At 65.8% G+C, this 451,695-nt stretch carries 421 protein-coding genes, 4 tRNA genes and 1 other RNA gene (2 of these 426 running past the window's edge); 252 read left to right on the plus strand and 174 right to left on the minus strand.

The features are described from left to right. The 23 genes from rpsC to B4920_RS00660 form a co-directional block, all read left to right on the plus strand. Positions 1-720, plus strand: the 3' portion of a protein-coding gene (gene rpsC, locus B4920_RS00550; RefSeq protein ID WP_079432653.1) for a 30S ribosomal protein S3. Its footprint begins 105 nt before the window's first position; the window shows 720 of its 825 coding nt (coding positions 106-825); the start codon falls outside the window, past its left edge; its stop codon occupies positions 718-720. Then, entirely contained in the window at positions 689-1,102 is a 414-nt protein-coding gene (gene rplP / locus B4920_RS00555; RefSeq protein ID WP_079432654.1) for a 50S ribosomal protein L16, read from the plus strand. Before rpsC ends, rplP begins: the two co-directional genes overlap by 32 nt. Positions 1,103-1,105: 3 nt before the next feature. After that, positions 1,106-1,300, plus strand: a complete 195-nt coding sequence (gene rpmC / locus B4920_RS00560) for a 50S ribosomal protein L29 (RefSeq protein WP_079432655.1) — start codon at positions 1,106-1,108, stop codon at positions 1,298-1,300. Beyond that, positions 1,297-1,563: a 30S ribosomal protein S17 gene (gene rpsQ / locus B4920_RS00565; protein WP_079432656.1), complete on the plus strand. Its 267-nt coding sequence runs from the start codon at positions 1,297-1,299 to the stop codon at positions 1,561-1,563. Before rpmC ends, rpsQ begins: the two co-directional genes overlap by 4 nt. 148 nt (positions 1,564-1,711) lie before the next feature. Beyond that, on the plus strand, positions 1,712-2,080 hold the full coding sequence (gene rplN, locus B4920_RS00570) for a 50S ribosomal protein L14 (protein ID WP_079432657.1): 369 nt from the start codon (positions 1,712-1,714) through the stop codon (positions 2,078-2,080). Between the two features lie 6 nt (positions 2,081-2,086). After that, complete coding sequence (rplX, locus tag B4920_RS00575) at positions 2,087-2,404, plus strand: 50S ribosomal protein L24 (RefSeq protein ID WP_216819711.1); 318 nt, start codon at positions 2,087-2,089, stop codon at positions 2,402-2,404. Positions 2,405-2,413: 9 nt separating this feature from the next. After that, the gene (gene rplE, locus B4920_RS00580) at positions 2,414-2,953 is read left to right on the plus strand and encodes a 50S ribosomal protein L5 (RefSeq protein WP_079432659.1); all 540 of its coding nucleotides are present in this window, start codon (positions 2,414-2,416) and stop codon (positions 2,951-2,953) included. Positions 2,954-2,960: 7 nt separating this feature from the next. Beyond that, the gene (gene rpsN / locus B4920_RS00585; RefSeq protein ID WP_079432660.1) at positions 2,961-3,266 is read left to right on the plus strand and encodes a 30S ribosomal protein S14; all 306 of its coding nucleotides are present in this window, start codon (positions 2,961-2,963) and stop codon (positions 3,264-3,266) included. 13 nt (positions 3,267-3,279) lie between these two features. Continuing rightward, positions 3,280-3,675, plus strand: a complete 396-nt coding sequence (rpsH, locus tag B4920_RS00590; RefSeq protein ID WP_079432661.1) for a 30S ribosomal protein S8 — start codon at positions 3,280-3,282, stop codon at positions 3,673-3,675. Positions 3,676-3,687: 12 nt separating this feature from the next. Further along, complete coding sequence (rplF, locus tag B4920_RS00595; protein ID WP_079432662.1) at positions 3,688-4,221, plus strand: 50S ribosomal protein L6; 534 nt, start codon at positions 3,688-3,690, stop codon at positions 4,219-4,221. Between the two features lie 12 nt (positions 4,222-4,233). Beyond that, positions 4,234-4,587: a 50S ribosomal protein L18 gene (rplR, locus tag B4920_RS00600; RefSeq protein WP_079433100.1), complete on the plus strand. Its 354-nt coding sequence runs from the start codon at positions 4,234-4,236 to the stop codon at positions 4,585-4,587. 12 nt (positions 4,588-4,599) lie between these two features. Continuing rightward, positions 4,600-5,127, plus strand: coding sequence for a 30S ribosomal protein S5 (gene rpsE / locus B4920_RS00605; protein WP_079432663.1), 528 nt, complete (start codon positions 4,600-4,602; stop codon positions 5,125-5,127). A gap of 3 nt (positions 5,128-5,130) precedes the next feature. After that, a complete protein-coding gene (rpmD, locus tag B4920_RS00610) occupies positions 5,131-5,313 on the plus strand; it encodes a 50S ribosomal protein L30 (RefSeq protein WP_079432664.1) in 183 nt (60 codons plus the stop codon). Then, a complete protein-coding gene (gene rplO, locus B4920_RS00615; RefSeq protein ID WP_079432665.1) occupies positions 5,314-5,754 on the plus strand; it encodes a 50S ribosomal protein L15 in 441 nt (146 codons plus the stop codon). It begins immediately after the preceding gene. A 71-nt stretch (positions 5,755-5,825) separates the two neighbouring features. Beyond that, positions 5,826-7,088, plus strand: a complete 1,263-nt coding sequence (gene secY / locus B4920_RS00620; protein WP_216819713.1) for a preprotein translocase subunit SecY — start codon at positions 5,826-5,828, stop codon at positions 7,086-7,088. Between the two features lie 4 nt (positions 7,089-7,092). Next, positions 7,093-7,311 carry a translation initiation factor IF-1 gene (gene infA, locus B4920_RS00625; protein WP_079432667.1) on the plus strand — a complete coding sequence of 73 codons (219 nt, stop codon included), beginning with the start codon at positions 7,093-7,095 and terminating at the stop codon, positions 7,309-7,311. A 24-nt stretch (positions 7,312-7,335) separates the two neighbouring features. Further along, on the plus strand, positions 7,336-7,449 hold the full coding sequence (gene rpmJ / locus B4920_RS00630) for a 50S ribosomal protein L36 (RefSeq protein ID WP_079432668.1): 114 nt from the start codon (positions 7,336-7,338) through the stop codon (positions 7,447-7,449). A 53-nt stretch (positions 7,450-7,502) separates the two neighbouring features. Continuing rightward, the gene (gene rpsM / locus B4920_RS00635) at positions 7,503-7,865 is read left to right on the plus strand and encodes a 30S ribosomal protein S13 (RefSeq protein WP_079432669.1); all 363 of its coding nucleotides are present in this window, start codon (positions 7,503-7,505) and stop codon (positions 7,863-7,865) included. 12 nt (positions 7,866-7,877) lie between these two features. Then, positions 7,878-8,267 (plus strand): 30S ribosomal protein S11, encoded by a 390-nt coding sequence (gene rpsK, locus B4920_RS00640; protein WP_079432670.1) that lies wholly within the window; start codon positions 7,878-7,880, stop codon positions 8,265-8,267. A 14-nt stretch (positions 8,268-8,281) separates the two neighbouring features. Further along, positions 8,282-8,911 (plus strand): 30S ribosomal protein S4, encoded by a 630-nt coding sequence (gene rpsD / locus B4920_RS00645; RefSeq protein ID WP_079432671.1) that lies wholly within the window; start codon positions 8,282-8,284, stop codon positions 8,909-8,911. Between the two features lie 42 nt (positions 8,912-8,953). Continuing rightward, positions 8,954-9,934: a DNA-directed RNA polymerase subunit alpha gene (gene rpoA / locus B4920_RS00650; protein ID WP_079432672.1), complete on the plus strand. Its 981-nt coding sequence runs from the start codon at positions 8,954-8,956 to the stop codon at positions 9,932-9,934. Between the two features lie 26 nt (positions 9,935-9,960). Further along, a complete protein-coding gene (gene rplQ / locus B4920_RS00655) occupies positions 9,961-10,362 on the plus strand; it encodes a 50S ribosomal protein L17 (RefSeq protein WP_079432673.1) in 402 nt (133 codons plus the stop codon). A gap of 200 nt (positions 10,363-10,562) precedes the next feature. Beyond that, positions 10,563-11,132 carry a TonB family protein gene (locus tag B4920_RS00660; protein ID WP_161493215.1) on the plus strand — a complete coding sequence of 190 codons (570 nt, stop codon included), beginning with the start codon at positions 10,563-10,565 and terminating at the stop codon, positions 11,130-11,132. A 27-nt stretch (positions 11,133-11,159) separates the two neighbouring features. Here the strand turns inward: B4920_RS00660 and B4920_RS00665 are convergent, their stop codons facing one another. Further along, on the minus strand, positions 11,160-11,711 hold the full coding sequence (locus B4920_RS00665; RefSeq protein ID WP_079432675.1) for an NUDIX hydrolase: 552 nt from the start codon (positions 11,709-11,711) through the stop codon (positions 11,160-11,162). A gap of 166 nt (positions 11,712-11,877) precedes the next feature. On the opposite strand from B4920_RS00665, the gene B4920_RS00670 reads away from it, so the two are divergent. The 30 genes from B4920_RS00670 (at position 11,878) to motD (ending at position 49,362) form a co-directional block, all read left to right on the plus strand. Beyond that, positions 11,878-13,893, plus strand: coding sequence for a diguanylate cyclase (locus B4920_RS00670; RefSeq protein ID WP_079432676.1), 2,016 nt, complete (start codon positions 11,878-11,880; stop codon positions 13,891-13,893). Between the two features lie 120 nt (positions 13,894-14,013). After that, entirely contained in the window at positions 14,014-15,741 is a 1,728-nt protein-coding gene (locus B4920_RS00675) for a GGDEF domain-containing response regulator (RefSeq protein WP_079433101.1), read from the plus strand. A gap of 142 nt (positions 15,742-15,883) precedes the next feature. Further along, positions 15,884-16,201, plus strand: coding sequence for a flagellar transcriptional regulator FlhD (gene flhD, locus B4920_RS00680; protein ID WP_079432677.1), 318 nt, complete (start codon positions 15,884-15,886; stop codon positions 16,199-16,201). A 27-nt stretch (positions 16,202-16,228) separates the two neighbouring features. Beyond that, on the plus strand, positions 16,229-16,774 hold the full coding sequence (gene flhC, locus B4920_RS00685) for a flagellar transcriptional regulator FlhC (RefSeq protein WP_079432678.1): 546 nt from the start codon (positions 16,229-16,231) through the stop codon (positions 16,772-16,774). 183 nt (positions 16,775-16,957) lie between these two features. Next, a complete protein-coding gene (gene motA / locus B4920_RS00690; protein ID WP_079432679.1) occupies positions 16,958-17,809 on the plus strand; it encodes a flagellar motor stator protein MotA in 852 nt (283 codons plus the stop codon). A gap of 43 nt (positions 17,810-17,852) precedes the next feature. Next, positions 17,853-18,848: a flagellar motor protein MotB gene (gene motB / locus B4920_RS00695; protein WP_079432680.1), complete on the plus strand. Its 996-nt coding sequence runs from the start codon at positions 17,853-17,855 to the stop codon at positions 18,846-18,848. A gap of 75 nt (positions 18,849-18,923) precedes the next feature. Continuing rightward, complete coding sequence (locus B4920_RS00700; RefSeq protein WP_079432681.1) at positions 18,924-20,114, plus strand: methyl-accepting chemotaxis protein; 1,191 nt, start codon at positions 18,924-18,926, stop codon at positions 20,112-20,114. Between the two features lie 25 nt (positions 20,115-20,139). Beyond that, entirely contained in the window at positions 20,140-20,505 is a 366-nt protein-coding gene (locus tag B4920_RS00705; protein WP_079432682.1) for a response regulator, read from the plus strand. A 37-nt stretch (positions 20,506-20,542) separates the two neighbouring features. Further along, positions 20,543-22,861, plus strand: a complete 2,319-nt coding sequence (locus B4920_RS00710) for a chemotaxis protein CheW (protein ID WP_079432683.1) — start codon at positions 20,543-20,545, stop codon at positions 22,859-22,861. 137 nt (positions 22,862-22,998) lie between these two features. Beyond that, positions 22,999-23,502, plus strand: coding sequence for a chemotaxis protein CheW (locus B4920_RS00715; RefSeq protein ID WP_079432684.1), 504 nt, complete (start codon positions 22,999-23,001; stop codon positions 23,500-23,502). Positions 23,503-23,553: 51 nt separating this feature from the next. Continuing rightward, positions 23,554-26,706 (plus strand): methyl-accepting chemotaxis protein, encoded by a 3,153-nt coding sequence (locus B4920_RS30810; protein WP_079432685.1) that lies wholly within the window; start codon positions 23,554-23,556, stop codon positions 26,704-26,706. 65 nt (positions 26,707-26,771) lie between these two features. After that, entirely contained in the window at positions 26,772-30,026 is a 3,255-nt protein-coding gene (locus B4920_RS30815) for a Cache 3/Cache 2 fusion domain-containing protein (protein WP_305847109.1), read from the plus strand. An 11-nt stretch (positions 30,027-30,037) separates the two neighbouring features. After that, a complete protein-coding gene (locus B4920_RS00730; RefSeq protein WP_079432687.1) occupies positions 30,038-30,976 on the plus strand; it encodes a CheR family methyltransferase in 939 nt (312 codons plus the stop codon). Further along, positions 30,966-31,580 carry a chemoreceptor glutamine deamidase CheD gene (cheD, locus tag B4920_RS00735; RefSeq protein WP_079432688.1) on the plus strand — a complete coding sequence of 205 codons (615 nt, stop codon included), beginning with the start codon at positions 30,966-30,968 and terminating at the stop codon, positions 31,578-31,580. Before B4920_RS00730 ends, cheD begins: the two co-directional genes overlap by 11 nt. Positions 31,581-31,618: 38 nt before the next feature. Beyond that, complete coding sequence (locus tag B4920_RS00740) at positions 31,619-32,716, plus strand: chemotaxis response regulator protein-glutamate methylesterase (RefSeq protein WP_079432689.1); 1,098 nt, start codon at positions 31,619-31,621, stop codon at positions 32,714-32,716. A gap of 59 nt (positions 32,717-32,775) precedes the next feature. Continuing rightward, a complete protein-coding gene (locus tag B4920_RS00745; RefSeq protein ID WP_079432690.1) occupies positions 32,776-33,081 on the plus strand; it encodes an STAS domain-containing protein in 306 nt (101 codons plus the stop codon). A 248-nt stretch (positions 33,082-33,329) separates the two neighbouring features. After that, positions 33,330-35,009 (plus strand): methyl-accepting chemotaxis protein, encoded by a 1,680-nt coding sequence (locus tag B4920_RS00750; RefSeq protein ID WP_079432691.1) that lies wholly within the window; start codon positions 33,330-33,332, stop codon positions 35,007-35,009. 174 nt (positions 35,010-35,183) lie between these two features. Beyond that, complete coding sequence (locus B4920_RS00755; protein ID WP_079432692.1) at positions 35,184-36,152, plus strand: chemotaxis protein; 969 nt, start codon at positions 35,184-35,186, stop codon at positions 36,150-36,152. 15 nt (positions 36,153-36,167) lie between these two features. Beyond that, a complete protein-coding gene (locus B4920_RS00760) occupies positions 36,168-37,124 on the plus strand; it encodes a chemotaxis protein (protein WP_216819704.1) in 957 nt (318 codons plus the stop codon). 15 nt (positions 37,125-37,139) lie between these two features. Further along, positions 37,140-37,538 (plus strand): chemotaxis response regulator CheY, encoded by a 399-nt coding sequence (gene cheY, locus B4920_RS00765; RefSeq protein WP_079432693.1) that lies wholly within the window; start codon positions 37,140-37,142, stop codon positions 37,536-37,538. 27 nt (positions 37,539-37,565) lie between these two features. Then, positions 37,566-38,402: a protein phosphatase CheZ gene (cheZ, locus tag B4920_RS00770; protein WP_079432694.1), complete on the plus strand. Its 837-nt coding sequence runs from the start codon at positions 37,566-37,568 to the stop codon at positions 38,400-38,402. A gap of 38 nt (positions 38,403-38,440) precedes the next feature. Beyond that, entirely contained in the window at positions 38,441-40,414 is a 1,974-nt protein-coding gene (locus tag B4920_RS00775) for a chemotaxis protein CheA (RefSeq protein WP_173862624.1), read from the plus strand. A 157-nt stretch (positions 40,415-40,571) separates the two neighbouring features. Beyond that, on the plus strand, positions 40,572-40,877 hold the full coding sequence (locus tag B4920_RS00780; RefSeq protein WP_079432695.1) for a DUF3135 domain-containing protein: 306 nt from the start codon (positions 40,572-40,574) through the stop codon (positions 40,875-40,877). 102 nt (positions 40,878-40,979) lie between these two features. Beyond that, positions 40,980-42,131, plus strand: coding sequence for a flagellar biosynthesis protein FlhB (flhB, locus tag B4920_RS00785; protein ID WP_079432696.1), 1,152 nt, complete (start codon positions 40,980-40,982; stop codon positions 42,129-42,131). A gap of 90 nt (positions 42,132-42,221) precedes the next feature. Then, positions 42,222-44,309 carry a flagellar biosynthesis protein FlhA gene (gene flhA, locus B4920_RS00790; RefSeq protein ID WP_079433104.1) on the plus strand — a complete coding sequence of 696 codons (2,088 nt, stop codon included), beginning with the start codon at positions 42,222-42,224 and terminating at the stop codon, positions 44,307-44,309. Between the two features lie 156 nt (positions 44,310-44,465). Beyond that, entirely contained in the window at positions 44,466-46,028 is a 1,563-nt protein-coding gene (gene flhF / locus B4920_RS00795) for a flagellar biosynthesis protein FlhF (RefSeq protein ID WP_079432697.1), read from the plus strand. Between the two features lies 1 nt (position 46,029). After that, positions 46,030-46,815, plus strand: coding sequence for a hypothetical protein (locus B4920_RS00800; protein WP_079432698.1), 786 nt, complete (start codon positions 46,030-46,032; stop codon positions 46,813-46,815). Between the two features lie 114 nt (positions 46,816-46,929). Further along, positions 46,930-47,703, plus strand: coding sequence for an RNA polymerase sigma factor FliA (locus B4920_RS00805; protein WP_079432699.1), 774 nt, complete (start codon positions 46,930-46,932; stop codon positions 47,701-47,703). A 20-nt stretch (positions 47,704-47,723) separates the two neighbouring features. After that, positions 47,724-48,464 carry a flagellar motor protein gene (locus B4920_RS00810; RefSeq protein ID WP_079432700.1) on the plus strand — a complete coding sequence of 247 codons (741 nt, stop codon included), beginning with the start codon at positions 47,724-47,726 and terminating at the stop codon, positions 48,462-48,464. A 4-nt stretch (positions 48,465-48,468) separates the two neighbouring features. Further along, positions 48,469-49,362: a flagellar motor protein MotD gene (gene motD, locus B4920_RS00815; RefSeq protein WP_079432701.1), complete on the plus strand. Its 894-nt coding sequence runs from the start codon at positions 48,469-48,471 to the stop codon at positions 49,360-49,362. A gap of 24 nt (positions 49,363-49,386) precedes the next feature. On the opposite strand, the gene B4920_RS00820 is transcribed toward motD, so the two are convergent. From B4920_RS00820 to flgA, 3 genes are all read right to left on the minus strand, one after another. Beyond that, positions 49,387-49,866, minus strand: coding sequence for a flagella synthesis protein FlgN (locus B4920_RS00820; protein WP_079432702.1), 480 nt, complete (start codon positions 49,864-49,866; stop codon positions 49,387-49,389). Positions 49,867-49,872: 6 nt separating this feature from the next. Beyond that, complete coding sequence (flgM, locus tag B4920_RS00825; protein WP_079432703.1) at positions 49,873-50,187, minus strand: flagellar biosynthesis anti-sigma factor FlgM; 315 nt, start codon at positions 50,185-50,187, stop codon at positions 49,873-49,875. An 87-nt stretch (positions 50,188-50,274) separates the two neighbouring features. Beyond that, positions 50,275-50,979, minus strand: coding sequence for a flagellar basal body P-ring formation chaperone FlgA (flgA, locus tag B4920_RS00830; protein ID WP_079432704.1), 705 nt, complete (start codon positions 50,977-50,979; stop codon positions 50,275-50,277). Positions 50,980-51,304: 325 nt separating this feature from the next. Between flgA and flgB the strand changes: the two genes are divergently transcribed. From flgB to B4920_RS00895, 13 genes are all read left to right on the plus strand, one after another. Beyond that, positions 51,305-51,709, plus strand: coding sequence for a flagellar basal body rod protein FlgB (gene flgB, locus B4920_RS00835; protein WP_079432705.1), 405 nt, complete (start codon positions 51,305-51,307; stop codon positions 51,707-51,709). 10 nt (positions 51,710-51,719) lie between these two features. Further along, on the plus strand, positions 51,720-52,124 hold the full coding sequence (gene flgC, locus B4920_RS00840; RefSeq protein ID WP_079432706.1) for a flagellar basal body rod protein FlgC: 405 nt from the start codon (positions 51,720-51,722) through the stop codon (positions 52,122-52,124). 18 nt (positions 52,125-52,142) lie between these two features. Continuing rightward, positions 52,143-52,826 (plus strand): flagellar hook assembly protein FlgD, encoded by a 684-nt coding sequence (locus B4920_RS00845; protein ID WP_079432707.1) that lies wholly within the window; start codon positions 52,143-52,145, stop codon positions 52,824-52,826. A gap of 12 nt (positions 52,827-52,838) precedes the next feature. Next, a complete protein-coding gene (locus B4920_RS00850) occupies positions 52,839-54,515 on the plus strand; it encodes a flagellar hook protein FlgE (RefSeq protein WP_079432708.1) in 1,677 nt (558 codons plus the stop codon). 20 nt (positions 54,516-54,535) lie between these two features. Continuing rightward, positions 54,536-55,276 carry a flagellar basal-body rod protein FlgF gene (gene flgF, locus B4920_RS00855; protein WP_079432709.1) on the plus strand — a complete coding sequence of 247 codons (741 nt, stop codon included), beginning with the start codon at positions 54,536-54,538 and terminating at the stop codon, positions 55,274-55,276. A 139-nt stretch (positions 55,277-55,415) separates the two neighbouring features. Further along, positions 55,416-56,201 carry a flagellar basal-body rod protein FlgG gene (gene flgG / locus B4920_RS00860; protein WP_079432710.1) on the plus strand — a complete coding sequence of 262 codons (786 nt, stop codon included), beginning with the start codon at positions 55,416-55,418 and terminating at the stop codon, positions 56,199-56,201. A 23-nt stretch (positions 56,202-56,224) separates the two neighbouring features. Then, positions 56,225-56,902 carry a flagellar basal body L-ring protein FlgH gene (locus B4920_RS00865; protein WP_079432711.1) on the plus strand — a complete coding sequence of 226 codons (678 nt, stop codon included), beginning with the start codon at positions 56,225-56,227 and terminating at the stop codon, positions 56,900-56,902. 12 nt (positions 56,903-56,914) lie between these two features. After that, positions 56,915-58,024: a flagellar basal body P-ring protein FlgI gene (locus tag B4920_RS00870; RefSeq protein ID WP_079432712.1), complete on the plus strand. Its 1,110-nt coding sequence runs from the start codon at positions 56,915-56,917 to the stop codon at positions 58,022-58,024. Then, the gene (gene flgJ / locus B4920_RS00875; protein WP_079432713.1) at positions 58,024-58,992 is read left to right on the plus strand and encodes a flagellar assembly peptidoglycan hydrolase FlgJ; all 969 of its coding nucleotides are present in this window, start codon (positions 58,024-58,026) and stop codon (positions 58,990-58,992) included. Before B4920_RS00870 ends, flgJ begins: the two co-directional genes overlap by 1 nt. Positions 58,993-59,072: 80 nt before the next feature. Further along, complete coding sequence (gene flgK / locus B4920_RS00880) at positions 59,073-61,025, plus strand: flagellar hook-associated protein FlgK (RefSeq protein WP_079432714.1); 1,953 nt, start codon at positions 59,073-59,075, stop codon at positions 61,023-61,025. 11 nt (positions 61,026-61,036) lie between these two features. Then, entirely contained in the window at positions 61,037-62,227 is a 1,191-nt protein-coding gene (flgL, locus tag B4920_RS00885) for a flagellar hook-associated protein FlgL (protein WP_079432715.1), read from the plus strand. 4 nt (positions 62,228-62,231) lie between these two features. Beyond that, positions 62,232-62,693, plus strand: a complete 462-nt coding sequence (locus B4920_RS00890; RefSeq protein WP_139379396.1) for a hypothetical protein — start codon at positions 62,232-62,234, stop codon at positions 62,691-62,693. A gap of 93 nt (positions 62,694-62,786) precedes the next feature. Beyond that, positions 62,787-63,092: a PilZ domain-containing protein gene (locus tag B4920_RS00895; protein ID WP_088179346.1), complete on the plus strand. Its 306-nt coding sequence runs from the start codon at positions 62,787-62,789 to the stop codon at positions 63,090-63,092. Between the two features lie 31 nt (positions 63,093-63,123). Here the strand turns inward: B4920_RS00895 and B4920_RS00900 are convergent, their stop codons facing one another. The 4 genes from B4920_RS00900 to B4920_RS00915 all read right to left on the minus strand — a co-directional run bounded on the left by B4920_RS00900 (position 63,124) and on the right by B4920_RS00915 (position 68,845). Beyond that, on the minus strand, positions 63,124-65,697 hold the full coding sequence (locus B4920_RS00900; RefSeq protein WP_079432718.1) for an MASE3 domain-containing protein: 2,574 nt from the start codon (positions 65,695-65,697) through the stop codon (positions 63,124-63,126). A 146-nt stretch (positions 65,698-65,843) separates the two neighbouring features. Beyond that, positions 65,844-66,626, minus strand: a complete 783-nt coding sequence (locus B4920_RS00905; RefSeq protein ID WP_079432719.1) for a hypothetical protein — start codon at positions 66,624-66,626, stop codon at positions 65,844-65,846. A 125-nt stretch (positions 66,627-66,751) separates the two neighbouring features. Continuing rightward, complete coding sequence (locus B4920_RS00910) at positions 66,752-68,287, minus strand: fumarate hydratase (protein ID WP_079432720.1); 1,536 nt, start codon at positions 68,285-68,287, stop codon at positions 66,752-66,754. Between the two features lie 27 nt (positions 68,288-68,314). After that, a complete protein-coding gene (locus B4920_RS00915) occupies positions 68,315-68,845 on the minus strand; it encodes a TIGR00645 family protein (RefSeq protein ID WP_079433105.1) in 531 nt (176 codons plus the stop codon). A 104-nt stretch (positions 68,846-68,949) separates the two neighbouring features. Here B4920_RS00915 and purB point away from each other — a divergent pair, with 104 nt between their 5' ends. Together purB and B4920_RS00925 are read left to right on the plus strand one after the other, a co-directional pair. Next, a complete protein-coding gene (gene purB, locus B4920_RS00920) occupies positions 68,950-70,317 on the plus strand; it encodes an adenylosuccinate lyase (RefSeq protein WP_079432721.1) in 1,368 nt (455 codons plus the stop codon). Positions 70,318-70,327: 10 nt separating this feature from the next. Further along, on the plus strand, positions 70,328-70,645 hold the full coding sequence (locus B4920_RS00925; RefSeq protein WP_079432722.1) for a DUF2322 family protein: 318 nt from the start codon (positions 70,328-70,330) through the stop codon (positions 70,643-70,645). Between the two features lie 129 nt (positions 70,646-70,774). Here B4920_RS00925 and cysN read toward each other — a convergent pair whose 3' ends face one another. Genes cysN through B4920_RS00955 form a run of 6 tightly spaced genes read right to left on the minus strand, consistent with a single transcriptional unit; the run spans position 70,775 to position 76,779 of the window. Next, positions 70,775-72,058 carry a sulfate adenylyltransferase subunit CysN gene (cysN, locus tag B4920_RS00930; protein ID WP_079432723.1) on the minus strand — a complete coding sequence of 428 codons (1,284 nt, stop codon included), beginning with the start codon at positions 72,056-72,058 and terminating at the stop codon, positions 70,775-70,777. Then, on the minus strand, positions 72,059-72,994 hold the full coding sequence (gene cysD / locus B4920_RS00935; RefSeq protein ID WP_079432724.1) for a sulfate adenylyltransferase subunit CysD: 936 nt from the start codon (positions 72,992-72,994) through the stop codon (positions 72,059-72,061). A gap of 33 nt (positions 72,995-73,027) precedes the next feature. Further along, the gene (locus B4920_RS00940) at positions 73,028-73,753 is read right to left on the minus strand and encodes a phosphoadenylyl-sulfate reductase (RefSeq protein ID WP_079432725.1); all 726 of its coding nucleotides are present in this window, start codon (positions 73,751-73,753) and stop codon (positions 73,028-73,030) included. Between the two features lie 16 nt (positions 73,754-73,769). Further along, complete coding sequence (locus tag B4920_RS00945) at positions 73,770-74,294, minus strand: DUF934 domain-containing protein (RefSeq protein WP_079432726.1); 525 nt, start codon at positions 74,292-74,294, stop codon at positions 73,770-73,772. Then, on the minus strand, positions 74,287-75,969 hold the full coding sequence (locus tag B4920_RS00950) for a nitrite/sulfite reductase (protein ID WP_079432727.1): 1,683 nt from the start codon (positions 75,967-75,969) through the stop codon (positions 74,287-74,289). The genes B4920_RS00945 and B4920_RS00950 overlap by 8 nt, the downstream gene beginning before the upstream one ends. Before the next feature lie 30 nt (positions 75,970-75,999). Next, entirely contained in the window at positions 76,000-76,779 is a 780-nt protein-coding gene (locus B4920_RS00955) for a sulfite exporter TauE/SafE family protein (protein ID WP_079432728.1), read from the minus strand. A 133-nt stretch (positions 76,780-76,912) separates the two neighbouring features. On the opposite strand from B4920_RS00955, the gene cysB reads away from it, so the two are divergent. Then, entirely contained in the window at positions 76,913-77,854 is a 942-nt protein-coding gene (gene cysB / locus B4920_RS00960; RefSeq protein ID WP_079432729.1) for an HTH-type transcriptional regulator CysB, read from the plus strand. 69 nt (positions 77,855-77,923) lie between these two features. Here cysB and B4920_RS00965 read toward each other — a convergent pair whose 3' ends face one another. Continuing rightward, complete coding sequence (locus B4920_RS00965; protein WP_079432730.1) at positions 77,924-78,784, minus strand: THxN family PEP-CTERM protein; 861 nt, start codon at positions 78,782-78,784, stop codon at positions 77,924-77,926. Positions 78,785-79,124: 340 nt separating this feature from the next. Here B4920_RS00965 and B4920_RS00970 point away from each other — a divergent pair, with 340 nt between their 5' ends. Next, positions 79,125-80,909, plus strand: coding sequence for a monovalent cation:proton antiporter-2 (CPA2) family protein (locus tag B4920_RS00970; protein ID WP_079432731.1), 1,785 nt, complete (start codon positions 79,125-79,127; stop codon positions 80,907-80,909). Between the two features lie 45 nt (positions 80,910-80,954). Here B4920_RS00970 and B4920_RS28610 read toward each other — a convergent pair whose 3' ends face one another. The 7 genes from B4920_RS28610 to ftsH all read right to left on the minus strand — a co-directional run bounded on the left by B4920_RS28610 (position 80,955) and on the right by ftsH (position 87,419). Then, positions 80,955-81,215 carry a hypothetical protein gene (locus tag B4920_RS28610; RefSeq protein WP_139379397.1) on the minus strand — a complete coding sequence of 87 codons (261 nt, stop codon included), beginning with the start codon at positions 81,213-81,215 and terminating at the stop codon, positions 80,955-80,957. A 72-nt stretch (positions 81,216-81,287) separates the two neighbouring features. Further along, positions 81,288-82,235: an asparaginase gene (locus B4920_RS00975; RefSeq protein ID WP_254050802.1), complete on the minus strand. Its 948-nt coding sequence runs from the start codon at positions 82,233-82,235 to the stop codon at positions 81,288-81,290. Beyond that, a complete protein-coding gene (locus B4920_RS00980; protein ID WP_079432732.1) occupies positions 82,235-82,963 on the minus strand; it encodes an amino acid ABC transporter ATP-binding protein in 729 nt (242 codons plus the stop codon). The genes B4920_RS00975 and B4920_RS00980 overlap by 1 nt, the downstream gene beginning before the upstream one ends. A 15-nt stretch (positions 82,964-82,978) precedes the next feature. Next, positions 82,979-83,668, minus strand: a complete 690-nt coding sequence (gene gltK / locus B4920_RS00985; protein WP_079432733.1) for a glutamate/aspartate ABC transporter permease GltK — start codon at positions 83,666-83,668, stop codon at positions 82,979-82,981. Between the two features lies 1 nt (position 83,669). Continuing rightward, on the minus strand, positions 83,670-84,410 hold the full coding sequence (locus tag B4920_RS00990; RefSeq protein ID WP_079432734.1) for an amino acid ABC transporter permease: 741 nt from the start codon (positions 84,408-84,410) through the stop codon (positions 83,670-83,672). 137 nt (positions 84,411-84,547) lie between these two features. Then, the gene (locus B4920_RS00995; RefSeq protein WP_079432735.1) at positions 84,548-85,450 is read right to left on the minus strand and encodes a glutamate/aspartate ABC transporter substrate-binding protein; all 903 of its coding nucleotides are present in this window, start codon (positions 85,448-85,450) and stop codon (positions 84,548-84,550) included. 151 nt (positions 85,451-85,601) lie between these two features. Next, a complete protein-coding gene (gene ftsH / locus B4920_RS01000; RefSeq protein WP_079432736.1) occupies positions 85,602-87,419 on the minus strand; it encodes an ATP-dependent zinc metalloprotease FtsH in 1,818 nt (605 codons plus the stop codon). A gap of 212 nt (positions 87,420-87,631) precedes the next feature. On the opposite strand from ftsH, the gene prsT reads away from it, so the two are divergent. Then, complete coding sequence (prsT, locus tag B4920_RS01005) at positions 87,632-90,472, plus strand: XrtA/PEP-CTERM system TPR-repeat protein PrsT (RefSeq protein WP_161493216.1); 2,841 nt, start codon at positions 87,632-87,634, stop codon at positions 90,470-90,472. A gap of 59 nt (positions 90,473-90,531) precedes the next feature. Next, on the plus strand, positions 90,532-91,563 hold the full coding sequence (gene xdp1, locus B4920_RS01010; RefSeq protein ID WP_139379398.1) for an exosortase-dependent surface protein XDP1: 1,032 nt from the start codon (positions 90,532-90,534) through the stop codon (positions 91,561-91,563). Between the two features lie 97 nt (positions 91,564-91,660). On the opposite strand, the gene B4920_RS01015 is transcribed toward xdp1, so the two are convergent. From B4920_RS01015 to B4920_RS01040, 6 genes are all read right to left on the minus strand, one after another. Further along, a complete protein-coding gene (locus B4920_RS01015; RefSeq protein ID WP_254050803.1) occupies positions 91,661-93,481 on the minus strand; it encodes a DEAD/DEAH box helicase in 1,821 nt (606 codons plus the stop codon). A gap of 243 nt (positions 93,482-93,724) precedes the next feature. Next, positions 93,725-94,144: a YbaN family protein gene (locus B4920_RS01020; protein WP_079432739.1), complete on the minus strand. Its 420-nt coding sequence runs from the start codon at positions 94,142-94,144 to the stop codon at positions 93,725-93,727. A 367-nt stretch (positions 94,145-94,511) separates the two neighbouring features. After that, on the minus strand, positions 94,512-94,919 hold the full coding sequence (locus B4920_RS01025) for a hypothetical protein (protein WP_079432740.1): 408 nt from the start codon (positions 94,917-94,919) through the stop codon (positions 94,512-94,514). Between the two features lie 57 nt (positions 94,920-94,976). Next, positions 94,977-95,168: a hypothetical protein gene (locus B4920_RS01030; protein ID WP_079432741.1), complete on the minus strand. Its 192-nt coding sequence runs from the start codon at positions 95,166-95,168 to the stop codon at positions 94,977-94,979. A gap of 3 nt (positions 95,169-95,171) precedes the next feature. Next, positions 95,172-96,035 carry a tungsten ABC transporter permease gene (locus B4920_RS01035; protein ID WP_216819705.1) on the minus strand — a complete coding sequence of 288 codons (864 nt, stop codon included), beginning with the start codon at positions 96,033-96,035 and terminating at the stop codon, positions 95,172-95,174. 8 nt (positions 96,036-96,043) lie between these two features. Then, positions 96,044-98,344, minus strand: coding sequence for a TonB-dependent receptor (locus tag B4920_RS01040; RefSeq protein WP_079432742.1), 2,301 nt, complete (start codon positions 98,342-98,344; stop codon positions 96,044-96,046). Between the two features lie 362 nt (positions 98,345-98,706). Here B4920_RS01040 and B4920_RS01045 point away from each other — a divergent pair, with 362 nt between their 5' ends. The 3 genes from B4920_RS01045 to B4920_RS01055 are packed head-to-tail and all read left to right on the plus strand — an operon-like array spanning position 98,707 to position 103,413. Beyond that, the gene (locus tag B4920_RS01045; protein ID WP_088179348.1) at positions 98,707-100,758 is read left to right on the plus strand and encodes a TonB-dependent siderophore receptor; all 2,052 of its coding nucleotides are present in this window, start codon (positions 98,707-98,709) and stop codon (positions 100,756-100,758) included. A gap of 10 nt (positions 100,759-100,768) precedes the next feature. Continuing rightward, on the plus strand, positions 100,769-102,070 hold the full coding sequence (locus B4920_RS01050; RefSeq protein WP_079432744.1) for an ABC transporter substrate-binding protein: 1,302 nt from the start codon (positions 100,769-100,771) through the stop codon (positions 102,068-102,070). Beyond that, the gene (locus tag B4920_RS01055) at positions 102,070-103,413 is read left to right on the plus strand and encodes a di-heme oxidoredictase family protein (RefSeq protein WP_079432745.1); all 1,344 of its coding nucleotides are present in this window, start codon (positions 102,070-102,072) and stop codon (positions 103,411-103,413) included. The genes B4920_RS01050 and B4920_RS01055 overlap by 1 nt, the downstream gene beginning before the upstream one ends. A gap of 193 nt (positions 103,414-103,606) precedes the next feature. Here B4920_RS01055 and B4920_RS01060 read toward each other — a convergent pair whose 3' ends face one another. After that, complete coding sequence (locus B4920_RS01060) at positions 103,607-104,035, minus strand: molybdopterin-binding protein (RefSeq protein ID WP_079432746.1); 429 nt, start codon at positions 104,033-104,035, stop codon at positions 103,607-103,609. 164 nt (positions 104,036-104,199) lie between these two features. Between B4920_RS01060 and B4920_RS01065 the strand changes: the two genes are divergently transcribed. From B4920_RS01065 to modC, 4 genes are read left to right on the plus strand one after another with little or no spacing between them, the layout of a single operon-like run. Further along, the gene (locus tag B4920_RS01065) at positions 104,200-105,027 is read left to right on the plus strand and encodes a TOBE domain-containing protein (protein ID WP_079432747.1); all 828 of its coding nucleotides are present in this window, start codon (positions 104,200-104,202) and stop codon (positions 105,025-105,027) included. Between the two features lie 25 nt (positions 105,028-105,052). Further along, positions 105,053-105,811 (plus strand): molybdate ABC transporter substrate-binding protein, encoded by a 759-nt coding sequence (modA, locus tag B4920_RS01070; RefSeq protein ID WP_079432748.1) that lies wholly within the window; start codon positions 105,053-105,055, stop codon positions 105,809-105,811. Positions 105,812-105,825: 14 nt separating this feature from the next. Beyond that, on the plus strand, positions 105,826-106,512 hold the full coding sequence (modB, locus tag B4920_RS01075; protein WP_079432749.1) for a molybdate ABC transporter permease subunit: 687 nt from the start codon (positions 105,826-105,828) through the stop codon (positions 106,510-106,512). After that, positions 106,509-107,591: a molybdenum ABC transporter ATP-binding protein gene (gene modC, locus B4920_RS01080; protein ID WP_079432750.1), complete on the plus strand. Its 1,083-nt coding sequence runs from the start codon at positions 106,509-106,511 to the stop codon at positions 107,589-107,591. Before modB ends, modC begins: the two co-directional genes overlap by 4 nt. A gap of 28 nt (positions 107,592-107,619) precedes the next feature. Here the strand turns inward: modC and B4920_RS01085 are convergent, their stop codons facing one another. The 3 genes from B4920_RS01085 to B4920_RS01095 form a co-directional block, all read right to left on the minus strand. Next, complete coding sequence (locus B4920_RS01085) at positions 107,620-109,122, minus strand: aldehyde dehydrogenase family protein (RefSeq protein WP_079432751.1); 1,503 nt, start codon at positions 109,120-109,122, stop codon at positions 107,620-107,622. Between the two features lie 29 nt (positions 109,123-109,151). Next, a complete protein-coding gene (locus tag B4920_RS01090; protein WP_079432752.1) occupies positions 109,152-110,015 on the minus strand; it encodes a transporter in 864 nt (287 codons plus the stop codon). Between the two features lie 137 nt (positions 110,016-110,152). After that, entirely contained in the window at positions 110,153-112,291 is a 2,139-nt protein-coding gene (locus tag B4920_RS01095; protein WP_079432753.1) for a PQQ-dependent dehydrogenase, methanol/ethanol family, read from the minus strand. Positions 112,292-112,557: 266 nt separating this feature from the next. Between B4920_RS01095 and B4920_RS01100 the strand changes: the two genes are divergently transcribed. Next, on the plus strand, positions 112,558-114,525 hold the full coding sequence (locus tag B4920_RS01100) for a sigma-54-dependent Fis family transcriptional regulator (protein WP_079432754.1): 1,968 nt from the start codon (positions 112,558-112,560) through the stop codon (positions 114,523-114,525). On the opposite strand, the gene B4920_RS01105 is transcribed toward B4920_RS01100, so the two are convergent. After that, positions 114,522-116,132 carry a methyl-accepting chemotaxis protein gene (locus B4920_RS01105; RefSeq protein WP_079432755.1) on the minus strand — a complete coding sequence of 537 codons (1,611 nt, stop codon included), beginning with the start codon at positions 116,130-116,132 and terminating at the stop codon, positions 114,522-114,524. The genes B4920_RS01100 and B4920_RS01105 overlap by 4 nt on opposite strands. A 204-nt stretch (positions 116,133-116,336) precedes the next feature. Between B4920_RS01105 and B4920_RS01110 the strand changes: the two genes are divergently transcribed. After that, positions 116,337-117,197, plus strand: a complete 861-nt coding sequence (locus B4920_RS01110) for a fused MFS/spermidine synthase (RefSeq protein ID WP_079432756.1) — start codon at positions 116,337-116,339, stop codon at positions 117,195-117,197. A 68-nt stretch (positions 117,198-117,265) separates the two neighbouring features. Here B4920_RS01110 and fdhD read toward each other — a convergent pair whose 3' ends face one another. Next, the gene (fdhD, locus tag B4920_RS01115) at positions 117,266-118,108 is read right to left on the minus strand and encodes a formate dehydrogenase accessory sulfurtransferase FdhD (protein ID WP_079432757.1); all 843 of its coding nucleotides are present in this window, start codon (positions 118,106-118,108) and stop codon (positions 117,266-117,268) included. 70 nt (positions 118,109-118,178) lie between these two features. Next, positions 118,179-119,987 carry a sensor domain-containing diguanylate cyclase gene (locus B4920_RS01120; RefSeq protein ID WP_139379399.1) on the minus strand — a complete coding sequence of 603 codons (1,809 nt, stop codon included), beginning with the start codon at positions 119,985-119,987 and terminating at the stop codon, positions 118,179-118,181. Positions 119,988-120,237: 250 nt separating this feature from the next. Here B4920_RS01120 and gluQRS point away from each other — a divergent pair, with 250 nt between their 5' ends. From gluQRS to B4920_RS01145, 5 genes are all read left to right on the plus strand, one after another. Then, entirely contained in the window at positions 120,238-121,164 is a 927-nt protein-coding gene (gluQRS, locus tag B4920_RS01125; protein ID WP_079432759.1) for a tRNA glutamyl-Q(34) synthetase GluQRS, read from the plus strand. A gap of 123 nt (positions 121,165-121,287) precedes the next feature. Then, complete coding sequence (locus B4920_RS01130) at positions 121,288-121,884, plus strand: glutathione peroxidase (RefSeq protein ID WP_079432760.1); 597 nt, start codon at positions 121,288-121,290, stop codon at positions 121,882-121,884. A 126-nt stretch (positions 121,885-122,010) separates the two neighbouring features. After that, complete coding sequence (locus B4920_RS01135) at positions 122,011-122,796, plus strand: SDR family NAD(P)-dependent oxidoreductase (RefSeq protein WP_079432761.1); 786 nt, start codon at positions 122,011-122,013, stop codon at positions 122,794-122,796. A gap of 84 nt (positions 122,797-122,880) precedes the next feature. Beyond that, positions 122,881-123,204: a hypothetical protein gene (locus tag B4920_RS01140; protein ID WP_079432762.1), complete on the plus strand. Its 324-nt coding sequence runs from the start codon at positions 122,881-122,883 to the stop codon at positions 123,202-123,204. 153 nt (positions 123,205-123,357) lie between these two features. Next, a complete protein-coding gene (locus B4920_RS01145) occupies positions 123,358-124,806 on the plus strand; it encodes a PLP-dependent aminotransferase family protein (protein WP_079432763.1) in 1,449 nt (482 codons plus the stop codon). Positions 124,807-124,831: 25 nt separating this feature from the next. Here the strand turns inward: B4920_RS01145 and B4920_RS01150 are convergent, their stop codons facing one another. Further along, positions 124,832-126,703 carry a potassium transporter Kup gene (locus tag B4920_RS01150; protein ID WP_079432764.1) on the minus strand — a complete coding sequence of 624 codons (1,872 nt, stop codon included), beginning with the start codon at positions 126,701-126,703 and terminating at the stop codon, positions 124,832-124,834. Positions 126,704-127,000: 297 nt separating this feature from the next. Here B4920_RS01150 and B4920_RS01155 point away from each other — a divergent pair, with 297 nt between their 5' ends. Continuing rightward, positions 127,001-128,350, plus strand: a complete 1,350-nt coding sequence (locus tag B4920_RS01155) for a citrate transporter (protein WP_216819706.1) — start codon at positions 127,001-127,003, stop codon at positions 128,348-128,350. A gap of 73 nt (positions 128,351-128,423) precedes the next feature. Here B4920_RS01155 and B4920_RS01160 read toward each other — a convergent pair whose 3' ends face one another. Together B4920_RS01160 and B4920_RS01165 are read right to left on the minus strand one after the other, a co-directional pair. Next, positions 128,424-129,188, minus strand: coding sequence for a tetratricopeptide repeat protein (locus B4920_RS01160; protein ID WP_079432765.1), 765 nt, complete (start codon positions 129,186-129,188; stop codon positions 128,424-128,426). Next, on the minus strand, positions 129,166-131,265 hold the full coding sequence (locus B4920_RS01165; RefSeq protein WP_254050804.1) for a bifunctional 2',3'-cyclic-nucleotide 2'-phosphodiesterase/3'-nucleotidase: 2,100 nt from the start codon (positions 131,263-131,265) through the stop codon (positions 129,166-129,168). The genes B4920_RS01160 and B4920_RS01165 overlap by 23 nt, the downstream gene beginning before the upstream one ends. Positions 131,266-131,407: 142 nt before the next feature. Between B4920_RS01165 and B4920_RS01170 the strand changes: the two genes are divergently transcribed. Genes B4920_RS01170 through B4920_RS01180 form a run of 3 tightly spaced genes read left to right on the plus strand, consistent with a single transcriptional unit; the run spans position 131,408 to position 134,748 of the window. Beyond that, positions 131,408-132,280, plus strand: coding sequence for a DUF3365 domain-containing protein (locus B4920_RS01170; RefSeq protein ID WP_079432767.1), 873 nt, complete (start codon positions 131,408-131,410; stop codon positions 132,278-132,280). Positions 132,281-132,293: 13 nt separating this feature from the next. Then, complete coding sequence (locus B4920_RS01175) at positions 132,294-134,312, plus strand: protein kinase (protein ID WP_079432768.1); 2,019 nt, start codon at positions 132,294-132,296, stop codon at positions 134,310-134,312. 25 nt (positions 134,313-134,337) lie between these two features. Beyond that, positions 134,338-134,748: a PPC domain-containing DNA-binding protein gene (locus B4920_RS01180; RefSeq protein WP_079432769.1), complete on the plus strand. Its 411-nt coding sequence runs from the start codon at positions 134,338-134,340 to the stop codon at positions 134,746-134,748. Here B4920_RS01180 and B4920_RS01185 read toward each other — a convergent pair. Further along, positions 134,734-135,609 carry a LysR family transcriptional regulator gene (locus B4920_RS01185; protein ID WP_079432770.1) on the minus strand — a complete coding sequence of 292 codons (876 nt, stop codon included), beginning with the start codon at positions 135,607-135,609 and terminating at the stop codon, positions 134,734-134,736. The two genes, B4920_RS01180 and B4920_RS01185, sit on opposite strands and share 15 nt — an antisense overlap. Before the next feature lie 102 nt (positions 135,610-135,711). On the opposite strand from B4920_RS01185, the gene B4920_RS01190 reads away from it, so the two are divergent. Further along, positions 135,712-136,926, plus strand: coding sequence for a YbfB/YjiJ family MFS transporter (locus B4920_RS01190; protein WP_079432771.1), 1,215 nt, complete (start codon positions 135,712-135,714; stop codon positions 136,924-136,926). A gap of 91 nt (positions 136,927-137,017) precedes the next feature. Here B4920_RS01190 and B4920_RS01195 read toward each other — a convergent pair whose 3' ends face one another. From B4920_RS01195 to B4920_RS01210, 4 genes are all read right to left on the minus strand, one after another. Next, positions 137,018-137,656 (minus strand): BON domain-containing protein, encoded by a 639-nt coding sequence (locus tag B4920_RS01195; protein ID WP_079432772.1) that lies wholly within the window; start codon positions 137,654-137,656, stop codon positions 137,018-137,020. Next, a complete protein-coding gene (locus B4920_RS01200; protein ID WP_079432773.1) occupies positions 137,653-138,246 on the minus strand; it encodes a phosphoheptose isomerase in 594 nt (197 codons plus the stop codon). Before B4920_RS01200 ends, B4920_RS01195 begins: the two co-directional genes overlap by 4 nt. Before the next feature lie 72 nt (positions 138,247-138,318). Then, entirely contained in the window at positions 138,319-138,696 is a 378-nt protein-coding gene (locus B4920_RS01205; protein ID WP_079432774.1) for an HIRAN domain-containing protein, read from the minus strand. After that, positions 138,686-139,054, minus strand: a complete 369-nt coding sequence (locus B4920_RS01210; protein ID WP_173862625.1) for a YraN family protein — start codon at positions 139,052-139,054, stop codon at positions 138,686-138,688. The genes B4920_RS01205 and B4920_RS01210 overlap by 11 nt, the downstream gene beginning before the upstream one ends. A gap of 113 nt (positions 139,055-139,167) precedes the next feature. On the opposite strand from B4920_RS01210, the gene rsmI reads away from it, so the two are divergent. Beyond that, positions 139,168-139,989: a 16S rRNA (cytidine(1402)-2'-O)-methyltransferase gene (gene rsmI / locus B4920_RS01215; protein WP_254050817.1), complete on the plus strand. Its 822-nt coding sequence runs from the start codon at positions 139,168-139,170 to the stop codon at positions 139,987-139,989. A gap of 15 nt (positions 139,990-140,004) precedes the next feature. On the opposite strand, the gene B4920_RS29405 is transcribed toward rsmI, so the two are convergent. Genes B4920_RS29405 through B4920_RS01225 form a run of 3 tightly spaced genes read right to left on the minus strand, consistent with a single transcriptional unit; the run spans position 140,005 to position 143,413 of the window. Then, entirely contained in the window at positions 140,005-140,145 is a 141-nt protein-coding gene (locus B4920_RS29405) for a hypothetical protein (protein WP_161493217.1), read from the minus strand. Between the two features lie 32 nt (positions 140,146-140,177). Further along, on the minus strand, positions 140,178-141,515 hold the full coding sequence (locus B4920_RS01220; protein WP_079432776.1) for a sigma-54 dependent transcriptional regulator: 1,338 nt from the start codon (positions 141,513-141,515) through the stop codon (positions 140,178-140,180). After that, complete coding sequence (locus B4920_RS01225; protein WP_254050805.1) at positions 141,512-143,413, minus strand: ATP-binding protein; 1,902 nt, start codon at positions 143,411-143,413, stop codon at positions 141,512-141,514. Before B4920_RS01225 ends, B4920_RS01220 begins: the two co-directional genes overlap by 4 nt. A gap of 186 nt (positions 143,414-143,599) precedes the next feature. Between B4920_RS01225 and B4920_RS01230 the strand changes: the two genes are divergently transcribed. From B4920_RS01230 to B4920_RS01275, 10 genes are all read left to right on the plus strand, one after another. Then, positions 143,600-143,863: a PepSY domain-containing protein gene (locus B4920_RS01230; RefSeq protein ID WP_079432777.1), complete on the plus strand. Its 264-nt coding sequence runs from the start codon at positions 143,600-143,602 to the stop codon at positions 143,861-143,863. 3 nt (positions 143,864-143,866) lie between these two features. Continuing rightward, entirely contained in the window at positions 143,867-144,388 is a 522-nt protein-coding gene (locus tag B4920_RS01235) for a cytochrome b/b6 domain-containing protein (RefSeq protein WP_079432778.1), read from the plus strand. 67 nt (positions 144,389-144,455) lie between these two features. After that, a complete protein-coding gene (gene pyrC, locus B4920_RS01240) occupies positions 144,456-145,490 on the plus strand; it encodes a dihydroorotase (protein ID WP_079432779.1) in 1,035 nt (344 codons plus the stop codon). A gap of 19 nt (positions 145,491-145,509) precedes the next feature. Beyond that, a complete protein-coding gene (locus tag B4920_RS01245; protein ID WP_216819707.1) occupies positions 145,510-145,965 on the plus strand; it encodes a hypothetical protein in 456 nt (151 codons plus the stop codon). Continuing rightward, entirely contained in the window at positions 145,962-146,795 is an 834-nt protein-coding gene (locus B4920_RS01250; protein ID WP_079432780.1) for a DUF3025 domain-containing protein, read from the plus strand. Before B4920_RS01245 ends, B4920_RS01250 begins: the two co-directional genes overlap by 4 nt. Positions 146,796-146,892: 97 nt before the next feature. After that, positions 146,893-148,920 carry a tyrosine-type recombinase/integrase gene (locus tag B4920_RS01255; protein ID WP_079432781.1) on the plus strand — a complete coding sequence of 676 codons (2,028 nt, stop codon included), beginning with the start codon at positions 146,893-146,895 and terminating at the stop codon, positions 148,918-148,920. A gap of 34 nt (positions 148,921-148,954) precedes the next feature. Beyond that, positions 148,955-150,607: a 2,3-bisphosphoglycerate-independent phosphoglycerate mutase gene (gene gpmI / locus B4920_RS01260; protein ID WP_079432782.1), complete on the plus strand. Its 1,653-nt coding sequence runs from the start codon at positions 148,955-148,957 to the stop codon at positions 150,605-150,607. A gap of 405 nt (positions 150,608-151,012) precedes the next feature. Then, positions 151,013-152,023, plus strand: coding sequence for a hypothetical protein (locus tag B4920_RS01265; RefSeq protein WP_139379400.1), 1,011 nt, complete (start codon positions 151,013-151,015; stop codon positions 152,021-152,023). Between the two features lie 102 nt (positions 152,024-152,125). Further along, positions 152,126-154,021: a DUF262 domain-containing protein gene (locus B4920_RS01270; RefSeq protein ID WP_079432784.1), complete on the plus strand. Its 1,896-nt coding sequence runs from the start codon at positions 152,126-152,128 to the stop codon at positions 154,019-154,021. 9 nt (positions 154,022-154,030) lie between these two features. After that, entirely contained in the window at positions 154,031-154,762 is a 732-nt protein-coding gene (locus tag B4920_RS01275; protein ID WP_079432785.1) for an HNH endonuclease signature motif containing protein, read from the plus strand. Positions 154,763-154,905: 143 nt separating this feature from the next. Here B4920_RS01275 and B4920_RS01280 read toward each other — a convergent pair whose 3' ends face one another. From B4920_RS01280 to B4920_RS01300, 5 genes are all read right to left on the minus strand, one after another. Beyond that, on the minus strand, positions 154,906-155,682 hold the full coding sequence (locus B4920_RS01280; protein WP_079432786.1) for an enoyl-CoA hydratase: 777 nt from the start codon (positions 155,680-155,682) through the stop codon (positions 154,906-154,908). Between the two features lie 26 nt (positions 155,683-155,708). Continuing rightward, positions 155,709-156,854 (minus strand): CaiB/BaiF CoA-transferase family protein, encoded by a 1,146-nt coding sequence (locus B4920_RS01285; RefSeq protein ID WP_079432787.1) that lies wholly within the window; start codon positions 156,852-156,854, stop codon positions 155,709-155,711. A gap of 410 nt (positions 156,855-157,264) precedes the next feature. Beyond that, entirely contained in the window at positions 157,265-158,401 is a 1,137-nt protein-coding gene (locus tag B4920_RS01290; RefSeq protein ID WP_079432788.1) for an acyl-CoA dehydrogenase, read from the minus strand. Positions 158,402-158,417: 16 nt separating this feature from the next. Continuing rightward, entirely contained in the window at positions 158,418-159,605 is a 1,188-nt protein-coding gene (locus B4920_RS01295) for an acetyl-CoA C-acetyltransferase (RefSeq protein WP_079432789.1), read from the minus strand. A 50-nt stretch (positions 159,606-159,655) separates the two neighbouring features. Continuing rightward, positions 159,656-160,420: a 3-hydroxyacyl-CoA dehydrogenase gene (locus B4920_RS01300; protein WP_079432790.1), complete on the minus strand. Its 765-nt coding sequence runs from the start codon at positions 160,418-160,420 to the stop codon at positions 159,656-159,658. Between the two features lie 250 nt (positions 160,421-160,670). Between B4920_RS01300 and B4920_RS01305 the strand changes: the two genes are divergently transcribed. Both B4920_RS01305 and B4920_RS01310 read left to right on the plus strand, forming a co-directional pair. Next, on the plus strand, positions 160,671-161,693 hold the full coding sequence (locus tag B4920_RS01305) for an AraC family transcriptional regulator (protein ID WP_079432791.1): 1,023 nt from the start codon (positions 160,671-160,673) through the stop codon (positions 161,691-161,693). Between the two features lie 16 nt (positions 161,694-161,709). Further along, entirely contained in the window at positions 161,710-164,637 is a 2,928-nt protein-coding gene (locus B4920_RS01310; RefSeq protein ID WP_079432792.1) for an HD domain-containing phosphohydrolase, read from the plus strand. A gap of 86 nt (positions 164,638-164,723) precedes the next feature. Here B4920_RS01310 and B4920_RS01315 read toward each other — a convergent pair whose 3' ends face one another. From B4920_RS01315 to B4920_RS01340, 6 genes are all read right to left on the minus strand, one after another. After that, positions 164,724-165,821 carry an acyltransferase gene (locus tag B4920_RS01315; RefSeq protein ID WP_254050806.1) on the minus strand — a complete coding sequence of 366 codons (1,098 nt, stop codon included), beginning with the start codon at positions 165,819-165,821 and terminating at the stop codon, positions 164,724-164,726. A gap of 353 nt (positions 165,822-166,174) precedes the next feature. Next, entirely contained in the window at positions 166,175-166,741 is a 567-nt protein-coding gene (locus tag B4920_RS01320) for a YceI family protein (protein WP_079432794.1), read from the minus strand. Between the two features lie 38 nt (positions 166,742-166,779). Further along, entirely contained in the window at positions 166,780-167,355 is a 576-nt protein-coding gene (locus tag B4920_RS01325; protein ID WP_079432795.1) for a YceI family protein, read from the minus strand. Between the two features lie 27 nt (positions 167,356-167,382). Beyond that, positions 167,383-167,922 (minus strand): cytochrome b, encoded by a 540-nt coding sequence (locus tag B4920_RS01330; RefSeq protein WP_079432796.1) that lies wholly within the window; start codon positions 167,920-167,922, stop codon positions 167,383-167,385. Continuing rightward, the gene (locus tag B4920_RS01335) at positions 167,919-168,740 is read right to left on the minus strand and encodes a class III extradiol ring-cleavage dioxygenase (protein WP_079432797.1); all 822 of its coding nucleotides are present in this window, start codon (positions 168,738-168,740) and stop codon (positions 167,919-167,921) included. The genes B4920_RS01330 and B4920_RS01335 overlap by 4 nt, the downstream gene beginning before the upstream one ends. Then, a complete protein-coding gene (locus tag B4920_RS01340) occupies positions 168,737-169,618 on the minus strand; it encodes an SDR family oxidoreductase (RefSeq protein ID WP_079432798.1) in 882 nt (293 codons plus the stop codon). Before B4920_RS01340 ends, B4920_RS01335 begins: the two co-directional genes overlap by 4 nt. A gap of 106 nt (positions 169,619-169,724) precedes the next feature. Here B4920_RS01340 and B4920_RS01345 point away from each other — a divergent pair, with 106 nt between their 5' ends. The 8 genes from B4920_RS01345 (at position 169,725) to B4920_RS01380 (ending at position 180,487) form a co-directional block, all read left to right on the plus strand. Next, on the plus strand, positions 169,725-170,633 hold the full coding sequence (locus B4920_RS01345) for a LysR family transcriptional regulator (protein WP_079432799.1): 909 nt from the start codon (positions 169,725-169,727) through the stop codon (positions 170,631-170,633). A gap of 164 nt (positions 170,634-170,797) precedes the next feature. Further along, complete coding sequence (locus B4920_RS01350; protein ID WP_079432800.1) at positions 170,798-173,428, plus strand: hypothetical protein; 2,631 nt, start codon at positions 170,798-170,800, stop codon at positions 173,426-173,428. A 13-nt stretch (positions 173,429-173,441) separates the two neighbouring features. Then, the gene (locus B4920_RS01355) at positions 173,442-174,323 is read left to right on the plus strand and encodes a hypothetical protein (RefSeq protein WP_079432801.1); all 882 of its coding nucleotides are present in this window, start codon (positions 173,442-173,444) and stop codon (positions 174,321-174,323) included. 24 nt (positions 174,324-174,347) lie between these two features. Beyond that, entirely contained in the window at positions 174,348-176,420 is a 2,073-nt protein-coding gene (locus tag B4920_RS01360) for a hypothetical protein (protein WP_079432802.1), read from the plus strand. 17 nt (positions 176,421-176,437) lie between these two features. Further along, positions 176,438-177,952 (plus strand): cytochrome c, encoded by a 1,515-nt coding sequence (locus B4920_RS01365; RefSeq protein ID WP_079432803.1) that lies wholly within the window; start codon positions 176,438-176,440, stop codon positions 177,950-177,952. A 13-nt stretch (positions 177,953-177,965) separates the two neighbouring features. Further along, positions 177,966-179,450, plus strand: coding sequence for a hypothetical protein (locus tag B4920_RS01370; protein WP_079432804.1), 1,485 nt, complete (start codon positions 177,966-177,968; stop codon positions 179,448-179,450). Between the two features lie 130 nt (positions 179,451-179,580). Further along, positions 179,581-180,084: a thiol peroxidase gene (gene tpx, locus B4920_RS01375; protein ID WP_079432805.1), complete on the plus strand. Its 504-nt coding sequence runs from the start codon at positions 179,581-179,583 to the stop codon at positions 180,082-180,084. 22 nt (positions 180,085-180,106) lie between these two features. Beyond that, positions 180,107-180,487: a group III truncated hemoglobin gene (locus B4920_RS01380; protein ID WP_079432806.1), complete on the plus strand. Its 381-nt coding sequence runs from the start codon at positions 180,107-180,109 to the stop codon at positions 180,485-180,487. Positions 180,488-180,496: 9 nt separating this feature from the next. Here B4920_RS01380 and B4920_RS01385 read toward each other — a convergent pair whose 3' ends face one another. The 6 genes from B4920_RS01385 to rpsU form a co-directional block, all read right to left on the minus strand. After that, entirely contained in the window at positions 180,497-180,841 is a 345-nt protein-coding gene (locus tag B4920_RS01385; protein WP_079432807.1) for a diacylglycerol kinase, read from the minus strand. 160 nt (positions 180,842-181,001) lie between these two features. Beyond that, positions 181,002-181,130 (minus strand): hypothetical protein, encoded by a 129-nt coding sequence (locus tag B4920_RS30725; protein WP_256376077.1) that lies wholly within the window; start codon positions 181,128-181,130, stop codon positions 181,002-181,004. Between the two features lie 561 nt (positions 181,131-181,691). After that, complete coding sequence (gene rpoD, locus B4920_RS01390) at positions 181,692-183,650, minus strand: RNA polymerase sigma factor RpoD (RefSeq protein ID WP_079432808.1); 1,959 nt, start codon at positions 183,648-183,650, stop codon at positions 181,692-181,694. Between the two features lie 60 nt (positions 183,651-183,710). Beyond that, positions 183,711-185,579, minus strand: coding sequence for a DNA primase (gene dnaG, locus B4920_RS01395; RefSeq protein ID WP_079432809.1), 1,869 nt, complete (start codon positions 185,577-185,579; stop codon positions 183,711-183,713). A 40-nt stretch (positions 185,580-185,619) separates the two neighbouring features. Then, positions 185,620-186,066 carry a GatB/YqeY domain-containing protein gene (locus B4920_RS01400; RefSeq protein WP_079432810.1) on the minus strand — a complete coding sequence of 149 codons (447 nt, stop codon included), beginning with the start codon at positions 186,064-186,066 and terminating at the stop codon, positions 185,620-185,622. Positions 186,067-186,207: 141 nt separating this feature from the next. Further along, positions 186,208-186,420, minus strand: a complete 213-nt coding sequence (gene rpsU / locus B4920_RS01405; RefSeq protein WP_079432811.1) for a 30S ribosomal protein S21 — start codon at positions 186,418-186,420, stop codon at positions 186,208-186,210. Positions 186,421-186,551: 131 nt separating this feature from the next. Here rpsU and tsaD point away from each other — a divergent pair, with 131 nt between their 5' ends. Next, positions 186,552-187,586, plus strand: coding sequence for a tRNA (adenosine(37)-N6)-threonylcarbamoyltransferase complex transferase subunit TsaD (tsaD, locus tag B4920_RS01410; RefSeq protein ID WP_079432812.1), 1,035 nt, complete (start codon positions 186,552-186,554; stop codon positions 187,584-187,586). A gap of 8 nt (positions 187,587-187,594) precedes the next feature. On the opposite strand, the gene plsY is transcribed toward tsaD, so the two are convergent. After that, positions 187,595-188,206, minus strand: coding sequence for a glycerol-3-phosphate 1-O-acyltransferase PlsY (gene plsY, locus B4920_RS01415; RefSeq protein ID WP_079432813.1), 612 nt, complete (start codon positions 188,204-188,206; stop codon positions 187,595-187,597). Positions 188,207-188,256: 50 nt separating this feature from the next. On the opposite strand from plsY, the gene B4920_RS01420 reads away from it, so the two are divergent. Then, entirely contained in the window at positions 188,257-188,652 is a 396-nt protein-coding gene (locus tag B4920_RS01420) for a dihydroneopterin aldolase (protein ID WP_079432814.1), read from the plus strand. Between the two features lie 24 nt (positions 188,653-188,676). On the opposite strand, the gene B4920_RS01425 is transcribed toward B4920_RS01420, so the two are convergent. From B4920_RS01425 to leuS, 9 genes are all read right to left on the minus strand, one after another. Further along, positions 188,677-189,060 (minus strand): H-NS family nucleoid-associated regulatory protein, encoded by a 384-nt coding sequence (locus tag B4920_RS01425; protein ID WP_079432815.1) that lies wholly within the window; start codon positions 189,058-189,060, stop codon positions 188,677-188,679. 140 nt (positions 189,061-189,200) lie between these two features. Beyond that, positions 189,201-189,692 (minus strand): Cys-tRNA(Pro) deacylase, encoded by a 492-nt coding sequence (gene ybaK / locus B4920_RS01430; protein WP_079432816.1) that lies wholly within the window; start codon positions 189,690-189,692, stop codon positions 189,201-189,203. Positions 189,693-189,717: 25 nt separating this feature from the next. Next, positions 189,718-190,290 (minus strand): methylated-DNA--[protein]-cysteine S-methyltransferase, encoded by a 573-nt coding sequence (locus tag B4920_RS01435; RefSeq protein WP_079432817.1) that lies wholly within the window; start codon positions 190,288-190,290, stop codon positions 189,718-189,720. Positions 190,291-190,407: 117 nt separating this feature from the next. Beyond that, complete coding sequence (locus B4920_RS01440) at positions 190,408-190,614, minus strand: hypothetical protein (protein ID WP_139379401.1); 207 nt, start codon at positions 190,612-190,614, stop codon at positions 190,408-190,410. 270 nt (positions 190,615-190,884) lie between these two features. Further along, positions 190,885-192,162 carry a glutamate-5-semialdehyde dehydrogenase gene (locus B4920_RS01445; RefSeq protein ID WP_079432819.1) on the minus strand — a complete coding sequence of 426 codons (1,278 nt, stop codon included), beginning with the start codon at positions 192,160-192,162 and terminating at the stop codon, positions 190,885-190,887. A 34-nt stretch (positions 192,163-192,196) separates the two neighbouring features. Continuing rightward, the gene (gene holA, locus B4920_RS01450; RefSeq protein WP_079432820.1) at positions 192,197-193,234 is read right to left on the minus strand and encodes a DNA polymerase III subunit delta; all 1,038 of its coding nucleotides are present in this window, start codon (positions 193,232-193,234) and stop codon (positions 192,197-192,199) included. Then, the gene (gene lptE, locus B4920_RS01455; RefSeq protein WP_079432821.1) at positions 193,231-193,764 is read right to left on the minus strand and encodes an LPS assembly lipoprotein LptE; all 534 of its coding nucleotides are present in this window, start codon (positions 193,762-193,764) and stop codon (positions 193,231-193,233) included. The genes holA and lptE overlap by 4 nt, the downstream gene beginning before the upstream one ends. Beyond that, on the minus strand, positions 193,761-193,967 hold the full coding sequence (locus B4920_RS01460; protein ID WP_079432822.1) for a hypothetical protein: 207 nt from the start codon (positions 193,965-193,967) through the stop codon (positions 193,761-193,763). The genes lptE and B4920_RS01460 overlap by 4 nt, the downstream gene beginning before the upstream one ends. 20 nt (positions 193,968-193,987) lie before the next feature. After that, positions 193,988-196,609, minus strand: coding sequence for a leucine--tRNA ligase (leuS, locus tag B4920_RS01465; protein ID WP_079433112.1), 2,622 nt, complete (start codon positions 196,607-196,609; stop codon positions 193,988-193,990). A 178-nt stretch (positions 196,610-196,787) separates the two neighbouring features. Here leuS and B4920_RS01470 point away from each other — a divergent pair, with 178 nt between their 5' ends. Genes B4920_RS01470 through murA form a run of 10 tightly spaced genes read left to right on the plus strand, consistent with a single transcriptional unit; the run spans position 196,788 to position 203,862 of the window. Next, the gene (locus B4920_RS01470; protein ID WP_079432823.1) at positions 196,788-197,591 is read left to right on the plus strand and encodes an ABC transporter ATP-binding protein; all 804 of its coding nucleotides are present in this window, start codon (positions 196,788-196,790) and stop codon (positions 197,589-197,591) included. Between the two features lie 11 nt (positions 197,592-197,602). Further along, entirely contained in the window at positions 197,603-198,385 is a 783-nt protein-coding gene (mlaE, locus tag B4920_RS01475) for a lipid asymmetry maintenance ABC transporter permease subunit MlaE (protein WP_079433113.1), read from the plus strand. After that, positions 198,385-198,861, plus strand: a complete 477-nt coding sequence (gene mlaD / locus B4920_RS01480) for an outer membrane lipid asymmetry maintenance protein MlaD (RefSeq protein WP_079432824.1) — start codon at positions 198,385-198,387, stop codon at positions 198,859-198,861. The genes mlaE and mlaD overlap by 1 nt, the downstream gene beginning before the upstream one ends. 59 nt (positions 198,862-198,920) lie before the next feature. After that, on the plus strand, positions 198,921-199,745 hold the full coding sequence (locus B4920_RS01485; protein WP_254050807.1) for a VacJ family lipoprotein: 825 nt from the start codon (positions 198,921-198,923) through the stop codon (positions 199,743-199,745). Then, on the plus strand, positions 199,742-200,371 hold the full coding sequence (locus B4920_RS01490; protein ID WP_079432825.1) for a phospholipid-binding protein MlaC: 630 nt from the start codon (positions 199,742-199,744) through the stop codon (positions 200,369-200,371). Before B4920_RS01485 ends, B4920_RS01490 begins: the two co-directional genes overlap by 4 nt. After that, positions 200,368-200,652 (plus strand): lipid asymmetry maintenance protein MlaB, encoded by a 285-nt coding sequence (locus tag B4920_RS01495; protein ID WP_079432826.1) that lies wholly within the window; start codon positions 200,368-200,370, stop codon positions 200,650-200,652. The genes B4920_RS01490 and B4920_RS01495 overlap by 4 nt, the downstream gene beginning before the upstream one ends. A gap of 16 nt (positions 200,653-200,668) precedes the next feature. Beyond that, positions 200,669-201,571, plus strand: coding sequence for an ABC transporter ATP-binding protein (locus tag B4920_RS01500; RefSeq protein ID WP_079432827.1), 903 nt, complete (start codon positions 200,669-200,671; stop codon positions 201,569-201,571). Positions 201,572-201,577: 6 nt separating this feature from the next. Continuing rightward, positions 201,578-202,333: an ABC transporter permease gene (locus B4920_RS01505; RefSeq protein ID WP_079432828.1), complete on the plus strand. Its 756-nt coding sequence runs from the start codon at positions 201,578-201,580 to the stop codon at positions 202,331-202,333. A gap of 9 nt (positions 202,334-202,342) precedes the next feature. Then, on the plus strand, positions 202,343-202,597 hold the full coding sequence (locus B4920_RS01510; protein ID WP_079432829.1) for a BolA family protein: 255 nt from the start codon (positions 202,343-202,345) through the stop codon (positions 202,595-202,597). 14 nt (positions 202,598-202,611) lie between these two features. Next, positions 202,612-203,862, plus strand: coding sequence for a UDP-N-acetylglucosamine 1-carboxyvinyltransferase (murA, locus tag B4920_RS01515; RefSeq protein ID WP_079432830.1), 1,251 nt, complete (start codon positions 202,612-202,614; stop codon positions 203,860-203,862). 52 nt (positions 203,863-203,914) lie between these two features. On the opposite strand, the gene rnk is transcribed toward murA, so the two are convergent. Continuing rightward, positions 203,915-204,298 (minus strand): nucleoside diphosphate kinase regulator, encoded by a 384-nt coding sequence (gene rnk / locus B4920_RS01520; RefSeq protein WP_079432831.1) that lies wholly within the window; start codon positions 204,296-204,298, stop codon positions 203,915-203,917. A 172-nt stretch (positions 204,299-204,470) separates the two neighbouring features. Between rnk and hisG the strand changes: the two genes are divergently transcribed. Both hisG and hisD read left to right on the plus strand, forming a co-directional pair. Continuing rightward, on the plus strand, positions 204,471-205,115 hold the full coding sequence (gene hisG / locus B4920_RS01525) for an ATP phosphoribosyltransferase (protein WP_079432832.1): 645 nt from the start codon (positions 204,471-204,473) through the stop codon (positions 205,113-205,115). Further along, on the plus strand, positions 205,112-206,428 hold the full coding sequence (hisD, locus tag B4920_RS01530) for a histidinol dehydrogenase (RefSeq protein WP_079432833.1): 1,317 nt from the start codon (positions 205,112-205,114) through the stop codon (positions 206,426-206,428). The genes hisG and hisD overlap by 4 nt, the downstream gene beginning before the upstream one ends. A gap of 168 nt (positions 206,429-206,596) precedes the next feature. On the opposite strand, the gene hisC is transcribed toward hisD, so the two are convergent. Beyond that, a complete protein-coding gene (gene hisC, locus B4920_RS01535) occupies positions 206,597-207,688 on the minus strand; it encodes a histidinol-phosphate transaminase (protein ID WP_079432834.1) in 1,092 nt (363 codons plus the stop codon). A 110-nt stretch (positions 207,689-207,798) separates the two neighbouring features. On the opposite strand from hisC, the gene hisB reads away from it, so the two are divergent. The 11 genes from hisB to tssA all read left to right on the plus strand — a co-directional run bounded on the left by hisB (position 207,799) and on the right by tssA (position 214,511). Further along, the gene (gene hisB / locus B4920_RS01540) at positions 207,799-208,386 is read left to right on the plus strand and encodes an imidazoleglycerol-phosphate dehydratase HisB (protein WP_079432835.1); all 588 of its coding nucleotides are present in this window, start codon (positions 207,799-207,801) and stop codon (positions 208,384-208,386) included. Continuing rightward, positions 208,383-209,021, plus strand: coding sequence for an imidazole glycerol phosphate synthase subunit HisH (hisH, locus tag B4920_RS01545; RefSeq protein ID WP_079432836.1), 639 nt, complete (start codon positions 208,383-208,385; stop codon positions 209,019-209,021). The genes hisB and hisH overlap by 4 nt, the downstream gene beginning before the upstream one ends. 58 nt (positions 209,022-209,079) lie before the next feature. After that, positions 209,080-209,826 carry a 1-(5-phosphoribosyl)-5-[(5-phosphoribosylamino)methylideneamino]imidazole-4-carboxamide isomerase gene (gene hisA / locus B4920_RS01550; protein ID WP_079432837.1) on the plus strand — a complete coding sequence of 249 codons (747 nt, stop codon included), beginning with the start codon at positions 209,080-209,082 and terminating at the stop codon, positions 209,824-209,826. 3 nt (positions 209,827-209,829) lie between these two features. Continuing rightward, positions 209,830-210,588 (plus strand): imidazole glycerol phosphate synthase subunit HisF, encoded by a 759-nt coding sequence (hisF, locus tag B4920_RS01555; protein WP_079432838.1) that lies wholly within the window; start codon positions 209,830-209,832, stop codon positions 210,586-210,588. After that, entirely contained in the window at positions 210,585-210,977 is a 393-nt protein-coding gene (hisI, locus tag B4920_RS01560) for a phosphoribosyl-AMP cyclohydrolase (protein ID WP_079432839.1), read from the plus strand. Before hisF ends, hisI begins: the two co-directional genes overlap by 4 nt. Beyond that, entirely contained in the window at positions 210,974-211,300 is a 327-nt protein-coding gene (locus B4920_RS01565) for a phosphoribosyl-ATP diphosphatase (protein ID WP_079432840.1), read from the plus strand. The genes hisI and B4920_RS01565 overlap by 4 nt, the downstream gene beginning before the upstream one ends. A 13-nt stretch (positions 211,301-211,313) precedes the next feature. Beyond that, entirely contained in the window at positions 211,314-211,661 is a 348-nt protein-coding gene (locus B4920_RS01570; protein ID WP_079432841.1) for a histidine triad nucleotide-binding protein, read from the plus strand. 18 nt (positions 211,662-211,679) lie between these two features. Continuing rightward, on the plus strand, positions 211,680-211,907 hold the full coding sequence (tatA, locus tag B4920_RS01575; protein ID WP_079432842.1) for a Sec-independent protein translocase subunit TatA: 228 nt from the start codon (positions 211,680-211,682) through the stop codon (positions 211,905-211,907). Between the two features lie 106 nt (positions 211,908-212,013). Next, positions 212,014-212,535 (plus strand): Sec-independent protein translocase protein TatB, encoded by a 522-nt coding sequence (gene tatB, locus B4920_RS01580; RefSeq protein WP_079432843.1) that lies wholly within the window; start codon positions 212,014-212,016, stop codon positions 212,533-212,535. After that, complete coding sequence (gene tatC, locus B4920_RS01585) at positions 212,532-213,269, plus strand: twin-arginine translocase subunit TatC (protein WP_079432844.1); 738 nt, start codon at positions 212,532-212,534, stop codon at positions 213,267-213,269. Before tatB ends, tatC begins: the two co-directional genes overlap by 4 nt. 150 nt (positions 213,270-213,419) lie before the next feature. After that, positions 213,420-214,511, plus strand: a complete 1,092-nt coding sequence (gene tssA / locus B4920_RS01590; protein WP_161493218.1) for a type VI secretion system protein TssA — start codon at positions 213,420-213,422, stop codon at positions 214,509-214,511. Between the two features lie 52 nt (positions 214,512-214,563). Here tssA and B4920_RS01595 read toward each other — a convergent pair whose 3' ends face one another. From B4920_RS01595 to B4920_RS01605, 3 genes are all read right to left on the minus strand, one after another. Next, a complete protein-coding gene (locus tag B4920_RS01595; protein WP_079432846.1) occupies positions 214,564-215,025 on the minus strand; it encodes a winged helix-turn-helix transcriptional regulator in 462 nt (153 codons plus the stop codon). A gap of 179 nt (positions 215,026-215,204) precedes the next feature. Next, entirely contained in the window at positions 215,205-215,744 is a 540-nt protein-coding gene (locus B4920_RS01600; protein WP_079432847.1) for a Spy/CpxP family protein refolding chaperone, read from the minus strand. 85 nt (positions 215,745-215,829) lie between these two features. Further along, entirely contained in the window at positions 215,830-217,329 is a 1,500-nt protein-coding gene (locus B4920_RS01605) for a M48 family metalloprotease (RefSeq protein ID WP_161493219.1), read from the minus strand. A gap of 175 nt (positions 217,330-217,504) precedes the next feature. On the opposite strand from B4920_RS01605, the gene B4920_RS01610 reads away from it, so the two are divergent. The 9 genes from B4920_RS01610 (at position 217,505) to B4920_RS01650 (ending at position 225,502) form a co-directional block, all read left to right on the plus strand. Further along, the gene (locus B4920_RS01610; protein WP_079432849.1) at positions 217,505-218,197 is read left to right on the plus strand and encodes a response regulator transcription factor; all 693 of its coding nucleotides are present in this window, start codon (positions 217,505-217,507) and stop codon (positions 218,195-218,197) included. Beyond that, complete coding sequence (locus B4920_RS01615; RefSeq protein ID WP_216819708.1) at positions 218,194-219,630, plus strand: ATP-binding protein; 1,437 nt, start codon at positions 218,194-218,196, stop codon at positions 219,628-219,630. The genes B4920_RS01610 and B4920_RS01615 overlap by 4 nt, the downstream gene beginning before the upstream one ends. Before the next feature lie 33 nt (positions 219,631-219,663). Further along, an RNA gene (ffs, locus tag B4920_RS01620) (signal recognition particle sRNA small type) lies at positions 219,664-219,762 on the plus strand. 108 nt (positions 219,763-219,870) lie between these two features. Further along, a complete protein-coding gene (gene dnaX, locus B4920_RS01625) occupies positions 219,871-221,817 on the plus strand; it encodes a DNA polymerase III subunit gamma/tau (RefSeq protein WP_079432850.1) in 1,947 nt (648 codons plus the stop codon). Positions 221,818-221,838: 21 nt separating this feature from the next. Then, positions 221,839-222,162, plus strand: a complete 324-nt coding sequence (locus tag B4920_RS01630; RefSeq protein ID WP_079432851.1) for a YbaB/EbfC family nucleoid-associated protein — start codon at positions 221,839-221,841, stop codon at positions 222,160-222,162. Between the two features lie 37 nt (positions 222,163-222,199). Beyond that, complete coding sequence (recR, locus tag B4920_RS01635) at positions 222,200-222,796, plus strand: recombination mediator RecR (RefSeq protein WP_079432852.1); 597 nt, start codon at positions 222,200-222,202, stop codon at positions 222,794-222,796. A 30-nt stretch (positions 222,797-222,826) separates the two neighbouring features. After that, the gene (locus B4920_RS01640) at positions 222,827-224,026 is read left to right on the plus strand and encodes a CaiB/BaiF CoA-transferase family protein (RefSeq protein ID WP_079432853.1); all 1,200 of its coding nucleotides are present in this window, start codon (positions 222,827-222,829) and stop codon (positions 224,024-224,026) included. Positions 224,027-224,096: 70 nt separating this feature from the next. Beyond that, positions 224,097-225,116, plus strand: a complete 1,020-nt coding sequence (gene galE / locus B4920_RS01645) for a UDP-glucose 4-epimerase GalE (protein WP_079432854.1) — start codon at positions 224,097-224,099, stop codon at positions 225,114-225,116. After that, the gene (locus B4920_RS01650) at positions 225,113-225,502 is read left to right on the plus strand and encodes a DUF2237 family protein (RefSeq protein WP_079432855.1); all 390 of its coding nucleotides are present in this window, start codon (positions 225,113-225,115) and stop codon (positions 225,500-225,502) included. The genes galE and B4920_RS01650 overlap by 4 nt, the downstream gene beginning before the upstream one ends. A 19-nt stretch (positions 225,503-225,521) precedes the next feature. Here B4920_RS01650 and dacB read toward each other — a convergent pair whose 3' ends face one another. Further along, complete coding sequence (dacB, locus tag B4920_RS01655; RefSeq protein ID WP_254050808.1) at positions 225,522-226,961, minus strand: D-alanyl-D-alanine carboxypeptidase/D-alanyl-D-alanine-endopeptidase; 1,440 nt, start codon at positions 226,959-226,961, stop codon at positions 225,522-225,524. Between the two features lie 270 nt (positions 226,962-227,231). On the opposite strand from dacB, the gene petA reads away from it, so the two are divergent. The 7 genes from petA (at position 227,232) to B4920_RS01690 (ending at position 232,747) form a co-directional block, all read left to right on the plus strand. Beyond that, a complete protein-coding gene (petA, locus tag B4920_RS01660) occupies positions 227,232-227,825 on the plus strand; it encodes a ubiquinol-cytochrome c reductase iron-sulfur subunit (RefSeq protein ID WP_079432857.1) in 594 nt (197 codons plus the stop codon). A gap of 3 nt (positions 227,826-227,828) precedes the next feature. Further along, complete coding sequence (locus B4920_RS01665; protein WP_079432858.1) at positions 227,829-229,112, plus strand: cytochrome bc complex cytochrome b subunit; 1,284 nt, start codon at positions 227,829-227,831, stop codon at positions 229,110-229,112. Then, on the plus strand, positions 229,112-229,873 hold the full coding sequence (locus tag B4920_RS01670; protein ID WP_079432859.1) for a cytochrome c1: 762 nt from the start codon (positions 229,112-229,114) through the stop codon (positions 229,871-229,873). The genes B4920_RS01665 and B4920_RS01670 overlap by 1 nt, the downstream gene beginning before the upstream one ends. Positions 229,874-229,976: 103 nt before the next feature. Then, positions 229,977-230,573, plus strand: coding sequence for a glutathione S-transferase N-terminal domain-containing protein (locus B4920_RS01675; protein ID WP_079432860.1), 597 nt, complete (start codon positions 229,977-229,979; stop codon positions 230,571-230,573). A gap of 75 nt (positions 230,574-230,648) precedes the next feature. After that, the gene (locus B4920_RS01680; RefSeq protein ID WP_079432861.1) at positions 230,649-231,083 is read left to right on the plus strand and encodes a ClpXP protease specificity-enhancing factor; all 435 of its coding nucleotides are present in this window, start codon (positions 230,649-230,651) and stop codon (positions 231,081-231,083) included. Positions 231,084-231,180: 97 nt separating this feature from the next. Further along, complete coding sequence (locus B4920_RS01685; protein ID WP_079432862.1) at positions 231,181-231,675, plus strand: hemerythrin domain-containing protein; 495 nt, start codon at positions 231,181-231,183, stop codon at positions 231,673-231,675. Between the two features lie 193 nt (positions 231,676-231,868). After that, positions 231,869-232,747 (plus strand): flagellar brake protein, encoded by an 879-nt coding sequence (locus B4920_RS01690; protein ID WP_079432863.1) that lies wholly within the window; start codon positions 231,869-231,871, stop codon positions 232,745-232,747. 5 nt (positions 232,748-232,752) lie between these two features. Here B4920_RS01690 and B4920_RS01695 read toward each other — a convergent pair whose 3' ends face one another. Continuing rightward, on the minus strand, positions 232,753-234,012 hold the full coding sequence (locus B4920_RS01695; protein ID WP_079432864.1) for a D-amino acid dehydrogenase: 1,260 nt from the start codon (positions 234,010-234,012) through the stop codon (positions 232,753-232,755). A 132-nt stretch (positions 234,013-234,144) separates the two neighbouring features. Here B4920_RS01695 and B4920_RS01700 point away from each other — a divergent pair, with 132 nt between their 5' ends. The 5 genes from B4920_RS01700 to B4920_RS01720 all read left to right on the plus strand — a co-directional run bounded on the left by B4920_RS01700 (position 234,145) and on the right by B4920_RS01720 (position 243,206). Then, complete coding sequence (locus tag B4920_RS01700; protein ID WP_079432865.1) at positions 234,145-235,146, plus strand: class 1 fructose-bisphosphatase; 1,002 nt, start codon at positions 234,145-234,147, stop codon at positions 235,144-235,146. 103 nt (positions 235,147-235,249) lie between these two features. Continuing rightward, on the plus strand, positions 235,250-238,912 hold the full coding sequence (gene putA, locus B4920_RS01705) for a bifunctional proline dehydrogenase/L-glutamate gamma-semialdehyde dehydrogenase PutA (RefSeq protein WP_079432866.1): 3,663 nt from the start codon (positions 235,250-235,252) through the stop codon (positions 238,910-238,912). Between the two features lie 56 nt (positions 238,913-238,968). Beyond that, the gene (locus B4920_RS01710) at positions 238,969-240,708 is read left to right on the plus strand and encodes an autotransporter assembly complex family protein (RefSeq protein WP_254050809.1); all 1,740 of its coding nucleotides are present in this window, start codon (positions 238,969-238,971) and stop codon (positions 240,706-240,708) included. A 79-nt stretch (positions 240,709-240,787) separates the two neighbouring features. After that, complete coding sequence (locus tag B4920_RS01715) at positions 240,788-242,848, plus strand: thioredoxin domain-containing protein (RefSeq protein ID WP_079432868.1); 2,061 nt, start codon at positions 240,788-240,790, stop codon at positions 242,846-242,848. Positions 242,849-242,891: 43 nt separating this feature from the next. Next, positions 242,892-243,206: a c-type cytochrome gene (locus B4920_RS01720; RefSeq protein WP_079432869.1), complete on the plus strand. Its 315-nt coding sequence runs from the start codon at positions 242,892-242,894 to the stop codon at positions 243,204-243,206. Between the two features lie 70 nt (positions 243,207-243,276). On the opposite strand, the gene B4920_RS01725 is transcribed toward B4920_RS01720, so the two are convergent. From B4920_RS01725 to B4920_RS01745, 5 genes are read right to left on the minus strand one after another with little or no spacing between them, the layout of a single operon-like run. Continuing rightward, complete coding sequence (locus B4920_RS01725) at positions 243,277-244,743, minus strand: efflux transporter outer membrane subunit (protein ID WP_088179351.1); 1,467 nt, start codon at positions 244,741-244,743, stop codon at positions 243,277-243,279. Next, positions 244,740-245,672 carry an efflux RND transporter periplasmic adaptor subunit gene (locus tag B4920_RS01730; protein ID WP_088179352.1) on the minus strand — a complete coding sequence of 311 codons (933 nt, stop codon included), beginning with the start codon at positions 245,670-245,672 and terminating at the stop codon, positions 244,740-244,742. Before B4920_RS01730 ends, B4920_RS01725 begins: the two co-directional genes overlap by 4 nt. A gap of 17 nt (positions 245,673-245,689) precedes the next feature. Continuing rightward, entirely contained in the window at positions 245,690-245,896 is a 207-nt protein-coding gene (locus B4920_RS01735) for a DUF1656 domain-containing protein (protein ID WP_079432871.1), read from the minus strand. Next, positions 245,893-247,962 (minus strand): FUSC family protein, encoded by a 2,070-nt coding sequence (locus tag B4920_RS01740; protein WP_079432872.1) that lies wholly within the window; start codon positions 247,960-247,962, stop codon positions 245,893-245,895. The genes B4920_RS01735 and B4920_RS01740 overlap by 4 nt, the downstream gene beginning before the upstream one ends. Next, the gene (locus B4920_RS01745; protein ID WP_079432873.1) at positions 247,955-248,410 is read right to left on the minus strand and encodes a MarR family winged helix-turn-helix transcriptional regulator; all 456 of its coding nucleotides are present in this window, start codon (positions 248,408-248,410) and stop codon (positions 247,955-247,957) included. Before B4920_RS01745 ends, B4920_RS01740 begins: the two co-directional genes overlap by 8 nt. Positions 248,411-248,728: 318 nt before the next feature. Between B4920_RS01745 and B4920_RS01750 the strand changes: the two genes are divergently transcribed. Then, positions 248,729-249,907 (plus strand): porin, encoded by a 1,179-nt coding sequence (locus B4920_RS01750; protein ID WP_079432874.1) that lies wholly within the window; start codon positions 248,729-248,731, stop codon positions 249,905-249,907. 154 nt (positions 249,908-250,061) lie between these two features. On the opposite strand, the gene proB is transcribed toward B4920_RS01750, so the two are convergent. From proB to B4920_RS01790, 8 genes are all read right to left on the minus strand, one after another. Continuing rightward, the gene (gene proB / locus B4920_RS01755; protein ID WP_079432875.1) at positions 250,062-251,180 is read right to left on the minus strand and encodes a glutamate 5-kinase; all 1,119 of its coding nucleotides are present in this window, start codon (positions 251,178-251,180) and stop codon (positions 250,062-250,064) included. Further along, positions 251,161-252,324: a GTPase ObgE gene (obgE, locus tag B4920_RS01760; protein WP_079432876.1), complete on the minus strand. Its 1,164-nt coding sequence runs from the start codon at positions 252,322-252,324 to the stop codon at positions 251,161-251,163. Before obgE ends, proB begins: the two co-directional genes overlap by 20 nt. Positions 252,325-252,411: 87 nt before the next feature. Beyond that, a complete protein-coding gene (gene rpmA / locus B4920_RS01765; RefSeq protein ID WP_079432877.1) occupies positions 252,412-252,678 on the minus strand; it encodes a 50S ribosomal protein L27 in 267 nt (88 codons plus the stop codon). A gap of 12 nt (positions 252,679-252,690) precedes the next feature. Continuing rightward, positions 252,691-253,002, minus strand: coding sequence for a 50S ribosomal protein L21 (gene rplU, locus B4920_RS01770; RefSeq protein WP_079432878.1), 312 nt, complete (start codon positions 253,000-253,002; stop codon positions 252,691-252,693). 89 nt (positions 253,003-253,091) lie between these two features. Continuing rightward, positions 253,092-253,511: a hypothetical protein gene (locus B4920_RS01775; RefSeq protein ID WP_079432879.1), complete on the minus strand. Its 420-nt coding sequence runs from the start codon at positions 253,509-253,511 to the stop codon at positions 253,092-253,094. A gap of 5 nt (positions 253,512-253,516) precedes the next feature. Beyond that, the gene (locus B4920_RS01780) at positions 253,517-254,716 is read right to left on the minus strand and encodes a hypothetical protein (protein WP_079432880.1); all 1,200 of its coding nucleotides are present in this window, start codon (positions 254,714-254,716) and stop codon (positions 253,517-253,519) included. Beyond that, on the minus strand, positions 254,713-257,148 hold the full coding sequence (locus B4920_RS01785; RefSeq protein WP_079432881.1) for an EAL domain-containing protein: 2,436 nt from the start codon (positions 257,146-257,148) through the stop codon (positions 254,713-254,715). Before B4920_RS01785 ends, B4920_RS01780 begins: the two co-directional genes overlap by 4 nt. Positions 257,149-257,402: 254 nt before the next feature. Beyond that, positions 257,403-259,127, minus strand: coding sequence for a glutamine--tRNA ligase/YqeY domain fusion protein (locus B4920_RS01790; protein ID WP_079432882.1), 1,725 nt, complete (start codon positions 259,125-259,127; stop codon positions 257,403-257,405). Between the two features lie 257 nt (positions 259,128-259,384). Between B4920_RS01790 and B4920_RS01795 the strand changes: the two genes are divergently transcribed. Further along, entirely contained in the window at positions 259,385-259,867 is a 483-nt protein-coding gene (locus tag B4920_RS01795) for an Hpt domain-containing protein (protein WP_139379402.1), read from the plus strand. Between the two features lie 31 nt (positions 259,868-259,898). Beyond that, positions 259,899-262,064: a bifunctional diguanylate cyclase/phosphodiesterase gene (locus B4920_RS01800; RefSeq protein ID WP_161493220.1), complete on the plus strand. Its 2,166-nt coding sequence runs from the start codon at positions 259,899-259,901 to the stop codon at positions 262,062-262,064. Positions 262,065-262,075: 11 nt separating this feature from the next. Here the strand turns inward: B4920_RS01800 and B4920_RS01805 are convergent, their stop codons facing one another. The 5 genes from B4920_RS01805 to B4920_RS29410 are packed head-to-tail and all read right to left on the minus strand — an operon-like array spanning position 262,076 to position 267,905. After that, positions 262,076-263,371 (minus strand): HD domain-containing phosphohydrolase, encoded by a 1,296-nt coding sequence (locus B4920_RS01805; RefSeq protein WP_079432885.1) that lies wholly within the window; start codon positions 263,369-263,371, stop codon positions 262,076-262,078. Next, positions 263,368-265,179 (minus strand): ATP-binding protein, encoded by a 1,812-nt coding sequence (locus B4920_RS01810; protein ID WP_079432886.1) that lies wholly within the window; start codon positions 265,177-265,179, stop codon positions 263,368-263,370. Before B4920_RS01810 ends, B4920_RS01805 begins: the two co-directional genes overlap by 4 nt. A 4-nt stretch (positions 265,180-265,183) precedes the next feature. After that, positions 265,184-266,035, minus strand: coding sequence for an HDOD domain-containing protein (locus B4920_RS01815; RefSeq protein ID WP_079432887.1), 852 nt, complete (start codon positions 266,033-266,035; stop codon positions 265,184-265,186). Continuing rightward, positions 266,032-266,355: a hypothetical protein gene (locus B4920_RS01820; RefSeq protein ID WP_079432888.1), complete on the minus strand. Its 324-nt coding sequence runs from the start codon at positions 266,353-266,355 to the stop codon at positions 266,032-266,034. The genes B4920_RS01815 and B4920_RS01820 overlap by 4 nt, the downstream gene beginning before the upstream one ends. Positions 266,356-266,357: 2 nt before the next feature. After that, positions 266,358-267,905: an EAL domain-containing protein gene (locus B4920_RS29410; RefSeq protein WP_161493221.1), complete on the minus strand. Its 1,548-nt coding sequence runs from the start codon at positions 267,903-267,905 to the stop codon at positions 266,358-266,360. Positions 267,906-268,142: 237 nt separating this feature from the next. Between B4920_RS29410 and crcB the strand changes: the two genes are divergently transcribed. Together crcB and hrpA are read left to right on the plus strand one after the other, a co-directional pair. Continuing rightward, positions 268,143-268,547, plus strand: coding sequence for a fluoride efflux transporter CrcB (gene crcB / locus B4920_RS01830; RefSeq protein WP_079432889.1), 405 nt, complete (start codon positions 268,143-268,145; stop codon positions 268,545-268,547). Between the two features lie 79 nt (positions 268,548-268,626). Beyond that, complete coding sequence (hrpA, locus tag B4920_RS01835) at positions 268,627-272,733, plus strand: ATP-dependent RNA helicase HrpA (RefSeq protein WP_254050810.1); 4,107 nt, start codon at positions 268,627-268,629, stop codon at positions 272,731-272,733. A gap of 114 nt (positions 272,734-272,847) precedes the next feature. Here the strand turns inward: hrpA and fusA are convergent, their stop codons facing one another. Both fusA and B4920_RS01845 read right to left on the minus strand, forming a co-directional pair. Further along, positions 272,848-274,899, minus strand: a complete 2,052-nt coding sequence (fusA, locus tag B4920_RS01840) for an elongation factor G (RefSeq protein WP_079432891.1) — start codon at positions 274,897-274,899, stop codon at positions 272,848-272,850. Between the two features lie 108 nt (positions 274,900-275,007). After that, entirely contained in the window at positions 275,008-276,732 is a 1,725-nt protein-coding gene (locus B4920_RS01845; RefSeq protein ID WP_079432892.1) for a SulP family inorganic anion transporter, read from the minus strand. A 219-nt stretch (positions 276,733-276,951) separates the two neighbouring features. Between B4920_RS01845 and B4920_RS01850 the strand changes: the two genes are divergently transcribed. From B4920_RS01850 to B4920_RS01865, 4 genes are all read left to right on the plus strand, one after another. Then, positions 276,952-278,091, plus strand: coding sequence for a two-component system response regulator (locus B4920_RS01850; RefSeq protein ID WP_079432893.1), 1,140 nt, complete (start codon positions 276,952-276,954; stop codon positions 278,089-278,091). Next, positions 278,088-282,392, plus strand: coding sequence for a response regulator (locus tag B4920_RS01855; RefSeq protein ID WP_079432894.1), 4,305 nt, complete (start codon positions 278,088-278,090; stop codon positions 282,390-282,392). Before B4920_RS01850 ends, B4920_RS01855 begins: the two co-directional genes overlap by 4 nt. A 73-nt stretch (positions 282,393-282,465) precedes the next feature. After that, the gene (locus tag B4920_RS01860; RefSeq protein ID WP_079433117.1) at positions 282,466-283,677 is read left to right on the plus strand and encodes an MFS transporter; all 1,212 of its coding nucleotides are present in this window, start codon (positions 282,466-282,468) and stop codon (positions 283,675-283,677) included. Between the two features lie 129 nt (positions 283,678-283,806). Continuing rightward, positions 283,807-285,291, plus strand: a complete 1,485-nt coding sequence (locus tag B4920_RS01865; RefSeq protein ID WP_088179353.1) for a malonyl-CoA decarboxylase — start codon at positions 283,807-283,809, stop codon at positions 285,289-285,291. A gap of 27 nt (positions 285,292-285,318) precedes the next feature. Here B4920_RS01865 and B4920_RS01870 read toward each other — a convergent pair whose 3' ends face one another. Continuing rightward, the gene (locus tag B4920_RS01870) at positions 285,319-286,443 is read right to left on the minus strand and encodes a GNAT family N-acetyltransferase (RefSeq protein WP_079432895.1); all 1,125 of its coding nucleotides are present in this window, start codon (positions 286,441-286,443) and stop codon (positions 285,319-285,321) included. Positions 286,444-286,554: 111 nt separating this feature from the next. On the opposite strand from B4920_RS01870, the gene B4920_RS01875 reads away from it, so the two are divergent. From B4920_RS01875 to gltX, 3 genes are all read left to right on the plus strand, one after another. Further along, a complete protein-coding gene (locus B4920_RS01875) occupies positions 286,555-288,174 on the plus strand; it encodes an NAD+ synthase (RefSeq protein WP_079432896.1) in 1,620 nt (539 codons plus the stop codon). A gap of 67 nt (positions 288,175-288,241) precedes the next feature. Further along, positions 288,242-288,580, plus strand: a complete 339-nt coding sequence (locus B4920_RS01880) for a P-II family nitrogen regulator (RefSeq protein WP_079432897.1) — start codon at positions 288,242-288,244, stop codon at positions 288,578-288,580. Between the two features lie 84 nt (positions 288,581-288,664). Beyond that, complete coding sequence (gene gltX, locus B4920_RS01885; RefSeq protein ID WP_079432898.1) at positions 288,665-290,062, plus strand: glutamate--tRNA ligase; 1,398 nt, start codon at positions 288,665-288,667, stop codon at positions 290,060-290,062. Between the two features lie 124 nt (positions 290,063-290,186). On the opposite strand, the gene B4920_RS01890 is transcribed toward gltX, so the two are convergent. Both B4920_RS01890 and mnmC read right to left on the minus strand, forming a co-directional pair. Continuing rightward, entirely contained in the window at positions 290,187-291,029 is an 843-nt protein-coding gene (locus B4920_RS01890; protein WP_079432899.1) for a glycine zipper 2TM domain-containing protein, read from the minus strand. Between the two features lie 91 nt (positions 291,030-291,120). After that, positions 291,121-293,037, minus strand: coding sequence for a bifunctional tRNA (5-methylaminomethyl-2-thiouridine)(34)-methyltransferase MnmD/FAD-dependent 5-carboxymethylaminomethyl-2-thiouridine(34) oxidoreductase MnmC (gene mnmC, locus B4920_RS01895; RefSeq protein ID WP_079432900.1), 1,917 nt, complete (start codon positions 293,035-293,037; stop codon positions 291,121-291,123). A gap of 259 nt (positions 293,038-293,296) precedes the next feature. Between mnmC and pepN the strand changes: the two genes are divergently transcribed. Beyond that, on the plus strand, positions 293,297-295,987 hold the full coding sequence (pepN, locus tag B4920_RS01900; RefSeq protein WP_079432901.1) for an aminopeptidase N: 2,691 nt from the start codon (positions 293,297-293,299) through the stop codon (positions 295,985-295,987). A gap of 149 nt (positions 295,988-296,136) precedes the next feature. Here pepN and B4920_RS01905 read toward each other — a convergent pair whose 3' ends face one another. Continuing rightward, positions 296,137-296,940 carry a hypothetical protein gene (locus B4920_RS01905; RefSeq protein WP_079432902.1) on the minus strand — a complete coding sequence of 268 codons (804 nt, stop codon included), beginning with the start codon at positions 296,938-296,940 and terminating at the stop codon, positions 296,137-296,139. A gap of 129 nt (positions 296,941-297,069) precedes the next feature. Between B4920_RS01905 and B4920_RS01910 the strand changes: the two genes are divergently transcribed. The 9 genes from B4920_RS01910 (at position 297,070) to B4920_RS01950 (ending at position 305,316) form a co-directional block, all read left to right on the plus strand. Next, on the plus strand, positions 297,070-297,720 hold the full coding sequence (locus B4920_RS01910) for a DedA family protein (RefSeq protein WP_079432903.1): 651 nt from the start codon (positions 297,070-297,072) through the stop codon (positions 297,718-297,720). Positions 297,721-297,729: 9 nt separating this feature from the next. Further along, a complete protein-coding gene (purN, locus tag B4920_RS01915) occupies positions 297,730-298,377 on the plus strand; it encodes a phosphoribosylglycinamide formyltransferase (RefSeq protein WP_079432904.1) in 648 nt (215 codons plus the stop codon). Between the two features lie 7 nt (positions 298,378-298,384). Continuing rightward, entirely contained in the window at positions 298,385-299,452 is a 1,068-nt protein-coding gene (locus B4920_RS01920; protein WP_161493222.1) for a DUF3108 domain-containing protein, read from the plus strand. 104 nt (positions 299,453-299,556) lie between these two features. Then, positions 299,557-300,816 (plus strand): RsmB/NOP family class I SAM-dependent RNA methyltransferase, encoded by a 1,260-nt coding sequence (locus tag B4920_RS01925; RefSeq protein ID WP_079432906.1) that lies wholly within the window; start codon positions 299,557-299,559, stop codon positions 300,814-300,816. Beyond that, positions 300,816-301,442: a phospholipase D family protein gene (locus B4920_RS01930; RefSeq protein ID WP_079432907.1), complete on the plus strand. Its 627-nt coding sequence runs from the start codon at positions 300,816-300,818 to the stop codon at positions 301,440-301,442. Before B4920_RS01925 ends, B4920_RS01930 begins: the two co-directional genes overlap by 1 nt. Further along, a complete protein-coding gene (locus B4920_RS01935; protein WP_254050811.1) occupies positions 301,408-302,706 on the plus strand; it encodes a mechanosensitive ion channel family protein in 1,299 nt (432 codons plus the stop codon). The genes B4920_RS01930 and B4920_RS01935 overlap by 35 nt, the downstream gene beginning before the upstream one ends. Positions 302,707-302,881: 175 nt before the next feature. Continuing rightward, entirely contained in the window at positions 302,882-304,054 is a 1,173-nt protein-coding gene (locus B4920_RS01940) for a fatty acid desaturase (RefSeq protein ID WP_079432909.1), read from the plus strand. Between the two features lie 61 nt (positions 304,055-304,115). Further along, positions 304,116-304,751, plus strand: a complete 636-nt coding sequence (locus B4920_RS01945) for an rRNA large subunit pseudouridine synthase E (RefSeq protein WP_079432910.1) — start codon at positions 304,116-304,118, stop codon at positions 304,749-304,751. A 100-nt stretch (positions 304,752-304,851) separates the two neighbouring features. Next, on the plus strand, positions 304,852-305,316 hold the full coding sequence (locus tag B4920_RS01950) for a DUF192 domain-containing protein (RefSeq protein WP_079432911.1): 465 nt from the start codon (positions 304,852-304,854) through the stop codon (positions 305,314-305,316). A 136-nt stretch (positions 305,317-305,452) separates the two neighbouring features. Here B4920_RS01950 and tal read toward each other — a convergent pair whose 3' ends face one another. The 22 genes from tal to nifH all read right to left on the minus strand — a co-directional run bounded on the left by tal (position 305,453) and on the right by nifH (position 325,150). Continuing rightward, on the minus strand, positions 305,453-306,532 hold the full coding sequence (gene tal, locus B4920_RS01955) for a transaldolase (RefSeq protein ID WP_079432912.1): 1,080 nt from the start codon (positions 306,530-306,532) through the stop codon (positions 305,453-305,455). A 73-nt stretch (positions 306,533-306,605) separates the two neighbouring features. After that, positions 306,606-307,358 (minus strand): type II secretion system protein N, encoded by a 753-nt coding sequence (gene gspN, locus B4920_RS01960; RefSeq protein WP_079432913.1) that lies wholly within the window; start codon positions 307,356-307,358, stop codon positions 306,606-306,608. 3 nt (positions 307,359-307,361) lie between these two features. Beyond that, the gene (gene gspM / locus B4920_RS01965) at positions 307,362-307,880 is read right to left on the minus strand and encodes a type II secretion system protein GspM (protein WP_079432914.1); all 519 of its coding nucleotides are present in this window, start codon (positions 307,878-307,880) and stop codon (positions 307,362-307,364) included. Continuing rightward, positions 307,877-309,094 (minus strand): type II secretion system protein GspL, encoded by a 1,218-nt coding sequence (gene gspL / locus B4920_RS01970; RefSeq protein WP_079432915.1) that lies wholly within the window; start codon positions 309,092-309,094, stop codon positions 307,877-307,879. Before gspL ends, gspM begins: the two co-directional genes overlap by 4 nt. After that, a complete protein-coding gene (gspK, locus tag B4920_RS01975; RefSeq protein WP_079432916.1) occupies positions 309,091-310,059 on the minus strand; it encodes a type II secretion system minor pseudopilin GspK in 969 nt (322 codons plus the stop codon). Before gspK ends, gspL begins: the two co-directional genes overlap by 4 nt. Beyond that, entirely contained in the window at positions 310,059-310,661 is a 603-nt protein-coding gene (gspJ, locus tag B4920_RS01980) for a type II secretion system minor pseudopilin GspJ (protein ID WP_079432917.1), read from the minus strand. Before gspJ ends, gspK begins: the two co-directional genes overlap by 1 nt. Continuing rightward, entirely contained in the window at positions 310,658-311,044 is a 387-nt protein-coding gene (gene gspI / locus B4920_RS01985) for a type II secretion system minor pseudopilin GspI (RefSeq protein ID WP_079432918.1), read from the minus strand. Before gspI ends, gspJ begins: the two co-directional genes overlap by 4 nt. After that, the gene (locus B4920_RS01990) at positions 311,041-311,565 is read right to left on the minus strand and encodes a prepilin-type N-terminal cleavage/methylation domain-containing protein (protein ID WP_139379403.1); all 525 of its coding nucleotides are present in this window, start codon (positions 311,563-311,565) and stop codon (positions 311,041-311,043) included. Before B4920_RS01990 ends, gspI begins: the two co-directional genes overlap by 4 nt. After that, positions 311,562-311,990 (minus strand): type II secretion system major pseudopilin GspG, encoded by a 429-nt coding sequence (gspG, locus tag B4920_RS01995; protein WP_079432920.1) that lies wholly within the window; start codon positions 311,988-311,990, stop codon positions 311,562-311,564. Before gspG ends, B4920_RS01990 begins: the two co-directional genes overlap by 4 nt. 10 nt (positions 311,991-312,000) lie before the next feature. After that, positions 312,001-313,206, minus strand: coding sequence for a type II secretion system inner membrane protein GspF (gspF, locus tag B4920_RS02000; RefSeq protein WP_079432921.1), 1,206 nt, complete (start codon positions 313,204-313,206; stop codon positions 312,001-312,003). Then, complete coding sequence (gene gspE / locus B4920_RS02005; RefSeq protein WP_079432922.1) at positions 313,203-314,669, minus strand: type II secretion system ATPase GspE; 1,467 nt, start codon at positions 314,667-314,669, stop codon at positions 313,203-313,205. The genes gspF and gspE overlap by 4 nt, the downstream gene beginning before the upstream one ends. Next, the gene (gspD, locus tag B4920_RS02010) at positions 314,666-316,876 is read right to left on the minus strand and encodes a type II secretion system secretin GspD (protein WP_079432923.1); all 2,211 of its coding nucleotides are present in this window, start codon (positions 316,874-316,876) and stop codon (positions 314,666-314,668) included. Before gspD ends, gspE begins: the two co-directional genes overlap by 4 nt. Beyond that, on the minus strand, positions 316,873-317,511 hold the full coding sequence (locus B4920_RS02015) for a type II secretion system protein N (RefSeq protein WP_079432924.1): 639 nt from the start codon (positions 317,509-317,511) through the stop codon (positions 316,873-316,875). Before B4920_RS02015 ends, gspD begins: the two co-directional genes overlap by 4 nt. A 254-nt stretch (positions 317,512-317,765) precedes the next feature. Next, positions 317,766-318,533, minus strand: coding sequence for a tRNA pseudouridine(65) synthase TruC (locus B4920_RS02020; protein WP_079432925.1), 768 nt, complete (start codon positions 318,531-318,533; stop codon positions 317,766-317,768). A gap of 103 nt (positions 318,534-318,636) precedes the next feature. Continuing rightward, on the minus strand, positions 318,637-319,395 hold the full coding sequence (locus tag B4920_RS02025; RefSeq protein WP_079432926.1) for a 4Fe4S-binding leucine-rich repeat protein: 759 nt from the start codon (positions 319,393-319,395) through the stop codon (positions 318,637-318,639). Continuing rightward, the gene (locus B4920_RS02030) at positions 319,388-319,696 is read right to left on the minus strand and encodes a hypothetical protein (RefSeq protein ID WP_079432927.1); all 309 of its coding nucleotides are present in this window, start codon (positions 319,694-319,696) and stop codon (positions 319,388-319,390) included. The genes B4920_RS02025 and B4920_RS02030 overlap by 8 nt, the downstream gene beginning before the upstream one ends. Continuing rightward, positions 319,693-320,412, minus strand: coding sequence for a dinitrogenase iron-molybdenum cofactor biosynthesis protein (locus tag B4920_RS02035; RefSeq protein WP_079432928.1), 720 nt, complete (start codon positions 320,410-320,412; stop codon positions 319,693-319,695). Before B4920_RS02035 ends, B4920_RS02030 begins: the two co-directional genes overlap by 4 nt. A 39-nt stretch (positions 320,413-320,451) precedes the next feature. Continuing rightward, the gene (locus B4920_RS02040; RefSeq protein ID WP_305847111.1) at positions 320,452-320,643 is read right to left on the minus strand and encodes a 4Fe-4S dicluster domain-containing protein; all 192 of its coding nucleotides are present in this window, start codon (positions 320,641-320,643) and stop codon (positions 320,452-320,454) included. Positions 320,644-320,689: 46 nt separating this feature from the next. After that, the gene (gene nifT, locus B4920_RS02045; protein ID WP_079432930.1) at positions 320,690-320,917 is read right to left on the minus strand and encodes a putative nitrogen fixation protein NifT; all 228 of its coding nucleotides are present in this window, start codon (positions 320,915-320,917) and stop codon (positions 320,690-320,692) included. 66 nt (positions 320,918-320,983) lie between these two features. Next, positions 320,984-322,552, minus strand: coding sequence for a nitrogenase molybdenum-iron protein subunit beta (nifK, locus tag B4920_RS02050; protein ID WP_079432931.1), 1,569 nt, complete (start codon positions 322,550-322,552; stop codon positions 320,984-320,986). Positions 322,553-322,693: 141 nt separating this feature from the next. Next, positions 322,694-324,166, minus strand: coding sequence for a nitrogenase molybdenum-iron protein alpha chain (nifD, locus tag B4920_RS02055; protein ID WP_079432932.1), 1,473 nt, complete (start codon positions 324,164-324,166; stop codon positions 322,694-322,696). A 105-nt stretch (positions 324,167-324,271) separates the two neighbouring features. After that, on the minus strand, positions 324,272-325,150 hold the full coding sequence (nifH, locus tag B4920_RS02060; protein ID WP_079432933.1) for a nitrogenase iron protein: 879 nt from the start codon (positions 325,148-325,150) through the stop codon (positions 324,272-324,274). 191 nt (positions 325,151-325,341) lie between these two features. Here nifH and B4920_RS02065 point away from each other — a divergent pair, with 191 nt between their 5' ends. The 4 genes from B4920_RS02065 (at position 325,342) to B4920_RS02080 (ending at position 330,203) form a co-directional block, all read left to right on the plus strand. Next, complete coding sequence (locus B4920_RS02065) at positions 325,342-326,217, plus strand: NAD(+)--dinitrogen-reductase ADP-D-ribosyltransferase (RefSeq protein WP_254050812.1); 876 nt, start codon at positions 325,342-325,344, stop codon at positions 326,215-326,217. 235 nt (positions 326,218-326,452) lie between these two features. Next, positions 326,453-327,079 carry a nitrogen fixation protein NifQ gene (locus B4920_RS02070; protein ID WP_079432935.1) on the plus strand — a complete coding sequence of 209 codons (627 nt, stop codon included), beginning with the start codon at positions 326,453-326,455 and terminating at the stop codon, positions 327,077-327,079. A 111-nt stretch (positions 327,080-327,190) separates the two neighbouring features. Beyond that, positions 327,191-328,051: an SIR2 family protein gene (locus B4920_RS02075; protein WP_079432936.1), complete on the plus strand. Its 861-nt coding sequence runs from the start codon at positions 327,191-327,193 to the stop codon at positions 328,049-328,051. 70 nt (positions 328,052-328,121) lie between these two features. Then, positions 328,122-330,203, plus strand: a complete 2,082-nt coding sequence (locus B4920_RS02080; protein ID WP_079432937.1) for a hypothetical protein — start codon at positions 328,122-328,124, stop codon at positions 330,201-330,203. Positions 330,204-330,288: 85 nt separating this feature from the next. Here the strand turns inward: B4920_RS02080 and B4920_RS02085 are convergent, their stop codons facing one another. The 8 genes from B4920_RS02085 to B4920_RS02120 form a co-directional block, all read right to left on the minus strand. Then, positions 330,289-330,702 carry a DUF1178 family protein gene (locus B4920_RS02085; protein ID WP_079432938.1) on the minus strand — a complete coding sequence of 138 codons (414 nt, stop codon included), beginning with the start codon at positions 330,700-330,702 and terminating at the stop codon, positions 330,289-330,291. Positions 330,703-330,730: 28 nt separating this feature from the next. After that, a tRNA-Leu gene (locus tag B4920_RS02090) sits at positions 330,731-330,815 on the minus strand. An 8-nt stretch (positions 330,816-330,823) separates the two neighbouring features. Beyond that, the gene (minE, locus tag B4920_RS02095; RefSeq protein ID WP_079432939.1) at positions 330,824-331,084 is read right to left on the minus strand and encodes a cell division topological specificity factor MinE; all 261 of its coding nucleotides are present in this window, start codon (positions 331,082-331,084) and stop codon (positions 330,824-330,826) included. Between the two features lies 1 nt (position 331,085). After that, positions 331,086-331,901: a septum site-determining protein MinD gene (gene minD / locus B4920_RS02100; RefSeq protein WP_079432940.1), complete on the minus strand. Its 816-nt coding sequence runs from the start codon at positions 331,899-331,901 to the stop codon at positions 331,086-331,088. A 27-nt stretch (positions 331,902-331,928) separates the two neighbouring features. Then, a complete protein-coding gene (gene minC / locus B4920_RS02105) occupies positions 331,929-332,744 on the minus strand; it encodes a septum site-determining protein MinC (protein WP_079432941.1) in 816 nt (271 codons plus the stop codon). 94 nt (positions 332,745-332,838) lie between these two features. Continuing rightward, entirely contained in the window at positions 332,839-333,696 is an 858-nt protein-coding gene (locus B4920_RS02110) for an Hsp33 family molecular chaperone HslO (RefSeq protein WP_079432942.1), read from the minus strand. Then, positions 333,693-334,058: an ArsC family reductase gene (locus B4920_RS02115; RefSeq protein ID WP_079432943.1), complete on the minus strand. Its 366-nt coding sequence runs from the start codon at positions 334,056-334,058 to the stop codon at positions 333,693-333,695. The genes B4920_RS02110 and B4920_RS02115 overlap by 4 nt, the downstream gene beginning before the upstream one ends. An 87-nt stretch (positions 334,059-334,145) precedes the next feature. Beyond that, a complete protein-coding gene (locus B4920_RS02120; RefSeq protein WP_079433119.1) occupies positions 334,146-336,473 on the minus strand; it encodes a Tex family protein in 2,328 nt (775 codons plus the stop codon). Between the two features lie 182 nt (positions 336,474-336,655). Between B4920_RS02120 and B4920_RS02125 the strand changes: the two genes are divergently transcribed. After that, positions 336,656-337,849 (plus strand): thermonuclease family protein, encoded by a 1,194-nt coding sequence (locus tag B4920_RS02125; RefSeq protein WP_079432944.1) that lies wholly within the window; start codon positions 336,656-336,658, stop codon positions 337,847-337,849. A gap of 9 nt (positions 337,850-337,858) precedes the next feature. Here the strand turns inward: B4920_RS02125 and B4920_RS02130 are convergent, their stop codons facing one another. From B4920_RS02130 to B4920_RS02140, 3 genes are read right to left on the minus strand one after another with little or no spacing between them, the layout of a single operon-like run. Continuing rightward, the gene (locus tag B4920_RS02130; protein ID WP_079432945.1) at positions 337,859-338,707 is read right to left on the minus strand and encodes a D-hexose-6-phosphate mutarotase; all 849 of its coding nucleotides are present in this window, start codon (positions 338,705-338,707) and stop codon (positions 337,859-337,861) included. A 37-nt stretch (positions 338,708-338,744) separates the two neighbouring features. Beyond that, positions 338,745-339,344, minus strand: coding sequence for a DNA-3-methyladenine glycosylase I (locus tag B4920_RS02135; RefSeq protein WP_079432946.1), 600 nt, complete (start codon positions 339,342-339,344; stop codon positions 338,745-338,747). 2 nt (positions 339,345-339,346) lie between these two features. Continuing rightward, the gene (locus tag B4920_RS02140; RefSeq protein ID WP_079432947.1) at positions 339,347-342,034 is read right to left on the minus strand and encodes a bifunctional acetate--CoA ligase family protein/GNAT family N-acetyltransferase; all 2,688 of its coding nucleotides are present in this window, start codon (positions 342,032-342,034) and stop codon (positions 339,347-339,349) included. Between the two features lie 374 nt (positions 342,035-342,408). On the opposite strand from B4920_RS02140, the gene B4920_RS02145 reads away from it, so the two are divergent. From B4920_RS02145 to B4920_RS02170, 6 genes are all read left to right on the plus strand, one after another. Beyond that, a tRNA-Pro gene (locus B4920_RS02145) sits at positions 342,409-342,485 on the plus strand. Between the two features lie 27 nt (positions 342,486-342,512). Next, positions 342,513-342,586, plus strand: a tRNA-Arg gene (locus B4920_RS02150). 47 nt (positions 342,587-342,633) lie between these two features. Further along, positions 342,634-342,709: transfer RNA gene (locus B4920_RS02155), tRNA-His, on the plus strand. Positions 342,710-342,871: 162 nt separating this feature from the next. Beyond that, entirely contained in the window at positions 342,872-343,495 is a 624-nt protein-coding gene (locus B4920_RS02160; RefSeq protein ID WP_079432948.1) for a hypothetical protein, read from the plus strand. Between the two features lie 8 nt (positions 343,496-343,503). Next, the gene (locus B4920_RS02165) at positions 343,504-344,244 is read left to right on the plus strand and encodes an MBL fold metallo-hydrolase (RefSeq protein ID WP_079432949.1); all 741 of its coding nucleotides are present in this window, start codon (positions 343,504-343,506) and stop codon (positions 344,242-344,244) included. Between the two features lie 72 nt (positions 344,245-344,316). Continuing rightward, a complete protein-coding gene (locus B4920_RS02170) occupies positions 344,317-344,703 on the plus strand; it encodes a SirB2 family protein (RefSeq protein WP_079432950.1) in 387 nt (128 codons plus the stop codon). 12 nt (positions 344,704-344,715) lie between these two features. Here the strand turns inward: B4920_RS02170 and fnr are convergent, their stop codons facing one another. Continuing rightward, complete coding sequence (gene fnr / locus B4920_RS02175; protein ID WP_079432951.1) at positions 344,716-345,450, minus strand: fumarate/nitrate reduction transcriptional regulator Fnr; 735 nt, start codon at positions 345,448-345,450, stop codon at positions 344,716-344,718. A gap of 118 nt (positions 345,451-345,568) precedes the next feature. Here fnr and hemN point away from each other — a divergent pair, with 118 nt between their 5' ends. From hemN to ppa, 6 genes are all read left to right on the plus strand, one after another. Beyond that, entirely contained in the window at positions 345,569-346,963 is a 1,395-nt protein-coding gene (hemN, locus tag B4920_RS02180) for an oxygen-independent coproporphyrinogen III oxidase (RefSeq protein WP_079432952.1), read from the plus strand. A 195-nt stretch (positions 346,964-347,158) separates the two neighbouring features. Beyond that, entirely contained in the window at positions 347,159-347,866 is a 708-nt protein-coding gene (locus tag B4920_RS02185; protein ID WP_079432953.1) for a sulfite exporter TauE/SafE family protein, read from the plus strand. 25 nt (positions 347,867-347,891) lie between these two features. Continuing rightward, positions 347,892-348,317 carry a universal stress protein gene (locus B4920_RS02190; RefSeq protein ID WP_079432954.1) on the plus strand — a complete coding sequence of 142 codons (426 nt, stop codon included), beginning with the start codon at positions 347,892-347,894 and terminating at the stop codon, positions 348,315-348,317. A 12-nt stretch (positions 348,318-348,329) separates the two neighbouring features. After that, positions 348,330-350,735: a heavy metal translocating P-type ATPase gene (locus tag B4920_RS02195; RefSeq protein ID WP_079432955.1), complete on the plus strand. Its 2,406-nt coding sequence runs from the start codon at positions 348,330-348,332 to the stop codon at positions 350,733-350,735. Between the two features lie 11 nt (positions 350,736-350,746). Next, on the plus strand, positions 350,747-350,953 hold the full coding sequence (locus B4920_RS02200; protein ID WP_079432956.1) for a heavy-metal-associated domain-containing protein: 207 nt from the start codon (positions 350,747-350,749) through the stop codon (positions 350,951-350,953). A gap of 89 nt (positions 350,954-351,042) precedes the next feature. Next, on the plus strand, positions 351,043-351,570 hold the full coding sequence (ppa, locus tag B4920_RS02205; protein ID WP_079432957.1) for an inorganic diphosphatase: 528 nt from the start codon (positions 351,043-351,045) through the stop codon (positions 351,568-351,570). Positions 351,571-351,650: 80 nt separating this feature from the next. Here the strand turns inward: ppa and B4920_RS02210 are convergent, their stop codons facing one another. Beyond that, positions 351,651-352,886 (minus strand): NAD(P)/FAD-dependent oxidoreductase, encoded by a 1,236-nt coding sequence (locus B4920_RS02210; RefSeq protein WP_079432958.1) that lies wholly within the window; start codon positions 352,884-352,886, stop codon positions 351,651-351,653. 175 nt (positions 352,887-353,061) lie between these two features. Here B4920_RS02210 and B4920_RS02215 point away from each other — a divergent pair, with 175 nt between their 5' ends. The 3 genes from B4920_RS02215 to B4920_RS02225 all read left to right on the plus strand — a co-directional run bounded on the left by B4920_RS02215 (position 353,062) and on the right by B4920_RS02225 (position 358,116). After that, a complete protein-coding gene (locus B4920_RS02215) occupies positions 353,062-356,733 on the plus strand; it encodes a DUF748 domain-containing protein (RefSeq protein ID WP_079432959.1) in 3,672 nt (1,223 codons plus the stop codon). 17 nt (positions 356,734-356,750) lie between these two features. Next, positions 356,751-357,044: a 4a-hydroxytetrahydrobiopterin dehydratase gene (locus B4920_RS02220; protein WP_088179363.1), complete on the plus strand. Its 294-nt coding sequence runs from the start codon at positions 356,751-356,753 to the stop codon at positions 357,042-357,044. A gap of 142 nt (positions 357,045-357,186) precedes the next feature. Continuing rightward, positions 357,187-358,116, plus strand: coding sequence for a hypothetical protein (locus B4920_RS02225; protein ID WP_216819709.1), 930 nt, complete (start codon positions 357,187-357,189; stop codon positions 358,114-358,116). Between the two features lie 32 nt (positions 358,117-358,148). Here the strand turns inward: B4920_RS02225 and smpB are convergent, their stop codons facing one another. Continuing rightward, positions 358,149-358,595: an SsrA-binding protein SmpB gene (gene smpB, locus B4920_RS02230; protein ID WP_079432961.1), complete on the minus strand. Its 447-nt coding sequence runs from the start codon at positions 358,593-358,595 to the stop codon at positions 358,149-358,151. A 67-nt stretch (positions 358,596-358,662) separates the two neighbouring features. Here smpB and B4920_RS02235 point away from each other — a divergent pair, with 67 nt between their 5' ends. Beyond that, positions 358,663-359,100 (plus strand): type II toxin-antitoxin system RatA family toxin, encoded by a 438-nt coding sequence (locus tag B4920_RS02235; RefSeq protein WP_079432962.1) that lies wholly within the window; start codon positions 358,663-358,665, stop codon positions 359,098-359,100. A gap of 1 nt (position 359,101) precedes the next feature. Further along, positions 359,102-359,422 (plus strand): RnfH family protein, encoded by a 321-nt coding sequence (locus tag B4920_RS02240; RefSeq protein ID WP_079432963.1) that lies wholly within the window; start codon positions 359,102-359,104, stop codon positions 359,420-359,422. A 40-nt stretch (positions 359,423-359,462) separates the two neighbouring features. Here B4920_RS02240 and B4920_RS02245 read toward each other — a convergent pair whose 3' ends face one another. Beyond that, positions 359,463-359,927, minus strand: coding sequence for a DUF4124 domain-containing protein (locus B4920_RS02245; RefSeq protein WP_079432964.1), 465 nt, complete (start codon positions 359,925-359,927; stop codon positions 359,463-359,465). An 81-nt stretch (positions 359,928-360,008) separates the two neighbouring features. Here B4920_RS02245 and guaB point away from each other — a divergent pair, with 81 nt between their 5' ends. Continuing rightward, positions 360,009-361,469: an IMP dehydrogenase gene (guaB, locus tag B4920_RS02250; protein ID WP_079432965.1), complete on the plus strand. Its 1,461-nt coding sequence runs from the start codon at positions 360,009-360,011 to the stop codon at positions 361,467-361,469. 156 nt (positions 361,470-361,625) lie between these two features. Next, positions 361,626-362,339, plus strand: a complete 714-nt coding sequence (locus B4920_RS02255; RefSeq protein ID WP_079432966.1) for an ABC transporter ATP-binding protein — start codon at positions 361,626-361,628, stop codon at positions 362,337-362,339. A 27-nt stretch (positions 362,340-362,366) separates the two neighbouring features. Here the strand turns inward: B4920_RS02255 and hpnE are convergent, their stop codons facing one another. From hpnE to hpnC, 3 genes are read right to left on the minus strand one after another with little or no spacing between them, the layout of a single operon-like run. Continuing rightward, positions 362,367-363,686, minus strand: coding sequence for a hydroxysqualene dehydroxylase HpnE (hpnE, locus tag B4920_RS02260; protein WP_079432967.1), 1,320 nt, complete (start codon positions 363,684-363,686; stop codon positions 362,367-362,369). Next, a complete protein-coding gene (gene hpnD / locus B4920_RS02265) occupies positions 363,683-364,519 on the minus strand; it encodes a presqualene diphosphate synthase HpnD (RefSeq protein WP_079432968.1) in 837 nt (278 codons plus the stop codon). Before hpnD ends, hpnE begins: the two co-directional genes overlap by 4 nt. A 6-nt stretch (positions 364,520-364,525) precedes the next feature. Further along, positions 364,526-365,347, minus strand: a complete 822-nt coding sequence (hpnC, locus tag B4920_RS02270) for a squalene synthase HpnC (protein WP_079433121.1) — start codon at positions 365,345-365,347, stop codon at positions 364,526-364,528. A 373-nt stretch (positions 365,348-365,720) separates the two neighbouring features. Between hpnC and B4920_RS02275 the strand changes: the two genes are divergently transcribed. Genes B4920_RS02275 through B4920_RS02290 form a run of 4 tightly spaced genes read left to right on the plus strand, consistent with a single transcriptional unit; the run spans position 365,721 to position 371,349 of the window. Continuing rightward, entirely contained in the window at positions 365,721-366,374 is a 654-nt protein-coding gene (locus B4920_RS02275) for an ABC transporter ATP-binding protein (RefSeq protein WP_079432969.1), read from the plus strand. Positions 366,375-366,385: 11 nt separating this feature from the next. Next, on the plus strand, positions 366,386-368,881 hold the full coding sequence (locus B4920_RS02280; protein WP_079432970.1) for an FtsX-like permease family protein: 2,496 nt from the start codon (positions 366,386-366,388) through the stop codon (positions 368,879-368,881). Then, the gene (locus B4920_RS02285) at positions 368,881-369,954 is read left to right on the plus strand and encodes a lipocalin-like domain-containing protein (RefSeq protein ID WP_079432971.1); all 1,074 of its coding nucleotides are present in this window, start codon (positions 368,881-368,883) and stop codon (positions 369,952-369,954) included. The genes B4920_RS02280 and B4920_RS02285 overlap by 1 nt, the downstream gene beginning before the upstream one ends. A 60-nt stretch (positions 369,955-370,014) precedes the next feature. After that, on the plus strand, positions 370,015-371,349 hold the full coding sequence (locus B4920_RS02290) for a ferric reductase-like transmembrane domain-containing protein (protein ID WP_079432972.1): 1,335 nt from the start codon (positions 370,015-370,017) through the stop codon (positions 371,347-371,349). Here B4920_RS02290 and B4920_RS02295 read toward each other — a convergent pair. Beyond that, positions 371,346-372,248: a LysR family transcriptional regulator gene (locus B4920_RS02295; protein WP_079432973.1), complete on the minus strand. Its 903-nt coding sequence runs from the start codon at positions 372,246-372,248 to the stop codon at positions 371,346-371,348. The two genes, B4920_RS02290 and B4920_RS02295, sit on opposite strands and share 4 nt — an antisense overlap. Before the next feature lie 97 nt (positions 372,249-372,345). Between B4920_RS02295 and B4920_RS02300 the strand changes: the two genes are divergently transcribed. The 11 genes from B4920_RS02300 (at position 372,346) to B4920_RS02350 (ending at position 384,748) form a co-directional block, all read left to right on the plus strand. Continuing rightward, positions 372,346-373,227: an alpha/beta fold hydrolase gene (locus B4920_RS02300; protein ID WP_079433122.1), complete on the plus strand. Its 882-nt coding sequence runs from the start codon at positions 372,346-372,348 to the stop codon at positions 373,225-373,227. A gap of 95 nt (positions 373,228-373,322) precedes the next feature. After that, complete coding sequence (gene clpB, locus B4920_RS02305; RefSeq protein ID WP_079432974.1) at positions 373,323-375,902, plus strand: ATP-dependent chaperone ClpB; 2,580 nt, start codon at positions 373,323-373,325, stop codon at positions 375,900-375,902. Positions 375,903-376,291: 389 nt separating this feature from the next. Further along, positions 376,292-377,047 (plus strand): hypothetical protein, encoded by a 756-nt coding sequence (locus B4920_RS02310; RefSeq protein WP_139379404.1) that lies wholly within the window; start codon positions 376,292-376,294, stop codon positions 377,045-377,047. A 33-nt stretch (positions 377,048-377,080) separates the two neighbouring features. Continuing rightward, entirely contained in the window at positions 377,081-378,064 is a 984-nt protein-coding gene (locus tag B4920_RS02315) for a hypothetical protein (protein WP_079432976.1), read from the plus strand. Positions 378,065-378,146: 82 nt separating this feature from the next. Next, positions 378,147-379,589 (plus strand): aldehyde dehydrogenase family protein, encoded by a 1,443-nt coding sequence (locus B4920_RS02320; RefSeq protein WP_079432977.1) that lies wholly within the window; start codon positions 378,147-378,149, stop codon positions 379,587-379,589. Positions 379,590-379,665: 76 nt separating this feature from the next. Next, positions 379,666-380,106 (plus strand): potassium channel family protein, encoded by a 441-nt coding sequence (locus B4920_RS02325; RefSeq protein ID WP_079432978.1) that lies wholly within the window; start codon positions 379,666-379,668, stop codon positions 380,104-380,106. Positions 380,107-380,121: 15 nt separating this feature from the next. Then, entirely contained in the window at positions 380,122-380,817 is a 696-nt protein-coding gene (locus B4920_RS02330; protein WP_079432979.1) for a response regulator, read from the plus strand. Next, entirely contained in the window at positions 380,801-382,204 is a 1,404-nt protein-coding gene (locus B4920_RS02335) for a sensor histidine kinase (protein WP_079432980.1), read from the plus strand. Before B4920_RS02330 ends, B4920_RS02335 begins: the two co-directional genes overlap by 17 nt. A gap of 107 nt (positions 382,205-382,311) precedes the next feature. After that, positions 382,312-382,887, plus strand: coding sequence for a cytochrome b (locus B4920_RS02340; RefSeq protein ID WP_088179364.1), 576 nt, complete (start codon positions 382,312-382,314; stop codon positions 382,885-382,887). An 88-nt stretch (positions 382,888-382,975) separates the two neighbouring features. Further along, entirely contained in the window at positions 382,976-384,349 is a 1,374-nt protein-coding gene (locus B4920_RS02345) for a cytochrome C (protein ID WP_079432982.1), read from the plus strand. A 12-nt stretch (positions 384,350-384,361) separates the two neighbouring features. After that, a complete protein-coding gene (locus B4920_RS02350; RefSeq protein ID WP_079432983.1) occupies positions 384,362-384,748 on the plus strand; it encodes a cytochrome c family protein in 387 nt (128 codons plus the stop codon). Positions 384,749-384,830: 82 nt separating this feature from the next. Here B4920_RS02350 and B4920_RS02355 read toward each other — a convergent pair whose 3' ends face one another. After that, positions 384,831-386,042: a YbfB/YjiJ family MFS transporter gene (locus B4920_RS02355; RefSeq protein WP_079432984.1), complete on the minus strand. Its 1,212-nt coding sequence runs from the start codon at positions 386,040-386,042 to the stop codon at positions 384,831-384,833. Positions 386,043-386,173: 131 nt separating this feature from the next. On the opposite strand from B4920_RS02355, the gene B4920_RS02360 reads away from it, so the two are divergent. Together B4920_RS02360 and B4920_RS02365 are read left to right on the plus strand one after the other, a co-directional pair. After that, on the plus strand, positions 386,174-386,995 hold the full coding sequence (locus B4920_RS02360) for a helix-turn-helix domain-containing protein (RefSeq protein ID WP_079432985.1): 822 nt from the start codon (positions 386,174-386,176) through the stop codon (positions 386,993-386,995). After that, positions 386,992-388,266: an HD-GYP domain-containing protein gene (locus B4920_RS02365; RefSeq protein WP_079432986.1), complete on the plus strand. Its 1,275-nt coding sequence runs from the start codon at positions 386,992-386,994 to the stop codon at positions 388,264-388,266. Before B4920_RS02360 ends, B4920_RS02365 begins: the two co-directional genes overlap by 4 nt. Before the next feature lie 22 nt (positions 388,267-388,288). Here the strand turns inward: B4920_RS02365 and B4920_RS02370 are convergent, their stop codons facing one another. The 3 genes from B4920_RS02370 to B4920_RS02380 form a co-directional block, all read right to left on the minus strand. Next, positions 388,289-389,998, minus strand: coding sequence for a cation:proton antiporter (locus tag B4920_RS02370; RefSeq protein ID WP_079432987.1), 1,710 nt, complete (start codon positions 389,996-389,998; stop codon positions 388,289-388,291). A 116-nt stretch (positions 389,999-390,114) separates the two neighbouring features. Then, a complete protein-coding gene (locus tag B4920_RS02375; RefSeq protein ID WP_079432988.1) occupies positions 390,115-390,621 on the minus strand; it encodes a flavodoxin family protein in 507 nt (168 codons plus the stop codon). 80 nt (positions 390,622-390,701) lie between these two features. Further along, a complete protein-coding gene (locus tag B4920_RS02380; protein ID WP_079432989.1) occupies positions 390,702-392,783 on the minus strand; it encodes an ATP-dependent helicase in 2,082 nt (693 codons plus the stop codon). A gap of 193 nt (positions 392,784-392,976) precedes the next feature. Between B4920_RS02380 and B4920_RS02385 the strand changes: the two genes are divergently transcribed. The 5 genes from B4920_RS02385 to B4920_RS02405 all read left to right on the plus strand — a co-directional run bounded on the left by B4920_RS02385 (position 392,977) and on the right by B4920_RS02405 (position 399,042). Beyond that, positions 392,977-394,377 (plus strand): PLP-dependent aminotransferase family protein, encoded by a 1,401-nt coding sequence (locus tag B4920_RS02385; protein WP_079432990.1) that lies wholly within the window; start codon positions 392,977-392,979, stop codon positions 394,375-394,377. A gap of 95 nt (positions 394,378-394,472) precedes the next feature. Then, positions 394,473-395,879 (plus strand): cytochrome c oxidase accessory protein CcoG, encoded by a 1,407-nt coding sequence (ccoG, locus tag B4920_RS02390; RefSeq protein ID WP_079432991.1) that lies wholly within the window; start codon positions 394,473-394,475, stop codon positions 395,877-395,879. A gap of 21 nt (positions 395,880-395,900) precedes the next feature. Further along, positions 395,901-397,559: a nitrite/sulfite reductase gene (locus tag B4920_RS02395; RefSeq protein WP_079432992.1), complete on the plus strand. Its 1,659-nt coding sequence runs from the start codon at positions 395,901-395,903 to the stop codon at positions 397,557-397,559. Next, positions 397,556-398,032, plus strand: a complete 477-nt coding sequence (locus B4920_RS02400) for a DUF934 domain-containing protein (protein WP_079432993.1) — start codon at positions 397,556-397,558, stop codon at positions 398,030-398,032. The genes B4920_RS02395 and B4920_RS02400 overlap by 4 nt, the downstream gene beginning before the upstream one ends. A gap of 83 nt (positions 398,033-398,115) precedes the next feature. Further along, positions 398,116-399,042 carry a DMT family transporter gene (locus B4920_RS02405; protein WP_079432994.1) on the plus strand — a complete coding sequence of 309 codons (927 nt, stop codon included), beginning with the start codon at positions 398,116-398,118 and terminating at the stop codon, positions 399,040-399,042. Here B4920_RS02405 and B4920_RS02410 read toward each other — a convergent pair. Further along, positions 399,039-399,929, minus strand: a complete 891-nt coding sequence (locus tag B4920_RS02410; RefSeq protein ID WP_079432995.1) for a LysR substrate-binding domain-containing protein — start codon at positions 399,927-399,929, stop codon at positions 399,039-399,041. The two genes, B4920_RS02405 and B4920_RS02410, sit on opposite strands and share 4 nt — an antisense overlap. Positions 399,930-400,042: 113 nt before the next feature. On the opposite strand from B4920_RS02410, the gene B4920_RS02415 reads away from it, so the two are divergent. The 10 genes from B4920_RS02415 to B4920_RS02460 all read left to right on the plus strand — a co-directional run bounded on the left by B4920_RS02415 (position 400,043) and on the right by B4920_RS02460 (position 410,229). Next, positions 400,043-401,134, plus strand: coding sequence for a 4-oxalomesaconate tautomerase (locus B4920_RS02415; protein WP_079432996.1), 1,092 nt, complete (start codon positions 400,043-400,045; stop codon positions 401,132-401,134). Positions 401,135-401,377: 243 nt separating this feature from the next. Further along, positions 401,378-402,739: an aromatic acid/H+ symport family MFS transporter gene (locus B4920_RS02420; RefSeq protein WP_079432997.1), complete on the plus strand. Its 1,362-nt coding sequence runs from the start codon at positions 401,378-401,380 to the stop codon at positions 402,737-402,739. A 107-nt stretch (positions 402,740-402,846) separates the two neighbouring features. After that, positions 402,847-403,875: an amidohydrolase family protein gene (locus tag B4920_RS02425; RefSeq protein WP_079432998.1), complete on the plus strand. Its 1,029-nt coding sequence runs from the start codon at positions 402,847-402,849 to the stop codon at positions 403,873-403,875. A gap of 115 nt (positions 403,876-403,990) precedes the next feature. Further along, a complete protein-coding gene (gene ligK, locus B4920_RS02430; RefSeq protein ID WP_079432999.1) occupies positions 403,991-404,686 on the plus strand; it encodes a 4-carboxy-4-hydroxy-2-oxoadipate aldolase/oxaloacetate decarboxylase in 696 nt (231 codons plus the stop codon). Positions 404,687-404,838: 152 nt separating this feature from the next. After that, complete coding sequence (locus tag B4920_RS02435) at positions 404,839-405,753, plus strand: amidohydrolase family protein (RefSeq protein WP_079433000.1); 915 nt, start codon at positions 404,839-404,841, stop codon at positions 405,751-405,753. Between the two features lie 87 nt (positions 405,754-405,840). Further along, positions 405,841-406,281 carry a protocatechuate 4,5-dioxygenase subunit alpha gene (ligA, locus tag B4920_RS02440; RefSeq protein ID WP_079433001.1) on the plus strand — a complete coding sequence of 147 codons (441 nt, stop codon included), beginning with the start codon at positions 405,841-405,843 and terminating at the stop codon, positions 406,279-406,281. A 2-nt stretch (positions 406,282-406,283) separates the two neighbouring features. After that, positions 406,284-407,138 (plus strand): class III extradiol dioxygenase subunit beta, encoded by an 855-nt coding sequence (locus tag B4920_RS02445; protein ID WP_079433002.1) that lies wholly within the window; start codon positions 406,284-406,286, stop codon positions 407,136-407,138. Then, on the plus strand, positions 407,139-408,095 hold the full coding sequence (locus B4920_RS02450) for a Gfo/Idh/MocA family oxidoreductase (protein ID WP_079433003.1): 957 nt from the start codon (positions 407,139-407,141) through the stop codon (positions 408,093-408,095). Between the two features lie 14 nt (positions 408,096-408,109). Beyond that, entirely contained in the window at positions 408,110-409,102 is a 993-nt protein-coding gene (locus tag B4920_RS02455; protein WP_079433004.1) for an aldo/keto reductase, read from the plus strand. A 170-nt stretch (positions 409,103-409,272) separates the two neighbouring features. Continuing rightward, on the plus strand, positions 409,273-410,229 hold the full coding sequence (locus tag B4920_RS02460; protein ID WP_079433005.1) for an AEC family transporter: 957 nt from the start codon (positions 409,273-409,275) through the stop codon (positions 410,227-410,229). Here the strand turns inward: B4920_RS02460 and B4920_RS02465 are convergent. From B4920_RS02465 to B4920_RS02485, 5 genes are all read right to left on the minus strand, one after another. Next, the gene (locus tag B4920_RS02465) at positions 410,219-410,812 is read right to left on the minus strand and encodes a GNAT family N-acetyltransferase (RefSeq protein WP_254050813.1); all 594 of its coding nucleotides are present in this window, start codon (positions 410,810-410,812) and stop codon (positions 410,219-410,221) included. The two genes, B4920_RS02460 and B4920_RS02465, sit on opposite strands and share 11 nt — an antisense overlap. Further along, positions 410,809-411,201, minus strand: a complete 393-nt coding sequence (locus tag B4920_RS02470; protein WP_079433006.1) for a VOC family protein — start codon at positions 411,199-411,201, stop codon at positions 410,809-410,811. Before B4920_RS02470 ends, B4920_RS02465 begins: the two co-directional genes overlap by 4 nt. 46 nt (positions 411,202-411,247) lie before the next feature. Continuing rightward, positions 411,248-412,570, minus strand: a complete 1,323-nt coding sequence (hflX, locus tag B4920_RS02475; protein ID WP_079433007.1) for a GTPase HflX — start codon at positions 412,568-412,570, stop codon at positions 411,248-411,250. Positions 412,571-412,763: 193 nt separating this feature from the next. Then, complete coding sequence (locus tag B4920_RS02480) at positions 412,764-413,078, minus strand: hypothetical protein (RefSeq protein WP_139379405.1); 315 nt, start codon at positions 413,076-413,078, stop codon at positions 412,764-412,766. A 213-nt stretch (positions 413,079-413,291) separates the two neighbouring features. Continuing rightward, a complete protein-coding gene (locus B4920_RS02485) occupies positions 413,292-414,206 on the minus strand; it encodes a LysR family transcriptional regulator (RefSeq protein ID WP_079433009.1) in 915 nt (304 codons plus the stop codon). A 96-nt stretch (positions 414,207-414,302) separates the two neighbouring features. Here B4920_RS02485 and B4920_RS02490 point away from each other — a divergent pair, with 96 nt between their 5' ends. From B4920_RS02490 to B4920_RS02500, 3 genes are all read left to right on the plus strand, one after another. Continuing rightward, positions 414,303-414,656, plus strand: coding sequence for a protocatechuate 4,5-dioxygenase subunit alpha (locus B4920_RS02490; protein ID WP_079433010.1), 354 nt, complete (start codon positions 414,303-414,305; stop codon positions 414,654-414,656). Between the two features lie 3 nt (positions 414,657-414,659). Further along, the gene (locus tag B4920_RS02495; protein ID WP_079433011.1) at positions 414,660-415,511 is read left to right on the plus strand and encodes a class III extradiol dioxygenase family protein; all 852 of its coding nucleotides are present in this window, start codon (positions 414,660-414,662) and stop codon (positions 415,509-415,511) included. Between the two features lie 192 nt (positions 415,512-415,703). Then, positions 415,704-416,573, plus strand: a complete 870-nt coding sequence (locus B4920_RS02500; protein WP_079433012.1) for a VOC family protein — start codon at positions 415,704-415,706, stop codon at positions 416,571-416,573. Between the two features lie 88 nt (positions 416,574-416,661). Here the strand turns inward: B4920_RS02500 and B4920_RS02505 are convergent, their stop codons facing one another. Next, entirely contained in the window at positions 416,662-418,065 is a 1,404-nt protein-coding gene (locus B4920_RS02505) for a porin (protein ID WP_079433013.1), read from the minus strand. A 431-nt stretch (positions 418,066-418,496) separates the two neighbouring features. On the opposite strand from B4920_RS02505, the gene B4920_RS02510 reads away from it, so the two are divergent. Both B4920_RS02510 and aroQ read left to right on the plus strand, forming a co-directional pair. Further along, positions 418,497-419,330 (plus strand): shikimate dehydrogenase, encoded by an 834-nt coding sequence (locus tag B4920_RS02510; RefSeq protein ID WP_079433014.1) that lies wholly within the window; start codon positions 418,497-418,499, stop codon positions 419,328-419,330. Between the two features lie 13 nt (positions 419,331-419,343). Further along, entirely contained in the window at positions 419,344-419,781 is a 438-nt protein-coding gene (gene aroQ / locus B4920_RS02515) for a type II 3-dehydroquinate dehydratase (protein ID WP_079433015.1), read from the plus strand. Positions 419,782-419,849: 68 nt separating this feature from the next. On the opposite strand, the gene B4920_RS02520 is transcribed toward aroQ, so the two are convergent. Continuing rightward, positions 419,850-420,623 (minus strand): IclR family transcriptional regulator C-terminal domain-containing protein, encoded by a 774-nt coding sequence (locus B4920_RS02520; protein ID WP_079433016.1) that lies wholly within the window; start codon positions 420,621-420,623, stop codon positions 419,850-419,852. 173 nt (positions 420,624-420,796) lie between these two features. Between B4920_RS02520 and B4920_RS02525 the strand changes: the two genes are divergently transcribed. Further along, positions 420,797-422,701 (plus strand): bifunctional sugar phosphate isomerase/epimerase/4-hydroxyphenylpyruvate dioxygenase family protein, encoded by a 1,905-nt coding sequence (locus B4920_RS02525; protein ID WP_079433017.1) that lies wholly within the window; start codon positions 420,797-420,799, stop codon positions 422,699-422,701. Positions 422,702-422,766: 65 nt separating this feature from the next. Next, a complete protein-coding gene (locus B4920_RS02530) occupies positions 422,767-423,957 on the plus strand; it encodes an MFS transporter (RefSeq protein WP_254050814.1) in 1,191 nt (396 codons plus the stop codon). Positions 423,958-424,127: 170 nt separating this feature from the next. Here B4920_RS02530 and B4920_RS02535 read toward each other — a convergent pair whose 3' ends face one another. The 3 genes from B4920_RS02535 to B4920_RS02545 all read right to left on the minus strand — a co-directional run bounded on the left by B4920_RS02535 (position 424,128) and on the right by B4920_RS02545 (position 428,721). Next, positions 424,128-426,359, minus strand: a complete 2,232-nt coding sequence (locus B4920_RS02535) for an FUSC family membrane protein (RefSeq protein WP_079433018.1) — start codon at positions 426,357-426,359, stop codon at positions 424,128-424,130. A gap of 140 nt (positions 426,360-426,499) precedes the next feature. Next, the gene (locus tag B4920_RS02540; RefSeq protein ID WP_079433019.1) at positions 426,500-427,702 is read right to left on the minus strand and encodes an ammonium transporter; all 1,203 of its coding nucleotides are present in this window, start codon (positions 427,700-427,702) and stop codon (positions 426,500-426,502) included. A gap of 239 nt (positions 427,703-427,941) precedes the next feature. Continuing rightward, positions 427,942-428,721 carry a ferredoxin--NADP reductase gene (locus B4920_RS02545; RefSeq protein ID WP_079433020.1) on the minus strand — a complete coding sequence of 260 codons (780 nt, stop codon included), beginning with the start codon at positions 428,719-428,721 and terminating at the stop codon, positions 427,942-427,944. 332 nt (positions 428,722-429,053) lie between these two features. Between B4920_RS02545 and B4920_RS30820 the strand changes: the two genes are divergently transcribed. The 3 genes from B4920_RS30820 to B4920_RS02560 all read left to right on the plus strand — a co-directional run bounded on the left by B4920_RS30820 (position 429,054) and on the right by B4920_RS02560 (position 431,459). Then, complete coding sequence (locus B4920_RS30820) at positions 429,054-429,467, plus strand: prepilin-type N-terminal cleavage/methylation domain-containing protein (RefSeq protein WP_079433125.1); 414 nt, start codon at positions 429,054-429,056, stop codon at positions 429,465-429,467. 165 nt (positions 429,468-429,632) lie between these two features. Then, entirely contained in the window at positions 429,633-430,253 is a 621-nt protein-coding gene (ampD, locus tag B4920_RS02555) for a 1,6-anhydro-N-acetylmuramyl-L-alanine amidase AmpD (RefSeq protein ID WP_079433021.1), read from the plus strand. Positions 430,254-430,748: 495 nt separating this feature from the next. Further along, positions 430,749-431,459: a lytic transglycosylase domain-containing protein gene (locus tag B4920_RS02560; protein ID WP_079433022.1), complete on the plus strand. Its 711-nt coding sequence runs from the start codon at positions 430,749-430,751 to the stop codon at positions 431,457-431,459. A 159-nt stretch (positions 431,460-431,618) separates the two neighbouring features. Here B4920_RS02560 and B4920_RS02565 read toward each other — a convergent pair whose 3' ends face one another. Together B4920_RS02565 and B4920_RS02570 are read right to left on the minus strand one after the other, a co-directional pair. After that, a complete protein-coding gene (locus B4920_RS02565) occupies positions 431,619-432,773 on the minus strand; it encodes a pyridoxal phosphate-dependent aminotransferase (protein WP_079433023.1) in 1,155 nt (384 codons plus the stop codon). A gap of 110 nt (positions 432,774-432,883) precedes the next feature. Then, the gene (locus tag B4920_RS02570; protein ID WP_079433024.1) at positions 432,884-434,740 is read right to left on the minus strand and encodes a phosphoenolpyruvate carboxykinase (GTP); all 1,857 of its coding nucleotides are present in this window, start codon (positions 434,738-434,740) and stop codon (positions 432,884-432,886) included. A gap of 288 nt (positions 434,741-435,028) precedes the next feature. On the opposite strand from B4920_RS02570, the gene B4920_RS02575 reads away from it, so the two are divergent. The 3 genes from B4920_RS02575 (at position 435,029) to pbpG (ending at position 439,844) form a co-directional block, all read left to right on the plus strand. Beyond that, complete coding sequence (locus B4920_RS02575; protein WP_079433025.1) at positions 435,029-437,296, plus strand: NADP-dependent malic enzyme; 2,268 nt, start codon at positions 435,029-435,031, stop codon at positions 437,294-437,296. A 65-nt stretch (positions 437,297-437,361) separates the two neighbouring features. Then, positions 437,362-438,504, plus strand: coding sequence for a patatin-like phospholipase family protein (locus tag B4920_RS02580; protein ID WP_079433026.1), 1,143 nt, complete (start codon positions 437,362-437,364; stop codon positions 438,502-438,504). Between the two features lie 254 nt (positions 438,505-438,758). Next, complete coding sequence (gene pbpG, locus B4920_RS02585) at positions 438,759-439,844, plus strand: D-alanyl-D-alanine endopeptidase (protein ID WP_079433126.1); 1,086 nt, start codon at positions 438,759-438,761, stop codon at positions 439,842-439,844. A gap of 127 nt (positions 439,845-439,971) precedes the next feature. Here the strand turns inward: pbpG and B4920_RS02590 are convergent, their stop codons facing one another. The 7 genes from B4920_RS02590 to pmbA all read right to left on the minus strand — a co-directional run bounded on the left by B4920_RS02590 (position 439,972) and on the right by pmbA (position 446,492). Continuing rightward, complete coding sequence (locus tag B4920_RS02590; RefSeq protein WP_079433127.1) at positions 439,972-440,709, minus strand: IclR family transcriptional regulator; 738 nt, start codon at positions 440,707-440,709, stop codon at positions 439,972-439,974. 138 nt (positions 440,710-440,847) lie between these two features. Further along, on the minus strand, positions 440,848-441,576 hold the full coding sequence (locus tag B4920_RS02595; RefSeq protein ID WP_079433027.1) for a queuosine precursor transporter: 729 nt from the start codon (positions 441,574-441,576) through the stop codon (positions 440,848-440,850). A gap of 99 nt (positions 441,577-441,675) precedes the next feature. Next, positions 441,676-442,617 (minus strand): nucleoside recognition domain-containing protein, encoded by a 942-nt coding sequence (locus tag B4920_RS02600; protein WP_079433028.1) that lies wholly within the window; start codon positions 442,615-442,617, stop codon positions 441,676-441,678. Positions 442,618-442,707: 90 nt separating this feature from the next. After that, positions 442,708-443,442 (minus strand): LrgB family protein, encoded by a 735-nt coding sequence (locus B4920_RS02605; RefSeq protein WP_079433029.1) that lies wholly within the window; start codon positions 443,440-443,442, stop codon positions 442,708-442,710. Then, entirely contained in the window at positions 443,439-443,795 is a 357-nt protein-coding gene (locus tag B4920_RS02610) for a CidA/LrgA family protein (protein ID WP_079433030.1), read from the minus strand. The genes B4920_RS02605 and B4920_RS02610 overlap by 4 nt, the downstream gene beginning before the upstream one ends. Before the next feature lie 216 nt (positions 443,796-444,011). Continuing rightward, positions 444,012-445,118, minus strand: coding sequence for a TRAP transporter substrate-binding protein (locus B4920_RS02615; RefSeq protein ID WP_079433031.1), 1,107 nt, complete (start codon positions 445,116-445,118; stop codon positions 444,012-444,014). Between the two features lie 33 nt (positions 445,119-445,151). Then, complete coding sequence (gene pmbA / locus B4920_RS02620) at positions 445,152-446,492, minus strand: metalloprotease PmbA (protein WP_079433032.1); 1,341 nt, start codon at positions 446,490-446,492, stop codon at positions 445,152-445,154. A 68-nt stretch (positions 446,493-446,560) separates the two neighbouring features. On the opposite strand from pmbA, the gene yjgA reads away from it, so the two are divergent. Together yjgA and mog are read left to right on the plus strand one after the other, a co-directional pair. Continuing rightward, positions 446,561-447,121, plus strand: a complete 561-nt coding sequence (yjgA, locus tag B4920_RS02625; RefSeq protein ID WP_079433033.1) for a ribosome biogenesis factor YjgA — start codon at positions 446,561-446,563, stop codon at positions 447,119-447,121. Further along, positions 447,118-447,705, plus strand: coding sequence for a molybdopterin adenylyltransferase (gene mog, locus B4920_RS02630; protein WP_079433034.1), 588 nt, complete (start codon positions 447,118-447,120; stop codon positions 447,703-447,705). Before yjgA ends, mog begins: the two co-directional genes overlap by 4 nt. 100 nt (positions 447,706-447,805) lie before the next feature. Here the strand turns inward: mog and B4920_RS02635 are convergent, their stop codons facing one another. From B4920_RS02635 to B4920_RS02655, 5 genes are all read right to left on the minus strand, one after another. Continuing rightward, positions 447,806-448,471: a sulfite oxidase heme-binding subunit YedZ gene (locus B4920_RS02635; protein WP_079433035.1), complete on the minus strand. Its 666-nt coding sequence runs from the start codon at positions 448,469-448,471 to the stop codon at positions 447,806-447,808. A 21-nt stretch (positions 448,472-448,492) separates the two neighbouring features. Next, positions 448,493-449,422 (minus strand): protein-methionine-sulfoxide reductase catalytic subunit MsrP, encoded by a 930-nt coding sequence (msrP, locus tag B4920_RS02640; protein WP_079433036.1) that lies wholly within the window; start codon positions 449,420-449,422, stop codon positions 448,493-448,495. A gap of 148 nt (positions 449,423-449,570) precedes the next feature. Further along, positions 449,571-450,347, minus strand: coding sequence for an anti-sigma factor (locus B4920_RS02645; protein ID WP_079433037.1), 777 nt, complete (start codon positions 450,345-450,347; stop codon positions 449,571-449,573). Next, a complete protein-coding gene (locus B4920_RS02650; protein ID WP_079433038.1) occupies positions 450,344-450,841 on the minus strand; it encodes an RNA polymerase sigma factor in 498 nt (165 codons plus the stop codon). Before B4920_RS02650 ends, B4920_RS02645 begins: the two co-directional genes overlap by 4 nt. A gap of 19 nt (positions 450,842-450,860) precedes the next feature. After that, on the minus strand, positions 450,861-451,238 hold the full coding sequence (locus B4920_RS02655) for a hypothetical protein (RefSeq protein WP_079433039.1): 378 nt from the start codon (positions 451,236-451,238) through the stop codon (positions 450,861-450,863). Between the two features lie 273 nt (positions 451,239-451,511). On the opposite strand from B4920_RS02655, the gene surE reads away from it, so the two are divergent. Next, a protein-coding gene (gene surE / locus B4920_RS02660) for a 5'/3'-nucleotidase SurE (protein ID WP_079433040.1) crosses the window boundary here: on the plus strand, positions 451,512-451,695 show its 5' portion. Its footprint extends 560 nt past the window's final position; 184 of the gene's 744 nt are visible here — the first part of the coding sequence; the start codon lies at positions 451,512-451,514; its stop codon lies beyond the right edge, outside the window.

Below are 451,695 nucleotides of genomic sequence, written 5' to 3' on the forward strand. Positions count from 1 at the left end.
GACCTGAAGGTTCGCGCGCATCTGAAGAAGAAGCTTGCCCACGCTTCCGTGAGCCGTGTCGTCATCGAGCGTCCTGCCAAGAATGCCCGCATCACCGTCTTCAGCGCTCGTCCGGGCGTTGTGATCGGCAAGAAGGGTGAGGACATCGAAAAGCTGAAGGCTGATCTTCAGGGCATTATTGGCGTGCCGGTGCACGTCAATATTGAGGAAGTGCGCAAGCCTGAGACGGATGCTCAGTTGATCGCCGACTCCATCGCTCAGCAGCTGGTCAAGCGGATCATGTTCCGTCGCGCCATGAAGCGCGCGATGCAGAACGCCATGCGTCTGGGTGCCCAGGGCATCAAGATCATGAGTTCCGGTCGTCTGAATGGCGCGGAAATCGCCCGTACGGAATGGTATCGCGAAGGTCGTGTGCCTCTGCATACCCTGCGCGCTGACATCGACTACGGTGTTTCCGAGGCTCACACGACCTATGGTGTTATTGGCATCAAGGTGTGGGTTTATAAGGGCGAGGCGCTCGCCCGCAACGAGCAGCCCGCTGCGACGGAGAACGAGGGCGATGCCCGTCGTGGCCGTCGTCGCAATGAGGGTGCCGACAGCAAGCCGGGTGCCAAGCGGCCCGCACGCCGCACTGGTGGCGATCAGGCTGATGGCGCAAAACGGACCAAGAAAGAAGCAGGAGTGAATGATGCTGCAGCCGTCGAGAAGGAAGTATCGTAAGGAGCAGAAGGGCCGCAATAAGGGTCTCGCCACCCGCGGTGCCAAGGTAAGCTTTGGCGAGTACGGTCTGAAGGCGGTTGGGCGTGGTCGTCTTACTGCTCGTCAGATCGAATCTGCGCGTCGTGCGATGACCCGTCACATCAAGCGTGGTGGTCGCATTTGGATTCGTGTGTTCCCGGACAAGCCGATTTCTCAGAAGCCGGCGGAAGTGCGGATGGGTAACGGTAAGGGTAGCCCGGAATATTGGGTTGCCGAGATCCAGCCTGGCAAGGTTCTCTACGAGATGGATGGTGTTGATGAGGCCTTGGCCCGTGAGGCGTTCCGTCTTGCTGCTGCCAAGCTTCCGATCGAAACCGTCTTCGTTGTCCGGATGGTGGGGTAAATCATGAAAGCTTCGGAATTGCAGGCTAAAGATGCCGGCCAGCTTAATGCTGAACTGCTCGAGTTGCTGAAGGCTCAGTTCAGCCTTCGTATGCAACTTGCCACGCAGCAGCTCGGCAATACTTCGCAGCTCGGCAAGGTTCGTAAGGACATCGCTCGAGTCAAGACCATTCTTCGTCAGAAGGCGGGTGCGAAATGACTGATCAAGTGAAAAACAAGCGCGTCGAAGTTGGCCGCGTTGTCAGCGATAAGATGACCAACACCGTCACCGTTCTGGTTGAGCGTCGTGTGAAGCATCCGCTGTACGGCAAGGTTATCAAGCGCACTGCCAAGTACCACGCCCATGTCGAGGCTGGTGTTGCGAAAGAGGGCGATCTCGTAGAAATCGAGGAAACTCGCCCGATCTCCAAGACCAAGACCTGGCGGGTGACCAAGGTTCTCGAGCAGGTTGTGGCAGTTTAAGTAGTAGATGTTGTAGAAATGGCTTGCCAAGCGATTGGCAAGCCATTATTATTGCTGTCTTTGCTCTTGCACGGTTCCGTGCAAGTCCAATCAACCCGAACGGGATCCAAAACTGGTCGCTGCTGGCGAGCCAAGTTGGAGAGTTTAAATGATCCAAATGCAAACGATGCTGGACGTCGCCGATAATACCGGCGCGCGTCATGTGATGTGCATCAAGGTGCTGGGCGGCTCCAAGCGTCGCTACGCCGGTGTTGGTGACATCATCAAGGTGAGTATTAAAGATGCGGCTCCTCGTGGTCGTGTTAAGAAGGGTGACGTTTATAGCGCCGTGGTGGTTCGTACTGCCAAGGGTGTTCGTCGTCCGGATGGCTCGCTGATCAAGTTTGATCGCAATGCTGCGGTCCTGCTTAACAACAAGGGCGAGCCGATTGGTACGCGTATCTTCGGGCCGGTTACGCGCGAGTTGCGTACCGAGAAGTTCATGAAGATCGTCTCCTTGGCGCCTGAAGTTCTCTAAGGGGTTATTGTGAATAAGATTCGCAAAGGCGACGAAGTCGCCGTCCTTACGGGCAAGGACAAGGGTAAGCGCGGTACCGTTCTGCGTGTTCTGGAAGGTGCTGTGGTTGTCGAAGGTATTAATCGCGTCAAGAAGCACGTGCGTCCGAACCCGTTGAAGGGTCAGGTTGGCGGTATCGTGGAGAAGGAAATGCCGATCGATACTTCCAATGTGGCGCTGTTCAACGCGGCCACTCAGAAGGCTGATCGCGTTGGCTTCAAGGTGCTTGAAGATGGTCGCAAAGTGCGCGTCTTCAAGTCCAGTGGCGAAGTAGTGGATGCGTAAGGGGTAGTCATGGCGCGCCTGCAAGAATTCTACAAAGAGACCGTTGCGCCTGAGCTTCTGACGAAGTTCGGTTACAAGACGGTCATGGAAGTGCCCCGCATCACCAAGATCACCCTGAATATGGGTGTGGGTGAGGCTGTCGGCGATAAGAAGGTTCTCGATTATGCTGTTGGCGATCTGCAGAAGATCGCTGGTCAGAAGCCGGTGACCACCAAGGCGAAGAAGTCCATTGCGGGCTTCAAGATTCGTGACGGTTATCCGATCGGCTGCATGGTTACGTTGCGCGGTCCTCGCATGTTCGAGTTCCTCGATCGTCTGGTGACAATTGCCATGCCGCGTATCCGCGATTTTCGCGGTATTGCTGGTAAGGGTTTTGACGGTCGTGGCAATTACAACCTTGGCGTTAAAGAGCAGATTATTTTCCCGGAAATCGAGTACGACAAGATCGATGCTCTGCGCGGGATGAATATCAGCATCACGACGACGGCCAAGACGGACGACGAAGCGCGCGCTCTGCTCGCCGCGTTCAAGTTCCCTTTCAAGAACTGAGGGTGATATGGCGAAACTGTCTCTGATCAAGCGCGAAGAAAAGCGCGCCAAGATGGTTGCTAAGTATGCGGCCAAGCGCGCTGCTCTATTCGAGCAGATCAATAACGCCAAGCTGTCTGACGAGGAGCGCATGGTTGCGCGTCTGAAGCTGCAGCAGTTGCCGCGCAATTCCAGCCCGAGTCGTCAGCGTAACCGCTGTGAGCAGACTGGCCGTCCGCGTGGTGTTTTCCGTAAATTCGGTCTGTGTCGTAACAAGCTGCGTGAAGTTGCCTTCCGCGGTGAAGTTCCTGGCATGACCAAGGCAAGCTGGTAAGGGGTCGATAGATATGAGCATGTCTGATCCGATCGCCGATATGCTGACGCGTATTCGTAACGCTCAGCAGGCGCAAAAGAGCTCTGTCGCGATGCCTTCCTCCAAGTTGAAGGTTGCTATCGCGAAGGTTCTGCAAAGCGAAGGTTACATCGATGATTTCGCGGTGACCGAGGCTTCTGGCAAGGCCGAACTGGCCCTGTCTCTGAAGTATTATGCGGGTCGTCCGGTTATCGAGCGCATTGAGCGTGTCAGCCGTCCTGGCTTGCGCGTTTACAAGGGTAGCGATGATCTGCCCCGCGTTATGAATGGTCTTGGCGTGGCAATCGTGTCCACTCCCAAGGGTGTGATGACTGATCGTGCAGCGCGCGCTGGCCGTCTCGGCGGCGAAGTGCTGTGCCTCGTGGCTTAAGGGGAGAGTGCAATGTCCCGTGTAGCCAAGAATCCTGTTGCCGTTCCGGCGGGTGTGGATGTCACTGTTGGTGACGGCCAGATCGTCGTGAAGGGCCCGCTGGGCACGCTGACCCAGGTTCTGCATCCGTCGGTCAAGGTTGAGCGTCAGGGCGATGCCCTGCAGTGTTCGGCGATCGAGGGTGCCGTGAATGCCAAAGCCATGTCCGGCACTGTTCGTGCTCTGGTCAATAACATGGTGGCCGGCGTTTCGAAGGGCTTCGAGCGCAAGCTGACCCTCGTTGGTGTGGGTTACCGTGCGCAAGCCCAGGGCGACAAGCTGAATCTGAGTCTCGGTTTTTCGCACCCCGTGGTGCACCAGATGCCTGCCGGTATCAAGGTTGAGACCCCGTCTCAGACCGAGATTGTCATCAAGGGTGTCGACAAGCAGGTCGTCGGCAAGGTTGCTGCTGAAGTGCGTGCGTATCGCGCTCCTGAGCCTTATAAGGGCAAGGGCGTTCGTTACTCCGACGAGGTGGTGACCTTGAAAGAAACCAAGAAGAAGTAAGGGCGGATCATGATCACCAAGAAGGAAACGCGTTTGCGCCGCGCACGGAAAACCCGTGCCAAAATTGCGGAAATGAAGGCAGTCCGTCTGTCCGTGTTCCGTTCCAATTCCCACATCTACGCGCAAGTCATCGCTGGTTGTGGTTCCAAGGTTCTGGCGGCTGCTTCGACTGTTGAGGCCGATGTGCGTGCCCAGGTTTCCAACGGTGGCAACAAGGCCGCAGCTGTGGTGGTTGGCAAGCTGATCGCCGAGCGCGCCAAAGCCGCTGGTGTTGAGGCTGTCGCTTTCGACCGCGCCGGTTTTCAGTACCACGGTCGCGTGAAGGCGCTTGCCGATGCCGCCCGCGAAGGCGGATTGAAGTTCTAAGCGAGGTTTAGCATGGCTAAGCAGCAAGGTAATAAGAAAGTGCAGGCCTCCGAGGAGCGCGACGACGGCCTGCGCGAAAAGATGGTTTCCATCAATCGTGTCACCAAGGTTGTCAAGGGCGGCCGGATTCTCGGTTTTGCCGCTCTGACCGTGGTAGGCGACGGTGATGGCAGCATCGGTATGGGCAAGGGCAAGTCCCGTGAAGTCCCGGTTGCGGTGCAAAAGGCAATGGAAGAGGCTCGTCGCAAGATGGCCAAGGTGTCCCTGAAGAACGGCACGTTGCATCATTCCGTTACCGGCAAGCACGGTGCTTCGTACGTGCTGATGCAGCCGGCTCCGCAGGGTACCGGTATCATCGCTGGCGGCGCGATGCGCGCCGTGTTCGAAGTGATGGGCGTGACCGACATCATCGCTAAGTCCATTGGTTCGACCAACCCGTATAACGTGGTTCGTGCCACGCTGAACGGTTTGTTGGCCACCAACGCTCCCTCCGTAATTGCTGCCAAGCGTGGCAAGACGGTCGAAGAGATTCAGGGGTAAGTCATGTCCGACAAGAAACTGAAGGTGACGCTGGTAAAAAGCGTTATCGGCACGAAACAGTCTCATCGTGCAACCGTGCGCGGTCTTGGGCTCCGTCGTCTCCACCATACGGTGGAACTGCAGGACACTCCTGCCGTGCGGGGCATGATCACCAAGGTCGCTTACCTCGTTAAGTTGGAGGCCTAAATGCGCCTGAATGCGATTAAACCTGCGGCGGGTGCCAAGCACGCTGCCAAGCGCGTCGGTCGTGGCATCGGCAGCGGTCTGGGCAAGACTGCGGGCCGCGGTCACAAGGGTCAAAAGTCCCGTACCGGCGGTTTCCACAAGGTGGGCTTCGAGGGCGGTCAGATGCCCATGCAGCGTCGTCTGCCTAAGCGCGGATTTGTATCTTTGACTCGGGCTCGTATCGGTGAGGTTCGTCTTTCCGAATTGCAAGCCTTGCCGGTTGAAGATGTCGATCTGCTGGTTCTGCAGCAAGCCGGTGTTGTGGCTGCGGATGCGCTTGCTGCCAAGGTCGTCCTGTCCGGCATTATCAGCCGTAAGGTCAACCTGCGCGGTGTGGCGGTGACCAAGGGTGCCAAGGCCGCTATTGAAGCCGCCGGCGGTTCCGTCGAGTCTGCCGAGTAAGGTTCAGCGTGGCGAACCAACAGTCCGCGCTGGCGGCTCCTGGTAAGTTCGGGGACCTCAAGCGACGTTTGATGTTCTTGCTGGGCGCGCTGATTGTGTATCGCATCGGCGCGCACATCCCGGTTCCCGGGATCGATCCAGTGGCCTTGGGTGATCTGTTCAAGAGTCAGAAGGGCGGTATTCTCGGAGTATTTAATCTATTCTCCGGAGGGGCTCTTTCCCGCTTTACGATCTTCGCTCTCGGGATCATGCCGTATATTTCGGCGTCGATCATCATGCAGCTGCTGACGGTTGCATCGCCGCAGCTGGAGGCGCTGAAGAAGGAAGGTGAAGCTGGACGACGGAAGATCACTCAGTTTACTCGCTATGGAACACTCGCCCTTGCGCTGTTTCAGGGGTTGGGTATCGCAGTGGCTCTGGAGTCGCAGCAAGGCTTGGTTATCGAGCCTGGGTTGATGTTCCGCTTTGTGACTGTGTCCACTCTTGTCACTGGAACCATGTTCCTGATGTGGCTTGGGGAGCAGATAACCGAGCGTGGTCTGGGCAACGGCATCTCGATCATCATTTTTGCTGGTATCGCGGCAGGTCTTCCGAATTCCTTGGGGGGCTTGTTTGAGCTGGTGCGGACTGGTGCTATGCACCCCTTCACTGCGCTGGTCATCTGTGTGTTGGTGGTGCTGGTGACGGGTGTTGTTGTCTTCGTCGAGCGCGGGCAGCGGAAGATTTTGGTGAATTACGCCAAGCGGCAGGTTGGGAACAAGATCTATGGCGGTCAGAGTTCCCATTTGCCCCTGAAGCTGAATATGGCTGGTGTGATTCCTCCCATTTTTGCTTCGAGCATCATCTTGTTTCCGGCAACCTTGGCCCAGTGGTTCGGTTCGTCCGAGCAGATGGCGTGGTTGAAGGATCTGGGTTCGACGCTTGCTCCTGGGCAGCCGATTTATGTGATCCTGTATGCGGCAGCGATAGTGTTCTTTTGCTTCTTCTATACAGCGCTTGTCTTCAGCTCTAAGGAGACTGCAGATAATCTGAAGAAGAGTGGAGCATTTGTCCCTGGTATTCGTCCGGGTGACCAGACAGCGCGTTACATCGACAAGATTCTGATGCGGCTTACGCTGGCCGGTGCGGTGTATATAACGCTGGTTTGCTTGTTGCCCGAGTTTCTGATCCTGAAGTGGAATGTACCTTTCTATTTCGGTGGGACCTCCTTGTTGATCATCGTGGTGGTGACGATGGACTTCATGTCCCAGGTTCAGGCGTACGTCATGTCCCACCAGTACGAGAGTCTTTTGAAGAAGGCTAACTTCAAGGGTTCGCGGGTTCCGCTCAAATAGTCTTATGTCGAAGGAAGATTACATTGAAATGCAGGGCGAGGTTCTCGAGAACCTTCCCAATGCAACCTTCAGGGTAAAACTAGAAAACGGCCATGTCGTTTTGGGTCACATATCTGGAAAGATGCGCATGCATTACATTCGTATTCTTCCCGGAGACAGGGTCACGGTGCAGTTGACCCCTTACGATTTGAGTAGAGCCCGGATCGTTTTCCGCGCGAAATAACAGAAAAGTAGTTAGGAGCTAGAAATGAGAGTTCAAGCATCTGTCAAGCGGCTTTGCAGAAACTGCAAGATTGTCCGCCGTAAGGGTGTGGTTCGCGTGATCTGCACGGATCCGCGTCATAAGCAGCGTCAAGGTTGATGCGGTCACCCGCATTCTTTATAATTTAATGTTTAGCATTTTGGGGTGAACGCATGGCCCGCATCGCAGGGGTAAACATTCCCAACCACAAGCACGCTGAAATCGCGTTGACCGCGATTTACGGTATCGGCCGCACCCGCGCGCAGCAGATTTGTGACGCTGCTGGTGTCGGGCGTGCAATCAGGATTAAAGAGCTTACCGAGTCCGATATGGAACGGCTGCGCGACGAAGTCGCGAAGTTTACCGTCGAAGGTGATCTGCGTCGTGAAGTAACGATGAGTATTAAGCGCCTCATGGACTTGGGGTGCTATCGCGGGGTGCGCCATCGTCGTGGTTTGCCCCTTCGTGGCCAGCGCACGCGCACGAACGCCCGTACCCGCAAGGGGCCGCGTAAGGCGATCGCTGGCAAGAAGTAATAGGGATTAGACATGGCTAAGACTGCTGCGAAGGTTCGCAAAAAGATCAAAAAGAACGTGGCTGAAGGTATCGCCCACGTTCATGCGTCTTTCAATAACACGATTATCACCATCACCGACCGGCAGGGTAACGCGCTGTCTTGGGCGACTTCTGGTGGCGCTGGCTTCAAGGGGTCCCGCAAGAGCACCCCGTTTGCCGCGCAGGTCGCTGCCGAGGCTGCCGGCAAGGTTGCCATCGAGTGCGGTATCAAGAACCTGGAAGTGCGCGTAAAGGGCCCTGGCCCTGGTCGTGAGTCCAGTGTGCGTGCGCTCAACGCGCTGGGTATCAAGATCACCACGATTACCGATATCACGCCGATCCCGCACAACGGCTGCCGTCCGCCGAAGAAGCGTCGTATCTGACAAGGAGTTGAACAGTGGCTCGTAATCTTGACCCTAAGTGCCGTCAGTGCCGTCGTGAGGGTGAGAAGCTCTTCCTGAAGGGCGAAAAATGTTTTACCGACAAGTGCGCGATTGAGCGTCGGTCCTACGCTCCTGGTCAGCATGGCCAGAAGTCTGGTCAGCGTCTTTCCGGTTATGGCGTGCAACTGCGTGAAAAGCAGAAAATCCGTCGCCTGTACGGCGTGCTTGAGCGTCAGTTCCGCAAGACTTACGCCGAAGCCGATCGTCGCAAGGGGCAGACCGGTGAAAACCTGCTGCAGCTTCTTGAAGGTCGTCTGGATGCGGTTGCTTACCGTATGGGCTTCGGAGCATCCCGTGCAGAGGCTCGGCAGGTCGTCCGTCATAACGGCGTGCTGGTGAACGGCAAGCGGGTGAATATCCCCTCGTATACGGTTCGTCCGGGCGATGAGATTCAGCTGACCGACACTGCGCGCAATCAGCTCCGCGTCAAGGCGTCGCTCGAAGCTGCTGAATCGCGCGGCTTCCCGGAGTGGTTGGCCGTCGACATCAAGGCAGGCAAGGGTACGCTCAAGGCTTACCCCCAGCGTACCGAGCTGCCCGCGACCTTGAATGAAGGTCTGGTTGTCGAACTGTATTCGCGTTAATGGTGGTCGCGCCGCAGGCGCGACTCTATAGAAGGATTGTCGATGCAAAGTAATGCTCTGCTGAAACCGCGCATCATTGAGGTGCAGAACGTTTCGCCGGTGCACGCTCGTGTGACGATGGAGCCGTTTGAACGCGGCTTCGGTCATACGCTGGGCAATGCCCTGCGGCGTATTCTGCTGTCCTCTCTGCCGGGCTACGCACCGACCGAGGTGTCGATCGAGGGCGTACTGCATGAGTACTCGACGCTCGATGGTGTGCGGGAAGATGTGGTTGATCTTCTCCTTAACCTGAAGGGTGTTGTCCTCAAGTTGCACGGCCGTGCTGAAGCCACGTTGTCGTTGGCGAAGTCCGGTGAAGGCGTGGTGACGGCGGCTGATATTGAAGTCTCCCATGACGTCGAGGTGATCAACCCGGATCACGTGCTGGCTCATCTTGCCCCGGGTGGTAAGTTGGACCTGCAGATTAAGGTTGAGCAGGGCCGTGGTTACGTGCCTGGCAACCAACGTCCCGCTGCCAACGAGTCCAAGACGATTGGGCGCATTGTTCTCGATGCGTCTTTCAGCCCGGTTCGTCGCGTTAGTTACGCAGTCGAGAGTGCGCGGGTTGAGCAGCGTACCGATCTGGATCGTCTGGTTCTCGACATCGAGACCAACGGTGCAGTCGATCCGGAGGAGGCAGTGCGTTTTGCTGCCCGTGTCTTGATGGATCAGCTATCGGTGTTTGCTGATCTGGAAGGCACTCCGACGGCCGTGGAAGCTCCGAAGGCGCCGGCCATCGATCCGATCCTTTTGCGTCCGGTAGATGATCTCGAATTGACGGTTCGTTCGGCTAACTGTTTGAAGGCCGAGAACATTTATTACATCGGTGATCTGATTCAGCGCACCGAAACCGAATTGCTCAAGACCCCGAACCTGGGGCGTAAGTCGCTGAATGAGATCAAGGAAGTCCTTGCCTCGCGCGGTTTGACGCTGGGCATGAAACTTGAAAACTGGCCGCCGGCCGGGCTGGAAAAGCTCGGTTGAGCGTAACGAAGAAGAGGTAATTTCAAATGCGTCACCGTAACGGTCTTCGCAAGCTCAACCGCACCAGCAGCCATCGTCAGGCTATGCTGCGCAACATGGCAAATTCCTTGCTGCGTCACGAAGTCATCAAGACGACCGTGCCGAAGGCCAAGGAACTGCGCAAGGTTGTTGAGCCGCTGATCACGCTTGGTAAGAAGCCGAGCCTGGCTAATCGTCGTCTGGCATTCGATCGCCTGCGCGATCGTGAAATCGTCGTCAAGATTTTTGACGAACTGGGTCCGCGTTTTGCCGCCCGTAATGGTGGTTATCTGCGTATCCTGAAGTGCGGTTTCCGTGATGGCGATAACGCTCCGCTGGCGTTCGTTGAACTGGTGGATCGTCCGGAGGGCGAAGTTGAAGCTCCGGAAGCCGAGCAAGCAGCGGCGTAAGCCGGAGAGTTAGAAAGCACGTGGCAAGGAGGGTCAGCGTAAGCTGGCCCTTTTTGTTTTTGTGGGTGACGGTTGTGCGTAAGAGGCTCGAGATGGGGCGCTATTTGTATGCAGTGTTCGCGGTCTCGTTATTCCTGCATCTGGTTCTGTTTTGGCCAGGTCCGCAGAGGCTTGCGCCGCCCGTCGCTACGAGGTTTGTCGTGCGTTTGGTTGACCGTCCTGCAGCCAAAGACAACTCTGCGGTTTGGGAGTCGAAACCAAAAGCTGAGGAAGTGCATACCCGCGGGGAGCCTTTGGAGGGCGCGGGCCGGATGGCGGAGCGTGTTGTCCCTCTCCAGGGGGCGTCAGGTCAGCGGCAAATCGCCATGGTGGAAGGCAGGCCCGTTACTGGGGCAAAGGCCAGCGTGGAGCCTCCTTCGTCATTTGCTGCGGATACCTTGGTTGCGCCAGTCAGCTCAAAGGTGTTGGACGACGATGTAGAGGCTGCCTGGGTCAGAAGATACCGGCTGGCTCTCGCCATTGCCGCCGTCCGTTTGCAGTACGCGTCAGGGAAAGGCACTGCGAGTAGGGGGGCGGGGCAATCAGTGGTTGTTGTGCACTTCAGGTCGGGGGGCGCGCTTCCCGAGATTCGTCTGTCTGAATCCAGTGGCCAGAGCGTTTTGGATGAAGGCGCGCTGGATCTTATACGGCGTGCCGTTCTGGAGGTGCCAGCACCTGCGCAGAATCAGCCATTCTCGGTGGTGCTGCCGGTGCTGTTCGAGACCATGTAGTGACGGTGTTTCAGGTCCGCGGGACGTCTATCGGTAGGTTCCGGGAATCGGGATGGCCAGTGTTGTTGCATGCAGGTCGAAGCGCCCACGGCGGCGGTCTTCGAAATAGCACTTCAATGTGTAGTCGATGGAGCGGAAAGCGATCTCATCCCATGGGATGTCGTCCTCCGTGATCAGGGATGCTTCGAGAGACTCTTCACCTGGTGAGAAATCGGGGTCGAGTAGCCTTGCACGATAGATGATGTGGATCTGGCTGATGTGGGGCAGGTCCACGAAGGTGAACATCTCCGCGAGGGCAATCTTCGCTCCTGCTTCCTCGAGTGTTTCGCGTAATGCGGCTTCGCCGGTGGTTTCGTTGTTTTCCATGAAACCTGCGGGTAAAGTCCAGCAACCGTAGCGCGGTTCGATTGCCCGGCGACACATGAGGATCTTGTCTCCCCATTCGGCGATAGCGCCAACCACAACCTTCGGGTTTTGGTAGTGGATCGTTCCACACTGGTTGCAGACGTGGCGGGGAAGATTGTCGCCCGGTGGAACCTTGAGGCTGACTGGGGCGCCGCAGTGGGAACAGAAATTCATGATTGGCGGACTGGCTTGGACATTCCGGTCATTCTAATTCAATGGCCGTGGGGTATACGTACCGCTTGTTGCTGTGTGTTGGAGTTCGCGTTTGTGCTCAAGTGAGAGTGCGATGCTCCGATACTGACAGCTGGACTGGAAACGCTGGCGAGAGCCAGGCGGGAATATGGCAGCGTCGATTGATATTACGAAGTTCGAGCAGTTGAAGGTATCCGGGGATTTGCCGTCTCCGAAGGGTGTTGCGCTGGCCATCATCAAGTTGATTCAGCGAGAGAGTAGCTCGATCGACGATCTAGCCCGCATCGTGAAGACGGATCCTGCGTTTGTGGGACGTTTGATCAAGGCGGCCAATTCGCGTACGGCGCACGGGCGGCGTGCAGTGGCGTCCGTACACGAGGCGTTGATGGTGCTGGGTTTGCCGGCTGTTCGGACGCTTGCTCTGGGGTTCTCGCTCCTTTCGAATTACCGGGGAGGAGCGTGCAAGAGCTTTGATTATGAGCGCTACTGGAGCGGATGTCTGGTTTATGGCATTGCGATGCAAGCAATCACCCAGAGAACGCGAATCGCTGCCGCGGAAGAAACGTTTTGTCTCGGGCTTCTAGCCAGGGTTGGCGAGCTGGCGCTCGCCACACTTTATCCTGACGACTACGAGCGAGTGCTCCGACAGATGCTGGAGTTTCGTGATGTCAGTTTGGCGCAGCTCGAACAAAAGATGTTCGCGATGGACCATCGGCAGCTGACATCGGCAATGCTGTCTGATTGGGGTATGCCGCGCATCTTCCATGAAACGGCCTATTTTGCGGAGGCGCCGGAGGAGTCGGGTTATGCCGATGGGTCTCGCGAGTTTGTGGTTGTGCAGTCCCTTCACCTTGCTGCCTACATAGCAGAAGTGTGTACGGCTGCACCGCCCGAACGTCCCAATCTGATGAAAAGGCTGTTCGAGATCGGGGGGCATCTTTCTTTCGATCGGGGCGCGGTGACCGAACTGTGTGACCATGTCGTCGGTGAGTGGCAAGCCTGGGGGCAGCTTCTGGCCCTGCATGCTGATGAGGTGCCTTCATTCAACGAGCTGGCGATCCGCGGTGAGGAGCTGGCCGCGCGTCGCGCGGATCTGCCTGAAGCCACCGGAGCCTTTCAAGCGAGTGTTGCCGAGGCTGAAGAACAGGCGTCCGCAGTGGATTCAAGTGCTCTTGGAAGCCCGCCGATGCGAGTGCTCATCGTCGATGACGATGCCTCCATGCGTGGTGTGGTGCGCAAGGTCCTGGAAACTGTGGGGCACCGGGTGATGGAGGCGGGTGATGGGCGGACGGGCATGGAGATGGCGCTCGAGTTCCAGCCCCAGCTGATGATCGTGGACTGGGTCATGCCCGAGATGAGCGGGCTTGAGCTGACGCGTGCGCTGCGCCAGACGAAGATTGGGCGGGCCATTTACATCCTCATCATGACCAGTCTCGACGACGACGACCGCCTGATTGAGGCGTTTGAAAATGGCGTCGACGATTTCATGAACAAGCCGATCAATCCGCGCGTCTTGGCTGCACGTTTGCGCGCGGGGCAGCGAGTGATTCGCCTGCAGCAGGAGGTGGATCGCGATCGTGAAGAAATTCGCCGTTTTGCCGCAGAGCTTGCGGTGTCGAATCGACGGCTCCAGGAGGTGGCGCTGACCGATGCCTTGACGGGCTTTCCGAACCGGCGCTACGCGATGGATCGAATACAGCAGGAGTGGCTGGTGTCGTCACGTACGCGCCGTGCCTTGTCGGTGATGGTCATCGATGTGGATCAGTTCAAGCACTACAACGATTCTCATGGTCATGACGTGGGCGATGCGGTATTGAAGCGTGTTGCAGCCGTAGTCAAGGGCGCACTGCGGGCCCAGGACGTCGTGGCAAGAACGGGGGGGGACGAATTCCTGGTCATCTGCCCGGATACGAATCTGGATGCGGCGCTGGCCTGCGCGGAGCGCGTGCGCTTTGCGGTTGAGAATGCGAGAGCGCCGCTCAATGGCATCTCCCTCCGGATTTCGCTCAGTATCGGTGTGGCGAGTCGGGATGGGCAGATGTCAGAACCTGACGCGCTGATCAAGCGTGCCGATCAGGCACTCTATCTGGCGAAGGAGAAGGGAAGGAATCGGGTCATGAGCGTGCAGGTTTCACGTCCGGGGCCTGTTGTCCCGCCTCGCTGAGAGCCGTGGGCTTCATCTCGTCCTGATTTCGCAACTGATAATGGTAGTCGCGCGTCGATGAATCTGAACGGGTACGTAGGGAATCGCGAAGGGGGGGGCGACGGAGATATCGGAATCCTGGTGATTGACGATAGTGAGGACGACGTCTTTCTTTTGGGGCGAGCTCTCGCTAAGTGGGGGATGAAGGTCCGCTGCGAGCGTGTCGACAACGAAGGCGCAATGCGGGATGCGTTACGTGAGTCCGTGTGGGACATTGTCATTTCCGATCACCGTATGCCGGGATTCGACTCCACCGCCGCGCTGCAGGTCCTGAAGGACAGCGGTTGTGACCTTCCGTTTGTGATCTATTCGGGGGTGATCAGCGACCAGCAGGCATTCTCGTCCATGCTGGATGGGGTCAGCGATTATGTGCCGAAGGGCAATTATGCTCGGCTCGTACCGGTCATCACCCGAGAGTTGCGCGGCGCCGCAGCCCGCAGGGTGGCGCGGGAAGCAGGGAGTCAGATTCAGGCGCTGGCCTATTTCGACTCACTTTCGCGTTTGCCGAACCGGCAGCTGATGTGTGCACGCCTGGCCGAATGGGCGCGGGAGGCCGTCGCCAGGCAGGTCCCGTTGAAGGCGGCGGTCTTTCATGTCGATCTGGACCGTTTTCAGCGCATCAATTCGAGTTTTGGCTACGAGGCCGGTAATGTCCTGTTGCGTCAAGTGGCCAAGCGGCTGCTGGAGAGTTCCGAATCCCACGGGCTGGTCGCGCGCCTGGGGGGAGATGCCTTCGGCATCCTTGTGCCGGGCGTCTGCGAGCGCACGGGGGCGGATGTGTTTGCCCGCTGGTTGCTGCGTGCTTTCGAACTCCCCTTTGCACTGGATAGGATCGAATTGTTCTTGTCGGTCAGCGTCGGTGTGGCCTGGCTGCGCGAGGGGGATGGCGATGTCTTTTCTCTGCTGACCAATGCAGAAGCGGCCATGAGTGCGGTCAAGCAAAAAGGAGGAAATGGTTTCCTTTTTTTTGATTCGGACATGCTGGCCGGTTCGGCTGAACGGATCGCGCTGGAGAGTGATCTGCGCTTCGCCATCGAGCGCAGGGAGCTATGGGTCGCCTACCAACCTTGTGTCGAGGGGGGCAATGGTCGCGTGGTCAGTGCGGAGGCGCTCTTGCGTTGGCGGCATCCCCGCCTGGGGCCTGTCGGTCCGGATCGCTTCATTCCGATTGCGGACGAAAACGGCATGATCATCGAGCTCGGTGAGTGGGTCATGCGGGAGGCGTGTCGGGAATGTCGGCGGTGGCGCGATATGGGGCGAGGTGACATGTTCGTTTCGGTCAATGTGTCGGCCGTCCAGTTCGCTCAACCCCGTCTAATCGAGGTGGTGCGGCTTGCGCTCGAGGATGCTGGCTTGGAGCCGGCCGGTCTGCAGCTCGAAATAACGGAATCGTCCCTGATGCAGGATGCAGAAACCGCTGTGGCCATGCTGAGGGCGTTCAAGAACATGGGAGTTCGGGTCGCCATCGACGATTTTGGGACGGGCTATTCGTCACTGGCTTACCTCAAGCGTTTCCCCGTTGACGTGATCAAAGTTGACCAGTCTTTTGTGCGTGATCTGTGCGATGACGAAGAAAATGCCGCGATTGTGCGTGCGATCATCGTGCTGGCGCGCAGCATGCGTCTTCACGTGATTGCGGAAGGTGTCGAGTCATCGAGTCAGGCGGATGCCCTGCGCACTGATGGGTGTGACTTCTTTCAGGGCTATCTGTTCGGAAGGCCTGTGGCGGCTGAGGATTTTCGGGCTGCACTGGCCAGGATCGCGGATGGCGTGGTCGACAATACGTTGCGGGATCTGCGGAGTAATTAGTCTAATATTTTTTGGTAGGATTTTTCCCTACATTTGTGTACAGTTTTTTCTTACTTCATAATCCGTCGCCGTCGGATGGCGAGCCTTGCCGGGTAACGGCAGAATTTGCCGCATACGATGGCCGAATGCTGAGGAGAAAACCATGCGCACCAATGGTATGCAAGATGAAATCAGAGAGTTGAATCTCGCTTACCTGATGCTGGCCCAGCAGATGCTGCGGGAAGACCGCGCCGCGGCCATCTATCGCCTCGGCGTTGGCGAAGATGTGGCGGCGATCCTTGAGGGATTGAGTGCCGCGCAGGTTCTCCGCATGGCCAGTTCGAACATGCTGCTGTGCCAGTTCCGCTTCAACGACACGATGCTGGTCGATCTGCTGTCGGCGCATGGGCGGGAGCGCGGCACTGCTCATTTGCATGCAGCCATCCTGGCTGCAGGCCGTCCGGTAGAGGATCTGGCCTGATCGTTGTATCTGCGCCGAGGTTCTGCCATGCGTAACAAGAGCGTGTTGCTTGAAGCGCAGGACATCCAGAAGGCCGTAGAGCTGATACGTCTCGGTGCACGGATGCAGATGCTCGAGGCGGAGACGTCCCTGAGTCGTGAGCGCCTGCTCAAGCTGTACAAAGAGGTCAAGGGCGTCTCTCCGCCCAAGGGGATGCTGCCGTTCTCCACTGACTGGTTCATGTCGTGGCAGCCGAATATTCATGCGTCCTTGTTCATGGCGCTGTACCGGTTTGTGCGCAGGCATGCCAAGCTTGAAGGGCTGGATGCGATCGTGCAGGGATACCGCCTGTATAACGAGCACATCGAGTCTTTCGAGATGGAGCAGGTGCTCAGCCTGACCCGGGCGTGGACGCTGATCCGGTTCTTTGATGCCAACTTGCTGCAGTCGGCCCGGTGTACATGCTGCGGGGGGGAGTTTGTGGCCCATGCTTTCGACCCTACCCATGAGTACGTGTGCGGGTTGTGTCATGTGCCTTCCCGTGCAGGGAAGACTCGACGCGCTGTGCCGGGTACGGAGGCTGCTGCGCCCTGATGCAGCTTGGCTGTCTTGCAGAAAATGCCGCCATCCTTGTGGCGGCATTTTTTTTGCATCTCTGGGAACGATAGGCTGGCTCCGGGGGCTCAAGTTTCCTGGGCGAGGGCCGATATCGCCGAAGAAGAATAACGCTCCGGATGCGTTGCCGTAGGAACGTGTCCGCTGATAGAGGTTGCTGCGATGTTTTTGATCATCGGCTATGTGATTATCCTGGCGGCTTCGCTGGGCACTTATGCGGTGCACGGCAGCCTGGCCGCATTGTGGGTGCCCACCGAGTACATCGCTATTGTCGGTCTGACCATTGGCGGCTTTGTTGCGGGCAATGGCCCCAAGGCCATCAAGGGGACGATTGCGGCACTGCCTACCATCTTCAAAGGGTCGCCCTATAACAAGGCGTTCTATGTCGATGTGTTGTGCATGCTCTACGAGATCCTTGCCAAAGTGCGCAAGGAAGGGCTGATGTCGATCGAGGGCGACGTGGAGAATCCGGACGGCAGTCCGATTCTTTCCAAGTACCCGGCCTTCACTGCGGATCATCATGCCGTCGATTTCCTGTGCGATTACCTGCGAATGATGGTCGGTGGCAATTTGAACGCATTTGAAATCGAGAATCTGATGGATGTGGAAATGGAAACCCATCATCAGGAAGCCCATGGTCCGGCCCACGTGGTATCCAAGGTCGCCGACGGTGTGCCGGCTTTCGGTATCGTCGTGGCGGTGATGGGCGTGGTGAACGTGATGGGGTCGGTCGGACAGCCTCCGGCCGTGCTTGGCAAGATGATCGGCGGTGCGCTGGTCGGGACCTTTCTGGGTATTCTCGTTTCATATGGCTTCGTCGCTCCTGTTGCTGGACAGCTTGAGCAGAAGGTGGATGAGGGTGGGAAGATCTACCAGTGCATCAAGGCAGTATTGCTGGCCAGCATGAACGGTTATGCACCTCAGGTGGCCGTGGAGTTCGGCCGGAAGGTCCTGTTCTCGTCGGACAGGCCCAGCTTTGCCGAGTTGGAAGAAGCCATCAAGAGCCGCAAGTGAGGTCGGCTACCGTGGATTGCCAGGGAGCGGGAGGGGGCGCTGAATGAGCGACGATACCCAGCAGCCAATTGTCGTCAAGAAAATCAAGAAAGGCGGCGGCGGAGCCCATGGTGGTGCCTGGAAGATCGCCTACGCCGACTTCGTGACGGCGATGATGGCTTTCTTCCTGTTGATGTGGCTTCTGGGCTCGACCGCGCAGGGGGATTTGAAAGGGATTGCCGATTTTTTCAGTTCGCCTCTCAAGGTTGCCATGAACGGCGGTTCCGGGGCTGGCGATGCACTCAGCCCAATTGCCGGCGGGGGGCAGGATCTGACGCGTTCCGTCGGGCAGGTGAAGCGTGGCGACGTGGATGGCAAGCGCTCGGTCAACATCGAGGCTGCAAAGGGCGCGACCAAGCCGGAAGGGGATGACGGCAAGAGCGTCCAGAGCAAGAACGAGGAGCGGAAGGAGCGGGCCAAGCTCGAGGATTTGAAGGGGCAGATAGAGGCGATCATTGAAGCCAGCCCCAGCTTGCGTGCGTTCAAGAGCCAGCTCTTGCTGGATATCACATCGGAAGGCCTGCGCATCCAGATCGTGGATGAGCAGAACCGACCGATGTTCGATTCCGCCAGCGCCACACTCCGGCCATATACGCAAGAGTTGTTGCGTGCCATCGGTTCGACACTCAATGGTGTGGAAAACAATGTCAGCCTCTCCGGGCATACCGATTCGACCCGTTATGCGGGAGGGGAGCGAGGCTTTTCGAACTGGGAGCTTTCCGCGAACCGTGCCAACGCTTCGCGGCGTGAACTGGTTGCAGGGGGGCTTGCCGAAGGAAAAATGGTGCGGGTTGTCGGTCTCGCCGATACCGTGCCACTCGATGCAGCAAATCCGAATGCGTCCATCAACCGAAGGATCAGCATCATCGTGCTCAACCGGCATGCCGAGGCTGCGCTGAAAGCGAGTACCAATCGGACCCTGGAGGTCAGCAGTGGTGATGATATGGATGCGACGGATATTCGCCGTGGCATGGTAAAAGGCACACGTCCTGCGCAGTGAGTCCTGTCTGCGTGGGCGATTTTGCGAATGGCGACAAGCGGCTTTCGGTGATCCGATTGGCCAGGTGCTAGGAAAATGTCACGATCAAATGCAGTTTTAGCCGGTGTGGTGTGGTCTCTGTTGATCACTGGCGTGGCGGCTGTTCTTCTCGAAGCCAATGTTTGGCAGGTGCTGGCCTGCGCTCTGCTCGCTGTTGGCTGGGGAGGGCTGCTCTTGCTGCAGGGGCGGAATTCGTCGGGCGATGTACCGGGTGACCTTCCTCCGTCGGGAAGTGCGGGGTTGGCTACTGTGGAGCAGGCGTTGCATGAAAGTATCCAGGGGTTCCGGGGGCAGCACGAAGCGGTGCTGGACGAAGTTCGGCGGGTGGAGGAAATGTTGTCCGGAGCCATTGTGACGCTGACGCAGAGTTTTCAGGGCATCCTGGCCGCCACCAATGAGCAGCAGGTGATTGCCCTTGGGTTGGCCAAGGAAGGGGATACCGTCGATGGCATCAGCCGCTTCGATGGCTTTGTCGCTCATACGTCCGGAGTCATGCAGCGGGTGGTGGATAGCGTCGTTACCAACAGCAAGCTGGGCATGGAGTTGGTGGAACTGACCGATCGCATCTCCAAGCGGGCCAGCGATGTGGAAACGATCCTCGGTGAGATTGGGGCGATTGCCAAGCAGACCAATCTGCTGGCCCTTAATGCAGCCATCGAGGCGGCCCGCGCCGGGGAGGCCGGTCGTGGCTTTGCAGTGGTGGCCGATGAAGTGAGGGATTTGTCTACTCGTACGACCCAGTTCAGCCAGCAGATCGCTGTGGTGATGAAGTCCATGCGGGAAGGTGTGAAGGGGACGGAAGAGGCGATTGCCAAGCTGGCATCCACGGACATGAACTTTGCGCTGGAGTCGAAGCAGCAGGTGGAGCGGGTGCTGACGTCGATGGAGGCGCTCAACAAGTCTCGCAGCGGAGCCATCCGGGAACTGGGTGAGCATACCCATGCGATGGACGCGGAGGTGAATCGCGCGGTGACGGCGCTGCAGTTTCAGGATCTCGTGTCCCAACTGATCGGGCGCGTACAGCGACGGATCGAAGGACTCGGCCTTGTGGAGAAGGAACTGGATGCCATGATGGGCGAAATCCGGCTTGCCGGTGTGGGCGATGTCCGCTCCCTGCAGCATGCTGCCGAGTCTGTCCAGCGGCGGATTGCCGAACTTGTCGTTGTCGAAGAGCGCGTGAGCGGACGTGCCCAGGAAGTCTCGCATGGCGAGATCGATTTGTTTTAGTTTTAAGAACCCTAGGAAATAGACGATGGCCAAGATCGTACTGACTGTTGATGATTCTGCTTCCATCCGGCAGATGGTTTCATTCACCCTGAAAAGTGCTGGCTACGAAGTCATCGAAGCCGTCGATGGCATGGATGGTCTCGACAAGGCAAAAGCCAAGGCCTGCAATCTGGTTCTGACCGACCAGAACATGCCTCGCATGGATGGCTTGTCTCTGATCAAGTCGCTGCGGGCCATGCCCCAGTATCGCTCGGTGCCGATCCTGATGTTGACCACCGAGTCCTCCGACACGATGAAGTCCCAGGGGCGTGCCGCGGGTGCCACGGGCTGGCTGGTGAAGCCCTTCGATCCGCAGAAGCTCATCGAAGTGGTCAAGAAGGTGATCGGCTGATTACGCTGTCGTAGGGCGGGCATCACGGGAGGCAGTCATGGCCATAGATATGAGCCAGTTCTATCAGGTCTTCTTTGAAGAGGCCGCTGAGCATCTGGCGAGCATGGAGGCGTTGCTGCTCTCCATCGATCCGGTGGCTCCCGATCCGGAGGATGTGAATGCCCTTTTCCGGGCAGCGCATTCCATCAAGGGATCGAGCGGGACCTTTGGCTTCCAGGACATGATGGAGGTCACCCACATCCTCGAGACCATGCTCGATCGCGTGCGCAAGGGTGAGGCGCCCCTGACGGATGACATGGTCGATGCCTCGCTGGTGGCCGGTGATGTCCTGAAGAATCTGCTGGCGGCTCATCGGGGCGAGGACGAGGCGGACCGGCCTGCTGCTGAGGCCATCTGTCACCGGCTCGAAGGCTTGTGTCGCGCCCTCGATGTGCCGCGTCAGGCGGCGCGCGCCGAGCCCGTGGCGTCCCCCTTGTCCAGTATGCAGCCTGAGCTGCTGCGGCAGTCCGCCGGATTTGATCTGCTGTTCACGCTGGTCGGCGATGTAGGCGGCGAGCGGGATGCGTTTGCGGACCTGCTATCCGAGCTCAGGCAGCTTGGGACGGTGGATGTGCTGGAGGCGCCGACGCCGGGCGAGCGTCATTGTCACCTTCGCATTGTGACCGCTGTCGATGCCGATGCTTTGCGAGGCATCCTTGACTTCGTGGCCGAGGCCACGTCCCTGCGCATCGAGCCGCTTGCTGCCGGTGCGGGTGATGATGAAGCCTATGGCTTCTTCGAGGATATCCCGGAACCTGTGCGGGCCGACGAATGGCGCAGCAGTGATGACGCCTATGGTTTCTTTGAGCCTCTCCCCGCTTCCGAGTCTGGAAGGGGGGTTGCCGAGGAAGCATACGGATTTTTCGACGAACAGGAGGTGGCCAGCCTGCTGGCCAGGCAGCAGGCCGCAGAGCCCTATGGGTTCTTTACCGAGCTGCCGGTGCTCGATGCTGAGTCGCCCGTCCAGGCGGTGCAGGAAACAGCCTATGGCCTGTTCGAGCCCTTGCCTGTCATGGCGGAGGCGACGTCTCCGGAGCCGGTCGAGGTGCGCGCTGCCGAGGGGGCTCCTGCTCCAGCTATCGTGGCTCCCTCTCCGGCTGCCCGCAAGCCGTCCGCACGTGCCGCCAGCGCTGGCGACAGCGGTTCCATCCGGGTTAGCGTCGAAAAGGTGGACCAGATGATCAACTTGGTCGGCGAACTGGTCATCACCCAGGCGATGCTCACTCAGGCTGCTGTCAATGTGGATCCGGTCATCTGCGAACGCCTGATCAACGGCCTGGCGCAGCTGGAGCGCAATACACGCGATCTGCAGGAGTCCGTGATGTCGATCCGGATGATGCCGATCTCGGTGGTGTTCAGCCGGTTCCCGCGGGTCGTGAGGGACTTGTCTCACAAGCTGGGCAAGCAGGTGGAGCTGAAGACCATCGGCGAGAGCACCGAAATGGACAAGAGCCTGGTCGAGCGCATCACGGACCCATTGACCCACCTGGTCCGCAACAGCCTCGACCATGGCCTCGAAACCCCCGAGAAGCGGCGTGCGGCGGGCAAATCGGAAACTGGAACAATCACCCTCAGCGCTTATCATCAAAGCGGCAATATCGTTATCGAAGTCGGCGACGATGGGGCGGGCCTCAACCGTGCGCGCATCCTGGCCAAGGCCAGGGAGCGCGGGATGGCGGTGAGTGACGCCATGAGCGATCAGGAGGTCTGGCAGCTCATCATGGAGCCGGGGTTTTCGACTGCCGATCAGGTTACCGAAGTGTCGGGGCGGGGTGTCGGCATGGATGTGGTGAAGAAGAACATCTCGGCGATGGGCGGGCGCATCGAGCTCGACTCGATGGCAGGTATCGGAACCCGTATCACCGTGCGTCTGCCCCTGACGCTGGCGATCCTGGATGGTATGAGCGTCGGCGTCGGGCCGGAAACCTACATCATTCCGCTCGGCTACGTGATGGAGTCGATGCAGCCTGAGCGGGGGATGATGAAGAGCGTGTCCGGCGTGGAGCGTCTGATCCAGGTGCGCGGCGAGTACCTGCCGGTGGTCTGCCTGCATGAGGTGTTCCGCATCCCCGCAGCGATCACCGACTGGTCGAAGGGCATCATGGTGGTGCTCGAGGCGGATGGACAGAGCGCTGCGCTGTTCATCGATCAGCTGATCGGTCAGCACCAGGTCGTGATCAAGAGCCTGGAAGCCAATTACCGTCGGGTGCAGGGTATTGCCGGCGCCACGATCATGGGGGATGGGCGGGTGGCGCTGATCCTCGATGTGCCGATGCTGGTGGGGATGGCTCGGCGGGTGCTGCCGGCCGCGGCCTGAGCGTGCAGGTGCCGCCTTCGGTTGGGGCGGCGCCTGCCCGTGGCGAGGGTTATTTTTGGTGTCGCCAGCGCCTTCGCTGGCTTCAGAAAAGGTGCCTCGTGCCGTAAAGGCAAGTGTTCCCTTGGAGGAGTGTTGCCATGCCGCAGGCCGCCCATACCACTGCCACGCAGGAGCCCGAAGACTCCGGTGCCGTGCAGGAATTGCTGACCTTTACCCTCGGTGCCGAGGAGTACGCCATCGACATCCTGAAGGTTCAGGAAATTCGTGGCTACGATGCGGTAACGACCATTGCCAATGCCCCCAGTTTCATCAAGGGGGTCATCAACCTGCGCGGCACGATCGTGCCGATCGTCGATCTGCGCATCAAGTTTTCCGTTGGCGTCGCGGAATACACGCCTTTCACTGTGGTGATCATTCTCAACATCGCCGGTCGGGTGGTGGGCATGGTGGTCGATGCGGTGTCCGATGTCATTGCTCTCAAGCCCGAACAGATCCGCCCGGCGCCCGATTTTGCGTCGTCGGTGGATACGGCTTACATCATGGGGCTTGGCGCGCTCGGCGAGCGGATGTTGATCGTGGTCGACATCGAGCGCTTGATGCTCTCCAGTGAAATGGCTCTGGTGGATGAGGCTGCGGCTTAGGTTTCCTGGTCCCGCCGTCGCCCGTCACCACTTCCTAAGAAAGTCTTCGTCATGAATGCCCTCCTCTCTCCTGCGGTCGGAGTGATGAACCGCCTGTCCGTGCAAGGCAAAATGCTCCTGCTCGGCTTGATAGCCATGGTGTCCGTGGTGGTGCTGGCGTACATGCTGCTGGATCGGGTTGAAGGGGATATCCGTTTTTCCGAAAAAGAGACCCAGGCGGTGCCGCTGGTGATGCCCGCACGCCATCTGATGCAGGCGCTTCAGGCCCATCGTGGGGTGGCCCAGGGCTTGATCGGTGGCAATACGGCCCTCGCCGGCAAACTTGCCGAATTGCGGGTCCAGGTGGACAAGGCTATTGCAGAAGGCGACGCCGCGACGGCGCGCTTTGGCGCGAGCATTGGTGTCGCTGAGGACTGGGCGTCGCTGCGCCAAGGCTGGAGCGAGGTGCAGGCGAAGGCCGTCAGTGTCAGCGGGCCTGAGAGCTTTACGCTGCATACCGAGTACATCGCCCGGGTCCGAGGCTTTATTAATCTGGTTGCGGACAAGAGCAATGCCACGCTCGATCCGGAACTCGAGACTTACTATCTGATGGACATGTTTACCGTGCGTCTCCCGGCGCTGGCCGAGGATGCGGGACGGGCACGGGCCCTGGGCACGGCGCTCGCCAGCCGTCAGCACAGCACGGAGGCCGAGCGGATCGACATGAGCGTGTTCATGCGGCGCCTGGGGGACCGGCGTGAGGTCGTTGAGGCGGCGATTGCCAAGGTGGGCAGCAACGATCCGGGGCTACGCGCCCGCCTGGACGTTCCGGGCAAGAACTTCGATGTGGCGACCAAGGCCTTCGGGGGCCTGATCAACGAGCAGGTGCTGCAAGGGGCGGTTGTTACGGTCAGCCCCGCGCAGGTGTTCGATGAGGGTTCCAAAGCGGTGGATGCAAGCTATGCGATCCTGGACGTGGCTGCACTGGAGTTCGATCGCTATGTGCGGGTGCGTCTGGAGCGTCTGTTCATGGCGCGCTGGACGGCAGTCGGGGTGATCTGTTTCAGCCTGCTGGTTGTGGGCTACCTGTTCCTGGGGTTCCGCCGCACCATGCTGGATGGCATCAGCGAGATTCAGGCCGGGGTGAGGCGCATGGCCGATGGTCGTCTCGACGACCCTGTGAATGTCACTTCGAACGATGCGTTTGGCGAAATCGCCACCGCCCTGAATGGCATGCAGGCCAGTCTCAAGGCGCGGTTCCTCGCCGAGCACGAGGTAGCGGAGGTCAATCTCCGGGTGCGCAATGCACTGGACAAGGCGTCGACCAACATCATGCTGGCGGATAACGATGGGCAGATCGTTTACTGCAACGAGGCGGTGCTGGCCATGCTGCGCGCCGCAGAAGCCGACATCCGTCGCGATCTGCCGAACTTCAGTGCTGCCGGTCTGGTTGGCCGCAATTTCGACGACTTCCATCAGAATCCGGCCCACCAGCGCAACGTTCTCGGCCGTCTGCAAGGCGAGCACAAGGCCGATGTCCGGGTCGGTGGGCGCACTTTTGCGCTGGTGGCCAATCCGGTGGTCGATGCGCAGGGCACGCGTCTGGGGTCGGTGGTGGAATGGCAGGATCGTACCAACGAGGTTCGGGTAGAGCGGGAGCTGGCCGGGCTGCTCGACGCCGCGGTGGCCGGCGATTTCGCCCGTCGCTTGTCCCTCGAGGGCAAGGTTGGCATCTTCGCGATGGTCGCCGAAGGCATGAACAACCTGATGGGTATCGTTTCCACGAGTCTCGAAGACCTTGCGCGTGTGCTGAACGCGATAGCGCGTGGTGATTTGACGGAGAAGATCACGGCGGAATACAGCGGGACGTTCGGTCAGTTGAAGGACGACACGAACACGACGGTGGAGCGTCTGCGCGAAGTGGTGGGCCAGATCAAGGAAGCGTCGGAGTCGATCAACGTGGCGGCGCAGGAGATTTCGGCGGGGAACTCGGACCTGTCGGCGCGCACGGAAGAGCAGGCGAGCAGCCTGGAGGAGACGGCGAGCTCGATGGAGCAACTGAACGCGACGGTGCGCCAGAACGCGGAGAACGCACGTCAGGCGCGGGAGTTGGCGAGTTCGAGCAACGAAGTGGCGGTGCAGGGCGGTGAGATGGTGTCGCGGGTGGTGGACACGATGGGCTCGATCCAGGAGAGCTCGAAGAAGATCGCGGACATCATTGGGGTGATCGACTCGATAGCGTTCCAGACGAACATTCTGGCGCTCAATGCGGCGGTGGAAGCGGCGCGTGCGGGTGAGCAGGGGCGGGGCTTTGCGGTGGTGGCGAGCGAAGTGCGGAGTTTGGCGCAGCGCAGCGCGCAGGCGGCGCGAGAGATCAAGGCGCTGATCGCGGACAGCGTGGACAAGGTGGAAGACGGTGCGCGGCTGGTCAACGAGGCGGGCCAGACGATGGAAGACGTGGTGTCGAACTTCCAGAAGCTGTCGGCGCTGGTGACGGATATTGCGGAAGCGAGCCAGGAGCAGAGCGGCGGGATCGAGCAGGTGACGCAGGCGGTGGGCCAGATGGACGAGGTGACGCAGCAGAACGCGGCGCTGGTGGAAGAGGCGGCGGCGGCGGCGGAGAGTCTGGAGGATCAGGCCCGCAGCCTCGTCCGCTCCGTGGCGACCTTCCGTTTGTCCGCCTCGGCCGGAGATTCAGCTGCCCCCGCCAGTCTTGATTTCGACGGGGTGATCCAGGCCCACATGGGCTGGAAGCACAAGCTCCGCAACTATCTGGCCGGTGAAGGTGAGCTCCTGGATCCTGCCGTGGTTTCCCGGGACGACAAGTGCGTGCTCGGTTGCTGGATCCACGGTGAAGGCAAGCGCTATGCCGGCGATCCCCATTTCCCCCGTCTGCGCAGCAAGCATGCGGATTTCCATGCATGTGCCGGTGCGGTCATCCGCGCCAAGCAGGATGGGGACGAAGCGGGGGCAAAGCGTCTGCTGCTGAATGAGTTTTCGGTGCTGTCCGATGAAACCATCCAGGAGATCCGCCGCATGAAGCAAAGCTGCGGTGGCCTTTCCATTGCAGCGCCGGTGCCGGTTGCCAGCAAGGCCAGTGTCACGCCGCTGCCATCCCGTACCGGGGGAGGCAAGGGCGACAAAGGTGGCAAGGTTGGTGCGCCATTGCCCAAGTTGAAGGCTGGCGCGGTCAATCTGGCCGAAGCCGAGTGGGAAGAGTTCTGAATGTTTGATCAGCCATTGGTCGCTATCTGTCGTTGGCCAGGGAAGGGTGCGAGATGAGAATAAATATGCCGGTGACCCAACGGGAGGTCGAGCTGAAGGACACGACGCTGATCGTGTCGAAGACCGATCTCAAGGGACAGATCACCTACATCAATTCCGACTTCATCACGATTAGCGGCTTCACCGAAGACGAACTGCTCGGCCAGCCCCACAACATGGTCCGCCACCCGGACATGCCGGTGGAGGCCTTTGCCGACATGTGGCAGTCCCTGAAGGCCGGTCGTCCCTGGGTCGGGATGGTCAAGAACCGCTGCAAGAACGGGGATTACTATTGGGTCGAAGCCCATGCCTCACCGATTTTCGACAACGGCCGGGTACTTGGCTACATGTCGGTGCGGCGCAAGGCGAGTGTGGAGAAGATTCGCAGCGCCGAGGCGGGTTATGCCCAGTTCCGTGAAGGCAAGGCCGGCTCAAAGCAGATCGTCGATGGCAAGGTTGTGTCCGGCGGCTTCGGGCTCCTGATCGGACGCCGGTTGGGCGGTTTGTCCCTGGCGGCGCGTACGGCGTTGATCGCGACCCTGGTAATGGCGGTGATCCTGGGGGCCGGTTCGGCGTACATGCGCGGACGTGCAAGCGAGTCTCTGGAGGAGCAGGGGCTGGCCGTGGTCTCCGACAAGGTCGCCGCGGCGCGGGCTCTGGTCGAATCCAAGGCGCAGAGCCTGAGGGTCGAAACCGAGAGGCTCGGCAGTCTCTTTGCGTCCAGTCTGGGCGACGGTTTCTCCGTCAACACGACGGGGGATGGGATGCCGGTGCTGCTCAACGGCGGTACTGTGATGAACCAGCGCACCCAGGAGGTGGACCGCTTCACTGCGGCGAGCGGTGCGGTGGCGACGCTCTTTGCGCGGAAGGGGGATGAGTTCTACCGGGTCGCGACTTCAGTGAAGAAGGAGAACGGAGAGCGTGCTGTCGGCACCACCCTGGCCCACGACAATCCTGCTTATGCCCGCCTGCTGGCGGGGGAGCGCTATGTGGGCAAGGCCGTGCTGTTCGGCGCCGATGCCTATACGGGCTATGCGCCGATCAAGGATGGAAGCGGCAAAGTCATTGGGGCGACCTTCGTTGGACGCAAGTTTGCCGAGGAGATGGCGGCTCTGCGCGCGCAGATCAAGGCCATCCGTTTTGGTGATTCAGGCTACGCCTATGTGCTGGATTCGACGCCCGGCAAGACTCAGGGGGCGCTGGTCGTCCACCCGGCCAAGGAAGGGCAAAGTGTTCTGGACTCAAAGGATGCCGGTGGGCGCCAGTTCATCCGCGAGATGCTGGAGCGCAAGCACGGTGTGATCCGTTACCCGTGGCTGAACGCAGAGCTGAATGAGACGTCGCCGCGGGAAAAGGTGGTGGCCTTCGACAGCTTTCCGGAATGGAACTGGCTGATCGCCGGCGGCACCTACATGGATGAGTTCGAGAGCGTGTCCCGCAATATCGGTGCGATCCTGCTGGGCATCAGTCTGTTGGCTACGGTATTGCTGGCGGGACTTCTTTTCATCTTGTTGCGCAGCCTGGTAGCGCGTCCGCTCGGCGAGATGGTGAGAACAGCCCAGAGCGTGGCCAATGGTTGTTACGACAACCAGATCGATGTCAGTCGCAATGACGAGGTGGGGCGTGTCATGCAGGCCATCGAGTCGATGCAGGTCAAGCTGGGTAGCGAGATCGTCGAACAGAAGCGGGTCAGCGATGAGAACGCCCGTATCCGCCAGGCGTTGGACAGCGTCGAGACCAATGTGCGGATCGCCGAGCCCGATGGCCGGGTCATCTACGCCAATCCGGCGCTGCTGAAGACCATTCGCGGGATCGAGGGGGTCATAAGCAAGAGCGTGCCGGACTTTCGTGCGGACAGCTTTGTCGGCAGCGACATCACCCGTCTGTACGCCGATTCGTCTGCAGCCCGCCAGCGTCTGGCGGCTCTGCAACAGACGACACGCAGCATGATGGAGATCGGCGGGCGTACTTTCGAGGTCGTGACCAGCCCGATCTTCAATGCCGGCGGTGAGCGTCTCGGGTCGGTGGGTGAATGGCGTGACCGTACCGATGAACTGGCTGCGGAGCGGGAGATTCAGGCCATCGTGTCGGCGGCGGCCGATGGCGATTTCTCCGCCCGTCTGCAGCGCGAAGGCAAGACGGGCTTCTTCGCCGATCTGACGGATGGCATCAATCGTTTGATGGAAGGCGTGGCGGGTAGCCTGAACGACCTTGCGCGTGTGCTGAATGCGATAGCGCGTGGTGATTTGACGGAGAAGATCACGGCGGAATACAGCGGGACGTTCGGTCAGTTGAAGGACGACACGAACACGACGGTGGAGCGTCTGCGCGAAGTGGTGGGCCAGATCAAGGAAGCGTCGGAGTCGATCAACGTGGCGGCGCAGGAGATTTCGGCGGGGAACTCGGACCTGTCGGCGCGCACGGAAGAGCAGGCGAGCAGCCTGGAGGAGACGGCGAGCTCGATGGAGCAACTGAACGCGACGGTGCGCCAGAACGCGGAGAACGCACGTCAGGCGCGGGAGTTGGCGAGTTCGAGCAACGAAGTGGCGGTGCAGGGCGGTGAGATGGTGTCGCGGGTGGTGGACACGATGGGCTCGATCCAGGAGAGCTCGAAGAAGATCGCGGACATCATTGGGGTGATCGACTCGATAGCGTTCCAGACGAACATTCTGGCGCTCAATGCGGCGGTGGAAGCGGCGCGTGCGGGTGAGCAGGGGCGGGGCTTTGCGGTGGTGGCGAGCGAAGTGCGGAGTTTGGCGCAGCGCAGCGCGCAGGCGGCGCGAGAGATCAAGGCGCTGATCGCGGACAGCGTGGACAAGGTGGAAGACGGTGCGCGGCTGGTCAACGAGGCGGGCCAGACGATGGAAGACGTGGTGTCGAACTTCCAGAAGCTGTCGGCGCTGGTGACGGATATTGCGGAAGCGAGCCAGGAGCAGAGCGGCGGGATCGAGCAGGTGACGCAGGCGGTGGGCCAGATGGACGAGGTGACGCAGCAGAACGCGGCGCTGGTGGAAGAGGCGGCGGCGGCGGCGGAGAGTCTGGAGGATCAGGCCCGCAGCCTCGTCCGTTCCGTGGCCATGTTCCGCTTGCAGTCGGGAGTGCAGGTCGTCGTTCCGTCAGTCTCCCCCGCGGTGGAGTCGAGCCCGACCAATAATGTGTCGCGCCTGCCCGAGCGCGTTGTGCGACCAGCTGCGGTACGGGCTGCTGCGCCCCTGCCCAAGGTTCGGCGCACTGGCGGGGCGGTCGGTAGTGACATCGATGATGAGTGGGAAGAGTTCTAGAAAGCGACTGAATGTCGGATAAACCGTTTTCCCGTAGCCCCTTGCCGCCGTCTGGCGCGGCCTCCCGCACCGGCGCGGCCGTGCGTCCCGCCGTCGGCAGTTTGCGGGCGCACGACCCCTCTGCGCCTGAGCGTGAGTTCCAGTTCTCGACAGCCGATTTCGAGCGCGTCCGTGACCTGATCTACCGCCATGCCGGCATCTCCCTGTCACCGATCAAGCAGGACATGGTGTACAGCCGCCTGGCCCGCCGTCTGCGTGCCCGGGGTGACCGCACCTTCAGCGAGTATCTGGATCGGGCCCAGCGCGAGCCGCAGGAATGGGAAACCTTCGTCAACAGCCTGACCACTAATCTGACCTCCTTCTTCCGGGAGGCGCATCATTTCGAGATTCTGGCGGAACGTCTCAAGAAGCACACTGTGCGCTCGCCATTCCGCATCTGGTGCAGTGCTGCCTCGACGGGAGAAGAGCCCTACAGCCTGGCCATCACCGCCTGCGAGGCCTTCAACAGCCTGAGCCCACCGGTGCATATCATTGCCACCGACATCGACACCAACGTACTCGCGACGGCTGAAAAGGGCGTTTATGGCCTGGACCGGGTCGAGCGTCTGTCACGGGAGCGCATGCAGCGTTTCTTCCTGAAGGGGACAGGAACTCAGGATGGCTATGCCCGCGTGCGTCCGGAATTACAGCGTCTGATCGAGTTCCGGCGCATCAACCTGTTGGACAAGAGCTGGCCGGTGCAGGGGCCTTTCGACGCGCTGTTCTGTCGTAATGTAATGATCTATTTTGACAAGCCGACCCAGCATGGGATCCTCCAGCGCTTCGTGCCGCTTCTGAAGCAGGACGGATTGCTGTTCGCCGGCCATTCAGAGAGCTTCCTGCATTCGGCCGATCTTTTCCGGTCTCTCGGCCGGACTGTTTACGAAAGGGCCGACGCTCGTGCACGCTGACCCGGGTTACGTGGAACATCTGGCGAACAATCGCTATTTCGACCGGACTTTCGACTGCGATGCGGTAAAGGTGCTGCCGGGGGAGTATTTCGTGACCACGTCCGACATCGTCCTGGTTACGGTGCTGGGGTCCTGTGTCACCGCCTGCGTAAGGGACAGGGACAAGGGGCTGGGAGGCATGAACCATTTCATGCTGCCTGAGAACGGCGGTGATGGCGGCGTGCTGTCCACGTCGGCACGCTATGGTGCTTATGCGATGGAGGTCCTGCTCAACCATCTGCTCAAGCTCGGGGCCCGTCGCAGCAGTCTGGAAGCCAAGGTGTTCGGTGGAGGCAAGGTGCTGGCGAGCCTGAGCCAGGCCCAGGTCGGCGAGAAGAATGCCGAATTCGTGCTCAACTACCTCAAGACCGAGCGCATACCGATCGTCGCGCAGGATCTGCTCGACATTTATCCGCGTAAGGTTTATTTCTTTCCCGCCAGCGGGCGCGTCATGATGAAGAAGCTGGTGCGTGTGAAGAATGACACGCTCATTGCCCGCGAGCGCGAATATGAAGCCCGCCTGCGGCGCGACAATGTACAAGGTGACGTTGAACTATTTGGCTGACGGGACGTTGGGGTTCCGTCCTGATCTGGAAGTGAAGCATGACAATCAAGGTTCTCGTCGTCGACGACTCGGCGCTGATGCGCAGTCTGTTGTCGGAGGTGATCAATTCCGCCCCCGATCTGGAGGTCGTGGGTGTGGCACCCGACCCTATCGCCGCCCGCGAGATGATCAAGACCCTCAATCCAGACGTCTTGACCCTCGACATCGAAATGCCCCGCATGGACGGACTCGATTTCCTGGCGCGTCTGATGAGATTGCGCCCCATGCCGGTGGTGATGATTTCGAGCCTGACGAAGCGTGGTTCCGAGGCGACCTTGCAGGCCCTGGAGTTGGGTGCGGTCGATTTCCTGCCCAAGCCGAAGCTCGATCTGCCGGCCGGTATCGAGGCTTATCGTGTAGAAATTTGTGACAAGATCCGAGCTGCTTGCAGTGCCCGCCTGCAGTCCAGGGGAGCGGCGGCGGCGTCGATGGGGGCCAGTTCCTTGCAGAGAGAGCTCTCGGCGCCTGTTCCGGGTAGTTCAGGCGGGTTACCTGAAAGGGTCCTCCAGGAACGCCTGGTGCTGATCGGCGCGTCCACCGGGGGCACCGAAGCGATCAAGGAAGTGCTATGTTCGCTGCCGGCGCAAATGCCCGGCATCCTGCTCGTGCAGCACATGCCCGAGATGTTCACCGCGTCCTTCGCCAAACGGCTGGATGGCTTGTGCCGCGTGAGGGTCAAGGAGGCCGAGCACGGTGAGCGGGTCATGCCGGGAACTGCCTACTTGGCGCCTGGGCATTCCCATTTGTCGGTGCGTCGTGCTGCGGGTGGCTACGTGTGTGAGCTGGCTCAGTCGGAACCGGTGAACCGGCACCGACCCGCCGTCGACGTGCTGTTCCATTCGGCGGCCAGTCAGGTCGGGGCTCATGGCGTGGGGGTGATCCTGACCGGCATGGGTAAGGATGGTGCGCAGGGTTTGCTGGCCATGCATAAGGCCGGAGCGTGGACAATCGGCCAGGATCAGGACTCCTGCGTCGTTTACGGAATGCCGCGGGAGGCTGCCAGCATCGGTGCGCTGGACGAGGTCGTTTCCCTCAAGGATGTCGGCCAGCGTGTGCTGGCGCGTCTGCGGGGCGGTGAGCGGCGCGGAAAAGTGTGAAAATGCGAGGGTGACGTCTGTCGGCATGTCGCCGGAGCGAGTCATAGCAGAGGCATTACATGGATACTACAGTCAGCACCCAGCAAAACCAGGCCCGGATCCAGCTTTCCGGCCGGTTCGATTTCAACTCCCATCGGGAGTTTCGTGATGCGGTCGACAGGGCGTTGAGCAGCCCCGATACCTCGGAAGTGTCCGTCGATCTGGCGAACGTGGCCTACCTCGACAGTTCCGCGCTCGGCATGTTGCTCATGCTGCGGGATAAGGCCAAGGGGGCCGGCAAGACGGTTCGTTTGGCGAATGCCAAGGGTAGCGTTCATCAGGTTCTCGAGATCGCCAATTTCGGGAAGCTGTTTCCCATCGACTGACAAGGGGTGTGACCCCATCCCGATGCCGCAAACGGCGCGAGCGCGCAAGTGTGACGGATTTGCGATTGGGGCTTCGGGCGTTCTTTAAAGTTCTGTTTCGGCTGGCCGATAAGTGGGCGACGTCCATGTGACCTGTAGAGGACAGGGCACGGGGCGGAGGCTCCGGCGCGCGGGGGGCGTGCCGGTTCCCGGGGTAGGCGCATACGCCTGCCCATACCCATTTCAATACACGGGGTTGGCCGGACATCATGCAAATTCAGCTTTTTTCAATCATCGCCGGTCTGATCGTCGCGGGAGGCAGCGTCGGTACAGGACTGGCTTTTGGTGCTCCGCTGGGAGCGAGTCTTGTCAGTGCGGGGCTCGCGCTCGGCGTTGTGGTCGGTGGCGCTGTGCTGGTCGCCGTCCGCGTCATGTTCGTGCAGCCGCTGGCCGAGTTGCGTGACACCATCAAAGCAATGCACAAGGATGGGGATCTTTCGCGTCGGGCACCTGAGTCGGGTGGCAAGGTGGGGGAGGTCGAGGCCGTTTTCAACGAGCTGATCGGTAGCTTCCAGGGTATCGTCGGTAAGGTGATTTTCGATGCCCAGCGAGTGTCCGAGGCGGCCGATCTGCTGTCCGGTCATGCCGGTAACGTGGCTGAAGGCTCTGGTAGTCAGAAGAATGCCGCAGAAAACATGGTCGTGGCCATCGAGCAGATGACCGCTGGCGTCAATGCCGTCGCCGACCATGCCAGTCAGACGGCCACCAACGCCCAGGTGGCGCGGGAGCTGTCCATCAAGGGGGCAGAGATCGTGACCAGCGCGTCTCGGGAGATCGAGCAGATTGCCCGCTCGGTCGAGGATTCCGCGCAGGTGATTTCCGCACTCGGCGAGCGTTCCGAAGCTATCAGCGGCATCGTCAAGGTCATCCGCGAAATAGCGGATCAAACCAACCTGCTGGCGCTCAATGCGGCTATCGAAGCCGCTCGGGCGGGCGAGCAGGGGCGCGGCTTTGCCGTGGTGGCGGACGAGGTTCGCAAGCTGGCCGAGCGGACGTCTTCCGCCACCACCGAGATCAGCACGATGATCTCTGCAATCCAGACCGAAACCAAGACGGCTATCGCCTCCATCGATGCCGGCAGTGCCCAGGCCCACGCGGGCGCGGCGCTGGCTCAGAAGGCGGCGGATTCCCTCCAGCAGATCAACGAGGGGGCTCAGCAGACGATGGAGAAGGTGGATGCCATCGCCGAGGCGATCAACGCCCACAGCCGCGAGGCCGACCAGATCGTCGGTCATGTGCGGGAGATCATGGAGATGGTCGGCCGTAACTCCGCTGGGGCCCAGGAAACCCTCGATGAGGCATCGAGCCTGAGCGGGCTGGCGGTGAACCTCAAGGAAATCAGCCGTGTCTTCAAGCTCGGCCCGCAGGGCGAGCAGGCGATGGGCGTTCATAAGAAAATGCCCAGCGTGGTGCGGGAAGCCGCCCGGCAGATCGGTCAGTTGCTCGAGCAGGCGATTGCCGGCGGCCAGGTCAGTGAGGCCGATGTCTTCGATGACAGCTACAAGCCGATTCCCAATACCCGCCCACAGAAGTACAGTACGCGCTTTGATGCATTGACCGACCGAATTTTCCCCACCGTGCAGGAGCGCCTGCTGGATGGGAATGCGGAGATGGTCTATGCCATCGGTACCGACCGGAACGGCTATGTCCCGACCCACAACAAGCGCTTCAGTCAGGCGCTGACGGGGGATTACGAGAAGGACTTCGTCGGTAATCGGGGCAAGCGGATCTTCGATGATCCGGTCGGCAAGCAATGTGGCAAGCACGAAATGCCGTTCCTGATCCAGACGTATCGACGGGATACGGGTGAGATCATGCACGACATCTCGGCGCCGATTTACGTAAATGGTCGTCACTGGGGAGGCTTCCGGATCGGCTATCGGGCCTGATCCGAAGTGTTCCCGAAAAAGTCCGGCCCGCCTCGTTGCGGGCCGTTTTGTCATTTCGCAGCGGCGTGAAATGGTGTTTAACGATCCTCAAGATTGTTAGTCCCCCGCCGATATTGCTTCCAAGTCGAGGCCTGCCCCATCGGGATGGCAGGTGGTCTGCGACGGAGAGTGAGCATGTCCGAACTTCTCAAGAATATCGATGCGCGTACCCGGCTGGCAGGTACAAACAAGCTCGAGATCCTGCTGTTTACCCTCGGGGTCGATCCCCGCACTGGTCGGCGCGAGACCTTCGGCATCAATGTCTTCAAGGTCCGTGAGGTCATGCGGACGCCCCCCATCACCGCGGCGCCGGAAATGCCCTCGTCGGTGGAGGGCATGGTCAGCCTGCGGGGCGTGCTGGTGCCGGTCGTCGATCTGGCCAAGTATGCCGGCATGGGCAGCGACGGCCCGCGCGACATCATGATCGTCACCGAATACAACGGCCACACCCAGGGTTTCCTGGTCGAGGCCGTCGATACCATCCTGCGCCTGGACTGGTCGCAGATGCGGGTGCCGCCGGAAATGCTGACGGCCAATCTGGGCGGGCTGGTCACGGCGGTGACGGAGCTGCCCGGTCCCAAGCTGGTGATGCTGCTCGACGTGGAAAAGGTGCTGTCCGAAACCACTCGCTACGACGACGAGTTCCTCTTCAAGGGGATTGAGCCGATTGCCGCCGACGAGCCGCAGACGGTGTATTTTGCCGACGATTCGTCCGTGGCCCGCAAGCAGATCGAACGTACCCTCGACGCGCTGGGAATCCGCTACGTCGGGTCGGTGAACGGCCGCCAGGCGTGGGACGAACTCGAGAAGCTGGCCAGCTTTGCCGCGTCGAGCGGGCGCAAGGTCAAGGATCTGCTGGCATTGATCCTGACCGACGTGGAAATGCCTGAGATGGATGGCTATATCCTGACGAAACGGATCAAGACCGATCCGCGCTTCGAGGGGGTGCCGGTGATCATGCATTCGTCGCTGTCCGGCATGTCCAACCAGCAGCTCGGCCGTTCGGTGGGCGTTGACGAATACGTGGCCAAATTCGAGCCGCAGCGACTGGCCGAAGTGCTGCGCCGCCTGATTACCCAGCGCGCCGCAGCCAAGGCGGACTGACAGAAGTAGAGGAGCATGATGAGCATGGACCATGTCGATCGTGGGCTGTTGGAGTCCGTCGATGCCCGCACCAAGCTGGCGGGTTCCAACCGCATGGAAATCCTGTTGTTCTCCCTGGGTACCCAGGAGATCTTCGGGATCAACGTGTTCAAGGTCCGGGAAGTGTCCCGTACCCCTTTCATCACCAAGGCGCCCAACATGCCGGTCGGCGTGGAAGGGCTGATTTCCCTGCGCGGGAATGTCATCCCGGTGCTGGCCTTGGCCAAGATCATGGGGATCTCGGCCCCTGGCGACCCGCTGGGCGGATCGATGATGGTGACCGAGTACAGCAAGCGGACCCTCGGGTTCCTGGTTCACGAGGTGGACCGCATCATCCGTGTCGAATGGGACAAGGTGCGGGCGCCCGACAACGTCACCTCGTCCGGCCATCACTTCATCACTGCCATTACCGAGTTGCAGGACGGTAAGCTGGTGTCCATCCTCGACGTGGAAACCATTCTCGCCAGCACTTTCGGCGAAGCTATCGTTGGTCAGATCCACCCGCTGGAAGGTGGGCAGGATGCGACGGTGTTCTTTGTGGATGACTCGGCCGTCGCCCGCAAGAAGATCGTGGAAACCCTGGACAAGCTCGGAGTGCGTCACAAGCACGCACTCAATGGTCTGGAAGCCTGGACCCGCCTGGAGGGGATGGCGACCCATGCCCAGCAGCGCGGTGCCAGTCTGTCCGATGAACTCAACCTCATTCTGGTCGACGCAGAGATGCCTGAAATGGACGGCTATGTGCTGACCCGTAACATCAAGTCGGACGCCCGCTTCGAGGGCATTCCGGTCGTCATGCACTCGTCCCTGTCGTCGGAAGCCAATCGGGCGATGGGCAAAAGCGTCGGTGTCGATTCCTACGTGGCCAAATTCGACGCCGAAGTCCTGGCTGACACCCTGCGCCCCTTGTTGATGCGGGCCTACCGGGATTGAACGGAGATCAACAATATGTCGGACCCCAAGATGAAATTTCTCGTTGTCGATGACTTCTCGACCATGCGGCGGATCGTCCGCAACCTCCTGAAGGAACTGGGCTTCACCAACGTGGACGAGGCCGAGGATGGGCAGATTGCGCTGCAGAAGCTCAACTCCCTGCCGTTCGACTTCGTGGTGACGGACTGGAACATGCCCAATATGGATGGTCTCACCCTGTTGCAGAACATCCGTGCCACCCCGGCTCTCAAGCATCTGCCGGTGTTGATGATCACTGCCGAAGCGAAGAAGGAAAACATCATCGCGGCGGCCCAGGCGGGTGCCAGCGGTTACATCGTCAAACCTTTCACGGCAGCGACCCTTTCCGAAAAACTCGAAAAGATTTTCGAAAAGATGGGCAAGAAGGCTGCCTGACGGCAGCTGACCAGACGGAAATCCATCATGGCAAAACGGCTTAAATTCGATGAATCCGGCGACAACGACGATCTGCAAGCCCTTTTCGACAGCATTACCGACGGGGCCGCACCGGCTCCGGCTGCACCGCCGCCCCGCCTCGAAGTGGTTTCCCCGGCCAGCAGTGCCGGAGGGGATGATGACGAACTGCAGGCCCTGTTCGATTCCGTGGCCAGCGAGTACTCGGTGGGTGAGCCCGCTGCCGAGCCGGAGGTGCGTCCGCACAGTTGCGATGCGGTCTTCAACCGGATCGGTGTGATGACCCGACAGCTTCATGACACTCTGCGGGAACTTGGCTACGACCGCAGCCTGCAGGAGGCGGCCCATGCGATTCCCGATGCCCGCCAGCGCCTGACCTACATTGCCGAAATGACCGAGCAGGCTGCCAGCAAGGTGCTGAACGCCACCGACATTGCCAAGCCGATCCAGGATCGGGTCGAGGCGGATGCCGATGTATTGCGGGCGCGCTGGGACCGGCTGTATGCCAATCAGCTGAGCCCTGAAGAGTTCCGGCAACTGGCGGCTGAAACCCGTGACTTTCTCGGTACTGTCGTGACCAGCAGCCGCGACACCAGTGCGCAGCTGATGGAAATCATGATGGCCCAGGATTTCCAGGATCTGACCGGGCAGGTCATCAAGAAAGTCGTCGATCTGGCTCAAGGCCTTGAAAAGCAGCTGCTGCAGGTGCTGATCGAGACGATTCCGGCGGAGCGCAAGGTGGAAGACGGCCTCCTGAATGGACCGGTGATCAACGCCGTGGGGCGTGACGACGTGGTGTCGAACCAGGAGCAGGTCGATGACCTGCTGGAGAGCCTGGGTTTCTGACCGCGAGGTAGCGGGTTAGCCCGCAAGGAGCAGAGCAAATGAGCGATTTTGGCGGGATGGAAGACCTGCTGCAGGATTTTCTGGTCGAGGCCGGAGATCTCCTGTCGGGTGTGGATAACAAGCTGGTGGATCTGGAGCGGGTACCCAATGACAAGGGCCTGCTAAACGACATTTTCCGGGGGTTCCATACCATCAAGGGCGGGGCGGGCTTCCTGAACGCCACCGAACTGGTCACCTTGTGTCATCTCACCGAGAACCTGTTCGACAAGTTGCGCAACGGTGAGCTGGTGGTAACCCCCGAAGTGATGGACGTGATCCTGTCGTCCACGGGGGCGGTCCGTGACATGTTCGGTTACCTGGAGCAGGGTGTGCAGCCCCCCGCTGCTGCAACCAGCCTGATCGAAAGCCTGCGTCTGGCGATTGCCGGTGGTCTGTCCCGCGTGCCGCCCGCAGCTCCGGTTGCTCAGGCAGCCGCGGCTGCTCCACAGGCTGCGGCTCCTGTTGCGGTCGCGGTGCCACCTGCCGTGGCACCGTCAGGCGATGGCCTGGACTGGAATGCGCTGTTCGAAACGGTGACTGGGACCAAGCCTGCGGTGGCGCCGACACCTGTTCCGGTGACGATCGAGGCGCCGGTCGCCCCAGTGGTGATTCATCAGTCCGATGAGGCGCTGGCCCACAAGACGCCGGAGCAGGTCATCAAGGCAGCGGTTGGCCGGCGTGCGACAGACAAGCCGGGGGCCTCCGGGCCGGTGGGCCGGCGTGACAGCGAAAAGACCCGCGACAACTCGATCCGCGTCGATACGTCGCGTCTCGATCAGGTGCTTAACCTGTCGGGCGAAATCGGCCTGACCAAGAACCGTCTCAACGCATTGCGCAGCGACATCCTGAACGGCCGCAACGACACCGAGACCCTGCATGCCCTCGACCTGGCGGTCAGCCAGCTCGATCTGCTGGTTTCCGACCTGCAGAACGCGGTGATGAAGACCCGCATGCAGCCGATCGGTCGCCTGTTCCAGAAGTACCCGCGGATCGCTCGTGATCTTGCCCGCAATCTGGGCAAGGATGTGGAGCTGGTGCTGGCCGGCGAGGAAACCGAGATCGACAAGACCATGATCGAGGACTTGTCCGATCCGATCATCCACCTGATCCGTAATGCCGTGGATCACGGTGTTGAGGATACCCAGGAGCGCCTGGCCAACGGCAAGCCAGAGAAGTCCATCGTGCGTCTCGAGGCCCGTCAGGAAGGCGATCACATCGTGATCCTGGTGGCCGATGACGGTCGTGGCATGAACGCCGAGCGCTTGCGGGCCAAGGCAGTCGAGAAGGGCCTTATCACCGATGAGGAGGCCAACACGATGGATGAGCGCCAGAGCTTCAACCTGGTGTTCCTGCCCGGCTTCTCGATGGCCAGCCAGATCTCCGACGTGTCCGGTCGTGGCGTCGGCATGGACGTGGTGCGGACCAACATCCAGAAGCTCAACGGCTCCATCGACATCCGCTCCAGTCTCGGCAAGGGCACCACCTTCGTCATCAGCCTGCCGCTGACCCTGGCGATCCTGCCGGTGCTGCTGGTGCGGCTCGGCGAGCAGCCTTTCGCCGTGCCTCTTTCGATGGTCCGCGAGATCCTGCCGATCGAGCCGGCCGAGGTTCAGGAGGTTGGCGGACGGGCGACGATGGTCGTGCGCGGCGAAGTCCTGCCGATCATGCCGCTGACCACCTTGCTGGGTTGGGAGCCGGTGCAGACGCCGGAGTACGGCGTGCTGATGCAGAGCGCCGAACAGAGCTTCATCCTGGCCATCGACAGCTTTGCCGGTCGTGAGGATGCGGTGATCAAGTCCCTCGATGACTTCCGCCCGAAGGGTGTGGCCGGCGTCACGACCTTGTCCAACGGCCAGATCGTGCTGATCCTCGACATGAAGGAACTGCTGGGCGCGCTCGGCGATACCCGCGGCGGAGGCGTGTCCCGTCGGGAGTTGCTGGCCAAGCTGGCGGCGCCTGCACTCGCAGCCTGAGCGGCACGACCGCCTGCCACGGAGCGTTCATTCCGCCAGGCGGTCTTGTGACATACGGCGCTCGTAAGATGGGCGGCGGTCGGTTAGGATAGTTCCTGACTGCCGCCGCCCTTCGCCTTTCAGGTGTCGCGCGCCATGTCCGGCAGGGGGAGGGTGTGTGGGTGGCTTCGATTTCGACTACTGGAAACACCTCGCAGAGCATGATCCCGTCGCGTTTTTCCAGGCCAGGGATTTGGCTCTGCGCCAGTGCATTGCGATGCATCCCGGCCATGAGGGGCCGCTCGCCGCGCTGCAGTCCAGGATAGATACGACCCGCGTGATGGCGGGCAGTCCGGTGCAGGCCTGTCGGGACATCCTCGACATGATGGAAGAGCACCTGATACTGCTCAGTCTGAAGCTTGCCGAACTCCAGCGGGAGACGGACAGCCTCCGTGGTCTGCTGCGGGGAGGCTCCCAGTCCTGACGTCGGAGCCGGAATAGCTGCGACAAATTCCTGTTGTTTTCCGCGCAGTCCGGCTTGGTCTGCGCGTATCCTGAACGCCCCTAAACGACTTCCGGATCGTCCGTGGCTGAAGACAGCGACGCCGAAAAAACAGAAGAGGCCTCAGGCCGACGGCTAGAACAGGCTCGTGAAGAAGGGCAGGTTCCCCATTCACGGGAGCTGTCCACCTTCATCCTGCTGATCGTCGGCGTGGTGGGTCTGTACGTGCTCGGACGCTGGGGGGGGCATCGCATGATGGGGCTGATGAAAGCTGGCCTGTCCTTTGAGCGCAAGGCGGCGTTCGAGCCCGGTGGCATGGGACAGGTACTGTCCGATCTGTCCACGGACGGGCTGCTGACCATCGCGCCACTGCTGGCTGCATTGCTGGCGGCCACGCTGATCACGCCCTTCGTGATGGGGGGCTGGGTGTTCTCCACCAAAGTCTTCACGCCTGATCTGAACCGTCTGAATCCGCTGCCCGGGCTGGGGCGGATGTTCTCGACGCATGGCCTGGCCGAGTTGGTCAAGGCCAGTCTCAAGGCTGTGCTGGTGGCCAGTGTCGGCGTGTGGGTCGTATGGCGTGAGCGGGACCACCTGTTCGGCCTGATGATGCAGCCGATCGAATCCAGCATGGACGACTTCGCCAGCCTGGTGCTGTTCTCGACCTTGCTGATCGTCGCCAGCCTGGCACTGATCGCCGCGCTGGACGTGCCTTACCAGCTGTGGGAATACCATCGCAAGTTGCGCATGACGAAGGAAGAGCTGCGCCAGGAAATGAAGGAGCAGGAGGGCGACCCGCAGATCAAGGCGCGTATTCGCGCCGCCCAGCGGGAGATGTCCCGCCGCCGCATGATGGCCAATGTCCCTACCGCCAACGTAGTGGTGACCAACCCGACCCACTACGCGGTCGCCCTGCGCTATGACCCCGAGGCGGCTGGCGCGCCGGTGGTGATCGCCAAGGGCATGAATCTGATTGCTCACAATATCCGCGAAGTGGCCCAGCAGAACGGAATCCCCGTTCTCGAAGCGCCACCGCTGGCACGCGCGTTGTACGCCCATTGCGAGCTCGATCACCAGATCCCGGCAACGCTGTATACGGTGGTGGCGGAGGTCATGGCCTACGTGTATCAGCTCAACCACTGGATTGCCGAAGGCGGCTTGCCACCGGAGGCGCCGGCCCAGCTGGCGGTTCCGGCCGGCATGGACCCGGCAGAGGGGCTGCCGGCGGCACCCTGAGCCAGCCCGCCCGGCACGCTCCGAATTGGACGGTAAATCCCTGTTTCTTCCAGCTTTTCATCGGGCTTGAGGAGGAGGACCATGGCGCCCATGAATGGTAGCCTGAACCTGCGAACGCTCTTCGCGCCCAGCAATATCCGCGCCCTGGCCGGCCCGCTGCTCATCATCCTGATTCTGGCGATGATGGTGCTGCCCTTGCCGGCCTTTGTGCTGGACCTGATGTTCACCTTCAACATCGCGGTGTCGGTGATCGTCATGCTGGTGGCGATGTACGCCCTCAGGCCGCTGGAGTTCTCGGTCTTCCCGACGGTGCTGCTGGTGACGACCCTCCTGCGTCTGTCCCTCAACGTGGCGTCCACGCGGGTGGTCCTGCTGGACGGGCACAAGGGGCCGGACGCGGCCGGCAAGGTGATCGAGGCTTTCGGGCACTTCCTGGTCGGCGGCAACACCGCCGTCGGCCTGGTGGTGTTCATCATCCTGACGGTGATCAACTTCGTGGTGATCACCAAGGGTGCCGGGCGGATCGCGGAAGTGGGCGCACGCTTCACCCTCGATGCCATGCCGGGCAAGCAGATGGCCATCGACGCAGATCTCAACGCCGGTCTCATCGACGAGAAGGAGGCCAAGCGTCGCCGTTCCGAAACGGCCCAGGAAGCCGACTTCTACGGCGCCATGGACGGTGCGTCGAAGTTCGTGCGCGGCGACGCGGTGGCCGGCATCCTGATCATGGCCATCAACGTGGTCGGCGGCCTGATCGTCGGAGTGCTCCAGCACAACATGGAGCTGGCCCAGGCGGCCAACAATTACACCCTGCTGACCATCGGCGACGGCCTGGTGGCCCAGTTGCCGGCGCTGATCATCTCGGTGGCGGCGGGTCTGGTGGTGTCCCGGGTCGGCGACGAGGGGGATATGGGCTCCCAGTTGATCGGCCAGGTGTTCACCAACCCACAGGTGCTGATCCTGACGGCGGCGATCCTGGGCATCCTCGGGCTGATCCCTGGCATGCCCAACCTGGTCTTCCTGCTGCTTGCCGGCGGACTCGGCTTTCTGGCCTGGAAGGGCGGAGCGCGCCAGGCCGAGGTCGTGGAGGAGGTGGCGCCGGCGGCTGAACCGCTCGCGCCGATCGAGAGCCAGGAGGCGAGCTGGGCGGATGTGACGCCGGTGGATGTGCTCGGCCTTGAAGTGGGTTACCGGTTGATTCCGATGGTGGACAAGGGCCAGGACGGCGAACTGCTCAAGCGTATCCGCGGGCTTCGCAAGAAATTCGCCCGCGACATCGGCTTCCTGGCGGCCCCGGTGCATATCCGCGACAACCTGGAGCTCAAGCCCAACGAGTACCGGATCGTGCTGAAGGGGGTCGAAGTCGGTACCGGTGCGGCCTTCCCCGGGCAGTTCATGGCGATCAACCCGGGGCGGGTGGCTGGCCCCCTCAATGGCCGCGAGACCACCGATCCGGCTTTCGGTCTGCCCGCCGTGTGGATCGATGCGAGCCAGCGGGAGCAGGCTCATGCCCTCGGCTATACGGTGGTGGACGCCAGCACCGTGGTGGCCACCCATTTGAATCACGTGATCCTCAGCCATGCCTCCGAGCTGCTCGGTCGTCTCGAAACCCAGGCGCTGCTCGATCACATCGCACAGGAGACGCCGAAGCTGGTCGAGGATCTGGTGCCCAAGCTGCTGCCGCTGGCGACGGTGCAGCGGGTGTTGCAGAACCTCCTCGACGAAGGCGTCAATATCCGCGACATGCGCAGCATCATCGAGGTGCTGGCGGAGTTCGCGCCGCGCCTCCAGGATCCGCTGGAGCTCACGACCCGCGTCCGCCAGTCCCTGGGGCGGGCCATCGTGCAGGGGCTCTTCCCGGGTAATGGGGAGGTGCAGGTCATGGCCCTCGATCCGGGCCTGGAGCGTGTGCTGATGCAGGCCATGGCGGGGGGCGGGCCGGAAGGGGGCGCCATCGAGCCTGGCCTGGCGGACACCCTGCTGCGCGAAACGGCGGCGGCGGCCCAGCGCATGGAGGACATCGGTCTGCCGCCGGTGCTGCTGGTGCCGGCGCCGCTGCGCTGGCTGCTGTCGCGCTTCCTGCGGCGGGCGGTGCCGAGCCTCAAGGTGGTTGCCAATTCCGAGGTGCCCGAGACCCGCCTGATCCGCGTGTCGGCGATGATTGCCGTCACGTCCTGAGGATTCCCTGACGACGGCGCGGGAATAGCGCCCTAAAACCTGTCTTTTCCGCGCCATTGAAATGCACCAGGCCGGAGATAATCAAGGCTACCGAAGTGCCCGCTGGCGTTTGCATGCGCCCAGCCCCTGAAGGCCTTCGTTCCCGGAGACAGGAGCATGAACGTCAAGCGCTACTTTGCCAAAACCGCTCGCGAGGCCCTTCGCATGCTGAAGGATGATCTTGGGCCGGATGCGGTGGTGCTTTCCAATCGCGCCGCCAATGGTGGCGTCGAGATCCTTGCATTGCCGGCCGGCGACGTGGCCAGCATGCAGTCGGCCCAGCGTGCCCGCAGTCAGGCGCAGTCCGCGCCTGCAGCAGCGCCGGCTGCCGCGCCGAAGGCTCCGGAGGATTTTTTCGACGACGACTTCCGGGTCAGCCTGTCGCGGGCTGCCGGCAATCGTCAGCAGACGGCCGCCGCCGCGCCGATACCGTCGGCTCCCCGCCCTGCGCAGCAGCGTCCGGCTCCGGCCGTGCAGAGTCCGGCTCCGGCTGTACAGAGCTTCACTCCGCCGCGGGTCGAGTTGAGCCGGGATGTATTCCATGCCGCGTCGGCCCAGGTCCGGCGTCCGCCAGTGGATCCGGTGATGACGCCGCCGTCGGCGCCGCGCTCGCCGCTGCGCAGCGAACCGCTTCCGTCGCGGGAGGCTGCGCCGGCTCGCGATGGCGCTGCGCGCCAGCGGCCTGCCGGCATCGAGGAGGAAGCGCGTATCCGTGCCCTCGAGAACGCCAATTCCCAGATGGCCAATGAACTGGCTGCCATCCGCGGCATGCTGGAGCGGCAGCTCGCCGGTTTCGCCTGGGGCGAGATGGCCCGTACTGCACCGGGGCGTACGCGGCTGATCGGCGATCTTCTGGAGGCGGGCTTCTCTGCCGTACTGGCTCGCGAACTGGCCGAGGAAGTGCCCGAGGATGAAGCGCCGGAAGAGGCTCATCGCCTGCTGCAGGGGGCGCTCGAGCAGCGCTTCCGCTCCATGGCCAGCGACGTGGACATCATCGACCGGGGGGGGGTGTATGCCCTGGTCGGGCCCACCGGCGTCGGCAAGACCACTACCACGGCCAAGCTCGCCGCCCGCTGCGTCGTGCGCCACGGTGCCGACAAGCTGGCCCTGATCACCACCGACGGCTACCGGATCGGCGCCCACGAACAGCTGCGCATCTACGGCCGCATCCTCGGCGTGCCGGTCTTCGTCGTACGTGACGCCACCGATCTGCGCGAGACCCTGGCCGGTCTGCGCGACAAGCACATGGTGCTGATCGACACGATGGGCATGAGCCAGCGAGACAAGATGGTGGCCGAGCAGGCCGCCATGCTGACCGGCGCGGGCAAGGTGTCGCGCCTGCTGCTGCTCAATGCCACCTCCCGCGGCGACACCCTCGACGACGTGGTCAATGCCTATGCCGGAGACGATCTGGCAGGGGTGATCCTCACCAAGATGGACGAGGCCATGTCCCTCGCGCCGGTCCTCGACGTGGCGATCCGCCGCCAGGTGGAAGTCTTTTACGTGGCCAACGGTCAGCGGGTGCCGGAGGACCTTCACCTGCCGAACCGGGACAAGCTCCTCGGGCAGGCCCTGCGCGAGTTGCCGGCGGCCTCACCGTTCCGCCTCGACCCCCTGGAGGCCGGCCTGCTGCTGGCGTCGGGAGGCAAGGCGAGCGCCAGTCTGAGGGGAGGCCTCTAAGATGCTGCACGCTTCCGATCAGGCTGCCGGCCTGCGTCGCCTGTTCCGCCGTACCCCGTCTGCGGTGGTTGCGCTGTTCACGTCGGGCCGCTCGCCCCGCGATCTGGCCGTGCAGACCTTGCTGGCCCTGACCGATGGTGCGCGACGCGTGGTGGCGATCGATGAACATGCGCCCGAGCGCGGCTCCCTGCTGGCTGCTTTCGGATTTCCGGAAGGGGGAGATCTGCTCGGTGCCCTGCAGGGACAGCACGAAGTCTCCGAAACGATGCGCGAGGTGGCCGATGGCCTGTGGGTCGTGCCGGCCGCGGCGACAGTGCAGGCCGTGCCCCTTCTGGGCGCCGGCCATCATGCGCGCCTTGAGGCTGGCATCGCCGAGCTGCAGCGTCGGGCCGATCTGCTGGCCATCCATACGGTTGGCGATGCCCGCCGCCTGACGCCTTTTGCCCGTGCCGCGGGGCGTCGGCTGCTGGTGGTGGAGGCGAGTGGTGTCGGTGCGCGTGGGGCCTGCCAATGGATCAAGGGGCTGGCCGCCGCCGGCGCGGGGTCGCTGGAGATCGCCGTCAGCGGCGCCCGCGACCGGGCCGATGCGACGGCCCTGTTTGCCAGCCTTCAGGATTTCAGCTCCCGCCACGTAGGCCTGCCGCTGGTGTGGCGCGGTGAGGTGGAGCGCGATCCGCTGGCCGAGGCGATGACGACGCCGTTGGGTGCGCGCCACCCGGCCGAAGGGGCCAGTGCCTTCATCCGGCGTCTGCGGGCCTGGTCGAGCCAGGCCGGCATGGCTGGCTGAATCAACCTGTTTGTGGATTGTGTCGCACGGGGCGTAGAGAAGCGTAGCGTTGCCGGTGGGGGTCTCGTAACATGCGGACGGCCCCGGGAACCCAGATCAGAAAGCTGATGACAGATGTACACCGCCTCCGGCACCCTCGATAAAGAACAGCTCGTTGTCCAGTATGCTCCGCTGGTGAAGCGCATTGCCTATCACCTGATGGCCAAGCTGCCGGCCAGCGTCCAGGTCGAGGACATCATCCAGAACGGCATGCTGGGCCTGCTCGACGCGATCAACCGCTACGAGGAAGGCCTGGGCGCGCAGTTCGAAACCTATGCGGTGCAGCGCGTCCGCGGTGCGATGCTCGACGGCCTGCGTGAGAACGACTGGCTGCCGCGCAGCCTGCGGCGCGACATGCGACGCATCGAGGCGGCCGTGCACCTGCTCGAGCAGCAGAACGGCCGCCCACCCACCGAAAAGGAACTGGCCGACTCCCTCGGGCTGCCCCTCGCCGAATACCAGCACATGCTGCAGGAAGCCCGCGGCTACCAGCTGGTGTATTTCGAAGACTTCACCAGCGACGGGGAAGACGACTACCTGGAACGCCACATCACACTGGAGGGGAACGACCCCCTGACCCTGCTGCTCGAGGGCAACATGCGGGACGTGCTGGTGAAGGCCATCGACGACCTGCCGGAGCGGGAGCAGACCGTGATGGGGCTCTACTACGAACAGGACATGAACCTGCGCGAGATCGGCGAAGTCCTTGGCGTGTCGGAGTCGCGGGTGTGCCAGTTGCACAGCCAGGCCATCGCCCGGTTGCGGGCCCGCATCTCGGGGGCTGCGCAGGGCATGGCGAAGGCCAAGGGTGAGGGCCGTGGCCGCGGTCGGCGCCCGGCAGTATCCTGAACCACGGCCAGAGGGTACGCATGGACAGCATCAGTCTTATCGGGATCACCCTGGCCCTGGCGGCGATTCTCATCGGCCAGGTGCTGGAAGGTGGGCATGTCGGCTCCTTGATCCAGCCCACGGCCTTCATGATCGTCATCGGCGGGACCCTCGGCGCGGTCATGCTGCAGAGCTCGCTGAGAGTTTTCCGGACAGGGGTCCGGATGATTCGTTGGGTCTTCGTGCCACCGGCGCTCAACCACGCCGAACTGATCGCCCAGATCGTCGAGTGGAGTCATGTGGCGCGCAAGGAAGGCTTGCTGTCCCTGGAGGCGCAGATTCCGGCGTTGGAGGATCCGTTCATCCAGAAGGGCCTGCAGCTGCTGGTCGATGGCGTCGAGCCCGAGCGCCTGAGGGAGGTGCTGGAGGTGGAGATCGACACCTGGGAAAGCCAGATGAAGCAGGGGGCCAAGGTCTGGGAAGCGGCCGGCGGCTACGCCCCGACCATCGGCATTCTGGGCGCCGTGATGGGGCTGATCCACGTGATGGAGAATCTGTCCGATCCGTCCCGCCTCGGTTCGGGGATTGCCGTCGCCTTCGTGGCGACGATCTATGGGGTGGGCTCGGCCAACCTGATCTTCCTGCCGGTCTCGAAAAAGCTGCTGGGTGTCATCGGCACGCTGACGTCCATGCGTGAGATGCTGCTCGACGGTCTGGTCGGGATCGCCAATGGCGACAATCCGCGCATCATCGAAAGCCGTCTCAACGGTTACGTGGGGTAAATCCATGGCGCGGCGGGGGAAGGGCGAGGACGAGCACGAGAACCATGAGCGCTGGCTGGTTTCCTATGCCGACTTCATCACGCTGCTGTTCGCCTTCTTCGTGGTGATGTATTCCCTGTCGTCTCTCAACGAGGGAAAGTACCGGATCATGTCCGATTCGGTGGTGAATGCCTTTCGCAACATTGCCAACAGCGACAACCCACGGATTGTGTCGAACCCGATCCAGCCGATCCGTCCGGGCACCACGCCGCAACCCAACGCCGCCAGCGAGACCGACGACGCGCGCCGCTCGAAGGCCGAGCGCGTGCGCAACATGGCGGAGGAAATCCGCAAGGTGCTGGCGCCGTTGGTTGCCGATGGTCAGGTGCGGGTGACCGAAGGGGCGTTCGGGATCGCCGTCGAGATCAACGCCAGCGTGCTGTTTGCACCGGGTGATGCGCAGCTTGGGATTGAGGCGGTACGGGCCCTGCGCGCGGTGGCCCAAGTCGTGGCCGGGGCTGAGTTTCCGATCACCGTAGAGGGGCATACCGACGTGACGCCAATTGCAACGGCGATGTTTCCGTCGAACTGGGAGCTGTCCGCCGTGCGGGCTTCGAGTGTCGTGCGGCTGTTTGTCGAGAATGGCGTACGGCCGGCCCGCCTGACGGCGGCGGGCTACGGTGACCAGCGGCCGGTTGCCGACAATACGAGTCCTGACGGGCGCGCGCGCAATCGCCGCGTCACCATCCTGATCGAGTCGAGAGTGGCCGAGCCGGAGCCCAACAAGCCCGTCAGGGCGTCGGGCGTGGCCGATTCCATCCTGCCTCCGACTGCGCTTCCGCCGCAGTCGTCCAGTACCACGACGCCGGCGACAGCTGCTGGCCCGTCCGCTGCCATTCCTGCTCAGAACAAGCCTTGACCTCCGCCCTCAGGGCGTGAGTGTTCAGGCTGAGCCCAGGTGGCGACTGCCCGCGGTGGGCCGGGACTGACCGTCCTGGCCGTAGATCTGCGGATGTTCGGCAGCGGCCAGCAGGGTGCTCAGGGCCTGCTGGTTGTTCTGCAGGCGCTCGAGAATCAGTTGCCCATTGAGGCGATTACGTTCCTTGGCTTCGCCTGCCAGCGTAACCACTTCTTCCCAGCTGGTAAGGGCCGCCGGCAGGCTGCCGAGGGCCAGCCGGATGTTCTCATTGGTGACCCGGGCTCCGACCCGCGAAAACATGACCGTCCGGTCGTCCGACAGGCGCTGCAGGGTGCGGTACAGGCGGGTCTTCTCTTCGGCCAGGGAGGTCAGTGCGTCGATCTTGCCGGCGATGAGCAAGGCTTCTTCCTGCTGCAGCAGCGCGATGAACTGCTGCAGGCCGGTACGCTCTTCACCGATCAGCACGGCGAGGCGATGGATGAAGTTCTGATCGACGGTTGCCATTTTCGATCAGGCCCGGCCCGTTTGGGTAGCCAGCATCTGGCGCACGCTTTCGATCAGGCCGTCGGCCACCTTGCCGGTGTCTACCTTGAAACGTCCCTGGCTCATGGCCTGCTTGATTTCGTCGACCTTGGCGCTGTCCACGACGGGGGTGCCGGCAACGGTTTCTTCCATCTGCTGCAGACGTGAGGACAGGGAGGAAATCTCGACCTTGTCGGTATCGCTGCCAGATGGCGGTGTTCTGGTTGTGTCTTTGGTGGCGCGGGTCCGTCCATCGCTGGACGGCAGGCCGCCGGTCGATTTGACTGAGTTTTCGATCTTCACGGTCTTGCCCTTTCTTCCAGAAGTCGTTCGGGTCAACGACTCGCGGGGCCAAAACTTTAACCCGTTCGGGTGCTCGGGGGGAACACCTCAGGGCGTGATGATCTCGATGAATCCTCCGTTGCGGGCCACGCCGCGTACTACTTGTCCGGTGCTCAGCCGGACTTGCGCGCCCTGACCATCGCTGGCGGTGCTGAGGGCGGTCCCGTCGTTGGCGACCTGGAAACCCGGGCCGCGGGAGATGACTTTCACCGGCTGCCCCTGGACCACAGCCGGAGGGAGGCGCAGCTGGCTGGCCGCCAGAGGCTTGCCCGCTGGGAGGGAGATGCGGGCGGCGTAGCCGACGGCCTGGGAGGGGTCGGTCAGTACGTCGGCGGCCTGGGTGCTCAGTTCGCCGGTTTCGCGACGCAGGTCGTCGGGGCCGACCACCTGTCCGGCGAGCAGGGGCGCCGCGGTCACCAGGTAGATGCCTCTGACCCGGACCTCGGCCGGTACATAGGCGGACCAGGTACTTGGCGCCAGGCAGCGCACACCCACCGTCAGGCGGCCCCACTGCCGGCTGCCGGGCGGAAGGAAGGCCTCCAGCTGCAGGCAGGGCGGCAGCACGTTGTCAGCGGCGAAGTCGCCCACCTGGATGCTGACTTCGCCCGGCAGGCTGCGGCTCTGGATGTTCAGGAAGCGTGAGACCTCGGCGCGTACCGGGGCAGGATCCTGGCGGGCGAAGGCTGGATGAAGCGGGGCTACCAGGCCCAGCAGGGCCAGGATGGACAGCAGGCGGAGAAGAGCGGACTTCATGGGGCGGAAGGGTGCGGATGCGTGTCCCTATTCGACCACGTCCGGCGCCGAAGTGCGAAAAAATCAGATGTCTGTGCTCCGTACGTCGCGCAGGAGAGACGGCACTTGCCGGTTCGGGCGGCAAAGTTTGCCGTTGCCGCCGGGGCTGCTGCGCACGCGAGTCAAATTGATGCCGGATTTGCCGCCTGTTTGGGCCATCGGATGGGCCCGCCGCGGCGTAGAGTGCTTGGCACGGAAGGTGCAATGAAATGCACGACTACCACGGTGCCTTGATGAACGAACTCTGTATCGGCATCGATGGAAACAAACTTTAGAGGTGAATCGAATGGCTGATCGACTGGACAACACATTGCGCTTCCATCAAACGGCGCTGAATGTGCGGGCTTATCGCCAACAAGTGATCGCCTCCAACATTGCCAATGCCGATACGCCCAACTACAAGGCCCGCGACGTCGATTTCCGGGAGGCGTTGAATGGCGCGCTGGGCGGAAAGACCACCGGTCTGCCGCTGGCCACGACCTCCACCCGTCACCTGGCTGGCAGTGGCGAGAACGTGCTGGATGCCAGTCTAAAGTACCGGACGGAAGAGCAGGGTGCCATCGACGGCAATACGGTGAGCATGGACGTGGAGCGCAGCGCCTTTGCCGAGAACTCGGTTCAGTACCAGGCCAGCGTAACTTTCATCAACGGTCTGCTGCGCTCCATGCAGCAAGCCATTCAGGGTCAGTAAGGAGCGCATCGTGAGCATGCTCAATGTCTTCCATGTGGCTGGCAGTGCGCTTAACGCCCAGTCCCTGCGCCTCAATACGACCGCCAGCAATCTGGCCAACGCGGACAGCATCACCTCCAGCAACGGCCAGCCTTACAAGGCCAAGCAGGTGGTCTTCGCGGCGACGCCGATGGCGGGGCCGGGCGCTCAGGGCGTGCGTGTGACCCAGGTCGTGGAAAGTGCCGCGCCGATGCGCATGACCTACGACCCGAAGAGTCCGGCCGCCAATGCCGAAGGTTACGTGGCCCTGCCGAATGTGAATGTGGTCGAGGAAATGACCAACATGATTTCGGCTTCCCGGGCTTATCAGACCAATGCCGAAGTCATGGGGACGGCCAAGTCCCTGATGGAAAAAACGCTGGCCATCGGTCAGTAAGCGTAACGGAGCACGATCATGAGTACCGTCAATTCCTCCACTTCGACAACCGCCGCGGATGCGCTGGCTGCGCTGCAGAAGTCCTCGACGAAATCCACCAGCAAGACCGACGATGCACAGACCCGTTTTCTGAAGCTGCTTACCGAGCAGTTGAAGAATCAGGACCCGCTCAATCCGACCGACAACGCGCAGATGACGTCGCAACTGGCGCAGATCAGCACCGTGAATGGCATCGACAAGCTGAATGCGACGCTGACATCCCTGCTTGACCAGTCCCAGTCCAGCGATGCCCTGCAGGCTGCGGCGCTGGTGGGCAAGGGCGTGATGGTGTCGGGCAATTCCCTGTCCCTGTCGAGCAGCAAGGCCTATGGCGGTTTCGAGGTTGCCAGTGCGGCGGACAAGGTGACGGTCACGATCAAGGATTCCAACGGCGTCGAGGTGCGCAAGATGGAACTGGGCGCCGTCGATGAGGCGGGCGTCTATAACTTTGCCTGGGACGGCAAGACCAACAACGGCACTGTCGCGGCCGACGGCAAATATACGATCAGTGTCAGTGCCACCCGTGGCGATACCGACGTGAAGCCGACGGCGCTGACGCTGACGACGGTGAATAGCGTGCTGCGCTCCAGCGCCGGCAGCGTGTCGCTGGATGTGGGTTCGGGCGGTACCGTGGGTCTGTCCGACATCAAGCAGATTCTGTAAGCGGAGAAGAAAATGGGATTCCAACAAGGTTTGAGCGGCCTGTCGATTGCGTCCAAGGCCCTTGATGCGATCAGCAACAACGTGTCCAACTCCGGGACCGTTGGCTACAAGCAAGCTGTCGCCCAGTTCTCCGACGTGTTTGCCGCCTCGCTGGCGAGTGGCGCGACCCAGGTGGGTATCGGCGCCCAGGTTGCCAAGGTGGCCCAGCAGTTCGGGCAGGGCAACATCACGACCAGCACCAATGGCCTGGATCTGGCGATCAACGGCCAGGGCTTCTTCCGCATGAGCAACGATGGCGCGATCACCTACAGTCGGAACGGTCAGTTCCAGACCGACAAGAACGGCTACATCGTGAATTCCCAGGGCTTGCGCTTGACCGGCAAGGTGGCGGACGCGAACGGTGTGCTGACCGGCGCGACCGGCGACCTCAAGCTCAATCTCAGCGACGCCAAGCCCCAGGCGACCAGCAGCGCCGGCTACAACGTGAACCTCGATTCCCGTTCCGCCACGCCGACTTCCCTCACCGCTGCGTCGGGCAAGAGCGCGGCGATTGCCTCGCTGACCGGCGCCACGCCGACTTTCACGCTGGCGGCGACCGACCAGCTGACGTTCCAGCTCGACGGCGAAACCGGCTCCACGGTGGTGACCATGCCGGCCGGGACATACACCGACGTGGGCTCGCTGGCTGCGGCGATCCAGACCGCGATCGACCAGAGTGCGCTCAAGGGGCGCATCAAGGTGTCGGGCGACAGCACCCCGGCCCTCACCTTCACGTCGGCCCGTACCGGCCGCCTGTCCGGTATCACCGTGACCGGCACGCCGGCTTCGTTGCTGCCCACGACGACCACGCAAGGCAGCAACGCCAACTTCAGCATCAACGATCCGTCGAGCTACACCAGTTCCACATCCCAGACGGTGTACGACTCCCTCGGCAACCCCCACACCCAGTCCCTGTACTTCGTGAAGACCGCCCAGGCCAATACCTGGGACGTGTACAGCAGCCTGGACGGGCTGCCGCCGCAGATCAATGCGGATGCCAAGGCGCTGGATCCGACCACCACTGAAAACCGCTGGATGTCGGTGACCTTCGATAGCAACGGCGTTTTCCAGAGCACGAGCCTGTACAAGCCGGCAACGCTGGCCGAACTGCCGCCGAATCCGGGGGCAACCTGGCAGACCGGTTACGTGCAGAGCCCGAGCTCCAAGATCCAGGTCGCCTACGACATCACCACTGGCGCCACCACCCAGCTGGCTTTTGATGTGGATCTGAACGGCACGACCCAGTTCGGTAACAGCTACGGGATCAACCAGCTGACCCAGGACGGCTTCACTACCGGCAAGCTGTCCGGCCTGAGCGTCAGTGCCGACGGTACGGTGCTGGGCAACTTCAGCAATGGCCAGTCGCGGGTCATGGGGCAGGTGTTCCTGGTCAGCTTCCAGAACCCCAACGGCCTCAAGTCTGTTGGCGGTAACCAGTGGGTGTCCACCAACGACTCCGGGCCGGAGCAGCCCAATGCACCGGGTACCGGCGTGCTGGGTGTGATCCAGTCCGGCGCCCTCGAAGATTCCAACGTGGACCTCACTGCAGAACTGGTCAACATGATCACCCAGCAGCGCGCCTATCAGGCCAACGCCCAGTCCATCAAGACCCAGGATCAGGTGCTGCAGACCCTCGTCAATCTGCGTTGATGAACATCCCGGGATAAGCCATGGACCGTCTGATCTACACCGCAATGACCGGCGCCTCTTCCACCATGGGGCAGGAGGCGTCCGTTTCCCACAATCTGGCGAATGCCACCAGTACCGGTTTCAAGGCCGAGCTGCACCGCCTGCGCGCGGTGCCGGTGCAGAACGCGCTGCTGCCGACCCGGGCCTTCGTCGTGGATGCCAGCGTGTCGGACGACCTTGCATCCGGCCCGTTGCAGAGCACTGGGCGTGGGCTGGACATGGCAGTCCAGGGCAAGGGCTGGTTCGCTGTGCAACTGCCGGACGGGACCGAAGCTTATACGCGCAACGGCAGCTTCGAGGTCAGCCCCAACGGCATCCTGCAGACCCGCAACGGTTTGCCGGTGCTCGGCAACGGTGGGCCGATCACCATTCCGCCGGATGTGGAGGTGCAGTTGGGTGCCGACGGTACGCTGTCCACCGTGCAGCGCTCGGGTTCGCGCAACAACACCAGCGCGGTGGACCAGCTCAAGCTCGTCAATCCGCCCGAGCAGGATCTGCAGCGCGGCGCCGACGGCCTGTTCCGCCTGGCAAATGGTGCCCAGGCACCGGCAGATCCTGCCGTCAAGGTTGCCTCCGGCTATCTGGAGGGCAGCAACGTGAATGTCGTCGAGCAGATGGTCTCGATGATTTCCCTGTCCCGCCAGTACGAAATGCAGACCAAACTGCTGAGTACCGCCCAGGAAATGGACCGTTCCTCCACCCAGCTCGTGGCCAAGTCCTGATTGGCGCTGGGCGAGCCGGAATAGACGGGGCTTTCCGCGTCTGCTCCGGGGCTGGAACACCTCTTGCTCCGTCTAGTATCGAATCCGCTGCACCGGTTGATCTTGCCGCCTGCACAAATCAGACACCCAGGAGCCCTCCATGCTCATCCGTTCGCTCTCCACCGCCGCTACCGGTCTCGAAGCCCAGCAGACCCAGCTCGACGTCATCGCCAATAACCTCGCCAACGTTTCCACCAATGGCTTCAAGCGTTCGCGGGCGGTCTTCGAGGACCTGCTGTACCAGAACCTGCGGCAACCCGGTGCCCAGTCCACCCAGCAGACGACGATCCCGTCCGGCCTGCAGATTGGCGTTGGCGTGCGACCGATCGCCACCGAGCGCAATCACACGCAGGGAACGCTGACGCTGACCGGCAACGCACTGGACGTGGCGATCAACGGTGAAGGCTTCTTCCAGATCCTGTTGCCTGACGGCACCACCGCCTACACGCGGGACGGTGCTTTCCAGAAGGATGCCAATGGACAGGTCGTGACTTCCAGCGGCTATCCGCTGCAGCCGGCTATCACGATCCCGGCGAATGCCTTGTCCCTGACCATCGGCAAGGACGGCGTGGTGTCGGTGACGCTGCCCAACCAGACCGCGCCGTCCCAGATCGGCAACATCCAGGTGGCCAGCTTCGTCAACCCGGGTGGTCTGCAGAGCATCGGCGAAAACCTGTTCCTCGAAACCGCGGCCAGCGGTACGCCCAATCCGAATACGCCGGGTACCAATGGTGTCGGTGTGCTCAACCAGACCTACGTGGAATCCTCCAACGTGAACGTCGCCGAGGAACTGGTGCTGATGATCCAGACCCAGCGGGCCTACGAGCTCAACTCAAAGGCCATCTCCACGTCCGATGCGATGCTCGGCAAGCTGACCTCCCTGTAAGTCCTGAGCCTCGGAGATCGATCGTGTTTCTGTCCCGTTTCCTGTCTGTACTGTTGCTGGCTGGGCTGAGCGGCTGCGCCGCCCTGCAGAGCACACCGCCGACTGCCGTCCACCAGCCGATGACCATCCGTCCGGAAGCACGGACGGCCCAGGCCTCCCAGGCCGGCTCGATCTTTCAGCCGAGCTTCTCGCGCCCATTGTTCGAGGATCGGCGGGCGCGCTTCGTCGGCGACGTGATCACCGTCAATCTGGTCGAACAGACCGCGGCGAGTAAGAAGTCGTCGGCCAATGCAGAACGCAATGCCAGCCTCAGCGCCTCTTTGTCGGGGTTGGCCAAGGTGCCGCTGGCCGGTGCGCTCAACGGGCTCGGCGCCACCGCCTCGGATGCCAGCAAGTTCGGTGGCAAGGGCGACGCGGCGGCCAACAATGCCTTCACCGGTACGATCACCACGACCGTCATCGAGGTACTGGCCAACGGCAACCTGCTGGTGTCCGGCGAAAAGCAGATCGCCATCAACCAGGGCAACGAATTCATCCGTTTCTCCGGCATCGTCAATCCGGTGAACGTGACCGGCAGCAACACCGTGCAGTCCACCCAGGTCGCCGATGCGCGCATCGAGTACCGGGCCAACGGCTATATCGACGAAACCGAGAATATGGGCTGGCTGCAGCGTTTCTTCGTGAACGTGATGCCTTTCTGAGGGGCCTGAACGATGTCTTACCTGTCCCGTCTGTGCCTGGCTCTTGCCGCGGTGGCGAGCCTGACCGTCGGCGCCCCGGCCCAGGCCGAGCGCCTGAAGGATCTGGCGTCGATCGGTGGTGTGCGGCAGAACCAGCTGGTTGGTTACGGTCTGGTGGTCGGTCTCGACGGCTCCGGCGACCAGACCACCCAGACGCCCTTCACGGTGCAGAGCATCATCAACATGCTCGGCAATCTGGGTGTCACCTTGCCGCCCGGGCAGTCCCTGCAGCTCAAGAACGTGGCGGCGGTGATGGTCACGGCCAGCCTGCCGCCCTTTGCCCGCCCCGGGCAGCAGATCGACGTGACGGTCTCGTCGATGGGTAACGCCCGTTCCCTCAAGGGGGGCACCCTGGTGATGACGCCGCTCAAGGGGGCCGACGGGCAGATCTATGCGATGGCCCAGGGCAGCCTTGCCGTGAGCGGCGCCAGCGGTTCGGCGGGCGGTGCGAAAGTGACCGTCAATCACCTGTCGGCCGGGCGCATTCCGGGGGGCGCCACGGTGGAGCGTGCGGTGGCGAGTCCTGTGGGGCAGGGGGATTCGGTTTTCGTCGAACTCAACGAAGCGGACTTCGGCACCGCCCAGAACGTAGTGGATGCCATCAACCGTGTTACGCCCGGTGCGGCCCAGGCCATCGATGGGCGGCAGATCCAGGTACTGGCGCCGGAAGACCCCAATCGCCGTGTGGCCTTCCTCGGCCGTCTCGAGAACCTCGATGTGACGCCGGCAGTGCAGGCTGCCAAGGTGATTGTCAATTCGCGAACCGGCTCGGTGGTGATGAACCAGAAGGTGGCGCTGCAGAATTGTGCGGTGGCTCACGGTAGCCTGACCGTGACGGTCAACAACGAGCAGCAGGTGAGCCAGCCCAACCCGCTGTCCGGCGGCCAGACTGCGGTCACCAACAAGGGTTCGGTGGACATCAAGCAGGACGGCGGCACCCTGTTCAACATCAAGGCCGGCACCAACCTGGCCGATGTGGTCAAGGCGCTCAACGCCGTAGGCGCCAACCCCCTCGAACTGATCGCTATCCTGCAGGCCATGAAGGCCAGTGGCGCTTTGCGGGCCGAACTCGAGGTGATCTGATGGCGGATTTCAGCCAGATCAACGCCCTCGACCCGAATGCGCTGTCCGGCCTGAAGCGTCTTTCCAAGGACAATTCGCCTGAGGCCATCAAGGAGGCGTCCCGCCAGTTCGAGGCCCTGTTCGTGCAGCAGGTCATGAAGTCCATGCGTGATGCGACGCCCAAGGGCGGCATGTTCGACACTGAAGAGACGCGCATGTACCAATCACTGCTCGACCAGCAGATGTCCATGCAGCTGTCTGCCCGCGGCAAGGGCTTCGGCCTCGCCAAGGTCATCGAGCGGCAGATGCTCCAGGGGCGGGAGCCCGTGAGCCTGCCGGATGGCCCGGTGCCCCTGGAGCCGACGATCCGGCGTGGTTTCGATGCCGCCGTGTCGCCTGCGGCAAAGGATGGCAGCGAAGCGGCAAATCCTGCCGCAGCCTTGCCGGCCGCGGATGCGTCGAGTGCCGTTGTGCCGCAGTTGCCGGGCATGCCGGCCGGCAGCCGGGCCCGGGCTTTCGTCGACAAGGTCTGGCCGCAAGCTGTCGAGGCCAGCAAGGCCACCGGCATTCCGGCACGTTTCCTGGTTGCCCAGGCGGCCCTCGAGACTGGGTGGGGCAAGCACGAGCTGAAGAATGCCGATGGTACGCCCAGCTACAACCTCTTCAACATCAAGGCTGGACGCAGCTGGAACGGCGCCACGGTGAATACCTCCACCACCGAACACCGCAATGGCCAGCCGACGACGGAGAGCGCTCGCTTCCGTGCCTATGGCTCCTACGAGGAGTCCTTTCGCGACTATGCCCGCCTGATCGGCAGCAACCCGCGTTACGCCGCGGTGGTCGGCCAGACGGACGCGACCCGCTTTGCCCGTGGCCTGCAGGCGGCGGGCTATGCCACCGACCCCATGTATGCGGACAAGCTCGCCCGCATCATCAACGGCAACACCCTGCGGGTTGCCCTCGCTGCCGGATCCACCCCCAGCGCCTGAGCGGCGGTGTTTGCCGGTTCGTTGCTGGCAAAGTTCTTGCGTAGTCTGCCGTAGATACCTCCGAACCAGGGACGCGGATCATGGGCAGCAGCATCTTCAATATTGGCCTCACCGGACTCAACGCCGCCCAGGCGGGGCTCATCACGACCAGCCACAACATCTCGAATGCGGGAACGGCCGGTTACAGCCGCCAGTCGACGGTCCAGAGCACCAACCCGGCGATGTTCAGCGGTGCGGGCTTCTTCGGTGAAGGGACCAAGGTCGATACGATCAAGCGGGCCTACGACAGCTTCCTGACCAATCAGGTGCTGTCCGCCGACACCAAGTACAACGAGTACAACACCTACAGCGTGGAGATCAGTCAGATCGACAACATGCTGGCCGATGCCACGGTGGGTCTCGAGCCGGCGGTGGACTCCTTCTTCCAGGGCGTGCAGGAAGTGGCGGCCAACCCGTCGAGCATTCCTGCCCGCCAGTCGATGATCTCCACCGCGCAAAGCCTGGTCGATCGCTTCAAGAACCTGGCCACCCGCCTCAACGACATCCGCTCCGGTGTCGAGGGGCAGATCAAGGACACGGTCACCTCGATCAGCACTTACGCGCAGGAGATCGCCGACGTCAATCGTCAGATCGCCATCGCCCAGCAGGCCGGGTCGTCCCAGCCGGCGAATGACCTGCTCGACAAGCGCGACCAGCTGGTGAAGGAATTGAATCAGCTGGTGCGGGTGTCCACCACCACGGCCAGTGACGGCTCGATGTCGGTCTTCATCGGCACCGGTCAGCCGCTGGTGGTCGGCATCAACGCCACCAAGCTCGAGGCCCGGCCGTCCACCACCGATCCGTCCCGTCTCAACGTCAACATCATCACGCAGAGTGGCGCCCCGCTGACGGTGCCTGAAAGCCTGCTCGGCGGTGGCAAGCTCGGCGGCTTGCTGGCAATGCGGTCGGAGTCTCTCGATACGACGCAGAACCAGCTTGGTCTGATTGCCATCGGCCTGAGCTCCGCCTTCAATGCCCAGCATGCGCTTGGTCAGGATCTCAATGGCAATCTCGGCACGTCCTTCTTCACGACGCCCCCCGTCACCGTCCTGAGCGACTCCAGCGCGACCACGACCCCGCCGACGGTGCAACTGAGCAACGTCTCCAAGCTGACCGGCGATGATTACAAGCTCGTCTTCACCGACGCCATCGGCAACTATTCGTTGACCCGTCTTTCCGACGGCATGTCGGTGAGCCCCGCGACGGTCGGCCTGTCGATCACGCCGCCGGCCACCTCCAAGCCCGGTGACAGCTTCGTCATCCAGCCCACCCGCAACGCTGCGGCCAACATCGACGTCGCCATTTTCGACACCCGCATGATCGCCGCTGCGGCACCGATCACCGCATCGGCCACCAGCTCCAACCTGGGCTCTGCCAGCATCACGGCGCCGGTGGTGTCGAGCACGACCAATCTGGCCAGCTTCGGTACGACGGCGGCCCCGCTGACGCTGACCTACTCGGGCGGTACGCTGACCGGCTTCCCGGCCGGCCTGCCGGTCACCTACACGCCGCCCGGCGGCACGGCGGTGACGGCGGCGGCGCCAGTGGCGTCGATCCCTTATACGAGCGGGATGACGGTCAGTTTCGGTGGCGTGTCCTTCGCGATGAACGGTGCCCCGCAAACCAACGATACGTTCAAGCTGGGGCCCAACACGGGCGGCGTGTCGGACAGCCGCAACGCGGTTCTGCTCGGCAACCTGCAGACGAGCAAGCAGCTGCTCGCCGCCAATGGCCAGCCGTCGGCAACCTTCCAGTCGGTATATGCCCAGCTGGTCAGCGTGGTCGGCAACAAGGCCCGCGAGGTCAGCGTGAACAGCGATGCGCAGAAAAGCCTGGTGGATCAGGCGGCCCAGGCCCAGCAATCGGTGGCCGGCGTCAATCTGGATGAAGAAGCGGCCAATCTGATCCGTTATCAACAGGCGTACCAGGCGGCGGGCAAGGTCATGACCATTGCCTCCAAACTTTTCGACCAAGTGCTGGCCCTTGGCCAGTAAGGAGCACCATCATGCGAGTCACCACCGGCATGATCTTTGACAGCGGCGTCGCGCAGATCCAGTCGCAGAACAGCCAGTTGATGAAGAGCCAGAAAGAGGTTGCCACGGGGCGCCGGGTGCTGGCGCCGTCGGACGATCCCGTGGCATCGGCACGGGCGCTGGAAGTGACCCAGTCGAAGAGCGTCAATGCGCTGTACACCTCCAACCAGGGCTACGCGGCGGACCAGCTCAAGCTGGTGGACAGCAAGCTGAGTGCCGCCACGGATCTCGTGACCTATGTGCGTACGCGTGCCGTCGAGTCCGGCAACGGCGCCTATTCCACCAGCGAGCAGTTGAGCATCGCTGCGGACATCACCCAGCAATATTCCGCCCTGCAGGGCATTGCCAATAGCCAGGACTCCACCGGCGAATACGTCTTCGGCGGTTACACCAGCAATACCCAGCCTTTCGTCGGCAGCCTGACCACCGGCATGACCTACCAGGGCGATCAGGGCGCGCGTACCCTGCAGATCTCCTCATCGCGCAACCTGCCGGTGACCAGCTCCGGCGATGAGATCTTCAACGTCCTGCGGGCGTCCGCCGGTTCGGCCTTTGCGCTCAGTTCGGCCGGCAACACCGGCACGGCACTGGTCTCCGGCATGAGTTTGAGTGCCTATAACAACCATGCCTACGACATCAGCGTGGGGGCCGGCCCGACCTACCAGGTCTTCGACTCCACCGCCGACCCCACCCATGCGGCGCCGATCACCCCGACGGTGACGACCAGCGGTTCGGACACGACCCTCAATTTCGGTGGCGTGACGCTGACCCTGACCGGGGCGCCGGCAGCCGGAGACAGCTATTCGGTCAGTACCGTGGCCAGCGCCTTCGACATCATGGGCAATTTCGCGACCGCCCTGCAGTCGGGCAACACAGCCGTGACCCGCTTTGGGGGGCGTCAGGCCATTGCCGGCATGGATGCGGCGCAGGACAGCATTTCGCGTGTGCAGGCCGGCGTGGGCTCCCGCATGCTCGAAGTCGAAACGCAGCAGAACATCGGCAGCAGCCTGGACCTCCAGTACAGCGAAACCCTGTCACGCCTGCAGGATGCGGATTACGCATCGGCGGTGAGCAGCCTGTCCCAGCAGCAGATCTATCTGCAGGCGGCGCAGCAGAGCTTCATCAAGGTCAGCAACCTGTCTCTCTTCAATTACATCAATTAAGCCGATGCGGGTTCGTCTGCGATCCGTCGGGGTGCTCGGGCTCAGCCTGGCTCTTGCTGCATGCGGCAGTACGCCAGCGAAAGAGTGGGCGCTGTTGCCGGCCGGCATCCTAATGGCATCCGACGCCGGATATCTGAATGCGTCGATGCTGGCCGCGGGTGTGATCTTCTATGTGGTCAGCGATCCCTTCGCGCCCAACTGGAGCATCGAAGAGGCCCGCCAGGGCGACGATCGCTATCTGCTGGCCCTGCGCCTGAAGGCCATTCATTCCGGGGGCGACGGCGAGGCCCGCCAGGTGTTCAAGCGCCGGGCGGCACAACTGGCCGGACAGCCGGGCTTTGCTTCCTACGAGGTGATTTCCTGGCAGGAAGGGCTCGAAAGCACCCGTCCGTTTGCCCAGCGGGTTGCTTTTGGCGAGTTGCGTCTGGTTCGTGCGGAACCCTCGCCGGGCGTTCCGGTGCGATAAGCGTCACACCGCCGTGCCTGCAAGTGTTTCGGAGCCTTGCGGGACGGGGCCGAGTTTCGTATGGTGCGCGCTTCGACCGCTGGAATTGCTGATATGGACCGAATGACCGAAAGGCGGAAGGATCGCCGCATTCCGCTGGGCTGCAAGGTGGGCATCCGGCCCTACGGCGGCGGGCCGACCGTGGTCGGTACATGCATCGAGCTGGGCGTCGGTGGCATGACGATCCATTCCAGCCATGTGCCGCGCATGGATGAAGTCTTCGAAGTCGCGGTGCTCCCACCGGAGAGTGGTGGTGCCTACATGCCCCTGCATGCGCGGGTACGCGTGCGACGCTGCCATGGTCTGGAGCAGGCCGGTGTTTACGAGATGGGCGTGGAAATCATCGAAATCATCCGCTGAGGGACTTCCGCAGGACGGGATGTTGTCTCGGTCAACCGGTCGTGACCAGTGCTGCGCCTTCTGCCGGATGGCCGGCAAAGAACGGCAGCTTTTCAAACTCTTCCGCCGGGCACGGCTTGCCCAGGTGGTAGCCCTGCAGGACATCCACCTCCAGTTGTTCGAGCGTCGAAGCGGTGGCTTCATCTTCGACGCCTTCCGCCACGGTACGCAGGCCCAGGGCCCGGGCCAGGTTGACGATGGCCTGCAGGATGCGCAGGCCGTCCGGCGTATGGACCCGCTGCACGAAGGAAATGTCGATCTTCAGTTCGCCGACCGGCAACTCGTGCAGTTGGGACAGGGAAGCGTAACCCGTGCCGAAGTCGTCGATCGACAGCGTGAAGCCGGTCTGCACCAGCTGGCGCAGGCGCTCCTCGGCGCATTCCACCTCCATCAGCGCCACTGACTCGGTCACTTCCAGGATCAGGGCGGCGGCTGGCAGGCCGTAGTTGTTCGCATCTGCCAGCAGGGTGTCGACGAAATCCGGTGCAAACAGCTGGCGCTTGGAGATGTTCAGGGACAGCTGCAGGTCCGGGCGCAACCGGTACCACTGGGCGAACTGCTCGAGCGCCTGGCGACGCACCAGCTGGCCGAGATCGTGGATCAGGCCGAGGGTCTCCGCCATCGGGATGAAGGTGCCCGGGGAGATCCAGCCTAGATCCGCGTCGTGCCAGCGGGCCAGTGCTTCGGCGCCAGTCAGCGGGCGCGTGCCGTTGGCGTCCGGCGTGGCGGCGAACTGGGGCTGGAACCAGCTGGTGATGCGGCCGTCGCGGATCGCCTGGGCCAGCCGCGACTGGATGTAGAGTTCCTTCTTGCCGAGCCCGCGGGCCGACATGTCGGAGAACAGCTGGAAATTGTTGCGGCCCTGGGACTTGGCATAGAACATCGCCCGGTCGGCATGGGCCAGCAGGGTGTCCACGCTGTCGCTGTCGTCCGGGTAGAGGGAGATCCCCATGCTGAAGGTGGCATTGATGGGCTGGCCTTCCAGCTCATAGGTCTGCTGCATCACGCCGACCAGCTTGCGGGCCACCTGGCGGGCGTCTTCCGCACTGCTCAGGCCGGGCAGCAGGGCGACGAACTCATCACCGCCCCAGCGGGCGATGGTATCGCCGTCGCGCAGACTCTTCTCGAGCGCCTTGGCCATGCTCAGCAGCAGCGCGTCGCCGGTCTTGTGGCCGTAGGCATCGTTGATGTTCTTGAAGTGGTCGAGGTCGATGAAGCACACGGCAAGCCGCGCATTGGTGCGCCGTGCCAGCTGGACGGATTTCTTGATGCGGTCTTCCAGCAGGACCCGGTTGGGCAGGCCGGTGAGTGCGTCGTGCAGGGCCATGTGGGCGATGTGGCGTTCCTGCAGATAGGTCTTGGTGATGTCACGCAGCACGCCCCGGATGCCGACCAGCTGCGCTTCTTCGTTGCGTTCTGCGACGAAGCGGCATTCCATCCATTGTTCGTAGGCGGCGTCGGCCATGATGCGGAAGCGGCCGTGGAACTCGTCCTTGTGGCCGTTGTGCAGGTCGCCCAGGCATTTCAGGAAGGCATTGCGGTCGTCCATGTGGATGGCTTCGGCCAGCGGACCGTTGCCCGGTACATTGCCGATGAGATGCCACCAGCCGCTGTTGGCACTGGAGATGCGGCCGTCGGGCAGCAGTTCCAGCACGGCCTCGTCGAGCATGTCGAGGGTCCGCACGAAGGAGTGCTGCTCCGCGGCCCACAGCTTCTCCTTGGCCAGTGCCCGGTTGAGTGCGGCGAAGGGCTGGTGCACGCTGTCGACGAAAACCGCCCGGTAGATGAAGCCGTAGGAAATGACCTTGTAGATGTGGCCGACGAAATTGAAGATGTCGCTGACCGATGCGTACAGGGTGAAGCACAGTTCGGACAGGGCGGCGATTGCCGCGGCGGCGAACAGGTCTGCCGCATTGTGGGCGGCGCCGCGGCGGGCCTGCCGGTAAAACAGCACGGCCGAGAGCCCGTAGAGGATGATCAGTCCATACTCGCTGTTGATCTTCAGGCGGGTCAGGCCGCTTTCCTGAACGAAGAAGGCCGGCAGGCTGGCGGCATTGAACAGCTCCAGCCAATACACCGCGCCGACGTAGCCGAACACCGCTGCCAGCAGGCCGTAGCGGGAATGGCTGCGCAGCATGGGCTGCCACGGGCGGGCTGCAGCCATCAGCAAGCCGATGGCCACCAGAGTGCGGGCGGCCAGCCAGAAGACGATGGCCTTCTGGGGGCTGGACGGGGTGACGAAGTCCGGCATGCCGCGGTAGCCGAACATGTGCCCGAAATCGAGCAGAGCCGTGCCCAGGAGCACGGCGCCGAGCAGGACCACATTGCCCGGTCGGGTGTGGGAGTACGCGTTCCAGGCAATGCCGAAGACCAGCATCGACACGATGATCGATGCGGTTTCCATGCCTGCGTGCAAAGGGAGGAAGCGTCCCAGGCCCAGATCCACGCCCCCTTCCTGCAGCCAGAGCAGGAGATACAGCAGGGTCAGCGTACCCAGCCAGTAAAAGGCCTGGGTCAGGTCCTGGGGGCGGGATGGGAGCAGGGGGGGCGAATTTTCAACACGCATCGGGACGCCAGGCACACGGACAAGAGCGGGGGGACGGATATCAGGTGAACACTAATATCACAAAGTGTTGACATGACGGCGAAGCGCGCTGGCTTGGGCGTGAAATATGGCGTTATGTGCCTGCAATTATGGCAAAGGCACGGCGCTTAATGCTGGTGGTGTGTGTCCGGCAGACCGATTTCCCGTGCGGACTGGGGGCCGATAAGGGTTTGCGCCAGGCTGTCGGGGATCCTTGCCCGGTCGATGTCGAGCGGGATGCGGCCGGCCATGATTTCTGCGGTCTGTTGCGGGTGAAGCGGCTGTTGCTGTGGGTCGGCATAGCCGTCGGGAAAGCGCGGAGCGAGGCTGTGGGGGTCGTACTTGTCGGTGGCTCCGAGGGTGTGCAGCAGTTCGTGGGCAATGACCACGGCGTTGCGCTGGCGCTCGCTGCGGCTGGCGAATACCTTCACGACGCCGATCTTGCCTTTCTCGAGACCGACCGAGTGATCCAGCGAAGGTGTCAGCACTGGGTCGTGATAAAGCAGGAACAGGCGTACGTCCGGCCGGGGGCCGGGGGCCGTGTCGTGACGCCAGGCCCAGAAGCGCAGCTGCAGGCTCCAGCCTATCGTCGTCAAGGCATTACCGCCGGCGGGGAAGGGTGGTGGCTGGCTGCCGAGCGGCGGCGCCAGGCTGATGGCCAGCGGCCGCAACAGGGGGCGCCCGTGACGTTGCAGCTCCGCTTCCAGCCAGTCGCCGATCACCGAGAAGTCCTCGGGTTTCAGGTCGGTGACGATGCGCCGGCTTGTATCGGACGGGTCGGCAGCGATCGGATAGATCGTCACATGCAGCGTGTTTTCCCAGGCCGTTGTGCGGGCCGTGGATTTCCAGTTGCCGACGATCACGGTGGCGAGGATGAACAGCAGGATGGCGATGCGGAGCTTGCGGAACATGGAGAATCGCTGGGGTGCCGCGAGGGCGGCTTCCGGAAAGAGCCCGGATTATGCCAAAAGATTTTGTGCGGACCGAAAAAAAGCCCGGCCAGACGGCCGGGCTCGGGTGCTGCGCTGGGGCGTGATCAGGCGACGGTGACCGGGATCTTGCCGATCTTGGCCTGCCATTCCTTCGGGCCGGTGTTGTGCACGCTGGTGCCGGAGGAGTCCACCGCCACGGTGACGGGCATGTCCTGCACGTCGAACTCGTAGATGGCTTCCATGCCCAGGTCGGCAAAGCCGACGACCTTGGCCGACTTGATGGCCTTGGCCACCAGATAGGCGGCACCGCCGACGGCCATCAGGTAGGCGGACTTGTTGTCCTTGATCGCCTCGATGGCCGCCGGGCCGCGCTCGGACTTGCCGATCATGGAGATCAGGCCGGTCTTCTCGAGCATCATGCGGGTGAACTTGTCCATGCGGGTGGCGGTGGTCGGGCCGGCGGGGCCGACGACCTCGTCACGCACCGGATCCACCGGGCCGACGTAGTAGATCACGCGGTTGGTGAAGTCGACGGGCAGCTTCTCGCCCTTGGCCAGCATGTCGGCGATGCGCTTGTGGGCGGCGTCGCGGCCGGTCAGCATCTTGCCGTTGAGGAGCAGCTTCTGGCCCGGCTTCCAGGCGGCGACTTCTTCCTTGGTCAGGGTGTCGAGATTGACGCGGATGGCCGACTTGAGGTCCGGCGTCCAGGTCACGGCGGGCCAGTCTTCCAGCTTCGGCGGCTCGATCTTGGCCGGGCCGGAGCCATCCAGGTGGAAGTGGCAGTGGCGGGTGGCGGCGCAGTTGGGCACCAGCGCGACCGGCAGGTTGGCGGCGTGGCAGGGGTAATCCAGCACCTTCACGTCGAGCACGGTGGTCAGGCCACCGAGGCCCTGGGCGCCGACGCCCAGCGCATTGACCTTCTCGTACAGCTCCAGGCGCAGCTCTTCGGCGCGGGTGAGGGCGGCGCCGGAGGCTGCCTTCTCCTTCAGCTCATGGATGTTCACCGGCGCCATGATGGATTCCTTGGCGAGCAGCATGGCCTTTTCGGGCGTGCCGCCGATGCCGATGCCGATGATGCCCGGCGGACACCAGCCGGCGCCCATCTCGGGGATCTTGTGCAGGACCCAGTCGACGAGGTCGTCGGACGGGTTGAGCATCGCGAACTTGGACTTGGCTTCGGAGCCGCCGCCCTTGGCCGCACAGATCACTTCCACATGGTGGCCTTCGACGATCTCGAAGTGCACCACGGCCGGGGTGTTGTCCTTGGTGTTCTTGCGGGCACCGGCGGGGTCGGCCAGCACGGAGGCGCGCAGGGGGTTCTCGGGGTTGCTGTAGGCGCGGCGCACGCCTTCGTTGATCATCTCCTGGATGCTCATCGTGGCGTCCGGCCAGCTGACCTGCATGCCGACCTTGATGAACACCATACCGATGCCGGTGTCCTGGCAGATCGGGCGATGGCCTTCGGCGGCCATGCGGGAGTTGGTCAGGATCTGGGCGATGGCGTCCTTGGCGGCGGGGGATTCCTCGCGCTCATAGGCTTCACCCAGGGCTTTGATGTAGTCCAGCGGGTGGTAGTAGCTGATGTACTGGAAGGCGTCCGCGACGGACTGGATCAGGTCTTCCTGTTTGATGGCGGTCATGCGTGAAGCTCCCTCTACGTGATGTCGTTAGTGTTTGGACAGCAGGACGGTCTGGTTCATGATCTTGTCGACCATCGCCATGGCGAGGGCCGAGAAGAGGAATACGACGTGGATGATCACCTGCCACTGGATCGTGTGCTCGGGCAGGTTGCCGGCATTGATGAAGGTCTTCAGCAGGTGGATCGACGAGATGCCGATGATGGCGGTGGACAGCTTGATCTTCAGCACGCCGGCGTTCACGTGGGATAGCCACTCCGGCTGGTCCGGGTGGTTCTCCAGGTCGAGGCGCGACACGAAGGTCTCGTAGCCGCCGATGATGACCATGATCAGCAGGTTGGCGATCATCACCACGTCGATCAGGCCGAGCACCACCAGCATGGTCTCGGTTTCGCTGATGTGGCCGCCGGCTTCGACGACGGAACTGACCAGATGGAACAGCTCCGCCATGAACAGATAAACATAGATGCCCTGGGCCACGACCAGACCGAGGTAGAGCGGGGCCTGGAGCCAGCGGCTCCAGAAAATGAAGCGTTCTATTTGTTGCGGACCGTTGCTCATGATGATGGGCTGCAGTTTGGGGACCCCGGATTTTATCATCGGCGAACGGCTCTCCAAGACGCTAAAATAGAGAACTTTGCTTTTCCGCCTCAAGGCCTTTACGCATGAACCTGCAACCCATCACCGCGCTGTCGCCCCTCGACGGGCGCTACGAATCCAAGGTCTCCGCGCTGCGCGAGCACTTCTCCGAGTTCGGCCTGATCCGCAACCGCGTGAAGGTCGAGATCGAGTGGCTGAAGGCGCTCGCCGCCGCGCCCGAGCTGGCCGAGATCGCACCGTTCTCCGCTGCCACGATCGCCGAGCTGGATGCCGTGATCGCCGATTTCTCGGTGGCCGACGGTGAAGCCGTGAAGGCCATCGAGGCGACCACCAACCATGACGTGAAGGCGATGGAGTACTGGCTGAAGCAGCGCCTCGGCCACAACCCCGAAGTCACCCGCGTCACCGAGTTCATCCATTTCGGCTGTACCTCGGAAGACATCAACAACGTGTCCCACGCGCTGATGCTGCGCGACGGCCGCGACGGTGTGCTGCTGCCGTCCCTCGATAAGATCATCGCCCGCCTGGTCGAACTGGCCCACCAGCACGCCGAACTGCCGATGCTGTCGCGCACCCACGGCCAGCCCGCCAGCCCGACCACCCTCGGCAAGGAAATGGCCAACGTGGTGTACCGTCTGCGCCGCGTCCGCAAGGCCATCGCCAGCGTCGAGCTGACCGCCAAGTTCAACGGCGCCGTCGGCAACTACAACGCCCACCTGTCCGCCTACCCCGAGTTCGACTGGGAAGCCTTCAACGGCCGCTTCATCGAATCCCTGGGCCTCAGCTTCAACCCCTACACCATCCAGATCGAGCCCCACGATGCGATGGCCGAGCTGTACGACGCCACCGCCCGCGCCAACACCATCGTGCTGGATATCTGCCGCGACATCTGGATGTACATCTCCCTGGGCTACTTCAAGCAGAAGCTGAAGGCTGGCGAGATCGGCTCGTCCACGATGCCGCACAAGGTCAACCCGATCGACTTCGAGAACGCCGAAGGCAACCTGGGCCTCGCCAACAGCGTGCTGCGCCACCTGGCCGACAAGCTGCCGGTGTCCCGCATGCAGCGCGACCTGACCGACTCCACCGTGCTGCGCAACATGGGCGTGGCCTTCGGCTACGCCGTGCTGGCTTACGACTCCTGCTTGCGCGGTCTCGGCAAGCTGGAAGCCGAGCCGGCCCGTCTGGCGGCCGACCTGGACGCCTGCTGGGAAGTGCTGGCCGAGCCGATCCAGACCGTGATGCGCCGCTACGCCGTGCCCAACCCCTACGAGCAGCTCAAGGAGCTGACCCGCGGCAAGGGCATCACCAAGGACGCGCTGCAGGCCTTCATCGGCACGCTGGCCATCCCCGAAGCCGAAAAGGCCCGCCTGCTGGAGATGACCCCGGCCAGCTACATCGGCAAGGCCGCCGAACTGGCCAAGCGCATCTGAGGAGACGGACATGGCTTTTGCCGACAAGCTCAAGACCCTGCCGGGCGTGTCCCACCTCGCCGCGATCCAGCTGATCGACGCTGCCGACGCGGTGGTCGCCACCATCGAGAACAAGCCCGGCCAGGCCGGCTCGCTGGCGGTGTACAACCACCTGGCGCAGATCCACGGCGCGATCACCCCCGAGGCGGCGGCCCAGGGAATCGCGATCTACGAGGAGCATAGCGAGGATGCGCGCCTGAACCCCGGCAAGCATCCCAACATCGATCGCCTGATCGGCCTCGTCGAGCGGGGCGAGACCCTGCGCGTGAAGCACGTCTTCGCGACCTGAGCGGCGATGTTGAGCGGGGCGCCCCCGGGCGTCCCGTCGGCAGTCCCCAAAAAGCAAAACCCCCGGCGCGTCCGGGGGTTTTGCTTTGCAGCTCCCTGCCGCAGCAGGGGATGCAATCTACGCGTCGGCTCAGGTGTTCAGGCCCGTGATCATGCCGGCACCCACCGTGTTGTTGGTGGATTCGTCGATCAGGATGAAGGCACCGGTGGCACGCGAGTCGGTGTAATTGTCGGCGAAGACCGGCTGGGCCAGCTTGAGGTGCAGGCGGGCGATGTCGTTCATGGCCAGCGTGCTCGTCGCTTCCTTGTCCAGCGTGTTGATGTCCAGGCGGTGGGTGATGCTCGCCACCTTGGCCTTCACTTCGCGGGTGGTGTGGCGCAGCCAGTAGGTGCGCGCCGGCGACAGCGGGGTTTCCGACAGCCAGCAGACGATGGCCTCGACCTGCTTGGTCTGGGCCGGCACTTCGGCGCTGCTGACGATCATGTCGCCGCGGGAGATGTCGATCTCGTCTTCCAGCAGCAGGGTCACGGACTGCTCGTGGATCGCCTTGGGCAGGGACTCGCCGTACAGCTGGATGTCCTTGACCTTGGTGGTCAGCCCGTTGGGCAGCACGGTGACGCTGTCGCCGACCTTGATCTCGCCGGACTCGACACGGCCCATGAAGCCGCGGTAGTCGTGCAGCTCGGGGTTGTCGGAGGCCTGCGGGCGGCAAACGTACTGGACCGGGAAGCGGAAGCTCTCGGCCTGCTCGGTGTGGGCGGCGGGGGCATTCTCGAGGATGTCGATCAGCGTCGGGCCGTCGTACCAGTCCAGGCGCTCGCCACGGTCCACGATCATGTCGCCGTTGAGGGCTGACAGCGGGATGAAGCGCACGTCGGTGAGGCCGATCTGGTCGGCAAAGGCCTTGTAGTCGGCAACGATCCGGTCGTAGGTGGCCTGGTCGTAATCGACGAGGTCCATCTTGTTGACGGCCACCACCACGTGGGGAATGCCCACCAGCTTGGTCAGGTAGCTGTGGCGGCGGGTCTGGGTCAGTACGCCTTTGCGCGCGTCGATCAGGATGATCGACAGGTTCGCGGTGGAGGCGGCGGTCACCATGTTGCGGGTGTACTGCTCGTGGCCCGGCGCATCGGCGATGATGTACTTGCGGGTGCCGGTCGAGAAGTAGCGGTAGGCCACGTCGATGGTGATGCCCTGTTCGCGCTCGGCTTGCAGGCCGTCGGTGAGCAGGGACAGGTCGACGGCGGTCATGCCGCGCTTGCTGGAGGTACGTTCGATGGCGGTGAGGGTGTCGGCCAGGATGGCCTTGGTGTCGAACAGCAGGCGGCCGATCAGGGTGCTCTTGCCGTCATCCACCGAGCCACAGGTCAGGAAGCGCAGCAGGCCGCGGTCTTCAACGTGTTGGGCGCTCATTTAGAAGTAACCCTCTTTCTTGCGTTGTTCCATGGAGGCTTCGCTGGTCTGGTCGTCCAGACGCGTCGCGCCGCGCTCGGTGATCGTGGTGGTGGCGGTTTCGAGCACGATCTTCTCGACGTTGTCGGCGTCGGACTCCACCGGGGCGGTGCAGGAGATGTCGCCGACGGTGCGGAAACGCACCTGCAGGTCGATGATCTCTTCGCCGGGCTTGGGCAGGTTGGTCAGTTCGCCGTTCATCAGTGGCACGTTGACCGGCACGATGGCGCCGGAACGCATCACCACCGGACGGGTGTGGGCGAAGTAGATGCTCGGCAGCTCGAGCTTCTCGCGCTCGATGTACTGCCACACGTCCATCTCGGTCCAGTTGGAGATCGGGAAGGCGCGGATGTTCTCGCCCTTGTGGCTGCGCGCGTTGTAGAGGTTCCACAGCTCGGGGCGCTGATTCTTCGGATCCCATTGGCCGAACTCGTCGCGGAAGCTCATGATGCGTTCCTTGGCGCGGGCCTTTTCCTCGTCGCGGCGGGCGCCGCCGATACAGGCGTCGAAGCCGAACTCTTCAATGGCCTCCAGCAGCGTCACGGACTGATGCTTGTTGCGCGATTCGTTCTCGTTCTTGAGGACGACGGTGCCGCGCTTCATGGAATCTTCGACGGAGCGCACGATCAGGCGCTCGCCCAACTCGGCGGCACGCTTGTCGCGGAACGCGACGACTTCCTTGTAGTTGTGGCCGGTGTCGATGTGCATCAGCGGGAAGGGGAACTTGCCCGGGCGGAAGGCCTTTTCGGCCAGGCGCAGCATGCAGATGGAGTCCTTGCCGCCGGAGAACAGCAGCACGGGGTTGCTGCACTGGCCGGCCACTTCGCGCATGATGTGGATGGCTTCGGATTCGAGCCAATCCAGATGGCTCAGGGTCTGTTTGGTGAGCGTCGACATTGCTTTACTCGTTTTATGGTTCCTGGGTGCCCGTCACTTCTTGACGTGCAGGCCGCATTCCTTGGTTTCCGGATTTTCCCACCACCAGCGGCCGGCGCGGACGTCCTCGCCGATCGACACCGGGCGGGTGCACGGGGCACAGCCGATGCTCGGGTAGAACTTGTCGTGCAGCGCGTTGTACGGAACCTTGTTGAGGCGGATGTAGGCCCACACTTCCTTCTCGGTCCAGTCGGAGAGCGGGTTGAACTTGACGAGTCCATTGCCCTCGTCGAACTGGCGCTTGGGCAGGTCGGTGCGGGTGGTGGACTGCTGGGCGCGCAGGCCGGTGATCCAGGCCTGTTTGCCGGCCAGCGCGCGGCCCAGCGGCTCGACCTTGCGGGCGTGGCAGCAGGCCTTGCGCAGCTCGACGCTGTCGTAGAAGGCGTTGATGCCGTTTTCCCGCGTGAAGGTCTCGATAGCCTCGTGGTTCGGGTAGAAGAACTTCAGCTTGAGGCCGTAGCGCTTCTGCACCTCGGCCATCAGATCGTAGGTTTCCAGCGGCAGGCGGCCGGTGTCCAGCGAGAAGATCTCGATGGGCAGCTGATTGGTGGCGATCACGTCGGTGAGCACCATGTCCTCGGCGCCGAGGCTGTTGGCCATCGTGATGGCCGGCAGTTCGGCGGCCCAGGCGGCCAGGTCGGCCTTGAGCTGGGCGACCTTGGCCTCCACGCTGGCGAGCAGCACCGGATCGTCGAGCTTGGGGTTCTGGTTCGGATGCATCGAGATCTCTCCTCGCTCAGGCAGCGCGCTGGGCGCGGCGGAACAGAGGTTCGGGCTGGTCGATGGCGGCCTGGTAGGGCGTCGAGAAGTCCTTCAGGCTGGCCAGCGCTTCTTCCAGCTGGGCGTCGCTGTACTTGCCGGCCTTTGGCTGGATGGCATCGAAGCCGCAGCGCTGCATGAAGAAGAACTGGTCGCGCAGTACGTCGCCGATGGCGCGGATCTCGCCCTTGAAGCCGTAGCGGCTGCGCAGCAGCGCGGCGGCAGAATAGGCACGCCCGTCGGTGAACTTGGGGAAGTTGAGCGCGATGGCGCCAATGCTGTCCAGGTCGCCTTCGAGTTCGTCCACGTTCTCGTTGCTGTCCAGCCACACACCGAGGCCGGCGCGGCCGGAGAGGGCGCCGCGGTGGGCCTGCCACACGGCGAGGGGCACGAACAGCGGGCCGTCGGGCAGGCTCAGCGCCTCGGGGCCCTGGCCTTCGTCGAGAGCGAGGAATTGAGCGGCGTCGTCGATCACGCGGCCGTTCTTGATGAGCTTAGGCATGTTGCTTCCTTTCGATGATCGCGGCTTCGCCATACACGCCGAGCTTGAAGGGGTCGAGGCCGGTGCGGCGGACGGTGTCGATGAAGCGCTCGCCGTCCAGGCGCTGGGCCCGGTAGACGTCGATGATCTTGCTGATCACGTCGGGCATTTCGGCGGCGGCAAACGAGCGGCCGATCACCTTGCCGATGCTGGTGTGGTTGCCCTGGGCGCCGCCGAGGCTGACCTGGTACCACTCCTCGCCGTTCTTGTCGACGCCGAGGATGCCGATGTGGCCGACGTGGTGGTGGCCGCAGGAGTTCATGCAGCCGGAGATATTGAGTTCGAGGTCGCCGATGTCGTAGAGGTAGTCGAGGTCATCGAAGCGGGCCTGGATCGCGTTGGCGATGGGGATCGACTTGGCATTGGCGAGCGCGCAGAAGTCGCCGCCCGGGCAGCAGATGATGTCGGTCAGCAGGCCGAAGGTCGGCGTCGCCAGGCCGGCGGCGCGGGCCTTTTCCCACAGCGCGAAGAGGTCGGCCTGCTTGACGTCGGCCAGCACCAGATTCTGTTCGTGGGTGGCGCGCACTTCGCCGAAGCTGTAGATGTCGGCCCATTCGGCGACCAGGTCGAGCTGCTCGGCGGTGATGTCGCCGGGCGCCGTGGCTGGGTTCTTCAGGGACAGCACGACGATCGCGTAGCCGGGCACCTTGTGGGCCAGCACGTTGCGGCGGGCCCATGCGGCAAAGGCGGTGTTGGCGGCGCGCTGGCTGGCGTAGCCGGCGTCCTCGCCCGGCAGGGTCTCGTAGGCGGGCGTCGTGAAGTGGGCAGCGACGCGGGCTACTTCGGCTTCGGTCAGGGTGTTGGCGCCGTCCTTCCCGAAGGCCCATTCTTCCTCGACCTGGCGCTTGAACTCGGCAACGCCGAGGGCCTTGACGAGGATCTTGATGCGCGCCTTGTAGAGGTTGTCGCGGCGGCCATGGCGGTTATAGACCCGCAGGATCGCCTCGTTGTAAGTGATGATGTGCTGCCAGGGCACGAAAGCGTTGATCTCTTCACCGATGATCGGGGTGCGGCCCATGCCGCCGCCGACCAGCACGCGGAAGCCGATCTCGCCGGCCGCATCGCGCTTCAGCTCAAGGCCGATGTCGTGGCACTGGATGACCGCGCGGTCTTGATGAGCACCGTTCACGGCGATCTTGAACTTGCGCGGCAGGAAGGCGAATTCCGGGTGGAAGGTGCTCCACTGGCGCAGCACCTCGCACCACGGGCGCGGGTCGAGGTACTCGTCGCCGGCCACGCCGGCGAAGGGGTCGGAGGTGATGTTGCGGATGCACGCGCCGGAGGTCTGGATGGCGTGCATTTCCACGCCCGCCAGCTCGGCCAGGATTTCCGGCACGATCTTCAGCTCGGGCCAGTTGAACTGCACGTTCTGGCGGGTGGTGATGTGGGCGTAGCCCTTGTCGTACGTACGGGCGATGTGGGCGAGCTTGCGGACCTGGGTGGACGACAGCAGGCCGTAGGGCACGGCAACCCGCAGCATCGGCGCATGGCGCTGCACGTACAGGCCATTTTGCAGACGCAGGGGACGGAATTCGTCATCGGTCAGCTCGCCGGCCAGGTAGCGACGGGTCTGGTCGCGGAACTGGGCGACGCGCTCGTCGACGATCTTCTGGTCGTAGGGGTCGTAACGGTACATTTCGTTTTCCTGGTTTGTTCGTAAGCCCGGTCAGGCCGCAATCAACTTGCTGCCCACCAAGACCAGCATGGTTGCCAGAATCGGACGCAGCACCCGGTCGGGGATCCGGGTGGAAATGTGGCTTCCCAGCCAGATACCCGGCAGGGAGCCGATCAGCAGGCTGCCCAGCAAGGCCCAGTCGACGCTGCCGAGGAACCAGTGGCCGATGCCGGCCACCAGCGTCAGGGGCACCGCGTGGGCGATGTCGCTGCCGACGATACGCAAGGTCGCCAGCCGCGGGTACAAAAAGAACAGGGCGCTGACGCCCAGGGCGCCGGCACCCACCGACGAGATCGACACCAGAATGCCCAGCACTGCGCCGGTCAGGATGGTCAGCAGCTTGGTGCGCTGCGGATTTTCCTGGCCGCCGGACTGCTTCAGGGCGTAGGCCTGGATCTGCTTGCGAAACACGATCGCCACGGCGGTGAGGAGCAGGGCCACACCCAGCGAAACCTTGATCAGGCTGGCAGCGCCACCGATGCCGCCAGGTGCGAAGTAACCGAGCAGCAGCAGGGTGATTGTCGCCGCCGGAATGCTGCCGGTAGCCAGGCGGCGCGTCACCGTCCAGTCCACCGTGCCCTTCATGCCGTGGGCGACGGTTCCACCGGCCTTGGTGACGGCGGCGTAGAGCAGGTCGGTCCCGACGGCTACCGACGGGTTGATGCCGAACAGCAGCACCAGCAGCGGTGTCATCAAGGACCCGCCGCCTACGCCTGTCAGGCCGACGATGGCTCCCACCGCGAAGCCGGCAATCGTGTAAGCGATACTCATGATAAGCCCAAATTCCTTGTGCGGCGCATCGTAGAACGTGTTTTTAGAGCAAAGAAGGTGTTCCGGGTTAAACCTTTAGAACTTAAAGTTCTATAATCGGATTTCGAGGTTCTTCCACGGAATCGCTGCGACGATGAACATTCAGCAGTTGCGCTATGTATTCGAGGTGGCCCGCCACGGACTCAACGTGTCGGAGGCCGCCGAGGCCCTGTTTACGTCCCAGCCCGGGGTGTCGAAGCAGATCCGCGTGCTCGAGGAGGAGCTGGGGGTCGAGATCTTCGTGCGCCATGGCAAGCGCCTGGTGGATATCTCTGAACCCGGCAGGCAGGTGCTGACCATCGTGGGTCGCATTCTGCAGGAAGTGGACAACCTGCGTGAAGTCGGCGCCGAGTTCAGCAACGAGGCGACCGGCAGTTTGTCGATTGCCTTTACACATACCCAGGCCCGCTATGCGCTGCCGCCGGTGGTGCAGGCCTTCATGACGCGCTATCCGAACGTGCGTCTGTCCTTCCATCAGGGCAATCCGCGCCAGGTGTGCGAGTACGTGCTGTCGGGGGTGGCCGACATCGCCATCGCCACCGAGGCGATCGCCGAGCACGAGGACATCGTGATGCTGCCCTGCTACCAGTGGAATCGCTGCGTCGTTGCGCCGCTGCGGCACCCGATCCTGGCCACGCAGCCGCTGACGCTGGAGGCCATCGCCCGCTATCCGCTGGTGACCTACGATTTCGCCTTCACCGGCCGCAACCGCATCAACGAGGCGTTTACCGGCCGGGGCCTGAAACCCAACGTTGTCCTGACCGCCATCGACTCGGATGTGATCAAGACCTACGTGGCGATGGGGCTCGGTGTCGGCATCATCGCCAGGATGGCGTACGACCCGGTGGCGGACAGGGAACTGGGCATGCTGGATGCCGCGCACCTGTTCGCCTCGAGTACGACGCGCATCGGTCTGCGCCGGAACGCCTGGCTGCGCGGATATATATATGCGTTCATCGAGTGCTTTGCGCCGCACCTGACGCGTCGGGTGGTCGATGCCGCGCTGGCGGGGGGCGGTGAGGATCCGGGGCTGTAGGGCTGTAGGGCTGCGGGGAAACTGCAGAGAAAAACCGGGGCGAGAGGCCCCGGCAATAAAATCCGTGCTTTACCCGTGACTGTTTCGCCTGACCCGAGCAAGCCCCGCAATGCCGAGCCCCCCAAGGAGCAGCGTTGAAGGTTCCGGAACCTTGATCGTTACGGGCTCCGTGGTAATCAGTGCGGCAAAATGGACCGTTGTATCGGCGCCTTCGGGGGTTTCAAAGCCGAGACAAGGCGCCGCAACTCCAACTGCTCCGCACGCAGCAGCCGAAAGTGCGTTCAAGCCATGTGTTGACTCGAAGAAACTGATGAAATATTCCTGATTCTGGAGAGGTCCTCCCGGGCCATCCAGATCGTAGTTGAATTTGAAATTCAGAGACTGAGCGTCGGTGACATAGATATCGGCGCACCCAGCTGAATTGACTCCGCTACCGTTCGCTCCGCCATCCGCGCAGGGACTCGCACCATTGGGCGTTTCAAGGTAATGCACCTTGAATGAGATCAAGGCAGGCGCCATAGCGCCACCTGGAGGGGCGAACGGGGTGAGAATCAGAGTGGACAGAATATCCAGCGACTTCAGCGTAGTGCCGGTGATTGGGCGGTTGAGGTGGGTGATCGCCACGTTGTTGATGGCTGCGCCATTCGTGGCGACGTTCGTGCTGCTTGGTGACGCGGAGATGTCGAGACCACTCTGCCCAAAGCCCGTGCTGTCACCCCAGCGCAAGCTTTGGTTGTTTACAACGGTCACCCCGGTAGGGGAAGTACAGTCATTATTGCTATCGCAAATGGTTGATGTGTCAAAAACCGTCGAAACATCGACAGTCCATGTATCAACAATACCGTTAACGAGCGTGGCCTGTACTGAAGCAGAGAAAGCGAGAGCCAGTGCGCCAGTAAGACGTGCAATATTTGCATGATGGTTTTTCATGATGCCCTCCGTCCATATTAAAGAAGCCAGTTGGCGTTTTTTAAGGACTTTCCGATGTCAAACACGAAATACTTGTCTTGCTCTCGTCTTGGTGCATTAATTGTGCCAATTTTGATTTTTTTGTCATATATCGAGTCTGTTCAAGGCTTCGCGCGAGAGTGCTCAGGGGGGAGTACTTCAAGCGCAGATGAAGATGTAAATTTTTCTGACAAAAATATTGAATTTATTGTGTACTGCAAATTCATTGGATTGGCTCATATTGTTTCCAGTTTCTTCCGCTGGCGCTCCGGACATCCGTTTGTGAGAGACTTGGATTTCTTGTTGTCGCTATCTCCCCGCCATGCAATCTCTGACCACTTTCGCTGCCCTGCTGCTGGCCTCCGTGCTGCTCGTTCCCATCTTCAAGCGGGCCGGGCTGGGCACGGTGCTGGGCTATCTGGCGGTGGGGGTGTTGATCGGGCCGTTCGGCGTGAAGCTGGTGCGCGATCCGGACAACCTGCTCCACACGGCCGAACTGGGGGTGGTGTTGCTGCTTTTCGTCATCGGGCTGGAACTGAAGCCCTCGCGGCTGTGGGCCCTGCGGCGATCGGTATTCGGGCTGGGGGCATTGCAGCTGTTCGGGGTGGCGGCGGCGCTTGCCGGTGCCGGACGTTATCTGGGCCTGTCGTGGCCGGCGGCGACGGTGGTGGGGATCATCCTGGCCTTGTCCTCGACGGCCTTCGTGTTGCCGACCCTCGCCGAGCGGCGTGAACTTTCCACCCGTCATGGGCGGGAAGCTTTCGCGATTTTGTTGTTTCAGGATCTGTCCGTCATTCCGCTGCTGGCCCTGATCCCGCTGTTCGGCACCGGGCGGCCGACGGCGCTGACCCATCCGGCGGTCGGCCTCGGTTTGCTGGCGGTAGTGGCGGTGATCGGCCGGCCGACGCTGGACATGCTGTTCCGCCACGTGGCGCGGGTGAACAGCCGGGAGATGTTCACCGCCGCCGCGCTGGCGACGGTGCTGGGCCTGGCGCTGCTGATGCAGGCCGGCGGCCTGTCCATGTCCCTGGGCGCTTTCGTGGCCGGCGTGCTGCTGGCCGATTCAGAGTTCCGTCATGAACTGGAAGCGGCCATCGCGCCCTTCCAGGGGTTGCTGCTCGGCTTGTTCTTCATGGCCGTCGGGATGTCCACCAATCTCGATCTGCTGGTCAAGTTTCCGTGGCAGATCGCCCAGCTCACCGCCGGGTTGATCGTCGTGAAAGGCGTGGTGCTGTTTGTGTTGCGGCGCCTGGTCGGTGGCACGACGGGGGATGCGCGCCTGCTGGCCCTGGCCCTGGCCCAGGGCGGGGAATTCGCCTTCGTGCTGTTCGATGCGGCCCAGTCTTTCCGCGTCCTCGGCGAAGTGCAGGCCGACAAGCTGACCCTGGTGGTGGCCCTGTCGATGGCGGTATCGCCGCTGCTATTGATGTTCGGTGACTGGCTGGCCCGGGCCGACAAGAAAAACGTTCCGCCCCGTGCTTTCGACGAGATGCCGGAGGATGGCAGCGAGGTGGTGATCGCCGGTTTCGGGCGGGTCGGCCAGATCGTCGGGCGTCTTTTGCTGGCGCGGGGCGTCAGCTTCACGGCGCTGGATTCCGATGCGGGCCAGGTGGATACGGTACGTCGCTTCGGTCTGAAGGTCTTTTACGGCGATGCAGCCCACCTGGATCTGCTGCATGCGGCGCAGGTGGGGCAGGCCAAGGTCTTCGTGCTGGCGATCGACGATGTTGAGGCTTCCCTGCGCACTGCGGAGCTGGTGCGCAAGCATTTCCCCCATGTGCAGATCGTGGCGCGGGCGCGCAACCGCTTCCACGCCAGCCGTCTGATGGACCTGGGCATCGAGCGGCAGATCCGCGAGGCCTTGCCGTCCAGCCTGGAAATGGCCAAGTGGACGCTGGAGCTGCTCAACGAACCGCCGGCGCTGGCGGAGCAGATGGTGAACCGCTTCGCCCGCCACGACGCCGAGGTGCTGGCGCGGCAGCAGGCCATCGGCCACGACGAGCACAAGCTGATCCAGTCGTCCCTGGAGGCCCGCGAGGAGCTGGCCCAGGTGCTGGAGGAGGCCCGCGTGGCCTTTACCCGCAAGGGGCGCGGCGCGACGTCCTGATCGCGGGGCGTCTTGCGGGCCGGCGCGGGCGTGCCGGCGGAATGATTATTTCCCGTGAAAAAAACTTTTTTCCATATGGAAAACGCCGTTTTTCACATGACGGAAAGCTTGGGCGACACCACCGGGTGATCGGGCGGTGTGCCAAAAATCCTTTGTCACGCCGCCCGGCGATTTTTTCATGTGCCCCACGGCTCCGGCGGCGTGACGCAAAAAATCCGTCATGCCGCCGGATGGGTTTTCGGTGTGAAAAATCCTGTTCTTCATATGAAAAAAAGGATTTTTCGTATGACAAAAAATCTTTGTCATATGCTCCGATGATCGGGTGGTGCGTCAAAAGCTTTTTGTCACGCCACTCAATGATTCCGCGGCGCCACCGGATCATTCTTCCAGCTGCAGAAAACTCTGCGCTTCGCCGCCGCGGGCGAGGGCCAGCATCAGCGCGATGCGGGCCTTGGCGGGAGGCAGGTCGCCGGCGGTGAGCCAGCCTTCGCGGTCGTCGTCGGCATTGGCGTTGTGATCCACCGGGCCGGCGCAGCGGCTGGCGCGCAGGATCGCCACGCCGTGTCCGCGGGCCCGGGCGAGGGCTGGCTGCCAGGCGGCCGGCACGCTGCCATGGCCGGTGAGGGCCAGCACCAGGCCGCGGGCGCCGCCGGCAACACAGGCATCCACCAGCTCCGGCGGCGCGCCGGCATAGCCCATCAGCAGATCCACCCGCGGCAGCGTGGCCGGGCTCAGATCGGCGCAGCGCCCGTCGGGGCGGCCGTCGGTCCATGGCCTTGCCGACTCGAAGGCATCCAGCCCATGGGTGCGGGCCTTGCAGAGCCAGCGCGCCGGGTAGGCGGTCCGGTTCATTACCGCCAGCACGCCCTTGCCCTGCGCGCTCGGACTGGCGGCCAGGCACACGGCGGCACGCAGGTTGGCGGGTCCGTCGGCTTCGGGGTGGTCGGCCGGGCGCATGGCGCCGGTCAGCACCACCGGCTTGTCGCCGGGCAGCGTGAGGTGCAGGAAGTAGGCGGTCTCTTCCAGCGTGTCGGTGCCGTGCAGGATCACGATGCCGGCTATGGTCGTATCGGCCAGCGCACGGCGGGTGGCGGCGAGAATCGTCAGCCAGTCGGCCGGTGTCATGTCCTTGCTGTCGAGGGCCAGGATCTGCTCGGCGCTCAGCTCGGCGGTGGCGTCCAGGCCGGGGACGGCCGCCAGCAGTTGCTCCACCGGGCGTACGCCGGCCCGGTAGCGCGCGCCGTCGCCGGCAGGATCGGCTTCGCCGGCGATGGTGCCGCCGGTAGCCAGCAGGTGGATGCGCGGGCGTGCCATGCCAGTGGACATCAGTGGGTCAGGATCTTGGCGAGGAACTGGCGTGCGCGCTCGGAGCGCGGATTGCCGAAGAAGGCGTCTTTGGCGTCGTCCTCGACGATCTGGCCCTGGTCCATGAAAACGATGCGGTTGGCAACCTTGCGGGCGAAGCCCATCTCGTGGGTCACGCACATCATCGTCATGCCTTCTTGGGCGAGCTCGACCATCACGTCGAGGACCTCGTTGATCATTTCCGGATCGAGGGCCGAGGTGGGTTCGTCGAAGAGCATGCAGATCGGGTCCATCGCCAGCGCGCGGGCGATGGCGACGCGTTGCTGCTGGCCGCCGGAGAGCTGGCCGGGAAACTTGGCGGCATGGGCCTTCAGGCCGACCCGGTCGAGGAGCTTGAGGCCCTTGTCGGTGGCCTCGTCCTTGCTGCGGCCGAGCACCTTGACCTGGGCGATGGTCAGGTTGTCGGTGATGCTCATGTGCGGGAACAGCTCGAAGTGCTGGAAGACCATGCCGACGCGGCTGCGCAGCTTCGACAGGTTGGTCTTCGGGTCGCCGACGGAGACGCCATCGACGGTGATGGTGCCGCTCTGGAAGGGCTCCAGGCCGTTGACGCACTTGATCAGGGTGGACTTGCCTGAGCCCGACGGCCCGCAGACGACGATCACCTCGCCTTTGTTCACCTCGGTGGAGCAATCGGTCAGCACCTGGAAAGTGCCGTAGTGCTTGGAAACGTTCTGGATGGAAATCATCTCGGACTCCGGGAATCAGTGTGCCCCATGGGCATTGAGCTTTTTCTGGTAATGGCGGACCGCCTGGGAGGCCGCGAAGCAGATCAGGAAATAGACGGCGCCGGCGAACAGCAGCAGCTCAACCAGCCGCCCGTCCCGGTCGCCGACCTTGTAGGCGACGCCGAAGAAGTCGGCCAGCGCCGAGACGTACACCAGGGAGGTATCCTGGAACAGCACGATGGCCTGGGTCAGCAGCAGCGGCACCATGTTGCGGAAGGCCTGCGGCAGCACGACCAAGCGCATCGCCTGGGCGTAGGTCATGCCGAGGGCGGCGGCGGCGGCGACCTGCCCTTTGGGTACCGACTGGATGCCGGCGCGGATGATTTCCGAGTAGTAGGCCGCCTCGAACAGCGCAAAGCCCACCAGCGCCGAAGCCAGGCGTACGTCGGTGGTGGCGCTCAGGTTGAAGACGCCGCGCAACACCTGGGGCACGATCAGGAAGAACCACAACAGCACCATCACCAGGGGGATGGCGCGGAATAGATTGACATAGCCCGCGGCCAGCCAGGTCAGTGGCTTGATGGCGGCCAGGCGGGCCATCGCCAGCAGTGTTCCCCAGGCGATGCCGAACAGCACCGCGCAGGCGGTGATCTCCAGGGAGACCTTCATGCCTTCCCACAGGAAGGGCAGGGCGCCGGGAATCGAGGACCAGTCGAACTCGTACATCTCACTTGCTCCCCAGGTAGCCGGGCACCCGCGCGCGGGCTTCGACGATGCGCATCAGCCCCATCACCACCACATTGATGACGAGATACAGCAGGGTGATGGCGATGAAGGACTCGTAGGGTTGGGCGGTGTAGTCCACCAGCTGGCGGCCCTGGGCAGCCAGTTCGAGCAGGCCGATGGTCGAGCACACCGCCGAGTTCTTGAAGATGTTGAGGCACTCGGAGGTGAGGGGCGGCACGATGAGGCGGAAAGCCATTGGCAGCAGCACGTGGCGGTAGGTCTGCGGCAGCGTGAAGCCGAGGGCGAGGCCGGCGGCCCGCTGGCCGCGGGGCAGGGCGTTGATGCCGGCACGGACCTGCTCGGCGACGCGGGCGCTGGTGAAGAAGGCCAGGCACAGCATGGCCGACAGGAATTGCTGGGTCAGGGGCGAAAGCTGCTGCTTGAAGGCATCGCCGAGCCCGAAAGGCAGGATCTCGGGCAGCACGAAATACCAGATGAAGAGCTGCACCAGCAGCGGGATGTTGCGGAACAGCTCCACATAGGCGCTGGCCAGGGTCGACAGCGGCTTGCTGGGCACGGTACGCAGCACGCCCGTCAGGCTCCCCAGCGCGAGGGCCAGCAGCCAGGCCGACAGGGACAGCAGGATCGTCGTCTGCAGGCCCGACAGCAGCCAGACGAGGTAGGTGGTTTCACCGGTGGGGACCGTACTGCCGAAGATGCTCCAGTTCCATTGGTAGCCCATGGAAGGGTTCCTTTCGGGGCGCGTTGCTGGGCAGGCGCTGGAACGGTGCCGCTCCGCTACTGCCGTAGGGGCGAACTCATCCGCCCGCGGACATCAATACATGCGACAGAGGGCGAAGGCACTCGCCCCTGTGGTTTTCAGTCGAAAGGCTTGTCGTTGGGGGCCTTGTAGAGCTTGATCATGGCGTCGGAGAGCGGGAAGTTGAGGTTCAGACCCTTGGGCGGGATGGGCTGGGTGAACCACTTCTTGTAGATCGCTTCGGCCTCGCCGGAGGTCATGGCCTTGGCGAGGGTGGCATCGACGAGCTTCTTGAAGCCGGGGTCGTCCTTGCGGAACATGCAGCCATAGGCCTCGAAGCTCTGCGGCGTGCCGGTGACGACCCAGTCGGCAGGGCGCTTGGCCTTGGCCATTTCACCGTAGAGGAGGGCGTCATCCATCATGAAGGCGACGGCGCGGCCGGTCTCCAGGGTCAGGAAGGCTTCGCCGTGGTCCTTGGCGGAGATGATGTTCATGCCGAGCTTCTTGTCCTCGTTCATCTTGCGGATCAGGCGCTCGGAGGTGGTGCCGGCGGTGGTCACCACATTCTTGCCGGCGAGATCGGGGAAGTCCTTGATGCCGGACTCCTTCTTGGTCATCAGGCGGGTGCCGATGATGAAGAGGGTGTTGGAGAAGGCGACCTGGCGGGCCCGCTCGGCGTTATGGGTGGTGGAGCCACACTCGATGTCGATGGTGCCGTTCTGGATGAGGGGAATGCGGTTCTGGGCGGTGACTGGCAGAAGCTTGACCTGCAGGGTGTTGAGCTTGAGGTTGGCCTTGACTGCATCGACCACCTTGAGCATCAGCTCCTGGCTGTAGCCGACGACCTGCTGCTTGTCGTCGTAATAGGAGAAGGGGATGGAGGACTCCCGGTGGCCCAGCGCGATGGTGCCGCTGTCCTTGATCTTCTTGAGGGTCGGCGACTCCTGGGCGAAGGCCGACTGGGTGGCGAAGCTGGCGGTCAGGGCGAGCGCGGCGAGGGCAGACTTGCGGATGCACGGCATGGGGGCTTCCTCCACGGAATATCGAACGATCACGGATCGGGTCTTCCGCCCGTCGCCTGGCGGCGCAGCGAGGCGGGGCGCGCCTTGGCGCGCGTCCCGGGCATTGTAGCCCGCTCTGCTGCAGTGCGGAGTGCTGCTGGGGAGCGTTGGCTCAGGCGGCGTCGAGACGGGCGTGGATGGCCTTCAGGTCGGCTTCGTCTAGGGTTTCGCGGCTCAGCAGGTCGCGGGCGGTTTCCTCGAGGATGGCGCGACGGGCGGTGAGGATCGCCAGGCTGTGCTCGAAGGCGGCGGCGACGATGCGGCGCACCGCGCAGTCGATCTCGCGGGCGGTTTCCTCGGAGTAGGCGCGCTCTTGCGGTGGCGCCGCGTTCTGGCCGAGGAAGTTGGCCTTGTCGCTGTCGTAGGCGACGTTGCCGAGCTCGGCGTCCATGCCGAAGCGCATGACGATGGAGCGGGCGATGGCGGTAACCTTCTGCAGGTCGTCGGCGGCGCCGGTGGACACTTCACCGAAGACGATCTGCTCGGCGGCACGGCCGCCTAGCAGCACCGCCATCTTGTTCTCCAGCTCGGCGCGGGTCATCAGGAAGCGGTCTTCGGTGGGGCGCTGGATGGTGTAGCCGAGGGCGCCGACGCCGCGCGGGATGATGCTGATCTTGTGCACCGGGTCGGTGCCGGGCAGGCCCATCGCCACCAGCGCGTGACCCATCTCGTGGTAGGCAACGACGGTGCGCTCGTGTTCGTTGAGGACCCGGTTCTTCTTCTCGAGGCCGGCGACGATGCGCTCCACCGCCACCGTGAAGTCGTCGACGGTGACCGATTCGCCGTTGCGGCGGGTGGCGACCAGCGCGGCCTCGTTGCACAGGTTGGCCAGGTCGGCGCCGGAGAAGCCCGGCGTCAGCGCGGCAACCTTCTCGGGGTCGGTGTCGGCGGCGAGGGTGATCTTCTTCATGTGCACCGCCAGGATCGCGATGCGGCCCCTCTTGTCGGGGCGGTCGACGAGTACCTGGCGGTCGAAGCGGCCGGCGCGCAGTAGCGCCGGATCGAGCACCTCGGGGCGGTTGGTGGCGGCCAGCAGGACGAGGCCGGAGGAGGAGTCGAAGCCGTCCAGCTCCACCAGCAGCTGGTTGAGGGTCTGTTCCTTCTCGTCGTGGCCGCCCATCGCGAAGGCGCCGCGGGCCCGCCCCATGGCGTCCAGCTCGTCGATGAAGATGATCGCCGGGGCCTTGGCGCGGGCCTGCTCGAAAAGGTCGCGCACACGGGCCGCGCCGACGCCGACGAACATCTCGACGAACTCCGAGCCGGAAATCGAGAAGAAGGGCACGCCGGCCTCGCCGGCCACCGCCTTGGCGAGCAGGGTCTTGCCTGTGCCCGGCGGGCCGACCAGCAGCACGCCCTTCGGCACGCGCCCGCCGAGGCGGCCGTAGGTCTTCGGGTCTTTCAGAAAACCAACCACCTCCTTGAGTTCGTCCTTGGCCTCGTCTACGCCGGCTACGTCCTCGAAGCTGACGCCGGTATTGGCCGCAACATAGACCTTGGCCTTGCTCTTGCCGAGGTTCATGAAGCCGCCGCCGAGGCCCTGCTTGCCGGCGAACTTGCGCATCGCGAACATCCAGATGGCGACGAAGATCACCGCTGGCAGTACCCAGCCGAGGATGTCGCGGAACAGGGTGTTCTCGACGACGCCGGTGAATTTGACGTCGTACTGGCCAAGGTCCTTGGCCAGCGCCGGATCGACGCGGGTGGTGACGAACTTCTGGCGGCCGTCCTGCAGGGGTTGCTTGAGGGTGCCCTGGATGGTGTTGTCGGCGATGGCGATTTCGGCCACCTCGCCGGCCTTCACCATGCGCTGGAATTCGCTGTAGGGCACCGGCTCGACGGTGCGCATCTGCACCCACAGGTCGTGCAGCGTGAAGATCGCGAACAGCGCGAAGATGAAGTACCAGAGGCTGAACTGGGTTTTCTTTTCCATGGGCCGGGGCAAGGCGAAGGGCAGTTAGGTGTACCCGATATGGGGGCGGGATGGGCCCGCTTCAAGCGGCTGCGGCTTGCCGGCGGGGGCGCCGGGCAATGTGACATCCTTCCTGCAGACCGAGCGTCCGCATGCGAGTTCCGTCACGGGGAGCCGCCCAACCGGCTGACACAATGGCACCTGTGGAAAAACTTCATCTGGATCGCCTGTTCATGTCTTCTGCGTGTCTTCGCCTGCTCAAGCCGGCTTTCCGGCTCTCTCTCGTCGGCTTGCTGGTGTGCGCGGGGCTTGCTGCACCGGGCGCGGAGGCGGCTGTCCGCGCGCCCAGCGACAAGGCGGTGCATTACTACGACGACGCGAACGGGCGCTTCGTGCGCAAGGACTACGCCGGCGCGATCATCCAGGCGCGCAACGCGATCCAGCAGGAGCCGGGCATGCTCGCCGCCCACCTGCTGCTCGGCAAGGCCCTGTTGAAGGATGGGCAGGCGGCCGCCGCGGAGGCGGAGTTCGAGCGCACGTTGGAGCTGGGCGTCAATGTTGCGGAAATCGCGCAGCCTTACGGCGCGGCCTTGATGATGTTCGGCAAGAGCGAGAAGCTGCTGGAGCGCATCCGCCCCGATGGCCTGCCCGCCGCAGCCAGGGCCGAGGTGCTGGCCATGCGGGCGACGGCCTACGCGGACCAGGGGAACATGCGGGAGGCCTTCCGCGCCATCGAAGCCGGGCGCCAGGCCGATCCGAAGTCTCTGGCGCCCTTGCGTGCGGAGGTGGACCTTTCCCTGCGCGACCGTAACCCCGAGCGGGCCCGCAAGGCGCTCGATACCGCGCTCGGCATGGCGCCGGCCGATGCCTCGTTGCTGAACCTGCGCGGCGCGCAGCTGCAGTCCTCCGGCGACGTGCAGGGGGCGCTTGCCCATTTCGGCAAGGCGCTCGCGGCCGATCCCCGCCTGCTGGATGCACTGGTGGCACGCGCTTCCCTGCTGATCGACCTGAAGCGCCCGGACGAGGCCTGGCCCGATCTGGAGAAGGCGTCCGGCTTGATCCAGCGGGAGCCGCGGGTGGCCTATCTGAAGAGTCTTGTCTACGCAGCCCGCGGTGACAGCAAGGCGTCCCGGGCCCAGTTGGAGGAGGTCACGACGCTGGTGGACGCGCTGCCCGAGGACTTCGTATCCCGTCAGCCGCCGCTGCTGATGCTCGGCGGCCTGGCCTCTTATGCCATCGGTCGTTCGGAACGCGCGCGGGCCCTGCTCGAACTGTATGTACAGCGGATGCCGAGGGATCCTGCCGGCCGCAAGCTGCTGGCCAATATCTACCTGGCCAGCGGCGAGCCGACACGGGTCACGGACCTGCTCGATCCCATGCTGCGCGCCGGCGAGGCGGACCAGCAGGTGCTGACGACCCTGGCCGCCCTGCGGATGCAGCAGCGCCGCTATGGCGATGCGGCGAATGCCCTGGAGGCGGCGGCACGCATGTCCGGCGACGATCCCGGCATCGTCGCGCAACGGGGCTTTGCGCTGGTCGGCAATCAGCAGACGGATCTGGGGCTGGCTGCCTTGCGCCGGGCCTTCGACAAGGAACCCCGCCAAGTGAACGTGGCGTCGGCCCTGAGCACGCTGTATCTGCGCCGGGGGGACCGGCGCAACGCGTTGCAGGTGGCCGAGGCGCTGGTCAAGGGCCTGCCGTCGGTGGGCCTTGCCTACAACCTGCTCGGGGCCGTCCGGTCCGCCAATGGTCAGCCTGCCGAGGCCCGTGCGGCCTACGTGAAGGCTCTGTCCCTGACCCCGGATCTCGTGCCGGCCCAGCTCAACCTGTCCCGCCTGGATGCGGCCGAAGGCAAACTGGATGCGGCTCGCCAGCGCCTTGCCGGTCTGCTCCGCAAAGCGCCGCAGCAGGTGCAGGCGATGACCGAACTGGCGCGGGTGGAGATGCGGGCCGGCCGTCCGGTGGAGGCGCAGGGCTGGCTCGAAAAGGCCTGGGGGCTGGCGCCGGGCGATGTACCGGTGGGGCTCGAGTTGCTGGGCCTGTACCGGCAGACCAACAAGCCGGCTCAGGCGCTGGTCGTGGCCAAGCGCCTGAGCCGGGAGCGTTCCGACAATCCCGTGGTGGCCGAGGCCCTTGGACGTTCTGCGCTGGCGATGGGCGACAAGGAGGCGGCGCGTTCCGCCTTGGCGACGCTGGCCCGGTTGATCGGAGCGGATGCCGAGCGGCTGGTCGAGCTCGGGCGGCTGCAACTGGAGGCCGGCGCCGCGATGGAGGCGGCGGCGAGTGCGGAGAAGGCGCTGGCCGCCCAGGCCGGCTATCTGCCCGCCCAGGTTCTGCAGGTGCAGGCTGAGCTGGGCCTGGGAAATCTGCCGCGGGCGGAGTCGCTGCAGCGCGCGCTGCTGGCCCGTACGGCCAACGGGGCCGATGCCCTGCGTCTGGCGGGCGACATTGCCATGGCTCGGCGGGCACCCGCGGATGCCGCGCGCCACTACCAGGCTGCCTTGGCCAAGGCGCCGTCGTCGAACCTGGCCCTGCTGGCCTTTGCAGCGGCATTTCGCGCCGGTGACGGTGGCCGGGGCGTGGCCCTGCTCGAAGCTTGGCTGCGGGGGCATGCGGATGACACCGCCGCGCGCACGGCGCTGGCCGAGGGCTATCTGCGCCTGAACCGGCTGGCCGATGCCCGCTCCACCTATGACGAAGTGCTCGCCCGCGATCCACGGAACGGCATGGCGGCCAACAACCTGGCCCAGGTCCTGCTGCGCCTCAACGATGCAGGGGCGGTGGCCGCCGCGGAGCGCGCCGCCAAGCTGGCGCCGGGCGATGCTAACGTGCTCGATACGCTGGGTTGGGCGCGTGCCCGCAACGGGGCGCTGGATATCGGCTTGAAGACCTTGCGCGACGCCCGGCTGAAGGCGCCGGAGTCTCGTGACATCCGCTACCACCTGGCGTGGGCGCTGCACCGCAGCGGAAAGCGGGAGGAAGCGCGGCTCGAATTGGCGGCGGCGCTACGTGCCGAAGGGGAGTTCGACAGCGCACAGGAAGCCCAGCAATTGAGGGGTGAGCTCGGATTGTGAGTCGAAGTGTGAAATAGTTGTTGTCGGTATGTTTTACAGATTTTGATAATCCGAGGCAATTGAATAAAAAAAATGTTGTTTTTCATTGTATTGTCGGATTGGTGCGAATTTTGCTAAAGAATACGCAGCTGCTCGTCGTTCGTCGTGTTCAGACGAATCCGGGGCGTAAATTCTTAGTGGGGTGTGAAATGTCAAAATATGTGTTCGGGTCCCTGGCGCTGGGACTGGCGCTCATCGCTACGGCTCCGGTCCAGGCCGCGTCTTCGTGGAGTTTCACGACGGGGGGCACGGAAGCCAATGCGAACAGTTTCGGAAATACGCGTACATACTCGGCGGGCACCAACCAGAACGTGACCATCTCCGCGTGGTCCGATACGAAGAACGCCACCATCAGTGGCCAGACTGTCACCAACGCGTACATCGAGAAGGCGTATCTCGGTTCCTATTCGGGTGGTCTGGGGGTGACCAACCAAGACGGGGCCTCTGGTGCAGGCGATAACGACAAAACCAGCACGAAAAACTTTAATGAAGGCGAAGGCACCATTGCGAATTCGTCGGTGCCTGGCCACACGATGGACAATTTGAACCGCTATGACTCGATGCTGTTCGACTTCGGAACGGGTAAGTCGGTCGCACTCAACAGTGTGACGGTTGGCTGGTGGTATTCCGATTCGGATATCACCGTGCTGGCCTACACTGGAACCGGCACACCGACCTTCGTCTCCGCCAATCAGGGCTACGCCAGTCTGCTGAGCAGCGGCTGGAGCGTCGTGAAGGCGTCGGCGGGGACGACCGGGACCGCGAACTATTCAAACGCTGCCGGAAATTTGCTGCAGCAGAACACCGATGCGAGCAAGTACGTGCCTCTGGTGGTGAATGATCTGAACATCAGTGCGCGCTACTGGCTGGTTGGCGCGCTCAACACCCTGGTGCAGACCCTGCCGGGCAGTCCCAGCGTCAATGGGGGCAACGACTACGTCAAGATTGCAGCCATCACCGCCAGCTACGATACGCCGGAGCCCTCCAGTATCGTGCTGGCGAGCGGCGCGTTGGCGGGTGCTGTCCTGATGCGCCGCCGCCGGAAGAGCTGAAGGCTTTTCCCGTCCCGGGGTTACAACAAAAACGGCACCTTGAAGGTGCCGTTTTTGTTGTAACCGGCCCCGTGCCGGAACGGGGCCGCGGCTTCGCTCAGCGTCTGCCGTTGCCGTTGTTGCTGCGGGGAGAGAACAAGGCCGCCGGTTTGATGTCTCCCGACTTGCGGCCGGTGAGGGTGACTGCCGGACGGGTGGTCTCTTCCAGCGCGGCCGGTGTGCCGCGGTTCGGATTGCCGCCGCCGAAACCGCCCTTGCCATGGCCCGGCTTGTCGTAGCCGTTACCCTGGCGGTGGGTGTTGAAGCTGGCTTCCGGGTCCCGGTAGCGGGGCTTGGCCTTGGACTGGTAGTCGACGCGATTACCGAAATCGTCGTCCTGCGCAGTGTTCTGGCGCGGCGCGCGCTGCTGGCGGTTGCCCGGTTCGCTGCCACCGCCATCCTGGGGCCGGTTCTCCTTGTTGTTACGGCCCTGGCGTTCCTGTTGCTGACCCTGGCGGGCGGGCTTGTCCTGCCTCTGGCCTTGTCCCTGCCTCGGGGAACGGGCCTGTTGCTGCCCCTGGCCCTCGGCTTGCTCCTGGCTCTGGCCCTTCGGTTTGCCTTGGCGTTGGCCCTGGCCCTGGCCCTGCTTTTGGCCTTGGCCCGGGGATTGAGCCTGGCCTTGACCCTGGCGGCGCTCGCGGCCGCCGTTGTGGGCGCCGCGGGGTTCGCGGGGAGGCCGTTCGTCGCTCTCGGCGGGGGCCGCGGACGGCACGAAGTCGGGCACCTCGACCTTGTCGATGAGGCGCTTCATCAGGCGCTCGATGTCCTTCAGCAGCGGCAGCTCTTCCCGGTCCACCAGCGACACGGCAGCGCCGGACGAGCCGGCACGACCGGTGCGGCCGATGCGATGCACATAGTCTTCCGGTACGTTGGGCAGATCGAAGTTGACCACCTGGGGCAACTGGTCGATGTCCAGGCCGCGGGCCGCGATGTCGGTGGCGACCAGCACCTGCAGCTTGGCGTCCTTGAAGTCGGCCAGCGCGCGGGTGCGCGCCGACTGGCTCTTGTTGCCGTGGATGGCGGCGGACGGGATGCCGTGCTTGGCGAGGTATTCGGCCAGCTTGTTGGCACCGTGCTTGGTACGGGTGAACACCAGCACCTGGAACCACTGGTGCTTGTTGATCAGGAAGGCCAGCAGTTCGCGCTTCTGCTTCTGCGGGCACAGGTGCACGGATTGCTGGACCAGCTCGGAAGCCGTGTTGCGGCGCGCCACCTCGACATAGCCGGGGTTGTGCAGCAGGCCGTCGGCGAGGGCCTTGATCTCGTCGGAGAAGGTGGCCGAGAACAGCAGGTTCTGGCGCTTCTTGGGCAGCTGCGCGAGGATCTTCTTGATGTCGCGGATGAAGCCCATGTCGAGCATGCGGTCGGCTTCGTCGAGGACGAGGATCTCCACGCCGGACAGGTCGATGGTGCCCTGGTTCTGGTGGTCGAGCAGGCGGCCCGGCGTGGCGACCAGGATGTCCACCTTCTTCTTGAGCTTGGTGATCTGCGGGTTGATCGCGACGCCACCGAACATGACCATCGAGGTCAGCGGCAGATGCTTGCCGTAGGTCTGCACGGATTCCTCGACCTGGGCCGCCAGTTCACGGGTCGGTGTGAGGATCAGGCAGCGCGGCCGGCCGGCCTTCTGGTTGTGGGCGTGTTCTTCGGAAAGGATGTGCAGGATCGGCAGCGTGAAGCCGGCGGTCTTGCCGGTGCCGGTCTGGGCTGCAGCCAGCAGATCGCCGCCGGCGAGTACCAGCGGAATGGCCTGGGCCTGGATCGGGGTGGGGGCCGTGTAGCCGGTTTCGGCGATGGCCTGCTTGATGGGCTCGCTAAGGGCGAGATCGGCAAAGGTAATCGCTACCGGCGCCATGGCGGCGGACTGGACTTGAGTCATTGGATGTTGGGCTCCTGCGACGGCCTGACCGCTCTTTGGGGAGCAGCACCAATCGGGGCGGACGCAACGAGAGTTCGTGATCGCGGGGCGATCAGTCGAAACGGATGGAAGATTGGCCTTTGCGCTGATTGGCTTGCGCAAGGCCGTAGGATTGTACGGGCTTTGTCGGTTCTTTGGGGCGTTTTTTGGCGCTTGCGTGCGGTGCTTTCGGGGGCGCACGCAAGCGTCGGGAACAGCGTGATGTCAGGCTTCCGGCCGGGTGGCGACGTAGAGGCCGGCGGCGAGCTGCGGCAGACCGGCGACGGCCAGCAGCAGTGGTGAGCCCTGCAGCGCGAAGGCACTCATGGCCAGCCCGAAGCTGAGGCCGCCGAGGGCGAAATGCTTGCCGCGCCGGCTGATCGTGCCGCTCTCCATCCACGCGCGCACGTGGGGGCCGACCGCGGGAACCGCGTACAGCTTGTGCTGCAGGCGCGGACAGCTCTTGCTCCAGGCCCAGGCGGCGACGATCCAGAAGATGGTGGTGGGCATCAGCGGCAGGAACAGGCCCACCGTGCCCACCGCGAAACAGGCCCAGCCGATCAGGAACAGGCTCTGGCGGCCGATGAGCTGTATGAGGCTGGGGGCCGGCGGCGCGACGGCGTCGTGGCAGGTGTCGGGGGGCATGATGCTTCCTTTCTTCTTATGGGCACGCGGTCGGCTTGTGGCCGGAGCGTGCCGATGGACGTGCTGAACGGTCTTCTGCTGCAGGGTGGGTTGCGCATCTTGGGCGGGGCAGGCGGTCGTGCCGCCCGTCGTTGCAGCCACGCAAAGATCGCCCTCGCCCTTGTGTAGTCAGCGTTTCCGTCCCAATGGTTCCTGCATTCCGCAATTTGGGTTGGATATGCAGATCACGCGGCGATTGAGGCCAGTATCGGCGGAGGCGGGATGGAGCGTCCAGTTAATTGATTCTCTGCATGGAATAGAAATTATCTATTCACGAGCCTGGAATCAGACTGCCGGGGCATGCACCATGGTGCTCATTCCGTCCGCCTCAGCGCGGCATCGATTCGGCGAGGGAGAAGAAGCCGTGAGCCTTGTCCAGCTCGCCGTCGCGGACGACGACCCGGTGGATCAGCCAGCGTCCGTCGCGCAGGCGCCAGGCACGCAGGGACTCGGCGTAGGCCAGGGTGCGGAAGGCGGCGGGAATCTCCGGTCCGCGGCTTTCTTCGAGCACGTAGCTGTGGGCGCAGTAGCAGGCGTTGTCGTCCTCGTCGCGGCCGAGGATGCGCGCCGCGGTGACCACGTAATCCATGTAGTGGTCGAAATACAGGGGCGCGATGACCTGCTCCTGCCATTCGGCCGGCAGTCCCTCGTTCCAGCGGATCGACGTTTCCGTGCGGCGGGTGTGGCCGGGGCGGATATCAAAGTATTGATGTGTATATAGCGTTGTATGCGACATGGCGGGGCCTCGTTCGTCGGTGACCGCGCTGGCTGTGGCAGGCCAGTCGGGGTGTTGTTAGTGCAGTCCTTGCCGGTGGTGCTTCAGGAGCCAGGGTGGCGGCTTGGCTTGCGCCGTCGTTTCATTGTGTTGGTGTGAAAGTCGCGTACTGGGCCGGTTGGTGAGTTCCTGCGCGAGCCCGGCCGGGGCGGCGAGAAGTAGAACGGTCAGCAGGCCGAGCGGGCGCAGGAGGGCGAGCAGGAAGGCCATGGCTTACTCGGCAGCGGGCAGGCGCCGGCCGGTGGCCGACAGGGGGAAGATCCACGGGCCGCCGGCGGCCCGGTCGGCGTCGACGAGGTCGGCCTGGCCTCGGGGCCCGGTCAGGTAGTCGGCGACGCGGTGGGCCAGGCGGCGACGTGAGCCGTCGGCCGGATGGCGGGGGCCGGGCTCGACCACCACGAAGACCCGGCGCATCGCCGGGTCGCCCTTCAGAAGTACCTTGAGGCCGGCGTCGGGCATCTTGCCGAAGGCCACCGGCATGTGCCCGACCACCGCGTAGGCACCCTGGCGGGCCGCCGACAGCAGGACTTCCTGCGGGCGCTCGGCGTCGTCGTAGAGCTGCTGGCGCGGGCTGGGGCGCAGGCCGGCCTGGCGCCACAGGCGCTGCACGATGGTGAAGCTGCCGGGATCGCGGAAGGCCAGCAGCGGCGCGTCGTGGGCGGCGATGCGGCGCAGCGCCTCGGTGGCGTCGGGCGCGTCGGCGATGCCGGCCGGATCGCTGGCGGGGCCGACCAGCACGTGCTCGTTGAGGGCCCACGCACGCAGCGGCGCAGCATCGCCCGCGGCGAGGAGCTGGAAGGTCTCGTCGCTGCCGTGGATCACCAGCAGGTCGGCATCGCCGCGCTGGAAGACAGGCACGACGGTCTCCTTGGGCGCCGCGGCGACCAGTTCGATGGGAATGCCGGTGGCCTTGCTGGCCCGGCGGGCCAGTTCGGGCCACACGCCGGCCATCACCGGGCCACCGACCACCGCCACGTGCAGCACCGGCAGCGTGGAGTTGGCGGCGGCGGGCAGGGCGACGGCCAGCAGCAGACCGGCCAGCAGCGGCACCAGGCGCCGCAGGTTGCGGGATGTCATCGCGGACCTCAGAAGCTCAGTGCCAGCTTGCCGAGCAGGGTGCGCGGGTTGCCGGGGTAGTAGTTGGTGGTGCTGGTCTGCAGGTCGCCGGAGTCGATCAGGCCGAGGTACTTGCGGTCGAACAGGTTGAGGGCGCTGAGGCTGGCGTCCACGCGGGTCGGGCCGACCTGCCAGCGATAGCCCAGTTCCAGGTCCACTAGCGTGTAGCCGCCGAAGCGGTTGGTATGCACCGAGTCGTCGTAGCGGCCGCCCATGTAGCGCAGCAGCGGCACGGCGCGGAAGTCGCCGGCCTTCCATTCGGCGCCGAGGGTGCCGATCAGGCGCGGGGTGTCGGGGAGCTGCTGGCCCTTGACGGCGACGACGGTGCTGGCTGCGGTGCGCAGGTTCTCGTCGAACACCGCACGGCTCCACGACGCGCTGCCGAACAGGTTCAGGTTGGGACGCGCTTCCCAGCCGGCGGCCAATTGCACGCCGGCCAGATGGCCGTTGCCGATGTTCTGCCCGTAGTTGAGACCGACCGTCGGGTCATACACGTTCACCGACTTGTTGTTGATGCTGGCGTAGTAGACCGTCGGCTCCACGTAGCCCTGGGCGAGGCGCAGGCGCAGGCCGAGGTCGGCGGCGTCGTCGGTTTCCGGCTTGAGCTTGTTCCACAGGCTCTGGGCGAGGGCCTGCTGGCTGGCCTTGAGGTTGCGGATGTTGCTGTTCCAGATGTCGAAGGAGGCCGGGCCGATGTTGCGGCCGGCCGAGAAGCGCCCCTCGACGGCCGGCGTGAAGGCGTAGCGCAGCCCGAACCACGGCAGCACCTTGGCGACGGTCTGGCCGTCTACCGCCACCGCGACGCCCGGCGAGGCGGCCAGCGCGGCGCGGTAGGACACGTCGCCGACGCCGGTCTTGGTGTATTCGGCGAGGCTCGGCATCTTCTCCTGGAACCAGCGCAGGCCGCCTTCGAGCTGCAGCTCCCGGTACTGCCAGGAGGCCATCGCGAAGAGGGTCTGGAAGACGTGGCGGCCGGTGACTTCGCTGAGGGTGGTCCAGCCCTGGTTGCTGCTGCTGGCGGTGGCGGCGGCCCAGCTCAGGCCGTTGGCGGTGGCGGTGTAGAAGCGTTGGGCGTTGGGTGGGCCGGGCGGCTGCATCGACGTGTAGCTGTAGCCGGCCTTCAGGCGCGTGGCGTCGATGCGGGTTTCCACGTCGGCGCTGGCGCCGAAGCTGTTGTGCTCGATGATCCACTGGCGGACCTTGTTGGTGCCGTTGGCATCGAAGGTGGCGCCGGACTCGTCGAAGCTGAACAGCTTGAGGCGGGCCCGGGTGTCGTTGCTGACGCGGTATTCGGCCTCGCCGATGTAGGCCTGGTTGTCGAAGCTCTGGCGGTTGTAGGTGTAGTAGTTCTGGAGGTTGCCGGCCGCCGGCCTGGCGTCGTAGCCGGTGTAGCGGTAGGTGGACAGGTCGAGGGCCTGGGCGGCGGTCAGCGGCTTGTAGTTGTTCTGGTCGATGTTGCTGTTCACCGCCAGCAGCTTGAGGGTCAGCGGGCCGAGGTCGGTGGCGACGGCCAGCAGGTAGTTCTCGCGCTCGGCCTGGCCGGGGCCGCGCCACAGGTTGGCATGGGCGGTGGAGGCGGACGCGGCGATGCGCGTATTGGCGGGGCCGAAGGCGCCGCTGTCCACTCGCGCGAAGTAGCGCTCGAAGCCGTTGTCGCCGCTGGCCGCGGACAGGCTGCCGCCGGCCTTGAGGGCCGGCCACAGGATCTGGCTGTCGAGGGCGCCGGCGGTGTTGAAGAGGGCCGGCTGGTCGGGGGCGACCGGCCCCTGCGCCATGCTCACGCCGGCCAGGTTCTCCCTGTCGAACATCTGCAGGTAGCCGGGGCCGGGGTTGATGTTGGACAGGGTCAGGCCGTCCACGGTGCCGACGGCGCCGTGCCATGCGGCGATGCCGCGCACCCGCATACCCTTGTTGCCGCCGATCCGGCTGGTCAGGCCATAGGGGTCGAGGGCTTGCACCTTCACGGCCGGCAGGCCGGAAACCATCGTGTAGGGATTGGTGCCGCCGGGCGCGCCGAAGGTCTCCAGGCCGTCCGGCCCGACCTGGTAGGTGGTGGCGGAGGTGTCCGGCCGCGATGACAGGAATTCCGCGTGGCCGGGCTCGGCGGTGGCGGTGACCACGACGGTGCCAAGCGTTGTCGGTGTGTCCTCGGCGCGTACATCTGAGGAAATGAGAATGCCGGCGAAGGCGGCCCCGACCGCAGCGGCGACAGGCGTGGGAATGGAGGGGCGGGCCGTCGGGTGACGGCGCTGGGCGGAGCGGATTCTCATGACGGAAGCGAACCTTTTTCGATATGTTGTTGTTGATATAGCGTTATTAGCACCTGGCGTGCCTGTTTGCTGCATCGCACCCGGATGAAGCCGCCTTGCCCGTTCCGGCGCGTACGGAAACAGTGCGCTATCCATTCTTGCGGCGGATCAATTTATTTCCGATGGCACTCAATCGGCCCTCTGTTTGTAGGGTTTAAGACATCGCTATGTAGTAACTTGCACATCGATGCAAGGTTCTGTTCGAATTTGTGTGCGGTGTACAAGGACTTCCCTGCGGGCATGGTCATTGCTGGGATCGAGTCAGGGCAGTTCTGTATTTCGATATATACAAACTTATATAGATGGTGTTCAGGGGGGTCTCTATGAAGAAGAAGCAGATGCAGGCGTGGGTGCTGGGCGGCATGTCGGCGGCGCTGGCTGGGTCGGCGGTGGCGGCGGACGGGGTGTTCCAGCTTGGTACCGTGGATGTGGTGGCCAGCCCGGTCGATGCCGTACCTGGGGAAACCGTGATCAAGGGCGAGGCTCTACAGGAGTTCAACCGCGACACCCTCGGCAAGGCCGTGGCGCTGACGCCGGGGATCAGCCTGTCGCGCAACAGCCGCAACGAGGACATCGTCTATCTGCGCGGCTTCGACGTGCGCCAGGTGCCGCTGTTCATCGACGGTATCCCGGCCTACGTGCCCTATGACGGCTATGTGGATTTCGGCCGTTTCACGACCTTCGATCTGGCCGAGATCCGCGTCGCCAAGGGGGCGGCGTCGCTGCTCTACGGCCCTAATGCGCTGGGTGGGGCGATCAACCTGGTCAGCCGCAAGCCGGCGAAGGCACTCGAAGGCGACCTGCGGGCCGGCTTCGGCGCCGGCGGCCAGCAGAAATACGCCGCCAACGTGGGCAGCAACCAGGGCAAGTGGTACGTACAGCTCGGCGCGTCCTACACCGACAGCAACTACTTCCCGCTGTCGAACAATTACTCGCCGAAGTCCATTCCGACCAGCGCCAGCAACGCCACCCGCAACGTGCTGGAGGACGGCGGTCATCGGGAGAATTCCTACCAGACCGACTCCCGCCTGTCTCTCAAGCTGGGCCTGACCCCCAACGCCACCGACGAATACGCCATCGGCTACGTTCAGCAGAACGGCCGCAAGGGAAACCCGCCCTACGCCGGCAATGCGCCGGGGCAGTACCTGAACAGCGGCGGCGGCGCCAACAGCCGCTTCTGGCAGTGGCCGTACTGGAATCTGGAGAGCACCTATTTCATCGCCAACGTGGCGGTGGGGCAGGACCACATCGTCAAGGCGCGGGTGTACCAGGACAACTACGACAACAAGATCCTCGCCTACACCAACGGCAGCTATTCGTCGCTGATCGCCAACACCGCCAACTTCCCGAGCTGGTACAAGGATTCGACGACCGGCGTGTCCGTCGAGCTGGACAGCTTCGCGTTCAGTGGCCACGAACTGGCCATCGCCTACCACTACAAGGAAGACAAGCACCAGGACAACGGCCTGGCCCTCAGCAAGAACTATCGGGACGTGACCACCTCCATCGCGGTGGAGGACATGATTCGCGTGTCCGACCTGTGGCGCCTGCGTCTCGGCGCCAGCCACGACCAGCGCGACGCCAGGGAGGTGTATTACTGGCCGACCGGCTCCACGTCCGGCACCAACTGGCTGGCCGAGCTGACCCGCAAGTTCGGCGGCGGGGCCGAGGCCTTCGTCAGCGTGGCCCACAAGACCCGCTTCCCGACCATCAAGGACCGCTACTCGGCGTCCCTCGGCAGTGGTCTGCCGAACCCCGACCTCAAGCCCGAGCGTGCCCTCAACGTCGAGACCGGCCTGCGCGGCAGCCCGTGGGGCGGCGCCCGCGGCCAGGCCAGCCTGTTCTACAGCCGCATCGAGAACCTGATGCAGCGGGTGAACATCATCCCGGTGTCCCTGTGCAATCAGCCGGGTGTTGGTGCGGCGACCTCCTGTGCGCAGTTGCAGAACATCGCCGAGGCGCGCCACGCCGGCGTCGAGCTGTCCCTGGAGCAAACCCTCGGCCATGGCTGGACGGTGGGCGGCAACTACACCTACCTGGATCGGGAAAACCGGACCTCGACGACCCCGCTCACCGATACGCCGCGCAACCGCCTGTTCGCTTACGCCAGCTGGAAGCCGTCCGACCGCTGGGAATACCAGGCCTCGGTGGATGCCGAGAACGGCCGCATGGTGGCCTACGGCAGCGGCAATGCGGCGACCTACGTGAAGATGGGCGGCTTTGCGCTGGCCAACGTGAAGGCGGTGTACAAGCCGCTGCCGGCGTGGGCGCTGGAAGTGGGCGCGACCAACCTGTTCGATGCCAACTACGCGCTGGCCGACGGTTACCCGATGCCCGGCCGCATGTGGTTCGCCAACGGCTCCTACAAATTCTGAGGACGTGGTCATGGACAGCCTGCACAAGCCTTCCCGCCGCGCCTTCGTGCGTGCCGCCGGCGCCCTCGCTGCGGCGGGAGCGTCCAGCCGCCTGTGGGCAGCGCCGGCGAAAGACGTGGTGGTGCTTACCGCCTACCCGGACGCGGTGGTGTCGCGCTTCGAGGCCGCCTTCGAGAAGGCCTGGCCCCAGTACCGTCTGCGCATCGTCTGGCGCATGCCCCACGACGCCTTGCCCACCCTGCGCCAGGCGGGGCAGGGCGGTGTGGACGTGTACTGGAGCGCATCGCCCAAGACCTACGCCCAGCTCAAGGACGAGCACGCCTTCCGGAAGCTGCCGGTGAGCCTGGAGGGCCTGCCGGGGCGGGTCGGCGGCAGTGTCATCAACGATCCGGACGGGTTCTACGCCGCGTCCGAGGTGGCCGGCTACGGCTTTGCGGTGAATCCGGCCTACCTGCACCGCCACCAGTTGCCGCCGGTGGCCGACTGGAGCGACCTGGCCGACCCGGTGTATGCCGGCCACCTGGCGGTGCCGGACCCGGTGGAGGTGGGCTTCGCGCCGGTGCTGGTGGACATTCCGCTGCAGGCCTACGGCTGGGACATCGGCTGGGCCCTGTGGAGCGCCATCGCCGCCAACGCGGCCTTCACCGGGCGCGGCGGCACTTTCGTCAGCGATGAGATCGGCGGCGGGCGCAAGGGCATCGGGCTGTCCATCGACTTCTTCGTCGCCTCGGCAGTGGCCAACGGCGCGCCGGTCGAGTTCATCTACCCGCGTCAGGGCGGCGTCAATCCGGCCCATATCGCGGTGACCGCCGGCAGCCCGAACCCGGAGGGCGCGAAGGCTTTCGTGGACTTCGTGCTGTCCGACGCCGGGCAGAAGATCCTCGCCCACCCGGACATCCGCAAGTTGCCGGTGCGGCCGTCGGTCTACGCGGGCTTGCCAGCCGGCTACCACGACCCCTTCGCCACCGCCGCGCGGGGCGGCTATCTCTATGACAACGCCCGTGGGCGCGGCCGCGCGGCACCGGTCGCGGCGGCCTTCGGGCAGGCCTTCGTGCGCCCCCATGCGCGCCTTGTTGAGCTGTGGGCGCGCCTGCATGCGGCCGACGGGGCGACGTGGAACAGCGTATGGCCGCTACTGACGGCGCCGCCCTTGAAGGAGTCGGAGGCCGACGATCCGGCGATCCAGCGCGCCTTTTTCGCCCGCCGTGACGACCCGGCCGCTGAGGCATTGGCCGCCGGCCTGGAACAAACCTGGGCGAGCCGCGTCGATGCGCGCTATGCGAAGGCCGCCAGCCTGCTGGGGGTGGCCTGATGCGACGGCTGGGTTTTCTGTTGTTGATGTGCGGCGTCCTCGCCGGGGCGGGCGCCCGGGCGTCGGCGGACTGGCAGGTGGCGGACGCCGGCCGCGAGGCTTTCGCGCGGCCGCTGGACGGGCTGAGCGATGCGGAGCGGGAGCGCTTCTTCCGCGGCCGTTCCCTGTTCAACCAGAGCTGGGTGGTGGCGCCAGCCAAAGACGACCAAGTGGACGGCCTCGGCCCGCTGTACAACCGGCTGGCCTGCATCTCCTGTCACGCCCGCAATGGCCGCGGCCTGCCGCCGGAGGGCGCGGACGAGCGCATGCAGTCGATGCTGGTACGGCTGTCGGTGGCAGGGCGCAGCTTACACGGGGGGCCACGGCCCCATCCGGCCTATGGCGACCAGTTCAACGAGGAGGGCATTCCCGGCGTGCGTGGTGAAGGGCGCATCCGCCTGAGCTGGATCGAGTCGAAGCACCGGCTGGCGGATGGCGAAGTGGTGTCGCTGCGCCGTCCGCGGCTGGCTTTCACCGAACTGGGCTACGGGGCCATCGGCAAGGTGCAGACCTCGCCGCGGGTCGGCCAGCAGGTGGTGGGCATGGGGCTGCTCGATGCCGTGTCGGCGCAGACCCTTGAGACGCTGGCCGCGGAGCGCAAGCCGGACGGGGTGAAAGGGCGGGTTAACCGGGTGTGGAACCCGGAGAGCGCGGCGCTGGAGGCCGGCCGCTTCGGCTACAAGGCCAACATGCCGACGCTGCGCGCGCAGCTTGCCGGGGCTTTCCTGGGCGACCTGGGTATCACGTCCGACCTGCATCCGATCGAAAACTGCACTGCGGTGCAGGCCGCCTGCCGGCAGGCGCCGAACGGCGGTACGCCGGAGCTCAGTGCCCGCCAGCTGGACGATGTGGAGTTCTATCTGGCTCATCTGGCCGTGCCGGTCCGCCGCAATGCGGATAGTGACGTCGTGCGGCGCGGCGAGGCGCTGTTCGCCGCCAGCGGCTGCGCGCAGTGTCACCGGCCGAACCTCTCGACCGGTACGTCGCCGCGTTTCCCGCGCCTCGCCGGGCAGACCATCGCGCCTTACACGGATCTGCTGATCCACGACATGGGCCCCGGTCTGGCCGACGGTCGGCCGGATTTTGCGGCGTCCGGGCGGGAGTGGCGCACGCCGCCGCTGTGGGGGATCGGGCTGACGCAGACGATCAGCGAGCAGCAGCGCTATCTCCACGACGGTCGCGCGCGCAGCCTGAGCGAGGCGATCCTGTGGCACGGCGGCGAGGCGAAGGTCGCACGCCGACGTTTCGCTGCGCTGCCGACCCAGCAGCGCCGTGCGCTGTTGGCCTTCCTCGAAAGCCTGTGAGGCGAAGGGCTGTCGGCTTACCGAGAGGAGGCGCTGGGGTTCTGATTGACACGCAAATAAGCGGTGCAAATGCACTCGGATTGGGCATTCGCTATATTTGAGTGCATATAGAGGCCGCGCAGAAGTGCTGCGGCATGTGTGGCGTGTGCCACGGTGTTTGCCGAAGAAAGGCGGTGGAGCGGCGTCGGTGCGCTCAGCCGACGAGGCCGAGGATCACCGACGGGGCCTTGAACGCGGCGGTGGCTGGAGCACCGACTTTCAGGCCGAGGGCGACCGAGCTTTCATGGGTGATCGTGGCGTGGACGGTTTGCCCGTTGCCGAGAGTGAGGGCTACGTCGGTGCTGATCGGCCCCTCGGTGATCGCCGATATCGTGCCGTCGAGGCAGTTGCGGGCTGACAGCCTGGCCCCCGTGCCACCGGCCACGAGCACTACCGACGAGGCTTTGACGAAGGCCTGGACGTGCGTTCCGGCGGCCAGGTTGAGCTCCCTGATCGCATCGTTGGCGACGGTGGCGATGATCTTCAGGCCGCCGGGCAGCGCCACGTCCACCTCCGAATTGAGGGTGCCGAGCGTGATGGCGTCGATGGTGCCGTCGAAGGCGTTACGGGCGCTGATCTTCATGGGGCGTGTTCCGGAAACGATGGCTGCGGGCGCCAGCATGCGATGGTGCCGCCCGCTTGCGCAAGCGTGTCGATGCCTTTCAAGCGTGCAGCGCCCCGGGTTGGTGGCCCGCAATTTGCTGGAGTACAGTACGCTTCGTTGTATATCGAGATATATAGGAAAAAATGACAACCCGCCGCACCATTCACCACAAGCTTGTCGGGAAGCTGACAGTCGATACCGAGTTCGGCACCTTTCTCGGCGACACGCGCATCCGCCTGCTGGAGGCCATCGACCGCTACGGCTCGATCTCCCAGGCCGCCAAGGCCGTGCCGCTGTCGTACAAGGCGGCGTGGGATGCGGTGGACGCCATGAACAACCTGGCCGAGGCGCCGCTGGTGGAGCGTTCGGTGGGTGGCAAGCATGGCGGTGGCACCAGCCTCACCGATTACGGCCGCCGGGTCATTGCGATGTACCGGGCGGTGGAGCAGGAGTACCAGGAAGCCATCGACCGTCTGTCGGCGCGCCTCGGCGACGGAGGGGAGGGCAGCATGCGCCAGTTTCAGACCCTGCTGCGCCGCATGTCGATGCGCACCAGCGCCCGCAACCAGTTCGCCGGCACGATCAGCGGCCTGCGCGAGGGCGAGGTGAGCTTCGAAGTACGCATCCGCCTCGATGATGCCAACGAAATCGTGGCGGTGATCACCCGCGAAAGCGCCGAGACGCTGGAGCTGGGCATCGGCCAGGACGTGCACGCCTTCGTCAAGGCGCCGTCGGTGCTGCTGATCACCGATCCGCAGGCGCGCACCACGGCGCGCAACCACCTGTGGGGCGAAGTCAGCCGCATCCACGAAGGGCCGGTGAGCTCGGAAGTGACCATCACGCTGCCCGGCGGACGCACCGTCACATCGGTGGTGACCCACGACAGCATCGACAACCTCGGCCTCGCCATCGGCACGCCGGCCTGTGCGGTCTTCCAGGCCACGTCGGTGATCCTTGCCGTCTTCGACTGAATTTCAACCTGACTGGAGTTCCTCAATGAAATCGCCGTTCCGTTCGCTTGCCCTCTTTGCCGTTCTCGCCGGTACGTCCCTGCTGGCCAAAGCCGACGAAGTGTCGGTGGCGGTGGCCGCCAACTTCACCGCGCCGATGCAGAAGATCGCTGCCGAGTTCGAAAAGGCCACCGGTCACAAGGCCCAGCTGGTGTTCGGCTCGACGGGCAAGTTCTACGCCCAGATCAAGTCTGGCGCCCCCTTCCAGGTGCTGCTGGCGGCCGATGACGAAACGCCGGCCAAGCTCGTCAAGGAAGGCGACGGCGTGGCGGGCAGCAGCTTCACCTACGCGATCGGCAAGCTGGTGCTGTGGTCGCCGAAGGCCGGCGTGGTGGACGACAAGGGCGACGTGCTGAAGGCTGCCAAGTTCGAACACCTGTCCGTCGCCAATCCCAAACTGGCCCCCTACGGCCTGGCCGCGATGGAAACCCTCAAGGCTCTCGGCCTGGCCGACAGCCTGCAGCCCAAGATTGTCCTCGCCGAGAGCATCGGCCAGGCCCAGCAATTCGTCTCGTCGGGTAGCGCAGAACTGGGTTTCATCGCCTATTCGCAGATCCACAAGGACGGCAAGCTGATCGACGGTGGTTCCTACTGGCTGGTGCCGTCGAAGTACTACAGCCAGATCCGCCAGGACGCGGTGGTGCTGAACAAGGGCAAGGGCCAGGCGGCCGTCACCGCGCTGGTCGCTTTCCTGAAGTCGCCGACCGCCGCGGCGATCATCAAGTCCTACGGGTACGAACTTTGATCGATGGCTGAGCGATGGAATTGACGCCGGAAGACTGGTCGGCGGTTCGCCTGACCCTTGAGCTGTCCACCCTCGTCACGGTGTTGTTGCTGATCATAGGGACCCCCATCGCCTGGTGGCTGGCCCGCACCCGGTCGCGCCTGCGCGGCGTGATCGGGGCGGTGGTGTCGCTGCCCATCGTGCTGCCGCCGACGGTGCTGGGTTTCTACCTGCTGGTACTGATGGGGCCACAGGGAGCGGTAGGGCGCTTCACCGAGGCCCTTGGCCTCGGGCGGCTGCCCTTCACCTTCACCGGCCTGGTGGTCGCCTCGATCATCTACTCGCTGCCTTTCGTCGTGCAGCCGATCCAGAACGCCTTCATGGCGATGGGCGACCGCCCGCTGGAGGTCGCGGCGACCTTGCGCGCCTCGCCGCTGGCGACCTTCTTCACCGTCACGCTGCCGTTGGCGCGGCCGGGCTTCATCACCGCGGCCATCCTCGGCTTCGCGCATACGGTCGGCGAGTTTGGTGTGGTGCTGATGATCGGCGGCAACATCCCGGACAAGACGCGGGTCATCTCGATGCAGATCTACAACCACGTGGAGGCGATGGAATACGGCCAGGCCCATGGCCTCGCCGCCGGTCTGCTGGCCTTCTCCTTCATCGTGCTGCTGGGGCTTTACGCCGTCGGCGGGCGTAACGGGCTGGGAGGCGGGCGATGAGCGAGGCCGGCATCCAGCTGCAGTGCCGCCTGCCGCTGGCGGATTTTACCCTCGACGCGGACCTGAATCTGCCCGGCCGCGGCGTGACCGCGCTGTTCGGGCCGTCGGGCTCCGGCAAGACCTCCCTGCTGCGCTGCGTGGCCGGGCTGGCACGACCGGCCGGGCGCGTGGAGATCAATGGCGAATGCTGGCAGGACAACGCGCGGCGGATCTTCCTGCCGACCCACAGGCGGCCCCTCGGCTACGTGTTCCAGGAGGCCAGCCTGTTTGCCCACCTGTCGGTGCGCGCCAACCTGGAGTTCGGCCTGAAGCGCATCGCCGCGGCGGAGCGCAAGGTGGGCTGGGAGGCGGCGGTGGAACTGCTGGGCATCGGGCACCTGCTGGACCGCGGCACGGCGGCGCTGTCCGGTGGGGAACGGCAGCGGGTGGCGATTGCCCGCGCGCTGCTGACCAGCCCCCGCCTGCTGCTGATGGACGAGCCGCTGGCGGCGCTGGACAGCCGGCGCAAGCAGGAGATCCTGCCCTACCTGGAACGCCTGCACGACGAGCTGGCGACGCCGATCCTGTACGTCAGCCATTCGCCGGACGAGGTGGCGCGGCTGGCCGACCATCTGGTGCTGCTGGAACAGGGGAAAGTGGTGGCCAGCGGACCGACCGCCGAGCTGCTGGCCCGCCTGGACCTGCCGCTGGCCCTCGACGAGGATGCCGCGGTGCTGGTGGATACCCGGGTGGTCGGCCACGATGACGACTACCAGCTGACCCGCCTGGGTTTCCCCGGTGGCGTCATCAAGGTGACCCGCAAAGCGCTGGAGGTGGGGGCCCGGGCCCGTCTGAAGATCCAGGCCCGCGACGTGAGCATTGCGTTGAGCGGGGAAAACCAGTCGAGCATCGTCAACCGCCTGCCGGCACGCATCGTCGGCTTCGGCGACGCGGCCCATCCGGCCCAGTGCCTGGTGCGCCTGGATGCGGGCGGCACGCCGCTGCTGGCGCGGATCACCCGCCTGTCGAAAGACCAGCTCGGCCTGCGCGAAGGCCTGCCCGTCGTCGCGCAGATCAAGTCGGTGGCGCTGCTGGCCTGAGCTACCGGCCGGCAGCGCCAGCCGGCCTTTACAGCATCATGATCACCGACTTCGGCTCAGTGTACAGCTCCAGCGCCGAACGGCCGGCCTCGCGGCCGATGCCGGACTGCTTGAAGCCGCCGAAGGGCATCACGCTCTCGATGATGTTGTGGCAGTTCACCCACACGGTGCCGGCCTGGATCCTGGGGATCAGGCGATGGACCCGCGCCAGGTCGTTGGACCAGATGCTGGCGGCCAGGCCGTAGGGCGTGTCGTTGGCGCGGCGGGCGATGTCGTCCAGGTCCTCGAAGGGCTGGGCGACGACCACCGGGCCGAAGATCTCCTCGCGCACCACGCGCATGTCCTCATGCACGTCCACCAGCACGGTGGGCTTCACGAAGCAGCCCGGGCCGTCGCCGCCCGCCCCGCCGGCCGCCGCGCGGGCACCTTCAGACAGGCCGCTGCGCACGTAGTCGAGCACGCGGTTCTGCTGCACCTTGGAAACCAGCGGGCCGATCTGCGTGCTCGGGTCGATGCCCGGGCCGATCTTCATGCCGTCGGCGATGCCGGCGAGCTGCTCCACCACTGCGTCGAAGCGGCTGCGATGCACGTACAGGCGCGAGCCGGCGGTGCACACCTGGCCCTGGTTGAAGAAGATGGCCTGGGCGGCGCCGGCCGCGGCGACCGCCGGATCGACGTCGTCGAGGACGATCACCGGGCTCTTGCCGCCCAGCTCCAGCGACACGCGGGTCATGTTCTCCATGGCGGCCTTGCCGACCAGCTTGCCGACTTCCGTCGAGCCGGTGAAGGCGACCTTGTTGATGCCGGGGTGGGCGGCCAGCGCGGCGCCGGCGGTGTGGCCGAGGCCGGTGAGCACATTGAGCACGCCGGCCGGGTAGCCGGCCTCAATGGCCAGCTCGCCGAGGCGCAGGGCGGTCAGCGGGGTGTCCTCGGCGGGCTTGAGAATCATCGTGCAGCCGGCGGCCAGCGCCGGGGCGACCTTCCACACCGCCATCAGCAGCGGGAAGTTCCACGGGATGATCGCGCCGACCACGCCCACCGGCTCGCGGCGGGTGAAGCCGAAGAACTCCCGGTCGCGCACCAGCGGGGCCGATAGCTCCATCGTCGCGCCTTCGATCTTGGTGGCCCAGCCGGCCATGTAGCGGATGAAATCCACCGACAAGGCCACGTCCACGTGGCGCGCCATGGTCACCGGCTTGCCGTTGTCGAGGGCTTCCAGCTCGGCGAATTCCTGGGCGTTGGCTTCGAGCAGGTCGGCCAGCCGGAGCAGCAGGCGTTCCCGGTCCACCGGGCGGTGGCGCGGCCATTCGCCGGACTCGAAGGCGCGGCGGGCGGCCTGCACGGCGTGGTCGACATCGGCGGATTCGCCGGCCGGTACGTGGCAGAAAGCCTCGCCGCTGGCCGGGTCGATGACCGGCAGCGTGGCGCCGGAGAGGTCGTCCACCCACTCGCCGCCGATCAGCATCTTGCGCGGTGCGGCGAGGAAGGCGGCGGTGGCTGGGTTCAGTTCGATTCCATGGAAGCGGTTCATGTCTCGTGTCTCCTTCTGGGTGGGGGCGATCAATAGACGTACAGCACGCGGGCCTGCAGGGAACTGGTCTTGGGGCCTTCCTCGATCTTCAGGTCCTGGACGTACTGGAGCTGGACCTGCCACTGCTTGTCGACGAAGGACGCCCAGGTGAGCATCGCGGTGCCGTTGTTCTTGGCGCCGGCCAGCTCGACGCCGTCGAGCTTCTCCTTGGCACCCCAGGCGTGGCGGTAGGTGGCGGCGACATAGGTGGCGTCGCTGAGGTGGTAGCGCAGGTGGCCGTGGGCCTGCAGCAGCGGGTCCTTCTGGGCCTTGGTGTCGCGTTGGTCCTGGTAGAACTCGGTCTCGCCGATCAGATCGACGGTCCATTTGTCGGACAGCTTGCGGATGTAGCCGACCTGCAGGTCGGTGGCCCAGCGGTTGTTGCTGAGGGCGAAGCCCTGGTTCTTGTCGCCGCCGGTGGGGGCGGTGAAGAACACCGACCAGCCCAGGTGCTCGCCCTTGGCCAGATCGGCGAGGGTCCATAGCGTGGCGCCGAAGATCACGTCGCCGAGGCCGCTGGTCTTGCTGTCGGACAGGCCGATCTTCTGGGTTCCGAAGGGCACGATGATCTGCGGGTCGATGATGTAGTCGCCCAGCTTCATGAAGTGCACGTAACGCAGGATGCCGGCATTGACCGACAGGTCCAGGTTGTCGACGACCTTGTTGCCCTTGCTGTACACCTTGTCGCCGCGGGGGAACTGGGCATAGGCGAGGAGCAGGTTGGTGCCGGCGGGCAGGCCGGTGTAGTCGCCCGGATCGGGGCGCACGTCGGCGTAGGCCGGGCTGGCCGACAGGCCGGCGGCGAGGAGGCTGGCGGCGCACAGGCGCAGGGCGAAGCGCTGGGTGGTGGTCATGGTCTTGTCTCCTGGTCGTTATGGTCTGGGTCTGGGTGCTGCGGAATAAAAAGGGCCGCGGTCCGCCGGACAGGGGAGGGCTGAGACCGCGGCAAGAGGGAGCTGCTGCTCCGGAGGAGTCGGTGCGTGGTGTTGCCTCAGGGCTTGGGCCGCACGGCGTCGGCGGTGCCCTGGATGAAGGCCTTGATCTTCTCCACGTCGGCGGGGCTGAGCTTGCCGGTGAAGTCGGGCATGCCCTTCTTCACGAAGGGGCCGTTGAAGACGAAGTCGGACAGGTTCTCGATGTCCTTGGCCGGCACGTAGCCCAGGTTGGGGACGTTGCCGCCCTTGTCGACGCCGGGCACGCCATGGCAGAACACGCAGTTGCTGACGTAGAGCTTGGTGCCTTCGGCGATGTGGGCCGGGTCGTACTTGACACCGGAGATCAGCTCGCCGAGGGCGTAGGGCTGCGGCTGGGGCAGCGGGGCGTTGCCGCCTAGGGCGAAGGTGTAGACGCGGCCGTGGTCCTGCTTGTCGGTAGCGCGCTGCATCAGCCCGAACACGCCGCCCCAGCCCACCGCGATGGACACGTACTGGCGGCCGTCCACCTCATACGTGACCGGCGGGGCGATGATGCCGGTGCCGATCGGGGCCTCCCACAGCTTGTCGCCCTTGTCGGCGCTATAGGCCGCGAAGCGCCCGTCGGCGGTGCCGGCGAAGACCAGGTTGCCGGCGGTGGTGAGGGTGCCGCCGTTCCACGGGGAGGCGTATTCCTGGCGCCACACTTCCTTCTGCTTGACCGGGTCCCAGGCGATGAGGCGGCCGAAGGCCTTGCTCTTCGGCGGCTGGGTGTTGATCAGCATGCCGGTGTTCCAGCCGGTACCGGCCTGGGGCTGGCCGGGCTGCTTGTTGTTGTGGGACCAGTTGTTGTCCTCGGCCAGGTTGATCGGCACGTTCTGCACCGGGAAGTAGGCCAGGCCGGTCTTCGGGTTGAAGGACATGGCGTGCCAGTTGTGGCCGCCGAAGGGGCCGGGGACGCTGTCGAAGGCCTCGCGGGAGCGGGCTTCGGGTGTCTCGATGGGGCGGCCGTTCTTGTCGTAGCCGGTGGCCCAGTTCACCTCGGTGAAGGGCTTGGCCGAGATGAACTTGCCGTTGGTCCGGTCGATGACGAAGAAGAAGCCGTTCTTCGGCGCGTGCAGGATCACCTTGCGCTTCCTGCCGTCGAGGACGAGGTCGGTGAGGATCATGTCCTGCACCGAGGTGTAGTCCCAGTTGTCGCCCGGGGTTTCCTGGTAATGCCAGACGTATTTTCCGGTGTCCGGGTCGAGGGCGACGATGGAGGCCAGGTAGAGGTTGTCGCCGCCGCCGGGGCTGCGCTTGCGGTGGTTCCACGGCGAGCCGTTGCCGGTGCCCACGTACATCAGGTTGAGCTCCGGGTCGTAGGTCATGCTGTTCCAGGCGGTGCCGCCGCCGCCGTTCAGCCACCACTTGCCGGCCGGGTCCCAGGTCTTGGCGGCCTTGGCCATGGCTTCGTTCTCGAAGGGCTTGGCCGGGTCGCCGGGCACGGTGTACCAGCGCCACTTCTGCTCGCCGGTGTCGGCGTCGTAGGCGGTGAGATAGCCGCGCACGCCGTATTCGGCGCCGCCGTTGCCGATGATCACCTTGCCCTTGATGACCCGCGGTGCGCCGGTGACGGTGTAGGCGTGGCTGTGGTCCTCGATGGTGTCCTTTTCCCACACCGGCTTGCCGGTGGCGGCGTCGAGGGCGACCAGGCGGCCGTCGAAGGTGCCGACGAAGACCTTGCCCTTGTACAGCGCCACGCCGCGGTTCACCACGTCGCAACAGCCCTTGAAGGCCATCTCGCGGGGCACCTTGGGGTCGTAGGTCCACAGCTTCTTGCCACTGCGCACGTCCACCGCGTGCACCACGCTCCACGACGCCGACACGTACATGATGCCGTCCACCACCAGCGGGGTGGCCTCGACGCCGCGGGTCGATTCCAGGTTGTAGCTCCATGCCAGGCCGAGCTGCTTGACGTTGCCGGCGTTGATCTCGGTGAGCTTGCTGTGGCGGGTCTCGGCATAGTCGAGGCCGTAGGTCGGCCAGTCGCGGCTGGTGGCGGTGTTGGCGCGGACGGCCTTCTCGTCCACCCGGGCGGTGGCGGCGGCGATGTGTTCCCGCGAGGCCTTGGCAGGCTCGGCGAAGCTGGTGCTGGTGGACAGGCCGAAGGTGGCCAGCAAGGCCAGCGCGAGCGCCTTTGCGAGCCGGCGGCGGGGGGCGTGAGGGTGGTGGTGCATCGTGTCTCCTGATTGACTTCGTTTGTTGAAGTTCTTTACTGTGGAACGCGTTTCCGCGGGATCGCGGAGCAGACTCCCGGTGGTGCACACATCGATTCGCAGCATCCGTGCCGACCTCGGGCAATACGTAAAAATCACAAGGAATCAGGCCTTTGCAACCGCCATGGGAGCACCCGGAGAAAACGCCGGGATGGGTGGTTGACTTGAAACGAGTCAGTCCGGCACTGACGGTTGACTCGTTACTGGCCGCATCGAGGAGACAATTCATGGGCGAGCTGCTGACAACTTTCGAGGCGCGGGTGCAACGGGCCCGGCGCGATTTCTTCGACGAGGGGCGGATGCCGACCGGCCTCGTTTCCGACGCCGTGATCCGCTCGTGGGAGCGTTCCCGCGGGCAGGGGCTGGCGGCTGCCGACCGGCGCGTGTTTAGTCCGCTGTCCCGCCAGCAGGTGGCGTGGATCGAGGAGCGCAACCGCCGCCTGGTGGAGCACGCGCTGCCGGAGATGGAGAAGCTGCGCGCGGCGCTGGCCCGCGGCGGCTGGGGAATCGTGTGTACGGACGCCGACGGGGTGGTGGTGAAGGCCTTGTTCGGCAGCGGAAGTGCCTATCGGGACATGGACCGGATCTTCGAGGTCGGCCGTCCGATTGGTGAAAGCAGCATCGGCACCAGCGGTCCCGGTTGTGCGCTGGTCGACCGCCAGCCGGTGGTGGTTCGTGCGGCGGAGCATTTTCTCGACGAGATCCGCGGTTTCTCCTGCGCATCGGTGCCGATCTTCGATCCGGCCGGGGATCTGGCCGGGGTGCTCGATGCCACCCGCCATTGCAACGGCGGGCCGGTGACGGTGCTGGAGCCGCTGGCGATTGCCGCGAGGGCGGTGGAGAACCGCATGCTGGGCGGTCTGGGGGCGGCATTGACGATGGGCTTCCATTACCGCCCGGATCTGCTCGGCACGCCGCTCGAAGGGGTCATCGCCTTCGCCGAGACGGGGCAGGTGCTGGGCGCCAACGGGGCGGCCCGCCAGTTGCTGGAGCTGGCGGCGGAAGGGCAGGCCGGCATGGATTTCGGGCGCCTGTTCGATTGTCCGCCGGAGACCTTTGCCCAGGCCTTGTCAGGGCGCCTGAGCCAGGGGGTGGTGTGGAGCGATGGGGGGCTGCGCTTCGAGGCCCGCTTCATGGCGGCACGCCAGGGCTCGCTGCTGGCCCGCCTGGGAGAGGCTGCGCGCACCGCCCGGCAGGCCGGGACGCCGGCTGCCATCGCGTCGCTAGCGGTGGGTTCCGATGGCGTGGATTCCGATGCGGTGGACGGGCTTGCGGAGCGGGCCCTGCAGGTCGCCCGGCGGGCTTTTCAGCGCGACATCCCGGTGCTCATCAACGGCGAGACGGGAACCGGCAAGGAGGTGCTGGCGCGCCATCTCCATGAGGGCAGCGAGCGCGCGGCCGGACCTTTCGTGGCGATCAACTGCTCGTCGCTGCCGGCCGGGCTGATCGAATCCGAATTCTTCGGCTACGAAGATGGCGCCTTCACCGGTGGCCGGCGTGGCGGTGCACCCGGCAAGTTCGAGCTGGCGCGGGGCGGTACGCTGTTCCTCGACGAGATCGGCGACATGCCGCTCGAGTTGCAGGGGCGCCTGTTGCGGGTGCTGCAGGAGCGCAGCTTCACGCGACTCGGCGGGGCGAGACTGATTGCCTTCGATGCGCGCATCGTCACCGCAACCCACCGCAGTCTGGACGAACTGGTGGCCACGGGGCGCTTCCGCGAGGATCTGTATTACCGCATCAAGGGTGTGCGGGTCAGCCTGCCGGCCCTGCGGGAGCGTGCCGACCGGGAGGCCCTCATCGACCGTCTGCTGGCCCGGGAGGCCGGTGACGGTCCCTGTCCGCCGCTGTCGGCGGCGGCCCGCCGCCTGCTGCTGGCCTATCCGTGGCCGGGCAACATCCGCCAGCTGGGGCATGTGCTGCGTCTGGCCCTGACGCTGGCGGACGGCGAGGCGCAGATCGACGTGCAGCATCTGCCGGAGGAGGTGGTGGAGGGCAATGCCGGCACTGTCCCTCGTGTTGCGGGCGTGCAGGACGGGCAGGTGTCCCTGCGCGACGTGGAGCTGGATGCGGTGCGCAGCGCGCTGGAAAAATGCAGCGGCAACGTGTCTGCTGCCGCCCGCAGCCTGGGGGTGGCACGGGCGACCTTGTACCGCAAGCTGCGCCTGCTGGAAGCGTCAGGCACTACCGGCACTTAGACCCGGAAGCGGGCCACGCTGCTGCGCAGCTGGTCCGCGACACCGGTCAGGCGGTTGGCGGTATCGGCGGCGGAAGAGGCTGCCGCCGCGTTCTCTTCGGACATCTGGGCGATGCTCTCCACGTTGCGGGCCAGCTCGGTGGAGGCGCCGCGTTGCTCGTTGAGGGCATCGGAGATGTTCTCGATGGCGCCTTGCATGGTTCGCGTGGAGGTCTGGATTTCGCCCATCGACTCGCCTGCCGTACGGGCGCTGATCACCACCTGGCCGACCAGCTCGCGACTGGACTGCATGCTGTTCACGGCATCCACTGCGCCCTGCTGGATCGCGCCGACCACCTGGCTGATTTCCTGCACGGAGCTGGTCGTGCGTTCGGCCAGTTTGCGCACTTCGTCGGCCACCACCGCGAAGCCGCGCCCCTGCTCGCCGGCACGGGCTGCCTCGATGGCGGCATTGAGGGCCAGCAGGTTGGTCTGGTCGGCCACTTCACGGATGACCACGGTGATCCGGTCGATCTGCTGAACCTGCTCGGAGAGTGCCTGGATGCGCTCGGCGGTGGCGTCCACCTGGTTGGCCACCTGGCCGATGCGGCTGGCAGCGTCTTCCACGCCGCGGGCGCCGGTGGCGGCCTTGTTGCCGGCGTCTTCCGCCTGGCGGCTGGCATCTTCGGCGCTTGCACCGACGTGGTCGATGCTCACTGTCAGCTCTTCGACGGCGGCGGCGGCGGCGGCCGTCGAGCTGGACTGCTGGCTGGAGCTGAGGGAGACCTGCTGGGCCGTGCTGGACAGCTGGGCGGCGGAGCCGGCCACGCTCTCCGAGCCGGCGATGATGTCGCGGATGGTCTGGGCCAGGTCCTGGCGCATGGACTGCAGCGCCTCCAGCAGCTTGCCGATCTCGTCCCGCGGCCCGCGGCTGTCGTCGCTGGCGGTGAAGTCGCCGGCCGAGATGCGTCCGGCGATCCGGTTTGCGTCGGTCAGGCGCTGCTTGAGGTAGCGGGTCGTCGTCACGCTGATGATGCCCTGCAGGATGGCGGCGACGATCATTACCACGATGGCGGTGGTGCTGGCCCGCTCCTTGATCTGTTTGGCCTCCACGGTCGCCTGCTCTCCGAGCTCCTTGTTGAACTTGAAGTGCTCGTCGAGCTGGCTTTCGAACTTGCGCGCCAGCGGTACATGCTTGAGCAGGTGTTCCCGGGCTTCGTTCTTGCGCTGACTGCGGGACAGGGCCAGGGTTTCGTCGAGAAGCTTGTCGAATTCGGCAAGGGTGGCGTTCTCCGCTTCGAGGAGCTGGCGGTCCTGGGCGTTGGAGATGAGGCCTTCGTAGTCCTTGAGCGCCTTACGGGTATTGGCCTGGGCCTCGCGGATCGTCTTTTCGGTTGCTTCCATCTGCGCGGGATCGTCCTGCATCACGTGGCGGTCGGCGCGCAGGCGGCTGCGGCTGTACCACAGGCGTGCATCGCTGAGCTTCAGGATGCTCGGTGTCACGTTGCTGCTGGCCAGGCTGGTGGTCTCGAACACCTTGTCCGTCTCGTGGTAATTCACCGCGGTCAGGACGATCAGACCGAGGATGGCGCAGCCCACCAGAAGTTGCAGGCGTTGAAGTATGGACATCGAGCGTCTCCCTCTGAACTTGTTTGATTATGCGGTTCCCGTCGTGGCGGGAGTCCATATGGTGCAAATACGGCGCCGTCCGGCATTACTTTAGGCGCATAAGAACGGGGGGCTTCGCGTGGCGGGCAGCCCGCTGCAGGCTGAGGGTCGTACAATCGCAGACCGTTTCCCGTGAACTTCCGGTCTCGCCGGAGTCCTGCCCCGATGTCCCGTCCTGCCGCCGTGCTCGTCCTGCCAAGCCCCTTCTTTTCCGACTCCGACACCATCCGCCTGCTCGAGCCGGCGGACTGCGATACCCAGTGGATACTGCGCCAGGTGGTCTCCGGGGCCTACGACAAGCCCTTCGTCATCGATGACGGGACGACGCGGACCCTGCATTTTTCCCTGTCGCTGATCCAGAGCACGATGAGCCTGAAGGACCCCTTTGCGCTGGAACTCGCCTACACCCAGGCGATGATGAGTTTCCTGCTGTTTTTGCCGCGCCCCCGGCAGATCCTGATGCTGGGTCTGGGGGGCGGCTCGCTGGCCAAGTTCTGCTACCGCCAGGTGGGCTCGGCGAGGATCACCGTGGTGGAGATCGATCCCCATGTGATCGCCTTCCGCGACCAGTTCGAACTGCCGCCGGACGACGGGCGCCTGCAGGTGATCGAGGGCGATGGTGCCGACCACGTGCTGCGCAGTGCCGGCTGGGAGGAGCGGCCGGACGTGATCATGATGGATGCCTTCGACCGCCACGGGCTGTCCGGCTCGGTGAGTTCGACGTACTTCTACCAGAACGTTCACGATGCGCTGGCCGGGCGCGGCGTGATGGTGGCCAACCTGGCCGGCGACAAGGCCGACCGGGAGGACCATCTGGCGATGATCGCCGAGGTTTTCGACGACCGTCTGCTGACGATGGCGATTCCCGATGGTAACGACATCGTGCTGGCCTTCCGCGCACCGTCTTTCGCCCCTCGCTGGCGCGACATCGCCAACCAGGCCAAGGCCCTGCGCGCCCGTAGCGGGCTGGATTTCCCGAAGTTCGCCGAGCGCCTGGAGCGCAGCCGGCGCCTGCGCTACGTCTGAGTCTGCCGGCCTGCACCCGCAGGCGGCACGACCATTGCAGTGCCGAAGCCCTGACCGGGGTGTGGTCGTTACAGGGTGATGCCTTCCGGGTGGCTGTAAACGACCAGGCGACGGTCGCGGGCGAAGCCGGCCAGGGTGACGCCAGTGTCGCTGGCGAGGCGGATCGCCAGCGCGGTGGGGGCCGACACGGCGACCAGCGTACGGATACCGACGGCGGCGACCTTCTGCACCATCTCGTAGCTGGCCCGGCTGGATACCACCACGAAGCCGTCTTCCGTGGCCTGCCCGGTGCGGGCCAGGTGGCCGAGCAACTTGTCGAGGGCGTTGTGGCGGCCTACGTCCTCGCGCAGCGCGTGGATGCGACCGTCCCGGGCTATCCAGGCCGCTGCATGGACGGCGCCGGTGGTGTGGCGCAGGCGCTGCCAGCCGGGCAGTTCGGCCAGGCCGTGGCAGATGGCGGCTGCGGGAACCGGTTCGCCGGGCGGTAGCGGCGCCACTGGGCGGGCGAGGGCGTCGAGGCTTTCCAGGCCGCACAGGCCGCAGCCGGTACGGCCGGCCAGGTTGCGGCGGCGTTCCTTGAGAGCCACGAAGCGTTCGGAGGCGATCTGCAGGCGCAGCTCGATGCCCTTGGGATGTGGGTGCTGCTCGCTGTCGTAGAGTTCGCCGCGCGCCGCCAGGATGCCCTCGCTGAGGCTGAAGCCGAGGGCCAGGTCGTCCAGGTCGGACGGCGTGGCCAGCAGCACGGCGTGGGATATGCCGTTGTAGACCAGCGCCACCGGCACTTCTTCGATGACTTCGTCGAGATCGCTGCGGGCCTGGCCGCCCTCCACGCGCAGCACCGTGGTCTGACGGGTGGTGGGCCAGCTGTGTTCGCTGTCGGCGGCGGGGAGGGGGCAGGAGGGTGTGTTCATCGGCGGGGCCGCGGGGTTGGCGTGAGGGCGTCGCCCCATTGTAGCGGCGGCCGCGGCCGCGGGGCCGCTTTCAGGCGTGGGCGATGCGCGGGCCGCCGAGCTGGCGGGCTTGCAGCGCGCGCGCATCGGCCAGCGCCAGCAGGCCGTCGGCGTCGTCGGCGTCCAGCGGGAAGGTGGCGATGCCGACGTGCGTGCCGAGCAGTGTGTAGGGCGCGCTGTCGCCGAAGGGGCGGTCGAGGGCGGCCAGCACCTTGGCGGCGACCTGATCGGCATCGGCCGGGCGTTCCAGTTCGGCGAGCAGGATCACGAAATCGTTGTCGTCGAGGCGGGCCACGGTGTCGCAGGCCCGCACGCAGGCGCGCAGGCGGCTGGCGGTGTCGAGCAGCTGGCGGTCGCCGGCGGCCTGACCGTCGAATTCGTCCACGCTCTTGAAGTCGTTGAGGTCCACCAGGATCACCCCGACCTGGCCGTGCTGGCGCTGGGCGCGGGCAATCGCCTGGTGCAGCCGGTCGGTGAGCAGACGCCGGTTGGGCAGGCCGGTAAGGGCATCGTGGTAGGCCAGGTGGCGCACCCGCTCGTTGCCGCGTACCTGCTCGGTGACGTCCAGCGCGATGCCGTGGTGGCCGATGAAGGCGCCGTCCTCGTTGACGCGGGGTACCCCGCAGATGTTGAGCCAGCGGGGGGTACGCTCCCCGTCCGGGACCTCGAGGAGCAGGTTGCGGAAGCCGTGGCAGTTCTCGAAGGCGCGCAGCGTGGCGGCCTGGCCGGCGGGCACGCCGTCGGCCCGGTGGAAGTGCCACCAGTGGCGGCCGATGCTGTCCGCCAGATGGTCGTCGTCGGCGCCGTGGCGGGTGATGCGGGTCAGGCGGTGCTGGGCGTCGGTCTGCCAGTACCAGTCGGCGCTGTGGCCGAGCAGGTCGTGCAACTGGGCGCTGGCCAGTTGCTGGCGGGCCGTGGTGCCGACCCGTTCGCTGACGTCGCTGACGATCCATACGATCTGCAGGGGGGCGTGGGCCGGAGCCACCGCCTGGGCGGCGATGTCGGCCCAGAATACGCTGCCGTCGCCGCGACGCAGGCGTGCGGATTCCCGGTAGGCCTGGCCCCGCAGGAAGGCGCTGGCGGCGGCGCGGGCGTGGCGCTGCCACTCGCGGCGGTCGGCCAGCCAGGAGGCCAGGCGGCGCCCCGCGATGTTGCCCGGGGCATCGTGAATGAGTTCGGCAAAGCGCTGGTTGCTGCGTAGTACCCGGTTGCCGTGGGACAGTACGATGGCCTCGCTGGCGTGATCGAGCATGGTCTCGTGCTGGCGCCAGTATTCCCCGCTGTGGAAGGGCGCGGTGCGCAGGCTGCTGTGCAGCAGATCGTTGATGGCGACGGCGAGCAGGGCGAAGACGGTCAGCCAGAGCCCCGCCAGCGGCAGGGCCGGGGGCGGGCTGGCGAGGGTCTGGATGAACAGTGGCAGCAGGGTGGCGCCGGCAAACGCCGCATGGGTGCCGCGGCTGCCCGCCAGCACGCCGGCGCCGCCGAGGATCACGCCGCCGAGGATGAGGAACAGGGTCAGCTGGGCGTGGGGGCTGGATTCGTAGGGGCCGAGCAGGGACAGGGCGCCCCAGGCGGCGCCGGCCAGCAGTGCGCCGGCGGTGGCCAGGTAGGTGTGCAGCGCGGTGTCGTCGGCGAAGGCGGTGCTGCTTTGCCGGCGCAGGGACGGGGCTGCCAGCATCAGCTGGATGCTGGCGGTGCCCAGCCACCAGGCGAGCAGCGGGTCGGGGTGGGAGAGCTGCGGCCATAGCGCAGCGACGGCCAGGACGCAGGCCAGCTGGGCGATGACATGGACGCGGAAGCGGGCCCAGCTGCGGCTGCTGCCTTCGGCGGGGGCCAGCACCAGGGCTGGATTGGGAGGTAGGACGCAGCCTGACTTCATGCGGGAGACGGAAACGTGGCGGTAGCACGGAGCGCCGGCCGGGCTGGGCTTCGCGCGGCCGGCGGGGGCTGCGACAATGGCGGGCAGCGGGCCTGCGCAGGAACCGGGATTATCCGGGCTGCAGGCGGCTGGAGGAATATGCCGAAAGTCATAAAATATGTTTTTGAACTGAAATTCGGAGCTGTCAGGGAGATTGCAGACGGGGGCGGACATGCATCCTGAGGTGGAGGCCGGGCGCGGAGCGGTCGTCGGCCGCTTTGCGCCGTCGCCGAGCGGGCCGCTGCATTTCGGGTCGCTGGTGGCAGCCCTCGGCAGCTGCCTGTCGGCGCGCAGCCAGGGCGGGCAATGGCTGCTGCGCATCGAGGATGTCGACACGCCGCGCTGCGTGCCCGGTGCGGCGGAGGGCATCCTGCGCACGCTGGAGCGTTGCGGTTTCGAATGGGAGGGGCCCGTGGTGTGGCAGAGCGCCCGCGGCGGCGCCTACCGGGACGCTTTCGAGCGTCTGCAGGCGGCGGGGCGGATCTTCGGTTGCGCCTGTACCCGCAAGGAGATGGCCGATTCGGCGCTGGCCCGCGACGGCACGCGACGCTATCCCGGCACCTGCCGCGACGGCCTGCCACCCGGCCGCGCGGCGCGCGCTTACCGATTGCGGGTGCCGTCCGGTACGCTGAGTTTCGACGACCGTGTGCAGGGGACCATCGCGGAGGACGTCGCCGCCGACGTCGGGGACTTTGTGCTGCTGCGCGCCGACGGTCTGTTCGCTTACCAGTTGGCGGTGGTGGTGGATGATGCGGAGGCGGGCGTGACCGAAGTGGTCCGCGGTGCCGACCTGCTCGATTCGACCTGCCGCCAGATCCTGCTCCAGCGCCTGCTCGGCTATCCGGTGCCGGCCTACGCCCATCTGCCGGTGGCCTGCAATGTGGCCGGCGAGAAGCTCTCCAAGCAGACCCTCGCCCGTACGGTGGATGGGACCGACCCGGCCCGGTTGCTGGTGGACGTGCTGGATTTCCTCGGCCAGCGGCCGCCTGCCGATCTGGCTGCGTCGGGGCTGGCGGCGGTGTGGGCCTGGGGACTCGGCAACTGGTCGATGGACAAGGTGCCACGGCAACGCACCCGGCCCGCCCCCGGCTATGCCTAGGGCGAGTGTGTCGGGGGCGAACCCGTCGGGGCGAGCCGCGAACTCCACCCGGATCGGGCGGGTCTACCGGCCATCGAGCGGGAGCAAGGGGCTGCCGCGGGTATAACTGGATTGGAGTCCTGAATGAAGAAAGTCGCATCCTGCATCGTCCTGACGGCCCTGGTGGGGCTGGCATTGCCTGCCGCCGCCGCGGCACCTGCGAGTGGGGCCACGGAGGGCACGGCCGGGCAGGCCTGCCCGGCGCTGCTCAACTACACCTTTCCGCGTCTGCAGGATGAAGCCCCCCAATCCCTGTGCCAGTACCGGGGCAAGGTGGTGCTGGTAGTCAACACCGCCAGCTATTGCGGCTTTACCGGCCAGTACGACGGCCTCGAGAAGATGTACGCCAAGTACAAGGACCAGGGGCTGGTGGTGCTGGGCTTCCCGTCCAACGACTTCGGCAGTCAGGAGCCGGGCAGCAACAAGGAGATCGCCGATTTCTGCCGGCTCACCTATGGCGTCAAGTTCCCGATGCTGGCCAAGTCGGAGGTGCTCGGCAGCGGCACCAACCCCTTCTACAAGCAGCTCGGGTCGGTGACCGGAGAGCGGCCCAAGTGGAACTTCCACAAGTACCTGATCGACCGAAGTGGCCAGAAGGTGCTCAGCTTCCCGAGCACGACGGCGCCGGACAACAAGACCTTCGTGAGCGCCGTCGAGCGGGCCCTCGCCGAACGCCCCTGATCCTTTCTGCTTCCCGCGGACGTCGGGCGGCAGAGCCTGCCGTGGTGCGCTACGCTGGAAACAGGTGGCGGCTGATCCGCGGTCAGGCGGACGGTGTATTGCGGGCCGCGGAGAGTGAGAGAGGCGATGTCCTGGTTCGGGCCGACGAATACTCCGATCACCGACTGGCGGGGCCGGCGCGTGTGGGTCGTCGGTGCCTCCAGTGGCATCGGTGCGGCGCTGGCGGCGGAGCTGGACCGGCGCGGTGCGCGGCTGGCCCTGTCGGCGCGCAATGCGCCGCGCCTGCGCGAGCTGGCAGCGGAGTTGCATGACGCGTTGGTGCTGCCCCTCGACGTGACCGACGCCGGCGCCTTCACGCCGGCCATGCTGGACATTCTCGACGCCTGGGGCGGGGTGGATCTGGTGATCCTCAGCGCCGGCACCTACGTGCCGCTACGAGCCTGGGATCTGACCACAGACACCGCCCGCCAGACCGTGCATACCAACCTGCTGGGCGTGATGGACGGCGTTGCCGCGGTAGTGCCGCAGCTTATCCGCCAGGGGGCCGGCGCCATCGCCATCGTCGGTGGCGTGGCCGGCTACCGCGGGTTACCCCGGGCGCTGGCCTATGGGCCGAGCAAGGCGGCGCTGATCAACTTTGCCGAAATCCTCTACCTGGACTTGGCACCGCGGGGCGTGTCGGTGTTTCTGATCAACCCCGGTTTCGTCGCCACGCCGCTGACCGCCCGCAATGACTTCGAGATGCCGGCCCTGATCTCGGCGGATGACGCGGCGCGGCGGATCGTCCGCGGCTTTGCCGGCGGCGCCTTCGAGATCCATTTTCCGCGCCGCTTCACGCGCATCATGAAGGTGCTGCGCTGGCTGCCGGATCGGGTCTACTTCCACCTGATCTCGCGGCGGGATGGTCTGTAGCGTGGGCGCCGGCTCCGCTGCTTTCGCCAGCTGCTGCGGGTGTTGGCGTTCGCGGCGCAGCCAGCCCCAGTCGAGCGCACGAAGTTGCCGCAGGCGCGCCCGCAGGGCGGCCAGGAGGCCGTAACCTGCCGGTGGCGGCGCGATCAGCAGGGTGCCGTCGCTGGCCGCCCGCAGCGCGGTCCATCCGCCTTCTTCCAGCTGCAGCGGGACACCGGGTTCGAGGATCTGCGAGGCGCGGTGGAACTGCTCGCCGAGCCAGCGCGGTGGCAGCGCGCACGCCAGCCGGCCGTCCTGGAGGAAGAGCCGGGTGCCGGCGTCGAGCTGGAGCAGGTGCGTTTCGCCTGCCTGAAAGCGCAGGTGGCGGACCGCGGAAGGGGCGGCTGGCATCGTGAAGTCTCCCGGTGGTAAGGCCCCCTCAGCCTACAGACCGGTGCGTGCTGCCGGCAGACACAAGGACGACCTTTCTGTGCCGGTACAGCGGCGTTTCCGGGCAACTGTTATGGTGTGCCTGGCGCCGATCTGTGCCTGTGTCGGCCCGTTTCGATCGGGGATCATCGCGTGATGGAAAACACAGATCCGGAAGACCTGCTCTATGCCCGCGTGGCTGGCCACTATCGGCGCGCGATCCAGGCCGGCGTGCTGGCGCCGGGGGCACGCATGCCCTCGCTGCGGACCCTCACGCGTACCCACCGGGTGAGCCTGAGTACCGCCGTGCAGGCCTGCCGCAGCCTGGAGGACGAAGGTTTGCTGGAGGCCCGGGCCCGCTCCGGCTATTACGTGCTGCGCCCGCGCCATGCCCTGCTGCAACCGGTGCGCGAGCCGGACCCGCAGCAGGCCTTGCCCGATCCGTCGTCCTTCAGCGGCATTCACGATCGGGTGTCGGACTTCGTCGCCAAGTGCGAGCGTTTTCCGGTGCATACCAATCTGGCGCTGGCCTTCGGTGCGCCCGAGGCCTATCCGCAGGAGGCACTCAAGAATGCCGCTTTGCGGGCCTTGCGGCGGCATCCCGAGGTGTTGGTCAGCCCGGTTCCACCGCAGGGCGACCCGGGCTTTCGCAGCGTGTTGGCGCGGCGCGCACTGGCGGCCGGCATGCAGACGACGGCCGACGAGATCCTTGTCACCCACGGCTGCACCGAGGCGATCAACCTGGCCCTGCGGGCCGTCGCCCAGCCGGGCGACGTCATCGCGGTGGAGTCGCCGACTTACTTCGGGTTGTTGCAGGTCATCGAGAGCCTGGGGCTGCAGACCCTGGAGATCCCAACCAGCCCGAGCCGCGGCCTGTCGGTGGAGGCCCTCGAGCTGGCTTTCCGCACCCACGAGCGGATCCGCGCGGTGGTGGTGGTGCCGAACTTCCAGAATCCCCTCGGCTCCGTCATGCCGGATGCCGAGAAGGCCCGGCTGGTGGCCCTGTGCGAAACCCACGGGATCACGCTGGTGGAGGACGACATCTACGGCGCCCTCGGCGACGATGACCTGCCGCTGAAAAGCTGCAAGGCCTGGGATCGGGGCGGTAACGTGATTTACTGCGGGTCGTTGCACAAGACCCTGGCGCCTGGCATGCGCGTCGGCTGGATGATCAGCGGGCGCTGGCATGCGCGGGTGCGCATGCTCAAGCATGCCCAGAGCCGCCCCAACGATGCACTGGCGCAGATCGCCATCGGCGAGTTCATGGACAGCCACGCCTTCGATCGCCACCTGGTCCGCCTGCGCCGGCAGCTCAAGGCTCAGCGCGAATCGATGGCTGCCGCCATTGCCAGCCATTTTCCGCAGGGTACCCGCCTCAACATGCCGCGGGGCGGCATGCTGTTATGGGTGGAGATGCCGGAGGGGCGGTCCTCGCGGGCGGTCTTCGAAGCGGCGCTGGCGGAAGGCATCCGCGTGGCGCCGGGGTTGATGTTCTCCAACTCTGCGCGTTTCGACCATTTCCTGCGCATCAGCTGCGCCTTCCCGTTCTCGTCGCGGACCGAGTCGGCGCTCCGGCGCCTGGCGCAGATCGTGGCGGCCGGCTAGCGCCCGGCAAAACGGGCGGCCGGGACTAGATCACCAGCTGGGTGCCCAGCTCGACGACCCGGTTGTTGGGAATCTTGAAAAAGTCCGTGGCGCTGGTGGCGTTTTTCGACATGAAGGCGAACAGGCGGGCCCGCCACGGGCTGATGCGCCGCCCGAGCACGCCGGGGATGACGGTCTCGCGGGACACGTAGAAGGTGGTCTCCATCATGTCGAAGGATTCGCCGTAGCGCTTGCAGCTTTCCAGCGCCAGCGGGATGTCCGGGTCTTCCATGAAGCCGTAGCGGATGATGATGCGCAGGAAGCCCTTGCTCATGCGGTGCATGTAGATGCGCTCCATCTCGTTCACGTGGGGTGTGTCGGTGGTTTCGACGGTAACCAGCGCGACCCGTTCGTGGAGCACCTGGTTGTGCTTCAGGTTGTGCAGCAGCGCGGCCGGCACGCCTTCCTTGGAACTGGTCATGAACACCGCGGTGCCATTCACCCGGTGCACGTCGCACAGGGTGGTGAGGAAGATCGACATCGGGATCCCCTGCTTGGCGAGTTCGCGGCGTACCAGCCGGCGACCGCGGCGCCAGGTGGTCAGCACGGTGAAGGAGACCAGCCCGGCGGCGATCGGAAACCAGCCGCCTTCGGGGATCTTGAGGGCGTTGGCGGCGAAGAAGGCGATGTCCACGGCCAGGAAGGCGCCGGCCACCAGTGCCACCACGACGGGATGCCAGCGCCACAGCAGGACCATCACGAAGGCCACCAGGATGGTGTCGATGAGCATCGTGCCGGTGACGGCGATGCCATAGGCGGCGGCCAGGTTGGAAGAGTTCTTGAAACCCAGCACCAGTGCCACCACCGCCAGGTAGAGGGTCCAGTTGGTGAAGGGTACGTAGATCTGCCCCTTCTCGGCGCCCGAGGTGTGGACGATCAGCATGCGCGGCAGGAAGCCCATCTGCACTGCCTGGCGGGCCACCGAGAAGGCGCCGGAGATCACCGCCTGGGAGGCGATGACGGTGGCCAGCGTGGCCAGGATGACCAGCGGGATCGTCGCCCAGGTGGGCCCCAGGTGGAAGAAGGGGCTTTCGATGGCGGCCGGTTCGTTGAGCAGCAGCGCGCCCTGGCCGAAGTAGTTGAGCACCAGGGCCGGCATCACGAAGCCGAACCAGGCCAGGCGGATCGGGAAGCGGCCGAAGTGGCCCATGTCGGTGTACAGGGCTTCGCCGCCGGTCACCGACAGCACCACCGAGCCGAGGGCCAGGAAGGCCAGGGACGGGTGGTGGGTGATGAAGCCGATCGCGTAGGCTGGGTTGAGGGCCGTCAGCACGTCCGGATGGCGGGCGATCTCGAGTATGCCGAGCAGGCCGAGGATGGCGAACCAGCCGATCATCACCGGCCCGAAGAACATGCCGACGGTGCCGGTGCCGCGCTTCTGGATGAAGAACAGCACGGTCAGGATGACCAGGGTCAGCGGCAGCACGAAGCGGGTGAAATCCGGCGAGACGATCTCCAGCCCTTCCACCGCCGACAGTACCGAGATGGCTGGGGTGATCATGCTGTCGCCATAGAACAGCGCCGCCGCGAAGATGCCGAGCAGCGAGACGGCCCAGGTCACCACCCGGTTGCGGGAGTTCTCGGTGATCAACGACAGCAGGGCCAGGGAGCCGCCTTCGCCGCGGTTGTCGGCCCGCATGATCACGCTGACGTACTTGACGGTGACCAGTGCCATGATCGACCAGAACACCAGCGACAGCACGCCGAGGATGTTGTCGGGCGTGACCGGGATGGGATGGTGACCGTTGAAGATTTCCTTCAGCGCATACAGTGGGCTGGTGCCGATGTCGCCGAAGACGACGCCGATGGCGCTGACGACGATGGGGGCGAGGGGCTTGCGGGAGTGTTCGGAGGACACGGCCGTGCTCTTTCTTTGTTGTTGGTCGGTGACTGCCGGTGGGCAGTTGGGGATCTATTGTCCGGGTCCGGCACGCCGGTTTATTGACCTGCGGCAATCTTGCTACGCCGCAGCGGAGCGGTCCGCCCGGCGGAACAGGGCGGGTGACAGGCTAAACTGTGCGCCGTTCACCGTCGATTCGATGGCGTTTGCGTCGACTCGGCGAGGGGAAACACGAAATTTTACGAGTCTGGCACGGCCTTGGGCGAATCCCGCCTGGGGTGGTCCGGCTTCGTCCTGTTGTTCGAGGAAACTTGCATGGTGTCGAATGTTGGAGGCCGGGGGCGCGCCTTGTTGCCGCTCCTGGCGGGTATGGTTTGGTCCGGTGCGGCCTTCGCCACTGCGGGCGCCGGACCGGCGCTGGCCGGTGTTCCGGTGGATTTCATCCTGTTTGCGCTGACCCTGCTGGGGGTGGCCCTGTTCCACGACCATACGCTGAAGGTCGGGCTGGCGGGGCTGGCGGCGATCTCTGCGTACAAGCTGCGGGTCACCGGATTCCACACCGGCCCGGGGCTGTCCGGGCTGGTCGGGCATTTTGCCCATGAGTGGGTCACGCTGGCCAATCTGTTCCTGCTGCTGATGGGCTTTGCGCTGCTGGCCCGCCATTTCGAGAAGACCCGTATCCCGGTGATCCTGCCCCGCTACCTGCCGGACGACTGGAAGGGCGGTTTCGTGCTGCTGGCGATGGTGTTCGTGATCTCCAGCTTCCTCGACAACATTGCCGCGGCGCTGATCGGCGGAGCGATGGCCCACTCCCTGTTCCGCGCCCGCGTGCACGTGGGCTACTTGGCGGCCATCGTCGCGGCGTCCAACGCTGGCGGCTCGGGCAGCGTGGTCGGCGACACCACCACCACGATGATGTGGATCGCCGGCGTCAGCCCGCTGGCGGTGCTGAAGGCTTTCGTCGGCGCTGGCCTGGCGCTGGTGCTGTTCGGCATTCCGGCGGCCCGCGTGCAGCAGAAGTATTCGCCGATCCTCCGCCACGTTCACGAGCACACCCATGCCGACTTGCCGCGGGTCGGCATCGTGGCGCTGATCCTGGCGGCGGCAGTGGCCGTCAATGTGGTGGTGAACGTGCATTTCACGGCGCACGCGGATGCCTTCCCCTTCCTTGGGGTGGCGGTGTGGGCGGCGATCCTGCTGAGTGCCGGCATTCGCCGGCCCGACTGGGAGGTGCTGCCGGAGACCCTGAAAGGCACGATCTTCCTGCTGTCGCTGGTCAGTTGTGCGTCGATGATGCCGGTCGAGCAACTGCCGGCGGCGTCCTGGCAGACGGCTTTCGGGCTGGGCTTCGTGTCAGCGGTGTTCGACAACATTCCGCTGACTGCGCTGGCGCTCAAGCAGGGCGGTTACGACTGGGGCTTCCTGGCCTACGCGGTGGGCTTCGGCGGCTCGATGCTGTGGTTCGGCTCGTCGGCTGGCGTGGCGCTGTCGAACATGTACCCGGAAGCCAGGTCGGTGGGGCGCTGGTTGAAGGAAGGCTGGTTCGTCGCGGTCGCCTACATCGTCGGCTTCGCGGTGCTGTTGCTGGTGGTCGGCTGGCATCCGGAGGAGGGCACGGCGCCGGCGGCGGAAGTGCCGCCGGCGGGCGAGGCTCCGGCTTACTGAGCTCGGGCTCGCCTGGATTCGCGGATCGACCTCCGCGGGCGAATGAATTCGCCCTCCGCCGTCCGCAAGTCCCTCAAGGCCTGAGCGCCGGATGCTTTAGGGCATGGGCGGCCTCCATCAGGTAGTGGCGGCCTTCTTCCTCGTCCCGCTGCAGGCCCAGCTCGCCGTTGAGGTAGGCCATCGCCAGCGTCTGGCAGGCTTCCGGGTGATCCTGTTCGGCAGCGGCGCTATACAGGCGGACTGCTTCGATGTCGTCGCGGGGGACGCCGTCGCCTTCCCGGTAGGCATTGGCGAGCAGGAACTGGGCGGCGGCGATGCCGGCGTCGGCGGCCCGGCGCAGCCAGCGGGCCGCTTCGGCGTGATCCGTCTTCACGCCGTAGCCATCGCGCCAAGCGATGCCGAGGTAGTAGGCGGCGCCGGCATGGCCGGCTTTGCCGGCCGCCGAGAACCACGCGAACGCGCGCACCGCGTCGGCGGGAACGCCTGCGGTGCCGGCCGAATACAGTTTCCCGAGCTGGAACGCGGCATCCGTGTCGCCTTCTTGGGCGGCCCGGCGCAGCCACTGCAGTCCTGTCCCGTCGTGGTCGCCGCGGCTCAGCAGGGCCAGGCCCAGCGTGCGGCGGGCGTCGGCTGTTCCACCTTCGGCCAGGTTTGTCAGGCGGGCCAGCGCAGCGTCCTGCCGGCCGGGGCCGGCAAGGATCTGCAACTGCGCCAGCTCCGCCGCCGTCGGGGTCGGCGTGCGGCTGGCCCAGGCGATGCCGCCCAGGGCTGCCGCCCCGGCCAGCAGGGCGGCGGCGAGGCGCGGCGTATTGCGCTTACTTGGAAAGATCGATCGCATACAGGGCGAGGCTCTTGCCGCTGCCGTCGTCGGCCTGCAGCTGGGTGATGCCGGCCAGGCCGGCGGCCTGGGCGAGGGCCAGCTTGCCCGGCGCCGAGTGGAAGACCACCTGGCCGGCGGTCGTCACCGGCGTGAAGCGCCAGCTGCGGTCCGAGCCGTTGGCGGCGCGGCTGACGGTCTTCGCCGTCTTGATGTACTGGATCAGCACGTCGCGGTTGGCGTCCGGCGACGCGTAGATGGTCTTGCTGCCGTCCAGGCCGGGGAAGCTGCCGCCGCCGCTGGCCCGGTAGTTGTTGGTGGCGACGATGAACTCCTTGGCCGGATCGATGGCCACACCTTTGTACTTGAGGTTGACGATGCGGCTGCCTTCCGGCTTGGTCACGTCGATCTCGTAGCGGATGTCCGGGCTGGTGAACATGTCGAAGTTGTAGCCAGGGAAGCTGCTGACGAGTTCCTGCTGGGTGGCCTTGGATGGGTCGATCTGGTTGAAGCGCTTGGCGGCGGTTTCCAGCCAGTTCCTGATGTCGGCGCCGGTGACCTTCACCGCATAGATGGTGTTGGGGTACAGGTAGAGGTCGGCGGCGTTGTTGATGGCCAGGTTGCCTTGCTGTACGTCGGTGTAGTCGGTGCCGCCGGCGAAGCCGCTCTTGAACGGGGCGCTGACCGACAATACCGGTAGGGTGGCGTACTGGGGCAGGTTGGCGGCCACGTACTTGGCCACGTAGTCGGCCTGGGCCTGATTCACCAGCTCGATGGCGCCGGGATCGCCGACGTCGGCGAAGTAGCTGGACATCTCGAAGTCGGTGCTGCCGATCGGCGTCTTCACGTAGTCGATGGTGGCCTGGTGCTCGGTGGCGATGGCGGCGGCGACGGTCGGATCGACGGCCACGTAGCTCTTGTCGGCGTTCTGCGTGGAGCGGGCCTGCACGACGGTCTTGGTCTTGTCGATGGTCCAGGTCTTGCCGTCGTAGGTGAGGTCGAACTTGATGACGCCCAGGTGCTTGCCCCAGTAGTTGGCCATCACGGTCGGCACGCCGTTCACGGTGCCGGCCACCTTGTCCACCCCGGGCAGGTTGAACTGGGCGACGGTACTGGTGGCGTTGGGGAAGATCTGGTGGGAGTGGCCGATCAGCATGGCGTCCACGCCGGCTACCCTGGACAGGTGGTAGCTGCCGTTCTCCATCGTCGGCGAGTAGACGCTGTCGTCGAGGCCGCCGTGGGAGATCACCACCACCAGGTCGGCGCCCTTGGCGCGCATTTCGGGGATGTACTTCTCGGCGGCTTCCTTGACGCCGACGGTATAGACCTTGCCATCCAGCCAGCGCTTGTCCCAGCTCATGATGGTCGGCGGCGTGAAGCCGATGATGCCGACCTTGACGGTGCCGGTCACTGGCTTGCCGTCCGGGCCGGTGGCGGTGACGGTCTTGTTGATGATGGTGTAGGGCTGGAACAGCGGGGCGCTGGTCTTGACGCTGTTCACGTTGGCCAGCACCTGCGGGAAGCTGGGGCCCTTGCAGGTCGGCTGGGCGGCCGGATCGGCCAGGCCGTCTACGTTGAAGCGGTTGCCGGTGACCTGGCTCAGGAAGGGCAGGCCGTAGTTGAACTCGTGGTTGCCGATGCCGCCGCCCTCGAAGCCGGCGGCGTTCATCACCTTGTACATGGCCAGCGGCTGGCTGCAGGACACCGGATTGACGATGGCCTGGTAGTCGGACAGTGCGGTGCCCTGGATGGTGTCCCCATTGTCGAGCAGCAGGGTGTTGGGGAATTCCTGGCGGGCCTGGTTGATCAGCGTGGCGGTGCGCTCGAAGCCGAGGGATTTGTCCTCGGCGAGCTTGAAGTAGTCATAGCTGACCACGTTGGTGTGCAGGTCGGTGGTTTCCAGCAAGGCCAGCGTGGCCTTGGTGCCGGTGGGGATGTTCTGGCTGTTGTTATTGCTGCTGCCGCAGCCGTGCAGGACGAGGCTGGCCAGCAGACAGCCGGCGGCCACTTCGAGGCGGGAGTAGGTCGTGGAAGACATGGAGCACCAGGCGGGCGAAGGAAAGCCAGGGAGGATCGCCGGCGCGGGTTGCGAAGGCATGACGATATTCTTGCGCCTGTGTGCTGGGGGTGTGGAATCAACGTGACGGCCGGGCTGTCATGCTGTTTGCCTGCAATATGACTTCGCAATGTGCAAAAATGATAGCCATTGCGGCCCATGGGCCATTTTCCGGAGGATTCCCATGGGACTGCGTCTCAAGTTCAACCTGGTGCTGCTGGCGGTGTTCCTGGCCGGTTTCGGCGTGGCCGGCTACATCTCCCACGAACTGCTGTACCGCCACGCCCGCGAGCAGGTGCTCGGCGAGGCGCGGCTGGTCATGGAGGCGGCGCTGGCGATCCGCGGCTATACGGTCGGCCAGGTGAAGCCGCACCTTAACCCGCTGATGGACAAGCAGTTCCTGCCGCAGACGGTGCCCGCCTACGCGGCCACCGAGACCCTCAACGAGCTGCACAAGAAGTACCCCAACTACGCCTACAAGGAAGCCACCCTCAACCCGACCAACCCGCGCGACCGGGCGGCGGACTGGGAGGCCGACCTGATCGGCACCTTCCGCAACACGCCGGACAGCAAGGAAATCACCGGACAGCGCGACACGCCCACCGGCCCGGCGCTGTACGTGGCGCATCCGATCCGCATCGAGACGGCGGCCTGTCTGCCCTGTCACAGCTCGCCGGAGGCGGCGCCGCCGAGCATGATCAAGGTGTACGGCAGCGCCAATGGCTTCGGCTGGAAGCTCAACGAAGTGGTCGGCGCCCAGGTGGTGTCGGTGCCCATGTCGGTACCGCTGGAAAATGCGGGCCAGGCCTTCCGCACCTTCATGACGTCTCTGGCGGCGGTCTTCGTGGCGGTCTTCGCGGTGCTCAACCTGATGCTGTCGTGGCTGATCATCCGGCCGGTGTCGCGCATGTCGGATGCGGCGGACAAGATCAGCACCGGCGACTTCAACCAGCCGGAGTTCCCGGAAGGTGGCGGCGACGAAGTGTCGGTGCTGGCCAGTTCCTTCAACCGAATGCGCCGCAGTCTCGAAAAGGCGATGCAGATGATCGACGCCTGATCCGTCCGTCACCGTGAGCGACGAGACTCTTCCACCCGTGCCGGGGCAGGACGACCTGTTCGCCCTGCCGTCGGGCTACGTCATCAACGAATACCGCATCGAACGGGTGCTCGGCGGGGGCGGCTTCGGGATCACCTACCTGGCCCACGATACCCACCTGGACTGCCAGGTGGCGATCAAGGAATACCTGCCCAAGGATCTCGCCGTGCGCCGCGAAGGGCTGGTGGTGCGGCCGCGCTCCGGCGACGCGGCCAAGGGCTTCGAGTGGGGCCTGCAGCGCTTCCTGCTCGAATCGCGGGCCCTGGCCAGTTTCCATCACCCGGGCATCGTGCGGGTGCTGCGCTATTTCCGCGGCAACGACACCGCCTACATGGTGATGGAGTACGAGACCGGACAGCCGCTGCAGCGCTGGCTGGTGGGGCGCCTGCCCCTCGACCGGGCGAGTCTGGTGCGCATCGTGCGCCCGCTGCTCGACGGGCTGGAGGCGATCCACGCGGCGGGTTTTCTGCACCGGGACATCAAGCCCGGCAACATCTACATCCGCGCCGACGGTTCGCCGGTGCTGCTCGATTTCGGCTCGGCCCGCCGGTTGGAACTGGACGGCATCGACCAGACCCTCACCGCGGTGGTGACGCCGGGCTTTGCGCCAGCCGAGCAATACCACCGCCACGGCAAGCAGGGGCCGTGGACCGACCTCTACGCGATGGCCGGTGTGATGTACTGGATGGTCACCGGCAAGCTGCCGATGGAGGCCTTCGCCCGCCTGCGCGAGGATGCCATGCCGAAGGCGGCCGACATTGGCAATGCGGATGCCTTCGGCGCCGCCATGCTGAAGGCCATCGACTGGGCGCTGAACCCGGACGAGGACAAGCGCCCGCGCCAGGTAGCGGATTTCCGCCGGGCCTGTCTGGCGCCGCCGACCGGCGGCGAGGCGTCCGAACCGCCGGTGGAGGTGCCGTTGCCCTTGGGGCTGTCGGCGTCGGAGGCGCGCACCTTCATCGGCGCCGTGCTGTTCGCCGACGTGGCCGGGGTGGCTACCGACGAGGTCGCCCAGCGCGAGGGGCGTTCGCGCCTGGTGCGCATGCTGACCCAGGCCATTGCGCCGGTGCCGCCGACCACCCGGCTGGCGGTCAATACCAAGGAAGGCTGCGCGGTCTGCTACGTCGGCGATCCGGAAGATGCGCTGCGTACCGCGGTGCAACTGGGAGACGCCGCGGCGGGCGAGGGGCTTGGCGTACACATGGGCATCAACCTCGGCCCCGTGCGGGTGGCGCCGGATCCCAACGGGCGTTCACGCATCCTCGGCGATGGCATCACCACCGCCTTCCGGGTGATGCGCTTCTCGAACCCTGGCCAGGTGCTGGTGGCGCGGGCCTACTACGAGGTCATCCATCAGCTCAAGACGAACGCCAGCGACTACTTCCGCCACATCGGCGTGCGCCGCGACCCGCAGGCCCGCGACCATGAGCTGTACGCCTACAGCGGCGTCAGCCTGCTCGCCAGCGCGCGGGTTGCCGACCTGTCGATCCGCCAGGCGGTGGTCGGTCGCGATCTGAGCCCGGCTGCCATCGAGGCCGCTGAACGCATCCTGGCCCTGCACATCGGACCGATGGCGAAGATCCTGGTACGCCGGACCCTGCCGCGGGCCGACAGCCTGCCGGTGTTGCACGAACTGCTGGCGGCGCTGATTCCCGATCCGGCACCGCGCAGCGCCTTCCTGTCCAGCGTGGTGGCAGCTTCGGGATTGGTCTCGGGGGCTGCCTCGCACAGCATTGCCGCCGGCAGTGGCGTACGCAGCTCGGCCAGCGTGTCGTCGGCGGCGGCCGGGGCGGTCAGCGTGATTCCGGATGCCGAGCTGGCACGGGTCGAGCAGATCTTCGCCCGTTACATCGGGCCGATGGCCAAGGTGCTGGTGCGCCGTGAATCCCGCACCGCCAATAGCGTGGCGACCCTGTGCCGGGCACTGGCCAGCCACATCGACAAGGACGCCGAGCGCCGGCGTTTCATGAGCGAAGCCGGGCTGGCAGAGTGATCTGCGGCCTGGCGTGGAGAAGAGCATGGATGTGCAACCGATTCGCCTGACTCCCGGCCAGGATTTGCGCCGGGCGCTGGAGTGCGCGCTGTTTGCCGAGGGCGGTTCGGCGGCCTTCGTGCTGGCGGGCATCGGCAGCCTGAGCAGCGCGCATCTGCGGCTGGCCGGTGCCGGCGAGCTGCGGGCGGTGGACGGCGATATCGAACTGCTCAGCCTCAGCGGCACCATTGCCGCCAACGGCTCCCACCTGCACGGGGCGGTGGCGACGGCCGACGGCGCGGTGATCGGCGGCCACCTGGGCTATGGCTGCGTCGTGCGTACCACCGCGGAGATCCTGCTGATGCGCTTGCCCGGCTGGGATTTCCAGCGCGAGCCCGACCTGCAGACCGGCTACGCCGAGCTGGTGGTGCGCCAGCGCGCCTCAGACCTGGGCTGAGGCTTCGGTATTGCCGTTGGCCAGCGCGGCCACGGCGTCGGCGAGGGTCTTGATCGCCGCCATCGGCGGCGCCGCGCGCAGGTAGGCGACGCCGGTCTGCACGCGGCTGATCTGCGGCGGTACTTCGCGGATCGTCAGGTCGGCCCGGTGCTGAGACTGTTCCACCACCCGCCGCGGCAGCAGCGTCCACCCGAGGCCCACCGACACGCAGCCGAGGATGCCTTCCAGTGTGCCGAACTCCATCGCGTCGGCCACCGCGTGGCCGCTGGCCCGCTGCCAGGCCAGCGCGCGGGTGCGGTAGGCGCAGCCCTCGCGGAACAGGATCACCGGCTGCAGCACCGGGTCGGCGTCGGCCGCGCAGACCTGTACCAGTTCCTCCATCACCAGCTCATCGAAGACCAGGTCGGGATGGATCACCGGCCCGCCGACGAAGGCGCAGTCGAGCTTGTGGTCGAGCAGGCGTTCGAGCAGCGCGGCGCTGGTGTCGGTGCTGACCCGCAGCTCGACGCGCGGATGGCGGGCCCGCACGGCTTTCAGCGCGCGGGGCAGGTGCACCGCGGCGAAGGTCTCCATTGCGCCGATGCGCAGCTCACCGGCGCTCTCGCCGACCTGGCGAACTGCGGCGCTGGTTTCCCGTTCGAGCAGCAGCATGCGGCGGGCGTAGTCGAGGAGCACGCGCCCCGACGGCGCCAGCTCCAGCCCACGGCCCTTGCGGTGGAACAGCTCGGTGCCGAGCTCTTCCTCCAGGCGGCGGATGCGGCCCGTCACGTTGGACTGGACGGTGTTCAGCTTGCGGGAGGCGGCGAGGATGCCGCCTTCCTCGACCACCGCCTGGAAGGTGCGCAGCGCGACGAGTTCCATATTCGTATCTTCATAAGAGAACAAAATGTTCTTAATAAATCATTTGATGAGATAGTTTAGCCTGTTTATCGTGTCTGCTCCAACCACAAGGAGGCCGCTGCGATGAACGAACACAGTTCTGCCGCCGAACGTTTCCGCGTGCTCGGCGCCGGCATCTTCAGCCTGGTGCTGGCGCTGGGCGTCGCCCGTTTCGCGTATACCCCGCTGCTGCCGCTGATGCAGCAACAGGCCGGCCTCGGTGTGGCCGAAGGCGGCCTGCTGGCGGCGGTCAATTACGCCGGCTACCTGAGCGGCGCGCTGCTGGCGTCGCTGATCGGCGATCTGGTCGTGAAGGACCGCCTGTACCGCATCGGCATGGTGCTGGCGGTGGCGAGTACCGCGGTGATGGGCCTCAGTACCGACCCGCTGGTGTGGGCGCTGTCGCGCTTCGTCGCCGGCCTGGCCAGCGCCGCCGGCATGCTGTTCGGCACGGGGCTGATCCTCAACTGGCTGATCCGCCACAATCACCGCAGCGAGCTGGGCATCCATTTCGCCGGTATCGGCATCGGCATCACCGCCTGCGCGGCGGCGGTCGCGCTGATGAGCCAGTGGCTGGACTGGCGCCAGCAGTGGTTCGCGTTGACCGTCTTCGGCGCCGTGCTGCTGGTGCCGGCACTGCGCTGGCTGCCGTCGCCGGGGCGCAACCCGGCCAGCCACGGTGCGGCGCAGATGGCGGACCGGCCGCCGACGGCGGGCTTCCTGCGCCTGTTCATGGCGGCCTATTTCTGTGCCGGCATCGGCTACGTGGTTAGCGCGACCTTCATCGTCGCTATCGTGGACCGCCTGCCCGGCCTGGCCGGCAAGGGTTCGCTGGTGTTCCTGGCGATCGGCGTGGCGGCGGCACCGGCCTGCATCCTGTGGGATCTGGTGGCACGCCGGACGGGCGAGCTGAATGCGCTGATCGCAGCGGCACTGCTGCAGATCGTCGGTATCGTGCTGCCGGTCGCGGCGGACGGGCTGGCCGCTGCGCTCGTCGGGGCGCTGCTGTTCGGCGCCACCTTCATCGGCATGGTGAGCCTGGTGCTGACGATGGCTGGACGCTACTACCCGACCCGTCCGGCCAAGATGATGGGCAAGATGACCCTCTCCTACGGCGCGGCCCAGATCCTCGGCCCGGCGATGACCGGCTGGCTGGCCACGGCCGTCGGCAGCTACGCGGCGGGTCTGTACCTGGCGGCAGCGGTGATGGCGGTGGGCACGTTGTTGCTGGTGCTTTTGCGCAGCCTTGAAAAGCGGCAGATCTCTGCCGCCGGTCTGGTGCCCTGTCCGCAGGGCTGAGCGGTCGCACCGCCGCCACTCGAGCCCCTTCAAGACAAAGGCCCTGCCGGATTCCGGCAGGGCCTTTGTCTTGAAGGGGGAAACGGTCGGCTTACTTGCCCGATTCCGCGTTGTTGCCGGTGGCGTTGTCGAGGCGGCGTGCCTCGTCCTCGCTGATGTACTCGAAGACCCGCACGACCTTCTGTACGCCGCTGGTGGTACGCGTCACTTCGGTGGCCGCGTTGCCTTCCCGCTGGGTGACGAGGCCCATCAGATAGACGGTGGAGGCTTCCGTCACCACCTTGACCTGCTGCACGCGGAAATCCTTCTGGTCCACGAAGCGGGCCTTGACCTTGGAGCTGATGTAGCTGTCGTTGCTGCGCGCCGACAGCGTGCTGGTGGGGGCGACGCGAAGCTCGTTGACCACTTCCTTGACGTTCTCGACGGCCGCGGCGATGCGGCCGGCCTCGTCGCGGCTGGCCTCGTTGAAGGCTTCGCCAGTCAGCAGCAGCTTGCGGTTGAAGGCGGTGGTGTTGACGTGAACCTTGTCGCCGAGGGCATCTTCGATGCGCTTGACGCTCTTCCACTCGATGCCCTCGTCTTCCACGTAGGCGCCGGAGCTGCGCCGGTCGGAAACCATGGCGACGGCCATGCCGGTACCGCCGACGATGACCGGGATGCAGCCCTGGGCAGCGGCCAGGGTGCCGAGGACCAGCGCGGTCCAGGCGAGGGGCTTGCGGGCAAAGCTCATTCTTCGACTCCGAGGAAAAGGCAATCAATGCCGTCGCACAGGCAGTGCAGGGTCACCAGGTGGACTTCCTGGATGCGCGCGGTGCGGTCGGCGGGGACGCACAGATGGATGTCGCCGGGGCCGAGAAGTTCAGCCATCTGGCCGCCGCCCTTGCCGGTGAGGGCCACAACGAGCATTTCCCGTTCGTGGGCGGCGTGGATGGCCTCGATCACGTTGGGGGAGTTGCCGCTGGTGGAAATGGCCAGCAGCACGTCGCCGGGCTGGCCGAGGGCGCGCACCTGCTTGGAGAAGATCTGGTTGTAGTCGTAGTCGTTGGCGATGGAGGTCAGCGTCGAGCTGTCGGTGGTCAGCGCCAGGCCGGCCAGCGGCGGACGTTCCATCTCGAAGCGATTCAGCAGCTCGGCGGCGAAGTGCTGGGCGTCGGCGGCCGAACCGCCGTTGCCGCAGGCCAGGATCTTGCCGTTGTTCATCAGGCTGTGGGTCATCGTTTCGATGGCGGCGGCGATGGGCTCGGCCATGAACTCGAGGGCGGCCAGCTTGGTCTGGGCGCTGTCGGTAAATTGCTGCGCGATACGGGCAACGAGATCCATCTTTGACTCCGGAAAATTTGGCCGCGATTCTAGCATTTGCACCCCCAGGCCTGCCGGAAGCGAGAAATCCGCTTACAAACCGACCAGCACGTCCACGCGCAGGCGCTTCCAGGGATTGGGATCCTTGGTCAGCTTGCCGATGCGGCCGCCGATAGCAGTGCCGCGGTCCATCTCCTCGGCCACCGCCCGGTTGTCGCTGCGCGGCAGGTAGCCGAGCTTCTGGTCACGCCATTCGACGCGCACCGCGAAGGGATCGTGGGGGTTGTCGGGTTCGCGCACCAGCGTCAGCGCGTCGCCCTCGTGCATCTCGTCCCACAGGATCTTGCCGCCGTAATACTGGAAGCCGGCCAGCGGCGAACTCTGCACCAGGATGCGCACGCGCTGGGCCGTTGCCGGCGCGAGCATGCCGGCACCGAGCAGCAGGGCCAGCAGGAGGCGCTCAATACGCATCGAAGGCGCCCCTGATCCATTCGATGCCGTCGCTGTCGAGGCGTTCGAGCAGCACCGCGTCGAAACGGCACGGCTGGTTGGCGTAACGCCGGCCCGCGCCATACAGCCAGAAGCGGGCGGCGAGGATCACGCGCTGGCGCTTGGCGGCGGTGATGCTCGCCGCCGCGCCGCCGAAGCGGCTGTTGCTGCGCAGGCGCACCTCGACGAAGACCAGGCTGCCACGGTCGATGGCGATCAGGTCCACCTCGCCGCCACGGCAGCGCACGTTGCGGGCCAGGATCGTCAGCCCGTGTCTTTCCAGGTGGGCGGCGGCCAGCGCCTCGGCCGCCGCACCGCGGCGCAGGTGTTCGGCTTGCATCGGCGGGGTGGCGCGCCCACAATCTGCGTCCCCCGCCTCCTGTCCCCGCTCCTGCCATGCATCCTGCCCTTTCCGACGCATCGTCCGCCTCCCCACTGAATAAGACGTCGTCATTGTATGTGGTGGCCACGCCTTTGGGTAACCTGCAGGACATGAGCCTGCGCGCGCTGGCCGTGCTGAAGGCGGTGGATGCGGTTGCCGCCGAGGACACCCGCCATAGCCAGCGCCTGCTCGATGCCTTCGACATCCGGACGCGGCTGGTTGCGCTGCACGAGCACAACGAGCAGGAGGCCGCCGGGCTGGTGATCCGCATGCTGGAGGAGGGCAAGCAGGTGGCGCTGATCACCGACGCCGGCACGCCGGCGGTGTCCGATCCCGGTGCACGGGCGGTGGCGCGGGTGCAGGACGCCGGCTTTCCGGTGGTGCCGGTGCCGGGCGCCTGTGCGGCCATTGCTGCCTTGTCGGCATCCGGGCTGGCCGACGGGCATTTCCATTTCCACGGCTTCCTGCCGACCAAGTCGGCGGCCCGCAAGAGCGCGCTGGACGCCCTGCGCGGCGTGCCGGGCACGCTGGTGTTCTACGAGGCACCGCACCGCATCGCCGAGACGCTGGACGATCTGGCGGCGACGCTGGAGCCGACGCGCCAGATCGTCGTCGCCCGCGAACTGACCAAGATGTTCGAGCAGATCGTGCGCATGCCGCTGGCCGACGCGCCGGCCTGGCTGGCGGCCGACGCCAACCGTGCCCGCGGCGAGTTCGTGCTGCTGGTGTCGGCGGCGCCGGCCAGCGAGGGCCTGTCGCCGGAGGCCGAGCGGGTGCTGGGCCTGTTGCTCGCCGAGCTGCCGGTGAAGCAGGCCGCCAAGCTGGCCGCGGCGATCACCGGGGCATCGAAGAACGCGCTGTACGAGCGGGCGCTGGAACTGCGCGACAGCTGAGCCGCCGGGCGTCGGTCAGCGCAAGTGCTGGCTGTCGCGGCCGAGCAGGGTGACTTCGACGTGCTGGGAGCCGATGCGGTTGCCATGGCCGAAGCGCTGCAGCGCAGCGTTGTAGTCCCGCGCGATGCGGGTGACGGCGTTGAATGGCGAGGGCATGACCTGGGTGATGCCGACGCCGCGGGCCGCTGTCAGCTGTCGCCGCCCTGCAGGCCATACTTGCGGATCTTGTCGTGCAGGGTGGTCTTGGGGACGCGCAGGGCCTCGGCGCTGCGTGCCAGGCTGCCGCCCTGGCGGCGCAGCTCGGCGGCGATCAGGCTGCGCTCGAAGCTGTCCACCGATTCGGCCAGGGACGCCGGCGGCGCGTCGCCGGGCGCGTTGCCGAGGATGTCCTTGCCGACGCCGAGGACCAGGCAGTCGGCGACGTTGCGCAGCTCCCGCACGTTGCCAGGCCAGGTGTGGGCCATCAGGCGGCGCATCTGTTCCGGCGGTACGCTGGGCAGCGGACGTTCATGGCGCTGGGCGGCCTGCAGCAGGAAGTGTTCGAGCAGCAGCGGGATGTCCTCGCGGCGCTCGCGCAGCGGCGGGAGGTCGATGGTGACCACGTTGAGGCGGTAGTAGAGGTCGGCGCGGAAGGTCTGGCGTTCGGCCCGCTCCTTGAGGTCGTCCTTGGTGGCGGCGACCACCCGGCAGTCCACCGGTTGCAGCTGGTTGGAGCCGAGGCGTTCCACGACGCGTTCCTGCAGCACGCGCAGCAGCTTGATCTGCACGCCCAGCGGCATGCTTTCCAGTTCGTCGAGGAAGAGGGTGCCCTTGTTGGCGTATTCGATCTTGCCGATGCGGCGTTTCTGGGCGCCGGTGAAGGCGCCGGCCTCGTGGCCGAACAGTTCGCTGTCGAGCAGGTTGTCGGGCAGGCCGCCGCAGTTGAGGGCCACGAAGGGGCCGCTCCTGCGCGGCGACAGTTCGTGCAGGCACTGGGCGATGAGCTCCTTGCCGGTGCCGGTCTCGCCGCGCACTAGCACGTCCACGCTGGTCCCGGCCACGTCGCTGATCAGCTGGCGCACGCGGGCCATCTGCGGCGAGCGGCCGATCAGCTTGGCTTCGATGCCGTCGCGCTGTTCCAGGCGGCGGCGCAGGTCGAGCACTTCGAGGGTCAGCCCGCGCTTGTCGAGGGCGCGGCGCACCACGTCCACCAGCAATTCAGGCGAGAAGGGTTTCTGGATGAAGTCGTAGGCGCCGTTGCGCATGGCCTCGACGGCGAGGGTCACGTCGCCGTGGCCGGTGATGATGATCACTGGCAGGTCGGCGTCCATCGCCTGGCAGCGGCGCAGCACCTCCATCCCGTCGGCCCTGGGCAGGCGCATGTCGGTGACGACGATGCCGGGAAAGCCGGCGGTAAGGCGCGCCAGGCCTTCCTCGGCGGAGCCGACGCCTTCCACCGGGATGTCGGCAAGCATCATGGCCTGCTCGCAGCCAAGGCGTACGTCGGGGTCGTCTTCGATGATGAGTACGCGGAGTTCAGGTGTCATGACGGTTCTTTCGGTGCGGCGGGGAGTTGCAGGATGAAGCGGGCGCCACCTTCCGGGCGGTTCTCGGCGCGCAGGTCACCGCCGAACTCGCGGACGATGTCGCGGGAGATGGCCAGACCGAGGCCGAGGCCTTCGCCGGCCGGCTTGGTGGTGAAGAAGGGTTCGAACAGCGCGCCGTCGTCGGGCAGGCCGCAGCCGCTGTCGGCGATGGAGAGTTCCAGTGCGCCGTCGTCGCGGGGCGCGACCTCAATGAGAAGTTCCTTGTGCTCGCTGTCGGCCATGGCGTCGCCGGCGTTGCGGATCAGGTTGATGAGCACCTGCTCGAGTCGGTTCTGGTCGCACCAGGCGATGGCCTGGCCGGGCTCGCAGCGGTTGATGAGGGTGATGCCAGCCTTGGTGAGGCGCTGGTCGAGCAGGAACAGGGCTGCGCTGACCGCGTGGGCCAGGTCGGTGGCGGCGGGCACCGCCGGCGACTTGCGGGCGAAAGTCTTGAGCGGCGTGATGATGCGCCCCATCTGGTCGGCCAGACGGGCGATGATCGTCAGATTCTGCTCGACGGTCGGCAGGTTGCCGCGCTTCATGAACTCGATGGCGTTGCCCGACAGGGTGCGCATGGCGCCCAGCGGCTGGGCCAGCTCGTGGGTGATGCCGGCGGCCAGTTGCCCCAGCACTGCCAGCTTGGCGGCCTGCACCAGTTCGTCCTGGGCGGCGCGCAGGGTCTGCTCGGCCTGCTGGCGTTCGGCCACTTCCTTGCGCAGGCGGGCGTTGGTGTCGGTCAGCGCGCGGGTGCGGCGGGCGACCTTGCTTTCGAGCTGGGCGTTGGCCTGTTCGAGCAGCTCCTTGGCCTCCAGCTTCTGGCACACGATGCGCCGGCGCTGGGCCAGCACGAGCAGCAGCAGCAGCACGAAGCCGGTGGCCACCGCCGCCAGCGCGCCGTGGCCGAGGGCCTGGGTGCGCACCGGGCGCAGGTCGGAGAAGATCAGCAGGCGCCAGCCCACGTCCTGCAGGCCGCGCCCATGTACCAGGTAGCTGCCGGCGAAGCCGGCGTGGGGGCGGGCCGGGCTGCCGCGCAGCGCCATGTGCACGATCTGTCCTTCGGGGCCGGGGTCGTCGTCGATGGGCACCGGGAAGTTGCCGATCGAACCTTCGTTGTAGAGGCGGCTCATCCTGACTTCCACCCGGGTGTCCAGTGGCAGCGGCTTGAGGGCGGTGTAGCGCCATTCCGGCACCGACGACAGGATCACCACGCCGTTGCCGTCGGCGATCAGCGCCGGAGCGCCGAGCAGGCTCCAGGCCTGGTTCAGCTGGCCGAGGCTGATCTTGATGACCGCGACGCCGACCACGCGCCCGCCGTCGCGGATCGGGGTGGACACGAAATAGCCGGGCTCGCCGCGGGTGGTGCCGATGGCGAAGTGACGGCCAACGCGCCCGGCGAGACCGTCGAGAAAGTAGCTGCGGAAGGACAGGTCCTCGCCGACGAAGTTTTCGCCCGGGTGATTCCAGTTGCTGGAGGCGAGCACGATGCCGCGCTGGTTCATGACGAAGATCGCGACGCTGCCGATGTGTTCGTTGAGTTGCTGCAGGAAGCGGTTGGCCGCCTGTACGCCAGCGGCGCTGTGCGGACGGCGCATCAGCGTCAGCACTTCCTCGTTGAGCTGGATGGTGGCTGGAATGTGGGCGTAGCGGTTGACGATGCCGTCCACCGCTGCGGCGAACAGATCCAGTCGGTGGCCGGCATCGGTGCGCAAGGCCTGCATGCCCTGGTATTCACTGGCCCGGTAGCCGCCGATGCCGATCAGACCGACCAGCAGCAGGAAGGCGGCGAGCAGCAGCGGGTTTGGCGACATCGTGCGCGACGGCGGCAACGGAGGGGGCGCTGCCGGGGTGGGGGCGGTCATCGCGGAGGGCTCTGCTTCCATGGGTTTCCGGGCGGTGCGTCCGTGCGCCGCTGCTTCCAAGGATACAGGCCATGCGCCGGCTTTGTCGGCTCGTTATTTTGCTATTGAGAACTATTCGCGTTGATGCTAATGTCGGATTCGTTCCCATCAATCCCGGCCTCGACCGGCTCATGAAAGGTATTCGCCATGCGTTCCACCCTGTTCGCCTTCACCATCGCCCTGTTGCCGGCTGTCGCCTTTGCCGGTGCCAAGTGTGAGCCCCACCCCAAGTCCGAATGGATTCCCGAGGCGGAGGCCAAGGCCCGGCTGGAAGCCCAGTACGAGGTCCGCAAGTTCAAGATCGAGGGCTCGTGCTACGAGATCTATGGCAAGAACAAGGAAGGCAAGAAGGTCGAGATCTATTTCGACACCAAGACCCTGGCCATCGTGAAGGCCGAGATCGAGAAGTAATCCATGGGTAGAGAAGTGCGCCAGCGTCCCGTGTGGGACCGTCTCGTCCGGCTGACCCACTGGAGCGTGGCGGGGCTGGTGCTGTTCAATTCCTTCAACGAGAGCGGAGAGATTCACCGGCTCGCCGGCTACGTGGCTGCGGGGCTGGTGCTGCTGCGCCTCGGGCACGGGCTGCTGGCCCGGGCCGGATCGACCGCCGCCCTGCCGTTGCCCGGCTGGCGGGCGATCCGCGCGCACCTGGCCGATCTGTTGCACGGGAAGGGCCATGCCGGCCAGGGCCACAATCCGCTCGGGCAGTGGATGGCCTACCTGCTGTGGGGGCTGATCGTCGCCCTCGGCGTGACGGGCTGGATGGCGCGCCTGGATGCCTTCTGGGGGGACGACTGGCTGATCGACCTCCATCAGGGGCTGGCGAACGTGCTGCTGGGCTGCGTGGCGGTGCACCTGGCCGGCGTGGTGGTGATGAGCCGCCTGCAGCACGAAAACCTCGTGCGGGCCATGCTCACCGGACGCAAGCGCGGCTGAAAGCCGCAGGTGGCCCGGGCGGGGCTGCTAAAATGGTGAATTAGTCATCTGCCGACGGATATTCGCCATGCCGAACCTGACCCTTACCCGCCCCGACGACTGGCACCTGCACGTGCGTGACGGCGCCGCCCTGGCCGCGGTGGTGCCCGACACCGCCCGCCGCTTCGGCCGCGCGCTGATCATGCCCAACCTGAAGCCGCCGGTGACCAGTGTGGAGCAGGCCGCGGCCTACCGGGAGCGCATCCTCGCCGCTGTCCCGGCCGGCCTCAAGTTCGCGCCGCTGATGACGTTGTACCTCACTGATAGCCTCAAGCCCGAAGAGATCGACAAGGCCGCCGCCAGCGGCTTCATCCCCGCCGCCAAGCTCTACCCGGCCGGCGCGACGACCAACTCGGACGCGGGCGTCACCGACATCGCCAAGGTCTATCCCGCGCTCGAACGGATGGCCGAGGCGGGCATCGTTCTCTGTGTTCATGGCGAGGTAACCCATGCTGACGTTGATATCTTTGATCGCGAGCGCGTCTTTATCGATCGCGTACTGGCGCCGCTTGCAGCGCGCTACCCGACCCTGCGCATCGTCTTCGAGCACATCACGACGGCCGACGCGGCGCAGTTTGTAAGCGAAGCGGGGGCCAACGTGGGCGCCACGATCACCGCCCACCACCTGCTGCTCAACCGCAATGCGATCTTTGCCGGCGGCATCCGGCCGCATCACTATTGCCTGCCGGTTCTCAAGCGCGAGACCCACCGGGAGGCGCTGGTGAAGGTCGCCACGTCCGGCAGCACCAAGTTCTTCCTCGGCACCGACTCGGCGCCCCACGCCAAGACGACCAAGGAGTCTGCCTGTGGCTGCGCTGGTTGCTACACCGCCCACGCCGGCATCGAGTTGTACGCGGAAGCCTTCGAGCAGGCCGGTGCGCTGGACAAGCTGGAAGCCTTCGCCAGCTTCAACGGCCCGGACTTCTACCGACTGCCGCGCAACACCGACACGATCACGCTGCGCAAGGAAAGCTGGGACGTGCCGGCCGGCCTCGACTACCTGCCGGGCGACCCGCTGGTGCCGCTGCGCGGTGGCGAGCAGATCCACTGGAAACTGGTCTGAGTCCTTTCCCGAGACGACGATGCGCGCGACCTCCGCCCTCAAGACGCTGCTGATCCTCGCCGCCGTTCCGCTGCTCTCCGCCTGCGAGAACGACGGCATCGCCTTCCTCATCGAAGGCAAGGACCACTCCATCGCCCTGCTGCGCGAGCAGCGCTGGTTCTGGAGCGATGAGGTGGCCCAGTCCATCGTCGTGTCGCGCATGCCTACCTGCATGCGCCGCTACGAGATCAAGCCGGGCGTTGCCGGTGCGGTGAAGATGGAGGTCTACGAGGCCGGCGACTATCTGTGGGCCCTCAAGCAGGGCAAGAACTGGTATCTCGCCGGCACCGAGAAGTGCCAGTTCCAGCGCTGGGACGAGCATCCGGAAGAGCCACCCGGACGGCTCGTTGGCACCTTCACGCGCAAGAACGACACGCTGGAATTCATCGAGGCCAAGACCGAGGCCGAATCCAGGCCGATCAAGCCTGCCGAATGATCGTCGCTGCTGACGCAGCACCGGCGGCCCTGGCCCAGCGTGCGCTGTTCGACGGACTGGCCGTTCTGCTGGCGCGTTTCCCGGCGCCCGGCCTGCCCGGGCTCGCTGAACTCGACGCCCTCTATGCCGAGGCGACGGTGGGCGCCGACGTCCGCCGTCTGCGCTTCGTTGCACCGCAGGAAGACATCGCCTACGAGGCTTACATTGCCCGTCATGACGCCGTGCCGACGCGTCCCGACGACTGGCACGACTTCTTCAATGCGCTGGCCTGGTGCGTATGGCCGCGTACCAAATCCGCCTGCAACCGGCTCCATCTGCAGGCCATCGAGGAGCGTTCCGCCGCCGGCCTGGGCGGCCGCGGCCCGCTGCGCGACGCGCTGACCCAGTTCGACGAATGCGGGGTGCTGGTGGTCGGGTCGGATGCGGAACTCCTGCGACTGCTGGCCGCCCATGAATGGGAGGAGGCGTTCTGGCGCCACCGCCAGCGCCTTGTGGCCAGCACCTGTTTCCTGATCTTCGGCCATGCCAGCTGGGACCAGCTGCGTGCGCCCTTCGTCGGCCTGTGTGGCAAGGCCATCTACCGTCAGGTGGATGAAGCCTGGTTCGGCCTGCCCACCGAGCAGCGCCAGGCCGAGGCCGACGCCTGGCTGGCGGCCCATCTTGCCGCGGTGGCCGGCGGACTGACGCCGCGCAGCCTTCGGCCCTTGCCCTTGCTGGGCATTCCGGGTGTTACGCCGGACAGCGAAAGCGCGGATTATTATCGGGATCGGCGGCAGTTCCGGCCCCGCGTCGATGATCGACCGGATGCGCGTTCCTGTGCCGTGGCGTGATGGCTTGACCGGCGCCCCGCGGGGCGCCGAAGATTCGCGCTCGATTTGTCCGGGGCAAAGCCTGGATTTCCCTTGACCACTCGCGGGTGACCCCATCATGCAGATCGTGTCTGCGCTGCGTTCCTTCCTAGAACTCGATGTCACGCCCGACAGCGATGGCGTGCAGGCGACCCGGCGCAGCAACCTGCGCCGCCTGCGGGTTTTTTCGGTGGTATTCCTGCTGATCCTGCTGCCCGGTCTCGTGTGGAACTTTCTGCGTGCCCCGGAGTATCGGGCGACCGCCCGCGTGCAGTTCACCGCCGGGATCGACGTTCCGCGGGCCGATGCCGCGCCGGGCGGCGGCGACGGTGGTCAGGCCGACGTGCTGACCCAGGTGCAGGTCCTGACCAGCCGTCCGCTGCTGGACAAGGTGGCCCGGGTTCTGGCCAGCGGTGGATTCCCGCTGGCGGCCGGCGATCCGGCCGCCCAGTTGCAGGCCATGATCGGTGCCGAGCCGGTGGAGGGCACCGGGGTCATCGAATTACAGGCGATCGGTCCCAGGCCGGAACTGCTGGCCGCCGCGCTGAATACCCTCATCGAACAGTACAAGGAAGAGATGAAGGCCTCGTTCGGCGCGGCCGCCAGCGAAGGGCTCACCCGGGCGCGGGAAGAGGCGGCGTCCCTGTCGAAGGCCGCCATCGAACGGCGGGCCCGCCTGGATGCGTTCCGGGCGAAGAACGGCATGCTCTCGTCCGAGCGGGATGAGAACGATGCGGTGGCCAGGATGAAGGGCTTGAGCGGGTCCCTCAGCACCGCCACCGAAAAGCTCGCCGTCGCCGAAGCCCGCCTGCGGGCCCTGAAGGAGAGCATTGCGTCCGGCAAATGGGGTTCGCAGCCGAAAGACGACCCGACCCTGGCCGGCATGGAGACGCGCCTGTCCCAGTTGCGCGAGGAATACCGCGACCTGGAGCGCACCTATACGCCGGCCTTCCTGAACATGGATCCGCGCGCCCGTGCGCAGCGTTCGCGGATCACGGAACTGGAGCGCCAGATCGAGAGCCAGCGGGCCGGTGGGCAGCAGGCCGCCCTTGCCGCCGCTCAGGAAGAAGTGAGCAGCGCCCGCGCCACGGCGGAACAGCTGCAGGCACAGATCACCACCCAGCGTGCATCCGTCCAGAATTTCTCCCAGCGTTTCGTGCAGGCCAAGGCGCTGGAGGACGATCTGGCCCAGATCGAAAAAGCCGGCCGGGAGGCCCTGGAGCGTTTGACCCGGATGGAGGCCAACGAGCACAGCCGCCTGCCGTCCCTGAGTCTGGTGGAGGCCGCCAATGTGCCCCAGTCGGCTTTCCGGCCCGATTACGTGCGCGATGGCCTGAGCGTGCTCGGACTGGCCTTCGGCCTGGGCTTGCTGTCGATCTGGTTCGTCGAGCTGTTCAACCGGCAGCCGCCAGCCAAGGCTCCGCTCAACACCACCGTCATCATCCCCCAGCCCTGGGGCGTGCCGGGTATGCCCCAGGGCATGTTGGCGGCGAACCCGATCGCCAGCCTGCCGCCGGCTGGGGCGGCGCTGGCTGCGGGCCTGCTGCCGGGCAGCGCAGCGACCCTGCGGGAGCTGCGCCAGGACGAGTTGGCCGCGCTGCTGGCGGCGGCCCCCGGCGAGGCGCGCGATGTCGTTGCGGTGTTGCTTCTCGGCCTGAGTACGGAGGAGGCGCTGGCCCTGCGTCGGGCCGATCTGGATGCCGCTGCCGCGACCCTTGAGGTCGGTGGTGCCGCGCCCCGTACCATCCCCGTGCCCGCCTGGCTGCTGCGGAGCCTGACGGCGGCGGAGCGGACGCCCGACGCAGCCCTGCTGCAGGGGGCCGGTGGGGCCGTGCTGAGCGTCGCGGATGTCCAGTCCATGCTTGCCTGCGCCGCCTTCGATGGCGGTCTGGCCAATGCCGCAGGCATCACGCCGGAGGCTTTGCGGCATACTTGCACCGCCTGGCTGGTGCGCCAGGGCTTGCGTTTCTCCGATCTGGCGGCGCTGGTGGGGCGCCCGAATGCCGAAGACTTGTCCGTTTATGCCGGCTTGGCGCCCGCCGGGCCCAGGAAGAGTGCCGCCGAGATCGATGTGCTGATGCCCGCCCTTCGCAGCGTCGAAGGGTGAGGCCGAACCCCGAATTTTCATCAAGGAAGTGAACATGCTGCAGAAATACCCCGCCTTCCCCGGTGTGGCCGGGCCGGTTGTCGTGATCGTCATGGACGGTTACGGCCTGCCCAAGAACGCTGCGGGCAGCGCCATCGCCGCCGCCCGCAAGCCGACCCTCGACCGTCTGTTCGCCAACTATCCGAACATCTCCCTGCGCGCCCACGGCACCGCCGTCGGCATGCCGTCCGACGATGACATGGGCAACTCGGAGGTCGGCCACAACGCCATCGGCGCCGGCCAGGTGTATGCACAAGGTGCGGCGCTGGTCGCCAACGCGATTGCCGACGGCGCGATCTGGGCGGGTGACGCGTGGAAGGAGATCGTCGCGGGGGCCAAGGCCGGCGCGAACGGCAAGGAGGGCACGATCCACTTCATCGGCCTGTTCTCCGACGGCAATGTGCACAGTCACATCGACCACCTGAAGGCGATGGTCGTGCAGGCCAAGGCCGAAGGCGTGAAGACCGTGCGCATCCATGCGCTCATCGACGGCCGCGACGTGCCCGAGACCAGCGCGCTGGAATACGTGGTGCCCTTCGAGGCCTTCCTGGCCGAGATCAGCACCGAGGGCTTCGACGCCCGCATCGCCTCCGGCGGCGGCCGCCAGTACATCACCATGGACCGCTACGACGCCAACTGGCCGATGGTTGCCAAAGGCTGGAAGACCCACGTGCTCGGCGAAGGTGCCCAGTTCGCCAACGCTACTGACGCCATCAACGGCCTGCGCGAGCGTCACCCGGGCACCATCGACCAGGATCTGCCGGAATTCGTCATCGCCGACGGCGGCAAGCCCATCGGCACCATCGAGGACGGCGACTCGGTCGTCTTCTACAACTTCCGCGGCGACCGGGCCATCGAGATCACCCGCGCCTTCGTCGAGGACGACTTCGACAAGTTCGACCGCGTGCGCCACCCCAAGGTCACCTACGCCGGCATGCTCCAGTACGACGGCGACCTGCAGCTGCCGAAGCGCTTCCTGGTGGCCCCGCCGGCCATCAAGGACACCTCCGGCGAATGGTTCAGCAAGGCCGGCCTGGCCCAGTTCGCGTGCTCCGAGACGCAGAAGTTCGGCCACGTGACCTACTTCTGGAACGGCAACCGCTCCGGCAAGTTCGACGGCGAAACCTGGCAGGAAGTCCCCAGCGATGTGGTGCCCTTCGAGCAGCGTCCGTGGATGAAGGCCGCCGAGATCACCGACGCGCTGATCGCCGCGCTGCAGTCCGGCCAGTACAAGATCCTGCGCTGCAACTACGCCAACGGCGACATGGTCGGCCACACCGGCAATTTCCAGGCTGCGGCGATTGCCATCGAGGCCGTCGACCTGGCCCTGTCGCGCCTGCTGCCGGTCATCGACGCCGCTGGCGGGGTGGCATTGATCACCGCCGACCACGGCAACGCCGACGAAATGTTCGAGCTGGACAAGAAGACCAAGCAGCCCGCCCTCAACAAGGACGGCTCCTTCAAGGCCAAGACCGCGCACACCCTCAACCCGGTGCCGCTGATCCTCTACGACAACGTCAGCGGCGGCAAGCTGGGCCTCAAGCAGACTCCGACCGCCGGCCTGTCCAGCATCGCCGCCACCGTCGCCAACCTGCTCGGGCTGGAAAAGCACGCCAAGTGGGACGAGGGCGTGCTGGAGGTGAAGTAAGTCCGGCCCGTTCGTCTCGTCGTTCCCCAACCACGCAAAACGGCGGCCCAAGGGCCGCCGTTTTCTTATCTGTCCACCGGCTTGCGGTTCAATCCTGGTTGGGCGCGAATCGAATCGACAGATTGGCGAATCGTATTCACCGAGCGGCAAATCGAATTCGCGAGGCTGCGAATCCTTCACGCGGGCTTGCGAATCGAATTGCGGAGGCGGCGGATCGGATTCGCCGATGTGCGGGACATGCGGAGAATGGGCCAGGCTGCTTTGGGCAACGTGCCTGTTTATCTCATGGGGTGCAGGATGATAACGTCATCCAATCCGGTGCCTGCAGCCCTGTTCCGATGATGCTCAGGCTGATGGGCGCCGTTCTTCGAATCGCTTTGCGGCGATTGTTTCGGTGAGCTGCCCATGCCTTTTCCCGTTGCGCTGCGTTGTGCGCTTGAACGATACGCGATGTCCCTTTCCTGTGCGTGCCGGCGTGTCCGGCCGCGTGTGCTTGTCCCGGCGATCCTGCTGCTGGCAGTGATGTTGGGGTGGGCGTGGAGCGCGCTGCATTCGGTCGAATATCGGGCCGTTGTGCGGGTCAGGCTGCCGGTTGTCGCCGATCAGCGGCAGAAGCAGCTCAGCAATCCGGCCGAGGAACTCGTCAGTCGTGTCTTGCTGGAGAAAGTGGCGGCGCGTCTGGACCGGGGCGGCGGCGCATCTCTGGAGGTGTCCGCGTTGCAGGCGCTGCTGAGGGTCGAGGTGCTGCCGGCGAGCGGCATCATCGCGTTGCAGGCCACGGGCAGCGACCCCGCGTATCTGGCGGCCGTTCTCGATAGTGTGCTGGATGTGTACCGGGAAGAGGGCCAGGCGGTGACGCGCCTCCGGGCGGTGGCGGGCGCCCTGGAGGCGGCGGGGGCGGAGTTGGGCGAAGCCGAGGCGCGTCTGCAGGAGATCCAGGTGGCGCTGGCGTCGGGTACGCGCGATGGCCTGGGGGCGGACGACGCGCGGCTGACGCTGATTGCCGACCGGGTGGCCGAGCTACGCGGCGAGATCCGCGACATGGAGCGGACCTTTGCGCCACCCTTGATCCGGCGCAATCCCCAGCTGCGGAAGCTGAACGGACGCATTGCCGTGCTGGAGCGGCAGATCAAGACGCAACGCAAAGCGATCCAGCGCAATGCCGTGAAGGCAGCGCAGCGTGAAGTGCGGCAGGGTCGTGCCGAGCTGGAACGGCTGAAGACCGAGCTGATGAGCTGGCGCGCCGAGTTGCTGACGGTGGTCGATGAACTTGTGGTATCGGCTGTGTCGGCGCCGCCCGAGCGGGGGCAGACGGCGTGGGGGGGGTTGGCCATGGCGGGCGGTTTGACTGCCGTGGCCCTGGGCAGTTGCCGGATCGCCCGGCGCCGCCGCGATCCCGTGCTGTTGCCGGGCTGACGCCTGCTGGTTCTTGCTGGTGGAGGCGTCAACGAAATAGGCTTTTTCATTTCATTGCTATCCCGTCGGGTTACCATCTAGGAATAACAATGGGAGCCCTGAATGCAAGCGAATCCGAGATCGCTCGACACCTTATTCAACTCGCAGCTTCGATACGTCGTGCCGATGTTCCAGCGCCTCTACGTCTGGAAGGAAACGCCGCAGTGGTCGACCCTGTGGGAGGACGTCGCCGAGAAGGCCGCCTTGCTGATCAAGGGCGTAAAATCCAATCCGCATTACCTAGGCGCTCTGATCATCGAAGGGGTCAAGCCCAACTCGCCGCGCGAGGTGAAGCGCTTCCTCATCATCGACGGGCAGCAGCGGCTCACCACGCTCCAACTCCTGTTCTGCGCCTACCGCGACATCGCCCGCGCGAACGAGTGGAAGACGCTGGACCGGACGACGACGCGCTATTTGGAGAACGCCGACGCCGACGTGATGGAGAAGCCGGACGAGGAGCTCTTCAAGCTCTGGCCGACCACGCTCAACCGGGACGCCTTCCGCAGCGTCGTCTCGGCTGGCAGCCCGGAGGAGGTCTCCAAGAGGCATCCCCTCGTGTATCTGCCAAGGAAGCGCAAGCCGGAGCCTCGCAACAACCTCGCCGAGGGCTACCTGTATTTCTCCAAGATGATCTCGGCATGGATCGACGCGTCGGCCGCGGAGTTCTCGAAGACGCGGGAGGAGGCCGCTTTCGCGCTGCTTCAATCCTTGCAGCAGGACTTCTGCGTCGTCGAAATCTCCCTCTCGGAGGGCGACGATTCGAAGGAGATCTTCTATTCGCTCAACTCCCAGGGCCAGCCGCTCACGCAGTCCGACCTTCTGCGCAGCCTCATCTTCATGCGCGCGGAGAAGGAGCAGATCGACCGCGACGAAATCTTCGCCGAGTATTGGAGCAAGTTCGAGACGGACTTTTGGAGTATGGATGTCCGCCGGGGCGGCCGAACCTATTCGAGGCTCGACCTCGGCCTCCGCTTCTTCCTCATGGCGAAGACCGGGCAGATGGTCGACGCCCGCCGGGTGAACGAGGAATATCGCCGCTGGGTGTCCGCCCATCCTCCGCGCTACGCCACGGTTAAGGATGAGCTCGCGGACTTCACCCGCCACGGCGAGGCGTATCAACGCTACGAGTCCGCGATCCCCTCGGAGCTGCTCTGCACGGACCTGCTGCGGGTCCTGATGGACTTCGACGTCTCCACGGCTCTGCCCCTAATCATGTTCTTGGAGTTGGAGGCCGGCCTCGACGAAGAGCAAGCGAAGGAGTGCCTCGACGCCGTCGAGTCGTTCATCGCTCGTCGCGTGCTCACGGGCGAGGAGACGAAGGAATACAACAAGCTGTTCGTCGACGTGATCGGAAGCCTGCGCGGGCTGTCCGGCGCGGCGGTGCTCCCCGCCTTGCGCAAGAAGCTGCTGGAAGGCGGCGGAACGACCCGGCATTGGCCGACGGACGGCGAGGTCGTCGAGAAGGCCATCTCCCGCCCCATGTTCAAGATGATCAAAACCCCGGCCTTGCGGCTGATCCTCGAACGCTTGGAAACCGCCCTCCGGAACAAGAAGACCGAAAACTTGGACATTCCGGCCGGGCTGCAAATCGAGCATGTCCTGCCGCAGAAATGGGACGCCCATTGGAAGTTGAAGGGCGTGGCGATTCCCGCCAACGTGGCCTTGTATCCGCACCTGGCCGAAGGTGAGCTGGCGCCGCTGGCCGAGGCCATCCGGGGCCGCAACTCGACCCTGCAAACGCTCGGCAACCTGACCCTGCTGAACCGATACCTCAACCCCGCCGCCAGCAACGGCTCGTTCGAGTCGAAACTGGTCGAATATCGGAACTCGGTGCTGCGTTTGAACCGGCATTTCGACGGCGCGACAGCATGGGACGAGGACGCCATCGCCAAACGAGGGAAGGCCCTAGGCGAGGCGATCTGCAAGATCTGGCCGCGTCCCGAGCCCTCGGCCTCCTAGCCGAACGCCATGGGAAAGGGATACAAGGGCAAGCCGTGCGTCTATTGTCTCGAAGCCGAGTCGGCGGACGGGGACCACGTCCTTTCTAGGCAATTCGTCCTGCCGGAGCACAGGGGCAACCTTCCCAAGGTCCCGGCCTGCAAGCGCTGCAACAACGAGAAATCGAAACTGGAACACTACCTGACGGCCGTCATGCCGTTCGGGGGACGGCACGGGGAGGCCGGCAGGAACCTTACCGAACAGGTGCCGGGAAGGCTGGTGAAAAACGAAAGGCTTCACCGCGAGTTGGCGGACGGCGCGGAGCGGTATCTCGTGTCGGAAAACGGCGGTCAGTGGCAGCACGGCATGACGGTTCCGCTGGACGGCCGCGCGCTCGAAGCCCTATTCGAATACATGACGCGAGGCCTTGCCTTCCTTCATTGGGGGCTGGCGTTAGGGCCGGAGTTCGCCGTGCGTGCGGCGTTTCTCGGCGAGGCCGCCCGCCGGCCGTTCGAAGATATGATGGCCAAGAACGCCGAGAAGGTCGGGGGCAGCCTCGGCGGCGGGGCGTTCGAATACGAAGGGGCGATGGCCGGGGACGGATCGGGGCTGACTGTCTGGCGGATGTCCCTGTATGGGGCCGTCGTCGCGGGGGACGGAGACGCTGCAGGAAGGGAGGAGCGTTGCTCCGTCGCCCACTGCCTCACCGCACCACTGGCCTGGCCCGTCACCAAGAAATTGCTGGGGATGCTCGGAGGCTGACCGGCAAACAAAAGCCCCCGCCGTTTCCGACGAGGGCTTCTGATTTTTGCTTCGACCTAGGCTTTCTGCCGTCTCAAATTATCAACCGTTTTTGAGAGGGGCTTGGGCCGCAGCCCCCTTCCAATCCCCACTCAGGGCAAGGCTTACTGGTTCTTGAATTCCGGCTTGCGCTTCTCGACGAAGGCGGCCATGCCTTCCTTCTGGTCGTCCAGCGCGAAGGCGGAATGGAAGACGCGGCGTTCGAACAGCAGGCCTTCGTTGAGGCTGCTCTCGAAGGCGCGGTTTACCGATTCCTTGATCATCATGACCACCGGCAGGGAGTAGCCGGCGATGGTCTCGGCCGCCTTGAGGGCTTCGTCCAGCAGCTGGTCGGCGGGGATCACGCGGGCGACGAGGCCGGACTTCTCGGCTTCGGCGGCGTCCATCATGCGGGCGGTCAGACACAGGTCCATGGCCTTGCCCTTGCCGACGGCGCGGGGCAGGCGCTGGGTGCCGCCAGCGCCGGGCAGGATGCCCAGCTTGACTTCGGGCTGGCCGAACTTGGCGGTGTCGGCGGCGAAGATCATGTCGCAGCTCATCGCCAGTTCGCAGCCGCCGCCGAGGGCGAAGCCGGCCACCGCGGCGATGATCGGCTTGCGGCAGGTCTTCACGCGTTCCCAGTTGCGGGTGATGTAGTCGCCCTTGTAGGCGTCCATGTAGCTGAAGTTGGCCATCATCGTGATGTCGGCGCCGGCCGCGAAGGCCTTTTCGGAGCCGGTGATGACGACACAGCCGATGTTCTCGTCGGCTTCGAAGCCGTTGAGGGCCACGCCCAGTTCGTCCACCAGCGCGTCATTGAGGGCGTTGAGGGCCTTCGGACGGTTGAGGGTGATCAGGCCGACCTTGCCACGGGTCTCGACGAGAATGTTCTGATATTCCACTTGGTTCTCCTGTTGTCGCTGTTTTATTAGAGTGCCCCCGCCGTGCGCAGCCCGTCGATCTCCGCCGGGGTGAAACCCCAGTCGGCGAGCACGTCCTCGCCGGCGCCATCGACGACCGGCGGACGGGGCTGCGCGGGAATGCTGCGGCTGAAGCGTGGGGCCGGGGCCGGCTGCACGACGCCGCCGACCTCGATGAAGGTGCCGCGAGCCCGATTGTGCGGGTGTTCGGGCGCTTCGTCCATGTCCAGAACGGGCGCCACGCAGGCATCGCTGCCTTCCAGCAGCGCGCACCAGGCGTCGCGGCTGCGGGTTTGGAGGTGGGTGGCGAGGCGCGTCTTGAGCTCCGGCCAGCGGCTGCGCTCCCATTGCTGGCTGAAGTCCGGGTCGTCGATGCCGGCCTTGTGCAGGAACAGCGCGTAGAACTGGGGTTCGATGGGGCCGATGGAAATGTACTTGCCGTCGGCACAGCGGTAGGTGTCGTAGAAGGGCGCGCCACCGTCGAGCAGGTTGGTGCCGCGTGCTTGCGACCACTGGCCCATGGCTTTCAGCGTGTACATCATGCTCATCAGCAGCGCCGAGCCGTCGGTCATCGCGGCGTCCACCACCTGACCGTGGCCGGAGCTGCGCGCTTCGGTCAACGCCGCCAGCACACCCACGACCAGCAGCATTGCGCCGCCGCCGCAGTCGGCCACCAGGTTCAGCGGCACCACCGGCTTGCCGCCGGCCTCGCCGATGGCATGCAGCGCGCCGGACAGGGACAGGTAGTTGATGTCGTGGCCGGCGCTCTGGGACAGGGGGCCGTACTGGCCCCAGCCGGTCATGCGGCCATAGACGAGGCGCGGATTGGCGGCCAGGCTCTCGTCGGGGCCGAGGCCGAGGCGCTCCATCACGCCGGGGCGGAAGCCCTCGATCAGGATGTCGGCGCCAGCAACCAGGCGCCGCGCGGCGTCCAGGCCCTCGGCCTTCTTGAGGTCGAGGCGCACGACGCGACGGCTGCGGTTGAGGATGTCCAGCTTGGGATCGAAGATCTCGAAGCCGGGCTTGGCGTTGGGGGGCGGTTTGCGTTCGATGCGCACCACCTCGGCGCCGAGGTCGGCGAGGATCATGGCGCCCATCGGGGCGGGGCCGAGGGCGGCGAATTCGACGATTTTCACGCCGTGGAGTGGGCCCATGGTGTTCTCCTCCGTGAGGTGTTCTTTTGTCGAGGCTGGATCTGGTGGTGGGGGCACTCCTGAGGGGCGCTACGCCTGCTCCCCGTGGGGGCGAATTCATTCGCCCACCGCTGGTGGATTGACCTCCGAGGGCGAATGAATTCGCCCCCACAGGTTCAAGCCCCCACAGGTTCAAGCCCCCACAGGTTCAAGCCCCCACAGGTTCAAGCCCCCACAGGTTCAAGCCCCCACAGGTTCAAGCCCCCACAGGTTCAAGCCCCCACAGGTTCAAGCCCCCACAGGTTCAAGCCCCCACAGGTTCAAGCCCCCACAGGTTCAAGCCCCCACAGGTTCAAGCCCCCACAGGTTCAAGCCCCCACAGGTTCAAGCCCCCACAGGTTCAAGCCTTCGCAGGGGGATGGAAGCCGGCCTTACTCGGCGGCGATGCTGCGGCCGATGACCAGGCGCTGAATGTCGTTGGCACCTTCGTAGATCTGGCAGATGCGCACATCGCGGTAGATGCGCTCGACCGGGAAGTCGCTGGTGTAGCCGACGCCGCCGTGGATCTGGATGGCGTCGGAGGCGATCTTCTCGGCGGCTTCGGAGGCGAACATCTTGGCCATCGAGGCTTCCTTCAGGCAGGGCTTGCCGGCGTCCTTCAACTGGGCGGCACGCCACACCATCAGGCGGGCAGCGTCGAGCAGGGTGTTCATGTCGGCCAGCTTGAAGTTGACTGCCTGGTGCTCGATGATCGGCACGCCGAAGGTGACGCGCTCCTTGGCGTAGCGAATGGCGGCCTCGAAGGCGGCGCGGGCCATGCCGATGCTCTGGGCGGCGATGCCGATGCGGCCGGCTTCCAGGTTCGAAAGGGCGATCTTGTAGCCTTCGCCTTCCTTGCCGAGCAGGGCGCTGGCCGGCACGCGGCAGTCCTCGAGGATGATCTGCACGGTGTCGGAGGCGTGCTGGCCCATCTTGTCTTCGGTACGGCCGACGATGAAGCCCGGCGTGGCGGTGGGCACCAGGAAGCAGGAGATGCCCTTCTTGCCGGCGGCCTTGTCGGTGACGGCGAAGACGATGGCCATGTGGGCATGCTTGCCGGTGGTGATGAACTGCTTGACGCCGTTCAGCACGAAGTGGTCGCCGTCACGGTCGGCGCGGGTGGTGATGGCCGCCGCGTCGGAGCCGGTGTGGGGCTCGGTGAGGCAGAAGCAGCCCAGCTTTTCGCCGCGGGCGAGGGGCTTCAGCCATTCTTCCTTCTGGGCGTCGGTGCCGTACTTCTGGGTGATGCCGCAGGCCAGGGAGTTCTGCACCGAGACGATGGTGGAGGTCGCGCCGTCACCGGCGGCAATCTCTTCCAGCGTCAGGACCAGGCTCATGTAGTCCATGCCGGCGCCGCCCCACTCCTCGGGCACCACCATGCCCATGGCGCCGAGTTCGCCGAGTTCCTTGAGGGCCTGGGCGGGGAAGGTGTGGCTCTTGTCCCATTCGGCGGCGAAGGGGGCGAGGCGCTCCTGCGCGAAGGCGCGCATGGAGTCGCGGATCATTTCCTGTTCTTGGGTGAGGATCATCGTGAGTGTCCTTTCCTTAGAGCATCTCGACGGCCAGGGCGGTCGCTTCGCCGCCGCCGATACACAGGCTGGCAATGCCGCGCTTGCCGCCGGTCTTCTTGAGGGCGCCGAGCAGGGTGGCGATGATGCGGGCGCCGGACGCGCCGATGGGGTGGCCGAGGGCGCAGGCGCCGCCGTGGATGTTGACCTTGGCGTGGTCCAGCTTGAGGTCGTGGATGGCGGCCATGGTGACGACGGCGAAGGCTTCGTTGATCTCCCACAGGTCCACGTCGGCGGTGGTCCAGCCGGTCTTGGCGAGCAGCTTCTGCATGGCGCCGACCGGGGCGGTGGCGAACAGGTTCGGCTGGTGGGCGTGGGTGCTGTGGCCGACGATCTTGGCGATCGGCTTGAGGCCCTTGGCGGCGGCGGTGGAGGCGCGCATCAGCACCAGCGCGGCGGCGCCGTCGGAGATGGAGCTGGAGTTGGCCGGGGTCACGGTGCCGTCCTTGCGGAAAGCCGGCTTCAGGCTGGGGATCTTGTCGATGTTGGCCTTCGGCGGCTGCTCGTCGCTGGTGATGGTCACGTCGCCCTTGCGGCCGGCAACGGTGACGGGGGTGATTTCCCACTCGAAGGAGCCGTCCTTGATGGCGGCCTGGGCGCGGGTCGTCGAGGCGATGGCGTAGGCGTCCTGTGCTTCGCGGGTGAAACCGTAGTTGCCGGCGCAGTCTTCGGCGAAGGTGCCCATCAGGCGGCCCTTCTCGTAGGCGTCTTCAAGGCCGTCGAGGAACATGTGGTCCATCACCTGGCCGTGGCCGAGGCGGTAGCCGCCGCGGGCCTTGGGCAGCAGGTAGGGGGCGTTGGTCATGGATTCCATGCCGCCGGCGATCATCACCTCGTTGGTGCCGGCCAGCAGCAGGTCGTGGGCGAGCATGGTGGCCTTCATGCCGGAACCGCACATCTTGTTGACGGTGGTACAGCCGGTGGACAGCGGCAGCCCGGCACCCAGCGCAGCCTGGCGGGCCGGCGCCTGGCCCTGGCCGGCGGGCAGCACACAGCCGAAGATCACTTCTTCGACGGCTTCGGCGGAGATGCCGGCGCGCTCGACGGCGGCCTTGATGGCTGCGCTGCCGAGTTGGGCGGCGGTGAGGCTGGCGAAGTCGCCCTGGAAGCCACCCATCGGGGTACGGGCGGCGGAGACGATGACGACGGGATCGTTGGTGCTCATGGTGGAATCTTTCTGAATTCGGTGGAGGCTGTTACGTCGCGGGGGCCGGCTTACTTGGCGGCCATGCGGATGGCGCCGTCTAGGCGGATCACTTCGCCGTTCAGGTAGCTGTTGCTGAAGATGTGTTCCACCAGCGCGGCGTACTCGGCCGGCTTGCCCATGCGGGAGGGGAAAGGAACCATCTTGCCGAGGGCTTCCTGCACTTCGGCGGGCATGCCCAGCAGCATCGGGGTTTCCATTATGCCGGGGGCGATGGTCATCACGCGGATGCCGGTGCGGGACAGCTCGCGGGCGATCGGCAGGGTCATGGCGACCACGCCGCCCTTGGAAGCGGCGTAGGCGGCCTGGCCGAGCTGGCCGTCGAAAGCGGCCACCGAGGCGGTGCTGACGATCACGCCGCGCTCGCCGCCGGCGTTGGGTTCGTTCTTGCTCATGATCTCCGCGGCCAGGCGGGTCATGTTGAAGGTGCCGATCAGGTTGATGTTGATGGTGCGGGCGAAGGACTCCAGCTTGTGGGCGCCTTCCTTGCCGACGACCTTCTCGGCCGGGGCGATGCCGGCACAGTTGACCAGGCCGCGCAGGGTGCCCAGCTCGACGGCGGCGGCGAAGGCGGCCTTGGCGCTGTCCTCGCCGGTCACGTCGGTGGCGACGAAGCGGGCGTTGGCGCCCAGAGCCTTGGCGTGGGCTTCGCCGGCGTCCTTGTTCACGTCGGCCAGCACGACCTTGCCGCCCTTGGCGACGATCATCTGCGCCGTCGCAGCACCCAGGCCCGAGCCGCCGCCGGTCACCACGAATACGTTGTTCTGGATTTCCATCTATCTCTCTCCTCGTTGCTGTCGGCTGAAGGGTCCGCCGGGGCGGACACGATGTGGGGCGCAGTCTAGGCACAAGCCCCGCCGGCTTCCATGCCTAAAACGCTCAATGTGGATGATAGAATTTGCCACATCGAAGGGGCGCAAAGCCCCGTGTGGCGCGGCGAGGCGCGGTTCCGGCAACCCGTCGGCGGCGTGCTTCCGGGCCTGCGTCCCGCCCCCTTTCCTTGTTCCTGTTTCCGGCCGGATTTCCATGAGCGAACCCACGTCCGACAAGGGCACGATCTCCATCGGCTTCGTCCATGAGGCGCTGGTGGAAGTTCGCGCGCGCGGCATCGACGCGGACGCGCTGCTGAACCAGGCCGGCATCTCGCCGGAGCTTCTCAACGCGCCGCAGGCGCGGGTGTCGTCGGAGCACTTCGCGGTGCTGTGGCACCTCATCGCCCAGGCGCTGGACGACGAGTTCTTCGGCATGGATTCCCACCGCATGAAGGCCGGCAGCTTTACGCTGCTGTGCCACAGCGTGATCCACTGCGACACGCTCGAACGGGCGCTGCGCCGGGCGTTGCGCTTCTTCCGCCTGCTCCTCGACGACCTGGAGGGCGTGCTGGTGCGTGACGGTGAGACTGCCCGCGTCGAGATCATCGACCGCCTGGCCGAGCCGCGGCGGGCCTTCGCCTACGGCACCTTCCTGATCATCCTGCATGGCCTGGCCTGCTGGCTGATCGGGCGGCGCATCCCGCTGGGCTACGCGCGCTTTCGCTGTGATGAACCGGATTTCAGTGCGGAGTGGCGGGTCTTGTTCTCGCCGGACCTGGGTTTCGGCGGAGCGACAACCGAGATTGCCTTCCCGGCCGAATTCCTCGACATGCCCAATGTGCAGAGCGAGCGTACGATGAAGCTGTTTCTGCGCAGCGCGCCAGCCAACTTCCTGGTCAAGTACCGCAACAGCGAAGGGCTGGTGGCGCGCATCCGGCGACGCCTGCGGCGGATGCCGCCGGATGCATGGCCGGATTTCGAGACCCTGGCCCAGCAGCTGCATTTCTCGGTGTCCACGCTGCGCCGGCACCTGCTCGACGAAGGCCAGTCCTACCAGTCGATCAAGGACGACCTGCGTCTCGACCTGGCCATCAGCCAGCTCAGCCATTCGGACAAATCAGTGCTCGACATCGCGCTGGAGTTGGGCTTTGCCGAGGCCAGCGCGTTTCACCGGGCGTTCAAGAAGTGGACCGGCGCACGGCCGGGCGAATACCGGCGCGCCCTCGCCGGACACTAGCGAAAGAGAGCACCCCATGGCCGCCGAAACCCCATCCAGCAGGTCGGCGCACCATTTCCGCTGGCCGCTGCACATCCATATTTCGACGTTGTTCTTCGTACTGGTGCTGCTCGCCGGCGGCAGCATCGCCTGGCTGTCCTACACGCGCAGCGCGGACATGCTGGAGCGGGCGGCCGGCGACCTGATGGGGCGTATCTCGCGTCAGACGGTGGTCGACACCGAGAGCCTGTTGCAGCCGGTCAATGCCAGCCTGCGCCTGCTGGCGCTGCAGCCGCTGGTGCGGGCCGGCACGCTGGCCGAGCGGCGCGAAAGCCTGGCTGTCCTGCGCGAGGCGCTGCTGGCGACGCCGGCGGTGAGTTCCTTCTACGTGGGCTACGCCACCGGCGACTTCTTCTTGCTGATGCGCTTCACCAGCGACGAGGATCGGCGCCTGCTCGGCGCACCACCGCGGGCCGCCTACGTGATCCAGAGCATCGCCGGCCAGGACGGGGGCTTCATCTTCCTTGACGACGAACTGGCCGAGCTGAAGCTGCGGGAGCGCCCTGACTACCCGAGCAGCTACGATCCGCGCCGGCGTGGCTGGTACTCGCAGGCCATGGGCAGTCGCGACTCGGTGCTGACTGCGCCCTATCTGTTTGCGGCGACGGGCAAGCTCGGTGTGACCCTGGCCCGGCGTGCCGAGTCGGGCCGCGCAGTGGTGGGGGCCGACATCCGCCTGTCCACCCTCGATGACAGCCTGCGCCGCCAGCGCATCACGCCGGGTTCGCACCTGGTGCTGTTCGACGAGGACAGGCGGGTGGTCGCCTATTCAGAGCCCGGCTGGCAACCTCGCGCCGTTGGCGGTTCGGTCGAGCGACCATTGTTGGCTGCCCTGGACGGTGGTGGCCTGGCCGGGCTGGTTGGGCAGATGCCAGCCCTTGAGCATTCCGGCGACCTGCCGTTGACGGCCTTTAAATCGGGTGGGCGTAGCTGGCACGGTGCGGTGGCACGTCTGTCCCTGCAGGGTGGTCGTCCGGTGTTTCTCGGCGTGGCGATTCCCGACGAGGAACTGCTCACCGAGGCGCGGGCAATCCGCGACAGTTCCATCGCCGCGACCTTGCTGGTGGTGCTGCTGGCGCTACCGCTGACCTACTGGGCGGCCCGTCTCGTGGCACGGCCGATCCGCGAATTGGCGGCGGAAACGGCGGCAATCCGCCGCTTCGACTTTGCCGGAGCGGTGAAGACCCGCTCCGTGGTGCGCGAGGTGGACGAGCTGGCGGCAGACTTGGGGGCGATGAAAGGGGCCATCCGGCGCTTCCTCGATATTGCGTCGCTGATCGCCGAGGAGTCGGATTTCGATCGCCTGTTGCCGCGCCTGGTGGACGAAACGCTGGCGGTGGTCGGTGCGCGGGCCGGGGTGCTCTACCTGGCGAGGGACGGTGACGGCGGTGACGGGCTGGATGCGGTGGCCTTGCGCGGCGCTGACGGCAACAGTCTGCCGATGCCTGTGGCTCCGTCGGGCGAGGCGATGGCCGGGTTGGTGCCGGCGGGGGTGCGTTCCGCCGTCGGTGAGCTGCGCTCGGGGCACGGCACCGGGCGCAGCTGCACCGGTTTGTGCGAGGCCATCGGCGAGAGCTCGCTGGCCTATCTGGCGGTGCCACTCCTCGACCGCAAGCAGCAGCGCCTGGGCTTGCTGGTGCTGTGGTTCGCGCGGGCGCCGGACGCCGACCTGGTGCATTTCGTCGAGGCGCTGTCCGGTTCGGCGGCGGTGTCTGTCGAGACGCGTGGCCTGATCCACGCCCAGAAGCAGATGTTCGAGTCCTTCGTCCGGCTGCTGGCGGGCGCCATCGACGCCAAGAGCCCCTATACCGGCGGCCATTGCGCGCGGGTGCCGGAGCTGTCGAAGATGCTGGCGCGTGCCGCCTGCGCGGCGACCGACGGCCCGTATCGCGACTTCTGCCTCAGCGACGAGGAGTGGGAGGCGGTGCACATCGCGGCGTGGCTGCACGACTGCGGCAAGGTCACCACGCCGGAATATGTGGTAGACAAGGCCACCAAGCTGGAGACGATCTACGACCGCATTCATGAGGTGAGGATGCGCTTCGAGGTGCTCAAGCGCGACGCGGAGGTGGCTTGCTGGCGGGCCATCGCCGACGGGGCGGATGCCGTCGAGGCCCGGGCCCGGCTGGCCGGGGAGTGGGCGCAACTCGACGAGGAGTTCGCCTTCGTGGCGTCGTGCAATCAGGGCGGCGAGACGATGGCGCCGGAGCGCGTCGAGCGCTTGCGCCAGATCGCCGGGCGGACCTGGCTGCGCACCCTCGACGACCGGCTCGGCGTCTCGGAGGACGAGCGCCGCCGCAAGCCAGTCATTCCTTTGCCGGTGCAGGAGGCGCTGCTGGCCGACAAGCCCGAGCACCGCATCGAGCGCCGGCCGGAGGAGCGCATTGCGGCGGACAACCCGTGGGGCTTCCGCATGGCGGTGCCGGAATTGCTCTATAACCGTGGTGAGCTGGCCAACCTGTCGGTGGCCCGTGGCACCCTCACCGACGAGGACCGTTACAAGATCAACGAGCACATCGTGCAGACCATCCGGATGCTCGCCGCGCTACCCTTCCCGCGCCATCTGAAGACGGTGCCGGAATTTGCCGGCGGGCACCACGAGAAGATGGACGGCAGCGGCTATCCGCGCGGCCTGCAGCGGGACGAGATGAGCCCGGTGGCGCGGATGATCGCGATCGCCGACATCTTCGAGGCGCTGACCGCCGTGGACCGGCCCTACAAGCGCGGCAAGCGCCTGTCGGAGGCGATGGCGATCATGGCGCGCATGCGCGATGCGGCGCACATCGACGCGGAGCTGTTCGCGCTGTTCGTGCAGTCGGGGGTGTATCGGGATTACGCGCTGCGCTTCATGCAGCCGGAGTGCATCGACGAGGTCGACGAGCGAGCATTGCTCGCGCAGGGGTGAGGCGGCGGGGGAACTGCGGGGAAGGGACGGAAGACGTACCCGGCGGCGGATCGCGCCGCCGGGCGGAGGCATGCAAGGGACGAGGATCAGCTCGTCAGGTTGGCGGCCGCCAGGGCGGTCAGCCAGCCGCCGGCCACCACGCCGGCCGGAAACAGCAGGCGCATGCGGGTCGGGAAGGGATAGCTCTCGACCCAGCGATAGAACACCGACCCGCCGGCAATGCTGACAGCCACTGCGAGGAGCAGGCCAGCCGCGTTGATGACCGGGTTGGTCGGGAAGAAATAGGTGATGGCGGCATTGACCAGCAGGCACAGCGGAAAATGCACCAGGAACACCGAGTAGGAAATCCGGCTCAGGCGGGCCAGTGGGGCCGGTAGCGGCATGCTGTGCAGGATGCCGGTCCATCGGGCCAGACCGAGGAAGACCGCGACGGTGCCGGCGATGGCAATGCGGCCGCGGAAGTCCACGCTCAGCGCGGCGATGGCCAGCAGCGCCAGCAGGGCCAGCCAGCGGCCTGCACGTGCACGGCTGGAGGCCCACCAGGCCATGATGCCGAGGCCGAAAGAGCCGAAGAAGTAGAACGCGCTTTCGTCCCACCAGGCATCCCGGTTGAAGTAGAACAGGGATGCGATGGTCATGCCTGTGATCAGCAGCGGCGCCGCGGCGCGCAGCGCCGGATGGCGGTCGCCGAGATGGCTCGGCAACCATAGCAGCAGCACCGCCAGCGCGAAGAGCTGGAAGTCGATGGCCACGTACCACACGCCGGCCGACAGGGCTTCCTGGTCGAGCAGGTCATGCAGCAGCAGCACGTGGGCGAGCAGGCGGGGCAGGTCGGGGACCGACGAGATCGAGTGGTGATCCATCACCAGGCCGGCCAGCGCCGAACAGCCGATGGCGATCAGCAGTGCGGCGGAGTAGGGCACCACCAGGCGGGTGTAGCGCTGCAGCAGGGCATACAGCGGAGCGATCGGTGTCGGCAGTCCGGCGGGGGCGAACTTGGACGCGAACAGGAAACCCGAGACGACGAGGAAGATCTGTACCGCCATGCGGGCATAGACATCCAGCCCCTCGATGAGGGTCGGCATCAGGGGTTTGGCCGCATCGGCCATCGGTCCGTAAAAGGCCAGGTGATGCAGCACGATCGACACACAGGCGATAGCCTTGAGGGCGTCTATCGCCGGCATTCTTGAAGCTTCACTGCGCATGGGTTCGCGTGTCCTCCGGAAGGCAGGAATCGATGCTCAACATGCGGACACGAGCGGGCGCGGCGGCCTGCTCAGGCGGACAGGATCTGCGGGAATAAAGGGTGGCCGACACGCTCAGGGCAGGGTGTGCCCGATGCTCGGCGAAGATGGGACAGAAACAGATCAATCCGGAAAGTCGCTGCCTCAAGGGCAACGCTGCTCGGCGTGTTGAACGCTAAGCCGTAATTATACGGACCGTACGGCGGGGTGTGGTCAGAATTCGCCCAAAATGGGCACATCCCGAAAGATGCCCCCATCGATCCAGCGGGAGGCGCAGGCGCGCCTCGGCAGGCTTACGGCTTGTAGGCCTCGACGGCGATGGTCAGCTTGACCTCGTCACCGACGTAGGGGGCGTACTTGCCGGCGTTGAACTCGGTGCGCTTGATGGTCGCCGTGGCGTTGGCGCCACAGGCCGGCTTCTTCAGCATCGGGTGTTCCATACAGTGGAAGGAGGTGACGGTCAGGGTCACCGGCTTGGTGATGCCCTTGATGGTCAGGTTGCCTTCGATGGTGGCCGGCTTGTCACCGTCGAAGTTCACCTTGGTGGACTTGTAGGTGATGGTCGGGTACTTGGCGGTGTCGAAGAAGTCTTCGCCCTGGATGTGCTGGTTGAACAGCGGGTAGCCGGTGTTCACCGAGGTGGTGTCGATGGTCACGTCCACCGAGCCGGTCTTGGCGGCCTTGTCCAGGGTGATGGTGCCGGTGGTCTTGTCAAAGCGCGACAGCTGGGTGGAGTAGCCGAAGTGGCTGTACTCGAAGCGCGGGAAGGTGTGGGTGCCTTCGATGGTGTAGGTCTCCGGCGCGGCGAAGGCGGCGGACGACAGGGCGGTGGCGATGGCCAGGGTGACGAGTTTCTTCATGCTGATCTCCGTTTTACGTTGGGGTTTGGGGTTGGGGCTTACTTCTTGGCCGCGGCTGCGGGGGCGGCCACGACGTGGAACTTGATCTCGATTTCGTTGGCGACGGCGCTGACGTCAGACCACGGGCCTTCGCCGATGTTGAAATCCATGCGCTTGAGCACGAAGCCGCCGTCGAAGACGCCGTTGGCGCCGTCCTGCTTGAAGGTGAAGGGGGCGGTGATGTCGCGGGTCTGACCCTTGATGGTCATTTTGCCGACGGCCTCGAAGCGGTTGCCGCCGAGGGCCTTGACGCCGGTGGACACGAACTTGGCGGTCGGGAAGGCCTTCACGTTGAACCACTGCTTGCCGACCACTTCGTCGTTGGCGTCCTTGGAGCCGGCGTCGATGCTGGCCAGGTCGATCTCAAGCACGGTGCTGGCAGCGGTCGGCTTGGCCGGGTCGAAGGCCAGCTGGGCGGTGAACTTCTTGAAGCTGCCGGGCACCGGCACGCCCATCTGCTTGGATGTGAAGGCGAGGCTGCTCCTGGCGGCGTCCACTTGCTTGAACTCCACGGCGTGGGCGGCGCCGGCCAGCAGCAGGGCGGCGGCCGGCAGGGCGATGTGACGGATCTTCATGGGGTCTCTCCTTGTCTTGGGGGCGGCTTACTTGCCGAAGGGCAGCATGCGACGCAGCGTGCTGTCCTTGTCGATGACGTGGTGCTTGAGGGCGCCGGCCAGGTGCAGGCCGACCAGGGAAATCAGCGACCAGCTGAGGACTTCGTGCATCTCCTCGAGCAGCTCACCGAGTTCCTTGTCCTTGCCGATCAGGTCGGGGATCGGCAGCACGCCGAAGTACACCACCTGGAAGCCCTTGGCCGAGCTCATCAGCCAGCCGGACAGTGGTACCAGGAACATCAGCAGGTACAGCAGGTGATGGGTGCCCTCGGCGATCTTGTGCTGCCAGGCCGGCATCGGCAGCGGCGCCGGCGGACGGTGGGTGAGGCGCCACAGGATGCGCGGCACGAACAGCAGCAGCACCGTCATGCCGATCCACTTGTGATACGAGTACAGCTTGAGCTTGTTCGGCGACAGGGGCAGGCCGTGCATGTAGAGGCCGAGCGGGAAGGCCGCCAGGATCAGGATGGCGATCAGCCAGTGGGCCGCGATGGCGGGGCCGGTATAGCGTGCGGTAGGTTGATTCATTGTTGTTGCTCCGTGCGGAAAGGGGACACGCTGCCTGTTTGCCACAGGTAGGCGTCCATCGCCAGACCCCCGTAGGTGTATTCCGGTTCCATGCGCAGCGGGATCTCGTCCTTATCGGCAGCGCCGAGGGCGACGAACAACGGCAGCAGGTGCTCCTCGCTGGGGTGGGCATCGGCGCCGTGAGGGGCGACGCGGCGGTAGTCCAGCAGGGCCGGGCGGTCGTCGCGGGACAAGGCCTCGCCGAGCCAGTCGGCGAAGGCCTGGGCCTGCGGCACGACGGCGCTGTTGGTGCCCCAGGTGAGCCAGCCGAAATTGTGGGTCACTGCGCCGGAGGCGAGGATCAGCACGCCCTCGTCACGCAAGGGGCGCAGCGCGACGCCGAGGCGGCGGTGCCAGTCGGTGCCGGCATAGGGTTGCAGCGCCAGTTGGACGACAGGGATGTCGGCTTGTGGGTACATGGCCTTCAGCGGAATCCACGCGCCGTGGTCGAGGCCGCGGTCGGGCACTTCTTCGATCGGCAGGCCGGCGCCGGCGAGGAGTTCGCGAACCCGCGCGGCCACGTCCGGCGCGCCGGGGGCCGGGTATTCCATCGCGTACAGGGCCGGCGGGAAGCCGCCGAAGTCGTGGATGGTCTCCGGCGTCGCGGCGGTGCTGACGGTCGGCTGGCGGGCCGCCCAGTGGGCGGAGATCACCAGTACGGCGCGGGGGTGCGGCAGGTCGGCGCCGAGGCGTTCCCACAGGTGGACCGTGGCGCCCGGGTTAAGCAGCACGTCGGGCGCGCCGTGGGACACGAAGAGGACGGGTTGGCGGGCGGTCATGAGGTGCTCCTCGGGGTGAAGTATTCGTGGATCATGCAGTCGAGGGACTTGGGCGGGTGGCCGACCAAGGCCGCGAAATCGTTACCGGTGCGTGCGAAGCGCCCTTCGGCGACAGCGCGGAACAGGTTGCCCAAGGCGTTGGCCTGCCACGCGGGCAGGCCGGCCTGTTGCTGGGCCGCCACGTATTCGGCTTCGCTGATTGCCGAGTAACGCAGCGCTTGGCCGCTGACCCGGGCGATCTTGTCGGCGATCGTCGCGAAGCCGCTGGCGACCTGGCCGGTGAGTTCATAGACACGCTTTTCCAGACGCGGGGCGAGGGCGGCGGCGGCCATGGCCTGGGCCAGCTCGTCGCGGGACACCAGGCTGACGGCGCCTTCGCCGGCCGGTAGCGCCAGGATGCCGTCGTTATGCGCCGGCCCGGCCAGCTGGGGCAGGTCGTCGGCGTACAGCGTGTTGCGCAGCACCGTGTGGACGAGGCCGCTGTCGGCCAGCGCGTTTTCGGCTTCCCGGTGCACCGCGGCGTATTCGGCCGGCGAGTCGGCGGCTACGTCCAGCAGGCTGACGTAGAAGACGTGCAGCACGCCGGCCCCGCGGGCGGCGGCGATGGCCTGGCGGTGGCGGGCGATGCGCTGCGTCCGCGGGCCGTAGGTGGACGTCAGGATCAGCCGTTCGACGCCGGCGAAGGCGCTGGCCAGTGTGGCCGGCTGGTCGAAGTCGCCGTGGCGGATCTCCACGCCGCGGCTCGCCAGGTCGGCGGCCCGGCCGGGCTCGCGGACGCTCACTGCCAGCCGGCCGGCCACGGGGGCCGGGGAGCGGGCGATGAGGTGCTGGACGATGCGCCGGCCGAGTCGACCATTGGCGCCGCTGACGAGGATCACGGCAGTTCTCTCTTGTTGGGTGTTGGTGTGTGGAGCGAACTTTATGCTTTCGATTGGAGCGGAAATAGCCTTTAATGGGGAAATGTTTGTTGCCTGATTTGAAACAATGGATCGTCTGCATGCGATGGAAGTGTTCGTCCGCGTCGCCGAGGCCGGCAGTTTCACCGCCGCCGCCGACCACCTGGGGCTGGCTCGTTCGGCAGTGACCCGCCAGATCGCCGCGCTGGAGGCCCATCTGGGCGTCAAGCTGATCGCCCGCAGCACGCGCAGTCTCAAGCTCACGTCGGCGGGGCTGGCCTACCTGGAACGTAGCCGCGAGATCCTCGACCTGGTCGGTGTCGCCGAAAGTGATCTGGCCGGCGGCGACCGCCGCCCGCGCGGGCCGATCCGCGTCAGCGTGCCGATGAGCTTCGGCGTGCGCCACCTGGTGCCGCTGGTCGCCGATTTCGTCACCACCTATCCGGAAGTCAGCCTGGACATGGATTTCGACGACCGCCAGGTGAATCTCATCGAGAGCGGCCTCGACCTGGCCATCCGCATCACCACGCAGCTCGACCCGACCCAGGTGGCCCGCCGCCTGTCGGTGGCGCGGATGGTCACGCTGGCTTCGCCAGCCTATCTGGAGCGGCACGGCTGCCCGCAGAAGCCGGAGGACCTGCTGGCCCACCAGTGCCTCGGTTACACCGGTACCGCCAAGGTCAGCTGGCCTTATCTGGTGGACGAGGAATTGATCTGGGTGCCAGTGCGCTGCCGCCTGCAGGCCAACAGCGGCGATGCACTGGTGGACATGGCCCAGCGTGGCCTGGGCATCTGCCGTCAACCGAGCTTCATCGCCGCGCCGGCGATCCAGGCGGGTTTGCTGACGCGCATCCTGGTGGATTTTCCGGGGCCAGAGCTGGGTATCTACGCGGTCTTCCCCAGCAACCGCTACGTGCCGAGTCGCGTGCGTGCGCTGGCCGACTACCTGGCCGAGCGCATCGGGCCCGTGCCGTACTGGGACCAGAGCCTGCCGTAAGCGTCAAGCGCGCGTGGATTGCCGCTCCCGGGAACTCTGCTATAACACCATCATGACCGGCCCCGACAGAGAGATGTCACCCTAAAGCCCCGTGGCATCAGACCGCCGGGGCAGCAAGCCAGATGGGCGCCGGACTCGCTCCCTTCCCGGAAGGAGACGCATCCATGAAGCGCGCATATGTGGCCGCCGTTGCGGCCGTCGTGGTTGTTCTGGGTTCTTATCTGGCACTCCGCCTTCCGGTTCTCGAGACCGGCTGGCAGCAGGCCCATGCCGACAATCCAGCCCCGGCGGCGGCTCCGCTTGCGGCCGCTGCAGCCCCGCAGTCCGAGGCGGCCAGCGTGGACCAGGATGCGCCGTACCGGGAGTCCTGCGCCCGCGAGGGGCTCAGTGAATCCGAGTGCGTCGGCCGCCTGATCTGGTTCAAGGCGACTGCCGGCAACGACCGTTTCCACACCTACACCTTCCAGCAGCGCATCGGCGTGCTGGTGGACTGGTTCCGGGTGCTGCGCACCGACCAGCGGGATGACCGGTTCTGGGCCTGGGGCATCATCAACGACCCGGCCTGCTGCAAGCCCGGCGACGCCAACTGTCCGGCCAAGTCCCTGGACGAGACCTACGGCTTCGACTGGTGCCCGGGCGACGACGTGCTGCTCAAGTACGTCGGCAAGGCGGGCTATGTGGATCCGGCCTGCGGCCTGAAGGACGCCGCCCTCGACCCCGACGATCCGCACACCCAGGGTGGCAAGCTCGACCAGCGTCACAGCGCCTGCGATCTCAAGTTCGGCACCTCGACCGGTGCGCTGGGCATCCGCAAATTTCCGAACCCGCGCTTCGACGCCGCCAAGTGGAAGGCCCTCAACGGCGGAGTCGGTAGCTGGGCCGGTTTCGACCGCAAGATGGATGCGATCACCGGCATCGAGTCCGACAGCCGGGTCAGCAAGCTGGCCGATGCGTCCGTCGAGCCGCCTTTCCTGATCGGCACCTCCTGCGGCTCCTGCCATATCGCCTTCGATCCGCTCAATCCGCCGGCCGACCCGGCCCATCCGAAGTGGGAGAACATCAAGGGGCTGATCGGCAACCAGTACACCCGCATGTCCGAATTGCTCGGCTCGGGCATGCCCAAGTCGGCGCTCGAATACCAGATGTTCGCCCACGCCCGGCCGGGGGTGACGGACACCTCGGCGATCTCCCACGATCAGGTTAACAACCCCGGCACCATCAACGCGCTGATCAACGTGGCCCAGCGCCCGGTGTTCAAGGGCGAATCCATCACCAAGTGGCGCAAGGTGGCCGACTGCGGGGTGGAGAAGGACGAGTCCAAGTGCTGGTGCGAACCCGGCCGGCAAGGCAAGTGCTGGCAGTTCTCGACCCGCAAGGACGACACGACCACCGTGCACCTGGGTGGGCAGAAGGTCGTGCTGCCCGGCGTGCATCACATCCTCAAGGGTGGGGAGGATTCAATCGGTGCGCTGGAGGCGATCCAGCGGGTGTACTTCAATATCGGCTCCTGCTCGGAGCAGTGCTGGGTCAATCACTTCAGCGACATGCGCCAGGTGGACCCGGAGCAGCGCGGCTTCGGCCAGACGCCTTTTAACATCGGCCAGTGCCGGCGCGATTGCCCCAATTTCCGGGCGGTGGAAGACCGGCTGCAGAACGTGCTGGATTTCTTCACGTCGGGCGAGTCGGATGAAACCGATCTCTTTGCCGCGCGAGCCAACGCCCGCAAGCTGAAGAGCCCGACGGCCGCCTACACCCGCGCCGACCTGGCGGCCGACCTGGAGAAAGAGTTCGGCAAGGGCGCCGTGGCCCGTGGCCAGACGGTGTTCGCGGAGAACTGCGCACGCTGCCATTCCAGCATTCTCGAGGCCGACGGCGGGCCGTTCAAGAGCCGGGATTTCGCGGCCACCAACGATGCGCATCCGCGCAAGGTACGCGCCGATTTCCTCGGTAACGACCAGGCCACGCCGGTGACCGAGGTTGGTACCTTCCCGTGCCGCGCGCTGCATTCCAACCACATGGCCGGCCATCTCTACCAGGAATACGGTTCCGAGGATCTGCGTGCCCGCCCGCCGGTGGCCGACCTGCCCGAGCGGGAAGACCTGAAGAACGGCGGGCGCGGCTACATGCGCAACATCTCGCTGGTGAATGTGTGGGCCACCGCGCCCTTCATGCACAACAACGCCATCGGGCCCGAGGTGTGCGGCAATCCGGCCAACAAGGACAACGATTTCCACCGCGCCCGCTACGCCGGGCCAGACAACAAGCTGCTGGCCGGGCAGCCCGCCTGCGTGCGCTACGACCCGAGCGTGGAGGGGCGCTTCGATCTCTACAAGCGCTCCATGTTCGAGCTGCTGCACCCGAAAGAGCGGGGCCGCAAGGTGACGTTGACCAACGCCGACCTGATCGTCGATGTGGGCATTCGGCCGCTGGAGGGCAAGCTTGAAAAGCCGCTCGGCGGCTTCGGCCAGGCGCGCATTCCGATGGGGGCGAGCGCCGGCTTCCTCAACGGCCTGATGCACAAGCAGCTGATCGGCGACCTCTTCCTCGCCAAGCGCGATCCGGCCCGGCTGGAGGCGGCCGGCAAGAAGGCGCTGGTCCCGACCCTGCAGGGGATTGCCGACGAGGTGCTGAAGAACCCGGCGCGCTTCGTCGAGATCCTGCGTGAGAAGCGGGACTTCCTCGCTGCCAACTACGTCAGCTGCGACCAGCTTGTCGAGAACGAGGGCCATCGTTTCGGCGAGGACCTGAGCGAGGCGGACAAGAAGGCCATCACCGCCTTCCTCGCCACCCTGTGAGAGGAGTGACGCCATGAAAACCGCTTCTGCCGTCGCCCTTCTGTCCATCGCCGCCGCGTTGGGGCTGAGTGCCTGCAGCCAGAAGGCGGAGGCGCCGAACATACCCTTCGCGCCCTACGACAAGAGCTATTCGTCCAAGCTGGACATGGCCCAGGTGGACTACCACTACCCGATCCCTACCGCCGAGCTGGCTAAGCTGACGCCGGACTACCTGGCCACGCTGGACCAGGAACAGCTCGACCAGATCTACGCCCGCCTGACCGCCGGGCCGATTCCCGACGGCGCCTTCGACGGCCGCATCCTGTTGCCCAAGGGCAGCAGCGGCAAGTTCCGCCTGTCGGAGATCGTCGGCGGCTTTGCCGGCACCGCGCTCAACCTGAAGGGGCTGGTGCTGGAGGACGTGGGCGAGGCCCTGTGGCGTGGCAAGGTCTTCTACCGCCAGGAGCGCGTGCTGCGCAATCGCATCGAGGACCTTGGCGTGCTGAAGAAGATCGGCCTGGTGCAGGGCGAGCCGAAGAAGATGGACTTCAACGGCAAGCAGACCTGGCTGCTGTTCCCCGCCAAGCTGTACTGCGGGCAGAGCCTGCTGGATGCACGGCGGGAGTCGATCATCATCGACTACTTCTTCACCGACGAGATCCCCGGCTATCAGGAGAACCCGGACTTCCTCGCCGGCCGGCGCGGGCTGCGGGTGCGCGACGAGATCCGCATGATCCGGCCGGGCTTCTACCTGGGGCGGGCCTACCTGGACAAGGGCTTCGCGCTCAACTTCACGCTCTACAACAAGGATATGGACGATAAGGGGCGGGAGGCGTTCGTGAAGGCCGGTACGGTGCAGGAGGATTGCTGGCCGGGCACCCAGCCGCGCAAGGTCCTCGCGTCGGCGGGGCGCTGAGGGGCAGCGACGTGGAGCGCCGCGATGAGCCCCGCCGTGTCCTGCTGCGCTCGACTGGCGGTTGTGCTGCTTGCCGCTTCGGCAAACATGGTTGCGGCGGGGCCGCGTGATGTCCCGCAGGCCGGCGGGGCGGCGGCCTGGGTCGTGAATCCAGCCGAGCCTGGTGCGCATCTGCCGCTGCTCGGCCAGTCCCTGTTCGACCGCCTGTTCACAGGGAAGGGCGGAGCGCACGATTTGCCATTCCCCTTCGAAAAATTGCTGGCGCGCATCGATCGCGAACTGGTCCGGGATCCGGCCAGTCCGTTGCCGCCGGTAAAGCGCGTGCTCATCCCGCTCGGGCGCTCATTGCAGCGCACAGCCGCGGCGCCGGATTACTTCGACTACCCGCGGGTGGTCGTCGGTGTGGACTCGCCACCGGCCGCAGGCTCGCCTTTCCTGCTGAAGGACCGCCTCTACATCGGCTACCAGGAGAAGTCGGCGGTGCTGGAGGTGATCAGCTACAACGAGGCTGCCGGCCGCTTCGAGTTCCAGCTGGTCAAGGACTATCGCCCCGGCGGGCGGCCGCAGGTTTTCTACGCCAACCGCAACATCTGCTTCGCCTGCCACCAGAACGGCGCGCCGATCTTCTCCCGCGCGCTGTGGGATGAGACCAATGCGAACCCGGCAATTGCTGCACTGTTGACGGCGAGCGGGCGCACCTTCTACGGCATTCCGCCGCAGCGCGGCGTGGACGTGCCCTACGCCATCGATAACGCGGTGCGACGGGCCAACCGCTTTGCGCTGGCCCAACGCCTGTGGCGTGAAGGCTGTGGCGACGGGCAAATAGGGCGGCGTTGCCGGGCCGGTCTTTTCGCGGCGGCGCTGCGCCTGCGTCTGGCGGACGGGCGCAGGGCGGTAGCAGACGCCGCTTTCGAAGAGTCGGTCGGGCGCCCGCTGCGGGCCACCACCGCACGCCGGTGGCCGGCCGGGCTGGCCCTTGGACGCCTGGATCTGCCCAATCGGAACCCCTTGCAAGGCATGACCGAATGGCCGTCGGCGGTGTCGGAGCGCGTCGCCTTTTCCCATGTGCCGGCGCGCTTCGAGCCGCTGCTGCCGCGGCCGGCGGAGGCCTGGTGGCGGGGCGATGCACCGGAAGCCGTCGCCGAGGCGGTGGCCGGCGTGGCGGAGTTCGTCGAGGACGGCGACTGGCCGCGGCTGCAGGCTGCACTGGCGCGGCGGGCCGCGCGTCTGCCACGTCGTGAGGTGACGCTGAGGTGTACCGCCGCGCCCGGTGGGTACGTGGCTGACTGCAAGGGTGAGGGCGGTGCATCTTTGCGACTCGATCGGCAGGCGGGCCGCATCGAGCGCCTCAGTCTGGCCGGCGAACCGCCGCTGCCGGGTTTCCCGTTGCGGGGGGCGCAGGGCATTCGCGTGGCTGGCGGCGATGTGCTCGACGGGGTGGATGTGAGTCGCCTGCGCGATGGCGCTGGTCCCTTGCGGCTGCACCTGCGCGGAGATGGACAGGTGGCCGGGGCGGCCGCACTGGCGCTGGCCGCGAGCCCGCAGGGGCAAAGCCTGCTGGATGCGCCGGCGATTGCCGGCCGTGGCTTGATCCAAGCCGTGCTTGCGCAACTGGGGGAAGCCGTCGCGGCGGCCCGGCTGCCGGTGCCGGCCGCGCCACGCCTGGAACGCCCGGCCAGTCCGCCAGGGGCTGCGATGGGCGGGCCGGTGCGTCCGGACCTCGCTGGCTTCTATGCCTGGTGTGCTGCGTGCCATTTGAGCGCCGAGTCGTTTCCGCCGAATTTCCTGCAGGGACCGGCGGCCGAGCTGGAGTCGCGCATCCGCCAGTGTGCGCCGCGGATCTATGTAAGGCTGGCGATGGCGCGCCGCGGGCCGTCCGAAAGAGCGAAGACGCCGATGCCCCCAGCGAGCATGTTGCCGGCCTTCCACAGCGATGCGGAGGCGTGGGAGAAGAGCGCCGACCGGGCCGCGCTGGAGGCGGTGGTGGCAGCCCAGTTGCGTAGCGAATCCGGGCGGGAACCGGATGTGGATAGCCTGTTGGCGGGGGGCTATGAAGCGTTGCGCCCCTGTCTGGCGCCGCTGGTCGGGGCGCGATAGACGACGAGGAGAAGAACATGACGAGCCCAGTCGCACCCGCCAGCCGTTGGCGCCAGCGCTTCATGATCCTGTTCGCCATCACGGTGTTGCTGCCGGCGACGGTGGGCCTGTGGCTGCTCGGCCGCTTCAGCGGCGATTCGCCGGTGGATTACGCCGATCCGGTCGAGCACTTCAAATACGGCTCCACCGGCGGCGAGCATGAGATGGGTTTTCCGTACTGGATCTGGCGCGCGCTGCCGCAGGTGTGCGGGCAATACCTGCCGGGCAAAGGTTATGAATCCCTCGGCATGATCTACGAGAAGGGGTCGGACGGGCACCTCCGCGATCTGCCGGTGGGCACGTCGAAGCGGCGCTACCAGGGCATCGACCGGGTCTTCGTGAATTGCGCGGTGTGCCACACCAGCACCGTGCGCAAGGCGCCGGATGCGCCAGCCCAGCTGGTGGTGGGCATGCCGGCGGCGCTGTTCGACATGCAGGCCTTCGAGACCTTCTTCTTCAAGTGCGCGGCGGACCCGAAGTTCTCCACGGAATATCTGGTTCCCGAGATCCAGCGCCTCGGCGCCGGGCTCGACCTGTTCGACCGGGAAGTGGTCTATCCGGTGGCCATCGCCATCATGCGTGACCGGGTGCTGGCGCTGAAGGGGCGCTTCGAATGGGTATTCGAGCAGCAGCCGTGGGGGCCGGGGCGGGTGGATACCTTCAATTCCGCCAAGGTGATCTTCAACTTCCCGATGCACCTGCTCGACCCGAAGGAGTTCGACGCGCCGGCAGACTTTCCGTCGATCTGGCTGCAGCGTCCGCGCCGGGAGCCGCGGGCCATGGAACTGCACTGGGATGGCAACAACACCGACATGACGGAGCGTAACAAGAGCGCCGCCTTCGGCACCGGCACGACGCCGCCGACCATCGACCTGCCGCGCATCAAGCGGGTGGAGGACTGGATTCTCGGCGCCGAACCGCCGGCCTTCGGCAAGCTGTTCCCCATCGACCAGGCCCTGGCGGCCCGTGGCGCGCCGATCTACAAGGAATACTGCGCCAGCTGCCATGGCGCAACTGGGCGGGATTTCAGCGGTGAGCGGGTGGGCTACGTGACGCCCATCGCGCAGATCGGTACCGACCGGCGACGGCTGGATTCCTACACCTACACGCTGGCGGTCAACCAGGCGACGCTTTACGCCGGTTACCCGTGGCGCTTCACCACCTTCCACAAGACCTACGGCTACGCCAACATGCCGCTGGACGGCATCTGGCTGCGCGCGCCCTACCTGCACAACGGCTCGGTGCCCAGCCTGTTCGACCTGCTGCAGCCGGCCTCGCGGCGGCCGGCGGTGTTCTACCGGGGCAACGACGTGTTCGATCCGCTGAAGGTGGGCTTCGTGTCCGACCAGCCGGAAATGGAGGGCCGCAAGTTCTTCCGCTACGACACCCGCCAGCCCGGCAACGGCAATGGCGGCCACGAGGGGCGGGCCTACGGCACCGAGTTGCCGGAGGCCGACAAGGCCGCGCTGGTGGAATTCCTCAAGACCTTCTGAACGGGAGCCTGCCATGCTTGCCGACCGTCGTGAAACCCGCCGCGCCTGGCTGCGCGCAGGCTTGACCGTGTTGCTGCTGCTGATCGTCGCCAGCGCCTACGTCGCCTGGGATCGGGGCTTCCGTGAGGAGCCACAGCCGGCCTGGGTCTTCGAGTCGCCGGAGATGCGCTTCAAGTACGGCTCCATCGGTGCCGAGCACGATGCGGGGATTCCGTACTGGATCTTTTACGTGCTGCCGCGGGTCTTCCCGGAGAAGTTCCGCCAGGACGGGCAGACCGTGCCGGGCGGTTACGCGGCCCTCGGCGTGTCGTGGGAGCAGGGCCAGGAACTGCCGGCCGGCTTCACCAAGAAAACCATCGGCTTTCCGCGAGTCGCCAACAACTGCGCCGCCTGCCACACCACCAGCTACAGGAAGAGCGCGGACTCCAATCCGGTGTTCGTCGTCGGTGGGCCGGGGCATACCCTCAACATCGAGAATTTCTTCCGCCTGCTGATCGACTGCGCCGCCGATCCGCGCTTCGAGGCGGACATCCTGATGGCGGAGATCAACCGGGTGACCAGGCTGGATCTGATCGACAAGCTGCTGTACCGCTTCCTGATCATCCCGATGACCAAGAAGCGCCTGCTGGAGCGGGAGGCGCAGTTCGCGTGGATCTACCGCACGGACTTTCCCGAGTGGGGGCGTGGGCGCGACGACAGCATGAACCTCACCAAGTACTTCATGATCCGTGCGCCGATGGATGACACTTTCGGCCCGGGTGACATCCCGGCGATCTGGAACCTGGGCAAGTACCACGCCGAGCGCGGCCAGCTGCCCAACTACGCGGGCGACAGCCACGACGTGCGCTCGGTGATCATCGACTCGGCCCTCGGCGTGCTGGGTGCTCCGCCTGCCGACAAGGCCGATTTCCTCAAACAGGTGCAGTGGTTGCAGGACTATCTGTCCAGCCTGCAGCCGCCGCGCTACCCCTTCCCGGTCGATGCCGGGCAGGCGGCCGCCGGCAAGGCGGTGTTCGACGCCCAGTGCGCCCGCTGCCACGCCAGCGAACGTACCGGCACGCGCATTCCGCTCGATGAGGTGGGCACCGACCGGGCCCGCCTGGATACCTGGAGCAAGGGCGCGGCGATCAAGGCCAACCAGGTCGTTACCGCGATGGGCATACCGCGCAAGGGACTGGTGGAGGAGGACCTCAACGGCTACAAGATTCCCTTCCTGGACGGCATCTGGCTGCGCGCGCCCTATCTGCACAACGGTTCCGTGCCGACCTTGCGGGATCTGCTGGAACCGGCGGCGGCCCGCCCGAAGATCTTCTGGAGCGGCTACGACGTGTATGACGCCCAGCGGGTCGGCTTCATCACCGACGGGGACGAGGCCCGGCGGGCCGGTACGCATTTCGACACCGCCGCGAAGGGTGGCGGCAACCAGGGCCACGAGTTCGGCAGCACGCTGCCGGCGGGCGACAAGGAGGTGCTGCTGGAGTACCTGAAGACCCTGTGATCTTTACTGACTGCGGGTACTGGCAGGAAAGTCTGCCAGCGCCTAAGATGGCGCGGCCCGGTGGCAGCACGAGCGCTAGCGGGCCGATCACAACAACATCAATTCATCTCACTACCCCAGGAGTGCCTCCATGTCTTCTACCGTTACCCTTGGCGGAAACCCCGTCCCCGTTGAAGGCGATCTGCCCCAGAAGGGCCAGGCCGCACCGGCTTTCACCCTCGTTGCCAAGGACCTGGCCGACACCCCGCTGGCCAGCTTCGCCGGCAAGCGCAAGGTGCTGAACATCTTCCCGAGCATCGACACGCCGACCTGCGCCACTTCCGTGCGCAAGTTCAACCAGTCCGCCAGCACGCTGCCCAATACCGTGGTGCTGTGCATTTCCGCCGACCTGCCGTTTGCCCAGTCCCGCTTCTGCGGCGCCGAAGGTCTGGAGAACGTGGTGACCCTGTCCACCCTGCGTGGCAACGAGTTCATCAAGAACTACGGCGTGGCCCTGGCCGCCGGTCCGCTGGCCGGCCTGACCGCCCGCGCGGTGGTGGTGCTCGACGAGAACGACAAGGTCCTGCACAGCGAGCTGGTGCCGGAGATCAAGAACGAGCCCAACTACGACGCTGCGCTGGCCGCGCTGGGCTGATAGATAGCAGGAAGCAGGAACGATGACGGGGACCGACGCTCAACTGACCGAGGAACACATCACCGCGCTGGTGTACGGCTTTTATGCCCGGGCGCGGGTCGATGCGCTGCTCGGCCCCGTCTTCGCCGCCGAGGTGGACGACTGGGATCACCACCACCTCGTGATCCGCGCGTTCTGGTCCCGCGTGCTGCTGGGCACCGACCGTTACGGCGGGTCGCCCTATCCGGTGCACGTGCGGCTGCCGGTCAAGCCGGAACACTTCGAGCGCTGGCTGGCGCTGTTCCGCGAGGCGGCGGTGGCGTTCCTGCCGCCGGAGGCCGCGCTAGTCGCTATCGGCAAGGCCGAGATGATGGCCGCGAGTTTCAAGGCCGGGCTGTTTACGCTGACCGACCGTGCCGATTGACGGCGTCGTTCAGCGCAGCAGATAGGCTGCGCCGGCGACTACCGCGACAATGGTGGCGATCAACACCGCGCCGGCCGCCATGTCCTTGGCCACGCCGATCTCCGGGTGCTGCCCGGGGTGGAGCAGGTCGGCCAGGGTTTCCAGCGCCGAGTTGGCCATTTCGGCGACCAGGACCAGCCCTACCGCCAGGGTGATAAGCACCCACCACAGCAGCGGTGCGCCGGTGATGGCGAGGAAGGCAAAGACGCCAAGCGTGGCAATGCCATGCACGCGCATGCTGCGTTCCCGGCGGAAGGCCGTGATGATGCCGTTCATGGCATAGCCGAAGCGGCGGAAGAAGGCTTGTCCTTTCATGGACTGAAATTTACGCCAAAGCCATGTCCTCTGGCACCGAAATACGTATCTGCATGGGCGTGCTATTGACGTTGTTCAGGACGCGCTGCCCCAATAAAAAGCCTGACCAAGGTCAGGCTGTTTGTATTTGCTGCAGAGGGCAGAAGCTGCTAACGCGAAGCTAGTGGGGAGGCAGGAAGGGAACCGTTTCAAGGGCATGCTTGCGGGCGTGCTTCGCAGCCTTCTTTTCCTTCGGGTTCAGTAGCGGTTTCTTCTTTGCTTCCTTGTTGCTCTGTCTGGCCTTGGTCATGATTGACTCCTGGTATGCGTCGGCGAACGCCAGCGCAAAATCAGTATAGGCCGATCGGGCACGGATAAAAGAAAAACCCCAGTCGTTTCCGACTGGGGTTGATCTGGTGGGCCCGCAGGGGCTCGAACCCTGGACCAAAGGATTCGTCACACTGCGACTTTCGTCGCTGATGCCCCTGCCGCAGGGAAGGAGCTTCGTGCGTGCGCTGGACTATCTCATCGCCTTCACGTCGGTAACTGCATTGACGTGTTCAGGCGTCGGGCGCTCGTGGCGGTCATTAAGGGAACTCGATCCCTCCGCTAGTCTCTGCACCTTCCGGAGCTGTAGCTCCGGCTTGGCTCAGGGTTGCCGTTCGCGTATTGCTACGCGGGCAGGGTTCCCTGAATTCACCCGATTTTTCAGTCGCCGTTTCCGGCGAAAGTCACCATTGATGAGTCCTCTGCTCTAACCGACTGAGCTACAGGCCCGAAACCGCGATTCTAGCAGCTACGCCCCGCTGAGGCGAGGCTGCTACCCGTCGTTCGGCATAAAGGCGCGAGCCGGACGGCGGGGTTTTCAGTATTACGCTTCGTTGTCGAGGAAGCTGCGCAGGCGCTCGGAACGGCTCGGGTGACGCAGCTTGCGCAGCGCCTTGGCTTCGATCTGGCGGATGCGCTCGCGGGTCACGTCGAACTGCTTGCCCACTTCTTCCAGCGTGTGGTCGGTGTTCATCTCGATACCGAAACGCATGCGAAGTACCTTGGCTTCCCTCGGGGTGAGGGAGTCCAGCACTTCCTTGGTGGCGTCGCGCAGGCTGGAGTACAGCGCTGCTTCGGCCGGGGCCAGGGTCGCGTTGTCCTCGATGAAGTCGCCCAGGTGGGAGTCGTCGTCGTCGCCGATCGGGGTCTCCATGGAGATGGGCTCCTTGGAGATCTTGAGGATCTTGCGGATCTTCTCCTCGGGCATTTCCATCTTCTCGGCCAGCGTCTGCGGATCGGGCTCGTTGCCGGTTTCCTGCAGGATCTGGCGGGAGATCCGGTTCATCTTGTTGATCGTCTCGATCATGTGCACCGGGATACGGATGGTGCGGGCCTGGTCGGCGATCGAACGGGTGATGGCCTGGCGGATCCACCACGTGGCGTAGGTGGAGAACTTGTAGCCGCGACGGTATTCGAACTTGTCCACGGCCTTCATCAGACCGATGTTGCCTTCCTGGATCAGGTCGAGGAACTGCAGGCCGCGGTTGGTGTACTTCTTGGCGATGGAGATCACCAGGCGCAGGTTGGCCTCGGTCATTTCGCGCTTGGCGCGGCGGGCCTTGGCTTCACCGGTGGACATCTGCTTGTTGATGTCCTTGAGCTCCCTCAGCGGGATGCCGATGCGTGCTTCCAGGTCGATCAGCTTCTGCTGCTCCTCGAGTACGGCGGGCTGCATGCGCATCAGAACCGGCGCATTCTTGGGGCCGCTGGCGATTTCCTTCTTTAGCCAGTCCAGATCGGTTTCGTTGCCCGGGAAGCTCTTGATGAAGTGAGGGCGCGGCATGCCGGCCTTGTCTACACAGAGGTGCAGGATCTTGCGTTCGTGGGCGCGGGCCTGGTCCACCATGTGGCGCACCGCGTCGCACAGCCTTTCGGTGGTGCGGGCGGTGAAGCGGATGTTCATCAGTTCATTGGAGACCTGTTCCTGATACTTCAGGTAGATCTTGTCCTGGAAACCCTTCTTCTGAAGGGTCGCGGACATCTTCTCGTAGAGGTCGCGCAGGGTCGCGAAGCGCTCCAGCGCTTCGGTCTTCAGCTTGATGAGGGAGGCCGATTGGGCGCCGCCGCCACCGCTTTCATCCTCGTCTTCCTCTTCGTCGGCATCGTCCACGTCCAGGTCTTCGCTGTCGGCGAGTTCCTCAATGTCCTCAACCGCATTGGGGTCGATCAGACCATCGATGAGTTCGTCGATGCGCATCTCGTCCTTGCTGATCTTGTCAGCGGCATCGAGGATGTCGGCGATCGTCGTTGGGCAGGCGGAGATGGCCTGAATCATGTGCTTGAGGCCTTCCTCGATGCGCTTGGCGATCTCGATTTCGCCTTCGCGGGTGAGGAGTTCCACGGTGCCCATTTCACGCATGTACATGCGGACCGGGTCGGTGGTGCGGCCGAATTCGGAATCGACTGCAGACAGGGTCTGCTCGGCTTCGGCTTCCGCCTGCTCGTCGTCCACCACCGTGGGCGCGACTTCGGACATCAGGAGATCTTCGGCGGCCGGGGCCACGTCGAAGACCTGGATGCCCATGTCGTTGAAGGTGGTGATGATCGATTCGATCTGTTCAGCGTCCACCAGGTCGTCGGGCAGGTGGTCGTTGATTTCGGCGTAGGTCAGGTAGCCCCGTTCCTTGCCGAGGGCGATCAGGCTTTTCAGCCGGGTACGACGAACCTCTGCCTCTTCCGCCGAGGGGGCCTCGGCGATCATCGGGGCGAGTTTGTCCTTGACCTTCGCTGCTCGCGGCTTGGCTGGTGCTTTGCGCGGTTGTTTGGCTTTGTCGGTGGTCATGGCAGTCCTCGATGTGTCGTCGATTGGCTCGCGGCGAATTTCGCGAAACCGAAAATTATATTACGAATCCGATACTTTTGTGCGTACACGGAGCTTCTGTTTGTGCAGTAGTAACTCTGCCAGTTGTCGTCTTTCGACCGGATTGAGGCCGCTTTCCCGCTCGCGGGCGGTCAGTGCGTCGATCTGGTGGCTGATTGCGTCGGCTTCAAGCTTCTGGATCGTGTCATTGAACAAGGGTTCAATCGTGGCCTCGTCGAAGGCCGTGTCGGCCAGTTGCCCGGCGACTTTTGCCAGTAGTTCGGCATGGGGGGTGTCCCGGTAGTGTTCGAGCAGTGCGCCGATGCCGTGGGTCGGCAGGTCGCCGATGCTCATCGCATCGGTGATGGCGATCAGCGCACGGCCCTCCGGTGTGTCGTCGGGCAGCAGGTCGATCGGCAGGCGGGCGGCCCACAGGGGGTGCTGGACGACGACTTTCAGAAGGGTTTTCACCGGGCTTTGCGGAGCCTGGCGTGGTGCCAGGCGCGGGAAGCCCGGTCCGTTCCGGCGTCCGCCGCGGAAGCTGCGCTCTCCGTTCCAGTCGTCGCCGGAGCGGCCCTTGCCGCGGAAGCCGCGCTCGAAGGGTGGGGGGGCGTCGAACTGGCGGGGCGCTGCCGCGGCCTTGAGGCCGAAAGCCTGTTCGACCTCGGCCTGGGTGAAGCCAGCCGCCTCGGCGAGCATCTTGATGACCTGCAGGCGCAGCAGCGGGGCGCCGATGCGCGTGACCAGGGGCTTGGCTTCGTGGACGAGCTTGGCGCAGCCCTCGGCGGTGGCCAGGTCGATGTCCTTTCTGAGTTCGGCGAGCAGGAACTCGGCCAGCGGCAGGGCGCCGTTCATTGCAACCCGGAAGGCTTCGGGTCCTTCGGCGCGCACGAAACTGTCGGGGTCGTGCTCCTCGGGGAGGAACAGGAAGTTGATGGTCTTGTTGTCGGCCAGGTGTTCGAGGCTGACTTCGAGGGCCCGCCCGGCGGCGCGACGGCCGGCAGCGTCGCCGTCGAAGCAGAACACTACCCGGTCGGTGAGGCGCAGCAGCTTCTGGATGTGATGCGGCGTGGCGGCGGTGCCGAGGGTGGCAACGGCGTTGGCGACGCCGAACTGGGCGAGGCCGACCACGTCCATGTAGCCTTCGACGACCAGCACGGCGCCCTGGTCGCGGATGCTCTGGCGGGCCTGTACGAGTCCATAGAGTTCGCGCCCCTTCTCGAAGATCGGCGTTTCCGGCGAGTTGAGGTACTTGGGTTCGCCCTTGCCAAGCACGCGCCCCCCGAAACCGATCACGTTGCCACGCTGGTCCTGGATCGGGAAGATGATGCGGTCGCGGAAGCGGTCGTAGCGGCGCCCCTGCTCGTTCTCGAGGACCAGGCCGCACTCCAGCAGACTGGCGGCGCTGTAGTCGGCAAAGGCGGCCTGCAGGGACTGCCAGCCTTCCGGGGCGTAGCCGAGGCCGTAGCGGGCGGCGATCTCTCCGGTCAGGCCGCGGCCCTTCAGATAGTCGATGGCGACCGGGCTGCGCTTCAGCTGTTCCTTGTAGAAACGGGCGGCCTGGGCCATCTGCTCGGTAAGGGAGTGCTCATGGCTGCGGTCGTGCTTGGGGGTGAGGTCGTCCTGGGGGACTTCCATGCCCACGCCGGAGGCGAGCTCCTTCACGGCATCGACGAAGCCGAGGCCGCTGTATTCCATCAGGAAGCTGATCGCACTGCCGTGCACGCCGCAGCCGAAGCAGTGGTAGAACTGCTTGGCCGGGCTGACGGAAAACGACGCCGATTTCTCGCCGTGAAAGGGGCAGCAGGCGAAGTAGTTCGCGCCGCCCTTCTTTAGCGGAAGGTAGCGTTCGATGACCTCGACGATATCGACGCGGGCGAGAAGATCCTGGATGAAGGATTGCGGAATCATGATCTAGGGCAGGCGCGCATGGGCGCCGTCCCCATGAATCCTAGTTGCCGAGGCGGGATTTCACCAGTTTGGAGACTTCGGCCATGTCGGCCTTGCCGGCCAGTTGTGGCTTGAGGACAGCCATCAGCTTGCCCATGTCGGCCGGGCCGATGGCGCCGGTGCTGGTGACGGCTTCGTCGATGATGGCGACGATCTGCTCGGTGCTCAGGCCGGCGGGCTTGTAGGCCGACAGAACCTCGATCTCGAAGCGTTCGGCGTTGGCCAGGTCGAAGCGCTGGGCGGCCTCGTACTGGGATACGGAGTCACGGCGTTGTTTGAGCATCTTGTCTACGACGGCGACCACTGCTGCGTCGTCCAGCTCGATGCGCTCGTCCACTTCCTTTTGCTTGATGGCGGCGAGAAGCAGGCGCAGAGCCGACAGACGGGCAGTTTCCTTGGCGCGCATGGCGGCCTTCATGTCGTCGTTGATGCGGACTTTGAGAGACATGGGGGGTCCTTGCTGGAGGCGGCCCGGAGGCCGGCAGCGCCGTGAATGGATGTTCGGCGCAACGAAAAGCACAAACGCCACGCGCTCGCGCAAAAGCGCGTATCGCGTGGCGATCGGGAAGCGTGTACTCGCGGGTGTTGCTTAGTACATCTTCGGGGGCAGGGTCTGGCTGCGAAGGCGCTTGTGATGGCGCTTGACCGCGGCAGCCAGCTTGCGCTTGCGCTCAGCGGTCGGCTTTTCGTAGAACTCGCGGGAGCGGAGTTCGGGCAGCAGGCCCACTTTTTCGATGGTGCGCTTGAAGCGGCGGATGGCAACTTCAAACGGCTCGTTTTCTTTGACGCGGATACCCGGCATTGCGTGCTTCCTTGAAAATTCTTTGGACGGAAAGAATAAGAGTATAACCAAGTCGATTGGGTCTACCAAGTCCACTTTTCGCTTTGTCGTCCGTCGCAGGGTAAAATCCCGGTTTTTCTGAGGGCGTGCCAATGCTTGTTCTGGGTATCGAATCCTCCTGTGACGAGACCGGCGTCGCGATATACGACACCGACAAAGGTTTGTTGCTGGCCCATCGTCTGCACTCCCAGATCGATCTTCATGCGGCTTATGGTGGCGTGGTGCCGGAACTGGCCTCCCGCGACCATATCCGGCGCCTGCCCCTCCTGCTGCGGGAGGTCCTGGAGGCCTCCGGGCTCGTGCTCGGCGATATCGACGCCATCGCCTACACGGCAGGGCCGGGCTTGGCTGGCGCGCTGCTGGTCGGTGCGAGCGTCGCCGAAGCCCTGGGTGTAGCGCTGGAGGTGCCGGTTCTGCCGGTGCACCACCTCGAAGGACATCTGTTGTCGCCGCTGCTGTCGGCGAAGCCGCCGACTTTCCCGTTCGTGGCCCTGCTGGTTTCGGGCGGGCATACGCAGCTGATGCGGGTGGCCGGTGTCGGCGATTATGTGCTGCTGGGTGAGACGGTAGACGACGCAGCCGGTGAGGCCTTCGACAAGACGGCCAAGCTCATTGGGCTGGGCTATCCCGGCGGACCTGCCCTCGCGAAACTGGCCTTGCAGGGGATGCCTGGCCGTTTCAAGCTGCCGCGCCCGATGCTGCACAGCAAGGATTTCGATTTCAGTTTCAGCGGTTTGAAAACGGCTGTTCTGACGGCGGCGACGGCCCCCGATTTCCGGGATGAGGACAAGGCCGATCTGGCGGCCGAATTCCAGGCTGCAGCGGTGGAGGTGCTCGTTGCCAAGTCGATGGCGGCACTGCGCCATACTGGCTTGAAGCAACTTGTCGTGGCTGGTGGCGTTGGCGCCAACCTCGCGCTGCGGGCTCAACTGGACGCGGCTGCCGCCAAGCGGAAGGCCGCGGTGTATTACCCCGAGCTCGAACTGTGCACCGACAACGGCGCGATGATTGCGTTTGCCGGCGCCCTGCGCTTTGCCGCTGGTGAGCAGGGTGGAGAGGGGGATGGGCGCTTTGCCGTCAGGCCCCGATGGAGTCTGCAGGAGATCGTGCCGCCCGTCGCGGCCTGAGAGGTGGCTTAGGCGGACTTCTTCTTGCCGCCGATGCGTCCTTCCTGGCCCGCCCGCAGACGCTTGATGTTGTCTTTGTGGCGCCAGATCAGCAGGGCGGACATGCCGCCGATGGCGATGGCCCAGGTATGGCCGAGGCCGAGCAGAACGCTCAGCAGGGGCGCGGCTAGGGCGGCGCTCAGGGCAGCAAGGGATGAATAGCGGAACGCGAAGGCCACGAGCAGCCATACGCCGGCCGTGGCCAGTCCCAGCCAGCCGCTGGCGCCGAGCAGTACCCCGGCGGCGGTGGCTACGCCCTTGCCGCCCTTGAAGCGCAGGAAGATGGGAAAGACGTGGCCGAGGAAGGCGGCGAGGCCTGCGGCAGCGACGGCAGGCGTGCCGAGGCCCAGGGGGGCTGCAAAGGTGGCGGCAAGCGTAACGGCCAGCCAGCCCTTGAAGGCATCGCCCAGCAGCGTCAGGGCGGCGGCGAGTTTATTGCCGCTGCGCAGGACGTTGGTGGCGCCGGGATTGCCCGAACCATAGGTGCGCGGGTCGGCCATCCCGAAAAGTCGGGATACGACGACCGCGAAGGGAATGGAACCGAGCAGATAGGCGGCGACGAGCAGAAGCGCGAGTTGCATGTTGTTTTGAGCGCTGACCAGGATGGGCGCGATTTTAGCTGGGACGGACGATGGATTTTATTTTTATCGAGGCATTGCGGGTCAAATCCCGTGTCGGCATTTATCCGCGCGAGAGGGTGGCCGAGCAGACGCTGGAACTGAATCTCACATTCGGCGTGCCGGATGCGGCGGCGGAGCATGACGACATTGCCGACACCATCGATTACGCAAAAGTGATTGAACGGATTCGCAAGGAGCTGGCGGTCCGGCAATTCAATCTGATCGAAACGCTCGGCGAATTCGTCGTCAATTTGTTGTTCGACGAATTCGATGCCCCGTGGGTCAAACTCGCCATAGCGAAGATGGGGGTAATGAAGGATGTAAAGCGCGTGGGGGTATTCATCGAGCGCGGCCGCAATGGGGGAGAGCCACCGGCACTCGCTCCGACAGCGGGTCTGCCGCGCTGAAACGGCGGCAAACCCTGCTGAGGGTCAGGCGGAAGTAACGGGGGCTTCCGCGCGCAATTCATCGAGGGGCTTGCCCTGGGCGAGCCAGTCGATTACCCACTGGGGTTTGCGGCCATGACCGGTCCAGCCGATGGCGGCATTTTCCGGGTGGCGGAACTTGATGACCGAAGCCGGTTTGGCGGCGGCTTTCTTGGCCGGCTTGGCGGCGGTCTTCTTCGGGGCCGGAGCTGCCTTTTCGGTGGATTCCTGGCCGATCACTTCGGTCAGGCTCATGCCGTGTTCGGCAGCCAGCTTCTGCATGCGCTTCAGCAGATCTTTCTTGGCGGTGTCGGAGCGGCGACGAATCTCGGTTTCGACTTTGGTTTGAAGGCGACGCAATTCGGCAAGGGAGAGCGAGGAGATGTCCATGGCGATTTCTTTCCTTCAGCTTGGTGCTGGGCTGCAGTTGATGTGGCGCGGCAAATGAATGGTGCCGTCTTGTAGGATCTTTATTCTCTTTCTTATTTTGCCACCATTTTCAGATGATTTGGCAAGTGTTTTATTTTCATTTATTCCAGGGCTACGCTTACCAACTTGGGGTGGAGTATTTGTAGCAGATCGTGGGGGTGAACCCCTACGAGAAAACCGCGACGTCCGCCGTTGATATAAATCAGGGGGAGGTCGAGTATGCTGCTTTCCATAAAGACGGGTAGCGCTTTCTTGGTGCCGAAAGGGGATGTGCCGCCAACCAGATAACCCGTGTGGCGTTGCGCAACCGCGGGGTCGCAGGGGCTTATCTGTTTGTGGCCAGCCTGTCGCGCCAGCTCCTTCGTGGAAACCTTGCGGTCTCCGTGCATCAATATGATTAAAGGCTGGTGTGCTTCGTCTTCCATCACCAGCGTCTTGACGACGGCATGTTCCGGAACATTCAGCTCGCGGGCCGATACACGGGTGCCGCCGTGTTCCTCGTAGTTATAGAGGTGGGCGGAATAGGCTGTCTTGTGCTGGCGCAGGAAACGGGTGGCCGGTGTTTCCGGCGCATTTTGATCTTGGCGGGACATGGCTTTTATGGAAATGAATCGTGACTTACACGACGGGTTGACCGAGCGGGTCCGGTTGAGTTTCAAAGAGATGGCCTTGAATTTCTCCGGCCCAGGCTGAATTTCGTTCGTGGATCAATAGCCAGCGCTTGATATCGATCAGAAAGCCCTTTTCATTATGGGCAAAACCACCGATGCCGGCGGCGGTGACGACCCGGTGGCATGGAATGACGATCGGGAAGGGATTGTCTCCGCAGGCTTGGCCAACCGCGCGCGGAATGCTGTGGATGTCTCTCGCGATATCGCCGTAGGTACGTGTCCGTCCGCGGGGGATGGCGGCGATGGCGGCCCATATCCGGCGGCGGTAGGTGGAGCCCTGAATGAGTAGTGGAAGTTCGAATCGGCTGTCGGGGTCTTGCAGATAGTGCTCAATTTGCCCGGCAGCTTTTTCGGCCAGTTCGTCGCATGCCGATTGCAGTGGGTGGTCGGCGGGCAGAAAGGCGATATGGTCGATATATCCGGCGAGTGTGGCAATACCGATCCGGCCGAAAGGCGTCGGCATGACGGCGGCAAACTGTGTCGGTGGAGTGCCGGAACTGCACAGAGGAGAAACATGCATGGCCGGATTGTGCGCCCGCCCTTGTCGGCTCGGCAAGGGTGTCCGCTTTTGCCCGGCAGGGCTTTCTTGCGCTCCTGAGGCACGGGCTTTTCATCGAGCAGGATTGGCAGCACGGCATTATGAAAATCCATGCTGCGTGGGTGCGGGTGCGTGCTCATCGGCATCCAGGTCTTTCTGGAAGCTGTTCATCAATGCCTCTGTCAATTGTTCGGCGACGCGGTTGCGCGGAGCGAAGAACTGAATGCGCTTGTGGCCGGATAGAGCGGCAATTCCGTGGGGTGTTTCCGCGCAGCCCGGCAACTCAAGGGCAATGGCATCATACATAGACATCGGCGCGGAATTGCGTGCGCGGCCCCGCACCCTGCAGGCCAGTCTACTGCGATCGTTGAAATGGACGCCGGTAATGTCGACTGCCTGGCAGGCCAGGCTGGTGAGGAGGGGGGCAGAGTGACGCTGCCTGGAGCTGAAAGGTATGGCTGGTCTCTCCTGGGTATCGGTATGGTCAAACGCCCGTCCTTCGCATTGTTCTGCGATTCGAACGGGCGTTGCATCCTGGCCGAGAAGATCTCCGGCTGGCGTCGGAGTCGCTTAGGGTCAGGCGCGGACCTGGCCTTCGCCGAAGACGATCCACTTCTGGCTGGTGAGGCCTTCGAGGCCGACTGGGCCGCGGGCGTGGATCTTGTCGGTGGAAATGCCGATCTCCGCACCGAGTCCATACTCGAAGCCGTCGGCAAAGCGGGTCGATGCGTTGATCATTACCGAGGATGAGTCCACCTCGCGCAGAAAGCGCATGGCGCGGGTGTAGTTCTCGGTGACGATGGCTTCGGTGTGCTGGGACGAATGGGTGTTGATGTGGGCAATGGCTTCGTCGAGCCCGTCAACGACCTTGATGGCGATGATCGGCGCGAGGAATTCCTCGCTCCAGTCCGATTCCGAAGCGGCCTTGAGCTGGGCGTCGGCGATGCCGGCTTCGCGCAGGATGGCGAGCGAGATCGGGCAGGCGCGCAGCTCGACGCCCTTGCCGGCCAGCATGGTGCCAATGGCGGGCAGTTGGGCGCCGGCGACACTGGCATCAACCAGCAGGGATTCGGTGGTGTTGCAGGTGCCGTAGCGCTGGGTCTTGGCATTCTCGACGATGGCGAGCGCCTTGGCGGGATCGGCGAATTCGTCCACGTAAACGTGGCAGTTGCCGTCCAGGTGCTTGATCACCGGCACGCGGGCTTCGTTGGAGATGCGCTCGATGAGGCCCTTTCCGCCGCGGGGTACGATGACGTCCACGAACTCGGGCATGGTGATGAGTTCGCCAACGGCAGCGCGGTCGGTGGTTTCGATGACCTGGACGGCGGCTTCCGGCAAGCCGGCGGCGGCGAGGCCGGCACGCACACAGGCGGCGATCGCCTGGTTGGAGTGCAGGGCTTCCTTGCCGCCGCGCAGGATGGCGGCGTTGCCGGACTTCAGGCACAGGGCGGCGGCGTCGGCGGTGACGTTGGGGCGGGCCTCGTAGATGATGCCGATGACGCCCAGCGGTACGCGCATCTTGCCGACGGTGATGCCGGACGGGCGGCGCTTGAGGTCGGTCATCTCGCCGACCGGGTCGGGCAGCGCAGCAACCTGCTCCAGGCCGACGGCCATGGCCTCGATGCCCTTTTCGGACAGGGTCAGGCGGTCGATCATCGCTGGCTCGAGGCCGTTGGCACGGGCTTCCTCGAGATCCTGGCGGTTGGCGGCGGCCAGTTCGGCCTTGCGCGCGCGGATCTCGGCGGCCATCGCGAGGAGGGCCTTGTTCTTGGCGTCGGTGGAGGCGGCGGCCACGCCACGCGATGCGGCGCGGGCCTGGCGACCGACGGTCTGCATGTAGGTCTTGATGTCCATCTTCGTCGTCTCGTCTCGGTTGGTGGCGCGGGGCTCAGCGCCGGGCCGGGGCTTGCTGGGTGGCTGTGCCGCGGGTGAGGCGCAGGCACAGCTGGAGGAATTCATCCCATACGTCGCCGCTGGCCAGACCCTTGATCATCCGGTCAATCTTTGCGGCGTGCAAGATGGAGGTGCGCAGGATGGCGGAGTTCAGGCGCGGCAGGGCGCGCTGGATGGCCTGCTTGCGGCGTTCTTCGTAGACCCGCTCGGCCTTCAGAAGGTTCGGCAGGGGCTGGCCTTCATCCAGGCCGAGGCGGAGGCTGGCGAGGGTGCGGATCTCGTTGGCCAGCGTCCACAGCACCAGCGGCGGTGCCTCGCCTTCGCCCTTGAGGCCTTCCAGCAGGCGCGCGCAACGGCCGGCGTCGCCTTCCAGCAGGGCCTGGCGGAGTTTGTCCACGTCGTAGCGGGCCACGTTGAGCACCGCATCGCGTACCGTTTCCAGGTTCAGAGGGCCGGGTGGGTGGAGCAGGCCCAGTTTGAGGATTTCCTGGTGGGCGGCGAGCAGATTGCCTTCCACGTGATCGGCGATGAAGTTCAGCGCGTCCGCATCCGCCTTCTGCTGCTGGCGGTTGAGGCGCAGTGCGATCCATTCGGGGAGGCGTTCCCGTTCCGGGGCATTGAGCTCGACGGCCACGCCGGCCTCGGCAAGGGTGACGAACCAGGCGGCCTTGCGGGTTGCCCAGTCGATTTCGGGTAGCGTGATGAGGGTGACGACGCCGTCATCCAGGTGACGGGCGTAGCGCTGCAGTGCCTCGCCGCCTTCGCGGCCGGGCTTGCCGTTGGGAATGCGGAGGTCCACCAGCTTGCTGGCGCCGAACAGGGATAGGTTGCCGGCGGCCGCCTGCAGGGATTCCCAGCGGAACCCTTGGCCGGCGACCAGGACTTCCCGCTCTTCATGGCCCTGCTTGCGGGCGGCGGCGCGGATGGCGTCGCCGGCTTCGAGCACCAGCAGGGGTTCGTTGCCGTGCAGCAGGTAGAGCGGGGAGAGGGGCTTGTCGAGTTGGGCGGCGAGCTGATCCGGGCGCAGATTCACGGCTTGGGCTCGGCTTCGGGCATCTTTGCTGCAGCCAGGCGCCGCATCAGTTGTTGGACGAGATCGCCCTGCATGTCCCGGTAGAGCAGGATTTCCTCCTGCTCTTTGGCGAGCAGCTGGGAGTCGTCGAAGGCGAGGTCGCGCTTCAGGTAGATCTCATTGGGGGCAAGGACTTCCCGGCCCGCCTTGTCCACGACGCGAAAGTAGAAGCGTTGGCGCAATTGGTACTCACGTACGCGGCCCTGGGCATTGAGGGCCAGGATGGCTTTTTCTTTGGCGTCGGCGAGCACTTCCAGGCGAACCTGGGCTTCTTCCGGTGTATCGACGATGCGGGTCGTGCTGCTTGCTCGGATCTGGCGGCGGATGGCGGCGGCCAGGTCGGAGTACTGGTACATCCCCAGGTAGATCGAGTCGAAGGGCAGCGGCCGCGGACCGCGCAGCTGGAAGCCGCAGCCGGCGAGCAGTAGCAGCGGCGCTGCGCCGATTGCGGCGAGGGCCCGGCGGCGGGCGGGTGAGGGGAGCTGGCTCATGGGCGCGATTCCTTTTGTAGGCGCTGCCGTTCCTTGGTGTAGGCGTCGAAGTCGGGGCCCGCCGGATCGGGCGCGGTGTCGTGGCCAGGCTGTGCTTGCTGCCGGGCGTTTTCCTGCCGGATACCTTCGTAGACCAGCCTTTCGGCCGCGGTATTGCAGCCGGAGAGAACGGTGACGAGCAGGAGGCTGGCGACGGTGCGCATGATGCGGGCCCCTTCTGGGATCAGCAGACGATGTTGACGAGACGGCCGGGGACGACCACGACCTTCTTGGCCGGCTTGCCTTCCATGAACTTGACGGCCGCCTCGTTGGCCAGCGCCGCAGCTTCGATCGCGTCCTTGGCGGCATCGGCCGGGACACGCAGCGCGCCACGCAGCTTGCCGTTGACCTGCAGCATCAGCTCGATCTCGTCCTGCGCCAGCGCGGCGTCGAGGGGCTCCGGCCAGGCTGCACCGAGGATGTCCTCGCCGTAGCCGAGCTCGGCCCACAGGGCATGGCTGATGTGCGGGGTGAGCGGCGACAGTACGCGCAGCAGGATGCCGAAGCACTCCTCGATCACTTCGGCTGCCAGCGCGCCTTCGCGGGGCGCCTTTTCGAGGGCGTTGAGCATCTTCATCGTGGAGGAGGCTACGGTGTTGAATTGCTGCTTGCCGAGGTCGTAGTTGGCCTGCTTGAGGAGCAGGTGGATCTCGCGGCGGAAGCTGGCCAGCGCCTCGGGCAGTTTGGCGCTGTTGAGGCTGCGTTCGGTGCCGATCTGCGGACGGATCTCGCTGGCGAGCAGGTGGCCGAAGCTCCACACCCGGCGCAGGAAGCGGTAGGCGCCTTCGACGCCGGCGTCGGACCACTCGAGGGTCTGCTCGGGCGGTGCGGCGAACATCATGAAGAAGCGCGCGGTGTCGGCGCCGTATTGCTCGATGAGCGCCTGCGGATCCACGCCGTTGTTCTTCGACTTGGACATGGTGGTCAGCTCGTGCTCGAGCACGGTGCCGTCCTTCTTCAGCGTCGCGCCGGTGATCTGGCCCTTGGCGTCCTTCTGGACGTCGATCTCGCTTTCCCAGAAGTAGTTCTTGCCGCCGCCTTCGGGCTTGTGGAAGAAGGCGTTGTTGAGAACCATGCCCTGGGTCAGCAGGTGGGCGAACGGTTCGCGATAGGTCACGAGGCCCAGGTCGCCCATCACCTTGGTCCAGAAGCGGGAATAGAGCAGGTGCAGGATGGCGTGCTCGATGCCACCGATGTACTGGTCGACGGTCATCCAGTAATTGGTTTCGTCGTCCACCATTTTGTCGGCGCCGAACCTGGTCGCGTAGCGGGCGTAGTACCAGGACGAGTCCACGAAGGTGTCCATGGTGTCGGTTTCGCGACGGGCCGGCTTGCCGCAGCACGGGCAGGGGGTTTCGAGGAAGTCGGCGCGCTTGTGCAGCGGGTTGCCGGAGCCGTCCGGTACGCAGTCTTCGGGCAGCACCACCGGCAGCTGGTCGTCGGGTACCGGCACCGAGCCGCAGTCGTCACAGTGGATGATGGGGATCGGGCAGCCCCAGTAACGCTGACGGGAGATGCCCCAGTCGCGCAGGCGCCACTGGATCTTCTTCTCGCCGACGTCCTTGCCTGCCAGGTCGGCCGCAATCGCGTCCACGGCGGCTTCATAGCCGAGGCCATCGTATTTGCCGGAATTGACGCAGGCGCCATCCTTGCTGCCGTACCACTCTTCCCAGGCGTCGGTGGAGTAGGGCTTGTCGCCGAGGGCGACGACCTGCTCGATGGGCAGGTTGTATTTTTTGGCGAAGGCGAAGTCGCGCTCGTCGTGGGCGGGCACGCCCATCACGGCGCCGTCGCCATAGCTCATCAGCACGTAGTTGCCGACCCACACTTCGACTTGCTTGCCGGTCAGCGGGTGGGTGACGAACAGGCCGGTGGGCAGGCCTTCCTTCTCCATCGTCGCCATGTCGGCTTCCATCACGGAGCCGTGCTTGCACTTCTCGATGAAGGCGGCGAGTTCGGGTTTGTCCTGGGCTGCGTGAAGAGCCAGCGGGTGCTCGGCGGCCACCGCGCAGAAGGTGACGCCCATGATGGTGTCGGCGCGGGTGGTGAACACCCACAGCTTGCCGTCGCCGATCGGGCCGTTTTCATCGGCGATGTCGTGGCTGAAGGCGAAGCGCACGCCGGTGCTCTTGCCGATCCAGTTGGCCTGCATCAGCTTGACCCGCTCCGGCCAGCCCGTGAGGGTGTCCAGATCGGACAGCAGCTCGTCGGCGTAGTCGGTGATCTTCAGGTAGTAGCCGGGGATCTCGCGCTTTTCGACGAGGGCGCCGGTGCGCCAGCCGCGGCCGTCGATGACCTGCTCGTTGGCGAGCACGGTCTGGTCAACCGGGTCCCAGTTGACGACCTGGGTCTTGCGCTCGGCGATGCCCTTTTCGAGCATGCGCAGGAACAGCCACTGGTTCCACTTGTAGTACTCGGGGGTGCAGGTGGCCAGCTCGCGGCTCCAGTCGATGGCGAAACCCAGCGACTTGAGCTGCTGCTTCATGTAGGCGATGTTGTCGTAGGTCCACTTGGCCGGCGGAACCTGGTTCTTGATCGCGGCGTTCTCGGCGGGCAGGCCGAAGGCGTCCCAGCCCATCGGCTGCAGGACGTTGTAGCCCTTCATCTTGTGGAAGCGGGACAGCACGTCACCAATCGTGTAGTTGCGCACGTGGCCCATGTGCAGCTTGCCCGACGGGTACGGGAACATGGACAGGCAGTAGTACTTGGGCTTCGACGCGTCGGCAGTGACGCGGAAGGCTGCCGTGCTGTCCCAGTGCTGCTGGGCGGCGCGTTCGATTTCGGCGGGAAGGTATTTGTCCTGCATGGGCGGGAAAGTCGCGGATGGAACGAAACCGCGCATTATAAACCGCTCCGGTAAAGCCCGCTGGGGCGCGCTCAAGACATTGATGTGACGACATATTTCCCCTTCATGTCGAACCTTGAAGCATGTCATGGCCAAATGCGTCTGTTACAATCGCGCTCCCGCAACGCAGCATTTCCCTATGTCCGAGCCTCTTGTCCGTCTTGAGAATGTGCGCTTCGCCTACGGCGAGCGGACGATCCTGCGCGACATTTCCCTATCCATTTCGCGTGGGCAGGTGGTTGCCATCATGGGGGGCAGCGGTTGCGGCAAGACCACGCTGCTGCGGTTGATCGGCGGGCAGGAGCGCGCCGTTGGTGGTCGCGTGCTGGTTGATGGACAGGACGTTGGGGCCCTTGGTCGCGAAGACTTGTATGCGTTGCGTCGGCGCATGGGCATGCTGTTCCAGTTCGGCGCGTTGTTCACCGACATGACGGTGTTCGACAACGTGGCTTTCCCGCTGCGCGAACACACCGATCTGCCGCCTGAGCTGATCAACGATCTGGTGCTGATGAAGCTGCATGCCGTTGGTTTGCGTGGGGCGGCCCAGCTGCGGCCGGGAGAACTGTCGGGCGGCATGGCGCGCCGCGTCGCGCTGGCGCGGACGATCGCCCTCGATCCGATGCTGCTGATGTACGACGAGCCCTTCACCGGCCTCGACCCGATTTCCCTTGGTGTGATCGGGCAGCTGATCCGCCGTCTGAACAACGCGCTCGGCGCCAGCTCGCTGATCGTCACCCACGACATCCAGGAGTCCCTGCAGATCGTGGACTACATCTATTTCATTTCCGAAGGGCGGGTCGTGGCCCAGGGAACGCCGGACGAGATCCGCAACACCTCCGATCCGTTCGTGCATCAGTTCGTGCATGCCGAGGCCGATGGCCCGGTGCCTTTCCACTACCCCGCCGGTGATTACGCAACGGCGCTGGTCGGAGGGGCCGGCTGATGGGCCGGCTGATGGGCGGCGTGTTGCGCAAGCTGGGGTCCCTGGCGGTCAACGGGGTTTGGCAGTTCGGGTTCATCGCCCGCTTTTTCGTGCTGATCCTGCGCTATTCGGGGCAGTCCTTCATGCGGTTGCACCTGACGATCCGCGAGCTGTATTTCAGCGGCGTGATGTCGCTGCTGATCATTCTGGTATCTGGCCTGTTCGTCGGGCTGGTGCTGGGCCTGCAGGGCTACGAGATCCTGCAGCGCTATGGTTCCAGCGAGGCGATGGGCACGATGGTGGCTTTGTCCCTGTTGCGGGAACTCGGTCCGGTCGTGGCCGGTCTGCTGTTCGCCAGCCGGGCCGGTTCGGCGGTGACCGCCGAGATCGGCCTGATGAAGGTGACCGAGCAGCTCAAGGCGATGGACATGATGGCGGTCAATCCGATCGCCCGCGTGGTGGCGCCCCGTTTCTGGGGCGGCGTGGTATCCATGCCGCTGCTGGCGGCGCTGTTCTCGACAATGGGGATCTTCGGCGGCTGGCTGATCGGGGTGGTCTTCATCGGTGTCGATGACGGGGCCTTCTGGTCGCAGATGCAGGCTGCCGTCGATTTTCGCTATGACGTGCTCAACGGCGTGTTCAAGAGCGCCGTGTTCGGCGTTGCTGTGTCGCTGATCGCGGTGTTCGAAGGTTACGACTGTGTGCCGACCGCCGAGGGGGTGTCCCGGGCCATCACGCGTACCGTCGTGAGTTCGGCGCTGGCCATTCTGGCGCTCGATTTTGTAATGACGTCTTTCATGTTCCGAGGTCTATGATGAGTCGCACGACGCTCGACCTGTGGGTCGGTGTTTTCGTGGCAATGGGTATCGCCGCGTTGTTGTTCCTGGCCCTCAAGGTCGGCAGCATTTCCGGGTCGGACGTCCAGTCGCCTTATAGCCTCAGCGCTCGTTTCGACAACATCGGTGGTCTCAAGGTGCGTGCGCCGGTGAAGAGCGCTGGGGTGCTTGTCGGGCGGGTGACCGAAATCCGCTACGACAATGAACACTTTCAGGCCGAAGTTGTCTTCTCGGTGGACGGGCGCTACAAGTTTCCCACCGACACCTTCGCCAACATCCTGACCTCTGGCTTGCTTGGCGAGCAGTATCTCGGTCTTGATCCTGGGGGCGAGGAAAAGACGCTTGCGCCGGGTGATGTCATCAAAAAGACCCAGTCTGCCGTTGTTCTCGAGAAACTAATCAGCCAGTTCATGTTCAATAAGGCGGCAGAAGGAGATCAGGCCCCCGCGAAGTAAGCACGGGTGGGGGTGTTTGGCGCAGAGAGCGCAGCGCTGACTGCGGGCGAAAAAAGACAATGAAGAACAGCAAACCTGAATCGATGGCAGCGGGGCACAGCATTCTGCTGGCGCTTGGGCTGGCCTGTACGCTGGCGGCCTGTGCGGGGCCCGGGGGGCATCCGAAGGACCCCCTCGAGCCGATGAACCGGGCGACTTTCCGCTTCAACGAAACGGCGGACAAGTATGTGGTGCGTCCGGTGGCCGAGGTCTACGACCTGGCACCGCTGCCGGTCAAGACCGGGGTCGCCAACTTCTTCGGCAACATCGGCGATGTGTGGATCGGCGTCAATAACCTGCTGCAGGGCAAGGTCGTCGATGGCCTGTCCGACGGCGGACGCTTCCTGCTCAATTCCACGGTCGGCCTGCTGGGTGTCTTTGACGTCGCCACCGAGATCGGCCTCGAAAAACACGATGAAGACCTGGGACAGACCCTCGGTCGCTGGGGCGTGGGTGACGGCCCCTATGTGGTGCTGCCTCTGCTGGGGTCGAGCAATGTCCGCGATGGTCTGTCCCTCATCGGCGACTTCCGTTTTGATCCGCTCATGCAGCTCGAAGACGTAGGGGCCCGCAACAGCGTGAGCGGTCTGCGTCTCATCAGCCGGCGTGCGGCCCTGCTGGGGGCGGATACCGCTGCTGACGAGGCTGCGCTGGACAAGTACGGCTACATGCGCAGCTTCTACATGCAGTACCGTCGCAACCAGATCTATGACGGGCAGCCTCCGCGCGAGAAGGATCCGGACGACGAGGATGCTGACGACGGCAAGAGCGCCACGGCAACGGACGCGGCGGCCCCCGGTATCGACAAATCTTCCTCCCCCGACAAGAAAGAAAACCTCGAATGAAACGCATCACTTCCCTGTTTGCCGCGCTGATTGTTGGTCTTGGCATCCAGTTCAGTGCGGCAGCCAATACCGTGGCGCCTGATGTGCTGGTCAAGAGTGTGAGCGACGATGTCATCGCCATCGTCCGTCAGGACAAGGCGATCCAGTCCGGGGATACCCGCAAAGCTGTCGACCTGGTGGAAACCAAGGTGCTGCCGTATTTCGACTTCGCCCACATGACCCGCCTGGCAGTCGGCAAGGATTGGAAGCAGGCTTCCGGCGACCAGAAGACCATCCTGACCCAGGAGTTCAAGACGCTGCTGGTGCGTACCTACTCCAATGCACTGACCAAGTACCGCAACCAGCAGATCGATTTCGAGCCGCTGAAGGCCAAGCCGGAAGAGACCGACGTAATCGTGCGTACCAAGGTTCGTCAGCCCGGTGCCAAGCCGGTGCAGATCGACTACAACCTCGAGAAGCAGGGCGACAACTGGAAGGTGTACGACGTGCTGGTGGCCGGTGTGAGCCTCGTCACCAACTATCGCGACGAGTTTGGCCAGGAAGTGCGTGCTGGCGGGATCGACGGTCTGATCAAGTCCCTGAAGGACAAGAACAAGCAGATCGACCCCGCGGCGGCCAAGAAATGATCCAGGCCGAAGGCGCACGCCTGAGCCTCAGTGGTCCATTGACTGTCGCCACCGTTGCCGAGGTGGCGGAGGCCGGGCGCGAGCAGGTCGCCACCGGCGACCGCATCGTCGATCTGTCCGGTGTCACGCAGGTCGATTCCGCGGCGCTGGCTCTGCTGCTGAGCTGGCTGCGCGTGGCCCGGGCGGGCGGGCGGCAGCTTTCCATCGACCAGGCGCCGGCGGCGCTGATCAGTCTCGCGTCCCTCTACGACGTCGATTCCATTCTTCCTCTGGCTCGCTGAGCCTGTCGTCCGTTCCATGAGTCCAGCGATCCGCATTGCCGGTGTTACCAAGCGTTTCCGTTCCCTCCAGGCCCTGGCCGGGGTCGACCTGGAGGTGGCCCAGGGCGAATTCTTCGGCCTGCTCGGCCCCAATGGGGCGGGGAAAACCACCCTGATTTCCTCCCTGGCGGGGCTGGCGCGACCGGATTCCGGTACGCTGGAGGTGATGGGGCACGATGTCGTCCGCGACTACCGCGCCGCGCGCCTGGCCCTCGGCGTGGTGCCCCAGGAGCTGGTTTTCGATCCGTTCTTCAACGTGCGCGAGATGCTGCGCATCCAGTCGGGCTATTTCGGGATTCGCAACAACGACGACTGGATCGACGAGATCCTGCATCACCTGGACCTGACCGAGAAGGCCAGCTCCAACATGCGCATGCTGTCGGGGGGCATGAAGCGTCGGGCGCTGGTGGCCCAGGCGTTGGTGCACCGCCCGCCGGTCATCGTCCTCGACGAGCCGACCGCCGGCGTGGACGTGGAGTTGCGTCACGGTCTGTGGCAGTTCATCCGCAAGCTGAACCAGGATGGTCATACCATCGTGCTGACCACCCACTACCTGGAAGAGGCCGAGTCCCTGTGCGGGCGCATCGCCATGCTGAAGGCGGGGCGCATCGTGGCCTTGGACACGACGGCCAATCTGCTGCAACGCTTTGCCAGCCATACCCTGCAGGTGCGCCTGGCGGCGCCGGTCGTCGTGCCGCCGGAGCTGGCGGCCCGGGTGCAATCCCGGGATGGCCTGCAGTGGGTGCTGGGTTTCGATAATTTCGACGAGGTCGGGCAATTGCTTGCCGGCCTCAAGTCCGCCGGCGCCGAGATCGTCGACATGGCCCTCGGCAAGCCGGACCTGGAGCAGGTCTTCGTCGGCGTGATGAACCAGAACTGAGGCAGCATGGAAGGTTTCAAGACCCTGTTGTACAAGGAGTGCCTGCGCTTCTGGAAGGTGGGCTTCCAGACCGTGCTGTCGCCGGTGCTCAATGCGGTGCTTTATCTATTGATCTTCGGTCACGTGCTCGAGGACCACGTCCAGCCGTTCCCGGGCGTCAATTACACGGCCTTCCTGGTGCCGGGCCTGGTGATGATGACGGTGCTGCAGAACGCCTTCGCCAACAGCTCGTCGTCGCTGATCCAGAGCAAGATCACAGGCAACATCGTGTTTGTGCTGTTGCCGCCAATTTCCTACCGGGAGTTCTATTCCGCCTATGTTCTGGCGGCGGTATTGCGCGGCAGTCTGTGCGGGATTGGCGTGCTGCTGGCAGCCTTGCCCTTTGCGCACCTGCCCTTTGCCGAGCCGCTGTGGATCGTTGCCTTCACGCTGATTGGCGGCGCGTTTCTTGCAAGCCTCGGCGTGATCGCCGGGATCTGGGCCGACAAGTTCGATCAGTTGGCAGCGTTCCAGAACTTCCTGATCATGCCGCTTACGATGCTCTCCGGCGTGTTCTACTCGATCCATTCCCTGCCGGCCTTCTGGCAGGGGGTATCGCATTTCAATCCGTTTTTCTTCATGATTGACGGATTCAGGTATGGGTTTTTCGGGGTTTCCGACGTTTCGCCATGGGCGAGCCTTGGAGTCATCACAGTCTGTTTTGTCGTGCTCGCGGCCATCACCCTGCAAATGCTTGCCAGGGGCTACAAGCTGCGGGCCTGAGGAGAAACTATGTTTCCGGCGAGTGAAATTGAGCGGCTGATCGCCGCAGGTCTTGAATGTGATTTCCTGCAGATCGAAGGGGATGATGGCACCCATTTCACGGGTATCGTCGTCAGCCCGGCTTTCGAAGGCAAGCCGCGCGTGCGGCAGCACCAGGCGGTGTATGCCACTTTGGGCAAGCTGATGGGCAACGAGATCCACGCCCTCCAGTTGTCGACCTTTACGCCCACCCAGTGGGCTGAATTGCAGAAGGAACTGGGCTGATCGCCCATTGATGCATGGATAAACTGCTGATTGAAGGCGGCGTCCGCCTGTCGGGCGAGATCGCCATTTCCGGCGCCAAGAATGCAGCGTTGCCCATCCTGTGTGCAGCGCTGCTGACCAGCGAGCCGGTGACCTTCACCAATGTGCCGCGTCTTAACGACATTGGCACGTTGCTGCGTCTGCTCGAGCAGATGGGCGTCAAGGTCAGTCGTGATGGCGATACCGTCACGCTGGACGCCGGCGGGGTAAACAACCCGGTTGCGTCCTACGAGATGGTCAAGACCATGCGGGCCTCGATCCTGGTGCTCGGCCCGCTCGTGGCGCGCTTCGGCGAGGCGCAGGTGAGCCTGCCGGGTGGCTGTGCGATCGGCGCCCGTCCGGTGGACCAGCACATCAAGGGCCTGCAGGCGATGGGGGCCGAGGTAAAGGTCGAGCATGGCTATGTGAACGCCAAGGTGCCCAAGCTGAAAGGCGCCCGCCTGTTCACCGACATGGTCACCGTGACCGGCACCGAGAACCTGATGATGGCGGCCTGTCTGGCCGATGGTGAGACCGTCATCGAAAACGCGGCCCGCGAGCCGGAAGTGGTCGATCTGGCCAACTGTCTGGTGGCGATGGGCGCGCAGATCTCCGGCGCCGGCGGTGACGTGATCCGCATCAAGGGCGTGCCTGCCCTGCATGGCGCCACCCACCGCATCATGCCGGACCGCATCGAGACCGGAACCTACCTGTGTGCAGCGGCGATCACTGGTGGCGACATCCGCGTGACCGGCACGTCGACCAGCTACCTCGACGCAGTGGTGGACAAGTTGATGGATGCCGGCTGCGATGTGATCGGCGAGCGTGACGCCATCCGCCTGAAAGCACCCGAGCGGCTTACTTCGGTCAGTCTGCGCACCGCGCCCTATCCGGCCTTTCCGACCGACATGCAGGCCCAGTTCATGGCGATCAACGCGGTGGCCAGCGGCACGGCGGTGATCCGCGAGACCATCTTTGAGAACCGCTTCATGCATGCGGTCGAGCTGCAACGTCTCGGAGCGGACGTCCGCATCGACGGCAATACGGCTTTCGTGAAGGGCGTCGAGCGTCTGCAGGGCGCCACGGTGATGGCGACCGACCTGCGTGCTTCGGCCAGTCTGATCATCGCCGGCCTGGTAGCCGAAGGTGAAACCACGGTGGATCGTATCTACCACCTGGATCGTGGCTACGAGCGGCTGGAAGAGAAGTTGTCGGCTCTCGGCGCCCGCGTCCGGCGGCTTCGCTGAGGAAGCGTGACGGGTGGGCCGCCTTGTGCGGCCCATGGGCGGAGATGCAGCGCTAGGCGCCTTGCGTCACGTCCAGCACCTTGAGCTGGATGGCGTGGCCGTCAGGGGTGTGCCAGTCGATGATCTGGCCCACCGATAGACCCAGCAGGGCGCTGCCGGCCGGGGAAAAGATCGAGACCTTGCCGTCGCTGCTGCCGGCATCGTGAGGCCAGGCGAGGGTCAGGTCGTACTCGCGTCCAGACATTTCCTCGCGGAAGCGGGCGCGGCTGTTCATTGCGATGACGCCTTCCGGCATTTCGTCGTCGTCGAGCACCGTGGCCCGTTCGAGCTCGGCGCGCAGGCCGTCCAGGTCGCTGCGGTTGCGGGTTGGAGGCTTGGAGAGCAGGGCTTCGAGGCGTTCGAGGTCGCGGGTGGACACGATGATTTCGGGTTTCACTGGGTACTCCTTCCATTCGATCAAAAGAAAATGGCCGACCCCGCCGGACGGCGGTTCAGCCACGCGCCAAAGGCTAGCAGAAAGGGGGCGCCGCGCAAACGCCCCGCCGCATCGGGCGCGATGGGCTCCCCGAATCGGATAGAATCGCGCTTTACGCACACAGAGCATCATCTTGAACGGCATTACGCTTGCCCTCTCGAAGGGCCGAATCTTCGAGGAAACCCTGCCGCTGCTCGCCGCCGCGGGGATCACGCCGACCGATAACCCGGAAACCTCGCGCAAGCTCATCATTGGCACCAACCGGCCGGATGTGCGGCTGGTCATCGTGCGCGCCACCGATACGCCGACCTACGTGCAGTATGGTGCGGCCGACATGGGTATCGCCGGCAAGGACGTGCTGCTGGAGCATGGCGGTGCCGGCCTGTATCAACCGCTGGATCTCAACATCGCCAAGTGCCGCCTGTGCGTGGCCGTGCCTAAAGATTTCGACTACACCGCCGCCGTCCAGCGTGGTGCGCGTATCCGGGTAGCGACCAAGTACGTGAAGGCGGCCAAGGCGCACTTTGCGGCCAAGGGCATGCACGTGGACCTGATCAAGCTCTACGGCTCCATGGAGCTCGCGCCGCTGGTCGGCCTCGCCGACGCGATCGTCGACCTGGTGTCCACCGGCAGCACCCTGAAGGCCAACAACCTGGTGGAGGTGGAGGACATCATGCCGATCAGCTCCCGCCTCGTCGTCAATCAGGCCTCCCTGAAGCTCAAGCGCGAGCTGATCCAGCCGGTGCTGGAGGCCTTTGCAGGAGCCGTCAAGAAATGAGCGCCCAGATCCGTCGCCTGTCATCCTCCGAACCCGATTTCATCGCCACGCTGGATGCACTGCTGGCCTTCGAAGGCAGCGCCGATGCGGCCATTGAGCAGGCGGTCGGCGACATCCTGCAGAACGTGCGCAAGAACGGTGATGCGGCGGTCGTCGAGTACACCCGCCGCTTCGACCATCTGGACGTGAGCGACATGGCGGCGCTGGAGCTGCCGAAGGCCGAACTCCAGGCGGCGCTCGATGGCCTGAGCACCGAGCAGCGTCAGGCGCTGGAAGCCGCTGCGGCCCGTGTGCGCACCTATCACGAACGTCAGGTGCTCGAATCCTGGCGTTACAACGACGAGTCCGCAGGCATGGCCGGCACCCGCCTGGGCCAGAAGGTCACGCCGCTGGATCGGGTCGGCCTGTATGTGCCGGGCGGCCGCGCGTCCTATCCCAGCTCTGTATTGATGAACGCGATCCCCGCCAAGGTGGCCGGGGTCGGCGAGCTGATCATGGTGGTGCCGACGCCCCGCGGCGAGCGTAGCCAGCTGGTGCTGGCTGCCGCGGCGATCACCGGCGTGGACCGGGTGTTCACCATCGGTGGCGCGCAGGCCGTGGCCGCGCTGGCCTATGGCACGCAGACCATCCCGCAGGTAGACAAGATCGTCGGGCCCGGCAATGCCTACGTGGCGAGCGCCAAGCGCCGTGTCTTCGGCACTGTCGGCATCGACATGGTGGCCGGTCCGTCCGAAGTTCTGATCATCTCCGATGGCACCGGCAATCCGGACTGGGTGGCGATGGACCTGTTCGCACAGGCCGAGCACGATGAGCTGGCCCAATCCATCCTGCTGTGTACCGACGAGGACTTCATCGCCCAGGTGGAGGCGAGCATCGCCCGCCTGCTGCCGGAAATGCCGCGTCGCGACACCATCGCCACGTCGCTGGTCAATCGCGGTGCCCTGGTGCGCGTGCGTGACCTCGCGGAAGCCTGTGAGGTTGCCAATCGTATCGCGCCGGAGCACCTGGAGTTGTCGCTGGCCGATCCGTACCAGTGGATCGACCAGATCCGCCACGCCGGCGCGATCTTCATCGGCCACTACTCGGTCGAGGCCCTCGGCGACTACTGCGCCGGCCCCAACCACGTGCTGCCGACGATGCGCAGCGCACGTTTCTCCAGCCCGCTGGGGGTATACGACTTCCAGAAGCGCACCAGCCTCATCGATATTTCGGAGCAAGGCGCCCAGACCCTCGGCCGGATCGCCTCGGTGCTGGCCCACGGTGAAGGCCTGCAGGCCCACGCCCGTTCGGCGGAGATGCGTCTGAAGGGGTGATTTCCCGGAGGGCTGATCCTGCGGGGGAGACGCTGTTTACAGGGGCGAATTCATTCGCGCCTTGCCGTAGGAGAATGTGCATGGGCGGATGAGTTCGCCCCCACGCTTGGAATACGAAAAAGCCGCCCCTTTTGGTGCGGCTTTTTCGTGAACGTCGAGTTCAAAAACTCAGGCCAGGATGTCCTTCAGCGCCTGAACGAGCAGTGCGCATTGGGCATCGGTGCCCAAGGTAATGCGCAGGAACTGGTCGATGCGGGCCGCCTTGAAGTGGCGCACGATGATGCTGCGTTCGCGCAGCGCGGCGGCCAGTGCGGCAGCGTCGTGGGCCGGATGGCGGGCGAACACGAAGTTGGCGGCGGACGGCAGCACCTCGAAGCCGAGCCCCGCGAGGTCGTTGGACAAGGTCTCGCGGCTGGCGATGACCTGCCGGCGGGTCTGCTCGAAGTAGGCTTCGTCGTCCAGTGCGGCGCTGGCGCCGACGAGGGCCAGGCGATCCAGCGGGTAGGAGTTGAAGCTGTCCTTCACGCGGGTCAGGGCCTCGATGAGCGCCGGCTGGCCGATGGCGAAGCCGACGCGCAGGCCGGCAAGGGAGCGCGACTTGGACAGGGTCTGGGTGACCAGCACGTTGGGGTGGCGCTTCACCAGTGCCACGGCTGTGGGGATGGCGTCGAGGCCGCCGAAGTCCACGTAGGCCTCGTCGATGACGATCGGGCTGTCGGGAAGGCCTTCCGCCAGGCGGGCGATCTCGTCGAGCGCCAGCAGGCGGCCGGTGGGAGCGTTCGGATTCGGGAAGATCACGCCGCCAACCTTGTCGGCACCGCGTGACAGGTAGTCGTCCACGCGGATTGCGAATTGCTCGTCAAGGGGCAGGGCTTCGAAATCGATGCCGTACAGCCCGCAGTACACCGGGTAGAAGCTGTAGGTGATGTCCGGGAAAAGCAGTGGTGCGTCGTGCTTGAGCAGGGCCTGGAACGTGTGGGCGAGGACTTCGTCCGAGCTGTTGCCGACGAAGACCCATTCCGGCGCCACGTCGAAATGGCGGGCGACGGCGGCCTTCAGCTGGGTGCCGGTCGGATCCGGGTAGAGCTTCAGGCGGTCCGCGTCGTTGCCGAGTTCGGTACGGATGGCGTCGAGCACGCGCGGACTCGGCGGATAGGGGTTCTCGTTGGTGTTGAGCTTGACCAGGTTGGCGAGTTTGGGTTGCTCGCCGGGAACATAGGGGGTCAAGCCGTGGACGACGGGGCTCCAGAAACGGCTCATGGCAGATCGGTGCGGCACGGCTAAGAGCCGCAAGGGACTGTAAAAACGCTAGATGCTATCATGGCCTCATTCGTTCCCAGTTCATCACCGTTTTTCTGGAAAACAGCGCAATGCGGCAAGCCGAAATATCCCGCAATACCCTTGAGACGCAGATCCGGGTCAAGGTCGACCTGGACGGCTCGGGCAAGAGCCAGCTCAACACCGGTATCGGTTTCTTCGACCACATGCTCGATCAGATCGCCCGCCATGGCTGCTTCGATCTGGACATCGAAGCCACCGGCGATCTGCACATCGACGGTCACCATACCGTCGAGGACGTCGGCATCACCGTTGGCCAGGCCTTCGCCAAGGCGTTGGGCGACAAGAAAGGGCTGACCCGCTACGGTCACGCTTATGTTCCGCTGGATGAGGCCCTGTCGCGGGTCGTCGTCGATCTGTCCGGCCGTCCGGGACTGGAGTTCGATGTGTCGTTCACCGCCGGGGCGATCGGCGCGCTGGACACCCAGCTGGTGTATGAATTCTTCCAGGGCTTCGTCAACCATGCTGGCGTGAGCCTGCATATCGACAACCTGAAGGGGCGCAATGCCCACCATCAGTGTGAAACCGTGTTCAAGGCCTTTGGCCGCGCGCTGCGCATGGCCGTCACGCCCGATCCCCGTCAGGCCGGCGTGGTGCCTTCCACCAAGGGGGCCCTGTGAGCAAGATCGCGATCATCGACTACGGTATGGGCAATCTGCGCTCGGTGGCAAAGGCCATCGAGCATGTCGCCGAGGGAATCGAGGTTGTCGTCACCGCGGATCCGGCCGAGGTCTTGTCAGCCGGGCGTGTGGTTTTCCCGGGGCAGGGTGCGATGCCGGACTGCATGCGCGAGCTGGATGCCCGTGGTCTGCGTCCCGCCGTGCTGGAGGCCGCGCACAGCAAGCCCTTCCTGGGGATCTGCATCGGTCAGCAGATGCTTTTCGAGCACAGCGAGGAAGGCAATGTGCCGGGGCTCGGCATCTTCCGTGGCGAGGTGCGCCGTTTCCCCGCCGGCAAAATGGTGGCGGCCGACGGTTCGCGCCTGAAAGTGCCGCACATGGGCTGGAACGAGGTGTGGCAGAAGCAGCCTCATCCCCTGTGGGCCAACATCGAGAATGGCGCGCGTTTCTACTACGTGCACAGTTATTACGTGGACCCGGCAGATCCGGCCATTGTGGTGGCTACCACCGAGTACGGCATCCCCTTTACCGGCGCGGTAGCGCAGGCTAATATCTTCGCCATTCAATTCCATCCGGAAAAGAGCGCGCACGCGGGTTTGCAGTTGCTGTCCAATTTCGTTACCTGGAAGCCCTGAGCCGTGGTTCTTCGTCACTTACCGCTTCCCGTTTCAACCTCTTACCGCCTTTTCTCTTATGCTGCTGATTCCCGCTATTGACCTCAAGGACGGTCACTGCGTGCGCCTGAAACAAGGCGAAATGGACGCTGCCACGGTCTTCTCCGAAGATCCCCGGTCCATGGCCCGACACTGGGTCGACCAAGGTGCCCGACGCCTCCATCTGGTAGACCTCAATGGCGCCTTTGCCGGCAAGCCAAAGAATGAGGCGGCGATCAAGGCCATTCTGGCGGAAGTCGGCGACGAGATTCCGGTCCAGCTGGGCGGTGGCATCCGTGATCTGGACACCATCGAGCGCTACCTCGATGCCGGCCTTACCTACGTGATCATCGGCACCGCGGCGGTCAAGAACCCGGGCTTCCTCCACGATGCCTGCAGCGCCTTCCCCGGCCACATCATCGTCGGCCTGGATGCCAAGGACAGCAAGGTGGCGGTGGACGGCTGGTCCAAGCTCACCGGTCACGATGTGGTGGATCTCGCCAGAAAATTCGAGGACTACGGTGTCGAAGGCGTCATCTATACCGACATCGGCCGGGACGGCATGCTGTCCGGCGTGAACATAGAGGCTACAGTCAAGTTGGCTCAGGCCCTGCGTATTCCGGTCATCGCCAGTGGCGGCATCGCAGCGCTGGCCGACGTGGAGGCCTTGTGTGCCGTCGAATCCGAAGGCATCACCGGTGCCATCACCGGCCGGGCCATCTACGAAGGAACGCTGGACTTCGCGGCAGCCCAGGCTCGTGCCGACGAGTTGGGCCAGGCGAACTGATTCATGCTCGCCAAACGCATCATTCCCTGTCTTGATGTCAGTGCCGGTCGCGTCGTCAAGGGCATCAATTTCGTCGAACTGCGCGATGCCGGCGATCCGGTCGAGGTCGCTCGCCGCTATGATGAGCAGGGGGCCGACGAGATCACCTTCCTCGACATCACCGCCAGTTCCGACGACCGCAACATCATCTTGCATGTGGTCGAGCAGGTGGCTGAACAGGTATTCATCCCGCTTACCGTTGGCGGTGGCGTGCGGACCGTCGACGACGTGCGTCGTCTGCTCAATGCCGGTGCCGACAAGGTCAGCATCAACACCGCCGCGGTGAACAACCCGCAAGTGGTGGCCGATGCGTCCGGCAAGGTCGGCAGCCAGTGCATTGTGGTGGCCATCGACGCCAAGCAGGTGTCGCCGGGCAAGTGGGAAGTCTTTACTCACGGTGGGCGCAATCGTACCGGGCTCGATGCCATCGAATGGGCCCGGCGTATCGAGTCCCTCGGCGCCGGCGAAATCCTGCTTACCAGCATGGACCGGGACGGCACCAAGAATGGTTTTGATCTGGAGCTGACCCGCGCAGTCTCCGATGCGGTTTCCATTCCGGTTATCGCCAGTGGTGGTGTCGGCAGTCTCGAGCACCTGGCCGATGGCGTCACCAAGGGCCGCGCCGATGCGGTGCTGGCTGCCAGCATCTTTCATTTCGGCGAGCATACCGTGCGTGAAGCCAAGGAACTGATGCGCGCCCGTGGTATAGAGGTGCGCCTGTGAGCAACGCTGCCTGGCTGGAAGAGCTGGCCTGGGACAAGGACGGGCTGATCCCGGCCATTGCACAGGATGCTGTAACCGGCGATGTGTTGATGTTCGCGTGGATGAACCGCGAGGCCTTGGCCAAGACGGCCGAACTCGGTGAAGCCGTATATTTCTCGCGCTCCCGCGGGCGTCTGTGGCACAAGGGCGAGGAGTCCGGCCACACGCAGAAGATCCGCGAGATCCGCGTCGACTGCGATAGCGACGTGGTGCTGCTGAAGATCGAGCAGGTCGGCGGCATTGCCTGTCACACCGGACGGCGCAGCTGTTTTTTCCAGAAATACTTCGCCGATGGCCGCTGGGAGGCCGTCGACCCGGTTCTCAAAGACCCGAAGGACATATACAAATGATCGACATCGAAGTGCTGCACCGGGTGGCGCAAACCCTCGCCGAGCGCAAGGAAGCCAGCCCTGAGTCGTCCTACGTCTCGAGTCTGTTCCACAAGGGCACCGACGCGATTTGCAAGAAGGTCGCCGAGGAAGCAGCCGAGACCATCATGGCGGCCAAGGACAAGGATCTGCTCCACGTAGTGTGGGAAGTCACCGACCTGTGGTTCCATACGATGGTCTTGCTTGCCCATTACGGCCTGTCGGTGGATGACGTGCTCGCCGAGTTCCGCCGCCGCGAAGGCGTGTCGGGGATTGACGAGAAGAAGTCCCGCACCGCCAAGTAAGGGAATTTTTGCGATGCAAGACTGTCTGTTCTGCCGTATCGTCCGGGGCGAGATCCCGGCGGCAAAGGTGTACGAGGACGACGAGCTGCTGGCCTTCAAGGACATTCAGCCCCAGCGTCCGGTTCACGTGCTGGTCATTCCGAAGAAGCATGTCACTTCGCTGGCGCATGCCACGCCGGAGGACATTCCCGTTTTCGGCAAGATGCTGGTCGTGGCCAACCAGATTGCCGCCGATCAAGGAAGTCCCGAGGGCTTCCGGTCCATCATCAATACCGGTCGCGTCGGCGGGCAGGAAGTCATGCATGTGCACATGCACATCGTAGGTGGGCAAGAGCCGGTCGGGCCGATGCTTAAACGGTAGTTTCTAGGAGATTTTTGAATGGGTTCATTCAGCATTTGGCACTGGCTGATCGTTCTGGTGATCGTGATGCTCGTGTTCGGTACCAAGAAGCTGCGCAACATCGGGCAGGATCTCGGTGGGGCGGTCAAGGGCTTCAAGGAAGGCATGCGTGATGCCGACCAGGGCGCTGGCGACGCGAACCAGAAGATCGCCCCTGGCAGCGGTCAAACCATCGACGCGGAAGCGCGGGAAAAGAACAAGTCCTGATCCCGCTCCCGCGTCAGTCGCGGAGGAGGGGCGCATCAAGCCGCCCCTCTTTTCGTTTCTGGCCCTGGTGTTCGGTGGTTGGGGCAATACACGTTAGGCAAATCGAATGTTCGACATCGGTTTTTCTGAACTCGTAGTCATCGGCATCGTGGCTCTCCTGGTGCTTGGACCCGAGCGTCTGCCCAAGGTGGCGCGCACCACAGGGCACCTGCTCGGCCGTCTGCAGCGCTATGTGTCCGATGTGAAGTCCGACATCAATCGGGAAATGCAGCTCGACGAGCTAAAACGCCTCCAGGAGGAGGCCCGCAAGACGGCGATGGAGTTCGAATCCTCGGTACGTAGCGAGGTCGCCGGTATCGAGAGCGGCGTTGCGTCGTCCCTGCAGTCCGCCTCGTCGGCCGTTGCCGATCTGGAGAGCAGTTTCAAGGAAGTGTCTGATTCCTCCCAAGCATTACCCGCACCCGCTTCCGAGCAACTGGCCCACGCGGCTCCTGGGGCTGCATCCGCCGCGCCGCTGGATGCTGAACTCATGCCCGATACCATGTTGATGCCTGATCCCATGCACGAGCGCTCGCTGGAGGGGGATTTCAAAGATCCGGCGATTGAATCCAAGAGTTCCAAGACATGAGCGTTCAGGAAGACAGCTTCATCTCCCACCTCATCGAACTGCGTGACCGGCTGCTGCGCTGCGTGATTGCGTTGGTGATTGCTTTTGCCTGCCTGATGCCGTGGGCGGGTGACATCTACGATGTTCTTGCCCATCCGATGATGCAGGCGTTGCCCGAAGGCACCCGCATGATCGCCACGGGCGTGGTCACGCCTTTCTTCGTGCCGATGAAGGTCACCCTCATGGTGGCCTTCGTGATCGCCTTGCCCATCATGCTCTACCAGGCCTGGGCATTCATCGCCCCGGGGCTGTACGCCCACGAAAAGCGCCTGGCACTTCCGCTGGTAGTCGGTAGTACCCTGCTTTTCCTGGCTGGCATGGCGTTCTGTTACTTTTTCGTATTCGGCACCGTCTTCAAGTTCATTGCCACCTTTGCGCCGAAGAGCATTACCCCGGCGCCGGATATCGAGCAGTATCTTTCTTTCGTGATGTCCATGTTCCTGGCTTTCGGCATCACGTTTGAAGTGCCGGTCTTCGTCATCATCCTGACCAAGATGGGGGTGGTCGACGTGGCCAAGTTGAAGGAGGCGCGTCCCTACGTGATCGTCGGTGCCTTTGTGGTTGCCGCCGTCGTTACACCGCCTGATGTCGTCTCCCAACTGCTGCTGGCCATTCCCATGTGCCTGCTGTACGAGTTGGGTATATTTCTCGCCCGCTTTGTCACGAAGGGACACATAGAAGCAGCGGCTGAGTGATACAACTACGAGGGACGCGGATGCGTCCTTCGTACTTTTGGGTGCTCATCCCGGCATCACTGTGCGCCATCCGTCGACAAGGCTAATGACATTGGTATTTTTCTTGGGCATCATCGAGGCCTTCCCAGAACTTGTATGCAGGTGGCCCCGATGGATTTCTCTGAACTGCTGCGTCCGCTTGAGCGCGCGGATGGTCCGTGTGGCGAGGACTTGTCGTTCTCGGCCGAGTTCGATGTGCTCCAGGAGGCACGCCGGTTCGATGACCCGACCCTGGCTCAGGGCGAGTGGGTGACCGAGATCAAGGAAGCCGACTGGGCCGGTGTGGTGCGCCTGGGTTCAGATCTGCTGGCCCGTCGGAGCAAGGACCTGCGTCTGGCCGCGTGGCTTGCCGAAGCAAGGTGCAAGCGCGACGGTCTGGCAGGCCTGGCCGATGGCTATGAGCTTCTGCTCGGCTTGTGTGAGCGATTCTGGGGTGAGATCCATCCCCTGCCGGATGAGGATGGGAGCCAGGAGTTGCGTGCCGGAGTGCTGGATTGGTGGCTGGCGCAAACGACGCGTTTGCTGCGGGAGATTCCTCTGTCTCGTTCTCCGAAAGGTGTCTATAGCCTGTTGGCCCAGGAGCAGGCGCGTAGCCATGGAGGGGCGTCCGAACAGCCAGGGCAGGGGGCCCAAGGCAGTGGTCATGGCGAGTTGCTGGCCACGCTCGATGCTGCGATGCGTGGTACACCAAGGCAGCATTTCTTCGACAGCTTGCGCGAGATCGAACGACTGAAGGTCGCCATGCATGGCTTGCAGACTTTCCTTGATTCCCAAATGGGTGAAGCCGCGCCGTCCTTCGGTGCGGGCCTCGATGTGCTCGATGATCTATCCAGGAGTCTCAGGCGTTACCTGGGGCCGGAAAGCGAAGGTGTTCCCGGTGAAGCCACTCCCCGTGGCGTGCCTGGCTCTGATGAGGTCTTGATCGACGCTCCTGTGTTCGACGGGGGCGGACCTGGACGGCCGTTCGGGGCTCAGGCCATTCATTCGAGAGCCCAGGCCATTCATCAGCTCGAACTGATCGCGGCGTACTTCCGGCAGACCGAACCTCATAGCCCGGTGGCCTATCTGGCTGACAAGGCCGTCAAGTGGGGGCGCATGCCCCTGCATGAATGGCTGCGCAGCGTGGTGAAGGACGACGCAGTCCTTTCCCGGATGGAGGAGTTGCTGGGGCTTGAGGGGCGGCCTGGCATGGCTCCTGATTGACGACAGGCCCGGCGTTCGCCTGGACGCGTGGTCCGTGATGCCTGGCTTCCCTTCAGGGGGTTACATAGAGGCTTTCCTTCAGCTCCTCCATGACCACGTAGCTGCGGGAGTCGGCCTGAGGGGGCAGTTTGTGCAGGATGCTGCTCAATAGCTTGCGGTAGTCATGCATTTCCGCGAGGCGGGCCTTCACGAGATAATCGAAGTCTCCCGACACCATGTGGCATTCCATCACCGCCGGGATCTGCTGCAGTTCGTGTTTGACCTTGTCGAAAATCTCCTCGCATTTCGCGCTGAGGCGGATTTCGACAAAGACAAGCAGCTTGAGGCCCAGGGCATGGGGGTTCAGGCGGGCGTGATAGCCGGTGATGAAACCTTCGCGCTCCAGCCGACGGACCCTTTCGGTACAGGGGGTGGCAGACAGGCCGATGCGCGCTGCCAGATCCGTCATGGTTATGCGGCCATCCTGCTGCAGGTGGTCCAGGATTTTTCGGTCGATTGGATCGAGATCTCGCATCAGATGCATTCCTTATGAACTGAAAAAAGTGGGGTTTCGCCGTTGGGCCCGGATTGGCTCATCGGAAATGGCGGTATTGCCGTGTCGTTGCTGAAAGGGCAATGACCAGACCGCCGTACGACGATCTGGTCATGCCGCGGAGCATGAGCCTGCTCGATGGGGTCACGGAGGAACGCTGGTCAGCCGCGCCGTGCCGGGCTGCGGTTGTCCTCGGGGGGCGGGAGCTGTGGATGCCGGGGGCCGCGCGTCTCGAATTCCGCCTTGCGTTCGTCCGCCTTCTTGCGCTGTTCCGGGGTCAGGAGCTGGTAAACCTTGTTCAGATTCGCCGTACGGATCTCAGTAATTTCTGCGGAGGCCCTGGCGCTGCGTTCGGCCAGCGCCTTGACCTTGCCTTCATCGTATTGCGCCGAGAAGGTGAGCGCGCGCAGTTCTTCGTGGCTCTTGCGGATTTCCTTGGTCTTTTCCCTGAGCACGGGGGCCTGTTCGTGGAAGACCTTGAAGATCTGATCCCGCTGGCCCTCGCTCAGGTTCAGGTCGCGCAGGAAGGGGAACGGGGGAATTCCGTCGCCGTGCATTCCGGACTCCGGTCCCGGCCAGAATCCGTGCCGTGCCGGCCCATGGCAGTGCTCGCCGGCACCGGCAGCCTGGGCAAGCATGGGGAGACCGACGATGCCGATGCTCATCAGTGCGGCGGGAAGGATATTTTTTGGCAGTTTCATTGCACTCTCCGGAAATTGATTGGGCGCATCAGGGGGGATCAACCTGATGGCACGGAATTTTCGTGCGCTGGGGGGTAAAGGGCAGTTATCTGCCTGTAAATGCCGGTAAAGAGAATTTGTCTGCGTGTTTGGAGAATGTGCCGTTGCCTTGTTGCGCCTCCTTTTGTTGGGAGCGGAGCATGTCCAGCCGACTTTCGACGATGAGTTGGTCGCGCTTGTCGCCACCGGGGCTTTTCAGGGCCAGTTCGAACTGCTCGAGGGCGCTGCGGGTGTTGCCGACGGCCGCGTGGTACTCCCCTTGATGAAAATGGGACTTTTGGGTGAGGCCAAGGGCCGCGGCAGCTTCTGCTGCGATCTGGTGCAGATCAGGATCCTGGGGGCGTCGGATGATGCGTGTTTCGGCGAACTCGAGGGCTGTGCCGAAGTCCCTGGCCTTGATCAGCAGGCGCGGGTAGTCGTAGACCAGCTGCAGATGATCCGGATAGCGTTTCAGGGCAACTTCGTAGCGCAGCCGGGCGGCATCGTGCTGCCCCGACTGGGTGAGAACCTGGCAGGCCAGCGCTTCGATCATCGGGTGCCGAACCTTGTCCCGCTCCAGTTCCGTGAGTTCCCGCTCGGCGGCAGCGAAATCCTGAGCCCGCAGATAGGCTGCAGCCAGTCCGTAGCGGAGGGCATTGCGATCCCGGTAGCGGCCTTCCTTCAGATCCGTGGCGAGACGGGTCACGGTTTCCTGAGGTTGCCCGTCGTAGCTGCGCAGCAGGGCCCGGACGAGGTTGTATTCCTGGCTGTCGAGGACCTGCTTGTAGGTGCGGGAGAGCGCACGGTCCTGGGCCTCGGCAACGCGTTCGTGGGTGAGTGGGTGGGTCCGCAGGTACGAGGGAACGCTGGCTGAATCGGCCAGGCGGGTGGCCTGTTGGAGGCGCTCGAAAAAGCTGGCCATGGCGCGCGGGTCGAAGCCGGCGTTCGTCAGTAGCTGAAAGCCGATGCGGTCCGCTTCCTGCTCGTGCTCGCGCGTATAGTTGATCTGGCTCTGGATCTGGGCGGCGCTGACGCCCGTCATCGCGGCCATGGCTGCTTGGCCGTTGCCGGTGCCGGCTGCGATGAGGGCGCCGAGCATCGCAGCGATGGACAGGGCTTGATTGCCCGCCTGGCCGGCGATCTGGCGGACGATGTGGTGCTGGGAGACGTGGCTGATTTCGTGCGCCAGTACGGAGGCCAGTTCGCTCTCGCTCTGCGTGGCGAGAATCAGGCCGGTGTTGACGCCCACATGTCCGCCGGGCAGGGCAAAGGCGTTGAGCTCCCTGGAGGCCACGGCAAAGAACTCGAAAGATTCCCTGGCTGTGTCTGGGTCGGCCTGGATCAGGCGTCGTCCAAGGTTTTCCAGGTAAGCATTGACCTCCGGGTCGTCGAGCCATTCGCCGCTGGCGCGCAGGCTCTGCATGCTCTGTGCGCCAAGCGCCTGCTCCATTTGCGGGCTGACGACCGCAGCCGATGCTTCGCCCAGTTCCGGAAGTTGTGCGGCATTGGCGATACCGCCGAGAAGCAGGGCGATGGCGAGGCTCTTCAGGCGAAAGCACGGGTTCATGGCAATGATGGAAATGCCGCAGATGGTGAGTGAAATCTTCGCGGAGGGCGCTGTTAATCCCTGTTTGTGAGGTGTAAAGGGATGTAAATGCGGGTAAAAACACCTGGGCCCGTGTGCGTATCCGGCTTCGCCCGCACGTATCATTTCCGCTGAAGCCACAAGAGTAAGCACGAAAATGAGCAAGGTTTTGCTGGTAGACGACGACGTGGAACTGTCTTCCATGTTGAGCGAATACATCTCGCAGGAAGGTTTTGCCGCCGATTGCGTGCATGACGGGGAGGCCGGTGTCGCTGCTGCGCTGGCTGGCGGCTACGACATCGTCGTGCTCGATGTGATGATGCCGAGGGTCGGTGGGATCGAGGCCCTGCGCCGCATCCGTGCCCAGAGCAAGGTGCCCGTACTGATGTTGACTGCCAAGGGCGATGACGTGGACCGTATCGTCGGGCTGGAACTGGGTGCCGACGACTATGTGCCGAAGCCGTGTACGCCGCGAGAGCTGGTTGCACGCCTGCGGGCGATTCTGCGGCGGACCCAGGCGGCAGCGCCCGCCGAGGCCGTCAGCGGAGGGCCGTTGGTCGCTGGTGCGCTGTGCATGTGGCCGCAGATGCGTCGTGCGCAGTGGCAGGGGGCGCCGCTGGAGCTGACCAGCACCGAGTACAATCTGCTGGAGACGCTTGTGCGCCACGCCGGTCGGGTGGTGAGTAAGGCCGAACTCTCCGAGCAGGGCCTGGGCCGGCCGTTGGCCCGCTTCGATCGCAGCATCGATGTTCATCTTTCCAGCATCCGCCACAAGCTGGGTGCGCGTCCCGACGGCCGGTCCTGGATCGAGACGGTGCGCGGCCTGGGCTATCAACTGGTGCGCGAATGAGACTGGGACGGCTGTTCTGGAAGTTCTTCTTCGCGTTCTGGCTGGCTCTGTTGCTGGCTGGCGCAGGGGTCGGGAGCGCGGTGTGGTGGCATCACCAAGGTGAGATTGAGCGTCTGGCGCGTGAGCGGGATCCATTTGTCGCCGGCGGGCCCAGAGCGACGACTGCGGTGGCTGTGGCGGAATCCGTGCTGCGCCACGGCGGAGCAGATGCCTTGCGGGCGATGCTGGCCGACCTGTCGCGGGAGCGCTGGCCACAATTGCTGGTAGTGGACGCACGTGGCAACGAACTGCTGGATCGGCCGGTGTCTGCGGAGTCGGTGGCCGCTGCCAGGCAGCAGGCTAGGCTGGGCGAAATGCATCGGGCGGCGCGCTTGGTTGAGCTGCCGGAGGGGCGTGGTGCTTGGTTGTTGTTCGTGCCGGCCGGCGGGCCGGAGTTGCGTCCTCCGCTCCCCCCTTTGTCCCGCCTGACGGGACGCCCGGGAGAGCTGCCGCGGGAGTTCAGGCCGGGTTTTGAACGCCGGCCGGCCGAGCCGAGTCCGTGGATGCCGGTGGGCATTGGCTTATTGGCGAGCATTGCGTTCAGTGCCTTGCTGGCGTGGTATCTGTCCAAACCCATCCGCAATCTGCGCTGGGCGCTCGGCGCGGTTGCCGAGGGGCGGCTGGAGACCCGGGTCAGGCCTTTGATGGGCGCCCGGCGCGACGAGATCGCCGATCTCGGCCAGGACTTCGACCGCATGGCTCAGCAGCTTCAGTCGCTGATCGGTGCCCAGCGCCGTCTATTGCACGATGTGTCCCACGAATTGCGTTCGCCGCTGGCGCGCCTGCAGGCGGCCATCGGGCTGGCTCGGCAAGATCCTGCCAAGCTTGATGCGACGCTGGAGCGGATTGAACGCGAGGCGGTGCGGCTCGACGAAATGGTCGGCCAGCTGCTGACCATCGCGCGGCTGGATGCAGGTACCCGCGATAGTCGGGAAGATGTGGTGGAACTGGTGGAACTGGTGGCTGAAATTGCCGATGATGCACGTTTCGAGGCCCGGGCCAGGGGGCGGGAGCTGCGTTTTGCCGGGCGCGACGAGGCCGAGCTGCAGGTCGGTGGCGAGCTGATTCAGCGCGCCTTCGAAAACGTGATCCGCAATGCGGTCAAATACACCGGCGAAGGCTCCGAGGTGGAGGTTGATGCATGGGTGGAGCACGAGCAATTCATGTTGAAGGTGGCCGATCGTGGGCCGGGCGTGCCGCAAGGGGACCTGGAGGCTATTTTCGAACCCTTTTACCGGGCCCCGAACGGTAGCTCGGCGGGTGGGTTCGGCCTCGGTCTGGCCATTGCCCGGCGGGCGGTGACGGCCCATGGGGGCGAGATCCGGGCCTATAACCGGGAGGGCGGGGGGCTGGTGGTCGAGATCACGCTGCCGCTGAATCTCCAAAAGGATTAGGCGTCGCCGGGCCAAGCTGTTAGAATGCGTCGTGGCGGGTCTCCCCGCATTGCAGCGCGGTGAACCTGGTCAGGGCCGGAAGGCAGCAGCCACAGCCGTTCCCTGCAAGTGCCGGGGGTCAGGCTCGCCACCCCGAATTCAGAAAAGGGCGTCCCAGCGGGGCGCCCTTTTCATTTATGCATCCCGTTCATGCTCGCATCCATCGGACTGCCCGACGGGCGGGCCTGCTAGAATTCCGCCATGGCTTACCAAGTACTTGCCCGCAAGTGGCGCCCGCGCAGTTTCGAGACGCTCGTCGGGCAGGAGCATGTCGTGCGTGCGCTGACCCACGCCCTTTCCACCGGGCGCCTGCATCATGCCTACTTGTTCACCGGTACGCGGGGGGTGGGAAAGACGACGATTTCCCGCATCCTGGCCAAGGCGCTGAACTGCGAAACCGGGGTGACGGCGACGCCGTGCAACCAGTGCTCCGCCTGTACCGCCATCGATGCCGACCGCTTCCCCGACTATGTGGAAATGGATGCCGCGTCCAACCGGGGCGTGGATGACATGGCGGCGTTGCTCGACCAAGCGGTCTATGCGCCGGTCCAGGGGCGCTACAAGGTTTACATGATCGACGAAGTGCACATGCTGACCGGGCATGCCTTTAATGCGATGCTGAAGACCTTGGAAGAGCCGCCGGAACACGTCAAGTTCATCATCGCGACCACCGATCCGCAGAAGATCCCGGTCACCGTGCTGTCCCGCTGCCTGCAGTTCAATCTCAAGCAGATGCCGCCGGGGCACATCATCGGCCATCTCACACGCCTGCTGGAGGCCGAGAGTGTGCCCTTCGAGCCGGGCGCACTGCGCCACATCGCCAAGGCGGCCAATGGTTCGATGCGGGATTCCCTGTCGCTGCTCGATCAGGCCATCGCCCACGGTGCCGGCAAGATTGAAGAACTGGCCGTGCAGGACATGCTGGGTACGGTGGGCGACGATCATCTGTATGCGGTTCTCGACGCGCTGTGCAGCAACGATGTGCAGGCCCTGATGGCCACCGTCGAGGCCATGGAGGCACGCAGCCTGTCCTTCGAGTCGGCGCTGCAGTCGCTGGCCGGCCTCATCCACCGCATCGCGCTGGGCCAGATGGCGCCGGCGGCGCTGACCGACGAGAGTGAAGCCAGCCGGCTGGCGCCTTATATCGAAGCCTTCGACGCGGAATTCCTGCAACTGGCCTACCAGATCGCCGTGCATGGACGTGATGAACTGTCGCTGGCGCCGGACGAGGTTACCGGTTTCTCGATGACGCTGTTGCGTCTGTTCGCGTTCAGGCCCGAACAGCCCGCGGCGCTCGGCGGTGTGCTGGCCGGTGGTGGTGGCGGAGCAGGGCAGGCCCGCGTGCTGCCGGAAGCCGGTCAACGTCCGGTCACGCCGCGTGTCTCGGCTGCCCCTGTGTCTCCAGTTGCCGCGCCGGCTCCGGCCGCCCAGAAGACGCCTGCCGTAGTGCCAGAGCCTGCTGCGAGCCGCCAGGATGAGGCGCGTGCCCTGCCGCCGCAGGCTGTGACTCCGCCGCCGCTCGAGTCACCACGGGGTGCGCCTGCCGTGGCGGCTCCGCAGGAGACGTCTTCGGATTACGGCAGTAGCGTTCCTCCCTGGGAGGATCTGCCGCCTGAGGCGGATGAACTCGCGCCCGTCCGGCGTGCCGAGTCGCGCTCTGTGTCGGCGGAGCGGGGTCAGGTCGAGCGGGTGGTCCCGGTTCGTGCCATCGAGTCACCCGTTACGGCCAGCGAGCCCGCTCGCGTACCGGGCGTGCTTCCGGCGTCCGGCGACGACTGGCATGGATTGCTGAACCAGCTGGGCTTGGGAGCGCTGAACCTGCAGCTGGCGCAGAACTGCGAATTGCTGGGCGTCGACGGCGACGGCTTCAAGCTGCGCCTGTCCCAGGCCCACCAGCACCTGCTGCAGATCAACCGCAGCGGCGCCGAGCGGCTGCAGGAGGCGCTGACCGCCCATCTTGGCAGGCCGATTCGTGTCAGCATCGAGGTCGGCACCATCGCCACCGAGACCCCGGCCCAGCGCAACCAGGCCGAGAAGGCCGAGCGCCATGCGGCGGCGGTGGCTTCGCTCGAGCAGGATCCCTTTGTCCGCGAACTTATCCAACGTTTTGATGCGAGGCTGGAAGAGGCCTCGGTCAAACCCCTTTGAACCTATCTGGAGTACATCGTTATGATGAAAGGCGGCATCGCCGGCCTGATGAAGCAGGCTCAGCAAATGCAGGACAACATGAAGAAAATGCAGGACAGCCTCGGCGGCATCGAGGTTGAAGGCCAGTCCGGCGCCGGCATGGTCAAGATCACCATGACCTGCAAGTACGACGTGCGTCGCGTGAACATCGATGCGTCCGTGCTGGATGACAAGGAAATGCTGGAAGATCTGATCGCCGCGGCGGTGAATGACGCCGTGCGCCGTGTCGAGACGACGACCCAGGAGAAGATGGCCGGTTTCACTGCCGGGCTGAATCTGCCTCCCGGCTTCAAGCTGCCGTTCTGATCGGCCGCATGATACGACGCAGCGCGCAGGTCCTCCGATGAGTTCGCCGTCCAGTCTCGACGTCCTGATCGAGGCCTTGCGCTGTCTGCCGGGCGTGGGGCCGAAATCGGCCCAGCGGATGGCATTCCATCTGCTGCAGCGGGACCAGCGCGGCGCGGCGCGGCTGGCGACGGCCCTAGGGCATGCGCTCGAGGTGCTGCGCCATTGCTCCCGCTGCAATACCTTCTGTGAAGAAGAGGTCTGCAATCGCTGCGCCAATCCCCAGCGGGACGCAAGCCAGTTGTGTGTCGTCGAGATGCCGGCCGATCTGGCGATGCTGGAGCAGACGCATAGTTACCACGGCCTGTATTACGTGCTGATGGGGCGCCTGTCGCCCCTCGACGGCATCGGGCCGAGGGAGCTCGGGCTGGAGAAATTCCTGCACCGAGCCTGCGACGGCGTGGTGCAGGAAGTCATCCTCGCCACCAACTTCACCAACGAGGGCGAGGCGACCGCCCACATGATCTCCGAACTCCTGCGCAGCCGCGGCCTCAAGGTCAGCCGTATTGCGCGCGGCATTCCCGTCGGTGGCGAGCTGGAGCATACGGACACCGGCACCATCGCCCAGGCCCTGGTCGAGCGCCGTTCCCTTTAGCCGTTCTCCGTCTTTCGTCCGAGGCCAGTCATGAGCCAGGAAGTCAAACCCCTTGCCGGGATCAAGGTGCTGGAGCTCGGCACCCTGATCGCCGGCCCCTTCTGCACCCGCATCCTTGCTGAATTCGGCGCCGAAGTGGTCAAGGTCGAGGCGCCCGACGGCGGCGACCCTTTGCGCAAGTGGCGCAAGCTCCACGAAGGCACGTCCCTGTGGTGGTCGGTGCAGGCCCGTAACAAGAAATCGCTGACCGCGAACCTGAAGCATCCGGAAGGGCTGGCCGTCGTGCGCCGGCTGGCTGCGGAAGCGGACATCGTCGTTGAGAACTTCCGCCCCGGCGTGCTCGAGAAACTCGGGCTCGGCTGGGAGGTGCTGTCGGCGGCCAACCCCGGCCTGGTGATGGTGCGCCTGTCGGGTTTTGGCCAGACCGGGCCGTACAAGGATCGCCCGGGCTTCGGTGCGATTGGCGAGTCGATGGGCGGGCTGCGCTACATCAGCGGCTTTCCGGATCGTCCGCCGGTGCGTACCGGCATCTCTATCGGTGATTCCATTGCCGCTCTGTGGGCGGCCATTGGCGCGCTGATGGCGCTACGCCATCGGGAGGTGAATGGCGGTGCGGGGCAGGTGGTCGATGTGGCGCTGTACGAAGCCGTCTTCGCGATGATGGAGAGCATGGTGCCGGAGTTCGACGTCGCTGGTTTCGTGCGCGAGCGCACCGGCAACATCATGCCCGGCATCACGCCATCGAATACCCACACCACGCGGGACGGGCGCCACATCATCATCGGCGGCAACGGCGATGCGATCTTCAAGCGCCTGATGTCGGCGATCGGTCGGCAGGATCTGGCAGAGGCGCCGGATCTCGCCGACAACGCCGGGCGCGACCGGCGCGCCGCCGAGATCTACGCGGTGATCGACGCCTGGGTGGCAGAGCGCGACGGCGACAGCGTGCTGGCGGCAATGGAGGCCGCCGAGGTGCCGGCCAGTTCGGTGTTTTCGGTGGCAGACATGTTCCGCGATCCGCAATTCATCGCTCGGGGCATGTTCGAAGCGGTGTGCCTGCCCGACGGCACGCCGATGCGCATTCCGGGCGTCGTGCCGCGCCTGACCGGGACACCTGGATCGACCGAATGGCTGGGGCCTGGTCTTGGCGAGCATACCGACGAGATCCTGCATGGTTTGGGTTATACGGATGAGACCATTGCCGGCTTGAGGATGCAGGGCGCGATCTGAGCCTCGCCGATGCCGGTGGGGCGGCGTCTCGCGGTATCATCTTGGCATTATCTGCCCACCGGAAAATCGCATGACCACCATCCTCGTCACCGGCGGAGCCGGTTACATCGGCTCCCATACCTGCGTCGAACTGCTGGCCGCTGGCTACGACGTTGTCGTCGTGGACAACTTCTGCAACAGCAAGCCGGAAGCCCTGCGCCGCGTCGAAGAGATCGCCGGGTGTGCGCTGACGGCTGTGCACGGCGTAGATATCCGCGACAAGGCGGCAATGCGTGAGATCTTCAGTGCCCATGCCGTCGACGCGGTGATCCACTTTGCAGCCTTGAAGGCTGTCGGCGAGTCGGTGGCCAAGCCGCTGCTGTACTACGAGAACAACATCGCCGGCACGGTGGCGCTGGCCGAGGTGATGGCCGAGGCGGGCGTCAAATCCCTGGTATTCAGCTCGTCCGCGACGGTGTATGGCGATCCGGCCAGCGTGCCGATCCGCGAGGATTTTCCGACTGGGCCGACCAATCCTTATGGTCGTACCAAGTGGATGATGGAGTTCGTGCTGTCCGACTTGGCGGCGGCCGATCCGGAATGGCGGGTGGCGCTGTTGCGCTACTTCAACCCGGTCGGCGCCCATCCGACCGGCCGCATCGGGGAGGACCCGAATGGCCTGCCCAACAACCTGATGCCCTACGTCAGCCAGGTGGCGGTCGGCCGACTGCCGCAGTTGCGGGTTTTCGGCGGCGATTATCCGACGCCGGACGGAACCGGCGTGCGTGATTACATCCATGTCGTGGATCTGGCGGTTGGCCATGTGGCGGCCGTGCGGCGTCTCACGGAACGACCGGGCGTTCTGACGGTCAATCTGGGTACGGGGCGCGGTTACAGCGTGCTCGAGGTCATCAAGGCTTTCGAGAGTGCCAGCGGTCGCCAGATCGCTTACGAGATCGTCGCGCGGCGCCCCGGAGATGTGGCCCAGTGCTATGCGGAACCCGGTCTTGCCGAGCGTGAACTCGGCTGGCGGGCGACCCGTGGTATCGAGCAGATGTGCGCCGATGCCTGGCGCTGGCAGAGTTCCAATCCCCAGGGGTACCCCGATTGAGCACCGAAGATCTTCCTGTCAGCAATGCCCTGAACGTGCTGGGCGGTCCATTGCTGGCCTGCAGTTACGATCCGCTGACCGGCTGGGATCGGACCGGCTGTTGCGATGCGAGCCCGGACGATCTCGGCCGTCACCACGTGTGTGTCAAGGTGACGGCAGAGTTTCTGCGCTTCAGTGCGATGCGAGGCAACGATTTGAGCACGCCGCGACCCGAATTTCGTTTCGCCGGCCTGAAGCCCGGCGACCGCTGGTGTCTGTGCGCGATGCGTTGGCGCGAGGCGTGGGAGGCTGGCTTTGCGCCGCCGGTGGTGTTGGCCGCAACCCACATCGCGGCCCTGGAACTGATTCCTCTCGATGCGCTCCGCGAGCACGCCTACAAAGGCTGACTGAAGCAGCTCGAATGTTTCAGCGGCCTGCCACCCACTCCAGCACGGCGTCCTGACTGTCGCGGCTGGCGCCAGCATTCGGGTGGTTGATCAGCAGTACTACGGCATAGCGGTGCCCGTTGCGTGCCAGCACGTAGCCGGCCATGCTGCGGACCCCGTCCAGGGTGCCGGTCTTGATGTGGGCCGAGCCCTGTGCCGGGCTGCCGGCGAGGCGCTTGCTGGCGGTGCCGTCGATACCGACGATCGGTAGCGAGGCGATCAGTTCCGGCATCGTCCGGCCGTGCCAGGCGGCCAGCAGCAGCTGCCCGAGGCTGCGCGCGGTGAGGCGCTCGCTGCGCGACAAGCCGGCGCCGTTCTCGATGACCAGCTGTTCCGTGTCGATCCCATTTGCGCTGAGGCTGCGGAGGACCCTTCGGGCGCCGGCGGTGGGCGAATCCTCGCCGGGCTCTGCGGTGGCGCCCAGGGTGGCGAGGAGGGTCCGCGCAATCACGTTGTTCGACCACTTGTTCATGTCGCGCAACACCTCGGGCAGGCTGGGTGAACGGCTTTCGGCGAGGAGCAGTGCGTCGGGTGGTGTGCGGCCATCGCGGAAGCGGCCGTCCAGCTCGCCGCCCAGATCCCGCCACAGGCTGCGGAACAGGCCTTCGAAGAGCCGATCGGGGGGAAGCGGTGCGAAATTCCAGTCGAAGGCTTCGGTACAAGTGGAAGGCAGGTTTCCGTCGATGCGCAAGAGCGTCTCGCCACCGCTGCCGGTGACGGTCGTTGCGCCGAGCTGGGCCGTCGGGTCGACACAGCTGCCGTTGCCCGTCCGGCGAATGCGGGTGTCCAGCGCAAGACCGGAGGGCAGGGGGTCAATGGCGACGCTGACGCCATCCGGAGAGGGTCTGAAGTGCACGTTTATCGCACCGTAATCCACCGTCAACGCATCGGCGCCAACATTGTACGGGCGCAGCGGCCGCCGGTCGAAGCTGCCCGGATCGTGGGGCGGGAGCTTGAAGAACGAGCGGTCGGTAACCACATCGCCGGCGATGCGACGAATTCCCTGGGCCCGCAGGTCCCGCAGCAGCAGCCACAGCCTTTCCCGCGACAGGCGGGGGTCGCCGCCGCCTGTGACGAAGAGGTCGCCGGGCAGAACGCCATCCTGGAGCCTGGCGCCAGCGCCGCTCGACAGGCGGGTCGTCCAGCTGAAGGCGGGGCCGAGTTGGTCGAGTGCCGCGAAGGTGGTCACCAGCTTCATGACCGAGGCGGGATTCATGGGCTCCGTGCTGCGGTGCTCCAGCAGCAGGGGGCCGTCGGCCACGTCCTGCACGAGGACGGCGACGGCGCTGCGCGGGATGCCGGCGCGGGTCAGACTGGCGTCCAGGGTGGCCGGCCACTCCTCGCTGTGGGCATGGGGCGCGAGTGCGAGCGGCAGCAGCAGGACGAGCTGGCGGGTAAGGCGGGAAGTAATCCGTTTCAAGGTGTTGGCGCGTGACCGGGACGTGGGCGGTTGTTTCGGATTATGCCGATGCGGGATCCAAATTGTCTGTCGCGCTGCAATAAAAACGCACTTTTGATAAGTCCGAAAAAGATCTTTCATGTCCCGATAAAGAGCGTTCGAATTCCATATTCTCCAATGCTGGCGCGGGTTTAGCTTATTAGGACTTTTTTTGGGTAAGGGTTTTCGCTATACTCCGCAAGTTTTCCGTATTGCGATCTTCGAAGTCTCTTTTATTGAGGTTAGTGGGCCATGAGCGTGGATCAAAAAATGGATGGTGGGCGACGCCAGTTGTTGCTGGCGACGTCGGCTGCGGGGGGCGTGGCCGCAGTGGCCGTCGCCGTTCCGTTCGTCGGTAGCCTGACTCCGTCCGAGCGAGCAAAGGCAGCCGGTGCTCCGGTTGAAGTGGATATCAGCAAGTTGCAGCCGGGTCAGATGATGACCGTCGAATGGCGCGGCAAGCCGGTGTGGATTATCAACCGCAGCAAGGAAATGCTGGAGTCGTTGAAAAAGACCGACGAGCTTGTCAGTGACCCGAAGTCCGACAAGCCGCAGCAGCCCGAGTACGCCAAGAACGAAACCCGCTCCATCAAGCCGGAGATCATGGTGGCGGTCGGCATTTGTACTCACCTGGGCTGTTCTCCGTCCGACAAGTTCAAGACCGGTGCCGAGAGCGGTGTCAGCGCCGACTGGGCGGGTGGCTTCCTGTGCCCCTGTCACGGTTCGACCTTCGACCTGGCTGGTCGCGTCTACAAGAACAAGCCGGCACCGGACAATCTCGAGGTTCCGCCGCACAAGTACCTGGCCGACACCAAGATCCTGATCGGCGACGACGGAAAGGCATAAACGATGACGACCAAAGCTCAAGCGGTATTGGACTGGATCGACGAGCGCTTTCCGCTGACGTCGAGCATCAAGGGCCATCTCACCGAGTACTACGCGCCCAAGAACTTCAATTTCTGGTATTTCTTCGGCTCGCTGGCCCTGCTGGTGCTGGTGATCCAGATCGTGACCGGCATCTTCCTGGTCATGCACTACAAGCCGGATGCCGCTCTCAACGCCTCTGGCATCCCCGCGGCCTTCGCGTCCGTCGAGTACATCATGCGCGACGTGCCGGGCGGCTGGATCATCCGCTACCTGCACTCCACCGGCGCTTCCGCCTTCTTCGTGGTGGTGTACCTGCACATGTTCCGCGGCCTGCTGTACGGTTCCTACCGCAAGCCCCGCGAACTGATCTGGGTCTTCGGCACGCTGATCTTCCTGGCCCTGATGGCCGAGGCTTTCATGGGCTACCTGCTGCCTTGGGGTCAGATGTCCTTCTGGGGCGCCCAGGTGATCGTGAACCTGTTCTCCGCGATTCCCGTCATCGGTCCCGATCTTTCCATCGTGATCCGCGGCGACTTTGTGGTGTCCGACGCGACCTTGAACCGCTTCTTCTCCTTCCACGTCATCGCCGTGCCGCTGATCCTCATCGGCCTGGTCGTTGCCCACATCGTCGCGCTGCACGAAGTCGGCTCCAACAACCCGGATGGCGTCGAGATCAAGAAGAAGAAGGGCGCCGATGGCCACCCGCTGGACGGCATCCCCTTCCACCCCTACTACACCGTCAAGGACATCGTGGGCGTGGTCGGCTTCCTGATCGTCTTCTCCTTCATCGTGTTCTTCGCACCTGAAGGCGGCGGCTACTTCCTCGAGTACAACAACTTCATTCCGGCCGATCCGCTGAAGACCCCGCCGCACATTGCGCCGGTGTGGTATTTCACCCCGTTCTACTCCCTGCTGCGTGCGATGGTGTGGCCGCTGTTCGGTCTCGACGCCAAGTTCTGGGGTGTGGTTGCGATGGGTGCCGGTGTGGTGATCCTGGCTTTCCTGCCGTGGCTCGACCGTAGCCCGGTGAAGTCGATCCGTTATCGTGGTCCGATCTACAAGGCCATGCTGACCCTGTTCGTCATCGCCTTCGCCATTCTTGGCTTCCTCGGTACCAAGCCGCCTTCCTATGCTTTCTTCGGCGTGATTCCGGGCGCCCCCGTGGCCCAGCTGTTCAGCCTGTACTACTTCCTGTTCTTCATCACCATGCCGTGGTGGTCGAAGATTGACAAGTGCAAGCCCGAGCCCGAACGCGTGACCGGTTAATGAGAATGAAAGCCATGAAAAAACTTTTGACAGCTCTTCTGTTCACGCCGCTGATGGCCCTGGCCAGCGGTCCTGAAGTGCACCTGGACAAGGCGCCGGTTTCGACCGAGCCGGCGGCCCTGCAGAACGGCGCCAAGCTGTTCGTCAATTACTGCCTGAACTGCCACGGCGCCAGCTACATGCGCTACAACCGCCTGCAGCAGATCGGTTTGTCCGAACAGATGATCAAGGACAATCTGATGTTCACCGCCGACAAGATCGGTGAGCCGATGCGCATCGCCATGCAGCGTGACGAGGCCAAGGCCTGGTTCGGTGCAGCACCTCCTGACCTCACCGTGATCTCCCGTTCGCGGGCGTCCGAGTTTGGCAGCGGTGCAGACTGGCTGTACACCTACCTGCGCAGCTTCTACCGTGACGACAGCCGTCCGACCGGCTGGAACAACAAGGTCTTCGAAAACGTCGGTATGCCGCACGTGCTGTACGAGCTGCAGGGCGAAGCGACGGCCAAGATCAACGAGCATGACGATGGCCATGGTGGCAAGACCAAGGAAATCGAGATCGAAGCGCCCTCCAAGCCCGGTAAGCTGTCTGCCGAAGAGTACGACCATGCGGTCGCCGACCTCGTGTCCTATCTGGTCTGGATGGGTGAGCCGATGGCCGAGGCGCGCAAGTCGATCGGTACGTTCGTGATCGCCTTCCTTGGCCTTCTCTTCGTTCTCTCCTATCTTCTTAAGAAGAACTACTGGAGAGACGTGCATTAAGCGGCGCTTTCCGGCCGATGCAGTCCCTTGCTGCCTTTAGCAAGACACACCACGCGCCCTGCGCGTGGTGTGTGATTTTGAGTATCCGTGGGGTAACACAACGATGATGAATTTGTATTCCGGAACGACAGATCCTTTCAGTCACCGGTGCCGTATCGTGCTCTTTGAAAAGGGCATGGATTTCCAGGTGATTGATGTTGATCTCTTCAACAAGCCGGAAGACATCGCGATCATCAATCCATACAACCGGGTTCCGGTGTTGGTGGATCGCGATCTGGTGCTTTACGAATCCAACATCATCAACGAATACATCGACGAGCGCTTTCCGCATCCCCAGCTGATGCCGCCCGATCCGATCATGCGTGCTCGGGCTCGCCAGCTGCTGCACACTTTTGAACTCGAGCTGTTCTCGCATATCGACGCCTTGGAAAAGAACCCCAAGGGGGCTGACAAGGAACGCGCCCATGTGCGTGATCAACTGACCCAGCTGGCGCCGATGTTCACCAAGCAGAAGTTCCTCCTTGGTGAGGAGTTCTCCATGCTCGACGTGGCGATCGCCCCGTTGCTGTGGCGCCTGGACCACTACGGCATCGAGTTGCCGCGTTCCGCTGCTCCGCTCATGAAGTACGCCGAGCGCATCTTCAGCCGTCAGGGTTTCATCGATGCGATGACCCCGTCCGAAAAGGTCATGCGGCGCTGATTGCCTTCGGGGGCCGCAGTGTTTTGCGGCCCCGCTGCGACTCTTCATTTTGGCATTCGCCGGAAGGTCTTCGTCATGAGCGAAATCTCCACCAAGCCTTACCTGATCCGTGCGATTTTCCAGTGGTGTACCGATCAGGGGCTGACGCCCTACCTTGCCGTCGCCGTCGACAAGCACACGATTGTGCCGCTCAATTTCGTGCAGGATGGTCAGATCGTGCTCAATGTCAGTCCTGCCGCGACCCAGAGCCTGGTCATGGGGAATGAACTGATCGCGTTCCAGGCCCGCTTTGGCGGTGTCGCCCAGAACATCTCGGTACCCGTCGACAACGTGGCGGCGATCTATGCCCGCGAGAACGGGCATGGAATGGCTTTCGAAGTTTCCGGACTGCCCGACGACGGCACCGAAATCGAGTCCGAAGAGGCCCATGAGGTGGTGTCCGAGGCCCCTGACGATTCGCCGGAGCCGCCCAAGGGTGGGGCCCGCAGTCATCTCAAGCTCGTCAAATAGGCGCGCTGTCTTCCGGAGGCGCTTGATCTGGCTCAGGGCCAGGCCGCGTCGTTCGGGTTAGAGTTGCGCCCCGTTTCACTCATCGAGGTTTTCCGTCATGGCAGCCATGGAATGGACTGACAAACTTGCCCTCGGCCTGGGGCCGATGGACCAGACCCACCAGGAATTCGTCGCGGCCTACAACGCCATGCTGGATGTGTCCGGCGAAGCCTTGCTGGCGGCGATGGACGCCTTCATCGAGCATACTGTCGAGCATTTCGACCAGGAAAACCGCTGGATGGAAATCGTTGGATTCCCGGGCTGCCACAAGGCCGAGCATGATCGCGTACTGGCGGTCTGCCGCGATGTCCGCAAGCGCCTGGAAAGGGGAGATGCGGCACTGGGCCGGCAGTTGATCCAGGAATTGCCGCTGTGGTTCGACAATCACGTGGCCTCGATGGATGCGGCGCTCGCCGCCTACCTCGACTCCATCGGTTTCGACACCGAAACCGGTGAGATCCGCAATCCGCCCAAGGACGAGGGCTGTGCCGACGGCTCGTCCTCCTGTTGCACGCCGCCCGCCAAGACCGAGGCGGAGTCCGAGGTGGCTTGAGCCGGGGCCTGCAGAGCCGTTCAGTGAATATTTTTGATTGCCTGCTGCCCCTAGCGAGTCCGCGAGGCAATTGCTCAGGGGCCGCAGGCTCAGCGGATAAATCGAGCCTCCGGCCAGCTTAGCTCTGCTATCCCTAAAGTCGTAGCACGGTGTGTCGATATCTGCCTCACTTTGGGCAGACTGTGGGTGGCTTATGTCTTACGTGCGAATCAACACCGGTGACATTGAGGTCGGCAAGCCGGTCGAGTGGCCACTCTATGACGAGAAGCGGCAGCTGCTGCTCGCCCGTGGGGTGGTCGTCGAGACAGAGACCCAGAAGCGTGCCCTGATGGAGCGCGGCCTGTTCCGCAAGCTCAATCTGCGTGAGACGCGACTGAACACGGATAGCGGCGAGCGTCCGACGGACGATCTGTGCGCTTTCGAAGACATCAAGCTGGATATTGGCGACACCCTGCAGTTGCAGGTGCAGAACGACGCGGGGCCGCAGCGTTATTACGTGAAGCTGATCGGTTACCTGAAGGGCAAGAGCGTTCTGGTGACAACGCCCACCCAGGATGGCAAGGTCCTGCTGATGCGGGAGGGGCAGACCTTCGTGGTCCGGATGTTCTCCGGCAAGAGCGTGTATGCCTTCGGGACGACGATCTTCAAGGTCGCGAACGTCCCTTTTCCCCATCTGCATCTGACCTATCCCAGCCAGGTCCGTGGTCTGGTGGTCCGTCGCGGGGCCCGCGCCCGAGTCAACTTGATCGCGGCGGTCAGCGGGGCGGATGGGCGCTCCCATGCGGCAACGCTTATCGATTTGAGCACCGGCGGGGCGATGCTGGTCGCCAAGGCACCCATGGGTGTCAGGGAGGATCGGGTGGCGATCAAATTCAGGGTGGTGGTCAACGAGATCGAGGAGTACCTGACCATTCCGGCCGTCCTCCGCTCGGTGCATGCCACCGCCGCGGTGGAGGGGGAAAAACCCCAGGTCCATCACGGGGTCCAGTTCGGGGACATGCCCCATGCCGAGCAGGTGGTGTTGTCGGCCTTCGTTTATCGCATCCTGTTTGAAGAGTCGGCCGACGCCTGAGAGGGCTAACGGGGGCGGATGAAGGGGAAGTCCGGTTCCGGTCGCAGTCCGGTCACGATATCGGCGATGGCCTGGCCGGACCCGCAGGCCAAGGTCCAGCCCAGGGTGCCGTGGCCGGTATTCAGGAACAGCTTGCCGGTGCGCCCGGGGCCGATCAACGGGACGTTGCCCGGGGTCGTTGGACGCAGCCCACACCAGTGTTCGGCCCGGCTGGCATCGGCGACGCCGGGCAGGCGTTCATCCAGCCACCTCACGATCGCGGCGCTGCGCGCCGGGTTGGCCTCCAGATTGTAGCCATTGAGTTCCGCCGTGCCGGCGACGCGCAGGAAGTTGCCCAGCCGTGAGCACACCACGCGTCGTGCCTCGTCGGTCAGGCTCAGGTGCGGTGCCCGTTCAGGATCGATGATGGGGGCGGTGATGGAATAGCCCTTGACCGGATAGATCGGCAGCCGCTCCCCCAGCGAGCGGGCCAGCAGCGGGCTATAGCTGCCTGCCGCGAGCACGTAGGCGTCGGCTCGCAACATGCCGTTGCGGCCCTCCGCATCCTCTACGCGCACTCCGCTGATGGCCCGTTTGAGAACTTCGAAGGACTGCACCGTGGTGTTGAAGCGGAAACGCACGCCTGCCTCTTCTGCTTTTGCGGCGAGGGCGCGACAAAACAGGTGGGCATTGCCGCATTCGTCGTCGATTCCGTGCAGGACGCCGACGAGGCGGCCACGCATTGCGGCGAGCCCGGGCTCCAGCGCCACCGCCTGATCCGGGTCGAGAATCTGAGCACGGATGCCTAGATCCTGCAGGATCCGCAGTTTGGCGGGGACGTGGGCGAAGTCTTTGGGGTCCTCGAACAGATGGAGGATGCCGCCGGTGCCGGCTTCGTACTCGATGCCCGTCGATGCTCGCAAGGCGCGCAACTGGTCGCGGCTATAGTCGGCCAGATGGGCGATCGCCGTAGTGTTGCGCACGGTGCGACCGGGCAGGCATTCGCGCAGGAAGGCCAATGCCCAGCGCCATTGGGCTGCATCCGCATGGGGGCGGAACAGCAGCGGGGCGTCCTTGCGGCCGAGCCAGCGCAGGACCGTGGCCGGTGCGCCAGGATTGGCCCAGGGCTCGGGGTGACTGACGGAGATCTGTCCGCCGTTGGCATAGCTGGTTTCCAGGCCTGGACCAGACTGGCGTTCGACGACGGTGACTTTGCAACCGGCCTGGCTGAGGTACCAGGCACTCGTGACGCCAGCCAGGCCGGCGCCGATGACGAGGACTTCCATGATGCCTTGTTATCAGTTTTCGGAGGGGGCGGACGACCGTCCCACGCAATCCGGTTGCTAATCATAAACGACGGAAGGCATCGATCCGGGCGATAATCCGTACTTTCACAGGCAATCCCGGAGAATCGAGTCATGCGTCGAGTCACGCTTACCCAGTTTTTGATCGAACAGCAGCGCAAGGGCCTGATGGGCGCCGACCTGCGTCTGCTGATCGAAGTCGTCGCCCGTGCCGTCAAGGCCATCGCTGTCAATGTGTCCAAGGGCGCCCTGGCGGGTGTCCTTGGTGAGGCGGGCAGTGACAACGTGCAGGGCGAGGCCCAGAAGAAGCTGGACGTGATCGCCAACGACATTCTGATCCAGGCCAACGAATGGGGCGGCCACCTGGCGGCGATGGCCTCCGAGGAAGTCGAAGAGATCCGCCCGATCTCCGGCGATTACCCGAAGGGCGCCTACCTGCTGCTGTTCGATCCGCTCGACGGCTCGTCCAATATCGATGTGAACATCTCGGTCGGCACAATCTTCTCCGTGCTGCGCTGTCCGGAGGGCGTCGCCACGCCGACCGAAGCGGACTTCATGCAGCCCGGCACGGCCCAGGTGGCGTCCGGCTACTCGGTGTACGGCCCGTCCACCCAGCTCGTGCTGACGGTTGGCGATGGCGTCCATGGTTTCACCCTCGACCGGGAAATGGGCAGCTTCATCTACACCCACCCGTACATGACGATTCCCGAGGACACCAAGGAATACGCCATCAACGGTTCCAACGAACGCTTCTGGGAAGCGCCGGTGCAGCGCTATGTGCGCGAGTTGCGCGACGGCAAGGAAGGTCCGCGCGGCAAGGATTTCAACACTCGCTGGGTGGCCTCGATGGTGGCCGACGTGCACCGCATCCTGACCCGCGGCGGCGTCTTCCTGTACCCCCTGGACAGCAAGATGAAGGACAAGGGCGGCAAGCTGCGCCTGATGTACGAAGCCAACCCGATGGCGATGATCGTCGAGGCGGCCGGCGGTGCGGCCACCACCGGGCGCGAGCGTATCCTCGACATCCAGCCGACCAAACTGCATCAGCGCGTACCGGTGGTGCTCGGCTCGAAGAACGAGGTTGAGCTGGTGACCCGCTACCACCAGGAAGGCTGATCGCCGTCCATGCATGACCGCCGGGCCCGCTTGCGGGTCCGGTTGAATCGTTTCCTCCGGCCGTGGTCGAACCTGGCGTATGCAGCTTTCGCCTGGTGATCCCATGACCGCGCCCTTCGACCCCGCTTCATGCCTGTCCTCCGATGCCGACCTGGCGGTCCTGCGCCGTCGCATCGAAGATGCCGTCCGACAACCTGAAGCCGAGGCACTGGCGCCCTTGATCGACGGCGCCCGCTTTTCCGAACTCCAGGCAGTCCGTATCTCGGCACGCGCCGAATCCCTGGCCGCAACGGTGCGCAGCACGCGCCGCCGGGCTACCGGCGTCGATGCCTTGATGAACGAGTTTTCCCTCGACAGCAACGAAGGCGTGGCGCTGATGTGTCTCGCCGAAGCCCTGTTGCGCATTCCCGATGCCGCCGGCCGTGATGCCCTGATCCGCGACAAGCTGCGCTACCGGGACTGGGCCGGACACGTCGGACACAGTCCATCCCTGTTCGTGAATGCGGCGGCCTGGAGCCTCGCGCTGAGCGGCCGCCTGCTGACGCCCGACGAAGAGCGGCGCATGCCCGGCGCGCTGCTCGGCCTGCTGCAGCGGAGCGGCGGGGCGCTGCTGCGCGAGGCGATGGAACGGGCGATGCGCCTGGTTGGCCAGCAGTTCGTCGTCGGCGAGACGATCCGGGAGGCCCTGGAGCGCACCCGGAGCGGCCCTGCGGCGAATTACCTGTACTCCTTCGACATGCTCGGCGAGGCTGCCATCACTGGCGACGATGCGACCCGCTATGCAACGGCCTACGCCCAGGCCATCCATGCGGTGGGTGAGCATGGCCGCTGGCATGGCGTGCAGCAGCGCAATGGCATTTCGATCAAGCTGTCGGCCCTCCATCCCCGCTTTGGCTGGGCCCAGCATCGCCGCGTGATGCGTGAGCTGGTGCCGCGGGTCCGCCAGCTGTGCCTCCTGGCCAAGGCCCAGGACATCGGCTTGACCATCGACGCGGAGGAATCCGACCGCCTCGAACTGTCTCTCGACGTGCTCGCCGCGCTGGTGGCCGACCCCGCGCTGGCCGGCTGGGCGGGGCTGGGTTTCGTCGTGCAGGCCTACCAGAAGCGTGCGCCGGCGCTCATCGACTGGCTGGTGGCCCTGGCACGCCGGCATCGGCGGCGTCTGATGGTGCGTCTGGTGAAAGGTGCCTACTGGGATGGCGAGATCAAGCGAGCGCAGCAGGACGGGCTGACCGACTACCCGGTATACACCCGCAAGGCCCATACCGACCTGGCTTACCTGGCCTGTGTCCGCGCGTTGCTGGCCGCGCCCGACGCGCTGTTCCCGCTGTTCGCCACCCACAACGCCCACACGGTGGCCGCGGTGCTCGAGATGGGCGGCAGCTTCCGCCCCGGTGATTACGAATTCCAGTGCCTGCACGGCATGGGCGAGACCCTGTTCGGGCAACTCGTCCAGAGCGAAGAGCCTAGCCTGCGCCGTCCAGTGCGTGTGTACGCGCCGGTGGGCAGCCATGCGGGCCTGCTGGCCTATCTGGTGCGCCGACTCCTGGAAAACGGGGCGAACAGCAGTTTCGTGAATCAGGTCGTGGACGAAGCGGTGCCGTTGACCGCGCTGGTGGCCGATCCCGTGGACGGCGTGCTGGCGACCGGCGGCAGTCCGCATCCGCAGATTCCGCTGCCCGCGGATCTGTACACCGGACGTCGCAACAGTCGCGGTTTCGATCTGGCGGCCGGCGGCGTGCGCCGGGCTTTCCTCAGCGCCCTCGAGCGCAGCCGTGAAGAGACCCTGCATGCGGAGCCGCGTATCGGCGCAGCGCTGGCTGAGGGTGCCGACCGACGGCTGATCCACAATCCGGCGCAGCTCGATGAAGTGGTCGGCGCGGTGCGGTGGAGCAGCCCGTCGGACGTGGATGTGGCCGTGCAGCTTGCGGCCGCCCAGGCGCCGGGATGGAGCGTCGAGGCGCCGGAGCAGCGCGCCCTGTGCCTGGAGCGTACCGCGCTGGCACTGGAGGCGCGCAGTCACGCCTTGGTGGCCCTGCTTGTGCGCGAGGCTGGCAAGACCGTTGCCGCGGCGCTGGGCGAAGTCCGCGAGGCGGCGGATTTCTGCCGCTATTACGCCAGCTGCCTGCGGGCCGGTGACCTCGCCGGCAGTCGCCCGCTGGGCCCGGTGGTGGCGATCAGTCCGTGGAATTTTCCGCTGGCGATCTTCGTCGGGCAAATCGCCGCCGCGCTGGCCGCCGGCAACCCGGTGCTGGCCAAGCCTGCCGAGCAGACGTCCCTCATTGCCGACCGGGCCGTGGCCTTGCTGCATGAGGCGGGTGTGCCGCGCCCGATGCTGCAATGCCTGCCCGGGCCGGGCGAAACCATTGGCGCGCAACTGGTGGCCGACCCGCGTGTCCGCGGTGTGATGTTCACCGGTTCGACTGCGGTGGCCGACGCTATCCACCGGCAGTTGGCCGTCCGCGGCGATGTAGCGCTGATCGCCGAAACCGGTGGCCTCAACGCGATGATCGTCGATTCGACGGCCTTGCCGGAGCAGGTTGTCACCGATGTCCTGAGCTCCGCCTTCGATTCCGCCGGCCAGCGTTGTTCGGCCTTGCGGCTGCTGTGTGTGCAGGAGGACATCGCCGCTCCGGTGCTCGAACTGCTCGATGGGGCGATGGCCGAGCTCAGCGTCGGGCGTCCCGACGATTTCGCCACCGATGTGGGGCCGTTGATCGATGCCGCGGCCCGTGTGCAGATCGACGCCTACGTGGACGCGATGCGCGCCAACCGCTACCGGGTGCTGGTCCGCAGCCTGCCGGATGGATGCCTGAAAGGGCATTTCGTGGTGCCGACCCTGATCGAGCTGAACACGCCGGACGAGCTGACGCGGGAGGTGTTCGGGCCCGTCCTGCACGTGCTGCGCTATGCCGCCGGCGAGCTGGACGCATTGCTCGACGCCCTGGTGGCGACCGGTTATGGATTGACGCTGGGCATCCAGTCGCGGGTGGATACCTTCGTCGAGCGCATCGTGCGGCGCATGCCGGTCGGCAACGTGTATGTGAACCGCAACATGATCGGCGCGGTGGTCGGCGTGCAGCCTTTCGGCGGGGAGGGGCTGTCGGGGACCGGGCCGAAAGCCGGTGGGCCCTTGAGCCTGCGCCGTCTCGTGCAGGAGGCACCGCCGCCCTTGCACGCTCTGCAGCGCCCGCCGAGACCGGCGCTCGACGTGCTGGACGCCTGGTTGGCCGGCCCGGTCCCGTCCCTGCCCGACGCGGCGCTCAAGCGGGGGCTGTGCAATCGGATCGCCGCGTATCGGCAGGCCTCCCTGGCTGGCCTGAGCATGCTCCTGCCGGGGCCGACGGGCGAACGCAACACCCTTGGTTTCCATGCCCGTGGCGCCGTCCTGGGGCTGGGGGATAGCGCGGCAGCCTGGTATCACCAGCTGGTCGCTGCGCTGGCCACCGACAACCGCTTGCTGCTGCCGGCCGAGGACGAGGCGGCTGCCGCCTGGCTGGCTTCCCTGCCGGAGGCGCTGCGGACATGGGTCGAGCCGTGCGCCGACGTGCTCACCTGCGTGTGGGTTGCCGTGCTAGCGGATCTTCCACCGGAAGAGACCGCTCGCTGGCGGCTGGCCTTCGCCAACCGGGGCGGGCCGATCCTGCCCTTCCTGGTGCCATCGCCGGACTACGCGCTGGAGCGCCTGGTCCATGAGCGCTGCGTGACCGTCAACACCGCGGCCACCGGCGGTAACACCGGCTTGCTGCGCCTCGGGGACGTGTAGCAGCGCGTCGTGCGCCTGCGCACGCGGATGGAATAAGGACTGTTAGAATCCGGCCCGTGCTGCGCCGTCCCTCCGCCCTTCGCCTGTTGATCGCCTGCCTCGCCACGGCGGCGGCGGCATGGGTGCAGGCAGCCGACGTCCGGGTTGAACTGGCGGCGCCGGATGAGCTGCGGGCACTGCTCGAAAAACATGTGGATTTCCTCGACCAGCGGCCGGAGAGCGGCCTGGATGAAGGGGGGCGGGTGGCCATCCTGCGCCGGGCGCGCAAGGAGATCGGCGAGATCCTGGCGACGGAAGGCTATTTCTCGCCGTCCATCGAGAGCGTGGAGGACGGCGAGGCCTTCCGCATCGTCGTGACGCCCGGACGGCGGACCACGATCAGCCAGGTCAGGCTGCATTTCAGCGGTGACCTGAACCGCGCGGAGGGGGCGCGCCCAGCCCGTCTTGCGGCCCTGACGGCAGCCTGGAGCTTGCCGGTTGGCCACCCATTCCGGCAGGCCGACTGGGATGCGGCCAAGCAGCAACTGATGGATGCCGTGAGCGCTCGCGATTACGCCGCGGCGAGCATGACCGCCAGCCATGCTCTCATCGATCCGGAGACGGCCACCGCGACGCTCAGCGTCGATGTGGATTCCGGGCCCGAATTCCGTTTCGGCCGGCTCGACATCACTGGCCTCGGCAGCTACGACCCGTCGCTGATCGAGCGTTACCAGCCGCCGAAGGCCGGCGAGCCCTACAGCCTCGACCGCCTGCTGCGCTTCCAGACCGCCTTGCAGAACACGCCGTATTTCGCCTCGGTGGTGGTGGACGTCGATCGCGAGTCCGCTACGCCGGATGCGGCACCGCTGCGGGTCCACCTCACCGAGGCCTTGCCGCGCCGGCTGGGCTTCGGCATCGGTGCCAGCAGCAACACCGGCTACCGGGTCGAAACCACCTATCGGGACGCCCACTTCTTCGACCGGGCCTACAACCTGGTCAGCGGCATCCGCCTTGAGCAGCGTCGCCAGCTCGGCTATGCGGACGTGTTCCTGCCGCCATCCCTGGCGGGCGACCTGGACAGCGTCGGCGTGCTGGCCGAGCACACCGACATCTCCGGGTTGCAGACCCAGCGCCAGTCCATCGGCGTGGTGCGCACGATACCGCGCGGCAACATCGAGAACCGCCTGTCCCTCAATTTCCAGCACGAAACCCTGACCCCCGACGGCAGCCTGCCGTCCAGCCGCAAGGCCCTGGCCGCCAACTGGTCATGGACGCGGCGGGCGGTGGACAACATCCTCGATCCACGGAACGGCCAGGTGCTCAACCTGCAGGTCGGCGGCGCGGCCCAGGTCTTGCTGTCCGACCGCAACTTTGCGCGCTTCTATGGGCGCTACCAGCTCTTCGTGCCGGTCGCCAAGCGCGACGTGCTGATCCTGCGGGCGGAGGGCGGCGTCACCGTGGCGCCGTCCCGCGACGGGGTGCCGCAGGACTTCCTGTTCCGTACCGGCGGCGCCCAGAGCGTGCGCGGCTACGCCTACCAGAGCCTGGGCGTGCGCGACGGTACGGCGACGGTCGGCGGGCGCTACCTGGCGGTAACCAGCGCCGAGTACGTGCATTGGTATTCCGGCGACTGGGGCGTGGCGACTTTCGTCGATGCCGGCAATGCGAACGACGAGCGCCAGCTGTTCAAGATGAACTTCGGCTACGGTTTCGGCCCGCGCTGGAAGAGCCCGGCCGGGCCCATCGCGCTGGATCTCGCCTACGGGCAGCGGGATCACCGGCTGCGCCTGCAGTTTGCGGTAGCCATCGCCTTCTGAGGCCGCACAACTTTTGCTTGGATAGGGGCTCCAACGCAAAACGCCGTACAAAACCGACAAACCCCCAGCGGGAGCCCCCATGCCCAACCGACTGCAGCACGAAACCTCACCCTATCTCCAGCAGCATGCCGACAATCCGGTGGACTGGTGGCCGTGGTGCCAGGAGGCCCTCGACCTGGCTCGCCGGGAAGACCGGCCGATCCTGCTGTCCATCGGCTACTCGGCCTGCCATTGGTGCCATGTGATGGCCCACGAATCCTTCGAAGATCCCGAGGTGGCGGCCGTGATGAACCGCCTGTTCATCAACATCAAGGTGGACCGGGAGGAGCGCCCCGACCTCGACCAGATCTACCAGGCCGCCCACCAGATGCTTGCGCGGCGCGGCGGGGGCTGGCCGTTGACGGTGTTCCTGGCGCCGGACGGCAGCCCCTTTTTCAGCGGCACCTATTTCCCCAAGGAACCACGCTACAACCTGCCGGGCTTTCCGGATCTGCTGCAGCGGGTTCATGAGGCCTTCACGACCCAGCGCCAGGCCATCGACGAACAGAATCAGGGCTTGCGTGCCGCGCTGGCCCGCAGCGAGGCGATTGGCAGTGCCCACCCCTCGGAGTTCACCGGCGCTCCATTGCGCACGCTGCAGGAGGGCCTGGCGTCCACTTTCGACGAGGAGCACGGCGGCTTCGGTGGCTCGCCCAAGTTCCCGCATCCGGCAGACCTGGACTTCCTGCTGCGCTGCTTCGCCGCGACCAGCGATGTGGCGGCCCGCGACATGGCGCTGAAGACCCTGCGCGGCATGGCCGAAGGCGGCATCTTCGACCAGCTGGGCGGGGGCTTTGCGCGCTACAGCGTGGATGGCTGGTGGAACATTCCCCACTTCGAGAAGATGCTTTACGACAACGGGCCGCTGCTTGCGCTGTATGCCGATGCCTGGCTGCTCACCGGCGAGCCGCTGTTTGCACGGGTGGCCGAGCGCACCGCCGAATGGGTATTGCGGGAGATGCGCCTGCCGGAGGGCGGCTTCGCGTCCTCGCTGGATGCCGACTCCGAGCACGAGGAAGGCAAGTTCTACGTGTGGGACAAGGCCGAGGTACGCGAATGCCTCGACGATCTGGAGTACCGCGTGTTGTCCCAGCACTACGGCGTGGCGCGGCCGCCCAACTTCGAGGAGAAGCACTGGCACTTCTACATCGCCAGGCCGCTGACCGGCGTCGCCGACAAGCTCGGCATCTCGCTGGCCGAGGCGGAGGCCGCGCTGGAGCGGGCCCGCGCCAAGTTGTTTGCTCGACGGGAGGGCAGGGTGCGTCCCGGCCGCGACGACAAGCTGCTGGTCAGCTGGAACGCGCTGATGATCCACGGCCTGGCCCATGCGGCGCGGGTCTTCGGTCGTGACGACTGGCTGGCCGCGGCGACGCAGGCCATCGACTTCATCCGTCGAACCCTCTGGCAGGACGGCCGCCTGCTGGCGACCTACAAGGACGGGCGGGCCCATCTGAACGCCTATCTGGACGACCATGCGCTGCTGATTGCCGCGCTGATCGAGAGCTTGCAGGCAGGCTACCGGCCGGAGGACCTGGAGTTCGCCGAAGACCTGGCCGATGTATTGCTCGATGCGTTCGAGGATCGGGCCGGTGGTGGCTTCTTCTTCACCCGCCACGATCACGAGGCGCTCATCCATCGTCCGAAGAGCGGCCACGACAATGCGATGCCGTCCGGCAATGGGATTGCCGCGCAGGTCTTCGGCCGGCTCGGGCATCTGACCGGTGAAACCCGTTACCTTGCGGCGGCGGAGCGCACGCTACAGGCTTTCTATCCGGCGATGGGGGCAAGCCCCATGGGCTTCGCCAGTCTTGCCGTGGCCCTCGCCGAGCACCTGCAGCCTCCGTCCCTGCTGGTGTTGCGGGGCGCTCCGGCGGTGCTGCCGGAATGGTCGCGGCGGGTTAGCGGAAGCTATCGCCCCAGCCTGCTGAGCGTGGCCTTGCCGCCCGATGTGCCCGGGTTGCCGCCGGTCCTCGACAAGCCGGCCGCCGAAGCCGTCAACGCCTGGTTGTGTTCCGGCGTTACTTGTTTGCCCCCGTTTGCTGCCTGGCCGGCGCTTGAAGTCGCGCTTGCGGCAATTGGCAAACCCGAAGGCGCGGCGTAGACTCCGCGCAGCTTTTTTCGCCACACAACTCGAGAGGATCACAATGAAGAAACTCGTCGCTGTCGCCGCCATCGCCGGTCTGATGGGCTCCACCGCCGCCTTCGCCGATGCCGGTGCTGATCTGGCCAAGGCCAAGAACTGTCTGGCTTGCCACGCTGTGGACAAGAAGGTCGTTGGCCCCGCCTACAAGGATGTGGCCGCCAAGTACAAGGGCGACAAGACCGCCGAAGCCAAGCTGATCGAGAAGGTCCAGAAGGGTGGTTCCGGCGTCTGGGGTCAGGTTCCGATGCCCCCCAACCCGCAGGTCAACCCGGCTGAAGCCAAGACCCTCGTGGCCTGGGTGCTCAGCCAAAAGTAAGTCGCCGGCTGTGCCGTCGCAAAAAAACCAGCCTTCGGGCTGGTTTTTTTATGCTTGTCGCCAGAGCGCATTAGTGATGCCCGGCGGTAGCGACGGAATGGATGTTCTTGTTGCCTGATGCCTGTTCCCAGCCGCCGCCGAGCGCCAGGAAGAGGCTGACCTGGTCCAGCGCCAGCTGGCTGTCCGACACGGCGAGGGTCGCATCGGCGCTGGTGAGGTTGCGTCGGGCATCCAGGTCGTTGAGGTAGGGCGCGCGTCCGCCGCGGTACAGGGCTTCCACTTGGCGGGCGGCTTCAGCGGCTTCGTTGCGTGCCTTGCGCAGGGCCGCATTGCGGTCGAGCTCGCGGGCGTAGACCGCTAGTGCGGTTTCGGTGTCGCGCAGGGCGCCGAGCACGGTGCCGTCGAAGCGGGCCAGGGCGGCTTCGGCGCCGGCCTTGGCAATCTCGATGCGGGCGTATTCGAGGCCGCCGGGAATCGTCCAGCTGATCAGCGGACCGATGCCCCAGCGCTGGGTGTCTGGCTGGCCGAGATCGGCGAGCAGGCCGGTGAGGCCGGCGGTCAGGCCGATGGATACCGTGGGGTAGAGGGCTGCGGTCGCCACGCCGATGCGCGCAGTGGCGCCGGCCAGGGCCCGTTCGGCCTGGCGGATGTCCGGGCGGCGCTTGAGCAGGGCGGTGCCGTCCCCAACCGGGATCGGCGCGTTCAGTTTGGGAACTTGCACGCAACTGGCGACGGTCTTCGGAAACTCTGCGGGTGGGCGGCCGGTGAGGGTGGCCAGTGCGTACAGCGCGGTGCTGCGGCGGGCGTCGTAAGCGGGCAGCGAGGCACGGATCTGTTCGACCTGAGCCCTGGCGCGGGTCACGTCGGTGACCGTGCCGCGTCCGGCGTCGGCCAGCTTGCGGGCGACGTTCAGGTTGTCTTCCTGTTGCTGCAGGGCACGTTCGGTGACCTGCTTCTGGTAGCCGGCCGAGCAGGCTTCGACGTAATTGCGGGCCACGTCGGCGGCGATATTGACACGCACCAGGTCGACGGCGGCCTGGCTGGCTTCTGCGTCGGCGTCGGCTGCTTCGGTCAGGCGCCGCAGCTGGCCGAACAGGTCGAGCTGGTAGGAGGCCGCCAGGCCGCCAATGCCGAGGCTCATCGGCGGGATGTTCTCCTTCAGCAGGTAGGCTTGCCCGGCGACCTTTTCGCGGGCCACGGCACCGCTGACGCGGGCGGCGGGTTCGCTGGCCGATTCGGCCTCGGCGACGATGGCGTGGGCCCGCGCCAGATTGGCGGCAGCGACCCGCAGCTGCGTGTTGGCGGCGAAGGCCGTCTCGATCAGGCCATTGAGCGTGGTGTCGTCATAGAGCTTCCACCAGTTGGCGGGGAGGGGCTCGCTGCGGACGCTGGCGCTGGTGCTGCCGACGAAGGCGCCTTGCGCCGTCGGCAGGTTGACGGCGGCTTGTTCCGGCAGGTGGTAGTTGGGGCCGACCGTGGTGCAGGCGCCCAGGCCAAGGGTGAGGCCGATGACGCCCAAGGTGTGCAGGGCCTTCATTGCCGTGCTCCGCCGGCTGTGGCCAGGGGGCCGACGGGATTGGCCGCGGCTTTGGCGTGGCCGTCCTTGTCGACGATCGCCACGGTGGCGGTCAGGCCGGCAACCAACTGGAGATCCTTCGGCACTTCGTCGAGGGCGATGCGCACCGGAATCCGCTGGGCCAGGCGGACCCAGGTGAACACCGGGTTCACGTTGGGCAGCAGGTTGTTGCCGTTGGCACGGTCGCGGTCCTCGATGCCGGCTGAGATGCTCTCCACGTGGCCGCGCAGTTCCTGCTCGCGGCCCATGATGCGGATCTTGGCGGGCTGGCCGATCTTCACGCCTTGAAGCTTGGTTTCCTCGAAGTAGCCGTCTACGTGGAACGAGTGGGTGTCGAGCACGGCGAGCACCTGCTTGCCGGCGGTCACGTAGTTACCCGAGCGCAGGGACAGGTCGCTGAGGTAGCCGTCCACCGGCGCGACGATCTTCGTGCGGGCCAGGTTGAGGGCGGCCAGCTCGCGATTGGCGATGGCCTGGGCCAGCTGGGCTTCGCCGAGTTCGACCTTTTCGCGGCTTTGTTCGACGGTTTCCTGGGCCACCAGGGTGGACAGCTGGGCGTTGCGGCGGGCTTCGCGGCGGGCCTGATCGAGGTTGGCGCGCACGGTGGCGACGGCCGCGTCGGCCTGCTTGAGGGCCAGGCGATAGCGCTCGGTGTCGATCTGGAAGAGTTCCTGGCCCTGCTTCACGAACTGGTTGTCGTGGATCGCCACGTGGGTGACGAGGCCGGATACGTCCGGCGTGACCGGCACGATGTCGGCACGCACGCGGCCGTCGCGGGTCCAGGGTTCGACCTGGTAGTGATCCCACAGGCGTTGGGACGCGAAGAGGGCGAGGACGATGGCCACCAGAGTGACGGCGATCCGAAGGAGCTTGAGATAGAGTGGTTTCACGGGAGCATCACCTTCAATCAAAAGGAGGGCATGGGCAGGCGGATGACGAGGGACCAGACGATCATGAACACGGCAGCGTCGAACAGGGCCGGGTGCCACACGATGCGGTACAGCCCGACCAGCGAGAACACGCGGCGCAGCAGGAACGAGAAGACGAAGGCGAGGGGTGTCGACACGAGGATCGACGACACCAGTACGCCGTCGAGGTTGAGTTCCCCGATCATGCGGAGGGTCCTTTCATCGAGAGCAGGCCGGCGGCCTGATAGGCCACGGCCTTGGGAAACAGGTTGCCGCGCAGGCCGACCATCGCCGACAGGCCGGCGAGCTTGGCCGTCGACGGGGGCAGTTCGGTGATGGCGTGCAGCGCATGATCGATGTCGGCCAGCAGCCCGGGCGGCGCATCGACGATGCGGCCGTTGGAGCGGGTCGAGAAGTGCTCGCCGACGCCATTCAGCGCGCGTTCGGTCAAGTCGCGCGTGGTGGTGTCGAAATCCGGGCTGGCCTTCTGCAAGGTGACCAGGTTCATGCCGATGCGTAAGTCATGCAGAACGTCGACGCCACGCAGTTCGCCGCTCTGGGACACGGCGGCGAGCTTGGGCGTCAGCAGGGTCAGGCGGTCGAGCAGACGGCCGGCCAGGGCCACCGGTTCAGCTGAGGCGCCGGCCCGCGCGTGGTGGGCGAGATCCCGCCAGTTGTGGCGCAACAGGCGGCGCGCGCTGGTGTCGACGCTGATCGTGCGCATGAAGCCGGTGACCCACAGGGCAATGAAGACGCCGACGAAGAGGGCCATGTTGACGTTGAGGAAATCGGCGAAATCCTGGTGGCTCAGGGTTTCCTGCAGGGCCAGCGCATTGCAGAAGCCGGTGATCATGGCCATTGCGGGCACCAGGGTGCGCGGGGCCGCCATGTAGACACCCATCGGCAGCAGGATCGGCGCCAGCACTAGCACCAGCATCGGGAAGTCGTTGACCTGAGGCATCACGGTGAACTGGAACACCGCAGCAATCGGCAGGGCGACCAGGTTGAAGATGCCGAAGCTGGCGATGGTCGGTTTGGGGTCGTCCATCGTTGCGAAGAAGCAACACACCACCGCGGCGATCATTGCCGCAGCGGCGCCATCCCGCCAGCCGCTCATGATCCACAGTGCGCAGCTGAGCAGCACTGCGATGCTCGCCGCGCCGGCAGACAGCAGCGCCATGCCGTAGTCCCGGTGCAGGGGCCGATGCTCTTTGGTATCCACCAGTTCCGCCAGCTCCGCCGACAGGGGCTTGTTACGGCGTACGTGGTCGAGTAGGGTGTGGCTGTCGCCCAGTGTGTCCACCAGGTCGACCAGCCGGGTCAGCAGGCTGGCTGACAGCAGCGTGGCCCAGTCGGCGTCGTGGGGCGTGGCCGCGGCGACGGATCTCAGTTCGGCGATCAGCGGCTCGGCTCCGTTGCGGTCGGCGCCACCTGCAATCCATGTGGCGACCTGCTCGATCAGGTCGGCGACCTCGGGCGAGAGGGCATGCCCGTCGGCGCGCAAGGCGCTAAGCCTGTCGTTCAGCCCGTCGATGATCGGGATCAGGACCAGCGTGCGGGTATGCAGCGCATGGACGACGTTGGTGATCTCACGCAGGTTGGAGGTGTCGAAGGGCAGGTGCTTGGACAGCAGGTGGATTTCCGTCTCCGCGGCGGCCAGCTGGCGGCGTTCGCGGTCCGTCTCGGTGGCGCTGCGTTCGTGCAGTACATCGAGGGCCCACTGGTCGGCACTGCTCAGCCAGCTGGTGAGTCGGGCGACCAGCGGACCGCCGACGGGGCGGGGAAAGATGAGGCTATGGACGACGGTGGCGCAGACGATGCCGATCGAGATCTCCTCGAAGCGCGCGACGGCCACGTCGAAGATCTGGTCGGGGGTGTTGACGCTGGGGAAGGCGATGATCGCCGCGGTGTAGCCGGCCAGCATCAGCACGTAGCTGCGGGGGGTGCGGTCGAGCAGGGAAACGAACAGGCAGGCGCCGATCCACAGGGCGATCACCAGGCACAGCAATACGGGTGAGTCCACCAGCGGGGGGACCAGCAGCAGGGCAACCGTAGTGCCGACCAGCGTACCGCACAGCCGGAAGATGGCCTTCGAGCGTACGGCGCCGGCCAGCGGATGGCTGACGATGTAGGCCGTCATCATGGCCCAGTAGGGCCGTGGCAGGCCGATGCTGAAGCCCACGTACAGGGCCAGCATGGCCGCCGCGAAGCTGTTGAAGGAAAACAGCAGTGCACTTCGTTCGAAGCGCAAGGCCGTCAGCAGCTTATTCATCGCCGTTCCCGGGATGCAGTGCGGCGTCGAAGGCCGCGAACACCCGCAAGGTGGCTTCAAGATCTTCGTCGGCAATGCGGGCGAGCAGTTTGCTGCGCAGTTCCTCGATCAGTTTCTCGACGGTGGCTGCCATCGCGTGGCCCTGTCCGGTGAGGTACAGCAGCTTGGCCCGCTTGTCGGCCGCATCGCCGCGACGTTCGATCAGGCCGGCCTGACACAGCTGATCCAGCAGGCGGCCCAGCGACGGGCCTTCGATGCCCATGTCTTCCGCCAGCACGCCATGTCGTACGCCATCACCGAGGCGGCTGAGATGAATGATCGGCAGCACCCTGGCGTCCGACAGACCATGGGCGAGGGCCGCCTCATTGACTGCTCGTCGATAGATGCGCGACAGGCGGACCAGGTTGCTGGTGACGGCGGCTTCTCGAAGAGTTCTGTTCTTGTTCATGGCGGCGACAGGAAGAAGTGGGACTGTGAAAATATTATATAGCAAGCTTCCTATTTTTATATTGCGTCGCACACTTGTGTAAAACCCTTACGGCTGCACAGCTTGTTGTGCCGTGTGATGCCTTGCTGGCGTGGGGCGCGTCCTGCATGTTGCGAACTTGCAACACTCTCGTGCCGCTTCGCATCCAAAAAACAACGCTGTCCTTGCCCTCGGCTTTGCCAAGCGCTGACAATGCAGGCCAACTTCTCGTTAGAGAGGTGAAATTGGTCGGCCCTGCGCAAGCAGTGCGTGCCAGTCTTCAATCAAGAGGAGAAACATATGCAAAAGAAACTGATCGCTCTGGCCGTTGCCGGCCTGGCCTCCACCGGCGCCTTCGCTCAAGCTAACGTCACCGTCTACGGTATTGCTGACGGTTCCTTCGACGTGGTTCGTGTTTCCAACACCAATGGCAACACCGACCTGGGCAACACCACCCGTGTTTCCTCCAACTCGTCCTACGTCGGTTTCAAGGGCGCTGAAGCTCTGGGCAACGGCCTGACCGCTGTGTTCCAGTTCGAAAGCGGTGTTTCCTTCGACAGCAAGGGCGGCCTGAGCACCAGCCGTGACAGCTTCGTTGGCCTGTCCAGCGCCAACCTCGGCACCGTGGTTCTGGGCAACCTGACCGGCCCGACCCGTGCTCTGGGCACCACCCTGGACGTGAACGCTGGCGCTGCCGGCATCGGCGCGAACTCCGCTCTGCTGGGCAAGCTGGGTAACAACCTGATCGGCGGTACCGACGCCAACACCAACTACACCCCGGCTACCGGCGTTGGCCGCAGCGCCACCAGCGCGTCGATCTTCGACACCCGCTGGAGCAACGCCATTGCCTACGTCTCCCCGACGTACTACGGCCTGAACGCCACCGTTGCCTACGTTGCCAACGAGAACAAGTCGTTCCACAACACCACCAACTCCCCGATCAACACCAGCGGCTACGACCTCGGTTTGAAGTACGCCAATGGCCCGATCCTGGCTGCGGTGACCTACAACGCCGTTTCCCTGGGTAACGACGCTGGCACCAACGTGTCCGACCTGCGTGTCGGTGGTTCTTATGACTTCGGCATCGCTACCGTTCGTGCGATCTTCGACCGCACCCGTGGCGATCACCTGACCGCCATCGGCCTCGGCGCTGGCAAGGCTACCCAGAACGTCTTCGGCCTGGGCGGTACCTTCAACGTGACCCCGGCTGGCAAGGTTCTGGCTCAAGCCTACTTCGCCAACGATCTGAAGCTGGATGGCAGCTCCGCCAGCGACACCGGCGCCAAGTTCTTCGAACTGGGCTACGAGCACAGCCTGTCCAAGCGCACCCAGCTGAAGGCTGCCTACGTTCACCTGAACAACGACAACAACGCTCGCTACGACTTCGGCAACAACGCCGCTGGTCTGGGCACCGTTGGCACCTCCGCCACCGGCGCCACCCTGCAAGGCGTTCAGCTGGGCCTGCGTCACTCCTTCTAATTCAGACCTCGTCTGAACTGGAAATTGACGGGCACCTTCGGGTGCCCGTTTTTCATGGGGCTCTTTCTGGTTGTCATGGCCAGCTTGGGCCCCAAAAGCAAATGGCCACCAATCGGTGGCCATTTGCTTTTGGGGGAATTGGACTGCGAGAAGATCAGCCGATCTGCACCAGATTGTCCCGGTGGATCAGCTCCGGTTCTTCCGAGAAGCCGAGCAGTTCCTCGATTTCACTGGATGCGTGGCGAGCAATACGGCGGGTGTCGTTGCTCGCATAATTGATGAGGCCGCGGGCAACTTCCTGGCCGCTTTCGCTCCGGCAGGCCACTACGGAGCCGCGGGAGAACTTGCCGTTTACGGCGATGACGCCGATCGGCAGCAGGCTCTTGCCGTCCTTGAGGGCTTGTACTGCGCCGGCATCGAGCGTCAGGCTGCCGGCCAGTTGCAGGTGGTCGGCAAGCCATTGCTTGCGGGCGGCCAGCGGCGTGCTGGTAGCGTAGAGCAGGGTGCCGATGCTGTCGCCGGCAGCAACGCGCAGCAGCGCATCGGCTTCGCGACCGCTGGCGATGCAGGTGTGGGCGCCGCTACGGGCGGCGCGCTGGGCCGCGCGAACCTTGGTGATCATGCCGCCCTTGCTGATGCCGCTGCCGGCGCCGCCAGCCATGGTTTCCAGGGCGGTGTTTTCGGCGCGGTCCTCGGAGATCAGCGTGGCAGCTGGATCCTTGCGCGGATCGGCAGTGTACAGGCCTTGCTGGTCGGTGAGGATGATCAGCGCGTCGGCGTCGATCAGGTTGGCGACCAGGGCGCCAAGCGTGTCGTTGTCGCCGAACTTGATCTCGTCGGTGACGACGGTGTCGTTCTCGTTGATGATCGGCACGACGCCCAGTTCGAGCAGGGTGACGAGGGTCGAGCGGGCGTTGAGATAGCGCGTGCGGTCGGCCAGATCTTCGTGGGTCAGCAGGATCTGGGCGGTGTGCAGGCCGTTCTGCGAAAAGACGCTCTCGTAGGCCTGGGCAAGCCCCATCTGGCCGACGGCGGCTGCAGCCTGGAGTTGGTGCATTTCCTGCGGGCGGCTGGTCCAGCCGAGGCGCTGCATGCCGGCGGCAATGGCGCCGGAGGAGACGAGGATGATTTCCTTGCCGGAGGCGGCGAGGCTGGCGATCTGTCGCGCCCAGTCGGCCAGGGCTTCGACGGCCAGGCCTTCGCCGTTGTTGGTGACGAGGGCGCTGCCGACCTTGACGACCAGCCGGCGGGCGTTACGAATTGCGGATCTCATCGTCGTCTTCTTCGTCGTAATCGGTTTCGTCGTCGTCGAGTTCGTCAGCATCGGCTGCCTCTTCCTCGTCTTCGATGCCGGCCGCGGCCCGGGCGGCGGCTGCCGCATCGGCGGCAGCCTGAGCGGCGGCCTTTTCCTCGTCGAGGACATCTTGGATAGCAAAGACGACTTCCTGGCAGCCGGCGCGGCTGATCGCGGAGACTTCGAAATGACGCTCCACCGGGCCGTAGGCTTCGAGGAAGGCGGCGATGCGCTCCTGGCGCTCGTCCGCATCGGGAATCAGGTCGAGCTTGTTCAGGACCAGCCAGCGGCGCTTGTTGACCAGTTCCTCATCGTACTTGCGCAGCTCCTCGACGATCGCGTGGGCGTCGCTGACCGGATCGGCCTCCGGATCGAAGGGGGCGATGTCTACGATGTGCAGCAGGATGTGCGTGCGTTGCAGGTGGCGCAGGAACTGGTGGCCGAGGCCGGCACCGTCGGCGGCACCTTCGATCAGGCCGGGAATGTCGGCAATGACGAAGCTGCGGTTTTCGGAGGTGCGCACCACGCCCAGGTTGGGGGCGAGGGTGGTGAAGGGGTAGTCGGCAACCTTCGGTTTGGCGGACGAAACTGCGCGGATGAAGGTGGATTTGCCGGCATTGGGCATGCCGAGCAGGCCAACGTCGGCCAGAACCTTGAGTTCCAGGTTGAGGCTCTTGCGCTCGCCTTCCTGGCCCATGGTCTTCTTGCGCGGGGCGCGGTTGGTGCTGGTCTTGAAGTGCAGGTTGCCGAGGCCGCCGCGACCGCCCTTGGCGATCATTACGCGCTTGCCGTCGTGGTCCAGGTCGGCAATGATCTCGCCGGTTTCCTGCAGGGAAATGATGGTGCCGACTGGCATGTGCAGTTCGATATCGTCGCCACCCTTGCCATAGCAGTCTGCACCGCGGCCATTCTCACCGCGTTCGGCGAGGAAGGTGCGCTTGTAGCGGAAGTCGATCAGGGTGTTGAGATTGCGGTCGGCGACGGCGTAAACGTCGCCGCCCTTGCCGCCGTCGCCGCCGTCCGGGCCGCCCATGGGGATGTATTTTTCGCGGCGAAAGGTGGCGGCGCCGTTTCCGCCGTCCCCGGCGATGACTTCAATACGGGCTTCGTCGAAAAACTTCATGGGAGCTTCCGGTTGGGGCGCCAAATGGGGCCCTGAAAGAAAAAAGCCCTATCCACAGATAGGGCTTTGAGTGCATGCGAGCTGAAGTTATTCAGCGGCAGCGGGCACGATGTTCACGGTGCGACGCTTGTTGGCGCCCTTGACGGTGAACTGAACGGTGCCTTCGGTCAGCGCGAACAGGGTGTGATCCTTGCCGATGCCGACGTTTTCGCCCGGGTGGTATTCGGTGCCGCGCTGGCGAACGATGATGTTGCCGGCGAGGACGAATTGACCGCCGTAGCGCTTGACGCCAAGGCGTTTGCTTTCTGAGTCGCGACCGTTACGTGAACTGCCGCCAGCCTTTTTGTGTGCCATGTCGGATTCTCCTTAAGCCGAGATCGCGTCGATGCGCAGCTCGGTGTAGTTCTGACGGTGACCCTGATGCTTCTGGTAGTGCTTGCGGCGACGCATCTTGAAGATCTTGATCTTGTCGTGACGGCCGTGGGAAACCACGGTGGCCGTGACGGTGGCGCCAGCCACAACGGGGGTGCCGATCTTGACCGACTCGCCTTCGCCGACCATGAAGACCTGGTCGAGGGTGATTTGCGAGTCCACGTCAGCCGGTATCTGTTCTACTTTGAGTTTTTCGCCGACGGTGACACGGTACTGCTTACCGCCGGTTTTTATGACCGCGTACATGGATGTACTCCGAGTGAAGAGTTTGCAGGAAACGCGCAAGTATACGCGAAGGCGCAGATCTCGTCAAACCGACCTCGGTCGCGTGCCATTCAGGGGAGGCGCTGCAGGATGCGTGCGCCGGGTGGCACGTCGGTGCGTTCCATGTAGCCGATCAGGTTAGGGGTATCGAGCAGCCACTGGCGCGCCTCGGCGGTCGAGCTGGCCTCGCGGGGGGGAAGGGCGCGGCCGGTGAATACCAGCCGGGACCAGTAGGCGCGGATCTGAGCTGGGTTCTTGCCGGTGAGCTTCAGGTAGAAATCGTCGCGCAATGTGCCGTTGGGCAGGTCGATGAGTTTGACGGGGGTGCCGTCGGCCAGCGTGGTGGCGTGGCCCAGGTAGAGGTTTTCGGCGCGTTCACGGCTGACCTCGACGGCCGCGGTGCGTACGCTGGCGACCAGCACGAGCTCCGCCCTGCCCGGGCCCGGGGCAAGCAGGCCGGCAGCGATCAGGAGGATTCTGGCTAGGCGCATGGGGCTCAAAAGACGAAGTCCACCGCGAGGCTCAGGACATGGGTCGGCCCGTCCGGCTTCAAATAGTCGCCAAGCTGGCTGGGGAGGAAGATGCCGAGGCCGCCGGGGCCGGGCTGAATGCGTTCGAGCTGTGCCTTGACGGCAACATTGCGTCCCGCGTCCCAGCGCAGGCCGGCACCGATGCTGCGCTGGGCCTTGTTGCGCCCGGCGTTGAAGGCAGCCAGGCCAATGTCGAGTGCGGCGACTCCGGTCACCGCGCTGCTGACCGGTGAGGTTTCCCGTTGGCGGGCGACAGTCAGGTAGGGCGTGAAGGCACCGGTCCGGTAGCCGGCCGTGACATACCATCCCATCCCGGTGTCGATGTAGCGATCCACATTGCGACGAGCGATTTCGGCGATCAGCAGCAGGCGGTCCTGGTCGTACTGCAGGCCGGCCGACATGAAGCTCGTCTTGCCGTCGGTGCCGGAGAGCTCCGGCACGATGGCGCCGTAGCCGGTGGCGACGAGGGCCTGCTGCAGGCTCAGAAAATGCGCATCGGACCAGCGCAGGGACATATCGGCCTGGGCGTAGCTGAACTGGGCCGTGAGGCCGTTGCGGCTGAAGGAGGCCTTGAGGCCGCGGATCTTGTCGAGATTGGCCGAGCCGCCGCGGATGTTCATCGCGCTGTGCCCGGCATACGCATGCAGTTCGATATCCGTACCACCGATCTGCCTGCGGTACAGGGCGTCGGCGCCGTCGATGTCGGACAGGGGGTTCAGGCTGTAAACCTCGACGGGGGGCCGGATCCAGGGATTGGCGTAGTTGAGGTTCAGCGAATCGGAATACATGAAGAACGGCAGGCGGGTGCGGCCGATCCGCAGCAACAGCTCGGGCGTGGCCTGGTAGCTCGCAAAAGCCCAGGTGACGCGCGGATCGTAGCTGCCGGTAGGGCTCTTGCGGACCACCGATTGCAGGGTCAGGTCGAGGCGGCTGCCGATCTGCAGGGACCCTTGTATGCCGAGCACGGAGTCGACGGACAGATCGAAGGATGCTCCTGCGCCGGAATCGCTGACGCTGTTGGCGCGGAAGGCCCGCGTGGCGTTGTCGGTCCGTGCTGCGCCGAGGGTGCCGAAACCGGACAGGCTAAACGGCGACGGTGTATCGGCACGGGCGGCAAGGGGCGTGATCGCCGCAAACGCAAACAGCAGGGCGTGAAATGGCTTCATGTGCCAATCCTCTGGGCTTCGAGCCGCTGTCGGATCTTTTCGGCCGGCTCGGCGGCCGCAAACAGGTAGCCCTGGCCGTAGTCGCAGCCCAGCTCCCTGAGCATGTCGGCCTGGCTGGGGGTCTCGATACATTCGGCGACCACGCTCATGCCCAGTTCATGGGCCAGGCGGATGCTGCCCTCGACAATGGTGCGCAGGCGGGGAATGGTCTCGATTTCGCGGACGAAGGAGCCGTCCAGCTTGATGGTGTCGCAGGGAATCGAGTGGAGGTAGCTCAGGGACGAGTAGCCGGTGCCGAAGTCGTCGATGAGGATGCGCAGGCCCTTGGCCCGCAGTTTGCCGAGCTGGTGCATGGCCAGCTCCTTGCGCGTGACCAGGGTGCTTTCGGTGATCTCCAGCTTGAGGGCGCTGGGCGGCAGGCCGTGGCGTTCGATGCAGGCCACGATCTGGTCGGCCAGGTCGGCCTGGCCGAGCTGGCGGGCGGAGAGGTTGACGCTGATCGACAGGTTCTCGTCGGCCAGTCCTTGTTCGCGCCAGGCCGTCATGCAGACGCAACTCTGCTCAAGCATCTGCATGCCGAGTTGGTGGACCAGGCCGAGGGATTCGGCGACGGGGATGAACACGTCCGGGCCGATGCGCCGGGCGCTGGCCTGAGGCCAGCGGACGAGGGCCTCGAAGCCGATTGTGCGGCCGTCGCGCAGATCGATGATGGGCTGGAAGTGGGCCACCAGTTGGTGGTCCCGCAGGGCCGCACGCAGTTGGGATTCGAGTTGCAGGTCGCGCAGGACCTGCTGGTGCATGGCCGACTGGAATACCGTGATGGAGGCTTCGGCGCTGCTGCGCGAGCGGTGCATCGCATTGTCGGCGTCGCGCATCAGGTCTTCCGCACTGTGGAAGCCGCCGCTGCCGAGGACGACGCCAATGCGGGTTTTGGGGTAGAGCTGGTGGCCGTTGAGTTCGGCGCTCTCGGCCAGTCGGGTCTGCAGGTTTTCCGAGAAGCGGATCGCCTCGCCGGCATCCGGGATGTCATTGAGCAGCACGGCGAACTGGTCGCCGGCTACGCGCCCGACCACATCGCCGGGGCGGGCCAGCGCGCAGATGCGCGATGCGACGAGGCGCAGCAGATCGTCGCCGGCCGAATAGCCGAGGCTGTCGTTCACCACATGGAAGCGTTCGATGTTGACGTGCAGTACTGCAAACAGGTTGTCGGTGGCACGGTCCGCGTGGCGCAGGGTGTTCTGCAGATGCTCGACGAACAGAGCCCGGTTGGCGAGTCCGGTGAGGCCGTCGTGCAGGGCGTCGTGGATCAGCTGATCCTCTGCGCGCTTGCGCAGGTGAATGTCGCTGATCGAGCCGGCCATGCGGATCGCCCGGCCGCTGGTCGGATCGTAGACAGCCATGCCGCAGATGAGGATCCAGCGGTAGTCGCCATCCGCGTGGCGGATGCGGTGTTCGGCCATCAGCTGGGCAGATTCACGCTTCAGGTGGGCGATCACGCGCAGACGGAAAGGCTCCCGGTCGTCCGGGTGAAGGTAGTCGATGATCGAACGCTGCTCTTCGGTGAAGGCATTGAAGGACAGGCCGAGGATCTCGGCAAAGCGCGGTGCGAAATAGGTCTTGTTGTTGGCGATGTCCCAGTCCCACAGGCCGTCGTTGGCGGCCCGGGTGGCGAGGGCATAACGTTCTTCGCTGAGGGCCAGCTGGCGGGCGGTGCTCTCGAGCTCCTGGATGCGCGACTGCAGCGCAGCGGCCATGCGGTTGAAATGGCGGCACAGCTGTGCCAGCTCGTCGTTGCCCTGTTCGGGCAGGCGGTGGGACAGACGCCCCGCCGCGATGGCCTGACTGCCGCGCAGCAGGCGCCCCAGGTTGCGGGTCAGCAGGTAGCCGATGGCGCCGAGCAGCAGCAGCGTGAGCAGTACCTCGACGCTGGCAATGGCGATGCCCTGGTTGAGGATGCGCTGCTTGGCCAGGGCCAGCGGTGCGACGGACACGCCGAACTGCACGACGCCGACCTGGTTGTGTTCCAGCAGTACAGGGCGCCGCACGTGGATCAGGGTGTGCCCGACATAGTTGCCGAGGGTGTCGGCACTGTCTTCGTTGGGCGGCGGAGGGGCGTCCATTTCCGGCAGGCCGGCGCGGACCCGCAGTTGCCCGGCACTGTCGGCGATGCGCACATAAACCAGGCCTTCATGGCTGTTGCCGAGCAGTTCGCCGAGGGCGTCCTGCAGATCCTGGTAGCGTCCCTGGGGTACGTAGGCGGCCGTTACCACGTTGAGGATGGCGGCGTTCTGGGTGATGAGGGTGTTCAGGCTGGCGGTCGTCGCCTCATTGATCAGCCGCCCGCTGTTGGTCAGCAGCAGCGTCAGCATGACCACCTGAACCACTGTGCTGGCCAGCAGGAGACGGACGCGGATCGAGAGCTTGCTCAGCATCGTGTCAGGCTTTGAGTGGTTGCGGTGGAAATTGCAGATTGACGATCGACTGCAGTGGTATTCACTTGTACTCGGCTATTGTGCCAATTGCGTGAGACGAGTGCATCCCCGGCAGCATGTCCGTCGTGGATAATTCCGCAGGCATTGCGCGGATCGGGTTCGGCGGTGTTGGGTCGGGAGGCATGCCCCCGTGGCCGGCCATTGCCGTGCCACGGGGAGAGGTCGCCCGGATGGCGTCCGGGCCTGGGGCGTATTTACTTCTTCCAGGTATCCCGGAGGGTGACGGTGCGGTTGAAGATCGGCGCCCCGTCGCGGGAGGCAACGCGATCGGCCACAAAATAGCCGTGGCGCTCGAACTGGAAGCGGGCTTCCGGCTTGGCTGCGCGCAGGGCGGGTTCGAGCTGGGCGGTGATGACTTTCAGGCTGTTCGGGTTGATGTCGTCGAGGAAGTCGCGCTCCAGCTCCTCCGGGTCGCCCTCGCGCCGGTTGCCCGGGTAGGCGTGGCCGAACAGGCGGTCGTACAGGCGCACTTCGGCGGTATAGGCGTGGGCCACCGACACCCAGTGCAGGTTGCCCTTCACTTTGTAGTTGTCGGCGCCCGGCGTGCCGGACTTGGAGTCGGGCATGTATTCGCACAGCACGGCGGTGATGTTGCCGTCGGCATCCTTCTCGCAGCCGGTGCACTTCACCACGTAGCCGTAGCGCAGACGCGCCATGTTGCCCGGATAGAGGCGGTGGTAGCCCTTCACCGGGGTTTCCATGAAGTCCTCGCGCTCGATCCACAACTCGCGGCCGAAGGGCATTTCACGCTTGCCGAGCTCCGGGTGCAGCGGATGGTTGGGGGCGTGGCAGCGTTCGGTATGGCCTTCCGGATAGTTGGTGATGACCAGCTTGAGCGGGTCGAGCACCGCGACGCGGCGTTCGGCAGCCTCGTTGAGGTGCTCGCGCATGCAGTCTTCGAGCACGCTCATGTCGATCCACGAGTCGGACTTGGAGACGCCGATGCGCTCGGCGAACATGCGGAAGCCTTCCGGCGTGAAGCCGCGGCGGCGTGCGCCGACCAGGGTCGGCAGGCGCGGGTCGTCCCAGCCGGCCACGTGTTTTTCGTCCACCAGCTGGATCAGCTTTCGCTTGGACAGCACCACATAGGTGAGGTTGAGGCGCGCGAACTCGATCTGGCGCGGCACCGGGCGCGGGAAGAAGCCGCCGTCGGCGAGGCTGTCCAGCAGCCAGTCGTAGAACGGGCGCTGGTCCTCGAATTCGAGGGTGCAGATGGAGTGGGTCACGTCCTCCAGCGCATCCTCGATCGGATGGGCGAAGGTGTACATCGGATACACGCACCAGCGGTCGCCGGTGCGGTGATGGGTGGCGTGGCGGATGCGGTAGATGGCCGGGTCGCGCAGGTTGATGTTGGGCGAGGCCATGTCGATCCTGGCGCGCAGGATGTGCGTGCCGTCGGGGAACTCGCCGGCCTTCATGCGCTGGAACAGCTCCAGGTTCTCGGTGACGCTGCGGTTGCGGTAGGGGCTGTCCTTGCCGGGCGCCGACAGGGTGCCGCGATAGGCGCGCATTTCCTCGGCGGACAGGGAGTCCACATAGGCCTTGCCGACGGTGATCAGGTGCTCGGCCATCGCGTACATCTTGTCGAAGTAGTCCGACGCGAAATACAGGTGCTCGCCCCAGCTGAAGCCCAGCCACTGCACGGCTTCGATGATCGCGTCGACGTATTCCTGTTCTTCCTTGGTCGGATTGGTATCGTCGAAGCGCATGTGACAGGCGCCGCCGTAGGTCTCGGCCAGGCCGAAATTCAGACAGATGCTCTTGGCGTGGCCGTAGTGCAGGTAGCCGTTGGGCTCCGGCGGGAAGCGGGTTTCGACCCGTCCGCCCCATTTGCCGAGGCGGCGGTCCTCGTCGATGAGGCTGCGGATGAAGTTGCTGGGCGTTGTGGCTTCGTCGGCCGGAGAAGTGGGTGCGGTCATCTGGTCTTACCTTGACGGGCGGGCTGTGTGCCGCCGGAATGCCGGGAGAAAAATGTTGCAATTGTAGCCGATGGGCGCCGGGCGGCGGACAGCGTGGCCGTTTGTGAATTTTGGCACAGGCGGCTGCCGACTCGCCTCGAGTTGGCGCAGGATGCGCATTGTTAGGCATCTGGCGGGACGATGTTTGGGTAAAACGGTGGCCGTTGGCGGGGCACTGGGCCCTGCGGCCATTGCAGACTTCGTTTCCGGTGAGTCCATTGAAACCTCGAATTTCCGCCAAGTCCGTCTTCCGGCCCGTTGCCAGCGGCAGCGGCCTGTGGCGGCGCCCGGTGGCCGGCCACAGGCCGCCGTCACAGACGACTGAGGTGTTTGAAGAGCCGGCGCTGGACCTGGATACGCTGATGGCCCTGCCTGGGGTGAACGGCAATCGCGCGGCACCCATGTTGAAGCGTCTGCTGCCGTTGTTCGTCGGCGAAACCGAGCGCCATGTGCTGGGGCTGAGGGCGGGCCTGGCGGCGGGAGACGCGGAGGCGGTGCGTGCGCTGGCCCACAAGATGAAATCCGGCTGCCATGCCATGGGGGCACTGCGCCTGGCGGCCCGCGCCCGGCGTCTCGACGAGCGCATCAAGGCTGGGGGCGCGCCGCGGCCGGAGGACGTGGAGGGTATTGCCGAGGCCTGGGAGGCCTGTCGGCAGGCCCTGCACCGGGAAGGCCTGATCGAAGACGATGCAGCACGATGAAGGTGATCCGGAGGAAAGGCCGGCAGGAACGATGACTGACTGCGAACGCGCGCACATCCTGGTGGTGGATGACGATCCACTGACCCGCATGATGGCAACCGAGGCCCTGCGGGAAGGGGGATTCGCGGTTTCGGAGGCGGAGGACGGGGTGCAGGCGCTGGCGTTGTTCGACGCCGCCCTGCCTGATCTGGTGCTGCTCGACGTGATGATGCCGGGCCTGAGTGGCTTCGATGTGTGCCGGCGCCTGCGCTGCTTGCCGGCCGGCCGCCTGGTGCCGGTGATCATGTTGACCGGCCTCGACGATGGCGAGTCCGTCGAACGGGCCTTCGATGCCGGCGCGACCGATTTCATTTCCAAACCGATCAACTGGACCTTGCTGCGCTTCCGCATCCGCTACGTGCTGCGCTCGGCCGAGGCGATGCAGGAGCTGAGCCGCAGCCAGGAAAGCCTGTCCAACGCCCAGCGCATCGCTCGCCTAGGTAGCTGGGAATGGGGCGTCAAGACCGGGCGGGTACGCCGCTCGGCCCAGTTCTACCGGCTGTTCGGCTGCGATCGGGAAGATTTCGGCGAGGACATGGACGCTGTTGTCGAACACGTCTATGGCCCCGACCGCAGCGCCGTGCAGGCGGCCCTGGCAAGTGCCCGCGAGGGCGTCGGCTTCCAGCTCACCTATCGGGTCGTGTGGCCCGATGGCAGCGTGCGTACGGTGCAGGAAACCGTCGAACCGGCCCGTCGGGACGACGGACGCGGCGCCGGCGGGCTGGTCATGGAGGGCAGCGTGCAGGACATCACCGAGCAGGTCGATGCCCAGCGGCGCATCCGCCAGCTGGCCTACTTCGATCACCTGACCGGACTGCCCAACCGGGAGTACTTCCGCGAGAACCTGCTCGGTGCCACCGCCCGCGGCCTGCGCTACGACAGCCGCTGTGCGGTGATGGTGGTGGACATCGACCGTTTTGCGCGCATCAACGACAGTCTTGGCCCCGAGCGGGGCGACCAGGTGCTGCAGCTGATCGCCCATCGCCTGCGGGAAAACATGGGGGACCGCCTGCCGGCGGAGGCCGCGGGCGGGAGCTATGCCACCCGCTTCCGGGTGGCCCGCCTGGCCGCCGACGAATTCGGCGTGCTGGTGAACGACGTGAACTCGGTGGCCGACCTGCTCGACACGGCCGAGCGCCTGCTGCAGGTCGTGCGGGCCCCGATCCGCGTGCCGGGGCAGGAGATCACCCTGTCGGCACGCATCGGCGTGGCGGTGATGCCGGATCATGCGACCGATGCCGATGCCTTGCTGAAGGCGGCCGAAACCGCCCTCAACCACGCCAAACGCGGCCGCGGCGACCCGCTGGCCCTGTTCTCCGAGGACATGAAAGTGGCGGCCTTCCTGCGTTTCACGCTGGAAGGCGACCTGCGCCGCGCCATCGGCGAAGACGAGATGCGGATGTGTTATCAGCCGATCGTCGATATCAGGCTGCGTGCGGTGGTCAAGGCCGAGGCCTTGCTGCGCTGGCCCCACGCCAGTCGCGGAGCGGTGCCGCCACCGGAGTTCATCTCCCTCGCCGAGGAGACCGGGTTGATCGTGCCGTTGACCCGCTGTGTGCTCGAGAAGGTGTGTGCCGACCTGATCCGCCTGGAGCACCGGCTGGCGCCCGATTTCCGCATCAGCATCAACCTGTCCGGCGTGAATTTCATGGACGCCCAGCTGATTCCCACCGTCCGCGAGGTGCTGGCGCTCACCGGTGTGGCGGCATCGCGGCTGGAATTCGAGCTGACCGAGACCGTGCTGATGCGCGACCTCGACCACGCCACCGCCATCCTTGCCCAGTTGCGCGACATGGGGGTGCGCGTCGCGGTGGACGATTTCGGCACCGGCTATTCGTCGCTCGCTTATCTGCGCCGGCTGGCGGTGGACGCGCTGAAGATCGACCGCTCCTTCGTCAATGAACTGGACGACGGGCAGGGGGTGGCGATCGTCGAAGCGGTGATCGGCCTGGCCCACAGCCTGGGGCTGGAGGTAGTGGCCGAGGGCGTGGAGACGGTCGCCCAGCTGGAGGCCCTGTGCCGGCGGGGCTGCCACCTGATCCAGGGTTATCTGTTTGCGATGCCGATGAGTTGCGAGGCGCTGGCCGACATGCTCGGCAGCGCCTTCTTCATTCCCGAGGAAGTGCTGCCGCTCCTGCCTCCTGCCGGGGCGGACTGAAAGGCGGCCGCCTACTTGCGCTCCGGGCGGATGGCGATCGCCAGCCGGATGCCCTCTGACGCCTCCAGCTCGCGCAGTTGGCGGATCAGGTTGTCGTCGAGCACGAAATCCGCCGCCAGCAGCATCACCCCGTCGCGGGTCACCAGATCGCGGGCCAGCACCATGCCGGGCTTGAGGGACGAAGGCGAGTGTTCGTTGCCGATGGCGGCCGCAGTGTCGGCCGCGCCCAGCTCGGCGATCAGCGCGTCCACCACCTGCGGGCAATAGCGCTTGCCGCGGTTCTGCTGGATGAAGGTGACGGCTTCTTCGGCCTTCAGCTTGCGCGGCGACAGGGTACCGATTTGCAGGCCGTCGAAATCGTTGGCCACCGCCAGCACCCGCGCCCCGTACGGGATTGCCAGGCCCGACAGGCGGTCGGGATAGCCCTGGCCGTCCCAGCGCTCGTGGTGGCCGCGGATGAAGGTGCCGGCGCGGCGCAGGTTTTCCAGGCCCATCAGGGCCGCCTGGCCGGTCACCGGATGCTTGCGCAGCACGCCCAGCTCGTCGCCGCTCATGTGGGATACCGGCTTGGCGAGCAGTTCGTCGGGCAGCCCGATCTTGCCGATGTCGTGGAGCAGGCCGGCAACCATCACGTCCTGGGCTTCGGCCGGGGCGAAGCCGAGCCGGTTGGCGAGCTTGCGACCGAGATCGGCGACCCGGCGGGAATGGCCCGAGATGAGGCCTTCGCGCAGTTCGATGAGATTGGAGAACACCCGGATCGAGGTCAGGAAGTTCTGCTTGAGCTTCTCGTGGGCGGTTTTCAGCTCGGCGGTACGGGCTTCGACCTTCTGTTCGAGGCTGCTGTTGAGGCTCTTCAACTCTTCGTTCTGGGCCTGGGTCAGGGCTTCGAGGCGGACCTTTTCCCGCTCCAGTGCCTTGCGCTCGAGGGCCTCCCGCACGGTCAGGACCACGTCCTGGTCGTTCCATGGCTTGGCGATGTAGCGGGCGATCTGGCCGGCGTTGATGGCGGCGATCGTCGAATCCATGTCGGCGTAGCCGGTGAGGAGCAGGCGGACCGTATCGGGGTAGAGCCGGCGGGCCTCGGCGAGGAAGGTGGCGCCGTCCATGCCCGGCATGCGCATGTCGGAGATGATCAGGTCCACATGTTCCTTGGCCAGCATTTCCAGGCCTTCGGCGCCGCCGCCGGCTACCAGCACGGTGTAGCCGTGGGGGCGGAACAGGCGGCGCAGGGCGGACAGGATGTTGGCTTCGTCGTCTACGCAGAGGATCGTGAAGCTGGCGTTGTCGGTCGTCGGGGCGAGGGTCATTGGGGGGCTCCGGCCGGGGCCTGGCGATGGATGGGCAGGGTGATGCGGAAGGTGGTGCCGATACCGGGCGTGCTGCTGACGGTGATCTGGCCCTGGTGTTTCTGGATGATGCCGTAGGACAGGGACAGGCCGAGCCCGGTGCCCTTGCCGACCGGCTTGGTGGTGAAGAAGGGGTCGAAGATCCGGTCGCGCACGTTGGGCGGCATGCCGCTGCCGTTGTCGGCCACCTCGATCCACACCTCCTCACCCGCCGTGCCGGTGCGCACGGTGATGGTGCCGCGGCGGCCGTCGGGCATGGCCTGGGCGGCATTCACGAAGAGGTTCATGAAGACTTGGTTGAGCTGTGGTAGCAGGCATTCGACCAGCGGCAGATTGCCGTATTCGCGTACCACGTCGGCCTTGTATTTGATTTCGTTGCTGGCGATGTTGAGGGTGCTGTCGAGGCCGTGGTGCAGGTCGGCCGCCTGCCACTCCTGGCTGGAGTCGGCGCGGGAGAAGTCGCGCAGGTCCTGGACGATCTTGCTGACCCGCTCGGTACCTTCCTGGGATTCGCCGATCAGCTGGCTGATGTCCTCGCGCAGGAAGTCGAAGTCCGCCGCCTGCTTGGCGGTCCGGATGCGCTGGCGCTCGTCGTCCGGCAGCGCCGCCTCGCAGGATTCGTAGACGTCGAGCACCTCCAGCATCTGCGTCACGTAGCCCTTGAGGCTGCGGATGTTGGAATTGACGTAGCCGATCGGGTTGTTGATCTCGTGGGCGACGCCGGCAGCGAGCTGGCCGATGGACGCCAGTTTTTCGGACTGGACCAGTTGCTGCTGGGTCTCCTGCAGGCGGCAGTTGAGTTCGGTGAGTTCGGCGTAGCGTTTCAGGAGTTCCGTTTCGGCGGTCTCCCGCCGTGCGATGTCCTGCTCCAGGCTGGCCTTGGCCTGCTGGAGCTGGGCGGTGCGCTCGGTGACCTTGGCTTCCAGGTCGGCCTGCATGGCGCGCAGTTCCATCTCGGCGTTCTTGCGCTCGGTTATGTCCTGCAAGGTTTCGATGGCACCGATGATCTCGCCGAGGGCATTGCGCAGCGGCGCGGCGGTGAAGTACAGCCAGCGTCCGTGTTCGCCCATGCGCGGAAAGAAATCCTCCGCCTCGTAGGCGCCGTCGATCACCGGCGAGCGGCGCAATTTCTTGCTGCCATAGAGGTGCAGCAGGTCGTCGATTTCGCCCGAGACGATCAGGTCGGCCATGATCGGCCGCTCGCTCGGGTAGAAGGCGGCCCACTGGCGGGTGGTGCCCACCATGTCGCTGGCCGCGATGCCGCCGACCTGTTCGCAGGCGTGGTTCCAGTGGGTGACCGTATGACGGGCATCGATGACCAGCGTCGGCACCGGATCGCCGTCGATGATCTGGGTGAGCAGCTGCTGGGCTTGGCGCTGGGCCGCTTCGGCCTGCTTGCGCACGGTGACGTCGATGAAGCAGCCGATGACCGTGCGTGCGCCGAGGATTTCCTGGTGGGAAATCGACAGCTCGATCCAGCGCAGCTCGCCGGCCTGCGTGACGATGGCGGTTTCGCAGCGGGAGGTCGGTGCGTCGTCCTGCAGGAGATGCGCCTCGGCCCGCTCGCGGATGCGCTGCTGCACGCTGGGCTGGAAGAAGGTCCAGTAATCGAGGGCCATCAGTTCGGCCGGCGCATAACCGGTGAGCCGCGACATCGTCCGATTGGCGAACAGGATCTTGCCGCCCCGGTGCAGCGCGATGCCCGCGCTGACGGACTCGGCGAGGGGGAACAGGCTGGCGGGCAGCGGATAGGTGTCGTGCTCCGGCATGGCCCTAACCCAGCATCAGCCGGTAGCTGTCGAAGCGGGTCTGCGTGTCGGCGAGGACGGCCAGCAGTGCATCCCAGTCCAGGCCGAGGCTGGCGACGGCGTCTTCCTGCAGGCGGGCAACCTGGCTGTCTTCCGATTCGTCCAGGTCGAGGGCCTGGGCGATGGCGTCAGCGTAATGCACGATGGCGGCCAGTCCCCCCGCCTTGCCCCGGTCCGGCTGATGGTGCCAGGCGAGGGCGTCTGCGATCTCGGCCGGGAAATGCCAGTGCTCGGCAAGACTGGCGCCGACGGCGGCGTGATCGAAGCCGAAGAACGCCAGCTCCGTCTCCTGCAGTCCGCGGTCCTGCTCACGGGCGGCGGCCAGCGTGGCCGCGTAGCGGGCGGGGTAGAGAACGACCAGCGCCAGCCGCCCGATGTCGTGCAGCAGGCCGGCGATGAAGAGGGCTTCCGACGGCCGGCCGAGGCGTTTGCCGATGGCCTGGGCTGCTGCTGCGGTGCCCAGTACGTGGCGCCAGAAGCGTTCCTGGCTGAAGCCTGTGCACGGGCCGCCAGGCAGGCTGGCCATCACGGCGGCGGCGAGGACCAGCGAGCGTACTGCCGAGAAGCCGAGCACGACGATGGCGTCGTTGATGGAGGCGACCCGTGACTGCAGGCCGTAGAACGGCGAGTTGGCGACCCGCAGCACGCGGGCGGTGATGGCCTGATCCTGGGCGATGCGGCGAGCCAGGTCGACCAGATCGGCCGACGAGGCGTCGGTTTCGGTCAGCGTGTGCAGCAGCTCGAGCGCGACCGTCGGCATTGCCGGCAGGCTGCGGATACGCCCGGCCACGTCGGCGAGAGTCGGTGCTTCGTTCATTGTGCCTGCTCCTGGCGGAAGGCCAGCACGGCCTGCAGCAGGGCCTGTGCGGCCGGGTCGTCGGCACTGTGGCGGAACAGGTGCAGGACCCGTTCGCGGATCTCCTCACGGCGGCGGGCCAGTTCCGCCGGGTCGGGAGGGACGACGACCGTCAGCATGGCGATGTCGCGGCGGCGCAGGCTGGCCAGGTGTATCTCGGTCAGTGCCAGTCCGGCCGGCAGCAGTACCGTGCCGCGGGCATCGGCAACGGCCTCGGCCAGCACGGCACCGGGCTGGACTTCGTCGAGGGGCAGGCGGAGGGTGTCGGGGGTGTCGCTCATGGTCAGGCCGGGGGCCGGCAGGTGAAGCTCAGCAGGGTGCCGCGAGGGTGGCCGTTGCTGCCAAGGGCGCGGGCTTCGACGTGGAAGTGTGCGCTGCCGCACCGGGTGTCGCAGTGCCCCTGGCCCGCGCCGACGAGGGCGGCGAGCGGTGGCGGCAGGACTTCGTCGGCGTTCAGGCCCATCAGCGGCGTATGGTTGGCGAACAGGTTTTCGGCGGCCCGGTTGGCAAAGGCGATCATGCCGTCCGGATCGATGCCCAGCAGCGGCAGCGGCATCGCTGCCAGGGCTTCCTGGGCCAGGGTCAGGGCCGCCTCGTCCACGCCGAGGCGGTGCTGCTGGTCGGCCAGCAGGCCTTCGAGGCGGGCATTGATGCGGGCCAGCTCCTGGTTGGCGTGCTGCAGTTGGCTGGCGAGGCGCTGGTTCTCGTCGGACAGGGCCTTGCGCCGGAAGGCTTCCTCGATGTTGGCGCGCAGCATCGCATCGTCCCACGGCTTGGTGAGGAACTTGTAGATCGCCCCTTCATTGATCGCGTCGGTCACGGATTGGAGGTCGGTGTAGCCGGACAGCACCAGGCGTACGCTGTCCGGGCACATGTCTTTGGCCTTGCGCAGGAATTCCACGCCGGTCATGCCGGGCATGCGCTGGTCGGAGACGATCACGTCCACCTGGTTGGCGGCCAGCACCTCCAGGCCTTGCTTGCCGTCGCTGGCGGTCAGGATCGTGTAGCCGTCCCGGCGCAGCAGGCGGCGCAGTGCGGACAGGATGTTGTCCTCGTCGTCCACCAGCAGCAGCGTGCGTTCGGTGGCCGGCCCCCGCAGCAGCGCTGCATCGAGCCGGGGCTTGCCGGCCAGGAGCGTGGTGAAGCCTGCGGCCGGCAGCGGGGCGGCCGTCAGGGGACCCTGCAGCATGTCGGCGCCGGCCGCTGCCATCACCGCCGCCGCCTGCGTTGTGGCGATGTCCGTCGCGCACACCTGGCGTCCCATGCGGTGGGCGCGGGTGAGCAGGGCCCGCACGATGGCGACGCCCTCCGGGGCCGCCGCCACGTTTTCGACGAGTCGGGCCGGCACCTCGATGCCGTCTACCGGCAATTGGGCCGTCCATGCCACCCGCGTACTGGCTGGGCTGGTCGCGCAGATCGCGAAGCGGATGCCGAGCCGGTGCAGCTGCAGCAGGGCGGCCAGCATGTCGTCCGGCACTTCGTCGCGGGATGTGACGATGCTGATCTCCAGGCTATGGGGCTCCAGCCGTGTTTCGAGCAACAGGGTGCCGAGCGCCTGGGCGAAGCCCGGCTCGCAGAGGGGGTCGAGGCGGGCGGCGACGGTCAGGCCCAGGGGCCGTCCGGCGCTGCCCTGCCAGGCTGCAACCTGCTGGCAGGCTGCGCGCAGTGCGTCGAGTTCGGCCGCACTGCCGGAGACCAGAAGCTGGGCGTCGGGACGGTGCGGGCCTTCCACCAAGGCCTGCACCCCTGCCAGTTCGCCGCCATGGCAATCGAAGCGTGCCTGGTAGAGGAGAAGGGGGGCCGTTGCGGGCCGATTGTCGGGGGTATTCATCGTGTCTCCATGCGAACGGCCTTCCGGATGCGTCGAACAGACCGCCTGCTTCGCGTTACCGGGACCGCCGGCGCCTCCGGTCGGGAGGCATTTTTCTAGCCAACATGACAGCTATCGGCGGCAGGGCGCCGGTTCTTGAGGTTTTTGCCGGCCGTGCGGGCTGCTGGTTTGCCCGGATTGGGGCAATCTGCAGCATGGACGGCCGGTGGTCGCGTCGCCGGAGTAAAATCCGCAGCCATGTCCGATCATGCCCAACATTTCCCGACGCTGGCCCTCGTCGCCATCGGTATCGGCGCAGCCCTCGGTGCCTGGCTGCGCTGGTGGCTTGGCCTGCGCCTCAATCCCATGCTGGTCCACATGCCCCTCGGCACGCTGGCGGCCAACCTGCTCGGCGGCTACCTGATCGGCGTGGCGGTGGCCTTTTTCACTTCCCGGCCGGAGATCCCGCCGGAAGCGCGACTGTTCGTCGTCACGGGCTTCCTTGGCGGGCTGACCACCTTTTCGTCCTTCTCGGCCGAAGTCGTGCATCTGATTGGCAGCGCCCGCTATGGCTGGGCTCTCGGCGCCGCAGTATTGCATCTGGGCGGCTCCCTGAGCATGACCGCGCTGGGCATGTGGACCGTGCACAGCCTGCGTAGCTGACGGCCCACACCTGTCGCCTGCGATCCGTTGCCTGTTTGGCACACGGGCCTTCATCAATCGTCTTTCGCTGTATTCCCACATGGCATCACCGCAACACCGGCCCGACCGTAACGATCCCCGCATGGATCCGTACTCCCTGCTCGAAGAATGCCTGTCGGCCGACCGGCCCGGCCTGCGCCGCGATCTACGCCGCCTGCCCAAGCGCCCGCGCAGCCTCGACGAACTGCCGGAGGCGCTGCGCCTGCGCATCGCCGATTCGGCGGCCAAGCGCATCGCCCGCGCCAACGCGCTTCCAAAGCCGGACTTTCCGCCCGATCTGCCGGTCAATCAGCGCAAGGACGAGATCGCCGCGGCGATCCGCGAGCACCAGGTGGTCATCGTGTGCGGCGAAACCGGCTCCGGCAAGACGACCCAGCTGCCCAAGATCTGCCTGGAACTCGGCCGTGGCGTGTCGGGCCTGATCGGCCATACCCAGCCGCGGCGGATCGCCGCCCGCGCCACCGCCAGCCGCATCGCGCAGGAGCTGAAGAGCGAGCTGGGCAGCACCGTCGGCTACAAGATCCGCTTCACCGACCGCATCGGCCCGCAGAGCTACATCAAGCTGATGACGGACGGCATCCTGCTCGCCGAGACCCAGGGCGATCCGCTGCTCTCGGCCTATGACACCTTGATCATAGACGAGGCCCACGAGCGCAGCCTGAATATCGACTTCCTGCTCGGCTACCTGCGCCAGCTGCTGGCCAAGCGGCCGGACCTGAAGCTGATCGTCACCTCGGCGACGCTGGACGCGGAGCGCTTTGCCCGCCATTTCGGCACTGAGGACAAGCCGGCGCCGGTGATCGAGGTGTCCGGCCGCCTGTTCCCCATCGAGATGCGCTACCGGCCGGTGGAGCGCGACGAGCCCAAGCCGGCCCGGCCCGGCGAGGTAGCACCGCGCCAGGACAGCCGCGGTCCGGACCGCGATCTCTACGACGCGCTGGTGGATGCCGTCGACGAAGCCCACCGCAGCGGCCCCGGCGACGTGCTGGTTTTCCTGCCCGGCGAGCGGGAGATCCGCGAAGCGGCCGAAGCGCTGCGCAAGGCCCATCACGCCGCCGGCACCGAGATCCTGCCCTTGTTCGCGCGCCAGTCGGCGCAGGAGCAGGCGCGGGTCTTCGCGCCGTCGAAGGGGCGTCGCGTCGTACTGGCCACCAACGTGGCGGAAACTTCGCTGACCGTGCCGGGCATCCGCTACGTGGTGGATACCGGCCTGGCGCGGCTCAAGCGCTACAGCCACCGCAACAAGGTCGAGCAGCTGCAGATCGAGAAGGTCGCCCAGTCCGCCGCCCGCCAGCGGGCCGGCCGCTGCGGCCGGGTCAGCGACGGCGTGTGCTTCCGCCTCTACGACGAGGACGATTTCAACAAGCGTCCGGAGCATACCGATCCGGAAATCCTGCGTTCGTCCCTGGCCGGGGTGATCCTGCGCATGAAGTCCCTCAAGCTCGGCGAAGTGGCCGAGTTCCCCTTCATCGACGCGCCGCTGCCGCGCATGGTGGCCGACGGCTACCAGCTGCTGGCCGAGCTGGGCGCGGTGGAGGAGGTCGACGGCGCGGCGACGATGAACCTCACGCCGATCGGGCGCGAGCTGGCCAAGCTGCCCCTCGACCCGAAGATCGGCCGCATGATCCTGGCCGCCCGCGACCGGGCCAGCCTTTCGGAAGTGCTGGTGATCGCCGCCGCGCTGTCCACGCAGGACGTGCGCGAGCGTCCGCCCGAGCGGCAGGCTGCCGCCGACCAGGCCCACGCGCGCTTCCGTGGCCCTGAGGAGAGCCAGAAGTCCGAGTTCCTGTGGTACTGGAACCTGTGGAAGGCCTGGGACGAAGTCCAGCGCCACGAAAGCTCCAGCAAGCAGAAGGCCTGGTGCAAGCAGCACTTCCTGTCCTGGCTGCGCCTGCGCGAATGGCGTGACGTGTTCACCCAGCTGCATACCCTGTGCACCGAGCACGGCTGGAAGGAGAACAAGGAGCCGGCCAGCTACGAGGCGATCCACAAGGCGCTGTTGACCGGCCTGATGGGCCACGTGGGCTGCAAGATCGAGGACGCCTCCGGTCCGGCTGCCGGCAGCTACCTGGGCGCCCGCGGCATCAAGTTCTGGCCCCATCCGGGCTCCGCCATCGCCAAGAAGGCCGGCAAGTGGATCATGTGCGCCGAGCTGGTGGATACCTCCCGCCTGTTTGGTCGCTGCCTGGCGCGCATCGAGCCGGAATGGCTGGAGGAAGTCGGTGGACACCTGCTCAAGCGCAATATTTCCGAACCCCACTGGTCGAAGGCCAGCGGCGCAGTGCGCGCCTGGGAGCGCGGCACGCTGTACGGGCTGACCGTCTATCCGCGCCGCGGCGTGAGTTACCGGGAGATCGACCCGGCCCTGTGTCGCGAGCTGTTCATCCGAGAAGGACTGGTGCAGGGCGAAATCGCGGAAGGCCCGGCCCGTGGCATGGCCTTCCTGGCCCACAACCGGCGCCTGGTGGCGGAGATCGAACGCCTGGAGCACAAGTCCCGCCGCCCCGACGTGCTGGTGGACGAGGAGCTGATCTACGCCTTCTACGACGCCAAGCTGCCGCCCGAAGTGCTCGACATGGCCAGCTTCGAGGCCTGGCGCAAGGCCGCCGAGAAGAAGGCGCCCAAGCTGCTGCAGCTGTCCCGCGACCAGCTGATGCGCCACGACGCCGAGGGCATCACCACCGACCGCTTCCCGTCGAGCCTGGAAGTGCTCGGCCAGAAGCTCAAGCTCGCCTACCTGCACGAGCCGGGCGAGGCCGACGACGGGGTGACGCTGACGGTGCCACTGGCGATGCTCAACCAGATCCCCGCCAATCGCTGCGAATGGCTGGTGCCGGGCCTGCTGGAGGAGAAGGTGCATGCGCTGCTGCGCACCGTGCCGCAGAAGCACCGCCACCGCCTGCAGCCGATGGCCGAGAGCGCAGCGGCCTTCATGGAGCGCTACGACGCCGGCGAGTTCGACACCGACGAACCGCTGATCAAGATGCTGCAGCGCTTCGTCGAGGAACGGGTGTCCCTCAAGCTGCCGATGGAGAGCTTCCGCCCGGAGAACCTCAACCCCCACTGCTTCATGAACTTCCGCGTGCAGGACGAGCACGGCCGTATCCTCGGCCAGTCCCGCAACCTGGCCGAGCTGCGCGCCAAGTTCCGCGACCAGGTGGCGGCGCGCTTCCAGAGCGCGCGCATCGTGCCGGCGGCGCCAGAAGCGCCACAGCAGAAGAAGGCAGCTCCACCCGCTGGCGGCAAGGCCGCGGCGGCACCTGCCGCGGCGCCGGCCACCGTTGCCGAAAAGACCTTGTCCGGCTTCACCGGCTGGACCTTCGGCGCGCTGCCGGAACTCCTCGAAGTGAAGGTCGCCGGCCGTGAGATCGTCGGTTTCCCGGCGCTGCACGACGACGGCAACAGCGTGTCCCTGCGCCCCTACGACACCCCGGAGGAGGCCGCCAAGGTCCACCGCGGCGGCCTCGCGCGGCTGTTCGCACTGGAGCTGTCGGCCCAGGTGAAGGCCATCGAGAAGCTGCCCGGCATTCGCGAGCTGGCCCTGCAGTTCATCAACTACGGCACCGAGGCCGAGCTGAAGGTGCAGCTGGTGACGGCGACGCTGGAACGCTGCTGCCTGCTCGAACCCCTGCCGGCGGACGCGGACAGCTTTGCCAAGCGCTGCCAGGAAGCCAAGCCGCGCATCACCCTGGTGGCCCAGGAGCTGATGCGCCTGACTGGCCAGCTGATCGCCGAACACGCCACGCTGACCAAGCGCCTCGCCGGCCTGAAGACCTTCCCGGACGTGGTCGCCGACATCAATGCCCAGGTGGCCAAGCTGATGCCGAAGAACTTCCTGGTCGCCTTGCCCTACGAGCGCATCGCGCAGATCCCGCGCTACCTGAAGGGCGCCACCGTGCGCATCGACAAGCTGCGCACCAATCCCGCCCGCGACGGCCAGTTGATGGCCGACTGGAAGAGCCTGGCCCAGCCCTTCGAGCGGGAGTGGCTGGCCAAGGCCAAGGCGGGCGTCACGGACCCGCAGCTGGAGGAATTCCGCTGGCTGCTGGAGGAGTTGCGCGTCGGTTTGTTCGCGCAGGAGCTGAAGACGCCCATGCCGGTGTCGGTGAAGCGTCTGCAGAAGATCTGGGACAGTCGGCCGCGCTGAACGGCATCCCGGCCTGTGCCCGAGACCGGGCCTGCCGGCGGAGCGCTTGCGGGGAAGGAGACCTGCTTATCTCCCGTGGGGGCGAATGAATTCGCCCCCACGGGGTGATGTGGCTTATTGCTCGCCGCTGCGCTTGCCGGCGTGTTCGCGGGCGAGGCGTTGCTGCACCTCGGCCGGGGCCGGCTCGTAGTGGCTGAAGGCCACGCTGCAGCTGCCGTCGCCACCGCTGATCGACTTGAGGCGGGATTCGAAGCCTTCCATCTCGGCCATCGGCACCAGGCTGGTGATCTCGGTCCAGCCGGGCTGCGGGCTGTCGGTGCCGGTGACGCGGCCGCGGCGGCCGGACAGCTCGGCGCTGATGCCGCCGAAGTGCTCGTCGGCAACCCGCACGGTGAGCGTCACCAGCGGTTCCAGCACCACCGGGCGGGCGCCCTGCACGGCTTCCTGCACCGCGTGGCGGGCGGCTGTGACGAAGGAGACTTCGTTGGAGTCCACCGTGTGGTGCTTGCCGTCGAAGACCACTACGCGGATGTCCTGCAGCGGGAAGCCGCTCAGCACGCCTTCGGTGATGGCCTGGCGGACGCCTTTCTCCACTGCCGGCATGAAGTTGCCGGGAATGGTGCCGCCCTTCACCTCGTCGGCGAAGTGCACGCCGGCGCCGCGTTCCAGTGCCTCGACCCGCAAGGCCACCTCGCCGAACTGGCCGGCGCCGCCGCTCTGCTTCTTGTGGCGGTAGCGGGCTTCCGCCGTGCCGGCGACGGTTTCCCGGTAGGGAATGGCCGGTGGCTTGGTGGTCAGGTTGAGGTTCCAGCGTGCCTTGAGGGTTTCCAGCACCGACTTGAGGTGCACGTCGCCGAGGCTGCGGATCACCGTTTCCTTGGCCTGCAGGTCATGTTCGACGGTCAGGCAGGGGTCTTCGTCGAGGAGGCGGTGCAGGGCTTCGGACAGCTTCTGCTCGTCGCCGTGCTTCTCGGCGGCCAGGGCCAGGCCGAAGACCGGCTGAGGGTAGGCCGGCGGCGTCAGGTGGTAGTGGTCCTCGTCGTGAGCGTCGTGCAGCACTGCGTCCCGGTAGATCTCGTCGATGCGCGCCACCGCGCAGATGTCGCCGGGGATGCCGGCCTCGATCTCGACCTGGTTCTTGCCCTGCACGCGCAGCAGATGGCCGACCTTGAAGGGTTTGCGGGCGTCGCCGATGAAGAGCTGGGTGTTCGGCGTGACGGTGCCCTGGTGGATGCGGAACAGGCCGAGTTTGCCGCGGAAGGGGTCGTTGCTGACCTGGAAGACATGAGCGATGACGTGCTTGCCAGCGTCGGTGGTGGCGGATACCGGCTCGGCAGCGGGCCCTTCGCCCTTGAGGAAATGTGGCGGATTGCCTTCGGTCGGATCGGGCAGCAGGCGGCCCATCACGTCGAGCAGTTCCTTGACGCCGGCGCCGCTGCGTGCCGACGTGAAGCACACCGGAATCAGGTGGCCTTCGCGCAAGGCCTGCTCGAACGGGTCGTGGAGCTGTTCGGGCTGCAGGGACTCGCCCTGTTCCAGGTACAGGGCCATCAGTTCCTCATCCACCTCGACGACCTGGTCCACGATGCGGTCGTGGGCGTCGCGGACGCTGGAGAACGCCGTGGCGGCGTCGTAGTCAGGCGCGAAGAAGCAGTCGATGACGGCCTCGCCGCCTGGTGCCGGCAGGTTGATCGGCAGGCATTCCTTGCCGAAGCTGGCGCCGATGCGCTCCAGCAACGCGCCGAAATCGACGCCCGGCGCGTCGATGCGATTGACGACGATCATCCGGCACTGGCCGGCGGCGGCTTCCATCACCTTGCGGGTCACGGTCTCCACGCCGGCAGCGGCGTTGATGACGACGACGGCGGTTTCCACTGCCGGCAGCGTGGCCAGTGCCCGGCCGAGGAAGTCCGGCAGGCCCGGCGTGTCGATGGCGTTGATCCAGTGCTCGGCCCATTCCAGGTGGGCAATGGTGCTGTTGAGGGAATGGCCGAGGGCCTTTTCCTGGGGATCGTAGTCGCTGACGGTGTCGCCGCGCTCGACCGATCCGGGGCTGCCGATGGCGCCGGCGGTGGCCAGCAGCTTTTCGAGCAGGGTGGTTTTTCCGCTCCCGGACTGGCCGAGCAGGCTTAGGTTACGGATATCGCGTACCGAGGTCGGTGTCATGAGGCGCTCCCTTGTTGTTCGTGTCGAAAGCTTGAATGCCTGGTTGGATGCCAGTATCTGCTTCTGCAAGGGGCATAACAACGACTCAGGTCAACAAAGCGCGCCCACTCACCACTCGAATCCGCGGCGCAGGCTGGCCGGCTGGATGCCGTCGAGGCCCGGCAGCAGATGCTGCAGTGCGTGCTCCTCGGTGCGGTAGGCCGCATGGCCGCCGAGCAGGGGGCGCAGCCCGGTGCGCTCCATCACGTCCAGAACCTGCTTCTTCAGGCCACAGCAGGCCAGTGTGCGGCCGCTTTCGGCCAACTGGCGGTGGACCCGGCGCAGGGCCTCGACGCCGCTGGCGTCCATGTCGTTGATGCCGCCGCAGGACAGCAGCAGCACCTTGAGGCCGGGATGGTCCCGCTCGACGGCCAGCACGGCATCCTCGAAGGTGGCGGCATTGACGAAGTGCAGTGGGCCGTCGAAGCGCAGAATGCTCAGCTGCGGATGCGCCGGCGGCAGGCCGAAGCGCGCGGCGTCGCGCCAGGTGCCGTCCGGATGGCGGCCGAGCACCGCGACGCGGGGCTTCATGCTGCGGTAGATGAGCAGCGCGAGGGACAGGATCAGTCCGGACAGGATGCCGATCTCGATGTGCGGCGCGAAGGCCAGCGTGGCGACGAAGCTCACCGTGCCGGCCAGGCCGTCGTCCCGGTTGGCGCGCCAGGCTTCCTTCAATTGGGCCGGCGACAGCAGCGCGGCGAGGGTCACGAGAATGACCGCCGCCAGCACCGGCAGCGGGATATGGGCGATCAGGCCGGGCATGCTGAACAGTGCCGCCAGCACCATCAGTGCGCCGACCACCGAGGCCAGCCCGGTGCGTGCGCCGTGGGCGAGCAGGAAGGCCGAGCGGCCGAAGGAGCCGCTGACCGGATAAGCCTGGCAGAACGACGCGGTGATCTTGGCGAGGCCCTGGCCGATCAGTTCCTGGTTGCCGTCCCAGCGCCGCCCTGTGCGCGCCGAGGCCACCTTGCAGCTCGACATGGCCTCCAGGAAACTCACCAGCGCCAGCACGAAGGCCGACGGCAGCAGGTCGGTGATCTGCCCCCAGTCCGCGCGCGGCAGCGCGAAGGCCAGGGTTTCGTCCGGCAGCAGGCCGACCGCGTGGCCGCCGTTGTCCTCGAAACCGGTCAGCCAGGCCACCCCGCTGAGACCGGCGACCACGATCAGGACCCCCGGCCAGCGCGGTAGCAGGCGTTTCAGGGCGATCAGCAGCACGACGGCAGCGAGGCCGAGGGCGGCTGAATGCGGATGGACGTCGGGCAGTGCGGTGGCCAGGTCCACCACCGCTTCGAAGAACGGGCGCTGGCCGGCGCTGCGCAGGCCGAGCAGGGTCGGCAGCTGGGCCACGCAGATCAGCAGTGAGCAGGCGTTGATGAAACCGTGAAGCACCGGGTGGGACAGCAGGTCGGCAAAGTGGGCCAGGCGCAGGGCGCCGAAAGCCAGCTGCAGCAGTCCGGCCAGTAGCGCCAGCTGCACTGCCAGCACCAGGTAGGTTTCCGAGCCGGGCAGGGCCAGCGGCGCCAGCGAGGTGGCGGTGAGCAGGCTGGTCAGGGCCACCGGGCCGGTACTCAGCTGGCCGGATGAGCCGAACAGCGCGCCGACGATGCTCGGCAACAGCGAGGCGTACAGCCCCACGTAAGGCGGCAGGCCGGCCAGCTGGGCGTAGGCGAGGGCCTGGGGGATGGCCACCAGGGCTACCGTGAAGCCGGCCTGCAGGTCGGCCCGCAGGCCGGCGGCGTCCAGTTGGCGGGGCCAGTCGAGAAAAGGCAGCAGGCGGGCGAGCATCGAGGACATGGGGCCGGGTGCTTGGGGCGGGGCAGAAAGTTTAGCCTGTGGCCCCGGCCGCGGCACATTTCACAATTGCCGATCGACCGGGGTCAAGAAGCCGCCCGGAAGAGACGATAAGCAATGGATAATACTGAATAAGAATGAACTGTCGTCCGGTTCTGCGGATGTCGGGACCGCGATGGCGTTTCCTGATGGTGTCGGTTTCGAGATCAATCCATTCCTACGATGAAGCCGTACCTGCCCTCTCCCTCCGTGCCCGCCGAGGATCCGTCGTCCCTGCCGGCGACGGTCCTGATTGTCGATGACTTGCCCGAGAACCTGGAGGTGCTCGGCGAGCTGCTGCAGCCGCTGTACCGGGTTCGTGGTGCGCAGAGCGGTGCGCGGGCCCTGTCGGTGGCGCGCTCCAGCCCGGTGCCCGACCTGATCCTGCTCGACGTGATGATGCCCGGCATGGACGGCTACGCGGTGTTCGACGCACTGCGCGCCGATCCGCTGACCCGCGACATTCCGGTGATCTTCGTGACCGCCCTGGATGGCGTCGAGGCCGAGGAGCGGGGCCTGGAGCTCGGCGCGGTGGACTACATCACCAAGCCGATCCGGCCCGGCATCGTGCTGGCGCGGGTGCATAACCAGCTCGAGCTCAAGCGCGCCCGCGACCGCCTGCGCGACCAGAACGTGTTCCTGGAAGCCGAGATCGCCCGCCGGATGAGCGAAAACCTGCTGATCCAGGACGTCAGCATCCGCGCGCTGGCGCGGCTGGCGGAGATCCGCGACCTGGAAACCGGCAACCACGTGCGGCGGACCCAGGCCTACGTGGCGGTGCTGGCCCGCCGCCTGGCCACCAACCCGTGCCATGAGGCTGCGCTGACGCCCGAGCGCATCGACCTGATCGTCAAATCGGCGCCGCTGCACGACATCGGCAAGGTCGGTATTCCCGACCACATCCTGCTGAAGGCCGGCAAGCTGAGCGCCGACGAATGGACCGTCATGAAATCCCATTCGCGTCTGGGCAGCGAGGCGATCCGCCATGCCGAGGAGGACACCGAACGTCCGCTGCCCTTCCTGGCCTATGCCAAGGAGATCGCCCTCTACCACCACGAACGCTGGGATGGTTCCGGCTATCCGGAGGGGCTGGTTGCCGAGACGATCCCCCTGTCGGCGCGGCTGATGGCCCTGGCCGACGTGTTCGATGCGCTGGTCTCGCGCCGGGTCTACAAGGCTGCGGTGCCGCTGGAGACCGCCCGCGACATGATCTGTGCGGAGAGTGCCAGTCATTTCGATCCCGCCGTGGTGGAGGCCTTCCAGGCCGAGTTCGGGCGTTTCGCCGAAATAGCCACCCGCTACCAGGACGAGGGGAACGAATGAACAGCCGCATTGCCCGTGTGGTGCTTATCTATGGGCTGCTCGCCACCGGCTGGGTCCTGTTCTCCGACAGCCTGGTGAGTCTGTTGCTGCCCCAGTCGGAGGACGTGCTGCTGGTCAGCACGCTGAAGGGCTGGATTTTCGTCGGCGTGACATCTTGGGCCCTGTGGGTCGTACTGCACCGTTTCATCGGCAGTCCGGTGGTCCCGGCGCCGCGTAGCGGGCCTCTGGCATGGTTGCTGCGTGAGCGCGCGGCCTTGCGTCTGCTGGTGCCTTTCTCGCTGTTTGCGCTGATGGTGGTGGCCCTTGGTGTCGGCAGCGCGATGTTCACGATGCATGACCGGGAAACCCAGGAGGTTCGCCGCCTGGAGGCCGTCGCGGACCTGAAGCTGGGGCAGATCTCGTCCTGGCTCGATGAGCGCCGCGCCGACGTCCAGGCGCTGGCCGGCGATCCGAGCTTCGGGCTGTTGCATGCGCAATGGGCCCGTCCGGAGGCGCGCGAGCGTCTGCGCGAGCATCTGGAAACGGTGCGTCGGGCCTATCGCTACGGTCGGGTGGCGGTCTTCGACGAGGACGGCCGTCCCGTGGTTTCCTCCGGTCCCTCGTTCGAGGTGCCCGATGTGCTGCGTGCGACGGTACGCACGGCGCTGGCCGAGGGGCGGGCGCTGGACACCAACTTCTACCGGGATGGGAGCGGCGACAAGGCCCAGGTCCGGTTGGACTTCGTTGCGCCGCTGAAGAGAGAGGCCGGGGCACCCCGCTGGGCGGTCGTCCTGGAGGTGGATCCCCAGGCTTTCCTGTTTGCCTACCTGCAGGGCTGGCCTGTGCCCAGCCGGACCGCGGAAACCCTGCTGTTGCGGCGCGACGGAGATGTGTTGATCAACCTCAATCCCTTGCGCCATCAGGATATCCCCGCGCTAGGCCTGCACCTGCCGCTCAGCAGCGTGGCGGTGCTCGGCGTGCAGGCGGTCACCAATCCCGAGCGTCGCCCGGCCATCACCGGGGCGGTGGATTACCGCGGCGTACGGGTGGTCGGCGTCGGGCGGCCGGTGTCGGGCACCGACTGGGTCATGGTCGTCAAGGTGGACGAGGACGAGATGTACGAGGGCTCCCGTCGCCAGGTCTGGTGGATCGCGCTGGCGATGGGCTTTGCGCTGTTTGCCACCGCGGGGGCGGCGCTGCTGCTGTTCCAGCATCGGGAGCTGCAGCTCACGCGCCGGCGGGAAGAGGCCCAGGGGCGGCAGCTGCGGGCCCTGCAGGTGCTCGATGCGATCGTCGGGCAGGCGGTGGATGGCATCGTGCTGCTCGACGTGGAAACCCTGCGTTTCGTCGAATTCAACGAGGCGGCCTGCCGGGGGCTCGGCTATACACGGGAGGCGTTCGCGGCGATCCGGTTGTCCGACATCCAGGTCAATCTGTCGCCGGAGGAGGTCGCCCGGCGTGTCCAGGGCATTGCTGCGCGCAACGAACCGGTGATGTTCGACAGCCGCCAGAAGCGGGCCGATGGCAGCGTGCGTGACGTGGAGCTGAGCTACAGCGCGCTGGAGATCAACGGCCGTCGCTACCTGGCCGGCATCTGGCGCGATGTCACCGAAAAGCGCCGGGCCGCCGAGCTGCTGTTGAAGCTGTCGCTGGCGGTGGAGCAGAGCCTGGCCAGCGTGATCATCGTGGACCAGGAGGGCCGGATCGAGTACGTCAACAAGGCCTTCCTCGAAGGGACGGGTTATGCGTTGCACGAGGTCGTCGGCCAGCGCGCGGGTTTCCTCAAGTCGGGGTTGACCCCGCCGGAGACCTTTGCCGATCTTTGGAAGACCCTGCGCGCCGGCCGGCCGTGGGAGGGGGAGTTCATCAACCGGCGGCGCGACGGAGAGATCTGCGTCGAGTTCGCGCGCATCTCGCCGATCGTGCAGCAGGATGGCCGGACCACCCATTACCTGGGCATCCAGGAGGACATCACCGAGCGCAAGCGGGTCGAGGAGGAACTGGCCCGCCACCGGGATCATCTGGAGCAGCTGGTGACCGACAGGACCCAACAGCTCGAGGCGACCAACCGCGTGTTGTCCGAACGCTCCGCCGAGCTGGAGGCGGCGCGCCAGGCTTCCGACGCGGCCAACCGGGCCAAGAGCGCCTTCCTGGCCAACATGAGCCACGAGATCCGCACGCCGATGAACGCCATCATCGGGTTGACCCATCTGATGCGCCGCAATGCTGAGAGCGACGAGGCGCGCATGCGCCTGCAGAAGGTCAGCGACGCGGCCGACCATCTGCTGTCCATCATCAACGACATCCTCGACATCTCGAAGATCGAGGCCGGCAAGCTGAGCCTCGACAACTCGGAGTTCAGCCTCGAGGACGTGGTGCGCAATGCCTGTGCGCTGGTGGCCGACAAGGCCATCCAGAAGGGGCTGGAGGTGGTGGTGGACACCCACGGCGTGCCGGCCCTGCTGTACGGGGATGCGACCCGCCTCGGCCAGATGCTGGTCAATTACCTGGGCAACGCGGTCAAGTTCACCGATGCCGGCCGGGTCGTGCTGCGGGCGTGCTGCGAAGAGCGCAGCGATGATGCCGTGCTGCTGCGCTTCGAGGTCGTCGACAGCGGCATCGGCATCCCGCCGGACGTGCTGGGGCGCCTCTTCAAACCGTTCGAACAGGCCGACGGATCGACGACCCGGCGTTTCGGTGGCACCGGACTGGGGCTGGCGATCGTCGGCCATCTGGCCCGCATGATGGGCGGCAGCACTGGTGTGGACAGCCAGCCGGGGCAGGGCAGTCGCTTCTGGTTCACAGCCTGCTTCGGACGGGCCCGCCGCGACGGAGCTGCGCTTCTGTCGCTGAACGGGCTGCACGCGCTGGTGGCCGACGACCTGGCCGAGGCCGGCGAGACCCTGGCCAGCATGCTCGGCCTGCTTGGCGTCAGCGTCGAGTGCTGCGACTCGGGCGCGGCCGTCCTGGAACGCCTGCGCCTCGCGCCGCAGGCCGGACAGGCGGTGGACCTGCTGTTCGTCGATGCGTTGATGCCCGGTCTGGACGGGTTTGAGACCGCGCGCCAGGTCGCGGATCTGGCGCTGGCGTCCCCGCCACGCTGCATCGTGCTGACCCAGGAGGACGAGCCCGCGGCGGCTGCCGGTGGCGGGCACCCGGGCGTCGCCGCCACGCTGACCAAGCCGGTTCTGCTGTCCGACCTGCAGCGGGCGCTCGCCGGCCTGGTCGAGCGGGGCCGTCCGCTGGCGCCGGCCGACGAGGCGCAGCAGGACGAGGTCAGGCTGGCCCGCGAGTACGGCGGCGCCCGCGTCCTCGTCGTGGAGGACAGCCACATCAACCAGGAGGTGGCGCTGTCCCTGCTGCAGAGCGTCGGTCTGCACGCCGAGCTGGCGGAGAACGGTGCACTGGCGGTGGACAAGGCCGCCAGCGCCGACTTCGACCTGATCCTGATGGACATGCAGATGCCGGTGATGGACGGCATCGAGGCGACGCAGGCGATCCGTGCCCGCGGGCTGACGATGCCGATCCTGGCGATGACCGCCAATGCCTTTGGCGAAGACCGGCAGCGGTGCCTGCAGGCCGGCATGAACGATCATCTGTCGAAGCCCGTCGATCCGGCGGTGCTCTACGCCAAGTTGTTGCAGTGGTTGCCGGCGTCCAGCCGGCAGGCGGCGAACGCGACGGTGCCGACTGCCGCGCCGTTGCCACACAACGTCCCCGCGTCACCCCCCACCGTCGAGCGCGCCCTCGAGGCGGTGCCGGGGCTGGATGTGGCTTACGGCCTCAAGAACCTGCGCGGGCGGATTCCCAACTACCTGCGTCTGCTGCACAAGTACGCGGTCGGGCACGCGGCCGACGGCGGCAAGATCCGTGTCCAGTGGGAGGCTGGCAACCAGTCCGAGGCGGCCCGCCTGTCCCACTCCCTGAAAGGTGTCGCCGGGATGATCGGCATGCGCCCGGTGCAGATCCTGGCGGCCCGGCTGGATGCGGCGCTGCGGGGTGAAGAGGGGGCGGACATCGAGGCCTTGCTGAGCGAGCTGGATGCCGCACAGACAGCCGCCGTCGCCGCCATTCAAGACTTGCCGGACCCGGAAAGCCTGGCGGTGGAGGCCGGTGCGGAGGAGGGCGCTGCAGTGCAGGAGGTGCTGAGCCGTCTCGATGCGCTGCTGGCGGAGGACAACGTGGCGGCGGTGCGCGTCGCGCGGGAGTCGGCAGAATGCCTGCGACCGGCGCTCGGCAACCTGTGGCCGCGTTTCGAGCGGGAGGTGGCGTCTTACGATTTCCCGGCGGCCCTGGCGACGTTGCGCACGCGTAAATCCTGATTGACCGGCGGTGGGCGTCTGGGAGATGCTCGCCAGCCGATGAAAACCGGCCCGTGGCCGTGCTCCTGTCATGATGTCTTCCGCCGTGTCCGCCTCTTCGCCCGCGGGGGCCTTCTGGCCCCTGGTGCTCACCGCCTCGGCGGTGCTGATGATCACCATGGGCGTGCGCCTGTCCCTTGGCCTCTACGTGTCGCCGATCAATACCGCGACCGGAATGGGCATTGCCGGTATCAGTTTTGCGATGGCGATAGGGCAGTTCATGTGGGGGGCGTCGCAGCCGGTGTTCGGCGCGCTCGCCGACCGCTATGGGCCCGGCAGTTCGCTGTTCACCGGGGCCGTCATGCTGGTCCTCGGGCTGGTGCTGACGCCCTTCGTCAGCACCGAGTTCGGGTTGGCCGTCACCCTCGGGCTGCTGGTGTCGGCCGGTGCCGGGGCGGGCAGTTTCTCGATCCTGATCGGCGCGCTGGCCCAGCGTCTGCCACCGCCGCGGCGCGCCTTCGCGTCGGGCTTCATCAATGCCGGCGGCTCCTTCGGGCAATTCGTCTTCGCGCCGCTGTCCCAGTTCCTGATCGCCGGCTTCGGCTGGGTGACGGCCCTTTACGGGCTGGCGGCGATCTGCGTACTGACGATCCCGCTGTCGTGGCCGCTGCGCCACAAGGTCGAACATCCGCCGTCGTCGGCCCCCGATCTGGGGCTGCGCCAGCAACTCAAGGTGGCGCTGGGAGACCGCAGCTACTGGTGTCTGCATGCGGGCTTCCTGACCTGCGGCTTCCATATCGCTTTCCTGGTCACCCATCTGCCTGGCGCGGTGGACTTGTGTGGCCTGCCGGCCGATGTGTCTGCGTTGTCGCTGGCCCTGATCGGCCTTGCCAATATCGCCGGCAGCCTGGGCGCGGGTGCCCTTGGCCAGCATTACCGCATGAAGTGGATCCTGACCGTCATGTACGCGTCGCGCGCCGTGCTGGTGGGGCTGTACCTGCTGGCGCCGAAGACGCCGGCCACCTTCTATGCCTTTTCCATCGGCCTCGGCCTGACCTGGCTGGCGACGGTGCCGCCGACCGCCGGGCTGGTCGGCAAGCTGTTCGGGCTGCGCTACCTGGCCACGCTGTTCGGCCTGACCCTGCTGTCCCACCAGATCGGCGCTTTCTTCGGGGCCTGGCTGGGCGGGCTGGCGCTGGTGCATTTCGGCAATTACGACTGGATGTGGTATGCCGACATCGTGCTGGCGGTGCTGGCCGCGCTGGTCAATCTGCCGATCCGCGAGCCGGTGCCGGCGCATCGCTGATGCCGCTGGCACGGAACCGACGAGGTTCGGCGCGGGTCATCCCTGAAAGGATGGCCCGGATCGGCCCGTGCGCCGGCATCGGCAGGCACGCTTCGGGAGCAGGGGATTCGTTCGAAGAAGGAGAGGGCAATGGGATCAGCAGACAACACAATGACGGACGGCGGCCGGGGGCTCGGCGCCTCCATGACGGGGCTGTGGCGCCGGCTGGTGCGCGGCCGGGAAGAGGCGCGCGAGCCGGTGCCCAGGGGCGAGGTGCTGCCGGCGCGCAGCTGGCGGCGCATCGACGATCTGTTCAAGGCCGCGGCCGGCGACTACGACGGCGAGGCCCGCGCCCGTGAGCGCATGGGACAGTTGCTGGCCTTCTACCTGGCTGCCGGGGACGACGACCGGCGGGCCTTCCTGGGCCGCCTGGAGGCGGATTACGGGCCGGCGGAGGTGGAGGTGCGGCGCGCCATCGAGGCTTACATGACGGCTGCCGGTTCGGCCGAGCGGGCTCGTGCCGAAGGGCGCCTGGCGGCCAGCCTGGAGTCGCCGCGGCAGCGCATCCTGCGTCAGTTCAATCTGCTGCCGAACGGCGTGCATGCGCTGGTGGACCTGCGTGCCGACCTGCTGCGCCTCGGCGTCGACGCCTGTCCGGGGCTCGACCAGGATCTGCTGCGCCTGTTCGTCAATTGGTTCGATGCGGGCTTCCTGGAACTGCAGCGGGTCGGCTGGGAGTCGCCGGCCTCGCTGCTCGAAAAGCTGATCCGCTACGAGGCGGTGCATGAGATCAAGTCGTGGAGCGACCTGCGCAACCGGCTGGACTCCGACCGCCGCTGCTACGCCTTCTTCCATGGCCGCATGCCGGCCGAGCCGCTGATCTTCGTCGAGGTGGCGCTGGTGCGCGACATTGCCGACAAGGTGCAGACCCTGCTCGACGAGAGCCAGCCGACCCTCGACCCGGAAGCGGCGACCACCGCGATCTTCTATTCGATCTCCAATGCCCAGGCCGGCCTGCGCGGCGTGAGCATGGGCGAGTTCCTGATCAAGCGCGTCGTGCAGCAACTGCTGCAGGAGTTTCCGCGCCTGCGTACCTTCGCGACCCTGTCGCCGGTACCGGGCTTCAACCGCTGGCTGGACAAGCGCCTGGCCGAGCCGGTTTATGTGGAACGTATTCCGGTTGATGTTCGCAAGCTTCTTGATGGAACTGGCAAGAGCGGCGTTGCTGCGGTCCTCGACTGCGTCGGGGCCGAGATCTCCGGTAGCCAGCCGCCGTCGGCGGCCCTGCAGGCGTGGCTGAAGGCCGAATGCACGTATTACCTGGCTCGTGAGAAGAGCGGCAGGCATCCCCTCGACCCGGTCGGGCGCTTCCACTTTTCCAACGGTGCCAGCCTGGGGCGCGTCAACTGGCTGGGCGACGTGTCGGCACGGGGGCTGCGCCAGTCCTGCGGGCTGATGGTGAACTACCTCTACAAGCTGAAGGACATCGAGAGCAACCACCAGGCCTATGCCCGCGAAGGCACGCTGGCGTTGGCCTTCGACGTGGAGCGTCAGCTGGAGGCGGCCGTCGAGGCGCGCAAGGAGCCGCGTGCGGGGCGGGCGCCGCGGGCCCGCAAGGCGCGCGCAGAGTCCTGAGCGGAACCTGACCCCGGCGGCCGGGGCTCAGCTCCGGTCGCGGAAGGGCAGGCGTTCCGACAGCTCGTCCAGGTAGGCGTCCACGCCGCCCCGCTCCTGGGCCAGGAAGCGGGCCACCGCGTCGCGGAAGCGCGGGTCGGCGATCCAGTGGGCGGAGGCGGTGCGCACGGGCTCCAGTCCGCGCGACAGTTTGTGTTCGCCCTGGGCGCCGCCTTCGAAACGGGCCAGGCCCTCGTGGATCGCGTAGTCGATGGCCTGGTAGTAGCAGGCTTCGAAGTGCAGGCAGGGCACGAACTCGACGGCGCCCCAGTAGCGCCCGTAGAGCGCGTCCGCGTCGCGCAGGAAGAAGCTCGCCGCGATGGGCGTGCCGGCCCGTTCGGCGATCATCAGCACGCAGGCGTCGGCCTTGCGCTGTCCGAGGGCGGTGAAGAAGGCCAGGTTCAGGTAGGGCGTCGAGGCGTGTTCGGCGTAGGTACGGCGGTAGCAGGCGTGGAAGAAGGCCCATTCCCCGGCACCGATCTCGTGCCCGCGCAGGATGCGGAAGTCGATGCCGGCATCCATCACCTTGCGCCGCTCCTGGCGAATTTTCTTGCGTTTGGGCTGGGCCAGTTGGCTGAGGAAATCGTCGAAGTCCCGGTAGCCGGCGTTGCGCCAGTGGAATTGCACGCCATGGCGGATCTCCAGCCCGGCCTCGGCCAGCCATGCGTTTTCCTCGTCGGTGGGGAACAGCACATGCAGGGATGAGGCGCCCGAGGCGCGTACCTCGTCGAGCAGCAGGGCCAGCAGCAGGCGGCGGGCGGTTTCGTCGTGGCCGAGGAGGCGCCGGCCTGGCACCGGCGTGAAGGGCACGGCAGCCAGCCACTTGGGGTAGTAGTCGAGGCCGTGGCGCTGGTAGGCGTCGGCCCAGGCCCAGTCGAACACGTATTCGCCGTAGGAATGGCTTTTCAGATACAAGGGCATTGCAGCGAGCAGCCGTTGGCCTTCCCACAACGCCGCATGGCGTGGCCCCCAGCCCGAACGGGGTGTCACGCAGGCGCTGTCTTCCAGTGCGGACAGGAAGGCGTGGGACAGGCTGGGTTGATCGCCGGCGAGGGCGTCCCACTGGTCGGCGGGGATTTCGGTGATGGCTGGATGCAAGCGGAAGGTCGGCATGAAAGGCTCCGGACGGCGTGGCGGCAGCATACAAGCATGGAGCGGGCCTGTGGCCGCTGGTGCGGCGGGCGGCGGCTTCGTGAGCGGCGCTTCGGGGTATAGTGTCGCCCCATGAAAACCCCTCTTACCGTCGCTGTCGCCCAGCTCAATAGTGTCGTGGGCGACCTCTCCGGCAACGCGCGCCGGATCCTGGATGCGGTGGCCCGGGCGAAGGCTGCGGGCGCCGATGTGGTGCTGACCCCCGAGCTGGCCCTGTGCGGTTATCCGGCCGAGGACCTGTTGCTGCGGCCGGCCTTCCTCGAGGCCTGTGCCGATACGCTGGCCGAACTGGCTATCCAGGTGCACGGCATTACCGCGCTGGTTGGTTACCCGGCATTTGCCGACGGCAAGCGCTACAACGCCGCCGCGGTGATCCAGGATGGTCGCGTCGTCGCCACCTATTTCAAGCACCGCCTGCCCAACTACGAAGTCTTCGACGAGGAGCGCTACTTCGAGGCCGGCACCGAGGCCTGCGTCTTCGAGCTGAAGGGCGTGAAGGTCGGCGTGAACATCTGTGCCGACGTGTGGGAGTCCGGTGCCGCCGACGTGGCCCGCGGGGCCGGGGCCGAGGTGCTGCTGGTCCTCAACGCGTCGCCCTTCCACATGAACAAGCAGGCGCTGCGCTACGAGGTGCTGCGCGAGCGCATCGCCGATACCGGCCTGCCGGTGGTGTATTGCAACCTGGTCGGCGGACAGGATGAGTTGGTCTTCGACGGCGGCTCCTTCGCCCTCGACCGGGACGGTGCGCTGGCCTGGCAGGGCAAGGTCTTCGCCGAGGAACTGCACCTGCTGCAGTTCGTGGATGGCGCCTGGCAGGGCGGCAGCGTGCCGGCGGTGCGCCCCGTTGAGGCCGACGTGTATGAAGCGTTGGTCCTCGGCGTGCGCGATTACCTGGGCAAGAACGGCTTCCCTGGCGCGATCATCGGCCTGTCCGGCGGCGTCGATTCGGCGCTGACGCTGGCGATCGCCGTCGATGCGCTGGGCGCCGAGCGCGTCCGCGCGGTGATGATGCCGTCGCCCTATACCGCGCAGATGAGCCTCGACGATTCCCGCGAGATGATCCGCCGCATCGGCGTGCGCTACGACGAGATCGCCATCGAGCCGGCGATGCAGACCTTCGCGACGCTGCTGGCACCGCAGTTCGCCGGCCTGGCGGCGGATACCACCGAGGAGAACCTGCAGGCGCGGATCCGCGGCATGATCCTGATGGCCCTGTCCAACAAGACTGGCTCCATCGTGCTGACCACCGGCAACAAGAGCGAGATGGCCACCGGCTACGCCACGCTGTACGGCGACATGGCCGGCGGCTTCGCGGTCATCAAGGACATCTACAAGACCTTCGTCTATCGCCTGTGCGCCTGGCGCAACGCCCAGCCGGGCGGCCCGGTGATCCCCGACAACATCCTGACCCGGCCGCCTTCCGCCGAGTTGAAACCCGACCAGTGCGACCAGGATTCCCTGCCGCCCTACGAAGTGCTGGACGCGATCATCGCCGGCTACATGGAAGAAGATCTGTCCCCCCAGGAGATCGTCGCCCGTGGCTATGCCGAAGCGGAGGTGTATCGCGCGGTCGCCATGCTGCGGCGCAACGAATACAAGCGCCGCCAGGCTCCGATCGGTATCCGCGTGACCCAGCGCGGTTTCGGCAAGGACTGGCGCTACCCCATCACGTCCCGCTACAGGGATGCCTGACAGAGACCGGCCCGTGTAGGGCCGGATATTCCGGCTAGAATGCCGGACCGTTCCAAGGAGACCGTAGATGAAGAAAATCGAAGCCGTCATCAAGCCCTTCAAGCTCGACGAAGTGCGCGAAGCCCTGTCCGAAGTGGGCATCACCGGCCTGACCGTCACCGAGGTGAAGGGTTTCGGTCGCCAGAAGGGCCACACCGAGCTGTACCGCGGCGCCGAATACGTGGTGGACTTCCTGCCGAAGATCAAGATCGAGGTGGTGGTGGCTACCGACGTGCTCGACCAGGCTGTGGATGCCATCATCAAGGCCGCCCGCACCGGCAAGATCGGCGACGGCAAGATTTTCGTGATGCCCGTCGAGCAGGTCGTGCGCATCCGTACCGGCGAGACCAACGAAGCGGCGATCTGATCCCCGCCAGCCGGTCGGGAACTTTGGTCCCGACCGCGCGCTGTGCGTAAAATGCCGGGTTTTCAGCTTTCCCGGATTGACGTCATGGCTTCTACCGTCCGTACCCGTTTCGCCCCCAGCCCCACCGGCTTCCTGCACATTGGGGGGGCGCGCACGGCGCTGTTCTCGTGGGCCTTCGCCCGCCGCCATGGCGGCACCTTCGTGCTGCGCATCGAGGACACCGACGTGGCCCGCTCCACCCCCGAGGCGGTGCAGGCGATCCTCGACGGCATGAACTGGCTCGGCCTGGAGTGGGACGAGGGCCCGTTCTACCAGATGCAGCGCATGGACCGCTACAAGGCGGTCATCCAGGAAATGCTGGCCGCCGGTACGGCCTATCCCTGCTACATGTCCTCCGAAGAACTCGACGCGTTGCGCGAGGCCCAGCGGGCCCGCGGTGAGAAGCCGCGCTACGACGGCCGCTGGCGTCCCGAAGCAGGCAAGGTGCTGCCCGAACCGCCGGCTGGGGTGCAACCCGTGATCCGTTTCAAGAATCCTACCGAGGGTGTTGTCGGTTGGGACGACCTGGTCAAGGGCCGCATCGAGATCGCCAACGCCGAGATGGACGACCTGATCATCGCCCGTCCCGACGGCACGCCGACCTACAATTTCTGTGTGGTGGTGGACGACTGGGACATGGGCATCACCCAGGTCATCCGCGGTGACGATCATGTGAACAACACGCCGCGCCAGATCAACATCCTCAAGGCGCTGGGCGCCGAGGTGCCGCAATACGCCCACCTGTCGATGATCCTCGGCGACGACGGCCAGAAGCTGTCCAAGCGCCACGGCGCGGTCAGCGTCACCCAGTACGACGACGACGGCTACCTGCCGGACGCGGTCATCAACTACCTGGCCCGCCTGGGCTGGAGCCACGGCGACGACGAGATCTTCTCCCGCGCGCAGCTGGTGGAATGGTTCGACCTCGACCACATCACCCCGTCCGCCGCCCAGTTCAACACCGAGAAGCTGAACTGGTTGAACGCCCACTACATCAAGCAGGCTGACAACGCCGTGCTGGCCGCCGACGTGTCGCGCCGCCTGGCCCGCCGCGAGGTGAATCCGGAAGCGGGTCCGGCGCTGGAGGCGATCATTGCGCTGTACAAGGATCGCGTGAGCACGCTCAACGAGCTGGCCGACGCTGCCGAGCCCTTCTACATCGACCTGCACGTGGCGCCGGAACTGTTAGCCCAGCACCTCACCGACGCTGCTCGCACCGCGCTGGCGACCCTGCGCGGCAAGCTGGCCGAGGCAAGCTGGGAGAAGGCTGCGCTGAGCGCCGCGATCAAGGAAACCTGTACCGAACACGGCATGAAGATGCCGCATGTGGCCATCCCGCTGCGCGTGGTACTGCTCGGCCAGCCGCAGACCCCTTCCATCGACGCGGTGCTGGAAACCATGGGCCGCGAGCTGGTGCTGGCGCGCCTCGACCGGGCTCTCTGATTCCTGCAGGGGGCGTCCCTCACCCCATTAATGCAACGGCCCCCGGCGAGTCATCCGCCGGGGGCCGTTGTTTTTGGATCTTACTGAGCGACAGTAGGGCAGGCTGGCGCTTGCCGTCTCAGCCTTAGAAGTCGCTGCTGCGGCCCGATGCGGAAGCTTGGCCCGCACCGACGATTTCGCCATCGCGGACGCGCACCGCATCGCCGACGTGCCAGCTCGGCGCGCTCTGCTCGGTGATCACGCGGCGGGTGCCATCGTCCATGCGCACGGTGACCTGGTAATGGCTGATGGTGCGGGCGCGGCGCTCGACTTCGTTGCCGGCGAAGCCACCGAGCACGGCGCCGCCGATACGCGCGAGTTTCTTGCCGGAACCTTCGCCGACCTGGTTGCCGAGCACGCCGCCGAGGATCGCGCCGCCGACGGCGCCGAGGCCGGAGCCTTCGCCCTTCTGCTGGATCGCCTCGACGTTCTCGATCACGCCGCATTCACGGCAGATGGCCGGCGGCGGGGTTTCGATGACCTTGTGGGCCGGGCCTGCACTGGCGCCTGCGGGCGGGGGCGCCGGCACCGCGTCGGTCGGCGGAGGATTGCCGGCCGTAGCCGGCGTCGCCGCGGCGACTTGGTGTTTGGTGTGTTCTTTGGCTGGAGCTGGCTTGGAGGCCGTGTGCGGGGCTTCGTGGCGTTCGGTCTTCTTCGCCACGGGCGCGGGTTCGACGACTTGCGGCTGTGGGCTGGCGACCGGCGTCGGCTCGGTGGCCTGAGCCGCGCCCGCGGTCGGTGGCGTGATCGGCGTCGGCGGTGTGGCCGGTGCGCTGGCGACAGTTTCCGGTGCGGCGACCGGGGCGTGGGAGGTGTCGGGCAGCAGGCCGGTCAGCTTGGCGACGCCGGCCAGGCTCAGCGCGGTGACGGAGGCGGCGGCAACCCACATCATCGGGTGCAGCGGCGGGCGTGAAGGACTGGTGCTCATGCGTGTTCTCCTCAATGAATGAGGAGATTAACGCCGTCGCCGTGCCGGCGGTGACATCTGCAACCGCCGCTTACAAAAGTCATGGAAGCCCTTACTCTTCGCTGCCCGCACTTGGACGTGGTGGCTTGAGCAGGTAGCGGGCCGGATCGAGGGCGTCCACCAGCTCGCGTTCCAGCGGCAACGGATCGCCGTCGAGCTGGCTGGCCAGCAGCTCGCCGATGAGGCTGGCCCACACCAGGCCACGGGCACCGAAGCCGGACACCGCAAACAGGCCTGGCTGGCGCGGAATGTCGGTGAGGGGCGTGGTCCGTTCGGTACGCTCGACCGTCGGGATGGCACCGACCATCGGCAGGCGGTCCGGCGAGGCCGGGCGGAAGCCGACGCGGCCGTCGAGCTGGGTGGGATCGTAGGCCGCTGCGTAGCCGGGCAGGATGAAGTCCAGCTTGGTGAGGTTTTCCCGGTGCTCGGCTTCGCGCAACTCGGTGCCATCGTCGTCGGCCAGGAAGGTGGCGCCAGCGCAGCGCAGGCCGTCCACCTCGGGGCTCACGTAGCCGAGGCGGCACACCACCACGTTCGGCGGGCTGCCGGCTGCGGCGGGCAGGTGGGAAACCTGGCCGCGGGCCGGGCGGACCGGCAATGTGGCAGCCTGGGGTAGGGCGCGGATGCCGACGCCGTTGGCGAGGATCGCCACCGGGGCTCGGGCGATCTCGGCGCCGGCCGGGTCGAGGGCGATCCATGCGTCGCCCTGGTGCTCCAGGCGGGCCACTTGCTGCCCGAAGCGGGTTTCGACGGCGCTTCCGGCCGCCGCGAGGTTGGCGGCGCACAGGGTCGGCGGCTGGATCCAGCCGCCGCTGGGGAACCACCAGCCGCCCAGCTCCACCGGCCAGCCGACGATCTGGCTGGCTTCGTCCTTGTCCACGAAGCGCAGGTAATCGGTGGGCGGGGTCTGGGTATCGACGACGGCCTTCTGCTTGCCTTCCTGCTTGGCGTCGCGGGCCAGGTGCAGCACGCCGCAAGGTGCCCAGCGCGGCGGGTAACCGGCGGCTGCCAGCGCCTCCAGATGGTGGCGCCCGTACAGGAAGCCGGCACGGGTGATGCGCGCCAGGCGGTTGTCGTCCAGGCTGGGCAAGGGGCGGAAAACCCCGGCCTTGTTGCCGGAGGCGCCGTGGCCGGGGCCAGGGGCCTCGTCGATGACGGTGATGCGCCAGCCGCGGGTGGCCAGGCGCTCGGCGATGGACGTGCCGGCCACCCCGGCGCCGATCACCAGCGCGTGGCGGGGACTCAATTGTCCGGTTTCGGACGGGCCTTCGGTGAAGTGGCCGCTCAGCATCTCGCGCTTGCCGCCGAAGCCGGCGCGCCGTTCCAGCGTGAAGCCGGCTTCCTGCAGGCCGCGGCGCACATGGCCGGTCACCGACCAGGTGGCCAGCGTGGCGCCGGGCGCGGCCAGGCGGGCCAGTTCGGCATAGACCGCTGGCGACCACAGCTCCGGGTTGTTGGCCGGCGAGAAGCCGTCCAGATAAAAGGCGTCGGCCCGAGCTTCCAATTGCGGCAGGGTGGTCAGTGCGTCACCGAAGAGCAGCGTCAGCGTGACACGTCCGGCGTCCAGGTGGATGCGGTGGAAGCCCGGCACCAGCGGCGGCCAGTGGCGGCGCAGCGCGTCGGCCAGCGGCGCGAGTTCGGGCCAGGCGGCGTGCAGCTCGGCCAGATCGTCGGCCTGGAAGGGATGTTTCTCGGTGGACACGAAATGCAGGCGCGCGCAGCGGGCCGGGTCGTCCCGCCACGCGGCCCAGGTGGCCAGGAAGCTGAGGCCGAGGCCGAAGCCGGTTTCGACGATGGTGAAACGCTCGCGCCCCTGCCAGCGTGCCGGCAGGTCGTTGCCGGCCAGGAAGACATGCTGCGCCTGGCCGAGACCGCCAGCGGTGGTGTGATAAACGTCGTCGAAGGCGGGCGAGTAGGGCGTGCCGTCGGCGGCGCGGACGAGGGTGGCGGGGATCAGCGGCGGGTACACGATGCGATGGCTTGCGGCGGCAAGGCGGAAGGCGGATTGGGGCGGAACTTTGGCACCGTTCCCGGCGGCTGTCGAATCTTTCGGTGGCTTGTTCGTTGGGGCGAATCCATTCGCCCTCAGTGCTTGTTCGACCGACAGAGAGCGAATGAACTCGCCCCAACGGGGGGCAGTGTGCGGATTTCACTTTTCCCCTTGTCCTGCGCGGCGCGTGCGCGGGCTAGAATCCCTGCTTTCGCGAAGACAAGACTAAGGACATCCGATGCGTACCCCCAACGGCTCGCCCATCCGCCGCGAGGCCTATCGGCCGCTCGCCTACGGCGTTGAAACCGTCGACCTGGATTTCGTCCTCGAAGCTCAGGCCACCCTCGTCACCAACCGCATGCGCTGCGTGCGCAACCCGGATAGCGACGCCGGCCCCATCGTGCTGTTGGGCGACGGGCTGACCCTGGTTTCGGTGCGTATCGACGGCGCCGAGCCGGCGCCCGGCCAGCTGCGCGAAACCGGGTCCGGCCTGGAGATCGACGTGAATGCGGACAGCGTGGTGGTGGAGATCGTCACGCGCATCGATCCGTCGGCCAACCTGACCCTGTCCGGACTGTACCGGTCGCGGGGCGGCTACTACACCCAGTGCGAGGCCGAGGGCTTCCGCCGCATCACCTATTTCCCCGATCGTCCGGACGTGATGGCGCGCTACACCGTGCGCCTGGAGGCCGACGCGGCCCTGTGTCCGGTGCTGCTGTCCAACGGCAACCTGCTGGAAACCGGCAGCCTGCCCAACGGCCGCCACTTCGCCCGCTGGGAAGACCCCTTCCCCAAGCCGTCCTACCTGTTCGCGCTGGTGGCCGCCGACCTGAAGGCGCTGGAACGCCGCGTCACCACGATGTCCGGCCGCGAAGTGCTGCTGCAGGTGTGGGTCGAGGCGCGTGACCTGGACCGCGTCGATCACGCGATGGAATCGCTGATCCATTCGATGCGCTGGGACGAGGAGACCTTCGGGCTGGAGCTCGACCTGGACCGCTTCATGATCGTCGCCGTGTCCGACTTCAACATGGGCGCGATGGAGAACAAGGGCCTCAACATCTTCAACACCAAGTACGTGCTGGCCAACCCGCAGAGCGGCACCGACGTGGATTACGAGAACGTCGAGAGCGTCGTCGCCCACGAGTACTTCCACAACTGGACCGGCAACCGGGTGACCTGTCGCGACTGGTTCCAGCTGACGCTGAAGGAAGGCCTCACCGTCTTCCGCGACCAGCAGTTCTCGGCGGACATGCTGGCCCGCGCGTCGGATTCGCCCGCGGCGGCGGCCTCGGCCCGGGCGGTGACGCGCATCGCCAACGTGCGCGTGCTGCGCAGCGCCCAGTTTCCGGAGGATGCCGGCCCGATGGCCCATCCGATCCGCCCGGACAGCTACCAGGAGATCAACAATTTCTACACCGCCACGGTGTATGAGAAGGGCTCCGAAGTCATCCGCATGCTGCACACCCTGCTCGGCAAGGAGGGTTTCCGCAACGGCATGGACCTGTACTTCTCCTACCACGACGGCCAGGCGGTGACTTGCGACGACTTCGTCGGCTGCATGGCGGAAGCCAACGGTGCAGACCTGGATCTCTTCATGCGCTGGTACAGCCAGGCCGGCACGCCGCGCCTGAAGGCCGAAGGCGTTTTCGATGCGGCCGACGGCAGCTACACGCTGACCCTCAGCCAGCGCACGCCACCGACCCCGGGCCAGGCGGACAAGCTGCCGCTGCACATCCCGGTGGCCGTCGGCCTGATTGGCGCGGATGGCAAGGATCTGCCGCTGCAACTGGAAGGCGAGGCCCGTGCCGGCGACAGCACCCGCATCCTCGAACTGAAGGAGGCCAGCAAGAGCTGGCGCTTCACCGGCCTCGCCGCCGAGCCGGTACCGTCGATCCTGCGTGGCTTCTCGGCGCCGGTGATCCTCGAAGTCGACGAGAACGACGCGCGGCTGGCCTTCCGCATGGCCCACGACAGCGATCCCTTCAATCGCTGGGACGCTGCCCAGCGCTACATGGAGCGGGTGATCCTGGCGTTGGCCGCCGATGCCGCCGCCGGCCGCCAGCTGGAAGTGCCACAGGCCTTCGGCCACGCCTTCCGGGCGCTGCTGGTCAATGAATCCCTCGACCCGGCCTTCCTGGCCGAGATCCTCGCGCTGCCTGCCGAAACTTATCTGCTGGAGTGCATGCCGCAGGCAGATCCGGCGCCACTGCGTGCCGCGCTGATGCACCTGATGCGCGAACTGGGCCACGCGATGCAGGCCGATTTCCTCGACCGCTACCTCGACCTGGAAGTGGACGGCGACTACCGCTATCACCCGGCCGATGCCGGCAAGCGGGCGCTGCGCAACCTGTGCCTGCGCTACCTGACTGCCTGGGGTGGCGCCACTGCCATCGACCTGGCACAGAAGCAGTTCGAGCACGCCGGCAACATGACCGAGCGCTATGGCGCCCTGGCCGCGCTGGTGCAGAGCGACGCCCCGGCCCGTTTCGATGCGCTGGCGGCCTTCCATGAGCAGTACAAGGATGACGCGCTGGTCCTCGACAAGTGGTTCCTGCTGCAGGCCAGCGCTTGGCGCTGGTCTGAGGCGGCGCCGGCGACCCTCGAGCAGGTGCGCGCGCTGATGGACAACCCCGCCTTCAGCCTGTCCAACCCGAACAAGGTGTATTCGCTGCTGGGCGGCTACTTCCGCGGCAACGCGGCGGAGTTCCACCGGCCCGATGGCGCCGGCTACGCCTTCTGGGTCGAGCAGGTGCGTGCCCTTAACAAGAGCAATCCGCAGGTTGCATCACGCATGGCGCGGGCGCTGGAAGGCTGGCGCAAGTTCACGCCGGAGATTCAGGCACGCATCCGCGCGGTCTTCGAGACGCTGGCGAAGGACGAGGGGCTGTCGCCCGATGTGGCGGAGATCGTCGGCAAGGCGCTGGCCTGACGTTCCCGGGCGGGGCTTGCCGCCCGCGTGGCGGCTCGCAGGGGGGGCGAGTTCATTCGCCCTCAGTCGATTGATAGAAGTCCGTGGGCGAATGAATTCGTCCCTACGGGTCGATGCCACCGTAGAGGTCGAGGTGCGCCGGCGGCGTTCTACTTGATGGTCGTCGCCGACATGCTGGCGAATTCCAGCACCAGGGCGGCGAGGGCGTCGGATTCGGTTTCGATCTCGGTGGCCAGCGCGGCCTGCTTTTCGGCGACCCATTCCGGGTCTTCCAGGTCGTCGGCCCAGCAGAACGGGGCCTGGCTGCTCATGCGTGACAGGCGCTTGCGGCGGATGTCGAGGAGATTGCCCAGGCGCGCGGCGGCACCGGCCGGGAAGGGGCGTTGCGCGGTGGCGACTTCCCGCTCGATGAAGGGCGCCAGCGCGTCGAGCAGACCGGCGTCCATGTCCCGATAGGCGTCGTCCACCTTGCTCCAGTAACGCTCGGCCAGTGCTTCGTCGGGGCGGATCTCCGGATGCAGGTGGCGCGCCAGACGGCGCCAGGCGGAACGGCAGCGGGTGACCCGGGCCGGATCGAGGGGCGGACGGCCGCCGGGGTGGCGCTGGCTCTCGGCCAGCACACGGGTATGGTCGGCTTCCAGGGCCTGCCAGGCCAGCACTTCGGAGGCCACGGCGCGTTCGATGGCGGCCAGCGCCAGGCTGCTCAGGGGCTCGCCGCGGCGCAGGCGGGCGTGGCCGAGCTCGACACGGCTGCGGTAGGCCCGGTGCTCGACCTTGAGGCCGAGCAGGCGGACTTCCAGTTCGCCGAGGCTGGCCTGGTAGCGGGCCAGCAGGTAGGGGCGCTCGAAACGTTCGAGCCACTCGATGGCTTCGAGGGTATCGGCGAGGGCTCCGGCCAGCTGGCCGGCATCGGCGGACTCGGAAGGGGAGACGGAATTGCGGTCGACGGACATGGCAAGGCTCCGGATGCGGTGGTTCGGCACGCGTGTTGCGGTGCCGCACAGACACTTCGAATTATGCACCCGTGAGCGGGCCCCGGCGCGCTCCGGTATCATATCGCACCTTCTTTTTGCGGCGCGGCAATGGAACTCCTGACTACCTTCATCGATATCGTCCTGCACCTGGATGTCCATCTGGCAGACCTGGCGACCAACTATGGCACGTGGATCTACGCGATCCTGTTCCTGATCATCTTCTGCGAGACCGGACTGGTGATCTTCCCTTTCCTGCCCGGTGATTCGCTGCTCTTCGTTGCCGGTGCGCTGGCCGCCACCGGGGGTATGGATATCGGCGTGCTGTGCGGTGTACTGCTGGCCGCCGCGGTACTGGGCGACAACACCAACTACTGGATCGGCCACACCATCGGGCCCAAGGTGTTCCGCTGGGAGAATTCCCGCCTGTTCAACCGCCAGGCCTTCGACAAGACCCACGCCTACTTCGAATCCCACGGCGGCAAGACCATCATCATCGCCCGCTTCCTGCCGCTGCTGCGCACCTTTGCGCCCTTCGTGGCCGGCGTGGCGCGCATGACCTACCCGCGCTTCGTGGCTCTCGACTTCCTCGGCGGCGCGATCTGGATCTTCTCCCTGAGCCTGCTCGGTTACGGCTTCGGCAACCTGCCGGCGGTCAAGAACAACCTGTCGGCGGTGATCCTCGGCATCATCGCCATCTCGCTGCTGCCGGTCTTCATCGGCTGGCTGCGCGGCCGCTCCACGGCGCGGGCGGCGAGCTGAGGACTCTTCATGCAGAAAAACATCGTCATCCTGATCTCCGGTCGCGGCAGCAACATGGAGGCCATCGTTGCCGCTGCGATTCCCGGCGCCCGCATCGCCGGTGTCATTTCCAACCGGCCCGATGCGGCCGGCCTGAACTTTGCCGCCGAGCGTGGCATCCCGACGCGGGTGGTGGATCACAAGGCCTACCCGGACCGCGAAGCCTTCGATGCCGCACTGGCCGCAGCCATCGACGCGCTGGCCCCCGACCTGGTGGTGCTGGCGGGCTTCATGCGCGTGCTTACCGACGGTTTCGTGAGCCGCTACGCCGGCCGCCTGCTCAACATCCATCCGAGCCTGCTGCCGTCCTTCCCGGGCCTGCACACCCATCGGCGGGCACTGGAGGCCGGCGTGCGCGTGCACGGCACCACCGTCCATTTCGTGACGCCGACCCTTGACTGCGGCCCCATCGTGGTCCAGGCCGTGGTGCCGGTATTGCCTGGTGATGACGAAGCGACGCTGGCCGCCCGCGTGCTGGTGCAGGAGCACCGCATCTACCCGCAGGCGGTGCGTTGGTTCGTCGACGGGCGCCTGAGCTTCGATGCCGAAGAGCGCGTCCGCGTCCGTGACGAGCTGGTCGGCCCCGCCGGCTGGACGGTGCCGCCGGTCGAGGCCTGAACCGTCGATGGCCTTATTCCGCCGGGCTGGTTCGACCCTCGCCGTCGCGATCGCGGTATCGCTGCTGGCCCACGGGATCGCACTGGTCGGCCCGTCCTGGCGGCTGCCCTCCGAGCAGGTGAGCGTGCTGCCGCCGCTGGATGCGCGCCTGACGCCCTTGCCGAAGCCGACGCTGCGGGAGGACAAGCAGCCTGCCGCCGCAAGCAAGCCTGCCCCCCGACGACCGGCTGCGCCGCCGCGGCCCGTCGCCGATCCAACGGCGGCCATCGAGGCGGTGCCGGTTCCGGAAACGTCCCCGGGGCCGGCGGTGGAGGCCAGACCGGAAACACCGCCTGTCGCCGGGGCACCGGAAGCGCCGACGCCCGATAAGGCGTCGGGGGAGGGCGCCGGCGGCAAGCTGTCGGCACCGGGCTACGGTGCTGGCTGGGCCAGGTCCGGTCGGGTCCAGTACAACGTGATCCGCGGCGAGCGCAACTTCATCATCGGCCGCACCACCCACGCGTGGACGCATGACAAGGACCACTATTCGATGGAGACGGTGGTCGAGACCGCCGGCCTCATCGGCTTGTTGCGGCCTTTCAAGATGATCCAGCGCAGCGAGGGGCGTATCGGCCCCAACGGCCTGCTGCCGGACGCCTTCACCGTCGAACGGGACGGCCAGTTGAAGGAGAAGGCCGACTTCGACTGGGCCGCCGGCAAGGTGGTGTTGACGGCCGGCGAGCGGCGGCGGGAGTTTGCGCTGGCCGAGGGCGACCAGGACGTGTTGACCCTGATGCACGATCTGGCCCTGCGGCCGGAGGGCTTCACCCGCGCCGAGCTGCTGGTGGTGACCGGCAAGAGCGCGGTGCGCTCGGTGATCGAGAACCTCGGCCTCGAGGAGCTCGACGTGCCGGCCGGCAAGGTGTCCGCCTATCATCTGGGCAGCACCGGCCACCGCGGCGAGCTTAAGATCGACATCTGGCTGGCCCGCGATTACGCCAATCTGCCGATACGCCTGAAGATCACCGACAAGAACGGTGACGTACTCGACCAGGTCGCCACCGGCGTCGACCTCGGCAAACACGCCCCGCAGTAAAATCGCGGGCAAATCCAATAAATAATTCGGGGCCGCTTCGCCGGCCCCGGTCCGCTCCATTGGGCGAGCATGCTCGCCCCCACAAGCAAGAGTAACGAATTCCCATGACCATCACCCCCGCCCAGATCCAGTCCGCCAGCCAGGCCTTGCGCACCGTGCTGCGCTTCGAGTATCCCGCCGATTCGGTGCTGTCCCGCTATTTCAAGGACCTGCGCGAGCTGGGCGCACGGGACCGGGCCTTCGTCGCCGAGGCGGTCTATGGCGTGCTGCGTCGCAAGCGCACCCTCGAACGCCTGTGCGGCCCCGAGGCTTCCACCCGCCAGCTGATCCTGGCCTGGCTGGCCCGCGTCGAAGGCACCACCTTGCGCCAGCTGGGCGAAGGGCTGCACGGCCGTGACATCGACTACTTCACCGAGATCAAGGGCCGCGACGCCGGCGAGCTGAGCCTCGCCGAATCCACCGATCTGCCCGACTGGCTGGCCGAGCGCCTGCTCGCCACCCTGAGCCCCGAGCAGGTCGTCGCGCTGGCCCAGAGCCTCAACCGTCCGGCGCCGCTGGACCTGCGCGCCAATACCCTGAAAATCGAGCGCGACGCGCTGGTCGAGCGCCTCAAGGCCGACGGCATCGCCTGTGCGCCGGGGCGTTATTCCCCCACCGCGGTGCGCCTGGAAGGCAAGCCGGCGCTGCAGAAGCACCCGCTGTTCCTCGACGGCAGCTTCGAGGTGCAGGACGAGGGCAGCCAGTTGCTCGGCTTCCTGCTGCAGCCCAAGCGCGGCGAGATGGTCGTCGACTTCTGCGCCGGCGCCGGCGGCAAGACGCTGTTGCTCGGCGCGCTGATGCGCAACACGGGTCGCTTGTACGCCTTCGACGTGTCCGACAAGCGCCTGTCGAAGCTCAAGCCGCGCATGGCCCGTTCCGGCCTGTCCAACATCCATCCGGTGGTGATCGCCAGCGAGAACGATCCGCGCGTCAAGCGCCTGGCCGGCAAGATCGACCGGGTGCTGGTGGATGCTCCGTGCAGCGGCCTCGGCACGCTGCGCCGCAACCCCGACCTGAAGTGGCGCCAGAGCCCGGAGGCGCTGGCCGAGTTGACCGTCAAGCAGGCCGCCATCCTGGCCAGTGCGGCACGCCTGGTGAAGCCGGGCGGCCGCCTGGTGTACGCCACTTGCAGCCTGCTGCCGGAGGAGAACGAGGCCATCGTCGCTGCCTTCCTGGCCGCCAACGAAGGTTTTGTGCTGCTGAACGCGCAGGATGTGCTGGCCAAGCAGGGCGTTACCGTCGAGTGTGGCGAGCAACTGCGCCTGACTCCGCAAAGCCACGACACCGACGGCTTCTTCGCCGCGGTGCTGGAGCGCAAGGCCTGATGCCGCTCCGCCTGCTGCTGGCGGGCCTGATGCTGCTGTGCGCGGTTCAGGCCCGCGCCCTCGAGCGGGATCCGTCCACGACGGTGAGCGCCAAGGGCAAGGTGGAGATTGCCTTCTCCCCGTGGAACGATCCGGAAGCGGTGTTGCTGAAAGCGATTAGCGAGGCCAGGGAACGCATTCTGGTCCAGGCCTATCTATTCACCAGCAAGCCGCTGGCCCACGCGCTGATCGACGCCCAACGGCGCGGCGTGAAGGTCGAGGTGATGCTGGATGCGGAGATGAACCGGCCGGCCTCGCCGAGTGTCCTGCCCGCTCTGCTGGCCGCCGGCATTCCGGTGGCGGTGGAGACCCGCTACAACATCGCCCACAACAAGGTGATGATCTTCGACCCGGATTCGCCGCGCGCGGCGCTGGCTACCGGGTCCTACAACTTTACCCGGGCGGCCAGGTTGTCCAACGCGGAGAACCTGCTGGTGCTGCGCGGTAATCCGGCGCTGGTCCGCGTGTATGCCGACAATTGGCAGCGCCAGCGCGCCGAGGCCCAGGTGGTGCATAGCCTGGACGATCTGCCCGAACGCAAGAGGAGAGAGAGTGGAAGAGAATCAGATCGCGCATCTGCTGACTGACCTGTGGGACGACCTGCAGCAGCCCTCCGTGTTCTGGCAGGTGGGCGTGCTGGTCCTGTGCCTGGCGCTGGCCGGACTGATCACGAGGCAGATCCGCGTGTTCCTGCATCGCCGCCTCAAGGCCAATCCACAGCTGCGGCGCGGCGCGGGTGAGGAAAGTCTGCGCCGGGTGATCTTTCCGGCCACCGCGCTGGGCTTGGTGCTGTTTGCCCGCATCATTCTCAGCAACTGGCAGCACGTGAACCTCTTCCGCCTGGCGGTGCCCTTGTTGCTGGCCATGGCGGCGATCCGCCTGACCGTGCATGCGATCAAGCGGGCCTTTCCGCAGGCAGGCTGGCTGGCCGCCTTCGAAAAATTCTTCGCGTTTGCCGCCTGGATCATCGTCGCGCTGCACATCAGCGGCGTGCTGCCTACCGTCATCGACGGGCTGGAGCAGATCGACTTCACGATCGGCAAGGCCAGGCTCAACCTGTGGATGCTGCTGCAGGGCGCGCTGACGGTGCTGCTGACGGTGCTGGCGGCCCTGTGGCTGGGCGGCGTCATCGAGACGCGGCTGATGAACACCGAGGGGCTCGATTCCAATCTCAAGCTGGTCTTTGCGCGCCTGGTGAAGGCGGCGCTGATCGTGCTGGCGGTGGCCATCGGCCTGCCGCTGGTGGGCATCGACCTCACCGCGCTGTCGGTATTCGGCGGGGCGCTTGGTGTCGGCCTCGGCTTCGGCATGCAGAAGATCGCCGCCAACTACGTGTCGGGCTTCATCCTGCTGCTGGACCGCTCGATCCGCCTCGGCAACCTGATCTCGGTCGGCAACGAGCGCGGCGTGGTCAGCCAGATCACCACCCGCTACACGGTGCTGAAGGGCATGACCGGCATCGAGTCCATCGTGCCGAACGAGACCCTGGTCGGTTCGGTGGTACAGAACGAGACCTTCACCGACCCCAAGGTGCGCATCGCGCTGCCGATCCAGGTCAGTTACACCAGCGACCTGGAAAGGGCGATGGCCATCCTCGTCGAGGCCGCCAAGCTCCAGCCGCGGGTGATGGACGATCCCGGTCCCGGTGCCTTCGTGGAGTCCTTCGCCGACAGCGGCATCAACCTGCAACTGGGCTTCTGGATCAAGGACCCCCACGAGGGCACCCTGGGTATCCGCTCGGCGATCAACCTGGAGGTGTGGCGGCGTTTTCGCGAGGAGGGGATCGAGATCCCCTTTCCCCAGCGGGAAGTGCGGCTGCTCAACCCCGTCGCGCCGCAGGCCAGCGTCTAAGCTCCGTTGGGGCGAATTCACTCGCCCCAACGGGGGTGTGTGGCCAAGCATATTTCAGTGTTGCTGAAAAGCCCCTGGTGGGGCTTTTTTGACTTTTGGCCACGCTTTCACCTTGGTTTGCCTGGGGGACTCGACTAGAATCGGCGCACTACCCAACGAAGGATCGTAGGCCTCGATGTTTTCCGGATTGTTCGATTTACCCTGGTGGGGCTATGTGGCCATCACCCTGGCACTGACCCACGTCACCATCGCTGCGGTGACGATTTTCCTGCACCGCCATCAGGCGCACCGCTCCCTCGAGCTGCACGCGCTGCCTTCCCTGTTCTTCCGCTTCTGGCTGTGGCTGACCACCGGCATGGTGACCAAGGAGTGGGCGGCCATCCACCGCAAGCACCACGCCAAGTGCGAGACCGCCGAAGACCCGCACAGCCCGCAGATCCACGGCATCAACAAGGTGCTGTGGACCGGCGTGTTCCTGTACGTGAAGGAATCCCGCAACCCGGAAACCATGGCCCGCTACGGCCACGGTACGCCTGACGACTGGATCGAGCGCAAGCTCTTCTCGGCCTGCCCGAAGACTGGCATCTTCATCATGCTGGGCATCGACATCGCGCTGTTCGGCGTGTGGCCCGGCGTGCTGATGTGGGGCGTGCAGATGATCTGGATCCCGTTCTGGGCCGCCGGTGTCGTCAATGGCCTGGGGCACTTCTGGGGCTACCGCAACTACAACTGCGCGGATGCTTCCACCAATCTGCTGCCGTGGGGCATCCTGATCGGCGGTGAGGAACTGCACAACAACCACCACAGCTTCGCCACCTCGGCCAAGCTGTCGGCGCGCTGGTATGAGTTCGACATCGGCTGGCTGTATATCCGGACTCTCGAGATCCTCGGCCTGGCGCGCGTGAAGAAGACCATCCCGACGCCGCGCTTCGGCGCTGCCAAGGCGCGGCCCGATTTCGACACGCTGCAGGCCATCATCACCTGCCGCTACGATGTGATGACCCGCTACGTGCAGTCCCTGAAAGTCATCGCCAAGGAGGAGTTCGCAGCGCTCAAGGCCCACTCCGACGGCAGCTTGAAGGTCAAGGAGCTGCGCCGCTGGCTGACCGCCGAGCATGGCCAGCTGTGCGCCGACGAGAGCAAGCGCCTGGCGTCCCTGCTGCAGGCCAATGCGCGGCTGCAGACGGTGGTGACCATGCGTGAGGAACTGACGGCCCTGTGGGCTCGCTCCACGGCCAGCCGGGAACAGCTGCTGCAGCAGTTGCAGGACTGGATCGCCCGTGCCGAGCAGAGCGGTATCCAGCAGCTGGAAGAGTTCTCCCGGCGCCTGCGCCGCTACGCGGTCTGATCTTGCCCCGCACCTCTGCAAGCCCGCCCGCGAGGCGGGTTTGTCGTTTCTGGAGCCTGCCGTGTCTACCCTGATTCTCTTCAACAAACCTTTCGGCGTGCTGTGCCAGTTCACCGGTGAAGCGGGCAAGCGGACCCTGGCTGAATTCATCCCGGTGCCCGGCGTGTATGCGGCGGGCCGCCTCGATGCGGACAGCGAAGGCCTGCTGGTGCTGACCGACGACGGTGGGCTGCAGAAGCGCATTGCCGATCCCCAGCACAAGCTCCCGAAGACCTACCTGGTGCAGGTGGAAGGGGTGCCCGACGAGGCGGCGCTGGCCCGCCTGCGCGCCGGCGTGGATCTGGGCGATTTCGTCACCAAGCCCTGCGAGGCACGCCTGGTGGACGAGCCGGGCTGGCTGTGGCCGCGCAATCCGCCGATCCGCGAACGCAAGGCGATTCCGACCCGCTGGATCGAGATCGTGTTGCGCGAGGGCAAGAACCGCCAGGTACGGCGCATGACCGCCAAGGTTGGCTTCCCGACCCTGCGCCTGATCCGCCAGCGTATCGGCGACTGGTCGCTGGCCGAACTGGCGCCGGGTGAATGGCAGCAGACGCCGGTGCCGGCGAGCCTGCGGAGCCGTCTCCCGCTTGCGGCGGCTGCGGCGACACGGCCCGGCAAGCCCGGTCAACCGCGCCGCCGGCCCCGCGTTGCTTGAAGCTGATTGTTGGGGCGGATTCATTCGCCCTTGAGTCGTTTGAATGACCGCCACGGGCGAATGAATTCGCCCCAACAGTAACTTTCTTTCTGTCGCTACCATGGCCCTGATCCGCTGTTCTCTGACTTCCGTCGCCGCCGCAGCGTCCCTCGCGCTGTCGGCCCTCGTCGCCCACGCCGATGGCGAGATGCCGCTCACCGAACTCTCGGTCGGCATGTACCGCATCGAGGCCGAAGCCGCCCTCACCCAGCAAGACCGCATGCGCGGCCTGATGCAGCGCAGGAGCATGCCCCAGAACCACGGCATGCTCTTCGCGTTCACTGAGTCCCAGCGTCACTGCATGTGGATGAAGAACACCCTGCTGCCGCTGTCGGTGGCCTTCATGGACGAGCAGGGGCGTGTCCTCAACATCGAGGACATGCAGCCGCAGACCGAAGACAACCACTGCGCGGCCAGACCGGCACGCTTTGCGCTGGAGATGAACCTGGGCTGGTTCAAGCAGAAGGGGATTGGTGCCGGTACGACGATCAACGGCGTGGCCCGGCTGGCGGGGGCGGCGCGCTGAGCGTCTGGGGGCAGGCAGGGCGTGGTGGGATGGGGTCATTCATTCGCCCGGCGCAGCCTGAACCTGGCTTCCGTTGCGGAGGGCCAGACGACAAGGGCGCCTTGCGGCGCCCTTTGTCATTGGAGCGGGTGAAGGCTCAGGCCGTCAGTTCGAGCAGCTTGCCGAAGGCCGTGGCGAACTGGGCCAGGCCGTCCTGTTGCAGACGCTCGCCGAGGACTTCCAGATCGAGGCCGAGGGCGGCCAGTGCGGCGATGTGGGCGGCGGCGCCGTCCACATCCTCGGTGACGGTGCCGGCACGGACCTGGCCGTGGTCGGCGAAGGCGGCCAGCGTGGCGTCGGGCAGGGTGTTGACGGTTTCCGCGCCGATCAGCGGTTCGACGTACATCAGGTCGGAATAGGCCGTGTTTTTGGTTCCGGTGCTGGCCCACAGCATGCTCTGCGGGCGGGCGCCCTTGGCGGTCAGGGCGGCGAAGCCCGCGCCGTGGAAGCGCGCCAGGTAGCGCTGGTAAGCCTGGCGGGCCAGCGCCACGCCGGCTTGGCCGCGCAGCGCAAGGGCGGCGTCGCTGCCGATCTCTTCGAGCTGCTTGTCGATCAGGCTGTCCCAGCGGGACAGAAAGACGCTGGCCACCGAGCGCACACGGGACACGTCGCCACCGGCAGCGGCGAGCTTGTCGAGGCCGCGCTGGTAGGCGCCGGCCACGGCATCCACATGGCCCAGCGAGAACATCAGCGTCACGTTGATGCTGACGCCTTCGCCGGTCAGCGTTTCGATGGCGCGCACGCCGGCCGCGGTGGCCGGGATCTTGACCAGCAGGTTGTCGCGGGCGACGGCGGCGCGCAGGCGGCGGGCCGCGGCGACGGTGCCGGCCTCGTCATCGGCCAGGGCCGGGGAGACTTCCAGGCTCACGTAGCCGGCATCGCCCTGGCTGGCGTCGAAAACCGGGCGGATCAGGTCGCAGGCGCGCTGCACGTCCTCGATCACCAGGCGCTCGTAGCGCTGCTCGGCCGACAGGTTCTCGCCGTTCAGCGCATCCAGCGCCGGGCGGTAGTCGTGGCCATCGGCGATGGCCTTGTGGAAGATCGCCGGATTGGTGGTCACGCCGGCCACGCCATTTTCGATGTGGCGGGCGAGCAGGCCTTCGTTGATCAGGGCGCGGGACAGGTTGTCCAGCCAGACTTGCTGGCCGGCGGCACGGGCGGCTTGAATCGGATTCATGGATGCGGGCTTCGGCGTGGCAGTGGTTCGGAATGATTCCACCATTCTGGCGGAATCCCGTGGCAGATGAAAGTCAGCGCGGCGGCCAGTGGATCTCGAAATACCCGGGCTGGGAAGTGGGGCGGGCAGCGCCGCCGGCGATGGCGGGCAGGCGGTTGAGGAACTCGGGTTCGCCGCTCAGCGTGCCGTCGAAGCGGGGCATCTGGCCTGGGGCCGCTTCCCCGCTGCCGTTGGCGACGACCTCGCCGGCGAGGGTCTGCAGGGTGTAGCGGACCAGGCCGTTCTGGGCATTCAGGCGGATCTCGTAGTCGCCGAACTGGCGCCCCGGGAACAGCGCGCTGCGCGCGCCCCGCCACAGCAGGCGGGCTTCGCCCGAGCAGCGGCCGTCGGGCGGACAGTGCCAGGCCGGGGCTTCGACGGTCAGGTCGCCTTGCCAGCCGGCGCGGGCGGCGGGGTGGGGGATGGGGCCGAGCGCCGCATCGGCGGGGGCGTGCAGGCTGAAACCGCTCACATCCAGGCCACGCAGGCCCGCCTCAATGTGGCCGACGGGTACGCTGCTGCTGGCCAGGGACCAGGCGGCAGCGCCGCGGACGAGGGCGCTGGCGTCGAAGTCCCAGCTCAGGGGGAGCCAGGGTTTCAGGCTGCGCCCATTTGCATCCCGGCTGGCCAGCACGCCGTGGCCCCGCCACAGGCTGCCTTCGGCTTGCTGCAGGCGCAGGCCGTCCTGGGTCAGGTGGGCCACCAGCAGGTCGATGAGCCCGGCGGGGGCTTTGGCGATCAGCAGGATCAGTGTCAACAGTGCGAAGACGAAGGCTTTGCGCAGCATGGCTCAGGGGGCGGACGGTCCGGCCAGCACCGCGTCGATGCTGGCCTGCGGGCCTTGCTGCTGGATTTCCATGCGCAGCACGCGCAGGCCCTGGTCGCGCTGCACGGCGGCCAGCCAAGTAACGAGTTCGTCGAAGGGCGCCTGACCTTTCACATGCAGGCCTTCGCCGCCGGCCTGCAGCGTCAGGCCCAGGCCGCGGCTCTTGGCTGAAGTCTGGGCGGCTTCGAGGAGGGCCGGGCCGGCGGGGGCCTGCAAGGGGGGCTGGGTGCGCAGTCGGGCGATTTCGGTGGCCGATTCCTGGACCTGTTCCAACTGCGCGGCACTGCGCGGCAGGCTGCGGTCGAGGCGGGCACGTTCGTGGCGGGTCCAGTCGAGCAGGCTCAGTGTGAGGCCGACGGCGACGACGGCGCCGGCGATCAGCACCAGGCGGCGTTCCCGGGGGCTGATGCCCTGCCAGGCGGTGACGAGGCGGGTGATTGGGCCGATCGCGGCGCTGCCGACGGCGGACTTGGTGGCGTTCATTGCAGGTTCTCCCGGCGCAGCAGCAGATGAGGGGCGTTGCCGTCCCGGCGCAGGTCGGCGAGCAGGCCGCGGCTGGCGAGCAGGCCCACTACCGCTTCGGCGCGGGCGGCCGCGCCGCCGCCGAGGGTCAGGTCGAGGCGGCCGTCCTCGTAGCGCAGCGCGACGATGCCGGCCGCCGCGTCGGTGCCGAGGGCTTCGGCGGCCTGGGCCAGCAGGGCCAGCGCATCGTCGTCCCGCAGCAGGCCGTGGCGGGCCCGTTCCTGGTTGAGTTGCTGACGCATCTGGGCCGTCGGTGCGACCACCGGGGTGTTCGGAAAACTGCTGCGGTAGACGCGCTCGATGCGTCCTTCGATGTCGCCGAGACGCTGCTTCTGCCACAGTACCTCGCCCACGTTGGCGGCCAGCCACAGGGCCAGTGCGCCGCCGCCGACGGCCAGCGCGGGACGCAGCCGGCCGAGCCAGGCGCCGCCGCGGGCGTGGGGGGCGAAGTCGCCATGCAGCAGGTTGGCGGCCTTGCGGTCGGCGCCCTGCCACCAGCGGTAGGGCTCTGCGGCCGCTGTTTCGATGCCGGTTTCGACCTGCAGTCCTGCCAGGTCGGGCGTCGGTGCGTCGGCTGCCACGTGGACGTCGATGCGGGACGGGGCTGTGTTGGCGGCCCGCGCCGTGCCGGCCTGCTGGGCCAGCAGCGGCACCAGGATGTCGCCGTCGATGGCCAGGCCGGTGTTCGGCCCGGTGCGCAGGATGGCACCGTCGGCGGACAGACTCAGCTGCCAGCTGTCGTGGTCGGCCGGGGCGGCCTGCAGCTCGGCGAGCACGCGTTGCGGCTGCCGGCCAATGGCGGCAAGCTGGGCCACCACGAGGCGCAGGCGTTCGCGGGCGACCACCAGCACGCCGGCCAGATCGCGTTCTCCGTCGTCGGCCGGACGGCGATGGCTGACGGTGAGGTGCTGGCTGTCCGGATCCTTCAGCAGCCGGTCTTCCAGCGCGTAGGCCAGCAGGCGCGGCAGGTCGCGGCGGGTCGCCCGCGGCAGGGGCACTTCGAGCCACAGGCACTGGGGGCCGGTGAGGATGACTTCGCATGCGTCGGCGGCCGGCCAGTGGCGGGGCTCGGAGCGGCCCTCGGAGAGCGGCTGGCCATCCGGGCCGAGGAGCGCCCAGGGGCAGTCCGGCCGGATTGGCCAGTGCTCGTCGATGGCGAGGATGAGACGGGTCATAGCAGTTTCTGCCAAACGATAGTGGGCCAGCGCTGCTCGCGGTCCAGCAGGACCTCCATGCGGACCATGGAGACGCCGAAGCGCGCGCGGCCAGTGGCGAGGAAATGCCGGCTGGTGGTGGCCAGCCGGTTGGTGTCGGGGTTGAGGTCCTGGGACGGCAGGCGGGCCTTGAAGTCCGGCAGGTCCTTGAACCAGGCGCGGCTGCGCTGGACGATCAGCAGGCGGGCGGCGTCGAGGCTCAGGCCAGGAATCGCTGCGGCGAGGACTTCCGCCGGTGCGGTGTTGACGTTGATCTTGCTGTCGGCGGGCAGTGCCGCGACGAAGGGGCTCAGGCGGGCCACCAGGTCGGGCGTGAAGCCACGCACCTGGGCCAGCTCGCTGACCGCCAGCAGCGGTCCGTTGGCAGGCCGGCGGATCGGCGTCTGGGCTTCGTACCAGGACGATTCGGCGCCGCCGGGCAGGCGCGGCGTGTCGTCGGCGTCGAGCCAGTCGAGCAGGGCCGAGGTGAGGTTGAGGGCGTCTCCCTCGCCGACGCCGACGATGGCCAGCAGGCGGCGGAATTGCTCGACTTCGAACAGGCTGGCGCCATCCACCTGGACCAGGTTGTTGATATTGATGCGTCCGGACAGGTCCTGCAGTTCGCCGCTGACCTCGCCTTCCTCCACTGGCGTCGGTGGCACCTTGACGGCCCAGCTCTCGCCGAGGTGGTCCACCGAGTTCGTGCGCGCGTCCTCGGCCAGTACGTTGCGCGCCCAGTCCACGGCGCCGCGGGCCAGCAGGCGGGCCTGGGCCTGGTCGTGGCGGCCCATCACCTGATCCATGGCGACGCCCAGGTCGCCGACCGCGGCGGCGGCGATGCCGGCGACGAGGGCTACCGTGAGCAGCGCGAGGATCACCGCGGCACCGCGCTGGGTGCCGTGTCGGCGGGGCGGACCGAAAACGGGGGGGGAAGGACGGCAGCTCATCAGCGGAGGGCGATCATGCGCGTGATGGTGCCCACGTCAGGCAGATCGAGTTCGAGGATCACTGCATCCGGCAGCGCGGCGCGGCGGTCTCCCGGCGGCCAGGCGTCCAAGCGGTTGTTGTTGTACAGAAAGCGCCAGCGCAGGTCGCGGATGTTGTCGAGCAGGGGCTCCACAGCCGGTTCTCCAAGGGGCTCGCGGCCGCTCCAGCGCAGCCATTCGAGGCGGCCGTCCACCAGACGGAAACCGACCCGGCGTACGCCGCGGCTGTCGTCGAGGCGCAGGAACTGGAATTCCGGGCCGCCGCCGTTGGCTGCGCGGCCGAGGAGCATGGCCGGCGTGCTGGTGCTGGTTGCCGCTGTCGGCACGCCGGCTGCGCCGCGCTGATCGCCAGGCGCGACGGCCTGCAGCAGATCTGTATCGATGCGCTGCATGCTACGGCCGATGGCGCGCCAGCGCTCGAAATTGGTCTCCAGCCGGTCGCGGCTGGTGGCGACCTCGGACAGGGCGCGGTAGGACAGCACGCCGAGGATCGCGAAGATCGCCAGCGCCACCATCAGCTCGATGAGGGTCAGGCCGCGCTGGCTGCGCAAGATGGGGATCATCGCAGTGGCCTCGCCAAGTAGCCGCTCAGGCGGGCGATGGCGTGCTGATCCGATTCCTCGCTGAAGACGCTGACGTCCACACGGCGGAACAGGGGGTTGGCGGTGTTCTTCACGTCCTCGCGCCAGCGGTAGCTGCGCCCGGCCTGCTCGGCGGTGCCTTCGTTGGTGCCGGCGTTGGGCCAGGCCTGGGTGGCGCGCAGTTCGGCCAAGCGGTTTTCTGCGATCCAGTCGCCGACGAGGCGTTCGCGCAGTTCGGCGGAAGACTGGGCGGTGACGCCCATTGCGCGGAAGGCGGCGGTCAGCGCAATAGCCAGGATGGCCAGCGCGACGAGGGTTTCGAGCAGCGTGAAACCGCCCGTCTGGCGCGCACCGCGACGCATCATGAGCTGCGGCCCGGCAGGGCCAGGCTCACGTCGCCGTTGGCCTTGCCGATCAGGCGGGCCTCGCCGCCGGGGGTGGCGATGCGCAGTTCGTATTCGGGCGCCTGGGTGCCGAACTGCAGGCGCGGCGTCGCCGCTTCCGGCTGGCCGTCGATGCGCAGCCCGGACCAGTACAGGCCGCCGGGCAGCGTCTTTTCGGTGAACACCGGCGGATCGTTGAGAGGGCGCCAGTTGTCGTCCGGGTCGAGGGCCGAGAAGCGGTAGCCGTCCGGCAGGAACTCGATGACGATCGGCCGGCCGCGGACCGCCGCCCGGTCGGCGGTGGCTTCCAGTACCAGGCGCAGGCGCTTGAGGGCCTGGTCGGCGTCACGCCCGCGCAGGCTGTCAAGGCCGAGACTGATGCCGGTGGACATGACGCCCATGATGACCAGCACCACCATTACCTCGATGAGGGTGAAGCCGGCGTGGCCTCTCCGGGGATGCTCCCGTGGGGGCGCCACCAGGGTGGCGGGAGCTGTCGTCACAGATTCCAGGAGCCGATGTCGGCGTCGAAGCCTTCGCCGCCGGACACGCCGTCGGCACCGAAGCTCATCACGTCCACCTCGCCCTTCAGGCCGGGGATCACGTACTGGTAGGGCTTGCCCCAGGGGTCCATCGGCAGCTTGTCGAGGTAGGCCTTCCAGTTTTCCGGCACCGGCGCGGAGGTCGGCTTGACGACGAGGGCCTGCAGGCCTTGCTCGGCACTGGGGTAGCGGCGGTTGTCGAGCTTGTAGAGCTTGAGGGCCTGCATGATCGCCGAGATGTCCTGTTTGGCCGCGACGACGCGGGCTTCGTCGGGGCGGCTCATGACCTTCGGCACCACCAGCGCGGCGAGCACGCCGAGGATGACGATGACGACCATCACTTCGATGAGGGTGAAGCCGCGGTTGCGGCGGAGGCGATTGAGCATCGGTACGTCCTTATTTCATCAGGGTGTTGATTTCGATGATCGGCTGCATCACCGCCATCACGATGAGCAGCACGAAGCCGCCCATCATCAGCAGCAGGATCGGTTCGAGCAGGGCGGTGAGCGTGGCGGTGCGGTTCTCGAGTTCGGCCTGTTGCAGGCGGGCGGCGCGGTCGAGGAGCTCGTCGATGCGGCCGGTGGCTTCGCCGTTGGCCAGCATGTGGATCAGCAGCGGCGGAAACTGGTGGCTGGCGCCCAGCGCGCGGGACAGCGGCTGGCCTTCACGCACCCGCTCGGCGGCGACGCCCACCGCGTCGGCCAGCGGCAGGCGGCTGATCACCTGGCGGCCGGCGTCCAGCGCGGCGAGCAGCGGTACGCCGCTACCGGCGAGGATGGACAGGGTACTGGCGAAACGGGTCGCGTCGAGGGTGCGCAGATGGCGGCCGAGCACCGGCAGGCGCAGCAGCCAGGCGTCCCAGCGGCGTTTGACGGCGGTGTCGCGCAGCGCGCCGCGGGCGGCCAGGATGGCGCCGATGATGGCCAGGATCATCAGCCAGCCCCATTCGCGTAGCACGGCGCTGACCACGATCAGGCTGCGGGTGAGGAGCGGCAGCGCCTGCTTGCTTTGCTGGAAGACGGACACCACCTGCGGGACCACGTAAGTCATCAGGCCGATGATGACCATCAGCGCCACGCTGGCGACGATGGCCGGATAGAGCAGGGCCTGCAGGGTCTTGGTGCGCAGTGCGTTGCTGCGGTCCAGGTAGTCGGCCAGTTCGGTCATCACCTTGGCCAGTTCGCCGGATTTTTCGCCGGCCGCCACCGAGGCCCGGTACAGCGTCGAGAAGGCCTGCGGATAGCGGTCCAGCGCGGCGCGCAGGCTGTAGCCGGAGAGGATCTCGGAGCGCACGCCGGCCAGCAACTGGCGGGTGGCCTCGGTTTCGGCCTGCTCGATGAGGGCCGCCAGCGCCTGCTCGACGGTGAGGCCGGAGGCCAGCAGCGTGGCCCACTGGCGGGTCAGCAGGGTGAGGTCGGCGTCCTTCAGCTTGCGCCGCGCGACCTTGGCACCGCCGCTCCCCTGGGCCACCGAGGCGACCTCCAGCGGAAACAGGCCGCGCTCGCGCAGTAGGCCGCGGGCAGCCTTGCCGGTGTCGGCTTCGAGGACGCCGGCGGATTCCTTGCCGGCGGCGTCGAGGGCGCGGTAGCGGAAAGCGGTCATTCGCGGGTCACGCGGAACAGTTCTTCCGCCGAGGTGTGGCCGTCGGCCAGCAGGCGCAGTCCGTCGTCGCGCAGGCTGCGGGTGCCGTGGGCGAGGGCGTGGGCGCGCAGCGCGGCCTCGTCGGCGCCGGTGTGGATGAGGCGCTGGAAGGCGTCGTCGACGACGATCAGCTCATAGATGCCGCTGCGCCCCGAGTAACCGGTACGCGAGCATTCCGGGCAGCCGGGGGCGTGCCACAGCTGGGCCGGCGCACTGTCGCCGAGTAGCTCGCGGTCGGTGGCGGTCGTTGTTTCCGGCGTGCGGCAGGCCGGGCACAGCTTGCGTACCAGGCGCTGGGCCAGCACGCCGCGCAGCGTGGACGCCAGCAGGAAGGGCTCGACGCCCATGTCCACCAGGCGGGTGACCGCCGAGGCAGCGTCGTTGGTGTGCAGGGTGGCGAGCACCAGGTGGCCGGTGAGGCTGGCCTGCACGGCGATCTGGGCGGTCTCCAGGTCGCGGATCTCGCCGATCATGATGACGTCCGGATCCTGACGGAGAATCGCCCGCAGAGCCCGCGCGAAGGACAGGTCGATGCGGCTGTTGACCTGGATCTGGCCGACGCCGGGCAGGTCGTATTCGACCGGGTCCTCGACGGTGACGATGTTGAGGCTGGTGGCGTCCATGCTCTGCAGCGCCGCATACAGCGTGGTGCTCTTGCCGGAGCCGGTGGGGCCGGTGACGAGCAGGATGCCGTGGGGTTCGGTGAGCAGGCGCGCGAAGGGGGCGACGGTGTCGGCGGCCATGCCCAGGCTGTCGAGGCTGCGCTGGCCGTTGCCCTTGTCGAGCAGGCGCAGCACGATGCGCTCGCCGTGGGTGGTGGGTAGCGTGGACACCCGCACGTCCACCTGGCGGCCGGCCAGGCGCAGGGCGATGCGGCCGTCCTGGGGCAGGCGCTTTTCGGCGATGTCGAGGCTGGCCATGATCTTGATGCGCGAGGCCATCGCGGCGTGCAGCGCCCGGTGGGGCTGGGCCACGTCCACCAGCACGCCGTCGCGGCGGAAGCGCACCACCGAGTGGCGCTCGTAGGGCTCGATGTGGATGTCGCTGGCGGCCTGGCGCACGGCCTGCGTCAGCAGGGCATTGATCATGCGGATGATCGGCGCGTCGTCCTGGGTTTCCAGCAGGTCTTCGACGGCCGGCAGCTCGGTCATCAGCTGGGTCAGGTCCACCTCTTGCCCGACGTCGGCGACCACCTCGGCGGCGTTGCCGTCGGTGCCGGAATACGCTTCGGCGAGGCGGGCCTCGAAGCCGGCGCGGGGCAGGGTCTCGATGCGCAGCGGGACGCCGAGGCTGCGGCGCACTTCGGCGAGGGCGGCCAGGTCGGCGCCTTCGCGCAGGATCAGGTCGGCGTGCTCGCCGCCGTGGGCGGCGACGAGGATGCCGTGGGCCTTGGCGAAGGCATAGGGCAGCGACGGGGCGCTCATGGGGTCGGCGGCGTGGTGGTCTGGGTCGGGGCGGCGGCGGCCGGTTCGGGGATGCGGTAGAAGGGCACGGTGGGCGCCGGGCTGCCCGGCGGCGGCAGCTCGGGGGCGCTCGGCTCGTTGCGCATCAGCGCCTCGGTGCGGTCGATGGCGCGCTGCTGGCCGATGACGTAGTTGTAGCGGTCGGACGACAGGTTCTGGATGCTGGCCGCGTCGCGCAGGATCACCGGGCGCAGGAAGACGATCAGGTTGGTCTTGCCGCGGCTGCGGGTGTTGTAGCGGAACAGGCCGCCCACGTAAGGCAGGTCGCCGAGCACAGGCACCTTTTCGACGCCGCCGTTGTAGGTGTCTTCCACCAGGCCGCCGAGGGCGATCACGGCACCATCGTCCACGAGTACGGTGGATTCGATGGAGCGCTTGGTGGTGGACGGGCCGTTGGTGGCGGTGGCGGTGGTGTCGATGATCGCCGAGGCTTCCTGGTAGATCTGCAGGCGCACGGTGCCGCCTTCGGAGATCTGCGGCTTGACCTTCAGCGTGAGGCCGACGTCCTTGCGTTCGACGGTGGTGAACGGGTTGGTGGTGGTGCCGCCGGTGGTGGCGTAGGAGCCGGTGACGAAGGGCACGTTGCGGCCGACGACGATCTTGGCTTCCTCGTTGTCGAGGGTCACCAGGTTGGGCGTGGACAGGATGTTGGCCTTGGTGTCGGACTCCAGGAAGCGCGCCAGCATGTTGAGGTTGGCGATTTCCTTGCCGCCGACGGTGACCGTTCCGCCGCCGAGGACCAGGTTGAGGCCGTTGCCCGGCAGCGTGGCGGACGAGCTGGAGGCCAGCCCGGCGGCGAGGTTGAGGATGTTGTTGCCGCTGGAGCTGAAGCTGGTGCCGCCGTAGACGCCGGTGGAGCCGATCTTGCCGGCCTGCCACTGGATGCCGATCTCGGCGGCCTTCTCGGTGCTGACCTCGGTGATCAGGGCTTCCACGTAAACCTGGGCGCGGCGCTTGTCGAGCTGGTCGATGACCTTGCGGATGTTGTTGTAGATGGCGTCCGGCGCGGTGATGATCAGGGAGTTGGTCATCGGGTCGGCCTGGATGAAGCCATTGCCGGTGCCGCTGTTGTTCGTGCTGCTGTTGCTGAAGGACGGCGTCGTGCCCATCGTGCTGGTGCTCGAGCCGCTCGTGGTGGAGCTGCCAGTCGTGCCGGTGGTGTTCGCGGTCGGGGCAAAGCTGCTGCCCTGGCTGCTGCTGCCCGTTCCGGTGGTGGAGCCGGCTTCGCCGGACACCACCGCGCGGAGGGTTTGGGCGACCTTCACGGCCTCGGCGTTCCGCAGGTAAACCACGTGGATGTTGCCGGCGGCGCCGGGTTGGTCCAGGTTGGCCACCAGTTGGCGCACGGCGTTGATCTTTGAGGGGTTGTCGGAGCGGATCAGCAGGCTGTTGGTGCGCGGGTCGCCGATCACCGTGACGCGCTGGCTGGCGTCGCCGCTGGTGCCCGGTGCGGTGGCGGCGATGCCGCTGGCGCCGTCGTTGAGCAGGCGGGTGACGGTCTGGGCCAGGTCGAGGGCCGAGGCATGCTTGAGCGGCATCACGCGCATGTCGCCCTGGGGGACGTCGATGGATTCGATGATCTGCGCGATGCGGCCGATGTTCTCGGCGTAGTCGGTGACCACCAGCGAGTTGTTGCCGGGGTAGGCGGTGACGGTGTTGTTGGGCGACACCAGCGGGCGGATCACCGGCACCAGCTGGGCGGCCGATTCGTTCTTCAGGTTGAAGACCTGGGTGGTCAGGCGGTCGCCGCCACCTGCGCCGTTGCCTTTGCCGACCGGCACCGCATGCAGCTTGGCGTCGGCTTCCGGCACGATCTTGGTGACGCCCTGGCCTTCGACCGCCGCATAGCCCTGCAGGCGCAGCGCGGACAGCAGGATCGAGTAGGTCAGGTGGCGGGCCACCGGGCGGGCGGTGACGATGTTGAGGGTGCCCTTGACGCGCGGATCGACGATGAAATTGCGCCCGGAGATCTTGGAGATGGCCTGGATCACCGCGCCGATGTCGGCATTCACGAAGTTGAGGGACACCGGTTCGCCGCTGGCGGCAGTTCCGTTGTCGGCCGCGAAGGCCAGCGGAGCCGGCAGGGCCAGGGTCGTGGCGACGGTGGAGGCGAGGCAGGCGGCGAGAACGCGCCGGGTGACCCCGGGGCGACGGCGGGCTGATTTCATTGGTTGCTGACAGGTTGCGCCGGGAAGCCGGCGGGGAATGGGGTTTGCGTGGGGGCTGCGGAGCCCTGCGTGTCGCCACCGTTGGCCGGCGTCGGGATCTGGAAGACGGCCGGCGGGGGCACGACGGCTCCGGACTGTGTGGCCTGGGCGTCGTTAACCGTGGGCGCGCCGCCGCGTTCGACGAGTTTGATGGTCTGGCGGGCGTCGCCCGTGGACAGCTCGATGCTGTCGCGGCCGACCGTGGCCAGCCTGACGCCGGGCTGAATCTCCTGGCCTTCGACGAAGCCCTGCTGGGCGCCGCCGTCGACGGCGATGACCGCCCAGCCGGGACGACCGTCGCTGCCAGTCACCACCGCCTGCAGCGTGTAGCGGCCGACCGGCGCGGCGATGGCGGCAGGGCCGCCGGCGGACTGGCCCATCAGGTGCCGGCTGGCGATGGCCTGAGCGGCGGCCTGTGGGTCGGCCACGGTGGCAACGGGCAGGGCCGGCGCGCGCGGGGCGCTGAAACGCCAGAACAGGTCGGCCGCCACCCAGGCGGACAGGGCCAGCGCGACACCCCAGGCGACGGGGGGGGCGAAGCGCGCGGCGCGCGGCCAGGACAGGCGGGACAGGTCGAAGCGTTCGGACAGGTTCATCGGGTGCGTCGCACAAAAGACCGACAATCTTAGCCGGCCTCTGTTACGGGATAAAGCACCGCGATGACGCAGGGGTGCGATCCACGTCCATCGCCCCCTGCGGCAGGAAAGGTTTAGGCGGATAGGCCGACGGTGAGGGAGGCGGAATGGCCGCTGGTCACGGAGCCGCTGATGGAGGCCATCTGAAGGCTGGAGCCGTCGCTGTTGTAGTTAGAGTCGTCGCCCGGGGCCGGCTGTAGCGGGGTACAAACAGGTTAAGGCAGGGGGCTCTCCGAAGGCGCACGGCCGGCCAGCGCTGCAGGCAGGGCCTCCGACCAGTGGAGCGCGTCCAGCAAGGCGGCGAATTCGCCGTCGGGGGGCGCGACCAGGTCGAGGGGCTGGCTAGTGTGAGGGTGCGTGAGCTGCAGGCGGGCGCACGCCAGCAGCATGCGGTGGCAGTCGAAAAGCTCTTGGAACAGCCGGTTGTGGCGGCCTTTGCCGAAGGTTGAGTCGCCGATGATGGGGTGGGCGATGTGCTTCAGGTGGCGGCGGATCTGGTGGCGGCGGCCGGTGTGGGGCGTCAGCTCCAGCAGCGCGTAGCGGCTGGTCGGGTAGCGGTCCACCTGGTGCGGCAGTTCGCAGACAGCCAGCCGGCGGAAGTCGGTGACGGCCGGCTGGGCTTCGTCCGAACTCTTCTCGCCGACCCATTCCTTGTCGTCGCGGCGGCGTGACAGCGGGTGGTCGATGTGTCCGGCTTCGGGCGGATGGCCGCGCACAACGGCCAGGTAGGTCTTGAGGACCTGCTGGCCTTCGAATTGGGCGCCGAGGGCGCGGGCCGTGTCCCTGTCCAGCGCGAACAGCAGCACGCCGGATGTGCCGCGGTCGAGGCGGTGGGCGGGATACACGTGGCGACCGAGCTGGTCGCGCAGCAGTTGCACGGCAAAACGGGTTTCGTGGCGGTCCAGTTCGCTACGGTGGACCAGCAGCCCGGCGGGCTTGTGGATGGCGACGAGGTGTTCGTCCTGGAAGAGGATGGGCAGCATCGGGCGATGGTAGCCGATGGAGGCCCTGCGGCGGCAATCGCCAGTCCCGTTGGGGCGAGTGAATTCACCCTAACGGATGCGCCGGCCCTGTTGTCGGGGCTGTTCAGCCGACTTGCTGTTCGCCGCGCGCGAGGCGTTCGCGGATGGCGTGGAGGACTTCCTCGTCGGTTTCGATGTCGAGCAGCGCGACGAGGGCATCGAGCGGGGCTTGGGCGACAGCGGCGAGGCGTACCGACCAGTCGGGATCGGCCAGCATCTTCGCTGCATCCGGTGGCAGCATGCGCCCGGCCGCTATGCGGCGGACCTCCGCCTCGCTGTCGTCGGCATAACAGTTGAGCGCGAAGGGCGGCAGGCGGCTGGCGACGGCCTTGCGGACTTCCCGTTCGGGGTCGTGGATCAACGGACGCAGCAGGCCATGGGAGACCTTGCGGACGGCGAACATGCGCACCAGGTAGTCGATGTCCTTGAGTGCCCATTCGAGCTGTTCCGCGGGCAGGCGTTGCACGGCGATGGCACGCACGTCCCGGTCCGGATCGCGGATCAGTTCGGGCAGGCGCTCGTCGGGGATGCGGCCGGCGACGACGCGGCGCACGACTTCGTCGGCGTCGTGCATCAGGTGGTCGATCTTTTCCAGCGGGGCGTAACGGGCGGCAATCGCCCGCCGCTCCCAGAAGTCGTCGCCCAGGTAAGCCTCGGCTTCGCCGGGGTTGGCGCGGAAGAAGCGGTCGATCTGACGGCCGCTCATCGCCACCACGCAGCGGTCGCCAGGCGTGCATTGGCCGGCGGCGAGGAGGTTGGCGTGGTGGCAGCCGGCACAGTCGGCTGCCACCACGCGCAGGCCATGGGCGCCCCTGTCAGTCATCGTCGCCGGACAGCAGAGTGAACACGATGCCGCAGGCGCGATCCTCGTTGGTGGTGAGGGAGACGCAGTGCTCGGTGGCATCCAGCAGGTACATGGCCACGCCGTCGTGCGCGAGCCAGGTCGGCATGCGGGCCGGGATGTCGTCCTCGTTGCAGAGCAGCAGGCGCAGGCCGGGATGCTCGACGCGCATGACGGCGAGCATTTCGGTGGAGCCGTTGTGGGCCTTGACCCGCGCGGCCAGCTCGCGGGCCAACTCGGGGGTGATCTGGGGGCGTGGGGGCAGGGCGTTGGGGGCGTTCATGATTCGGCCTCCTCCACCTCGGTATCCTCGGCAAAGCGGGCCAGGGATGCCGGTTCCACCCCCATCACGCGGGCCAGCCACGGCGGCGGGGCGAGCATGGCGGTCTGCAGCTTGGCGAGGGCATTGGTTACCGGGCCGCCGGCCGGCCATTTGACCGGATGCACGCCGGCGCGCACGACCTTGGCCGCGGCGGGGCCGCCGATGGACTGGACGTAGACCAGCTGGCAGTCGGCGATCAGCGCCGAGCGGGCGACGTTTTTGTCTTCCTCCGCGTCGGCCTCGGCGGTGCCGCGGACGGCCACCAGGCGGCTGTCGGTGGTGCTGACTTGATAGATCAGGAAGCGCTGGCAGGAGCCGAAGTGGCCGTCGGTCAGCTCGCCATTGTTGGAGGCCATCGCCACGCGCAGGCTGTTGGGCAGGTCGCCGTCGGCGTAGGGCTGCGGTTTGGGCAGGCCGTCATCGACGCCTTCGCCCCACAGGAAGCGGACGGCGCGCTTGATGGCCTCCTTGTCGATGGTGGTCTTGCCGTTTTCGCCGGCCAGCCACAGGTTCAGGTCGGCGACGGTGACGCCGCCGAGCTTGTCGGCGGTGAGGGGCAGGCCGAGCCGTTCGGAGACCACGCCAATGAAGCCGCGCAGGTCGAGTTCGGGGATTTCGCGGACTGCCAGGGCGAGTCGCAGGGCGATCTCGCGGGTGAGGGGGGCGGTTTCACTCATGGTTTCTCTCCTTGGGCTGGTCCTCGTGCCGCTGTCGCTTCAGGGCGTTGGCACGATGCAGCCGTCCGTCGGACACACCGAGACGCACTGGGGCTCGTCGAAATGGCCCTCGCACTCGGTGCAGCTGTCCTGGTTGATCAGGACCGTGCCGCCCGACGCCTGGATCGAATGGGTCGGGCAGACGGTTTCGCAGTCGGCGCAGAAGACACACAGGGCTTGTCTGATCTCCATGGCCATGGCTGCGCAGTCCGTGCTGGGAGGTTCCGGTCGGGCGAGATCAGTCGTCCTCGCCGCCCATCCGCTTAGCCTTGACCGTGATCGGCAGGCGCGGCTGGGTTTCGAGGGGGTCGAAGTACCAGCGGCTGCCGTCCTTCAGGACGAGTTCGCCGCCCCAGCGCTCGGGCGTATCGAATTCGAGGGAGACGATGTCGTCTTCCAAGTCTTTCTTGGGCAGGTAGAACGACAACGCACCGTTGTCGCCGCGCCGGATCATGATGTTCGCCATATCGGTGTACTCCTTCTGTTCGTGCCGAAGCCCCCGTCCGGGGACGGGGGCTTGCGGGGATGCCGATTAACGAACCAGGTCGTGGTTGTAGTCGGTAGTACCCATGCCGCGGGTTTCTTCGTCGAGACGTTCCATCACCGCATTCACCAGGGTGGTGAGCATGTACATGGCACCTTCGTAACCAAGGGTGGTCATGCGATGCAGGTGGTGACGGTCGAAGATCGGGAAGCCGAGGCGGATCACCGGAACTTCGAACTCCTTGCCCTTGTGCAGGGTGTCGCGCTGGATGTACTTGGCGTAGGAGTTGCCGATCAGGAAGTCAGGCTTGTCGGTGAAGACCAGGCTGCGCATGTGCCACAGGTCGCAGCCGGGGTAGGCCTTGCCGTGGATGCCGTACGGCGAGCTGGCCAGCAGCTTGTCGATGGCCTTGGCCCACTTCTTCGAGCCGTTGTTGGACAGGATGTGAGTCGGCTCGGCACCGCATTCCATCAGGAACTTGGTCAGGCCCAGGGTGAAGTCCGGATCGCCATACAGCGCGAACTTCTTGCCGTGCAGCCAGGTGTGGGAGTCGCCCATCATGTCCACCAGGCGGCCGCGCTCCAGCTCGAGGCTGGCGGGAATCGGCTTGCCGGTGACTTCCGATATCTTCATCAGGAGTTCGTCGGTCCAGTCCAGGCCCATCGGGATGTTGAGCTTGGGAACGTCGTGCTTCCAGGTGTTCTCGACGAACTTCTTGGTCTTTTCCAGTTGCATCGGCTGGAGCAGGACCGTGGTGATGGCGTTCGGCGCGGTCTTGACCTCGTCGATGGTGGTGCCGCCTTCATACATGCGGAACTTGCCGTCGGACGGGGTATCGAGCACTTCGGTGGGGTCGGACAGCAGCGTCGCGTCGACACCCATCTCACCCATCATGCGCTTGATGACGCGATAGTTGCCGAGGTAGGTCTCGAAGCCCGGCACGAAGTTCACCTTCTGGCTGGAGCCGACAACCTTGTCGTCCATGGCGTTGAGGGTGAAGTAGCGGGCGATGCCTTCGAACATGTTGTCCCAGCCGGTGGTGTGGCTACCGACGAAGGACGGGGTGTGTGCGAAGGGGACCGGGTATTCCTTCTCCAGGTGACCTTCCTTCTTGGCGTTGTTGATGAACGCGTTGAGGTCGTCACCGATCACCTCGGCCATGCAGGTGGTGGACACGGCGATCATGGTCGGCTTGTAGATCGCCTTGGCGTTGGCGAGACCGTCGAACATGTTCTTCTGGCCACCGAACACGGCTGCATCTTCCGTCATGGAGTCGGACACGCAGGAAACCGGCTCGCGGAAATGACGGTTGAAGTAGGTGCGGAAGTAGGCCACGCAGCCCTGCGAACCATGGACGTACGGCATGGTCTTTTCGAAGCCCAGCGCGCACAGCACGGCGCCGAGGGGTTGGCAGGCCTTGGCGGGGTTGACCGTCAGGGCTTCGCGCTTGAAGTTGAGTTCCTGGTACTCGGCGGTGGTGCTCCAGGTGAAGGCTTCGTCAACCTTGGAGGTTTCGTGGCCTTCTTCGTAGTCTTCCTTCTTCCGCTTCAGAACGTCCTTGTACTCGTCGTTGCGGAACAGGGGATAGCACGGCTTGATGTCGTCGACTTCTTGCATTTCTCGTCTCCCAGCCCGGCCGCCAATCTGCGGACCCAGGCAACAGGTCGGAAAGGTGGGTGGCGATCAGGTCGTCACCCGCATGGGGCTTGCGTCGCCCCGCCGCGAGGGCAGGGCCGATGCAGCAGACTTGCTACGGAATCAGGCGGCAGCAGCCAGCGGGGCTGCGTCGTCGTTCTTCTTCCACGGCGGGGTCTGCGTCTTCCAGCAGGGGTTGTTCAGGGTCATGTCCATGTCACGGGCGAAGATCGCGAAACCGTCGTAACCGTGGTAGGGACCCGAGTAATCCCAGGAGTGCATCTGACGGAAGGGGATGCCCATCTTCTGGAAGATGAACTTTTCCTTGATGCCGGAGCCGACGAGGTCGGGCTTGACCTTCTTGACGAACTCTTCGAATTCGAAGCCGGTCACGTCGTCGTAGAGCAGGGTCGCATTGCCCATTTCCTTGACGGTGCGTTCGTAGTCGTCGTTGTGGGCGAATTCGTAGCCGGTGCCGACCACTTCCATGCCCAGGTCTTCATACGCGCCGATCACGTGACGGGGACGCAGGCCGCCCACGTACAGCATGACCCGCTTGCCTTCGAGGCGCGGACGGTACTTGGCGATGACGGCGTCCATCATGGCCTTGTACTTGGCGATCACGCGCTCGGCGCCTTCCTTGATGGTGTCATCGAAGTAGGTGGCGATCTTGCGCAAGGATTCCTCGACCTTGGTCGGGCCGAAGAAGTTGTACTCGACCCAGGGAATCCCGTACTTCTCTTCCATGTGACGGCTGATGTAGTTCATCGAGCGGTAGCAGTGGAGGAGGTTCAGCTTGACCTTCGGGGTGTTCTCCATTTCGGCCAGGGTGCCGTCGCCGGACCACTGGGCGACCACGCGCAGGCCCATTTCCTCGAGGAGGATACGGGACGACCAGGCGTCACCACCGATGTTGTAGTCGCCGATGATGGCCACGTCGTACGGGGTGGAGGCGAATTCCTTGGCATCGCGGTTGCCGATCACCCAGTCACGGATCGCGTCGTTGGCGATGTGGTGGCCGAGGGACTGGGAAACACCGCGGAAGCCTTCGCAGCGCACCGGAACGACGGTCTTGCCGAACTTGGCGGTCGCCTTCTTGGAAACGGCTTCGATGTCGTCGCCGATCAGGCCGATCGGGCACTCGGACTGCACGGAGATGCCCTTGTTCAGCGGGAACAGCACTTCGATCTCGTCGATCAGCTTGGCCAGCTTCTTGTCGCCACCGAAAACGATGTCGCGTTCCTGGAAGTCGGAGGTGAAGTTCATTTCGCCGAAGGCATTCACCCCGGTCACGCCGACGTAGTAGTTGCGACGACCGGCACGGGAGTACTGACCGCAGCCGACGGGGCCGTGGGAGATGTGGATCATGTCCTTGATCGGACCCCACACCACGCCCTTGGAGCCGGCATAGGCACAGCCGCGGATCGTCATCACGCCGGGCAGGGACTTGCGGTTGGAAGTGATGCACTTCTTGGCATTGGCTTCGTGGTCGTTCACCGCGAGGTGCTTGGCACGATCCTTTTGAGCCTTTTCGGGGTAAACCTCCAGCACCTCCTGGATGAGGGCTTCGGTTTCTTCACGCGTAAGCGCAGCCATGGTGTTGCTCCTTTTGCGTCCCGCTAATCTGCGGCGACGAAATCAGGTTGGCGAAGAAGGTGCCGGCGGGCGCAGCCGGCACCGGGGTACGGCGTAGCGCGCTGATCAGGCGGCCAGTTCGGAGGCAGTCTTGCCGACGATGGTCTCGTCTTCCTGCTCCATGATCCCGAATTCCATCAGCAGGGACTCGAGCTCTTCCATTTCGATCGGGGTCGGGATCACGAACTTCTTGTTCTCGAACACCTTGCGAGCCAGAGTGCGGTACTCGTCGGCTTGCTTGTGGGTGGGGTCGTATTCGATCACGGTCATACGACGGATTTCGGCGTGCTGCACAGCGTTGTCACGCGGCACGAAGTGGATCATCTGGGTGCCCAGGCGCTCGGCCAGGGCGATGATCAGTTCGTCTTCGCGGTCGGTGTTACGGCTGTTGCAGATCAGGCCGGCCAGACGCACGCCACCGGAGTTGGCGTACTTCACGATGCCCTTGGCGATGTTGTTGGCTGCGTACATGGCCATCATTTCGCCGGAGCAGACGATGTAGATTTCCTGGGCCTTGTTCTCGCGGATGGGCATGGCGAAGCCGCCACACACCACGTCGCCGAGCACGTCGTAGAACACGAAGTCCAGGTCTTCGTCGTAGGCGCCTTCTTCTTCAAGGAAGTTGATGGCGGTGATAACGCCGCGGCCAGCGCAGCCGACGCCGGGTTCCGGGCCGCCGGATTCGACGCACTTGACGCCGCCGTAACCGACGGACAGGACGTCTTCGAGCTCGAGGTCTTCAACGGAGCCGGCTTCGGCAGCCAGGGCCATGACGGAGGTCTGGGCCTTGGAGTGCAGGATCAGGCGGGTGGAGTCAGCCTTCGGGTCGCAGCCGACGATCATGACTTTCTTGCCCATTTCGGCCAGGGCCGCTACCAGGTTCTGGGTGGTAGTAGACTTACCAATACCGCCCTTGCCGTAGATGGCGCATTGACGCAGTGCCATTTCGATTCTCCTTGGGTTTATCAATCCGACGAGACCCTATGCCTCGTGTGACTACTTAATCGCAAGCGCTGTGCCATGTTCTGGTTGTTTATTTAAGTTATTGAATTTGTTTGATTAAATTGTTTTTGTAGGGTGCTGTTGTCGCGTGTGGGATGCGACAAGACCCCACGCTTTGTAGGGAGTTTCACAGCTTGGAGGATGTCGTCGGAGTGAAAGGGCTTGGGGGCGTGCCAGCCTTGCCGCGGGGCGCCCGCCTGCCGATCAACCGCTGCAACCTGCCGGCGGCGATCATCGGTGGACTGACCTATCAGCGGAATCCGGCGCCGCTGGTCATCGACGGGGTATGGGAACTGCACCGCGGCCTGTTCGAAATGCTCGACGGGCTACCCGACGTAGCCCTGAGGGCCCAGCGTTTCGTTGACTACATGGTGGTGAGCTTCCGCCTGGAGGCGCTGGAGGAGGCCGGGCTCAACCCGGACTTCGGGTGGTTGGCGCCGTGCCGCAACCGGGCTCCAGCGCGCAGCAACAGCAATTACCAGCGCGTGGTGCGCGGCTGGGCTTTCGACGCTGATGGCCGGGAGGCGGCGGTGCTCAAGGGCTGGGTGGAGTCGCGCTTCGGGCTGACGCCGCGCTACCACCGGGGATCGCTGGCCGACACCGGCAGCGAAGCCTACTGGCGCTACCTGGAGGCCCGCTCGGCCGGGCTGTATGGCACCAATGCCCTCGAGGCGCAGCTCGATCTCTTATATGCCTACACGCAATACGAACTGCACCGGCCGGACCCGGACTGCACCCACCTGACGCTGTTCCGCGGCGTGAACAAGCTCGACGCCCACGAGCGGATCGCCGGGTACGGGCGCTCCGACAGCATCTACCTGCTCAACAATCTCAATTCCTTCTCCACTTCCCGCGAGCGGGCCAGCGAGTTCGGCGACTACATCCTGCAGGCCGAGGTCCCGCTGACCAAGATCTTCTTCTACAACCACCTGTTGCCCGGCATGTTGAAGGGCGAGGACGAGTTCGCGGTGATCGGCGGCCTCTACGCGGTGCAGGTCACCACCTTCTAGTCTTTTCCTGTGTTTCTCCCCCATAGGGCAATCCCCACAGGGGCAGCCCTTTACGGCTTGTCGTGAATGCGACAACTGGCGGGAAGCCTGCGTGAAGGCGCTTTGTACTGCAGCCGACAAATGGTCTGCAGGCCGCGCGGGGCGGGGCATTGGCGGGGTAGGGGGCGCTCCCGGTGGCATGGCACGGGCTTTGCGTAAAGACTGGCATTCGAGGTCAATCTTTTCGGAGGCCATCATGGCGAGCCCTGCCAACCTGAACCTGCAACTCCTCGCTGCAGCCGGTGATCCGTCCGACGTGACCACCATTGCGCTGGCTGGCGTGATCGCCGCCGCCACGCTGCGTCCGGCCGAATATTCGGCGCCGATCGCCGGGCTGGGGGTGGAGGAGTTCGCCTGGCTGCTGGAGAGCGAATTCCCTTACCTGGAGTGGAATACACACTTGGCCCTGCGCGTGCAGCAGAAGTCGGCGCCGCGTCCATCCAATTCCCTCGACGAGTTCTCCGACCTGCTGGCCCTGTTGTGGGATCACCGGGCCGAGGACGACACGCGCAGCCTGTGGCTGGCCTGTGCAGTATCTACCGCCTGCATGGCGGCCAATCATCTGTGGCAGGACATGGGCCTGCCATCCCGCCACATGCTCGGCGAGGTATTGCAGACCCACTTCCCGGTCTTGCACAGCCTCAACAGCGGGGACATGAAGTGGAAGAAATTCTTCTACAAGCAGTTGTGTGACCGCGCCGAGGTGCATGCCTGCCGGGCGCCGAGCTGCACGGTGTGCAACGACCGCCCGACCTGCTTCGGCCCCGAGGACGGTCTGCCGCTGGCGGCCTTTGCGCCGGCCGCCGTGGCCCTGCATGCCTGATCTCCGTTTGCGCCGGCCTGTCCGCCCGCTGGCCGCTCTCTGCGGCTGGCGCGGCGGCGGCCGCGATTTCTGCGTTCACCTTCCTTTTTCTCCATCCCCACGGAGTCATCCATGAGTCAGACCATTCCTGCCGATCTCCTGGCCCAGTTGCATGCCGGGCTTGCTTCCGGCGCCATCGTTCCCTACCTGGGCGCCGGCGCCCTGGCCCACGTCACTCACAAGGTCAGCGGCAAGCCGATTCCGGCCGACAGCAACAGCCTCATCCTGGCCATGAACAACGGCCAGCCGATGGCGCCGCGGCTGATGTACGAATTCCCGCGGGCGGCGATGAACGTCGAGCTCAAGCGCGGCCGCGCCGCGGTGAACAAGTTCCTGATCGCCACCTATGGTTCGGACGAGTGGACCGACTCGGCTTTCCACGGCTGGCTGGCCGGCTTCAATCCGGACTACGTGATCGACATCAACCGGGACACCCAGCTGCAGCGCCTGTGGTCCAAGACGCCGCACATCCTGGTGGTGGGCATCGCCCGCATGGCCGGCACGGCCTTCCGCTACCGGCTGTACCAGCATGACGGCGAGAAGTACGCCGAAGTCAGCAACGAAGGCGTGGACAGCTCGCTGCCGGTGCTCTTCAAGCCGATGGGCACGCCGTGGCCGCAGCCAGATTTCATCGCTTCCGACGCCGACTACGTGGATTACATCACCGAGCTGATGGGCGGCTTCTCCATTCCGCCCTTCCTGAAGGCCCGCCGCGTGAACAAGCGCTACCTGTTCCTCGGCCTGCGCCTCAACCGCGACACCGAGCGGATGGTGATGAGCGACATCATCTACGACTGTGCCACCGGCCCGGCGGCCTGGGCGCTGATCGAGGAGCCCTCTGCCAAGGAGCGCCGCTTCTGTGCGCGCCTGGGTATCGAGATCATCGAGGCGCCGATTTCGGCCCTCTACGGCGAGGCCCTGGCCGCCGCCTGATCCGGGCTGGAAGGGCGGCCTGAGGGCGGCCCTTCCGAACCAACGATCGCGGGGCGGGTCTATCTGCGATATGCAGAATACTCAAACCCCCTCCATCGATGCGCTGCTGGCATATGTCCATGCAGTGCTCCCGGACCATCGTCAGAGCCAGCGCGATCTGCGCAAGCTGGCAACCCACCTGCGGGCATTGCTGATCGCCGAAGACCTGCCCGACCGCATGGACGCCTGGCGGGCCCTCAACGGCTGGCTGGCCGGCGGCTCGTTGTGGAACGACGTCTATATCGATTCCACTGATGTTCATGGTTCCGCCACCCAGCGTTTCGCGGTGTTGATGGACGTGCTGGCGGCTCATCCCGAGCTTGCCGCAGAGCTGCGCCGCGCCATTCGCCAGATTCTCAACGAGACCGATGGGGCCAACCTGTTCGGCGAAGTGGGCATCCCCAGCGACCGGGGTTTCCTGTCCGAATTCGGCGACCGCCTGACCACGCGGCTGATTCCGTCGCCGCGGGACGATCACGACCTGGGCCATCTGATGAGCCGCAGCTATACGCGGACGCGGGATCTCACGCTGGTCCGCGGGCTGCAGCCGTCGTCCTTCCAGCGGCTGGTGGACCTCCTGTTTCCAGCCGACGAGCCGGCGATGACGGCGGCGCTCGAGCGGGCCATGGCCGACGGTTTCCGCCTGCTGCTGGCGCGCGTCCAGGGCCAGGGCCTGTCCCAGAAGCTACGCACGCGCAGCCAGCCGGGGCCGGTGTCCGGCTCGCCGTTCCGGCGTCTTGCCGACAGCGGCGAGAACCTGCTGTGCGCGTGGGAGCAGGGGCGCCTGTCCTCGCCGCTGCTGGAGGCGTGGGAGGCCGGCGTGGCGGCCTGCCGGGATGAGATGCACGTGATCTCCACGCGCCTCGAAGCGGAAGGCATCAGCGTGGACATCGTCTATGGCCTCGATGTGCTGGAGCGCTGCCTGGCCCGCCTGGAGGCCATCGTCGCGGTGATGCAGGCCGGGCGCAGCAGTCCGGCGCCGGTGCTGGCGCTGCTGCAGCAACTGGCCTTTGCCGCCCACGAGAGCACCAGCCTGTGGCACGTGGTGCGCAGCAACCTGCGCCGCCTGCAGCGGCGCATCGTGGACCGCGCCGGCGAGACCGGCGAGCACTACATCGCCGAGACGCCGAAGGACTACCGCCACATCTGGGTGGCGGCGGCCGGCGGCGGTTTGCTCACCGTGGCCACCGCGGCGATGAAGATGGCGATTGCCGGCGCCGGCCTGGCCCTGTTTCTGGAGGGGTTGGGGTCCGGCCTCAACTATGCGCTCAGTTTCCTGCTGCTGCAGGCGCTCGGCCTGATGCTGGCCACCAAGCAGCCGGCGATGACCGCGGCGACCTTCGCGGCGATCATCCGCGACAGCAAGGGCGAGGCGCGCCTGGAGCGCATCGTCGATTACGCCGCCTGCATCTGCCGCTCGCAGCTGGCGGCCACCATCGCCAACGTGGTGGTGGTGGCCTGCGGTGCTTATGCCTTCGACGCGGCCTGGCAGTGGGCCAGTGGCCATTCCTACCTGAGCCGGGCCGAGGCGGATTACGTGTTTCACGCGCTGAGTCCGGTGGACAGCGGCACGGTGTTCTACGCTGCGCTGACCGGCTGCATCCTGTACCTGGCAGCGCTCGTCGGCGGCTGGGTGGATAACTGGGCGGTCTATCACCGCCTGCCGCAGGCGATTGCCGAGCACCGCCTCGGCCATCGCTTCGGCCGTCTGCGCATGATCCGCCTGGCTGGCGTGGTGTCGCGCAACATGTCCGGCTGGGCCACCAACATCTCGCTGGGCCTGATGCTCGGCATGACCCCGGTGCTGGGGCGCTTCTTCGGCTTGCCGCTGGATGTGCGCCACGTGACCTTGAACTCCGGCATCCTCAGCCTCGCCACGTCGGCGCTGGACGTGGAGCTCAGCACCGGCCTGCTGTCCCTGGCGATCGCCGGGGTGGCGGTGATGTTCGTGCTCAACCTGGGGGTCAGCTTCGCGCTGTCGCTGCTGACGGCGGTGCGTGCCTACAACCTGCCGAAGGCGGATCTGAAGGAGCTGCGGCGGCGCTTGTGGCAGCGCCTGCGTCGTCAGCCGCGGGATTTCCTGATGCCGCCGCGCGTTCCGCAGCCGGCGTAGATTGATCTGGGGGGGCAGAGCACTTCCTGTGGGGGCGAATTCATTCGCCCCCACAGGTGCCCCTGCAGGAGACGCTGGCCGACGACTAGTGCAGATCGTCCTTGTCCGGCGGTAGCGGCAGGATGGGGATGCCTTCTTCCAGCAGTTCGATCATGTCACTGGGCTTGGCCTGGCCACGGATCGCCCGTTCCTCGGCATTGCCGTAGTGAATGCGGCGGGCCTCTTCGACGAAGCGTTCGCCAACGTCCTCGGACTGCCGGGCAGCGGCCCGCAGGGCCTCGATCAGCTTGGCCGCGATGGCCTGGGGATCCGGTTCCGCGGGGCGGGCATGGGACGAAGTCTGGACGTAGGGTGCCGAGGGCAGGCGCTTGATCTGGTGAGTGCCGCAATGGGGGCAGCTCACCAGGCCGCTGGCGAGCTGCTCTTCAAAGGCTTCGCTGGAAGCGAACCAGGCTTCGAAGCGGTGGCCCTGGCCGCAGCTGAGATCGAGGACGATCATGGCGTGAAACGGCCAGCGCCGGCAATAATGGTGCCCGGAACGGGAATCGAACCCGTAGGCCGTGAGGCGGCGGATTTTAAGTCCGCTGTGTTTACCAATTTCACCATCCGGGCAGAGCGGCTTATTTCTGCGGCTGCTCGGGCAGCGTGATGTTCACTTCGAGGATCTCGCAGTTGTCCTGCTTTTCGAGCTGGACCTTGATGTCGTCGAGGCCGACATTCACGTACTTGGAGATGACCTCGATGAGCTCTTTCTGCAGTGCCGGCAGGAAGTCCGGCGCGCGGTTGCTGGTTCGCTCGTGGGCGATGATGAGCGACAGGCGCTCCTTCGCCACCGAGGCGGTCTTGGGTTTCGAACCGAAAAAGTAGGAAAGGAGGGACATCTTACTTGCCTCCGAAGAGTCGCTTCAGGATGCCGGGCTTTTCGTAGCTGACGAAGCGCAGCGGGCGGTCTTCGTCGAGAAAGCGGGCCACCACGTCCTGGTAGGCGGTGGCGACATCGCTGTCCTTCAGGTGGATGGCCGGCGTGCCCTGGTTGGAGGCCTGCAGTACGTCGTCGGACTCGGGGATCACGCCGATCAGCGGTACGCGCAGCAGTTCCTGTACGTCCTTGTAGGACAGCATCTCGCCTTCTTCCACGCGCTTGGGCGCGTAGCGGGTGATCAGCAGGTGCTCCTTGACTGGCTCGCGGCCTTCGATGGCGCGGCGGCTCTTGCTCTGCAGAATGCCCAGGATGCGGTCGGAGTCGCGTACCGACGACACTTCGGGGTTGGACACCACGATGGCCTCGTCGGCGAAGGTCAGCGCCATCACGGCGCCGCGCTCGATGCCGGCGGGGGAGTCGCACACCACGTATTCGAATCCCATGTGGGAGAGATCCTTCAGGACCTTCTCGACGCCTTCCTCGGTCAGCGCGTCCTTGTCGCGGGTTTGCGAGGCGGGCAGGATGAACAGGTTCTCGCAGTGCTTGTCCTTGATCAGGGCCTGGCTCAGGTTGGCTTCGCCATTGATGACGTTGACCAGGTCGTACACCACGCGGCGTTCGCAACCCATGATCAGGTCGAGGTTGCGCAGGCCGACGTCGAAGTCGATGACCGCTGTCTTGAAGCCGCGCAGGGCCAGACCGGACGAGATGCTCGCGCTGGTGGTGGTCTTGCCGACGCCGCCCTTGCCGGACGTGATTACGATGACGCGTGTCACGATATCCCCTTAAATGGTGGTGTCGCCTCAGTCGTTCTGAAGCGCAATGATTTCTAGAGTGTGCTGGCTGTCCGAGCCGGTCAGACGCACCTGGGCCGTACGCCCGGCGACGGTCTGCGGGATGCCGCGTTCGAAGGTCCGATAGACCCCCGCGATGGAAACCAGCTCGGGACCGAAATTGGTGCTGAAGATGCGGGCGGAAGTGTCGCCCCGTGCGCCGGCGAGGGCGCGTCCGCGTAGCGGACCATACACGTGAATGCTGCCGTCGGCGATGATTTCGGAGCCTGGGCTCATGCCGGCGAGTAGCACCAGGTCACCGCCCTTGGCGTAGATCTGCTGGCCGGAGCGCAGCGGGCGCTCGACGATCAGCGTCGGTGCCGTCGTGCCGCTGGCCGCCGACGGGGTCTCCACGGTGGGCGCAGCTTCCGGCGCTGGGGCCGGTGCCGCTACGGGTTCTGGCTGCGGCGCAGGTGCAGGCGCCGGAGGCTGGGGCTTGGCGATGGGCCGTTCGGATGACGGGCCCTCCTTGCCGAGAGAGGCCAGGTTGGCGCGGCGGGCGCCTTCGTGCAGGTGCTCGGGCAGGTGCCGCACGCCGATCGGTTGCACCTGATAGCGTCGCAGCAGGCTGGTGATGGCGGTCCAGTCCACCCAGTCGGGCACGCTGGCCAGTTGGGAGAAGTCGAGCACCACGGGTTCGCCCGCAAAGAAATCGGGCATGCCGCCCATCATCATGTGCATGGCGTCGGCGAGACGCACGGCGTCCGTCTCCCTGACGTAGGCGGTCATCACCGCCAGGCTGGCGCCTTTGAACTCGATCAGTTTGCCCTGGGAAGCGTCGGCCATAGAAGATGCGCTGCGTAAGTGCGGACTAAAACCATGGAAGTCTACTTTTCAGCAGGGTTTCGGGCAAGTCCGCGCACGAAATGGGTAATTTTATTTAGTGCAGGGTGCGCGGTTCGTCGAACAGCGCGGCAATGTCGTCGGCGTTGAAGCGGTATTCGTGGTTCGACAGGTCGTCGTGGATCACGACCTCCCCGTGTTCGGCCAGCGTGGCCTCGAGTTCCGCGCGGCCGAGGGAGCGCAGCATGTCGCGTACCTTGTCCCAGTCCTGCGGCCATTCGTGGGTGACTTCGCGGGCATCCAGCAAGCGCACCGTTTCCTGGTGGAACAGGCGCAGCAGCACCTCTTCGGCGGGCAGGTTGAGCAGTTCGTCGGGGCGGATCGTCGAAGCCAGGCGGGTGACCCGCTCCCAGCCGTCGGCGTCCTTCTTGTCGGCGTCCGGCAGCTTTTGCAGGAACAGGCAGGCGGCGGCTTTTTCCGACGCGGCGGTATGCAGCGCGGCAGGCTGCTGCTCGGACTGGGTCAGGTAGTGCTCGAAGATTTCTGCGACGCTGTCGCCTTCGATCGGCACATAGCTCTGGTAAGGATGGCGCAGGCCGGGCATGTCGAGGCTGAGCAGCAGCTGGCCGTCGCCGAGCAGGTCGGCGATGCCGTGCTGGCCGGCGGCTTCCGGGGCGGCCTTGGCGTAACCGCGCAGGTTGAGGGCCTCGTTGATGTCCACCACCAGCAGGCTGACCGGGCCGTGGCCCTGCAGCTGGATGGTCAGGCGGCCGGTCTGCTTGAGGTTGCCGCCGATGACGCTGGCGATGGCGCTCATGGCGCCGAGCAGGTCGCGCACGTTGGCCGGGTAGTCGCGGTTCTCGAGGATGCCCTGCCAGACGTCGTCGAGCTTGACGACGGCGCCGCGGATGTCGAGCTCTTCGAGCAGGAAGCGCTGGATGTAGGAGTTGCTCATTCCGGGGTGCCCGTCGCGGTGAGGAAGCTGGTGTACAGGGCGGTGTCGAGGCCGACCAGCAGCTGGCCGCTGTCGGTTTCGATGACCGGGCGGCGGATCACGCTGGGAAATTCCTGCATCAGCTGCACGGCGGCGCTCTGGGTCTCGATGGCCTGCTGCTCGGGGGACAGCTTGCGCCAGGTGGTGCCGCGGGTGTTGACGAGGCTCTTCCAGCCGATGGCCTTGCTCCAGGCGTGCAGCTTGCCCGAGTCGATGCCGGCTTTCTTGTAATCGTGGAAGGTATAGGCGACGCCATGTTCGTCGAGCCAGGCGAAGGCCTTCTTCATGGTGTCGCAGTTTTTTATGCCGTAGATCGTGGTCATGGGGAAAACAGCGCGACGCCCCGGAGGGCGTCGCTGGAAAATCAAACAGATGGGACGGATTTTAGCCGTCCCGGAGTGGGCGCGGGCTTATTTCTTGAGGGCCTTGGCGAAAGCGGAGGCCAGCGAGCCGGCCAGGGCCGGTTCGCGGTTCGGCTTGCCGGCCGGACGCTGGCCGCCGCGAGGTGCGTCACGCCGCTCGCCACCGGGCTTGTGGCCGCCGGCCTGCGGTTGGTCGCCCATGCGCATGGTGAGGGCGATGCGCTTGCGCGGCAGGTCGACCTCGGTGACCTTCACCTTCACCACCTGGCCGGCCTTGACGATGGTGTGCGGGTCCTTGACGAAGCGGTCGGAGAGGGCCGACACGTGGACCAGGCCGTCCTGGTGTACGCCGATGTCCACGAAGGCGCCGAAGTTGGTGACGTTGGTGACCACGCCTTCGAGGATCATGCCGACGGCGAGGTCCTTCAGGTCCTCGACGCCTTCCTTGAAGCTGGCGGTCTTGAACTCGGGGCGCGGGTCGCGGCCGGGCTTGTCGAGTTCCTTCAGGATGTCCTGCACGGTGGGCAGGCCGAAGCGTTCGTCGGTGTAGCGCTCGGCCTTCAGCTGGCCGATGGCGCGGGCGTCGCCCATCAGCTCGCGGACGTTTTTCTGGATGTCGGCGAGGATGCGTTCGACCACCGGATAGGCTTCCGGGTGCACCGCCGAGGCGTCGAGCGGGTTGCTGCCGTTGGTGATGCGCAGGAAGCCGGCGGCCTGTTCGAAGGTCTTGGGGCCGAGGCGCGGTACCTCCAGCAGCGCGGCGCGGCTCGCGAAGGGGCCATTGGCGTCCCGGTGGGCGACGATGTTGGCGGCCAGCGTGGCGTTGAGGCCGGAGATGCGGGTCAGCAGGGCGACGGAGGCCATGTTCACGTCCACGCCGACGGCGTTCACGCAGTCCTCGACCACTGAATCCAGTGCGCGGGCCAGGCGGGTCTGGTTGACGTCGTGCTGGTACTGGCCGACGCCGATGGACTTGGGATCGATCTTGACCAGCTCGGCCAGCGGATCCTGCAGGCGGCGGGCGATGGAGACGGCGCCGCGCAGGCTGACGTCGAGGTTGGGGAATTCCTTGGCGGCCAGTTCGGAGGCCGAATACACCGAGGCGCCGGCTTCCGACACGACGATCTTGGTCATGTGCAGTTCGGGGCGCAGCTTGATCAGATCGGCGGCGAGCTTGTCGGTTTCGCGGCTGGCGGTGCCGTTGCCGATGGCGATCAGCGACACGTTGTGCTTTTCGCACAGCTTGGACAGCGTGTGCAGGCTGCCGTCCCAGTCGCGGCGCGGCTCGTGGGGGTAGATGGTGGCGGTGTCGAGGAGCTTGCCGGTCTGGTCGACGATGGCCACTTTCACGCCGGTACGCAGGCCGGGGTCGAGGCCCAGGGTGGCACGGGCGCCGGCGGGGGCGGCCAGCAGCAGGTCCTTCAGGTTGCGGCCGAAGACGCGGATGGCTTCCTCTTCGGCCTGTTCGCGCAGCTGGCCGAGCAGTTCGAGTTCCAGGTGCAGGGAGATCTTGACGCTCCATGCCCAGCGCACCGTTTCGCGCAGCCAGGCATCGGCGGCACGGCCCTGGTCCTTGATGCCGAAGTGGCCGGCGATGCGCCCTTCGCAGGGGTTGGGGCCGGGCGTGCTGCCGTCGGTGGGGTCGGAGTCGAGGGCCAGCTGAAGGCGCAGGAAGCCTTCGTTGCGGCCGCGGAACAGGGCCAGCGCGCGGTGCGACGGCACGGTGCCGATGGCTTCGCGGAAATCGAACCAGTCGCGGAACTTGGCGGCGGCCGGATCGTTCTCCTTGTCGGCGATCACCGTCGACGCGACGACGCCGTGATCCTGCAGGTATTCGCGTAGCTTGCCGATCAGCTCGGCGTCCTCGGCGAAGCGTTCCATCAGGATCTGGCGGGCGCCGTCGAGCACCGACTTGGTGTCGGCAAAGCCGGCTTCGGCGTTGAAATAGGCGCTGGCTTCGGTTTCCGGAACCAGGGTCGGATCGGCCAGCAGCGCATTGGCGAGGGGCTCGATGCCGGCTTCGCGGGCGATCTGGGCCTTGGTGCGGCGCTTTTGCTTGTAGGGCAGATAGAGGTCTTCGAGGCGCTGCTTGGTTTCGGCGTTTTCGATGGCTTCACGCAGGGCGGGGTCGAGCTTGCCCTGTTCGTCGATGCTGGCAATCACCGCGGCGCGGCGGTCTTCCAGTTCGCGCAGGTAGCCGAGGCGTTCTTCCAGGTTGCGCAGCTGGGTGTCGTCCAGGCCTCCGGTCACTTCCTTGCGGTAGCGGGCCACGAAGGGCACTGTGGCGCCTTCGTCGAGAAGTTGCACGGCGGCGGAAACCTGGCGGGGCTGTACACCTAATTCGGCGGCAATGCGTTGTTCGATCGGCAGAAGCATGGACGGGTGAAGGCCAGAAAAAGGGCGCATGGTGCAGAAACGCAGCCGCGCCTGCAAGCCCGTAGCCGGTGGAGTTTCCGGTAAAATCTCACGATTATCCATGTCGCGCAGACCCCCGTTTTCGCGTACATCCAGTCGGGGCGCCCCTTGTGGCGGCCCGGCACAGCAGGAGAGCACACCGCATGAATCCCATAATCGCCGCGTTGACGCTGGCGCTTGGCCTGATGATGGTCGGAGGCCAAGCCTCCGCAGCCCATCACGAGGCCAAGGCCGGTGCTCACAAGGCAGCCCCGGCTTCCAAGAAGCCGGAGGCCAAAAAGAGCGCCAAGGCCGGAAAGTCTTCCGACGCCAAGGCCAGCGCATCCAAGAAGACCGCTTCGGCCAAGCCCTCCTCGGGCAAGGCTGCCAAAGCCACCAAGGCGGGTCGTCACGATAAGCCCGCTGCGGTCGAGAAGGGCGGCAAGGCGGGCAAGGGCAAGGTCGAGCGTAATGACCGTCGCCATCACGGCAAGGCGTCCAGGCCGGAGCGGATACCGCAGGTTGCTGCTCCGCTGTCGCCGGACGCCAAGGCGGCCGCCAAGGCGGCGGCGCTGAAGACCGTCGAGTCCCGCGTCGAGCCGCCGAAGCCACCCAGCCGCAGCCATGGCCGTGCGATCGGGCGGGAGGCGTTTGCGCCCATGGCCGGTCGTGAGGCGTTGGGGCGTGAGGCTTTCACGCCAAATTCCGCTCCGCTGCCGCCGGCAGAACGCCGCGCCGCGATCCCGGCGCTGCCCGCTGCGTCCGGCGGGCGTCAGACCGTGGTGATTCCGCCGCCGGTTGCCAGTGTGCCGTCGTCGGTGCCGGCAGCTGCACCGCACGTGGCGGCAGCACCACAAGCCCACCCCGCCGCGCGTGTGCCGTCGGTGATTTCCACGGCGAGCATGTCGGCGGCTGAGGCCGCGGCCGCTGCTGCAGCGGCGGTCAACACGCCGTCCTCTCCTGAACCCGCAGCAGTTCCGGCGTCGCGTCCGGCGGCTGCGCCGTCAGCTCCCGCGGGCGTGCCGCTCGCTCCGGCGCCGAGTGCGTCTGCGCAGCCCGCCAGTCCGCCGCTGGCTGTGACCACGCCGACGCCGTCACGCCCGGCACGTGGGGCGACGCGGGCTTATGCGATGGATGGCGCGACCTTCTATCAAGGAGGGCGCAAGATCCGGGTCCAGGGGCTGGATGCGCGTGAGCCCGGCATGACTTCCGAGCATGCCACCCAGCGCCTGCAACGGGCTCTGGATGCAGGGAGTGTGACCGTGGAGCCGGTGGAGATGGATGGCTCCGGTCACACCGTTGCCATCGTTCGCGTGAATGGTCGCAACGTGGCCGACACGGTGCGTGCGGCCAACTGAAGGGGCTGCCTAGATTGCGATGAGGGTCTGCCGGCCCCACCAGTTGGCGCCGGCAGCCAGTTCAACAGGCTCCTTCACCGCGGCGGCCTCGATACACAGCATGCGGCGGAAGCCGTCGGCGGGCATGTCGGCGAGGGCTGCGCACTTTTCCACCCAGGGATTCCAGACCACCACGTCGGGGAAGTTCTCGGCGTGGATTCCCATGGCTCGACGATCTTCCCGTACCAGCAGGGTGCGCGGTGCTGCGTGGTACACGCGGTCGACTTCGTTGTCGATGGCGAGACCGATGCCGGTCTCTTTCTTGATCCGGTCGCCGTCGGTGCTGTCCCGGTATTCCAGTCCGCGCAGGCCTTCGATGCTCACGGCCTCGACTTCGCGCACTTTCAGATAGGTATGCAGGGCGGCGGTGAAGCTGAACGGCGCATCGCCGGTGTTCTCCACTTCCAGTTCCATGTCGAGGCGGTCGCCGCCGATGGATACGCTCAGTTCGGCGGCGAAGGCGTGTGGCCACAGGGCGCGGGTGGCCTCGTCGTCCGTGAGGCGCAGGGTCGCCACGGCGTAGTCCTTGCCGGCACGTGTGCTGGTCACTTCCCAGCGGCGGTTGCGGGCGAAGCCGTGCTTGGGCAGGGGGCCGAGGGCGGCGAACTGGGGGAAGCACACCGGCACGCCGCCACGGATGGCAGTGCTGCCGTCGAAGACGGCGTCCGGACTCAGGTAAAGGCGCTCTTCGCCGCCGGGAGGCGTCCACGACAGCACGTGGGCGCCAAACAGGGAGATCAGGGCGACGGCGCCGTCGGGCGTCTGCAGCTTGAGAACGGGCTGGCCGTGCAATTCGGCGGTTTCGATCTGGTCGGTCATGTTCGCGGGTCGGCCACGCAGGGCTGGCGGGTCAGTGTTACAGAGGGCGCGATGATAACGCGGCGACTTCCCGGTGGCGGAAGCAGTCGACGGTGTGATCGTTGACCATGCCGGCGGCCTGCATGAAGGCGTAGCAGATGGTGGTGCCGACGAAGCGGAAGCCGCGCTTCTTGAGGGCTTTGCTGAGCTGATCGGACAGCGGCGTGCTGGCCTGGGCGTCGGCGAGGCTGCGCAGGTTGTTGTGGATCGGCTGGCCGTCCACGAAGCGCCACAGCCACGTGTCGAAGCTGCCGAACTCGGCCTGGATTTCCAGAAAGGCGCGGGCGTTGTCGATGGTGGAGGCGATCTTCAGGCGGTTGCGGACGATGCCGGGATTGGCGAGCAGGGCGGCCTGGTCGGCTTCGGTGAAGCGAGCCACGATGGACGGATCGAAGCCGGCGAAGGCCTGGCGGTAGTTCTCGCGCTTGCGCAGCACGGTGATCCACGACAGCCCTGCCTGGGCTCCTTCGAGGGTCAGGAGTTCGAACAGTGCCCGGTCGTCGTGCAGCGGCACACCCCACTCCTGATCGTGGTAGGCCTTGTACAGGGGGTCGTCCCCGCACCAGGCGCAGCGGATGGGCTCGATGATGGCTGGCATCGTCAGCCCTGCAGGGTCAGGATGCCGTGCTTGACGGTGTTGTCTTCCGGGTCGTTGGACAGCACGAAGCCCAGGCTCGAAACGAACTTCAGCATGCGGTCGTTGTTGGACAGGAAGATGCCCGTCATCGCGTGCAGGCCGCGGTTGCGCGCCGTTTCGATCAGCACCCCCATCAGGCGCCGGGCGAGTCCGCGGTGCTGCCAGTCCTCGGCGACGACGATGGCGAATTCACAGGTTTCGCCATCGGGATTGACCGCGTAACGAGCCACGCCGATCTCCGTTTCCTTTTCGTCGTTCTCGATGGTCGCGACGAAGGCCATTTCCCGATCGTAGTCGATCTGGGTCAGGCGGGCGACCATGGCCGGCGGCATCTCGCGCAGGGTGTTCATGAAGCGCAGATACTTGGTTTCGGGTGACAGCGTGCGCACGAACTCGATTTCCAGGTCGGCGTCTTCCGGTTTGATCGGCCGCACGGTGATCTCGCCTTCCGGCATCGAGATCTTGGTGATCAGATGCGACGGATAGGGGTGGATCGCCATGTGGTCGTAGCGGTCGGCGGTGGGGGCGATGTTGTCCACCACGATGCGTGCATCCACGGCGACGGCGCCGTGTTCGTCGACGATCAGCGGATTGATGTCCATCACGCGGATCCACGGCAGTTCGCAGACCATTTCGGAGATCCGCAGCAGCACGAATTCCAGCGACTCCATGTTGATCGGCGGCATGTTGCGGTATTCGCCGAGCAGCGTGGAGATGCGGGTGGACTTGATCAGATCCTTGACCAGGTAGTTGTTGAGCGGCGGCAGTGCTACCGCGCGGTCGGCCTGTATCTCCACATGGGCGCCGCCTTCGCCGAAGGTGATTACCGGCCCGAAGATCGGGTCGCGGAAGGAGCCGACCATCAGCTCGCGGCCATAGGGCTTGATGACCATCGGTTCGATGGCCACGCCGTTGATGATGGCGTCCGGACGCTTGCGCTTCACTTCCTCCAGGATTTCCTGGTAGGCGGAGCGCACGGCGGCGAGGCCGTTGAGGTTGAGGCGTACGCCGCCGGTGTCGGCCTTGTGGGTGATCGAAGGCGAGTCGATCTTCATGGCCACCGGCAGGCCCAGCTCTTCGGCCAGCACCATTGCTTCGGTGGCGGAGCGGGCGACGACAGTCTGTGCGATGGGAATCCGGAAGGCCGCCAGCAGGGCCTTGGACTCCATCTCGTTGAGGTTCTTGCGGCGTTCTGAGAGGGCCGTCTCGATGACCAGGCGGGCGCTCTCCACCGACGGTGGGTTGAGGTCGGAGGACAGGGAACTCGGCGTCTGCACCAGCAGTTTCTGGTTGCGGTAGTAGGCGGAAATGTGGCCGAACAGTTCGACCGCCGGTTCCGGCGTACGGAAGGTGGGAATGCCGGCGGCTTCGAACAGCTTGCGTCCCTCGCGCACCTGCTCCTCACCCATCCAACAGGTGAACACCGGCTTGTCGGCCGCCCGTTCGATGTCGATGACCTTCTGGGCGACTTCGGTCGGGCGGGCCATGGCCTGCGGGGTCAGGATGGTCAGCACACCTTCCACGTTTTCGTCGGCCAGCACGATGTCGAGGGTCTTGCTGTAACGCTCCGGGTCGGCGTCGCCGATGATGTCCACCGGATTGCAGTGGGACCAGTTGGCCGGCAGGATCTCGTTGAGCTTGGCGACTGTGCCATCGGACAGGGTGGCCAGCGGAATGCGCAGGTCGGCGGCCCGGTCGGCAGCCATCACACCGGGGCCGCCACCGTTGGTGATCACCGCCAGGCGGTTGCCGCGCGGGCGGAAATGGGAGAACAGCGCATTGGCGGCGGCGAACAGCTGGCCCATGTTGTACAGGCGGATCACCCCGGCGCGGCGCAGCGCGGCGTCGAACACCGCGTCCTCGCCGACCGTGGCACCGGAGTGCAGCAGCGCGGCGTGGGAGCCGGCCGGGTGGCGACCGACCTTGATCAGCAGCACCGGCTTGACGCGGGCAGCGGCGCGCAGGGCACTGACGAAGCGGCGGGCGTCCTTGATGCCTTCCACGTACAGGAAGATGCTCTCGGTGCGGGAGTCCGAGACCATGAATTCGAGAACCTCGCCGAAGTCGATGTCCACCGAGGTGCCGAGGGATACGACGGAGGAAAAGCCGACGTTGTTCGGCCGCGCCCAGTCGAGGATTGCCGAGCAGAGGGCGCCGGACTGGGAGATCAGCCCGATGGAGCCCTTGATGGCGCCGCCGTGGGCGAAGCTGGCATTGAGGCCGAGTTCGGGGCGCAGTACGCCCAGACAGTTGGGGCCGAGCAGGCGGATGCGATGACGGCGGGCGTTTTCGACGGTGTTCTTCTCGAGCATGCGGCCGCGCGGGCCGGCATCGGAGAAGCCCGACGGCAGCACTACCACGGACTTGCAGCCGGCGCGCCCACAGGCATCGACGATGGCTGGCACGCGATCGGCCTTGGTGGTGATGACAGCCAGGTCGAGGCGTTGCGGAATGTCCTCGACACTCTTGTAGCAGGGGACCCCGAGCACTTGGTCGTACTTGGGATTGACCGTGAACAGCTTGCCCTTGAAGCCAGCCTCCAGCATGTTGCGGACAAGGATGTTGCCGAGGGACAGCTCTCTTTCGCTGGCGCCGATGATGGCTACCGAGCGGGGCTCGAAGAGGGGCGTGAGGTAGTGCTGTTCGTTCATGATGGGTACTCGGGTGAGTGCGAATCGTGCGGCTATTGGGCTGCCGTTGCCACGGGGCTTCGGGTCGACTGGGGCCGGGGCGGATTTTACCTTGCGTGGGTGATCCTGGTATTGGTAAACCTACTGATTTATTGCATTGCACAACGAAAGCTGTGATCTAGGTCAAATTGTGTGAATTCAAATTGTTGCGCGCCTGCAACGCTTATCCGAAAAGCATGCATCAGGGCCTGTGCGGGTGTGCAGATGGTGAGGGGCCGGGACGGGGCCGGTATTGCGACCGGATACGTCCGACGGGCACGAATTTCGTCGGGCATGAAAATTCGTGCCAATTTTGTTTGACGAGTTTCCGGTAGGTGTGTACTATTCGCCGCTCTCGGGGTGTAGCGCAGTCCGGTAGCGCGCTTGCTTTGGGAGCAAGATGTCGGGAGTTCGAATCTCTCCACCCCGACCAAAGCTTGACCCGAGTGCCCACGGCGAACTGCCCGTAGCTCAACTGGATAGAGCACCGGCCTTCTAAGCCGGGGGTTACAGGTTCGATTCCTGTCGGGCAGGCTCTCAATAGGTTTCAGATCGCCGATTTCGATCGGTGGTCGGCAGTGGCGGCATTAGCTCAGTTGGTAGAGCACTGGATTGTGATTCCAGGTGTCACCGGTTCGATCCCGGTATGTCGCCCCAGGTACAAGAAAAACCCGCTGATTCGTCAGCGGGTTTTTCCGTTTACGGTTCCCAGTTGCGTGAAAAGGGGCCTGCGCTGTCTTTTCCGCACTGGACGGCTCAAGCTGATTGCGCCTTCGCCGTTAATCAGCCACTACAGTCTGACTGCTCCAGAGAGTCCGTATGAATGCGCCAGAACCGAATCTTCATGGGATTGCCCCGCGGACCGGCGAGCTTGCCCGCATCGTCCGCGTCAATGAGGAGATCAAGGCCATCGTGGCAACCGCGTTTCGCATCAACCTGATGGCGCTCAACGCGATCTTCCTGGCCAAGCGGGCCGGCAACGCAGCGCTCGGCTTCGGTGTGCTGTCCAATGAGTTGCGGCGCTTCGCCCAGGACTTGACCCGCCACATGGCCTCCCTGCGGGAGATGACTTCCGGCTCGGTCGGGAGCGTCACGGGTGTTGTCCAGCAGCAGCGCATGGCGACCATTCTGGCGGCTGCGTTGAAGCTCAGCGGCGACGGCGTGCCCGGCGCGCGGGAGGCTCGCAGGCGCGGCGCGGCGCGGTTGGCCGAGCAGCAGATCCGTCTGCGCTCCCTCGATCTGCGCTTGCGCGCGGCGGTGGAGGAAACCCAGCAACTGGTCGAATTGGGCGGCGTGCTGGCCCGTTCGGCGAAGATCGAAGCGGCCTACGGTGGCAGCTTCAGTGCGGCATTGATGCAGGTGTCGACGGATTTTGCCGAGGTGATCGCTCAGATCAAGCGATCCCTCGAGGTTCTCGGCAAAGAACGTCTCGTAAAGGATTAGGAACCCCCATGAAACAGGCCCATTGCATCTATCAGGATGAGGAGCACCGCTGGCTGGCGATTGCGCGGGATGCCAGCAAGCCCGGTTACATCATCGATACCAACGAATATGTGGTGGTTCACGGAGAAGAAGCCCTGTTGTGCGATCCGGGCGGTATCGAGATCTTTCCGGCGGTGTTCTCCGCGCTGTCGGCGGAGTGCGATCCGACGCGCCTGGCAGGGATCTTTGCGTCCCACCAGGATCCGGACATCATTTCGTCGCTGGCCTTGTGGCTGGAGTTCAAGCCCGATCTGAAGTGCTACACGAGCTGGCTGTGGCAGAGCTTTCTGCCCCATTTCGGCGGGCAGGATTCGACCTTCGTGCCGATTCCCGATCCGGGCATGACGATCCGTCTCGATGGTCTGGAGCTACAGGCGATCCCGGCCCATTACCTGCATTCGTCGGGTAATTTCCATCTATATGACCCGAAAGCCAAGATCCTCTTTTCGGGCGATGTCGGTGCCGCCTTGCTACCGGCAGACAACAACGACCTGTACGTGCAGGATTTCTCCCGCCACATCCGCCATGCGGAAGGCTTCCACAAGCGCTGGATGGGCTCGGACCGGGCCAAGCGTGACTGGTGCGAGCGCGTCTCCCGCCTGGAGATCGACATGCTGGTGCCGCAGCACGGGGCTATCTACCAGGGTGCCGATGTGCAGCGCTTCATCAACTGGTTTGCCGCACTGGAAGTCGGCGTGCTGCGCAGTTAAAGTGTCGCGGCCCCGTTTGTGCGGGGCCCGCCGGCAGCCGGAGTATCGCCGCGGAACGATGGAGGTGCGGCGGTGTATCTGGCTCTCAAACATTTTCACATCACCTGCGTGGTGCTCAGCGGCTGTGGCTTCGCGTTGCGGGGCTGGTGGTCCCTGAGCGGCTCGCCGCTGTTGCGGGCCCGTCTGACGCGGGTCTTGCCCCATCTCGTCGATTCCTGCCTGCTGGGTAGCGCGCTTGGCCTGGCCTGGATGGCGGACCAGTATCCCTTCGTGCAAGCCTGGCTGACCGCCAAGGTGCTGGGCTTGCTTGTTTATATCGGGTTGGGGAGTGTTGCGTTGAAGGCGACACGCCCGCGCGGACAGCGCGCTGCTGCGTTCGTCGGTGCGCTGGCGACCCTGTCGTGGATCGTGTCGGTGGCGGTCAGCAAGAGCCCGCTGGGTTGGCTGGCCTGGTTGTGAGGCCGGCCGTCGTCAGGCAGCGTGGTGATTGAGCAGACGCTTCAGGCCCGGCGTGTCGAGGATGCGGATGTGCTTCTGCTGGACGGCGACCAGGCCTTCTTCCTGAAAGCGGGAGAAGGCGCGGGACACCGTCTCGAGCTTGAGGCCCAGGTAGGAGCCGATCTCGTCGCGGGTCATGCGCAGGTGGAATTCGGACGGCGAGAAGCCCCGGGCGGTAAAGCGCTGGGACATGTTCAGCAGGAAGGCGGCCAGGCGTTCTTCGGCGCGCATCGAGCCGAGCAGCATCATCACGCCGTGGTCGCGGACGATCTCACGGCTCATGATCTTGTGGAACTGGTGCTGCAGGCTTTCCACCGTTCGGGACAGCTCTTCGAGCCGGTTGAACGGGATCACGCAGACTTCGCTGTCTTCCAGTGCGATGGCGTTGCACGAATGATGCTCGGTGCTGATGCCGTCGAGGCCCAGTACTTCGCCGGTCATCTGGAAACCCGTCACCTGGTCGCGGCCGTCCTCGAGGATCACGTCGGTCTTGAAGGAGCCGGCACGGATCGCGTAGATCGCCTCGAAGGATTCGCCCGAGCGGTAGAGGTGCTGTTGTCGCTTGATCTTGCGGCGGCTGCCGACGAGCTCGTCGAGCTGGTCGATCTCGTTGGGGTCGAGGCCGAAGGGCAGGCACAGCTCCCGCAGGTTGCACTGGGAACACGCGACCTTGATGTCCACGACCGTTACCGGAATCACCGATTTCATCTGCACGAGCAATCACCTGAACTGGAAGGTTTTACCAACGTTTGGGCCCCTTTGATCCACGTCAATACTGTTTTGGATCGATTCTGCGATTGTTCCGCGCAACCCACAGAAGTCCACCATGAACACGACACAAAAAGACCTGATATTCGATCCCGAGCTCATTCGCAAGTTTGATGTGAATGGCCCGAGGTATACGTCGTACCCGACCGCTGATCGCTTCGTCGAGGCATTCAACTCCGAAGCCCTGAGTGACTGGCTGGGGAGACGTACCGTCGGCGGAATCGGCAAACCGCTCTCATTATACTTCCACATCCCCTTCTGCAATACGATCTGCTACTACTGCGCGTGCAACAAGATCATCACCAAGGATCATGGACGCTCGGCCAAGTATCTGGATTATCTCGAAAAAGAAGTGGACATGCAGGCGGCCAGGCTCGACGGGCCGCGGGAAGTGCTGCAGCTGCACCTGGGCGGCGGTACGCCGACCTTCCTGTCCCACGACGAATTGCGCCGCCTGATGGGGATCGTCCGCAAGCACTTTACGTTGGTGCCGGACGGTGAGTATTCCATCGAGGTGGATCCGCGCAAGGTGGACGAGCCCACGGTTGCCCTGCTGGCCGAACTCGGCTTCAACCGCATGAGCGTCGGCATCCAGGACTTCAACCCGGACGTGCAGAAGGCGGTCAACCGTGTCCAGAGCGAGGAGGAAACCAAGCTGGTGATCGACGCGGCGCGGGCCCATGGTTTCAAGTCGGTCAGCGTGGACCTGATCTACGGTCTGCCCAAGCAGAACGTCATCAGCTTCAACCGCACCCTCGAGCAGATCCTGGCGCTGTCGCCGGACCGCTTGTCGATTTACAACTATGCGCACCTGCCGAGCCTGTTCAAGCCCCAGCGCCGCATCGTCGACGCCCAGCTGCCGTCCGGCGAAACCAAGCTGCAGATCCTGCAACTGGCGATCCGCCGCCTGACCGAGGCAGGTTACGTGTATATCGGCATGGACCACTTCGCCAAGCCGGACGACGAGCTCACCACGGCCCAGCGCCAGGGGCGCCTGCACCGCAACTTCCAGGGTTACTCCACCTACGCGGAGTGTGACCTGCTGGCCTTCGGTGTGTCGGCGATCGGCAAGGTCGGCCCGACCTACGCGCAGAACGTGAAGACCCTCGACGAGTACTACGACATCATCGACACCGGCCGCCTGCCGGTGCTGCGCGGCATCGAGCTGACGCCCGACGACCTGCTGCGGCGAGCCATCATCCAGGCGCTGATGTGTCACTTCGAGCTGTCTATCGAGTCCATCGAAATCGCCCATCTGATCGATTTCAACAAGTACTTTGCGGCTGAACTCGCCGACCTGCGCGAGATGGAGAAGGGCGGCCTGTTGAAGATCGACAGGCAGTGGATCACCGTGCTGCCTGCCGGCCGCATGCTGGTGCGGGCGATTGCGATGGTCTTCGACAAGTATCTGCGCGCCGACCGGGAGCGCACCCGCTACTCGAAGGTGATCTGAACTTCCGGCCGGCTGGCCGCTCCGAGATGGGCGGGCTAGAATGCCGAGCCATGTGCTGGAACGCGCCCCGTGTTGTCCACGGGGCGTTTTTGTTTGGCAGCGATCGTCCGTCTGTGGCGGCGGACTCGCTCGTCCCACGACCGCATCCCGCCTGGCGGTGAATGTGTTTGTCCCTTGTCTGTGCAGGTTAAGTTGATGCCCGAAACCGGCTATTTCGCAGTCTTCCTTATCGGTCTGCTTGGCGGCACCCATTGTGTCGGCATGTGCGGCGGCATCGTCAGCGCGCTGACCGTGCAGCTGCCCGGCCAGCGGCGCAGTGACTGGCCTTTGCACCTGGCCTACAACGTCGGGCGGATCAGCAGCTACACGCTGGCCGGTGCGGCGATGGGGGCGATCGGCACTGTCGGGCTGCTGTTCAACGACTTGCTACCCATCCAGCTGGCCTTGTACGTGCTTGCCAACCTGATGCTGGTGGCGCTCGGACTCTACCTGACCGGCTTCACTCTGGCCCTGTCCGGTGTCGAGCTGCTCGGCCAGAAGTTGTGGGCACGCATCCAGCCGCTGACCCGGCGCTTCCTGCCGGCGCGCAGCGTGAGCCAAGCCTTTCCGCTCGGGCTGTTGTGGGGCTTTCTGCCCTGCGGCCTGGTCTACAGTGTGCTGGCGACGGCGCTGGTGACCGGTTCGGCGGAGCGCGGTGCGGGTTTGATGCTGGCTTTCGGCCTTGGCACGCTACCCAATCTGCTGCTCGCCGGCATGCTGCTCAAGCGCTTGCGCGACGTGGTGCGGAACCGGGCGGTGCGTACGGGCTCCGGCCTGGTGGTGCTGGCCTTCGGGGTGTATGGCCTGGTGACGACACCGACCCTCGGCAGCAATCTGTGGAATGGCGTGGTTTGCCATTTCTGAGTCTTTCTGGAAGGCGGAGTGAGTCATGAAAATCCTGCTGGCCGTCGATGATTCTCCGGTAGCCCAGCGCGTCGTCGATCAGGTGATCACCCTGGCGGATCAACTGAAGAGCGTGCCGGAAGTGCATGTGCTGTATGTGCATCCGCCGATTCCCATCGAGTTCGCGACCCGCCACGTAGCCCGCGAGGCCCTGGATGCCTATTACCGCGACGAGGGGGAGGGGGTGCTCAAGGTGCCGCTGGCCCGCCTCAAGGCGGCGGGGTTGCCAGTGACGCCGCATATCCACGTGGGCCAGCCGGCCGATGTGGTGCTCCATCGAGCGGCCGAGCTCAAGTGCGATTACCTGTGCCTCGGTCGCCATGGCCGCAGCGTGGTGGCCGATCTGTTCGTCGGTTCGGTCGCGACACGGGTGCTGCAGCGGGCCACGCTACCCGTGCTGCTGGTGGGCTGAAGGACCTTTGCGATGGGGCACGAGTCAGGTACGCGTTACGACCTGCCGGTCTCCGGAATGAGCTGCGCGGCCTGTGCGACGCGGCTCGAAAAGGTCCTCAACCGATTGCCCGGTATCCGCGCCGAGGTCAATTTCGGCACCGGCAAGGCGCGGCTGGCCGCCGGGCCCGATGGGGCCGGTGCACCGGACATCCTGGCGGCGATCCACAAGGCGGGTTTCGATGTAGCGCCGCAAACGCTGCAACTGAGCCTGTCCGGCATGAGCTGTGCCGCCTGCGCGGCGCGTATCGAGAAGGTCGTCAATCGCCTGCCCGGGGTGGAGGGCAGTGTCAATTTCGCCGCGGAAACCGCGCGCGTCCGCTATGTGCCAGGGCTGTCCGAGCCGGCGGCGATCATCGCGGCGATCCACAAGGCCGGCTTCACTGCGACCCCCGTCATCGCCCGCGACCGCGAGGCCGACAAGCAGCGCAAGGAGGCCGAGTTCCGCGCCGAGTTGCGGCTGTTTTGGATCTCGGCGCTGCTCAGTGCGCCCTTCCTGGTCCAGATGATCGGCATGTTCTCCGGCGGGCTGGACGCCTCTGCCCACCACGCGGAGTGGCTGCCACGCTGGCTGCAGAGCCTGCTGGCGACCCCGGTGCAGTTCTGGATCGGGCGGCGTTTCTACAAGGGCGCCTGGTCGTCCCTGCGCGGAGGGGGTGCCAACATGGATGTGCTGGTGGCGCTGGGCACCAGTGTCGCATACTTCTTCAGCCTGGTCGTGGTGGTGTTCGATCGCCACGATCTGCACGTGTATTTCGAGGCCTCGGCCAGCATCATCACGCTGGTGTTGCTCGGCAAGTTGCTGGAAGCGCGGGCACGGGCGCGTACTTCGGCGGCCATCGAGGCGCTGCTGCGTCTGCAGCCGCCCACCGCCTGGGTCGAGCAGGATGGCGCATTGCAGGAGGTTCCGGTCGAGCGCGTCGTGGCGGGCACAGTCTTCGTGCTGCGTGCCGGCGATTCGGTGCCGGTGGATGGCGAGGTGTTGAGCGGTGAATCGTCGGCCGACGAGGCGATGCTGACCGGCGAGAGCGTGCCGGTGCCCAAAAAGACCGGCGACAAGGTTTTCGCGGCGACCGTCAATGGCGATGGCGTGCTGCGCTGCCGGGCCACCGGGGTCGGCACCGAGACGCTGCTGGCCGGCATCGTGCGTCTCGTCGAGCAGGCCCAGGGCGGCAAGCCGGCCGTGCAGAAACTGGCGGACCGCATCGCTGCGATCTTCGTGCCGACGGTGGTCGCGGTCGCCGTGCTGACCTTTGCCGCGTGGTGGTGGCTGGGCGGCGAGCTGGCGCCGGCCCTTGTCAATGCGGTGGCGGTGCTGGTGATCGCCTGTCCCTGTGCGCTGGGTCTGGCCACGCCGACCGCGGTGATGGTCGGGACCGGGCAGGGCGCCCGCGCCGGCATCCTGGTGCGCAACGCCGAGGCGCTGGAACTGGCCGAGAAGATTGCCGTGCTGGCGGTGGACAAGACCGGCACGCTGACCGAGGGACGCCCGGCAGTGCTGGATGTTCGCCCGCTGGAGGGCGTGGCGGCGAACGACTTGCTGGCTGTCGCGGCGGCGGTCGAGCAGGCCAGCCACCATCCGTTGGCCAAGGCTGTCGTTGCTGCGGCGCAGGCTGCCGGCCTGCAGTGGAGCCTGGCCGACGCGGTACAAACGAGCGGCGGCAAGGGCGTCAGCGGTCGTGTCGATGGGCGCGAGGTGTGGATCGGCTCGCCGGAGTTCCTGGCCGGGCAGGGGGCAGAGCTGCCGGCCAAGGTGCTGCAGCCCCTGCTCGATGCGGCCTTGACGCCGGTTGGCGTGGCGGTCGACGGGCAGCCTTGGGGCGCGCTGGGGCTGGCCGATCCGCTACGCGCCAGTTCCCGGGCAGCGGTGGCGCGCCTGCAGGCGCTCGGCGTGCGGGTCGTGATGCTGACCGGCGATCATCCGGCGGTGGCGGCGCGCATCGCGGCGGAAGCCGGCATCGGCGAATACCGCGCCCAGGTGCTGCCGGGCGAGAAGGCTGCGGCGGTGGAGGCCCTGCGCGGCAGCGGCCGCGTGGCGATGGTCGGCGATGGCATCAACGATGCGCCGGCGCTGGCGGCGGCGGATGTGTCATTCGCGATCGGAGCGGGTTCCGACGTGGCCATCGAGGCGGCCGACCTGACGCTGGTGCGCAACGACCTGAACAGCGTGGCCGACGCGATCTCCCTGTCGCGGACGACGCTCGGCAAAATCCGCCAGAATCTGTTCTTTGCCTTCATCTACAACGTGCTGGGCATTCCTGCCGCGGCGCTGGGCTTGCTCAATCCGGTGATCGCCGGTGCGGCGATGGCCATGAGTTCGGTGTCGGTGGTCAGCAACTCCCTGTTGCTGCGGCGCTGGCGCCCGGGAAAATCCGACTGAAAGGACGAACGATGGAAAACGTGGTGATCAAGGTGGGCGGCATGAGCTGCCAGGGCTGTGTGAAGAACGTGACCGGCGCGCTGTCCGCGACGCCGGGTGTGGTCAGCGTGGAGGTTTCCCTGGAGCAGGGCGAGGCGCGGGTCAGCTACGACCCGGCCAAAGTGTCGGCCAACGCGCTGCGCACGGTGATCGAGGACGCCGGCTTCGACTCGGATTGAGCGCTTTCCGTCATAAGGGTTTGTCCCAGCGTCACAAGGCTCACTTATAATGCTGAGCTGTCTTATATCTAATAACGGGAGGTAGTGATATGGGTTTCGATCAGGTCAAGGCCGGTAAGGACGTTCCGAACGACATCAACGTGATCATCGAGATCTCCGCTCAAGGCGATCCGATCAAGTTCGAAGTGGACAAGGACAGCGGTGCCGTCTTCGTTGACCGCTTCATGGGCACCTCCATGCGCTATCCGATCAACTACGGCTACGTGCCGCACACCGTTGCTGGCGACGGCGACCCGGTGGACGTGCTGGTCGTGACCCCCTTCCCGCTGCAGCCGGGCGTGGTCATCCGTGCCCGTCCCGTCGGCGTGCTGAAGATGGAAGACGAAGGCGGCGTGGATGCCAAGGTCGTCGCCGTGCCGGTGTCCAAGCTGACCCCGCTGTACGACAAGGTCCAGACCATCGACGATCTGCCCGAGCTGCTGATGAAGCAGACCGTGCACTTCTTCGAGCACTACAAGGATCTCGAGCCGGGCAAGTGGGTCAAGGTGACCGGCTGGGGCTCCGTCGAAGACGCCAAGAAGGAAATCCTCGACGGCCTGGCTGCTGCTGCCAAGTAAGCGCCTGCCTGCTTTGATGGATAAAGGCCCGCGTCATGCGGGCCTTTGTTTTTTGGGGCTTTCGTTTGTCGCGACGCCCGTCACACTGCCTGACCGGCCGCGTAGCCCGATGCCCACGCCCACTGGAAGTTGTAGCCACCCAGGTGGCCGGTGACGTCCATCACTTCGCCGACGAAATACAGACCCGGCACTTTCCGCGCTTCCATCGTCTTTGACGACAGTTCCCGCGTGTCCACGCCGCCGAGGGTGACTTCCGCCTTGGCGTAGCCGAGGGTGCCATTGGGCGTGATCGTCCAGCCGGCCAGGGCGGCGGCGATGGCGTCCAGCTCCTTTGGGTTGAACTGGTTGGCCGGGCGGTTCCAGCCGCGTTGTTCGCACCAAGCGTGGGCGAAGCGCTTGGGCAGGCGGTCGGCGAGCAGGTTGGAGAGCAGGGTCTTGCTGCGTGCCCGTTCGCCGAGCCAGGCGCGGACGTCTTCGGCGGGAAACAGGTTGACGACGACCTGCCGGCTGCCGTCGCTATCGCCGTAGTCCCGCGCCTGCCAGTAGGACGACACCTGCAGGATCACCGGGCCGGACAGGCCGCGGTGGGTGAACAGCAGATTCTCGCGGAAGTGCCCGGTGCCGCATTCGGCGACCGCATCGAAGGCCATGCCGGCCAGCTCCTTGTAGATGGCCAGTTCTTCCGGCGGCAGCGTCAGCGGCACCAGCGCCGGTTTGGGCGGCACGATGGCGAGGCCGAACTGCTCGGCGATCCGGTAGCCCAGCGGCGAGGCGCCGATCTTGGGGATCGACAGGCCGCCGGTGGCGACCACCAGGCTTTCGCAGCTGAAGCGGCCGTGGCTGGTGTCGAGCAGGAAGCGCGCTTCGGGTGTGCTGCCGGCCGTCACGCCGTTGAGTGTGCACGGCATCGCCCAGCGCACGTCGCCGTTTTCACATTCGGTGCGCAGCATGTCGATGATGTCCTGGGCCGAATCGTCGCAGAACAGCTGGCCGTGTTCCCGCTCGTGCCAGGGGATGCCGTAGCGGGCCATCAGGTCGAGGAAGTCGGCGGGTGTGAAGCGGGCCAGCGCCGAGCGACAGAACTGCGGGTTGCGCGACAGGTAGTTGGCGATGCCGACCGTCAGGTTGGTGAAGTTGCAGCGGCCGCCGCCGGAGATGCGGATCTTCTCGGCGAGCTTGGCGGCGTGGTCGAGGATCAGCACGCGTCGGCCGCGCTGGCCGGCCTGGGCCGCGCACATCATGCCCGCCGCGCCGGCGCCGATCACGATGACGTCGAAGTGGGTGCCGGCTGCAGGTGGTTTGGTGTGCGGATTCATGGACTTGGCGAGCGGAGGTAGGGCCGGAAAGGGCGGGGAGCATAGACCCTGGCTTGCGTCAGGGCAAACACTGCTTACATCGTCATTTGCCTGAATGGCTTACGCTGCTAGGCTTGATGAATATTGAACGAAAAGCTCGCCCGCGCCATCCGCGCGGAGAACAAGGGACAAGAACATGATCGAAAAGCTGCGCGTCGCCGGACGTCCGGCGAAATGGGCGCTGCGGGGGCTGGCGGCGGTGGCCTTGGTGGGGGTGGCGGGGTTCTGGATTGCGCCGCCGCTGGTCAAGTCGGTGGCCGAGAAGCAACTCGGCGAACTACTGCATCGCCAGGTGACGATAGAGGGGCTGTCGATCAACCCCTATGCGCTGTCCGCCGAAGTGCGCGGTTTCCGCATGCTGGAGCCGGACGGCAAGAGTCCGGCGGCGAGCTTCGCGTCGCTGTACGTGAACGTGGAGGCGGAATCCCTGCTGCGCGGTGGTGTAGTGGTGGAGGAGGTGAAGCTGGTCGAGCCGACGGTCAGCGTGGTGCGCCTGGAAGGCCAGCGCTACAACTGGTCGGATGTGATCGACGAGATCCTCAACAAGCCCGACGACGGCTCGAAGACCCATTTCGCGGTGCATAACATCCGCGTCGAGAAGGGGCGCATCGATTTCGACGACCGGCCGCTGAAGCAGAAGCAGGTGGTGTCCGACCTCGATCTGGGCGTGCCCTTCGTGTCCAACCTGCCGTCCCAGGTGGAGACCTTCGTCGAGCCGCTGCTGGCGCTGAAGGTGAATGGGGCGCCTTTCGTCGTGAAGGGCAAGTCCAGGCCGTTTTCCCTCACCCGCGAGTCGGTGGTCGGCCTCAAGTTCGACGGCTTCGACCTGACCCGCTACGTGGATTACCTGCCGGTCGAGAAGACCTTCCGCCTGCCGAGTGCCAGGCTGTCGTCCGACCTGGAGCTGAGCTTTGCGCAGCCGGCGGGCCAGCCACCCAGCGTGAGCGTGAAGGGTTCGGTCGGGCTGGATGGCGTCGAGGTGCAGCATGCAGACGGCCAGCCGGCGATCAAGCTGGCAGCGCTGAAGGTCGGTATCGACAAGCTTGTGCCGCTGGCACGTGAAGCGGTCATCGGCACGGTTTCCATCGAAGGGCCGGACGTTACTGTGGCGCGCAAGCGCGACGGGGCGATCAGCCTGCTCGCGCTGCTGCCGAAACCGGCTGCCGCTCCTGCCAATGCGCCCAAAGCGCCAAAGCCGACCGAGCCGCAGAAAGCCGCCGAGGACAAGCCCTTCGCGCTGACGCTTAACGAACTCAAGCTCACCGGTGGGCGCATTGCCTTCAGTGACGATCTGCCCGCCGGCCCCTTCCGCAAGACGCTGCAGGACCTGCACGTTTCCCTGCGCAAGTTCAGTCTGGCCGGTGGTGCACCGGCGGAGCTGGAGGCGGGCTTCGCCACCGATGCGGGCGAGCATGTCGAGCACAAGGGCAGTGTGGACGTGGCGGCCCTCAAGGCCTCCGGTACGCTGGAGCTGAGCGGTCTCGACCTTGTCAGTCCCAAGCCGTATTACGCGCCTTTCCTGAAACAGGGCGAGGTGGCGTCCGGCAAGGTGGATGCGCGGCTGACCTACGATTTTGCCCAGGAGTCCGGCGAGCCCAAGGTCCAGGTCAAGGCGGAGAGCGTTGCGCTGAAGGACCTGGGCGTGCGCCTGAAGGGCGACAAGACGCCGCTGGCGCGGGTTGGCCTGCTCGAACTGCGCGATACCGAGGTCGATACGGCCGCGCACCGCGTGACGATCGGCGAGGTGCTCGGTAAGGCAACGCGCCTGTCTGTCGTGCGCGGCAAGGATGGCCATTTCAATGCCGAGCAGTTCGCCGCCACCGGCGACGCACCGTCAGCCAAGGCGTCGGCCGCGCCGGCGCGCAAGCATGGGGCGGCACCCGCCAAGAAGGCGCCGGCCGGCCCCGACTGGCAGGTGAGCGTCAAGCACGTGGCCCTCGACGACTGGGGTGCGCGCCTGGAGGACCAGACCCTGGCGCCGTCCATCGTCTTCAACGCGGAGCCGCTGGCCATCAAGGTGGATGGCTTGTCCACCGCCAAGGGCAGCAAGGCCAGGGTGGATGTGCGGGCGGCGATCAACAAGCGCGGCAAGATCGGCGTAGCCGGAACGGTCGGCCTGGCGCCGCTGGCCGGCAGCCTGGACCTGGATCTCAAGGCGGTCGACCTGGCGATGCTGCAGCCCTATGTCACCGAGAAGGTGAAGATCGCGATCACCCGCGGCAACGTGACGTCCCGCGGTAAGCTGGCCTTCGAGCTGCCGGCGGCTGGCGGCGTGAAGGGCGGCTTCAAGGGCAATCTGACGGTGGGCGATTTTGCGTCGGTGGACAAGCTCAACGCGGCCGACTTCCTGCGCTGGAAGTCCCTGTACTTCGGCGGTGTGGACGTCCGCCTGGCGCCGCTGGCAGTGAGTATCGACGACATCGCGCTGAGCGACTTCTACACCCGCCTGATCCTCGACGCCCAGGGCGGCCTCAACATCCGCGAGATCACCGCCCAGCGGGCCCAGGAGCAGAAGGATGAGCAGGACGCCGCGAAGAAGGCCAACGGCGGCAAGCTGCCGACGCCAGGCGTGGCGACGGCGCAGTTGCCACCTGCCGCGTCGACCGAGCCGCTGCCGCCGGTGTCGATCAAGCGGATCACGCTGCAGGGCGGCAACATCGCCTACAGCGACCGTTTCATCCGGCCCAATTACGACGCCAACCTGACCGGCATGGGCGGGCGCCTGGTCGGCCTGTCGTCCGATCCGGGCACGATTGCCGAGCTGGAGTTGCGCGGCAAGGTGGACAACGCGGCGCCGGTGGAGGTTGTCGGCAAGCTCAATCCCTTCCGGCAGGACAAGGCGCTGGACATCAAGGCCTCGGTGAAGGATTTCGAGTTGTCCGGCGTGTCCACCTACGCCGGCAAGTATGTCGGCTACGGCATCGACAAGGGCAAGCTGTCGGCCAGCGTCAATTACAAGATCGAGGACCGCAAGCTGACCGCCACCAACCAGGTCTTCCTCGACCAGTTGACCTTCGGCGACAAGGTGGACAGCCCGGACGCCCTCAAGCTGCCGGTGCTGCTGGCGGTGTCGCTGCTGAAGAACAGCCGCGGCGAGATCGACCTGGACCTGCCGATCGGCGGTTCGCTGGACGATCCGCAGTTCAGCATCGGCGGCATCGTCTGGAAGGTTCTCGTCAATCTGATCGGCAAGGCGATCACCTCGCCCTTTGCCTTGCTCGGTTCGATGTTCGGCGGCAACAGCGAGGAACTGGCCTGGCTGGAGTATGAGCCGGGCTTCGCGCGCCTGTCCGACGGCGCCGACGCCAAGCTGAAGGCCATCGCCAAGGCGATGACCGAGAAGACCGGCCTCAAGCTCGACATCGCCGGCCGCGTCGATCCACAGGCCGACCGGGAGGGCCTCAAGCACGCGCTCATGCTCGGCAAGGTCGAAGCACTGAAGATCAAGGACATGGCGAAGAAGGGCGAATCGCTCGGCGAGGACGGCCGCGTGCGCATCGACGACGCCGAGTACCCGGCGCTGCTGACCCGCGTCTACAAGGACGAGAAGTTCCCCAAGCCCCGCAACCTGATCGGCCTCGCCAAGGACCTGCCGGTGCCCGAGATGGAGAAACTGATCCTCGCCAACACTACCGTCAGCGACGAGGATCTGCGCCTGCTCGCCCAGCAACGTGCCCAGACGGCCAAGAACTGGCTGCTCGAAAAAGGCCAGGTGCCGGCCGACCGGGTCTTCCTGCTGGCGCCGCGGGAAGGCGACGACGGCAAGGCCAAGGCGAAAGCCAGCCGGGTGGATTTTTCCCTGCGTTGATGAAGGAGGAGATTCCGATGAGACCGCAGAAACTGGACGAGGCGCAGCGCCAGGCGGCGTTGGCTGATTTGGTGGGATGGCAGCTGGAGCCCGATCGCGATGCGATCCGCAAGCAGTTCCGCTTCGCCGACTTCAACGCGGCTTTCGGCTGGATGGCGCGGGTCGCGCTGATGGCGGAGAAGCTCGATCACCATCCGGAATGGAGCAATGTCTATAACCGGGTGGAGGTGGTGCTGAGCACCCATGATGCCGCTGGCCTGACCGAACTGGATATCGAGCTGGCCCGTTTCATGGACCGGATCGCGGCCTGAGCGGCTTGCCGCGTTGTCGCGGCGCAACATGCTTAATGGCCGTCAGGGTGCTAATCTCCGCGGCCTGCCTGTACTGTTTCTGATGGTTTTGGCATTTTTTGAGGGCGCCTCCGGTGGCCTTGTTTGCGGGAAAGGACTGCCTATGCATCTGACCTTTGACTGGACCGTCGCCCTGCGCCGTTCGCGTCAGCGTGTGGCCGCGGCCCGCTCGGAGCAGGATGCCGGCCGTCGTAGCTGGAAGCGCTTTCCCTACGGCAACCGGGTCTATCGCTATGGCGGAACCGCCTTGTCGAGCAACTGGGCGCGTCTGCACCGCGGCGATCGGGCGCCCTATCCGGACCTGGCCAGTCTGCATGCGCTGCTCGACGCCAACCCGGCCCTGCTGGCCCACGTGCCGGATCCGGCGGTCGTATTGCCGTTGGTCGAGGAGGCCTGGCGTGCCTACCACGCGGGTGATTTTGCCGACGCCGTCGAACACGGATTGGCGGCTGGGCCGGTGGGGCTGGTCGTGGCGGCACGGGCGGCTGTGGTCTATGCCGCCCATCTGGAGGAGGACGAGCCGCGGCGGATCCGGATCCTCGAAGAAACCGTCGAATTCTGCGCTGCGCTCACCGAGCTGGCACCGAACTGGGCCAATGCCTGGTACGTGCATGGTCTGGCGCTCGGGCGTTACAGCCAGAGCATCTCGGTGGTCAAGGCGCTGGCCCGTGGATTGGGCGGCAAGGTGCGGGACTGCCTGCAGCGGGTCGTCGAACTGGATAACGATCACGCCGATGCCTATGTGGCGCTGGGGGTCTATAACGCCGAAGTCATCGACAAGATCGGCGGTGTGGTCGCTGGCCTGACCTATGGCGCCCGCAAGGAGGCGGTCATCGAGCACTTCGAAACGGCCCGCCGGCTGAATCCCCAGTCGCCAGTGGTATTGGCCGAGTACGCGCGATCCACGCTGCTGGCATTCGGTTCCGCGCAGCAGGGCCGTGCCCACGAGTTGTTTGCGGCGGCAGGCGCCTGCCAGCCGGTGGATGCGCTGGAGCGCCTGGACGTGGAGTGGGCGCTCAGCGAAACCGAGTAGGCACGGCGCCCGTCGGGCCGGGCGGCGGGGCGTCAGGTCTTGGAGCGGACCAGACGGGCTTTTTCGCGCTCCCAGTCGCGTTCCTTCTCGGTTTCCCGCTTGTCGTACTGCTTCTTGCCCTTGGCTAGGCCGACGCTGATCTTCACCCGGCCCTTGGCGTAGTGCAGGTCGAGGGGCACCAGCGCATAGCCGGCGCGTTCCACTTTGCCGATCAGCTTGGCGATCTCCTCGGCGTGCAACAGCAGCTTGCGGGTGCGGGTCGGGTCGGGGTGAATGTGGGTGGACGCGGACTCCAGCGGGGTGATGTGCATGCCGACGATGAAGATCTCGGCGCCACGGATCACCACGTAGCTTTCCTTGATGTTGGCACGCCCGGCGCGGATGCCCTTGACCTCCCAGCCCTCGAGAACGAGGCCGGCTTCGTATTTGTCCTCGATGAAATAATCGTGGAAGGCCTTGCGGTTGTCGATGATGCTCATTGGCGTAGGCTTGAACGGACGCGTAAAATCGCGCATTTTAACAGCTCGGTAGTTCGCCCGCGCCCCAATGGCAGCCGTCAAGAAAATCGTCCTGATCGAATTCACTCCGGCCCAGATGTTCGATCTGGTGGACCGCTGCGAGGATTACCCCAAGTTCCTGCCCTGGTGTGGGGGCAGTGAAGTGCATGGCCGTGACGACAAGATCACCAAGGCCACCCTCCACATCAACTACCACGGTATCAAGTCCCACTTCAGTACCGAGAACGACAAGGAATACCCGCGGCACATGCACATCCGCCTGACCGACGGGCCCTTCACCCACCTGGACGGCAGCTGGGACTTCATTGCGCTGGGTGACGCCGCCTGCAAGGTCGAGTTCAACCTGCATTACGAGTTTTCCAGTCGCCTGATCGAAAAGGCGGTGGGGCCGGTGTTCAGTCACATTGCGAACACTTTTGTCGATTCGTTCGTCAAGCGCGCCTCGCAAATCTACAGCAAGGGCTGACATGTCCGATTCGATCTCCGTCGAAGTCTGCTACGCGCTCAAGGAGCGCCAGGAAGTCGTGCGCCTCAAGCTGCCCGCGGGCAGTACGGTGCAGCGGGCCGTGGACGCCTCCGGGTTGCTCCAGAAGCACCCCGAGATCGACCTCGCCAAAACCAACAAGCTCGGGGTGTTCGCCAAGCTGGTCAAGGCCGACACGGTACTGCGGGACAAGGACCGGGTGGAGATCTACCGACCGTTGATCGCCGACCCCAAGGAGGTGCGCCGCAAGCGTGCCGAGGAGGGCAAGGTCATGAAGAAGGGCGGTGGCCTGGCTGAGGCCTGAGTCAGCGCAGGCAGGTGGGTTTGACGGCCTGGGGTGCCGCCTACTGGCAGCTTCGTTCCAGATACTGGCGGATGCGTGCCACGTCGCCCGCTCGTTCGTCATCGCCGATGAACACCTGTTCCCCGGCCTCGTTGACACGAACGGTCGGCTGACCGCTTTCCAGGCCGGTCAGTTGCTGACGGAAGCGCGTGCAGTCCTGTTGCTGCTGTTCTTCGGTGGCTTGCTGCTTGCGGGTTTTTTCTTCGGCCTCGGCCGCGGCGGCGCGGCGCTTCCGAAAAGCCAGTTCCTTTTCCGCGAAGGTCTGGGGAACGTTGCCGCTGGCGGCCTCGGATACCGCCGGACGCGGCGCCAGCGGGGCCTGCCGCACGGTACGGGTTGGCGCGTCGGGTGGCGGGGCGTCGGAATAATGGACACGGCCGCTGGCATCCTTCCAGCTGTAGATGGCCTGGGCGAGGACTGCCGGGGCGGCGCAGGTCAGCAGAACAAAAAGAAGCTTGCGCGGCATTCGGGACTCCGGTAAGACAAAGCTTTTGCCGCGGGGCGGCAAGCTGCGTATAATACGGATTTGGTTCTAGGGATTAAAGCCATGCGAGTGATCCAGAAGGCGCTGACGTTCGATGACGTCCTTCTCATCCCCGCCCATTCGAGCGTTCTCCCGCGCGACGTCAGCCTCCAGACGAAACTCACGCGCAACATTACCCTGAATATTCCGCTGGTGTCCGCCGCAATGGATACCGTTACCGAAGCACGCCTCGCCATTGCGCTCGCGCAGGAAGGCGGGATCGGGATCGTCCACAAGAACCTGACCCCCCAGCAGCAGGCGGCCGAAGTAGCCAAGGTAAAACGTTTCGAATCGGGCATCCTCAAGGACCCGATCATCATCCCGCCGACCATGACGGTCCGCGAGGTGCTCACCCTGACCCGCACCCACAAATTCTCCGGCCTGCCGGTGGTGGACGGTAGCAAGGTGATCGGCATCGTCACCAACCGTGACACCCGGTTCGAGACTAATCTCGACCAGCCCGTCTCGGCGATCATGACGCCCCAGTCGCGCCTGGTCACGGTCAAGGAAGGCGCCAGCCTCGACGAGGCGCGGGCGCTGATGCACAAGCACCGCCTGGAGCGCGTGCTGGTGCTGAACGAAGAAGGCGGTCTGGCCGGCCTCATCACCGTCAAGGACATGATGAAGTCCACCGAGCACCCGCTCGCCGCCAAGGACAACCTCGGCCGCCTGCGTGTCGGTGCGGCCATCGGTGTCGGTGCCGGTACCGAGGAACGTGCAGCGCTGCTGGCCGAAGCCGGCGTTGACGTGATCGTCGTCGATACCGCCCATGGTCATTCCCAGGGGGTACTCGACCGGGTCAACTGGGTCAAGAAGAACTTCCCGAAGGTGGACGTCATCGGTGGCAACATCGCTACCGCGGCTGCTGCCAGGGCGCTGGTCGAGGCTGGCGCCGATGGCGTCAAGGTCGGCATCGGTCCTGGTTCCATCTGTACCACCCGCATCGTTGCCGGTGTCGGCGTTCCGCAAATCACCGCGGTCGACAACGTGGCGACCGCGCTGGCCGGTACGGGGGTACCGATGATCGCCGACGGTGGCATCCGTTATTCCGGTGATATTTCCAAGGCCATCGCGGCCGGTGCCAACGTCGTGATGCTGGGTGGCCTGTTCGCCGGTACCGAGGAAGCGCCGGGCGAGACCGTGCTGTACCAGGGCCGTTCGTACAAGTCCTATCGGGGCATGGGTTCCCTCGGTGCCATGCAGCAGGGCGCCGCGGACCGCTACTTTCAGGACAACGAAGGCAATGTGGACAAGCTGGTGCCGGAAGGCATCGAAGGCCGTGTCGCCTACAAGGGCGCGGTGACGGCGGTGATTCACCAGCTGATGGGTGGCCTGCGCGCCTCCATGGGCTACGTGGGTTGCGCCACCATCGACGAAATGCGCAGCCGCGCCGAGTTCGTCGAGATCACCTCGGCCGGCATCCGCGAATCCCACGTCCATGACGTGCAGATCACCAAGGAAGCGCCGAACTACCACGTGGATTGAGTCTTTCCGGTTCACGTGCATCAGGGGCAGCCTGCGGGCTGCCCCTGTTCGTTGACGGGCTGCGGCCGGTGGCGGAATGTCATCGTGTGTCGGGATAATTGCGACGACCGGCGCGCTGGCGCTGAACCTATCGCCGAAAATCCACTCCACATAGCCATGCTGACCCGAACCCGATCCGACTCCTCATCCACGGCAGCCGCATTGGCACCCGTCGTCGATGTCAAACACCTGAGCCGCACGGTCGCCACCGACGACGGTGGGGCGCTGCACATCCTGGAGGATGTTTCCTTCAGTATCGCCGCCGGCGAGGCGGTGGCCATCGTCGGTGCGTCCGGCTCCGGCAAGTCCACGCTGCTGGGCCTGCTGGCCGGCCTGGATTCGCCGTCGGGCGGTTCCGTGCATATCCGCGGCCAGGACCTGTTCGCCCTCGACGAGGACGGCCGTGCGGCTCTGCGCGGGGAGTGCGTGGGCTTCGTGTTCCAGTCCTTCCAGCTGCTGCCGGCGCTGACGGCCCTCGAGAACGTGATGCTGCCGCTGGAGCTGGCCGGGCGGAAGGATGCCCGCCAGGAGGCGGAGACCTGGCTGCAACGGGTCGGCCTGGGTGGCCGGCTGGGGCATTACCCGCGCCAGCTGTCGGGCGGCGAACAGCAGCGGGTCGCGGTGGCCCGTGCGTTCGCGCCGCGTCCGGCGCTGGTGCTGGCCGACGAGCCGACCGGTAACCTGGATGTGACCACCGGCGAGGCGGTCATCGAGCTGATGTTCTCCCTCAACGTCGAATCCGGCACGACCCTCGTGCTGGTGACCCACGACACCAGCCTGGCGGAACGCTGCGGGCGCAGTCTGCGGCTGTCTGCCGGGAAGCTTGTCTAAAACGGCTTTCCCCGGCCGGCTCGGTCGTTACGAAAGAATCTGTTCCTTCAGTCCGCAGCGTTTGAGGATGCTGCGGCCGGCTTGCACGCCGCTGCGGATGGCCGATTCGATGGTGGCGGGGTAGTCCGATGCGATGTAGTCGCCAGCCAGCCACAGGCCGGGCTGGGGCGTCGCGACGCCGGGGCGGACGAGGCCGGGCGTGCATGAGAAGGTTGCACGTTTTTCGGTGATGATCTGCGACCAGGACAGCGTCGGCAGCGGGCCGAGCACATGCTGCAACTCCTGCAGCAGCGCGATTTCCAGCGCCTCCTTGCTGACTTCCTGGTGGGCGCCGCGGGCGCTGATGACCACGCTGACCAGGCCTTCCTCGCCGCCCAGCGCGGCGCGGTCGAAGGCCCACTGGCCGTAGCCGCCGCTGAGGCCGATCTTCGGCTCCGGAAAACTTACCGGCCCGTCGAAGGCCAGCCAGGCGGTGACGATGGGTTCGTAGCGCAGGGCGGCGATGCCTTCCACTACTGGCGCCATCGCCGGCAGCGTCTCCACCAGCGGCGCCACATGGTAAGGCGCGGTGGCGATCACCACGTGCTCGAACAGCGTGGTCCACGGGTCGCCATCCAGCCGGTAGCCCTCGCCGATGCTCTCGATGGCCTTGATCGGTTCGGCGATGCGCACCGTATGGCCACGCATCGCCAGCCAGCGCGAAGCCGGCACCGGGAACAGCTCCGACAGGTCCAGCCGCGGAAGCAGCAGGTCCGACGCGGAAGCGCCGGCGGCCAGGCTGTCGCGCAGCACATTGGCGAAGACCTGGGCCGACGCGTCGACAACCGGCGTGTTGAGGGCGGCCACGCACAGGGGCTCCCAGATCAGGCGTGTGAGACGCTCGGTCTGAGCGGTTTCGGCAAGCAGTTCGGCCACCGGGCGATCCGGTTCGATACGGAACTTGCGTCTCTTGAGACTGCGCATCAGGCGGGCCATGGCCAGCTTGTCCTGCCAGTCCAGGCCCGTGGCACGCAGCAGGCCGACGGCCAGGTGCAGCGGCGCCGGCAGCGCGGCGGCGCGCAGCGTGCACTCGCCCGGATAGACCAGGGCCAGCTTGCGCGTTTCCAGCACGCTCGGCTTGACGCCGACCAGGCGCAACAGGCGCAGGGTTTCGGTGTAGGCACCGAGCAGGATATGCTGGCCGTTGTCGATCCGGCAGCCATATTTGTCGATCACCCGGGCGCGGCCGCCGAGTACGCGGGAGGACTCGAACAGGGTCACCCGCGCGCCGCCGCGGGCCAGGGTGACGGCGGCGGCGAAGCCGGCGTAGCCGCCACCGACGACGGCGATGTCGGGACCTGTGTTCATCCGCGCAGCCAGGTCCGTCCGGCGATCCAGATCTTGCGTACGGGCGTCAGCGAGGTGCGTCGGTCGAGCACCTGGAAGCCGTCGGCTTCGATCTCGTCGAGCAGCGTGCGGTAGATCGCCGCCATCACCAGCCCGGGGCGCTGGGCCTTGCGGTCCTCGTCCGGCAACTGGGCGAAGGCTTGGTCGTAGAACTGGCGCGCGCGCTGGGTCTGGAAGGCCATCAGTTCGCGGAAACCGTCGGTGTGCTGGCCGTCGAGGATCTGCCGGGCCGGCACGTTGAAGCGCTGCAACTCGTCGATGGGCAGGTAGATGCGGCCGCGGCGGGCGTCCTCGCCCACGTCGCGGATGATGTTGGTGAGCTGGAAGGCCATGCCCAGATCGTGGGCGTACTTGAGGGTCTGGCGGTTGCTGTAGCCGAAGATCTCGGCGGACAGCAGGCCGACCACGCTGGCGACTCGGTAGCAGTACAGCTGCAGCGCCTTCCAGTCCAGATAGCGGGTCTGCTGCAGGTCCATCTGCATGCCGTCGATGATCTCGAGCAGTTGCTCGCGGGGCAGCGGGAACTGCTTGTTCACTGCTTGCAGGGCCTGGCCGACCGGGTGCTGCGGCGTGCCGGTATAAATCTGATCCACCTGCTGGCGCCACCAGTCGAGCTTGGTCTGGGCGATCTGCATGTCGTGGCATTCGTCCACCACGTCGTCCACCTCCCGGCAGAAGGCGTACAGAGCGGTGATCGCCTGGCGCCGCTCGGGGGGCAGGAACATGAAGCTGTAGTAGAAGCTGGAGCCGCTGCTGGCGGCCTTCTCCTGGCAATAGGCGTGGGGGTCGGTCATGGGGCGCTACCGGGTGAGGGCGCGCCAGGCGAGGCGCGGCCAGTCTGTCTTGCCGAGGGTCGGACGGCGGCGGAACACGTCGTAGCCGTTCGCCTCGATCTTGTCGAGTATGGCGAGGCCGCCCTGCACCACGAGGCGCAGCTCCCAGCCGATGCGGCCGGGCAGGCGGTGGGCGAGGGGGGCGCCGCGCAGCATCATGCAGCGGGCGCGCTGGATCTGGAAATCCATCAGCGCGGTGAACTGCGGCGTCACCTTGCCATCGGCGATGCAGTTTTCGGTGACACCGAAGCGTTCGAGCTCGGCCAGCGGCAGGTAGATGCGCTGCTTCTGCCAGTCTACCGCCACGTCCTGCCAGAAGTTGATCAGTTGCAGGCTGGTGCAGATCAGGTCTGACGCGGCCAGGTTGTCCGGCGTCGCTTCATCGTAGAGATGCAGCAGCAGGCGCCCGACCGGGTTGGCCGAGCGGCGGCAGTAGTCGCCGAGTTCGTCGAAGTCCGTGTAGCGGGTCTTGCCGACGTCCTGGCTGAAGGCGTCGAGCAGGTCGCGGAAAAGCTGCATTGGCAGCCCGAAGTCGCGGATGTTGCGGCTCAGGCGCTTGAAGATCGGTTCCAGCGTCGGATCGTCGAAGGGGCGGTATTGCTCGATGGCCAGTAGCGCCCGCTTGTAGTCGTTGAGGCGCGCCAGGCGCATGATCGGCGTCGCGTCACCTTCGTCGGCGATGTCGTCGGCGCTGCGGGCGAAGGCGTAGATGGCCTCCACCGGTTCACGCAGGCGCGCCGGCAGCAGGAAGGAGGCGACGGGAAAGTTCTCGTAATGATCGACGGGCATGGGCGCGCGGAGTATACCTGCGGCGTCTGGCCGCTGGCGGGCGCAATGCCACGGATGCGGGCGAAATTCCGCAAGCCCGGCGCGCAGACGGGCATTCTTGCGCTTGGCTGCACCATCGGTTGGGCGGAGGATGCGGGGCTGTGAGAGATCAGAGTGTGGTGGGGGACTGTCGGGGGATAGCTGTGGGGGAGAATGAATTCGCTCCCACAGTTTGACGAGCCTTACGGTGCCACAGCCACAGCCACAGCCACAGCCACAGCCACAGCCACAGCCACAGCCACAGCCCATCTCCGGCTTGAGATCGGGAACCAATCCCTGCCAATCGACACCTATCAGCTATCCCGTTCCCGGCCGCGCCGTTTCGCCCTCATCCATGCTCGAAATCGAAAACCTGTCCCGACGCTTCAACGGCCGGACCGTGCTGCAGAACATTTCCCTGAGTCTCGAACCCGGTGAGTACGTGGCCGTCGTCGGTGAGTCGGGCGTTGGCAAATCGACGCTGCTCAACCTCATTGCCGGGCTGGACCGGCCGGACAGTGGCCGGCTGCGCCTCGACGGCGAGGATTACGCGCAGTACGACGAGGATCCGCTGACCCGCCTGCGCCGGGACAAGCTGGGTTTCGTGTTCCAGGCTTTCCACATCCTGCCGCACCTCACTGTGGTCCAGAACGTGGCACTGCCCCTGTGGCTGCAGGGCGTCGAGCGGGACGCCGCCGCCGGCCCGGCCCGCGAGCTGCTCGATGCGGTCGGGCTGGGGGCACGGGCCGAAAGTTGGCCGCGGGAGCTGTCCGGCGGCGAGATGCAGCGGGTCGCGATCGCCCGGGCGCTGGTCCATGCGCCGCGCCTGGTGCTGGCCGACGAGCCGACCGGCAACCTGGACCCGGCCAACGCGACGCGTGTGCTGGCCTTGCTGGCCGAGCGGATTCGCGCCGCCGGAGCGATCGGCATCCTGGTCACCCATTCGCTGGAGGCGGCGGCCACGGCCGATCGCATCTTGCACCTGACGGCGGAGGGGCTGCGCGGGTGAGCGGGCCGCGGATGGAGTGGAGGCGCCTGGCGCCGGTGTTCCTCGGCTCGCTGGCCCGGCGGCGGCTGGCGACGCTGTTCTCGCTGGTTGCCATCGTGCTCGGCGTGGCGCTGGGCATGGCCGTGCAGGCGGTGCACGAGGCGGCCCTGTCGGAGTTCGACCGGGGCCTGCGCAACATGGCGGGCGCGGCGGACCTGCAGGTGGTCGGGCCGCGCGGTGGCTTCGACGAACAGCTCTACGCGCGGCTGGCAACCCATCCGGACGTGGCCGAGGCCAGCCCAGTCCTGGAGGTCGAGGCACGGCTGGTCGGGCGCGACGAATCCCTGCAGGTGCTGGGTGTCGATGCCTTCGTGCTGGCGCGGGTCACGCCGCAACTGCTGCCCAGCGCCGCCGGCGGCGACCGTTTCGCGATCTTCGCCGGCGATGGCGTGTTTCTCTCTCATGCGGCGGCCGACCGGCTCGGCGTGAAGACCGGTGCGCTGCTGCACGTACAGGCTGGCAGCGCGGAGCTTGCGCTGAAAGTGGCCGGTGATCTGCCCGCGGCGGGCGACGGCCGCCGCCTTGCAGTGATGGACATTGCCGCTGCGCAGATCCTGTTCGGCAAGCTCGGCCGCCTGACCCGCATCGATCTGCGCCTGCGTGAGGGTGTCGATGCGGGGGCCGCCCGACACAGCCTGCAGGCCGAGCTGCCGGACGGCGTGCTGGTGGAGACGCCAGCCGCGGAGGCGGACCAGGCGGCCAACCTGTCGCGGGCCTACAGGGTGAACCTGACTTTGCTGGCGGCGATTGCGCTGCTCACCGGCGGCTTCCTGGTCTTCTCGGCGCAGGCCTTGTCGGTGGTGCGCCGACGTAGAGAATTCGCTTTTCTGCGCGCGGTGGGCCTGTCCCGGCGGACCCTGTTCGGCTGGCTGGTTGGCGAGGGGGCGGCGGTCGGCCTGCTTGGCGGCGTGCTGGGTGTGGCGGTCGGCCATGGCCTGGCGTGGGGGGCGCTGGCGCTGCTCGGTGGCGACCTGGGCGCGGGTTACTTCGCCGGCCTGGCGCCGCGTCTGCAGTTCCAGCCGCTGGCCAGTGCCATCTATGTGCTGCTCGGTGCTGTGGCTGGCGTGGCCGGCGCGTGGCTGCCGGCCAGGGAAGCCGCTACGGTGGCGCCGGCCCAGGCCCTGAAGGCCGGCGACGAAGCCGCGCTGCACGGCGGGCGCGGCCATCCGCTGTTCGGTCTGGCGCTGCTGGCCGGCGGCCTGGTGGCCTGCGCGATCCCGCCAGTGGATGGCCTGCCGCTTGGCGGCTATCTGGCGGTGGCCTGCGTGCTGGCCGGGGCGGTGCTGCTGTTGCCGTCGATTGCGGCGCTGCTGGCCCGCCTGTTGCCGGGCGGTGGGCCCGTGTCCGCACGGCTGGCCGTGGCCCGGCTGGCGGCGGCGCCCGGCCATGCGGTGGTGGCGGCCGCCGGCGTGCTGACCAGCGTCGCGCTGGCGGCGGCGATGGCGATCATGGTGGCCTCGTTTCGGGATTCGGTGGACCAGTGGCTGACCCAGTTGCTGCCGGCCGACCTCTATCTGCGCGCCGGCCGCGCCCAGTCGGGCAGCTATCTGGACGAAGCCTTGCAGGCGCGCATCGCCGCGACGCCTGGTGTCGGCACGGTGGCCTTCACGCGTCACGACGGTCTGCGTCTGGCTGCGGGGCAGGCGCCGGTGGCTCTGCTGGCGCGGCCAGTGTCGGCGGACGGCGACGGCCTGCCCTTGGTCGGCAGGGCTGTGGCGGCGGACGGGCCGGCCGTGTGGATCTCCGAAGCCATGCAGGATCTGTATGGCTGGCAGCCCGGCCGGCAGGTCGAGCTGCCGCTGGCCGGCAAGCCGGTGCGTTTGACGGTGGCTGGAGTGTGGCGGGACTACGCGCGCCAGACCGGCGCGGTGATGATCGACCTGGACAGCTACCGCCGCCTGACCGGCGACCCTCTGGTCAACGATGCAGCGATCCACCTTGCGCCCGGCGCGGACGCGCTGCGCACGGCCCACGCGCTGACCGCGCTGGCCGGCCCCGGTGTGCTGGAGGTGGCTTTTCCTGGCGAGATCCGCGCGATCACGCTGCGCATCTTCGACCGCACCTTCGCGGTGACCTATCTGCTCGAAGCTGTGGCGGTGGCCATCGGCCTGGCCGGCGTGGCGGCCAGCTTCGCGGCGCTGGCAGCGGCGCGCCGGAAGGAGTTCGGCATGCTGCGCCATCTCGGGCTGACACGCCGCCAGATCGGCTGGATGCTGGCCCAGGAGGGCGCGCTGGCGGCCGGCGTCGGCGTGCTGGCCGGCCTGCTGGCGGGCGGGGCGATCGGGCTGGTGCTGATCGAGGTGGTCAATCGGCAAAGCTTCCACTGGAGCATGGACCTGCATGTGCCGTGGCTGTCGCTGCTGTTGTTCGGCGGCGGTTTGGTGGCGCTGGCGGCCTTGGCCGCGGTGCTCGCCGGGCGCCAGGCGATGCGCCAGGACGCGGTGCTGGCGGTGCGGGAGGATTGGTGATGGAGCGACGTCGTTTCCTGCTGGCGCTGGCTCTCGGGGCGGCCGGGCGTTCCGCCATGGCGGCCGTGGACTTCGCGCCGGTGTTGCCGGGTCGGCGGCTGGTCTTTCCGGCCGACCACGGCGCCCACCCGGATTTCCGCACCGAGTGGTGGTACGCCACCGGCTGGCTGAATCTGCCGGACGGTAGCCCGCTGGGCTTCCAGACGACCTTCTTCCGCGTCCGCACTGGCGTCGGCGAGGACAGCCCGAGCGCCTTCGCGCCACGCCAACTGATCCTCGCCCATGCGGCGATTGCCGATCCGCGCCTGGGGCGGCTGCGCCACGGGGAGCGCTCGGCGCGGGTCGGCTTCGGGCGAGCCGGTTTCGCGCTGGGGCAGACCGGCGTGTGGGTCGGCGACTGGCGTTTTGCACTGGATGGCGGGCGTTACCGTGCCGAGGTGCATGCCGACGATTTCGCCTACGCGTTGGAGCTGCAGCCCGCCGGTCCGCCGCTGCTCAACGGGCAGGGCGGCTTCAGCGCCAAGGCGGCCGATCCGCGCCATGCCAGCTACTACTACAGCCGCCCGCAGCTGGCGGTGAGTGGTAGCGTGACCCTAGACGGGAAGCAACAGCCGGTGCGCGGGAAGGCATGGCTGGACCACGAGTGGTCCAGCGAACTCCTGCCGGAAGGCGCCAAGGGCTGGGACTGGGTCGGCCTCAACCTGGACGACGGTAGCGCGCTGATGGCTTTCCGCCTGCGCGACGGGCACGGCCGCGCGCTGTGGGCGGCGGCGACCTGGCAGCTGGCCGGTGGTGGCGCGCGGGTCATGCGTCCGGCGGAAATCGCTTTCACGCCGGGCCGGGAATGGCGCTCGCCGCGCACCGCCATCACCTATCCGGTGGAATGGCGGCTGCGCGTCGGCGAGCGGGAGTTCGAATTGCGGCCCCTGCTGGACGACCAGGAGCTGGATAGCCGCCGCTCCACCGGCTCGGTGTATTGGGAAGGCGCGGTGAGGGTCGTCGAGGGGGGGCGGGAGCTTGGCCGCGGCTATCTGGAGATGACCGGCTACGGGGAGCGCATCCGGGTGGGTTAGCGCTTGCTGCTGGGCGTCGGCACGGACGTGTCGCGCCATTTGTTTGAATAGAGATGGAACATGAAACGCATCAAACTCGTCTTGTGGGCGTCCTTGCTGGCGCTTGCCGGGCTGTGGCTGCTGGCTGATACGCTGGCGCCCGAGCCCTTCACCTATTTCTCCTTCAGGACGGTCTTTGTCCAGTTGAGCGGCGTGATCGCCATCGGGGCGATGAGTGTCGGCATGCTGCTGGCGGTGCGGCCGAAGTGGCTGGAGCCGCATCTCGACGGGCTCGACAAGATGTACCGCCTGCACAAGTGGCTGGGCATCGCGGCGCTGGTTGCCGGGGCGCTGCACTGGTGGTGGGCGAAGGGCACCAAGTGGATGGTGGGCTGGGGCTGGCTGGTAAAGCCGCCGCGCAAGCCGCCGTCCGGCGAGAGCCTGGGGTTGGTCGAGGGCTGGCTGCGCACGCAGCGCGGAACGGCGGAGTCCCTCGGCGAGTGGGCGTTTTACGCGGCGGTCGTGCTGATTGCGCTAGCCCTCGTCAAACGCTTTCCCTACCACCTGTTCACCAAGACCCACAAATGGCTGGCAGCGCTGTTCCTGGTGCTGGCCTATCACTCGCTGGTGCTGATCAAGTTCGCCTACTGGGCGCAGCCGGTGGGCTGGATGATGGCGGTGTTGATTTCCGCCGGCGTGCTCGCCGCGCTGCTGTCCCTGACGGGGCGGGTCGGGGCCCGGCGGCGGGTTGGCGGGCAGATCGAGTCGCTGACTTACTACCCGGAGCTGCGCGTGCTGGAAACGGCCATCCGGCTCGACGCGGGTTGGGCCGGGCACGCGGCGGGGCAGTTCGCCTTCGTGACCTCCAACCCGAAGGAAGGCGCACACCCTTACACCATCGCCTCTGCGTGGGATGCCGCCGAGCGCCGGATCGTCTTCATCACCAAGGCTCTCGGCGACCACACCGGCCGCCTGCGCGACAGCTTGCGCGTGGGTATGCCGGTGCGCGTCGAAGGGCCCTACGGCTGTTTCGATTTCGAGGACAAGAAGCCGCGGCAGATCTGGATCGGCGCCGGCATCGGCATCACGCCCTTCGTCGCGCGGATGAAGCAGTTGGCCCGCGACGCGGGCACGCAGCGCATCGACCTCTTTCATCCGACCGCGGATTTCGAGCAGGCTGCCATCGACAAGCTGGTGGCCGATGCGGCAGCGGCCGGGGTGCGCCTGCACTTGCTGGTGGGTAAGCGGGACGGCCGGCTGGACGGCGACCGCATCCGCGCCGCGGTGCCGGAGTGGGCGGATGCCAGCGTGTGGTTCTGCGGCCCGCCGGCTTTCGGGCAGGCGCTGCGGGAGGACTTCGTCGCCCACGGCCTGGCCGACGCCGATTTCCATCAGGAGCTGTTCCAGATGCGCTAGCCGCGGGCGTAGCGCTCCAGCCCATCAGCGAGGAAATCGAAGACCCGGCGGATGCGCGGTTCGTTGCGCAGGTCTTCGTGCATCGCCAGCCACATCTCCAGCTCGAAGCGCACCTGACCCGGCAGTACCGGCAGCAGGTCCGGGTGGCGCGCGGCGATGCCGGTCTGGCAGGCGCCGATGCCAAGGCTGGCGAGGAGGGCGGCATGCTGGGCGTGCTCGCTGTCGGAACGGAAGGCGAAGTCCTCGGGTGCCAGTGCCAGGCCGCTTTGTTGCAGGGCGCGCAGTGCGCTCGCGTCCCGGTCGAAGCCGATCAGCGCGTGGCCGGCCAGCTCGTCGATCACTGACGGCAGGCCGCGTCGTTCCACGTAGCGCCTGTGGGCGTACAGGCCGATGGCCAGCGTGCCGAGGCGGCGCGCGACGAGGGCCTCCTGGCTCGGGCGGACCATGCGCACCGCGATGTCGGCTTCCCGCTGCAGCAGATCTTCGTTGCGCTTGGTGAGGGCCAGTTCGATGCGGATTGCCGGGTGGGCGGCCTGCAGCTCGGCGAGGATCGGCGGCAGTACCTCGCCGCCGATGGTTTCGCTGGCGGTGAGGCGCACGGTGCCGGCAACCTCGTCCTGGCCCGCGGAGGCGGCCCGTCGCAGCGCGCCGGCCTGTGCCGCCATCGCCTCGGCCGGTGCGGCCAGGCGGCGCGCGGCATCCGTGGCTTGCAGGCCGGTCGGCGTGCGGATGAACAGGGTGCACCCGAGGGCGGCCTCCAGGGCTTCCAGGCGGCGTCCGATGGTTGGCTGCGTGGTGCCGAGGGCGCGTGCGGCCCCGGACAGGCTGCCTTCCCGCAAGACATGCAGGAAGCTGCGGTAGAGATCCCAGTCGGGTTCGTCGGACGGTGTTGAGCTCATACGAAAATGTATAGCTGATCAAGAGTTTTTGGCAATTTTCGTATGGAGTGCGAATCCCTACAGTGACGTCATTCCCATTGCATTGGACGTCACGACGATGAAATTCCTTTCCTCCCTGCTGTTGCTGGCCGGCTTCCTGGCGAGCCCGGTTGCTGCCGAACAGCCCGCGCCGCACCCCGAGACCCGTTTCCTGGAGCGGGATGGCGGTCGCCTGGCCTACGACGACAGCGGCGGTGCGGGGCCGCTGCTCATTGCGCTGCCTGGCATGGGCGACCTGCGCGCCCAGTACCGTTTTCTGCGCCCGCTGCTGGTGGCGGCCGGTTACCGGGTCGTCAGCCTGGACGTGCGTGGGCAGGGCGAGTCGAGCGTCGGATGGGCGGACTACTCGGCCCATGCGCTCGGCGGCGATGTGCTGGCGCTGATGGATCATCTTGGCGCGCCGTCGGCTGTGGTGCTCGGCAACTCCTTCGCTGCCGGCGCGGCCCTGTGGGCGGCCCATGATGCGCCGGAGCGGGTGCGCGGTACGGTGCTGCTGGGGCCGGTGCTGCGCGATCTGCCGGTGTCGCCGTGGATGAGGGCGGCCCTGTGGTTGGGTTTCGCCGGCCCCTGGCGGACGGCTTTCTGGCTGAAATACTGGGACAGCCTGTTCCCGCTGGCGCCGCCGCCCGACCACGCGGAGCAGCGCGAGCGCCTGGCCCGCAGCCTGCACGAGCCGGGTCGAATGCTGGCGCTGGAGACGATGATCGGCCTGTCGAAGGCCGACACCGACGCGATCCTCGACCAGGTTCGCGTGCCCAGTCTGGTGGTGATGGGCACAGACGACCCGGACTTCGCCGATCCGGCCGACGAGGCCCGTCTCATTACGGCCATGCTGCGCGGCGAGAGCCTGTTGCTGGAGGGCGCCGGCCACTATCCCCACGTGGAAGCACCGGAGCGGGTTGCAGCGCGGATCGTGGCTTTTCTCGACGGCTTGCGTTGAGCCCGGTTTGATATAGATCAGCGGGGCGTGTCGGGTGGCCTTGAAGTTTGCGCCCGCTGCCCCATTTAGGCTTCAGACCAAAATCCGGAGGCCTTATGCGCTACGACAAGCTCACCACCAAGTTCCAGCAAGCCCTCGCCGAGGCCCAGAGCCTCGCCGTCGGCAACGACCAGCAGTTCATCGAACCCCAGCACCTGCTGCTGGCCCTGCTCGCCCAGGAGGACGGCAGTACCGCGTCCCTGCTGCAGCGCGCTGGCGTCAACGTGGGCGGCCTGAAGGCGGCGTTGATCAAGGCCTTCGAGCGCCTGCCGAAGGTGCAGGGCCATGGCGGCGACGTGTCCGTCGGGCGCGACCTGAGCAACCTGCTCAACCTCACCGACAAGGCCGCCCAGCAGCGTGGCGACGAGTTCATCGCCAGCGAGATGTTCCTGCTCGCGCTGGCTGACGACAAGGGCGAGGCCGGTCGCCTGCTGAAGGAGAATGGCCTCACCAAGAAGGCCCTGGAGCAGGCCATCGACGCCGTGCGCGGCGGCCAGAACGTGGGTAGCGCCGATGCCGAGAGCCAGCGCGAAGCCCTCAAGAAGTTCTGCGTGGACCTCACCGAGCGCGCCCGCCAGGGCAAGCTCGACCCGGTGATCGGCCGCGACGACGAGATCCGCCGGGCGATCCAGATCCTGCAGCGCCGCACCAAGAACAACCCGGTGCTGATCGGCGAGCCGGGTGTCGGCAAGACCGCCATCGTGGAAGGCCTGGCCCAGCGCATCATCAACGAGGAAGTGCCCGAGACCCTGAAGGGCAAGAAGGTGCTGGTCCTCGATATGGCCGGGCTGCTGGCCGGTGCCAAGTACCGCGGCGAGTTCGAGGAACGCCTGAAGGCGGTGCTCAACGACATTGCCAAGGATGAAGGCAAGATCATCCTGTTCATCGACGAGATCCACACGATGGTCGGCGCCGGCAAGGCCGAGGGCGCCATCGACGCCGGCAACATGCTCAAGCCGGCGCTGGCCCGCGGCGAACTGCACTGCATCGGCGCGACGACGCTGGACGAATATCGCAAGTACATCGAGAAGGACGCCGCGCTGGAGCGCCGCTTCCAGAAGGTGCTGGTGGAAGAGCCTTCCGTCGAATCGACGATCGCCATCCTGCGCGGCCTGAAGGAGAAGTACGAGCTGCACCACGGCGTGGAAATCACCGACCCGGCCATCGTCGCTGCCGCCGAGCTGAGCCACCGCTACATCACCGACCGCTTCCTGCCGGACAAGGCCATCGACCTGATCGACGAAGCGGCGTCGCGCATCAAGATGGAGATCGACTCCAAGCCGGAGGTGATGGACAAGCTCGAACGCCGCCGCATCCAGCTGGAGATCGAGCAACTGGCGGTGCAGAAAGAGAAGGACGAAGCCTCTCTCAAGCGCCTCGGCTTGATCGAGGAAGAGATCGCCCGCATCAAGAAGGAATACTCCGACCTGGAGGAAATCTGGAAATCCGAGAAGGCCGCGGTGCAGGGCTCGGCCCACATCAAGGAAGAGATCGACCGCCTGAAGGCCGACATCGCCAAGCTGCAGCGGGAAGGCAAGCTCGAGAAGGTGGCCGAACTGCAGTACGGCAAGCTGCCGCAGCTGGAGGCCCAGCTCAAGAAGGCCGAGGCGACCGGCGACGCGAAGCCGGCCAACAAGCTGCTGCGCACCGAAGTCGGCACCGAGGAAATCGCCGAGGTGGTGTCCCGCGCCACTGGCATCCCGGTTTCCAAGATGATGCAGGGCGAGCGTGAGAAGCTGCTGAAGATGGAAGAGCGCCTGCACCAGCGGGTGGTTGGCCAGGACGAAGCCGTGCGCCTGGTGGCCGACGCGATCCGTCGTTCCCGCGCCGGCCTGTCGGACGAGAACCGGCCCTACGGTTCCTTCCTGTTCCTCGGCCCGACGGGCGTCGGCAAGACCGAGCTGTGCAAGACGCTGGCCGAGTTCCTGTTCGACAGCGAGGAGCACCTGATCCGCATCGACATGAGCGAGTTCATGGAGAAGCATTCGGTGGCCCGCCTGATCGGTGCGCCTCCGGGTTACGTGGGCTACGAGGAGGGCGGCTACCTGACCGAGCAGGTGCGCCGCAAGCCGTATTCGGTGATCCTCTTCGACGAGGTCGAGAAGGCCCACCCGGACGTCTTCAACGTGCTGCTGCAGGTGCTCGACGACGGCCGCATGACCGATGGCCAGGGCCGCACGGTGGACTTCAAGAACACCGTGATCGTGATGACCAGCAACCTCGGCTCGCAGATGATCCAGCAGATGTCCGGCGACGACTACCAGGTTATCAAGCTGGCGGTGATGGGCGAGGTAAAGACCTACTTCCGGCCGGAGTTCATCAACCGGATCGACGAAGTGGTGGTTTTCCATGGCCTGGACGAGAAGCACATCGCGTCCATCGCACGGATCCAGCTGGCTTACCTGGAGAAGCGCCTGGCCAAGCTCGAGATGCATCTGGACGTCAGCGACGACGCGCTGCTCGAACTGGCCAAGGCCGGCTTCGACCCGGTGTTCGGCGCGCGGCCGCTCAAGCGGGCGATCCAGGAGCACATCGAGAACCCGCTCGCCAAGCGCATCCTCGAAGGCCAGTTCGCCGCCAAGGACACCATCCGGGTGAGCTGCGCCGACGGCCGCATCGGCTTCGCCAAGGCCTGATGGTGGCGCGCTGGCTCTCTGTCGGGAGCCAGCGCGCTATGCGGCCCTACCTCCTTCGTGGTGGCCCCAAGCATGCGCGCAGGCGGTAATATCGTTTGCACGGAAATGGGGAAAGGGTTTCCTGTCCGTGCCGGTTGACTCGCTCTGAAGCAGGCTTTGGCGCCTGCCGGCGGAGCAGGTGTTCAGATGCGTTACATGGTGCGCCGCGGCAATGCGGCGGTGCTGTGCGGCTCCGGCATCGATAGGGCCCGGCGGGCGCGGCAAAGGGCTGCACGCGTGGGCGAAAACACGCTGCTGGCATGTCCCTTGCCAGCGTTTCTCCACTTTGCTTCCGTCCCCGGGGCTGGCCTGTGCATCCTGCCTGCTCCGACTTTTTCAGCGAGGTGGGTATGGCAGATGCATTGATGTTGTGGCGCCAGCTGCTGCAGGTCCAGGAGCCCTGGATGGTTCTGGATTGCCGCACCGACGAGTTCAACCGCTGCATGGATGTCTATATCGGCGTCGAGGCGCCGCGGAGCTGGTTCGGCTTCGGTCGCGGCAAGCCGGTGGAGAGCGGCCCCGAGGTGATGTGGCGACACATCGGCTTCGGTGGCTGGAAGGTCCAGGTCCGGGTGCGTCCGCCTCTCGGCAGCGAGCTGCCGCGCCAGCAATGGGCGGGCGAGGCGGGCATGCCCTTCACGCGGGCGCTGGATCGCCAGATCCTGTCCCTGCTCAACGAAGGCGTCGGCATGGCTGGCGTGTGTACCTTGCTCGAGGTGCCGATGGGCGAGCTGTGGCGTTATCGCTATGCCCTCGACAAGGGCCAGCATGGCGTCGGCGAGGCCGTCCCGGCCCAGGAGGCGGGGACGCCGCGGCCGCTCAGCGCGGTGCTCGCCTACTTCGAGGACGGCGTCAAGCCGCTGCCTGGCAGCCAGGTGCCGAGTCTGACCGACCCGGTGTGGCTGCGCCTAGTGGATGGCACGCTCAACATCGACGTGCGTGTGCTGAGCCTGCAATTGCTGCTGTCGCGCATCCGCTCGCAGGTGGCGGTGATTGCCGACGAGGAAGTACGCATGATGAAGTTGCGCGATCTGCACCGTTACTTCGTCAAGAACGAACGCATGCTGTCCCACGAACTGCAGCAACTCAGCAAAGAAGCGGCCTGAGCCGGCGAGCTGTCCTACCGAGGGAGAACCGAGATGAATGCCCCCACGAACCGTCTGACGACGGTGGACGAGGCCGCCACGCTGATCGCGTCCGGCCGCTTCCTGATGATCGCCGGCGACGAGGCCGTGCTGCGGCGCCTGCCGGCAGGCAACTGGATAGGCGGCACGATCCCCTATTTCATGGGCGAGGAGGGCGGGTTGGTAACGTCCGAGCGCATCTTCGTCACCGAGATCCCCGCGACGGCGGAGGCGCCGACGATCCGCTTCTACGACATCACCGACCTCGAACACGTCTGCGAGGACGGCCCGGCCAACGGCTTCACGTTGATCATCATCCCGGCCTTCTCGCCGATCCATTCCCTGTACGCCCGCAAGGCGCCGGGTTTCCCGGACATGTTCATCAAGCCGGTGGTGGGCTGGATCGCCGGCGGCCACCTGGCCGATTTCGGCCGTGTCGCGCCGCTGGTGGTCGATGGCACGAAGCTCGCGTTCGACGGCGAGCGGGCGGTGGTGATGCACGTGCCGCTGCCGGACAGCGAATACGCCCGCATCGAGATCTTCAACCGCATGACGCAGGGCGACGGCGACTGCCTGCGCTTTCCGGAAACCGGCTTCTCGGCCACCCGCTGCCTGGTCAATGGCGTCGAGACCGATTTTGCGGCCTACCTGGCGACCCGCCATGCGGACATCCGCCTGCCGCTGGTGGCCGATTACGGCGGCGCGTCGGTGAACGTGTCGATCAAGGCAGTGGATGCCCAGGCCGGGCGTGTGGATTTTTACGCGCCGGTGTTCGACGACGTGGACTACCGCTTTGCCGCGCCGGCCGATTTTGGCGCGGCCATCGGCGCAGAGCCGGACCATCCGCCGCTATGGTCGTGCAACTGCATCCTCAACTACCTGTACTGCGGACTCGAAGGTCGGCGTTCGGGCTCCCTCGTCGGGCCGATGACCTTCGGCGAGATCGCCTACCTGCTGCTCAACCAGACCCAGGTCTATCTCAGCATCGAGCAGGCCTGAGCCTGTTCAGGGGCGGCGCCTTCCCGGGCCGCCGCCGTTTCCTGTACTTTCCGTCCTCAGTAACCAGAAAAAGGACGGAGACATGCGCATCCATCATCAGTTCTATTTCGGCGGACGTTGGGGCGATGCCCTGGGCACGGCCCGCCTGGACGTCATCAATCCCGCCACCGAAGCGGTGGCCGGTAGTATCGCCGTCGGCTCCGCCGCCGACGCGCAGGCCGCCGTGGCCGCCGCCAAGGCAGCGTTTCCGGCTTTCGCGGCGACCTCCCGCGCGGAACGCCTGGATCTGCTGGCGCGCATCTGTACGACCTACAAGAAGCGCTATGACGATATGGCCCGCGCCATCTGTGAGGAGATGGGGGCGCCGCTGAAGGCCCTGGCCGGCAGCGCCCAGGCGGGCTCCGGCCTGGCTCATTTCAAGACCGCCCAGGCGGTGCTGCAGGATTTTTCGTTCGAGAAGAGCCAGGGCACGACGCGCATCCTGCGCGAGCCGATCGGTGTCTGTGCGCTGATCACCCCGTGGAACTGGCCGGCCAACCAGATGGCCTGCAAGATCGCGCCGGCACTGGCGGCGGGCTGCACGATGGTGCTCAAGCCGTCCGAGCTGGCGCCGTTCTCGGCCATCGTGATGGCCGAGATCCTGCATGAGGCCGGCGTGCCGGCTGGCGTATTCAACCTGGTGAATGGCGACGGGGCCGGCGTCGGCAACGCGCTGAGCACCCATCCCGAGGTGGACATGGTCTCCTTCACCGGCTCGACGCGGGCCGGCAAGCTGGTGATGAAGAGTGCCGCCGACACGGTGAAGAAGGTAGCCCTCGAACTCGGCGGCAAGTCCGCCAACATCCTGCTCGACGACGTGGACTTTTCGAAGAGCGTGCGCCACGGCGTGCTGAGCCTGATGACCAACAGCGGCCAGAACTGCAATGCGCCGTCGCGCATGCTGGTGCCGGAAGGGCGTCTCGACGAGGTGGAGGCGATTGCCGCGGCAAGCCTGGCGCGGGTGGTGGTCGGCGATCCGCTGATCGATACGACGACGATGGGGCCGCTGGCCAACGGGCCCCAGTTCGAGCGCGTGCAGGCCTTCATCGCGCAAGGCATCGCCGATGGCGCAAAGCTCGTGGCCGGCGGGCCGGGGCGGCCGGAAGGCATCGAGCGCGGCTATTTCGTGCGCCCGACGGTGTTCAGCCGGGTGACGCCGGAGATGGCCATCGCCCGCGAGGAGATCTTCGGCCCGGTGCTGTCCATCCTGGGTTACAAGGACGAGGCGGACGCCATCCGCATCGCCAACGATACGCCCTACGGCCTGTCCGGCTATGTGTCGTCGGCCGATCTGGGGCGGGCACGGGCTGTCGCGCGGCAGTTGCGAACCGGCAACGTGCACCTCAACGGCGCGCCGGTGGACCTCAGCGCGCCCTTTGGCGGCTACAAGCAGTCGGGCCTGGGGCGGGAGTGGGGCGCCTACGGGCTGGAGGAGTTCCTCGAGGTGAAGGCGGTCATCGGCTACGGCGCCGACGAGCCGGCGTGAGCGTTGTTGTCAGGTTGGCATGACAGAATGCGGGCACGGCGGCGGTGCCGCCGCCCGTTGAGGAGTTGCTGCGCCGATGGCCCTGGTCGTTTCCGTTTCCCTGTTGCTGGTCGTGCTGACGACCGTGGTCCACTACGAAGTGCTGCGCGGCCTCAGTCTGTGGCTGCCTGAGCTGGCCATCCGCCCGCGGGCCAAGCTGATCGTCGTCATCCTCGGCACCTTCATCGCCCATCTCGTCGAGATCACGCTGTACGCCTTCGTGGTGTTTGCGCTGGTGCGTTATGCACAGCTTGGGTCGGTGGGTGACGTGGACCGCTTTTCGTTTGCGGTGTCCCTGTATTTCTCGGCCGAGACCTTCACGTCCCTCGGCTACGGCGACGTGGTGCCGGGCGGCGCCGTGCGTTTGCTGGCGGGTACCGAGGCCCTCAACGGCCTGCTGCTGATCGGCTGGTCGGCGTCCTACGCGTACATCGCGATGGAGCGTTTCTGGCGCGACGGCCTGGGCGACGGAATCTGACGGAGGGTCGCGAGCGTGCGCATTCTGGTGGTTGAAGACGACAAGACCCTGGCTGCCGGCCTCGTCGAAGGCCTGGAACGGGAGGGTTTCATGGTGGACCGGCTGGAGGCCGCCGAGCCGGCCGAGGCGGTGTTGCAGCATACCGCCTACGATCTGGCGATCGTGGATATCGGTCTGCCGGGGATGGACGGGCTGGAACTGATCCGCCGGGTGCGCCGCCGCAACGTGTTGACCCCCATCCTGATCCTGACCGCCCGCGATGGCCTGGACGACCGGGTGGTCGGCCTGGACGTGGGCGGCGACGATTACCTGGTCAAGCCCTTCCTGCTGCCCGAGCTGCTGGCGCGCATCCGGGCGCTGATCCGGCGCAGCCGGGCGGCGGCCAGCATGATGCTGAGCGTCGGCCCGCTGGCGCTCGACGTGCAGCGGCGCAGCGCGACGCTGGCCGGTGCCGGGCTGGAGCTGACCGGGCGGGAGTGGGATGTGCTCGAGCAGCTGGCCCTGGCGGCGCCCAAGGTGGTCGCCAAGCAGAAGCTGACCGACAGTCTCAGCCAGTGGGACAAGGAGATCACCCCCAATGCGGTGGAGATCTACGTGTCGCGCCTGCGCAGCAAGCTGGCTAGCAGCGGGGTTGGCATCCGCACCGTGCGCGGTATCGGCTACCGCATCGAAGCGGGTGAGGCGGGAGAGGGCGATGCCGCGCCTAGGTGAGGCCCGCGCGCTGCGCAACCGGCTGCTGATGGTCATTTCCTGGCCGCTGCTGATCCTGCTGGCGGCCAGCATGGTGGCCGATTACCGCGCGGCGCTCAGTATTGCCGACGAGGCCTACGACAACGCGCTCACAGGAACGGTGGTGGCCCTGGTCACGCGCCTGGAGCGCGACGACGACGACAAGGACATCGAGGTGGACATTCCGCCGGCGGCTGACGAGATCCTGCGTTCCGATGCCCTCGACAAGGTCCAGTACGTGGTGTTCGATAACCGCGAGAAGGTCATTGCCGGCGATGCCGAACTGCTGCAGCTGCCGCGGCCGGAGGTGGCGAACCGCAGCATCCTGCAGGACGCAACGGTGGGAAAACGTGCCGTGCGGACCGCCAGTTACCGCTATGAAAGTCCTCGCATGACAGCGACGGTCATCGTCGCCGAAACCACCCTCAAGCGCCGGCGTGCCGCCAACCGCATCCTGGCGACGATCTTCTGGCCGAACCTGCTGCTGATCGCCGCGGCACTGCTGCTGGTGTATTTCGGAGTGCGTTACGCACTGAAGCCGCTGGACGTCCTCGGGCGGCACATCGCAGCACGGGGACCGAGCGATTTCAGCCCGATCGAGGAGACGGGCGTACCTGCCGAGGCCGGGCCGTTGGTGCGCGCCATCAACCGCCTGCTGCAGCATCTGGGGCGAGCAGGGCGGGCCCAACAGGCTTTCCTGTCGAACGCCGCCCATCAATTGCGAACGCCGCTGGCCGGCCTGCAGACTCAGCTGGAACTGGCCGTCGAAGTCCTCCCCGCCGAGGCCCGGCCGCGCATCGAGCGCCTACGCGAGTCCACCGGCCGCCTGGTGCATTTCACCAACCAGATGCTGGCCCTGGCCCGTTCTTCGTCGGAAGGCGCGCTGATCAGCGACTACCGCCCGGTGGATCTGGCCGCGCTGCTCGAGGATGCTGCGTCCGACCTGCTCGACGATGCCCTGGCCAAGCACATCGACCTGGGCTTCGAGACGGCACCGGCCTGGGTGCTGGGCTCCCGCTGGATGCTGCGGGAGGTGCTCGCCAATCTCATCGACAACGCCATCGCCTACACCCCGGCCGGTGGGCGGGTGACAGTGCGCTGCGGTCATCGTGAGGAGGAGGGCGTCTTCGTCGAGGTGGAGGACGATGGGCCGGGCATTCCGGAAAGTGAGCGGAGCCGGGTCTTCGAGCGTTTCTATCGGGGCGGCTCGGAAGGTGTGCCCGGCACGGGGCTGGGGCTCGCCATCGTCAAGGAAGTGGCCGACCGCCATGCTGCCGAGGTGCTCATCAATAGCGGTAGCCAGGGTACCGGGACGTGCGTGCGGGTCGTCTTTCCGCAGGCACCCGCCGCCACTCCGCCCACTGCGTAGGTCTGTGGGGCGGCAGGCTGCCTGACAATTCCCCCACGGATTGTCAGGCAATTGAAGGCTGCCGGCCGCTATGGTCCGCCGGGTCATCCAAAGTGGACCCGATGGTCATGCCCAGCACCTCCCAATCCCCCGTCATCGATTCTTCCAACGGCCTGCGCCGGCCGCGTTCCCTGGTCTTCCTGCACTGGGCGACGGCGCTGCTGATCGCGCTGGTGATCGGCATCGCCTTCGTGCGTGATGGGATCGAGGAAAAGGCCCTGCGCGCAACCCTCATGAACATCCATCGCAGCATCGGCCTCACTGTGGCGCTACTGGCAATGGCTCGTATCGTGGTGCGCCTGGCCCACCGGCCGCTGCCGCCGACCGCCGACATGTCGCCGCTGGCCCGCTTGGTGGCCGAATTGGCTCATCTCGCGCTCTACATGCTGCTGATGGCACTGCCGCTGATCGGCTGGGCGCTGTCCTGCGCCCATGGCAAGCCGGTGTCCTACTTTGGGCTGGTTACCCTGCCGACGATCGTCGAGGAGGACGAAGACCTTGCCGACGATCTGGCCGAATACCACGAGAACGCTGCCTGGCTGCTCATGGCCTTGGTCGGCGTGCATGCCGCCGCCGCGCTTTATCACCACTTCGTGCGCCGCGACAACGTGCTGCGCGCGATGTTGCCGGTTCGCCAGTCCTGAGCCTGCATTGATTCTTCCCATGGCGGCGTACGCGCCCGTCTTCATGGGCTACCCCGCTTTTTTATTCACCACAAGTACAAGGACAAACATGCATCCGATTCTTTCCGGGGGGAAAACCCGTCTGTCCACGATCCGGCATACAGCCAGCCTCCTGCTGGCCGCGGCCGGTTTCCTGGCCGCCGCGCCGGCCGCCCACGCGGTGCCGAGCTTCGCCCGCCAGACCGGGCAGGAATGCGCGGCCTGCCACATCGGCGCCTATGGCCCGCAACTGACGCCTTACGGTGTGAAGTTCAAGATCGGTGGCTATACCGACGCCGACGGCAAGGGCGGCAAGGTGCCGCTGTCCGGCATGGTGGTGGCATCCTTCACGCGCACCGCCAAGAACCAGGACCCGGCGCCGGACAAGTCCGGCCCCAACAACAACCATTCCTTCGATGAGGCTTCGGTGTTCCTGGCTGGCCGTCTGAGCGACAAGATCGGCGCCTTCGTGCAGGCCACCTACGACGGTATCGGCCAGCGCACGTCCATCGACCAGGCCGACGTGCGCTTTGCGCACACCACCGAGGTGGCCGGCAAGGAAACCGTCTTCGGCCTGTCGGTAAACAACAACCCCGGCGTGCAGGATCCGTTCAACAGCATGCCGGTGTGGAGCTTCCCCTACACCGCGTCCGCCGTGGGCTTCGGCCAGGGCGGTGCCGGTACGCTGATCAACGGTGGCCTCGAGCAGCGTGTCACCGGCGTGTCCGCCTACACCTTCTGGAACAACATGGTGTATGCCGAGCTGGGCACCTACCGTTCGCTGACCCCGACCATGCAGAGCCGCCTGGGTCTCGGCAAGGGCGAGGACATGGGCCGGCTCGGCGGCAACACCGCCTACTGGCGCCTGGCGGTGTTCCAGGACCTGAAGAAGCAGGCCTTCAACGCCGGCATCTTCGGCCTCAACACCTCGCTGCAGCCTGACCGCAGCACGCCGGGTTCCAACAAGTTCAACGACCTGGGCGTCGATGCGTCCTACCAGTTCCTCGGTACCCGCGAGCACGTGGCGACCGTCAATACCAGCTACATCCGTGAGCGCCAGACCCGCAACCAGCTCGTCGCCACCGAGGGCGCCGACAACCTGAAGGGACGCCTCAACGAGTTCAAGCTGAACGCGTCCTACCACTACATGCAGACCTGGGGCGCGACGGTTGGCCGCTTCGTGACCCACGGCACCGCTGACGCCACGTTGTACAGCGACGGCTTCGCCAACGGTTCGCCGAACACCTCCGGCTACATCCTGCAGGCCGACTGGACGCCGTGGGGCAAGGAGAACTCATGGGGCGCTCCGTGGGCCAATGTCCGCCTCGGCGCCCAATACACCATGTACAACAAGTACAACGGTGCCAAGACCAACTACGATGGCAACGGCCGCGACGCGAAGGACAACAACACGCTGTTCCTGTTCGCGTGGACCTCGTTCTGACGGAGTGACGTGATGAAAATGATTTCTCGCGCCGTCCTGCCATTGCTGCTGGCGGCTGCCGCCAGTTCCCTCAGTTTCCAGGCACGCGCTGCAGCTGACGTGGACAAGGGCAAGGACGTATTTGCCACCGAGTGCGCCGAGTGCCACAGCGCGCGCGAAGGCAAGAACAAGAAGGGCCCAAGCCTGTTCGGCGTGGTCGGCCGCAAGGCTGCCACGGTGGCCGAAGCCAGCTATTCCGACGCCCTCAAGGCCAGCGGCATCACGTGGACGCCGGACAAGATCGACGCTTACGTGACGGCGCCGAAGAAGCTCGTGCCCGGCGGCAAGATGAAATACGACGGACTGGCGAGCGCGGCCGAAAGAGCCGAGCTGCTGGCCTATCTGGCGACCTTGAAGTGATTTGCGTCGGCCGGCCCGGTGGGGGGCCGGTCCGGTCGATGTGAAAGTGGGAAGGGCTTGCCGAGGCAAGCCCTTCTTGCGTTTACGCCGTACGCTGGGCGTTGCGCTCGATCCGTTGCTGGCGCATCAGGGCCACCAGCAGCGCCATGCCGGCAGCCATCACCCAGGCGGCGACGATCAGCGCGCCCTTGTAGCTGCCGGTTACCGTGGCGATGTAGCCGGCCATCGCCGGGGCGACCACCTGGGCGACGCCGTAGCTGAGGGTCAGGCGCGCCATCGCCTTGGCTGGGTTGGCCGGGAAGCAGCGGCCGATGATCGACAGGGTCAGGCTGACGATGCCGACGAAGGTGCCGCCGTAAAGCATGGCGCTGGCCAGGTTGGCGGCGGTGCCGTCACTGAAGGCCGGCAGCAGGATGGACACGATCTGCAGGGCGTAGGCGAGCAGCAGCGCCGGGATCTGCCCGCAGGCGGTGGCGATGCGGTCCCACAGGAAACAGGAGGGCGCCGCCGCCAGGCCGACGATGACCCACACCCAGCCGCCCTTGCCGGCCAGTAGCGGCAGCTTCTCGACGATGGCGATGATGAAGGTGGCGCTGATCACGTAGCCGAAGCCGGCACAGAAGTAGGAGGCGATGAAGAGCCCCATCCAGCGCCGCGACGGTGCCGCCGGCAACTGGGCGGTGGCCTGGGCGCTGACCGGCGCGGGGGCAGGCAGCCAGAACCAGGCCGGCACGAAGAACAGCACGCCGAGCAGGCCGAGGCCCAGCCACTGGCCGTCCCACGCCAGGTGGCCGACCATGCCGGCGACCGCCAGCCCGGACACGATGATGCCCAGCCCGATGCCGGCGAAGTGCAGGCCCAGCTCCGGTCGGTGGCCGTGGCGGATCAGCCAGTTGAGCACCAGGCCGGAGGCGATCAGCAGGCCGGCGGTGCTCGACAGGCCGGCCACGAAGCGTAGCGCGACCCACAACGTCACGTCCTGGGTGACGCCCATCGCGGCGGTGCTGACCACCGCCACCACCAGGCCGATGCGGTACAGCCTGAACTTGCGGCCGAGGTCGCTGATCGTCGCCGCCACCAGTGCGCCGGTGATATAGCCGACGTAGTTGAAGGTCGCCAGCCAGCCGCCGTCCATGGCGCTGAGGCCGGCCTCGCCGCGCATGATCGGCAAGAGCGGGGTGTAGGCGAAGCGGGCCAGGCCGACGGTGAGGATCAGGGCGCAGATGCCGGCGAAGATCACCCGATAGCGATCGGCCGCGCTGCTGGCGGGAAGGGCGGTTGTTGCGGCGTGCATGCTGTTCTCTCTTTTACGGGTTGTTATGGCCTTGATCTTAGGACGTGCAGGAATGTCAGACTTTCGATAGGATGACTTTCGTTGTCGATGAACTGACACGAGGCTGATCCCTTGCATTGGATGGAGCACGCATGGACCTGGAAGAAGACTGGACGCTGGTTGAGGTGCCGGACATGGACGAACTCCTGGGGCCGGTCTTCCAGCGCTTCGAGACCCTGCCGGCGCGCCACATCTTTCCGCCCCACGTGCACCGCTGGAACCAGTTCGTCTACGCCACTGCCGGCACGCTGGTGGTGATGGTCGAAAAATCCCGCTACGTGATCACGCCGGAGCAGGCGATCTGGGTGCCCACCGGCGTGCGGCACACCACCGGTGCCCTGCACGGCGCAGAGTTCCGCAACCTTTATGTCGCCGACGCGCCCGACCTCGGCATGCCGGGAACATGTTCAGTGCTGGCGGTGTCTCCTCTACTGAGGGCGCTGATCGTCGAATTGGCGGAGATCGGTGGGCGCAGCGAGAGCGCCGGCTACATCGCCCGCGTGCATGGGCTGATCCTCGACCAGCTGCGCCGCCTGCCGGTCCAGGATTTCCAGCTGCCGTGGCCGACCAGCCCGATGTTGCGCAAGCTCTGCGAGGCCCTTTATGCGAATCCCGCCGATCCGCGCGGTGCCGAGGACTGGGGGGCCGCGCTGGGGGCGTCGACGCGTACCCTGGCGCGGCGTTTCGAGAAGGAACTGGGCCTGGGGTTGCGCGAATGGCGGCATCGCCTGCGTCTGTTCCGTGCCGTCGAATGGCTGGGCGCAGGGAGAGGCGTAACCGACATCGCGCTGGAACTGGGCTACAGTTCTCCATCGGCTTTTACCTACATGTTCCGCCAGGAGATGGGCTGCAGTCCGACGGAATACCGGGGGCTGCGGGCGCGCCCCTTCACTGCCAACGAGGTGATTTCATGACCATCAATGCAGATCTCCACCATGTGATCTACGCCCTCTCCGACGCCCTCGACCTGGTCGGCGTGGACGACGTGGCCCACGGCAAGCGGGTCGGCATCATGGCTGCCGAGTGCGCCCGCTGCGAAGGCCTGACGGAAGGCGAGGCCGCCTTTCTGTTCGACCTCGGCATGCTGCACGACATCGGCGTGTCGTCCACCAATACCCACAGCCACCTGGTGGCGGAGTTCGACTGGGAAGGCTCCCAGGTCCATTGCGAGGTGGGCTCCGCGCTGCTTGGCAGCTTTGCACCGCTGGCGCCGATGGCCCTGCCAGTGCGCTATCACCATACCCGTTGGGATGCGCTGCCCGCCGGCCTGCCGCCCGAGGTGGTGCGCCAGGCCAACCGGATCTATCTGGTGGACCGGGTCGATTCGCTGGCCGCGCCGTACTATGCGGACAACAGCCTGCTGCTGAATACCGAGGTCATCCGCACCCGTATCGCCGAGCACGCGGGCAGTTATTTCGCGCCGGATCTGGTGGAGGTGTTCATGACGGCCTCGCGTACCGAGGCCTTCTGGCTGATGCTGGAGCCCCGCTCGATCCAGGCCTGCCTGGTGGACCAGCTGGCGCGGGGCGAGCCCTTTCCGGCGGCGATGGACGATCTGCGCCGCCTGGCCTGCATCTTTGCGCGCATCGTCGATGCCAAGAGCCCCTTCACCGCCGAACACTCCCTGGGCGTGGCGCGGCTGGCCCGCTTCCTGGCCGAGCGCATGGATGTGCCGGCGGCGAACTGCGACAAGCTGGAGATCGCCGGCCTGCTGCACGATCTGGGCAAGCTGCGGGTGCCCGACGAGATCCTCGACAAGCCGGGCCGCCTCGACAGCCGCGAGCGCCGCATCATCAACACCCACAGCTTCGAGACCTTCCAGATCCTGCGCAACATCGAGGGTTTCGAGGACATCGCCCGCTGGGCGGCCTACCACCACGAGGAGCCGGATGGCTCCGGCTATCCCTTCCACCTGAAGGGCACTACCCTGTCCCTGGAGGCGCGCATCCTGCGCGTGGCCGACATCTTCCAGGCGATGGTGCAGCACCGTCCCTACCGCCAGGGCCTGGCGGCGGACGAGGTGGCGGCCTTCATCCGCCAGCTGGCCGAGCAGGGGCGGGTGGATGCCAGGGTGACCGGTGTGCTGCTGGCCGACGTCGAGCAGGCCATGAAGATCGCCCGGCCGGCCTTCCCGCCGCTGCCATCCGGCAGCCCGGCGGTGGACGCCGCGTTGCCCGTGCCCTGAGCGGCCGGGCCGGCATCCGGGGTCAGCCGTGGTGGTGGTCGGAAGACAGGCGGGACATCACGTAGCGGGACATGCCGATGGCCAGCTCCCGTTCGCTGACGAAAACCTCGCCGAGCTTTTCCCGGCGCAGCAGGCTGGCGCCATCCTCGCTGTCGGCGCGCAGCACGGCGATGATGTCCGGGTTCAACTTGCGGGCGATATCCACCATCTTCCTGCAGGCCAGCGGGTCCGGGATGGCCACCACCAGCATCGCTGCGCGGGTGATGTGGGACTGGACCAGCACGATGGGGTCGGACGCATCGCCGCTGACTGCCGCCTTGCCGGATTTGCGCAGGGCCTCCACCACTTCCCGGTTGCTGTCCGCCACCACGTAGGGAATGCGCCGTTTGTCCAGGTCGGCGGCGATGTGGCGGCCGACCCGCCCGTAGCCGACCAACACCACCTGGTTGGAGAGTAGCTTGCGGTCGGTGGTCATCGGTAGCGCGGCCAGCGGATCGTCGCGCAGGTCGAGCTTGCGCGCCCATGCCGAGCGGGCCCGTGCCCAGGCCTGGGCCGGCTCGATGGCGGCAAAGAGCACCGAGTTGAGGGCGATGGAGATCAGCGCCCCGGCGAGGATCAGGTTCTGCCCCTCCATCGTCAGCAGGCCGAGGCTCAGCCCGAGGCCGGCGAGGATGAACGAGAACTCGCCGATCTGGGCCAGGCTGGCACCCACCGTCAATGCCGTGTTGAGGGGATAGCGGAAGCCCAGCACCAGCGCGATTGCCGCCAGCGTCTTGCCGAACAGGACGATGGACACCACGCCGAGTACCTTGAAGGGGGCGTCGATCAGCACCTGCGGATCGAAGAGCATGCCCACCGATACGAAGAACAGCACCGAGAAGGCGTCGCGCAGCGGCAGGGAGTCCTCTGCGGCCCGGTGGCTGAACTCGGACTTGCGCATCATCATGCCGGCGAAGAAGGCGCCCAGCGCGAAGGACACGTCGAACAGGATCGCCGACGCGTAGGCCACGCCCACCGCCGCGGCGATCACACAGAGGGTGAACAGCTCCCGCGAGCCGGTGCGTGCCACCAGCCACAACAGTCGCGGAAAGGCCCGTGCGCCGACCACCAGCATCAGCGCGATGAAGGCCGACACCTTGGCCAGCGTCACACCGACGGTCAGCGCCAGCGCCGAGAAATCGGCCGCCGGAGCGGCCCCCTTGGCGCCGAGCAGCGGGGCCAGCGCCGGCAGCAGCACCAATACCAGCACCATGGCCAGATCCTCGACCACCAGCCAGCCGACCGCGATGCGTCCGTTGGTGGAATCGAGAATGCCCTTGGCTTCCAGCGCCCGCAGCAGCACCACCGTGCTGGCCACCGACAGGGCCAGCCCGAACACCACCGATTCGCCCACCGGCCAGCCCCACAACAGGGCCATCGCCGCACCGAGGCCGGTGGCCACGGCGATCTGCACCACTGCACCGGGTACCGCGATCTTGCGCACTGCCAGCAGGTCGTCGATGGAGAAATGCAGGCCGACGCCGAACATCAGCAGCATCACGCCGATTTCGGCCAGCTGGCCGGCCAGTGGAAGGTCGGCGACGAAGCCGGGCGTGCCGGGGCCGATGGCCACGCCGGCGAGCAGGTAGCCAACCAGCGGCGGCATGCGCAGGCGGGTGGCCACCAGGCCGAGGACCATCGCCAGGCCGAGGCCGGCTGCGATGAGGGCGATCAGGGAAACGTTGTGAGGCATCGGCAATCGTCGGGGGTCGGGGCGCCGGGCGGGGCGCGATCAAAGGGCATGTTAAGGATTCGACGCTGCACCGGCAGTGCAGTTCGATGATTCGAAAAACTTATTGCTGCAGCGTGTCAGAACGCGCCGATTGCCAGTGCGGTGGCGAAGGCGGCTCCGAGTTCCTCGCCTTTGGCGAGTTCTTCGGCGGGAACGTGCTTGGGCGCCAGGATGTCTTCCGGCGTCTGGGCGTGGGTACACACGATCAGCGGTGGGGCGATGTCGCGCAGGCGCCAGCCGGTGGCGATGCGGGCGATCTGGCGGGCAGCGTTGCTGCCGTCGCTACCCGCGCATATTACCGCGGCGTAGGGGCGGCCGTTGATGCGGTCGAGGGCGCCATAGTAGCTGCGGTCGAAGAAGTCCTTCATCAACCCGGCAATGGCGGCCAGATTCTCCGGCGTGGCGAAGACGTAGCCGTCGGCGCCCAGCAGGTCGTCGGGGCCGGCCTCGGGGGCGTGCAGCAGGCGCACCGCCACGTCCGGCTCGCAGCTGGCGCCGCGGGCGACGGCGTGGATCATCTGCTCGGTGGCGCCGGTCCACGAGTGATAGACGAGCAGCAGGGTCTTGCGGGCGGTGGCGGTCATCGTCGAAAGGCATCGGGAGGCCCTTCGAGACTAGGCGGGCGCGGTGTTTCGGTCAATGCTGCCGGTCGAGCTCGTGTGGCTCAATCCCACATCGCGCGCATCCGCGCCGCCAGGTCCACCGCCGCTTGGCGGGTTTCGGCCCTGGCTGGCGTATCCGGCGTGGCCTCGGGCCAGGTGCAGTTCTCGAAGCGGTCGAGCAGGCGGTTGGGGATGAAGCGCGTGCGGCTGGCGTACACGTGGCGGTCGCCGGTGGCGGACTGGCCGCTGACGTAGAAACGCTGCGGCACGTAGAGGTCGAGATGGTCCTTGGCGCGGGTCATTGCCACGTAGAGCAGGCGCATCTCCTCCTCGATCTCCCGCTCGCTGCCGGTGGCCAGGTCGGACGGCAGGCAGCCGTCCACCGCGTTGAGCAGGGACACCGCCGGCCATTCGCGGCCCTTCGCCGAGTGGATGGTAGACAAGATCAGGTAGTCCTCGTCGAGCAGCGGCTTGCCGGATTCGTCGCTGGTGGCGTCCGGCGGGTCGAGGGTCAGCTCGGTGAGGAAGCGTTCCTGGCTCGGGTAGGTGGCGGCGATGCGCGCCAGTTGCTGGATGTCGGCCTGGCGCACGGCGGCGTCCTCGAACAGGCGCTCCATCTGGCCTTCGTACCACAGGGCCAGCTTCTCGACGGGGAGCGGCCAGGTGCCAGCTTCGCCCAGTCCTTCCACCAGCGTGGCGAACGCCTGCCAGTGCTGGCGGGCGCCGTCGGGCACCGGTTGCTCGCCGAGCAGCAGGCAGCCCGGCGGGGCGGCCTGCAGGTTGTCGAGGATGCGCCCGGCGGATTTCGGTCCGAGGCCGGGCAGCAGCTGGATGGCACGGAAGCCGGACACCCGGTCGCGGGGGTTCTGCGCCCAGCGCAGGATGGCCAGCACGTCCTTGACGTGGGCGGCTTCGAGGAATTTGAGCCCGCCGAACTTCACGAAGGGGATGTTGCGGCGGGTCAGCTCGATCTCCAGGCGCACGCTGTGGTGGGCGGCGCGGAACAGCACCGCCTGGGCCTTGAGCCGGAGGCCGCCTTCCCGGCGGGCGAGGATGCGCTCGACGACGCCAGCGGCCTGGTCGGCCTCGTCGCGGACGCTGATCAGGCGCGGCTTCTCGGCGGAGGGGCGCTCGCTCCACAGGTCCTTGCAGAAGCGCTCTTTGGCCTGGCCGATGACGCCGTTGGCGGCGGCCAGGATGGGCTGCGTCGAACGGTAGTTGCGGTCCAGCGTGAGCTGGCGGGCCGGCGGATCGAAGTGGCCAGGGAAATCGAGGATGTTGCGGATCGTCGCGCCGCGGAAGCTGTAGATGGACTGGGCGTCGTCGCCGACCACCGTGAGGCCGCGGCCGTCGGGCTTGAGGGCGAGCAGGATCTCGGCCTGCAGGCGGTTGGTGTCCTGGTATTCGTCCACCAGCACGTGGCTGAAGCGCCCGCCGACGTCGGCGGCCAGTTCCGGCACGCCGACCATCTGGGCCCAGTAGAGCAGCAGGTCGTCGTAGTCGAGCACCTGCTGGGCCTGCTTGGCGGCCACGTAGGCGCGGAACAGGGCCTTCAGTTCAGTCGCCCACTCGGCGCACCAAGGGAAGGAGGACAACAGCACGTCGGTCAGCGGCGCGCGGGTATTCACCACCGCCGAGTAGATGGACAGGCAGGTGCCTTTCAGCGGGAAGCGCTTGCCCTTGGTCGACAGCCCCAGCTCGTGGCGGACCAGGTTCATTAAGTCGGCCGAGTCCTCCCGGTCGTGGATCGTGAACGCCGCGTCGAGGCCGATGGCGCCGGCGTATTCGCGCAGCAGCCGCGCGCCGACGCTGTGGAAGGTGCCGGCCCAGGGGAAACCCGTGGCGGCCAGCTGGGCGTGGCGCGGCGACACCTGTGCGGCGATGCGCTGCACGCGCCGGGCCAGCTCGTCGGCGGCGCGGCGGGAAAACGTGAGCAGCAGGATGCGGCTGGGGTCGGCGCCGTGGGCCAGCAGATGGGCGACCCGGTGGGCCAGGGTGTTGGTCTTGCCCGATCCGGCACCGGCGATGACCAGCAGCGGGCCGTCGCCGTCGGGCGTGCCGACGCCGTGGGTGGCGGCCTGACGCTGCACCTCATTGAGCTTTGACAGGTAGGCGGGGATGGCGGTGTCGGTCACGCCGCTCATCGGGGGGCGCTCCCTGCGGCCGATCTACGGGCGGCGGCAGTGGCTGACGAAGGGAGGGCGTTGTGGTACGGGGAAGGGATGTGGTGCAAGGGCATGGTGGTCTCGCTTTGGCTGTAATTGTATACAGCTTGGTAAGGGCCGCAAGCGCTGGGGAAAGGGGAGGGGGCCTGCCCGGGCCTGCTACCATCCACCCATGAGCCTCTACCAGAATCTCGCCGAACAGACCGCCCGCCTGATCGCCGACGGCGTGCTGCGTCCCGGCGACCGCCTGCCGTCGGTGCGCCAGGCCTGCAAAAGCAACGGCATCGCGCCGGTGACGGTGACCCAGGCCTACGCGCTGCTGGAGAGCCGCGGCCTCGTCGAGGCGCGCCCCAAGTCGGGCTATTTCGTGCGGGCGCGCCTGGGCCAGCGCCTGGCCGAGCCGGAGATGACTCACCCGGTCGGCCACTCGACGGCGCTGGAGGTCAGCGACTTCATCTTCCAGATCCTCGACAGCGTCAAGGACCCGGCGGTGGTGCCCCTCGGCTCCAGTTTCCCCAGCCCCTACCTCTTTCCCCTCGACAAGCTGGGGCGCTGCCTGGCTGCTGCTGCGCGTCACCTGGACCCGCTGGCCACCGTCACCGACCTGCCGCCGGGCAACGACGAGCTGCGCCGCCAGCTGGCCCTGCGCTACCTGGCCCACGGCGCGTCGGTGGCGCCGCAGGAGATCGTCATCACCTCCGGCGCGATGGAAGGGCTGAACCTGTGCCTGCAGGCGGTGACGCGGCCGGGCGACCTGATCGCCATCGAGTCGCCGACCTTCTACGCCGGCCTGCAGGCCGCCGAGCGGCTGGGCCTGAAGGTCATCGAGATCCCCAGCCACCCGCGCGAGGGCGTCAGCCTGCCGGCGCTGGAGGACGCGCTGCGCCATCATCCGGTGAAGGCCTGCCTGTTCATGCTCAACTACGCCAACCCCACTGGCGCGCGGGTGCCGGACGAGCGGCGGCAGGCGCTGGTGGAGCTGCTCGACCGCCACGATGTGCCGCTGATCGAGGACGACGTGTATGCCGAGCTGCACTTCGGCGCCGCGGCGCCGCTGTGCACCAAGGCGGTGGATCCGAACGGGCGCGTCATGCACGTGTCGTCCTTCTCCAAGTGCCTGGCGCCGGGCTACCGCATCGGCTGGGTGGCGGCGGGGCGCTACGCGGCGGCGATCCAGCGCCAGAAGCTGTCCCTGAGCCTGGCGACGACGGTGCCGGTGCAGATCGCGCTGGCCGACTACCTGAAGCACGGCGGCTACGAGAAGCACCTGCGCCAGTTGCGCGGCACGCTGGCGGCCCAGGAGGCGGCGCTGGTGGCCGCCATCGAAACCCACTTTCCTGCGGATACGCGCTTGGCGCGGCCCCAGGGCGGCTACTTCCTGTGGCTCGAATTGCCGCGCGGCACCGATGCCCTCGCGCTGCACCGCCGGGCGCTGGAGCAGGGCATCAGCATCGCGCCGGGGCCGATCTTCTCGGCCAAGCGCGAGTTCGGCCACTGCATCCGTCTCAACTTCGGCCATCCCCTCGGAGAGCGCGGGCGGGCTGCGGTCGCCACGCTGGGGGCGCTCCTGTAGCACCTCAAGTTCTGTGCCTATAGAAAACACGACAGGCTGAATCTGTTTCCATCCGGCCCCGGGTGATTTACTCCCGGTCCAGGAGGAATACCCAGATGAACAAGCCTGTCAGCAAGGTCCGCGAAGCCAAACTGGAGTTGTACCGCAAGAAGGGAAAGATCCACGCCCGCGAGGTGCGCGGCCGATTCAACACGATCCGCTGGGCGATGGTGTGGTTCACCCAGCTGGTCTTCTACGGGGCCTGCTGGCTCCAGTGGGGCGGCCGCCAGGCCGTGCTGTTCGACATTCCCCACGAGAAGTTCTACCTCTTCGGCCTGGTGCTGTGGCCGCAGGATGCGCTGCTCCTGGCCATCATGCTGATCCTCGCCGCTACCGGCCTGTTCCTCGTCACCGCGCTGGCCGGGCGGCTGTTCTGCGGCTTCGCCTGTCCGCAGACGGTCTATACGGAAATCTTCATGTGGATCGAGGCGAAGGTGGAAGGCGACCACCTGGCCCGCCTGAAACTCGACCAGGCCCCGCCGAGCCTCGGCAAGCTGGCCCGGCGCGGTACCAAGTACGCGCTGTGGGGGCTGGTGGCGGCGTGGACGGCGATCAGCTTCGTCGGCTACTTCACGCCGATCCGCGAGCTGCTGCCGGCGCTGGTGGGCTGGAACGTCGGCCCGTGGGAAGGCTTCTGGCTGATCTTCTACGGTTTGTTCACCTACGTGCAGGCCGGTTTCGCCCGTGAAGCGGTGTGCCAGCACATGTGCCCGTACTCCCGCTTCCAGGGCGTGATGTTCGACAGCACCACCCGCACCGTCAGCTACGACGTGGCCCGCGGCGAGCCGCGCAAGGGCGCGGCCGCGTTGAAGGCGGCGGGGCAGGGCGCCGGGCAAGGCGTAACGCAAGGCAAGGGCGACTGCATCGACTGCGGCATCTGCGTGCAGGTCTGCCCGACCGGCATCGACATCCGTGACGGCCTGCAATACCAGTGCATCAACTGCGGCCTGTGCGTGGATGCCTGCGATGACGTGATGGCCAAGGTCGCCAAGCCCGTCGGTCTGATCCGCTTCGCGTCGGAACAGGAGCTGGCCGGCCAGCCAACCCGCAGCGGGCGGCCGCGGCTGGCGGTGTATGGCGGGTTGATCGGGGTCTTCGTGGCCCTCGGCGCGTGGACCCTCAGCGAGCGTTCGCTGCTGCTGGTGGACGTGCTGCGCGACCGGGGCAGCCTGTCGCGGGAGACCGCCGAAGGGCTCATCGAGAACGCCTACACCCTCAAGCTGATGAACCTGGCCGAAGAGGATCGCGACTTCGACGTGGCGGTGAGCGGCCTGCCCGGCATCCAGCTGGTCGGCGCGACCCACTTCAGCGGCGAGGCCGGCGGCATCCGCGAAGTCCATGTGACCGTTGCCGCGCCGCCCGACGCCGCCAAATCCGGCGCCAGCCCGATCGCCTTCCTGATCAAGGCCCGCCAGGACCCCGACATCCAGGTCAGCGAGAAGAGCACCTTCGTGCTGCCCTGAGCCACCGCCCGAGAACAGACCATGTACCGCTACAACGAAACCGACCAGCGCCTGGTGGACGACCGGGTCGTCCAGTTCCGCGACCAGATGGCGCGCTTCCTCGACGGGCGCCTGGCGGAGGACGAGTTCCGCCCGCTGCGCTTGCAGAACGGCCTCTACATCCAGCGCCACGCGCCGATGCTGCGGGTCGCCATCCCCTACGGCACCTTGGCGGCCTACCAGCTGCGCAAGCTGGCCGACATCGCGCGCCGCTACGACCGGGGCTATGGCCACTTCACGACGCGCAGCAACATCCAGTTCAACTGGGTGCGCCTGGAGGAGACGCCGGACATCCTGGCCGAACTGGCTGCCGTACAGATGCACGCGATCCAGACGTCCGGCAACTGCATCCGCAACATCACCACCGACCAGTTCGCCGGCGTGGCCGCCGACGAACTGTTTGACCCGCGCCCCTACTGCGAGATCGTCCGCCAGTGGTCCACGCTGGCGCCGGAATTCCTGTTCCTGCCGCGCAAGTTCAAGATCGCCATTGCCGGCGGCGAGGAGGACCGGGCGGCGGTGCGCTTCCACGACATCGGCGCCCGTGCGCGGGTGGCCGAGGACGGGCGGATCGGCTTCCAGGTCTTCGTCGGCGGCGGCCTCGGCCGCACGCCGATGGTCGGCCAGTGCCTCAAGGATTTCCTGCCGCGGGAGGAGCTGCTCAACTACTTCGAGGCCATCCTGCGGGTCTATAACCGCTACGGTCGCCGCGACAACAAGTACAAGGCGCGCATCAAAATCCTCGTCAAGGATCTGACGCTGGAGGGCTTCGGCCGGGAAGTGGAGGACGAGTGGGCGTGGAGCCGCGGTGGCCCCGGGGTGATCGCCGAGCAGACCTTCGACGACATGGCCGCCTTCTTCGCCCGTGCCGACCTGCCGCCCGCTGACGCGGCCGACCCGGTCTATGCGGCGGCGCTGGCGGGCAGCCGCGCCTTCGCCCGCTGGGTCGAGCGCAACGTGGCGGCGCATCGCGACCCCGGCCGCGCCATCGTCACCCTGTCCCTGAAGAAAGCCGGCTCGCCGCCGGGGGACGCCACCGCCGAGCAGATGGACGGCGTCGCCGAGCTGGCCGAGCGCTTCGGCGCCGGCGAGATCCGCGTCAGCCATGAACAGAACCTGGTGCTGCCCCACGTCGCTCGCCGCGACCTGCCGGCCCTGTGGGAAGGCGCACGGGCGCTGGGCCTGGCGACGCCCAACATCGGCCTGCTGACCGACGTGGTGTGCTGCCCGGGTGGGGACTTCTGTTCCCTCGCCAATGCGCGTTCGATCCCGGTGGCGGCGGCGGTCCAGCAGCGCTTCGAGGATCTGGACTATCAGTTCGACATCGGGCCGCTGGAGCTCAACATGTCCGGCTGCGTGAATGCCTGCGGCCACCACCACATCGGGCACATCGGCATCCTCGGCGTGGACAAGAACAACGAGGAGTATTACCAAGTGACGATTGGCGGCCGGGAGGGCACGCGGGCGGCCATCGGCAAGGTGATCGGCCCGGCCTTCGCGGCGCAGCAGATTCCCTACGTGATCCAGCGCCTGCTGGAGGTGTACCTGGCCCTGCGGCATGAGGGGGAACTCTTCATCGACGCGGTCGAGCGTCTCGGCCTGGAACCCTTCAAGACCCGCGTGTATGGAGGTGGAGCATGAGCGCCGCGATCCTCAAGCACGGCGAGATCGTCGCCGACCGCTGGCAGCCCATCGCCGCCGACGCCAGTGCGGCGCACATCGCCGACGCCATCGCCGCGGGCGGGCCGCTGCTGCTGCCCTTGCCGCTGTGGCTGGCGCACCGGGCGGAGCTCGAACCGCAGCGGGCCGGTGTGCTGCTGGTGGCGGAGGACGGGCTCGACGCGGTGCTGCCGTGGCTGGACGACATCCCGCTGATTGCGATCCACTTTCCGGTGTTCACCGACGGGCGCGGCTACTCCCTGGCCCGCTTGCTGCGTAACCGCCACGGCTATCGCGGCGAGCTGCGGGCGGTTGGCGATGTGCTGCGGGATCAGCTGTACTTCCTGCATCGCTGTGGCTTCGACGCCTTCGCGCTGCGCGCCGATCAGGCGGTGGAGGAGGCACGGGCGGCCTTCGCGGATTATTCCTGGGCGCCGCTCGGCGGACGTGGGTAAGGCCGGGGCTTGAGCCACAATGAGCGTGTTGAGTGAACACTGAGCCGGGGCGTCGCTCCGGCCGAACTGCCGAAGGCCTGCCGATGAATTCTGCCGATCATGTCGTTTCCGACCGCCATGGCCTGTCCGACCATACCAAGGGTCTGCTCGCCGCATGCGTGGTGGTGCTGTGCTGGTCGGGCTTCAACATCGTCTCCCGCCTCGGCAGCAAGGGGGTGCTGACGCCCTTCGACATCGCGGCGATGCGCTTCGGTGTGTCCGGGCTGATCGCGCTGCCTTTCTTCCTGGCCCGCGTGAAGCGGGCCGACTGGCCGCGCTACATGGCGCTGGCCCTGTTCGGCGGCCTCGGCTACGGGCTGCTGGTGTACTCCGGCTTTGCGTTTGCGCCGACTGCCCACGCAGGCGTCTTCGTGAACGGCGGCATCCCGTTCTGGACCATCGTCATTGTCGCCGTGCTGGGCGGCTTCCGGCTTGCCCGCCACATTGCGCTGGCGCTGCTGCTGTCGTCCTTCGGGCTGGTACTGATCGGCTACGACAGCGTGGTGGCCGGCCGCGGCGGCGCCCAGTGGATCGGCGACCTGCTGTTCTTCGCCGCTGCGCTGACCTGGGCCATCTTCGGCCTGCTGATGCGTCGCTGGCAGGTCCGCCCGTGGCTGGCGATCACCGGCGTGGCGAGCTTTTCGTGCGTGGCCTACCTGCCGGTGTACCTGCTGTGGCTGCCGAAGGCGGTGCTGCTGGCGCCGGCCGGGGAGATCGCGCTGCAGTGCGTCTACCAGGGCGTCGTCGCGGCGCTGCTGGCGGGCAGCATGTACAGCTACGCCAACCACAAGATCGGCGCCTGCCAGGCCTCGATGATGCTGGCCCTGGTGCCCGGCGTCTCGGCGGTGGGCGCCTGGCTGCTGCTCGACGAAGCCATCGGGCTGCGGGTGATCGTCGGCATCCTGGTGGTGTCGGCGGGCGCCGTGCTGTGTGCGTTGCCGCCGCGGCAGGCGGCCAGGTCGGATGCCTAGGTGCGGAGGGTCTTGCCCACCGTCTCGCGGATCAGTTCGACCATTGCCTGCTGGGTCAGCGTGGCTGGGCGCAGGGCGCTGACGGCCAGGGAGAGGCGGCTGTGCAGCGGCGGGGTGATCGGGTGGGGCAGGAGCTGGTCGGCCTTGCCGGAGGTTTGCAGCGCGGTCTTCGACAGGACTGCCACGCCAGCGTCGTCGGCCACCAGATCGAGGAGGGCGCTGACGCCGTCGATCTCGATGGCGATGTTGGGACGTAGCCCGGCGTCGGCCAGCGCGGCCTCGATGAGCATGCGGATCGCGTTGGGGCGGCTGGGGATGATCAGCGGCATCTGGGCGACTTCTTCCAGCGTCACCGGGCGCGGCGGCTGGCCCTTGTTGGGGCGGATCAGGAACAGCTCCTCGTCGAGCAGCGGCCGCGTCTCGATGTCGGTGGACGGCATCGTGCTGTAGACCAGCGCGACGTCCAGGCGGCCGGAGATCAGGGATTCCTGCATGGTCACCGACAGGCCTTCGCGGATGCACAGCGAGGCTTCCGGCAAGCGTTCGCGAAAAGCGCGGGTCAGCGGCACCGTCAGCACGCGTGCGAGGCTCGGCGGCAGGCCCACGGCGACGCGGCCGGTGAGGGCGCCGCGCACGCGGCCGAGTTCTTCCCGCGCCCGCTCCACCTGGTGGAGGATGCCGCGGGCGTGTTCGAGCAGGACCTTGCCGGCCTCGGTCAGCGTCACGCCGCGGCCGTTGCGCACCAGCATGTTCTGGCGCAGCTCCACCTCCAGCAGGCGGATCTGCCGGCTGAGGGCCGGCTGGGCGATGTCGAGCACGATGGAGGCGCGCGTGAAGCTGCCGAGTTCGGCAACCCGCACGAAGTATTCGAGCTGTTTCAGGTCCATGGACGGGGCTTTCGGGGCGGCGGCGGTAGGGCTGAAAGGTATCACGAACTGTTATAGCTGCTAGAGCATCAGACCGCTATTGCAGGGGCTGGCACAGGCGAAGAATGCTTCGCATGCAAACGCCAATCAAAACCTGTTTCATGCGCGGCGGCACCTCCCGGGGGCCGTTCTTCAACGCTGCGGACCTTCCCGCCGACATCGCCACCCGCGACCGGGTGCTGCTCGCAGTGATGGGTTCCCCCGACCGCCGCCAGATCGACGGCCTCGGCGGCGCCCACCCGCTGACCAGCAAGGTGGGGATCGTCTCGAAGAGCGCGACGCCGGGAGTGGATCTGGACTTTCTGTTCGCCCAGCTCCAGCCCGACAAGGACACCGTGGATACCACCCCCAACTGCGGCAACATGCTCGCCGCGGTGGTGCCCTTCGCGCTGGAAGCCGGCATGGTGCAGGCGCAGGGCGAGACCAGCACCTTCCGCGTGCTGACCCTCAACACCGACATGCAGTGCGACATCACCGTGCCCACGCCGGGCGGCCAGGTGGAATACGCCGGCGACGCGCGCATCGACGGCGTGCCGGGCAGCTCGGCGCCGATCACCATCAACTTCCTGGATACCGCCGGTTCGGTGTGTTCCGGCCTGCTGCCCACCGGCCAGGTGAAGGACGTGATCGACGGCATCGAGGTGACCTGCATCGACAACGGCATGCCGCTGGTGATCTTCCGCGCCGCCGACGTGGGCCGGACCGGCTATGAGAGCGTCGCCGAGATGAACGCCGACACCGAGCTGAAGGACCGCATCGAGCGCCTGCGCATCGCCTGCGGCCACGCCATGGGCCTCGGCGACGTGAGCGCCAAAAACTATCCCAAGATGACCCTGGTGGCGCCGGCCCGCGACGGCGGCAGCCTGACCACCCGCAGCTTCATCCCCCACGTCTGCCACGACGCCATCGGCGTGCTGGCGGCGGTCACCGTGGCCACCGCCTGCGTGCTGGAGGGTTCCGTCACCGCGGGCATCGCCCAGGTGCCGGAGGGCAACGTCAAGGCGGTGTCGGTGGAACACCCGACCGGTGAGTTCTCGGTGGAGCTGGAACTCGATCCGGCCAACCCGCAGAACGTCACCCGCGCCGCGCTGCTGCGCACCGCGCGCCTGATCATGCGCGGCGAGGTGATGGTGCCTGCTGCCGTGTGGGGCGGCGCGCAGGGCTGATCCGGCTCTTCCCGATCCGTCGGGGCCGCTCTGCAGGGGCGAGCCGGCAGGGGCAAACAGGTAGGGGTCAATCTTCTGTGGGGGCGAATTCATTCGCCCGCGGACTTCGGTAACGGGCTGCGGGCGAATGAATTCGCCCCTACAGGAGCGTCATCGGCGTGCGGGCCCGGCCGCAGCAGAAAACACAAGAGTTCCAATAAACCAAAATAGCCGCCACCGGCGGCACCTGGAGGAGAAGTCGAAATGAGCCAGACCCCGAACGTCAATGTGCAGACGTTCCTCAACGAGCACCCGTTTTCCGGTTTCCAGTGGCTGGTCTTCGGCCTGTGTTTCTGCATCGTGCTGCTGGACGGTTTCGACACCGCCGCCATCGGCTACATCGCCCCGTCGCTGATCCAGGAGTGGGGCGTCACCAAGCCGGCGCTGGCGCCGGTGCTCAGCGCGGCGCTGTTCGGGCTGGCGGCCGGGGCCCTCTCTGCCGGGCCGCTGGCCGACCGCTTCGGCCGCAAGCGCCTGCTGGTGGTGTCGGTGCTGATCTTCGGCGTGGCCTGCCTGGCCTCGTCCTTCGCTGGCAGCCTCACCGAGCTGTCGGTGCTGCGCTTTGTCCCCGGCCTCGGCCTCGGCGCGGCGATGCCCAACGCGGTGACGCTGATGAGCGAATACTGTCCCGACGCGCGCCGGGCGACCCTCACCAACGCGATGTTCTGCGGCTTTCCGCTGGGCGCCTCCCTCGGCGGCTTCCTCGCCGCGTGGATGATCCCCCAGTGGGGCTGGCGCAGCGTGCTGGGCCTCGGCGGCCTGGCGCCGCTGGTGCTGGTCGTGCTGCTGCTGGTGTTCCTGCCCGAGTCGGTGCGTTACATGGTCGCCAAGGGCTTCTCCGTCGAGCGCATCCGTGGCGTGCTGTGCCGCATCTCCAGCGCCGCCGACAAGGCCATCGCTTTCGTGATGACTGAGAAGGTCCACGCGCCGACCGAAGGCAGCGGCATCGGCGTGGTGCTGTCGCGCAGCTACGTGGTCGGCTCGGCGGCCCTGTGGGTCGCGTATTTCATGGGCCTGGTGATCTTCTATGCGCTGATCAACTGGATGCCGGTGCTGTTCAAGGACGGCGGTCTCGACCCCAAGACCGCGACGCTGATCTCGGCGCTGTTCCCCCTCGGCGGCGTCGGTGCGATTTTGTTCGGCTGGCTGATGGACCGCTTCAATGCCAACCGGGTCATTGCGGTGGGCTACTTCCTGACCGCCGCGGCGATCTACGCCATCGGCCATGCGGCCGGCAGCATCGGCCTGCTGGTGGCGGTGGTGTTCGGCGCCGGCGCCATCATGAACACCGCCCAGTCGTCCATGCCGGCCCTCGCGGCGGCCTTCTACCCAACCCGCGGCCGGGCTACCGGCGTGGCCTGGATGCTCGGCATCGGGCGCTTTGGTGGCATCGCCGGTTCCTTCCTGGTGGCCGAGCTGAGCGCCCGCCAGCTGGATTTCGGCAGCATCTTCGCGGTGGTCGCGGTGCCTGGCCTGATTGCCGGTGCGGCCCTGCTGGTCAAGGAGTTCGTGCATCCGGAGGCCGCCGGCGCCAAGCCCAAAATGGCCGAGGCGGCGGGGCACTAAAAGATATCGCAAATTGCTATAGCTGCTAGAGCGGTAGACCGCTTATGCGCGGTCTTCAGCCTTGGAACAATGCAGCCATACAAGCAGGAACCCATAAGGAACACACCATGATCATCGACATCCACGGTCACTACACCACTGCCCCGAAGGCTCTCGAAGCGTGGCGCAACCGCCAGATCGCCGGCATCAAGGATCCGTCCGCGATGCCCAAGGTGTCCGAGCTGAAGATCAGCGACGACGAACTGCGCGAGACCATCGAGACCAACCAGCTGCGCCTGATGAAGGAGCGCGGTTCCGACCTGACGATCTTCTCACCGCGGGCCAGCTTCATGGCCCACCACATCGGCGACTTCAACGTCAGCGCCACCTGGGCGGCCATCTGTAACGAGCTGTGCTACCGCGTCAGCCAGCTGTTCCCCGACAACTTCATCGGTGCCGCCATGCTGCCGCAAAGCCCGGGCGTCGATCCGGCCACCTGCATCCCCGAACTGGTGAAGTGCGTCGAGCAGTACGGCAACGTCGGCATCAACCTCAACCCGGACCCGTCCGGCGGTCACTGGACCAGCCCCCCGCTGCATGACCGTCACTGGTACCCCATCTACGAAAAGATGGTCGAGTACGACATCCCGGCGATGGTCCACGTGTCCACCAGCTGCAACTGCGCCTTCCATACCACCGGCGCCCATTACCTGAACGCCGATACCACGGCCTTCATGCAGTGCCTGACCTCCGACCTGTTCAAGGACTTCCCGACCCTGAAGTTCGTGATCCCCCACGGCGGCGGCGCGGTGCCGTACCACTGGGGCCGTTTCCGTGGCCTGGCCCAGGAGCTGAAGAAGCCGTTGCTGAAAGACCACCTGCTCAACAACATCTTCTTCGACACCTGCGTCTATCACCAGCCGGGCATCGACCTGCTGACCAAGGTGATCCCGGTGGACAACATCCTGTTCGCCTCCGAAATGATCGGCGCCGTGCGCGGCATCGACCCGGAGACCGGCCACTACTACGACGACACCAAGCGCTACATCGAGGGCACCCTGAACCTGTCCGCCGAGGACCGCTACAAGGTCTACGAAGGCAACGCCCGCCGCGTTTATCCGCGCCTCGATGCCGCGCTGAAGGCCAAGGGCCGGTAATGAAACACGCCCCCCGAAGCGCCTGCGGCGCGGGGGCAGGCCGACCGCTTTGGAGCGGCCGCGCGCGGCCGGCCTGAAGCCTGCGATCCCCTACGAGAAACCTGGAGACATTGAGATGACCCTTCCCATGAACACCCTCGGCATCGTCAAGCGCAACATCGACCGCGCCGATCCGGCCGCCGTCGACAAGCTGTCCCGTTTCGGCGTCGCCACCATCCATGAAGCGATGGGCCGCGTCGGCCTGATGAAGCCGACCATCCGCCCGATCTTCGTCGGCGCCCGCCTGTGCGGCACCGCCGTCACCGTGCTGCTGCAGCCGGGCGACAACTGGATGCTCCACGTGGCCGCCGAGCAGATCAAGCCGGGCGACGTGGTCGTTGCCGGCTGCACCGCCGACAGCACCGACGGCTTCTTCGGCGACCTGCTAGCCACCTCCTACAAGGCCCAGGGCGCCAAGGGCCTGATCATCGACGGCGGCGTGCGCGACGTGAAGGACCTCACCGAGATGAACTTCCCGGTCTTCAGCCGCGCCGTCCACGCCAAGGGCTGCACCCGCGCGACCCTCGGCTCGGTGAATGTGCCGGTGGTGTGCGCCGGCGCGGTGGTCAACCCGGGGGACGTGGTGATCGCCGACGACGACGGCGTGGTGGTGGTACCCGCCGCCATCGCCCAGCAGGTGGCCGACGCCGCCGAAGCCCGCGAGAACAACGAGACCGCCAAGCGCGCCCGCTTCGCCGCCGGCGAGCTGGGCCTGGACATGTACAGCCTGCGCGAACCGCTCGCTAAAGCCGGCCTGAAGTACATCGACTAGAAGGCACGAATAAATCTACTGCGCGTCCCGATCTTGCGATTCCGGTACTCGCTGTACTCCAGTACAGCTCCCGATTCTGCCAACTGAGTCGTCGCAACCTCGGGCCTGCTCGCTACGATTTCTTCGTACCTTCATCACAGAGGTAGAAAAGTATGGAATTTGAAAAGACTCCCGGCTGGTTCGACTGGTATGCCGGTCCGTCCAAGCCCCGCTTCCAGCTGCCGGCCGGCAGCGTGGATGCCCACTGCCACGTGTTCGGGCCGGGGGCTGAGTTTCCCTACGCTCCCGAGCGCAAGTACACCCCGTGCGATGCGTCCAAGGCCCAGCTCTTCGCGCTGCGCGACCACCTGGGCTTCGAGCGCAACGTCATCGTCCAGGCCACCTGCCACGGTGCCGACAACCGGGCACTGGTGGATGCGCTGGTCCATTCGGACGGCAAGGCCCGCGGCGTCGCCACCGTGAAGCGCAGCATCACCGACCAGGAACTGCAGGACCTCCACGCCGCCGGCGTGCGCGGCGTGCGCTTCAACTTCGTCAAGCGGCTGGTGGATTTCACGCCGAAGGACGAGCTGATGGAGATCGCCGCCCGCATCGCCCCGCTGGGCTGGCATGTGGTGATCTACTTCGAGGCGGTGGACCTGCCCGAGCTGTGGGACTTCTTCACCGCGCTGCCGACCACCGTGGTTGTCGACCACATGGGCCGCCCGGACGTGACCAAGCCCATCGACGGCCCGGAGTTCGAGCTGTTCCTGAAGTTCATGCGCGAGCACCAGAACGTGTGGTCCAAGGTCAGCTGCCCCGAGCGCCTGTCCGTCAGCGGCCCCAAGGCCCTGGACGGCGAGCAGGCTGCCTACCGGGACGTGGTGCCCTTCGCCCGCCGCGTCGTCGAGGCGTTCCCCGAGCGTGTGCTGTGGGGCACCGACTGGCCGCACCCCAACCTCAAGGACCACATGCCCGACGACGGCCTGCTGGTGGATTTCATCCCCCACATCGCCCCGACCTTTGATCTGCAGCAGAAGCTGCTGGTGGATAACCCCAAGCGACTTTACTGGCCCGAAGAAGCATAGTGAGCTAACGGCCGGACCTGCCCCGTAGGGGCGAATTCATTCGCCCCCACAGACAAGGCACCCCCGGCCCCGCAGAGGAGACAACACATGGCACTCGACAAGCCCTACAAGGACATCCCCGGCACGACGATCTTCGACGCCGAGCAGTCCCGTCTCGGCTACCACCTCAACCAATTCTGCATGTCGCTGATGAAGGCCGCCAACCGCGAGCGCTTCAAGGCCGACGAGCGGGCCTACCTGGATGAGTGGCCGATGACCGAAGACCAGAAGCAGGCCGTGCTGGCCCGCGACCTGAATCGCTGCATCGCGCTCGGCGGCAACATCTACTTCCTCGCCAAAATCGGCGCCACCGACGGCAAGAGCTTCCAGCAGATGGCCGGCAGCATGACCGGCATGAGCGAGGAGGAATACCGCGACATGATGATCAAGGGCGGCCGCTCCGCAGAGGGCAACCGCTACATCGGCGAGGACGGCGACGCCCAGGCCCAGCATCAACCGCAAGGCCAGGCTGGCCGCAAGAAGGACTGACCATGGCCAAGATCACCGCATCCGTTTATACCTCCCACGTGCCGGCCATCGGCGCCGCCATCGACCTGGGCAAGACCACCGACCCGTACTGGGTGCCGCTCTTCAAGGGCTACCAGCCGTCGAAGGAATGGATGGAGGCCAACAAGCCGGACGTCATCTTCCTGGTCTACAACGACCACGCCACGGCCTTCAGCCTGGAGATGATCCCGACCTTCGCGATCGGCTGTGCTGCCGAGTTCCAACCCGCCGACGAAGGCTACGGCCCGCGTCCCGTGCCCAAGGTCATCGGCCACCCCGAGCTGGCCTCGCACATCGCCCAGAGCGTGATCCAGGACGACTTCGACCTGACCATCGTCAACAAGATGGACGTGGATCATGGCCTCACCGTGCCCCTCAACCTGCTGTGCGGCAGCCCGCAGGAGTGGCCGTGTCCGGTGATCCCCTTCGCGGTCAACGTGGTCCAGTACCCGGTGCCGTCCGGCCACCGCTGCTACAACCTGGGCAAGGCCATCCGCAAGGCCATCGCGTCCTTCGACAAGCCGCTGAAGGTGCAGATCTGGGGCACCGGCGGCATGAGCCACCAGCTGCAGGGGCCGCGTGCCGGCCTCATCAACCGCGAGTGGGACAACGCCTGGCTCGACAAGCTGATCGCCGATCCGGAGGCCGCTGCCGCCGTGCCGCACATCGACTACGTGCGCGAAGCCGGCTCCGAAGGCATCGAGCTGGTCATGTGGCTGATCGCCCGCGGCGCCATGGACGACGTGGCCGGCGGCCCGGCGCCCAAGGTCGCCCACCGTTTCTATCACGTCCCCGCCTCCAACACCGGCGTGGGCCATCTGATTCTGGAGAACCAATAAATGAACAAGACGATCAAGGTCGCGCTGGCCGGCGCCGGCGCCTTCGGCATCAAGCACCTGGACGGCATCAAGAACATCGACGGCGTGGAAGTCGTGTCGCTGATCAGCCGTGACCTGGACGCCACCAAGGCGGTCGCCGAGAAGTACGGCATCCCCCACGTCACCACCGAGCTGGACGAAGCCCTGGCCCTGCCCGAAGTGGATGCGGTGATCCTGTGCACCCCGACCCAGCTGCACGCCTCCCAGGCCATCGCCTGCCTGAAGGCCGGCAAGCACGTGCAGGTCGAGATTCCGCTGGCCGACAGCTGGAAGGACGCCGAAGAGGTGGTGTACCTGCAGAAGGAGAAGGGCCTCGTCGCCATGTGCGGCCACACCCGCCGCTTCAACCCCAGCCACCAGTACGTGCACAAGAAGATCGAGGGCGGCGAGTTCAACATCCAGCAGATGGATGTGCAGACCTACTTCTTCCGCCGTACCAACATGAACGCCCTCGGCCAGCCGCGCAGCTGGACCGACCACCTGCTGTGGCACCACGCTGCCCACACGGTGGACCTGTTCGCCTACCAGGCCGGCAGCCCCATCGTGCAGGCCAACGCCATCCAGGGCCCGATCCACCCGACCCTCGGCATCGCGATGGACATGTCCATCCAGCTCAAGGCCGCCAACGGCGCCATTTGCACGCTGAGTCTGTCCTTCAACAACGACGGCCCGCTCGGCACCTTCTTCCGCTACATCGGCGACACTGCCACCTACATCGCCCGCTACGACGACCTGGTGAACGGCAAGGAAGAGAAGATCGACGTGTCGCAGGTGGATGTGTCGATGAACGGCATCGAGCTGCAGGACCGCGAGTTCTTCGCCGCCATCCGCGAAGGCCGCGAACCCAACGCTAGCGTGGCCAGCGTGCTGCCGTGCTACAAGGTGCTGCACCAGTTGGAACAGCAACTCAACGCTTGAAAGGAAAGCAGCCCATGAAGCAACACCGCATCGGTCCCCTCCAGGTTTCCCCCATCGGCCTCGGCTGCATGAACCTCAGCCACGCCTACGGCGTGCCGCCGGGGCCGGAGCAGGGGGCGGAGGTGCTGCTGAAGGCCCTCGATGCCGGCGTCGATTTCTTCGATACCGCCGCGCTGTACGGCTTCGGCGCCAACGAGCGGCTGCTCGGCCGCGTGCTGGCGCCGCATCGGTCGCGCTTCGTGCTGGCCAGCAAGTGCGGCATGCACGGCGTGGACGGCAAGCGCGTCATCGACGGCCGTCCGGAGACGATCCGCGCCAGCGTCGAGGCCAGCCTCGACCGCCTGCAGACGGACGTGATCGATCTGCTCTACCTGCACCGCTGGGACAAGGCCGTGCCCATCGAGGACAGCGTCGGCGCGATGGCCGAGCTGGTCAAGGCCGGCAAGGTGCGTGCGCTGGGCCTGTCCGAGGTGTCGGCGGAGACGCTGCGCAAGGCCCACGCGGTGCATCCCATCGCCGCGCTGCAGACTGAGTATTCCCTGTGGACGCGCAACCCGGAGATCGCCGTGCTCGACGCCTGCCGCGAGCTGGGCGTCGCCTTCGTGGCCTTCAGTCCGCTGGCCCGCGGTTTTCTGGGCGGCCCGCTGGACGTGGCAGCCTTCGACGCCAAGGACATCCGCCGCGCCATGCCGCGCTTCGCCCCCGACAACTACGCCGCCAATCTGCGCCTCCACGAAGCCTACGCGGCGCTGGCGCAGGAAGCCGGCTGCACGCCGGCCCAGCTCGCGCTGGCCTGGCTGCTGGCCAAGGGCGAGGACATCGTGCCGATCCCCGGCACCACGTCGGTGGCCCACCTGCAGGAAGACCTCGCCGCGGCGCAGGTCACGCTGAAGCCCGACCTGATCGCCCGCCTGGATGCTTTGATCAATCAAGGAACGGTCGTTGGCTCCCGCTACAATGCGGCCACTCAGGCCGAGATCGATACCGAGGAATTCCCGGCGGCCTGACATTGCATTCCCGTAGGGGCGAATTCATTTGCCCTCAGCCAGTTGAATGAAGTCCTTGGGCGAATGAATTCGCCCCCACAGATCAGATATCGGATCCTGCGAAGGGGCGCCCTCCACAGGTCGGTTTCACGACAGGCCGCCCTGGATCCCAACCAGAAACATCGCTCCTCATGCTGGCCATCCTCGCCATTACCACCCCGATCTTCGTGCTCATCGGCATGGGCTACCTGGCCGTGCGGACCGAGATCTTTCCGAAGGCAGGGCTGACCGCGCTGGGCGCGTTCGTGATCCGCATCGCGCTGCCGATGCTGGTCTTCAAGTCGATCTCCCAGCGCTCCTTCGCCGAGGTGCTGAACCTGCCCTACCTGGCTGCCTACCTGTTCGGGTCGGTGGCGATGGTGGGCATCGGCATTGCCTGGGCGCGGCTGGGGCGCGGGCAGAATCTGGAGCACGCCAGCCTGATCGGCATGGGCATGGGCTGCGCCAATAGCGCCTACGTGGGTTACCCGATCGCGCTGCAGGTGATCGGCCCCACCGCGTCGATGGCCCTGGCCCTGTCGATGATCGTCGAGAACATGCTGATGCTGCCCCTGTGCCTGGCCCTCGGCGATGCCGGCAAGGCCCGTCACGAGCCTTTCCTGCGTGTCTTCGGGCGGGCCTTGCTGGGCCTGCGCAAGAGTCCGCTGGTGGTGATGATCTTCGTCGCCTTCGCGTTTTCCTTCTTCGGCATCAGCCAGCCGCCGCAGCTCGCCAAGGCGGTGGAGATGGTGGCCGCCGCGTCGGCGCCGGTGGCCCTGTTCTTCATCGGCGGCAGCCTGGTCGGCCTGCCGCTGAAGGACGTGCTGGTGGATGTCGGCGTGGTCAGCTTCGCCAAGCTGATCCTGCATCCGCTGGCGGTGGCCCTCGGGCTCTACCTGTTCGGGCCGGTGGACCCGCTGCTCGGTGCTGGTGCGGTGCTACTGGCCAGCGCGCCGATGCTCAGCATCTACCCGATCTTCGGCCAGAAGCACGGCCGCGAGGGCTTCTGCGCGGCCACCTTGCTGGTGGCCACCGTGGCGTCCTTCGTGACCATCGCGGCGGCGATCTGGCTGCTGCGCCACGTGCCTGGCTTCGGTCTTACTCCCTGAGCGTGGCGGCGCGCCAGGCGTCGGCGTTTAGCCGGTAGAGGCAGTGGCGGCGTAGCGGATGCTCTTCCGGCAGCACCGGGTGGTCGAAGTCTTCGGACGTCCTCCGCATGCCCAATCTCTCCATGACGGCCTGGGAGCGACGGTTGGACAGTGCGGTGAAGGACACGATTTCCGCCAGCCCCAGCGTCTCGAAGCCGGTCGTCAGCGCAGCCCTGGCCGCCTCGCTGGCCAGACCCTGACCCCAGGCCGCGTGGACAAGGCGCCAGCCGATTTCCACGCAGGGTGCGAACGGCAGCGCGGCGGTCGGCACGTTGAGGCCGACGAAGCCGATGAAGTCTCCCGAATCCCGCCGTTCCACCGCCCAGAAACCCCAACCGCGCTCGGCGATGAGGGTTTCGCAGCGCTCGGCGATCGCGTCGCTGGCTGCACGATCAAGGGTGCTTGGAAAGTGCTCCATGACCCGCGGGTCGGCGTTGAGGGCGGCAAACGGCGCCCGGTCGGCGGCCCGCCACTGCCGCATGCGCAGGCGTGGCGTATCGATCTCGAGGGGGGACGGTAGCTGCGGCAGTGCGCCGGTGTTCACGCGCCCACCGGCGTGCACAGCTCGACCAGCGTGCCGTCCGGGCAGCGTACATAAGAGACGGTCTGGCCCCAGGGTTTGGCTTCCGGGGCGAGCAGTTCGGTGGCGCCGGCGGCCAGCGCGCGGGCGTGGCCTTCCGCTACGGACGGGGTGACGAAGGCGACCTCGAAGCCGAGGGGCTTGGGCGATTCGCTGGCGGCGACGAAGCCGGCGGGGAAGTGCGTGTGGCCCAGTTCGAGGGCGGCGAAGGCGAGGGTGGTCTCGCCGGTGTCGAGTTCACCATAGGTGCCGGATTCGTGCACGAAGCGGCGTGCTACGCCGAAGGCCTTTTCGAAGAAGGCGATCGACGCCGCGACGTCGGGCACGTAGATGATGGTGTAGCCGAGTTTCATGGCTTCTCCTGGAGGTCGTGAGTGTCCTTGGCCCGCGCGTCCGCTTTCAGCGCACCTGGGCGAGCTGCTCGCTGAGGGCCGTCAGGGTGTCGGCTTCGCCGCGCACGTGGAAGAAGGCGCCTTCTTCGTCGGCGCGTTCGCCCAGGACCTGGCAGCGCGCGTAGATCTCGCCGCGCAGTTGTTGGGCCGACCAGGGCAGGAAGAGTTCGGCCTCGACCAGATCCTTCTGGAAGAAGGCGACGATGTCGTCGCGCAGGCGCGAGACGTCGGCGGGGCGCCGGGCGCTCATCACGATGCAGCCGGGGTACTGGGCGTGCAGCGCGGCTTCGCACTCGGCCTGGGCCTCGGCGTCGCCGACGTGGTCGATCTTGTTGAAGACGCGGATGCGCGGCACTTCTTCGGCACCGATCTCGGCAAGCACCTCGTCGGTGACTTCGAGCTGGCGCTGGAAGCCCGGGTCGCTGGCGTCGATGACGTGCAGCAGCAGGGAGGCGTCGAGCGCTTCGTCGAGGGTGGACTTGAACGAGGCAACGAGGCCGTGGGGCAGGTTCTTGATGAAGCCGACGGTGTCGCTGACCAGCACGCGCGGCACGCTCTCCGGGTGGAGCACGCGCACGGTGGTGTCGAGCGTGGCGAAGAGCTTGTTGGCGACCAGCACCTCGCTGCCGGTGAGGGCCCGCATCAGCGTGGACTTGCCGGCGTTGGTGTAGCCGACGAGGGCGACGCCGGCCAGGCCCTGGCGCTCCTGGCGGCGGGCGCGCTGGGTCTTGCGCTCGGCGTCCATGGCGATGATTTCCTGCTGCAGTTCGGCGATGCGGTCGCGGATCTTGCGGCGGTCCAGCTCGGTGGCGGATTCGCCAGCGCCGCGGCCGCCGACGCCGCTGCGTTGACGGCCCTGCGGCCCGGCCAGCTTGGCCAGTTCGCGCAGGCGCGGGGCCATGTAGCCGAGGCGGGCGATTTCCACCTGGGCACGGGCAGCGCGGGAGCGCGCGTTGCGGTGGAAGATCTCGAGGATGACCATGGTGCGGTCCATCACCTCGCAGCCGACTTCGAGTTCGAGGTTGCGGGCCTGCGACGGGGAGATCTCGTGGTCTACCAGGATGGCGTCGATGGGCGCGTCTCCGCCGTCGGGGGCGGGGTTGCCGTTGACGTAGTCGTGGATCTCCTGGCGCTTGCCGACCCCCAGGTAGGCCATCGGATCGAAGCCGGCGCGTTTCTGGATGAAGGTATGGACGACCGTGAAGCCAAGGGTTTTTGCCAGCTCGCGTAATTCGTTGAGGGAGGCCTCGAACTCGACGTCATTCACCTGGGGGAGCTGGACGGCTGCGACGACGGCGTAGCGGGGCTTTTCTTTGGCTTCAATGGGCATGCGGTATCGGCTTGTCTAGGATGGTCAAGGCCAGATGGTACCCGTCAATGCCTGCCGCGCCCTCATGAGTGTGGTGGTCGTGCCGTGCGCGCCGGTGGAATTGGCTCGACGGCGCTGTTCCGTAGGTCGCTGTCCAGGGGGATTTGGGCGTTGTCGGCCCGGATGATGAGCCGGCTCCGGAGAGCCGCCGGGCCTAGTAGCTGGACCACCAGCCGGCGCTGTCGGGGCCGGACGGGACATAGCCGTTCCAGGCGGCCGGGTTGGTGTCGAGGCTGGCCGGGGCCAGCGGTGCCTGCGGACGGCCGGTGGTGTGCGTGGAGGTGGTGTAGCGACTGTCGGCGGTTTTCGTCGTGAGTCCGGCGAGTTTCAGCGCCGGCTGGCCGGCCCAGGTCTGCGCCCGGGCCGGGCTGACGGTGGTACGTGAGCCCACCGGCTCGCCGATCAGGCCGGCGCTGACCAGGGAGGGGGTGGTCGCGAGGGCAAGCAGCAGCATGAGTTGTCGAAGCATGGCTGTCTCCAGGACTGGTGTAGGGGGGATTCGGGAAGCGTTCCCGATGCATGCTTCATGCCGGTCGGTGTTGTACTGCTTTTTATTTTTAAATCATAGGTTTATGTTCATTCGGCTGATGCTGTAGCAAGGCTCCGGGCGGCAGGCTGCGCAGATCTGTCCACGGCGCACACCGGGTGTGCTGGCAGCGAAGCAGGCCCCCACGAGGAGCGGCTAATCAGCGGCCCTGGCCAGCGCGGTGGGGACGATGGCTTCCAGTTCGGCGCGCAGCCAGCTGTGGGCCGGGTCGTGGCGGTGGCGCAGGTGCCAGATCATGTACATCGGCATCGGTGGGCAGGGCAGTGGCGGGGCGACGCTGGCCAGGCCGTGCAGCAGACCGCCGCCGAGGAGGCCCGGCAGGGTGGCGAGGCGCCGGCTGCCGCGCAGGAAGGACGGGATGCCGGCGAAGCCCGGTACGCTGGCGACGAAGCGGCGCTGGATGCCCTGGGCGGCGAGCAGATTGTCGATGTCCAGGCTGCGTCGCGGTTCGTACAGCACGGTGACGTGCTCGGCGGCCAGGTAGTCGTCCAGGCCGTCCGGCGCGGTGCGGCAGGCGGCGTCGTAGAAGACCCGATAGCTGTCCTCGAAGAGGCGCTTCTGCAGGATGTCGCCGGCCTCCGGCGGGCGCGGCGAGATGGCCAGCTGGCAGTGCGCGTCGCGCAGCATCTCCGGCGTCGGCACGTCGGAGGGGATCACCCGCAGGGTGACGCCCGGTGCCGCCGCGCGCAGGCGGTCGAGCAGCAGCGGCAGCAGCAGGTCGCGCTGGAAGTCGTTGGCGGCGATGGTGAAGGTGGTGGCGAGCTGGGTTGGGTCGAACTCGGCGGCGGTGGCGAAGCGGCGCAGCTCGTCGAGCAGCACGCGGGCGTGCACGGCCAGTTCCTCGGCCCGCGCGGTGGCGACGATGCCGCGCCCCGACTTGACGAACAGCGGGTCGCCGACGATGCCGCGCAGCTTGTCGAGGAGATGGCTGACCGCCGACTGGGTGACGCCGAGGTGCTCGGCGGCGCGGGTGATGGAGCCTTCGTCGATGACTGCCACCAGCAACTGCAGCAGGCGGCCATCGAGGTTCAAATGATCGAAATTACTCATGGGACGATTCGGTTGGACTGCGTTTATCCATGGGGCGAGCAGGGTCAAAATTCGTCACGTCATCGCATTCCCAACATTCCTACAACGGAGACACGCATGGCTGATGTGAAGCAGCGCCGGGTGATTCCCGGCACCCCGATTTTCGACGGCGATGCCGCCCGCAAGGGGTATGCCCTCAACAAGATGTGCTTCTCCTTCAACTCGGCGGCCAACCGCGCGGAGTTCGTGAAGGACGAGGACGCCTACTGCCGCAAGTATGGCCTGAACGCCGAGCAGTCGGCGGCCATCGCCAGGCGCAATGTGCTGGACCTCATCGCGGCCGGCGGTAACGCCTACTACTTGGCCAAGTTCGCCGGCATCTTCGGGCTGGACATGCAGGACATCGGTGCGCAACAGACCGGGATGACCAAGGAAGCCTTCAAGGCGAAACTGCTGGAAGCGGGGAAATAAGACATGGCAAAGATTGTTGGCGGCATTGTGACCTCCCACGTTCCGGCGATCGGCCGCGCGATTGCCGGTGGTCTGCAGGAGGACGCTTACTGGAAGCCCTTCTTCGATGGTTTCCCACCGGTGCAGAAGTGGCTCGACGAAGTGAAGCCCGACGTGGCGGTGGTGATCTACAACGATCACGGCCTCAACTTCTTCCTCGACAAGATGCCGACCTTCTCGGTGGGCGCCGCCGAGAGCTACAGCAACGCCGACGAAGGCTGGGGCATCCCGACGCTGCCGGCTTTCCCCGGCAACCTCGACCTGTCCTGGCACCTGATCGAGTCGCTGGTGGACAAGGAGTTCGATATCACCACCTGCCAGGAAATGCGGGTGGACCACGCCTTCACGCTGCCGATGAAGCTGCTGTGGCCGAACGCCGGCGAGGCCTGGCCGGTGCGTACCGTGCCGGTGTGCATCAACACCGTGCAGCACCCGCTGCCCAGCGCCAGGCGCTGCTTCAAGCTCGGCCAGGCCATCGGCGGGGCGGTGCGTAGCTGGGACGACGACGCCCGCGTGGTGATCATCGGTACCGGCGGTCTTTCGCACCAGCTGGATGGCGAGCGGGCCGGCTTCATCAACAAGGACTTCGACCTGAAGTTCATGGACAGCCTGGTCACCGATCCGGCCTGGGCGACCCAGTACTCGGTGGAAGACCTGGTGGATTTCACCGGCACGCAGGGCATCGAACTCTTGATGTGGATCGCCGCCCGCGCCGCCATGGGCAGTGTGGAGCAGGTGAACAAGCTGCACTCCAACTATCACATTCCCATCTCCAACACGGCCGCCGGCCTGATGCTGTTCGAGAACGTGGCGTGACGGATGGCCGCCGTCCCGGTGAGGGGCTGCGGCATGCAGGAAGGCACGCAGGCGTCCGCGGTTTCCGAAAGGGGCCGCGGACGCCTTTCGTGCTTGGAGAAAGGCGAGCCCGCGCGCAGACGGGGCCAGCTTTCGTGTCAGAATTGAAGGCAGTCTAGTCCCTGGGCATGGGCCCGACAGAGAGGAACGAGCATGGGATTTGAAGCACTGGGCGGCGAACCGGAAATCGAAGGTATCGAGTTCGTCGAGTACGCCACCAGCCGGCCGAAGGAGTTCGGCGCGGCGCTGCTGGCGATGGGTTTCCAGCCGGTGGCGAAGCATCGTTCGCGCGATGTGCTGCTGTACCGGCAGGGCGATGTGAACGTGATCGTCAATGCCGACGAGCGGGCGCTGGAAGGCGAGGCCGATGCGGAGGCCGAGGTGGTGCTGAAAGCGCTGGCGATCCGTGTGCCGGATGCCGGCGTGGCCTACCGCCACGCACTGGCCTGTGGCGCCCAGCCGGTGAGCAGCCAGGCCGGGCCGATGGAGCTCAATATCCCCGGCGTGCATGGGCCGGGCGGCGCGGTGCTGTTCCTGCTCGACCGGCGCGCCGGCGTGTCCTTCTATGAGGTTGATTTCCTGCCGCTGCCTGAGGCCCGCTTCGACGTGCCGGCGCTGGCCGGCCTGCACTTCTTCGGCATCGTGCAGTACATCCTGGCCGGCGACACCGCACGCTGGTGCAACTTCTACGAGCGGGTGCTGGGCTTCACGCCGCTGCCCGAAGGCATGCGCTTCGGCGTGCTGCCGCGCGGCACGATCATGCGCAGCGCCTGTGGCTGTTTCTTCCTGCAGTTCATCGAGCCGCCGGCCGGTGCCGAGGACGCCCACTGGCAGGAAGGCTTCAACCGCATTGGCCTCGGCGTGCCCGACGTGGCGAAGGCGGTGGCGGAACTGGAAGCCCGCGGTATTCATTTTGTCGACGCATCCCTGCTGGGCAACCGGGAGCTGGGTGCGCTGACCCGCACCCTGGTCGGCGGTACCCAGTTCGAGCTGGTTCATCACGCCCAGCCGAGCGGCTGCTGAAGCGGGCGTAAGCCCGGTTCTCCAAAAAAACGGGCACCGCGAGGGTGCCCGATCAATATGAGGAGAACGAAATCGCCCGCGATGACGCTCAGAACTTGAACACGAAACCGGTCTGGATGCCGTCAATGCGCTGGCCGGTGCGGTCGGTGCCGGAGAAGGTCTTGGTCAGGCCGGCGGAGCCAGCCGGGCCCCAATTGCCGTTCTGCTGGTTGTCGATGGTGTCGAGCAGCGCGTAGAGCATCACGTTGCTGTTGAGGTCGTAGTAGCTGGCCAGGGCCCAGCCCTTGGAGCCCTTGGACTGGCCGGTGGTGTCCTTGATGGTGCCCCACAGGCCGCCGACGCGCCACTGGGGCGTGATGCGGTAGTCGGCGGAGAGCTGGTAGATCTCGTAGAAGATGTCCAGGCCGGTGCCGGCCAGGCCCGCGTTGAGGGAGCCGCTGGTGCTGCCGGTCGGATTGTTGCCGACGATGTTGCCGCCGACGTTGCTCAGCGCGCCGCTGCCGTTGGCGTTGGCGCCACCGTTGTTGGAGCGCACGAAGGCGGCGTAGATCTTGCCGCGGCCATAGTCGTAGTTGGCATAGAAGCTGTGGTACTCGGCGTTCTTCTTCACCGTGCCCTTGTAGTCGGGGCGGCCCTCGATGCCGGCGTAGCCGATGCGGAACGGGCCGTTCAGGTAGTCGAGGGCGAGCTGATAGACCGCCATGTTGCTGGGGCTGACGTTGCTGGTGGTGGTGGCTGTGCCGGCCACCGGATTGGCGCCGGCGAAGGCGTAGTGCGCCTCGGCGAGCAGGCCGTTCCAGCGCGGCGAGATCCACGACAGGTCGCCGTCGTAGCGGGACGGCACGCCGAACAGGTTGACCACCGAACCCATGGTGCGGGACGTGAGATCGAAGAAATCGCCGCGGGCGAAGATGGCGGTGTTCTGGCGGCCGAGGCGGAAATCGCCGTAGGGCGTCTGCACGCCGGCCCAGGCCTGGCGGTCGAACAGGCGGCCGCTGGTGGTCAGGCCGGCGGTACTGGCGTTGGCGGTATCGGCGGCGCTGCCGTTGGTCAGGTTGAAGCCCTGCTCGAGCTGGAACTTGGCCAGGTAGTCGGGGCTGATTGCCCGCTCGCCCTTGAAGCCGATGCGGCTGCGCAGGGCAGCGCCGTCCTGGGCGGAGGCGATGGTGGCGCCCGAACTGCTCTTCATGTAGTTCAGGTAGGCGTCGAGGTTGCCGTACAGGGTGACGGTGCCGCCGCCCACGTTGAGGCTCAGGGGGCTTTGTGCGGTGCCGACGGTGACGCCGGAGGCCGCCGACGCACCCGCCGGGACGACGGCTTTCACGGTCACCGCCTGCTTCTGGTTGTCTTCCATCTTCTCGATACGGGACTGCAGGGCCTGCAACTGGGCCTTGAGCTCTTCCAACTCACCGGCGAGCGCGACACGGGGGCCGGCGAGGGTGGTGATGCCGGCGAGCAGCAGCAGGGCGGGCAGGGTCTTTTGTCGAATCATGGATGTCTCCTCTGTCTTGGGCCGATTCGTGGGATCCGGCTTGTGTGGAGTTGCAGACCTTGAGAGGTCAGCACGGGGCGGAGCTTACAGAGGAGGCTCCTGCGAAAAACCGTGCTTCTGGCAGGCTTTGCGCGATTGTCGCGCTGATTGGAGCGATTGGCGCGCAGCTTCGGGAGTGGGGCTGTTGGGTCGAAAAATTGCTGCGACGCGGTATTCAAGCTGGGCGATTGTCGCGCAGTGCTGTGCGTTAATCGCCCAAGACTGGTGTTTAGCGGATTTTGCCGCTGTGTCCGCCTCGCTAAGCTGCGCTCCATGTTGCGTCACCCGGGATACCCCGGGCTTGGCCGCAACGGCGCGATGCACAGCCAGCTTTCCGCCCGGAGAGGGCCAACGGACGTCGTCGCCTTCCCCCGGATAAAAAGGAGGCACTCATGATCAGTGGCAAAACGACCGTCATCGCCCACCTCGGCTACCCGACCGAGGCCTTCAAGGCACCGATGATCTACAACCCGTGGTTCGAGTCGAAGGGCATCGACGCGGTGGTGATGCCGATGGGCGTCAAGCCGGAGGACTACCCGGCGGCGATCCAGTCCCTGCGCAAGATGACCAACCTGCGCGGTGCGCTGGTGACCATGCCGCACAAGGTCACGACCATGTCGCTGGTAGATGAGGTGACGCCGACCGCGAGCGTCGCCGGCGCCTGTAACGCGATCCTGCTGCGCCCGGACGGCACCCTGCTCGGCGACCAGTTCGATGGCGCCGGCTTCGTGCGCGGTGTGCTGCGCAAGGGTTTCGCGCTGAAGGGCAAGCGCGTGCTGGTGTCCGGCAACGGCGGCGTGGGCTGCGCCATCGCTGCGTCGCTGGCCGCTGCCGGCGTCGCCGAGATGGCCTTGTTCGACAACTTCGAGGCCTCGTCGAAGCGCCTCGCCGAGCGCTTGGTTGCCCACTACCCGGAGCTCAAGGTCAGCACCGGCTCCAACGATCCGGCCGGCTTCGACCTGATCGTCAATGCCACGCCGCTGGGCATGAAGGCGGACGATCCGCTGCCCTTCGACATGGACCGCGTGGCGCCGACCACCTTCGTCGGCGAAGTGGTGATGAAGCAGGCCATCACGCCGCTGCTCGCCGCCGCCCAGGCCAAGGGCTGCCCGATCCAGGTCGGCACCGACATGCTGTTCGAGATGATTCCGGCCTACCTGGAGTTCTTCGGCTTTGGCACCGCCACGCCGGACGAGCTGCGCGCCGTCGCGCAGATCAAGTACTGAGGAGGCGCGCGCGATGAAGAAGATCCTGATGCTGCATGGCATCAACCACAACATGTTCGGCAAGCGCGACCCGGTGCAGTACGGCACCGTCACGCTGGAGGAGATCGACGGACAATTGCAGGCGCTGGGCCGCGAACTGGGCGTCGAGGTGGATAGCTACCAGACCAACCAGGAAGGCGACATGTGCCTGCGCATCCACCAGGCCTTCACCGACGGGGTGGATGCGGTGCTGATCAATGCAGGCGCGTGGACCCACTACAGCTACGGTATCCGCGACGCGCTGGCAATCCTGAGCTGTCCGGTCGTCGAACTGCACATGTCCAACATCCACGCCCGTGAGCCTTTCCGCCACGTGTCGGTGTTTGCCGACGTCGTGAAGGGACAGATCTGTGGTTTCGGTGTGGATAGCTACCTGCTGGCCCTGCGCGCGGCGGTGTCGGCGCTCCGCTGAGGCGAAGTCCGCGGGCGAATGAATTCGCCCCCACAAAGGCCCGACTCACTGCGTAGAGCGCCGTCCTGTTACAGCAGCGCCAGCAGGGCATGCTCTGCTTCGCGCAGCACGGGCAGGGCGCGGGTCAGGGCCTGCTGCGTGGTTTCGTTGCCTATCGGCAGGCTCACGCTGATCGCGCCGACCACCACGCCGGCGCGGGTCCGCACCGGCACCGCGATGCCGCGGCGGTCCTGCTCCAACTGTTGTTCCAGAATGCTGTAGCCGAATGTCCGTGCCTTCTCGATGACGCTGCGGACATCTTCCACATTGGTGTAGCTGTGTGGCGTGTAGGGGATGAACTTGCGCCCGGTCAGCCAGCGGTCCACTTCTTCGGGTGGCTTGCAGGCCAGCAGCACGATGCCCGCCGATGCCAGGTTGGCGGCGATGCGGGCTCCGAGCACAAAGCCCAGGCTCTGCACGCGGCCGATGCCGTTGCGGGCCACGAAGACCACTTCGTCCTCGTCGAGTACCGCGAAGAAGGCCGAGCCGCCTAGTTCAAGGCTGATCCGCTGCAGGAAGGGCTGCACGGCGCGCGGCACCTTGGCCGAATCGAAGTAGGACCAGCCCAGGCGCAGGATGCGCGGCGTCAGCCAGAAATGGGTGCCGTCGCTATCCACATAGCCCAGGTGCTGCAGCGTCAGCAGATAGCGCCGTGCCGCGGTGCGGGTGATGCCGGTGCGCCGTGCGGCCGTCGACGGGGTCAGGCGCGGGTGGGCGTCGCTGAACGCCTCGATGATGCGCAAGCCCTTTTCAAGCCCGGCAATCCAGTCGCGCCGGTCGAGTTCCAGTTCTTCTTCGGCCATTTCCGTGTCTCCGTCCCAGGGGGCCTGCCAGGTAGTGTAGTCGGCGCAAAGCGCGCGATTGTTGGCATGGGTTGCGCGATTGTCGCGCAACAAGCCCCGCCGGGCAATGGTCCGCCCGAAGCGGCGTGCCTAACATGCAGTCCATAAACAAGCACAACAGGCGGAGACCCTTGATGCGCCGATCGATAGCCACTGTGTGTATCAGTGGAACCCTCGAAGAGAAGCTGGAATCCATCGCCCGCGCGCGTTTCGACGCGGTGGAGATCTTCGAGAACGACCTCATCTACAGCCGCCTGTCGCCGCGCGAGATCCGCCAGCGCTGTGCCGACCTGGGCCTGGGCATCGACCTGTACCAGCCCTTCCGCGACATGGATGGCGTGGACGACGTCCGCTTCAAGCGCAACCTCGATCGCGCCCAGCGCAAGTTCGATCTGATGGTCGAGCTCGGTGCGCCGATGCTGCTGGTGTGCTCCAACGTGCAGCCGAACACCATCTGCGACGACGAGCTGATGGCCTCGCAACTCCACGCGATGGCCGAGAAGGCCGCCGAGCGCGGGCTGCGCATTGCCTACGAGGCGCTGGCCTGGGGCCACCACGTCAATCGCTACGGCCATTCCTGGGATATCGTCAAAAAGGCCGATCACCCGCATCTGGGCCTGTGCCTGGACAGCTTCCACATCCTGTCGCGCGGCGACGACCCGGCCGGCATCGAGCAGATTCCGGCCGACAAGCTGTTCTTCCTGCAACTGGCCGACGCGCCGCGCATGGTGATGGACGTGTTGCAGTGGAGCCGCCATTACCGCTGCTTCCCAGGCCAGGGCACCTTCGACCTGGTCGGCTTCATGGAACATGTGCTGAAGGCCGGCTATCCGGGCCCGCTGTCGCTGGAGATCTTCAACGACGTGTTCCGCGCCGCGCCGAACCGCCGCACGACCCTCGACGCCTTCTCGTCGCTGCTCTACCTCGAGGAGCAGATCCGCGCGCGCCTGGAGGCTCAAGCTGTCAGCGATCCGGCCACCCGAGCGCTGACCGAGCGCATCGAGCTGTTCAATCCGCCGGCGCCGCCCAAGCTGCGCGGCCTGTCCTTCATCGAGTTCGCGGTGGATGATGCGTCCGGCAAGGCGCTCGGCAAGGCGCTGCAGGGCTTGGGCTTCGATCACTCCGGCACCCACCGCACCAAGAACGTCGAGCTCTACCAGCAGGGCGACGTGCGTCTGGTGCTCAACAACGAGCCGGGCTCCTTCGCCAGCGACTACTTCCAGCGCCGCGGGCCGTCGATCTGCGCGCTGGGCCTGGCCACCGACGACGGCCAGCGGGCAGTGAACCGCGGCGTGGCCTTCCACGTGCCCAGCCACGCCGGCCGCGTAGGCCCCAACGAAGCGCTGATCCCGGCGCTGCGCGCGGTGGACGACAGCATCATCTACTTCGTGTCCCAGGCGCTGGAGGACAAGGGCTTCCTGGAGACCGACTTCGTCGTCGACCCGGCCAGGCAAGGGCGTTGCAAGGCCGGCATCCGCAAGGTGGATCACCTGGCCGAAGGCTTCCCCTTCGAGCAGTTCGATACCGGTGTGCTGTTCAATCGCGTGGTGCTGGGCCTGCATCCGCAGGAGAGCATGGAGCTGGCCGACCCCAACGGGCTGGTGCGCAGCTGCGCGATGGTCGATGCGGACCACTCCTTGCGCATCGCACTGAACGTGTCCCACAGCCGTGCGACGGTGACCGGGCGCAGCATGGAGGCGCTGCAGGGCGGCGGGGTGCATCACATCGCGCTGGCCAGCGATGACATCTTTGAGACCGCAGAGTATCTGACCCGGCACGGCATCGCCCTGCTCGACGTGCCCGACAATTATTATGAAGACCTGCCGGCCCGTTTCGAGCTGGACGACGCGCTGCTCGAACGCATGCGCCGCCTCGGGGTCCTCTACGACCGCAACGAGGAGGGGGAATTCTTCCACTTCTATACCCAGATGTTCGTGGACCGCTTTTTCTTCGAGATCGTCCAGCGCCGTGACGGCTATGCCGGCTTCGGGGCTTCCAACGCGCCGGTCCGCATGTCGGCCCAGGCGAGGAGAAGCTGAGGGCCAGACGGTTTGCGGAGTGTGCAGGGGTGAGTGAGAGAAGGGTTCCCGAGTCGATTCGGGCGTTGCGGTCGGCTAATTTCAGGCTGTACTTCTTTGGCCAGGCGGTGTCGCTGCTCGGCTCGTGGATCCAGCAGGTGGCGCTGGTGTGGCTGGTGTACCGGCTCACCGGGTCGGCAGCGCTGCTGGGCGTGACCACCTTTGCGTCGCTGGCCCCGCAACTGCTGATCGGGCCGCTGGCCGGCGCGTGGATCGACAAGCAGGACAAGCGGCGCTGCCTGATCGTCGTGCAGTCCCTGCTCGCCACCCAGGCGCTGACGCTGGCCGTGCTGGCGGCGCTGGGCTGGATCGGGCCGACACTGATCGTCGCGATGTCCCTGCTGCTCGGCGTGCTGAGCAGTTTCGACGCGCCGCTGCGTCATTCGCTGATCAACGCCTTCGTGGAAAGCCGCGAGGACCTGCCCAATGCGCTGGCGCTCAACTCGATGCTGGTCAATGGCGGCCGTTTCTTCGGGCCGCCGGTGGCGGGGCTGCTGCTGGGGCTGAGTTCGGAGGCGGTGTGTTTTGGGCTCAATGCGCTGTCCTTCATGGCGCTGATCTTCGCGGTGCTGCGTGCCGATGGGCGCATGCCGGAGCCGGTGCGCGGCCCGGTCGGGCGGGTCTTCAAGGAAGGTGCGCGCTATGTGTGGGATACCTGGTATGTGCGGGTGCTGATCGGGGTGGTCATCGGCGTGAACCTGACCGCGTCGAGCTACGCGACGCTGCTGCCGATCCTGGCCAAGGACGTCTTCCTCGGCGATGCGAAGACCCTCGGCTGGCTGTGGGGCGGGGCGGGCGGTGGCGCCTTCCTCGGTACCGTTGTGCTGACCCGCGTGCGTTCGCTGGCACGCTTGAGCCAGGGCGTGGTTGCCGCGGTGGCGATCAGTGCGGTGGCGCTGGTCGGTATCGGCGCCAGCCATCTGCCGGCGCTGGCCTTCGCCGGGCTGGTGCTGCTGGGCTTCGGCATCACCGTCTGCAATGCCGGCATCAACATGCTGCTGCAGTCGAGCACGCCGGAGACCATGCGCGGCCGCGTGGTGTCCTTCTTCATGGCGACGCGCTTCGGTTTCGATGCCATCGGCGGGCTGGCGGCCGGTCTGCTGGCGGCCTGGTGGGGCGTGCAGGTGGCCTTGTGGATCGAGGGTGTGCTGCTGTTCGTCTGCCTCGGTTTTCTGTTTTCCCATCGCGGGCGGCTGGAGAGCGACCTGCGGCACTGAATCTGTACCGACTTTTCCCACCCGGCGGGCACCTCTCCTCCCAAACTACCCGCGGGTCTTGAGCATCCCGCCGGGCATTGCGTTTTGGCGGGATTTTTTTGCGTGCGTGGGCTTGGGAAAAGACCTGTAAAGGGCAGGAAGGTACTGGCTGACCGCCCGTGGAGGCGAGATCACTCGCCCACAGCCGCTGGCCCGGAGCCTTCCTGTATTTCACTGCCAGGCACGGCTGGCGTCGGGCGCAACACCTGCTCCGCATCCTCCCTTACCTGCGCCGCGAGTTCGCTGGCCAGGCCGAGGCGGCGCAGCAGCCACGGGCTGAGGTCCTGCTCGAAGGGGTTGGGCAGGGCGGCGCTATCTGTTGCTTGCGTCGGTGCTGTCGGCTGTACGCCGGGCGCCGTCAGCGCTTGGTCGATGGCTTCGGTGGCGTGTTGTAGCGGAAGCTGGATGCGCGCCGCGTCGAGTCGCCCGCGCCGCTGCATCAGCATCGTCTTCACCGCGGTGAGCTGGGCGAGGAGCTGGTAGTTATGGGTCAGCAGGCGCCCCAGGGCTGCCAGCGGCGGGCGTACCGCGCGGGGCTCGGCGAGGGATTGCTGGGTGGCCTGCACCAGCGCCGACAGGCTGTCGTAGGCTTCGCGGCGGGCCAGCCGCCAGGCCAGTTCGGGTTCGTTGTCCACCGCCTGCAACTGCCCCAGGCCCAGCGCGATACGGGCGTGGTGGGCCTGGGCGGCGAGGCTGCGGGCGACGAGGGCCGGGATGCGGCCACGTTCCCAGCTCGGCAGCACGTAGGCAAAGGCCCATGCGATGGCGACGCCGGCCAGCGTGTCGGCCAGGCGTTCGATGACTTCGAAGGTGGCGCTGCCGGCGTTCAGCATATGGCTTTGCACCAGGCCCATGACCGTCGCGGCGACTGCCGCGACGATGTAGCTCCGCACGGCGAAGGCGTGGGCGACGCCCTGCGCCAGCATGACGACCAGCAGCAGGAACACCGCCGGCGGATGGGGGGCCAGCAGTGCGCCCGTCAGCACGCAGCCGAGCAGGGTGCCTAGCACCCGGTGGTTGCGCCGTTCGACGGTCTGGGCCAGGCTGCCGCGCAGTACGACGACGATGGTCAGCAGGATCCAGTAGTCGTGGGTGCCCCAGGGTACGGCGAGGGACAGCGCGTAGGCGCTGCCGATGGCGAGGGCGGCGCGGATGGCGTGGCGCAGCGGCGGGGCGTTCCAGTGCCACAGCTCGGCGAGCGGTTGCCAGGACCAGGCCGTGGGGCTGACGAAGGCCTGCCAGGCGGTGCGTACCAGGCTCAGGTCGGGCTGTGCCTCGCCGCGGGCCAGGGCGATCAGGCGCAGGGTTTCGTCGTTGATGTGGCCGAGGCGGTTGGCGAGGCCGCGGGCCAGCATCGCCGTCGACGGGGTGCCGCCGTCGGTATCGCGGTTTTCTTCAGCGGGCAGTTCCAGGCGGGCGAGCTGGGGGCGGTGGCTGGCGAAGGGCTCGGGCTGGCGGCCGGTGAGCAGGGCGTCGGCGAGGCCGTCCAACTCGTCGGCCAGGGCGCCGAGGATTTCACCGAGGGCATTGAGTAGCGGCGGGTGGCCGGGGTGGGCACGCAGGGCGTCCACGTCCAGCTCGCTGGCCAGCAGGTGGTCGCGTATCTCCAGCACCTGCAGCAGCATGCCGGCCAAGCGCTGGCGGCGCGGCGTGCGCGGGGATTCCAGCAGGATGTTGCGGGCCGCTTGAAGCTGATCGGCCAGCGCAGCCTGGCGTCGCAGCAGCTCGCCGATCAGTGGGGTCGCGTCGGACGGCAGGCTCAGGGCGCCGAACTGCCGTGCCTGGCAGCGCATCAGCCCGGCCAGCGCAAACAGCACGTCGGCCAGCATCTGGACCCGGTAGCGTGCATTGAGCGCCGAGTTGGCCAGGCTGGCGAACACCAGGTAGCCCGCGCTGCCGATGGCGAAGTACAGGCCGGTCGTTGCGATGCTGCCGGGGCCCTGCTGCACCGGCACGGCCATCGACAGCACCAGCGCGAACATGATCGAGATCGAGATCGGCAGCCCGCGCTTGCCCCACGCGCCGGCCAGGAAGGCGATGAAGCTGGCCGGCACCAGCAGCAGGCCGAGTAACACCGGCGAGTTGTGCAGGGCCTGGACGGCAAGGAACAGCGGCAGGCCGATCAGCGCGGCCGGCAGCAGCTGCCAGAACTTGCCGCGCTGGGGGGCAGGCTGGTCCGGCGGAATCACGATGGCCACGCCCACCGATGCCGCCGCCGCAGCGAAGGCGCCGAAGTAGAAATGCATGCCGCCGGAAATCAGCAACATGCCGAGCGCCGCCACCAGGCCGCTGGCCACGTAATGGCTCAGCGCAACGCGTCGGGCGGCCCGCAGGGAGCGGTCGATGCGGGAAAGTGTCTGCATGGCGCCTGGGCCGGGCCTCCGGCAAGGGGGTCGATGGCAGGCAGAGGTTAAGGTGCAGGGGCGGGGCTAGGCAAGGTGGCGGGCCATGAAAAAGAAAAGCCGGCAGGGCCGGCTTTTCGTGATGCTCACTACTGCGCTGCTTACCAGTGGGTCTCCCGGTCCGGCGTCGCGGTGATCTTGTGGATCGTCAGGTCGGCGCCGTCGAATTCTTCCTCGGCATCCAGGCGGATGCCGACGATGGATTTCAGTGCGCCATAGACGATGGTGCCGCCCGCTGCGGCGACGACGATGCCACCGGCAGTGCCGATCAGCTGCGATACGAGACTGATGCCGCCGATGCCGCCCAGCGCCTTGGCTCCGAAGATGCCCGCCGCGATGCCGCCCCAGGCGCCGCACAGGCCGTGCAGCGGCCACACGCCGAGCACGTCGTCGATCTTCCAGCGGTTCTGAGTGATGGTGAACAGCTGCACGAACAGCACGCCGGCGATCAGGCCGGTGGCCAGCGCACCGATCGGGTGCATCAGGTCGGAGCCGGCACACACGGCGACCAGGCCGGCCAGCGGGCCGTTGTGGATGAAGCCCGGGTCGTTCTTGCCGAGGACCATCGCCGCCAGCGTGCCGCCGACCATCGCCATCAGCGAGTTGAGGGCGACCAGGCCGCTGACCTTGTCGAGGGTCTGGGCCGACATCACGTTGAAGCCGAACCAGCCGACGGTGAGGATCCACGCGCCGAGAGCCAGGAAGGGGATATTTGAAGGCGGGTGGGCGGCCACGTTGCCGTCCTTGGTGTAGCGGCCGCGGCGGGCGCCGAGCAGCAGCACGGCGGGCAGGGCGATCCAGCCGCCGACCGCATGCACCACCACCGAACCGGCGAAGTCATGGAACTTGGCGCCGAAGGCCGCTTCCAGCCACGGCTGGATGCCGAGGTTGTCGTTCCAGGCGATGCCCTCGAAGAAGGGATAGACGAAGCCGACCAGCAGAAAGGTGGCGATGCTCTGCGGGTGAAATTTGGCGCGCTCGGCGATACCGCCGGAGATGATGGCCGGGATGGCGGCGGCGAAGGTCAGCAGGAAGAAGAACTTGACCATCTCGTAACCGCTCTTCTGGGCCAGCACTTCGGCGCTGGAGAAGAAGTTGACCCCGTAGGCCACCGTGTAGCCGATGAAGAAGTAGGCGATGGCCGACACGCCGAAGTCGGTGAGGATCTTGACCAGCGCATTGACCTGATTCTTCTTGCGTACGGTGCCGACTTCCAGGAAGGCGAAGCCCGCGTGCATTGCAAGCACCATGATGGCGCCTAGCAATACGAAGACAACGTTGCTGGTGTTACTGATTTGCTCCATTTTGGGCTCCGAAAATGAAGCGAGGCACCAAGCAGGTGCTGTGCCAGCTCGATTTTGGTGAAAAGGCCTGATGAATTAAGGGCTTGCCATCAGGGTAAGTGGGTTGATGGCACCATGATCGTGCAGATCGATGCTTTATGCACCAAATTAATGCGCTGTCGCGACGATTCAGGACTCCGGTCGATCGTGCGTGGGAAATTCCTCATCGTTTTGGTGCTATCTGCTTCTGCCGCGCGTGCTCACCAGGCGTTCTCCACTGCAATCTGTGCCGGTGCCGCCAGCCGGCTGAGGCGGAAGCCCCGCCCCAGCAATGCCTTGTGGGTGTCATGCACCATGCTCGGGCTGCCGCAGAGCATGATGCGGGAATCGGCAAGGGTGAGTGGGATGTCCAGGTGGGCTTCCAGCTCACCGCTCTGCAGCAGAGCAGGAATGCGGGTATGGAGCGCACCGGGAAGGCTATTGTCGCGGGTCGCGACAGGTTGGTAGATCAGCTTGTGCCCGTGTTCGGCCCACAGCGGATGATCCCGCAGCGCGGCGATTTCGGTCTGATAGGCCAGGTCCTCGGCATTGCGCGCGCAATGCACCAGAATCAGGCGCTCGAAGCGTGTCCAGGTACTCTCGTCCTGCAAGATTGCCAGGTAAGGCGCCAGCCCGGTTCCGGTACCCAGCATCCACAAATCGCGCCCATCGGCAAAGCGGTGGGTGGTGAAGAAGCCGAAGGGCTGGCGCTCCATCATCAGCGCGTCGCCGACCTGCAACTGTTCGAGACGGGACGTGAAGGCGCCGTCCGGCACGATGATCGAGTAGAACTCCAGGTAGTCGTCCCACGTTGCCGACGCCATCGAATAGGCCCGCCACACCGGCGCGCCATTGGCCTGGTGCAGCCCGAGACGGGCGAACTGCCCTGGCACGAAGCGGAACCCCGCGTCCCGGCTGAGCCGGAAGGACAGCAGCCGGGGACTCCAGCGCTGCAGCCACAGGATGCGGGCCGGCTGGGACTTGTCGTTGGGGGCGTCCATGGCGTCTCTCCTTTGCTGGCATGTGGGGGAGAATTCAACCGCTCACCGTCGATTCGACCGTCTGGGGGCGGAGGAATTCGCCGCAAAGGGCGTGTTCGGAGCTTACACGATGTCCCCGCTGACAAATCTTGTCAGCATGTGACGAAAAACGTCACATGAAAGATGGGTTGCTGGGATGGGCAGACGCTGGCCCGGTGGCTTGGTGACTGGTAACGATCTGTTTAAGAATGAAAAAATTGAAACCCATGACGTTTGGCACGCTGATTGCGTATCTCTGCAGGTACGAGGCAATAGCCCGCACCAACCAAATTTCAACGAGTGGAGATCACATCATGAAAAAGCAAGGCGGTTTTACGCTGATCGAACTGATGATCGTCGTGGCGATTATCGGCATTCTGGCGGCTGTGGCCATCCCCAGTTATCAGGATTACGTCAAGAAAGGCCGCTTCTCTGAAGTTCAGGGGCTGGCTGAACAGCGCAAGAGTGAAGTGGCGTTGTGTTACTCCCAGGAGGGCTCTTTTGCTAACTGTAATGGTGGATCGAATGGCATTTCCGCTAACCTTGCTGCGCCAACGACCAACACCACGACGCTGACGGTGACGGCCGGCGTGATTAACGGTGTTTCTGCTGCTAATTCTGACAGTACCACGACAAACCTGACGCCGACTGCACCGGGCGCTGACGGCGTTATCCGTTGGACGAATGATGGCGGCTGCGTTGCAAAGGGTTGGTGTAAGGCTAACTAAGCGTACGCTGGAGCCAGAGAGTCAGGGGTTTCTGACGTTTCTCGCTCCACATGAGGTCCAAATCCCCGCAACTCAAAAGGCGGGGATTTTGCGTTTACCTGGGAGAATCACAGCTCCCCTTTTGAGGTCCTTAATGTGTGGTGGCTATGTGAGAAAACTAGATTTATGATTTCTATAGACTTTCTGGCATCGCCCAATATCGATGCTCGCTCTCCGGATGTTGATGTGGGCCTGATCGTCATCCACGCCATCAGCCTCCCTCCCAACCGCTTCGGCGGTCCCGGTGTCACCCAGCTCTTCACCAACACCCTCGACCCGCAGGAGCACCCCTACTACGCGGGCATCCATCAGCTGAGGGTTTCCGCTCACTTCTTCATCCGCCGTACCGGCGAGGTGATCCAGTTCGTCGATCCCCAGATGCGTGCCTGGCATGCCGGCGCGTCGTCCTGGCGTGGGCGTGAGCGTTGCAATGATTTCTCCATCGGTATCGAACTGGAAGGCTGCGATACGCTTCCCTTCGAGGCCGTGCAGTACGAGTTGCTGGCCGATCTGCTGGCCGATCTCTGCGAACGCTTTCCGATCGAGGGCATCACCGGGCATTCGGATGTTGCGCCGGGGCGCAAAACCGACCCGGGGCCGTACTTCGCGTGGGGGCGCCTGCGGCGTTGTCTGGAAGCGCTGGGTTGCCCACAGATCGCTGCGTTGATCGAGCCCAAGGGGGCGCCGGAAGAACTGGAAGCGTCTTTGATGACTTGGCCTTTTCCTGTCTCGGGGCGGCCCGACTGAACGCCAAGCTGTCTTTGACGAAAGCCTTTACGCAGTGCGCCCTGTGGGGCAGTGACGGGTAGGGGGCAACCATCTGCATGGCGCCTGGGTGATGCCTTTTGCATCATTGGTGAGGCTGTGGACTCGGGGTGGATTGACAAAACCCAGTCGAATCAATAGAATGCGGGCTGTGTGCATTTTTGCTCACTTGTTTTTTGTTACAAGTTGGCGCCTGAGCCGCTGCATGACCGGCCTTCTTCCCCCCGGTTACTGACCCTCCCGAGGTCTGGCTTGGCGCTTTTTTTGGCACGCTGTCTGGTTGCGTCAGCGTGTTTGGATCAACCCCTGGCGACCTAGTCTATTGAGCGTCGTCAGCCGGTTTCGTTGGCTGACGAGTTGAACCCGGCCCTGCTTTTCGAGGGCCGTCGGGTGATACAAACGGATGTGCTGTCCCTGCTGTTTTGGGGCGGTTCTGCGTGCGCGTTCGGTGGGCCGTGGCCACAGAAAGGAGAGCCCATGTTCGCAACTCGTATCGCGAAGTTCGCACGTCACGCGGCTTCACTCATGCTTCACTTCGCCCACGGCGGTCTTCTCGTCGCTGGCCTTATCGTTACCCTTTTCATCGCATCGCGAATCGCCAACCACGGCGTGCAGGGCTTGTCCCTCGATAGTTTCACTGACAAAGCCCAGGTTCCTGCCGCAATGGCTGTGGCCGAACCCGAGCCTGAAGTCGTCCAGGTGTCGGACGACAGCGCGTCGATCCAGCTCAGTCCCGACCTGCAGCGTGTCAAGGCCTATGTGGCCAAGCGCTACCAGGTGTCTGCGGTGGCGCTTGAGCCGCTGCTGGCCTCGGCTCAGCAGACCGGGCGCAGCCTGGGTGTCGACCCGTTGCTGCTGGTGGCTGTGATGGCCATCGAGTCCCGCTTCAATCCCTTTGCCGAGAGCCCGATGGGCGCGCAGGGTTTGATGCAGGTGATTCCAAAGTTCCATCCCGACAAGGTGGATGTGAAGTCGGACAAGAGTGCCATGTTCGACCCTGAAACCAATATCCGTGTTGGCGCGCTGGTGCTCAAGGAGTACATCAAGAGCACCGGTTCCGTCGAGCGGGCCCTGCAGCAGTACGGCGGTGTCGGCGACCCGTCCGCCCCGTACGCCAGCAAGGTGATGGCCGTGAAGGCCATGCTGAGCCAGGTGGCCCGTAGCGGAGGAAGGCTCGTCGGCGCCTGACCTGCGCCCGAGCCTGGGGAAGAGGAACCCGCCGAGAGGCGGGTTTTTTCATTTTTAGGCTGGGGGTGCTATTTGCTTGTGGGGGCGAATTCATTCGCCCACGGACGTCGAGCAGGGCATGTCGAAGATCCGGGCTGCAGAGGGCGAATGAATTCGCCCCTACAGGACTTGGGCGATGCGTTCGGCGGCTTCGAGCAGTCTCGCGCTTCCTGTCGTGTAGGCGATGCGCAGATGGCGTTCCGGTGCGTTGTCGCCGAAGTCGATGCCCGGTGTCGTGGCGACGCCGGCTTCCTCGATGAGCAGGCGTGCCAGTGACTGGCTGTCCTGGGCGATGCCGGAGATGTCGGCGTATAGGTAGAAGGCGCCCTGGGGTTCGGTAGCGAAGCGGAAGCCAATGTCACGCAAGGCGGGGAGGAGCGCGTTGCGACGTTCGGCGAACTCGTGCCGGCGCTCTTCCAGAATCGAGATGGTGGACGGTTCAAACGCTGCCAGCGCGGCGTGCTGGGCCGGCGTGGAGGGCGAGATGAAGAAGTGCTGGGCCAGCTTCTCGATGTCGCGCACGTAGGCTTCTGGGGCGACCAGCCAGCCAAGGCGCCAGCCGGTCATGCCGAAGTACTTCGAGAAGCTGTTCACCACGAAGACATCGTCGAGCCGGCTGAGGGCGGTACAGGCGTCCACGCCGTAGTTGAGGCCCTGGTAGATCTCGTCGACGATCAGTACGCCTTGGTGCCGGCTTACGGTTTTCTGCAGGGCGACGATTTCGTCGAGCGTGAGCAGGGTGCCGGTGGGATTGGCCGGGCTGGCGACCATCAGGCCGCGGGTCTGGGGCGTCCAGGCGGCTTCGACCTGGGCCGGCGTGGGCTGGAAGCGGGTGCTGGCGTCCACCGGCAGGGCGCGGGGGTGGCCTTCGAAGCTGCGTACGAGGTGGCGGTTCGACGGGTAGCCGGGGTCGGGCAGCAGCCATTCGTCGCCAGGGTCGGTCAGTGTCGCGAGGGCCAGCATCAGGGCGCCGGAGGCGCCGGGGGTGACGATGATGCGCTCAGGTGCGATGCTGGCGCCGAAGCGGTCGTGGTAAAAGCGGGCGATGGCTTCGCGCAGGGCGGTGAGCCCAAGGGCCGGCGTGTAATGCACGTGGCCGCCGGTCAGGAAGCGTTGGGCCGCTTCGACGATGGGCTGGGGGCTGGGGAAATCCGGTTCACCGACTTCCAGGTGGATGATGTCGCGCCCGCTGGCGGCGAGTTCATGGGCGCGCTTGAGGATCTCCATTACGTGGAAGGGCTGGATGTCGGCCATGCGGCGGGCGCTGCGAATCATGGATGGGTTCCTGAAGAGTGGGGATCGGCAGTAGCACGAGGAAAACAAAAAAGCGCCGATTGCTCGACGCTTTCTTGCAGTACCTGAGCAGCCGGCTGGCTGCTGCGAACTTACACCGACAGGGCTAGTTCGAACAGTTCGCGCTTCAGCGTGAACTGCTTGGGCAGGCGGTCCTGCAGCTTGTCGAACCATTCCTGGTGGCCGGCCAGCTCGGTCTTCCAGGTGTCGGCGTCGATCTTGACCAGGGCTTCGAATTCGGCCTTGGTCACGTCGGAGCCGGTCCAGTCGATGTCTTCGTACTGGGGCATCCAGCCGAGGGCGTTTTCGGTGGCGTGCACGCGGCCGCGGACGCGGTCGACGATCCACTTCAGGACGCGCATGTTCTCGCCGAAGCCGGGCCACATGAACTCACCCTTCTCGTTCATGCGGAACCAGTTGACGCAGAATATGCCCGGCGCCTGATCCACGGTGTGACCCATCTTCAGCCAGTGGTTGAAGTAGTCGCCCATGTGGTAGCCGCAGAAGGGCAGCATCGCGAACGGATCGCGACGCACCACGCCTTGGGCGCCGAAGGCCGCGGCGGTGGTTTCGGAGCCGAGGGTGGCAGCCATGTAGACGCCGAAGTTCCAGTTGAAGGCCTGGTACACCAGCGGTACGGTGGTGGCGCGGCGGCCGCCGAAGATGAAGGCGGAGATGGGTACGCCGGCCGGGTCTTCCCACTTCGGGTCGATGGACGGGCACTGGCTGGCCGGGGCGGTGAAGCGGGAGTTCGGGTGCGCAGCCTTGCGGCCGGTTTCCTTGGCGATCTCCGGGGTCCAGTCCTTGCCTTGCCAGTCGACCAGGTGCGCCGGGGCTTCCTTGCTCAGGCCTTCCCACCACACGTCACCGTCGTCGGTCAGTGCGACGTTGGTGAAGATGATGTTCTCGCGCAGGGTGGCCAGCGCGTTGTAGTTGGTCTTTTCGGAGGTGCCGGGGGCAACGCCGAAGAAGCCGGCTTCGGGGTTGATTGCGTAGAAGCGGGTGCTGCCGTCGGCTTCCTTGCGCGGCTTGATCCAGGCGATGTCGTCGCCGACGGTGGAGATCTTCCAGCCGTCGAAGGACTTGGGCGGGATCAGCATCGCGAAGTTGGTCTTGCCACAGGCGGACGGGAAGGCGGCGGCGACGTAGGTCTTCTCACCTTCGGGGCTTTCCACGCCGAGGATCAGCATGTGTTCGGCCAGCCAGCCCTCGTCGCGGGCCATGGTGGAGGCGATGCGCAGCGCGAAGCACTTCTTGCCGAGCAGGGCGTTGCCGCCGTAGCCGGAGCCGTAGGACCAGATCTCGCGGGTCTCGGGGTAATGAACGATGTACTTGGTGGTCGGGTTGCACGGCCAGCGGGAGTCCTTCTCGCCGTGGGCCAGCGGAGCGCCAACCGTGTGCACGCAGGGCACGAACTCGCCATCGGCGCCAAGCACGTCGAAGACGGCCTTGCCCATGCGGGTCATGGTGCGCATGTTGGTGACGACGTAGGGGCTGTCGGAGATCTCCACGCCGATGTGGGCGATGGGGGAGCCGAGCGGGCCCATGGAGAACGGGATCACGTACAGGGTGCGACCGTGCATGCTGCCCTTGAACAGTTCGTTCAGGGTCTTGCGCATCTTGGCCGGGTCTTCCCAGTTGTTGGTGGGGCCGGCGTCGTCCTTGTTGGCGGAACAGATGTAGGTGCGGTCTTCGACGCGGGCCACGTCGGAGGGGTCGGACCAGGCCAGGTAGGAGTTCTTGCGCTTTTCCGGGTTCAGCTTGATCAGCATCCCGGCTTCGACCATCTCGGCACACAGGCGGTCGTATTCTTCTTCGGAACCGTCGCACCAGACCACGCGGTCGGGTTCGGTGAGGGTGGCGATCTCGGCAACCCACTCCTTCAGTTTCTGGTGTTTGACGTAATCGGGTGCGGCGGCGATGGCGGCTTCGGCAATGCTTTGAGACATCTCACGATTCTCCAGGACGTTACGGATGCGTTGTTTCAAGTGCCGGTTTGGGGAGGCTTCCGGCTGGGCAATCGCGTCTTTTTTGGGCCACCAGGGCTCGGCGCGTATTATTGGTGTCAATCAGGATTAACCCGACTGACTTAGCCTTACATTATGCCATGGTTCCGCGCATAGAGAAATCTACTCGGATGGCATTTTGTGCTGTGGAAGTCACGAATTGTCGTAACGGCAATTTGGTCGGATGATGGCAGTACACAAACACACATCACAATGGAGAGGGATACCTGAATGGATGAGCAAATTCGCCTGGCCGCACTCGAATACCACCGTCTGCCCAAGCCGGGGAAGATCGCCATTGCGCCGACCAAGGCGCTGACCAACCAGCAGGATTTGTCGCTGGCCTATTCGCCCGGTGTGGCGGCAGCCTGCGATGCGATCGTCGAAGATCCCGCCGAGGCCGCGTCGCTGACGTCCCGCAGCAACCTGATCGGCGTCGTTACCAACGGCACTGCGGTGCTCGGCCTGGGCAACATCGGTCCGCTGGCGGCCAAGCCGGTGATGGAGGGCAAGGCGGTGCTGTTCAAGAAGTTCGCCGGCATCGACGTCTTCGACCTGGAGATCGACGAACCCGACGCGGACAAGCTGATCGACATGATCGCGGCCCTCGAGCCGACCTTCGGCGGCATCAACCTCGAGGATATCAAGGCGCCGGAGTGCTTCTACATCGAGAGCAAGCTGCGCGAGCGAATGAAGATCCCGGTTTTCCATGACGACCAGCACGGCACCGCCATCGTCGTCGGTGCGGCGCTGCTCAACGGCATGCACCTGCTCGGCAAGGATCTGTCGAAGATCAAGCTGGTCACCTCCGGTGCCGGTGCGGCTGCGCTGGCCTGCCTGGACCTGCTGGTGATGCTCGGTGTGCCCGTCGAGAACATCTGGGTGACCGACATCGAAGGCGTGGTGTACGAAGGCCGTACGACGCTGATGGACCCGATCAAGGCGCGCTATGCGAAGAAGACCGACGCCCGCAAGCTGGGCGAGGTGATCGAGGGCGCCGATGTGTTCCTCGGGCTGTCCGCCGGTGGCGTGCTGAAGCCCGAGATGGTGGCCAAGATGGCTTCCCGGCCGCTGGTCATGGCGCTGGCCAACCCGACGCCGGAAATCCTGCCGGAAGAGGTCAAGAAGGTGCGTGACGATGCGTTGATCGCCACCGGTCGTTCGGACTATCCGAATCAGGTGAATAACGTGTTGTGCTTCCCCTTCATCTTCCGCGGTGCGCTGGATGTGGGGGCCACCACCATCACCGATGAGATGAAGCTGGCCGCCGTGCGCGCCATTGCCGAGCTGGCCCGCGCCGAGGCATCCGACATCGTGGCGGCGGCCTACGGCGAGAAGGTGTCCGGCTTCGGTCCCGAGTACATCATTCCGAGGCCCTTCGACCCGCGCCTGATCGTCAAGATCGCGCCCGAAGTCGCCCGCGCGGCAATGGAGTCTGGCGTGGCGACGCGCCCGATCACCGATTTCGAAGCCTATCGCCAGCAGCTCAACAACTTCGTATGGCAGTCCGGCCTGGTGATGAAGCCGGTGTTCCAGGCCGCCAAGCAGGCGCCCAAGCGCATCATCTTTGCGGAAGGCGAGGCCGAGCGCGTGTTGCGCGCGGTGCAGACCGCGGTGGATGAAGGCATGTGCCGGCCGGTGCTGATCGGCAGGCCGGAAGTGGTGCTGCACAACATCGAGCGCTTCGGTCTGCGCCTGCGCCCGGAGCTGGACTTCGAGATGGTGAACCCGGACTCCGATCCGCGTTTCAACCAGCTATGGTCCCACTACCACTCGCTGATGGAGCGCAAGGGCGTGTCGGTGGATTACGCCAAGCGGGAAGTGCGCCGCCGCACCACGCTGATCGGCGCGCTGCTGCTGCACTTCGGCTACGCTGACGGGATGATCTGCGGCACCTACGGCATGCATCACCTGCACCTCAAGTTCATCGAGACGGTGCTGGGCCGCCAGAAGGGCGTGCGCAACTTCTACACGATGAACCTGCTGGCGCTGCCGGACCGGACCGTGTTCCTGTGCGACACCTACGTCAACTACGATCCGACCCCCGAGCAGGTCGTCGAGATGACCCGTCTGGCTGCCGACGAGGTGCGTCGTTTCGGTATCCAGCCGCGGGTCGCGTTGCTGTCCCACTCCAGCTTCGGCACCGACAACTCGCCGACCGCCGAGAAGATGCGCAAGGCCTTGGTGCTGCTGCACAACGAACATCCCGACCTGGAGGTGGAAGGCGAGATGCACGGTGACGCGGCGCTGGACGCGGACATCCGCAAGCAGGTCTTCCCCAACGCCAAGATGGGCGAGGACGCCAACCTGCTGATTTTCCCGACGCTGGATGCGGCCAACATCGCCTTCAACCTGCTCAAGACCGCTGCCGGCGAAGGCATGACCATCGGCCCGATCCTGCTCGGTTCGGCCAAGCCGGTGCACATCCTGACCCCGACCGCGACGGTGCGCCGGATCGTCAACATGACCGCACTGACGGTGGTCGAAGCCGGTCGTTGATGTTGTCCTAATGTCTCCGCCGTCTGCGGCCGTTAGAATCCGTGACTCAGATCACGGAGGGCGGGATGGCGGAGGAGGGCAAGGCGGCGCTGGTTCTTACCGGTGGCGGGGCGCGGGCGGCCTACCAGGTCGGCGCGCTGCTCGCCGTTCGCGACGTGTGGGGCCGGCGCCCCGAAAATCCGTTTCCGATCCTGTGTGGAACGTCCGCCGGTGCCGTCAATGCGGCGGCACTGGCGGTGTTCTCCGCCAACTTCGATGAAGCTGTGCGCAAGCTCGCCTACATCTGGCGAAACTTGCGTGTCCATCACGTTTACCGGGCCGATACGGCAGCAATCACCCAGTCGGTGATGCGCTGGGCCTCGGCAATCCTGTTTGGTGCGCTGGTACGCCAGTCGCCACGCTCCCTGCTCGACAACACGCCGTTACGCGAACTGCTGGAGGCACAGCTGGACTTCTCCGCCATCGGCCGGGCGATCGACGCGGGCCATCTGCGGGCGATCTCCATCAGTGCGTCGGGCTATACCTCGGGCGACAATCTGGCCTTTTTTCAGGCCTGCGATGAGCTGCAGCCGTGGCGCCGGGAGAAGCGTATCGGCATGCGAACCGAGTTGAAGGTGGATCACCTGCTGGCATCCAGCGCGATTCCCTTCGTCTTTCCAGCCATGCGCATCAATCGGGAGTATTTCGGCGACGGCTCGATGCGTCAGCTGGCGCCCATCAGCCCGGCCATCCACCTCGGTGCCGAGCGCGTCCTCGTGATTGCCGGCGGGCGGCGGTCCGAAGAGGCGCGGCAGCGCACGGACAGCTATCCCTCGCCGGCCCAGGTGGCCGGCCATGCCATGTCGAGCATCTTCCTCGATGGCTTGGCGATGGACCTGGAGCGCATGGAGCGCATCAACGCCACCCTTTCGGTACTGACGCCCGAGCAGCGGGCTGCGGCCGGCATCGCTCTGCGTCCCATCGAGACCCTGGTGATTGCGCCATCCCAGCGTCTTGACTATCTTGCTGCACGGCACCGCCAGGCCTTGCCGCGGGCCTTGAGCACGGTTCTGCGCAGCATTGGTGCCATGCGGAAAAATGGTTCGGTGCTGCTTTCCTATCTGCTTTTCGAGCAGGGCTACACCCGTTCGCTGATGGAGCTCGGCTACCGGGATGCGATGAGCCGGCGTGCAGAACTTGCGCGGTTTTTGCGGATCGATGGTCAGTGATGCACATCGTTGTGGGGTGGAGGGGGCCGATGTGCAAAAAAGTCATTCACAAAAAACTTCAAAAATTTAAAATAACCCCTTATTTTGAATAAGAAGTATGTTGTTCGCGTTTGTGCCGTCCGGCCATGGTGTGGCATTCATTCAAAGCGCATCTGCCGGAGTGAGCCGAATTTCGCCCGCGAGGTCTGCCTGTCGCGAAGATTTTTCATTGCGGAAGAGTGCTTCTTCCCGTTCATGAACCAGTTTTGAAGACGATGAAAATCCGTACTACCGTACTGACCCTGCTGGGGGTCTTTGCACTCAATACCGCCATGCCCGGCGATGCACATGCTGTAGCGCACCATGCGGCATCGAAGAAATCCCAAGCCGCCAAGGCCACCCCGAAGGCTGAAAAGGCCGAGAAGGTGGCCAAGTCGTCGAAGTCGGGCAAGGCTAAGGGCAGCAAGGTCGCCAAGGCGGTCGAAGAGAAGGCGTCCAGCCGCAGGGTAGCGGCCCATACGCCGCGCCATGCCCGCCACGCCGTCGCGGCCGTCAGCCATGACATGGACCATGAGGGCAATCCGCAGCTGCAATCGGCGGCCTTCATGGTGGCCGATCAGGCCACCGGCAACGTGTTGCTGGAAAAGAACTCCGATTCCGTGGTGCCAATAGCGTCCATCACCAAGCTGATGACGGCGATGGTCGTGCTGGATGCCCGTCTGTCTCTCAATGAGGCGCTGACGATCACCCAGGACGACGTGGATACCCTGCGGGGCAGCAGTTCCCATGTGCCGGTGGGCACCGAACTGCAGCGGGACGATATGCTGCGCCTGGCGCTGATGTCCTCCGAGAACCGGGCTGCGGCAGCCCTGGGGCGCAACTACCCGGGCGGCCTGCCGGCTTTCGTGGTGGCGATGAACCGCAAGGCGGCCTCCCTGGGGCTGCACGACACCCGCTTCTCCGACAGCACCGGCCTCAATTCGGCCAATGTGTCGAGTGCCCGTGACCTGGTCAAGATGGTGTCGGCTGCATCCCGCTACCCGCTGATCCGCGAATTCACCACCACCGCCAACTACGTGGTTTCGCTCAACGGCCGCCAGCGTCAGTTCAACAACACCAACTCTCTGGTCGGCAGCCCGAACTGGCAGATCGGTGTGTCGAAGACCGGTTACATCAACGAGTCCGGCAAATGCCTGGTGATGCAGGCCTGGATGCTCAACAAGCCGATGATCATCGTGCTGCTGGACTCCTTCGGGCGCTTCACCCGCGTTGCCGATGCCCAGCGGGTCAAGCGTTGGCTGGAGAGCGCTGCGGTGCAGCAGAAGCTCGCCGCCGCCGGCCGTCATGGTCCGGCAACCTGACGGGGGGCTGGAATGAGAAAGGCGCCGCGAGGCGCCTTTCTTGTATCGTCAGTGCGGGTTGGCCCTGCGGGGGCCATTCCTGTCGGGGCGAATGAATTCACTCCGACGACTCACGGAGAACTGTGACCTAGGTCTGGCGCGTGGCAGGGGCCACGTAGCCGAGGGCACTGGAGATCTCGTCGGCAGTCTGGCGGATCAGCGGGGCCCAGTCCGGATTGAAACGCTCGGACGGGGTGGATAGGGACAGGCCGGCGACCAGATCGCCGTTGTCGTCGCGGATGCCGGCGGCAATGCAACGCACGCCGTTTTCGACTTCGTCCAGGTCATACGCGACGCCGTGGCGGCGCACCTTGTCGAGTTCCTTCTCAAGGCCCTGCAAGGTGGTGATGGAGGTCGGCGTCGATGAGGGCAGGCCGGTGCGGCGGGCGTATTCCTTGACCTTCTGGGGGCCGTCTTCGACGAGAAACAGCTTGCCGGTGGCGGTGGTGTGCAGAGGTGCGCGGGCGCCAACGATGTGGACGACACGCACGGCGGACTTGCCGCTGGACGTCCGTTCCACGTAGACGATCTCGTCGCCGGCGCGGATACCGAGGTTGACGCTCTCGCCGGTGGTGGCATGGAGCTTGACCATGGCAGCCATCGCCGTTTCCCGCAGGGAGATGCGTGACTTCACCAGGCTGCCCAGTTCGAGCAGCCTGATGCCCAGGCGGTAGGCGCCGCCGTCGCTGCGTTCGACGAAGCCGCTACTGCTCATCGCGCCGAGGATGCGGTGGGCAGTGGACGGATGGAGCCCGGTTTCAATAGCAAGCTGTTTGAGGGCCACCGGATCGGGGTGTTCGGCAAGGACGTCGAGCAGCTTCATCATGCGCTCGATGACCTGGATGGGACTTTTCGCGGTTTCTGGCGTGGACAACGGATTTCCTGCCTGTGAATCAGGGACGCGGAATGGTATCTCAGGAGCGTTGATTTCGCCTAGTGAAATGCCGCGCTGCCACAAAGCCCGTCATACCTTGATGGAGAAGGGCGTGAAGTTGGTGTCCACGTCGTAGTGATCCTCCCGCTCGGCCTCCTTCAGAAACGCGACGATCTTGTAGGTGAGCGGTGTGAACAGCGTTTCAACACCGACCTTGGTGATGAACTGGGCGAGCATGATGCCCGGCAGCAGTTCATTGGGAATGAGGCCGGAGTTCCAGAAGGCGAGCGGGTAGAACAACAGGGAGTCGACGCCCTCGCCGAAGATCGTCGAACCGATGGTGCGTTGCCACAGGTGACGGCCGTTGCTGCGGATCTTCATGCGGGCGAGCACGTAGGAATTGACGAATTCGCCGCAGAAGAAGGCCGTCAGCGATGCGGCGACGATGCGCCAGGTGGAGCCGAAGGCGATCTCGTAGGCGGGTTGGTTGGTCCAGGTTGGGGCCGGTGGCAGGGCGACCACCACCGCGGCCATCACCGAGGCGAAGACCATGGCGCCGAAGCCGGCCCAGATCACGCGGCGGGCGCGGGCGTAGCCATACACCTCGGTGAGCACGTCGCCGAAGATGTAGGAGACCGGGAAGAACAGTACGCCGGCACCGAAGGTCACCGGACCCAGGCCGGGGATGACGACTTGTGCCGCCTTGGCCGGGCCGATCAGGTTTGAGCACAGGTAAACGGCCACAAAGGCCGCCATCACGAACTCGTAGTACTTGTACTGGCGCTGGGTGGGTGAATGCAGATGTGACGATGTCGACATGGCGGGCTCCGGGGGGAATGGCCGGGCCCGCTTTCGTCATTGTGGGGCCTCGGTTGGCGCCTGCCAGTGTGGCATTGCAGCACCCCGGCGGCAACGGGGTCAGCCGGCCACCATGTGCCCGGCTACGCGCACCAGGATGCCGACCAGCGCGCCGAGGGTGGCGGGCTTCCAGACGTCGGCCACGCGTCGCCCGGCGGAGATCAGCACCGCCACGCCCGGGACGTCGAGCGGGTGGATCAGCAGGCCGGCGCTGGCCCCGTTGAGGGTGGCGGGGTTGGCCGTGCCGGCGCGCAGCATCTCGTCCATGACGCCCATCATCGCGGTGCCGCCGGCCAGGTATTTGGTGAGCGTTGGCAGGATCAGCGCCGGATCGGCACCGACCGCCAGCAGCAGCGGCGACAGCAGGCCGGTGAGAGCGTCCAGCGCGCCAAGGCGCCGCAGGGCGAGGACCACGGTGAGGGACAGCACCAGCATCGGGATCGAGCCGACGGCGATCTTGAAGGCCTCCGCGCCGGCCCGGTTGATCACGTCGAGGATGCCCTTGGCGCTTTCGGCGACTGGATGGTGCAGGGTTTCATCGACGGTGTGTTCGGTGCTGCTGAGCCCGCGTCCGAAGCCGTAATAGGTGGCCGCTGCGGCGGCCAGCCCGCCAACCAGCGACCAGCCGAGCACGATGCCGAAATGCAGGCCCATCGCGGCCATCGGCATCGACACGTTGGCCTGGGCCATCGCCATCACCATCGCCAGCGTCGCGGCCAGGTGGCGGCTGGAGGCGCCGCGCTGGTCCATCATGGTCAGCGTGGCGACGGGGGCGGCGAAGCTGACGAAGTTGATCTGCAGCGCCGCGAACACGCCGAGGCCGGTCAGGCCGACGGGGCGCAGCAGCGGGGCCAGCCGGGCGACGACCCAGTCGAGCACGCCCCTGGCCTCCAGCAGGCGCATCAGGGACAGCATGACGATCATCACCGGCAGCAGCACGAAGAACGACAGCTCGACCGCAGAACGGCCGGCGCGCAGGATCACATCGATAAGCAGGTCCATGGATGCGGTGCAGCAAAAATGGCAACGGCCCCGATTATCGGGGCCGCATACGCCGTGGGCAACTTGAGGGCAACCCTAGTTCACGCCGCGCTACCTGAGCAGCGGTGCCAGTAGCGGCAGCAGCCAGGGCAGGGCGATGGCGGTGAACAGGCCGTTGAGGCCCATCGCCAGCGCGGCGAAGGCACCCGTCTGCTCGCTGAGCTGGAAGGCCCGCGCGGTGCCGATGCCGTGGGATGCCAGGCCGAGGGCGAAGCCGATGCTGGCGTCGTCCTTCACGCCGAGGCGGCGCAGGATGCCGTCGGCGAAGATCGCCCCGAAGATGCCGGTCAGGATAACGAACACCGCGGTCAGCGAGGCCAGTCCGCCGAGGCGCTCGGCGACGCCCATGGCGATTGGGGTGGTGACGGATTTGGGCGCCAGGGAGATCACGGTCGGCGTGCTGGCGCCCAGCAGGGCACCGATGGCGTAGGCCGACAGCGCGGCGGTCAGCGAGCCGACCACCAGTGCGATCAGCAGCGGCCCGCCCATGGCGAGCAGGCGCTTGAGCTGGGCGTGAAGGGGTACCGCCAGCGCGACGGTGGTCGGGCCGAGCAGGAAATGCACGAACTGGGCGCCGTCGAAGTAGCGCTGGTAGGGCGTGCCGGTGACCAGCAGCAGGATGACCAGTATGCTCACCGACACCAGCACCGGATTGATCACCGGGTGCCCCTTGGCCTTGCGGTGCAGCGCTAGCGCCAGCAGATACACGGCCAGCGTCAGGGTCAGCCACAACAGCGGCTGGGCGGACAGGTAGACCCAGATCTCGGTCATGCTTTCCGGGGTCATCGGGAGCCCTCCTGTTTGCCCTTGCGGGTCAGGAAGTGCAGCGTCAGTCCGGTGGCGGCCAGGCCCAGTACGGTGCTGGCAACCAGCGCAACGAGAATCGGGCCTGCTTCGTCGAAGAGGCGGGCGCCGTGGAGCATGACCCCGGTGCCGGCGGGGATGAACATCAGCGACAGGTTCTGCAGCAGATTGCCGGAGGTCGTCCGCAGGGATTCGGACGGGCCGCGGCGGGCGATCAGGTAGACCAGCAGCAGCCCCATGCCGATCACCGGGCCAGGAACCGGCAGGTGCAAGGCAACGCGCAGGGCTTCGCCGGCAAGTTGAAAAGTCAGCAGAAGGGCAAAGGCGGCGATCATGGGTGGAGGCCTCCGGGCAAGCGAAGGGATGGCTTCAAGGATACAAGGTGCATCTTGTGATGAGCTGAAGGGCTGCGCGGAACGGGTGCAGATCCGGCGAGGGCGGTCGCGATGGAGACCGCCGCTGCGGAGGTTGCCGCTGTAGGGGCTGCTTCTGTGGGGGCGAATTCATTCGCCCCCACAGTTTTTCCCCCACGGGATAGGTGCATCGTTTATTTACTTGCTGTTGCGGGCCCGGGTCGCGACGCGGGTTGCCTGCATGAAGTTGTCGTAGCGGTTTTCCGCCACCGCGAACCACTGCAGCTGGTCATCACGGAATTTCTTCCAGGCCTCGTAGATCCGGCGGAATTTGGCGTTCTTGGCGGCGATTTCATCGTAGAGGTCGAGCGCCGTCTTGAAGGCGGCCGCCATCACCTCGTTGGGGAAGGGCCGCAACTGGGTGCCTGAGCCAACCAGTTGCTTGAGAGCTGCCGGGCTCTTGGCGTCGTAGCTGGCCTGCATCTCCGAGTGGGCGCGCAGGCAAGCGTCTTCAAGGATGGCCTGGTATTCCTTGGGCAGCGACGCCCAGTGCTTCATGTTCACGTAGATGGAGAGCTGCGGTCCGCCCTCCCACCAGCCCGGGTAGTAGTAATACTTGGCGACCCGGTTGAAGCCGAGCTTGAGGTCGTCGTAGGGGCCAACCCACTCGGCGGCGTCGATGGTGCCTTTTTCCAGCGCCGGGTAGATGTCGCCGCCGGGGATCTGCTGCGGCACCACGCCCAGCTTGGCTAGTACCTGGCCGGTGATGCCGCTGATGCGGAACTTGAGGCCCTTGAGGTCGTCGAGGGACTTGATCTCCTTGCGGAACCAGCCGCCCATCTGGGTGCCGGTGTTGCCGCAGGGGATCAGGTGGATGTTGTAGTCGCGGAAGAACTCGCGCATCAGCTCCAGGCCGCCGCCACTGAGCATCCATGCGGTTTGCTGGCGGCTGTTGAGGCCGAAGGGCAGGCAGGTATCGAAGGCGAAGGTGGGATCCTTGCCGACGTAGTAATAGGACGCCGTGTGGCCGATCTCGACGGTGCCGTCCTTCACTGCATCGAGTACGCCGGGGCCGGGCACGATCTCGTTGGCGGCGAAGAGCTGGATCTGGAACTTGCCGCCGGTGGCTGCCGCGACATGCTTGGCTACCGATTCGGTGGCGCCGAAGATGGTGTCGAGGGTCTTGGGAAAGCTGGACGCCAGCCGCCACTTGATGGTCGGTAGCTCGGCGGCGGTAGCCGGGGCGGCCACGGCAGCGCCGGCCATGCCGGCACCGGCGTGCTTCAGGAAGGAACGTCTCTCCATGCTCGCTCTCCTTGCTCGGGACTGTTTGGTGGATCAGGCGCCGGCGACGGTCATGCGTTCCACCAGGATCGAACCGCAGTGCTTGGAGCCGCGCACCAGCACGTCCGAACCGATCTCGCGGATGCCCATCAGCATGTCCTTGAGGTTGCCGGCGATGGTGATCTCATGCACCGGGTACTGGATCTTGCCGTTCTCGACCCAGAAGCCGGCTGCGCCGCGGGAGTAGTCGCCGGTCACGTAATTGACGCCGTGGCCGAGCAGTTCGGTGACGAGCAGGCCGCGGTCCATCTGCTTGATGAGGCCGTCCAGGTCGTACTGGCCGGGCTTGACCAGCAGGTTGTGGCTGCCGCCGGCGTTGCCGGTGGTCTGCATGTCGAGCTTGCGTGCCGAGTAGGTGCTGAGGAAGTAGCCCTGCAGCACGCCATCGATGATGACCTCGCGATCCCGGGTGGCGACGCCGTCGTCGTCGAAGGGGCTGCTGGCGAAGGCCTTGGCCAGGTGCGGGCGTTCGGAGATCTGGATGTGGGACGGGAAGACCTGCTTGCCGAGGCTGTCCAGCAGGAAGGACGACTTGCGGTACAGTGCGCCGCCGCTCACCGCGTGCACAAAGGCGCCGATCAGGCCAGCAGCCAGCGGGGCTTCGAACAGCACCGGCACCTCGCAAGTCGGGATCTGGCGGGCGCCGAGGCGGGCCAGCGCACGGCGGGCGGCGAAAGTGCCGATCTCGTCGGCATCGGCCAGTTCGGACGGGTCGCGCTTGGTGGAATACCAGTCGTCCCGCTGCATGTCGTCGCCCTCGCCGGCGATCACCGAGCAGGACAGGTAGTGGCGGGAGCTGGCGTAGCCACCGAGGAAGCCGAGGCTGTTGGCGGAGATGAAGTGGGCTTCCTGCATCGACACGCTGGCACCGTCGGAATTGCGGATTTCCGGGCTCACCGCGAAGGCGGCGCGCTCGCACTGGCGGGCCAGTTCAATGGCCTCTTCGGTGGACAGCTTCCACGGGTGGTAGAGGTCGAAGTCAGGGAATTCCCTGGCCAGCAGGGCTTCGTCGGGCAGGCCGGCGGCCGGATCGGGGGCCGTGAAGCGGGCGATCGACACGGCGGCGTCCACGGTGGACTTGAGGGCCTCCTTCGAGAAGTCGGAGGTGCTGGCGTAGCCGCGCTTCTGACCGTCATAAATGGTGACGCCGACACCCTTGTCGCGGTTGTACTCGATGGTGTCCACCTCGTCGCGGCGGACCGTGACGGACTGGCCGAAGCCCTCCGAGACATCCACCTCGCACGCCGTCGCGCCACGCTTGCGGGCGAACTTGAGGATGTCTTCGGCGATGGTCTTGAGGTTGTCCTGGGTGAAGCTGAAACGGTTGTCGGCCATGGCGATCCGGATGGGGGAAGGGGCTAAAGGCTATAATCTTACCCTTCCCGAGCACTTCCTGCCCCCAGATGGCCCACTACAAATATCATCAAGACGAAGAAGACACCGGCCCCAGCAAGTCGGAACTCAAGCGCGCCAGTCATGCCTTGCAGGACCTCGGCCAGGAACTGGTCGCCCTTGGCAAGGAGCGCCTGGCCAAGGTGCCGATGGACGAGGACCTGCGCGACGCGGTGAAGGACTACCAGCGCTTCCCGTCCCATGAAGCCAAACGGCGCCAGCTGCAGTACATCGGCAGGCTGATGCGCAATGTGGACCCGGCGCCGATCCGTGCCGCGCTGGACGCCTTCAAGGGTGTTTCGGCGGTCGAGACGGCCAAGATGCATCGTCTCGAAAACCTGCGCACCAAGCTGATCGAGGACGAGAAGACTCTCCACGACATCGCCGTTGCGCATCCGGGCGCCGACCTGCAGCAGCTCCGCGTGCTGCGCCGCAATGCGATCAAGGAGAAGGAGCAGAACAAGCCGCCGCGCGCCTACCGGGAACTGTTCCGGATCCTGCGCGAGCTGGAGGACGGCACGGCCGGGGAGGCCGACGAGCACGAGCATGACGAGGCGGGAGACGAGGAATGAGCGAAGGTGTGAAGATCGGCTTGGTCTCCATCAGCGACCGTGCCTCGGGCGGCGTCTATGAAGACAAGGGCATCCCGGCGCTGCAGGACTGGCTGGGCAAGGCTCTGACCACGCCGTGGGAAGCGGTGACCCGCCTGATCCCGGACGATCAGCCGTCCATCGAGCAGACCCTGATCGAACTGTGCGACGAGGTGGGCTGCTCGCTGGTGCTGACCACCGGCGGTACCGGCCCGGCGCTGCGCGACGTGACGCCGGAAGCCACGCTGGCGGTGGCCCACAAGGTGATGCCGGGCTTCGGCGAGCAGATGCGCCAGGTCAGCCTGGCCTTCGTGCCGACGGCGATCCTGTCGCGCCAGGTGGCGGTGATCCGTGGCCAGAGCCTGATCATCAACCTGCCGGGCCAGCCGAAGGCCATCGCCGAGACCCTCGAAGGCCTCAAGGATGGCGATGGGCAGCAGAAGGTGCATGGCATCTTCGCCGCGGTGCCTTACTGCATCGACCTGATCGGCGGCCCGTACATCGAGACCGACGAGGCCATCGTCAAAGCCTTCCGTCCCAAGTCGGCGATCCGCCCGAAGGCTTGAGCGACGCGGCGGCCCCCCACGCTGACCGGGTTAAGCCGTAGGGGCGAATTCATTCGCCCTCGGTCGCTTGAATGGAGTCTGCGGGCGAATGAATTCGCCCCTACTCGAAGATCTTGATTACCTTGCTTTCGAAGCGCGGCTGCGGCAGGTAGCCGCCGGCCAGCTGCTTGCGGCGTTCTTGTTCGCGCCACCAGGCGCGCAGGCCGAGGAGGGCGGCGGTGATCAGCGCGTAGATCAGCGGCTCGGTAATGTCTTTTTTGACCAGCCACCAGAAGTGCACGCAGCCCATCACCGCGATCGGGTAGATGGCCCGGTGCAGGGCCTGCCAGCGGCGTCCGCCGAGCTTGCGGATGGCGGCGTTGAAGGATGTGGCGGCCAGCGGTGTCATCAGCACCAGCGCGGCGAAGCCGACGGTGATGAAGGGGCGCTTGAGGATGTCCTTGACGATGGCGTGCCAGTCGAAGAACTGGTCCAGCCACACGTAGGTGAGCAGGTGGGTCACGCCGTAGGCGAAGGCGAACAGCCCGAGCATGCGGCGCAGGCGCACCAGCCAGTGCCAGCCGCTGTACTTGCGCAGCGGTGTCACCGTCAGGGTGATCAGCAGGAAGCGCAGTGTCCATTCGCCGGTGGCGCGGGTCAGCGCCTCGATCGGGTTGGCGCCCAGCGTGTCCATCTCCAGTCCCCGCCACAGCAGGAAGGCGGGCACCAGGCACAGAGCGAACAGGGCGGTCTTGATGGCGCCGAGTTGGGGGGTGGTCGGGGTCATGGTGGTTGTTTCTTGTTGTGTTCAGAAGAAGCGGCGCAGGTCCATGCCGGTGTACATCGACGCGACCTGGTCGGCGTAGCCGTTGAACATCAGCGTCTTGCGCTTGGAAAACTCGCCGATACGCCTTTCTGTGGCCTGGCTCCAGCGCGGGTGGTCCACTTCCGGATTCACGTTGGAATAGAAGCCGTACTCGCTCGGTCCGGCCTTCATCCAGGCGGTGATCGGTTGTTTCTCGGTGAGGCGCAGGGTCACCAGGGATTTCGCGCCCTTGAAGCCGTACTTCCACGGCACCACCAGTCGGATCGGCGCGCCATTCTGGACCGGCAGCACCTCTCCGTACAGGCCGACCGCCAGCAGCGTGAGCGGATGGCGGGCTTCGTCGAGGCGCAGCCCTTCGTTGTAGGGCCACTCGAGCACGCCGCGGGTCATGGTGCTGCGGTCGTAGTGGGAGACGAACTCCACGTACTTGGCGCTGCCCTGGGGCTCTACCAGCTTGAGCAGGCTGGCCAGCGGAAAGCCGACCCACGGGATGACCATCGACCAGCCCTCCACGCAGCGCATGCGGTAGATGCGCTCCTCCAGCGGGGCGAGCTTGAGCAGTTCCTCGATGCTGAAGGTGCGCGGCTTGTTCACCAGGCCCTCGACGCGCAGCGTCCACGGTGCCGGCTTGAGGCGGTGGGTGTTCTCGGCCGGATCGGCCTTGTCGGTGCCCAGCTCGTAAAAGTTGTTGTAGGTGGTGACGGCCTTGTAGGGCGTCGGCGTCTCGCCGATGCTGTAGGGGCTTTTGGCCAGCGGGCCGAGGCTCTGGCCGGCGGCGCGGGCCAGGCCGGCCGGCAGCGCCGCTGCCAGGGCGAGGGCGGTGGACTGGGCCAGGAAACGGCGCCGGTCGCGGTACAGCTCGGGGGACGTGATTTCGGACGGCAGGATGTCTGTGGGGCGGCGGATCAGCATGGCAGCGTGTCCATTGTGACTGTTCGTGGTGAGGTAGACGGAGAAGGGCATCGAAAATTACAGGGATGAGCGAACGAGGTGACGTGCTCCCGACGGACCCGCGTGGGGGCGAATTCAGTCGCCCGATACCGCCAGCCACGCCTTGGACCTAGCCGTCCCCGTTGAGTTGCCGATAAACCGTGCTGGCAATCGGCAGCAACGCGTCCCGCGGCAGCTTGCCGGACAGGGCGTAGGCCTGGCGACCGTCTATCCAGTAGAAGGTGGACACCCCGTCCTGGTGGGCGAAGCGGAAAGCGGTGGCGCCGCTGTCCTGCTTGTCCGCGCAAACATAGAGGGTCAGGCGCCGGCCGCCGCCGTCTTCGTACATCAGCAGTGCGCCGGGGCCGTTCTCGGCGGCGATCAGGCGTCCGCCGACGAGATGGAAGCCTTCGGCTGCCAGTTGCGGGACACGTAGCGCATGGCCCAGGCGCTTCGACAGCCAGGCCGTCAGGTGGGCCTCCTGGTCGGCGCCGACCTCTACCGGGTGGCGCACTTCCGGCGTGAATACCGCGTGGGCGACGGCGGCCCGTTGAGGCAGACTGGACAGCGCGAGCGTCGTGTCGGAGGGGGGCGGGGCAAGCTGGCGGTCGGAGATGATGCCGATCCCGATGCCCAACGCAATCCAGGCCGCAGCGATGGCTGCCCGACGGAAGGGCGTGTGGTGCTGCGCCTTCAGCCGGGCCGCGATGGCATGGGGGATCGGCGCGTCGAGCTGGCGCGCGTAGGCCGCATGCAGCAGGGCCTTCTGACCACGCCAGGCGTCGACGGTGGCCTGGTCGTCCGTGTCTGCGACCAGATGGGCGGCGACGCGCATTGAGTCCGCGGCGGACAGTTGCCCGTCCACGTAGGCGTGCAGTTGATCCTTGCTGATGCGCTCCTTGCTCATTTCACGACTTTCAAATGCACGGGCCGGTCCTCGCCGGCCAGGATGGCGCGCAGCTTCTCGCGGGCGCGGGACAGGCGCGACATGACGGTTCCCTGCGGAATACCAAGGATGCGGGCGGTGTCGGCGTAGCTGAGTTCCTCCAGTCCAACCAGCAGCAAGACCTCCCGTTGATCCGGGAGCAGACAGGCCAGCGCGCGGTCCAGATCGCGTACCTCAAGTTCATCCTGCTGTTGGGGGCGCACCGGGATCGCGGGCGCGTCGTCGTCCAGGGGGACGAGCGCCGGCCGGCTGCGCAGCTGGTTGAGGAAGACATGGTGCATCATGGTCAGCAGCCAGGCCCGCAGATTGCCCGGCCGCCACAGCAGCCATTTGCCCAAGGCCCGCTCCAGGGTGTCCTGGAGCAGGTCGTCGGCGTCCGTATCGTTGCCGGTCAGCGCCCGCGCATAGCGGCGCAAGCGCGGGATCTCGGCCAGGATGGCGTGCTCGGCGGGCATGGCCGGGGGATGTGTGTGCCTACGGACGGGCCGTGTGCCACTGGTTGTTGAGGAAGCCGTCACCGGTGGTGTCGCCGGGCTTCTGGTCCTTGCTCCAGGTGTACAGTGGCCGGCCCTTGTAGGCCCACTGACGGCGTCCGTCGTCGCGGCCAACGATGCTCCAGTCACCCCTGGCCTGGTCTTTTTCACCGGCGAGCAGCGGTGGCCAGTTGGTGGCGCAGGGGCCGTTGCAGACGCTCTTGCCGCTGCCGGTGGCATCCTTGTCGAAGACATAGAGCGTCATGCCCTGGGCGTCGGTGAGCATGCCATAGTGGCTCTGGGCCGGTGGGGCGTCGTGCATGCTTGCACAGGCGCCGAGGAGGGCGGAAAGGCTTGCGGCGAGCAATAGTTTTTTCATGATCGTGTCTCCTTGGTGTGTGGCTGGGTACTGTCTAAACAGCGCCCGCGGACACTTTATTCCATGGGTGCAAAAACAAATTGATCTTTGCCCGGCATGGGTGTCGTGGTCGGCCACTGCGCCGTTTGCGCCTAGCAGCGGCGAAGCCGACTCTGCTAAACTCGCCGCCTGTTCAAGGTTCTTGCATGCAGCCGCCTGGCCGGGCGTCAGCCCCTCGGGACGGCGTTCGGCAAGCCCTCCATCCCATTTCTGAACGCCTGATCCCGGATTCCAATGCGCATCCTGCTGAGCAACGACGACGGTTATTTTGCTCCCGGCCTGCAAGCCCTTGCGGCTGCCCTGTCCGAAGTCGGGAAGGTCACCGTAGTCGCCCCCGAAAGGGATCGCAGCGGTGCCAGCAATTCCCTGACCCTCGATCGCCCCCTGTCCCTGCGCAAGGCGGCCAGTGGCTTTCATT

Source organism: Zoogloea sp. LCSB751, assembly GCF_002028455.1.
In the GTDB taxonomy this organism is placed as follows: domain Bacteria; phylum Pseudomonadota; class Gammaproteobacteria; order Burkholderiales; family Rhodocyclaceae; genus Zoogloea.

Bases quoted from the DNA above. Each gene is read 5' to 3' on its own strand.
- rplP (WP_079432654.1), top strand. From the start codon at position 689: ATGCTGCAGCCGTCGAGAAGGAAGTATCGTAAGGAGCAGAAGGGCCGC.
- rpmC (WP_079432655.1), top strand. From the start codon at position 1,106: ATGAAAGCTTCGGAATTGCAGGCTAAAGATGCCGGCCAGCTTAATGCT.
- rpsQ (WP_079432656.1), top strand. From the start codon at position 1,297: ATGACTGATCAAGTGAAAAACAAGCGCGTCGAAGTTGGCCGCGTTGTC.
- rplN (WP_079432657.1), top strand. From the start codon at position 1,712: ATGATCCAAATGCAAACGATGCTGGACGTCGCCGATAATACCGGCGCG.
- rplE (WP_079432659.1), top strand. From the start codon at position 2,414: ATGGCGCGCCTGCAAGAATTCTACAAAGAGACCGTTGCGCCTGAGCTT.
- rpsN (WP_079432660.1), top strand. From the start codon at position 2,961: ATGGCGAAACTGTCTCTGATCAAGCGCGAAGAAAAGCGCGCCAAGATG.
- rpsH (WP_079432661.1), top strand. From the start codon at position 3,280: ATGAGCATGTCTGATCCGATCGCCGATATGCTGACGCGTATTCGTAAC.
- rplF (WP_079432662.1), top strand. From the start codon at position 3,688: ATGTCCCGTGTAGCCAAGAATCCTGTTGCCGTTCCGGCGGGTGTGGAT.
- rpsE (WP_079432663.1), top strand. From the start codon at position 4,600: ATGGCTAAGCAGCAAGGTAATAAGAAAGTGCAGGCCTCCGAGGAGCGC.
- rpmD (WP_079432664.1), top strand. From the start codon at position 5,131: ATGTCCGACAAGAAACTGAAGGTGACGCTGGTAAAAAGCGTTATCGGC.
- rplO (WP_079432665.1), top strand. From the start codon at position 5,314: ATGCGCCTGAATGCGATTAAACCTGCGGCGGGTGCCAAGCACGCTGCC.
- secY (WP_216819713.1), top strand. From the start codon at position 5,826: ATGTTCTTGCTGGGCGCGCTGATTGTGTATCGCATCGGCGCGCACATC.
- infA (WP_079432667.1), top strand. From the start codon at position 7,093: ATGTCGAAGGAAGATTACATTGAAATGCAGGGCGAGGTTCTCGAGAAC.
- rpmJ (WP_079432668.1), top strand. From the start codon at position 7,336: ATGAGAGTTCAAGCATCTGTCAAGCGGCTTTGCAGAAACTGCAAGATT.
- rpsM (WP_079432669.1), top strand. From the start codon at position 7,503: ATGGCCCGCATCGCAGGGGTAAACATTCCCAACCACAAGCACGCTGAA.
- rpsK (WP_079432670.1), top strand. From the start codon at position 7,878: ATGGCTAAGACTGCTGCGAAGGTTCGCAAAAAGATCAAAAAGAACGTG.
- rpoA (WP_079432672.1), top strand. From the start codon at position 8,954: ATGCAAAGTAATGCTCTGCTGAAACCGCGCATCATTGAGGTGCAGAAC.
- rplQ (WP_079432673.1), top strand. From the start codon at position 9,961: ATGCGTCACCGTAACGGTCTTCGCAAGCTCAACCGCACCAGCAGCCAT.
- B4920_RS00665 (WP_079432675.1), bottom strand. From the start codon at position 11,711: ATGAATTTCTGTTCCCACTGCGGCGCCCCAGTCAGCCTCAAGGTTCCA.
- B4920_RS00670 (WP_079432676.1), top strand. From the start codon at position 11,878: ATGGCAGCGTCGATTGATATTACGAAGTTCGAGCAGTTGAAGGTATCC.
- flhD (WP_079432677.1), top strand. From the start codon at position 15,884: ATGCGCACCAATGGTATGCAAGATGAAATCAGAGAGTTGAATCTCGCT.
- flhC (WP_079432678.1), top strand. From the start codon at position 16,229: ATGCGTAACAAGAGCGTGTTGCTTGAAGCGCAGGACATCCAGAAGGCC.
- motA (WP_079432679.1), top strand. From the start codon at position 16,958: ATGTTTTTGATCATCGGCTATGTGATTATCCTGGCGGCTTCGCTGGGC.
- motB (WP_079432680.1), top strand. From the start codon at position 17,853: ATGAGCGACGATACCCAGCAGCCAATTGTCGTCAAGAAAATCAAGAAA.
- B4920_RS00700 (WP_079432681.1), top strand. From the start codon at position 18,924: ATGTCACGATCAAATGCAGTTTTAGCCGGTGTGGTGTGGTCTCTGTTG.
- B4920_RS00705 (WP_079432682.1), top strand. From the start codon at position 20,140: ATGGCCAAGATCGTACTGACTGTTGATGATTCTGCTTCCATCCGGCAG.
- B4920_RS00710 (WP_079432683.1), top strand. From the start codon at position 20,543: ATGGCCATAGATATGAGCCAGTTCTATCAGGTCTTCTTTGAAGAGGCC.
- B4920_RS00715 (WP_079432684.1), top strand. From the start codon at position 22,999: ATGCCGCAGGCCGCCCATACCACTGCCACGCAGGAGCCCGAAGACTCC.
- B4920_RS30810 (WP_079432685.1), top strand. From the start codon at position 23,554: ATGAATGCCCTCCTCTCTCCTGCGGTCGGAGTGATGAACCGCCTGTCC.
- B4920_RS30815 (WP_305847109.1), top strand. From the start codon at position 26,772: ATGCCGGTGACCCAACGGGAGGTCGAGCTGAAGGACACGACGCTGATC.
- B4920_RS00730 (WP_079432687.1), top strand. From the start codon at position 30,038: ATGTCGGATAAACCGTTTTCCCGTAGCCCCTTGCCGCCGTCTGGCGCG.
- B4920_RS00740 (WP_079432689.1), top strand. From the start codon at position 31,619: ATGACAATCAAGGTTCTCGTCGTCGACGACTCGGCGCTGATGCGCAGT.
- B4920_RS00745 (WP_079432690.1), top strand. From the start codon at position 32,776: ATGGATACTACAGTCAGCACCCAGCAAAACCAGGCCCGGATCCAGCTT.
- B4920_RS00750 (WP_079432691.1), top strand. From the start codon at position 33,330: ATGCAAATTCAGCTTTTTTCAATCATCGCCGGTCTGATCGTCGCGGGA.
- B4920_RS00755 (WP_079432692.1), top strand. From the start codon at position 35,184: ATGTCCGAACTTCTCAAGAATATCGATGCGCGTACCCGGCTGGCAGGT.
- B4920_RS00760 (WP_216819704.1), top strand. From the start codon at position 36,168: ATGATGAGCATGGACCATGTCGATCGTGGGCTGTTGGAGTCCGTCGAT.
- cheY (WP_079432693.1), top strand. From the start codon at position 37,140: ATGTCGGACCCCAAGATGAAATTTCTCGTTGTCGATGACTTCTCGACC.
- cheZ (WP_079432694.1), top strand. From the start codon at position 37,566: ATGGCAAAACGGCTTAAATTCGATGAATCCGGCGACAACGACGATCTG.
- B4920_RS00775 (WP_173862624.1), top strand. From the start codon at position 38,441: ATGAGCGATTTTGGCGGGATGGAAGACCTGCTGCAGGATTTTCTGGTC.
- flhA (WP_079433104.1), top strand. From the start codon at position 42,222: ATGAATGGTAGCCTGAACCTGCGAACGCTCTTCGCGCCCAGCAATATC.
- flhF (WP_079432697.1), top strand. From the start codon at position 44,466: ATGAACGTCAAGCGCTACTTTGCCAAAACCGCTCGCGAGGCCCTTCGC.
- B4920_RS00800 (WP_079432698.1), top strand. From the start codon at position 46,030: ATGCTGCACGCTTCCGATCAGGCTGCCGGCCTGCGTCGCCTGTTCCGC.
- B4920_RS00805 (WP_079432699.1), top strand. From the start codon at position 46,930: ATGTACACCGCCTCCGGCACCCTCGATAAAGAACAGCTCGTTGTCCAG.
- B4920_RS00810 (WP_079432700.1), top strand. From the start codon at position 47,724: ATGGACAGCATCAGTCTTATCGGGATCACCCTGGCCCTGGCGGCGATT.
- motD (WP_079432701.1), top strand. From the start codon at position 48,469: ATGGCGCGGCGGGGGAAGGGCGAGGACGAGCACGAGAACCATGAGCGC.
- B4920_RS00820 (WP_079432702.1), bottom strand. From the start codon at position 49,866: ATGGCAACCGTCGATCAGAACTTCATCCATCGCCTCGCCGTGCTGATC.
- flgA (WP_079432704.1), bottom strand. From the start codon at position 50,979: ATGAAGTCCGCTCTTCTCCGCCTGCTGTCCATCCTGGCCCTGCTGGGC.
- flgB (WP_079432705.1), top strand. From the start codon at position 51,305: ATGGCTGATCGACTGGACAACACATTGCGCTTCCATCAAACGGCGCTG.
- B4920_RS00845 (WP_079432707.1), top strand. From the start codon at position 52,143: ATGAGTACCGTCAATTCCTCCACTTCGACAACCGCCGCGGATGCGCTG.
- B4920_RS00850 (WP_079432708.1), top strand. From the start codon at position 52,839: ATGGGATTCCAACAAGGTTTGAGCGGCCTGTCGATTGCGTCCAAGGCC.
- flgF (WP_079432709.1), top strand. From the start codon at position 54,536: ATGGACCGTCTGATCTACACCGCAATGACCGGCGCCTCTTCCACCATG.
- flgG (WP_079432710.1), top strand. From the start codon at position 55,416: ATGCTCATCCGTTCGCTCTCCACCGCCGCTACCGGTCTCGAAGCCCAG.
- B4920_RS00870 (WP_079432712.1), top strand. From the start codon at position 56,915: ATGTCTTACCTGTCCCGTCTGTGCCTGGCTCTTGCCGCGGTGGCGAGC.
- flgJ (WP_079432713.1), top strand. From the start codon at position 58,024: ATGGCGGATTTCAGCCAGATCAACGCCCTCGACCCGAATGCGCTGTCC.
- flgK (WP_079432714.1), top strand. From the start codon at position 59,073: ATGGGCAGCAGCATCTTCAATATTGGCCTCACCGGACTCAACGCCGCC.
- flgL (WP_079432715.1), top strand. From the start codon at position 61,037: ATGCGAGTCACCACCGGCATGATCTTTGACAGCGGCGTCGCGCAGATC.
- B4920_RS00890 (WP_139379396.1), top strand. From the start codon at position 62,232: ATGCGGGTTCGTCTGCGATCCGTCGGGGTGCTCGGGCTCAGCCTGGCT.
- B4920_RS00895 (WP_088179346.1), top strand. From the start codon at position 62,787: ATGGACCGAATGACCGAAAGGCGGAAGGATCGCCGCATTCCGCTGGGC.
- B4920_RS00900 (WP_079432718.1), bottom strand. From the start codon at position 65,697: ATGCGTGTTGAAAATTCGCCCCCCCTGCTCCCATCCCGCCCCCAGGAC.
- B4920_RS00905 (WP_079432719.1), bottom strand. From the start codon at position 66,626: ATGTTCCGCAAGCTCCGCATCGCCATCCTGCTGTTCATCCTCGCCACC.
- B4920_RS00910 (WP_079432720.1), bottom strand. From the start codon at position 68,287: ATGACCGCCATCAAACAGGAAGACCTGATCCAGTCCGTCGCGGACGCC.
- B4920_RS00915 (WP_079433105.1), bottom strand. From the start codon at position 68,845: ATGAGCAACGGTCCGCAACAAATAGAACGCTTCATTTTCTGGAGCCGC.
- purB (WP_079432721.1), top strand. From the start codon at position 68,950: ATGAACCTGCAACCCATCACCGCGCTGTCGCCCCTCGACGGGCGCTAC.
- B4920_RS00925 (WP_079432722.1), top strand. From the start codon at position 70,328: ATGGCTTTTGCCGACAAGCTCAAGACCCTGCCGGGCGTGTCCCACCTC.
- cysN (WP_079432723.1), bottom strand. From the start codon at position 72,058: ATGAGCGCCCAACACGTTGAAGACCGCGGCCTGCTGCGCTTCCTGACC.
- cysD (WP_079432724.1), bottom strand. From the start codon at position 72,994: ATGTCGACGCTCACCAAACAGACCCTGAGCCATCTGGATTGGCTCGAA.
- B4920_RS00940 (WP_079432725.1), bottom strand. From the start codon at position 73,753: ATGCATCCGAACCAGAACCCCAAGCTCGACGATCCGGTGCTGCTCGCC.
- B4920_RS00945 (WP_079432726.1), bottom strand. From the start codon at position 74,294: ATGCCTAAGCTCATCAAGAACGGCCGCGTGATCGACGACGCCGCTCAA.
- B4920_RS00950 (WP_079432727.1), bottom strand. From the start codon at position 75,969: ATGTACCGTTACGACCCCTACGACCAGAAGATCGTCGACGAGCGCGTC.
- B4920_RS00955 (WP_079432728.1), bottom strand. From the start codon at position 76,779: ATGAGTATCGCTTACACGATTGCCGGCTTCGCGGTGGGAGCCATCGTC.
- cysB (WP_079432729.1), top strand. From the start codon at position 76,913: ATGAACATTCAGCAGTTGCGCTATGTATTCGAGGTGGCCCGCCACGGA.
- B4920_RS00965 (WP_079432730.1), bottom strand. From the start codon at position 78,784: ATGAAAAACCATCATGCAAATATTGCACGTCTTACTGGCGCACTGGCT.
- B4920_RS00970 (WP_079432731.1), top strand. From the start codon at position 79,125: ATGCAATCTCTGACCACTTTCGCTGCCCTGCTGCTGGCCTCCGTGCTG.
- B4920_RS28610 (WP_139379397.1), bottom strand. From the start codon at position 81,215: ATGACAAAGATTTTTTGTCATACGAAAAATCCTTTTTTTCATATGAAG.
- B4920_RS00975 (WP_254050802.1), bottom strand. From the start codon at position 82,235: ATGTCCACTGGCATGGCACGCCCGCGCATCCACCTGCTGGCTACCGGC.
- B4920_RS00980 (WP_079432732.1), bottom strand. From the start codon at position 82,963: ATGATTTCCATCCAGAACGTTTCCAAGCACTACGGCACTTTCCAGGTG.
- gltK (WP_079432733.1), bottom strand. From the start codon at position 83,668: ATGTACGAGTTCGACTGGTCCTCGATTCCCGGCGCCCTGCCCTTCCTG.
- B4920_RS00990 (WP_079432734.1), bottom strand. From the start codon at position 84,410: ATGGGCTACCAATGGAACTGGAGCATCTTCGGCAGTACGGTCCCCACC.
- B4920_RS00995 (WP_079432735.1), bottom strand. From the start codon at position 85,450: ATGCCGTGCATCCGCAAGTCTGCCCTCGCCGCGCTCGCCCTGACCGCC.
- ftsH (WP_079432736.1), bottom strand. From the start codon at position 87,419: ATGGAAAAGAAAACCCAGTTCAGCCTCTGGTACTTCATCTTCGCGCTG.
- prsT (WP_161493216.1), top strand. From the start codon at position 87,632: ATGTCTTCTGCGTGTCTTCGCCTGCTCAAGCCGGCTTTCCGGCTCTCT.
- B4920_RS01015 (WP_254050803.1), bottom strand. From the start codon at position 93,481: ATGACTCAAGTCCAGTCCGCCGCCATGGCGCCGGTAGCGATTACCTTT.
- B4920_RS01020 (WP_079432739.1), bottom strand. From the start codon at position 94,144: ATGCCCCCCGACACCTGCCACGACGCCGTCGCGCCGCCGGCCCCCAGC.
- B4920_RS01025 (WP_079432740.1), bottom strand. From the start codon at position 94,919: ATGTCGCATACAACGCTATATACACATCAATACTTTGATATCCGCCCC.
- B4920_RS01030 (WP_079432741.1), bottom strand. From the start codon at position 95,168: ATGGCCTTCCTGCTCGCCCTCCTGCGCCCGCTCGGCCTGCTGACCGTT.
- B4920_RS01035 (WP_216819705.1), bottom strand. From the start codon at position 96,035: ATGACATCCCGCAACCTGCGGCGCCTGGTGCCGCTGCTGGCCGGTCTG.
- B4920_RS01040 (WP_079432742.1), bottom strand. From the start codon at position 98,344: ATGAGAATCCGCTCCGCCCAGCGCCGTCACCCGACGGCCCGCCCCTCC.
- B4920_RS01045 (WP_088179348.1), top strand. From the start codon at position 98,707: ATGAAGAAGAAGCAGATGCAGGCGTGGGTGCTGGGCGGCATGTCGGCG.
- B4920_RS01050 (WP_079432744.1), top strand. From the start codon at position 100,769: ATGGACAGCCTGCACAAGCCTTCCCGCCGCGCCTTCGTGCGTGCCGCC.
- B4920_RS01055 (WP_079432745.1), top strand. From the start codon at position 102,070: ATGCGACGGCTGGGTTTTCTGTTGTTGATGTGCGGCGTCCTCGCCGGG.
- B4920_RS01060 (WP_079432746.1), bottom strand. From the start codon at position 104,035: ATGAAGATCAGCGCCCGTAACGCCTTCGACGGCACCATCGACGCCATC.
- B4920_RS01065 (WP_079432747.1), top strand. From the start codon at position 104,200: ATGACAACCCGCCGCACCATTCACCACAAGCTTGTCGGGAAGCTGACA.
- modA (WP_079432748.1), top strand. From the start codon at position 105,053: ATGAAATCGCCGTTCCGTTCGCTTGCCCTCTTTGCCGTTCTCGCCGGT.
- modB (WP_079432749.1), top strand. From the start codon at position 105,826: ATGGAATTGACGCCGGAAGACTGGTCGGCGGTTCGCCTGACCCTTGAG.
- modC (WP_079432750.1), top strand. From the start codon at position 106,509: ATGAGCGAGGCCGGCATCCAGCTGCAGTGCCGCCTGCCGCTGGCGGAT.
- B4920_RS01085 (WP_079432751.1), bottom strand. From the start codon at position 109,122: ATGAACCGCTTCCATGGAATCGAACTGAACCCAGCCACCGCCGCCTTC.
- B4920_RS01090 (WP_079432752.1), bottom strand. From the start codon at position 110,015: ATGACCACCACCCAGCGCTTCGCCCTGCGCCTGTGCGCCGCCAGCCTC.
- B4920_RS01095 (WP_079432753.1), bottom strand. From the start codon at position 112,291: ATGCACCACCACCCTCACGCCCCCCGCCGCCGGCTCGCAAAGGCGCTC.
- B4920_RS01100 (WP_079432754.1), top strand. From the start codon at position 112,558: ATGGGCGAGCTGCTGACAACTTTCGAGGCGCGGGTGCAACGGGCCCGG.
- B4920_RS01105 (WP_079432755.1), bottom strand. From the start codon at position 116,132: ATGTCCATACTTCAACGCCTGCAACTTCTGGTGGGCTGCGCCATCCTC.
- B4920_RS01110 (WP_079432756.1), top strand. From the start codon at position 116,337: ATGTCCCGTCCTGCCGCCGTGCTCGTCCTGCCAAGCCCCTTCTTTTCC.
- fdhD (WP_079432757.1), bottom strand. From the start codon at position 118,108: ATGAACACACCCTCCTGCCCCCTCCCCGCCGCCGACAGCGAACACAGC.
- gluQRS (WP_079432759.1), top strand. From the start codon at position 120,238: ATGCATCCTGAGGTGGAGGCCGGGCGCGGAGCGGTCGTCGGCCGCTTT.
- B4920_RS01130 (WP_079432760.1), top strand. From the start codon at position 121,288: ATGAAGAAAGTCGCATCCTGCATCGTCCTGACGGCCCTGGTGGGGCTG.
- B4920_RS01135 (WP_079432761.1), top strand. From the start codon at position 122,011: ATGTCCTGGTTCGGGCCGACGAATACTCCGATCACCGACTGGCGGGGC.
- B4920_RS01145 (WP_079432763.1), top strand. From the start codon at position 123,358: ATGGAAAACACAGATCCGGAAGACCTGCTCTATGCCCGCGTGGCTGGC.
- B4920_RS01155 (WP_216819706.1), top strand. From the start codon at position 127,001: ATGGTGTCGAATGTTGGAGGCCGGGGGCGCGCCTTGTTGCCGCTCCTG.
- B4920_RS01160 (WP_079432765.1), bottom strand. From the start codon at position 129,188: ATGCGATCGATCTTTCCAAGTAAGCGCAATACGCCGCGCCTCGCCGCC.
- B4920_RS01165 (WP_254050804.1), bottom strand. From the start codon at position 131,265: ATGCCTTCGCAACCCGCGCCGGCGATCCTCCCTGGCTTTCCTTCGCCC.
- B4920_RS01170 (WP_079432767.1), top strand. From the start codon at position 131,408: ATGGGACTGCGTCTCAAGTTCAACCTGGTGCTGCTGGCGGTGTTCCTG.
- B4920_RS01180 (WP_079432769.1), top strand. From the start codon at position 134,338: ATGGATGTGCAACCGATTCGCCTGACTCCCGGCCAGGATTTGCGCCGG.
- B4920_RS01185 (WP_079432770.1), bottom strand. From the start codon at position 135,609: ATGGAACTCGTCGCGCTGCGCACCTTCCAGGCGGTGGTCGAGGAAGGC.
- B4920_RS01190 (WP_079432771.1), top strand. From the start codon at position 135,712: ATGAACGAACACAGTTCTGCCGCCGAACGTTTCCGCGTGCTCGGCGCC.
- B4920_RS01195 (WP_079432772.1), bottom strand. From the start codon at position 137,656: ATGAGCTTTGCCCGCAAGCCCCTCGCCTGGACCGCGCTGGTCCTCGGC.
- B4920_RS01200 (WP_079432773.1), bottom strand. From the start codon at position 138,246: ATGGATCTCGTTGCCCGTATCGCGCAGCAATTTACCGACAGCGCCCAG.
- B4920_RS01205 (WP_079432774.1), bottom strand. From the start codon at position 138,696: ATGCGTATTGAGCGCCTCCTGCTGGCCCTGCTGCTCGGTGCCGGCATG.
- B4920_RS01210 (WP_173862625.1), bottom strand. From the start codon at position 139,054: ATGCAAGCCGAACACCTGCGCCGCGGTGCGGCGGCCGAGGCGCTGGCC.
- B4920_RS29405 (WP_161493217.1), bottom strand. From the start codon at position 140,145: ATGCCCTCGCCATTCAACGCCGTCACCCGCATCGCGCGGGACTACAAC.
- B4920_RS01220 (WP_079432776.1), bottom strand. From the start codon at position 141,515: ATGACACCTGAACTCCGCGTACTCATCATCGAAGACGACCCCGACGTA.
- B4920_RS01225 (WP_254050805.1), bottom strand. From the start codon at position 143,413: ATGACCGCCCCCACCCCGGCAGCGCCCCCTCCGTTGCCGCCGTCGCGC.
- B4920_RS01230 (WP_079432777.1), top strand. From the start codon at position 143,600: ATGCGTTCCACCCTGTTCGCCTTCACCATCGCCCTGTTGCCGGCTGTC.
- B4920_RS01235 (WP_079432778.1), top strand. From the start codon at position 143,867: ATGGGTAGAGAAGTGCGCCAGCGTCCCGTGTGGGACCGTCTCGTCCGG.
- pyrC (WP_079432779.1), top strand. From the start codon at position 144,456: ATGCCGAACCTGACCCTTACCCGCCCCGACGACTGGCACCTGCACGTG.
- B4920_RS01245 (WP_216819707.1), top strand. From the start codon at position 145,510: ATGCGCGCGACCTCCGCCCTCAAGACGCTGCTGATCCTCGCCGCCGTT.
- B4920_RS01250 (WP_079432780.1), top strand. From the start codon at position 145,962: ATGATCGTCGCTGCTGACGCAGCACCGGCGGCCCTGGCCCAGCGTGCG.
- B4920_RS01255 (WP_079432781.1), top strand. From the start codon at position 146,893: ATGCAGATCGTGTCTGCGCTGCGTTCCTTCCTAGAACTCGATGTCACG.
- gpmI (WP_079432782.1), top strand. From the start codon at position 148,955: ATGCTGCAGAAATACCCCGCCTTCCCCGGTGTGGCCGGGCCGGTTGTC.
- B4920_RS01265 (WP_139379400.1), top strand. From the start codon at position 151,013: ATGCCTTTTCCCGTTGCGCTGCGTTGTGCGCTTGAACGATACGCGATG.
- B4920_RS01270 (WP_079432784.1), top strand. From the start codon at position 152,126: ATGCAAGCGAATCCGAGATCGCTCGACACCTTATTCAACTCGCAGCTT.
- B4920_RS01275 (WP_079432785.1), top strand. From the start codon at position 154,031: ATGGGAAAGGGATACAAGGGCAAGCCGTGCGTCTATTGTCTCGAAGCC.
- B4920_RS01285 (WP_079432787.1), bottom strand. From the start codon at position 156,854: ATGGGCCCACTCCACGGCGTGAAAATCGTCGAATTCGCCGCCCTCGGC.
- B4920_RS01290 (WP_079432788.1), bottom strand. From the start codon at position 158,401: ATGATCCTCACCCAAGAACAGGAAATGATCCGCGACTCCATGCGCGCC.
- B4920_RS01295 (WP_079432789.1), bottom strand. From the start codon at position 159,605: ATGAGCACCAACGATCCCGTCGTCATCGTCTCCGCCGCCCGTACCCCG.
- B4920_RS01300 (WP_079432790.1), bottom strand. From the start codon at position 160,420: ATGGAAATCCAGAACAACGTATTCGTGGTGACCGGCGGCGGCTCGGGC.
- B4920_RS01305 (WP_079432791.1), top strand. From the start codon at position 160,671: ATGAGCGAACCCACGTCCGACAAGGGCACGATCTCCATCGGCTTCGTC.
- B4920_RS01310 (WP_079432792.1), top strand. From the start codon at position 161,710: ATGGCCGCCGAAACCCCATCCAGCAGGTCGGCGCACCATTTCCGCTGG.
- B4920_RS01315 (WP_254050806.1), bottom strand. From the start codon at position 165,821: ATGCCGGCGATAGACGCCCTCAAGGCTATCGCCTGTGTGTCGATCGTG.
- B4920_RS01320 (WP_079432794.1), bottom strand. From the start codon at position 166,741: ATGAAGAAACTCGTCACCCTGGCCATCGCCACCGCCCTGTCGTCCGCC.
- B4920_RS01325 (WP_079432795.1), bottom strand. From the start codon at position 167,355: ATGAAGATCCGTCACATCGCCCTGCCGGCCGCCGCCCTGCTGCTGGCC.
- B4920_RS01330 (WP_079432796.1), bottom strand. From the start codon at position 167,922: ATGAATCAACCTACCGCACGCTATACCGGCCCCGCCATCGCGGCCCAC.
- B4920_RS01335 (WP_079432797.1), bottom strand. From the start codon at position 168,740: ATGACCGCCCGCCAACCCGTCCTCTTCGTGTCCCACGGCGCGCCCGAC.
- B4920_RS01345 (WP_079432799.1), top strand. From the start codon at position 169,725: ATGGATCGTCTGCATGCGATGGAAGTGTTCGTCCGCGTCGCCGAGGCC.
- B4920_RS01350 (WP_079432800.1), top strand. From the start codon at position 170,798: ATGAAGCGCGCATATGTGGCCGCCGTTGCGGCCGTCGTGGTTGTTCTG.
- B4920_RS01355 (WP_079432801.1), top strand. From the start codon at position 173,442: ATGAAAACCGCTTCTGCCGTCGCCCTTCTGTCCATCGCCGCCGCGTTG.
- B4920_RS01360 (WP_079432802.1), top strand. From the start codon at position 174,348: ATGAGCCCCGCCGTGTCCTGCTGCGCTCGACTGGCGGTTGTGCTGCTT.
- B4920_RS01365 (WP_079432803.1), top strand. From the start codon at position 176,438: ATGACGAGCCCAGTCGCACCCGCCAGCCGTTGGCGCCAGCGCTTCATG.
- B4920_RS01370 (WP_079432804.1), top strand. From the start codon at position 177,966: ATGCTTGCCGACCGTCGTGAAACCCGCCGCGCCTGGCTGCGCGCAGGC.
- tpx (WP_079432805.1), top strand. From the start codon at position 179,581: ATGTCTTCTACCGTTACCCTTGGCGGAAACCCCGTCCCCGTTGAAGGC.
- B4920_RS01380 (WP_079432806.1), top strand. From the start codon at position 180,107: ATGACGGGGACCGACGCTCAACTGACCGAGGAACACATCACCGCGCTG.
- B4920_RS01385 (WP_079432807.1), bottom strand. From the start codon at position 180,841: ATGAAAGGACAAGCCTTCTTCCGCCGCTTCGGCTATGCCATGAACGGC.
- B4920_RS30725 (WP_256376077.1), bottom strand. From the start codon at position 181,130: ATGACCAAGGCCAGACAGAGCAACAAGGAAGCAAAGAAGAAACCGCTA.
- rpoD (WP_079432808.1), bottom strand. From the start codon at position 183,650: ATGACCACCGACAAAGCCAAACAACCGCGCAAAGCACCAGCCAAGCCG.
- dnaG (WP_079432809.1), bottom strand. From the start codon at position 185,579: ATGATTCCGCAATCCTTCATCCAGGATCTTCTCGCCCGCGTCGATATC.
- B4920_RS01400 (WP_079432810.1), bottom strand. From the start codon at position 186,066: ATGTCTCTCAAAGTCCGCATCAACGACGACATGAAGGCCGCCATGCGC.
- rpsU (WP_079432811.1), bottom strand. From the start codon at position 186,420: ATGCCGGGTATCCGCGTCAAAGAAAACGAGCCGTTTGAAGTTGCCATC.
- tsaD (WP_079432812.1), top strand. From the start codon at position 186,552: ATGCTTGTTCTGGGTATCGAATCCTCCTGTGACGAGACCGGCGTCGCG.
- plsY (WP_079432813.1), bottom strand. From the start codon at position 188,206: ATGCAACTCGCGCTTCTGCTCGTCGCCGCCTATCTGCTCGGTTCCATT.
- B4920_RS01420 (WP_079432814.1), top strand. From the start codon at position 188,257: ATGGATTTTATTTTTATCGAGGCATTGCGGGTCAAATCCCGTGTCGGC.
- B4920_RS01425 (WP_079432815.1), bottom strand. From the start codon at position 189,060: ATGGACATCTCCTCGCTCTCCCTTGCCGAATTGCGTCGCCTTCAAACC.
- ybaK (WP_079432816.1), bottom strand. From the start codon at position 189,692: ATGTCCCGCCAAGATCAAAATGCGCCGGAAACACCGGCCACCCGTTTC.
- B4920_RS01435 (WP_079432817.1), bottom strand. From the start codon at position 190,290: ATGCATGTTTCTCCTCTGTGCAGTTCCGGCACTCCACCGACACAGTTT.
- B4920_RS01440 (WP_139379401.1), bottom strand. From the start codon at position 190,614: ATGTATGATGCCATTGCCCTTGAGTTGCCGGGCTGCGCGGAAACACCC.
- B4920_RS01445 (WP_079432819.1), bottom strand. From the start codon at position 192,162: ATGGACATCAAGACCTACATGCAGACCGTCGGTCGCCAGGCCCGCGCC.
- lptE (WP_079432821.1), bottom strand. From the start codon at position 193,764: ATGAGCCAGCTCCCCTCACCCGCCCGCCGCCGGGCCCTCGCCGCAATC.
- B4920_RS01460 (WP_079432822.1), bottom strand. From the start codon at position 193,967: ATGCGCACCGTCGCCAGCCTCCTGCTCGTCACCGTTCTCTCCGGCTGC.
- leuS (WP_079433112.1), bottom strand. From the start codon at position 196,609: ATGCAGGACAAATACCTTCCCGCCGAAATCGAACGCGCCGCCCAGCAG.
- B4920_RS01470 (WP_079432823.1), top strand. From the start codon at position 196,788: ATGTCCGAGCCTCTTGTCCGTCTTGAGAATGTGCGCTTCGCCTACGGC.
- mlaE (WP_079433113.1), top strand. From the start codon at position 197,603: ATGGGCGGCGTGTTGCGCAAGCTGGGGTCCCTGGCGGTCAACGGGGTT.
- mlaD (WP_079432824.1), top strand. From the start codon at position 198,385: ATGAGTCGCACGACGCTCGACCTGTGGGTCGGTGTTTTCGTGGCAATG.
- B4920_RS01485 (WP_254050807.1), top strand. From the start codon at position 198,921: ATGAAGAACAGCAAACCTGAATCGATGGCAGCGGGGCACAGCATTCTG.
- B4920_RS01490 (WP_079432825.1), top strand. From the start codon at position 199,742: ATGAAACGCATCACTTCCCTGTTTGCCGCGCTGATTGTTGGTCTTGGC.
- B4920_RS01495 (WP_079432826.1), top strand. From the start codon at position 200,368: ATGATCCAGGCCGAAGGCGCACGCCTGAGCCTCAGTGGTCCATTGACT.
- B4920_RS01500 (WP_079432827.1), top strand. From the start codon at position 200,669: ATGAGTCCAGCGATCCGCATTGCCGGTGTTACCAAGCGTTTCCGTTCC.
- B4920_RS01505 (WP_079432828.1), top strand. From the start codon at position 201,578: ATGGAAGGTTTCAAGACCCTGTTGTACAAGGAGTGCCTGCGCTTCTGG.
- B4920_RS01510 (WP_079432829.1), top strand. From the start codon at position 202,343: ATGTTTCCGGCGAGTGAAATTGAGCGGCTGATCGCCGCAGGTCTTGAA.
- murA (WP_079432830.1), top strand. From the start codon at position 202,612: ATGGATAAACTGCTGATTGAAGGCGGCGTCCGCCTGTCGGGCGAGATC.
- hisD (WP_079432833.1), top strand. From the start codon at position 205,112: ATGAGCGCCCAGATCCGTCGCCTGTCATCCTCCGAACCCGATTTCATC.
- hisC (WP_079432834.1), bottom strand. From the start codon at position 207,688: ATGAGCCGTTTCTGGAGCCCCGTCGTCCACGGCTTGACCCCCTATGTT.
- hisB (WP_079432835.1), top strand. From the start codon at position 207,799: ATGCGGCAAGCCGAAATATCCCGCAATACCCTTGAGACGCAGATCCGG.
- hisA (WP_079432837.1), top strand. From the start codon at position 209,080: ATGCTGCTGATTCCCGCTATTGACCTCAAGGACGGTCACTGCGTGCGC.
- hisF (WP_079432838.1), top strand. From the start codon at position 209,830: ATGCTCGCCAAACGCATCATTCCCTGTCTTGATGTCAGTGCCGGTCGC.
- B4920_RS01565 (WP_079432840.1), top strand. From the start codon at position 210,974: ATGATCGACATCGAAGTGCTGCACCGGGTGGCGCAAACCCTCGCCGAG.
- B4920_RS01570 (WP_079432841.1), top strand. From the start codon at position 211,314: ATGCAAGACTGTCTGTTCTGCCGTATCGTCCGGGGCGAGATCCCGGCG.
- tatA (WP_079432842.1), top strand. From the start codon at position 211,680: ATGGGTTCATTCAGCATTTGGCACTGGCTGATCGTTCTGGTGATCGTG.
- tatB (WP_079432843.1), top strand. From the start codon at position 212,014: ATGTTCGACATCGGTTTTTCTGAACTCGTAGTCATCGGCATCGTGGCT.
- tatC (WP_079432844.1), top strand. From the start codon at position 212,532: ATGAGCGTTCAGGAAGACAGCTTCATCTCCCACCTCATCGAACTGCGT.
- tssA (WP_161493218.1), top strand. From the start codon at position 213,420: ATGGATTTCTCTGAACTGCTGCGTCCGCTTGAGCGCGCGGATGGTCCG.
- B4920_RS01595 (WP_079432846.1), bottom strand. From the start codon at position 215,025: ATGCGAGATCTCGATCCAATCGACCGAAAAATCCTGGACCACCTGCAG.
- B4920_RS01600 (WP_079432847.1), bottom strand. From the start codon at position 215,744: ATGAAACTGCCAAAAAATATCCTTCCCGCCGCACTGATGAGCATCGGC.
- B4920_RS01605 (WP_161493219.1), bottom strand. From the start codon at position 217,329: ATGAACCCGTGCTTTCGCCTGAAGAGCCTCGCCATCGCCCTGCTTCTC.
- B4920_RS01610 (WP_079432849.1), top strand. From the start codon at position 217,505: ATGAGCAAGGTTTTGCTGGTAGACGACGACGTGGAACTGTCTTCCATG.
- B4920_RS01615 (WP_216819708.1), top strand. From the start codon at position 218,194: ATGAGACTGGGACGGCTGTTCTGGAAGTTCTTCTTCGCGTTCTGGCTG.
- dnaX (WP_079432850.1), top strand. From the start codon at position 219,871: ATGGCTTACCAAGTACTTGCCCGCAAGTGGCGCCCGCGCAGTTTCGAG.
- B4920_RS01630 (WP_079432851.1), top strand. From the start codon at position 221,839: ATGATGAAAGGCGGCATCGCCGGCCTGATGAAGCAGGCTCAGCAAATG.
- recR (WP_079432852.1), top strand. From the start codon at position 222,200: ATGAGTTCGCCGTCCAGTCTCGACGTCCTGATCGAGGCCTTGCGCTGT.
- B4920_RS01640 (WP_079432853.1), top strand. From the start codon at position 222,827: ATGAGCCAGGAAGTCAAACCCCTTGCCGGGATCAAGGTGCTGGAGCTC.
- galE (WP_079432854.1), top strand. From the start codon at position 224,097: ATGACCACCATCCTCGTCACCGGCGGAGCCGGTTACATCGGCTCCCAT.
- petA (WP_079432857.1), top strand. From the start codon at position 227,232: ATGAGCGTGGATCAAAAAATGGATGGTGGGCGACGCCAGTTGTTGCTG.
- B4920_RS01665 (WP_079432858.1), top strand. From the start codon at position 227,829: ATGACGACCAAAGCTCAAGCGGTATTGGACTGGATCGACGAGCGCTTT.
- B4920_RS01670 (WP_079432859.1), top strand. From the start codon at position 229,112: ATGAGAATGAAAGCCATGAAAAAACTTTTGACAGCTCTTCTGTTCACG.
- B4920_RS01675 (WP_079432860.1), top strand. From the start codon at position 229,977: ATGATGAATTTGTATTCCGGAACGACAGATCCTTTCAGTCACCGGTGC.
- B4920_RS01680 (WP_079432861.1), top strand. From the start codon at position 230,649: ATGAGCGAAATCTCCACCAAGCCTTACCTGATCCGTGCGATTTTCCAG.
- B4920_RS01685 (WP_079432862.1), top strand. From the start codon at position 231,181: ATGGCAGCCATGGAATGGACTGACAAACTTGCCCTCGGCCTGGGGCCG.
- B4920_RS01690 (WP_079432863.1), top strand. From the start codon at position 231,869: ATGTCTTACGTGCGAATCAACACCGGTGACATTGAGGTCGGCAAGCCG.
- B4920_RS01695 (WP_079432864.1), bottom strand. From the start codon at position 234,012: ATGGAAGTCCTCGTCATCGGCGCCGGCCTGGCTGGCGTCACGAGTGCC.
- B4920_RS01700 (WP_079432865.1), top strand. From the start codon at position 234,145: ATGCGTCGAGTCACGCTTACCCAGTTTTTGATCGAACAGCAGCGCAAG.
- putA (WP_079432866.1), top strand. From the start codon at position 235,250: ATGACCGCGCCCTTCGACCCCGCTTCATGCCTGTCCTCCGATGCCGAC.
- B4920_RS01715 (WP_079432868.1), top strand. From the start codon at position 240,788: ATGCCCAACCGACTGCAGCACGAAACCTCACCCTATCTCCAGCAGCAT.
- B4920_RS01720 (WP_079432869.1), top strand. From the start codon at position 242,892: ATGAAGAAACTCGTCGCTGTCGCCGCCATCGCCGGTCTGATGGGCTCC.
- B4920_RS01725 (WP_088179351.1), bottom strand. From the start codon at position 244,743: ATGAAGGCCCTGCACACCTTGGGCGTCATCGGCCTCACCCTTGGCCTG.
- B4920_RS01735 (WP_079432871.1), bottom strand. From the start codon at position 245,896: ATGATCGGGGAACTCAACCTCGACGGCGTACTGGTGTCGTCGATCCTC.
- B4920_RS01740 (WP_079432872.1), bottom strand. From the start codon at position 247,962: ATGAATAAGCTGCTGACGGCCTTGCGCTTCGAACGAAGTGCACTGCTG.
- B4920_RS01745 (WP_079432873.1), bottom strand. From the start codon at position 248,410: ATGAACAAGAACAGAACTCTTCGAGAAGCCGCCGTCACCAGCAACCTG.
- B4920_RS01750 (WP_079432874.1), top strand. From the start codon at position 248,729: ATGCAAAAGAAACTGATCGCTCTGGCCGTTGCCGGCCTGGCCTCCACC.
- proB (WP_079432875.1), bottom strand. From the start codon at position 251,180: ATGAGATCCGCAATTCGTAACGCCCGCCGGCTGGTCGTCAAGGTCGGC.
- obgE (WP_079432876.1), bottom strand. From the start codon at position 252,324: ATGAAGTTTTTCGACGAAGCCCGTATTGAAGTCATCGCCGGGGACGGC.
- rpmA (WP_079432877.1), bottom strand. From the start codon at position 252,678: ATGGCACACAAAAAGGCTGGCGGCAGTTCACGTAACGGTCGCGACTCA.
- rplU (WP_079432878.1), bottom strand. From the start codon at position 253,002: ATGTACGCGGTCATAAAAACCGGCGGTAAGCAGTACCGTGTCACCGTC.
- B4920_RS01775 (WP_079432879.1), bottom strand. From the start codon at position 253,511: ATGCGCCTAGCCAGAATCCTCCTGATCGCTGCCGGCCTGCTTGCCCCG.
- B4920_RS01780 (WP_079432880.1), bottom strand. From the start codon at position 254,716: ATGAAGCCATTTCACGCCCTGCTGTTTGCGTTTGCGGCGATCACGCCC.
- B4920_RS01785 (WP_079432881.1), bottom strand. From the start codon at position 257,148: ATGCTGAGCAAGCTCTCGATCCGCGTCCGTCTCCTGCTGGCCAGCACA.
- B4920_RS01790 (WP_079432882.1), bottom strand. From the start codon at position 259,127: ATGACCGCACCCACTTCTCCGGCCGACGAAGCCACAACGCCCAGCAAC.
- B4920_RS01800 (WP_161493220.1), top strand. From the start codon at position 259,899: ATGACTGACTGCGAACGCGCGCACATCCTGGTGGTGGATGACGATCCA.
- B4920_RS01805 (WP_079432885.1), bottom strand. From the start codon at position 263,371: ATGACCCTCGCCCCGACGACCGACAACGCCAGCTTCACGATCCTCTGC.
- B4920_RS01810 (WP_079432886.1), bottom strand. From the start codon at position 265,179: ATGCCGGAGCACGACACCTATCCGCTGCCCGCCAGCCTGTTCCCCCTC.
- B4920_RS01815 (WP_079432887.1), bottom strand. From the start codon at position 266,035: ATGAACGAAGCACCGACTCTCGCCGACGTGGCCGGGCGTATCCGCAGC.
- B4920_RS01820 (WP_079432888.1), bottom strand. From the start codon at position 266,355: ATGAGCGACACCCCCGACACCCTCCGCCTGCCCCTCGACGAAGTCCAG.
- B4920_RS29410 (WP_161493221.1), bottom strand. From the start codon at position 267,905: ATGAATACCCCCGACAATCGGCCCGCAACGGCCCCCCTTCTCCTCTAC.
- crcB (WP_079432889.1), top strand. From the start codon at position 268,143: ATGTCCGATCATGCCCAACATTTCCCGACGCTGGCCCTCGTCGCCATC.
- hrpA (WP_254050810.1), top strand. From the start codon at position 268,627: ATGGCATCACCGCAACACCGGCCCGACCGTAACGATCCCCGCATGGAT.
- fusA (WP_079432891.1), bottom strand. From the start codon at position 274,899: ATGACACCGACCTCGGTACGCGATATCCGTAACCTAAGCCTGCTCGGC.
- B4920_RS01845 (WP_079432892.1), bottom strand. From the start codon at position 276,732: ATGTCCTCGATGCTCGCCCGCCTGCTGCCTTTTCTCGACTGGCCCCGC.
- B4920_RS01850 (WP_079432893.1), top strand. From the start codon at position 276,952: ATGAAGCCGTACCTGCCCTCTCCCTCCGTGCCCGCCGAGGATCCGTCG.
- B4920_RS01855 (WP_079432894.1), top strand. From the start codon at position 278,088: ATGAACAGCCGCATTGCCCGTGTGGTGCTTATCTATGGGCTGCTCGCC.
- B4920_RS01860 (WP_079433117.1), top strand. From the start codon at position 282,466: ATGTCTTCCGCCGTGTCCGCCTCTTCGCCCGCGGGGGCCTTCTGGCCC.
- B4920_RS01865 (WP_088179353.1), top strand. From the start codon at position 283,807: ATGGGATCAGCAGACAACACAATGACGGACGGCGGCCGGGGGCTCGGC.
- B4920_RS01870 (WP_079432895.1), bottom strand. From the start codon at position 286,443: ATGCCGACCTTCCGCTTGCATCCAGCCATCACCGAAATCCCCGCCGAC.
- B4920_RS01875 (WP_079432896.1), top strand. From the start codon at position 286,555: ATGAAAACCCCTCTTACCGTCGCTGTCGCCCAGCTCAATAGTGTCGTG.
- B4920_RS01880 (WP_079432897.1), top strand. From the start codon at position 288,242: ATGAAGAAAATCGAAGCCGTCATCAAGCCCTTCAAGCTCGACGAAGTG.
- gltX (WP_079432898.1), top strand. From the start codon at position 288,665: ATGGCTTCTACCGTCCGTACCCGTTTCGCCCCCAGCCCCACCGGCTTC.
- B4920_RS01890 (WP_079432899.1), bottom strand. From the start codon at position 291,029: ATGAGCACCAGTCCTTCACGCCCGCCGCTGCACCCGATGATGTGGGTT.
- pepN (WP_079432901.1), top strand. From the start codon at position 293,297: ATGCGTACCCCCAACGGCTCGCCCATCCGCCGCGAGGCCTATCGGCCG.
- B4920_RS01905 (WP_079432902.1), bottom strand. From the start codon at position 296,940: ATGTCCGTCGACCGCAATTCCGTCTCCCCTTCCGAGTCCGCCGATGCC.
- B4920_RS01910 (WP_079432903.1), top strand. From the start codon at position 297,070: ATGGAACTCCTGACTACCTTCATCGATATCGTCCTGCACCTGGATGTC.
- purN (WP_079432904.1), top strand. From the start codon at position 297,730: ATGCAGAAAAACATCGTCATCCTGATCTCCGGTCGCGGCAGCAACATG.
- B4920_RS01920 (WP_161493222.1), top strand. From the start codon at position 298,385: ATGGCCTTATTCCGCCGGGCTGGTTCGACCCTCGCCGTCGCGATCGCG.
- B4920_RS01925 (WP_079432906.1), top strand. From the start codon at position 299,557: ATGACCATCACCCCCGCCCAGATCCAGTCCGCCAGCCAGGCCTTGCGC.
- B4920_RS01930 (WP_079432907.1), top strand. From the start codon at position 300,816: ATGCCGCTCCGCCTGCTGCTGGCGGGCCTGATGCTGCTGTGCGCGGTT.
- B4920_RS01940 (WP_079432909.1), top strand. From the start codon at position 302,882: ATGTTTTCCGGATTGTTCGATTTACCCTGGTGGGGCTATGTGGCCATC.
- B4920_RS01950 (WP_079432911.1), top strand. From the start codon at position 304,852: ATGGCCCTGATCCGCTGTTCTCTGACTTCCGTCGCCGCCGCAGCGTCC.
- tal (WP_079432912.1), bottom strand. From the start codon at position 306,532: ATGAATCCGATTCAAGCCGCCCGTGCCGCCGGCCAGCAAGTCTGGCTG.
- gspN (WP_079432913.1), bottom strand. From the start codon at position 307,358: ATGCTGCGCAAAGCCTTCGTCTTCGCACTGTTGACACTGATCCTGCTG.
- gspM (WP_079432914.1), bottom strand. From the start codon at position 307,880: ATGAACGCCACCAAGTCCGCCGTCGGCAGCGCCGCGATCGGCCCAATC.
- gspL (WP_079432915.1), bottom strand. From the start codon at position 309,094: ATGACCCGTCTCATCCTCGCCATCGACGAGCACTGGCCAATCCGGCCG.
- gspK (WP_079432916.1), bottom strand. From the start codon at position 310,059: ATGAGCTGCCGTCCTTCCCCCCCCGTTTTCGGTCCGCCCCGCCGACAC.
- gspJ (WP_079432917.1), bottom strand. From the start codon at position 310,661: ATGATCCCCATCTTGCGCAGCCAGCGCGGCCTGACCCTCATCGAGCTG.
- gspI (WP_079432918.1), bottom strand. From the start codon at position 311,044: ATGATGCGTCGCGGTGCGCGCCAGACGGGCGGTTTCACGCTGCTCGAA.
- gspG (WP_079432920.1), bottom strand. From the start codon at position 311,990: ATGCTCAATCGCCTCCGCCGCAACCGCGGCTTCACCCTCATCGAAGTG.
- gspF (WP_079432921.1), bottom strand. From the start codon at position 313,206: ATGACCGCTTTCCGCTACCGCGCCCTCGACGCCGCCGGCAAGGAATCC.
- gspE (WP_079432922.1), bottom strand. From the start codon at position 314,669: ATGAGCGCCCCGTCGCTGCCCTATGCCTTCGCCAAGGCCCACGGCATC.
- gspD (WP_079432923.1), bottom strand. From the start codon at position 316,876: ATGAAATCAGCCCGCCGTCGCCCCGGGGTCACCCGGCGCGTTCTCGCC.
- B4920_RS02015 (WP_079432924.1), bottom strand. From the start codon at position 317,511: ATGAACCTGTCCGAACGCTTCGACCTGTCCCGCCTGTCCTGGCCGCGC.
- B4920_RS02020 (WP_079432925.1), bottom strand. From the start codon at position 318,533: ATGCTGCCCATCCTCTTCCAGGACGAACACCTCGTCGCCATCCACAAG.
- B4920_RS02025 (WP_079432926.1), bottom strand. From the start codon at position 319,395: ATGACTGACAGGGGCGCCCATGGCCTGCGCGTGGTGGCAGCCGACTGT.
- B4920_RS02030 (WP_079432927.1), bottom strand. From the start codon at position 319,696: ATGAACGCCCCCAACGCCCTGCCCCCACGCCCCCAGATCACCCCCGAG.
- B4920_RS02035 (WP_079432928.1), bottom strand. From the start codon at position 320,412: ATGAGTGAAACCGCCCCCCTCACCCGCGAGATCGCCCTGCGACTCGCC.
- B4920_RS02040 (WP_305847111.1), bottom strand. From the start codon at position 320,643: ATGGAGATCAGACAAGCCCTGTGTGTCTTCTGCGCCGACTGCGAAACC.
- nifT (WP_079432930.1), bottom strand. From the start codon at position 320,917: ATGGCGAACATCATGATCCGGCGCGGCGACAACGGTGCGTTGTCGTTC.
- nifK (WP_079432931.1), bottom strand. From the start codon at position 322,552: ATGCAAGAAGTCGACGACATCAAGCCGTGCTATCCCCTGTTCCGCAAC.
- nifD (WP_079432932.1), bottom strand. From the start codon at position 324,166: ATGGCTGCGCTTACGCGTGAAGAAACCGAAGCCCTCATCCAGGAGGTG.
- nifH (WP_079432933.1), bottom strand. From the start codon at position 325,150: ATGGCACTGCGTCAATGCGCCATCTACGGCAAGGGCGGTATTGGTAAG.
- B4920_RS02070 (WP_079432935.1), top strand. From the start codon at position 326,453: ATGGCGAGCCCTGCCAACCTGAACCTGCAACTCCTCGCTGCAGCCGGT.
- B4920_RS02075 (WP_079432936.1), top strand. From the start codon at position 327,191: ATGAGTCAGACCATTCCTGCCGATCTCCTGGCCCAGTTGCATGCCGGG.
- B4920_RS02080 (WP_079432937.1), top strand. From the start codon at position 328,122: ATGCAGAATACTCAAACCCCCTCCATCGATGCGCTGCTGGCATATGTC.
- B4920_RS02085 (WP_079432938.1), bottom strand. From the start codon at position 330,702: ATGATCGTCCTCGATCTCAGCTGCGGCCAGGGCCACCGCTTCGAAGCC.
- minE (WP_079432939.1), bottom strand. From the start codon at position 331,084: ATGTCCCTCCTTTCCTACTTTTTCGGTTCGAAACCCAAGACCGCCTCG.
- minC (WP_079432941.1), bottom strand. From the start codon at position 332,744: ATGGCCGACGCTTCCCAGGGCAAACTGATCGAGTTCAAAGGCGCCAGC.
- B4920_RS02110 (WP_079432942.1), bottom strand. From the start codon at position 333,696: ATGAGCAACTCCTACATCCAGCGCTTCCTGCTCGAAGAGCTCGACATC.
- B4920_RS02115 (WP_079432943.1), bottom strand. From the start codon at position 334,058: ATGACCACGATCTACGGCATAAAAAACTGCGACACCATGAAGAAGGCC.
- B4920_RS02120 (WP_079433119.1), bottom strand. From the start codon at position 336,473: ATGCTTCTGCCGATCGAACAACGCATTGCCGCCGAATTAGGTGTACAG.
- B4920_RS02125 (WP_079432944.1), top strand. From the start codon at position 336,656: ATGAATCCCATAATCGCCGCGTTGACGCTGGCGCTTGGCCTGATGATG.
- B4920_RS02130 (WP_079432945.1), bottom strand. From the start codon at position 338,707: ATGACCGACCAGATCGAAACCGCCGAATTGCACGGCCAGCCCGTTCTC.
- B4920_RS02135 (WP_079432946.1), bottom strand. From the start codon at position 339,344: ATGCCAGCCATCATCGAGCCCATCCGCTGCGCCTGGTGCGGGGACGAC.
- B4920_RS02140 (WP_079432947.1), bottom strand. From the start codon at position 342,034: ATGAACGAACAGCACTACCTCACGCCCCTCTTCGAGCCCCGCTCGGTA.
- B4920_RS02160 (WP_079432948.1), top strand. From the start codon at position 342,872: ATGAATGCGCCAGAACCGAATCTTCATGGGATTGCCCCGCGGACCGGC.
- B4920_RS02165 (WP_079432949.1), top strand. From the start codon at position 343,504: ATGAAACAGGCCCATTGCATCTATCAGGATGAGGAGCACCGCTGGCTG.
- fnr (WP_079432951.1), bottom strand. From the start codon at position 345,450: ATGAAATCGGTGATTCCGGTAACGGTCGTGGACATCAAGGTCGCGTGT.
- hemN (WP_079432952.1), top strand. From the start codon at position 345,569: ATGAACACGACACAAAAAGACCTGATATTCGATCCCGAGCTCATTCGC.
- B4920_RS02185 (WP_079432953.1), top strand. From the start codon at position 347,159: ATGCCCGAAACCGGCTATTTCGCAGTCTTCCTTATCGGTCTGCTTGGC.
- B4920_RS02190 (WP_079432954.1), top strand. From the start codon at position 347,892: ATGAAAATCCTGCTGGCCGTCGATGATTCTCCGGTAGCCCAGCGCGTC.
- B4920_RS02195 (WP_079432955.1), top strand. From the start codon at position 348,330: ATGGGGCACGAGTCAGGTACGCGTTACGACCTGCCGGTCTCCGGAATG.
- B4920_RS02200 (WP_079432956.1), top strand. From the start codon at position 350,747: ATGGAAAACGTGGTGATCAAGGTGGGCGGCATGAGCTGCCAGGGCTGT.
- ppa (WP_079432957.1), top strand. From the start codon at position 351,043: ATGGGTTTCGATCAGGTCAAGGCCGGTAAGGACGTTCCGAACGACATC.
- B4920_RS02210 (WP_079432958.1), bottom strand. From the start codon at position 352,886: ATGAATCCGCACACCAAACCACCTGCAGCCGGCACCCACTTCGACGTC.
- B4920_RS02215 (WP_079432959.1), top strand. From the start codon at position 353,062: ATGATCGAAAAGCTGCGCGTCGCCGGACGTCCGGCGAAATGGGCGCTG.
- B4920_RS02220 (WP_088179363.1), top strand. From the start codon at position 356,751: ATGAGACCGCAGAAACTGGACGAGGCGCAGCGCCAGGCGGCGTTGGCT.
- B4920_RS02225 (WP_216819709.1), top strand. From the start codon at position 357,187: ATGCATCTGACCTTTGACTGGACCGTCGCCCTGCGCCGTTCGCGTCAG.
- smpB (WP_079432961.1), bottom strand. From the start codon at position 358,595: ATGAGCATCATCGACAACCGCAAGGCCTTCCACGATTATTTCATCGAG.
- B4920_RS02235 (WP_079432962.1), top strand. From the start codon at position 358,663: ATGGCAGCCGTCAAGAAAATCGTCCTGATCGAATTCACTCCGGCCCAG.
- B4920_RS02240 (WP_079432963.1), top strand. From the start codon at position 359,102: ATGTCCGATTCGATCTCCGTCGAAGTCTGCTACGCGCTCAAGGAGCGC.
- B4920_RS02245 (WP_079432964.1), bottom strand. From the start codon at position 359,927: ATGCCGCGCAAGCTTCTTTTTGTTCTGCTGACCTGCGCCGCCCCGGCA.
- guaB (WP_079432965.1), top strand. From the start codon at position 360,009: ATGCGAGTGATCCAGAAGGCGCTGACGTTCGATGACGTCCTTCTCATC.
- B4920_RS02255 (WP_079432966.1), top strand. From the start codon at position 361,626: ATGCTGACCCGAACCCGATCCGACTCCTCATCCACGGCAGCCGCATTG.
- hpnE (WP_079432967.1), bottom strand. From the start codon at position 363,686: ATGAACACAGGTCCCGACATCGCCGTCGTCGGTGGCGGCTACGCCGGC.
- hpnD (WP_079432968.1), bottom strand. From the start codon at position 364,519: ATGACCGACCCCCACGCCTATTGCCAGGAGAAGGCCGCCAGCAGCGGC.
- hpnC (WP_079433121.1), bottom strand. From the start codon at position 365,347: ATGCCCGTCGATCATTACGAGAACTTTCCCGTCGCCTCCTTCCTGCTG.
- B4920_RS02275 (WP_079432969.1), top strand. From the start codon at position 365,721: ATGCTCGAAATCGAAAACCTGTCCCGACGCTTCAACGGCCGGACCGTG.
- B4920_RS02280 (WP_079432970.1), top strand. From the start codon at position 366,386: ATGGAGTGGAGGCGCCTGGCGCCGGTGTTCCTCGGCTCGCTGGCCCGG.
- B4920_RS02285 (WP_079432971.1), top strand. From the start codon at position 368,881: ATGGAGCGACGTCGTTTCCTGCTGGCGCTGGCTCTCGGGGCGGCCGGG.
- B4920_RS02290 (WP_079432972.1), top strand. From the start codon at position 370,015: ATGAAACGCATCAAACTCGTCTTGTGGGCGTCCTTGCTGGCGCTTGCC.
- B4920_RS02295 (WP_079432973.1), bottom strand. From the start codon at position 372,248: ATGAGCTCAACACCGTCCGACGAACCCGACTGGGATCTCTACCGCAGC.
- B4920_RS02300 (WP_079433122.1), top strand. From the start codon at position 372,346: ATGAAATTCCTTTCCTCCCTGCTGTTGCTGGCCGGCTTCCTGGCGAGC.
- clpB (WP_079432974.1), top strand. From the start codon at position 373,323: ATGCGCTACGACAAGCTCACCACCAAGTTCCAGCAAGCCCTCGCCGAG.
- B4920_RS02310 (WP_139379404.1), top strand. From the start codon at position 376,292: ATGGCAGATGCATTGATGTTGTGGCGCCAGCTGCTGCAGGTCCAGGAG.
- B4920_RS02315 (WP_079432976.1), top strand. From the start codon at position 377,081: ATGAATGCCCCCACGAACCGTCTGACGACGGTGGACGAGGCCGCCACG.
- B4920_RS02320 (WP_079432977.1), top strand. From the start codon at position 378,147: ATGCGCATCCATCATCAGTTCTATTTCGGCGGACGTTGGGGCGATGCC.
- B4920_RS02325 (WP_079432978.1), top strand. From the start codon at position 379,666: ATGGCCCTGGTCGTTTCCGTTTCCCTGTTGCTGGTCGTGCTGACGACC.
- B4920_RS02335 (WP_079432980.1), top strand. From the start codon at position 380,801: ATGCCGCGCCTAGGTGAGGCCCGCGCGCTGCGCAACCGGCTGCTGATG.
- B4920_RS02340 (WP_088179364.1), top strand. From the start codon at position 382,312: ATGCCCAGCACCTCCCAATCCCCCGTCATCGATTCTTCCAACGGCCTG.
- B4920_RS02345 (WP_079432982.1), top strand. From the start codon at position 382,976: ATGCATCCGATTCTTTCCGGGGGGAAAACCCGTCTGTCCACGATCCGG.
- B4920_RS02350 (WP_079432983.1), top strand. From the start codon at position 384,362: ATGAAAATGATTTCTCGCGCCGTCCTGCCATTGCTGCTGGCGGCTGCC.
- B4920_RS02355 (WP_079432984.1), bottom strand. From the start codon at position 386,042: ATGCACGCCGCAACAACCGCCCTTCCCGCCAGCAGCGCGGCCGATCGC.
- B4920_RS02360 (WP_079432985.1), top strand. From the start codon at position 386,174: ATGGACCTGGAAGAAGACTGGACGCTGGTTGAGGTGCCGGACATGGAC.
- B4920_RS02365 (WP_079432986.1), top strand. From the start codon at position 386,992: ATGACCATCAATGCAGATCTCCACCATGTGATCTACGCCCTCTCCGAC.
- B4920_RS02370 (WP_079432987.1), bottom strand. From the start codon at position 389,998: ATGCCTCACAACGTTTCCCTGATCGCCCTCATCGCAGCCGGCCTCGGC.
- B4920_RS02375 (WP_079432988.1), bottom strand. From the start codon at position 390,621: ATGACCGCCACCGCCCGCAAGACCCTGCTGCTCGTCTATCACTCGTGG.
- B4920_RS02380 (WP_079432989.1), bottom strand. From the start codon at position 392,783: ATGAGCGGCGTGACCGACACCGCCATCCCCGCCTACCTGTCAAAGCTC.
- B4920_RS02385 (WP_079432990.1), top strand. From the start codon at position 392,977: ATGAGCCTCTACCAGAATCTCGCCGAACAGACCGCCCGCCTGATCGCC.
- ccoG (WP_079432991.1), top strand. From the start codon at position 394,473: ATGAACAAGCCTGTCAGCAAGGTCCGCGAAGCCAAACTGGAGTTGTAC.
- B4920_RS02395 (WP_079432992.1), top strand. From the start codon at position 395,901: ATGTACCGCTACAACGAAACCGACCAGCGCCTGGTGGACGACCGGGTC.
- B4920_RS02400 (WP_079432993.1), top strand. From the start codon at position 397,556: ATGAGCGCCGCGATCCTCAAGCACGGCGAGATCGTCGCCGACCGCTGG.
- B4920_RS02405 (WP_079432994.1), top strand. From the start codon at position 398,116: ATGAATTCTGCCGATCATGTCGTTTCCGACCGCCATGGCCTGTCCGAC.
- B4920_RS02410 (WP_079432995.1), bottom strand. From the start codon at position 399,929: ATGGACCTGAAACAGCTCGAATACTTCGTGCGGGTTGCCGAACTCGGC.
- B4920_RS02415 (WP_079432996.1), top strand. From the start codon at position 400,043: ATGCAAACGCCAATCAAAACCTGTTTCATGCGCGGCGGCACCTCCCGG.
- B4920_RS02420 (WP_079432997.1), top strand. From the start codon at position 401,378: ATGAGCCAGACCCCGAACGTCAATGTGCAGACGTTCCTCAACGAGCAC.
- B4920_RS02425 (WP_079432998.1), top strand. From the start codon at position 402,847: ATGATCATCGACATCCACGGTCACTACACCACTGCCCCGAAGGCTCTC.
- ligK (WP_079432999.1), top strand. From the start codon at position 403,991: ATGACCCTTCCCATGAACACCCTCGGCATCGTCAAGCGCAACATCGAC.
- B4920_RS02435 (WP_079433000.1), top strand. From the start codon at position 404,839: ATGGAATTTGAAAAGACTCCCGGCTGGTTCGACTGGTATGCCGGTCCG.
- ligA (WP_079433001.1), top strand. From the start codon at position 405,841: ATGGCACTCGACAAGCCCTACAAGGACATCCCCGGCACGACGATCTTC.
- B4920_RS02445 (WP_079433002.1), top strand. From the start codon at position 406,284: ATGGCCAAGATCACCGCATCCGTTTATACCTCCCACGTGCCGGCCATC.
- B4920_RS02450 (WP_079433003.1), top strand. From the start codon at position 407,139: ATGAACAAGACGATCAAGGTCGCGCTGGCCGGCGCCGGCGCCTTCGGC.
- B4920_RS02455 (WP_079433004.1), top strand. From the start codon at position 408,110: ATGAAGCAACACCGCATCGGTCCCCTCCAGGTTTCCCCCATCGGCCTC.
- B4920_RS02460 (WP_079433005.1), top strand. From the start codon at position 409,273: ATGCTGGCCATCCTCGCCATTACCACCCCGATCTTCGTGCTCATCGGC.
- B4920_RS02470 (WP_079433006.1), bottom strand. From the start codon at position 411,201: ATGAAACTCGGCTACACCATCATCTACGTGCCCGACGTCGCGGCGTCG.
- hflX (WP_079433007.1), bottom strand. From the start codon at position 412,570: ATGCCCATTGAAGCCAAAGAAAAGCCCCGCTACGCCGTCGTCGCAGCC.
- B4920_RS02480 (WP_139379405.1), bottom strand. From the start codon at position 413,078: ATGCTTCGACAACTCATGCTGCTGCTTGCCCTCGCGACCACCCCCTCC.
- B4920_RS02485 (WP_079433009.1), bottom strand. From the start codon at position 414,206: ATGAGTAATTTCGATCATTTGAACCTCGATGGCCGCCTGCTGCAGTTG.
- B4920_RS02490 (WP_079433010.1), top strand. From the start codon at position 414,303: ATGGCTGATGTGAAGCAGCGCCGGGTGATTCCCGGCACCCCGATTTTC.
- B4920_RS02495 (WP_079433011.1), top strand. From the start codon at position 414,660: ATGGCAAAGATTGTTGGCGGCATTGTGACCTCCCACGTTCCGGCGATC.
- B4920_RS02500 (WP_079433012.1), top strand. From the start codon at position 415,704: ATGGGATTTGAAGCACTGGGCGGCGAACCGGAAATCGAAGGTATCGAG.
- B4920_RS02505 (WP_079433013.1), bottom strand. From the start codon at position 418,065: ATGATTCGACAAAAGACCCTGCCCGCCCTGCTGCTGCTCGCCGGCATC.
- B4920_RS02510 (WP_079433014.1), top strand. From the start codon at position 418,497: ATGATCAGTGGCAAAACGACCGTCATCGCCCACCTCGGCTACCCGACC.
- aroQ (WP_079433015.1), top strand. From the start codon at position 419,344: ATGAAGAAGATCCTGATGCTGCATGGCATCAACCACAACATGTTCGGC.
- B4920_RS02520 (WP_079433016.1), bottom strand. From the start codon at position 420,623: ATGGCCGAAGAAGAACTGGAACTCGACCGGCGCGACTGGATTGCCGGG.
- B4920_RS02525 (WP_079433017.1), top strand. From the start codon at position 420,797: ATGCGCCGATCGATAGCCACTGTGTGTATCAGTGGAACCCTCGAAGAG.
- B4920_RS02535 (WP_079433018.1), bottom strand. From the start codon at position 426,359: ATGCAGACACTTTCCCGCATCGACCGCTCCCTGCGGGCCGCCCGACGC.
- B4920_RS02540 (WP_079433019.1), bottom strand. From the start codon at position 427,702: ATGGAGCAAATCAGTAACACCAGCAACGTTGTCTTCGTATTGCTAGGC.
- B4920_RS02545 (WP_079433020.1), bottom strand. From the start codon at position 428,721: ATGGACGCCCCCAACGACAAGTCCCAGCCGGCCCGCATCCTGTGGCTG.
- B4920_RS30820 (WP_079433125.1), top strand. From the start codon at position 429,054: ATGAAAAAGCAAGGCGGTTTTACGCTGATCGAACTGATGATCGTCGTG.
- ampD (WP_079433021.1), top strand. From the start codon at position 429,633: ATGATTTCTATAGACTTTCTGGCATCGCCCAATATCGATGCTCGCTCT.
- B4920_RS02560 (WP_079433022.1), top strand. From the start codon at position 430,749: ATGTTCGCAACTCGTATCGCGAAGTTCGCACGTCACGCGGCTTCACTC.
- B4920_RS02565 (WP_079433023.1), bottom strand. From the start codon at position 432,773: ATGATTCGCAGCGCCCGCCGCATGGCCGACATCCAGCCCTTCCACGTA.
- B4920_RS02570 (WP_079433024.1), bottom strand. From the start codon at position 434,740: ATGTCTCAAAGCATTGCCGAAGCCGCCATCGCCGCCGCACCCGATTAC.
- B4920_RS02575 (WP_079433025.1), top strand. From the start codon at position 435,029: ATGGATGAGCAAATTCGCCTGGCCGCACTCGAATACCACCGTCTGCCC.
- B4920_RS02580 (WP_079433026.1), top strand. From the start codon at position 437,362: ATGGCGGAGGAGGGCAAGGCGGCGCTGGTTCTTACCGGTGGCGGGGCG.
- pbpG (WP_079433126.1), top strand. From the start codon at position 438,759: ATGAAAATCCGTACTACCGTACTGACCCTGCTGGGGGTCTTTGCACTC.
- B4920_RS02590 (WP_079433127.1), bottom strand. From the start codon at position 440,709: ATGATGAAGCTGCTCGACGTCCTTGCCGAACACCCCGATCCGGTGGCC.
- B4920_RS02595 (WP_079433027.1), bottom strand. From the start codon at position 441,576: ATGTCGACATCGTCACATCTGCATTCACCCACCCAGCGCCAGTACAAG.
- B4920_RS02600 (WP_079433028.1), bottom strand. From the start codon at position 442,617: ATGGACCTGCTTATCGATGTGATCCTGCGCGCCGGCCGTTCTGCGGTC.
- B4920_RS02605 (WP_079433029.1), bottom strand. From the start codon at position 443,442: ATGACCCCGGAAAGCATGACCGAGATCTGGGTCTACCTGTCCGCCCAG.
- B4920_RS02610 (WP_079433030.1), bottom strand. From the start codon at position 443,795: ATGATCGCCGCCTTTGCCCTTCTGCTGACTTTTCAACTTGCCGGCGAA.
- B4920_RS02615 (WP_079433031.1), bottom strand. From the start codon at position 445,118: ATGGAGAGACGTTCCTTCCTGAAGCACGCCGGTGCCGGCATGGCCGGC.
- pmbA (WP_079433032.1), bottom strand. From the start codon at position 446,492: ATGGCCGACAACCGTTTCAGCTTCACCCAGGACAACCTCAAGACCATC.
- yjgA (WP_079433033.1), top strand. From the start codon at position 446,561: ATGGCCCACTACAAATATCATCAAGACGAAGAAGACACCGGCCCCAGC.
- mog (WP_079433034.1), top strand. From the start codon at position 447,118: ATGAGCGAAGGTGTGAAGATCGGCTTGGTCTCCATCAGCGACCGTGCC.
- B4920_RS02635 (WP_079433035.1), bottom strand. From the start codon at position 448,471: ATGACCCCGACCACCCCCCAACTCGGCGCCATCAAGACCGCCCTGTTC.
- msrP (WP_079433036.1), bottom strand. From the start codon at position 449,422: ATGCTGATCCGCCGCCCCACAGACATCCTGCCGTCCGAAATCACGTCC.
- B4920_RS02645 (WP_079433037.1), bottom strand. From the start codon at position 450,347: ATGAGCAAGGAGCGCATCAGCAAGGATCAACTGCACGCCTACGTGGAC.
- B4920_RS02650 (WP_079433038.1), bottom strand. From the start codon at position 450,841: ATGCCCGCCGAGCACGCCATCCTGGCCGAGATCCCGCGCTTGCGCCGC.
- B4920_RS02655 (WP_079433039.1), bottom strand. From the start codon at position 451,238: ATGAAAAAACTATTGCTCGCCGCAAGCCTTTCCGCCCTCCTCGGCGCC.